The organism is Eubacterium sp. Marseille-QA0814 (assembly GCF_965119675.1).
GTDB lineage: Bacteria > Bacillota > Clostridia > Lachnospirales > Lachnospiraceae > Eubacterium_G.
Genome location: NZ_CBCPMG010000001.1, coordinates 1,022,912 through 1,484,284, shown reverse-complemented (window position 1 = coordinate 1,484,284; position 461,373 = coordinate 1,022,912). Strand labels below are relative to the sequence as shown.

At 33.5% G+C, this 461,373-nt stretch carries 414 protein-coding genes, 2 tRNA genes, 9 pseudogenes, 2 riboswitches and 1 other annotated feature (2 of these 428 only partly in view); of the genes and pseudogenes, 353 read left to right on the top strand and 72 right to left on the bottom strand.

Annotated features, from left to right (window positions below):
- The gene (locus tag ACQY63_RS06895; protein WP_428244771.1) for an IS3 family transposase occupies positions 1-74 on the bottom strand (it extends 1,350 nt beyond the left edge of the window). Within the gene, positions 1-74 belong to an annotated coding region that runs on past the window's edge; the region does not span the whole gene.
- 56 nt (positions 75-130) lie between these two features.
- Here ACQY63_RS06895 and ACQY63_RS06890 point away from each other — a divergent pair.
- From ACQY63_RS06890 to ACQY63_RS06880, 3 genes are all read left to right on the top strand, one after another.
- Positions 131-964 (top strand): acyltransferase family protein, encoded by an 834-nt coding sequence (locus tag ACQY63_RS06890; RefSeq protein WP_428244922.1) that lies wholly within the window; start codon positions 131-133, stop codon positions 962-964.
- A 97-nt stretch (positions 965-1,061) separates the two neighbouring features.
- Positions 1,062-2,798, top strand: a complete 1,737-nt coding sequence (locus ACQY63_RS06885; protein WP_412334012.1) for a proline--tRNA ligase — start codon at positions 1,062-1,064, stop codon at positions 2,796-2,798.
- Between the two features lie 295 nt (positions 2,799-3,093).
- Complete coding sequence (locus tag ACQY63_RS06880) at positions 3,094-3,912, top strand: Cof-type HAD-IIB family hydrolase (protein WP_412334014.1); 819 nt, start codon at positions 3,094-3,096, stop codon at positions 3,910-3,912.
- A 136-nt stretch (positions 3,913-4,048) separates the two neighbouring features.
- Here the strand turns inward: ACQY63_RS06880 and ACQY63_RS06875 are convergent, their stop codons facing one another.
- On the bottom strand, positions 4,049-4,600 hold the full coding sequence (locus ACQY63_RS06875) for a hypothetical protein (RefSeq protein ID WP_428244921.1): 552 nt from the start codon (positions 4,598-4,600) through the stop codon (positions 4,049-4,051).
- A gap of 188 nt (positions 4,601-4,788) precedes the next feature.
- Between ACQY63_RS06875 and ACQY63_RS06870 the strand changes: the two genes are divergently transcribed.
- The 23 genes from ACQY63_RS06870 to ACQY63_RS06760 all read left to right on the top strand — a co-directional run bounded on the left by ACQY63_RS06870 (position 4,789) and on the right by ACQY63_RS06760 (position 30,052).
- Positions 4,789-5,205: a Fur family transcriptional regulator gene (locus ACQY63_RS06870; RefSeq protein ID WP_428244920.1), complete on the top strand. Its 417-nt coding sequence runs from the start codon at positions 4,789-4,791 to the stop codon at positions 5,203-5,205.
- A gap of 32 nt (positions 5,206-5,237) precedes the next feature.
- Positions 5,238-6,299 carry a metal ABC transporter solute-binding protein, Zn/Mn family gene (locus ACQY63_RS06865; protein WP_428244919.1) on the top strand — a complete coding sequence of 354 codons (1,062 nt, stop codon included), beginning with the start codon at positions 5,238-5,240 and terminating at the stop codon, positions 6,297-6,299.
- A gap of 105 nt (positions 6,300-6,404) precedes the next feature.
- The gene (locus ACQY63_RS06860) at positions 6,405-7,109 is read left to right on the top strand and encodes a metal ABC transporter ATP-binding protein (RefSeq protein WP_412334019.1); all 705 of its coding nucleotides are present in this window, start codon (positions 6,405-6,407) and stop codon (positions 7,107-7,109) included.
- Entirely contained in the window at positions 7,102-7,911 is an 810-nt protein-coding gene (locus ACQY63_RS06855; protein WP_022165859.1) for a metal ABC transporter permease, read from the top strand. The genes ACQY63_RS06860 and ACQY63_RS06855 overlap by 8 nt, the downstream gene beginning before the upstream one ends.
- Before the next feature lie 14 nt (positions 7,912-7,925).
- On the top strand, positions 7,926-10,361 hold the full coding sequence (locus ACQY63_RS06850) for a DUF4125 family protein (protein WP_302689301.1): 2,436 nt from the start codon (positions 7,926-7,928) through the stop codon (positions 10,359-10,361).
- 93 nt (positions 10,362-10,454) lie between these two features.
- Positions 10,455-12,455 carry a YgiQ family radical SAM protein gene (locus tag ACQY63_RS06845; RefSeq protein WP_302689302.1) on the top strand — a complete coding sequence of 667 codons (2,001 nt, stop codon included), beginning with the start codon at positions 10,455-10,457 and terminating at the stop codon, positions 12,453-12,455.
- A 185-nt stretch (positions 12,456-12,640) separates the two neighbouring features.
- The gene (locus ACQY63_RS06840) at positions 12,641-13,930 is read left to right on the top strand and encodes a helveticin J family class III bacteriocin (RefSeq protein WP_302689303.1); all 1,290 of its coding nucleotides are present in this window, start codon (positions 12,641-12,643) and stop codon (positions 13,928-13,930) included.
- 40 nt (positions 13,931-13,970) lie between these two features.
- Complete coding sequence (locus tag ACQY63_RS06835; protein WP_428244918.1) at positions 13,971-15,311, top strand: leucine-rich repeat protein; 1,341 nt, start codon at positions 13,971-13,973, stop codon at positions 15,309-15,311.
- Positions 15,312-15,472: 161 nt separating this feature from the next.
- Complete coding sequence (locus tag ACQY63_RS06830) at positions 15,473-15,910, top strand: GatB/YqeY domain-containing protein (RefSeq protein WP_022165864.1); 438 nt, start codon at positions 15,473-15,475, stop codon at positions 15,908-15,910.
- Between the two features lie 34 nt (positions 15,911-15,944).
- Positions 15,945-16,349, top strand: a complete 405-nt coding sequence (locus ACQY63_RS06825; protein WP_428244917.1) for a hypothetical protein — start codon at positions 15,945-15,947, stop codon at positions 16,347-16,349.
- Between the two features lie 124 nt (positions 16,350-16,473).
- A complete protein-coding gene (locus ACQY63_RS06820; protein WP_022165866.1) occupies positions 16,474-17,535 on the top strand; it encodes a leucine-rich repeat protein in 1,062 nt (353 codons plus the stop codon).
- A 316-nt stretch (positions 17,536-17,851) separates the two neighbouring features.
- The gene (locus tag ACQY63_RS06815; protein ID WP_022165867.1) at positions 17,852-18,727 is read left to right on the top strand and encodes a substrate-binding domain-containing protein; all 876 of its coding nucleotides are present in this window, start codon (positions 17,852-17,854) and stop codon (positions 18,725-18,727) included.
- 147 nt (positions 18,728-18,874) lie between these two features.
- Positions 18,875-19,705, top strand: coding sequence for a phosphate ABC transporter permease subunit PstC (pstC, locus tag ACQY63_RS06810; RefSeq protein WP_118436199.1), 831 nt, complete (start codon positions 18,875-18,877; stop codon positions 19,703-19,705).
- Entirely contained in the window at positions 19,705-20,556 is an 852-nt protein-coding gene (gene pstA, locus ACQY63_RS06805; RefSeq protein ID WP_022165869.1) for a phosphate ABC transporter permease PstA, read from the top strand. The genes pstC and pstA overlap by 1 nt, the downstream gene beginning before the upstream one ends.
- 86 nt (positions 20,557-20,642) lie before the next feature.
- On the top strand, positions 20,643-21,392 hold the full coding sequence (gene pstB, locus ACQY63_RS06800; RefSeq protein WP_022165870.1) for a phosphate ABC transporter ATP-binding protein PstB: 750 nt from the start codon (positions 20,643-20,645) through the stop codon (positions 21,390-21,392).
- A gap of 3 nt (positions 21,393-21,395) precedes the next feature.
- The gene (phoU, locus tag ACQY63_RS06795; protein WP_117998674.1) at positions 21,396-22,070 is read left to right on the top strand and encodes a phosphate signaling complex protein PhoU; all 675 of its coding nucleotides are present in this window, start codon (positions 21,396-21,398) and stop codon (positions 22,068-22,070) included.
- Positions 22,071-22,434: 364 nt separating this feature from the next.
- Positions 22,435-23,520 carry a [FeFe] hydrogenase H-cluster radical SAM maturase HydE gene (hydE, locus tag ACQY63_RS06790; RefSeq protein WP_428244916.1) on the top strand — a complete coding sequence of 362 codons (1,086 nt, stop codon included), beginning with the start codon at positions 22,435-22,437 and terminating at the stop codon, positions 23,518-23,520.
- A gap of 41 nt (positions 23,521-23,561) precedes the next feature.
- Positions 23,562-25,016, top strand: coding sequence for a [FeFe] hydrogenase H-cluster radical SAM maturase HydG (gene hydG, locus ACQY63_RS06785; protein WP_302689309.1), 1,455 nt, complete (start codon positions 23,562-23,564; stop codon positions 25,014-25,016).
- Between the two features lie 96 nt (positions 25,017-25,112).
- Positions 25,113-26,408 carry a [FeFe] hydrogenase H-cluster maturation GTPase HydF gene (gene hydF, locus ACQY63_RS06780; protein WP_022165874.1) on the top strand — a complete coding sequence of 432 codons (1,296 nt, stop codon included), beginning with the start codon at positions 25,113-25,115 and terminating at the stop codon, positions 26,406-26,408.
- Between the two features lie 353 nt (positions 26,409-26,761).
- A complete protein-coding gene (locus ACQY63_RS06775) occupies positions 26,762-27,424 on the top strand; it encodes a response regulator transcription factor (RefSeq protein ID WP_022165875.1) in 663 nt (220 codons plus the stop codon).
- Positions 27,425-27,446: 22 nt separating this feature from the next.
- A complete protein-coding gene (locus tag ACQY63_RS06770) occupies positions 27,447-29,207 on the top strand; it encodes a Na/Pi cotransporter family protein (protein WP_302689310.1) in 1,761 nt (586 codons plus the stop codon).
- Positions 29,208-29,240: 33 nt separating this feature from the next.
- A complete protein-coding gene (locus tag ACQY63_RS06765; protein ID WP_302689311.1) occupies positions 29,241-29,522 on the top strand; it encodes a hypothetical protein in 282 nt (93 codons plus the stop codon).
- A gap of 59 nt (positions 29,523-29,581) precedes the next feature.
- Complete coding sequence (locus ACQY63_RS06760; protein ID WP_302689312.1) at positions 29,582-30,052, top strand: flavin reductase family protein; 471 nt, start codon at positions 29,582-29,584, stop codon at positions 30,050-30,052.
- 312 nt (positions 30,053-30,364) lie between these two features.
- Here the strand turns inward: ACQY63_RS06760 and ACQY63_RS06755 are convergent, their stop codons facing one another.
- Positions 30,365-31,045, bottom strand: a complete 681-nt coding sequence (locus ACQY63_RS06755; protein WP_428244915.1) for a TIGR00266 family protein — start codon at positions 31,043-31,045, stop codon at positions 30,365-30,367.
- A gap of 131 nt (positions 31,046-31,176) precedes the next feature.
- On the opposite strand from ACQY63_RS06755, the gene ACQY63_RS06750 reads away from it, so the two are divergent.
- The 3 genes from ACQY63_RS06750 to ACQY63_RS06740 are packed head-to-tail and all read left to right on the top strand — an operon-like array spanning position 31,177 to position 32,879.
- A complete protein-coding gene (locus ACQY63_RS06750; RefSeq protein WP_022165880.1) occupies positions 31,177-31,845 on the top strand; it encodes a peptidoglycan recognition protein family protein in 669 nt (222 codons plus the stop codon).
- Between the two features lies 1 nt (position 31,846).
- On the top strand, positions 31,847-32,131 hold the full coding sequence (locus ACQY63_RS06745; RefSeq protein WP_022165881.1) for a hypothetical protein: 285 nt from the start codon (positions 31,847-31,849) through the stop codon (positions 32,129-32,131).
- Positions 32,115-32,879 (top strand): M15 family metallopeptidase, encoded by a 765-nt coding sequence (locus tag ACQY63_RS06740; RefSeq protein ID WP_022165882.1) that lies wholly within the window; start codon positions 32,115-32,117, stop codon positions 32,877-32,879. Before ACQY63_RS06745 ends, ACQY63_RS06740 begins: the two co-directional genes overlap by 17 nt.
- A gap of 65 nt (positions 32,880-32,944) precedes the next feature.
- On the opposite strand, the gene ACQY63_RS06735 is transcribed toward ACQY63_RS06740, so the two are convergent.
- Entirely contained in the window at positions 32,945-33,739 is a 795-nt protein-coding gene (locus ACQY63_RS06735; RefSeq protein WP_022165883.1) for a polysaccharide deacetylase family protein, read from the bottom strand.
- A 121-nt stretch (positions 33,740-33,860) separates the two neighbouring features.
- Between ACQY63_RS06735 and ACQY63_RS06730 the strand changes: the two genes are divergently transcribed.
- The 7 genes from ACQY63_RS06730 to ACQY63_RS06700 all read left to right on the top strand — a co-directional run bounded on the left by ACQY63_RS06730 (position 33,861) and on the right by ACQY63_RS06700 (position 43,897).
- Entirely contained in the window at positions 33,861-35,219 is a 1,359-nt protein-coding gene (locus ACQY63_RS06730) for an MATE family efflux transporter (protein ID WP_022165884.1), read from the top strand.
- 86 nt (positions 35,220-35,305) lie between these two features.
- Positions 35,306-36,235 (top strand): glycosyltransferase family 2 protein, encoded by a 930-nt coding sequence (locus ACQY63_RS06725; protein WP_022165885.1) that lies wholly within the window; start codon positions 35,306-35,308, stop codon positions 36,233-36,235.
- A gap of 41 nt (positions 36,236-36,276) precedes the next feature.
- A complete protein-coding gene (locus ACQY63_RS06720; RefSeq protein WP_022165886.1) occupies positions 36,277-36,768 on the top strand; it encodes a GtrA family protein in 492 nt (163 codons plus the stop codon).
- A gap of 58 nt (positions 36,769-36,826) precedes the next feature.
- Positions 36,827-37,321: an InlB B-repeat-containing protein gene (locus ACQY63_RS06715; protein ID WP_022165887.1), complete on the top strand. Its 495-nt coding sequence runs from the start codon at positions 36,827-36,829 to the stop codon at positions 37,319-37,321.
- A 53-nt stretch (positions 37,322-37,374) separates the two neighbouring features.
- Positions 37,375-38,529: a BNR-4 repeat-containing protein gene (locus ACQY63_RS06710; RefSeq protein WP_428244914.1), complete on the top strand. Its 1,155-nt coding sequence runs from the start codon at positions 37,375-37,377 to the stop codon at positions 38,527-38,529.
- A gap of 323 nt (positions 38,530-38,852) precedes the next feature.
- A complete protein-coding gene (locus tag ACQY63_RS06705; RefSeq protein ID WP_428244913.1) occupies positions 38,853-39,293 on the top strand; it encodes a hypothetical protein in 441 nt (146 codons plus the stop codon).
- Positions 39,290-43,897 carry a glycosyl hydrolase family 18 protein gene (locus ACQY63_RS06700; RefSeq protein WP_428244912.1) on the top strand — a complete coding sequence of 1,536 codons (4,608 nt, stop codon included), beginning with the start codon at positions 39,290-39,292 and terminating at the stop codon, positions 43,895-43,897. The genes ACQY63_RS06705 and ACQY63_RS06700 overlap by 4 nt, the downstream gene beginning before the upstream one ends.
- A gap of 237 nt (positions 43,898-44,134) precedes the next feature.
- Here the strand turns inward: ACQY63_RS06700 and ACQY63_RS06695 are convergent, their stop codons facing one another.
- On the bottom strand, positions 44,135-44,986 hold the full coding sequence (locus tag ACQY63_RS06695; protein ID WP_022165890.1) for a patatin-like phospholipase family protein: 852 nt from the start codon (positions 44,984-44,986) through the stop codon (positions 44,135-44,137).
- 347 nt (positions 44,987-45,333) lie between these two features.
- Here ACQY63_RS06695 and ACQY63_RS06690 point away from each other — a divergent pair, with 347 nt between their 5' ends.
- The 12 genes from ACQY63_RS06690 to ACQY63_RS06635 all read left to right on the top strand — a co-directional run bounded on the left by ACQY63_RS06690 (position 45,334) and on the right by ACQY63_RS06635 (position 72,220).
- Positions 45,334-45,612 carry an acylphosphatase gene (locus ACQY63_RS06690; RefSeq protein WP_022165891.1) on the top strand — a complete coding sequence of 93 codons (279 nt, stop codon included), beginning with the start codon at positions 45,334-45,336 and terminating at the stop codon, positions 45,610-45,612.
- 241 nt (positions 45,613-45,853) lie between these two features.
- Positions 45,854-48,988, top strand: a complete 3,135-nt coding sequence (locus ACQY63_RS06685; RefSeq protein WP_428244911.1) for a CotH kinase family protein — start codon at positions 45,854-45,856, stop codon at positions 48,986-48,988.
- A 316-nt stretch (positions 48,989-49,304) separates the two neighbouring features.
- The gene (gene feoB, locus ACQY63_RS06680) at positions 49,305-51,659 is read left to right on the top strand and encodes a ferrous iron transport protein B (protein WP_302689321.1); all 2,355 of its coding nucleotides are present in this window, start codon (positions 49,305-49,307) and stop codon (positions 51,657-51,659) included.
- A gap of 107 nt (positions 51,660-51,766) precedes the next feature.
- Positions 51,767-51,957: riboswitch (cobalamin riboswitch) on the top strand.
- Positions 51,958-52,108: 151 nt separating this feature from the next.
- Entirely contained in the window at positions 52,109-54,193 is a 2,085-nt protein-coding gene (locus tag ACQY63_RS06675; RefSeq protein WP_428244910.1) for a DUF4430 domain-containing protein, read from the top strand.
- Between the two features lie 153 nt (positions 54,194-54,346).
- A complete protein-coding gene (locus ACQY63_RS06670; protein WP_428244909.1) occupies positions 54,347-55,294 on the top strand; it encodes an AAA family ATPase in 948 nt (315 codons plus the stop codon).
- Between the two features lie 28 nt (positions 55,295-55,322).
- A complete protein-coding gene (locus ACQY63_RS06665; protein WP_022164648.1) occupies positions 55,323-56,309 on the top strand; it encodes a DUF58 domain-containing protein in 987 nt (328 codons plus the stop codon).
- 17 nt (positions 56,310-56,326) lie between these two features.
- Positions 56,327-58,447: a transglutaminase-like domain-containing protein gene (locus ACQY63_RS06660; RefSeq protein WP_428244908.1), complete on the top strand. Its 2,121-nt coding sequence runs from the start codon at positions 56,327-56,329 to the stop codon at positions 58,445-58,447.
- 2 nt (positions 58,448-58,449) lie between these two features.
- On the top strand, positions 58,450-62,787 hold the full coding sequence (locus ACQY63_RS06655; protein WP_428244907.1) for a PQQ-binding-like beta-propeller repeat protein: 4,338 nt from the start codon (positions 58,450-58,452) through the stop codon (positions 62,785-62,787).
- Between the two features lie 14 nt (positions 62,788-62,801).
- Complete coding sequence (locus ACQY63_RS06650; protein WP_428244906.1) at positions 62,802-68,432, top strand: hypothetical protein; 5,631 nt, start codon at positions 62,802-62,804, stop codon at positions 68,430-68,432.
- 707 nt (positions 68,433-69,139) lie between these two features.
- Positions 69,140-70,897, top strand: a complete 1,758-nt coding sequence (gene aspS, locus ACQY63_RS06645) for an aspartate--tRNA ligase (RefSeq protein WP_022165742.1) — start codon at positions 69,140-69,142, stop codon at positions 70,895-70,897.
- Positions 70,898-71,081: 184 nt separating this feature from the next.
- Positions 71,082-71,423, top strand: a complete 342-nt coding sequence (locus ACQY63_RS06640; protein WP_022165743.1) for a hypothetical protein — start codon at positions 71,082-71,084, stop codon at positions 71,421-71,423.
- Between the two features lie 143 nt (positions 71,424-71,566).
- Positions 71,567-72,220 carry an HAD family hydrolase gene (locus tag ACQY63_RS06635; RefSeq protein WP_022165744.1) on the top strand — a complete coding sequence of 218 codons (654 nt, stop codon included), beginning with the start codon at positions 71,567-71,569 and terminating at the stop codon, positions 72,218-72,220.
- 204 nt (positions 72,221-72,424) lie between these two features.
- Here the strand turns inward: ACQY63_RS06635 and ACQY63_RS06630 are convergent, their stop codons facing one another.
- Together ACQY63_RS06630 and ACQY63_RS06625 are read right to left on the bottom strand one after the other, a co-directional pair.
- Positions 72,425-73,099: a ribonuclease H family protein gene (locus tag ACQY63_RS06630; RefSeq protein ID WP_302689327.1), complete on the bottom strand. Its 675-nt coding sequence runs from the start codon at positions 73,097-73,099 to the stop codon at positions 72,425-72,427.
- A gap of 63 nt (positions 73,100-73,162) precedes the next feature.
- Positions 73,163-74,050 (bottom strand): L,D-transpeptidase, encoded by an 888-nt coding sequence (locus ACQY63_RS06625; protein ID WP_428244905.1) that lies wholly within the window; start codon positions 74,048-74,050, stop codon positions 73,163-73,165.
- 207 nt (positions 74,051-74,257) lie between these two features.
- Here ACQY63_RS06625 and glnA point away from each other — a divergent pair, with 207 nt between their 5' ends.
- The 4 genes from glnA to ACQY63_RS06605 all read left to right on the top strand — a co-directional run bounded on the left by glnA (position 74,258) and on the right by ACQY63_RS06605 (position 78,408).
- The gene (gene glnA / locus ACQY63_RS06620) at positions 74,258-75,589 is read left to right on the top strand and encodes a type I glutamate--ammonia ligase (RefSeq protein WP_022165746.1); all 1,332 of its coding nucleotides are present in this window, start codon (positions 74,258-74,260) and stop codon (positions 75,587-75,589) included.
- 14 nt (positions 75,590-75,603) lie between these two features.
- Positions 75,604-76,152 carry an ANTAR domain-containing response regulator gene (locus ACQY63_RS06615; protein ID WP_022165747.1) on the top strand — a complete coding sequence of 183 codons (549 nt, stop codon included), beginning with the start codon at positions 75,604-75,606 and terminating at the stop codon, positions 76,150-76,152.
- A gap of 30 nt (positions 76,153-76,182) precedes the next feature.
- On the top strand, positions 76,183-77,397 hold the full coding sequence (locus ACQY63_RS06610; protein WP_022165748.1) for an LL-diaminopimelate aminotransferase: 1,215 nt from the start codon (positions 76,183-76,185) through the stop codon (positions 77,395-77,397).
- Positions 77,398-77,652: 255 nt separating this feature from the next.
- Positions 77,653-78,408 (top strand): NYN domain-containing protein, encoded by a 756-nt coding sequence (locus ACQY63_RS06605; RefSeq protein ID WP_022165749.1) that lies wholly within the window; start codon positions 77,653-77,655, stop codon positions 78,406-78,408.
- Between the two features lie 126 nt (positions 78,409-78,534).
- On the opposite strand, the gene ACQY63_RS06600 is transcribed toward ACQY63_RS06605, so the two are convergent.
- From ACQY63_RS06600 to ACQY63_RS06580, 5 genes are read right to left on the bottom strand one after another with little or no spacing between them, the layout of a single operon-like run.
- On the bottom strand, positions 78,535-79,182 hold the full coding sequence (locus ACQY63_RS06600; RefSeq protein ID WP_022165750.1) for a phosphoribosyltransferase: 648 nt from the start codon (positions 79,180-79,182) through the stop codon (positions 78,535-78,537).
- 53 nt (positions 79,183-79,235) lie between these two features.
- Positions 79,236-80,213, bottom strand: a complete 978-nt coding sequence (locus tag ACQY63_RS06595) for a lysylphosphatidylglycerol synthase transmembrane domain-containing protein (RefSeq protein ID WP_412621756.1) — start codon at positions 80,211-80,213, stop codon at positions 79,236-79,238.
- A gap of 12 nt (positions 80,214-80,225) precedes the next feature.
- Positions 80,226-82,538 carry a polysaccharide pyruvyl transferase family protein gene (locus ACQY63_RS06590; RefSeq protein WP_412621758.1) on the bottom strand — a complete coding sequence of 771 codons (2,313 nt, stop codon included), beginning with the start codon at positions 82,536-82,538 and terminating at the stop codon, positions 80,226-80,228.
- An 8-nt stretch (positions 82,539-82,546) separates the two neighbouring features.
- Complete coding sequence (locus ACQY63_RS06585) at positions 82,547-83,521, bottom strand: glycosyltransferase family 2 protein (RefSeq protein ID WP_428244904.1); 975 nt, start codon at positions 83,519-83,521, stop codon at positions 82,547-82,549.
- Positions 83,522-83,566: 45 nt separating this feature from the next.
- Entirely contained in the window at positions 83,567-85,483 is a 1,917-nt protein-coding gene (locus ACQY63_RS06580) for a hypothetical protein (RefSeq protein WP_022165754.1), read from the bottom strand.
- 389 nt (positions 85,484-85,872) lie between these two features.
- Here ACQY63_RS06580 and gatC point away from each other — a divergent pair, with 389 nt between their 5' ends.
- The 7 genes and pseudogenes from gatC to ACQY63_RS06545 all read left to right on the top strand — a co-directional run bounded on the left by gatC (position 85,873) and on the right by ACQY63_RS06545 (position 94,800).
- Complete coding sequence (gene gatC, locus ACQY63_RS06575) at positions 85,873-86,166, top strand: Asp-tRNA(Asn)/Glu-tRNA(Gln) amidotransferase subunit GatC (protein WP_117998631.1); 294 nt, start codon at positions 85,873-85,875, stop codon at positions 86,164-86,166.
- Between the two features lie 76 nt (positions 86,167-86,242).
- Complete coding sequence (gatA, locus tag ACQY63_RS06570) at positions 86,243-87,715, top strand: Asp-tRNA(Asn)/Glu-tRNA(Gln) amidotransferase subunit GatA (RefSeq protein WP_022165756.1); 1,473 nt, start codon at positions 86,243-86,245, stop codon at positions 87,713-87,715.
- A complete protein-coding gene (gatB, locus tag ACQY63_RS06565) occupies positions 87,688-89,160 on the top strand; it encodes an Asp-tRNA(Asn)/Glu-tRNA(Gln) amidotransferase subunit GatB (RefSeq protein WP_428244903.1) in 1,473 nt (490 codons plus the stop codon). Before gatA ends, gatB begins: the two co-directional genes overlap by 28 nt.
- Positions 89,161-89,356: 196 nt before the next feature.
- The gene (purF, locus tag ACQY63_RS06560; RefSeq protein WP_199521859.1) at positions 89,357-90,799 is read left to right on the top strand and encodes an amidophosphoribosyltransferase; all 1,443 of its coding nucleotides are present in this window, start codon (positions 89,357-89,359) and stop codon (positions 90,797-90,799) included.
- 121 nt (positions 90,800-90,920) lie between these two features.
- On the top strand, positions 90,921-92,351 hold the full coding sequence (gene purB / locus ACQY63_RS06555; RefSeq protein WP_022165759.1) for an adenylosuccinate lyase: 1,431 nt from the start codon (positions 90,921-90,923) through the stop codon (positions 92,349-92,351).
- A gap of 154 nt (positions 92,352-92,505) precedes the next feature.
- Positions 92,506-93,372 (top strand): annotated as a pseudogene (locus tag ACQY63_RS06550) (phosphoribosylaminoimidazolesuccinocarboxamide synthase); the annotation flags it as partial.
- A gap of 246 nt (positions 93,373-93,618) precedes the next feature.
- On the top strand, positions 93,619-94,800 hold the full coding sequence (locus tag ACQY63_RS06545; protein ID WP_412621763.1) for an FKBP-type peptidyl-prolyl cis-trans isomerase: 1,182 nt from the start codon (positions 93,619-93,621) through the stop codon (positions 94,798-94,800).
- 176 nt (positions 94,801-94,976) lie between these two features.
- Here the strand turns inward: ACQY63_RS06545 and ACQY63_RS06540 are convergent, their stop codons facing one another.
- From ACQY63_RS06540 to ACQY63_RS06530, 3 genes are read right to left on the bottom strand one after another with little or no spacing between them, the layout of a single operon-like run.
- The gene (locus ACQY63_RS06540) at positions 94,977-95,450 is read right to left on the bottom strand and encodes a hypothetical protein (protein WP_302689338.1); all 474 of its coding nucleotides are present in this window, start codon (positions 95,448-95,450) and stop codon (positions 94,977-94,979) included.
- A gap of 28 nt (positions 95,451-95,478) precedes the next feature.
- A complete protein-coding gene (locus ACQY63_RS06535; protein WP_412335111.1) occupies positions 95,479-95,841 on the bottom strand; it encodes a DUF6120 family protein in 363 nt (120 codons plus the stop codon).
- The gene (locus ACQY63_RS06530; RefSeq protein WP_022165763.1) at positions 95,831-96,190 is read right to left on the bottom strand and encodes a PadR family transcriptional regulator; all 360 of its coding nucleotides are present in this window, start codon (positions 96,188-96,190) and stop codon (positions 95,831-95,833) included. Before ACQY63_RS06530 ends, ACQY63_RS06535 begins: the two co-directional genes overlap by 11 nt.
- A 145-nt stretch (positions 96,191-96,335) precedes the next feature.
- Here ACQY63_RS06530 and ACQY63_RS06525 point away from each other — a divergent pair, with 145 nt between their 5' ends.
- The 10 genes from ACQY63_RS06525 (at position 96,336) to ACQY63_RS06480 (ending at position 105,200) form a co-directional block, all read left to right on the top strand.
- Positions 96,336-97,511: a C39 family peptidase gene (locus ACQY63_RS06525; protein WP_412621765.1), complete on the top strand. Its 1,176-nt coding sequence runs from the start codon at positions 96,336-96,338 to the stop codon at positions 97,509-97,511.
- A gap of 14 nt (positions 97,512-97,525) precedes the next feature.
- Complete coding sequence (locus ACQY63_RS06520; protein ID WP_022165765.1) at positions 97,526-97,930, top strand: hypothetical protein; 405 nt, start codon at positions 97,526-97,528, stop codon at positions 97,928-97,930.
- A gap of 121 nt (positions 97,931-98,051) precedes the next feature.
- Entirely contained in the window at positions 98,052-98,462 is a 411-nt protein-coding gene (locus ACQY63_RS06515) for a hypothetical protein (protein ID WP_412334089.1), read from the top strand.
- 105 nt (positions 98,463-98,567) lie between these two features.
- Positions 98,568-98,924 (top strand): alpha-1 2-mannosidase, encoded by a 357-nt coding sequence (locus tag ACQY63_RS06510; RefSeq protein WP_022165767.1) that lies wholly within the window; start codon positions 98,568-98,570, stop codon positions 98,922-98,924.
- Between the two features lie 498 nt (positions 98,925-99,422).
- The gene (locus tag ACQY63_RS06505) at positions 99,423-100,262 is read left to right on the top strand and encodes a Rossmann-like and DUF2520 domain-containing protein (RefSeq protein ID WP_302689341.1); all 840 of its coding nucleotides are present in this window, start codon (positions 99,423-99,425) and stop codon (positions 100,260-100,262) included.
- Positions 100,259-101,086 (top strand): 3-methyl-2-oxobutanoate hydroxymethyltransferase, encoded by an 828-nt coding sequence (gene panB / locus ACQY63_RS06500; protein WP_022165769.1) that lies wholly within the window; start codon positions 100,259-100,261, stop codon positions 101,084-101,086. Before ACQY63_RS06505 ends, panB begins: the two co-directional genes overlap by 4 nt.
- 218 nt (positions 101,087-101,304) lie before the next feature.
- On the top strand, positions 101,305-102,147 hold the full coding sequence (gene panC, locus ACQY63_RS06495) for a pantoate--beta-alanine ligase (RefSeq protein ID WP_428244902.1): 843 nt from the start codon (positions 101,305-101,307) through the stop codon (positions 102,145-102,147).
- Between the two features lie 242 nt (positions 102,148-102,389).
- Positions 102,390-102,785 carry an aspartate 1-decarboxylase gene (gene panD, locus ACQY63_RS06490; protein ID WP_022165771.1) on the top strand — a complete coding sequence of 132 codons (396 nt, stop codon included), beginning with the start codon at positions 102,390-102,392 and terminating at the stop codon, positions 102,783-102,785.
- Between the two features lie 36 nt (positions 102,786-102,821).
- Positions 102,822-104,009, top strand: a complete 1,188-nt coding sequence (coaBC, locus tag ACQY63_RS06485; RefSeq protein WP_302689366.1) for a bifunctional phosphopantothenoylcysteine decarboxylase/phosphopantothenate--cysteine ligase CoaBC — start codon at positions 102,822-102,824, stop codon at positions 104,007-104,009.
- Positions 104,010-104,105: 96 nt separating this feature from the next.
- Positions 104,106-105,200: a glycoside hydrolase family 25 protein gene (locus ACQY63_RS06480; RefSeq protein WP_022165773.1), complete on the top strand. Its 1,095-nt coding sequence runs from the start codon at positions 104,106-104,108 to the stop codon at positions 105,198-105,200.
- Positions 105,201-105,241: 41 nt separating this feature from the next.
- Here the strand turns inward: ACQY63_RS06480 and ACQY63_RS06475 are convergent, their stop codons facing one another.
- Positions 105,242-105,535, bottom strand: a complete 294-nt coding sequence (locus ACQY63_RS06475; RefSeq protein ID WP_022165774.1) for a helix-turn-helix domain-containing protein — start codon at positions 105,533-105,535, stop codon at positions 105,242-105,244.
- A 10-nt stretch (positions 105,536-105,545) separates the two neighbouring features.
- Positions 105,546-106,349: a zinc dependent phospholipase C family protein gene (locus tag ACQY63_RS06470; protein WP_022165775.1), complete on the bottom strand. Its 804-nt coding sequence runs from the start codon at positions 106,347-106,349 to the stop codon at positions 105,546-105,548.
- A 240-nt stretch (positions 106,350-106,589) separates the two neighbouring features.
- Between ACQY63_RS06470 and ACQY63_RS06465 the strand changes: the two genes are divergently transcribed.
- The 4 genes from ACQY63_RS06465 (at position 106,590) to ACQY63_RS06450 (ending at position 113,762) form a co-directional block, all read left to right on the top strand.
- Positions 106,590-107,924, top strand: coding sequence for a putative DNA modification/repair radical SAM protein (locus ACQY63_RS06465; RefSeq protein ID WP_428244901.1), 1,335 nt, complete (start codon positions 106,590-106,592; stop codon positions 107,922-107,924).
- Positions 107,924-108,694 (top strand): TIGR03915 family putative DNA repair protein, encoded by a 771-nt coding sequence (locus ACQY63_RS06460; protein WP_412621771.1) that lies wholly within the window; start codon positions 107,924-107,926, stop codon positions 108,692-108,694. Before ACQY63_RS06465 ends, ACQY63_RS06460 begins: the two co-directional genes overlap by 1 nt.
- Before the next feature lie 138 nt (positions 108,695-108,832).
- Complete coding sequence (locus ACQY63_RS06455; RefSeq protein WP_428244900.1) at positions 108,833-112,588, top strand: phosphoribosylformylglycinamidine synthase; 3,756 nt, start codon at positions 108,833-108,835, stop codon at positions 112,586-112,588.
- Between the two features lie 520 nt (positions 112,589-113,108).
- Positions 113,109-113,762: a DUF308 domain-containing protein gene (locus tag ACQY63_RS06450; protein WP_412621775.1), complete on the top strand. Its 654-nt coding sequence runs from the start codon at positions 113,109-113,111 to the stop codon at positions 113,760-113,762.
- Positions 113,763-113,906: 144 nt separating this feature from the next.
- Here the strand turns inward: ACQY63_RS06450 and ACQY63_RS06445 are convergent, their stop codons facing one another.
- Positions 113,907-114,785: a DegV family protein gene (locus ACQY63_RS06445; RefSeq protein ID WP_022165780.1), complete on the bottom strand. Its 879-nt coding sequence runs from the start codon at positions 114,783-114,785 to the stop codon at positions 113,907-113,909.
- A gap of 186 nt (positions 114,786-114,971) precedes the next feature.
- On the opposite strand from ACQY63_RS06445, the gene ACQY63_RS06440 reads away from it, so the two are divergent.
- The 20 genes from ACQY63_RS06440 to ACQY63_RS06345 all read left to right on the top strand — a co-directional run bounded on the left by ACQY63_RS06440 (position 114,972) and on the right by ACQY63_RS06345 (position 136,965).
- Positions 114,972-116,786, top strand: a complete 1,815-nt coding sequence (locus tag ACQY63_RS06440) for a DUF2079 domain-containing protein (protein ID WP_428244899.1) — start codon at positions 114,972-114,974, stop codon at positions 116,784-116,786.
- 255 nt (positions 116,787-117,041) lie between these two features.
- Complete coding sequence (locus ACQY63_RS06435) at positions 117,042-118,319, top strand: dihydroorotase (protein WP_022165546.1); 1,278 nt, start codon at positions 117,042-117,044, stop codon at positions 118,317-118,319.
- Positions 118,320-118,359: 40 nt separating this feature from the next.
- Entirely contained in the window at positions 118,360-119,277 is a 918-nt protein-coding gene (gene pyrF / locus ACQY63_RS06430) for an orotidine-5'-phosphate decarboxylase (protein ID WP_022165545.1), read from the top strand.
- Positions 119,278-119,368: 91 nt separating this feature from the next.
- On the top strand, positions 119,369-120,136 hold the full coding sequence (locus tag ACQY63_RS06425) for a dihydroorotate dehydrogenase electron transfer subunit (RefSeq protein WP_022165544.1): 768 nt from the start codon (positions 119,369-119,371) through the stop codon (positions 120,134-120,136).
- The gene (locus ACQY63_RS06420; protein WP_299054581.1) at positions 120,136-121,038 is read left to right on the top strand and encodes a dihydroorotate dehydrogenase; all 903 of its coding nucleotides are present in this window, start codon (positions 120,136-120,138) and stop codon (positions 121,036-121,038) included. The genes ACQY63_RS06425 and ACQY63_RS06420 overlap by 1 nt, the downstream gene beginning before the upstream one ends.
- 129 nt (positions 121,039-121,167) lie before the next feature.
- Positions 121,168-122,169: a glycosyltransferase family 2 protein gene (locus tag ACQY63_RS06415; protein WP_428244898.1), complete on the top strand. Its 1,002-nt coding sequence runs from the start codon at positions 121,168-121,170 to the stop codon at positions 122,167-122,169.
- A 236-nt stretch (positions 122,170-122,405) separates the two neighbouring features.
- A complete protein-coding gene (gene pyrE / locus ACQY63_RS06410) occupies positions 122,406-123,086 on the top strand; it encodes an orotate phosphoribosyltransferase (protein WP_022165541.1) in 681 nt (226 codons plus the stop codon).
- A 20-nt stretch (positions 123,087-123,106) separates the two neighbouring features.
- Positions 123,107-123,562 carry a VanZ family protein gene (locus tag ACQY63_RS06405; RefSeq protein ID WP_022165540.1) on the top strand — a complete coding sequence of 152 codons (456 nt, stop codon included), beginning with the start codon at positions 123,107-123,109 and terminating at the stop codon, positions 123,560-123,562.
- Between the two features lie 45 nt (positions 123,563-123,607).
- Entirely contained in the window at positions 123,608-123,970 is a 363-nt protein-coding gene (locus tag ACQY63_RS06400; RefSeq protein WP_022165539.1) for a hypothetical protein, read from the top strand.
- Between the two features lie 41 nt (positions 123,971-124,011).
- Positions 124,012-126,015 (top strand): aminopeptidase, encoded by a 2,004-nt coding sequence (locus tag ACQY63_RS06395; protein WP_412621782.1) that lies wholly within the window; start codon positions 124,012-124,014, stop codon positions 126,013-126,015.
- A 239-nt stretch (positions 126,016-126,254) separates the two neighbouring features.
- A complete protein-coding gene (purE, locus tag ACQY63_RS06390; RefSeq protein ID WP_022165537.1) occupies positions 126,255-126,755 on the top strand; it encodes a 5-(carboxyamino)imidazole ribonucleotide mutase in 501 nt (166 codons plus the stop codon).
- A gap of 155 nt (positions 126,756-126,910) precedes the next feature.
- Entirely contained in the window at positions 126,911-127,936 is a 1,026-nt protein-coding gene (gene purM, locus ACQY63_RS06385) for a phosphoribosylformylglycinamidine cyclo-ligase (protein WP_022165536.1), read from the top strand.
- A 122-nt stretch (positions 127,937-128,058) separates the two neighbouring features.
- On the top strand, positions 128,059-128,652 hold the full coding sequence (gene purN / locus ACQY63_RS06380; RefSeq protein WP_022165535.1) for a phosphoribosylglycinamide formyltransferase: 594 nt from the start codon (positions 128,059-128,061) through the stop codon (positions 128,650-128,652).
- A gap of 127 nt (positions 128,653-128,779) precedes the next feature.
- Positions 128,780-130,051: a phosphoribosylamine--glycine ligase gene (gene purD, locus ACQY63_RS06375; RefSeq protein WP_022165534.1), complete on the top strand. Its 1,272-nt coding sequence runs from the start codon at positions 128,780-128,782 to the stop codon at positions 130,049-130,051.
- Positions 130,052-130,097: 46 nt separating this feature from the next.
- A complete protein-coding gene (locus tag ACQY63_RS06370) occupies positions 130,098-131,684 on the top strand; it encodes a cadherin-like beta sandwich domain-containing protein (RefSeq protein WP_022165533.1) in 1,587 nt (528 codons plus the stop codon).
- 115 nt (positions 131,685-131,799) lie between these two features.
- A complete protein-coding gene (locus tag ACQY63_RS06365; protein ID WP_428244895.1) occupies positions 131,800-134,319 on the top strand; it encodes an ATP-dependent Clp protease ATP-binding subunit in 2,520 nt (839 codons plus the stop codon).
- A 132-nt stretch (positions 134,320-134,451) separates the two neighbouring features.
- On the top strand, positions 134,452-134,865 hold the full coding sequence (locus ACQY63_RS06360) for a hypothetical protein (protein ID WP_022165531.1): 414 nt from the start codon (positions 134,452-134,454) through the stop codon (positions 134,863-134,865).
- Positions 134,866-134,936: 71 nt separating this feature from the next.
- On the top strand, positions 134,937-136,292 hold the full coding sequence (gene radA / locus ACQY63_RS06355) for a DNA repair protein RadA (RefSeq protein WP_302689354.1): 1,356 nt from the start codon (positions 134,937-134,939) through the stop codon (positions 136,290-136,292).
- 47 nt (positions 136,293-136,339) lie between these two features.
- Positions 136,340-136,410 (top strand) — tRNA-Trp (locus ACQY63_RS06350).
- 384 nt (positions 136,411-136,794) lie between these two features.
- Complete coding sequence (locus tag ACQY63_RS06345) at positions 136,795-136,965, top strand: hypothetical protein (protein ID WP_022165529.1); 171 nt, start codon at positions 136,795-136,797, stop codon at positions 136,963-136,965.
- On the opposite strand, the gene ACQY63_RS06340 is transcribed toward ACQY63_RS06345, so the two are convergent.
- Positions 136,958-137,479 (bottom strand): TetR/AcrR family transcriptional regulator, encoded by a 522-nt coding sequence (locus ACQY63_RS06340; RefSeq protein ID WP_022165528.1) that lies wholly within the window; start codon positions 137,477-137,479, stop codon positions 136,958-136,960. The two genes, ACQY63_RS06345 and ACQY63_RS06340, sit on opposite strands and share 8 nt — an antisense overlap.
- Positions 137,480-137,623: 144 nt before the next feature.
- Here ACQY63_RS06340 and ACQY63_RS06335 point away from each other — a divergent pair, with 144 nt between their 5' ends.
- On the top strand, positions 137,624-138,466 hold the full coding sequence (locus ACQY63_RS06335) for a DegV family protein (protein WP_022165527.1): 843 nt from the start codon (positions 137,624-137,626) through the stop codon (positions 138,464-138,466).
- 151 nt (positions 138,467-138,617) lie between these two features.
- Here the strand turns inward: ACQY63_RS06335 and ACQY63_RS06330 are convergent, their stop codons facing one another.
- Positions 138,618-139,343 carry a class I SAM-dependent methyltransferase gene (locus tag ACQY63_RS06330; RefSeq protein WP_412621794.1) on the bottom strand — a complete coding sequence of 242 codons (726 nt, stop codon included), beginning with the start codon at positions 139,341-139,343 and terminating at the stop codon, positions 138,618-138,620.
- 237 nt (positions 139,344-139,580) lie between these two features.
- Here ACQY63_RS06330 and ACQY63_RS06325 point away from each other — a divergent pair, with 237 nt between their 5' ends.
- A complete protein-coding gene (locus tag ACQY63_RS06325) occupies positions 139,581-140,264 on the top strand; it encodes an HAD family hydrolase (RefSeq protein ID WP_022165525.1) in 684 nt (227 codons plus the stop codon).
- Between the two features lie 234 nt (positions 140,265-140,498).
- On the opposite strand, the gene ACQY63_RS06320 is transcribed toward ACQY63_RS06325, so the two are convergent.
- Positions 140,499-141,605: a hypothetical protein gene (locus ACQY63_RS06320; RefSeq protein ID WP_412621796.1), complete on the bottom strand. Its 1,107-nt coding sequence runs from the start codon at positions 141,603-141,605 to the stop codon at positions 140,499-140,501.
- A 401-nt stretch (positions 141,606-142,006) separates the two neighbouring features.
- Here ACQY63_RS06320 and ACQY63_RS06315 point away from each other — a divergent pair, with 401 nt between their 5' ends.
- From ACQY63_RS06315 to ACQY63_RS06115, 41 genes and pseudogenes are all read left to right on the top strand, one after another.
- A complete protein-coding gene (locus ACQY63_RS06315) occupies positions 142,007-142,315 on the top strand; it encodes a hypothetical protein (protein ID WP_022165523.1) in 309 nt (102 codons plus the stop codon).
- Positions 142,316-142,330: 15 nt separating this feature from the next.
- Positions 142,331-143,551, top strand: a pseudogene (locus tag ACQY63_RS06310) (V-type ATPase 116kDa subunit family protein); the annotation flags it as partial.
- Positions 143,531-144,343, top strand: coding sequence for a V-type ATPase 116kDa subunit family protein (locus ACQY63_RS06305; protein WP_428245280.1), 813 nt, complete (start codon positions 143,531-143,533; stop codon positions 144,341-144,343). The pseudogene ACQY63_RS06310 and the gene ACQY63_RS06305, both read left to right, overlap by 21 nt.
- Before the next feature lie 2 nt (positions 144,344-144,345).
- Positions 144,346-144,834: a V-type ATP synthase subunit K gene (locus ACQY63_RS06300; protein WP_022165521.1), complete on the top strand. Its 489-nt coding sequence runs from the start codon at positions 144,346-144,348 to the stop codon at positions 144,832-144,834.
- Positions 144,835-144,874: 40 nt separating this feature from the next.
- Entirely contained in the window at positions 144,875-145,468 is a 594-nt protein-coding gene (locus ACQY63_RS06295; RefSeq protein ID WP_022165520.1) for a V-type ATP synthase subunit E, read from the top strand.
- Positions 145,469-145,494: 26 nt separating this feature from the next.
- On the top strand, positions 145,495-146,463 hold the full coding sequence (locus ACQY63_RS06290) for a V-type ATPase subunit (protein WP_022165519.1): 969 nt from the start codon (positions 145,495-145,497) through the stop codon (positions 146,461-146,463).
- The gene (locus ACQY63_RS06285) at positions 146,456-146,773 is read left to right on the top strand and encodes a V-type ATP synthase subunit F (RefSeq protein WP_022165518.1); all 318 of its coding nucleotides are present in this window, start codon (positions 146,456-146,458) and stop codon (positions 146,771-146,773) included. Before ACQY63_RS06290 ends, ACQY63_RS06285 begins: the two co-directional genes overlap by 8 nt.
- A gap of 24 nt (positions 146,774-146,797) precedes the next feature.
- Entirely contained in the window at positions 146,798-148,570 is a 1,773-nt protein-coding gene (locus ACQY63_RS06280) for a V-type ATP synthase subunit A (RefSeq protein WP_022165517.1), read from the top strand.
- A gap of 1 nt (position 148,571) precedes the next feature.
- Positions 148,572-149,948, top strand: a complete 1,377-nt coding sequence (locus tag ACQY63_RS06275) for a V-type ATP synthase subunit B (RefSeq protein WP_117998584.1) — start codon at positions 148,572-148,574, stop codon at positions 149,946-149,948.
- A 283-nt stretch (positions 149,949-150,231) separates the two neighbouring features.
- Positions 150,232-150,897: a V-type ATP synthase subunit D gene (locus tag ACQY63_RS06270; RefSeq protein ID WP_302689442.1), complete on the top strand. Its 666-nt coding sequence runs from the start codon at positions 150,232-150,234 to the stop codon at positions 150,895-150,897.
- 128 nt (positions 150,898-151,025) lie between these two features.
- Positions 151,026-152,015: a 2-hydroxyacid dehydrogenase gene (locus ACQY63_RS06265; protein WP_302689443.1), complete on the top strand. Its 990-nt coding sequence runs from the start codon at positions 151,026-151,028 to the stop codon at positions 152,013-152,015.
- 198 nt (positions 152,016-152,213) lie between these two features.
- Entirely contained in the window at positions 152,214-153,479 is a 1,266-nt protein-coding gene (locus tag ACQY63_RS06260) for a glycoside hydrolase family 16 protein (RefSeq protein WP_302689444.1), read from the top strand.
- Between the two features lie 156 nt (positions 153,480-153,635).
- Positions 153,636-155,411 (top strand): tetratricopeptide repeat protein, encoded by a 1,776-nt coding sequence (locus ACQY63_RS06255; RefSeq protein ID WP_302689445.1) that lies wholly within the window; start codon positions 153,636-153,638, stop codon positions 155,409-155,411.
- 30 nt (positions 155,412-155,441) lie between these two features.
- Positions 155,442-156,671: a transglutaminase domain-containing protein gene (locus tag ACQY63_RS06250; protein ID WP_428244894.1), complete on the top strand. Its 1,230-nt coding sequence runs from the start codon at positions 155,442-155,444 to the stop codon at positions 156,669-156,671.
- A 22-nt stretch (positions 156,672-156,693) separates the two neighbouring features.
- A complete protein-coding gene (locus ACQY63_RS06245) occupies positions 156,694-156,912 on the top strand; it encodes a hypothetical protein (protein ID WP_022165511.1) in 219 nt (72 codons plus the stop codon).
- A gap of 139 nt (positions 156,913-157,051) precedes the next feature.
- A complete protein-coding gene (locus ACQY63_RS06240; protein ID WP_428244893.1) occupies positions 157,052-157,930 on the top strand; it encodes a YitT family protein in 879 nt (292 codons plus the stop codon).
- Between the two features lie 102 nt (positions 157,931-158,032).
- Positions 158,033-158,842 (top strand): glutamate 5-kinase, encoded by an 810-nt coding sequence (gene proB / locus ACQY63_RS06235; RefSeq protein WP_022165508.1) that lies wholly within the window; start codon positions 158,033-158,035, stop codon positions 158,840-158,842.
- A 106-nt stretch (positions 158,843-158,948) separates the two neighbouring features.
- Complete coding sequence (locus tag ACQY63_RS06230; protein ID WP_022165507.1) at positions 158,949-159,827, top strand: diacylglycerol/lipid kinase family protein; 879 nt, start codon at positions 158,949-158,951, stop codon at positions 159,825-159,827.
- 20 nt (positions 159,828-159,847) lie between these two features.
- Positions 159,848-161,209, top strand: a complete 1,362-nt coding sequence (locus ACQY63_RS06225) for a citrate/2-methylcitrate synthase (protein WP_412621809.1) — start codon at positions 159,848-159,850, stop codon at positions 161,207-161,209.
- A gap of 161 nt (positions 161,210-161,370) precedes the next feature.
- Entirely contained in the window at positions 161,371-161,868 is a 498-nt protein-coding gene (greA, locus tag ACQY63_RS06220; protein ID WP_022165505.1) for a transcription elongation factor GreA, read from the top strand.
- An 11-nt stretch (positions 161,869-161,879) separates the two neighbouring features.
- Entirely contained in the window at positions 161,880-162,869 is a 990-nt protein-coding gene (locus ACQY63_RS06215; protein WP_117998549.1) for a helix-turn-helix transcriptional regulator, read from the top strand.
- 27 nt (positions 162,870-162,896) lie between these two features.
- On the top strand, positions 162,897-163,523 hold the full coding sequence (locus ACQY63_RS06210) for a hypothetical protein (RefSeq protein ID WP_022165503.1): 627 nt from the start codon (positions 162,897-162,899) through the stop codon (positions 163,521-163,523).
- Between the two features lie 44 nt (positions 163,524-163,567).
- Entirely contained in the window at positions 163,568-164,491 is a 924-nt protein-coding gene (locus tag ACQY63_RS06205; RefSeq protein ID WP_428244892.1) for a DMT family transporter, read from the top strand.
- A gap of 127 nt (positions 164,492-164,618) precedes the next feature.
- Entirely contained in the window at positions 164,619-165,167 is a 549-nt protein-coding gene (locus tag ACQY63_RS06200; RefSeq protein ID WP_428244891.1) for an inorganic diphosphatase, read from the top strand.
- Entirely contained in the window at positions 165,154-166,995 is a 1,842-nt protein-coding gene (locus tag ACQY63_RS06195; RefSeq protein ID WP_428244890.1) for an aminopeptidase P family protein, read from the top strand. The genes ACQY63_RS06200 and ACQY63_RS06195 overlap by 14 nt, the downstream gene beginning before the upstream one ends.
- Positions 166,980-167,222: pseudogene (locus ACQY63_RS06190) on the top strand (ATP-binding cassette domain-containing protein); the annotation flags it as partial. The gene ACQY63_RS06195 and the pseudogene ACQY63_RS06190, both read left to right, overlap by 16 nt.
- Positions 167,223-167,299: 77 nt before the next feature.
- The gene (gene spoIIID, locus ACQY63_RS06185; RefSeq protein WP_296963259.1) at positions 167,300-167,581 is read left to right on the top strand and encodes a sporulation transcriptional regulator SpoIIID; all 282 of its coding nucleotides are present in this window, start codon (positions 167,300-167,302) and stop codon (positions 167,579-167,581) included.
- Positions 167,582-168,083: 502 nt separating this feature from the next.
- Entirely contained in the window at positions 168,084-169,085 is a 1,002-nt protein-coding gene (locus tag ACQY63_RS06180; RefSeq protein ID WP_117998536.1) for a rod shape-determining protein, read from the top strand.
- A 68-nt stretch (positions 169,086-169,153) separates the two neighbouring features.
- The gene (gene recD2 / locus ACQY63_RS06175; protein WP_428244889.1) at positions 169,154-171,424 is read left to right on the top strand and encodes an SF1B family DNA helicase RecD2; all 2,271 of its coding nucleotides are present in this window, start codon (positions 169,154-169,156) and stop codon (positions 171,422-171,424) included.
- Positions 171,425-171,435: 11 nt separating this feature from the next.
- Positions 171,436-172,149 (top strand): double zinc ribbon domain-containing protein, encoded by a 714-nt coding sequence (locus tag ACQY63_RS06170; protein WP_428244888.1) that lies wholly within the window; start codon positions 171,436-171,438, stop codon positions 172,147-172,149.
- Between the two features lie 257 nt (positions 172,150-172,406).
- Entirely contained in the window at positions 172,407-172,556 is a 150-nt protein-coding gene (gene rpmG / locus ACQY63_RS06165; RefSeq protein WP_022165495.1) for a 50S ribosomal protein L33, read from the top strand.
- A gap of 18 nt (positions 172,557-172,574) precedes the next feature.
- Positions 172,575-172,775: a preprotein translocase subunit SecE gene (gene secE / locus ACQY63_RS06160; RefSeq protein ID WP_022165494.1), complete on the top strand. Its 201-nt coding sequence runs from the start codon at positions 172,575-172,577 to the stop codon at positions 172,773-172,775.
- A gap of 24 nt (positions 172,776-172,799) precedes the next feature.
- Positions 172,800-173,321: a transcription termination/antitermination protein NusG gene (gene nusG / locus ACQY63_RS06155; protein ID WP_022165493.1), complete on the top strand. Its 522-nt coding sequence runs from the start codon at positions 172,800-172,802 to the stop codon at positions 173,319-173,321.
- Positions 173,322-173,439: 118 nt separating this feature from the next.
- Positions 173,440-173,865 carry a 50S ribosomal protein L11 gene (rplK, locus tag ACQY63_RS06150; protein WP_022165492.1) on the top strand — a complete coding sequence of 142 codons (426 nt, stop codon included), beginning with the start codon at positions 173,440-173,442 and terminating at the stop codon, positions 173,863-173,865.
- A gap of 82 nt (positions 173,866-173,947) precedes the next feature.
- Entirely contained in the window at positions 173,948-174,652 is a 705-nt protein-coding gene (gene rplA, locus ACQY63_RS06145) for a 50S ribosomal protein L1 (RefSeq protein WP_022165491.1), read from the top strand.
- A gap of 101 nt (positions 174,653-174,753) precedes the next feature.
- Positions 174,754-174,912, top strand: a sequence feature (ribosomal protein L10 leader region).
- 59 nt (positions 174,913-174,971) lie between these two features.
- Positions 174,972-175,466, top strand: coding sequence for a 50S ribosomal protein L10 (rplJ, locus tag ACQY63_RS06140; RefSeq protein ID WP_022165490.1), 495 nt, complete (start codon positions 174,972-174,974; stop codon positions 175,464-175,466).
- Between the two features lie 77 nt (positions 175,467-175,543).
- Positions 175,544-175,909 carry a 50S ribosomal protein L7/L12 gene (gene rplL, locus ACQY63_RS06135; protein ID WP_022165489.1) on the top strand — a complete coding sequence of 122 codons (366 nt, stop codon included), beginning with the start codon at positions 175,544-175,546 and terminating at the stop codon, positions 175,907-175,909.
- A gap of 354 nt (positions 175,910-176,263) precedes the next feature.
- Complete coding sequence (locus tag ACQY63_RS06130) at positions 176,264-180,097, top strand: DNA-directed RNA polymerase subunit beta (RefSeq protein WP_022165488.1); 3,834 nt, start codon at positions 176,264-176,266, stop codon at positions 180,095-180,097.
- A gap of 18 nt (positions 180,098-180,115) precedes the next feature.
- Entirely contained in the window at positions 180,116-183,943 is a 3,828-nt protein-coding gene (rpoC, locus tag ACQY63_RS06125) for a DNA-directed RNA polymerase subunit beta' (protein ID WP_412622995.1), read from the top strand.
- A gap of 292 nt (positions 183,944-184,235) precedes the next feature.
- A complete protein-coding gene (locus ACQY63_RS06120; protein WP_022165486.1) occupies positions 184,236-184,700 on the top strand; it encodes a radical SAM domain protein in 465 nt (154 codons plus the stop codon).
- 160 nt (positions 184,701-184,860) lie between these two features.
- Complete coding sequence (locus tag ACQY63_RS06115; RefSeq protein ID WP_022165485.1) at positions 184,861-185,580, top strand: queuosine precursor transporter; 720 nt, start codon at positions 184,861-184,863, stop codon at positions 185,578-185,580.
- 110 nt (positions 185,581-185,690) lie between these two features.
- On the opposite strand, the gene ACQY63_RS06110 is transcribed toward ACQY63_RS06115, so the two are convergent.
- Positions 185,691-187,055, bottom strand: a complete 1,365-nt coding sequence (locus tag ACQY63_RS06110; RefSeq protein ID WP_428244887.1) for an MATE family efflux transporter — start codon at positions 187,053-187,055, stop codon at positions 185,691-185,693.
- Between the two features lie 497 nt (positions 187,056-187,552).
- Positions 187,553-187,675 carry a hypothetical protein gene (locus ACQY63_RS06105; RefSeq protein WP_428244886.1) on the bottom strand — a complete coding sequence of 41 codons (123 nt, stop codon included), beginning with the start codon at positions 187,673-187,675 and terminating at the stop codon, positions 187,553-187,555.
- A gap of 300 nt (positions 187,676-187,975) precedes the next feature.
- On the opposite strand from ACQY63_RS06105, the gene ACQY63_RS06100 reads away from it, so the two are divergent.
- From ACQY63_RS06100 to ACQY63_RS06065, 8 genes are all read left to right on the top strand, one after another.
- Positions 187,976-188,167, top strand: coding sequence for a helix-turn-helix transcriptional regulator (locus tag ACQY63_RS06100; protein WP_022165483.1), 192 nt, complete (start codon positions 187,976-187,978; stop codon positions 188,165-188,167).
- Between the two features lie 25 nt (positions 188,168-188,192).
- Positions 188,193-189,386 carry a hypothetical protein gene (locus ACQY63_RS06095; RefSeq protein ID WP_428244884.1) on the top strand — a complete coding sequence of 398 codons (1,194 nt, stop codon included), beginning with the start codon at positions 188,193-188,195 and terminating at the stop codon, positions 189,384-189,386.
- A gap of 226 nt (positions 189,387-189,612) precedes the next feature.
- Entirely contained in the window at positions 189,613-190,185 is a 573-nt protein-coding gene (locus tag ACQY63_RS06090; RefSeq protein ID WP_022165481.1) for a 2-oxoacid:acceptor oxidoreductase family protein, read from the top strand.
- On the top strand, positions 190,185-190,487 hold the full coding sequence (locus ACQY63_RS06085) for a 4Fe-4S binding protein (RefSeq protein ID WP_022165480.1): 303 nt from the start codon (positions 190,185-190,187) through the stop codon (positions 190,485-190,487). Before ACQY63_RS06090 ends, ACQY63_RS06085 begins: the two co-directional genes overlap by 1 nt.
- Position 190,488: 1 nt before the next feature.
- A complete protein-coding gene (gene porA / locus ACQY63_RS06080) occupies positions 190,489-191,682 on the top strand; it encodes a pyruvate flavodoxin/ferredoxin oxidoreductase thiamine diP-binding domain protein (RefSeq protein ID WP_022165479.1) in 1,194 nt (397 codons plus the stop codon).
- Entirely contained in the window at positions 191,682-192,614 is a 933-nt protein-coding gene (locus ACQY63_RS06075) for a thiamine pyrophosphate-dependent enzyme (protein WP_022165478.1), read from the top strand. Before porA ends, ACQY63_RS06075 begins: the two co-directional genes overlap by 1 nt.
- A gap of 100 nt (positions 192,615-192,714) precedes the next feature.
- Complete coding sequence (locus tag ACQY63_RS06070) at positions 192,715-193,158, top strand: hypothetical protein (RefSeq protein WP_022165477.1); 444 nt, start codon at positions 192,715-192,717, stop codon at positions 193,156-193,158.
- Positions 193,159-193,424: 266 nt separating this feature from the next.
- Entirely contained in the window at positions 193,425-194,858 is a 1,434-nt protein-coding gene (locus ACQY63_RS06065) for an alanine/glycine:cation symporter family protein (RefSeq protein ID WP_022165476.1), read from the top strand.
- A 252-nt stretch (positions 194,859-195,110) separates the two neighbouring features.
- Here the strand turns inward: ACQY63_RS06065 and ACQY63_RS06060 are convergent, their stop codons facing one another.
- Positions 195,111-196,466, bottom strand: coding sequence for a sodium-dependent transporter (locus ACQY63_RS06060; RefSeq protein ID WP_022165475.1), 1,356 nt, complete (start codon positions 196,464-196,466; stop codon positions 195,111-195,113).
- A 297-nt stretch (positions 196,467-196,763) separates the two neighbouring features.
- On the opposite strand from ACQY63_RS06060, the gene asnS reads away from it, so the two are divergent.
- From asnS to ACQY63_RS06020, 8 genes are all read left to right on the top strand, one after another.
- Positions 196,764-198,149, top strand: coding sequence for an asparagine--tRNA ligase (gene asnS / locus ACQY63_RS06055; protein WP_302689466.1), 1,386 nt, complete (start codon positions 196,764-196,766; stop codon positions 198,147-198,149).
- Between the two features lie 101 nt (positions 198,150-198,250).
- The gene (locus ACQY63_RS06050; protein ID WP_302689467.1) at positions 198,251-198,943 is read left to right on the top strand and encodes a response regulator transcription factor; all 693 of its coding nucleotides are present in this window, start codon (positions 198,251-198,253) and stop codon (positions 198,941-198,943) included.
- 16 nt (positions 198,944-198,959) lie between these two features.
- Positions 198,960-201,230 carry a sensor histidine kinase gene (locus ACQY63_RS06045; RefSeq protein WP_428244883.1) on the top strand — a complete coding sequence of 757 codons (2,271 nt, stop codon included), beginning with the start codon at positions 198,960-198,962 and terminating at the stop codon, positions 201,228-201,230.
- A 229-nt stretch (positions 201,231-201,459) separates the two neighbouring features.
- Entirely contained in the window at positions 201,460-201,873 is a 414-nt protein-coding gene (gene rpsL / locus ACQY63_RS06040; RefSeq protein ID WP_022165471.1) for a 30S ribosomal protein S12, read from the top strand.
- A 158-nt stretch (positions 201,874-202,031) separates the two neighbouring features.
- Entirely contained in the window at positions 202,032-202,502 is a 471-nt protein-coding gene (gene rpsG, locus ACQY63_RS06035) for a 30S ribosomal protein S7 (protein WP_117998469.1), read from the top strand.
- 323 nt (positions 202,503-202,825) lie between these two features.
- Positions 202,826-204,943 (top strand): elongation factor G, encoded by a 2,118-nt coding sequence (fusA, locus tag ACQY63_RS06030; protein ID WP_302689469.1) that lies wholly within the window; start codon positions 202,826-202,828, stop codon positions 204,941-204,943.
- 125 nt (positions 204,944-205,068) lie between these two features.
- Positions 205,069-206,256: an elongation factor Tu gene (gene tuf, locus ACQY63_RS06025; RefSeq protein ID WP_117998461.1), complete on the top strand. Its 1,188-nt coding sequence runs from the start codon at positions 205,069-205,071 to the stop codon at positions 206,254-206,256.
- Positions 206,257-206,484: 228 nt separating this feature from the next.
- Complete coding sequence (locus ACQY63_RS06020) at positions 206,485-207,654, top strand: IS256 family transposase (protein WP_428244882.1); 1,170 nt, start codon at positions 206,485-206,487, stop codon at positions 207,652-207,654.
- Between the two features lie 304 nt (positions 207,655-207,958).
- Here the strand turns inward: ACQY63_RS06020 and ACQY63_RS06015 are convergent, their stop codons facing one another.
- Entirely contained in the window at positions 207,959-208,390 is a 432-nt protein-coding gene (locus ACQY63_RS06015) for an AsnC family protein (RefSeq protein ID WP_022165549.1), read from the bottom strand.
- 100 nt (positions 208,391-208,490) lie between these two features.
- Here ACQY63_RS06015 and ACQY63_RS06010 point away from each other — a divergent pair, with 100 nt between their 5' ends.
- From ACQY63_RS06010 to ACQY63_RS05960, 11 genes are all read left to right on the top strand, one after another.
- Positions 208,491-208,655, top strand: a complete 165-nt coding sequence (locus ACQY63_RS06010; RefSeq protein ID WP_158561026.1) for a hypothetical protein — start codon at positions 208,491-208,493, stop codon at positions 208,653-208,655.
- A gap of 673 nt (positions 208,656-209,328) precedes the next feature.
- Positions 209,329-210,285: a SpoIID/LytB domain-containing protein gene (locus ACQY63_RS06005; RefSeq protein WP_412622824.1), complete on the top strand. Its 957-nt coding sequence runs from the start codon at positions 209,329-209,331 to the stop codon at positions 210,283-210,285.
- Positions 210,286-210,458: 173 nt separating this feature from the next.
- Positions 210,459-211,238: a peptidoglycan DD-metalloendopeptidase family protein gene (locus ACQY63_RS06000; RefSeq protein WP_117998442.1), complete on the top strand. Its 780-nt coding sequence runs from the start codon at positions 210,459-210,461 to the stop codon at positions 211,236-211,238.
- Between the two features lie 380 nt (positions 211,239-211,618).
- Entirely contained in the window at positions 211,619-212,056 is a 438-nt protein-coding gene (locus tag ACQY63_RS05995; protein WP_022165265.1) for an RNA polymerase sigma factor, read from the top strand.
- A gap of 68 nt (positions 212,057-212,124) precedes the next feature.
- Positions 212,125-212,814 (top strand): hypothetical protein, encoded by a 690-nt coding sequence (locus ACQY63_RS05990; RefSeq protein WP_022165264.1) that lies wholly within the window; start codon positions 212,125-212,127, stop codon positions 212,812-212,814.
- Entirely contained in the window at positions 212,811-213,791 is a 981-nt protein-coding gene (locus tag ACQY63_RS05985) for a hypothetical protein (RefSeq protein WP_022165263.1), read from the top strand. Before ACQY63_RS05990 ends, ACQY63_RS05985 begins: the two co-directional genes overlap by 4 nt.
- A 10-nt stretch (positions 213,792-213,801) precedes the next feature.
- Complete coding sequence (locus ACQY63_RS05980) at positions 213,802-215,517, top strand: serpin family protein (RefSeq protein ID WP_428244881.1); 1,716 nt, start codon at positions 213,802-213,804, stop codon at positions 215,515-215,517.
- A 287-nt stretch (positions 215,518-215,804) separates the two neighbouring features.
- Positions 215,805-217,295, top strand: coding sequence for a glycerol kinase GlpK (glpK, locus tag ACQY63_RS05975; protein WP_022165261.1), 1,491 nt, complete (start codon positions 215,805-215,807; stop codon positions 217,293-217,295).
- Between the two features lie 159 nt (positions 217,296-217,454).
- Positions 217,455-217,985 carry an ECF transporter S component gene (locus ACQY63_RS05970; RefSeq protein WP_022165260.1) on the top strand — a complete coding sequence of 177 codons (531 nt, stop codon included), beginning with the start codon at positions 217,455-217,457 and terminating at the stop codon, positions 217,983-217,985.
- A gap of 319 nt (positions 217,986-218,304) precedes the next feature.
- Positions 218,305-218,850 (top strand): TIGR01440 family protein, encoded by a 546-nt coding sequence (locus ACQY63_RS05965; RefSeq protein WP_022165259.1) that lies wholly within the window; start codon positions 218,305-218,307, stop codon positions 218,848-218,850.
- 187 nt (positions 218,851-219,037) lie between these two features.
- Complete coding sequence (locus ACQY63_RS05960; protein ID WP_022165258.1) at positions 219,038-220,024, top strand: Ig-like domain-containing protein; 987 nt, start codon at positions 219,038-219,040, stop codon at positions 220,022-220,024.
- Positions 220,025-220,700: 676 nt separating this feature from the next.
- On the opposite strand, the gene ACQY63_RS05955 is transcribed toward ACQY63_RS05960, so the two are convergent.
- Complete coding sequence (locus ACQY63_RS05955) at positions 220,701-222,143, bottom strand: ISLre2 family transposase (RefSeq protein WP_117998699.1); 1,443 nt, start codon at positions 222,141-222,143, stop codon at positions 220,701-220,703.
- Between the two features lie 425 nt (positions 222,144-222,568).
- On the opposite strand from ACQY63_RS05955, the gene ACQY63_RS05950 reads away from it, so the two are divergent.
- The 5 genes from ACQY63_RS05950 to ACQY63_RS05930 all read left to right on the top strand — a co-directional run bounded on the left by ACQY63_RS05950 (position 222,569) and on the right by ACQY63_RS05930 (position 229,621).
- The gene (locus ACQY63_RS05950) at positions 222,569-224,860 is read left to right on the top strand and encodes a leucine-rich repeat protein (protein ID WP_428244880.1); all 2,292 of its coding nucleotides are present in this window, start codon (positions 222,569-222,571) and stop codon (positions 224,858-224,860) included.
- A 289-nt stretch (positions 224,861-225,149) separates the two neighbouring features.
- Complete coding sequence (locus ACQY63_RS05945) at positions 225,150-225,332, top strand: hypothetical protein (protein ID WP_022165902.1); 183 nt, start codon at positions 225,150-225,152, stop codon at positions 225,330-225,332.
- Between the two features lie 44 nt (positions 225,333-225,376).
- Complete coding sequence (locus ACQY63_RS05940) at positions 225,377-225,982, top strand: hypothetical protein (RefSeq protein WP_428244879.1); 606 nt, start codon at positions 225,377-225,379, stop codon at positions 225,980-225,982.
- A gap of 112 nt (positions 225,983-226,094) precedes the next feature.
- Positions 226,095-227,222, top strand: a complete 1,128-nt coding sequence (locus tag ACQY63_RS05935; protein WP_428244878.1) for a metallophosphoesterase family protein — start codon at positions 226,095-226,097, stop codon at positions 227,220-227,222.
- Positions 227,223-227,236: 14 nt separating this feature from the next.
- Positions 227,237-229,621 carry an ATP-binding protein gene (locus tag ACQY63_RS05930; protein WP_022165901.1) on the top strand — a complete coding sequence of 795 codons (2,385 nt, stop codon included), beginning with the start codon at positions 227,237-227,239 and terminating at the stop codon, positions 229,619-229,621.
- Between the two features lie 280 nt (positions 229,622-229,901).
- On the opposite strand, the pseudogene ACQY63_RS05925 reads toward ACQY63_RS05930, so the two are convergent.
- Positions 229,902-230,024, bottom strand: a pseudogene (locus tag ACQY63_RS05925) (NADH peroxidase); the annotation flags it as partial.
- Positions 230,025-230,147: 123 nt separating this feature from the next.
- Between ACQY63_RS05925 and ACQY63_RS05920 the strand changes: the two are divergent.
- Together ACQY63_RS05920 and ACQY63_RS05915 are read left to right on the top strand one after the other, a co-directional pair.
- Positions 230,148-231,362 carry a tyrosine-type recombinase/integrase gene (locus tag ACQY63_RS05920; protein WP_428244877.1) on the top strand — a complete coding sequence of 405 codons (1,215 nt, stop codon included), beginning with the start codon at positions 230,148-230,150 and terminating at the stop codon, positions 231,360-231,362.
- Between the two features lie 44 nt (positions 231,363-231,406).
- Complete coding sequence (locus ACQY63_RS05915; RefSeq protein WP_428244876.1) at positions 231,407-231,628, top strand: hypothetical protein; 222 nt, start codon at positions 231,407-231,409, stop codon at positions 231,626-231,628.
- Positions 231,629-231,678: 50 nt separating this feature from the next.
- Here ACQY63_RS05915 and ACQY63_RS05910 read toward each other — a convergent pair whose 3' ends face one another.
- Positions 231,679-231,903, bottom strand: a complete 225-nt coding sequence (locus tag ACQY63_RS05910) for a helix-turn-helix domain-containing protein (protein WP_428244875.1) — start codon at positions 231,901-231,903, stop codon at positions 231,679-231,681.
- 103 nt (positions 231,904-232,006) lie between these two features.
- On the opposite strand from ACQY63_RS05910, the gene ACQY63_RS05905 reads away from it, so the two are divergent.
- On the top strand, positions 232,007-232,165 hold the full coding sequence (locus ACQY63_RS05905) for a hypothetical protein (protein WP_428244873.1): 159 nt from the start codon (positions 232,007-232,009) through the stop codon (positions 232,163-232,165).
- Positions 232,166-232,185: 20 nt separating this feature from the next.
- Positions 232,186-233,910, top strand: a complete 1,725-nt coding sequence (locus ACQY63_RS05900) for a leucine-rich repeat protein (RefSeq protein WP_428244872.1) — start codon at positions 232,186-232,188, stop codon at positions 233,908-233,910.
- Between the two features lie 15 nt (positions 233,911-233,925).
- Here the strand turns inward: ACQY63_RS05900 and ACQY63_RS05895 are convergent, their stop codons facing one another.
- Positions 233,926-234,549 (bottom strand): recombinase family protein, encoded by a 624-nt coding sequence (locus ACQY63_RS05895; RefSeq protein WP_022164524.1) that lies wholly within the window; start codon positions 234,547-234,549, stop codon positions 233,926-233,928.
- A gap of 382 nt (positions 234,550-234,931) precedes the next feature.
- Between ACQY63_RS05895 and ACQY63_RS05890 the strand changes: the two genes are divergently transcribed.
- Together ACQY63_RS05890 and ACQY63_RS05885 are read left to right on the top strand one after the other, a co-directional pair.
- Positions 234,932-235,414 (top strand): hypothetical protein, encoded by a 483-nt coding sequence (locus ACQY63_RS05890; RefSeq protein WP_428244871.1) that lies wholly within the window; start codon positions 234,932-234,934, stop codon positions 235,412-235,414.
- Positions 235,415-235,428: 14 nt separating this feature from the next.
- A complete protein-coding gene (locus ACQY63_RS05885; RefSeq protein ID WP_022164612.1) occupies positions 235,429-235,821 on the top strand; it encodes a hypothetical protein in 393 nt (130 codons plus the stop codon).
- A gap of 660 nt (positions 235,822-236,481) precedes the next feature.
- On the opposite strand, the gene ACQY63_RS05880 is transcribed toward ACQY63_RS05885, so the two are convergent.
- The 6 genes from ACQY63_RS05880 to ACQY63_RS05855 form a co-directional block, all read right to left on the bottom strand.
- Complete coding sequence (locus ACQY63_RS05880; RefSeq protein WP_428244870.1) at positions 236,482-237,489, bottom strand: helix-turn-helix transcriptional regulator; 1,008 nt, start codon at positions 237,487-237,489, stop codon at positions 236,482-236,484.
- Positions 237,490-237,502: 13 nt separating this feature from the next.
- Complete coding sequence (locus ACQY63_RS05875; protein ID WP_428244869.1) at positions 237,503-238,240, bottom strand: hypothetical protein; 738 nt, start codon at positions 238,238-238,240, stop codon at positions 237,503-237,505.
- A gap of 187 nt (positions 238,241-238,427) precedes the next feature.
- Entirely contained in the window at positions 238,428-238,682 is a 255-nt protein-coding gene (locus ACQY63_RS05870; RefSeq protein WP_428244868.1) for a hypothetical protein, read from the bottom strand.
- Positions 238,683-238,804: 122 nt separating this feature from the next.
- Positions 238,805-239,227, bottom strand: a complete 423-nt coding sequence (locus tag ACQY63_RS05865) for an HNH endonuclease (RefSeq protein ID WP_428244867.1) — start codon at positions 239,225-239,227, stop codon at positions 238,805-238,807.
- Between the two features lie 363 nt (positions 239,228-239,590).
- On the bottom strand, positions 239,591-240,136 hold the full coding sequence (locus tag ACQY63_RS05860) for an NADH peroxidase (RefSeq protein WP_022165900.1): 546 nt from the start codon (positions 240,134-240,136) through the stop codon (positions 239,591-239,593).
- 57 nt (positions 240,137-240,193) lie between these two features.
- Complete coding sequence (locus ACQY63_RS05855) at positions 240,194-240,574, bottom strand: Fur family transcriptional regulator (RefSeq protein ID WP_022165899.1); 381 nt, start codon at positions 240,572-240,574, stop codon at positions 240,194-240,196.
- A 250-nt stretch (positions 240,575-240,824) separates the two neighbouring features.
- Between ACQY63_RS05855 and ACQY63_RS05850 the strand changes: the two genes are divergently transcribed.
- Positions 240,825-241,145, top strand: coding sequence for a hypothetical protein (locus tag ACQY63_RS05850; RefSeq protein ID WP_022165898.1), 321 nt, complete (start codon positions 240,825-240,827; stop codon positions 241,143-241,145).
- 51 nt (positions 241,146-241,196) lie between these two features.
- Here ACQY63_RS05850 and gltA read toward each other — a convergent pair whose 3' ends face one another.
- The 4 genes from gltA to ACQY63_RS05830 all read right to left on the bottom strand — a co-directional run bounded on the left by gltA (position 241,197) and on the right by ACQY63_RS05830 (position 245,325).
- Positions 241,197-242,582, bottom strand: a complete 1,386-nt coding sequence (gene gltA / locus ACQY63_RS05845; protein WP_022165897.1) for an NADPH-dependent glutamate synthase — start codon at positions 242,580-242,582, stop codon at positions 241,197-241,199.
- Complete coding sequence (locus tag ACQY63_RS05840) at positions 242,582-243,433, bottom strand: sulfide/dihydroorotate dehydrogenase-like FAD/NAD-binding protein (protein ID WP_022165896.1); 852 nt, start codon at positions 243,431-243,433, stop codon at positions 242,582-242,584. The genes gltA and ACQY63_RS05840 overlap by 1 nt, the downstream gene beginning before the upstream one ends.
- A 492-nt stretch (positions 243,434-243,925) precedes the next feature.
- Positions 243,926-244,312: a hypothetical protein gene (locus ACQY63_RS05835; RefSeq protein WP_022165895.1), complete on the bottom strand. Its 387-nt coding sequence runs from the start codon at positions 244,310-244,312 to the stop codon at positions 243,926-243,928.
- Positions 244,313-244,431: 119 nt separating this feature from the next.
- Positions 244,432-245,325, bottom strand: coding sequence for a cation transporter (locus tag ACQY63_RS05830; protein WP_022165894.1), 894 nt, complete (start codon positions 245,323-245,325; stop codon positions 244,432-244,434).
- A gap of 303 nt (positions 245,326-245,628) precedes the next feature.
- Here ACQY63_RS05830 and ACQY63_RS05825 point away from each other — a divergent pair, with 303 nt between their 5' ends.
- The 12 genes from ACQY63_RS05825 to ACQY63_RS05770 all read left to right on the top strand — a co-directional run bounded on the left by ACQY63_RS05825 (position 245,629) and on the right by ACQY63_RS05770 (position 257,675).
- Positions 245,629-246,444, top strand: coding sequence for a MerR family transcriptional regulator (locus ACQY63_RS05825; RefSeq protein WP_022165893.1), 816 nt, complete (start codon positions 245,629-245,631; stop codon positions 246,442-246,444).
- 104 nt (positions 246,445-246,548) lie between these two features.
- Entirely contained in the window at positions 246,549-247,907 is a 1,359-nt protein-coding gene (locus ACQY63_RS05820; RefSeq protein WP_412622787.1) for an IS3 family transposase, read from the top strand.
- Positions 247,908-248,082: 175 nt separating this feature from the next.
- On the top strand, positions 248,083-249,357 hold the full coding sequence (locus ACQY63_RS05815) for an adenylosuccinate synthase (RefSeq protein ID WP_428244866.1): 1,275 nt from the start codon (positions 248,083-248,085) through the stop codon (positions 249,355-249,357).
- A gap of 508 nt (positions 249,358-249,865) precedes the next feature.
- On the top strand, positions 249,866-251,605 hold the full coding sequence (locus ACQY63_RS05810; protein WP_022165660.1) for a class I mannose-6-phosphate isomerase: 1,740 nt from the start codon (positions 249,866-249,868) through the stop codon (positions 251,603-251,605).
- A gap of 402 nt (positions 251,606-252,007) precedes the next feature.
- Complete coding sequence (locus ACQY63_RS05805) at positions 252,008-252,433, top strand: PTS sugar transporter subunit IIA (RefSeq protein WP_022165658.1); 426 nt, start codon at positions 252,008-252,010, stop codon at positions 252,431-252,433.
- Between the two features lie 15 nt (positions 252,434-252,448).
- The gene (locus ACQY63_RS05800; protein ID WP_022165657.1) at positions 252,449-252,937 is read left to right on the top strand and encodes a PTS system mannose/fructose/N-acetylgalactosamine-transporter subunit IIB; all 489 of its coding nucleotides are present in this window, start codon (positions 252,449-252,451) and stop codon (positions 252,935-252,937) included.
- Positions 252,938-252,955: 18 nt separating this feature from the next.
- On the top strand, positions 252,956-253,765 hold the full coding sequence (locus ACQY63_RS05795) for a PTS mannose/fructose/sorbose/N-acetylgalactosamine transporter subunit IIC (RefSeq protein ID WP_022165656.1): 810 nt from the start codon (positions 252,956-252,958) through the stop codon (positions 253,763-253,765).
- The gene (locus ACQY63_RS05790) at positions 253,766-254,578 is read left to right on the top strand and encodes a PTS system mannose/fructose/sorbose family transporter subunit IID (protein ID WP_302690213.1); all 813 of its coding nucleotides are present in this window, start codon (positions 253,766-253,768) and stop codon (positions 254,576-254,578) included.
- Between the two features lie 135 nt (positions 254,579-254,713).
- Positions 254,714-255,586, top strand: a complete 873-nt coding sequence (locus ACQY63_RS05785; RefSeq protein ID WP_428244865.1) for an SDR family oxidoreductase — start codon at positions 254,714-254,716, stop codon at positions 255,584-255,586.
- Positions 255,587-255,638: 52 nt separating this feature from the next.
- Positions 255,639-256,319, top strand: a complete 681-nt coding sequence (gene deoC, locus ACQY63_RS05780) for a deoxyribose-phosphate aldolase (protein WP_368074882.1) — start codon at positions 255,639-255,641, stop codon at positions 256,317-256,319.
- Positions 256,294-257,244 carry a type I phosphomannose isomerase catalytic subunit gene (locus ACQY63_RS05775; RefSeq protein ID WP_412334231.1) on the top strand — a complete coding sequence of 317 codons (951 nt, stop codon included), beginning with the start codon at positions 256,294-256,296 and terminating at the stop codon, positions 257,242-257,244. The genes deoC and ACQY63_RS05775 overlap by 26 nt, the downstream gene beginning before the upstream one ends.
- Before the next feature lie 17 nt (positions 257,245-257,261).
- Positions 257,262-257,675 carry a C-GCAxxG-C-C family protein gene (locus tag ACQY63_RS05770; protein WP_022165652.1) on the top strand — a complete coding sequence of 138 codons (414 nt, stop codon included), beginning with the start codon at positions 257,262-257,264 and terminating at the stop codon, positions 257,673-257,675.
- A 285-nt stretch (positions 257,676-257,960) separates the two neighbouring features.
- Here ACQY63_RS05770 and ACQY63_RS05765 read toward each other — a convergent pair whose 3' ends face one another.
- Positions 257,961-258,161, bottom strand: coding sequence for a hypothetical protein (locus ACQY63_RS05765; protein WP_022165650.1), 201 nt, complete (start codon positions 258,159-258,161; stop codon positions 257,961-257,963).
- A gap of 190 nt (positions 258,162-258,351) precedes the next feature.
- Between ACQY63_RS05765 and ACQY63_RS05760 the strand changes: the two genes are divergently transcribed.
- Positions 258,352-258,861, top strand: coding sequence for an SEC-C metal-binding domain-containing protein (locus ACQY63_RS05760; protein ID WP_022165649.1), 510 nt, complete (start codon positions 258,352-258,354; stop codon positions 258,859-258,861).
- A gap of 252 nt (positions 258,862-259,113) precedes the next feature.
- Here ACQY63_RS05760 and ACQY63_RS05755 read toward each other — a convergent pair whose 3' ends face one another.
- Positions 259,114-260,082 (bottom strand): hypothetical protein, encoded by a 969-nt coding sequence (locus ACQY63_RS05755; protein WP_428244864.1) that lies wholly within the window; start codon positions 260,080-260,082, stop codon positions 259,114-259,116.
- 169 nt (positions 260,083-260,251) lie between these two features.
- Between ACQY63_RS05755 and ACQY63_RS05750 the strand changes: the two genes are divergently transcribed.
- The 3 genes from ACQY63_RS05750 (at position 260,252) to ACQY63_RS05740 (ending at position 262,430) form a co-directional block, all read left to right on the top strand.
- Positions 260,252-260,998: a class I SAM-dependent DNA methyltransferase gene (locus ACQY63_RS05750; RefSeq protein ID WP_022165647.1), complete on the top strand. Its 747-nt coding sequence runs from the start codon at positions 260,252-260,254 to the stop codon at positions 260,996-260,998.
- A 16-nt stretch (positions 260,999-261,014) separates the two neighbouring features.
- The gene (gene hslO / locus ACQY63_RS05745; protein WP_022165646.1) at positions 261,015-261,890 is read left to right on the top strand and encodes an Hsp33 family molecular chaperone HslO; all 876 of its coding nucleotides are present in this window, start codon (positions 261,015-261,017) and stop codon (positions 261,888-261,890) included.
- Positions 261,891-262,118: 228 nt separating this feature from the next.
- A complete protein-coding gene (locus ACQY63_RS05740) occupies positions 262,119-262,430 on the top strand; it encodes a YerC/YecD family TrpR-related protein (protein ID WP_299056801.1) in 312 nt (103 codons plus the stop codon).
- Positions 262,431-262,520: 90 nt separating this feature from the next.
- Here ACQY63_RS05740 and ACQY63_RS05735 read toward each other — a convergent pair whose 3' ends face one another.
- Positions 262,521-263,102, bottom strand: coding sequence for a DUF1836 domain-containing protein (locus ACQY63_RS05735; RefSeq protein WP_428244863.1), 582 nt, complete (start codon positions 263,100-263,102; stop codon positions 262,521-262,523).
- Positions 263,103-263,471: 369 nt separating this feature from the next.
- Here ACQY63_RS05735 and pcrA point away from each other — a divergent pair, with 369 nt between their 5' ends.
- The 23 genes from pcrA (at position 263,472) to ACQY63_RS05620 (ending at position 280,466) form a co-directional block, all read left to right on the top strand.
- Positions 263,472-265,793, top strand: coding sequence for a DNA helicase PcrA (gene pcrA / locus ACQY63_RS05730; protein WP_022164519.1), 2,322 nt, complete (start codon positions 263,472-263,474; stop codon positions 265,791-265,793).
- A 68-nt stretch (positions 265,794-265,861) separates the two neighbouring features.
- Positions 265,862-266,098, top strand: coding sequence for a hypothetical protein (locus ACQY63_RS05725; protein WP_022164518.1), 237 nt, complete (start codon positions 265,862-265,864; stop codon positions 266,096-266,098).
- A gap of 384 nt (positions 266,099-266,482) precedes the next feature.
- Positions 266,483-267,853: a 23S rRNA (uracil(1939)-C(5))-methyltransferase RlmD gene (gene rlmD, locus ACQY63_RS05720; protein ID WP_428244862.1), complete on the top strand. Its 1,371-nt coding sequence runs from the start codon at positions 266,483-266,485 to the stop codon at positions 267,851-267,853.
- A 264-nt stretch (positions 267,854-268,117) separates the two neighbouring features.
- Positions 268,118-268,408, top strand: coding sequence for a hypothetical protein (locus ACQY63_RS05715; protein ID WP_022164607.1), 291 nt, complete (start codon positions 268,118-268,120; stop codon positions 268,406-268,408).
- A gap of 106 nt (positions 268,409-268,514) precedes the next feature.
- Positions 268,515-268,727, top strand: coding sequence for a hypothetical protein (locus ACQY63_RS05710; protein WP_302690220.1), 213 nt, complete (start codon positions 268,515-268,517; stop codon positions 268,725-268,727).
- Positions 268,728-268,821: 94 nt separating this feature from the next.
- Positions 268,822-270,339, top strand: a complete 1,518-nt coding sequence (locus ACQY63_RS05705; protein ID WP_428244861.1) for a hypothetical protein — start codon at positions 268,822-268,824, stop codon at positions 270,337-270,339.
- Positions 270,340-270,536: 197 nt separating this feature from the next.
- Complete coding sequence (locus tag ACQY63_RS05700; protein ID WP_428244859.1) at positions 270,537-270,815, top strand: resolvase; 279 nt, start codon at positions 270,537-270,539, stop codon at positions 270,813-270,815.
- A gap of 3 nt (positions 270,816-270,818) precedes the next feature.
- On the top strand, positions 270,819-271,394 hold the full coding sequence (locus ACQY63_RS05695; protein WP_428244858.1) for a hypothetical protein: 576 nt from the start codon (positions 270,819-270,821) through the stop codon (positions 271,392-271,394).
- A 226-nt stretch (positions 271,395-271,620) separates the two neighbouring features.
- Positions 271,621-272,235 (top strand): YdcF family protein, encoded by a 615-nt coding sequence (locus ACQY63_RS05690; protein ID WP_022164699.1) that lies wholly within the window; start codon positions 271,621-271,623, stop codon positions 272,233-272,235.
- Between the two features lie 49 nt (positions 272,236-272,284).
- Positions 272,285-273,046, top strand: coding sequence for a class I SAM-dependent methyltransferase (locus tag ACQY63_RS05685; RefSeq protein ID WP_022164698.1), 762 nt, complete (start codon positions 272,285-272,287; stop codon positions 273,044-273,046).
- A 43-nt stretch (positions 273,047-273,089) separates the two neighbouring features.
- The gene (locus ACQY63_RS05680) at positions 273,090-273,212 is read left to right on the top strand and encodes a hypothetical protein (protein ID WP_428244857.1); all 123 of its coding nucleotides are present in this window, start codon (positions 273,090-273,092) and stop codon (positions 273,210-273,212) included.
- 162 nt (positions 273,213-273,374) lie between these two features.
- The gene (locus ACQY63_RS05675; RefSeq protein WP_302690074.1) at positions 273,375-273,653 is read left to right on the top strand and encodes a helix-turn-helix domain-containing protein; all 279 of its coding nucleotides are present in this window, start codon (positions 273,375-273,377) and stop codon (positions 273,651-273,653) included.
- A 3-nt stretch (positions 273,654-273,656) separates the two neighbouring features.
- Entirely contained in the window at positions 273,657-274,196 is a 540-nt protein-coding gene (locus ACQY63_RS05670) for a hypothetical protein (protein ID WP_428244856.1), read from the top strand.
- 224 nt (positions 274,197-274,420) lie between these two features.
- Complete coding sequence (locus tag ACQY63_RS05665) at positions 274,421-274,639, top strand: hypothetical protein (RefSeq protein WP_022165574.1); 219 nt, start codon at positions 274,421-274,423, stop codon at positions 274,637-274,639.
- Complete coding sequence (locus tag ACQY63_RS05660; RefSeq protein ID WP_022165575.1) at positions 274,593-275,045, top strand: 8-oxo-dGTP diphosphatase; 453 nt, start codon at positions 274,593-274,595, stop codon at positions 275,043-275,045. The genes ACQY63_RS05665 and ACQY63_RS05660 overlap by 47 nt, the downstream gene beginning before the upstream one ends.
- 32 nt (positions 275,046-275,077) lie before the next feature.
- Positions 275,078-275,428 (top strand): arsenate reductase family protein, encoded by a 351-nt coding sequence (locus ACQY63_RS05655; RefSeq protein ID WP_022165576.1) that lies wholly within the window; start codon positions 275,078-275,080, stop codon positions 275,426-275,428.
- Positions 275,407-275,865, top strand: a complete 459-nt coding sequence (locus ACQY63_RS05650; protein ID WP_428244855.1) for a hypothetical protein — start codon at positions 275,407-275,409, stop codon at positions 275,863-275,865. Before ACQY63_RS05655 ends, ACQY63_RS05650 begins: the two co-directional genes overlap by 22 nt.
- 49 nt (positions 275,866-275,914) lie before the next feature.
- Entirely contained in the window at positions 275,915-276,535 is a 621-nt protein-coding gene (locus ACQY63_RS05645) for a methylated-DNA--[protein]-cysteine S-methyltransferase (protein ID WP_022165578.1), read from the top strand.
- A gap of 38 nt (positions 276,536-276,573) precedes the next feature.
- Positions 276,574-276,903: a hypothetical protein gene (locus ACQY63_RS05640; protein WP_022165579.1), complete on the top strand. Its 330-nt coding sequence runs from the start codon at positions 276,574-276,576 to the stop codon at positions 276,901-276,903.
- 352 nt (positions 276,904-277,255) lie between these two features.
- Complete coding sequence (locus tag ACQY63_RS05635) at positions 277,256-277,525, top strand: hypothetical protein (RefSeq protein ID WP_022165580.1); 270 nt, start codon at positions 277,256-277,258, stop codon at positions 277,523-277,525.
- Positions 277,526-277,848: 323 nt separating this feature from the next.
- On the top strand, positions 277,849-278,616 hold the full coding sequence (locus ACQY63_RS05630; protein ID WP_022165581.1) for an SDR family NAD(P)-dependent oxidoreductase: 768 nt from the start codon (positions 277,849-277,851) through the stop codon (positions 278,614-278,616).
- A gap of 63 nt (positions 278,617-278,679) precedes the next feature.
- Entirely contained in the window at positions 278,680-278,937 is a 258-nt protein-coding gene (locus ACQY63_RS05625; protein ID WP_022165582.1) for a heavy-metal-associated domain-containing protein, read from the top strand.
- A 152-nt stretch (positions 278,938-279,089) separates the two neighbouring features.
- Positions 279,090-280,466, top strand: coding sequence for a sodium-dependent transporter (locus ACQY63_RS05620; RefSeq protein WP_022165583.1), 1,377 nt, complete (start codon positions 279,090-279,092; stop codon positions 280,464-280,466).
- Positions 280,467-280,654: 188 nt separating this feature from the next.
- Here ACQY63_RS05620 and ACQY63_RS05615 read toward each other — a convergent pair whose 3' ends face one another.
- Entirely contained in the window at positions 280,655-281,290 is a 636-nt protein-coding gene (locus ACQY63_RS05615) for an endonuclease III domain-containing protein (RefSeq protein WP_302690084.1), read from the bottom strand.
- Between the two features lie 160 nt (positions 281,291-281,450).
- On the opposite strand from ACQY63_RS05615, the gene fucO reads away from it, so the two are divergent.
- From fucO to ACQY63_RS05560, 11 genes are all read left to right on the top strand, one after another.
- A complete protein-coding gene (gene fucO, locus ACQY63_RS05610) occupies positions 281,451-282,599 on the top strand; it encodes a lactaldehyde reductase (protein WP_022165584.1) in 1,149 nt (382 codons plus the stop codon).
- Positions 282,600-282,781: 182 nt separating this feature from the next.
- Positions 282,782-283,687, top strand: a complete 906-nt coding sequence (locus ACQY63_RS05605; RefSeq protein WP_022165585.1) for a hypothetical protein — start codon at positions 282,782-282,784, stop codon at positions 283,685-283,687.
- Between the two features lie 434 nt (positions 283,688-284,121).
- Positions 284,122-284,304 carry a hypothetical protein gene (locus tag ACQY63_RS05600; RefSeq protein ID WP_022165586.1) on the top strand — a complete coding sequence of 61 codons (183 nt, stop codon included), beginning with the start codon at positions 284,122-284,124 and terminating at the stop codon, positions 284,302-284,304.
- A gap of 50 nt (positions 284,305-284,354) precedes the next feature.
- Positions 284,355-285,362 (top strand): ATPase, T2SS/T4P/T4SS family, encoded by a 1,008-nt coding sequence (locus tag ACQY63_RS05595; RefSeq protein ID WP_022165587.1) that lies wholly within the window; start codon positions 284,355-284,357, stop codon positions 285,360-285,362.
- 78 nt (positions 285,363-285,440) lie between these two features.
- Positions 285,441-286,754 carry a hypothetical protein gene (locus ACQY63_RS05590; RefSeq protein ID WP_428244854.1) on the top strand — a complete coding sequence of 438 codons (1,314 nt, stop codon included), beginning with the start codon at positions 285,441-285,443 and terminating at the stop codon, positions 286,752-286,754.
- Between the two features lie 53 nt (positions 286,755-286,807).
- Positions 286,808-286,954: a hypothetical protein gene (locus tag ACQY63_RS05585; protein WP_412334244.1), complete on the top strand. Its 147-nt coding sequence runs from the start codon at positions 286,808-286,810 to the stop codon at positions 286,952-286,954.
- 58 nt (positions 286,955-287,012) lie between these two features.
- Positions 287,013-287,153, top strand: a complete 141-nt coding sequence (locus tag ACQY63_RS05580; protein WP_022165590.1) for a hypothetical protein — start codon at positions 287,013-287,015, stop codon at positions 287,151-287,153.
- A 147-nt stretch (positions 287,154-287,300) separates the two neighbouring features.
- Positions 287,301-287,705, top strand: a complete 405-nt coding sequence (locus ACQY63_RS05575) for an immunoglobulin-like domain-containing protein (RefSeq protein ID WP_022165591.1) — start codon at positions 287,301-287,303, stop codon at positions 287,703-287,705.
- 3 nt (positions 287,706-287,708) lie between these two features.
- Positions 287,709-288,053: a hypothetical protein gene (locus ACQY63_RS05570; protein WP_022165592.1), complete on the top strand. Its 345-nt coding sequence runs from the start codon at positions 287,709-287,711 to the stop codon at positions 288,051-288,053.
- Positions 288,043-290,742, top strand: coding sequence for a hypothetical protein (locus ACQY63_RS05565; protein WP_428244853.1), 2,700 nt, complete (start codon positions 288,043-288,045; stop codon positions 290,740-290,742). Before ACQY63_RS05570 ends, ACQY63_RS05565 begins: the two co-directional genes overlap by 11 nt.
- The gene (locus ACQY63_RS05560; protein WP_022165594.1) at positions 290,739-291,107 is read left to right on the top strand and encodes a hypothetical protein; all 369 of its coding nucleotides are present in this window, start codon (positions 290,739-290,741) and stop codon (positions 291,105-291,107) included. Before ACQY63_RS05565 ends, ACQY63_RS05560 begins: the two co-directional genes overlap by 4 nt.
- 104 nt (positions 291,108-291,211) lie before the next feature.
- On the opposite strand, the gene ACQY63_RS05555 is transcribed toward ACQY63_RS05560, so the two are convergent.
- A complete protein-coding gene (locus tag ACQY63_RS05555) occupies positions 291,212-292,189 on the bottom strand; it encodes a biotin--[acetyl-CoA-carboxylase] ligase (protein WP_428244852.1) in 978 nt (325 codons plus the stop codon).
- A gap of 250 nt (positions 292,190-292,439) precedes the next feature.
- Here ACQY63_RS05555 and ACQY63_RS05550 point away from each other — a divergent pair, with 250 nt between their 5' ends.
- The 14 genes from ACQY63_RS05550 to ACQY63_RS05485 all read left to right on the top strand — a co-directional run bounded on the left by ACQY63_RS05550 (position 292,440) and on the right by ACQY63_RS05485 (position 309,618).
- Positions 292,440-293,003, top strand: coding sequence for a biotin transporter BioY (locus ACQY63_RS05550; protein WP_428244851.1), 564 nt, complete (start codon positions 292,440-292,442; stop codon positions 293,001-293,003).
- Complete coding sequence (locus ACQY63_RS05545; protein ID WP_022164653.1) at positions 292,984-293,382, top strand: DUF1284 domain-containing protein; 399 nt, start codon at positions 292,984-292,986, stop codon at positions 293,380-293,382. Before ACQY63_RS05550 ends, ACQY63_RS05545 begins: the two co-directional genes overlap by 20 nt.
- 127 nt (positions 293,383-293,509) lie before the next feature.
- Positions 293,510-296,434, top strand: coding sequence for an insulinase family protein (locus ACQY63_RS05540; protein ID WP_428244850.1), 2,925 nt, complete (start codon positions 293,510-293,512; stop codon positions 296,432-296,434).
- A gap of 9 nt (positions 296,435-296,443) precedes the next feature.
- Positions 296,444-297,346 carry a GTPase Era gene (era, locus tag ACQY63_RS05535; RefSeq protein ID WP_022165700.1) on the top strand — a complete coding sequence of 301 codons (903 nt, stop codon included), beginning with the start codon at positions 296,444-296,446 and terminating at the stop codon, positions 297,344-297,346.
- Between the two features lie 160 nt (positions 297,347-297,506).
- Positions 297,507-297,692 (top strand): hypothetical protein, encoded by a 186-nt coding sequence (locus ACQY63_RS05530; RefSeq protein ID WP_022165701.1) that lies wholly within the window; start codon positions 297,507-297,509, stop codon positions 297,690-297,692.
- Positions 297,637-298,380, top strand: a complete 744-nt coding sequence (gene recO, locus ACQY63_RS05525) for a DNA repair protein RecO (protein ID WP_299056880.1) — start codon at positions 297,637-297,639, stop codon at positions 298,378-298,380. Before ACQY63_RS05530 ends, recO begins: the two co-directional genes overlap by 56 nt.
- A 61-nt stretch (positions 298,381-298,441) precedes the next feature.
- Entirely contained in the window at positions 298,442-299,071 is a 630-nt protein-coding gene (locus ACQY63_RS05520; protein ID WP_022165703.1) for a hypothetical protein, read from the top strand.
- Positions 299,072-299,127: 56 nt separating this feature from the next.
- Positions 299,128-300,525 (top strand): glycine--tRNA ligase, encoded by a 1,398-nt coding sequence (locus ACQY63_RS05515; protein WP_022165704.1) that lies wholly within the window; start codon positions 299,128-299,130, stop codon positions 300,523-300,525.
- Between the two features lie 593 nt (positions 300,526-301,118).
- Positions 301,119-302,495 (top strand): glycoside hydrolase family 30 protein, encoded by a 1,377-nt coding sequence (locus ACQY63_RS05510; protein WP_428244848.1) that lies wholly within the window; start codon positions 301,119-301,121, stop codon positions 302,493-302,495.
- 236 nt (positions 302,496-302,731) lie between these two features.
- Positions 302,732-305,365 (top strand): pyruvate, phosphate dikinase, encoded by a 2,634-nt coding sequence (gene ppdK, locus ACQY63_RS05505; protein ID WP_428244847.1) that lies wholly within the window; start codon positions 302,732-302,734, stop codon positions 305,363-305,365.
- Positions 305,366-305,947: 582 nt separating this feature from the next.
- The gene (locus tag ACQY63_RS05500) at positions 305,948-306,406 is read left to right on the top strand and encodes an NUDIX hydrolase (protein WP_118231551.1); all 459 of its coding nucleotides are present in this window, start codon (positions 305,948-305,950) and stop codon (positions 306,404-306,406) included.
- A 278-nt stretch (positions 306,407-306,684) separates the two neighbouring features.
- Complete coding sequence (locus ACQY63_RS05495) at positions 306,685-307,437, top strand: class I SAM-dependent methyltransferase (protein ID WP_186840661.1); 753 nt, start codon at positions 306,685-306,687, stop codon at positions 307,435-307,437.
- Positions 307,438-307,508: 71 nt separating this feature from the next.
- Positions 307,509-308,597, top strand: a complete 1,089-nt coding sequence (locus ACQY63_RS05490) for a PDDEXK nuclease domain-containing protein (protein WP_288933080.1) — start codon at positions 307,509-307,511, stop codon at positions 308,595-308,597.
- Between the two features lie 652 nt (positions 308,598-309,249).
- Positions 309,250-309,618, top strand: a complete 369-nt coding sequence (locus ACQY63_RS05485) for a reverse transcriptase domain-containing protein (protein ID WP_428244846.1) — start codon at positions 309,250-309,252, stop codon at positions 309,616-309,618.
- Positions 309,619-309,773: 155 nt separating this feature from the next.
- Here the strand turns inward: ACQY63_RS05485 and ACQY63_RS05480 are convergent, their stop codons facing one another.
- Positions 309,774-310,949 (bottom strand): IS110 family transposase, encoded by a 1,176-nt coding sequence (locus ACQY63_RS05480; RefSeq protein ID WP_428244844.1) that lies wholly within the window; start codon positions 310,947-310,949, stop codon positions 309,774-309,776.
- Between the two features lie 220 nt (positions 310,950-311,169).
- Here ACQY63_RS05480 and ACQY63_RS05475 point away from each other — a divergent pair.
- From ACQY63_RS05475 to ACQY63_RS05410, 14 genes and pseudogenes are all read left to right on the top strand, one after another.
- A pseudogene (locus ACQY63_RS05475) lies at positions 311,170-311,511 on the top strand (NUDIX domain-containing protein); the annotation flags it as partial.
- A gap of 248 nt (positions 311,512-311,759) precedes the next feature.
- Positions 311,760-311,927: a hypothetical protein gene (locus tag ACQY63_RS05470; protein WP_158561106.1), complete on the top strand. Its 168-nt coding sequence runs from the start codon at positions 311,760-311,762 to the stop codon at positions 311,925-311,927.
- A gap of 646 nt (positions 311,928-312,573) precedes the next feature.
- Positions 312,574-314,688, top strand: a complete 2,115-nt coding sequence (locus ACQY63_RS05465) for a bifunctional metallophosphatase/5'-nucleotidase (protein WP_428244843.1) — start codon at positions 312,574-312,576, stop codon at positions 314,686-314,688.
- Between the two features lie 331 nt (positions 314,689-315,019).
- Entirely contained in the window at positions 315,020-315,301 is a 282-nt protein-coding gene (locus ACQY63_RS05460; RefSeq protein WP_428244842.1) for a helix-turn-helix domain-containing protein, read from the top strand.
- Between the two features lie 27 nt (positions 315,302-315,328).
- A complete protein-coding gene (locus ACQY63_RS05455; protein WP_428244841.1) occupies positions 315,329-316,525 on the top strand; it encodes a sce7726 family protein in 1,197 nt (398 codons plus the stop codon).
- Positions 316,526-316,609: 84 nt separating this feature from the next.
- Positions 316,610-316,690 (top strand): annotated as a pseudogene (locus tag ACQY63_RS05450) (hypothetical protein); the annotation flags it as partial.
- Entirely contained in the window at positions 316,691-316,903 is a 213-nt protein-coding gene (locus ACQY63_RS05445; RefSeq protein ID WP_147337657.1) for a hypothetical protein, read from the top strand.
- Positions 316,904-316,928: 25 nt separating this feature from the next.
- A complete protein-coding gene (locus ACQY63_RS05440) occupies positions 316,929-317,084 on the top strand; it encodes a hypothetical protein (protein ID WP_158561142.1) in 156 nt (51 codons plus the stop codon).
- A 59-nt stretch (positions 317,085-317,143) separates the two neighbouring features.
- Complete coding sequence (locus tag ACQY63_RS05435; protein WP_428244840.1) at positions 317,144-317,377, top strand: DUF4258 domain-containing protein; 234 nt, start codon at positions 317,144-317,146, stop codon at positions 317,375-317,377.
- Positions 317,378-317,385: 8 nt separating this feature from the next.
- The gene (locus ACQY63_RS05430) at positions 317,386-317,607 is read left to right on the top strand and encodes a type II toxin-antitoxin system MqsA family antitoxin (RefSeq protein ID WP_336302302.1); all 222 of its coding nucleotides are present in this window, start codon (positions 317,386-317,388) and stop codon (positions 317,605-317,607) included.
- Positions 317,608-318,266: 659 nt separating this feature from the next.
- Positions 318,267-318,755, top strand: coding sequence for an RNA polymerase sigma factor (locus tag ACQY63_RS05425; RefSeq protein WP_428244839.1), 489 nt, complete (start codon positions 318,267-318,269; stop codon positions 318,753-318,755).
- Positions 318,756-318,780: 25 nt separating this feature from the next.
- On the top strand, positions 318,781-319,641 hold the full coding sequence (locus ACQY63_RS05420) for an RsiV family protein (RefSeq protein ID WP_428244838.1): 861 nt from the start codon (positions 318,781-318,783) through the stop codon (positions 319,639-319,641).
- Positions 319,642-319,674: 33 nt separating this feature from the next.
- Complete coding sequence (locus ACQY63_RS05415) at positions 319,675-320,568, top strand: polysaccharide deacetylase family protein (protein ID WP_302690422.1); 894 nt, start codon at positions 319,675-319,677, stop codon at positions 320,566-320,568.
- A 252-nt stretch (positions 320,569-320,820) separates the two neighbouring features.
- Positions 320,821-324,654, top strand: coding sequence for a glycoside hydrolase family 76 protein (locus ACQY63_RS05410; RefSeq protein WP_428244837.1), 3,834 nt, complete (start codon positions 320,821-320,823; stop codon positions 324,652-324,654).
- A 230-nt stretch (positions 324,655-324,884) separates the two neighbouring features.
- Here the strand turns inward: ACQY63_RS05410 and ACQY63_RS05405 are convergent.
- Both ACQY63_RS05405 and ACQY63_RS05400 read right to left on the bottom strand, forming a co-directional pair.
- Positions 324,885-325,031, bottom strand: a pseudogene (locus ACQY63_RS05405) (TspO/MBR family protein); the annotation flags it as partial.
- A gap of 745 nt (positions 325,032-325,776) precedes the next feature.
- Positions 325,777-326,972: pseudogene (locus ACQY63_RS05400) on the bottom strand (IS256 family transposase).
- 489 nt (positions 326,973-327,461) lie between these two features.
- Here ACQY63_RS05400 and ACQY63_RS05395 point away from each other — a divergent pair.
- From ACQY63_RS05395 to ACQY63_RS05375, 5 genes are all read left to right on the top strand, one after another.
- The gene (locus ACQY63_RS05395) at positions 327,462-327,998 is read left to right on the top strand and encodes a hypothetical protein (RefSeq protein ID WP_302690420.1); all 537 of its coding nucleotides are present in this window, start codon (positions 327,462-327,464) and stop codon (positions 327,996-327,998) included.
- 81 nt (positions 327,999-328,079) lie between these two features.
- Positions 328,080-329,477 carry an MBOAT family O-acyltransferase gene (locus ACQY63_RS05390; RefSeq protein WP_428244836.1) on the top strand — a complete coding sequence of 466 codons (1,398 nt, stop codon included), beginning with the start codon at positions 328,080-328,082 and terminating at the stop codon, positions 329,475-329,477.
- 11 nt (positions 329,478-329,488) lie between these two features.
- Positions 329,489-329,635, top strand: a complete 147-nt coding sequence (locus tag ACQY63_RS05385) for a hypothetical protein (RefSeq protein WP_428244835.1) — start codon at positions 329,489-329,491, stop codon at positions 329,633-329,635.
- Positions 329,616-330,569, top strand: a complete 954-nt coding sequence (locus ACQY63_RS05380) for a DHHW family protein (protein WP_428244834.1) — start codon at positions 329,616-329,618, stop codon at positions 330,567-330,569. Before ACQY63_RS05385 ends, ACQY63_RS05380 begins: the two co-directional genes overlap by 20 nt.
- Before the next feature lie 400 nt (positions 330,570-330,969).
- Positions 330,970-331,092 (top strand): hypothetical protein, encoded by a 123-nt coding sequence (locus tag ACQY63_RS05375; protein WP_412622538.1) that lies wholly within the window; start codon positions 330,970-330,972, stop codon positions 331,090-331,092.
- Between the two features lie 24 nt (positions 331,093-331,116).
- On the opposite strand, the gene ACQY63_RS05370 is transcribed toward ACQY63_RS05375, so the two are convergent.
- Complete coding sequence (locus ACQY63_RS05370) at positions 331,117-331,218, bottom strand: YgiT-type zinc finger protein (RefSeq protein WP_412622537.1); 102 nt, start codon at positions 331,216-331,218, stop codon at positions 331,117-331,119.
- 311 nt (positions 331,219-331,529) lie between these two features.
- On the opposite strand from ACQY63_RS05370, the gene ACQY63_RS05365 reads away from it, so the two are divergent.
- The 4 genes from ACQY63_RS05365 (at position 331,530) to ACQY63_RS05350 (ending at position 336,298) form a co-directional block, all read left to right on the top strand.
- Positions 331,530-331,892 carry a transposase gene (locus ACQY63_RS05365; RefSeq protein ID WP_428245279.1) on the top strand — a complete coding sequence of 121 codons (363 nt, stop codon included), beginning with the start codon at positions 331,530-331,532 and terminating at the stop codon, positions 331,890-331,892.
- A 119-nt stretch (positions 331,893-332,011) separates the two neighbouring features.
- The gene (locus ACQY63_RS05360) at positions 332,012-333,310 is read left to right on the top strand and encodes a M14 family metallopeptidase (protein WP_428244833.1); all 1,299 of its coding nucleotides are present in this window, start codon (positions 332,012-332,014) and stop codon (positions 333,308-333,310) included.
- Positions 333,311-333,356: 46 nt separating this feature from the next.
- Complete coding sequence (locus tag ACQY63_RS05355) at positions 333,357-334,775, top strand: N-acetylmuramoyl-L-alanine amidase (protein ID WP_022164953.1); 1,419 nt, start codon at positions 333,357-333,359, stop codon at positions 334,773-334,775.
- Positions 334,776-335,212: 437 nt separating this feature from the next.
- Positions 335,213-336,298: a hypothetical protein gene (locus tag ACQY63_RS05350; protein ID WP_428244832.1), complete on the top strand. Its 1,086-nt coding sequence runs from the start codon at positions 335,213-335,215 to the stop codon at positions 336,296-336,298.
- 276 nt (positions 336,299-336,574) lie between these two features.
- Here ACQY63_RS05350 and ACQY63_RS05345 read toward each other — a convergent pair whose 3' ends face one another.
- Positions 336,575-337,942, bottom strand: coding sequence for a sodium-dependent transporter (locus ACQY63_RS05345; RefSeq protein ID WP_412622527.1), 1,368 nt, complete (start codon positions 337,940-337,942; stop codon positions 336,575-336,577).
- Positions 337,943-338,277: 335 nt separating this feature from the next.
- On the opposite strand from ACQY63_RS05345, the gene ACQY63_RS05340 reads away from it, so the two are divergent.
- The 5 genes from ACQY63_RS05340 to ACQY63_RS05320 all read left to right on the top strand — a co-directional run bounded on the left by ACQY63_RS05340 (position 338,278) and on the right by ACQY63_RS05320 (position 342,491).
- Complete coding sequence (locus ACQY63_RS05340) at positions 338,278-338,727, top strand: hypothetical protein (protein WP_428244831.1); 450 nt, start codon at positions 338,278-338,280, stop codon at positions 338,725-338,727.
- A 326-nt stretch (positions 338,728-339,053) separates the two neighbouring features.
- Positions 339,054-339,275, top strand: coding sequence for a hypothetical protein (locus ACQY63_RS05335; protein ID WP_428244830.1), 222 nt, complete (start codon positions 339,054-339,056; stop codon positions 339,273-339,275).
- Between the two features lie 25 nt (positions 339,276-339,300).
- Positions 339,301-339,762, top strand: coding sequence for an NUDIX hydrolase (locus tag ACQY63_RS05330; RefSeq protein WP_022164946.1), 462 nt, complete (start codon positions 339,301-339,303; stop codon positions 339,760-339,762).
- A 173-nt stretch (positions 339,763-339,935) separates the two neighbouring features.
- Complete coding sequence (locus tag ACQY63_RS05325) at positions 339,936-341,318, top strand: GH25 family lysozyme (RefSeq protein WP_022164945.1); 1,383 nt, start codon at positions 339,936-339,938, stop codon at positions 341,316-341,318.
- Positions 341,319-341,333: 15 nt separating this feature from the next.
- Positions 341,334-342,491 carry a DUF3878 family protein gene (locus ACQY63_RS05320; protein WP_428244829.1) on the top strand — a complete coding sequence of 386 codons (1,158 nt, stop codon included), beginning with the start codon at positions 341,334-341,336 and terminating at the stop codon, positions 342,489-342,491.
- Positions 342,492-342,538: 47 nt separating this feature from the next.
- Here the strand turns inward: ACQY63_RS05320 and ACQY63_RS05315 are convergent, their stop codons facing one another.
- The 4 genes from ACQY63_RS05315 to ACQY63_RS05300 all read right to left on the bottom strand — a co-directional run bounded on the left by ACQY63_RS05315 (position 342,539) and on the right by ACQY63_RS05300 (position 345,429).
- Positions 342,539-343,933, bottom strand: coding sequence for an IS3 family transposase (locus tag ACQY63_RS05315; protein ID WP_412622513.1), 1,395 nt, complete (start codon positions 343,931-343,933; stop codon positions 342,539-342,541).
- Positions 343,934-344,159: 226 nt separating this feature from the next.
- Complete coding sequence (locus tag ACQY63_RS05310; protein WP_412335122.1) at positions 344,160-344,405, bottom strand: transposase; 246 nt, start codon at positions 344,403-344,405, stop codon at positions 344,160-344,162.
- Positions 344,395-344,871 carry a pyridoxamine 5'-phosphate oxidase family protein gene (locus ACQY63_RS05305; protein WP_022164994.1) on the bottom strand — a complete coding sequence of 159 codons (477 nt, stop codon included), beginning with the start codon at positions 344,869-344,871 and terminating at the stop codon, positions 344,395-344,397. Before ACQY63_RS05305 ends, ACQY63_RS05310 begins: the two co-directional genes overlap by 11 nt.
- A 423-nt stretch (positions 344,872-345,294) precedes the next feature.
- The gene (locus ACQY63_RS05300) at positions 345,295-345,429 is read right to left on the bottom strand and encodes a hypothetical protein (RefSeq protein ID WP_022164993.1); all 135 of its coding nucleotides are present in this window, start codon (positions 345,427-345,429) and stop codon (positions 345,295-345,297) included.
- A 209-nt stretch (positions 345,430-345,638) separates the two neighbouring features.
- On the opposite strand from ACQY63_RS05300, the gene ACQY63_RS05295 reads away from it, so the two are divergent.
- The 12 genes from ACQY63_RS05295 to cytX all read left to right on the top strand — a co-directional run bounded on the left by ACQY63_RS05295 (position 345,639) and on the right by cytX (position 359,488).
- Positions 345,639-347,018, top strand: a complete 1,380-nt coding sequence (locus ACQY63_RS05295) for an aminopeptidase (RefSeq protein WP_022164992.1) — start codon at positions 345,639-345,641, stop codon at positions 347,016-347,018.
- 187 nt (positions 347,019-347,205) lie between these two features.
- Positions 347,206-347,502, top strand: coding sequence for a DUF4230 domain-containing protein (locus tag ACQY63_RS05290; RefSeq protein ID WP_022164991.1), 297 nt, complete (start codon positions 347,206-347,208; stop codon positions 347,500-347,502).
- Between the two features lie 14 nt (positions 347,503-347,516).
- Complete coding sequence (locus ACQY63_RS05285) at positions 347,517-349,007, top strand: DUF1846 domain-containing protein (RefSeq protein WP_022164990.1); 1,491 nt, start codon at positions 347,517-347,519, stop codon at positions 349,005-349,007.
- A gap of 401 nt (positions 349,008-349,408) precedes the next feature.
- The gene (locus ACQY63_RS05280) at positions 349,409-352,678 is read left to right on the top strand and encodes a discoidin domain-containing protein (RefSeq protein ID WP_428244828.1); all 3,270 of its coding nucleotides are present in this window, start codon (positions 349,409-349,411) and stop codon (positions 352,676-352,678) included.
- A 93-nt stretch (positions 352,679-352,771) separates the two neighbouring features.
- Positions 352,772-353,242: a gamma carbonic anhydrase family protein gene (locus tag ACQY63_RS05275; RefSeq protein WP_022164988.1), complete on the top strand. Its 471-nt coding sequence runs from the start codon at positions 352,772-352,774 to the stop codon at positions 353,240-353,242.
- Positions 353,243-353,394: 152 nt separating this feature from the next.
- On the top strand, positions 353,395-353,661 hold the full coding sequence (locus ACQY63_RS05270) for an EamA family transporter (protein ID WP_428244827.1): 267 nt from the start codon (positions 353,395-353,397) through the stop codon (positions 353,659-353,661).
- Between the two features lie 15 nt (positions 353,662-353,676).
- A complete protein-coding gene (locus tag ACQY63_RS05265; RefSeq protein ID WP_022164986.1) occupies positions 353,677-354,561 on the top strand; it encodes a hypothetical protein in 885 nt (294 codons plus the stop codon).
- 407 nt (positions 354,562-354,968) lie between these two features.
- A riboswitch (TPP riboswitch) is annotated at positions 354,969-355,074 on the top strand.
- A gap of 102 nt (positions 355,075-355,176) precedes the next feature.
- Positions 355,177-355,998 (top strand): hydroxyethylthiazole kinase, encoded by an 822-nt coding sequence (gene thiM, locus ACQY63_RS05260; protein ID WP_022164985.1) that lies wholly within the window; start codon positions 355,177-355,179, stop codon positions 355,996-355,998.
- Complete coding sequence (gene thiE, locus ACQY63_RS05255) at positions 355,985-356,641, top strand: thiamine phosphate synthase (RefSeq protein ID WP_428244826.1); 657 nt, start codon at positions 355,985-355,987, stop codon at positions 356,639-356,641. The genes thiM and thiE overlap by 14 nt, the downstream gene beginning before the upstream one ends.
- A complete protein-coding gene (locus ACQY63_RS05250; RefSeq protein ID WP_412622502.1) occupies positions 356,641-357,297 on the top strand; it encodes an HAD family hydrolase in 657 nt (218 codons plus the stop codon). Before thiE ends, ACQY63_RS05250 begins: the two co-directional genes overlap by 1 nt.
- 204 nt (positions 357,298-357,501) lie before the next feature.
- Positions 357,502-358,293 (top strand): bifunctional hydroxymethylpyrimidine kinase/phosphomethylpyrimidine kinase, encoded by a 792-nt coding sequence (gene thiD / locus ACQY63_RS05245; protein ID WP_022164982.1) that lies wholly within the window; start codon positions 357,502-357,504, stop codon positions 358,291-358,293.
- Positions 358,294-358,312: 19 nt separating this feature from the next.
- Complete coding sequence (gene cytX / locus ACQY63_RS05240; protein ID WP_302689579.1) at positions 358,313-359,488, top strand: putative hydroxymethylpyrimidine transporter CytX; 1,176 nt, start codon at positions 358,313-358,315, stop codon at positions 359,486-359,488.
- Positions 359,489-359,557: 69 nt separating this feature from the next.
- On the opposite strand, the gene ACQY63_RS05235 is transcribed toward cytX, so the two are convergent.
- Genes ACQY63_RS05235 through ACQY63_RS05225 form a run of 3 tightly spaced genes read right to left on the bottom strand, consistent with a single transcriptional unit; the run spans position 359,558 to position 363,570 of the window.
- Positions 359,558-360,169: a YesL family protein gene (locus ACQY63_RS05235; protein ID WP_412622499.1), complete on the bottom strand. Its 612-nt coding sequence runs from the start codon at positions 360,167-360,169 to the stop codon at positions 359,558-359,560.
- A 49-nt stretch (positions 360,170-360,218) separates the two neighbouring features.
- On the bottom strand, positions 360,219-361,745 hold the full coding sequence (locus ACQY63_RS05230) for a response regulator (protein ID WP_290988550.1): 1,527 nt from the start codon (positions 361,743-361,745) through the stop codon (positions 360,219-360,221).
- Positions 361,746-361,758: 13 nt separating this feature from the next.
- Positions 361,759-363,570: a cache domain-containing sensor histidine kinase gene (locus ACQY63_RS05225; RefSeq protein ID WP_303000510.1), complete on the bottom strand. Its 1,812-nt coding sequence runs from the start codon at positions 363,568-363,570 to the stop codon at positions 361,759-361,761.
- A 237-nt stretch (positions 363,571-363,807) separates the two neighbouring features.
- Between ACQY63_RS05225 and ACQY63_RS05220 the strand changes: the two genes are divergently transcribed.
- From ACQY63_RS05220 to nagB, 6 genes are all read left to right on the top strand, one after another.
- On the top strand, positions 363,808-365,139 hold the full coding sequence (locus ACQY63_RS05220) for an ABC transporter substrate-binding protein (RefSeq protein ID WP_412622497.1): 1,332 nt from the start codon (positions 363,808-363,810) through the stop codon (positions 365,137-365,139).
- An 89-nt stretch (positions 365,140-365,228) separates the two neighbouring features.
- Positions 365,229-366,113 (top strand): carbohydrate ABC transporter permease, encoded by an 885-nt coding sequence (locus tag ACQY63_RS05215; protein WP_022164975.1) that lies wholly within the window; start codon positions 365,229-365,231, stop codon positions 366,111-366,113.
- Between the two features lie 2 nt (positions 366,114-366,115).
- The gene (locus tag ACQY63_RS05210; protein ID WP_022164974.1) at positions 366,116-366,988 is read left to right on the top strand and encodes a carbohydrate ABC transporter permease; all 873 of its coding nucleotides are present in this window, start codon (positions 366,116-366,118) and stop codon (positions 366,986-366,988) included.
- 28 nt (positions 366,989-367,016) lie between these two features.
- Positions 367,017-369,338 carry a glycoside hydrolase family 65 protein gene (locus tag ACQY63_RS05205; RefSeq protein WP_412334377.1) on the top strand — a complete coding sequence of 774 codons (2,322 nt, stop codon included), beginning with the start codon at positions 367,017-367,019 and terminating at the stop codon, positions 369,336-369,338.
- Complete coding sequence (locus ACQY63_RS05200; RefSeq protein ID WP_117998768.1) at positions 369,322-370,188, top strand: HAD family hydrolase; 867 nt, start codon at positions 369,322-369,324, stop codon at positions 370,186-370,188. Before ACQY63_RS05205 ends, ACQY63_RS05200 begins: the two co-directional genes overlap by 17 nt.
- 131 nt (positions 370,189-370,319) lie before the next feature.
- Positions 370,320-371,048: a glucosamine-6-phosphate deaminase gene (gene nagB / locus ACQY63_RS05195; protein ID WP_022164971.1), complete on the top strand. Its 729-nt coding sequence runs from the start codon at positions 370,320-370,322 to the stop codon at positions 371,046-371,048.
- Positions 371,049-371,377: 329 nt separating this feature from the next.
- Here the strand turns inward: nagB and ACQY63_RS05190 are convergent, their stop codons facing one another.
- Together ACQY63_RS05190 and ACQY63_RS05185 are read right to left on the bottom strand one after the other, a co-directional pair.
- The gene (locus ACQY63_RS05190) at positions 371,378-372,706 is read right to left on the bottom strand and encodes an MATE family efflux transporter (protein ID WP_412622491.1); all 1,329 of its coding nucleotides are present in this window, start codon (positions 372,704-372,706) and stop codon (positions 371,378-371,380) included.
- A 24-nt stretch (positions 372,707-372,730) separates the two neighbouring features.
- The gene (locus tag ACQY63_RS05185) at positions 372,731-373,180 is read right to left on the bottom strand and encodes a MarR family winged helix-turn-helix transcriptional regulator (protein ID WP_022164969.1); all 450 of its coding nucleotides are present in this window, start codon (positions 373,178-373,180) and stop codon (positions 372,731-372,733) included.
- Between the two features lie 274 nt (positions 373,181-373,454).
- On the opposite strand from ACQY63_RS05185, the gene ACQY63_RS05180 reads away from it, so the two are divergent.
- The 7 genes and pseudogenes from ACQY63_RS05180 to ACQY63_RS05150 all read left to right on the top strand — a co-directional run bounded on the left by ACQY63_RS05180 (position 373,455) and on the right by ACQY63_RS05150 (position 380,937).
- Entirely contained in the window at positions 373,455-373,886 is a 432-nt protein-coding gene (locus tag ACQY63_RS05180; RefSeq protein ID WP_302689570.1) for a MarR family winged helix-turn-helix transcriptional regulator, read from the top strand.
- A 269-nt stretch (positions 373,887-374,155) separates the two neighbouring features.
- Positions 374,156-375,220: an FUSC family protein gene (locus tag ACQY63_RS05175; RefSeq protein WP_412622489.1), complete on the top strand. Its 1,065-nt coding sequence runs from the start codon at positions 374,156-374,158 to the stop codon at positions 375,218-375,220.
- A 221-nt stretch (positions 375,221-375,441) separates the two neighbouring features.
- The gene (locus tag ACQY63_RS05170; protein WP_428244825.1) at positions 375,442-377,646 is read left to right on the top strand and encodes a glucose PTS transporter subunit IIA; all 2,205 of its coding nucleotides are present in this window, start codon (positions 375,442-375,444) and stop codon (positions 377,644-377,646) included.
- A gap of 669 nt (positions 377,647-378,315) precedes the next feature.
- Positions 378,316-378,429 (top strand): annotated as a pseudogene (locus ACQY63_RS05165) (RHS repeat-associated core domain-containing protein); the annotation flags it as partial.
- A 24-nt stretch (positions 378,430-378,453) separates the two neighbouring features.
- Complete coding sequence (locus ACQY63_RS05160; RefSeq protein WP_428244824.1) at positions 378,454-378,978, top strand: hypothetical protein; 525 nt, start codon at positions 378,454-378,456, stop codon at positions 378,976-378,978.
- Between the two features lie 9 nt (positions 378,979-378,987).
- On the top strand, positions 378,988-379,422 hold the full coding sequence (locus ACQY63_RS05155) for a hypothetical protein (protein WP_428244823.1): 435 nt from the start codon (positions 378,988-378,990) through the stop codon (positions 379,420-379,422).
- A gap of 91 nt (positions 379,423-379,513) precedes the next feature.
- Positions 379,514-380,937 (top strand): IS3 family transposase gene (locus ACQY63_RS05150; RefSeq protein ID WP_428244771.1). Its coding sequence is split into 2 segments (ribosomal slippage): positions 379,514-380,003 and positions 380,003-380,937, totalling 1,425 coding nucleotides; the frame shifts between segments, so codons are not numbered across the junction.
- 88 nt (positions 380,938-381,025) lie between these two features.
- Here the strand turns inward: ACQY63_RS05150 and pdxT are convergent.
- Both pdxT and ACQY63_RS05140 read right to left on the bottom strand, forming a co-directional pair.
- Positions 381,026-381,589, bottom strand: a complete 564-nt coding sequence (gene pdxT / locus ACQY63_RS05145; protein ID WP_022164813.1) for a pyridoxal 5'-phosphate synthase glutaminase subunit PdxT — start codon at positions 381,587-381,589, stop codon at positions 381,026-381,028.
- A gap of 9 nt (positions 381,590-381,598) precedes the next feature.
- Positions 381,599-382,000, bottom strand: a complete 402-nt coding sequence (locus ACQY63_RS05140; protein ID WP_022164812.1) for a pyridoxal biosynthesis lyase PdxS — start codon at positions 381,998-382,000, stop codon at positions 381,599-381,601.
- Between the two features lie 327 nt (positions 382,001-382,327).
- On the opposite strand from ACQY63_RS05140, the gene ACQY63_RS05135 reads away from it, so the two are divergent.
- The 5 genes from ACQY63_RS05135 (at position 382,328) to ACQY63_RS05115 (ending at position 387,123) form a co-directional block, all read left to right on the top strand.
- A complete protein-coding gene (locus ACQY63_RS05135) occupies positions 382,328-383,044 on the top strand; it encodes an AzlC family ABC transporter permease (RefSeq protein WP_022164811.1) in 717 nt (238 codons plus the stop codon).
- Positions 383,034-383,342, top strand: a complete 309-nt coding sequence (locus ACQY63_RS05130) for an AzlD domain-containing protein (protein ID WP_302689591.1) — start codon at positions 383,034-383,036, stop codon at positions 383,340-383,342. Before ACQY63_RS05135 ends, ACQY63_RS05130 begins: the two co-directional genes overlap by 11 nt.
- Before the next feature lie 455 nt (positions 383,343-383,797).
- On the top strand, positions 383,798-384,946 hold the full coding sequence (locus ACQY63_RS05125) for a hypothetical protein (protein ID WP_022164810.1): 1,149 nt from the start codon (positions 383,798-383,800) through the stop codon (positions 384,944-384,946).
- 175 nt (positions 384,947-385,121) lie between these two features.
- Positions 385,122-385,856 carry a LytR/AlgR family response regulator transcription factor gene (locus ACQY63_RS05120; RefSeq protein WP_428244822.1) on the top strand — a complete coding sequence of 245 codons (735 nt, stop codon included), beginning with the start codon at positions 385,122-385,124 and terminating at the stop codon, positions 385,854-385,856.
- Positions 385,849-387,123 carry a sensor histidine kinase gene (locus ACQY63_RS05115; protein WP_428244821.1) on the top strand — a complete coding sequence of 425 codons (1,275 nt, stop codon included), beginning with the start codon at positions 385,849-385,851 and terminating at the stop codon, positions 387,121-387,123. Before ACQY63_RS05120 ends, ACQY63_RS05115 begins: the two co-directional genes overlap by 8 nt.
- A 126-nt stretch (positions 387,124-387,249) precedes the next feature.
- On the opposite strand, the gene ACQY63_RS05110 is transcribed toward ACQY63_RS05115, so the two are convergent.
- Both ACQY63_RS05110 and ACQY63_RS05105 read right to left on the bottom strand, forming a co-directional pair.
- The gene (locus tag ACQY63_RS05110; protein WP_022165675.1) at positions 387,250-387,384 is read right to left on the bottom strand and encodes a hypothetical protein; all 135 of its coding nucleotides are present in this window, start codon (positions 387,382-387,384) and stop codon (positions 387,250-387,252) included.
- Positions 387,384-387,896, bottom strand: coding sequence for an accessory gene regulator B family protein (locus tag ACQY63_RS05105; protein ID WP_428245278.1), 513 nt, complete (start codon positions 387,894-387,896; stop codon positions 387,384-387,386). The genes ACQY63_RS05110 and ACQY63_RS05105 overlap by 1 nt, the downstream gene beginning before the upstream one ends.
- A gap of 285 nt (positions 387,897-388,181) precedes the next feature.
- Here ACQY63_RS05105 and ACQY63_RS05100 point away from each other — a divergent pair, with 285 nt between their 5' ends.
- The 6 genes from ACQY63_RS05100 (at position 388,182) to ACQY63_RS05075 (ending at position 398,070) form a co-directional block, all read left to right on the top strand.
- On the top strand, positions 388,182-389,027 hold the full coding sequence (locus ACQY63_RS05100) for an HAD-IIB family hydrolase (RefSeq protein ID WP_412622478.1): 846 nt from the start codon (positions 388,182-388,184) through the stop codon (positions 389,025-389,027).
- A gap of 9 nt (positions 389,028-389,036) precedes the next feature.
- Complete coding sequence (locus ACQY63_RS05095; protein ID WP_299055548.1) at positions 389,037-389,438, top strand: hypothetical protein; 402 nt, start codon at positions 389,037-389,039, stop codon at positions 389,436-389,438.
- 21 nt (positions 389,439-389,459) lie between these two features.
- Positions 389,460-390,356 (top strand): cation diffusion facilitator family transporter, encoded by an 897-nt coding sequence (locus ACQY63_RS05090; RefSeq protein ID WP_022165671.1) that lies wholly within the window; start codon positions 389,460-389,462, stop codon positions 390,354-390,356.
- Positions 390,357-390,500: 144 nt separating this feature from the next.
- Positions 390,501-391,760 carry an RNA polymerase sigma factor RpoD gene (gene rpoD / locus ACQY63_RS05085; protein WP_022165670.1) on the top strand — a complete coding sequence of 420 codons (1,260 nt, stop codon included), beginning with the start codon at positions 390,501-390,503 and terminating at the stop codon, positions 391,758-391,760.
- A gap of 259 nt (positions 391,761-392,019) precedes the next feature.
- The gene (gene gltB, locus ACQY63_RS05080; RefSeq protein ID WP_022165669.1) at positions 392,020-396,567 is read left to right on the top strand and encodes a glutamate synthase large subunit; all 4,548 of its coding nucleotides are present in this window, start codon (positions 392,020-392,022) and stop codon (positions 396,565-396,567) included.
- Between the two features lie 12 nt (positions 396,568-396,579).
- Complete coding sequence (locus ACQY63_RS05075) at positions 396,580-398,070, top strand: glutamate synthase subunit beta (RefSeq protein ID WP_022165668.1); 1,491 nt, start codon at positions 396,580-396,582, stop codon at positions 398,068-398,070.
- A gap of 86 nt (positions 398,071-398,156) precedes the next feature.
- On the opposite strand, the gene ACQY63_RS05070 is transcribed toward ACQY63_RS05075, so the two are convergent.
- Positions 398,157-399,482, bottom strand: coding sequence for a uracil-xanthine permease family protein (locus ACQY63_RS05070; RefSeq protein WP_022165667.1), 1,326 nt, complete (start codon positions 399,480-399,482; stop codon positions 398,157-398,159).
- A 113-nt stretch (positions 399,483-399,595) separates the two neighbouring features.
- Complete coding sequence (locus tag ACQY63_RS05065) at positions 399,596-400,177, bottom strand: xanthine phosphoribosyltransferase (RefSeq protein WP_022165666.1); 582 nt, start codon at positions 400,175-400,177, stop codon at positions 399,596-399,598.
- Between the two features lie 188 nt (positions 400,178-400,365).
- Between ACQY63_RS05065 and ACQY63_RS05060 the strand changes: the two genes are divergently transcribed.
- Both ACQY63_RS05060 and lepB read left to right on the top strand, forming a co-directional pair.
- Positions 400,366-400,986, top strand: a complete 621-nt coding sequence (locus tag ACQY63_RS05060; protein ID WP_302689555.1) for a flavodoxin family protein — start codon at positions 400,366-400,368, stop codon at positions 400,984-400,986.
- 96 nt (positions 400,987-401,082) lie between these two features.
- Positions 401,083-401,916 (top strand): signal peptidase I, encoded by an 834-nt coding sequence (lepB, locus tag ACQY63_RS05055; protein WP_243081036.1) that lies wholly within the window; start codon positions 401,083-401,085, stop codon positions 401,914-401,916.
- A 175-nt stretch (positions 401,917-402,091) separates the two neighbouring features.
- On the opposite strand, the gene ACQY63_RS05050 is transcribed toward lepB, so the two are convergent.
- The gene (locus tag ACQY63_RS05050; RefSeq protein WP_022165663.1) at positions 402,092-402,850 is read right to left on the bottom strand and encodes a GNAT family N-acetyltransferase; all 759 of its coding nucleotides are present in this window, start codon (positions 402,848-402,850) and stop codon (positions 402,092-402,094) included.
- Positions 402,851-403,024: 174 nt separating this feature from the next.
- Here ACQY63_RS05050 and ACQY63_RS05045 point away from each other — a divergent pair, with 174 nt between their 5' ends.
- The 4 genes from ACQY63_RS05045 (at position 403,025) to ACQY63_RS05030 (ending at position 407,589) form a co-directional block, all read left to right on the top strand.
- The gene (locus ACQY63_RS05045; protein WP_428244820.1) at positions 403,025-403,930 is read left to right on the top strand and encodes a deoxyribonuclease IV; all 906 of its coding nucleotides are present in this window, start codon (positions 403,025-403,027) and stop codon (positions 403,928-403,930) included.
- Positions 403,931-403,946: 16 nt separating this feature from the next.
- Positions 403,947-404,894, top strand: coding sequence for an AEC family transporter (locus tag ACQY63_RS05040; RefSeq protein ID WP_412622465.1), 948 nt, complete (start codon positions 403,947-403,949; stop codon positions 404,892-404,894).
- Positions 404,895-404,947: 53 nt separating this feature from the next.
- Positions 404,948-406,726, top strand: coding sequence for an oligoendopeptidase F (pepF, locus tag ACQY63_RS05035; RefSeq protein ID WP_412622463.1), 1,779 nt, complete (start codon positions 404,948-404,950; stop codon positions 406,724-406,726).
- A 215-nt stretch (positions 406,727-406,941) separates the two neighbouring features.
- Positions 406,942-407,589 carry an HAD family hydrolase gene (locus ACQY63_RS05030; RefSeq protein ID WP_022165285.1) on the top strand — a complete coding sequence of 216 codons (648 nt, stop codon included), beginning with the start codon at positions 406,942-406,944 and terminating at the stop codon, positions 407,587-407,589.
- A gap of 84 nt (positions 407,590-407,673) precedes the next feature.
- On the opposite strand, the gene ACQY63_RS05025 is transcribed toward ACQY63_RS05030, so the two are convergent.
- Entirely contained in the window at positions 407,674-408,603 is a 930-nt protein-coding gene (locus ACQY63_RS05025) for a DMT family transporter (RefSeq protein ID WP_022165286.1), read from the bottom strand.
- A 247-nt stretch (positions 408,604-408,850) separates the two neighbouring features.
- Between ACQY63_RS05025 and ACQY63_RS05020 the strand changes: the two genes are divergently transcribed.
- The 12 genes from ACQY63_RS05020 (at position 408,851) to ACQY63_RS04965 (ending at position 418,344) form a co-directional block, all read left to right on the top strand.
- Positions 408,851-409,606 (top strand): exodeoxyribonuclease III, encoded by a 756-nt coding sequence (locus ACQY63_RS05020; RefSeq protein ID WP_412622460.1) that lies wholly within the window; start codon positions 408,851-408,853, stop codon positions 409,604-409,606.
- Positions 409,607-409,710: 104 nt separating this feature from the next.
- Positions 409,711-409,863 carry a type II toxin-antitoxin system HicA family toxin gene (locus tag ACQY63_RS05015; RefSeq protein ID WP_412622552.1) on the top strand — a complete coding sequence of 51 codons (153 nt, stop codon included), beginning with the start codon at positions 409,711-409,713 and terminating at the stop codon, positions 409,861-409,863.
- 44 nt (positions 409,864-409,907) lie between these two features.
- On the top strand, positions 409,908-410,342 hold the full coding sequence (locus ACQY63_RS05010) for a type II toxin-antitoxin system HicB family antitoxin (RefSeq protein ID WP_022165288.1): 435 nt from the start codon (positions 409,908-409,910) through the stop codon (positions 410,340-410,342).
- Positions 410,343-410,490: 148 nt separating this feature from the next.
- Positions 410,491-410,898 (top strand): hypothetical protein, encoded by a 408-nt coding sequence (locus tag ACQY63_RS05005; RefSeq protein WP_412622458.1) that lies wholly within the window; start codon positions 410,491-410,493, stop codon positions 410,896-410,898.
- Positions 410,899-411,017: 119 nt separating this feature from the next.
- The gene (locus tag ACQY63_RS05000; protein WP_412622456.1) at positions 411,018-412,241 is read left to right on the top strand and encodes a leucine-rich repeat domain-containing protein; all 1,224 of its coding nucleotides are present in this window, start codon (positions 411,018-411,020) and stop codon (positions 412,239-412,241) included.
- A gap of 247 nt (positions 412,242-412,488) precedes the next feature.
- Positions 412,489-413,532, top strand: a complete 1,044-nt coding sequence (locus tag ACQY63_RS04995) for a helix-turn-helix transcriptional regulator (RefSeq protein ID WP_412622454.1) — start codon at positions 412,489-412,491, stop codon at positions 413,530-413,532.
- Positions 413,533-413,653: 121 nt separating this feature from the next.
- Positions 413,654-414,331: a hypothetical protein gene (locus ACQY63_RS04990; protein ID WP_412622452.1), complete on the top strand. Its 678-nt coding sequence runs from the start codon at positions 413,654-413,656 to the stop codon at positions 414,329-414,331.
- A 255-nt stretch (positions 414,332-414,586) separates the two neighbouring features.
- On the top strand, positions 414,587-415,144 hold the full coding sequence (locus ACQY63_RS04985; protein WP_412622450.1) for a hypothetical protein: 558 nt from the start codon (positions 414,587-414,589) through the stop codon (positions 415,142-415,144).
- A 46-nt stretch (positions 415,145-415,190) separates the two neighbouring features.
- Entirely contained in the window at positions 415,191-415,526 is a 336-nt protein-coding gene (locus ACQY63_RS04980; protein ID WP_022165294.1) for a hypothetical protein, read from the top strand.
- 113 nt (positions 415,527-415,639) lie between these two features.
- A complete protein-coding gene (locus ACQY63_RS04975) occupies positions 415,640-416,224 on the top strand; it encodes a macro domain-containing protein (protein ID WP_412622448.1) in 585 nt (194 codons plus the stop codon).
- Between the two features lie 87 nt (positions 416,225-416,311).
- The gene (locus ACQY63_RS04970; protein ID WP_412622446.1) at positions 416,312-416,818 is read left to right on the top strand and encodes a CinA family protein; all 507 of its coding nucleotides are present in this window, start codon (positions 416,312-416,314) and stop codon (positions 416,816-416,818) included.
- Positions 416,819-417,102: 284 nt separating this feature from the next.
- Positions 417,103-418,344: an IS256 family transposase gene (locus ACQY63_RS04965; RefSeq protein ID WP_428244735.1), complete on the top strand. Its 1,242-nt coding sequence runs from the start codon at positions 417,103-417,105 to the stop codon at positions 418,342-418,344.
- Positions 418,345-418,544: 200 nt separating this feature from the next.
- On the opposite strand, the gene ACQY63_RS04960 is transcribed toward ACQY63_RS04965, so the two are convergent.
- Genes ACQY63_RS04960 through ACQY63_RS04950 form a run of 3 tightly spaced genes read right to left on the bottom strand, consistent with a single transcriptional unit; the run spans position 418,545 to position 422,242 of the window.
- Positions 418,545-419,939: an IS3 family transposase gene (locus ACQY63_RS04960; RefSeq protein ID WP_412622513.1), complete on the bottom strand. Its 1,395-nt coding sequence runs from the start codon at positions 419,937-419,939 to the stop codon at positions 418,545-418,547.
- A 21-nt stretch (positions 419,940-419,960) separates the two neighbouring features.
- Positions 419,961-421,568, bottom strand: a complete 1,608-nt coding sequence (locus tag ACQY63_RS04955; protein WP_428244819.1) for a sensor histidine kinase — start codon at positions 421,566-421,568, stop codon at positions 419,961-419,963.
- Between the two features lie 2 nt (positions 421,569-421,570).
- The gene (locus ACQY63_RS04950; protein WP_302689893.1) at positions 421,571-422,242 is read right to left on the bottom strand and encodes a response regulator transcription factor; all 672 of its coding nucleotides are present in this window, start codon (positions 422,240-422,242) and stop codon (positions 421,571-421,573) included.
- A gap of 298 nt (positions 422,243-422,540) precedes the next feature.
- Here ACQY63_RS04950 and ACQY63_RS04945 point away from each other — a divergent pair, with 298 nt between their 5' ends.
- From ACQY63_RS04945 to ACQY63_RS04935, 3 genes are all read left to right on the top strand, one after another.
- Positions 422,541-422,756 carry a hypothetical protein gene (locus tag ACQY63_RS04945; protein ID WP_302689894.1) on the top strand — a complete coding sequence of 72 codons (216 nt, stop codon included), beginning with the start codon at positions 422,541-422,543 and terminating at the stop codon, positions 422,754-422,756.
- 17 nt (positions 422,757-422,773) lie between these two features.
- The gene (locus ACQY63_RS04940) at positions 422,774-423,052 is read left to right on the top strand and encodes a hypothetical protein (RefSeq protein WP_302689895.1); all 279 of its coding nucleotides are present in this window, start codon (positions 422,774-422,776) and stop codon (positions 423,050-423,052) included.
- Between the two features lie 125 nt (positions 423,053-423,177).
- Positions 423,178-423,372 (top strand): hypothetical protein, encoded by a 195-nt coding sequence (locus ACQY63_RS04935; protein ID WP_022165303.1) that lies wholly within the window; start codon positions 423,178-423,180, stop codon positions 423,370-423,372.
- Between the two features lie 326 nt (positions 423,373-423,698).
- Here the strand turns inward: ACQY63_RS04935 and ACQY63_RS04930 are convergent, their stop codons facing one another.
- The gene (locus ACQY63_RS04930) at positions 423,699-425,393 is read right to left on the bottom strand and encodes a hypothetical protein (RefSeq protein WP_428244818.1); all 1,695 of its coding nucleotides are present in this window, start codon (positions 425,391-425,393) and stop codon (positions 423,699-423,701) included.
- A 338-nt stretch (positions 425,394-425,731) separates the two neighbouring features.
- Positions 425,732-425,803 (bottom strand) — tRNA-Gly (locus ACQY63_RS04925).
- Between the two features lie 335 nt (positions 425,804-426,138).
- Here ACQY63_RS04925 and ACQY63_RS04920 point away from each other — a divergent pair.
- Both ACQY63_RS04920 and ACQY63_RS04915 read left to right on the top strand, forming a co-directional pair.
- The gene (locus ACQY63_RS04920; RefSeq protein ID WP_022164749.1) at positions 426,139-426,675 is read left to right on the top strand and encodes a phosphatase PAP2 family protein; all 537 of its coding nucleotides are present in this window, start codon (positions 426,139-426,141) and stop codon (positions 426,673-426,675) included.
- Between the two features lie 167 nt (positions 426,676-426,842).
- Positions 426,843-427,253 carry an RrF2 family transcriptional regulator gene (locus ACQY63_RS04915; RefSeq protein WP_022164750.1) on the top strand — a complete coding sequence of 137 codons (411 nt, stop codon included), beginning with the start codon at positions 426,843-426,845 and terminating at the stop codon, positions 427,251-427,253.
- A gap of 77 nt (positions 427,254-427,330) precedes the next feature.
- Here the strand turns inward: ACQY63_RS04915 and ACQY63_RS04910 are convergent, their stop codons facing one another.
- Positions 427,331-428,068, bottom strand: a complete 738-nt coding sequence (locus ACQY63_RS04910) for a cell wall hydrolase (RefSeq protein WP_022164751.1) — start codon at positions 428,066-428,068, stop codon at positions 427,331-427,333.
- A 477-nt stretch (positions 428,069-428,545) separates the two neighbouring features.
- Between ACQY63_RS04910 and nifS the strand changes: the two genes are divergently transcribed.
- From nifS to ACQY63_RS04775, 27 genes are all read left to right on the top strand, one after another.
- Complete coding sequence (nifS, locus tag ACQY63_RS04905) at positions 428,546-429,727, top strand: cysteine desulfurase NifS (protein WP_022164752.1); 1,182 nt, start codon at positions 428,546-428,548, stop codon at positions 429,725-429,727.
- A gap of 62 nt (positions 429,728-429,789) precedes the next feature.
- Positions 429,790-430,176, top strand: a complete 387-nt coding sequence (gene nifU, locus ACQY63_RS04900; RefSeq protein WP_022164753.1) for a Fe-S cluster assembly scaffold protein NifU — start codon at positions 429,790-429,792, stop codon at positions 430,174-430,176.
- A gap of 226 nt (positions 430,177-430,402) precedes the next feature.
- Entirely contained in the window at positions 430,403-431,317 is a 915-nt protein-coding gene (gene nadA, locus ACQY63_RS04895) for a quinolinate synthase NadA (protein WP_428244817.1), read from the top strand.
- Positions 431,318-431,411: 94 nt separating this feature from the next.
- Positions 431,412-432,500, top strand: coding sequence for a tRNA 2-thiouridine(34) synthase MnmA (gene mnmA / locus ACQY63_RS04890; protein ID WP_428244816.1), 1,089 nt, complete (start codon positions 431,412-431,414; stop codon positions 432,498-432,500).
- Positions 432,501-433,086: 586 nt separating this feature from the next.
- Positions 433,087-434,019 carry a cysteine synthase A gene (gene cysK, locus ACQY63_RS04885; protein ID WP_022164646.1) on the top strand — a complete coding sequence of 311 codons (933 nt, stop codon included), beginning with the start codon at positions 433,087-433,089 and terminating at the stop codon, positions 434,017-434,019.
- Between the two features lie 200 nt (positions 434,020-434,219).
- Positions 434,220-435,509, top strand: coding sequence for an O-acetylhomoserine aminocarboxypropyltransferase/cysteine synthase family protein (locus tag ACQY63_RS04880; RefSeq protein WP_302689904.1), 1,290 nt, complete (start codon positions 434,220-434,222; stop codon positions 435,507-435,509).
- 316 nt (positions 435,510-435,825) lie between these two features.
- Entirely contained in the window at positions 435,826-436,998 is a 1,173-nt protein-coding gene (locus ACQY63_RS04875; RefSeq protein WP_117998815.1) for a M20 family metallopeptidase, read from the top strand.
- Between the two features lie 116 nt (positions 436,999-437,114).
- Positions 437,115-438,065, top strand: coding sequence for an L-lactate dehydrogenase (locus tag ACQY63_RS04870; protein WP_022165381.1), 951 nt, complete (start codon positions 437,115-437,117; stop codon positions 438,063-438,065).
- Between the two features lie 25 nt (positions 438,066-438,090).
- On the top strand, positions 438,091-439,176 hold the full coding sequence (locus tag ACQY63_RS04865; RefSeq protein WP_428244815.1) for an iron-containing alcohol dehydrogenase family protein: 1,086 nt from the start codon (positions 438,091-438,093) through the stop codon (positions 439,174-439,176).
- Positions 439,177-439,196: 20 nt separating this feature from the next.
- Complete coding sequence (locus ACQY63_RS04860) at positions 439,197-440,006, top strand: Cof-type HAD-IIB family hydrolase (RefSeq protein ID WP_118436281.1); 810 nt, start codon at positions 439,197-439,199, stop codon at positions 440,004-440,006.
- A 593-nt stretch (positions 440,007-440,599) separates the two neighbouring features.
- The gene (locus ACQY63_RS04855; protein WP_428244814.1) at positions 440,600-441,607 is read left to right on the top strand and encodes an ABC transporter substrate-binding protein; all 1,008 of its coding nucleotides are present in this window, start codon (positions 440,600-440,602) and stop codon (positions 441,605-441,607) included.
- A gap of 139 nt (positions 441,608-441,746) precedes the next feature.
- On the top strand, positions 441,747-442,682 hold the full coding sequence (locus ACQY63_RS04850; protein ID WP_117998820.1) for an ABC transporter permease: 936 nt from the start codon (positions 441,747-441,749) through the stop codon (positions 442,680-442,682).
- The gene (locus tag ACQY63_RS04845) at positions 442,682-443,482 is read left to right on the top strand and encodes an ABC transporter ATP-binding protein (protein WP_022165387.1); all 801 of its coding nucleotides are present in this window, start codon (positions 442,682-442,684) and stop codon (positions 443,480-443,482) included. Before ACQY63_RS04850 ends, ACQY63_RS04845 begins: the two co-directional genes overlap by 1 nt.
- A 241-nt stretch (positions 443,483-443,723) precedes the next feature.
- On the top strand, positions 443,724-444,299 hold the full coding sequence (locus tag ACQY63_RS04840; protein WP_412334451.1) for a TetR/AcrR family transcriptional regulator C-terminal domain-containing protein: 576 nt from the start codon (positions 443,724-443,726) through the stop codon (positions 444,297-444,299).
- A gap of 234 nt (positions 444,300-444,533) precedes the next feature.
- The gene (locus ACQY63_RS04835; protein WP_428244813.1) at positions 444,534-446,783 is read left to right on the top strand and encodes a hypothetical protein; all 2,250 of its coding nucleotides are present in this window, start codon (positions 444,534-444,536) and stop codon (positions 446,781-446,783) included.
- 15 nt (positions 446,784-446,798) lie between these two features.
- Positions 446,799-448,865 carry an efflux RND transporter permease subunit gene (locus ACQY63_RS04830; protein ID WP_412623057.1) on the top strand — a complete coding sequence of 689 codons (2,067 nt, stop codon included), beginning with the start codon at positions 446,799-446,801 and terminating at the stop codon, positions 448,863-448,865.
- A gap of 263 nt (positions 448,866-449,128) precedes the next feature.
- A complete protein-coding gene (locus ACQY63_RS04825) occupies positions 449,129-449,719 on the top strand; it encodes an AAA family ATPase (RefSeq protein WP_022165391.1) in 591 nt (196 codons plus the stop codon).
- A gap of 164 nt (positions 449,720-449,883) precedes the next feature.
- A complete protein-coding gene (locus ACQY63_RS04820; protein WP_428244812.1) occupies positions 449,884-451,269 on the top strand; it encodes a fibronectin type III domain-containing protein in 1,386 nt (461 codons plus the stop codon).
- A gap of 118 nt (positions 451,270-451,387) precedes the next feature.
- Positions 451,388-451,804: a hypothetical protein gene (locus ACQY63_RS04815; RefSeq protein ID WP_022165438.1), complete on the top strand. Its 417-nt coding sequence runs from the start codon at positions 451,388-451,390 to the stop codon at positions 451,802-451,804.
- A gap of 464 nt (positions 451,805-452,268) precedes the next feature.
- Positions 452,269-452,964 carry a DNA/RNA nuclease SfsA gene (gene sfsA / locus ACQY63_RS04810; protein WP_022165439.1) on the top strand — a complete coding sequence of 232 codons (696 nt, stop codon included), beginning with the start codon at positions 452,269-452,271 and terminating at the stop codon, positions 452,962-452,964.
- Between the two features lie 294 nt (positions 452,965-453,258).
- On the top strand, positions 453,259-453,831 hold the full coding sequence (locus tag ACQY63_RS04805) for an AAA family ATPase (RefSeq protein WP_022165440.1): 573 nt from the start codon (positions 453,259-453,261) through the stop codon (positions 453,829-453,831).
- A 279-nt stretch (positions 453,832-454,110) separates the two neighbouring features.
- Positions 454,111-455,568, top strand: a complete 1,458-nt coding sequence (gene gltX / locus ACQY63_RS04800) for a glutamate--tRNA ligase (protein ID WP_428244811.1) — start codon at positions 454,111-454,113, stop codon at positions 455,566-455,568.
- A gap of 99 nt (positions 455,569-455,667) precedes the next feature.
- Positions 455,668-457,140 carry a LuxR C-terminal-related transcriptional regulator gene (locus ACQY63_RS04795; RefSeq protein ID WP_412623086.1) on the top strand — a complete coding sequence of 491 codons (1,473 nt, stop codon included), beginning with the start codon at positions 455,668-455,670 and terminating at the stop codon, positions 457,138-457,140.
- A 51-nt stretch (positions 457,141-457,191) separates the two neighbouring features.
- The gene (locus ACQY63_RS04790; protein WP_412623087.1) at positions 457,192-459,141 is read left to right on the top strand and encodes an ATP-dependent helicase; all 1,950 of its coding nucleotides are present in this window, start codon (positions 457,192-457,194) and stop codon (positions 459,139-459,141) included.
- A 240-nt stretch (positions 459,142-459,381) separates the two neighbouring features.
- Entirely contained in the window at positions 459,382-459,702 is a 321-nt protein-coding gene (locus ACQY63_RS04785) for a DUF1292 domain-containing protein (RefSeq protein WP_412623088.1), read from the top strand.
- Between the two features lie 111 nt (positions 459,703-459,813).
- Entirely contained in the window at positions 459,814-460,386 is a 573-nt protein-coding gene (locus ACQY63_RS04780; protein ID WP_412623089.1) for an SH3 domain-containing protein, read from the top strand.
- 698 nt (positions 460,387-461,084) lie between these two features.
- Positions 461,085-461,373 carry the 5' end (the start) of a bifunctional folylpolyglutamate synthase/dihydrofolate synthase gene (locus tag ACQY63_RS04775; RefSeq protein WP_428244810.1) on the top strand. It continues 1,007 nt past the right edge of the window, so only the first 289 of its 1,296 coding nucleotides appear in the window; its start codon is at positions 461,085-461,087; its stop codon lies off the right edge, out of view.

Here is a 461,373-nt window from a genome sequence, read left to right as displayed (position 1 = left end):
TATTCATAGCCACCTTCACCACTAAGATATGCTTCAACAACCTGCTTTTTGAATTCATAACTGTATTTTGCCATAAAAATACCGACCTCCAATCGTTAGATTTTTAGGTCTAACTTTTGGGGGTCGGTACATGATGGGAGGCTTTATTTTTGTTTTCCTTTTGGTTCAGCTATATTCGGTAATTACAGGTCAGGGTTGGTATGTGAAGAATTATGGCGAAGGTGCCATGAGCCTTTTATATTTTGGAATAGATATGTTTGGACTTGCGCAGTTTTTCCATACACCAACATTCCTTGCAACTTTTTGGTATATGTCATTAGCGCAAATAATAGTATTTATTATTCCACTAATGATAATGGTATATAGGAAATTTGGAACAGTGACACTTCTTGCATTATCAATTATGGTGTCAATGCTGTTCCCTGTGGATACGCCATCTAATAAAACATACGCATATCTTCCTGTATACATAGTATGTATTGCAGTGGGAATTCTGGCATCTGATAAAAATTTGTTAGTTAAAATGAAAGAATTTTCTCTAACAAATAATAAGTTTGTTGGAAAGATAATAAAGTTTTTAGTTTACATAATTTTATTGGTGGCAATTTGGTATTACAGAAAAGAAATGCTTGGTACAACTATTTTAAGCGTATTTGAAGGTTTAATGACAATAACACTAATTGGATTTATGTTTGAATTCATCAATCCAATACCTGTTGTTGGGAGAGCGCTAAAGTTCCTAGGAGTATACTCAATGAATATATTTTTAATTCATAATTTCATTAGGGTATGCTGGTATTACGACTTTACATACAGCTTCAAATATCCTGTTTTAATTGTAGTCGTATTATTAGTGGTATCATTGGTAGTTGCCATTGTAATTGACTTAATTAAGAAACTGGTAAGATGGGATAAGTTGATTTCAGTATTACAAAAGAAATTAATTGGAATGGTATCAGAATAATACATAGTAATGTTGATTTTTTAGGTAATATATATTAAAATTATTTGGTTAGTGGGCTTATGTCTGCTAACCAAATTTTATTGTTAGGAGAAAAAAGATGAAATTATCAAAATTAGTGGGAGACAGATTTAAGGAAAGACCTGCGGGCTGCTTAATTGACAGTCATGCATTAATGGTTAGAGGTGGATATATTAAAAACGTAGCAAACGGTATTTACTCACAGTTCCCGCCGATGAAAAGAATTTCACAGAAAATAGAGGCAATTATCAGAGATGAAATGGACAAAATTGACGGACAGGAAGTTTTGTTCCCTGTTGCACTTCCAGGTTCACTTTGGGAAGAGTCAGGAAGATATGAAAGCGTCGGCTCAGAATTGTTAAGATTCACAGACAGAACAGGAAGCAAGATGGTTCTTGGTATGACACATGAAGAAGCATCAGTTCAGTTAGTAAGAGAATATGCTAACAGCTATGCAAAGTATCCATTTATGATTTACCAGATTCAGACAAAGTTTAGAGATGAAGCAAGACCTCGTGCAGGACTTATTCGTGTACGTGAATTTACAATGAAGGATGCTTATTCATTCCATACATCACAGGAAGATTTGGAACAGTATTATCAGAAGTGCTATGATGCATATAATAGAATTTTTGCAAGATGTGGTATTCCTGAAGTAGCTGTTGTAGCTTCAGATTCAGGTATGATGGGTGGTAGCCTTTCACATGAATATATGTTATTAACACCAGCTGGTGAAGATTCAATTGCTATTTGTCCTGAATGTGGATACAGTGCCAATGTTGAAGCAGCACCAAGTATCGTTCACAACGAAAACAAGCTTCCAAAAGAAGAAATGAGAGAAGTTGAGACACCAGGTGTGGGAACTATTGAAGATTTATGTCAGTTCTTAAATATTCCTGCTGAAAATACCTGCAAGGCTGTAGTTTACCAGAAAAATGAAGATGACAGCTACATAGTTGCATTTATCAGAGGTGACTTAGACATAAATGAAACAAAATTGGTTAATGCATTGGGATGTGACATTCACCCTGCTGAAATCACAGCAGATTGTGAATTAAATGCAGGATTTATCGGACCTGTTGGTTTATCAGATAAGATTACAGTTTTATTTGACAATTCATTAAAGGGTGTTGATAATTTTGCAACAGGTGCAAACAAAGTTGATAAGCATTATGTTGGATTTAACATTGAAAGAGATTATGGTGAAGTTGAATATTTAGACCTTGCAAAAATTACAGAAGGTGGAACTTGTCCTGAATGTGGCAAGCACACAATTACAATTTCAAGAGGTATTGAAGTTGGTAATATTTTCCAGCTGGGAACAAAGTATTCAAAGGCAATGAATTTCAAATATACAGATGAAAATGGTGAAGAAAAATATCCTATTATGGGATGTTATGGAATTGGTGTAGGTCGTATGGCAGCTTCAATTTGTGAAGTAAGACATGATGATTACGGTCCAATTTGGCCAATTACAATTGCCCCATGGCAGGTTCACCTTTGCTGCTTACGTTCAGATGATGCTGAATGTAAAGAATACGCTGATAAGTTATATGAAACATTACAGAACAAGGGAATTGAAGTAATCTATGATGATAGAAAAGCAAGACCTGGTGCAATGTTCGCTGATGCAGATTTACTTGGCGTACCTGTAAGAGTTGTTGTCAGCCCACGTAACTTAAAAGAAAATGCTGTTGAAATCTCAACAAGAGATAAGCAGATTGACAAGCAGAAGACACCAATGGACGATGCAGTTGCAGAAGTTGAAAGAATTATTAAGAAATTAACAGACGATATTTACGAGCATGTAAAATAATCGAAATGCTAAATAAATTAAACTTCAAAAAAATTAATTTTGGAATAAGATTCAAAACAGAATCTAAAACAAAGTTTTATAACAAAAATTAAAATAGAATTTAAAAAAGAACTTAAATTAAAAATCCTTAGGATTAATATTTCATTTATAAGAAGTATTTAATCTTAAGGATTTTTCACTGTTATAAGTGAAAATGAGCTACTTATATCAGGTTTTTTAGAGGAATAATTTGTTGCTAAAATCTGTGACAAAATTGTATAATTATACAAGAATGGACAGAAAGGAGCAAACAATTATGAGTAAATATAAAATGATAGCCTTTGATATGGACGGCACGCTTCTTAACTCACAAAAGAAAGTACGAAAAGAAACTTTAGATGCAATCAATAAGGCTTTTGATGGGGGAAAAGAAGTTATTTTATGTACAGGTAGAGCGTTAGCTGAACTGGAAGAGTATATAGAATTAATTCCAAGAATGAGATATATGGTTATGACAAGTGGAGCATTTGTCTATGACATAAAAGAAAAGAAAGATATTTATGCAAATGAAATTTCAGTTGAGATAATGGACGAAATTTTAAATTACATTAAGGATAAAGACATTATGCCACATATGATTACAAAAGAATCCATTGTTCAGAAAAAAGATTATGAGCATATGGAAGATTTCCACATGGGAATATACAAGCCAATGTTCAATGAAGTGGCGGTGAAAGTGGAGAATATGCTTGATTTTTACAATAACAATAAACAACCGGTTGCAAAACTGAATCTTTACCATACAAGTAGTGAAGACAGAGAAGAAACAAGAAAAGCCATAGAAGGGTTGGACGTTGTGTTAGCAAATGCAGAGACAACTTCCCTTGAAGTTTCAGCTAAGAATACAACAAAAGGCTTGGGATTGCAGAAATTGTGTGAGCATCTTGGCATATCAATAGATGAAGCAATTGCTGTAGGCGATGCTGATAATGATTTAGATGTTTTAAAAAGAGCAGGCCTCTCAGTGGCAATGGGAAATGCTAATGACAATGTGAAAAAAATAGCAGATGTAGTAGTTGAAGACTGTGACCATGATGGTTGTGTGCAGGCAATTGAAAAATATCTGCTCCTTTAAGCTCTTTAATGCTTAGTAAAAATTGCGTGAGTGCTGAGAAACAAAGATTTGGAAATATAAAACCCCGTTAGTTGGATTTTTAATCTAACCATCGGGGCTTTATTTGAATTTGAGAAAAATCAAAGATAAATTTTTTCTAATAATGCTTGCCTGCCCATTTACCTTTTTTCTTGTTAGGGTTTGCCTTTTTGATTTTTTGAGTACCGGTTGTAATGGAACCTAAAAACATTGCTATTTTTGTCATGTTGTCTCTGTAAGCTTTTTTGGCATACATAAAATAAACGACAAATACGCAAGCAATGACTGCTATATTGGCACGTTGGTCTTTAAGACCGATAAATAAACCGATGATGGCAATGTAGCAAAGAATAATAGTAATATTAAAAATAGGAGACATACGAATAACTCCTTTAACAGATGTTTTGCCATCCTTTTCTACAATCTTTCCTGTAAAAACTTCTGTAATTGGTGCAAAAAAGTTTTTGTGCTCTACGCCATCTTCATGATATGCAACAATTTTTTTCTTATCACTGTTGTAGGATAAATGGATTCCTAACTGGTTTTTATCAAAATCACCCACATCCCATATGGTATAAGCTTCATCGCCATCTTTGTAATAATTAGCTTTTTTCAAATTATTTTCCACTTTAGTAACAGGAAAATTTGAACTTATCCTTACAAATTTCATAGTTGTTGTCCTAGAATACTATTTTTAGTATTATTGTCCTTTCGTAAAATATAAAAATATTATATTACAATATAAAGCAAAATACAAAATGAAAATCTTTTTCAAATTCATTGACTTTTTATAGACTCAAGAGTAAAATAAAGAGGCTAAAATGAAAATAGTTTTCAAATTGGTAAAGGAGTGTTAATATGGCAGGAAAATATAAAACAAAACAACAATCTGCTATTTTAGATTGCTTGAAATTACAGGAAAAAGAATATGTAACAGTTACAGATATAGAAAAATATTTAAAAGATAAAGGTTGTGCTGTAGGGCTGACGACCATTTACCGACACTTGGACAAAATGGAAAAGGATGGCATTGTTGCAAGGATTAATGTGGAGAAGCAGCAGGGAGCCTGTTATCAGTATGTAGAAGAGGGCAAAAATCAGGATTGCTTCTATATTGAATGTGAGAAGTGTGGACAGGTTACGAAGATGTCATGTCATTATTTGGCAGAGTTATATAATCATGTGAATGCTGACCATCATTTTAATATTAATCCAAGAAAGACAGTGTTTTATGGTAAGTGCGACAAGTGCTGTATGAAGGATGGGGAAAACTAAATTGTATGAAAAGCAAGAAGGAGCATGCATATATGAAGTTAGTAAAAAAAATCGTGGACGTGGCTTTGATTTTTGTTTTGATGGTATCTATGGTTGGTTGCAACACCACAACTAATACTAAAGAAAACAAAAAGAATACCAAGTTAACAATAATGACTACATTGTTTCCGTATTATGACTTTGCAAGAGCCGTAATCGGAGATGTCAAAGATATAGACTTGGAACTTTTGGTTTCACCGGGGCAGGACGACCATTCTTTTGAACCTACGCCAAAAGATGTTGTGGCAATTAATAAGGCGGACTTGTTTATTTATAATGGTGGCTCAATAGAAAACTGGGTGGAAGAGGTGCTTAAATCTCTTGACAACAAGAATCAGACAGCGATGCGAATGATGGACTATATAGATGACCACAAGCTTTTAACAGAGGAAGAAAGTGAAGGAGTTTTTGCTGTAAATGAGCATGATCATGATGAACATTCTCATAGTGAAGAGGAGCATAACCACAGCGAAGATAACGAAGCTAATCATGATGAAGATGAACACAGCGAAGATGAACATAGCGAGGAATATGACGAGCATATTTGGACTTCACCTGTTCAGGCAGCTTTGCTTGTTCAGGCGATTTCTGATGAAATATGCAAGCTAGTGCCGGAGCATAAAGCTGAATTTCAGAATAATACGAAAGCTTACATTAAGAAGATTGAAAAAATAGATAAGGAATTTAGAGAAGTTGTTGCCGGTGCCAAGCATAAGGAAATAATTTTTGCAGATAAATTTCCACTGAAATATTTTGCCAAAGAATATGGTCTTAAATATTATGCAGCTTTTGCCGGCTGTAGTGGAGATACAGAACCTAGTGCAAAAACAGTAGCTTTTTTAATTGGCAAGGTTAAGGCGGCAGATGTGAAAGGAATTTTTTATTTGGAACTAAGTAGTACTGCTATGGCAGATACTATTTGCGATGATACGGGAACTAAGAAATACCAGTTTAATTCATGCCACAATGTTACCTTTAATCAGTTTAAGAATGGCGTAACTTATGTAAACTTAATGGAAGAAAATGTTAAGGTGCTTAAAAAAGCGTTGAATTAAGTAAAAATAAGCAGTTCAGGAAAACATTGAGTTAAGCAAATGTAAAGGTAGCAAAGAAACTATTGAATTAATTAACCTTTATTCATATTAAAATGGAGAGAAACAATGATTTTACAGTTTAAAGATGTAGTGTTAGGCTACGAAAACAAAACAGTGGCAAAGGACATTAATTTTGAAATAAAGAAAGGGGACTATCTATGTATTGTTGGTGAAAACGGTGCAGGAAAGAGTACCCTTGTAAAAACTTTACTAGGATTAATTAAGCCGTTGTCAGGAAAGATTACAATTAATTTGGACAGGAGTAAAAAAGGAATAGGATATTTACCACAGCAGACTGTAGCCCAAAAAGATTTCCCGGCAAGTGTTATGGAAGTTGTGTTGTCAGGCTTTTTAAATAGCGGGCATAAAAGTCCTTTTTATTCAAAGAAGGAAAAGGCAGAAGCGATGTCTAACATGGACAAATTAGGAATCGCTAATTTGAAAAAAAGATGCTACAGAGAATTGTCAGGTGGTCAGCAGCAAAGAGTATTGTTGGCAAGAGCATTGTGCGCAACAGACAATCTTTTAATATTGGATGAGCCGGTGACAGGTCTTGATCCAAGTGCGTCAATTGATTTGTACGATGAAATCAAGAAGTTGAACAATGAAGGCGTAACTATTATAATGGTTACTCATGACATAAAAAATGCCCTTAGTTATGCATCACATATTTTGCATTTAGAACAGGGCAAGGACTTTTTTGGAACTGTCAAAGAATACAAAAAGTCAAAAATATCGGATTCTTTTTTAGGAGGTGGACAGAATGATTAGTGAAATGTTATCTTATGATTTTATTCAGAGAGCATTTTTAGGTGGCGTTTTAGTTTCATTATGTGCAGCTCTTTTGGGAGTTAGTCTGGTGTTGAAAAGATATTCAATGATTGGTGACGGCTTATCTCATGTATCTTTTGGAGCATTATCAATTGCCATTGCCTGTGGGATTGCACCACTTAAATTTGCTATACCGGTAGTAATTGTTGCAGCATTTTTGCTCTTAAGATTAGCAGAAAACGGCAAAATGAGAAGTGATGCGGCAATTGCCATGGTATCGGCTTCGTCACTTGCAATTGGTGTAATCGTAACATCACTTACAACAGGATTAAGCACAGATATTTACAGTTATATGTTTGGTAGCATTTTAGCAATGTCAAAAGATGATGTTGTAGTAAGCGGCTTATTATCAGTAATCGTAATAATAATGTTTGTGGTATGCTATCACAAGATTTTTGCCGTAACCTTTGATGAAAACTTTTCAAAAGCCACAGGTGTAAAAGTTGGAATGTATAATACATTGATTTCTGTATTCACAGCTATTACTATAGTAGTAGGAATTAAAATGATGGGGGCAATGCTTATATCAAGTTTAATTGTATTTCCATCATTAACATCAATGAGAATTTTTAAAAGTTTTAAATCAGTAACTATCTGTTCGGCAATTTTGTCAGTAGTGAATTTTACAATTGGACTTATATGTTCCTACGGATTTTCAATACCGGCAGGTGCAAGCGTTGTAGTTGCTAATTTGATTATGTATATTATTTTTGCAATAGTTGCAAAAGTGAAAACAATGTAGTTGGAGGAAAACAAATGGATATTAATAGATTTCTTGAAGAACTTGACCGACTATTTGAAGAAAAAAATATAAATGATGTTGAGCCTTTTTTGCGCATAAGCATGGACAAGGCTACAGAAGAAGAAGATAAGTCAGCCCAGTTTACTATTTTAAATGAAATGATGGGATTTTATAGGGATACAAGTGAATATGACAAGTCCATAAAGGCGTGCCAGCAATGCATTGGTCTTATGAAAGAAATGAATATTGAGGGAACAGTGGATTATGCCACAGCTCTTCAAAATATTGCAAACGCTCATAGGGCAGCAGGTTTGCTTGAAGAGTCTCTTAATTATTACATGGAGACTTTTGCAATTTATGAAGAAAATATTGAGCCTGGAGATTATCGTTTTGCAAGTTTAAATAACAATATAGCACTGCTTTATCAGGAAATGGGAAACTACGAGAAGGCCGCCCAGCATTTGAAAAAGGCATTAGCCATTATAGAAAAAATTCCAGGAGCAGAAATCGAAGTTGCCACAACATTGTCTAATCTTGGGGCTTCATTGCTTGAAATAGAAGAAATACAGGAAGCTGAAGAATGTTTAAATAAGGCGTTGGAGATTTTTAAGAAAGACACAGTTAAGAATTTTCATTATAGTGCCGCATTATCTGCAATGGCAGCAGTCAAATGTAAGAAGGAAGATTATGCCGGCGCAATTAAGTTGTATGAAGAAGCATTGCCTGAAATAGAAATAAATATGGGCCAGGGCAGTGCCTATGAAATAACAAAGGATAACCTTGAAAAAGCAAAAGAAGCTTACGAAAAACAGCAGGCAGAAAAAACAGAAAAGTTGCAGGAAAATCCTGAGGAAATAAAACAGGAAGAAATTAATGATAAAAAAGAAAAAATAGAGAGAGAAAATCTTTCAGGTCTGCAGCTGGCGAAAAAGTTTTATGAAGAAGTGGGAGCTAAAATGATACACGAAAAGTTCCCTGAATATGAGGATAAAATAGCAGTTGGTTTTGTTGGCGAAGGCTCAGAAAGATTCGGCTTTGATGACCAATATTCAATTGACCATGATTTTGGACCGGGCTTTTGTATGTGGGTTACAAAAACTGTTTATAGTGAAATTGGTGAGCAGTTACAGGAAGAATATGATAAGTTACCAACAACATATATGGGAATTACTAGAATTAACACTCTTATGGCACAGGGAAGAGTGGGCGTACAGTTAATCGGTGATTTCTATGAAAAGTACACAGGCTTTAGACAAAGCCCTGAAAAGGTAGAAGATTGGATTGATATAGACGATTATAAGCTTGCCACAGTAACAAACGGCGAAGTGTTTAGAGATGATTTAGGAATTTTTACAGATATAAGAAATCATTTTATGATGCAACCTGAAAAAGCAAGACTTGTAAAACTTGCAAGAGAAATATCTGCAATGGCACAGACAGGTCAGGTAAATTATGGTAGGTCTATGGGACGAAAGGACTATGTAACTGCGACTTTGTGCATTGGACAGTTTATGGAGCATACAATGAAGTGCCTTTATATTCTTAATAAAAAGTATGCACCATACTACAAATGGCTCTTTAAGGGAATAGAAAAGTTGCCTATTTTACCGGAACTTGCAATAATGATTAATGATTTGGCAAGACTGCCGGATCAAAGGGAAATGTGGAATGAATATCAATACAACAATACTTCAGTAAATGAAAATGATCAGAAGGCTGTTGTAATTGAACAGATAGCAAGACTTATTATTAACGAACTGAAATCTCAGAAAATAATAGTAAGTGTTAATTCAAATTTCCTAAATGATTATGTTTCATTAATAATGGAAAAAGCAAATTACAACAGAGGAGAATTAATTGACGAAATAATTCATCTGGAATTTGAGGCTTTTGACAAAGTTCAAAATGTGGGTGGAAGAGCAGAATGTCAGAATAATTGGCCATATTTTTATTTGATGAGAAAAAGCCAGTATTTAACATGGACTGATGACATGCTTTTGTGTATTAGAGATTTGTGGCTGGAAAACAAGCAAAAAGGTTGGAACATGATTACCGAGAAATATGGCAGAATGATGGAAAGCACAAGCCCTGAAGAATACAAGGAGCTTGCTAAATACTTTCCTGAAAAGTCAGACAAAACAAGAGCCATAGTAGCCCAAATTGCTGAAATACAGGTTCAGTGGATGGAAGATTTTGCGAAAGAATATCCAAAACTTGCATCACAGGCAAGAAACATTACAAGTGAGACAGACTCTGTATATGACACAAGTTATGAAACATATTTAAAAGGAGAATTACTCACATATTCAGATACGCTACTTAAGATGTACGCTGAGTTTATAATTGACTTGTATAACAGAAATGAAAACCTTGCAAAATTAACCATAGAGAATACAGCTAAATTGCAAGGCTATGATAGTTTAAAAAAGGCTGAAGAAAGCCTTAACTAAATTTAATTTTTTTATGGAATTATAGAGAAATACTGAGGACAAAAATAACGAAAATCATGTCAGTTTATGGCATATAGATGAATGGAGAGTATTATGGGATTTTTACCGATTTCTAAAAAGGATATGAAGGAACAGGGTATAGAGCAACTGGATTTTGTATTTGTAATTGGAGACGCTTATGTAGACCATCCTTCTTTTGGACACGCAATAATCAGTCGTGTGTTACAGGCACATGGATATACAGTTGGTATTATTTCACAGCCTGACTGGAAAGATGACGATAGCATTAATATATTGGGAGAACCAAGACTAGCCTTTTTGGTAATGGGTGGAAACATGGACTCTATGGTAAACCATTACTATGTATCGAAGAAAAGAAGAGACAGTGATGCCTACACTCCAGGCGGTGTTATAGGAAAACGTCCTGACCATGCGGTTGTGGCATACTGCAATCTTATAAGACATACCCATAAGGAGACGCCTATTATTATAGGTGGTATTGAAGCCAGCCTTAGAAGAATGGCTCATTATGATTATTGGAGCAACAGTTTTAAAAGGTCTATTTTACTGGATGCACAGGCAAATCTTATTTCTTATGGTATGGGTGAAAAGTCAATCGTTGAAATAGCAGATGCATTAAATAGTGGCATGGATGTAAAAGACATAACTTATATTCCGGGAACAGTTTACAAGACAAAGGATTTGTCGCTGGCATATGATCCAATTGTACTGCCGGCTTATGAAGACATGAAAGCAGACAAGTTAAAGTATGCCGACAGCTTTAGAGTTCAAAGTGAAAACACAGATCCTTTTAACGGTAAAACATTAGTGGAACCATATCCTAACGGTATGTATGTGGTTCAGAATCCACCACAGATGCCATTAACAAAAATGGAAATGGATGATGTGTATGATTTACCATACGAAAGAACTTATCATCCGTCTTATGAGAAAGACGGCGGCGTGCCGGCAATTGCGGAGATACAGTTTTCGTTAATTAGTTGTAGAGGCTGTTTTGGTGCCTGTAGTTTTTGCGCTCTTACATTTCATCAGGGACGAATTATACAAACAAGAACTCCTGAATCAATTATAAAAGAAGCAAAGAAAATTATAGAAATGCCTAATTTTAAAGGCTACATTCATGATGTAGGCGGTCCAACAGCCAACTTCTATCATCCTGCGTGTAAAAAGCAGTTAAAGCATGGTGTATGTAAACACAAGCAGTGCCTATGGCCAAAACCATGCGAGAATTTGGATACAGATCATAGTGAATACTTAAAACTTTTGCGTAAGCTTAGAGAACTTCCAAAAGTTAAAAAAGTATTTGTACGTTCAGGTATAAGATTTGACTATATTATGGCAGACAAGGATAAGAACAGTACATTCTTTAAGGAGTTGGTTCAGTATCATATTAGTGGTCAGTTAAAAGTTGCCCCTGAACATATTTCAGACAAGGTGCTTTCATATATGGGAAAACCGGAAAATTGTGTTTATGAAAGCTTTATTGACAAGTATTATAAGCTTAATGAAAAGGCAGGCAAGAAGCAGTTTGTTGTACCTTATTTAATGAGTTCACATCCAGGTTCTGATATGAAAGAAGCTGTAAAACTTGCAGAGTACCTTAGAGATATAGGATACAATCCGCAGCAGGTACAGGATTTTTATCCAACACCGTCCACAATGTCAACAGTAATGTACTACACAGGAGTTGACCCAAGAACAATGAAACCGGTGTACACACCTAAGAATCCACATGAGAAGGCAATGCAAAGGGCATTAATGCAGTATAGAAATCCAGCCAATTACGAGTTGGTAAAAGAAGCCTTACACATTGCAGGTAGGGAAGATTTAATTGGTTTCGGACCTGAATGTTTAATTAAACCAAGACAGTTTAAGAAAGATAAAGACAGATATCAAAACTACAAAGGAAAAAATAATTCAGGCAAAAAAGATAACAAGAAGAGTTCCGGAAAAAATGGCTCGGGTAAGAATGGTTCGGGTAAAAATTCGGGAAAACATTCTGAAAGAAACCAAGGCAGAAATGCAAAAACAAAGAACTCAAAGAAGCAAAATAGTAAAAATAGAAAAAGATAGTATAAAGTCTCGTAGCAGGTGAAAACACATTTGTTAGGAGACTTTTTTACAAAAAAAGTGTCGTTCATTCCCCAAAAAGTACCGTTTATCGCAAAAGTGAAAAAATAGCTGAAATGTTTGATATAATGCATACAAGGAGGATACGAATAAATGAGTACTAAAAGAAAGAACAGGAGGATGAAGTTATGAATACTCAGAAACAGAAAAAAATTAAAAAAGATGTAGCACGTTTATTAAGCATATTATTGGTGGTTGTTTCGTTAAGTTTTCCACAAAAAAATATATATGCAAGTTATTTAGGTGAATCATTATCGGGTGAAAACGAAAATCTTACAGAAGATGAAATAAGTAGAATAAAAGAAATGGCAAAAGACACTTCTTATATAAGAGATGAAGACGATTTTGATAGCATAGAGGCTTATAATATGTATATAAAATACTGTAAGGAAAGTAAAAACATAAAAAGTCTTTTGCAAAATGTAGATTTTACATTTTCAAACACTATTAATTCTAGAGTGGCGGGGAATATCTCTGCAAAAAAGGAAATAACGCTAATTGGGTTAGGTGGAAAACAGTTAGATAAGAATTCTGTAACGAGTAATGCTATACAGGCATTTTATATTGGAAGTAAATATGTTTATACGGTTCAAAAATCATCAAAAAATGTATATTTATCAAGATTGTTGTTATCTGCTGATAAAACAAAAGCTACATTTGTAGATCAAATGATATTAGAGGACTTTGGACATTGTCAAACTTTGCAATATTTTGAATGGAAAAATACACCGTATTTTTGGATGGCATGCAGAGCTGATAATGGCAAAGAAACAAACAATAGTGGCACTCCATATTTTTGGAGTTTGGAAATAGCTCGAGTTAAATATGAACCTGGTGTAACTCATGGATATAAATACTATAAAAGGCTAACAGACATTACGAAAGCAAATAAGACACAAATAGCAATGGGAAAAACTAAAAGATGTGATGCTGCATTGTCTTCTGATAAAAAAACACTTTTAGTTTGGTGTAGAAATACGGATAATAAAATGCAATTTAGTAGATATGATACAAGCTCAGTTAATAAAGCTTTAGATGCTGAAAAAAGTAATGAATTGTCTTGTGGTTCTTCTAAATTAAAAAATGCTTTTTTAGCTAGTTTCTCAAGAAGTAGTGCAAATATATTTAGTGAGGCAGAGAGTAAGTCAGTACAAGGATTAGAATTAAATAATGCAAATTGTACATATATTGCCAGTGGCCCTTCAAAAGCAAATAAATATATAATAAAACTAGATAAAAATGGTTATATAATAAGTACAAGAGTAATAGCTAATAAAGAGTTGGTGTCAGGAACATTGTCAGAAATTGAAGGTTTGCAGCTAAAAGGGGATAGAGTATATTTTGGGATTTGTATGCACAACAGTGAACAGAAGAATGGTATACAATATATCTATTCTGTAAATAAAAGTTATTTCTAAGATTAAAAAGATGAAAGAAAAAATATAAAGGAGGACGACTATGATGAAAAGAATAATATCATTTTTGCTTATATGTTCATTATTATTAATTCCGAACACATATACAAAAGCAGATGACAAAGTACAGTCGTATGGAGATTTTGAATATGAAATATCCACTAATAACAATAAAGAGAAGGAAGTTGTGATTTGTGGGTATACAGGAACAAATGAAATAGTAGATATTCCGGAAACAATAGCAGGAGAAAAGGTTGTAGGTGTATCTAAACTTGATGGCAGTAATACGAAAATTACAACTGTAAGATTAGCTAAATATGTAGAAAGAGTTAGCAGTTTACTGCCAACTGAAAAATATGAAGTAGTGGAAGATAATCCTAATTTTTCTGTAGAAAATGGCGTTTTATTTAACAAGGATAAAACAAAATTGTTAATATATCCTACAGAAAAAAAGGATGAGAAATATGTCGAACCTGCCAGTGTTATCAAAAGTGAAGGCGCAAACAACAATAAATATGTAAAACAATGGACTTTTTCAAGTAATAAGGAAAATAAAATAATAAAAGATTTTGCATATTCCGGTTGCCCTAATTTAGAGAAAATTGTAATTCCATCAAATATAGTAATTTTGGGAGAATTTAGTTTTGCTCAGTGTAAAAAATTAAAAACAATTGTTTGGAACAAAACATTACAACAAATAGGTGACACAGCTTTTTTTGAGTGCAGGAGTCTTGAGAACATAAAAATTCCAAATACTGTTTTTTACATCGGTAAGAGCGCATTTTCAAAATGTAATATCAAAAACTTAAAACTTTCTAAACGATTAAAGTATATTGAATCTTTTGCATTTTCGGATAACAGTATGCTGAAGAAAGTTGAAATTCCGAATACAGTTGTAAAGATGAGAAAAAATGCATTTCCTAAAACAACAAAAATTAAGAAGGCTTCATACTTAAGTCCTGTTGCAGATAAGGATTATTATTGTGCAAAAGCCATAGTGACAACCACAGTAAAGAATAAAAAGAAAAAGAGAGTCTACAAAGAAGAAAAGATTACCAAAATAAAAGGAAAGAAGAAACAGACTTTACAAAAAGGAAAGTCTGTCAGCTTAAAAACTCAAGTGTACATTAACAAGAAACTAATAAAGAATGGAGCGTTAGGCACAAACATATTAAGTTTTAAGTCTTCTAATCCTAAAGTCGCAACGGTTTCTTCTAAAGGAAAGGTAAAAGCCAAAAAGAGAGGTGCCGCAACAATTTATGTAACACTTATGACAAAGCCTGAAAGTTACGAATATAAAGGGATTAGTGAAGAGGGCACTATCATAGTAGAAAAAATAAAAGAAGCAAAAAAATCATATAAAGTTGTGATAAAAGTAAAATAAGAATATTAAAAAGCAAAGAATAAGTGATGTAGCTGTAAGTTCAAAAAATGAGCTTGCAGCTATTTCTTATTACATAAAAAACGTTCCACAAATGGACTTTTCTAACTAAATATAGTACACTTAAAGGTGGAAATTTTAAAATTATCAAGGAGGATTAGAAAATGGATATTAAGACATTACAAAAAGATATGATCGCAGCAATGAAGGCAAGAGATAAGGCTAGAAAAGAATCAATATCAGCACTTATTCAGGCAGTAAAGAAAACAGCAATTGATGCAGGTTGTAGAGATGATATTCCTGAAGAAATGGTCAATAAAGTAATTTTAAAAGAATTAAAAACAGTTAGAGAACAGATAGATAGCTGCCCTGCTGACAGAACAGACTTAAAGGAAGAATATCAGGCAAGATATGATGTGTTCAATGAATACGCACCAAAGTTAATGAGTGAAGCAGAAGTTGAAGCAGAATTAAAGGAAAAATATGCAGAAGTTTTAGCAACAAAGAATAAAGGACAGATTATGAAAACAGTTATGCCTGCATTTAAAGGACGTGCAGACGGAAAAGTTATTAATCAGTTAGTAGCAAAACTTTGCCAGTAATTGATTTTTCGGAGAAATAATTAGGTAGATACTTATGAAAAAAGCAATGATAAAAAAAGTAACAGCTTTTTTTATCGCAGGAACTATGCTAATCACAGTAGTGCCAAGTCATAATAAAGTAACTGCAGAGGCGAAAGTTAATTCAATTAATTATGATTTTTTAAATAATGAACCGGGAATGGCTAGTGGAAAAATCACAATATCCACAACCACTCCGGGAGATTATCAACTATATTGGGCTGATGACAAGGGCAAACCACAGGAAATAATAAAAATAAACAAAACAAAAATTACCAAAATTGGAAAGTCTAAAAAATATAAAGCACAAATAAAATATAAAAAAATACCAAATGCTTATAAATATGAAATTCAGTATGGAACAAACAGAAAATTTAAAGCAGCAAAACAAAAAGAACAAAAAATACTAAATACACAATAAGCAAGTTGAAAAATAAGAAAACTTATTATATTCGTATAAGAGCATATGGATATCAGTTTGGTGAAAGAGTATATGGTAAGTGGTCCATAACAAAGAAACTAAAGATCAAAAGGAAAAAATAAAAATGAATGATAAAACAACAAAGATACCAAAAGAAGATATATTAGAATTGCTTAATGAATTGGAAAATGAAGAAAAAAATAATGAACCAATTCTTCGTGAAAAAGAAAAAACTCCAAAGAAATCTAACAGAAAAATTAGTACACCTAAGAAGCAGATATCTTTTGAGGGTATTTCATTATTAAAGAATTCTAATAAGAAAAAAGAAAATAGTGACAGCTTAAATATAAAAACAGGGGAAGCAGGTAGGGAAGAACAAAGACGAAAAGGTATGGACAATAGAAAGAAAAAAGTAAAACGTCAAAGAATAATAATCATTGATGTAGTTGTGTTAGTGATTATATTAGGAATGTTTTTGTTTGTTAAGTGCAGAAACAGAGATGCTTTTTCAGATAAAGGTGATTACAAAAACATATCTTTAAATGGTACATGGTACAAAGTTGATATTGATGACATGTATGTTGTGAAATTCACTGATGAAAAATTTCAGGAAGAAGATGTGTTCCATGAAAAATCAAACAAAGGAACCTATGAGGTTGGAAATCATGCAATGAAGATTAACAACAAAGTATACTCAATGAAATATGTTAATGAAAAATCAGACTATGAAGACATGCTGGATGAAAATGAAGGCAACTACGATTTAAAGAATTATTTTTATGTAATTGATAATCAGGGTAATAAAATTTATTACTTTAAGAAAGAAGATGATGCAGCAAATCAGTTGGATTACAATTATCAGACAAATGCTTATTATGAAAAGTCGGGCATGTTTGATGAAAACGGATTTGCAATTGATGAAGACGGTGTGCTTCTTGCATATAACGGTGATTTAAAAGAAGTAACAATTCCAAGTTCAGTAAAGGCAATTGGCGAAAATGCTTTTTCAGCAGATTTTAGTAGAGGCTTAAATACAGAAAAAGTCATTGTGCCGGCAAGTGTCAAAACTATTGAAACCGGAGCGTTCTCTTTTTCAAAAGTTAAAAACGTCGTGCTACAGGGCGGAAGCCAAAATGTAAAACAGGGAGCATACGACGAAAGTGAAATAACGGTGGAGAAAAATTAGAAAATCCTGGATATGTTTATTTGTGGGACAGGGATATTATTGGTGGAAGTTCTCACGAGGATAAGATAGCAGGTAAGTTTAAAATTAAATAAGGTAGTTAAATATAAAGAAGTTCACATTGTGATGTATGGTTCTTTAGAGTCAGATAATGGTATCTGCAAAAGGAAAAATATCACAATGTGGACTTTTTTTGATTTTACATTGGTTTAACATTTCTAAGACTTTTGATTTTACATTAAAGAAATAGTATATAGGTGTGTTGGGGAGAACATCCACACAGAGTAAGTAATTATTAGAGAGAAGAAGGAGTAAAAAGATGAGAAAGAAAATTTTAGCAGTAGTAGCTGCAACAGTAATTACAACATTAGCATTTACAGGATGCGGAAAGTCAAATGAAAGTAAAAGTGGTTCAGATAAAGGAGTAACCGGAGAAATCAATGTTATCTCCAGAGAAGAAAATTCAGGAACTAGAGGAGCTTTTGTAGAGTTGATGGGAATTGTTGATGGTAATGATAACGACATTACAACACAGACAGCAGAAGTAACAAACTCAACATCAGTAATGCTTAGTACAGTAGCACAGAATGAAAAAGCAATCGGTTATGTTTCACTTGGTTCATTATCAACAGATGTTAAGGCTTTAAAGGTAGACGGAGTTGATGCAACAACAGAAAACATTAAGTCAGGTCAGTACAAAGTAGCAAGACCATTTAACTTAGCTTATCAGGATGGTAAATTAACAAAGCTTGATGAAGACTTCATTAAATACATAATGAGTGATGAAGGTCAGAAGATTGTAGATAAGGAAGGCTACATTAGTGTTGATTCAGAAGGTTCATACAAAGCAAGCAAGCTTAAAGGCAAAATTACTTTAGCAGGTTCAACATCAGTAGCACCACTTATGGATGTACTTAAAGATGAATACATCAAGATGAATCCGGATGTATCAATTGAAATTCAGGAATCAGGTTCATCAGCAGGTATCCAGTCAGCAATTGAAGGTGCAACAGAAATCGGAATGTCATCAAGAGAATTAAAAGATGAAGAAGTTTCTAAGCTAGTATCAAAGCAAATTGCAATGGATGGTATCGCAGTAATCGTAAACAAAGCAAACACATTAGATAACATCACAAGCGACCAGGTTAAGTCAATCTACACAGGTGAAACAACAACTTGGGATAAACTTAAATAGTAAATGAACTGAAGATAAAATAAACTCCAGGATATTAATCAAAATTTAGTATCCTGGATTATTTAAAAGTTAGATTAGTCAAAATCAATAGAATATATTGTTAATATTTTAAAGGAGAAAACTTTGAATAAAGCATCAGAAGTAATAATGAAGATAGTATTTTTGCTATGCGCATGTATTTCAATTGCGGCAGTAATTATGATTTGTGTGTTCATGTTTGCCAATGGTGTTCCTGCAATAAAGGAGATAGGTTTCTTTAAATTCATATTTGGTACAGAATGGAGACCAACTCAGGGAATTTTTGGAATTGGTCCTATGATTATAGGTAGTATCTATGTTACAGCAGGAGCAATGGTAGTAGGAGTTCCAATTGGCTTACTTACAGCAGTTTTTTTAGCAAAATATTGTCCTGAAAAAATTTATAAATTAGTAAAACCAATTATAAATCTTATGGCTGGGATCCCATCAATTATCTACGGATTCTTTGGTTTAGTAGTAATTATACCAGCCATTCAAGATATATTTGGCACCTCTGGCAAGGGGATTCTGGCAGCATCACTTCTTCTTGGAATGATGATTCTTCCTACAATTATTAATACAGCAGAATCTTCAATTACTGCAGTGCCGGAGAGTTATTATGAAGGCGCTCTGGCACTAGGTGCTACAAAAGAAAGAAGTATTTTTAAGACTGTTATTCCAGCAGCAAAGTCCGGTGTAATGTCAGGAATTATCCTTGGCATGGGAAGAGCCATAGGTGAAACAATGGCGGTAGTTATGGTTGCAGGTAACCAGGCAATGATACCGGATAGTATTTTAAGTGGTACAAGAACATTAACATCTAACATTGTTTTGGAAATGGCTTATGCCCCACAGGGAATTCATAGAAACGCATTAATAGCAACAGCAGTTGTGTTGTTTGTATTTATTTTGATAATAAATGTATGCTTTTCACTTATAAATAGAAGGGGGACTGAATAATGAATAATAGTGATTTCAGAGAAAAATTAAGAAAATCAAAGTCCTACATAATGAAAGCATTGGTTTATTTGGCAACAGCAATTACTTTAGTATCCATGTTATACCTGATAATTTATATATTAATTAATGGTATACCATACATTAATGGAGACTTGTTTGCATGGAAATATAATTCCCAGAATGTGTCAATGACACCAGCAATAATAAATACAATAATTGTAGTTGCATTAACATTAGTTATAGCAGTGCCGGTAGGAATTGCAGCAGCAATTTATTTAGTAGAGTATGCAAAAAGAGGTTCTAAACTTGTAAAAGTAATTAGAGTAACTACAGAAACTTTGGCGGGAATTCCATCAATTGTTTTTGGTTTGTTTGGATTTTTATCATTTGTAATTGCTTTTAAATGGGGCTACTCAATGCTTGCAGGAATTTTAACTTTGGCAATGATGGTTCTTCCAACAATTATAAGAACAACAGAAGAATCACTAATAGCAGTACCTGATTTATTTAGAGAAGGAAGCTATGGATTAGGTGCCGGAAAATTAAGAACAATATTCTTAATTGTTTTGCCGTCAGCTATACCGGGAATTTTGTCAGGTGTAATTTTGGCAATAGGTAGAATTGTAGGCGAAAGTGCAGCTTTAATATTTACTGCAGGTTCAATGGCAGCAGTGCCTGACAGTTTATTTGCATCAACAAGAACTTTGGCAGTTCACATGTATTGTTTATTGTCAGAAGGTTTGTACATAAATCAGGCTTATGCAACAGCAGTAATATTACTTTTAATAATTTTAATAATCAACGGATTATCACAAATTGCGGCTAAAAAAGTTAGCAAGGGAAAACAGTAGAAATTAAAGTAAAAATAATACGTGAAACAGGTAACTTTAGTTTTCTGCATGAAAAGTTACTTAGTATAATCCGGAAAGGAAAAAAGATGGGAAAATTTGATATAGAAAATATGGATCTCTATTACGGAGATTTCCATGCAATTAAAAATGTAAATTTAAGTGTTCCACCTAATGAAATTACAGCGTTTATTGGACCTTCAGGTTGTGGAAAATCTACAGTGCTTAAATCTTTAAACAGAATGAATGATTTAGTACCTGAATGTAAAATAACAGGTAACATTACATTAGATGGTGTGAATATTTACAAGGATATAGATGTAAATAAATTAAGAAAAAGAGTTGGTATGGTTTTCCAGAAACCAAATCTTTTTCCAATGAGTATTTACGATAACATTGCTTATGGACCAAGAACTCATGGGATTCACTCAAAAGCAAAGCTTGATGAGATAGTTGAGAGAACTTTAAAGCAGGCTGCAATTTGGGATGAAACAAAGGATAAATTAAAGAAAAGTGCTTTGGCAATGTCAGGTGGTCAGCAGCAGAGACTTTGTATTGCAAGAGCTTTGGCAGTTAATCCGGAAGTAATATTAATGGATGAACCTACATCAGCCCTTGATCCTATTTCAACCTCAAAAATAGAAGACCTGGCAGTAGAGTTAAAGAAAGATTATACAGTAATTATGGTTACACATAATATGCAGCAGGCAGCAAGAATTTCTGACAAAACAGCATTTTTCCTTTTGGGAGAAATTATTGAATTCAGTGATACAGAGCAGATGTTCTCTATGCCTAAGGATAAGAGAACTGAGGATTATATTACAGGAAGGTTTGGTTAAAGTATGAGAAATAAATTTGATGAACAATTAGATTATCTAAATAAGGAAATGGTAGAAATGGGCAACCTTTGTGAAAAAGTAATCAGCGGAGCAATTGAAGTTACCATGTCAGATAAAGATGGAAAACTTGCCCATGAAGTTTTGGAAACTGATTCAGAAATTGACAGAAAAGAAAGAGAAATTGAAAATATCTGTATGAAACTTTTGCTTAGACAACAGCCGGTTGCAAGAGACTTAAGAGTAATATCATCAGCTCTTAAAATGATTTCCGACATGGAAAGAATAGGCGACCAGGCAGCAGATATAGTTGAATTATCTAAATATGTGGAAGGTAGCAAAATTAAAAACGAAATTCATTTAGATGAAATGTCCAAGGAAGTTATCAAAATGGTAACAGGTAGTGTTGACTCTTTTGTAAGCAAAGACCTTTATTTAGCAAGGACTGTGATAATATCTGACGATATTGTTGATAACTATTTTGATGATATTAAGAAAAAGTTAATAGCTTTAATAGCCAAAACAGATGGTGAAGGTGAAGAGTTTATTGACTTACTTATGATTGCAAAATACTTAGAAAGAATTGGAGACCATGCCACAAATATTGCCGAGTGGGTTGAATATTCAATTCTTGGAAAGCACGATGAAGAAATCGATAAAGATTTAGATGAGAATAAGTAGTAAATAGTATTTCTATTATAAGATTTTTATTATTCTAATGAATAGTAAATTTATTATTTAGATAAATAAGATTTGTGAGTTAAACATTCAGATTCTATTTATAGGAAATACTATGTGATTAACACCATAACAATTATAGAAGACTTAAACAAATTAGTTTTTTAAAAACAGTTTGTTTAAGTTCTTTTTTTGTTTTAAAATATAATTCGGAATAAGAAGTAATAAATAAATGAAAATAATTAAAAGTAGAAAAAATTAAGATTAGTAAGAATTAAAATAATTGAAGATAGCAGGGATAAAGAAAAAATTAAAAGTATTAAAAATAAAAAATAATTGAGAATAGCAGGAATTAAAAGGAAAAATAATGGAGTGTAATAAGTTTAGTATTAATAATGAAAAAATAAATATTAAGGCTAAAGAATTAATAGACAGACTGGCAGCAACACATAATTTGTCAGTTTCGGAATATAAGTTTCTAATAGAAAATCAAAATCAGGAGCTTGCAGATTATGCAGCAGGGCTTGCTGATAAGGTGAGACGTGAAATATATGGCAATGAAATTTATGTAAGAGGTTTAATTGAGATTGGTAATTATTGTACTAATGACTGCTATTACTGTGGAATAAGAAAGTCGAACAATAATTGTGACAGATACCAGCTTACAAAGAAACAGATTATGGAATGTTGTCAGGAAGGCTATGAACTGGGCTTTAGGACTTTTGTATTGCAAGGGGGCGAGGGCATTGTAAAGGTAGATGATGTGTGTCAGCTTGTGAAAGAAATAAAAGAAAAACACAGTGATGTAGCTGTAACTTTATCTTTAGGCGAATGCTCGAAAGAAGATTATTTGAAAATGTATGAGGCGGGTGCAGACAGATATTTGCTTCGCCACGAAACAGCTAATAGGGAACATTATGAAAAACTTCATCCCAAGGAAATGTCTTTTGATAACAGAATGGAATGTTTACAGAATTTAAAAGAAATTGGCTATCAGGTTGGTTGCGGCTTTATGGTTGGTTCCCCTTATCAAACGTCAGAATGTCTTGCAGAAGATTTGAAATTCATTGAAGAATTCAGCCCCCACATGTGTGGAATTGGTCCTTTTATTTCTCAGAAGGATACGGAGTTTAAAGACCAGCCATCAGGAACAATGGAACAGACGGTGTATTTATTATCACTTATCCGTTTGATAAAAAACAATATTTTATTGCCGGCAACAACGGCACTTGGTACAATTCATCCGTTAGGAAGAGAAATGGGAATTAAGGCAGGGGCTAATGTGGTAATGCCTAATTTGTCTCCGGTTTCTGAAAGAAAAAAATATGCCTTGTATGATAATAAAATTTGCACAGGGGACGAATCAGCGCAATGCAAACAATGTTTAAGTGGACGAATGGCGTCAATGGGGTATAAAATTGTTACTGACCCAGGAGACATGAAATCGCTTTAGTAAGAAGATTAATATACAGCATTTAAGAAAGAAGGTAGAAAATGGCTATTTATAACAAAGAGTCAATGATTGCAGATGAATTTATTAATCATCAGGAAATATTAGATACAATAAAGTATGCAGAAGAGAACAAGAGAAATGTGGAGTTAATTGACAGTATTTTAAAAAAGGCAAAGCCGGTTAAGTCTGCAGATGGAAAGCAGACTCACTGCAAAGGTCTTACACACCGAGAGGCATCGGTTTTGCTTGCTTGTGACATACCGGAAAAAAATGAGGAAATGTACAGGTTGGCAGAAGAAATTAAGCAGGCTTTTTATGGCAATAGAATTGTAATGTTTGCTCCACTTTATTTATCAAATTATTGTGTAAACGGATGTGTTTATTGTCCTTATCACATGAAGAACAAACATATTTCAAGAATTAAACTTTCTCAGGAGGACATTAAGAGAGAGGTTATTGCACTTCAGGACATGGGACATAAACGTCTTGCCATTGAAGCAGGAGAAGATCCGGTAAATAATCCAATTGAGTATATTTTGGATTCAATCAAAACTATATATTCAGTGCATCACAAAAATGGAGATATACGTCGTGTTAATGTAAACATTGCGGCAACTACAGTTGAAAATTACAGAAAGTTAAAAGATGCAGGAATTGGAACTTATATTCTTTTTCAGGAAACATACAACAAAAAAAGTTATTTAGAACTTCATCCAACAGGGCCAAAGCATGACTACAATTATCACACAGAAGCTATGGATAGAGCAATGGAAGGTGGAATTGATGACGTTGGACTTGGTGTTTTGTTTGGACTTGAAGGCTATCAATATGAGTTTGCAGGACTGCTTATGCATGCAGAACATTTGGAGGCAGTGCATGGTGTAGGTCCGCATACAATCAGTGTTCCAAGAGTAAAAAAAGCCGATGACATTGATCCGGATGAATTTGATAACGGCTTGGAAGATGAAATATTTGAAAAAATTGCTGCATGTATTCGAATTGCAGTTCCATACACAGGCATGATAATTTCTACAAGAGAAAATCAGAAAGTTAGAGAAAAAATGTTATCTCTTGGAGTATCACAGATTAGTGGTGGCTCAAGAACTTCTGTTGGTGGATATTGCGAAGAAGAACGTCCACACGATTCAGAGCAGTTTGACGTTTCAGACCAGCGAACTTTGGACGAAGTAGTTAAATGGCTGATGGAAAAAGGTTTTATACCATCATTTTGTACTGCATGTTACAGAGAAGGCAGAACAGGAGACAGATTTATGTCACTTTGCAAAAACGGACAAATCTTAAACTGTTGTCATCCAAATGCATTAATGACATTAGCAGAATATCTTGTAGACTATGCATCAGAGGAAACAAAAGAAATAGGTTTCAAATTAATAGAAGATGAACTTAAAAAGATTCCAAACGAAAAGGTTCACAGCATAGCAGTAGAAAATATTAAGAATATCAAAGAGTCAAACAGACGAGACTTTAGATTTTAGTTTTTTAAATAGGAAAGTTAGTTTAACACAGACAGATTAAAAAGGCAGTCAAAAAACAGTAAGGCATCAAAAAAGACAGAGAGGTAGATAATTAATATGGGATTAAATGACAGACCGGCAAGTGAGAGAGTTCATATAGGATTTTTCGGGTTAAGGAATGCAGGAAAATCCAGCGTTGTAAACAGAGTGACAGGTCAGGAATTATCTTTGGTTTCAGACAACAAGGGAACTACAACAGATCCTGTGAAAAAAACAATGGAGCTTCTTCCAATTGGTCCTGTAGTAATTATTGACACACCGGGAATTGACGACGAAGGCGAACTTGGCAAAATGCGTGTTGAAAGGGCAAAAGATGTTTTAGGCGAAACGGACATTGCCGTTTTAGTTGTTGATGCAACATCCAGTTTAAAAGAAAAGGACAATGAGCTAATAGCTTCATTTAAAGAAAAAAGTATCCCATATATTATTGCCTATAACAAAAGCGATTTGATTGATGAAACAGACAAAGAAGTAATAAGAAACAGCCAGTTGAATGATGAATCCTTTAAGGACAGTAAAAAGAATAGCCAGCTGCTTAATGAAGCTTTTAAGAATGGCGAAAGATGCAAAAATGGCACAGACGAATTGGCTAATGAAATATTCGTTAGTGCATTAACAGATAAGGGCATTTATGAATTAAAAGAATTAATTGGTAAAGTCTCTAAAGCCACACTAAACAAAGACAAAAAAATTCTTGAAGGTTTAGTTGAGGAAGGTGACATGGTTGTTCTAGTTGTGCCAATTGATTCTGCAGCTCCAAAGGGAAGATTAATTTTGCCACAACAGATGGTAATAAGAGAAATTCTTGATACACAAGCAATTTCAATTGTAACTCAGGTTGAGCAGTTGGAGGCAACATTGAATTCAATTAATCAAAAGCCTAAGCTTATAATTACAGATTCTCAGGCATTCAATCAGGTTGCAAAAATTGTGCCTGAAAATATTTCCCTCACATCTTTTTCGATTTTGCTTGCCAGATACAAAGGCACATTGCAAGATGCTCTTGAAGGTGCAAGTATGCTTGAAAAATTGAAGGATGGTGACAAGGTTTTAATTTCAGAAGGTTGTACCCATCATAGACAATGTGACGACATAGGAACTGTTAAACTTCCTAATTGGATATTAAAGTACACCGGCAGGAAAATTGACTTTCAATTTACGTCAGGGGGCGAATTTCCCAAAGATTTGTTAAAATATAAATTGATAATTCATTGTGGAGGTTGCATGTTAAATGAAAAGACAATGCAATCAAGACTTGCTCAGGCAAAAGCTCAGGGTATCCCAATGACAAACTACGGAATCATTATTTCACATCTAAACGGCATACTTGAACGCTGTACAGAAATGCTGTAGTTAAATACTGTAGTAAATTGCTGTGTGATAAATTTAGAGTAGAAATAAATAATGTAAGCAAGATAAAAGAATATGCATTTTCAGAATGCAACTATCCAAACACTATCTAACAAAATCTACAATGTGTTAGAAAACGGTATTGCTCAAGATAAAAATTAAATGGTGGTAGGGCATCCAAATCAAACTTAATCTTATCAAAAGGGATGCCCCAAAAGTAAATTCCCACAAGAACAAATCTCCCACAAACAATTAAAACTCAGCGAATCTTTTACCCATATTTTACCCGAATTTTACTTTAGGATAACTTGAATATTACATTGTGAAATTATTATGAAGATGTAGGAGGGATAATCATGATTTATGTAGTAGAAGATGATAGCAGTATTAGAGAGTTAATTGTATATACTCTAAACAGCATGAATCTGAAAACTGTAGGCTTTGAGAAACCATCTGACTTTTGGGATCAGTTAGATAGTGAAATACCTACATTGGTTATGCTGGACATAATGCTTCCTGAAGAAAATGGAATTGATATTCTAAAAAAATTAAGGAAAAGAGTAGATACAAAAGCATTACCTATAATAATGGTAACAGCAAAAACAAGTGAATATGACAGAATTGCAGGATTGGATAATGGTGCAGATGATTATATTCCAAAGCCATTTAGTATGCTTGAAATGGTGGCAAGAGTCAAAGCACTATTAAGACGTACTGAACATACTAAAAATCAGGAAGATTATTCTTTGGAACATTTGTATGTTTGTCCAGCCAAACATGTTGTAAAAGTTGATGGAGAAGATGTGACATTAACATTAAAGGAATTCGAAATGTTATGCATTCTTTTACAAAATCAGGGCATTGTTCTAACAAGAGACCAGCTATTAAATAAAGTATGGGGATACTCATTTGATGGCGAAAGCAGAACAGTAGATGTTCACATTAGAACTTTACGACAGAAATTAGGCGTAGCAGCAGAGGCAATTAAAACAATTCGAGGCGTGGGCTACAAGATTTAATATTATACGAGGAGGAACTGCAATGAGCATATTCAATGTTTTATCATTAATAGGGGGCTTAGCATTATTCCTATTTGGAATGAATGTTATGGGAGAAGCCCTAGAGAAAAGAGCAGGCAGTAGTTTAAAAGGAATACTGGAAAAATTAACAGCAAGTAGATTTAAAGGATTTTTGTTAGGCGCAGCAGTAACAGCGGTAATTCAAAGTTCTTCAGCAACAACAGTAATGGTTGTAGGTTTTGTAAATTCAGGCATTATGAATTTAAAACAGGCAATTGGAATCATAATGGGTGCCAATGTAGGAACAACAATTACATCATGGATACTTAGTTTAACAGGAATTCAAAGTTCAAATATTTTAGTAAGTTTATTAAAGCCATCATCTTTCACACCAATATTAGCCTTAATAGGAATTATTTTATTGATGAGAAAGAAAAGTGGAAAAAGTGTTGATACAGGAATGATTTTATTAGGTTTCGCAGTATTGATGTTTGGAATGGAAGCAATGTCAGACGCTGTGTCACCACTTAGAGACGTACCTGAATTTCAGCACATTTTAACAATGTTTAGCAACCCTATTTTAGGTGTTTTGGCAGGAGCATTTTTAACAGCAGTAATTCAAAGTTCATCAGCATCTGTAGGTATTTTACAGGCATTAGCTTCAACAGGCGTGGTTACTTATGGCAGTGCCATTCCAATTATTATGGGACAGAACATTGGTACATGTGTAACAGCAATCATTTCTTCATTTGGAGCAAACAAAAACGCAAAACGAACAGCAGTAGTGCATTTAACATTTAACATTATCGGTACAGCAGTATGGCTTACAGTATTCTGTGTTGTAAATGGATTAGTACATTTATCATTTATAAATGACAGTGCAAGTTTAATGGGAATTGCAATTATACATTCAGTATTCAATATTCTTTGCACAATAATCTTATTCCCATTTGCAAATCAGTTGGAAAAATTAGCATGCTTCATTATAAGAGATGCAAAAGTTGGAGATGCAGAAGAAGTTTTGGATACAAGACTTATGGCAACACCTTCAATTGCATTGGAACAGTGTAAGAAGGTTGTGAAATCCATGTTTGAAAAAACAGAGTTAGGAGTAGTTGAAGCCTGCAATATGCTTATCAATTATTCAGATAAGACAATGGAAGAAGTTGTTTCATTAGAAAAGAAAGTAGATAAGTACGAAGACCAGCTTGGAACATATTTAGTACAGATTAGTAAGCAGAATTTAAGCGAACAGGACAGTAGAGAAGTAAGTGAAATTCTCCATATAATTGGTGATGTAGAAAGAATTTCCGACCACTCAGTGGCTATTGCAAAGTCAGCCCAGGAGATTAGCGGGAAGAAGTTAAAGTTTTCTAATCAGGCAGAGGGGGAAATTACAGTTATGATTAAAGCTGTAAAAGAAATCCTTCAGGAATCAAAAAATGCTTTCTTAGAAGACGATGCAAATCTGGCAATGGATGTTGAGGCAATGGAACGTGTTATTGATAAATTGAAGCATCAGTTGAAGAAACGCCATGTTGACAGATTGAAAAAAGGCGAGTGTACAATCGAGCATGGCTTTGTGATGACAGACATTATAACTTCATTGGAAAGAATTTCCGACCACTGTTCTAACATAGCAAGTTGTGTGGAAGAAATCGGGCATGGAAGCTTGGACATTCACGCATACAATAGAGACATTCGTAGAGACGAAACTAATGAATTTAGAAGTATTTATGAAAAATACAAAGAGAAATATAGTTTGGAAAAAAGAATAATCTAGTTTGAATTTTAACTTACAAAAGAAGGTGAGAATATGCATGAAGTATATAAAAAAATTTGGAATGTGGCAGACAAAACAGGTAGAGTTTTTCCATTTACAAACAGATCATGGTTCCTGTTCTACAGCACAGCATTGTGGGCAGTTATAGGGCTGATAGCAGGTGGTGTTATTTCGGGAATCCTCTGTTTGGCGAACAGTGGCATGAGCCTTGTTAAGTGGCAGATTGTTATTGCAGCCTATATTGCAATGATAATCGGTTTTGCAGGCGGCATAATGTATATTCTTAGGAATACAGAACCTAAAGATATAAAATAGTTCTCCACGTTAATAATTACATTTTTTTAGGACACAATACTAAAAATGGAGGACTTAACATGGAAAAAAATATTTTAAGAAAAATGTCTTATGGAATTTATATTGTGTCAACAATGGACAGTGGGAGAGCGACAGGTTGTGCTGTAAATTCGGCAATGCAAATAAATGTATCGCCGGAAACAGTGGCAATTAGTATTAATAGAAAAAATTTCACACACCAGTGCATAGCAGAGTATGGCTTGTTTGCAATAAATTTAATTGCAGAGGACTCAAATCCAATATTGATTGGTAGATTTGGGTTCTGTTCAGGAAGAGATGCAAATAAATTTCGGGATGTGGATTTTAAAATTGTAAAAGAGATTCCTGTATTGACAGATACTTGTGGATACGCAGTTTGCAAAGTAATAAACAAATTTGAAACAGAAACCCATACAGTATTTTTAGGCGAAGTAATAGAAAGTAAAATGTTTGGGAACAACAGAATCCCGATGACATATAGTTACTATCAAAAGGTAGTAAAAGGTGTTTAAAATAATAAATTTTGAGAAATCATTCTTTAGAAAGAAAATGCGCTAAATATTATCAATGCATTTGAAATCTGAAGGATGATTTTTTCCTTCATGTAATAGAATAGGAAAATTTAACGTTATACATATATAACAACAATTAGGTAGAGAGAAAGGCAGGAAGAAAGTCTATACAAAATGGGGCAAGAGCGTAAACATTATACGTTTTGATTTGCTCTGATAAAATAAAGAAATGTTTTAAAAATTGAGTCTGTGAAATAATGTATGTAAATAGAAATTATTTCACAGACTCACAACTTTTACTTTTTAAATAAGTTATTTCGTTGTTGAAGGAAGATATTGCATCAACGCACCTGCAATATTTGAAATAGGCATAGTCTGTAACCACACTCTACCAGGTCCTGTAACCACTGTATTAAATACGCCTTCGCCACTGAAAAATATATTCTTAACGCCGGGAACAGTTTTGACATCCATTTGGCATGTTCCTGACATGGCAGCTAAATGACCTGTATCAATGACAATCTGCTGTCCAGGTTGTAAATTGTATTCAATTACGTGACCGTCAAACTCTGCAAAAGCTATACCGTTGCCTGAAAGTTTTTGCATAATAAAACCTTCTCCACCAAATAGCCCTGAACCAAGTTTTTTTCTAAAATGCATTGAAAGTTCAACGCCGGCCTCAGATGCAAGAAAAGCAGATTTCTGCAAAATAATTTCATTTCCCGGTGAAATTTCGAAAGCTTTAATTGATCCCGGAAAACATGAAGCAATTGAAATCATGCCGTTTGTATGTTCAGCAGTATAAATATTTTGAAAAATTGTATCGCCTGATAAAGCTCTGCCAAACATTTTTCCAATGCCACCACCAGTTGTTTCCATTTTCATATTTGGTGACATCCATGCCATGCCACCACCTTCAGTAATAATTTTTTCACCCTCATCAAGCTCACAAATTACTACAGGTAAAGTATCACCTTTAATCGAGTATCTCATAAATTTTCTCCTTTTAAATAAATAGTAGTCATTATATCATTATGTTGATAAACAGTTACATATGCAGTATAACATACAATGGTGTATAATAGGTGCATAAGAAGTAATAAAATACAAAAGGAAAAACTAAAATGAAAACAAAAAGAAATAATAAAAGGATGACAGCAAAAGCTAGAAGAAGAAAACAGATAAGAAATAGAATTTTACTTGTAATATTAATTGTAGCTGTAATTATATTAGGGGCAATAGGGTGGCAGTACCTTGCTAATCAACGACAGATTTCTAATTTGAAAAATGCCAAGAAGCCGCACTGGATTAGTAAGCAGATAATTCCTGTAGACGGGGGTTCCAGAAACGGTGAGAAAATAATCAAAGTAAACGACATAGTAATACATTATGTTGGCAATCCAGGAAGCACTGCACAACAAAATAGGGATTTTTATGCAGGAAGTCAGTCAAATGTAAGTTCTCATTTTGTTGTGGGAATAGAGGGAGAAATTATTCAGTGCATTCCTTTAAATGAAATGTCTGCTGCAAGTAACTGGAGAAACAATGACACTATCTCAATAGAAACATGCCATCCTGATTCAACAGGTAAATTTACGAAAAAAACTTACAAGTCTTTAGTTAAATTAGTGGCATGGCTTGAGGATAAATGTGGTTTAACAGAGAAACATGTTATTAGGCATTATGATATTACAGGAAAAGAATGTCCAAGATATTTTGTGAAAAATAATGATGCATGGGAAACATTTAAGAAGAAAGTAAAGAAACAAAGATTGAAAATACAGGAGGAGTAAAATGATTACAAAAATAGGTGTACCATTTAAAGGTTTAGCAGGAGACGGTTTTTCAGGAAGTTATAAGGGAATGAGATTTTTCATGAAGACCTATGACAAGGAAAATATAACTGTGTATGTTTATCCGGAACCTTACAGTTTTGAACATACTAAGGAAGAATTGAAAGAAACAATTACCTTTCCGTATACTGAGGAAGGGGTAGATCAATGTATTAATTGGCTTAACGAAAAATATGAAAAAGACAAAGAAAAATGGGATGAAGCACTAAATGCCTCATGGAAATAAAAATAATAGAGTGTATAAAGCGTCAATATTAGCCGTAATTATGACTGCCGTTATGTTTGCAAATATTTTGGAGAATCCTAAAATAAGCGACCAAAGTGCTAACGAAAAAGGAAAAATGGAAAAAATAAGTAATAAAACAAAAACAGACGGAATAAATAATAAAAAAAATAAAGAGAAAAGAATGATTAATAAAAACGACTGGAAGCTTGTTTTAGTGAATGGAAAACATAAAATAAAGAAAAACTATGATATTACCGTAACACCTGTTGGGTATACTCAGGCAATTGATGAGAGATGCTATGACAATCTTAAGAATATGATTAATGATTGCAGGAATGCAGGGTATAATCCGGTAATATGCTCCTCCTACAGAAGTCATGAAAAGCAGGTTCTTTTGTTTGAAAACAAAATCAAAGATTTTATCGGGCAAGGCTATACAAGAAAAGAGGCAAAGAAAAAAGCAGGAACAGTTGTGGCGATTCCCGGAACAAGTGAGCATGAAATAGGTCTTGCAGTTGATATTGTAGATGTGAAGTATCAGCTACTTGAAGAAAATCAGGAGAAAACTGAAACACAAAAATGGTTAATGAAAAACTGTTGGAAATACGGTTTTATTCTCAGATATCCAAAGGACAAACAGGAAATAACCGGGGTAATTTACGAACCATGGCATTACAGGTTTGTAGGAAAAGAAAATGCCAAAATGATAATGAAAAACAATTTGTGTCTGGAGGAATATTTGGAATAAAAAAATGGGCTGTTACTTTTACAATTCGTAATCGTTAAAGTAATAGCCCATTATCAGCTTGCAATCTATTTCTTATCACTTACCTGACTGCCGTCATGTTCTATATGGAAATTATCTTTATAAATCAACTTGGAAATAGGTACGATTTCGTAGCCTTTTTCTTTTAGCCCTTCAATAACCTTCGGTAGTGCCTGGGCGGTATATTTGGCACCATTATGCATCAGGATAATAGAGCCATTCTTTAAGTCCTTGTGATTTAGGACAGTGTTTACAATAGAGTCTACACCGTAATTTTTCCAGTCAAGGCTGTCAACATTCCATTGAATTGTATAGTAGCCACAGTTTTTTGCCTGAATAATCAAATTGTTGTCATAGTCTCCGTAAGGTGGACGGAAAAGGCACATAGTAGTACCTGTAAGTTTTTTTACTTTATCAGTTACTTTGGTTAATTCATTACACATTTCGGAAGTGCTAAGTGTAGGCATGTGTTTATGGTTTTCACTGTGATTACCCAAATCGTGCCCGGCTTTCTTTATGGCCTTTACGTCATCAGGATAGCTTTCAACCCAACCACCGGTCATAAAGAAAGTTACATTGATTTTGTACTTTTTTAGAATATCAAGTATTTTTCGTGTGTCTTCATTTCCCCAAGCTGCATCAAATGAAAGCGCAACTTGTTTTTTATTAGTTTGGACATTATAGATTGGAAGCTCTTTGGTTGTATTAGAGACGGTTATTGCATCAAAGCCGTCCTTAAACAGATTTTCCTGATAGTAGTATGTAAGACCAACGACTGCAATTAGAACGCAAAGCCATAAAATACTTCGCTTTAATAAGGAAACTTGTTGTGAATTAGACATAACAATTCTCCAAAAACTTATTACTATAGTTTATGCATAAATCAAGGGAATATGAGTGCCTCTTGACAGGGATGTTATAATGTTATAGGAAAAATTAGCATAGAGAAAAATGAGGTTTAGAATGAATAGAAGAGTAAAACAAAAGAAGTCAAAGCAGGTGGACATGTTACGCGGTTCCCTTGCAGATAAAATTATATTATTTGCACTTCCTTTGGCGGCAAGTAGTATTTTGCAACAGTTGTTTAACTCAGCAGATGTTGCTGTTGCAGGAAGATTTGCAGGTAGCGAGGCTTTGGCAGCCGTTGGTGGCAACAGTCCGGTTATTAACCTAATAGTTAATTTGTTTGTAGGATTTTCCATTGGGGCCAATGTTGTTATTGCCAATGCAATAGGACAGGGTAATAAGAAAAAAGCAAACAGAGCAGCACATACGGTAATTTCATTAGCAATTATTTGTGGTATAGCTTTAATATTCATAGGGAATGCAGTGGCAGCACCAATATTAAGTATGATGGATACTCCTGATAATGTATTACCTTTGGCGGTGGAATATCTTAGAATTTATTTTTGTGGCATGCCGTTTTTTATGGTTTATAATTTTGGTTCTGCTGTGCTTCGAAGTATTGGTGATACAAAAAAGCCATTATATTGTCTTTTAGTATCAGGTGTTATAAATGTTGCCCTTAATTTGTTTTTGGTAATTGTGTTCGACCTTGGAGTTGCAGGTGTGGCAATTGCCACAGTTACAGCAAATGCAATAAGTGCATCAATGATTATTTTCTTCTTAATTCATGCAGATGAAACAATCAGACTGGATATAAAGAAATTATCACTTAACAAAGATGAGGTAATCAATATAGTAAAAATTGGGGCACCGGCAGGGCTTCAGGGAATGGTATTCTCATTGTCAAATGTTTGTATTCAGGCTGGAATTAACAGTTTTGGGACAGCAGGAATTGCAGGTTCTGCGGCTGCAGTAAATTATGAATTTTTTACTTATTTTGTGACGAGTGCTTTCACACAGGCGTGTATAACATTTACAAGTCAGAATTATGGGGCAAAGCAATATGACAGATGCAAAAAAATATTGAGGGTAAGCCTTGTACTTGCTATGGTATGCACAGCCTGCATGAGTATTGTCTTTGTTCTCGGAAAAGAATTTTTCATTGGCATATACACAACAGATAAAGATGCAATGGTGTATGGTGTGGCGAGATTAATAAGAGTAGGTCTTTTAACAGCTTTGCCACCATTATATGAGGTGACAGGTGGTGCTTTAAGAGGTATAGGTCACTCCATGACACCAGCTGTGCTTACAGTTTTTGGCTCATGTGTGTTAAGAATTGTGTGGATAAATACAATATTCAAAATGTTTAGTTCATTTGAAATATTAATGGCAGTTTATCCGTTTACATGGGTAGTGACAAGCCTGTTGGTAATAGGAACGTATTTTATTATTCGGAAAAAAGAGTATGTGTAAAAATAGGGGTTTAATATGTACAGAGCAATTTTAGTGTGTTATACTTGTACAGGTTTTGAGTATAGGAAAAGGAGTAAGAGTAACCAATGAAAAAAGAAGGTTTATTATCTATTATTTTACCTGCGTTTAACGAGGAAAAAATAATAAAAAAAGCTGCAAATGTTATAGGTTCTATTTTAAATGGAGCATCTATTCCATACGAAATTATTTTTGTGGACGATGGTTCAAAGGATGATACATGGAATCAGATTGAAGCAGTATCAAAAGAAGATGAGCATATTATTGGAATTCATTTTTCAAGAAATTTTGGAAAAGAATCAGCGCTTTTTGCAGGACTTGCTAATGCTAATGGCGACTGTTGTGCAGTTATGGATTGTGATTTACAGCATCCACCTGAGGTTTTAGTGGAGATGTATAGACTTTGGCAGCAGGGCTACGAAGTTGTTGAAGGTGTTAAGCATAGCAGAGGTAAGGAAAGTTTCTTACATAAGATGAGCGCAGGCTTGTTCTACAAATTAATTTCTAAGGCTGTTAAGATTGATATGTCAAGAGCCTCTGATTTTAAATTGATGGATAGACAAGCAGTAGAATCACTTCTGAATATGCCTGAGAAAAATGCTTTCTTTAGAGCATTGTCATCATGGATTGGGTACAAGACAACAAGTGTTGAATTTGATGTAAGAGAGCGTGAAGAAGGCGAGTCAAAATGGTCAACATGGTCATTGGTAAAGTATGCAATTACAAATATAGTTGCATTTTCAGCAGCACCAATGCAGATTGTAACAATTCTTGGAGTGATAGTTTTTATTTTGGCAGTTATTTTGGGAATACAGACAATTGTAAAATTCTGTATGGGACATGCAGTTGCAGGCTTTACAACAGTTATACTTTTGGTATTGATGATAGGTAGTATCATAATGATGAGTTTAGGAATCATCGGCTACTATATTGCAAAGATTTACGAGGAAGTAAAGGGAAGACCTCGTTATTTAATATCAAAAAAAGTTGGAAAATAGTTAGTGGGGGTGTAATAAACTATATACTTGGGAGAAATTTAATGGAATCATTAATAAAATTATTTAATAAATACAAAGAGATAATAATGTATCTTATAATGGGCGGTGCTACAACAGTAGTCAACTGGGTTACATATAGCGTAATGATTACGATTTGCCATCCGGGACAAAGCCTGTCAGGACTTTTGAAAATGTCGGCAAACACAATAGATGTATTTATTGCCAATATTGTAGCGTGGACAGTTGCTGTAATATTTGCTTATATTACAAATAAAATATGGGTATTTAGAAGTTATTCCTGGAAGTTTAAATTTGTTATGAAAGAACTTGGTTTGTTTTTATCAGCCAGAATCTTAACAGGTTTAATAGAAATTTTCGGCGTTCCATTTCTTGTGGACCATGGATTTGATCAGGCAATCTTCGGCTTACGAGGCAGTGTTTGTAAGATAGCAATGTCATTCTTTGTAGTTTTACTAAACTATGTATTTAGCAAACTTGTTATTTTCAAAAAAGACAAGAGTGAAGAAGAATAGAATATTAAAACAATATCCGCTCTGTCAGTTGGCAGAGCGGTTTTTGAAAGGAAGAAAAATGAGTGAAAAACAAATAATTATAAATGAAATAAAAAATAAAATAGGATTTTATACAGTAGTAGTGCTGACTTTGGCATTAGTGTTAGGTTTTAGTAATAACATCTCGGCAAAAACAAAGATTAAAACCTACAAGATTACATATGTTTTAAAAGGCGGAACCAATAATAAGAAGAATACTAAAAAATATAAATCAACTAAAAATACAAAATTATATTCGCCTAAAAGAAAGGGCTATACTTTTAAGGGATGGTATAAGGACAAAAATTATACAAAGCGTATTAGAAAAATAAAAAAAGGTTCTAAGGGAAACAAACGGATTTATGCTTTATGGAAGGCTGTCAAATACAAACTTTCATACACTTCTAATGGTGGTGTAAATGATTATAGAAATAAGAAGAAATATACTTGTGAGAGGAGTGTAAAATTATATCCGGCAACAAAGGAGAATTATACTTTTGTAGGCTGGTACAAGGATAAAAAGTTACAAAGCTAAAAAAAGGCACAAGAGGTAACATAAGACTATACGCAAAGTGGCAATTAAAAGCTTTGAATATTAACAGGGAAGGCACTGGTGACATGATTTGGAGCTGGTGGTCTTATCCACAGGTTGTGTCTTACAACAAAACACAAAATAATGTGTATTGGGGATTTACAACAAGTAAGGGTTATAGTGGAATTGCTTCATATAATAATATAACACATAAAACAAATAAAACATTATTAAAAAAAGTGTCACAGTTAGATGTAGATGACCATAATGGTGTAGCAGTAACTATTATGAATGATGGAAAAATAATGTGTGCTTATACCGGTGGACATAACATAGATAATAAATTACATATAAGAATATCTGACAAAAAAGAAAATATCGAAAAATTTAGCAAAGACATAGTTCTTAGTTCTTCAGGAAAGGTATGTTATAGTCAGATAATTAAATATCAAAATAAATACTATATTTTCTATAGGGTAAATAACAAAAGCTGGGCTTACCGTTATTCATCTAATGGAACAAAATGGAGTGCAGAAAAAATAATAATAACAGCAAAAATGCAGTATTATTGTAAATTTATGCCTACAACAACAAATGGTGTTATTAGAATTTGTATGACATCTAATCCCGGATCTAGTGACCCTAATATTAGAATGGGTTTTATACATTTAAGTAATAAAGCTATTTATAATTCTAACAATAAAACAAAATTAGGAACTTCTAATATTTCAGCAACTAAATTTAATACAATTATAAAAAATGTGTCAGGAAAAACACAGCGTTTATTTGATGTTGCAATAACTACACCTAAAAAACCATTGGTTTTATTTACTTCATTTTCTAATAAGACTAAGGCAAAGAATTCAGTTTATTACGTTTTTGATACAAACAGAACTATAAGAATTTGCAATGGCGGAAACCCTCTTTGGAATCCAAAATATCAATTAGGAGCTTCGTTTGTTGGTAATGACAAGATTGTTGTAGCAAGAGAAGAACATGGTTATGATAAAATAGAACTTTATAATTACAGCTCTGGAAATATTACATTAAATAATTCTGTTTATTCAGAAGCCATTGGCAGTAACTATATTAGAAATGCAAGACCAATTGTAGACATAAATCAAAAAGTTTTCTTATGGCATAGGGGATTTTACAATCCAAATGTGTATACAGATTTCTTTACGGAAGCAAAAATATACGATTTGCAATAAAAATAATTCTAAAAAATCAACTTTTGTGTCATTTTTTTCAACGTTTGTGCATAAACTATTGACATTTTAAAATTAAGAAAATGAACCAGTATTGAAATGTTTTTTTCCAATATTGGTTCTTTTTTATTACATCATCACGTGCAATGTGAGTGAACTTAACAAGAATATATTCACATAAAGTTTGTGGATAAAAATATTTTCAAAAATGATTTTAGAAAAAAGAGTACCCAATAAAATAAGCCTACGTTTTCTTAAAAATGTTTTTAGTCTAGAATTTTTAGTGGAGGAGAAGCTTTAGATTTATGAAAAAATGGGAGGGTACAATGAATTTCAAAAAATCTATATCAAAAAAAAGTTTGCTTCGTAGAATTAGCGGAATCGCTTTAACATTGGTAATGGTAATAAACCTTATGTATGGTTATAGCGCAGCTAAGGCACAAGTTACTGAGGAAGCCAGAAAGGCATCACAGGTAGCAGCACAAAAAGCAGAAGCAAATAAGGCACCATACCGTAACGTAATGTATTACGGTGATTGGTCAATTTATTCAGGTCAGAAGAATTTCACACCTGATAAGATTGACGGTAGTTTAATAACACATTTGAATTTTGCATTTATGGATGCAGATGAAAATGGTGATTTAATCACAACAGACACATGGGCTGACTATGAAAATCCAAATGTAGGATATTCAGTTGGAACAGACAACAAATACGCAGGAGTGTTGGGAGGAATGCTTTTATTAAGACAAAATATCCTAACATGAAGATAGGTATTTCTGTTGGTGGTTGGACAAGATCAGGGGATTTCCCAAAACTTGCAGCGTCAGAAAAGACAAGAAAGAACTTTGCAAACAATGTTGCAAAATTTGTTCATTACTATGGATATGATTTTGTAGATATTGACTGGGAATATCCAACAGCAGATAGAGATCCTGATCCTGAAGGCAATGGCGTTGCCATTGATAAGGGATGTAAGGGCTCAGCAGCAGACACACAGAATTATACACTGTTATTACAGGCAATTAGAGATGCATTAGACAGCTATGGAGAAGCTGATGGAAAGTATTATGAATTATCAGTGGCAATGTCAGCATCACCAAAGATGATGGCTGCAATTGAATACGAAAAAGTATTAAAAATTGTAGACTTTGCAAATATGATGACATATGACTTAAATGGTGCCTGGGGAGGTTTTACTGCTCACCAGACAGCGCTTTACACAAATCCTGCATATGATGAAGGGGACGCAGGTCTTTCAGTTGATTCATGCATTAAGTATCTTGAAAATAAATACGGTGACAGCATTGATTATTCAAAGATTGTAGTTGGTGTTGCACCTTACACAAGAGGTTGGAAAGAAGTTAAAAAGGAAACAGGAAGAGATTCTAAGAATCCGGGCTTATATGCAGACGCAACAGGAGAAAATGGCGTAACTTATGCATATGGAGACATTAACTCTTTAATAAGTAAGTATAATTTAAAGAAATATTGGGATGATACAGCAAAGGCAAACTATTTTTATAGTGAGTCAACAGGTATGTTCTTTACATGTGATACTGAAGAATCAGTAGCTGAAAAAGGAAAATATGTAAAGAGTAAACATTTAGGCGGACTTATTTCATGGATGGCATCATTGGATAGTACAAATTCAGTTACTAAGGCAATGAAGGAATCTTTATATGGTTCAGAGGCACTTCCTACAAATGAGATTACTACACCAAAAATGGATGGCATTAAATTAGATGTGCAGGCTTCAGGAGAGTCATATACTTTGAATTTGCAGAATACAAATGCAAAAGTAACACTTCCAAGTGGAGCAAAAGATATTTCGGTTATGCCATGGGCAGAAAAGTTTGGCAAGACTTTAAGCTATCCTTCATTAGAAATTAAAACAATTAACGGTGAAACTTTAACAGGAGACTGGAGTGCAGGTGGAACAATTACAACTGAAAATGGAAATACAGTAATTACACCACCTGAATGGAGTTCAAAAGCAGTGGCACCTGGTGATACATTAACATTTACATTTAAGTCAGGTAAAGGAACTGCAAGCTTATCCAATATTCAGTCAGTTACACTTAGACAGAAAGCTGTTTCAAGTGGTAGCATTATTTCAAGAAATGTTTTATATGAAAATAATGAAAGCGGTGTTGTAGAAACAACAACAGAAAAAGTTACTACAACAAAAGCACCTGAAACAACAAGTAAAACAGAGCAGGTAACAACAGTGCCTGAAGTACCGGCAACAACTGCACCGGAACAGACAACAACAAAGAAGGCTTCAACAGGTGCATATCCTCAATGGTCACCAAACAGTGTTCTTTACAACATAGGAGACCTTGTTCAGTATCAGGGAAATGTATATGAATGTACATTTGCACATACTTCAAATTCAGGTTGGACACCAACAGAAGCATTTACATTGTGGAAACTTAGAAGTGATTTAGTAGCAGGAGAAATCGAAACAACAACTAAGGGAGGAAGTTCTGTAGAAGAAACAACAACTGTTGAAAATAATTACACAGTTAATTCAAAACTTCCACAGCATATGGTAACAGGCTATTGGCATAACTTCCTTAATGGTTCAACAGCATTAAAGATTTCAGATGTTCCAAGTTACTATGACATGATTTGTGTATCTTTTGCAAACTCATCAACAACACCTGGTAAGGTTACTTTTGAGCTTGATAAGGATTTAAGCAATGCCTTAGGTGGCTATACAAAAGCACAGTTTATTCAGGACATCAAAGATGCAAAAGCAAAAGGACAGCATGTAATTATTTCAGTAGGTGGCGCTGAAGGAACTACTTATATTACAAATCAGGTAGCAGCAGATGAATTTGCAAAGAGCCTTATTTCAATGATTGAGGAATATGGATTTGAAGGTGTTGATATTGACTTTGAAGGTAGTGCAGTATCAGGAACAGATTATATTGCTGAAGCATTAAGAACAGTACATAATCATTTCGGAGATGATTTTATTATAACAATGGCACCGGAAACATATTATTTCCAGGATACAAATCCAAATGGAACAGCAGCAACATCAGCATACTACAGACTTGCATACAAGATTAAGGATATTCTTACAATCTGTTATCCACAGTTTTATAACTCAGGTGGTATGATTGGTTATAACGGATTTAATGCACAGGTTGGAACTGCAGATTTCTTAACATCACTTGCAACTTTATTATTAGAGAACGGATTAAGAGCTGATCAGGTAGCGTTAGGATTACCATCAACTGCCAAAGCAGCAGGTAGTGGCTATGTATCAACTGATGTAATTAATACTGCTGTAAAGGCACTTGTGAACGGAACATCATCAGGAAGTTTTACTGCACCAAGAGCGTACCAGTCATTTAGGGGTGTAATGACATGGTCAATTAACTGGGATGCAACTAACAACTATGCGTGGGCTAAGGCTATGGATAAGACAATGGACGAACTACCAACAACAGCACAGCCTACAACAACAAAAGCTACAGAAACAACAACTACAACAACAGAACAGACTACAACAGTTAAACCTACAACAACACAGGAAACAACAACTTCCAAGAAGGCAGAAGAAGTTACAACAGTTGACGGAAAACAGCCAATCGAAGTTATTGGTTTAACAAAGATTTCCCAGAACAAGGGAGATGTAACATTTGCCTGGGGACAGACTAATGAACAGATGGCTTTAGGTCAGACATATAACGTATATGTAGACGGCCAGTTATTTGGAACATACAATACTGCAACACAGCTTAATTATACATTTGCAACTAACGGAAATCATATAATTAAGGTAACAGCTGTTTATAACGGAAAAGAAACAGCAGGTCAGACACTTAAAGTAGTAGTAACAGGTCTTGAAAATACAACAACACAGGTAACTACAGAGCCTGTTGTGGAACCAACAACTACAGCAAAGGTAACAGAACCTGTAGTAGAGCCTACAACAAAGGCAGAAGTTACAACAAAGAAACCTGAGCAGACAACAACAAAGAAGGAAGAAACTACAACTAAACCGGAACAGTCAACAGGTACAGATGTAAAACCATCAACAGGACTTTCATCAAAATTATTAATTGGTTATTATCATACATGGAATAACGGTGGAAATCCATTTATTAAATTAAGAGATGTTGATAAAAACTGGGATGTAATTAATATCTCCTTTGCTGAACCTGTAAGTGCAGGTAGCACAGATGGAAAGATGCAGTTTAATATTTCAGGTTTAACAGCTGATTATACAAAAGCTGATTTCAAGAAAGATGTTAAAGATCTTCAGGCACAGGGCAAGAAGATTGTATTATCAATTGGTGGTTATGAAGGCTACTTCTCATTAACATCACAGAGTGCGGTTGATCAGTTTGTAAGCGATATTAAATCTATTGTAGACGAATATGGATTTGATGGAATTGATATTGATTTAGAACAGTCTTCAGTACAGTTTGAAAGTGGAAATGATAAGGACATTAACAATCCTACATCTCCAAAGATTGTAAATATGATTAAAGCAATTAGAACTATTTGCAGTAGCTATGGTGATGATTTCATTTTATCATGGGCACCTGAAACATTTTATGTACAGTTAGGTTACTCATTCTATGGTGGAATTAATCAATACTGTGATAGCAGAGCAGGGGTATATTTACCTATGATTAATGCATTAAGAAACGAAACATCATATGTACATGTACAGTTATATAATTCAGCACCTATTACAGGACTTGATGGAACTTCTTATAGCATGGGTACAAAGGAAAGCACAGTTGCAATGTGTGAAATGCTCTTAAAGGGATTCCATGTAGGAGCATATTATACAAATTCAACAGATGCTTCAACATACTTTGCTCCACTTAGACCAGATCAGGTTGTCATTGGTGTTCCATCATCAGTAAGTGCGGCAGGTAGTGGACAGATTGCAAATAAGGATCTTCAAAGCGCATTTACAGAACTTAATAATAAGTATCCGGGCTTGAGAGGAATTATGACATGGTCAATTAACTGGGATTCAAGTCAGAATAATAATTCTTTTGCAAAAGAAAATGGAGCATTTCTTGCGGCATTAAGAAATAATCAGGAAGAAACAAAGCAACCTGAAACAACAACAGAAGAGCCTACAACTAAAGCACCTGAAACAACAGAGCAGCCAACAACAAAGGCACCTGAGACAACAACGGAGAAGCCAACAACAAAGGCACCTGAAACAACAACACAGAAACCTAGTCAGTATCCAGCTTGGGATGCATCAACTATATATGTAAGAAACGATTATGTTTCATATAACGGACACGTATATAGAGCAAAATGGTGGACAAAGGGAGAAAATCCTGAAAAGTCAGGTCAGTGGGATGTATGGCAGAAGATAAAATAGTTAATATTAAATAATGTAAGCCATATAAAAGAAAATCACAGGGATTTCACAAAAGTGAAATTACCTGTGATTTTTGTGTAATAAGAAATTCCACTGGAATTTCTATTAGATAAAAAGCGTTCCACCAGGGAAGCACCTTGGTGCGAAAAGAAATCAGTTGTGAATAGGCACGTGCTCGGTGGGTAGAATGTCACAAGCGACATGCTTTACATACAATAGAAAATTTAAAAATATATTTTATTGATTTAGAAATTTTTTCATTGCTTCAATATGTTCAAGCCCTTCTTTGTAGCCTACATTGTAAAGAAGTCTAAGCTTGTTGGGATCACGTTCAGTTCGTTTAATTGTAATTGGATTTTTAGGTCTGATAACATAAACAGAACCTTCTTTTTCAAGTTCTTTAATATAGTCCAATGTTTTATTATATTCATTGTGTCTGATTTCCATATCGTGAATAAGGTTGGGATATTTTTTACCCATTTTCATTTTTAATAATGGAATAATACTGCTTTTGGTTTTGCGATAGCCGTTATGCTGGGTTAGTATCAATATGTTTTTTTCGTAGCCCATTTCTCTAAATTTCTTTATTGGTATGGAATCTGAAATACCACCATCTAAAAGTTCAAGACCATCAATTTTTACAATACGTGAAACTAAGGGCATTGATGCTGAAGCTCTATACCATTCAATATCATCAGCTTCTCCTGTAGGGCAAAGGTGATATACCGGTTTTCCTGTATTTACATCTGTTGCAACAACATAAAAAGCCATTGGATTTTCCTGATAGGTTTTGGTATCAAAGATATCCAGCTTTTCGGGGATTTCTCTGTAACAAAAATCGGCTCCATATAAATCTCCTGTTTTAATTAAAGAACGAATTCCAACATAGCGTGGATCTTTTGAATATTTCATGTTGTATCTTATTGAACGACCAATTTGTTTAGATTTGAAATTGCAACCAAAAGTTGCTCCGGCTGAAACACCAATTGTTCCATCTACTGTAATATTGTTATTCATCATGGCGTCTAAAACGCCGGCAGTGAACATGCCGCGCATGGCACCGCCTTCTAGTACAAGTCCTGTTTTCATAACACAATCCTTTCTAAAGTCATATCCCCATTATAGTGAGAGCACAGATGTGGAATGACTTTTTGACGTTGAAGTATAGATTACCCGGATTGCTCCGTGCATTGCACTCCCGCAATCCTCCCCAAGTATTCGCATATGGTGAAGCTATCGCTTCACTTTTATGCTCATACTGGGGCGTGTCTCAAAGTCATATCCCCATCATAGTTAGGGCACAGATGTGGAATGACTTTGATACACTGTAATCAAGAGTATCTTAACACAAATAGGGAAGAATGTTAAAATGAAAAAGGAAAATAAGTATGCTATTTTGATGATTTTGCAGTTTAGAATATGAAAGGAAGGTAAAAATGGAAATAAAATTAGTTAGAAAACATATTATTTTTAAGGGCAGAGTACAAGGGGTAGGTTTTAGATATTTTTGTTATACAGAAGCAAATAAAATGAACTTAACAGGTTATGTCCGAAATTTATACGATGGCAACGTGGAAATGGAAGTACAGGGAGATTATCGTGATGTTGAAATGTATGTTTTTAGAATAAAACAGGGTGATTATTTTATTAGAGTGGATGAGGCGGAAGTGACGGATATGAAAGTTAAGGAAGAGAGTGGCTTCCAGATAAAATAGGCAAATAGAAAGAAAAAGTGAAAAGCATAAAAATGAAAAGAACATAGAAAATAAAAATATACAATAACATTTAAAATAAAAACGTTACAGATATTGACATTAAATAGTTCGATGATATTATGATGACATATCACAATTACATCAAATTTTAAAGACTCACAGTAAGGTGTAATTTGATAATAGATGGTTAATTGAAATTAAAGGAAGCAATTAGCCAAATAAAACTGAAAGGAATAAAAATATGAGAAGGGAAAAAGTAGTAAAAGCGGTGGCAATATTAATGTCTGTTTGCATGGTTGCACCTGCTACAGTGTTTAGCAATGTAACCACAAAAGCAGACGTTAATGGCAATGTAACAGCCGCAGACAAAAAGGATGAACTAAAAATTGAGGGTGATTACTTCAGACAGTATATGTCAGTGCTGTTAGATCAGGGAAAACTTAAAAATGATAATAATACAATTGAAATGACAAAAGATGAAAAATCAAAATCAGTTATTTTCAGTGGCACAAAAGAAAACTTATTAGAGAATCAGATTGTTCTTGATAAGACACTTAATTTCAATGGTTCAAAAATTGACAGAATCAGTTTGGATGCCATGTCAGAAAAAGGAACAACAGTAACGTTAGGAATTTATGTTGATGGTGCAAGTGAGCCAATTGCCAAGACAGTTCTTAACAGACAGAAGAAGAAAAATGATTGGAGAAATCCAAAGAATATTTCAACAGATATTTCAAGTTTGAACTTAATAGGTGAGCATACAGTTCAACTTAAAGTATTAGATGCTTCTGCAGATAATGTGAAATTTGATATTAGTTCTATTGAATTTGTTGAAAGCACAGTGCCAACAATTTACTTTAACATTGATGAATCAGAGGGAACAATTGCAGAGATGAATGGTTCATCTGACCACAGTGCAGAATGTTATGGCAACATGACAATGACAGTTCCAGATAATTACACATGTGAATATACAGGTAAGAAGGCAAAAGGCGGAACTTATCAGTTAGAATATATTAGAGGCAGAGGAAACTCAACCTGGAGCGTTGACAAGAAACCTTACAAGATTAAGTTAGATAAGAAAGCTGATTTACTTGGTATGGGTAAGAACAAACATTGGGTTTTACTGGCAAACTATTATGACAACAGTTTGCTTAGAAACAAGATTACATATTGGCTTGGCAGCCAGTTAAATATGCCATTTACACCAAAAAGTGAACCGGTTGATGTAGTAATGAATGGTGATTATTACGGAAGCTATTTCTTGTGTGAACATGTAAGAGTTGGGGAAACACGAGTAAATATTGATGATTTGGAAGCAAACGAAGATGCAATGCATGAAACAAAGGAACCATTTATAACAGGTGGCTATTTATTATCACTTGAACCTTATGGTAATGAAGAAAAGAAATCTTTTAAAACAAAAAAGAGCAACACTTTCTTAATTGAAAGTCCTTCTTTTGAAGATTATTACAATGAAACACAATACAATTACATAAAGAATTATGTCCAAAGCGTTGAAGATGCCATTTATGGAAAGAATTTCAAAAATGAAAAAGGCGTTTCCTATTCAGATTTGATGGATGTGGCATCAACAGTTTATTACTATTTGATTCAGGAATTCTCAATGAATGGTGATGGATATGCTTCAACAAGTACATATTTATATAAACCAAGAAATGGAAAATTATTCTGGGGACCACTTTGGGATTTTGATTATGTGGCATGGGGGTCAACAGAATATGATGATTTTTCAACTACAGGCTGGACAGAAAACAGCAATATGTGGTTGGAAAGATTATTTGAGGATGAAAGCTTTTCTAAAAAAGTTGTAGATAGCTGGCCGGAATTAAAGGCTGCTGTTGAAGAACTTATAAAAGATGGTGGACAGCTTGATAAATATAAGGAGAAAGTTAAACAGTCAGCTTTATACAATTTTGAAAAATGGGGTATATCACCTATTAATTACAACGAGGGTGATTCTGCTGTTAATTTAACTTATGACCAGGAAGTTGAAAGATTAAGAAGCTGGATAAAGGAAAGACTTAATTGGGTTGATAAAAATATTAAAACTTTGTCACCTACACCTTGTACAGTAAAATATGTAGCAAACGGTAAAACAATTTATACTGGTAAAGAATACATTGGCAAAACATTAAGCAATGTACCAACAGTCCCTAAGAAAAAAGGCTATGAGTTTGCAGGCTGGACAACAAAATATCATCTTACTTATGATGAATACATAATACTCCATCCAGACTTGAGTACGGACGATTTAGATGATGAGACAAAGGCTGAATTAGAAGATATTAAGAAAAAAGGTTATGACTATGAAGGTGATTTTGATACATATGATGCTGTTCCAAAGTCAATTACATTAACAGCAAAATATATACCTGAAAACGAAGTTGTAAAAGCAAAGAAAATTTACTTAAATAAAACAAAAGTGAATATTTCAACAGATATAGGTGTAGCTACTTTAATTGCGACAGTTGCACCTTTTGACACAACATTCCCTAATTTAAAATGGTCATCAAGTGATGAAAATGTTGTAACTGTAGATGCTGGTATGATAAATGTAGTAGCACCAGGTGACGCAGTAGTTACTGTAAGCACAGATAACGGAGTTAAGGCAACATGTAAAGTTCATGTATGCAACCAGCAGGAAACACGGGACTTTGACTATGAAAGTTATTTATTAGATGACAATGAAATTACAATGAATGTTGGTGAATACAGACAACTAAACATTACAAGTACACCTGACAATGCAATTTATAGTGAATTCCCATCATTTATCGGAATTGATGAGTCTATTGCAGAAGTTGAAGCAGGTGGAGTTATACATGCTGTTGCAGAAGGAAAAACTGCAGTTGTTATGGTAAAAGATGGCGATGTTTCAACATGCATAATTAATGTTGTAGACAAATCTAAGAATGTTGTAAAGAAAGGTAGTCTGTACAATGTTAAGGGCAACATTTACAAGGTAATATCTACAGGCAAGAAAAATACAGTAACATTTGCAGGCGTAAAGAATAAAAAAGTAAAGAGTGTTAAAGTTCCCGGAACTGTTAAGATTAGCAATAAAACTTTCAAGGTAACTGCCATTGAAAATAAAGCATTTGCTAATTTAACAAATGTAAAGAAAATTACAATTGGCAAGAACGTAGCAAAATTAACAAAAACGATGTTTGCAAAAAATAAGAAACTTAAAAAAATTGTTTTGAAAGCCCAAAAAACAAAAATAGCAAAGGGAACATTTTCTAAAAAGGTTAAAGTTGTAAAACCTAAGAAAACAGTAAAAAAGACATCTCATAGCAGAAAGAAGACTACAAAAAAGAAAACTGATCAAAAGAAGACAAAAAATAATGAATAAACTACTGTAGTTTTTTATGCTTTCTACCCATGGAAAGTTATTAATTATAGGTATTTGCACAATAATACTATATAACTTAAAATATAATTAACAAAAAAATTACAACGATTAAGTAATTTTGGAAAAGCAAAGTCCATATTGATAAGTTAATTATATATTATTTTGGAAAAATATAATAAATTATTGTATATGTATTTGTAAAATAAAAAATATGTTTTATACTTATTACAGTGTGTGTTTAAGTTTTATCAGCATAATAGCAGAGGAAATAAAATAGGCACTGTAATTTTATTTTGCGGAAAGAAAAGAGAAAATTATGAAATTATCTGAGTTAAAAAAAGGGGAACATGGTCAAATTATACATGTTGGTGGAGAAGGACAACTTCGAAGACATTTTTTGGACATGGGACTTATTGAAGGAACAGGGATTGAATATATGAAAACAGCTCCAATGGGAGATCCTATAGAGTATAGAATATGGGGATATGAATTGACTCTTAGGAAGGATGATGCTGCATGTATTGATATAGAACTTGTAGATGAAAAGGTCATAGAGCAACAATATCAAAAAGAGAGTAATCCAACATATAACAAAACAACGCATCCTCATATTGGGGAGCCGGGAATTTATCATGTTAAACAAAGAGGAGAAAAAATAGCTAAAGGTAAGTTAATTACATTTGGCCTTGCAGGAAATCAGAATTGTGGAAAAACAACATTGTTTAACCAACTAACAGGAGCAAATCAGCATGTTGGAAACTTTCCAGGAGTTACTGTAGACAGAAAAGATGGCCCAATTAGAGGCCAGGAAAATACAATGGTTGTGGACTTGCCGGGCATATATTCAATGTCACCTTATACAAGTGAAGAGGTAGTGTCCCGCCAATATTTTCTAGATGACAGACCACGAGGAATTATTAACATTGTGGATGCTACCAATATTGAACGAAATCTCTATTTGACAATGCAATTAATAGAACTAAATATTCCTATGGTTCTTGCACTTAACATGATGGATGAGGTTACTGCCAATGGAGGAGCAATAGATGTAAATAAGTTAGAGGCTTCTTTAGGAATACCTGTTGTGCCAATTTCAGCGGCAAAAAATGAAGGTGTGGATGAGTTAATTGAGCATGCAATGCATGTGGCAATTTACAGAGAACGTCCGGGAAGAATGGATTTTTGTGATGCTGAGGGAGAAGATGGTGGTGCAGTACATAGAGGCATTCATTCAATTATGCATTTGATTGATGACCACGCCCATAAAAATGAAGTCCCAATACGTTTTGCAGCAAGTAAGATTATAGAAGGTGATCAGGAAGTAATTGACCGACTTCATCTAGATCAAAACGAAAAAGAAATGATAGAGCATATTATTATCCAAATGGAAAAAGAAAGTGGCATGGACAGACATGCCGCTTTGGCAAAGATGCGTTTTTCATTTATTGACAAAATATGTAAACAGACAGTTGTCAGACCAAGGGAAAGTAAGGAAAGAATACGAAGCAAAAAAATTGATAAGGTTTTAACAGGAAAATACACAGCAATTCCATCATTCATTGTTATTATGGCAATAATTTTCTGGTTAACATTTAGTGTGGTGGGAGCATGGCTTCAAAACCTTATGGATATGGGAATAACCTATTTAAGCAACTTATGTGAAAATGCAATGAATGGGGCACACGTTAACGAAGTATTGCAATCATTAGTAATTGACGGAATTTTTGTTGGTGTGGGAAGTGTACTTAGTTTCCTTCCAATAATAGTTGTATTGTTTTTCTTTTTGTCATTACTTGAGGATAGTGGTTATATGGCAAGAATAGCTTTCGTAATGGATAAACCTTTTAGAAAATTAGGTTTGTCAGGACGCAGCTTTGTACCAATGATAATTGGATTTGGTTGTTCAGTTCCTGCAATTATGGCAACAAGAACATTGCCATCAGAGCGAGACAGAAAAATGACTATTTTACTTACACCATTTATGAGTTGTTCAGCAAAGATTCCTATTTATGCATTTTTCGCAGCTGCGTTTTTCAGTCACAATGCAGCTTTGGTAATGGTAGGCTTATATTTTACAGGAATAATTGTGGCAATTTTATATGCTGTTATTTTAGATAAAACTAAATTCAAGGGAGAACCGGTACCATTTGTAATGGAACTTCCAAACTATAGATTACCTGGTGCCAAAAGTGTTTTAAGATTAATGTGGGATAAGGCGAAGGACTTTATAACAAGAGCATTTACAATTATATTTTTAGCTTCAATGATAATATGGTTCCTACAGACATTCGACATACATTTTAACTTAGTAAAAGATGCAGGAGATAGCATGCTTGCAATGATAGGTGGAGTGATAGCTCCAATATTTGCACCATTAGGATTTGGAGATTGGAGAGCATCAACAGCATTAATCACAGGATTTACAGCAAAGGAAAGTGTTGTAAGTACACTAAAAGTATTGTTAGGTGGTGGAGCCATAACATCGATGTTTAATGTGAAAAGTGCAATAGTATTTTTAGTATTTACTTTACTTTATACACCATGTGTAGCCGCTGTTACTTCTGTAAAAAGAGAATTAGGCGGAAAATGGGCAATAGGATTTGTGGTTTTACAATGTGTAATTGCCTGGATAGTAGCATTTTTGTTTAAGATGGTGCTTATGATTGTATAAATATACATTTTTGTGTAAGTTATGTCCATTGAAATATAGGATAAATAATGCTATTATAAAAACAATTTAATTGAATATCAGTATATGGTTCGGCAAAAGGTTTTATTTACTTACAGAATCTAACAGGTTCTAAGGTAAATAAAACGTTTGTGTCGATTAAAAGGGAATTCGGTTAGAACCCGAAGCAGTCACCACTACTGTAATGCAGACGAGAAAGCAATTATGTCACTGGGAAACTGGGAAGGCGCTTTTAAGGATGAAGCTGAGTCAGGAGACCTGCCATATATGTGGTTTAAATATATTTTCCGGGTGAGGAGGATGTGTTTTTTTTGTTGCCTTTTTATAGTAAATTATTTCAAAAATATAGTTTTTGGTAAGCAGAGATTTAATCTATGTAAGAGAATTTACAACTTAGATAATTGTTATGATAAAAGTAATCAGGAGCGACTATGGATAAGAAAAAATACAAAAATTTAATAAATAATATAGTCGTTATAATTACGGTTATTGCTGTTATTGTTACTACATTTAATGTAATTAATAATCGGGGGGATGTGCCGGACAATCCAATGAAAGATAAACTGGCAGATACGTCCAAAGTTTATGAAAACAGTAATCTGAACCTAGATGATATAGATAATTCACAAAATCAGGAAGACACAAATAATAAAAGTAATAAGTCAGATATCAACAGCGATTACAATACTGCCAATAAAAGTGATAAGTCAGATAACGATAGCAGTAACAATACTGATAACAGAAGTAACGATGTAGAGAATAATAGAAACGACAATAATAATAAAGGCAATCAGAATACAAAAAATATAGGTAATAAGAACACAAATCTAAATAACACTTCCAAAAAATCAAGAGGAAGTAACCCTTCTAATACCGGGCCGGGAAAAGACGGCGGAAAATATGTATCCCACGTAAAAAATAAAAAAGTTAAGAAAGAATATTTTTCCACAACCATTAAGGATGGAGAAACAATATCAACTTATGAATATTCATTTAAGATAAAGCATTTAATAGATAGTCTTACAGTTGAGCAACAACTGGTTTATGTAAATGAAATGGTTGTAACTAATTTTGATGGCAGAGTTGTGCTAAAAGAGGGCACAAATGATATAAGAATTAGCATTACATACAGAACTGAAGATGGTCAGGAAATAAATGCACAGAAAAAATATACAGTAAACGTAGACACAGAAAATCTTTTTATATCTACGGATTTGAAAAATCAAACAGTATCATCACCAATTTTAAAATTTTTTGCACTGGCAAAAATGGGAAACAATAATGGAGAAATGTTTCTTAGTTTAAATGGCAAAAACATAACTGGAGAAAATGGTAAATATTCTGTTGTATTAAAAGAAGGGGAAAATGAAATTATTGCCAAAGGAAAGTATGGCAAATATGAAATAACAAAAACTTTTAAAATTGTTTTAAAGTATCAGGAAGGTTTCGGAATCGAAACAGATTTGGAAAATCAGACAGTTAATGCAGATAAAATAAGCTTTTTTGCACTTGTTAGAAATGGAAGCAGTAAGGCGAAACTTTCAGTAATTGTCAATGGAGATATTATTGAAGGTAGCCAAAATGCTTACAGTACGAAGTTAGAAATTGGAAATAACACCATACGACTGAAAGCAGTGGACACAGGTGGTGTTTCAATAAATAAAACATACACGGTTAAATATGTGCCATTGGCTACAAAAGATACAGAACCAATTCTTGAGTACATAAATATAAAAGATGGAATGGATATTAACGGGGAAACTTTTACATTGTACATTGGCGCCAAGGACTACAAAGATAACAGGATTTACTATGATGGAATAGAAGTTAAGTTAAATGGCAAAAAGATTCAATATCGATGGTCTGCAAAATATGTTGGTTATTTACTTAATTTACAAAATGGAATTAATAATTTGGAAATTAAGCTAACCGACAATCAGGGAAGATATAAAGTATTTACTTATAAAGTTAAATGTACATACATAGATCAGGGAACAGTAATAGGAACTGCAAGGGTCAGCATAGATGCAAAGGTTATACATTTAGGCGTTTTACTTAAACCTAAGAAAGTTGACATTTATTATGGTGACAGTGCAGCAGATGTGTTTGAAAGAGCAATGGATGGAAGTGGCTTTACATTTACTAACACAGGGACAACAGGCACAGGATTTTATTTGGAGTCAATTGGCAGACCAGGGATATTAAAAGGTTGGAAAATTGACGATAAATTAAAGAAAGAAATTCAAGAAGACGGTTTACAGTTTAATATAGATCCTGCAACCGGAAACTATGTATACGATATGGATAGTCTGTCAGAGTTTGATTTTTGTCAGGGGTCAGGTTGGACATATTGCGTAAATGGTGAATTTAAGGAGTATGGCATGTCAGAATATAAGCCAAAGGATGGGGACAATATTCTCATTAGATATACGTTGGCTTATGGCAAAGATATTGGTGGATATAATCAGTCAGGCACATCCTATGGAATAAAAGACAAGTACGATATTACATATTAAAGTAAAGCTTTATTCAGAATTAAAGGAAAAGTGTCTTGAAGTAATAAGATGAAAAAATATATAAAACCTATTTGAAAAGTAATGAAGCACAACAGGTGAAAATATCTCAAATAAAAGAATAAGATTGGGTGTAATTAATGAAAGGACATAAGTATGATTGAAAAAATAAATCAGAAAATAAATGAAAAGTTAAAAGACATAATTAGTGAAGTTGAAAAAGTAATTAAAGGAAAAAATCAAATTGTGGAAAAAGTTTTAATGGCAATAATTTCCAAAGGGCACGTTTTATTGGAAGATGTGCCGGGAGTGGGAAAGACAACTTTAGCTTTAACTTTTAGTAAGGTTTTAGGACTTGATTATAAAAGAATGCAGTTTACACCGGATAGCGTGCCTTCAGATATAACAGGTTTTACAGTTTATAACAAAGAAAGCGGAAGTTTTGAGTATATGGAAGGGTGTGCAATGACAAATCTTTTGTTGGCAGATGAAATTAACAGAACCTCAAGTAAAACTCAATCGGCATTGTTGGAAGTAATGGAAGAAAGAAAAATCACAGTGGACGGAGTCACAAGAGAAACAGGTAATCCCTTTGTTGTAATTGCAACTCAGAATCCAACAGGCTGGATTGGTACACAAAGTCTTCCAAAATCTCAGTTAGACAGATTTATGGTAAGACTTAACATGGGCTATCCAAGCAGAGAGAGTCTGATAGAAATTATGAAAGACAGACACCATGAAAATCCGTTAGAAAAAGTTAAAACAGTAGTCACAAGAGAACAATTAATTGACATACAAAACCTTGCAGAAAATATTTTCGTATCTCAGGAAATTTATGAATATATAAGCAGCCTTGTGGAAAAAACAAGAGAATATGAACTGGTAAGTCTAGGTGTAAGCCCAAGAGGAGCTTTGGCAATTTGCAAAATGGCAAAGGCGAGAGCTTTAATGAAAGGCAGAGATTTCGTTGTGCCGGAAGATGTTGACTATGTATTTGAAGATGTGTGTTGCCACAGAATGGTGTTTAATAATAGTCCGTTAGATGATGAAAATTCCAAGGAAGTCATAAAAGAAATTCTAAACAGTGTGACAATTAATATTTAAAACAACATTAAAAAAAGATAGGAACCTTATGAAAATAAAAAAAATCTTATGGATATTATTTTTAATTTTTCTTTTGCTGTTGGGAATTTTGTGTGAAAAATCATTATTTCTCACAGTTGCATTGGTACTAATAATATTAGAAGCGTTTTCCTTATTGTATGGCAGATTTGCCCTTAAGAGACTTAGTGTAGATTTAAAGTTTCCGGGAATTGCCGGTAAGGAAAAAGAAACAAAAGGAAAATTAATAATTAAATTAAAGTATTTATTGCCTTTAAGTGAAATTAAGGCTAACTGCAAAATAAAAAATAAGTTTACCGGAGAGGAAAAAGCCGTAACAATTAGCACTTTTATGGGCATGAAGAAAACAGAGAAAATCCCATTAGGACTTAGCAGGGAATATTGTGGTTGCATAAACATAGCTGTTGAGAATATAGAGATAGTTGATTTGTGGGGGATTTTTTCAAACAGAAAAATATTAGGCAATATATGTAAAATTTTTATTTTGCCAGAGACAACAAATATAAAAATAGAAGAAAGTAGTGGAACAACTGCCATAGATTCATGGAAATTTGTGGAAAGTAACAGTGCTTCTTCCGGTGAAATGTACGATATTAGAGAGTATGTTAAGGGAGATAACATAAAAAATATTCATTGGAAATTAACAGGTAAATATGAAACACCTATGGTTAAGAAAATGTCAAAAGAGACAGAAGACCTGGTAATGATACTTTTTAATAATGTAGATGAACAGGAAAGCTATGAAGCTTGGGACAAGTTAGGACAACGCTTGTTTTCCCTTAGCAAAAGTTTAATTGAAAAAAATATATCTCATAGTGTTTCCTGGTGTAGCAAAGGAAAATGGATAACTTATAAAATAACAGAGCAAAAAGACTTAACAGGAAATCTTTTGAAAGTTTTAGATGTTGACAGCAATAAGGATTATTTTGTGGATTTTGAAAAGAAACTACAGGAACAAAAACTATATTATGAAAATGTGATTGTTGTTTCTAACTAACACAGAAAGGTGAAAAAATGAAAAATCAAAGTACAGTTGATTTAAAAAAATTAAATACGGAAGCTAGTAAATCAACAGCTATTTTGAGAAGCGTTTTGGAACTTATTCTTTTAATAGGAACAGGTGGATTTTTGATAACTTTATTAGATTTTAAAATCACATCCTTTGGTCTGAATGGAAAAGTATTTCTAAATAAAATTGGAAATATGGTTGGAGAAAAATTCGGAGTGATAACTTCACAATACAAGCTGACTTCTAATGGAAGTATGGATGTAATATTTCTTGTACTTATTTTGCTGTTATTTTTAACACTGCATGTGTTGATAAGCAGCGAAAGACTATTACCTTTATTTATTGTTGGAATTAGTATTTTGGTTTTACAGGGGGTGTTTGGAAATAACAAAAGTACAATTTGGATGACCATTGTTCTATTTGCAAACATGGCAATTTATTTAAATAAAACAATTGGTAAGGCAACCATTAGGTGGAAAGCACAAATAATAGTAGTTGGCACAGTGCTAATAATAGGTGTGTTAATAAATCCCATATCCAATATTTTATGGAATGATAATGGTGGTAAGGCAAACAGTATAAAGAAAGTAAATTCTATTTTAACAGAACAAATCGATAACTTTAGATACAACAGAAAGAACAACATAGCCTTAAAAGTGAAAATGTCTAAGCCTGAGGTTTATTATTTAAAAGGATTTGTGGCAGGTGATTTTACAGACAAAGGCTGGGAAAGCACAGACAAAAAGACTTTATACAAATATTCAAATTTATTTTATTGGTTACATAAAGACAGCTTCTATGGACAAAGCCAGTTAGCAAATGGAAAACAGGAGTTACTTGGAGAAAAGTCAGAAAACAAAATGACAGTTAGTGTTGTAGGGGCATCATCTAAATACATATACACGCCTTATGAATATATTACTGATAATGAAAAACTAAAAAATAAAAACAGAATTGGCGATGAAAGTCTTGAGTCAAAAGGTGTTTATGGAAAGAAAAACTATACATTTATTGTAAGTGAAAACATAGTTAATAATTTTTCTGAAATGGTTGATAAATTAAATAGATTACAAACCAAAACAGATTATATGGTAAAGGAAAATTATTACAATCAATTTGTATATGAGAATTATTTAAAATTAACTAATACTGAAAAGCAATTATTAAGTACATACTTGAAAAACAATACTGAAAGAAAATCTTATGGTGATGCAAAATCTGCAATTGTAAATTTTCTTAATAAAAATATAGCTTATGATGAAAAGTCAGAAGGAATAAAAGATTATAGAAGTTTTCTTACAGAGTTTTTAGAGAAAAACAAAACCGGTAATAATAAAGATTTTGCAACAGCTACAGTTTTAATGTTTAGGTATTTTGGAATTCCATCAAGATATGTAAAAGGTTATTTAATTACCAAAAAAGATATAGAAAATGTTAAGGCAAATCAAACAATTAACATTAAACAATCTAATTATCATTCCTGGGCAGAGTATTATCAGGATGGAATCGGCTGGATTCCATTTGAAACTAACAGTAAATATAGAGATTTAATGGGAACAAATGATAGTATTTCAGGCAACAATAATGATTCTAATAGTGGTAATAAGCAGACAATTCAAAACGTAAATAAGGATAAGCATTTAGATGATGAAGTAGAAGAAAAAAAGGTTAAAGATAATAAAGAGGAGAAATTAATTTATTCTATTGTTGCCTTATTGAATTTGTTAATACTTTTTGTGGTAGCTTATGAAATCAGGCTCTATATACTTAGAAGAAAAATCAGACAGAGCTTTGAAAATGGGGACAATAACAGAACAGTTATTAATTATGTTTCATTTATGGTTAGCACATTGCGCATATTTGCAAAAGTTCAATACAACAGCATAAGTGAGTATAAAAAAACAGTAGCTAAGTATCAGTTAGGAGGCAAAAACACATATTTAGAAATTGTCAATTTATATGAAAAGGCAAGATACAGTAACAAAGAAACAGATGTGAATGAAGCGAACAAAGTTAAAGCTTATGTTAATAATGTAAGGTTTAATATGTATGCAGGTTTAAAGCCGGTTCAAAAGTTCAGATGGAAGTTTGTTTCAAAATATGGAAGCTTTACAAATAGGAGGTAGTAATGAAAAAAAGAATATATTCTTTGCTGTTAATTTTAATATTAGTAGTTACAACATGCTTTTCCGGTTACGGTAATGTGTCAGCGGCTGAAACGGAAGGCAGTAAGAAAACAGTTACCGTTTATTTTACTTTAAGTGAAGATGGAAAATTTGTAACGGGAAATGATGATAATGAAACAGTTCTTTGTCATGTTCCGGTAACCATAAGCTATTTTGATTTGGCAGAGTATGGTTTGGAAGACTATTACAGATATGAAGCAGATTCATTTGAAGATGGCGGAAGATATAACAGCGATAAGATTGTTGAACAGCCAACATTACTACACTTGTTTATAAAAATGTTGGAAAAATATTATTTGCCTAATGGAGAAAAATTCATTCCTAATGACAGCACTCAGGATGCAATGAGCATATCAGGTTCTGCCACAAGTCTGTACATGACAAGATTCTGGGGCCATGATGAAAACCTTATGTATTATGTAAATCATTCTTATCCATTACAGGCAGCAGGATGGGGTTCTACATCAGACTATATTTTGTTAGAAGATGGTATGGAAATTGATGTGGCAATGTTTTCTGATTGGGACTTTTACCACACAGGGGCATTTGCTTATTTTACAAGTGAAAGTACAAATAGTGTCGACTCAGGAATATACAATATTAAAACCAATGAAAACATCAGCCTTACAATGAGAGGCACTGCAACTAATGCGGCAAATGATGGGAGCTCAACTTTTGTGGGAGAAAAGATGCCGGGGGAAGATGTTGTGTATTGCAAACAGTCTCAGGCAGTAGCCGATTATAACAATGATAATTGGAAAAGGTTTGGCACAACAGATGATAAGGGTCAGATTAATTTATCGTTTGATAAGCCGGGAACCTACTATGTGTCATCTACATCACTTTATGAAAATTATAATTTGTCATCAGGAAATGCCTGTGTGGCACCGCCTATTGCAGTAATAAATGTAAGTGATGACAGCGGGGAAGTAACGGAAACATCTACTGAAAAAGATACAGGTGAAACAGGTACAACACCACAGGAAAGTACGGGCAGTCAGGAGACTAATACTGAAACAGGAACAAAAAATCCTGATGTAACTACAGAAAATGTGGAAGACTACACCGGCAACATTATAAAAAACATGGAAATAAGTAATGGTGTTTCAGATAACGCATTAAAGTATAGCCTGGATTCTCAGTTTCAAAACAATAGAAATGAATATAACATTACAATACCCGATTATGAGAACTCAGTTTGTGTGAGAGCAGCGTTAGACAACAGTGAAATTAATGACGTAGAGATAGTAGTAAATTATACAGACATAAATGGAGAAAACAGGGTAGTTTCAATTGTTGGAGACGATGAACTTGGAAAGAAGCTTAACAGGATAATTGAAACAGGAGTAAGTGGAAATCAATTTACAATAACAGCAACTTATAAAAATAAAAAAGAAAATTACACTTTTAATATTATAAGGAAGCTGTCATTGAAAAATTTGTCTGTAAAAAGTACGGATAACAACATTGATTTACAACCACAGTTTGAACAAAACACAAATGAATATGAAATAAACATACCTGAAAGTTTAAAGGAAATTACTTTAACGGCAGTTCCTTATATGAAAAATCAATACAAGGTTTACATAAATGGAAAAGAAACAGAGAGTGGCAATGATTACACAGTTAGCACAGATAACAATGTAGAAATAAAGCTTGAAAAGGATGGCTGTGAAAGTAATTTATACATCTTAAAAATTAATAAAACAAAACTTGTAAGTGTAGATTTTGAATTGACCAAAGAAAGTGTTTTACAGGTAAAAAATTCAAATAAAGAAACAATTGTTAGTGAAAAAGTTCCTGAAGATAAATATACTCTTGAGAATTTACTTCAGGGCGAAGAGTACTCCTATGTAATCACAAAAAATGGCCATGTATCTAAAAATGGAACTTTTAAAGCAGGGGAAGTTTCAAGTATTAATGGAATTTTAAGCGAAGCTCAGAATAATGAAACAATAAACAAAAACATTAAATCTCAGTGGAGTAATTTCAGAGGTAATAGTGACAATAATGCAGTAACAGATTCATTAACTGCTACAGATTACAAAAACTCAATGTTGTATTGGGCAAAAAAAGTAGGCAAGGGCTATGGCAGTGGAGCACCAAGTTCACCAATTCTTGTGGGGGAAGATTTGGTTTATACTACAGCAACATCAGTTGTAAAAATTAATACAATTACAGGAGAGATAATTAAAAGTGGCGACATGATTAGAACTTCAGCTTTTAATATTACACCACCAACTTATGGTGATGGAATGATTTTTGTGGCACTGGCAAGTGGTGCCGTACAGGCGTTTAATGCGGATACATTGGAATCTTTGTGGGTTTATGAAGATCCGTTACATGGTCAACCTAATTCGCCAATTACATATCACGATGGTTATGTGTACACGGGATTTTGGAATGGTGAAACAGGCGTTGCTAATTATGTTTGTCTTTCTGCTACAGATGAAAATACAGGTAATCAGACTGAAAGCAAAGAAGCAACCTGGACATATACTTCAAAAGGTGGGTTTTACTGGGCAGGCAGTTATGTTAATGATAATTATCTGGTAGTTGGAACAGATGATGGAGCCAGTGCAGACGAGACAGGAAATGGCTCACTGCTTGTATTAAATCCATTAACAGGAAAAGTAATTTCAAAATACAGTGACATTAGAGGTGATGTGAGAAGCACCATTACCTATGATAAAGATACTGACAGATTTTATTTTACATCAAAAGGAGGAGATTTCTGTTGTGCAAAAATTGACTCCAAAGGAAATATAGAAGAGATTAAGAAAACAGACCTTGGCAGCGCAAGTACATCCACACCTGTAATTGCAAACAGGCGGGCATACGTTGGTGTAAAGGGTAAAGAGCAGTTTGGAGTAAACTCAGGGCACCACATTACAGTTATAGATTTAGAGAATATGAGCATAGCTTACAGCCTTTTAACAAGAGGTTATCCACAGACAAGTGGACTTGCCACAACAGGCTATGAACAACAGGACGGCTATACCTATGTTTATTTTATAGATAACTATGAGCCGGGTAAGGTAAGAGTTCTGAAAGATAAACCGGGTCAAAGCTCAGCAATTATAACAAGAGACAGCGAGTACGAAGACGAAAATGACTACAATGTTTTGTTTTCACCAAAGGGTGAACAGGCAAACTATGCAATATGTAGTTTGATAACTGATGAATACGGAACAATGTATTTCAAAAATGACTCGGCATACATGATGGCTCTTGGCAGTAAAATAACTAAAATAATGGTTACAAAGAAGCCTGACAAATTAGTTTATAAGGCTGGTGAAACATTTGACTCTACAGGTATGGAAGTTACGGCTTTTTATTCAAATGGAAAAACAAGAGATATTACAAAATACGTTACTGTGGAAAACAAAAAATTAACAGCCAACATGACAGACATAGAAGTGTCATTTGAACATGTTTTGTATAACGATGAATTAAAGAATTATGAAAAATTTGAGCCTTTAATTGACACAGTAGACATAACTGTCATTGACGAGGCAGGGGAAAAGCAGGCAGCAAATGTTGTAAACAAAATCAACTTAATTGGCGACAATATTACAATAAATTCCAAACAGGCAATTTTTAATGCAAGAAATGCTTATGACAGTTTAGATAGTTCATTAGAATTTCTTGTTAGCAACTACGGAAAACTAACAAAAGCTGAGGCAACTTTCAAACAGGTAGCAGCTAAATATTTTAGCCAAAATCCGTTGAAAACAAAATGGGATAATAAGTTATTCCAAACAATAAACATAAGTTGGAATAGTTTAAAACAGGCTGATGGATATTTAGTTTACAAATTGAATTCAGCAGGAAAGTATGTGGAAGCTGCAAACATAACAAAGTTAAATTTCAAAGACACAACAGCTATAGTTGGACAAACTTACAAATATAAAGTTATTCCATACATAAAAATTTCAAATAGCAAAATGGGAATAATTTTAGGTAAAGCTTCTGCTATACAGGCAAAGTCAAAGCTTGGAAAAACAGAGAGAGTGAAGCTTTCTAAAGCAAAGAAGAAATACATAAAGATTAAATGGAAGGGAAACAAAAACTGTAGTGGATATGTAATTTACAAAAAAACAGGTAAGAAATTTAAAGTTGTTAAAACAGTAACCACTAATAAAAAGATTACATATTTAGATAAAAAAGTGAAACTTAACAAAAAGTATTCTTACAAAATCAGAGGATACAGAATTGTTAGTGGAAAGAAAATTTATGGTGATTTTTCAGCTATTAAAAGCTTAAAAATAAAAAAATAAAAAAGGAGAAAGAGATGAAACATGTAGGAAAAAAGCTACTTGCATTACTGTTAGTATTATCAATGCTATCAGGTATGTCATTTAACAACGTGACAATTGCAAGTGCAGAAGAAACAACGGCGGCTTGTATTACATTAAGTAAAAATGTGAAAAGTGAAGTTAAGGATACAACTTATATTTACAATGGTTACAAGCCAAATTTAGGAGTAAAATTTACAGATAGTGAAAAACATAGTCTGGTTTATTATGAAAGCAGAAGTGTTTACGATGAAGAAAGTGGAGAATGGTCAGAAGCATCAGACTTCTCAGAAATCGTAATAGGTTTTGCAAGTAGTTTGTCAGAATATGCCGTAACAGAAAACACTCCGGGCAGATATAAGTACACTTGGAAGGCGTATTGTAAGTCAACAGGAGAATTTTCTAAGGAAACTTACACTGTGGATTTAACAGTGGAAGATCCTGAAACAACAGTATATGACATGACATTTTATGTTGGACAGGATAATAATGGAAAAAATAAAAATCCCAAAATTAAATTATACAAAACAACAGGTCATGATGCAGATGGATATGATACATTTGATGAAGATAATGAAATAGAAATTACTGACAATGGTATAGATGCCAGCGGCCAGTATAGAGTATACACTGCTTCTTTACTTGGAGCCACATATTCATACAGAGCTTATGGCTATGATGAAAGCACAGATGACTATACTGTGCCAATGGGGGGGATGAATGTTAATATTCCAATGGCATCAAACGTTACCCAGTCAGGTTATGACTCAAAGTCAGTGTATATTAAATGTACAAATGTTGGTTCAAACAGTAAATACGATGGAACTAATTATTTAACAGAAGACCAGTACACAACGCAGGTAGTATGTCCATATTATAATTGTATTGCAACACCGGGCACACCTATTGTAAAAAATAATATTACATATTATCCTTATATGCTTATTGCGCAGGGCAATGCCTGTCTTTATAATTATTTTTCAAATCCAAATGATGATGTTGCAGACAATTATGATCTTATGTATGGATATGGAATAAACAAGACAGTAAATAAAGGTTATTCTGTAGATACATGGAATGCAGCAGTGGCTAAAAGAATTACATCAGAGATTACAGTACCTGATGAAGCAAAGGCGCAGGTTTTCTTCCAGATGAATAACTTTAATGACAGGGAAATTAAAAGCTATAAACAGAAAACAAATTCAGATGGAACAGTAACCTGGTTATTCTATGTGCCAAAATCAAATGGAAATTATTCTTATCGTGTATCAAAAGACGGTTATGTAACTAAGGCAGGCTATATGAGCCTTGGTAGTGAAGAGTCAGCTAAGATTTCAGTTGATTTAGACAGAAAAGATGTTACCAGTCATGATTTTAGCAAGCTGGGTAGCACAGTTATTAAAAGGGATGAAGCAAACTTAATTATGAATGTAAGTGATAAGAATGTAAAAAATCTAAATGTAAATGATACATTCAGACTTAGAGCTTACAGAGTTTGGGAAATTGTAAACAGCGATGCAGGAAATATTATGATAGAGCCTGACTTTAATTATCAGGTATTATCAGGGGAAGACTGCATTAACATTAAGGAAGTAGAAGATAACAGAACTAATGGAAAAGGCAACTGGTTAGATATTACAGGTGTAAAAGACGGCATAGCAGTAATTGCTGTTACATACAATGCAATTGATGTAGAAGGTTCAGCAAGTTGCGGATTTTACCCTGCAATTTCTCCAAAGAGAACAGGTATTGTTGTAATTAATGTTGGAGATAAGGATTCCGATATTTTAGACGTTGGTGTAAAAAATAATAACGGTAAAAATTGGTGTTGGAATTATGATACATTTTTCTTTGACAAAGAAGAAGGAACTATGAACATTGCTCCAACAGCGAAAAGTGGAATTGCCAAAGTTGAAGTTACACCAGTTAAAACAACAGATGATTTGAACAGTAGTTTAGGTGATAGTGAAGAAATAACAGCTAATGAAGATGGCACGTATAATGTTAAACTTGAAGATGGAAACAATATTATTAAGGTTACTTCTAATAATGGCTCTGTTGACTATCAGGTAGTAAGAGCTGCAAAAATCAAAATCAATTATGAAAATATGTCAAATCCAGGTGAAGACATTATGCCAGGTGACAAAGTAAAAATTACTTTTAACGGATTATACAGATCAATTCCTAAAATCTCAGGAATTTTTAATCCGGTAATATTACAGGTTGTAGGTTATGATGAAAACAACAATCAGTACACTGGTTTAATTTCACAGTATCAGGTTGCAGATAATGGTTCACTGGAAATTACAGTACCAAAAGATGTTACATTTGAAGAAGGTAAAGAAGAGACAGAGTACAAAATAAATAATGGATTTGTTAATTTACAGTCCATGTATAGTTATGCAAATGCATGGGCATTTATGTATACATTAACAGATGCAGGTGCAGGCACATGTTTTAATGCAGTTAATGTAACAGGTCAGCATTCTACAATTGCAGATTTTGGCGTTCCTGTAAAAAGAAAAGTAACATACGGGGTTAATTTTAAGGTTACAGATGAACAGGGAAATGAAATTAAAGATTATGACATAAATGTTCATGACAAGAATGCTGATGAAGACGTTACTAACTTTACAGCACTTGGTTATGGAAAATACTATTATACAATTGATGCAAAGGGCTATGTAGTTTCAAACAGCACATTCTCATTAGGTTCAAAGACTGAAACTGTAGATGGTACATACACAGTTAATGTTGTATTAAAGAAGGCAGCTGAAAATGCGTGGGACGGTCAGACATTTACTGAACCACAAAAAGATGAAGATGGTACATATTTAATTAGCACCGGTGCAGAACTTGCATGGTTTGCAAAGGAAGTAAATTCAGTGGCGGCTAAGTCAACATCAACAATTAATGGAAAATTAACAAAGGATATTGACCTTGCAAGCCATAATTTCCCACAGATTGGTTATTTCAACGGTGGAAAAGAATATGTTTACTACGGAGGAAACTTCGAAGGAAATAATCATAAGATTTATAATTTTAGATTTGAGAAAAAAGCCAAGGCAGCAACAGGAGTTTATGGCGGTTTATTCGGTTACATAAAGGGAGCAAAAATAACTAACCTTTCAGTATATGGTGAAGTTTTAGTGTCAGCTCTTTCTACAGTATCAGTTTCATCTGCATACACAGGTGGTGTTGTAGCTTATGCTGACAGCTCAGAACTCACAAACATAACATCAAATGTAAATGTATCTATTAAAGATTACGAAAAAGGAACATGGAATTATATTGGTGGTATTGCAGGTTATGCAAGAACAACAGTTATTAAAAACTCACAGAACTTAGGAAATATTACAGGAAATAGAAATGCAGCAGGTATTGTTGGCGGAACATACAGTAATATTGAAAACTGTGTAAACAAAGGTAAAGTATATTCAACTGTAGGATTTGCAGGTGGTATAGTAGCAGAAATGTCATCAGGTTCTGTTAAAAACTGTATTAATACAGGAGGTGTTGAAAGCAAAAAAGGTGGCACAATTGGTGGTATTGTAGGTTATGGAAATGGTTCTACAACATCTGTTATTGAAAACTGTATTTCTCTTGGAAAAGTAACAACAGAAGTAAACAGCACTACAGTTGGTTCAGTTGTAGGTTCATTAAAATATGGTACAGCTAAGAACTGCTATGGTATCTCAGAAGATGGTGTTACATGCGGTACAGTGGCAAGTAATACTAAAGAAGAGGACTGCTATACTTTTGATAATAATGATGCCTTGTTATACAAATATGCTACAGGAAAAGATTTAGATGACTGTGGTGAAAATGCTAAACAGGACATAAAGAAAATTACTTCAAAATATGAAGAATTAATTTTAAGTGATAATAGCACAGAAGATTTATTAAATGGTTTGTCAGAAATTTCTAATGAAAACTTTGATAAATGTATATTAGAAAATGAAAATGCAAGAGTAACAGTAAGAGTTCAGTCAGAAAATAAATATATTGCAGTTTCAGACACTATTGTGGTAAACGGCTATTTAGCTGAATCTTATGGATTTACAGATTCAGTAGAGGATAGTGTATCAGCATTAGACGTACTTGTTGCTGAACATGAAAAGTTATACGGCGACAAATTTACTGAAAGTACAGCAGATGAGTACCTTGTAGTTAGTGCAAACCAGTATGGAACTATGGTTTCAAAAGCATTCGGAAAAGATGCGTCAACATTTATGTATGCAGTTAATGAAAAATATCCACATAATGATACATTGGTTGATGGATACTATACAGGCTACACTGTAGACCAGGCAAAAGTAAGCGATGGAAATACAGCAGATTTCTATTTCTTACAAGATGCATCTTACAGTGATGACCTTTCAACAATTACATTAAGCACTAATGAAATTACAACTGACAAGTCATTTAATTTATCATTAAAGGGTTATAATTATGCATGGTATGGAGCTTGTGAACAGTCTACAATTGATGCAAATACACATGCTATTGAAGGGGCTAAAGTAGCAATTATTGATGTTACAACAGGAAAAATGGAAACACTTGAGAATGTTGTAACAGATAAAAACGGTAATGCCAGCGTAAATATTGACAAGGCAGGAAAATATTTTGTTACAGCTTATGTTGATGGTGAAGGTAAAACACCAATTCTTATGTCACAGGCAGTAATTAATGTAGAGTGGGCTAAACCTTTAGAAGTAAAAGGTGTTGCTGTTGCTAAGCAGAATAAAAATGTTGTCTCAGTTATGTGGAAACAGGATTTAGAACAGATTAGATTAGGACAGATTTACAATGTTTATGTAGATGGTGGACTATATAACAAATATCCTGCAGCTTCTACAATTACATATACTTTTGACAAACCGGGTAAACATACTATTAAGATTACAGCTGAGTTAAATGGCTTCGAAACAGAAGGTAAAACAGTGGAAATTGAAGTTGAGAAAGAAACAACAACTGAAAAGGCAACATCAGCAGATACAACTGCAGAAAATGTGACATCAAACATTACTGAACCGGTAAGTACGGAAGATAATGTAACACCAGCGGAAACAACAAGCGCAGAAGACAACACAACTACTGAACCGGCAAGTACGGAAGATAATGTAACACCAGCGGAAACAACAAGCGCAGAAGACAACACAACTACTGAACCGGCAAGTACGGAAGATAATGTAACACCAGTGGAAACAACAAGCGCAGAAGACAACACAACTACTGAATCGGCAGTTAGCACAACAGCTGAAACAACATCTAAGGTTGTAACAACAGGCAAAAAGACACCTACTACAAAAGCACCTAAGGTAACAAAGAAAGTTATAAATAAGATTGTTAAAGTTAAAAAGGCTGTAAAGAAGAAATCATCAAAGAAGATTTCCATAAAGTTACAGAAAATTAAGAGTGCAAAAGGCTATGAAGTAAGAATAGCTACAAACAAGAAATTTACAGGTAAAAAAGTTATCAAAATTAGAACTAAGAAAATAAGCTTTGTTTATAAGAAACTTAAACCAAATAAGAAATATTATGTAAAAGCCAGATTCTATAGAATTATAAAAGGCAAGAAAGTTTACGGGAAATGGGGTAAGGCTAAAAAGGTAACTTTTAAGTAAAAATCAAAAATAATTTTAAAGTTAAAATGTAAAAATCAACTGAAAAGCTAAATGAATTTTACAGACAAAAACATTGTCAGGGAAGAATGTGGTTTTCCTTTGTGTGGTGGGACATTTAAGGACCGCTACACAGGGATTGCATACCTTGACAATGTTTTTTTATTATAATATAATCAATTTTAATGGCGTTGAAAGAGAGAAGTAGCTTTAATTATCGCTTATAGAGAGCAGAAGATGGTGGAATTTCTGTAGAATGAATTAATGTGAATAACACTCCGGAGCTGCAATCTGAAAGAACATATTTAATTGGATATTTAAGAGTATCCGGATAATATTTATAACAGATAACTTGAATAAAGTTTTTTGAAACAGAATTGGAAATAGTTGTAGAAGCAGATGTGTTTTAGTAGGAGAGCCGTCACCGAGCGATAATCGGAAGGTTTTTAAACCAGAGAGTGGCTGCATGGCAGTAAATCAGGTGGTACCGCGGACAACATGTTCGTCCTGAATAATTGTTTTCAGGATGAATGATATAGATATAATTAAGAAAGATTCATTCTGAAAAGGGATGAATCTTTCTTGCTTTAAATAATATTAAACTTAAAACTTCAAATAAATATATAAGCAAAGTTGAGTTTCATCTTTCTGTTACATACAGGCAATTAAACAACAAAAACACTCATTAACAATTTGAAGGGAGAAAACTAATGGACGTAAACACAAACAACATCTATCGTGATGTGACAATTGACCAGCTTAGCGAAGCAAACGTTGGTGAAACAAAGAAAATTGCCGGATGGATTGAAAACATTCGTGACCATGGTGGAGTATCATTTATTGACCTTAGAGATATGTATGGTGTAATGCAGGTAGTTATGCGTGACACATCACTTCTTGAAGGACTTAGTAAGGAAGATTGTATTTCAGTAGAAGGACCTATTGAACATAGAGATGAAGAAACATACAATCCAAAGATTCCAACAGGAACAATTGAATTAGAAGCAAAGGAAGTTAAGGTACTTGGTAAGACTTACAGACAGCTTCCATTTGAAGTAATGACATCAAAGGAAACAAGAGAAGACGTAAGACTTAAATATCGTTATCTTGACCTTAGAAATACAAAAGTAAAAGATAACATGATTTTCAGATCAAATGTTATTTCTTATTTAAGACAGAAGATGACAGAAATGGGATTCTTAGAAATTCAGACTCCTATTCTTTGTGCATCATCACCTGAAGGAGCAAGAGATTACATTGTTCCAAGTAGAAAATTTAAAGGAAAATTCTATGCATTACCACAGGCACCACAGCAGTATAAGCAGTTACTTATGGTGTCAGGATTTGATAAATATTTCCAGATTGCACCTTGCTTTAGAGATGAAGATGCAAGAGCTGACAGATCTCCTGGAGAATTCTATCAGTTAGACTTTGAAATGAGTTTTGCAACACAGGAAGATGTATTTAGAGTTGGTGAAGAAGTATTAGCAGACACATTTAACAAGTTTGCACCTGAAGGTTATGAAGTAACACAGACTCCATTCCCAATTATCAGCTACAAAGAAGCTATGCTTAAGTACGGAACAGATAAGCCTGATCTTCGTAACCCATTAGAAATAATCGATGTAACTGATTTCTTCCAAAGATGTACATTTAAGCCTTTCCACGGAAAGACAGTTCGTGCAATTAAGGTTGAACAGAAGTTATCAAAAGGCTTCCACGAGAAGTTGCTTAAGTTTGCACAGAGCATTGGTATGGGTGGACTTGGTTACTTAGAAGTATTAGAAGATGGCTCATATAAGGGACCAATTGACAAATTTATTCCTGATGAAATGAAAGATGAAATTAGAGAAATGGCTGGTCTTAAAGCATTAGACACAATTTTCTTTATTGCAGATACAGAAAAGACTGCATCAATTTATGCAGGACAGATTCGTACAGCACTTGGTGAGAGACTTGACTTAATTGATCAGAAATCATATAAGTTCTGTTACATTAATGACTTCCCAATGTATGAATATGATCCTGAAGAAAAGAAGATGATTTTCACACATAATCCATTCTCAATGCCACAGGGTGGTCTTGAGGCACTGGAGACAAAAGATCCTGAAGATATTCTTGCATACCAGTATGACATTGTATGTAACGGTGTTGAATTATCATCAGGTGCAGTTAGAAATCACGATATGGAAATCATGGTTAAAGCTTTTGAAATTGCAGGCTACACAGAAGATGACTTAAAGGAAAAATTCGGAGCTTTATACAATGCATTCCAGTTTGGTGCTCCACCACATGCAGGTATGGCACCAGGTGTGGACAGAATGATTATGCTTCTTAGAAATGAAGAAAACATTCGTGAAGTTATTCCATTCCCAATGAATGGTAATGCTCAGGACTTAATGTGTGGTGCTCCAAGCGAAGTTACAGAACAGCAGTTAAGAGAAACACATATTAAAGTTAGACAGTAAATTAAATAGATATATAAGCTTTAATTAAAAGTGAAGTATAAACTATAAATATTAAAAAACAGGTTGTTTGATATGCATAGAAATGTTGAATTAAAGTAGCATTAGCAGATTCAGGCAACTTGTTTTTTGTAATAGGAAATTCCCACGAAATTGAGGGAGAAAATTTAAGGATAAGGATTTCTATGTGAAATTAGGGGATTACCTAACACGAAAAGAATATAATTTTAATATTAAAGGCACAAGTTATGTAAAAACTTATAAGGATGGGGATACAACAGTAGAAATTTCACCTTTAGGCGTTTCAATTTCAGCAAAAGAAAAGAGTGCAGGAATGAGTCTTGTTGTTTACACCGATAAAGGAAAGAAAGAACTTATCAACACAAAGAAAGACATTGGCACAAATGCACACGAAAGCTCAGAGGCATACAAGGGTAAGTCTAAAAGCTATCAGTACATTTTAAAGTTCAAAAATCTTTTGGATATATCCAAGATTGAAAAGATAGAATTTAATGGAAAAAGCGAATAGAAAACGAGTTTACCCAAGAACCTTTTTCTGCTATACTCAAAAAAGAAATAAAAACAGGGGAGTAAATAAAGGTATTGTTGAGTAGAAATTAATTTTTAAATATTGAATATAAAGAAAAATAATAATAACTTCAGGAGGAAACAATGTACAATACAATTATTTTTGATTTAGATGGAACGTTACTTAATACAATAGAGGATCTTGCGGATTCTGTTAATTACATGCAGAGAAAATATGGATTGAAAGAAGACAGTGTAGATACTGTCAGACAGCATGTAGGAAATGGATTAAGACTTTTAGTTGAGCGTTCGGTTCCGGATGGTCAGGATAATCCACAGTTTGAAGAAATGTTTAAGTGTCAGAAGGATTATTATCAGGAACACTGTCAGATAAAAACATGTGCATATCCTGGAATTATGGAGTTATTAAAAGAATTACATAATATGGGAATTAAGATGGCAATAGTATCAAATAAGGCCCATGAAGCAGTTCTCGAATTAAATGATATTTATTTTAAACATTATATTGAGGTGGCTATTGGGGAAAATGAGGAAGCAGGCATTAAGAAAAAACCGGCACCTGATAGTGTAAATCAGGCACTTAAATTATTAGGGGCAGAGAAGTCAGAAGCGATTTATGTAGGTGATTCAGAGGTGGACAGAGCCACAGCTGAGAATGCAGGTTTAGATTGTATTTCATGTAGTTGGGGATTTAGAGAACGTTCACTACTTGAAAGTTTGAAGCCAATGGCTATTATTGACAAGCCGGAAGAATTGTTGAAGTTTGTACAGGAATAAAAGAGAAGTTGTAAATCAACTTTTATGTACATATTGGGATATGTCTTAAAGTTGATTACCTACAATTATACAGGCGAAGGTAAAATAACGGCTTGTATAATTGAATGAATAATAAAAAGGTCTGTTGAATATTTAGAGTCTTACTAAATATTTAACAGACCTTTTTGACTTTCTAACAAATAATTGGAGTGGATTCCAAAAAGATTATTCCACACCGCAGGCCTTTTTTGCCAGAGCATCAGCCATATCATTGTATTTGTCGCCGGAATGTCCTTTGACTTTACAAAAAGTGATATTTACGTGTTTTTTTGCTTTATTATAAAATTTCTTGTAGGCGATTGTGCCTTCTTTAGTGGCATTCCATTCACCGGTACACCATTTGGCGATTCCCATGTAGTCGTAATAAATAGATAGATATTTTATATTATGGTTTATTGCGTATTTCATTGCTGCTATGGCACCATATATTTCACCGGCAACATTTCGCATTGTGGCAAGGCTTGGATCATTGCCTCTGTCATATAATTTAATTTCTTTGCCGTTATGAAATAAAACGACACCATATCCAAAAATCTTTGTAACTGAGTTAAAGCTTCCGTCAACATAGGCCACAGCTTTTGTGCTACTTGATAAAGGAATATCATTATCTACAGGTTTTTCGTTTTCAATAGGAGTAGTGTCATTTTGGTCAAAAGTATTCATATTGAAAATATCCATTTGTTCTCCGTTCCAACCCATATAGTTGTAAGCTTCAGTTTTAGTTTTAAAGCTCTTGTATAAAGCACCTGGATAGCCATTCACACTGGCCTTACATTGATCCCATGTTTCAAAAATTCCGGTAGTTCTTCCAACTTTTACTGCGTAATATTTAGTTGCCATGCAAAATCCCCTTTCTAATATAATATTAAAGCGGTGCCAAATGTAAAAGACACCGCTATGATTTTAAAATGAGTTATTTATTTTAAATTTCGATTCAGCAGTTGTTGTTTCTGCAACAGTTGTAGTTTCCTTAGGTTCTTTTTTTAACCAAGGATTATTCTCTTGTGGATCAGTTGGATCCCAATTTCTGTTTTTGTTTTTCTTTTTAATCTTCTTAATTTTTTTTATTTTTATAAGTGGTTTTTCACCCTTTTGACTATAAATTGTAACAATTGTTCCATCAGGACAATTATCGTATATCCATTTGATATTTCCAGCTTGTAATCTGACACAACCAAGGGACGCCGGTTTTCCGATTTTGTTATATTCCCAATACTCTAATGAGTCATAAGAGTCGGAAGTGTAAGGAACAGAGTGGAGCATAATCTGTCCGTAAATTCTAACAGCATACTGGGCGTAAGTTCCATCAACCATTAAACGCCAATCATATCTTTGATATATTGAGTATGTGCCAAGAGGTGTATCTTCAGGATTCAGACCTGTTGAACACCAAAATGTTTTGTATGGTATGGTACATTCACCGTTTTTATCTAATGTGTAAACAGTAACAAAGTTTTCGTCCCTATTAACAGTAATCATGTATGGTAAACGGTCTTTATACTTCTTTCGGTATTTGGCTGTTTTCTTAAGTAGTCTTTTGGCTGCTTTTTTGTTTTTTGAAAGTTTGTGAACTTTCATTTTTACCGTAGTAGACTCAACTTCTGTAGTAGTTTCCTTTAGATTAAAATTGCCTGTAAATTTATCATTTGCTGTAATTCTTTTATTGTTAGAATCATTATTGGCAACATTGTTATTGCTTTCAGGGGCATGCGTAAATGCCAAAAAAAGAGCTACCACAATTATGGTAATAAAGGCTGCAAGCCCTAGTTGTTTTCTATTTCTATTTATCATTAATATTTTCTCCATTTTTTCTTTTGTCAGGATATATTTTATAATTTAATTAAACTAATTGCAATAGAATATATATGGAAAGTGAATATAGTTTGAAAACAGGGAAAATATAGTTTATAATTAAAATCGCGGGTAAGCGCAAAAAGGTATATTAGTTACCTTGTCCCTTAATCTTATTAAAAATTTTCATTTTGGAAGGAGTAAAAAATGGGATACACTAAACAGAAAATTTTAAACATAGCAGAAACTGAGGATGTAGAATTTATCAGACTCCAGTTTACTGACCTCTTTGGAACATTGAAAAATGTGGCTATTACTAAAAGTCAGTTAGCAAAAGCATTAGATAACAAGATAATGTTTGATGGATCATCCATTGAAGGATTCGCAAGAATCGAGGAATCTGACATGTATCTATATCCTGATTATGATACATTCGAAATTTTACCATTTAGACCACATCAGGGAAAAGTTGCAAGACTTATTTGTGACGTTTACAAGCCGGATGGAAAACAGCTTGAAAATGATCCAAGATATATTTTAAAGAAAGTAATTAAAGAAGCAGCAAGCATGGGCTATACATTTAATGTAGGTCCTGAATGTGAATTCTTCTTATTCCATACAGATGATAATGGAAATCCAACAACAATTAGTCATGAACATGGAAGTTACTTCGATTTAGGACCAACAGATTTAGGTGAAAATGCACGTAGAGACATGGTTCTTAATTTAGAAGAAATGGGATTTGAAGTTGAAGCATCTCATCACGAGGTAGCCCCTGCTCAACATGAAATTGATTTTAAATATGGTGAAGCATTAAAAACAGCAGACAGAATTATGACATATAAACTTACTGTAAAAACTATTGCTAAAAGACATGGACTTTATGCTTCATTTATGCCAAAGCCAAAGTATGGCATGTGTGGTTCAGGAATGCATATTAATATGTCTTTATGGGATAGCCATGGAAATAATATTTTTGCAGATGCAAGTGATGAAAATGGATTAAGCAAAGAAGCATACAGTTTCATAGCAGGTATTATGGAACATATGAGTGCAATGTCAGCTATTACAAATCCAATTGTAAACTCATACAAGAGACTTGTGCCGGGATTTGAAGCACCTACATATATTGCATGGTCTGCAACAAACAGAAGCCCACTTATTAGAGTACCGGCTGCAAGAGGAACAGGTACAAGAATTGAACTTAGATGCCCTGACTGTGCTTGTAACCCATATCTTGCATTTGCGGTATGTTTAGCAGCAGGTTTAGATGGAATTAAGAGAAAACTTACACCAAAGGAAAGTGTTCAAAAAGATATTTTCTCAATGACAGATGCAGAAAGAGAAGAGGCTGGTATTAAAAATTTACCAAAGAACCTTTATGAAGCTGTAAGAGAAATGAGAAAATCGCCATTTATGAAAGAGGTACTTGGAGAAGAAGTATACAAAAAATACATTAATGCAAAGGAACAGGAATGGATGGAATATACTTCACAGGTAACAGATTGGGAAATTAACAGATATTTGGACCGCATTTAGTGTAGGAGGCAAAGTTGGCAGGAATTATAGTAGTGTTCCCCAAAATTGAAGACAGCAAGGCTATTCGTAATTTACTTGTGCACAATGGTTATGATAATGTGTTTCATTGTAACACAGGGGCAAAAGCAATAACTTTGGCAGATTCATTGGGCGAGGGAGTAATTATCAGTGGATTTAGAATGCCAGATATGCCGTGCACAGATATTTTGGATTATGTTGAAGGACGATTCGAAATGCTTTTGGTTGCATCAAGACAGAAACTTCTTGAAGATGAAAGAGGAGTGGCAATGGTTGAGATGCCTATAAAAGTTCGAGATTTTCTTAATTCAGTTGAAATGATGCAAAATAATATTTACGCAAAGTTTTCACGAAAAAAGAAATCGCCCCCAAAAAGAACAAAAGAAGAGCAAAGCATTGTGGATGAGGCAAAGGCAGTATTAATGGAGAAAAATAATATGTCAGAAAATGAAGCTCACAGATACGTTCAGAAGTCTGCCATGGATAGTGGCAGAACTATGGTAGAAACTGCAGAGTCAATTCTGAAAATTATGTATAAAGATTAAATTAATTTTATATTTAGGAGGACTGAAAAAATGTACAAAATTAATGAGAACTATTTAAAATTACCTGGAAGTTATTTATTTTCTAATATTGGAAAAAAAGTAGCTGCCTACAAGGAAGCAAATCCTGATAAGGATGTAATCAGTTTAGGAATAGGTGACGTAACACAGCCACTTTGCCCTGCTGTAATTGACGCTATGCATAAGGCTGTTGATGAAATGGCAAATGCAGAAACATTTCATGGTTATGCCCCTGATTTAGGCTATGAATTTTTAAGAAGTGCAATTAGAGATAATGACTACAAGGCAAGAGGTGTTGACATTGCTCTTGATGAAATTTTTGTAAGTGATGGAGCAAAGTCAGATTCAGGAAATATTGGTGATATTTTCTCAGTTGATAATAAAATTGCTGTATGTGATCCGGTTTATCCTGTATACGTAGATACAAATGCAATGGCAGGCAGAACAGGTGATTACATAGCAGAACAGGAAAGATGGAGCAACGTAATTTACATGCCATGTACAAAGGCAACAAATTTTGCACCTGAACTCCCAAAGGAGACACCGGATATTATTTATCTTTGCTTCCCAAATAACCCTACAGGTTCTACAATTACAAAATCACAGCTTCAGGAATGGGTTGATTATGCTAATAAAGTTGGTGCAGTTATTATTTACGATGCAGCTTATGAAGCATACATTTCAGAAGACGATGTGCCTCACACAATTTATGAATGTGATGGAGCAAAAACATGTGCAATTGAACTTAGAAGTTTTTCTAAAAATGCCGGATTTACAGGAACAAGACTTGGCTTCACTGTTATTCCAAAAGAATTAAAATCAAATGGCGTTATGTTAAACTCATTATGGGCAAGAAGACATGGAACAAAATTCAACGGAGCCCCATATATTATTCAAAGAGCAGGAGAAGCTGTTTACTCAGAAGCAGGAAAGGCTCAGACAAAAGAACAGGTTGCTTACTATATGAACAATGCAAAAGTTATTATGGATGGATTAAAGAACGCAGGTTTCTCAGTAAGTGGTGGTGTAAATGCACCATATGTATGGCTTGAAACACCTGATGGAATGTCATCATGGGATTTCTTTGATCACCTTCTTACAAATGCAAATATTGTAGGTACACCAGGTTCGGGATTTGGACCAAGTGGTGAAGGATACTTTAGACTGACAGCTTTTGGAACATATGAAAATACATTAAAAGCAATTGAGAGAATTAAGAGTTTATAATTTTGAATAATTAAATAGACTAAATATTAAGGGGAGGTAAAAAACTCTCCTAAAAGCAAAACAGCTATGAGCATTGATATGGACCCATAGCTGTTTTTTTCGGTGAAAATGGCAAAGGAGCTTGGAGCATCATTAGCTTCAAAAGGACTTATATGTTGCCTAGCTTCTTTTTTCTGTTATAATATAATAGGTGTTTGGCACATCAATATAACAGGTAAATGAGATTTTGCCTAGAAAAACAGAAAGGAGGAGAACATGTTAGGCGGATTATTTAGCAATAAAAGTACCGCAGCAGTATTTGTAGATTACGAACACTGGTATTATGGATACAAAAATATTTTCGCAATGCGTCCAAACGTTGAGGAATGGTACAAGGAACTTAAAGAAGAATATAATGTTAAGTCAATTACATTTTTCGGAGATTTTCATGGAAGTCCCATTGAAAGAGATTTAGAAAGATTAGAAAAGTTATCAAAAAATGTTGTCCATACGGCCAGCACAAAAGATGGTGTGGATAAGGACTTTACAGATTTTATTATTTTGGATGCGATATATCGTGAAGCTGCTAAGAAGAACTCACCAGAAGTATTTATAATATTTACGGGGGATGCACATTTTAATTTAGCAATAAAATATTTAAGAGAGCTTAAGAAAAAAGTTATTGTATATGGTGTAAAACATTCACTTAGCAACAAGCTTAAAGCTTCAGCAAATTCATATGTGGAGATGCCAAGATCAAATCAGGAAAGAAAATATTATTATGACGCAATTTTACAGTCTTTATATATTTTAAAGAAAAGACGCAAAATGGCAACTTATTCAAAAACTGTTGAGAACGTTTCATCACACAGTGGTGTGTCTAGAGAGCGAATTCAGGCTGCATTAGACGATTTAATGAATAATAAGTATTTGAATATGACTGAAAAGAAATACCATGGTAAAAAGCCAAAAATTCTAGAAGCAGATTGGAACAAATTAAAAGCTGACGGTTTGTGGAAAGAAAAAGCATAGTATTTTATTTGGAAGCAATTTATATGAGAACATTTTATATGAAAAACAATATTTTTATATAATGACAAAAAGCTTAGGTGTTAACAACCTAAGCTTTTCTGTTATAAAAAATCTTTTTGTATAAAATTATAATTCACTGTATCCATAACCGTTGACAATTGCCTCCACAGCCTTGCCGGCTTTACAAAGAGGACAATCATCATGAGTATACGCTTCATAATTTGGAATGTCATCGGCTCTAAACAATGCATCAATTCTATGTCCGTCAATAGAATCAACAGCACTAAAGATAGAAGAAATTCCCTGAAGAATTCCACCGTAGTATTGAATACATTCTATGCTGTTACGAACTGTCTTGCCTGTTGTAGCTGAAGCAAGAAGCAAAAGTACGTTTTTGCCTGCAATTTCAGGTTTCAGATTGTCTCTGAAAATCATCTGACCATTATTGTTAAATTCAGGTGTTACAACATAAATTGTTTTGTGAGCATTCATTGATAAAATTCCTGCTCTGCTTAATTCACTTGCAAGAAATGCACCAATGACTTCACAGCCTTCAATACAGACGATTGTGTCAATAGGCTTGCCCATCACATTGTAGTAATCTTTCATTGCGATGGCTATTCGTTCAGCCTCATTCTGACGTGTCTTCATGGTTGTCATATCAAGGTAATTGTTAAGGTGTGAATGTGTTGAAACAAAATGTCCCGGAATTACCTTAATTGCGATGTTAGGATCTTTTTTTGCGTAGTATTTAACTATTCTGCTTTGTATCATATAACCGCCTCCTATCTTTTTTTAAATCCGTTCAACAATATAATACTATCTTATTATTTTGTTGACTGATTTTCAAGTGTAGGATTAGTTTTTTTTGACTTAATATCAATAATTTTATTAGCTATAAAAGCTACTAAAATTAATATAAGTTCAGCAATTGTTGCCCAAAGTCTTGAAACTATTGAAATAATTACTGCATACTCTTTTGGCATAATAAGAATTAATCCGGCGATTAAGATGCCTTCTCTTACACCAAGTCCTGAAACAGTAAAAATTGCAAGAATACCGATAATTGCTGATAAACCGTAAATTCCACCAACATATAGCCACTGTGAAAATCCAACGCTAGGGTAAAGTGAAACTACCAAAATGTAGAAACCTGTACCAACGATCAACCAGTTACAAATGAATAGTAGAACAACTTTAATCATTTGTGGGTAAGTTATTGTAATTTCCATATCATCTTTCTTCATTAATTTTCCAAGCTTTGAAAGGAAGAAATTAATGATTTTAGGATTAATGCAAATAAAAAACAGAATAACTAAACCAATAGTTGCCCATTTGTAGTTAGCTAATAATTCATTTGGAAAGAAGAACAGTGAAATTAAGAATAAAAATGCTGCTCCAAGTAATGTACAAATGTTTTCAAGGAAGAAACATATTGTAACCTTTCGCATTGGAACGCCTTCTTCCTGATATCCCGGAATTCTTGCCGCAAGCATAAATACTTTTCCCGGTATATACTTACCTAAAATTGAGTAAAGATAGCTTGTTACGGCTTTAGTGTATTTAATGCTACATTTATTTAATTTTGTAATGTAGTGCCACAATGAAGCTAATGTAACTTTGTAAGCAAAGTATAGGAATATTGATAAAATAAATATGCCCCAGTTGAATTTGTCCCAGTCGATTTTTTTGATATCATCCCAACTTGTATAAAAATATTTTGCAAGGAATATTGCTACAAGAACTAAAAAAAGTATCTTGCAGATTTTCATTATATTCTTTTTGTTGAATTTATTTGATTTCATTTGTTAAAACTCCTAAAAACTTAATAGCACACGAATAAAGCACATGTAGTAATAAATTACTTTAGTAGGAACTTTGGCTAACTTATCATAATGTTCTTCTGAATATTTTTTGTTATGTTCAGCTAACTTTAATGCAAGTTTGTGGTTCCATTTGCATTTATCACTTGTATCTAATTTTGCAGTTGTTTTCTTTGCTTTTGCAAGGTTAAATTTGAATACAAGAGCACGTTTCTGGCTTCTAACCATGTCTTTGTCACTAATATGTGTTGCGTAAATATCTCCATCAGCAATAGCCTGATTAAGAGCATCATAAGCCTTCTGTGAACGAATAACACAGCTTGTGTGCTTTATAGGGTTACCCTTCATTTCTTTAAGCCAAATGTCACCGAAGCTTATGTCACTACATTCACCAAAGTGATCCTGGCATGTCATACAACTATCTTTTTCAAAGAAATAAGCGTTTTTGTAGGAACAAATTGTTTTTGAGTAAGAGAATTCCTTTGTGCTGCCATCATTGTAGATCACACTGGAAATTCCGCGCCAATGTCCTCTTCTGTAGTAAAGACGTTTGGCATTTTCACTTGTAACACCTGACTTTTCCATTGAGAGGGTAGTTGCCTTAGGAGAATGGTTGCCACTACAGTACAAACCAAGTTTAAGAACAATCTTATCTTTGAGTGATTGATCTTTTTTCATTATTGCATCTAAACCTCTTAACATGCATGGTGTCATTACAACAGCAACTTTTCCGTCAAAATTTCTAACTACATCAATGTGCTTAAGAATAGGAATGTTCATATAAACACTTGATGAAGCATCTCTGATTTCTTCTTCTGTAGTTGCAATGTATGTTTTGTAAGTTAATTCGCCGTTTTCAAAAGCTGTCTTAGTTACCCAGGCACCGTCAATTTCTTTGTTCTTTAACATATTGCAAAGAAGAGCAGTAACCATACCGCCTGAAGCTGCGTTGCAACGAATGTCTTCGTTTGTTGAATAACCTTTTTTACAGCCAATGTGAGCACCAATGTATTTATCAGGATTGTTAAAATCTAATAATTTACATTTTTTTTTTGGATTTTTTGTTACATCATCTATAATTTCGCTAATATATTTAATGTTGTTTCTTGAACTTGCTAAAACAGAATCAAGGTTTTTGTCAAGTTTAGCTCTAATATCATCTTCGTGAGAAACAAAGTACTCAAAACTTTTCTTTAATTCTGATAATTCTAATTTTGAAAAGTCTATTGCGTACTGACCAAGTTCAAACATATCAAGAACTTCCTGATATTTGTGGCTCCAACCAATAAGAAGAACAGGAACTTTCTGTTCAAGGGAACCAATCATTGCATGGAATCTTGAAGCAACTAAAAATCTACATTTTCCAATGAAAGCTCTAATCTGTTCTGCATCCATTTCTTCATGGTACCAACGAACTTTGTCTTTGTTAGAAACGTCGTTATAAATTGCATCTCCAACCATAAGGTCGTTGTTTCTTGACTTTTCACTGTTAATTCTTGCTGCGTTTGCAATAAGAATTACGTTATAACCGCTTTCGTTTAAGTAGTTTACAAAGGAAACCATTGTATCCTTGTAAGGAATACCCATTTTTTCGCATTTCTTCTCAACTACAGAACTAATTGAAAGACCAACAACATTGTCATTGTAAAAACTGTCTTCGCTACAGATTCTGTTGATTTCGTTGTTCCAGTATTCGCTGTCTTCCATTGAGAAAGCACCGTCAGCACATAACTTAACATTGTCTTTTACGCCGATACCCATAAGGTTATCGTATGTTTTCTGACCTCTGGCGCAAACAAGCTTAAGCTTTGGAAGAATCCATTTTGCTAGGAATTTGTTATAAGGATTCTTAAATGTACCTAAAGCCTGTGAATACTTAACAACAGGAGTGCCAACTAAAAGTGGAACTGCTGCACAAACAAAAGCGTAAGTATTCATTACAAAACCACGACTGTCAACAAAAGAAATACCTGCTTCGTCAACAACTAGGTCTGTGTTTGTGTAAGTTTTTAATATTTTGTTTTTTAAAAGAAGCTTTTTAATAGGTGGACACCATTTAAAAAGCTTATAGAGTATAGCAAGTGGAAAAGCTACAAATAAAAGCTGTTCCGGTTTTGTGCTTGTAATATTAATAAAGTCAAAAGGTAATTGTTTCTTGTCCTCGCCCGGATAAACAGACATTAAGTTAATATTTAGTCTGTCTCCGTAAACATCGTGTAACTGTTTAATTGAACTTTGTAGCATAGCAGCGGCACCTTTGTTGCCGCTGTAGCTTGCTGCTGTAATAGCAATTGTTATATCTCTCATGATTACTCCTATTTGCTTTCTTTGTCTTCTTTGTTTTTAGCATCATTATCATAGTCGATTTTTCTTACATGGTACTGAACATCTTCTAAAATCTTGCGGTTAGCAGCAATAATGTCTGCCTGGAGTGCAATAATAAATGTTTGTACACCCATAAGTAAAAATGTGCTTGCTAAAATAAGTGACTGAACATGTCCGCTACCTGCACCCATGCCATAATATACAAGGAATCTGATTCCAAGTGCAAGTCCTAATGCGAAAAGGATGCCTCCAATGATTCCAAAGAATTTTAATGGCTTGTACATCATAAATGAACGGACAATAGTTACCATAGATCTTTTTACATATCCAAACATACTGCTGAACAAACGTGATTTTCTAAGTTCAGGGTTTGTTCTAATAGGAACAGATGTCATTGCCATCTTAGTTCTTCCTGCCTGGACAATAGTTTCAAGTGTGTATGTGTATTCATTTACAACATTTAATCTTAAAGCAGCTTCTCTGCTGTATGCTCTAAAACCACTTGGAGCATCAGGTATGTCTGATTTAGAAGCTACACGAACAGTCCAGCTTCCAAAGTGTTGTAATTTCTTCTTAAGAGGAGAAAAGTGAGCTGTGTTATTAATAGGTCTTTCACCAATAACAATATCTGCCTTTTCATCTAAAATAGGTCTTACTAATTTTTCAATGTCATCACCGTTATACTGGTTGTCGGCATCAGTATTAACGATAATATCTGCACCGTTTCGCAAACATGCATCAAGACCTGCCATAAATCCTTTGGCTAAGCCCTTGTTCTGTTTAAAGTTTACTACATAGTGAACACCCCATTTTTTTGCAACTTCCACAGTATTATCGGCACTACCGTCATTAATAATGAGGTATTCAATCTCATCAATTCCGTCAATGTGCTTTGGTAAATCATTAAGCGCAATTTCCAGAGTCTCTGCTTCGTTATAACATGGTACCTGAATAATTAATTTCATTTCAAATCTCCTTACTGTATTGTTATATTCTACTGTACTTTAAATCTATTGTACCTTATATTCTGAAAGAGCGTAACCTTTGCTCTTTAAAAATTTAGCTAAATTTTTTCCTTTTACAAAAATTGTATCAGGAACACCTACAATATTCTTAAATGTATTAAAAGTATAGAACTTATCATTGTCGCCGTAAATATCATTAGCGTTCTCAATAGCAATATTAACACTGGCTTTATCACATATAACAATAAATTCCTTCTGCTTCTTGTCGTCACGTAAATATTTTAATGTTCCTATATTAAACTGTGGAAGACCAAATTGATATGTTTTAACCAAATATCCACTATTGTGGAAGAAAATATCAGGATATTTTTCTGACACGTTTGTTTTTTCATCAATTTCTGCAATATAGTCAATGATGTTGTGAGTTCTTTCATATACTAATTCATCACGTCCACCTCTAACTTCTGAAGTTACATATCTGTAGTTAAGAGCAGAGAGAACAAATATTAAAACAGTAGCGCTGTAAATAACCTGTATTTTGTTAATACTTGTAAGTATTAATATTACAAGTAACAAACCTAATGATAGGAAGCCTGCTTTTGTGAAAGCTTCCGGCATCTGTGGGTAAGTACCGGTTGTGATTCCGTCTTCCACGTTGAAGAACTTTGTTAATGAAATGAAGTATCTTGTATTTGTTTTTGGAACAGTAGCCAAAACAGGACTAACTTTCTTTATAAAATAAACAAATACTAAAACGTAAGACACTACAGCTAAAACTTTAGCCTTCCACTTAATAATAATTCCCTTCTTTATAACTAAAGAATAAAGGGCAACTAAAACTATAAGTCCCACAGCACCAACTGTGTAACGGCCGAAAACAATACGGTCAGCTCGTTTAAGTTCAACTCCTGTAAATAGTTCGTATGCACTTGGGAAGAAGAATAATGCTCCCAGCGCAAAAGTTCCCATTAAGCATAAAGCGGAAAATAAAGATAAAATAGTTTCACTTATATTTTTGCCTCTGTTAGCTTTTTTCAAATTAATAAATAATATTATTAATGCTGCAAAGAAGCCAATGATAACAAGTCCCATAGTTGAGGCAAAAAGGTTAAATAACCAGCCGGCAACTAATTTAAGTTCGATTAACATGCCCTTAAGTGTAAATAACTTGCCAAGAGTTTCCATGTCGATTACATCAATGCTACCATGTCTTGTACCATAAATTCCATAAACGCCATTTTTAAAGAAAGCGGCCAGGAATTTGTCAATAACCATTAAAACTCCTGAGACAGGAACGTATATAAAATAATTAACTGTTTTGTGTTTGTAAACTGCAGAAATTAAAACTACAGTCATAAATGCCGCAATAATTAAAACGACACCCCTTGTATGTGTCATATAAGCATATACTGTCACAAATGCCAACACTGCTGAAAGAGTATTTCTAACGGCCTTACTTGTTGTTGAAGATAATTCTAATATTACAAGTAAAATTGGCCATGGTAAAAATATAAGCATAACATCACAACGGGCATACATTGCATATAACCAAATTGAAGAAATACCAACAGCTGGTACGGATATTAATAATGCCTGTATTTTTGATTCCATTTTTAAATGTTTTCTGCAAATATGATATGAAATAACAGGTATAAAGCTCATAATAAGCATGTTAAATGATATCATTGCCTTGTACATATAAACGGGATTGCTTCTGAATGCAATATAAATAGGATAATATAATGCAGAGAATGCATATTTGTAATAAAAACCTCCCATTGTTTGTACACAAAAACTCCAATCATCTCCAGCCATAAAAGCTGTATTGGCAACTGTACCTGTTTCATCAAGTACATACGGAAGTGATAGTGTTGAGGCAAAGAAAACAGTTGTTATTGCAAAAACAGCGTAAATCAGTATCTTTACATCTCTATCAGACATGTTTTTAAGAAAACTTTTCATATGCTATAAATCCTTTCGTGTTATAAAAATATTAAATTGTTTTTTGACAGCATTAAAAGGGTTTGCAGATATATAAATATTTGCAAACACCTGATGAAAAAATATTAAGTAATTTTGCTTAAGTCAAATGTTATTTTTTAAAACGTATTATAATAGGAAATAATCAATATTAAATAGGTATAAATAAATAACAAATAAAGTATAAGATAGTTGTAATAAAAAGTCAATAATAGTGATAATAACACTTAATGGCAATATTTTTTAAGTATATTGTGAAGAATATTAGTTATATTTTGTAGCTAATTGATTTTTGCATTGTTTTTATGTAAAATATAGACTATATGTAAATTTTACCCAAAACAGAGGTATTAAAATAGAAGGAGGTTTCAATGGCTAACGTTATTTCAGACGAAACAATTGAATATGTTGGTATTTTAGCGAAGCTTGAATTGTCCGACGAGGAAAAAGAAAAAGCAAAAGAAGATATGGGAAAAATGCTTGATTACATTGACAAGCTTAACGAACTTGATACAAGCAATGTTGAACCAATGAGTCACGTATTCCCTGTAAACAATGTTTTCAGAGAAGATGTTGTAACTAATGGTGATGACAGGGAGAATATATTAAAGAATGCACCGGAAGAAAAAGATGGCGCATTTGTTGTACCAAAAACATTTGATTAATAATAAGGAAGATAATAAAAATTATTTAATAAATAAGTTTTAGAATAGTTATTACAATTTATCGAAAGGAACAAATATGAGTTTAATGAATCTTACAGCTGTTCAATTAGGTAAAAAAATCAAAAGCGGTGAAGTGAAAGTTGAAGATGCCGTTCTTGATGCTTTTGCACAGATTGAAGCAGTGGAAAGTGATATAAACAGTTATGTGACTGTATTAGAAAAAGAAAAAGTATTGGCTAAAGCAAAGGAAGTTCAGGCAAAAATAGATGCAGGAGAGCTTACAGGACCTTTAGCAGGTGTGCCTGTGGCAATAAAGGACAACATGTGTACAGAAGGAGTCTTGACAACATGTAGTTCAAAAATATTAGAAAACTTTAATCCAACATACACAGCTGAGGCTGTTTTGAATTTGGAAAAAGCAGGAGCCATTATAATAGGAAAGACTAATATGGATGAGTTCGCAATGGGTAGTACAACAGAAACTTCTCATTACGGGGTAACAAAAAATCCTTGGAACAATGAACATGTACCAGGTGGTTCATCAGGTGGTAGCTGTGCAGCTGTTGCAGCAGAAGAATGTTCATATGCCCTTGGTTCAGACACAGGTGGATCAATTAGACAGCCAAGTTCATTTTGTGGTGTAACAGGTATTAAGCCAACATATGGTACAGTATCAAGATACGGTCTTATTGCTTACGGTTCATCACTTGATCAGATTGGACCAGTTGCAAAGGATGTTACAGACTGTGCAACAATTTTAGAGACAATAGCAAGCTATGATCCAAAAGATTCTACATCAGTAAAAAGAGAATCATATGATTTTACAAGTGCCTTGGTAGATGATGTAAAAGGTTTAAAGATTGGTATTCCAAAGGGTTATTTTGGTGAAGGCCTTAACAGCGAAGTTAAAGAAGCAATTCTTAATGGTGTAAAAGTTCTTGAAGAAAAGGGAGCTGTTGTTGAAGAATTTGACTTAGATTTAATAGATTATGCAATTCCTGCATATTACGTTATCGCAGCAGCAGAAGCAAGCTCAAACCTTGCAAGATTTGATGGTGTAAAATACGGTTATCGTACACCTGAGTACGAAGGACTACACAACATGTACAAGAAAACACGTTCCGAAGGTTTTGGTGCGGAAGTTAAGAGACGTATTATGCTTGGTTCTTTCGTATTAAGTTCAGGATATTATGATGCATATTATCTAAAAGCATTAAGAACAAAGGCTTTAATTAAGAAGGCATTTGATGAAGCTTTTGCAAAATATGATGTTATTATCGGACCTGCAGCTCCAACAACAGCGCCAAAACTTGGTGAGAGCTTATCAGATCCAATTCAGATGTATTTAGGTGACATTTATACAATTTCAGTAAACTTAGCAGGGCTTCCTGGAATCAGTGTTCCTTGTGGAACAGACAGTAAGGGACTTCCAATTGGCATGCAGATTATTGGAGATTGTTTCAAAGAAAATAATATTATCAGAGCAGCTTATGCATATGAACAGTCAAGAGACTATGAAAGATGCAAAGTAGCAAAGAACAGAGATTAGGAGGAGCAGCAATGGAAAAAGCGTACGAGACAGTCATAGGACTTGAAGTTCATGTGGAATTAGCAACAAAAACAAAAATTTTCTGCTCCTGTTCAACAGAGTTTGGTGGAGCACCAAATACACATACATGCCCTGTTTGTACAGGTATGCCGGGTTCACTTCCTGTATTAAATAAACAGGTAGTAGAATATGCAATGGCAGTTGGACTTGCTACAAACTGCGACATTACAAGAAACGGGAAGTTTGATAGAAAGAATTATTTTTATCCTGACAATCCACAGAACTATCAGATTTCACAGTTATACAAACCAATTTGTACTAATGGATATGTTGAAATCAAAGGTGATGATGGTGAGAAAAAGCAGGTTAGAATTCATGAAATTCATATGGAAGAAGATGCAGGTAAGTTAGTCCATGATGACTTTTACGATTGTTCATTAGTGGACTTAAACCGTTCAGGTGTGCCACTTATTGAAATCGTGTCAGAACCTGACATGAGAAGTGCTGACGAAGTAGTAGCATATCTTGAAAAATTGCGTATGATTATTCAGTACCTTGGAGCTTCTGACTGTAAGCTTAACGAAGGCTCAATGAGAGCTGACGTAAACCTTTCAGTAAGAGAAGTTGGTGCCAGTGAATTTGGTACAAGAACTGAAATGAAGAACCTTAACTCATTTAAGGCAATTGCAAGAGCTATAGAAAACGAAAGAGAAAGACAGATTGACTTAATAGAAGCTGGTAAGGAAGTAATTCAGGAAACAAGACGTTGGGATGATACAAAAGAGTATTCTTACGCTATGCGTTCCAAAGAAGATGCACAGGATTACAGATACTTCCCTGATCCTGATTTAGTACCTGTTATAATCAGTAAAGAATGGTTACAGAAAGTAAAATCACGTGAGCCTGAATTTAGAGACGAAAAGATGGCAAGATACATTGAGGAATTTGAACTTCCTGAATATGACGCAGATATTATTACACAGTACAAGCCACTTGCAGATTTATTTGAAGAGACAGTTGCTCTTGGAAATAAACCAAAAGAAGTTAGTAACTGGATTATGGGTGAAACAATGAGACTTTGCAAGGAAGAGTCAATTGATCCTGACCAGATTAAGTTCTCAGCAGCCAACCTTTCAAAATTAATTAAGTTAATTGAAGATAACGTAATTAACCGTGGTGCTGCTAAGGAAGTCTTTGAAGAAATGTTCAGGTCAGATGTTGATCCTGAAAAATATGTTGAAGAACATGGTATGAAACAGGATAATGACGAGGATGCTTTAAGAGAAATCGTTAAAAAAGTAATCGAAGAAAATCCTAAGGCAGTAGAGGATGTCCGTTCAGGAAAAGGAAAAGCTATTGGAGCTTTAGTTGGTCAGACAATGAAGGCAACACAGGGCAAAGCAAATCCAGGTGTTGTAAACAAATTATTAAAAGAACTTATTTAGTTAAATAAAGTAATAAAGTGTGGGAAAGAGAAAATCTGTGTTGATTTTCTCTTTTCTTCGTTTTATAATGTACGCGTGGCGTTTTTTTCTAAATGTCACAATAGCGAATTTTAATATGAAGGAGGAAAATGAAAAAATACATATAATATATGTTTTCATTTTTACCTTCATTTTTTTATTTTCAAGGGAGATTATAATGAATCAGAGAGATGTAAGTATGAGTTGGGAACCTGATGCATTACACGAAGAATGTGGTGTGTTTGGAATGTATGACTTTGACGGAAATGACGTGGCTTCTTCCATATACTATGGTCTTTTTGCACTACAGCACAGAGGACAGGAAAGTTGTGGTATTGCTGTATCAGATACCAGTGGCCCAAGAAAAGTAGACTTATATAAGGGAATGGGCCTTGTAAATGAAGTGTTTGATCAGGAAAAGATTCAAAGTCTAAAGGGCAATATCGGTGTAGGACATGTTAGATATTCTACAGCCGGAGACAGTGTAATTAGCAACGCACAGCCATTAGTTATTAATTATGTAAAAGGTACATTAATGATGGCACATAATGGTAACTTAATTAACGCTAATGAACTTAGAGATGAGTTAGCTTATACAGGTGCTATTTTCCAGACTACTATTGATTCTGAAGTTATTGCTTATTTAGTAGCAAGAGAAAGAATCAAAAGTAAAACAGCAGAAGAAGCAGTTGTAAATGCAATGAAAAAATTAAAAGGTGCATATGCATTGGTAGTTTCAAGTCCAAGAAAATTAATCGGCGCCAGAGATCCATACGGATTTAAGCCATTATGTATTGGAAAAAGAGACAATGCTTATATCTTGGCATCTGAGTCCTGTGCACTTGACACAATTGATGCAGAATTTGTTAGAGATGTAGAACCGGGAGAAGTTGTAACTATCGACGAAAACGGTATTAAGTCAGACAAATCACTTTGTGTTAAGCCGGAAGATCAGGCAAGATGCATATTTGAATATATTTATTTTGCAAGACCTGACAGTTACTTTGATGGAGTAAGTGTTTACGATTCAAGAATTATGGCAGGTAAATTTTTAGCAATGGACAGCCCTGTAGATGCTGATATTGTTGTAGGTGTACCTGAATCAGGTAATGTTGCTGCAATGGGATATGCAATGCAGGCAGGAATTCCTTACGGAACAGCTTTTGTAAAGAACAGTTATGTTGGAAGAACATTTATTAAGCCACAGCAAAAGAGTCGTGAGTCAAGTGTTCGTGTAAAACTTAACGTGTTAAAAGAAGTAGTTAAGGGCAAGAGAGTTATTATGATTGATGACTCAATTGTACGAGGAACTACAAGTGATAGAATTGTACAGATGGTAAGAGAAGCAGGTGCTACAGAAGTACATATGAGAATAAGCTCTCCACCATTTATTAGCGAATGTTATTTTGGAACAGATATTCCTTCTAAGGAACAGTTAATAGCTCATAACAGAACAGTTGAAGAAATCAACGATGTTATTGGAGCAGATTCTTTAGGTTACCTTAAAGTGGAACGCTTGAAGGAACTTTCAAGAGGACAGGAAATATGTATGGGATGTTTTACAGGAAAATATCCCCTTGAACCACCTAAGGAAGATATTCGTGGTGAATATAAGAAATAAAATATATTTACTAAAATATAAGGCTTAAGCTGATTTGTAAATCAGCCGGCACAGACAAATATTTATTCGGTATTAAAGAAATTTAATATATACAAACTATTTAAAAATCAAGGAGGTTTTTATGAACGACAGATATAACAGCCCATTGTCAGAAAGATACGCAAGTAAGGAAATGCAGTACATTTTTTCACCTGACATGAAGTTTAAAACATGGAGAAAGTTATGGATTGCACTTGCTGAATCAGAGATGGAACTTGGACTTAACATTACACAGGAACAGATTGATGAATTAAAAGCTCACGCTGAAGACATTAATTATGATGTTGCAAAAGAAAGAGAAAAATTAGTTCGTCACGATGTAATGTCACACGTTTATGCTTACGGACAGCAGTGCCCAAAGGCAAAAGGTATTATTCATCTTGGTGCAACATCATGTTACGTTGGGGATAACACTGATATTATCATTATGACAGAAGGTCTTAAGTTAGTTCGTAAGAAATTAATTAATGTTATAAATGAACTTGCAAAGTTTGCTGACAAGTATAAATCACAGCCAACTTTAGCATTTACACATTTCCAGCCTGCTCAGCCAACAACAGTAGGTAAAAGAGCTACATTATGGCTTATGGAATTAAAATTAGATTTAGATGATTTAGATTATATTTTAGATAACATGATGCTTCTTGGAAGTAAGGGAACTACAGGAACACAGGCTAGTTTCTTAGAACTTTTCGAAGGTGATCATGAAAAAATCAAAGAACTTGAAAAGAAAATTGCAAACAAAATGGGATTTGATAAGTGCTTCCCTGTATCAGGTCAGACATATTCAAGAAAGATGGATACAAGAGTGCTTAACATCTTAGCAGGTATTGCAGCAAGTGCCCACAAATTCTCTAATGACATTAGATTATTACAGCACTTAAAGGAAATTGAAGAACCATTTGAAAAGAATCAGATTGGTTCATCAGCAATGGCTTACAAGAGAAATCCTATGAGAAGCGAAAGAATTGCATCACTTGCAAATTATGTAATGGTTACAGCATTAAATCCAGCCATTACATCAGCTACACAGTGGTTTGAAAGAACATTAGATGACTCAGCAAACAAGAGACTTAGCGTGCCTGAATCATTCCTTGCAATTGATGGAATTTTAGATTTATATCTTAACGTAGTAGACGGTTTGGTTGTATACGATAAGGTTATTGAAAAGAGACTTATGAGCGAACTTCCATTTATGGCAACAGAAAATATTATGATGGATGCTGTAAAAGCTGGCGGGGACAGACAGGAATTACACGAAAAGATTCGTGAACTTTCAATGGAAGCCGGAGCAAACGTTAAGCAGAAAGGTCTTGATAACAACTTACTTGAACTTATTGCAAATGATGACGCATTTAATATGTCACTTGAAGATCTTCAGAAAACAATGGATCCAAGCAAGTATGTAGGACGTTCACCTGAACAGGTAGATGAATTCTTAGCAGAAGAAATAAATCCAATCTTAGATGCAAATAAAGACATCTTAGGATTAAGTGCAGAAATAAACGTGTAAATCCAAAGGTAAGCTATTGGAGAAAGTGCTCTAACGCGGTCGGTTCATTAAGGCAGCGTAGCTGGCTTGATAGAACTGCTACCAGCGTTTGGCAGCGGGAGCGTGCTTTCGACAATAGTTACCTTCGGCGAATGAGAGTGTAAAGGAGAGGAAAAAGATGAAGCCAATTAAAGAAGGAAAAGTAAGAGAAATCTATGACAACGGAGACAGCTTAATTATGGTAGCAACTGACAGAATTAGTTGCTTTGATGTAATTTTAAAAAATGTAATTGAAAATAAGGGTACAGTTCTTACACAGATGTCAAAGTTCTGGTTTGACATGACAGAAGATATCGTTCCTAACCACATGATTTCAGTAGACGTAAACGATATGCCTGAATTTTTCAGACAGCCAAAATTTGATGGAAACAGCATGATGTGTAAGAAACTTGAAATGCTTCCAATCGAATGTATCGTTCGTGGATATATTACAGGTAGCGGTTGGGCAAGCTATCAGGAAAATGGAACAGTTTGCGGAATCAAACTTCCTGAGGGCTTAAAAGAATCAGATAAGCTTCCTGAACCAATTTACACACCTTCAACAAAGGCAGAAATTGGTGATCATGATGAAAATATTTCTTATGAAGAAAGCATTAAAGTTTTAGAAAAACAGTTCCCAGGTAAGGGTGAAGAATATGCTGCAAAATTAAAAGAATATACAATTGCTCTTTATAAGAAGTGTGCAGACTATGCATTAGAACGTGGAATTATTATTGCAGATACAAAGTTTGAATTTGGTCTTGATGAAAATGGAAACATCGTAATCGGTGATGAAATGCTTACACCTGACAGCTCAAGATTCTGGCCTGCAGATGTTTATGAACCTGGACATGGTCAGCCATCATTTGACAAACAGTTTGCACGTGACTGGTTAAAAGCAAACGACAATCATAACTGGACACTTCCAAAAGAAGTAGAAGATAAAACAATTGCTATTTATTTAGAAGGTTATGAAAAGATTACAGGCAAGAAATTAGTTTAAAATTTTGTTTGGAAATTATTTTGAAAATAGTTTTATACAGATTATCAGGTAAAAGGGGATATAAGTTTAAATAGAACTTCCTAATTTCAAAAGTAAAAAAGTGTGATAATTTTGTGAATTAAAACGTTTTTTGAAAATAGACTTTAAATAATAAGGTTATTGTGATAGAATCAGTTGTATGCGTGTTAGGGCGTACGACTGATTTTGCTTTTAACACAAAAAATAGAAGAGGAGAAAAAATATAAGATGTATAAGAAGATTTTAGCAGTTGCATTATCAGCAACTATGGCATTAGGTCTTGTAGGTTGTGGTAGCACAACATCAGGAACAGTAAAGACAGATTTAGGCTCAATTAAGTTAGCTGAATACAAAGGATTAACAGCTTACGAAGATGATATTAAGGTTACAGACAGTGAATTACAGCAGACAATTGATCAGGATTTATCATCACATAAGACAACAGAAAAGATTAAAAAAGGTTCTGTTAAGAAGGATTCATCTGTAGTATTTAATTATACAGGAAAGATTGAATCAAAAGGTAAGAAGGTAGCATTTGACGGTGGCTCAGCAACAGATCAGGTAGCAGATATGTCAGCTAAGACAGTTGGTGGAAGCAAGATGATTGATGGTTTTGTTGATGCACTTAAAGGACACAAGGTTGGAGATACATTTACTAAGAAGTTAAATTTCCCTTCAAACTACACAGGAACGACAACAGTTAATAGTAAGAAAGTTAAGTTGGCTGGTAAGTCAGTATGGTTTACATACAAGATTACAGCTTTACAGAAAACAAACACACCTGAATTAAATGACGAATTTGTTAAGACAAACTATTCATCAGACAAGTTGACAACAGTTAAGGCTTACAAAGAATATCAGAAAAAAGAATTAAAGTACAACAAGATTATGAACGGCTTATGGCAGGATTATGTTGCTGACTGTAAGGTTTCAGAATACAATAAGGAACAGTTAACACAGTACGAATCACAGGCTGAATCACAGATTGTAGCTCAGTATTCATCATACGGTATTAAAGACATTAAGACATACTTAGAAGCATGCAGCATGTCAGAAAGTGATTGGCATAAGCAGTCAAAAGAAGCTATCAAGAGTAGAATGGTAATTTACGCTATTGCTAAAGAAGAAGGTCTTGATGGAGACAAGATTTACAAGAGCGAAGGCGATGCATATGCTAAGAAATACTACGGAGCAGATGTTAAGACATTAGCAAAGAACTACGGAGAATCAACAGTAAAAGATACTCTTAAACTTAATATTTTATTAATGAAGGTTAGAGATATCATCTGTGAAAATGTTAAGACAAAGAAGGGCTCAGCTCCAACTACAACAGTTGAAACAACAACAGCAGCTTCTACAACAGCAGCTTCAACAGAAACAACAAAGGCAGCTGAAACAACAAAAAAATAAACAAGAAATGAAATGTATGAAAGAGTCATTGAAGTTTTTCAGTGGCTCTTTTATTGTATTTAAAAAATATATAAATGTGTTAGAGAGTTAGAAGAATAGTGTATATAAAAACCACTAATATATCCATAGTATGGATTATTAGTGGTTTAACATAAAACACCAAAGAGATTTTTGAATTACTTTAATTTACCATTTTTGTCGCATGCTAAGGTGAGCTCTTTGCTTAAATTACCACCACCTTTTTGATGCATAGTTATTTTGGCACGGGCAATATTTTTTGAGCTTGTAACCGATTTAGATTTTACAGACCAGTTAGAGTTTAAATTGCTAATAGAACATGATGCTTTAGTACAACTAGATGAAGAACCATTGTAACTGAAGGTTCCAGATAAATGTATTGTCCATAACAATTTATTTGAGGATGTATAGTAAGAAAGCTTTTTGGTTGCAGTTTTAAATTTAGATACTGAATGCGGAGCTATACTGTTAGATGTGTTTGTAATTATTTCCGCAACTATGTAACCATCTTCATGAAGAACAGTAGTTTTACTGTAAAAAGAAGAATTATAAACATCTTTTGCGAAAGTATTGGTATAAGATAGTACACCGCATAGTACCATCAGTGATAGTAAAATAAATGATTTTTTCATAAGTCCCTCCTAATTATTATCGTTTGTTTTAAGATTCATCAATTGTCTCAATGGTGTAGGATGGTAAATTTTTGTTTAGGTTTTGATAGTAATGCATAAAAGAAAAAACACATATTATACTAACTGTAACAGCAATAATAATGATGTGTTTTTTCAACTTTTGCTGTTTTCTTATTTCGTTGGAACTAAGAGATTCATAAAATGACTCTGAAACATCTTCTGGTGTTCCAAAAATTTCAACTAAATCGTTATAAGTAGTTTCAGGATGTTCAACCATATAACTTTTAACATTAACTTCTAAATCGTTTAATAGATTTCTCTTATATTTAGATGAGATTTTTAATTCTTTTTTGAGATTTTTAATATATACTTTTTTTGTATTACTCAACATCGTTTTCAACTTTTGCTCCTTTTGAAAATTCTAAAATTTTTGTTATGCAATCATTAACAGCATAGTATTCCTTAATTAGTTCGCAAAGATATTCTGCTCCCTGATCTTCAAGGTGGTAATATATTCGTTTTAGACGCTTACCAACTTGTTTTTGATATGATGAAATCATATGCTTGTCCTCAAGTTTATATAAAGTTGGATAAAGAGAACCCTCTGGAATTTTTATATATCCGCCCCCACGTTCTATTACCAATTGTGTCATTTCATACCCATATAAATCCTTTTCTGAAAGAAAATTCAATATAAGCATTTCGACATACCCCTTTTTAAAGTTATCTCGAATATTCATACAAGTGCTCCTAAATTAAAATGTATAGTATACATTTTAATATACATACACACTAATGTAAATACATAAGTAAATAAAGTGATTATTGACACAAATATTTCAAAATGATAATATTAAAGAAAATTAAATTAAAGGAGAGGAATGTATGAGTAAGAAAATTTGTAAAATAATTATTGCAACTATAATGTTGATGATGTTGGGGATAACAGAGTTATCGGAGGGGAGCATAGTTGCAATGAGCAAACAGGAAGATAGTATTGCTAGTGTCCAAGATAATGTCGAGTATCAGTTTAATGTGTTAAGAAAAAATAAAAAAGAGTGGAAAGATTCTGAACTTGTTTTAAAAAAAGTATTATTCGACTCAAATCAGAAGGTGAGTGCATATTTATATAATGTTAAAAAGAATAAACAAATAGAAGGATATATAATAGCTAGTTCTGAAGAAAATAATAATATTATTGAATTTGGAGATGAATTGTTTTTGGATAATGCATCAGAGAAAGTTGAAGAAAATTTTGATGTAAAAAAGAAAAAACAGAAAGTTTATTATCTAGGCGGTATGAGTTATGCAATAGGAGGCAATGATAATAAAGATGAAAAGGTATTAGTAGATGTTTCTAACAATAACATAGAGAAAATATCAGAAAAAGAAATGTGCAGAATGGAGAGTGAAGTAGATAAAGTGTCATTATCGTCACCACCTGATAATTCAGGCGATGGGTTTATTACAAATCCAGGAAAGTATGAAAGTGGTTATGATTCTTCAAGCTCTAAAAATGTTAAGGGGTATAATATAACGTATAAGATTATGTCTGAATTGCAAAGTGGTGGAGTATGTGCACCAACAGCAGCTACTAATATTATGCTATACTGGTATAAAAGAGATAGCAAAAAATATAAAAAACTTTATTATAAGTCTAATTGGAAAACAACATTTACAAAGTTGCGTGATTATATGAAATGTAAATCAAAAGGAGGGACATTAGATAAAAATGTTGCAACGGGATATAGCAAATTTTTTGATTTAGTGGGAGTAAATAATTATACAGTTAAATTTCATAGTGGTACAAATAGCGGAAGAAAAATTGTGAGTGAGATTAACAATGGTAGACCGTGTCACTTGATAGTTCACGATCATTACAAGTATAATGATCATTCGGTTGTAGCACTAGGATATAAGCAGTACATTTATGAACATTGGTATGGAGATAGGTATGAAACGTACATTCGTATAGCAGATGGTTGGACAAACTCACCTACACGTTTTGTTTGGGGAAAATGTAAAGGCAGTTGGAATTATGTTACTGTAAATATAAAGTAAGTAAAGGAGAAATTATGAAAAAAAAAGTATGCATTGTGATTATTCCTTTGGTATTAGTAATGGTTGTTGTATCAATTATTATCGTAAAGTCATCATCGACGCAGAAAATGTTATCTATTCCCAAAGAAGAAATTACAAAAATTTTAGTTACAGATGGTAATAACGGAAATGTAACGGAGTTGACGAAAGAACAAACAGATAAGTTATATAATAAATTAACTAATACCAAGATAAAAAAGAAAGTTTCGGAAGATGCTAGTGGTTGGTTATATAATATAGATATCTTTAGAAAAAATTCTTCAATTAGCATTATAGTAATTTCCAATGAAGAATGTAGTATATCGAATAAGAAATATTCTATTAAAGAAAATAAAGGTAAAGAAATTATTGATATGGTCAAAGAGTTTACTGATAAATAAATTGAAAATAATAAAGTAAATTAATAAATCACATCTACGTTAGATATGTTTTTGAATATAAAAAAAGGACATATTTAGCGTAGATGTGATTTTAAAGGAATATGTTATACTAACAAGTAGGATGAGAGAGTATATCAGTAAGTATTCCGGTAAGGATTTCAGTGACGAGGAAGCAGTGAAAATGGCTGTGGACGAATGCATAAATGAAAATGTGTTGCGAGAATTTCTGCTGGAAAATAAGGCGGAGGTGGTAAAAATGTTCTTGACAGAGTATAACGAAAAGCAGACATTGGAAAACACGTATAATGATGGCGTTGAAGTTGGCAAAGAGATTGGTAAATCGCAGGGAATTGAATTCGGAGAACGCAGAAAACTTGTTGAAATGGTATATAAGAAAATAAAAAGAGGAAAAAGTGTAGAAGAAATAGCAGACGATTTGGAAGAAGATATAGAAGTGATTAATCCTATTTTTAATGAAATAGAAAAGTTAGGGTTAGATAAAAGTTTGGAAGAGATAATGGAACATTTTTAATAAAAAATAACAAAGACCTCTACGATAAAAAGTTGAAGAGTGTTATGTGAATAAAGAGGTTAACGCTAAGTTGATACCAGCTTCATTAGAGACATGTTTTTAAGCATGTCTAATTTAATTGACAATGAGGAGTTAAATGGAGATTATGTTGAAACTAAGGTAAGACCGTATGGTGGCACAGCAGGAAAAAAATATATTGGTAACCTAACTGCTAATTCCACTATTGAGTATAAAACCAATATTGCAAAATCAGGGAAATACAGATTAGATGTAGATGCTGTTGCAGGAAATAGCAATAGCAATAGAATATTAACAGTATATTTAGATGATAAGGAGTTGGCGAAAGTACCTGTGGTTTCAAAGAACGGTGTGACACAGGCTAAGGGCAAAGGAAAATGTTTAGTTTATGTTTACGCACAAAACGGTATTTATAAGAAAATCAAAGTTAAAGTTTTGAAATAGTACAAACACAAAGAAAATTAAATTGTTAAAAATAGAAAGACATTTGTAGCAGTATAAAGATATTGTTACAGATGTCTTTTTAGTTATTAAAAAGAATCGAAATTATTATTTGATAAAAAACGTTGGGCTGTGGATATATCTTGATGCAAAAAAAGTTGTTGAAACAATACGCACTGGTTACGTGAAATGTTGCAAACTATAATCTTTAGTACGTTATAGGAAAGTTTAATGGAATTTTTATTACGTTATATATAACAGTGCATTTGTTATAATGAAAAAATGTGATTAGATAATCGCCAAAAAAGATTTGCATTAATTTCCTAATTGTGTTAAATTATTTCGCGGATGGTATTCGAAATGAAACTATACTGATGAATAAAATATTTTTCACTATAAAGATTGGAGCGTAGCTTATATCTTGAAGGAATGAGACTCATTGTCCCAAAACTATAATATTTAGTTGACATAAGTCAAAAAATATTAAAAGGAGGGATGCCCATGAAAGTTGGATTTATAGGAGCAGGGAAAGTTGGATTTTCTCTGGGAAAATATTTAGCAGATAATAATCAAAAAGTTATTGGTTATTACAGTGAATTTAAAGAAGATGCAAAAGAAGCATCGAAGTTTACTAATTCGGCATGTTATACGGATGTTGAATTGTTAGTAAAGGATAGTGAGATTGTTTTTATTACGGTCCCGGACGGTGTAATTGAAAAGGTCTGGAGTAGTATAAAACATTTTAGTCTAAGTGGAAAAATTATTTGCCACACAAGTGGCGCATTATCATCAGAAGTCTTTTCGGATATTTCAAAACGTGGTGGTTTTGGATTTTCTATTCACCCACTCTTTGCAGTGAGCGACAAATATAGTTCTTACAAAGAGTTGTCAAAAAGTTATTTCACAGTAGAAGGATCAGAAGAAAAAATTAACTTTGTAAAACAATGGCTTGAAAGTTTTGGAAACAATGTTTGTGCTATTTCCAAGGAAAACAAAGTTAAATATCATGCGTCAGCGGCAATTGCAAGTAATCTTGTTGTTGGGCTTATTAGTTTAAGTGAGCAGTTGTTACTTGAATGTGGCTTTGACAAAGATTCAGCCAATACTGCATTAGCCCCGATTATTAGAGGAAATGTTGAACATTGTTTGAATGATGGTTGCAGTGCTGCATTAACCGGCCCAATTGAGCGAAATGACACAACAACAGTTTTGAAACATTTGAAAACATTAAGTGGAAACAGCAAAGAAATTTATAAGGCAGTGTCAAGACAGGTTTTAGACGTTGCCAAAAATAAAAATAAAGATAGAGATTACAGTGAAATGGAGGATATTCTAAAATGAAGAATACAGTAAATACATTATTAAAACAGAAACAGGACGGAGATAAAATTACAATGTTGACTTGCTATGATTACTCAACAGCAAAGTTAATGGAAGAAGTTGGTGTAAATACAATTTTAGTTGGTGACTCACTTGGAAATACAATGCTTGGATATGAAGATACAATTCAGGTAACAATGGAAGACATGATTCACCATTGTGCAGCAGTTTCAAGAGGAATCAAAGATATTCTTTTAGTTTGCGATATGCCATTTATGTCATATCAGACATCAGTTTACGATGCAGTTGTAAACGCAGGCAGGCTTATGAAGGAAGGTCACGCTAATATGGTAAAACTTGAAGGTGGCGTGGAAGTTGCACCACAAATTGAAGCAATTGTAAAAGCATCAATTCCGGTTTGTGCACATATCGGTCTTACACCACAGTCAATTAATGCATTTGGTGGTTTCAAGGTTCAGGGAAAAACTGAAGCAGCAGCAAAGAAGTTAATTGAAGATGCAAAAGCAGTTCAGGCAGCAGGTGCATCAATGGTTGTTTTAGAAGCAGTACCTGCAAAACTTGCAGCAAAAGTTACAGAAATTCTTGACATACCAACTATTGGAATTGGGGCAGGAGCAGGCTGTGACGGACAGGTTTTAGTTTACCAGGATATGCTTGGAATGTTCACTGATTATGTTCCAAAATTTGTACGTCAGTTTGCAAATGTAGGTGAAGTAATGAAAGGTGCATTCAGGGATTATATCAAGGCTGTAAAAGATAAGAGCTTCCCTGCCGAAGAGAACACATACAAAATTGATGATGAAATAATTAATAAATTATACTAATTTACTATAGAAAATTAAGTATAGGATAACAAATAATTAATTATTTAAGTGCAGACAGGTTCTATTTTACCTATGCCTACACAAAGGAGAAAAATTATTTTAAAAGTAATGCATAACTTACTTTACTAATTACTTTTAAAGTATTATATTAAGAAACGGTTAGTTTGAAAATAAGATACACAAAGTGTAAATGAAGATATAAAGAGAGGTTTAATAAAATGAAGGTTGTTGGTACAATAAAAGAAGTTAGAGAATTAGTAAAAGAATGGAAGAAAAATGGAGAAACAGTAGGTTTCGTTCCTACAATGGGATATTTACATGAAGGTCATGGAAGCCTTATTACAAAGGCAAGAGAAAACAATGACAAAGTAGTAGTAAGTATTTTTGTTAATCCAATGCAGTTTGGACCAACAGAAGATTTAGACAGCTATCCAAGAGATTTAGAAAAAGACAGTAAATTCTGCGAAAGCCTTGGAGCTGATTTAATATTCCATCCAGAACCGGAAGAAATGTATCATGATGACTTTAGTTCATATGTTGATATGTCAGTTTTAACAGAAGAATTATGTGGTCTTAGCCGTCCTGTTCATTTTAGAGGTGTATGTACAGTTGTAACAAAATTATTTAACATTGTTCAGCCAGACAACGCATACTTTGGACAGAAAGATGCACAGCAGCTTGCAATTATTAAACACATGGTTCAGGATTTAAACATGGACATTAACGTAGTAGGTTGTCCAATTGTTCGTGAAGAAGACGGCCTTGCAAAAAGTTCAAGAAACACATATCTTTTACCAGAAGAAAGAAAAGCAGCTTTAATTCTTAGCAAAACAGTAAAATTAGCAAAAGAATTAATTGATGCAGGAGAAAAAGACGCGGATGTTGTAGTTGCAAAAATGAAAGAAAACATCGAAACAGAACCAATGGCAAAAATTGATTACGTAAAAGCCGTAAACGGACTTACAATGCAGCAGCAGAAAGAAATAAAAGCACCAATGCTTATTGCAATGGCAGTATACATCGGAAAAACAAGATTAATCGACAACATGATTTTGGATTAAGCCACGCACCCCGAAAATAATTTTACATGTGCAAGCTTGCTTGCAAACATGAAAAAATTATTTTAGGGGTATGGGGCGCAGCCCCTCAGCGAAGGAACACGAAGTGTTACGAGCTGATGGCGTGGCTTATAGCTGCGTGGCGAAGGAGAACAAAGTGTTACGAGCTGATAGCGTGGCTTATAGCTGCGTGGCGAAGGAGAACAAAGTTAAAATATACAAATAAATAAGTAAAGAGGTAAAAAATGCAAGTTAATATGTTAAAAAGTAAAATACACAGAGCTACAGTTGTTCAATCAGAACTTGACTATGTAGGAAGTATCACTGTTGATGAAGAATTAATGGAAGCAGCAGGAATTTATGAATACGAAAAAGTTCAAATTGCAGATGTAAATAATGGAAACAGATTTGAAACATACGTTATTGCAGGAGAAAAAGGTTCAGGTATGATTTGTTTAAACGGTGCTGCAGCACACATGGTAAGTTTAGGTGATAAAATAATTATCATGAGTTACGCACAAATGACACCTGAAGAAATAAAAGACAACAAGCCAAAAGTTGTATTTGTAGATGACGACAATAAGATTACAAGAGTAACAAATTACGAAAAACATGGAAAATTATTTGACTTAGAAAAATAATTTTTCCTTTATGAAAGTGAATTTATTATGGAAAAAATTTTAAAGAACAAAACAGTTGTATTAGGAGTTACAGGAAGTATTGCGGCGTACAAAATTGCTAACCTTGCAAGCAGTCTTGTGAAAAAAGGCGCTAATGTACATGTTATAATGACAAAAAATGCTACAAACTTTATTAATCCAATTACATTTGAAACATTAACAGGAAATAAATGTTTAGTAGATACATTTGACAGAAATTTTGAATTCAGCGTTGAGCACGTATCTTTGGCAAAGCAGGCTGACATATTTATGGTAGCCCCTGCAAGTGCCAATGTTATTGGAAAGATTGCAAATGGTATAGCAGATGATATGCTTACCACAACAATTATGGCATGCAAGTGTCACAAAGTTATTTCCCCGGCGATGAATACAAATATGTTTGAAAATCCTATTGTTCAGGATAATCTGGAGAAATTAAGAAATTACGGTTACGAAGTTATTGATCCGGCAAGTGGATATTTAGCCTGTGGAGACACAGGGGCAGGAAAAATGCCTGAACCTACAGTTCTTGAAAGTTATATAATGAAGAATATTGCCATGGAAAAAGATATGGCAGGAAAAAAAGTTTTAATTACTGCAGGACCAACAATGGAAGCCATTGATCCGGTTAGATTTATCAGCAATCACTCAACAGGTAAGATGGGTTATGCCCTTGCAAAGATTGCAATGGAACGTGGTGCAGAAGTAACACTTGTTACTGGAAAAACATATATTGAAAAGCCTGACTTTGTAAAAATTATTGATGTAAAGAGTGCAAAAGAAATGTTTGATGCAGTTGATAAAGAATTTGACAGTCAGGATATTGTTATAATGAGTGCAGCAGTTGCTGATTACAGACCAAAGACAGTAGCTGATGAAAAAATCAAGAAAAATGATGGGGAAACAGCCATTGAACTTGAGAGAACCGACGACATTCTTGGAACAATGTCAAGGAGAAAGAAGAACCAGTTCCTTTGTGGTTTTTCAATGGAAACAGAGCATATGCTTGAAAATTCTAAGAACAAGCTTAAAAAGAAAAATCTTGATATGATTTGTGCTAACAATCTTAAAGTTGAAGGGGCAGGATTTGGAACAGACACAAATGTTGTTACTTTAATAACAGAGAATGAAAGCAGACAATTGCCAATTATGTCAAAAGAACAGGTGGCAAACGAAATTTTAACTGAAATAAATAACAGAATATAAAGCCGAGTGGCTGTAAAGCATGAGACTATGGACTCACATACTTGTATCATAGTTAGGTTGTACCATACGAATTATAAGATACAAAAGGAGATTACAATGAAAAGATTAGTAAGAATACTCACTGTAGTGGCATGCTTTATGGCCACTTTTACGTTTGCAATTAATGATGTTAGCGCTGCTACGAAGGCATGGTCAAAAAATGCAGACGGTAAGTTTGTAGATGGTAACGGCAAAGTAATGGAAGGTGCCACAATGAAGGGCATTGATGTTAGCAAATGGAATGGAAATATTAATTGGAAAAAAGTTGCTGCATCAGATGTAGATTACGCAATTATCAGATGCGGCTTTGGGGACGATTACACAAGTCAGGATGACAAATATTGGGAAAAAAATGTAAAAGGATGCGAAGATAACAATATTCCTTATGGCGTATATATTTATTCTTATGCTCAAAGTGTTTCTCAGGCAAAAAGTGAAGCAAAGCATGTTCTTAGATTGGTTGAAAATCATAAACTGAATTTTCCTATTTACCTTGACGTGGAAGAAGATGACCAGGCAAAATTATCAAAAAGTAAATTAACTGATATTATTAATACATTTGTTACGGAAATACATAATCAGGGATACGAGGTCGGAATTTATGCTAATCTTAACTGGTGGACTAACTATATTGATAAATCTGTAGCAAGTAACCAAACTTGGTTTAAATGGGTGGCACAGTACAACAACATAGGTACAACATACACAGGTGTTTATCAGATGTGGCAGTGTAGTGATAAAGGAACTGTAAGTGGTATAAGAGGAAACGTTGATTTGAATTTCTGGTTTGATAAAGTAAGAACAACAACGTATAATGCAAGAAATGTCAAATTAAATGCTGCACCTGTCATAAAAGTTACAAAGGTAACCAGACCGGCAAAAACACCTATAGTATCAGTTACTGCCGGTAAGAAAAAAGCCAAATTAAAACTCCAAAAGGTTTCCGGGGCAAAAGGTTATCAGATACAATATTCAACAAAGAAAAACTTCCATGGTAAAAAGTCAAAATATATTAAATGGACAAGAACTACAATAAAAAGTTTAAAATCCAAGAAAAAATATTATTTTAGAGCCAGAGCCTATAAGCTTAATGGAACTAAAAAAGTTTACTCAAAAAAATGGTGCAAAGTTAAAAGCGCCTACATAAAATAAAAAAACAGAAAAAAAGTAAATGAAAGAGTAGATAAGAAAATCTACTCTTTCATAACAGAAATTAAATCCTGTAACACTGTAATCTGGTGTATGGTAAGCCCTTGTGCATCGATTGTAATTGATGGCTCTTCATGGTGTAATCCAAGAAGATAGTCTGTACTACAATCATATAGTTGTGCAAGGGCTATTAAATTCTCCAAACTGGGAGTTCGCTCTCCTGTTTCATATCCGGAAACAATTGAAGGCGAAACATCTAAAAGTTCAGCCAATTGTTTTTGAGTATATTTATTTTCTGATCTAAGTAGTCGTAACTTTTCCGGTAAATCTTTAATCATTAGTGTCCTCCTAAAATGAAAAGTGGTTTCCATTAAAATCTCTGTGAAACTCAGCAGGTAAAATATTACCACTTAAAGTGGAAATGGTAAAGTCGTTAATTAAATTAACAGCATCATCTACTGAATTGTATAGAATATTACACAAAATCTCACTTTCTCTTCGGCATTGCATATTGGCATTAGGAAAAATCACATGTCCTTTTAACTGCTTATAATGAAAAGTTGCGTGCATGGATAGGTCTAAAAGGCTTCTTTTCAAACAATTAGGAGCAACAAATATTTTTTTCACCTTTTTCATCATATGAAGACTATGATAAATATCTTCAAGAGAAACATAATTATATAAAGAATCCATGGCAATAGCTACCTTATACGTTGCAGGGACTAATTTGTAAATAGGATAACTTTCAGGATTGAAGCTATCTTTGGTAATTAACAAATGCTCCAAGTCCCCTTCTATTTCCACATGTCCACAACCAGTTTCCTTCATAAATCTGTTTACATACGGATGACAAGCGTTGTCCAAAGCAAAATGACATATAAATCCCAGAATGTAACTATACTCAGGACTGTTAATTCCCAGTTCCTGTACAATTTCTGAGGCATGCTCCATAAAAGGATACACATCGCTGTGGTGCATTGTAACGCCAATCTTAGTAATATCTTTTCTGGTTAAATAGAAAAATAAAAAATCAGGTCCCTGTAATCCCATTCTAAATTCATTAGGATACTTTCTCACAGTTTCTTTTATTGTTGAAGGCAACTTTGGAATAACAAGTTTGCCAAATTTGTTATGTGCGTAAAGTGCTGGCATAATGAACACCTCCTATGTAAAAATATTTATAACTACAGTTTAACACATTTGAAATGTAAAAATACAAAAAACTAAATATTATTTCGAATAACCATATTTTGACTGTTGCAATTAATTTTTAAAAGTGTTATCATAACGATAGAACAAACGTTCGAAAAAGTCAACTGCTAATTTTAAGATAATAGGAAACGTTAATTTTATCTGATGGCAACTATTAATTTTTAAGACGATTGAAACGAGGTGAGGAACATTAATATACAGCAGAATATGGATTTATCTGAAAAATTGAAGATTTTAACAGATGGGGCCAAGTATGATGTTGCATGTACCAGTAGTGGCGTTGACCGTTCCAATAAGGGAAAAGGAATGGGAGATGCTCATGCGTGTGGAATATGCCATACTTTTGCGTCAGATGGCCGTTGTGTATCGCTACTTAAGATACTTTATACAAATGAATGTATTTATGACTGCAAGTATTGTATTAACAGAAAGTCAAATGATGTTCCAAGAGCCAGTTTTACACCCGATGAAGTTTGTAAGCTTACCATGGAATTTTATAGACGCAATTATATTGAAGGATTATTTTTAAGTTCAGGAATTTTGAAAAGCCCGGATTTTACAATGGGGCTTGTATATGAAACTTTGTGGAAATTACGCAACGAACATCATTTCTTTGGATATATTCATGTAAAGGCAATACCGGGAGCCTCTCCTGAAATTATTGAGAAAATAGGATTTCTTGCAGATAGAATGAGTACTAATTTGGAGTTGCCTACAAAGGAGAGTCTTAAGGAATTAGCACCGAATAAGAGTCATAAGAATATGCTTATGTCTATGAAACAGATACAGATTGGCTTAGGAAACCTTATACCGTCTTCAGGTGATGGGTATAGTTTGATTACAAAAACAGGAAGAAAGAGGCAGTCAAAGTTCGTTCCAGCAGGACAAAGCACCCAGATGATTATAGGGGCAACACCGGAAACTGATTATCAGTTAATGTCAGTAACTGAATATATGTATAAACAGTTTAAGATGAAGAGAGTTTTTTATTCAGCTTTTGTAGATGTGAATCACAATATTGACGCACCGGCGCCAGTTGGACCTAATCCGTTATTAAGGGAGCATAGATTATATCAGGCAGATTGGCTGCTTAGATTCTACGGATTTAATGTGAAGGAATTACTGAATGAAAATTATCCTAATTTTAATGTGGTACTAGATCCGAAATGTGATTGGGCAGTTAATCATTTGGAGCTGTTTCCTGTTGAAATAATGCGAGCAGATTATTATACATTATTAAGAGTACCGGGACTTGGAGTGAAGTCTGCAAGGCGCATTATGTCAGCAAGAAGATATGGTGTTATTGATTTTGATGGTTTGAAACGTATGGGAGTTGTACTGAAAAGAGCTGCATATTTTATTACATGCAATGGTAAAACAATGTTTCCACTGAGACTGGATAAAGATTTTATTGCAAGGTCTATAGCAGCAGATGACAGAAAGCAATTATTTTCAATTGAAGAAGATACAACGTACAGGCAGATGACGTTGTTGGATTTGGAGGCGAAAGCTTAATGAAGAATAAAAATGTAACATTGGTATGCGATGATACTTTTGATGGGATAATGACGGCAGTTTATGACGGCTGGGTATTAATGAACAAAGGCTGCATAGTTAGCATACATCCGGGAAAGGATTATTCGGCAACTTTTTTTTCAGAATTTATAACAATTGATACTAATTTAGACAAGTCTGTTAGAGTGGCAAAATCCATAAGAATAAAGATTTCCATTGAAGCATACATGATGGTTTACAGAGCCTGTATGCATTTTGATAATGACAAAGGTAATGAAATATTTGAGTTTTTGAAATTAGGATATGCAGTGGGAGCCAGAGTGACGAAAATGCTAACAAATCCTCATGTGTTACGGGTTACTGAATTAAGTAGAAAGGCAGTTAATGAAGCACATTTGTTTAAGGGATTTGTAAGGTTTGATGAATTAAAGGGTGGGGTCCTTTACAGTAGAATACAACCAAAATGCGATGTGGTTCCGTTAATAATTAATCATTTTCAGGACAGATTTCCGGAAGAAGATTGGATAATATATGATTCAAAAAGAAAGAAAGCAGCAGTACACAAGCATGAAACAGATACGATTATTGTTGAAGGACAGGATGTGGAGGCATTGACCAAAGACTTACAGTATAACGATGAGTATAGAGAATTGTGGAAGATATTTTTTGATACTATTGGAATCGATGCAAGGCAGAATCCTAAATGTCAGCGAACACAACTTCCAATGTGGTTTAGAGAAAATATGACCGAATTTGTAAAGGAAAAATAAGTAAAAGTATACCGAATAACTACAAAATCTTTACTTTATTCGTCGCTCTTCACTTTTTTTCTTATTAATGATATACTAGCGGGTGTGGTTTAACACATTACAAAAGGAAAACAGAATAGAACTAATCAGGAGGAATCTATGAGTAAAGTTAAGCGTGTTTATGTGGAAAAAAAGAAACCTTATGCTGTAAAAGCAAAGGAATTAACAGAAGATATCAAGGGATATCTTGGGATTGACGGATTAAAAGAAGTAAGAGAATTAGTAAGATATGATGTAGAAAATCTTACAGAAGATACTTATAAGAAAGCTCTTACATGTGTATTTTCAGAACCACCGGTTGATGATGTTTATGAAGAAACATTTCCTTATGATGAAGCTGAATCAAAGATTTTCAGTGTAGAATTTTTACCGGGACAGTTTGATCAGAGAGCTGATTCAGCTGTACAGTGTGTTAAGTTTTTAAACGAGGATGAGAATCCTGAAATAAGAACTGCAACAACATACGTTTTAGTTGGAGATATTACAGAGGAACAGTTTGAACAGATTAAGTCATATTGCATCAACCCTGTAGATTCAAGAGAAACAGGATTAGAAAAGCCTGAAACTTTAGTAACAGAATTTGAGGAACCGGCAGATGTAATCATTTTTGATGGTTTCAAGGACATGGATGATGCTCCACTTAAAGAACTTTACGATTCACTTGGATTAGCAATGACATTTAAGGATTTCAAACATATTCAGAATTATTTTAAATCTGAAGAAAACAGAGATCCATCAATGACAGAAATCAGAGTATTAGATACTTACTGGTCAGATCATTGTCGTCATACTACTTTTAATACAGAACTTACAGATGTTAAGTTCGATGATGGTTTTTATAATGAACCAATTGTCAAAACATATGAAGAATATCTTGAAACAAGAAAAGATGTTTTTGGAGAAAGAAAAGACAAATTTGTATGCCTTATGGATTTAGCCCTTATTGCAATGAGAAAGTTAAAGAAGGAAGGCAAGTTAGATGATCAGGAAAAATCAGATGAAATCAATGCATGTAGTATTGTAGTTCCTGTTGAAGTTGACGGAAATACAGAAGAATGGTTAGTAAACTTCAAAAACGAAACACATAACCATCCTACAGAAATTGAACCATTTGGTGGTGCTGCAACATGTTTAGGTGGTGCTATTAGAGATCCATTATCAGGACGTACATATGTATATCAGGCTATGCGTGTAACAGGTGCAGCAGATCCTACTAAGCCAATGAGCGAAACATTAAGTGGTAAGCTTCCACAGAAGAAACTTGTTCAGGGAGCTGCAAATGGATATAGTTCATATGGTAACCAGATTGGTCTTGCAACAGGTTTAGTAAAAGAAATTTATCATCCTGATTATGTTGCAAAGAGAATGGAAATTGGTGCAGTTATGGGAGCAGCTCCTAGACGTGCAGTACAGAGACTTACATCAGATCCAGGAGATATTATCGTACTTTTAGGTGGTAGAACAGGACGTGATGGCTGTGGTGGAGCAACAGGTTCTTCAAAGATTCATACAGAAGAATCTATTGAAACATGTGGTGCTGAAGTACAGAAAGGTAACGCACCTACAGAACGTAAATTACAGAGATTATTTAGAAGAGAAGAAGTTAGTCACATTATCAAGAAGTGTAATGATTTTGGTGCCGGCGGTGTTTCAGTAGCCATCGGTGAGTTAGCTGACGGACTTCATATTAACTTAGATAAAGTTCCAAAGAAATATGCAGGCTTAGATGGAACAGAAATTGCCATTTCTGAATCACAGGAAAGAATGGCAGTAGTAGTTGATCCTTCTGATGTAGAAAAATTCTTAGAATATGCTAATGAAGAAAACTTAGAGGCTACAGTAGTAGCAGAAGTTACAGAGGATCCTAGATTAGTATTAGAATGGAGAGGAAAGGAAATTGTAAATCTTTCACGTGCGTTCTTAGATACAAACGGTGCACATCAGGAAACAACAGTTGAAGTAGATATGCCTGAAAAGGATGCAAACTTCTTCAAGAAACCTGAAGTAGCAGACGTAAAAGAAAAATGGTTAGAAACACTTGCTGACTTAAATGAATGTTCACAGAAGGGATTAGTTGAAAAATTCGACGGTTCAATCGGTGCAGGTTCAGTATTTATGCCACATGGTGGAAAATACCAGAAGACAGAAACACAGGCAATGGTTGCAAAACTTCCAGTGCTTAAAGGAAAATGCGATACAGTAACAATGATGAGTTATGGATTTGATCCATATTTATCAAGTTGGAGTCCATATCATGGAGCAATGTATGCAGTAGTAGATTCAATTGCAAAGATTGTTGCAAATGGTGGTGACTACAAGAAGATTCGTATGACATATCAGGAATACTTTAGAAGAATGACAGAAGATCCACGTCGTTGGAGTCAGCCATTTGCATCACTTCTTGGTTCATTTGATGCACAGATGGGATTTGGTCTTCCATCAATTGGTGGTAAAGATAGTATGTCAGGAACATTTAATGATATTGATGTACCACCAACATTAGTTTCATTTGCAGTTGATGTAGCAAAAGAAAAAGATATTATCACTCCTGAATTTAAGAAAGCAGGCAACAAGATTGTTAAATTTGAAATTAGCAAAGATCAGTATGACAAGCCTGTATATGAAGAAATCATGAAGTTATATGATCAGATTCATGAAATGATTCAGAATGGTGTGATTATTTCAGCTTATGCCCTAGACGCTAAGGGCGTAATTCCTGCTGTAAGTAAGATGGCATTTGGTAATGGAATAGGTGTAAGCATTAGCGGGAATATTCCTGGTGCAGATTTATTCGCACCTGCATTTGGTGATATTGTTGCTGAAGTACCTGCAGACAAACTTAGTGATATAACAGCAAGTTATGTATTATTAGGTGAAACAACTGATAAAGCTGAATTTAAGTATGGCGAAGAAGTAATTCCAATGGATGAAGCTCTTAAGGTTTGGGAGAAACCATTAGAAAAAGTATTCCCAACAAGAAGCCATAATGATAAGACAATATTAGATACACCAATTTATGATAAGGGAAGTATCTATGTATGCAAGAACAGAGTTGCAAAACCAACAGTATTTATTCCTGTATTCCCAGGAACAAACTGTGAATATGATACAGCGAAAGCATTTGAAAATGCTGGAGCAAACGTTATCACAAAGGTATTCAAGAACCTTACACCAGAAGACATTAGAGATTCTGTTAAGATATTTGAAGATTCAATTAATCAGGCACAGATTATTATGTTCCCAGGTGGATTTAGTGCAGGTGATGAACCTGATGGCTCAGCTAAGTTCTTCGCAACAGCATTTAGAAACGCAAAGATTGAAGAAGCTGTACACAAATTATTAAATGAAAGAGATGGTTTAGCTCTTGGTATTTGTAATGGTTTCCAGGCATTAATTAAGTTAGGATTAGTACCAAATGGAAAGATTACAGGACAGGATATTAACGCTCCAACATTAACATACAACACAATTAACCGTCATGTATCAAAGATGGTATACACAAAGGTTGTTTCAAACAAGTCACCTTGGTTACAGGAAGCTGAACTTGGTGGTGTATATGTAAATCCGGCATCACATGGTGAAGGACGTTTCGTAGCACCAAAAGAATGTATTGAGCAGTTATTTGCAAATGGTCAGGTAGCAACACAATATGTAAATCAGCAGGGACAGCCAACAATGGACGAAGAATGGAACGTAAACGGTTCATATATGGCAATCGAAGGTATCACAAGCCCAGACGGAAGATGCTTCGGTAAGATGGCTCATATTGAACGTAAAGGAACATCCGTAGCAACAAACATCTACGGAGAACAAGACCTCAAAGTCTTTGAATCAGGCGTACACTACTTTGCGTAAGCAAAGCCATGCATAAACAAACAACGGGACGCTCGTCGAAAGCTTGCTTTCGAAAGAGAGTTCCGTTGTTTGTTTATATAGGGCGCAGCCCGACAGCGAGATGGAACGAAGTGAAATCGAGCTGCATGGCTTTGCATTTGTAAGGGCAGCTAAAAGGCGCAGCCCGACAGCGAGATGAAACGAAGTGAAATCGAGCTGCATGGCTTTGCATTTGTAAGGGCAGCTAAAAGGCGCAGCCCGACAGCGAGATGAAACGAAGTGAAATCGAGCTGCATGGCTTTGCATTTGTAAGGGCAGCTAAAAGGCGCAGCCCGACAGCGAGATGAAACGAAGTGAAATCGAGCTGTATGGCTTTGCCAAAGAATGCATGGCTTTGCCGAAAGCCTGCTTTCTGGTAAATGTCACAGAAATTTCATTTTAATGTGATATAAATATATGTTAGAATATGTTTTATAAAAGCGTAGAAAATATGGTTATAAAACAAATAGTTATAACAACAGAAAAGAATAGGAGAAATGCTATGAATTATTTAAAAAATCTAAAATGGGAAATGATTTTATTTTCCTTAATTAGTATTGTTCTTGGAGTGTTAATGTGGTTGTATCCAAATCAAATTGTTAAAACAGCATGTTTAATTCTTGCAGTGATTTTGTTTATTATGGGTATAAGATATTTTATAGAATACAGAAGAACAAATTCTATTAAAAAATATTATCAATATGAACTTGTTGCATCAATAGCTTTAATAATTGGTGGAATAGTAGTTTTATGTTGCATGGATTGGATTTTATCAATTATCACATACGTCATCGCAATTATAATAATTATTAGTGGATTAATGAAGGTAGAGAATTCTTTAGACCTGAAAAGGATGAGATGCCATTGGATTCCGTTGATGATTTTTGCTGTAATATGTATTATTTTAGGAATATCAGTTTTAATGATGCCTATGGATCATAATGATAATGGCACAACAACAGCGGGAGATTTCTTTATTCAGGTTTCAGGAATCATTTTGGCAGTAACAGGATTGATTGATTTAATTACAACCTTAACGGTTTCAGGAAAAATTAAAAGATGGACAATCGGCCAGATTGCAAACATCGTAGACGATGAAATTGTTGAGGAGGAAATTGTAGAGGATAATGATGACGATGATGAAATAGTACAATAGAATACCATTAATATTAGATTAAGACATACAATGAAAAAGGACAGAGTCGTTAAAATAAGACTCTGTCCTTTTTGTAAAAATCAAATCTAATATTATATTAATATATACAGCGTTAAAAAAGATGATGATATAAAAATACATTTTTTAAACTGTCTCATATTTTTTTACAACTCCAAGACCGATTGGGTGAGGACCTGTATGTACACCTGAAACAATGCCGATCGCCACGTTAGTTTCCCTTTGAAGTTTTACATTAAGTGTTTCTTCTAACTGGTTCATAAAACTTACACCTTCAGAAGCATCATAGCCATATCCAACTGAGATAACAAAGTTATCTTTTCCGTTTTCTGTTAAATATTTATCGGCAACTTCCAATACTTTTTTCTTTAATTTGTTTCTGTTACGACCTATGCCACCAAGACCAATATCCCCGTCTTTCATAATTATAACTGGTTTCACATCAATCTTGCTGGCTGCTGCTGCAACTTTGCCGATTCGACCGCCCATTTGTAAATAATCAAGTGAACCAACTGTAAAGAAAATACGTGCAGATGCAATGACTTTTTCGATTTTTTCTAATGCAGTTTCTAAAGGTACATTGTTGTCACGCATTTTTGCCATTTGGTCAACAATTAGTCCCTGAGTAACGGTGTTTTGCTTTGAGTCAATAATATGAATTTCAGCATTTGGATATTCCTCAAGAATAAGTTCCTTTGCGTTTCTTGCTGAATTGTACGAACCACTAAATATTAATGAAATAGTAAAGCAGACAACAGGAATATCTTCTTTTACATACATTTCAAAAGCTTTATAAAAAAGGTCCACACTTGGTAGTGAAGTCTTAGGGTATGTTTTTGGATTGTCGACCATTCTCTGATAACATTCGTTTCTTGTAATATCAACTCCGTCTAAAAAATAATTTTCTCCGTCAAAAGAAACTGATAGAGGGACGATATCTATATTATTTTTTTCTATATAAGCCTGAGATAAATCACAGGCACTATCACTAATTATTTTGAACATAGATTTTAAAAACTCCTTCACGTAGTATTCAATACTATATAATATACCACTTGCAAAATATAATTCAATACATTTGAATCAAATAAAGAAAGTTTAACAGTTATTTAACATTTAGAAGTACGTATATTTATTAGTAAGCAAATATGTGGTACAATGGTAGGCAATTAAGAATCGGAGGGGAGTTTTATGGACAAATTAAAAAACGAAAGAGCAATAGTAGAAGGTTTTTTCGTTAGTGTCATAGCCGCATGGGGATTGCTATCTATATTTCGTGGAACTTTTGGAAGTATAAACAGTTTAGACAGTGTTGCAAAAGCAAATTTTCCAATGATAATATTATTGCTTGCAGTATTGACTGCAATTATGGCAGGCATATATTATAAAGAAAAATTTATTGCAAAAATAGTAATGTTTATAAGTGTTTATATTTATACAATCTTATGTGCAACATCAGGTGACAAAGTGGTGTGGAGCAAAACGAACAATAATGAAATTGGTGACACATGTTTTATGTGCATGCTGTGTTTTATTGCAGTGTTAGCGTTCTTATACATAAAAGATGAAATTATGCAATTGTTTGGCTATATTAAGCTGAATGGAAAGATTGCTAAAATATTTTTTGTGATAATAGGAATTCTTTTGTTTGGAATTGTAGCTGCAGTTACAATTTTTAAGTATAAAACATATAGTAATTCAACTTATGATTTTGGGATTTTTGCTCAGATGTATGAGTACATGAAGCAGACAGGAAAAATGACAACAACAGTTGAAAGAAATACATTATTGTCACATTTTGGAGTACATTTCTCACCTATATTTTATATAGGTCTACCAATATACATGATTTTTCCAAGTGCAATAACTGTTCAGGTTATACAGGCGATTATGGTGGCATTACCGATTATTCCAATAGTGTTATTATGCAGACACTATAAGTTGTCTAATTGGATTACGGTTGCAGTTACATTAATTTATGCTTTGTATCCGGCTACCGCAGGCGGAACATTTTACGACATACATGAAAATTGCTTTTTAACATTTTTCTTATTGCTGACAATTTATTTTGTTGAGAAAAAGAAAGACATACCGGCAATTATCTGCATGCTATTAGTATTTTTTGTAAAAGAAGATGCAGCATCATATATAATGATTGTGGGTGCATATTTCTTATTTTCAAGAAGGGATAAGAAACGTGGAATTATAATGATAATTTTGTCAGCTATTTATTTTGTAGTAGCATTATCAGTAGTAAACAGTTATGGACTAGGAGTTCTAGACGATAGATTTGCAAATTTATATGCAGATCCAAATGGCGGCTTAGGACAGGTTTTCAAAACAATAATTGCAAATCCGGCATACGTAATTGCCCAGATGATTTCAAATGCTGATGCAACAGGTATGGACAAAATACAGTATTTACTTTTGATGATTGTTCCGATGGCGATAATGTTGTTTGCAACAGGAAAGAAATACTCAAGATATATTTTAATGGCACCATTTTTAGTGTTTAATGTTTTTACAACATATTTATATTTACATGATGTTGGTTTTCAGTATAACTTTGGTGTGATTGCGTTATTTATGTATTTGGCAATTATGAACATTTCCGAAATGGATTATAAAAAAGCAAGAACTGTAGCTGGCATTTCTGTGATTTGTACAAGCATTATGTTTTTTGGAACAACATATCCAAGGATTAATCATTACGGTGAAAAATATAGTATAGATAAAGCTAAAATAGAAAAAATTAATAAAGGTATTGAGATGGTTCCGAGAACAGCATCTGTTGCAGTTTCAGGATTCTTTATGCCACATTTATCAAGAAATCTTGATGTGTATGATCAGACTCATTTAGAGGAAGTTAAAGAAATGGAATATCTTGTTGTTGACGAAAGAGGACAGGAAGAAAAGGAAAAGTTTGACGAAGTTCTGGCAACAGGAAAATATGAACTTATATATCATGAAGATAACCTGATAAGTGTATATCACAAAAAGCAATAATAGATGGATATAAAGACAAAAAAGCAAAGACAAGAATAGAAAAATAAGAATACAAAGATAAGAATATGTGGAAGTGAGCATACGAATACTATTTCAAAAATTAGAATCAAAATCTAATGATTTACAATGATTTGAAATAAGTACGCTAGGCACTTCACGTATTCTTATTTTTTTGGTATACTTTAATTTGTGTAATTAGGCAAAAATAAAGTAACTTACAAGTTATGATTTTTATTTGAAAGCAGAGGTGTATACTTGACAATTTTAATTAAAAACGGAAGAGTTTTAAATCCTTCAGAAAACATGGACAAAGTAATGGATGTTTTAATTGAAGATGGTTTAATTAAGAAGAAAGCAGAAAACATTCAGTGTGATGCAGACAAAGTAATTGATGCACAGGGATGTTACGTGATGCCGGGATTAATCGATTTACATGTACATTTTAGAGACCCGGGACTTACATACAAAGAAGACATTGAAACAGGAAGCAGGGCTGCTGCTAAAGGTGGCTTTACAACAGTATGCTGTATGCCAAATACAAAGCCTGTAATTGACAATGTGGAAACTGTTGAATATGTAATTAACAAAAGTAAGAAGGTAGGACTTACTAATGTTCTTCCTGTGGGTGCTGTCACAAAGAATATGGCAGGTGTGGAAGTTACAAACATTAGCAAGTTAAAAGATGCCGGAATTTGTGCAATTAGTGAAGATGGAAAATCAGTAATGAATTCAGGCGTTTATAGAAAGGCAATGAAAGAAGCCGCAAGACTTAACATACCGGTTATGGCTCACTGCGAAGATATTAACTTAGTTGAAGGCGGAGTTATTAATCTTGGTGACAAATCACAGGAATTAGGTGTTAAGGGAATAAGTAATGCAGTAGAAGATGTTATCGCGATGAGAGACATTATGCTTGCAAAAGAAACTAATGCAACCCTTCACTTATGCCACTGCTCAACAAAAGACAGCGTTGAGATGGTAAGAAGAGCAAAAGAAGAAGGCATAAAGGTTACAGCAGAAGTTTGTCCACATCATTTCTCAATGTGTTCAGATGATATTACAGGTAATGACAGCAATTTTAAAATGAATCCACCTCTTAGAGCAAGAGAAGACATGGAAGCATTAATTAAAGGTTTGTCAGATGACATAATGGATGTAATCTCAACAGACCATGCTCCACATAGTGCGGAAGAAAAAGCAAAAGATTTAGAACATGCACCTTTTGGAATTGTTGGACTTGAAACATCAGTTGCATTAACAATTACAAACTTAGTTAAAAAGGGACATATTACACCATTACAAATGGCTGCAAAGATGAGCTATAATCCTGCAAAAGTTTTAGGCTCTAATAAGGGAACTTTAAATGAAAATGCAGTTGCAGATGTAGTAGTAATTAATCCTGACACAGAATACGAAATAGATGCAAACACATTTGCTTCAAAGGGAAAGAATACACCATTTAACGGCTACAAGGTAAACGGTCAGGTAGAATTTACAATACTTGGCGGAAAAATTGTATACGAAAATAAATAAAATTTTACAATAATTATATACATCATAAAGGAGATATAAGATGATTAATAAGTTAGTTGACAAAATCAAAAAAACAAATGCACCAGTAGTAGTTGGACTTGATCCAATGTTAAGCTATGTACCTGAACACATTCAAAAGAAAGCTTTTGATGAATTTGGTGAAACATTAGAGGGCGCAGCAGAAGCAATTTGGCAGTACAACAAGGGAATTATCGATACAACTTATGATTTAATCCCAGCTGTAAAACCACAGATTGCAATGTATGAACAGTTTGGTGTGCCGGGACTTCAGGCATTTAAGAAAACAGTTGATTATGCTAAGGAAAAAGATTTAGTAGTAATTGGTGATGTTAAGCGTGGAGATATTGGTTCAACTTCAGCCGCTTATGCAGTTGGACATTTAGGAAAAGTTCAGGTGGGAAGCAAGAAGTATTCATTATTTGATGAAGATTTTGCAACAGTTAATCCATATCTTGGAACTGACGGCATCAAGCCTTTCGTTGATGTATGTAAAGAAGAAAACAAGGGATTATTTATCTTAGTAAAAACATCAAATCCTTCAAGTGGAGAATTCCAGGACAGATTAATTGAAGGAAGACCACTTTACGAATGGGTTGGTGAACAGGTTGCAAAATGGGGTGAAGACCACATGGGTAACGACTATAGCTACATTGGAGCAGTAGTTGGAGCTACATATCCTGAAATGGGTAAGGTTCTTCGTAAGGTTATGCCAAAGAGCTACATCTTAGTGCCTGGTTACGGTGCACAGGGTGGTACTGCAGAAGGTCTTAAGCCATATTTTAACGAAGATGGTTTAGGAGCAATTGTAAACTCATCAAGAGGAATCATCTGCGCTTATAAGCAGGACAAGTATGCTAAGTTTGGCGCTGAAAATTACGCAGACGCATCAAGACAGGCAGTAATTGACATGATTGAAGACATTAACTCAATTTTTTAATGCAATAAAAAATTAAAAATAACCGTATAACAATTAACAGCTTAAACTAAACTGTTTTTGTTATGAGAAATTGGAAAGAATGGAGATAGGAATGAGAGAAAAGGAAACTGCAAGTGTAGTAAGCCAGGAATCTATTGGTACAGATATTTATAGCATGGTAATTAAAACAAAAGCTGCAAAAGAGGCAAGAGCCGGACAGTTTATTTCCATGTATTGTAACGACAAGACAAAATTACTTCCAAGACCAATTAGTATATGTGAGGTAAACAAGCAGGAGAGTACACTTCGTGTGGTTTATCGTGTTGTAGGCGGTGGGACAGAAGAGTTCTCAACTTATACAGCAGGAGATAAGATAGACATTATTGGACCATTAGGAAATGGATTTGTAAAAAGAGCAGGTAAGAAAGCTATTTTAATAGGTGGTGGAATCGGAATTCCACCAATGGTTGAATTAGCAAAGGAATTAAAAGATATTGCTGAAGTTCAAATTGTTGCCGGTTATAGAAATGAATTATTTTTAACTGAAGAATTAGAAAACAATGGTACACTTTTTATAGCTACAGAAGATGGAAGCACAGGAACAAAAGGAACTGTTATTGATGCAATAAAAGAACAGAACGTTGAAGGGGCGGTTATTTACGCATGTGGACCAACACCTATGTTAAAGGCAATTAAAGAGTATGCTCTTGAAAAGAAAATCGAATGTCAGCTTTCATTAGAAGAAAGAATGGCATGTGGTATAGGTGCATGTTTAGCATGTGTTTGTAAATCAACAAACAAAGACCATCACACAAATGTTAATAACAAACGTATTTGTAAAGATGGACCGGTATTTTTAGCAGAGGAGGTAGACTTATAATGAATACAAAAGTAAATATTGCAGGTGTAGAATTTAAGAATCCTGTTATGGTTGCCTCAGGAACTTTTGGTTCAGGTGCAGAATATGACGAGTTTGTTGACTTAAACAGACTTGGTGCCGTAGTAACAAAAGGTGTTGCAAATGTGCCATGGGAAGGAAATCCAACACCTAGAATTGCAGAAACTTATGGTGGAATGCTTAATGCAGTAGGACTTCAGAATCCAGGCTATGATTTGTTTGCAAAAAGAGATATTCCTTATTTAAAAAAATATGACACAAACATTATTGTAAATGTATGTGGAAGAACAACAGAAGATTATATAGACGTTGTAGAAAAGCTTGGTCATGAAGATGTGGATATGTTAGAAATCAACATTTCCTGTCCAAACGTAAAACATGGTGGAATTGCTTTTGGCCAGGATCCAAAAGCTGTTGAAGCTATTACAAAGGAAGTAAAGAAAGTTGCTAAACAGCCTGTTATTATGAAACTTAGCCCAAATGTAACTGATATTACAGAAATGGCAAAAGCGGCAGAAGCCGGTGGAGCAGATGCACTATCTTTGATTAATACATTAACAGGTATGCAAATCGATGTTGAAAGACAGAAATTTGTTTTGGCTAATAAGACAGGTGGTTTATCAGGCCCGGCCATTAAGCCGGTTGCCGTAAGAATGGTATATCAGGTGGCAAATGCAGTTAAGGTTCCAATTATCGGTATGGGTGGAATTGCAAATGCAAAAGATGCAATGGAATTTATTTTAGCAGGAGCTACAGCAGTATCTGTTGGAACAGCTAATTTTAATAATCCCCATACAACAATTGATGTAATTGAGGGAATTGAAGACTACATGAAACGCCATAATGTTGAAGACATTAACAGTCTTATTGGCTTAGTAAAATAATTGCAAAAGAAAAAAGAAAACAAAAACAAGAAAATAATAAGGAAAAATAGTAAAGAAATAATAAAAAAATAAGAAGAAATTAAGAATTAAATTATACAATTAATCAAAAAGAAAATGGAAGGGCTTGAAATGGAAGAAATAAAAGAAAAAAATAAAATCGAAAAGAAAAATGAAATTAAAAAGAAAAAAATATCTTTAATAATTCCATGCTATAACGAAGAAGAAGTACTTGGAATATTACATGAAGAATTGAAAAAAGTTACGGGCAAAATGCCAAAATATGATTTTGAAATTTTGTTTGTAAATGATGGCTCAAAGGACAAAACTCTTGAAATATTAAAGATGATGGCTAAGGAAGATGACAGAGTTGTGTATTTATCATTTTCCAAAAACTTTGGAAAAGAAGCTGCAATGTATGCAGGTTTTTGCAATGCAGCAGGTGATTATGTTGCGGTTATGGATGCGGACATGCAGGACCCACCGGCACTTTTACCTGAAATGGTAACTTACCTTGAAAGCGGTGAATATGACAGTGTTGCAACAAGAAGAGTTACAAGACAGGGAGAACCAAAAATCCGTTCTTTTTTCGCCCGCAAATTTTACAAATTAATCAACAAAATTTCTGATGCTGACGTAGTGGACGGAGCAAGAGATTTTAGATTAATGAAAAGAGAAATGGTGGAGGCCATTGTGGCAATGGGAGAACAGAACAGATTTTCAAAAGGAATTTTTGGTTGGATTGGCTTTAAGACAAAGTGGTTACCATTTGAAAATGTTGAGAGAGCAGCAGGAGAAACAAAGTGGAATTTTTGGAAATTATTTAAATATTCACTTGACGGAATTTTCAACTTCTCCAATGCACCACTACAAATTGCATCAGTTATAGGATTACTGTTTACATTTGTTTCTTTTATTGCAATTGTTTTAATTGTAGTTAGAAATGCAATATGGGGTGATCCCGTAGACGGTTGGCCATCACTTGCCTGCATAATTACTTTTATCGGTGGAATCCAACTTTTCTGTATGGGCATTATGGGACAGTATTTGTCAAAAACATACATGGAAGTTAAGAAAAGGCCACATTTTATAATTGGTGAAACAAATGGCGAGGATATAAAGAAAATTAAATAATTACATATAATAAAGTAAAAAAAGAACTGTAAGACAAATAAGTTTTATGGTTCCTTTTTGTTTGTTAGAAAAAATACAATTTTTAACGCATTGTGAAACTTAGCTTTTCGTGGTAAGATAAAAAAGATATATTGGCTAATGCTAAATTGAGAAAATTATATCAAAATTAGCAGAAGATATCAGATAAGTTGAAATAAAAAGGTCAAAGAGCCTAAAGATAAAGGAGAAATTATATAATGGAAGCATATAAGAAGGAATTTATAGAATTTATGGTAGAAAGTGATGTTTTAAAATTTGGAGAGTTTACACTTAAGAGTGGTAGAAAGTCTCCATTTTTCATGAATGCAGGAGCCTATGTAACAGGTTCACAGCTTCACAGATTAGGTCAGTATTATGCAAAGGCAATTCATGACAGATATGGTGATGACTTTGATGTGCTTTTCGGACCTGCATACAAGGGAATTCCACTTGCAGTTGTAACAGCAATTGCTTTTAATGAATTATATGGAAAAGAAATCCGTTATTGTTCAGATAGAAAAGAAGAAAAGGACCATGGTGCAGACAAAGGAAACTTCCTTGGTAGCAATTTAAAAGATGGTGACAGAGTAGTAATGATTGAAGATGTTACAACTTCAGGTAAGTCAATGGAAGAAACAGTTCCAAAGGTAAAAGGTGCAGCAGATGTGACAATTGTTGGTCTTATGGTTTCTCTTGACAGAATGGAAGTTGGTAAGGGTGGAGAGAAGTGCGCTCTTGACGAAGTAAAAGACCTTTATGGATTTGAAACAAATGCAATTGTTACAATGTCTGATGTTGTAGAGCATCTTTACAATAAGGAATGTAATGGAAAAGTTGTAATTGATGATGAAATAAAAGAAGCAATTGACAAATACTATGCACAGTATGGTGCAAAATAATCCATTAGGAGAATAGAAAAGTGACAAAGGCAACTAGAAAAGTTCGCATTTTTGGAAGAATATTTTTTGTGGCATACATGATATTGGCGCTTTATTTTATGTTTTTTTCTGAAACGCTAGACAGAACCATGGTTAGTGATCAGTACCGATATAATCTCACATTATTTAAAGAGATTACACGTTTTTGGAATATGCGTCATACTTATGGATGGAATATAACAATAATTAATCTTTTAGGAAATGTTGTATGTTTTATGCCATTTGGATTTTTACTTCCAATGGTATCAAAAAGAAGTGTATTTAAAAATTTCTTAAGTGTTACATTTTTAGCAATGCTTTTTAGTATAGGAATAGAAACAGCACAGTTAGTTACAAAAGTAGGAGCATTTGATGTTGATGATATATTTCTTAATACTATAGGAGGTTTATTAGGATATATCTTCTTGAAATTAACTAAATTAAGGAAACATATATAAGCTTGTTTTTACTTAGATAAAAGCCGGCTTATAAGAAGTAAAGATATGAGTATAAAATTTTGGGATAAAAAGAAAAAAATAAAATTAGATGAAAAAGGGGACAAACCAGAGAAACATATACCACTTAGAAAATATACAAAAGGTGGCAAGAAGTCTACAGTTATGGGCCTTATTAGTCTTTTAATAATTGTGCTTGCAGTGGCAATATCAATAGCGTTAAAAGGCAAGGCAGGTGTTTACGTAGGACTTATGGTTTTAGTTTCTCTCATTGTTTCAGCCTGGGGATTCGCAGTAGGGTTAAAGAGTTTTAGTGAAGAAAACCGATTTTTAAGATACACATACATAGGTACAATAGGAAATGCCGCAATATGGATTTTTATTTTAGGACTTTATTTAATCTATGTATAATTCAATTTATTAAAAAATAAAACTAAGCAAAGAGGAATGAAATGGATATAGTTAGAGAGCGTTATGAGATTGCAATTGAAAGAATAAAAGAAATTTCAACAGAAAATATTAGCAATGAAAAATATCAGGAATATTTTAGTAAGGTTGCTAAATTTATTTTGAAATTAAATTCTGTAAAAGATGAAATTGAAAGTGGCAGATTAAAGGAATATACCACAGAGCAATTAGAACAATTAAATTACGAACTTTATGAAGACATTTATAAAGAAAATTATGAAACATCTTTGGCTAATCCAAAGTTTGCCTGTGAAGAACTGGGAGAAGAATACGGCAGAATTCTATGCTATGTTTACAAAAAAATCAGAGATCTAATGGGCAATGTGTATAGACAGGAACTTGAAATTGTAACTTTAAGAATTGAGTTATTTATAGAGCTATTCTATTATTTTGAAAATTCTGAAGAGTTAGAATATCGAAGCATAGAAGAGGCTGTGTATTCATTTGAAAAAGATAATACAGAAATTTTTGTTGATGACATGGTTGACTGGAGAGTTAATCCGAAAAGAACTTTTGCAGTTGATATTGTAATGAACAGTGATTTAAATGACATTAGATATTTGTACATGTATGGAGAGCATATTGGTGCAAATGAAATTGGAATGGCACAGTATCTTAACAGCTTGAGCCAAAGTGAGATTGATAGTTTGGCGCATGTTTACACAGAAGGCTATAGAAAAGGCTTCGTTATTGCAGGGAAAGATTTGTCAATTAAGGATACTGTAGATATTAGATATAATATTGGTTTTGAGAGGATTATTAAATCAGCAATATTAGATTTTGAAAAAATGGGGCTTAAACCAATAATTTATCCATTAGGATATGGAAGCACAATGTGCAATAAACAGTATTGGTTTGACCATAAGTTTGATGAGGCATTATATCTTGATAAGGCTTTTGTTAAGCGCAAGTTAGAAGTGGCAAAACAGGCTTTTGAAAACAGAAAAGATTTGGCACTAAAGATGGCAGGCCCGGCTGTTATAGAAATATTTGGTGAAAATCCATTTGAGCCTGAAAGCAAAAAAGAAGCTTACAAGTTAACAAAGGAACAGCAGAAATTAAGTGCAGGCTATATTAATGAATACCAGAGAATCGTGCAGGAACATATTCCGGGGGACGAGAGAAGTTTTACAATTATTGCTTTTCCAATCCCTGAGTTTGGCCACAACTTTAAGGAAATGTTTGATGCAACAGTGAAGATTAATACACTTGATTCAGAAAAATACGAAATAATTCAGAATAAAATAATTGATGAATTAGACAAAGCAGATTATGTAAGGGTTGTGGGCAAAGGAGATAACAGAACCTATATTAATGTAAAACTACATGAACTTAAAAATCCTGAAAAAGAAACTAATTTTGAAAATTGTCTTGCCGACGTAAACATTCCTTTAGGTGAAGTATTTACATCACCTGTTCTAAAGGGAACAAATGGTGTATTACATGTAAGTGAAGTTTATTTAGGTGAATTGAAATATAAAGATTTAGAAATAAAATTTGAAGATGGAATGATTGCAGACTATACCTGCAAAAATTTCCAGGCAGAAGAGGAAAACAAAAAGTACATTAAAGAAAATGTAATGTACAACCACGAAACACTTCCTATTGGAGAGTTTGCCATTGGAACGAATACTACAGCTTATGCAATTGCAAATAAGTTTGATGTAGTGTACAAACTTCCAATATTAATTGTTGAAAAAATGGGTCCTCATTTTGCAGTAGGTGATACATGCTATTCTTTCGAGGAAGATGTGGAACTTCACAATCCTAATGGAAAAGAAATTATTGCAAAAGAAAACGAAGTTTCAGCCCTTAGAAAAACAGATATTGACAAGGCATATTTCAGTTGCCATACAGATATAACAATTCCTTATGATGAGTTAGGAGAAATTGTTGCTGTAACTAAAGACGGAGAAGAAATTGACATAATAAGAGATGGCAGATTTGTTTTAGCAGGTTGCGAATTGTTAAATGAACCACTTAAATAAAATTTAAAAATAAAGAAAACAAATTAATAGGGAAAACAAATTAAATAAAGAAAACAATACATTTAAACGAAAATGTATACAAAAATAAAGAAAATATCTTGTAATAAACATTATATTATCTTTTCGAAATAGTGGTTTTATGATAAAATAAAAGTCGATTTTTGCTTGTTGTTTATTAGATGACAGGCATTTAACTATAAATTTAACTATACAAAGTTTATGAGAAAAAGGAGAGCAAAATGGCAAAAGTTGGTATTGTAATGGGTAGTGATTCAGATATGCCTATCATGAGCAAGGCAGCAGACATGTTGGAAAAATTTGGTATTGAATATGAGATGACAATTATTTCAGCTCATAGAGAACCTGATATTTTCTTTGAATGGGCAAAGGGTGCTGAAGAAAGAGGAATCAAAGTTATTATCGCAGGAGCTGGAAAAGCAGCTCATTTACCTGGTATGTGTGCAGCATTATTTAAAATGCCTGTAATTGGAATTCCAATGAAAACATCAGATTTAGGTGGAGTTGATTCTTTATATTCAATAGTTCAGATGCCATCAGGTGTACCTGTTGCAACAGTTGCAATTAACGGCGGTCAGAACGCAGGTATTTTAGCAGCACAGATTTTAGCAACATCAGATGATGCTCTTTTAGAAAAAATAAAAAATTACGCAGATGAAATGAAATCTGAAGTAGTAGCAAAAGACGCTAAATTAAAAGAAGTAGGATATAAAGCATACTAAGGCATTATATAACCTTGTAATATTTTCTGAGATAAATTAAGAGATTAAGGCGTTGGAGCCACTAAGTCATAATTGCTTAGAGAATATTATTGAAACAAGAATATTATTGAAACAACATTATTATTTTAAATCAACATTTAGGAGGAAGTAAGAAAATGGATTACAAGAAGGCAGGCGTAGATATTGAAGCAGGTTACAAGTCAGTAGAATTAATTAAAGGTTCTATTAAAGAAACAGTAAGACCTGAAGTTTTAGGTGGTATTGGTGGTTTTGCCGGTGCATTTGATATGAGTGCTTTTAAGAATATGGAAGAACCAATTTTAGTATCAGGAACAGACGGCGTAGGAACAAAGATTAAGCTTGCTTTTGTTTTAGATAAACATGATACAATCGGTATTGATTGTGTAGCTATGTGCGTAAACGATATAGTTTGTGGTGGTGGAGAACCATTATTCTTCTTAGACTACATCGCATGTGGTAAAAACTATCCTGAAAAGATTGCTGAGATTGTAAAAGGTGTTGCTGAAGGTTGTAAACAGTCAGGATGTGCTTTAATCGGTGGAGAAACAGCAGAACATCCGGGACTTATGCCTGAAGATGATTATGATTTAGCAGGATTTGCAGTAGGTGTTGTAGATAAGAAGGATTTAGTTACAGGAGAAGATATTAAGCCTGGAGACAAACTTATTGGAATTGCTTCATCAGGTGTACATAGTAACGGATTCTCATTAGTAAGAAAAGTATTTGACATGACAGAAGAGTCACTTAACAAATACTATGATGAATTAGGAACAACTTTAGGAGAAGCTTTACTTGCTCCAACAATTATATATGTAAAAGCCCTTAACTTAATTAAGGACGCAGGTGTTAAGATTCATGGTTGCAGCCATATTACAGGTGGTGGCTTCTATGAAAACATTCCAAGAATGCTTCCTGAAAATGTTAAGGCAGTAGTTAAGAAAGATTCTTATGAAATTCCACCAATCTTTAAATTACTTCAGAAGACTGGTGATATTGCAGAAGAAATGATGTACAACACATATAACATGGGGATTGGTATGTTATTAGCTGTTGATGAAGCTGACGTAGATAAGACAATGGAAGCCATCACAAAAGCAGGAGAAAAGTGCTTCGTAGTAGGTGAAGTTGTTGAAGGCAAAAAGGGCGTAGAATTAGTTTAAAATAAGTTAAAATTAACTTTAGTTGAGCTTTAAATTAATTTCAGATTAGTTTTGAATTAGCTTGAGACAGTTGTAATTGACACATAATTGAAACAAACAGCATTTAATCAAAAGAGGTTATTATGATTAGAGTAGGAGTTTTAGTTTCAGGTGGTGGAACTAATTTACAGGCAATTATTGATGCCGTAAAAAACAAAACAATAACTAATGCATCATTAGAAGTTGTTATAAGTAACAAAAAAGACGCATACGCATTAACAAGAGCAAAAGAAAACAACATTGCAGCAGAATGTGTTTGTGTAAAAGATTACGAAACAAGAGAAGAATTCAACAAAGCATTAATTGAAAAAATTGATTCATACAATTTAGACTTAATTGTGTTAGCCGGATTCTTAGTAGTATTACCACCGGAATTAATAGCAAAATATAGAAATAAAATTATAAATGTACATCCATCACTTATACCATCTTTCTGTGGAAATGGTTTCTATGGATTACATGTACATGAAAAAGCATTAGAACGCGGAGTAAAAGTTACAGGAGCTACAGTTCATTTCGTAGATGAAGGAACAGACACTGGCCCAATAATTTATCAGAAGGCAGTAGAAGTTTTACCTGACGATACACCTGAAACTTTGCAGAAACGTGTAATGGAACAGGCAGAGTGGAAAATACTTCCACAAGCCATCAACGCAATTGCAAACAATTTATTGTAAACACAAATATAGTACGCTTTTAGGTTAGCATTTATCAAAAAATATATTTCGAAAGCAGTGGGAGCGTGCTTTCGTAATACGCTTTGGGCAAAACTCAACCAGAATAGCGAAAAGAGAGGAGATTGAAATGAAAGTTCTTATTGTAGGAAGCGGCGGAAGAGAACATGCCATTGCAACAGCAGTAGCCAAAAGTTCAAAGGTGGACAAAATATATTGTGCCCCTGGAAATGCCGGCATAGGACAGATTGCAGAATGTGTAAACATAGGGGCAATGGAATTTGATAAATTAGTAGAATTTGCAAAAAACAACGAAATAGATTTAACAGTTGTTGGTATGGACGATCCTTTAGTTGGAGGAATTGTTGATAAGTTTGAAGAAGCAGGACTTAGAGTGTTTGGTCCAAGAGAAAATGCAGCTATATTAGAAGGTTCAAAAGCATTTTCAAAGGACTTAATGAAGAAATACAATATTCCTACAGCAGCTTATGAAAATTTTGATACACCGGAAGAAGCAATGAAGTATCTTGAAACTTCAAAATATCCTATTGTTTTAAAAGCTGACGGATTAGCTCTTGGAAAAGGTGTTTTAATTTGTAATACAAAAGAAGAAGCAATGGATGGCGTTAAGGAATTAATGTTAGACAAAAAATTCGGTAATGCAGGTAACACAATTGTTATTGAAGAATTTATGACAGGTCGTGAAGTTTCAGTTCTTTCTTTTGTTGATGGAAAAACAATTAAGATTATGACATCAGCTCAGGACCATAAGAGAGCAAAAGATGGCGACCAGGGACTTAACACAGGCGGCATGGGAACATTTTCACCAAGTCCATTCTATACAGAAGAAGTTGACGAGTTTTGTAAGAAATATGTTTACCAGGCTACAGTTGATGCCATGGCGTCAGAAGGAAGAGAATTCAAGGGAATTATTTTCTTTGGCTTAATGCTCACAGAAGATGGACCAAAAGTATTAGAATACAATGCAAGATTTGGTGATCCTGAAGCCCAGGTAGTTCTTCCAAGAATGAAGAATGACATTATTGATGTATTTGAAGCTTGTATTGATGGAACATTAGATCAGATTGATTTACAGTTTGAAGACAACGCAGCAGTTTGTGTTGTACTTGCAAGTGACGGTTACCCTGTTTCTTATGAAAAAGGATTTGAAATCAAAGGTCTTGAGAAGTTTGAAAACAAGGAAGGTTATTATGTTTTCCATGCAGGAACAAAATTAGATAATGGAAAAATAGTAACTAATGGTGGTCGAGTTCTTGGTGTTACAGCAAAAGGTAAAGACTTAAAAGAGGCAAGAGCAAACGCTTACGAAGCAACAAAACTTATTGATTTTGAAAATAAATATATGCGTAATGATATTGGTAAAGCAATTGATGAAGCATAATAATTAAAAAGCTTGTATAGAATACAGGAGAAGAAAGGAAATAAGAATGAAGAAGTTAAAAAGCCTGCTAATTATGATAGCTGCAATGTCTGCTATGATGGTTACAATGATTTTTACAGTTAGCGCTGATGAAACAACTGATTTGTCAGATTTAAAAGTTTATGCAATTGACAATTCAGGAAATCAGACAGAGGTGCCTTTAGATTTTAATTCAACTACATATGAATATAACTTAACAGTTAAGTCAACAGTAAAGTCTATTAAGATTGAGGCAACTGCAAAGGACAGCACATCACAGTGGTCAGTAGAAAAAGATGGTATTAATACTGTAATGGATACTGGTGATAACTTAACAATAGTTGATGTTACATCATCAACAGGAACTGTTCAGAAGTATACTTTGAAAACAAAGAAATTAACAGAAGCAGAAGATGCAACATATAAAGACTCAAGTAGCACAAAAAAGAAAACTTCAAAGAAGACTGCAACTGATTCTACAGTAAAGGTTGGAAAGAATACATTTACTATTTCAGAATCATTTAAAAAGTCAGAAATTCCTGAAGGATTTTCAAAGAGTACAGCAAAGTATAATGGAAACAGTTATACTTGTATTAAGGGAGACGTTAAGGAATTAACAGCTTTTTATTTAAAGGGTGATGAAACATCAGGTTTTTATATTTATGATAAGAGCCAGAAAAAGTTCTACCCAATGAGCAATATTAAAATAAAGAGCAGAATGTACACAATTGTACAGCCAAAGAAGGTAGACGGAATTGTAAAAGCTTACGATAAAAAGAAAGTTACAATTATTGATCAGGAAGTTAAAGCATGGGTACTTGATGAAGATGAAGGAATGTATCTTGTGTATGCAATGAACTGGAATGGTGATACTAATTTATACAGCTATGATGATAACGAAAAATGTTTACAGAGATATTTAACATCATCAGACGCAAACCAGCAGTCAGAAGCAGCAGCTAAGGCATATAACAATTTACAGAAACAGTACAACCAGTTAGTTGACAAGTACAATGTTTTAATTAAAATTTTATGCGGATTAGCAGTAGTAATCGTTATTTTAATTTTTGTATCTATTAATTTAGGCATAAGCAAAAAAGAAAAGAAAATTAAAAAGACATATTCAGAGGATGAATTAAAAGATCCAAAGAAAGAAAAGAAAGCCCAGAAGAAGGCTGAAAAGAAAGCTAAAAAAGAAAACAAAAAGAAAAAATACGAAGAAGACGAAGATGATATTGATTCAGGAGTATCAATTGAAGAAGAGGAAGCAGAAGCAAAGCAAGTTGCTGAACCTTCAAAGGAAGAAGTAAAAGAAGCTCCTGAAGAAGTTGAAGAATTAAAGGAAGCTGACATTGATTCAGATGAACTTGTTGATATCGAAAAAGCTTTAGAAGCAGAGATAGCAAACGAAGTAGCGAAGGAAATTGATGAACCTGTAGAGGAACTTCCAAATGATAATACAATTACTATTGATGCAGAACAGATTAATGATAGCGCAGAAAGCAGTGCTGAAGAGGTAAATAAATCAGAAGAAATCGATGCATACGATGATTCAGAAATTGATTTTGATGACGATGACGATGATGATGATTTCGAATTTATCGATTTAGATTAACGTAAGATTAAAGGGCAATTCTTTCATGAGAATTGCCCTTTATTTAAAAAATCGTAAAATAATGTACACATTTTTAGAGTATATTAAAATCCTAGACTAATATGGAGGGATGCATATGGAAAGTAGTAGATTTACCAGACAGACAATTGAAGCAATCGGATATGCAAAAGATGTGGCAATTGACTTGGGAATGGATTACATTGGAACAGAGCATATTTTGGCAGGTATTGCAAAAGTTACAGATGGAGTGGCTGCCAATATTTTATATAATTACAACTTAATGTACAAGGATATTATTAACGCAATCGAAGACGATATGGGAATAAAATCAAGGGTACGTTCAAAAACCAGAGCAAAAAATATAATGCCTTCAAACAGAGCACACGTATTACTTGGCAGAGCTGCTGAGGAAGCTGCAAGTCAGGGGATTCCACAAATAGGAACAGAACATGTTCTTTTGGCAATATTAGCTGATCCTGATTGTGAAGCACATTGCATATTAGCAAGCTTTGGCATTAATTTGAAAAAAGTTTGTGTGGATATTCTTAATTTGACAAATAGAGATATAAACGAAGTTAAAAACTACATTAAGCCTGCAAAGAGGGGCAGAAGTGCAGTTCAGGCAAGTCCCATACCTACTTTGGAAAAGTACGGTAGGGATTTAACAGCCGAGGCAAAGGCGAACAAACTTGATCCTGTAGTTGGACGTGAAAATGAAATAGGAAGAATTATCCAGATATTAAGCAGAAGAACAAAGAACAACCCATGCTTAATTGGTGAACCTGGCGTTGGTAAGACTGCAATTGTTGAGGCCATTGCATGGCGTATTTGTGAAGGAACAGTTCCCAAAACAATGGCTGGCAAAAGAATTTTCAGCCTTGATTTATCAGGAGCAGTAGCCGGTTCCAAATACAGAGGTGAGTTTGAAGAAAGATTAAAAAACATAATTGATGAAGTACAAAATTCAGGAAACATAATTTTATTTATAGATGAAATTCATACAATAGTAGGTGCCGGTGGAGCAGAAGGCTCAATGGATGCGTCAAATATTTTGAAACCTTCATTAACTAAGGGCAATTTGCAGGTTATTGGGGCAACTACAATTTCTGAATTTAGAAAATATTTCGAAAAAGATGCAGCTTTAGAGAGAAGATTTCAGCCGGTAACAGTTGAGGAACCAACTGAAGAACAGGCTGTGGAAATACTAAAAGGTCTAAAATCTGCTTATGAAGATTTTCATAACGTTACAATCTCAGATGAGGCAATTAGGGCAGCGGTAAAATTATCATCAAGATATATTAACGACAGAAATTTACCTGATAAGGCAATAGATTTAATTGATGAAGCATGTTCAAAAATGCGAATTAGGGAAGTGCCAAAACCAAAGTCTGTAAAAGATAAGGAAATTGATATTGCAGAACTTAACTTAGAACTTGAAATGTGTGTAAGACATGCTGATTTTAAGAGTGCAACAGAAATAAAGAAGCAACTGGACAAGGCTCAGAACAAGTTAAACAAGGCAATTGCAAAATGGGAAGGCACAGAAGAAGAGTTCCGCCCTATTATAACAGAAAACTCAATTGAGGAAGTTGTTGCAATGTGGACAGGTATACCTGTAACAAGACTTGAGAAAAACGAGCAGAAGAGACTTCTTGATTTGGAAAAAGTTTTACACAAGAGAATGATAGGGCAGGAAGAAGCCGTAAGTGCAGTTGCTAAGGCTGTAAGAAGAGGTAGAGTAGGACTTAAAAATCCTAACAGACCTATTGGTTCATTCCTTTTCCTAGGGCCTACAGGTGTTGGAAAAACTGAATTGTCTAAAACTTTGGCAGAGGCAGTTTTTGGAACAGAAGACTCAATTATCAGAGTTGATATGTCTGAATACATGGAGAAACATAGTGTGTCAAAATTAATTGGCTCACCACCGGGATATGTTGGATTTGAAGATGGGGGTCAGTTAAGCGATAAGGTTAGACAGAACCCATATTCTGTAGTGCTTTTTGATGAAATAGAAAAGGCACATCCGGATGTATTTAATGTACTTTTACAGGTATTAGATGATGGCCATATTACAGATTCTAAAGGAAGAAAAGTAAGTTTTAAGAATACAATTATCATAATGACAAGTAATGCCGGTGCCAATAGAATAGTAGATCCTAAGCATTTAGGCTTCAGTCAGGGTGATACAGAAAAAGCCGACTACGAAAAGATGAAGGCAAATGTTATGGAAGAAGTTAAGCTAATGTTCAGACCTGAATTTTTAAACAGAATTGATGACATTATTGTATTCCATACATTAAGTGAAAGCGAAGTAAAGAGTATTGTATCATTAATGCTTAAAAATCTTGCAAAGCAGGTTAAAGAACAGATGGATATAGCTTTATCTTTCACGTCATCTCTTAAAACTTATCTTGCAAAAGAAAGTTACGACAAGAAGTTTGGCGCAAGACCACTTAGAAGAATGATTCAGAATAAGGTTGAGGATATGCTTGCTGAGGAGGTACTTGCCGAAAAAGTGAAGGCAGGAGATAAAGTAACTGTTGGCTATAAGAGCAATAATGTTACATTCAAAGTAAAAGAGGAGCCTAAGGAAGAATCTAAGAAAGAGTCAGAGAAAAAATCAGAGAAAAAATAGAGGGACTAAAATTCCCTAATTGAATAAAAAAAATCAAGACTATTACACTAGAAAGCTAATGAAAAAATATGATAAGTGTGATAGAATGATTTTAAGATAAATCGCATCGGCGAATAATTACAGGAGGAAGAAATGGCAATCATTAAGGAATTAATAAAAAAAGAAAGCAATGGAACAATTAGCTTTGGAAATTACGAATTAGATGCAAAGAAGAAGGTGTCAGATTTTGAAGTTTCAGGAGACATGTATAAGGTTAAAACATGGAATGAAATTACAAAATTAGAAAGAAACGGAACATTCGTATATGAATCACTTCCAGGAACAGCAGTAAACGTATTTAAGGAAACTGCTGATGAAGTAAGTTTCTTCGTAGATGGAATGGGACAGACTCAGATTACTTTAGAATTAGAAGCAAACAAGGAATACAAAGTATTTGTTAATGATAAAGATCTTGGAGTTTCAAAGACAGATATTGGTGGAAAGCTTACATTTGATGTAGACTTACAGAAAGGTGTAATGACAACAGTTAAGGTCGTTGCAGCGTAATTGAATATATGATTAAGTAAAGGTCCGTAAGGGCCTTTCTTAATATTCAAAAATAGAATAAGGGGAAGTAAATGGCAAAAGCAGATAAGACAGTATTTTTTTGTAAAGAGTGCGGATATGAATCAGCAAAATGGCTAGGTCAGTGTCCGGGATGTAAAGAGGTGGGAACTTTTGTGGAAGAGCCTAAAGGTCCTAAAAATAAAACAATAAGAAGAAATATAACCAACTCAATGCCTGTAACAATCAATGAAGTGAAGGCAGATGATGAAGAAAGAATAAGCACAGGTTTTAGTGAATTAGACAGGGTTCTCGGAGGTGGTGTTGTGCCGGGAGGTTTAATTTTAGTTGGTGGTGATCCTGGTATTGGAAAATCAACATTGCTTCTTCAGGTTTGTAGAAATATGTCAGCTTCAGGAAAGAAAATATTATATATTTCAGGAGAAGAATCTTTAAAGCAAATTAAGCTTCGAGCAAACAGAATGGGAGAGTTCAGCAATAATTTAAGTTTGTTATCAGAAACAAGTCTTGATAATATTGAAGCAGTTGTTACGGAAACAAAGCCTGATGCAGTAGTAATTGACTCTATTCAGACAATTTATAGGGAAGATATTAGTTCAGCACCGGGAAGTGTTAGTCAGGTAAGAGAATCCACTAACACATTAATGCAAATAGCAAAAGGACTGACCATTCCGATTTTTATTGTTGGTCATGTTACAAAAGAAGGTGTAGTGGCTGGACCTAGAGTTTTAGAGCACATGGTAGATACGGTTTTGTATTTTGAAGGAGACAGACATGCTGCGTACCGTATTTTACGAGGTGTAAAAAACAGATTCGGCTCAACCAATGAAATTGGTGTTTTTGAAATGAGAGAGGAAGGTCTGGAACAGGTTTTAAATCCATCTGAATTTATGCTTGAGGGACGCCCTACTGACGCATCAGGCTCAGTGGTTGCGTGTTTGATGGAAGGAACAAGACCTATTTTGGTTGAAGTGCAGGCATTGATTAATCATACAGCTTTCGGTATGCCAAGAAGAACAGCAGTTGGAACGGATTATAACAGAGTTAATTTGCTTATGGCAGTTATTGAAAAGAGAATGGGTATACAAATGGGCGACTACGATGCCTATGTTAATGTGGCTGGCGGTATGAAAGTAAATGAGCCGGCAATGGATTTGGCATTGGTAATGGCACTAATTAGTAGTTACAAAAACAGGGCAATAGATCCGGCAACATTAGTGTTTGGAGAAGTAGGTCTTTCGGGAGAAGTTCGTGCAGTATCAAATGTACAACAGAGAGTTATGGAAGCTAAAAAATTGGGCTTCAAACGCTGTATACTTCCGGCAGTATCAGTGAAATCTTTAAAAGACGTTGAAGGAATTGAATTAGTAGGCGTAAAAAACATAAAAGAAGCTGGAGAAAACATTTGACATATTAGGTGCGTTATGGTATAAATATACTTGTGCTTAAACGCAATAGGGGCATAGTTCATCGGTAGAATAAGAGTCTCCAAAACTCCAGAGCTGGGTTCGATTCCTAGTGCCCCTGTTATTAAAAAGCCTTTGTTTAAAGGGATTCCTTTAAACAAGGGCTTTTTTTGTTGTACAAGAAAATTCTGTTTTTTACTTGTTTTTACTAATGAATTCTGATTAAATTGGTGGACTTTTTTGAGAGAAAAATCCGCATAATGAAAATTATAAGTAGTAGGGAATAATATTTTATTTCAGTAATATATGTTATACTATTGGCTAATGAGAAGAAATTTTATGAGGGTGAAGATATGAGAGGATATAATTGTTGTATATAATGAAAATACATATTATCTTGAAGAATGTTGTCTTGAAGTTTATGTTGGAAAGTTAAACAAAATAATAGATGTTAAGGGCACAGAAAACAAATTGTTTTGGTCTACATTAGATAAGAAGTTCTTTGATGAAACAAAATATGCGGAAAAAAAACCATTTCGGAGACTGGGTGGATTATGACAAAGTAGAACATTTTGTTGAAATTTTAAATGAAGAAGTAGTAAATGGAGGAATAAAAGTCAGAATAATACAAAGGCAAATAGAGAATGCTAATGATTATAAAATAATAATTATTTAACTAATTCTTTTGCAATTTCTTCAGCACTTTCTTTTTTTCCATTTTCTTCCCATTTGATAAAGGTGTTCAAAATGGCACCGGCAAAATAGTAGGCTTTGTATAGCGAAATGCCGTATTTAGGTACAATATTATTTTCCATATATTCGTTTGTGGCGTCGACTAACAGAGAATACAGCCCGGCATTGGCAAGCCCCACGAAAAAGTCGGCATATTTATCGAAGTATACAAGAGCATTAAGCATATTGTTATAGTTTGGAAAATCACCAGATGGATCATTATCATATATATCAACATAGCCTGAAATAATCTCGTTAAGGTAGTCCCCAAGAACTTCTTCTTTTGTGTGATAGTATTTGTAGAAAGTCATTCTTGAAACGCCGGCTTTTACAGCTAAATCTAAAATTTTAATTTTGCTATAGGATTTTTCTTTCATAAGAGAAACCATGGCTTCCCCAATACACATTCGTGTGAATTTATTTCGCTTTGTATAATTGCTAATGGAAAATTTATTCATATTAATCCTCTCAAATGTTTACATTTTTGACATTTATGTAAATTGTAGCATAACAAAGATAATAGTACAATAGTATGTAGTAATGAATACTACATAACATATTTTTTGTAGAAAAGATAATATTGCTGTCGAGAGGAGACTAATATGAAATATGCAATAATCGTGGATTCAAGTTGCGATTTGGTAATAGAAAATAAAACTGAAAATAATATATACATGGATAGAGTTCCACTTAGATTAAGAGTAGGGGAGAAGGAATATGTAGACGATTTTAATTTGGATATTAAATCTTTTATGGAAGACATGAAATCATATCATGGAACAAGTGGGTCTGCAGCACCAAGTCCTGAGGAATGGTATAATGCTTTTAGGCAGGCAGATGAAGTGTTTGCGGTTACTATTTCAGGTGAGTTGTCAGGCAGTTATAGTAGTGCGTCAGTTGGAAAACACATGGCATTAGAAGATGATCCTGAAAAGAAAATCCACATATTCGATTCGAAGTCAGCAGGAGCCGGCTTAACACTTATTGTAAGAAAGATTCAGGAACTGATCGCAAAAGAAAAATCTTTTGAAGAAATAGTTGAAGCAGTTGAAGAGTATAAAACAAAAATTAAAACATTCTTTATTTTGGAATCAATCGACAATCTTGTAAAAAATGGTCGTGTAAGTGCCTTAAGTGGCAAACTTGCAGGAATGCTTGGCATTAAGATTTTAGGTCAGGGTTCAAGTGAAGGAAAAATCGAGTTGTTAAGAAAAATTAGAGGAAAAGATGCTATTTACAAAAAGACTGTTCAGGATATGCTTGCCAATGGATATAAGGGTGGCAATCTTGTTATAAGTCAGTGCTTTAACAAAGAAAAAGTTCAGTTCTTGTTAGACAATTTACGTGAACACACAGAAGTTGGCAAGGTAGAAACAATGCCAACAAGTGGGTTATGTAGTTTTTATGCTGAAATGGGTGGCATAATTTTAGCCTATGAAATATAAGAGTTTTATAGAATTGAGATAGTGCAATATAAGAATTTTAGAAGATTGGAATAATAGAATATTATAATAAAAAGTACCGACCCTTATTAGGTATGGATATGCTGATTTAAATACATGTTCATATAACTAAGGATCGGTATTTTTATGTAAATTATTTCTTCTGTAATAAAAACAGGCGATTCATGCCTTCCTGCCAAGGATATGGAAATTCCAGATATCTTATGATTTCATAGTGCTTCTCAAAACTTTGTTTCCAGGAGGCAGTGTCTAATTCTCTATAGCGAAGAATACCGTTTTCTTCAAAAAGATTATCTTTAATTTGAGTAAAACCCCATTGCTTCATATCTGTCTTTTCGTAAAATGGATTTAATTTTACAAACATAAGTCCCTTTGGGGCGAGAAGTTTTGTAAGACCTTTAAAAGTCTTTAAGGCAATATCTTTTGGCATAACATCTAGAACGTTTGACAGTATGATTCCGTCAAAAGGTTTGCCGTTATAATTATCAAAATATGAAATATCTCCCATCTCAAAATTAAGGTTAGTGTATTTGTTTACGGTTGCAAATTCTTTGGCAAAATTAATACCTGTTTCAGATAAATCAATACCAAGACCTGAATCCATGTTTCCGAACTCATAGCATTGGAAAATAACATCTCCTGTACCACAACCAAAGTCTAATATGTTTTTGCATTTGCTTGCAAAAATATCGAGACATATATCAAACATTGGCTCAACAGAAAGAGATTTACCTTTTAAATCTACAATTTGGCATTTGGAATAAAAATCGTTCCACATGTTAATAGACCTGTCGTAATCACGTTCTATTTTTTCGTCAATGTTCTTTGTAGGTTCAGCTTGTTCATATTCATTATTCATCACAAATACCTCTTTTCTAACATTTTCGTGTATTATTTTAGCATTTGTTTTCTCTTTATGAAATAGGAAGTTATCTGCAAATTTCTATTTCGTAAAAATATAATAGGAATTACATACAAAAATATCCTACAAATACATACAAATTACTGGTATATTATAAATAACAATTAGTTCTAAATACAACCAGTGTAAGGCTAAAAATAAATTTAACATAAAGATTTTGAAAAAGGAGGTCATATGATAAAAGCAGTAATTTTTGACCAGGACGGAGTATTAGTGGATAGCGAGCCTGTGTATATAAAATGTTTTAAGGATTTTTTAGATGCAAATGATATACATTTGGATTTGGAGGAGATATACACTCTGGCGGGCTGTTCAGGTGAAATGGAGAAAATTCTTTTGGCAAAATGGTGGAATCAGGCAAAGGGAGATAATCTGTCCCCACAGGAAGTTTACAAAATGTGCGAAAGATTTTGGGAGGTGACAGGAGCAGAAAAAAACTTTTCTTATAAAGACATTCCAAATCCTCATGTAAAAGAAGTTATTAGTACATTAAAGAAAGATGGCTATATTGTGGCAATAGCTTCGTCATCACCTATGGATAACATAAAACATGTGGCAAAAGAAATTGGGGTTAGCTCGTATATTGACCTAATTGTAAGTGGTCATATGTTTAAGGAGAGCAAGCCTAATCCGGAAATTTATAACTATACAGTTTCAAAACTGGGGTTAGACAAAGAGGAGTGTCTTGTGATTGAAGACTCAACTTATGGAATTCAGGCAGCAAAAGCAGCAGGCCTTGTTACAGTTGCAAAGAAAGACGATAGATTTTCTTATAATCAGTCACCGGCAGATTATAAGATTGATGATTTAATTGAAATTTTAGATATAGTAAAAATGAAAAATGAAAATAGTGTATAAAGATTTAATCTGCAAAAAATAATGTATAAAGAACTAATCTGCAAAAAAATATATATAAAGAAATAATGCATAAAAAATAGCATATAAAAAAGAACCAAGGGAATAACCATAACTAGAAAAAAATTCCGGATATAGTTATTGCCGTGGTTCTTTTTTACTTTTATGAAACTATGAATATAGTTACAAAATTGTGTAGTTACTTAACATTTATTATTATTGAGTAATACACTGGTGTTATTTCAACAATGAAATTGAATGAGAAATTGTGCTTGCTCCGCTACCGGTTGTAGTAGTGTTAGCGTTGTTACAAATATAAATCTGATTACCATTTCTCATACCACCCTGGATAACCCAGTGCTTGCAGTTGCCATTCCATGACTTAATCCAACTTGTATTCGTTGAACATTTAATTCCAACTTCAGTGTTTAAATATTCAACAAGGTCTGATTTAGAATCAAAGCGACCAATATAGACAGCAACGTGTGTTGCCCGTCCATTTTTACTATAGGTAATGATATCCCCCGCATCTAATGAATCCATATCATTAGTAGAAGTAACAGCAGTGTGGGTTAAACCTGATGATTTAACAGGATATGTAGTGGATTTGACTTTTCCTGATTTCTTATAAGTGCTTTGTTTTAATGAGTAAGTATAAGAAACTTTTGCGTAGCCGTTTTTCCAACTGTTAGCAGTAGGACTGCCTTGTAATTTTAAATTAGTAACTTCCTTTGAAGTTTTAACTTTTGTGCCAGATGACTCAACATATTTTTTCACTAAAACATTACATGGATAATGTTTGTTTACATTATTGGTAATTAATTTCTTTAACTGTTTATTAAAGTTGATTTTTAGTTTCTTGTAAGATGTCTTGTATTTTACAGGCTTAGAAACTGAAGTATTAGTGTTTGGACTATATGTTTTTATTTTGTAATAATAAGTTGTGTTATTCTTTATACTTTTGTCTGTGTAACTTGTAGTTTTCTTACTTTTAATAGTTTTTACAGGCTTGTAGCCTTTTGATTTTTTTTTGCTTCGGTAAATTTTGTACTTGGAAACATTGACCTTTTTCCAAGTGATTTTGATTCCGGTTTTTGTATCGGAAATGCCTTTAACATAAGTTTTAGGGGCAAAGGTGTCATACGTATTAGTTGTAGTATTTTCATTAGTGGTTGCTTCAATGTTTGTGAGAGTTGTTGTTCCATTAGTATGGCTTGTAGCCGTTGCATTTTCGTTAATTAAAATATTTGTATTATTAGAATTGTCATTTGCTTTTGTAATTACACATGTCATAAGAACTAACGACATTGTTAGTGATGGTATGATATGTATTTTTCTGCTCATATTAATTCTTAACCTTCTTTCTTGAATGAATTAGCCATATACTAACACATGTTTGTTGCAAAATCAATACAAATATTACAAAAATATTACAAAATAGAATAAAAATGTTACAATGTAGCGAAAAACAAAGAAAATATAGGCTTAAAAATTACATTAGCAGGTCTTAATCCCCACAGCAATTCTTTCATAATGTTAAAAATAACCACATAAAAAAATTAAATTATGATATAATAAAACAAGAATTTGGTACGGATAAAAGACAAAATATACAATTTGTAAGGTTTATATACAATTGCCATAAATTGGAACTTGTATATAAAAAAGAGACAGACTATTATAAAATTTATAATGTAACTTTAGGAGGAGTATAAGCGAAGGTTTTTAGAAAGGAAGGGATAAGTATGATTAAAGAAACTATTGATGCTGTACGTGTAGCTGAAATGGAAGCTGAAAAGCAGATTCAGGTGGCAATGGACAACGCAGCAGGAAAGAAGGCAGAATTAGATTCAAGGAAGGCACAGTTTAGAAAAGAAAAACTAATGAAGGTTCAGGAAGAAGCTAAGAGGGCAATGGATGAGGTAGTTTCAGAATGTAACAACTATGATTTGGAAATGGACAAGGAAATCCAAATGAAGGTAATGGAACTTAGAGATTTGGCAAAAGAAAGGACGGACAACGCAATTAAAGCAGTAATACAGGCATTGGCTTAAAAGTTAGGAGGTATTATGGCAGTTTTAGAAATGCGCAAAATAAACATTTGTGCTTTAAAAAAGGATAGAAAGAAAATTCTTGAATTTTTACAGAGAAAAGGCTGTCTGGAAATACATGAAACTGAAAATAAAGACTCTGTTTTTCAAAAAGTAAATACAGCAACACAGATTTCGATTTTTCAAAGGAATGCGGCATTAGCGGAAAATGCACTTAACATTCTTGAAAAATTCTATCCGGAAAAAACATCAATGTTTTCAAGTTTAGAAGGAAAGAAAGAAATTGAAATAAGTGAATTTAAGAAGTCTACTGAAAATCAACAGGAAATAATGAATGTGGCAAAAGATATTATTCAGTTAAACAAAGCAGTAGATGAAAAGATTGCTGAAAAGGCGAGACGTTATGATGAAATAGAAGCCCTTAAGCCATGGGCAGAACTTGATGTTCCAATGAATTATAAAGGAACAAAGAAAACAGGATTTTTACTTGGAACTATTTTAGGAACTTATACGGAGAATCAACTGATTAACAGATTAGAGAGTTTGGAGGGATTGCCAAAATTAACATACGCTCAAATTTTAAGTTCAGATAAGTTTCAAACTTATATAGCAGTAGTATTTCTGAAACAGAACGAAGAAAAAACGGAGAAGGCACTTAGAGGTTTGGGCTTTAACAGACCCCCTATTATGACAAGCCATCTTCCAAAAGAATCGGTAAAAAAGAGAGAAAAAGTTATTACTATTCTTGATAATGAAATACAGGAAATCAAAAATAAAATAAAAGAATATAGTGAAAGAAGAATTGAACTAAAGGAAATTTCAGATTATTACACAATCAGAGCTGAAAAATATAGAGCTTTGGGAGAAATTCTTCAAACAAAACATACATTTTTTGTTACAGGTTTTATTCCAAAGAAAGAGATTGAAAGTTTAAGAATGAACTTGGAAAATGACTATACTGTGGCAATAGATGTGGAAGCACCAAAGGATAACGAAGATGTACCTGTTCTTTTATCTAACAGTAAAACAGCAGGAGCAGTTGAAGGAGTTGTAACTTCTTTTGGTTATCCAACAAAAACAGAAATTGATCCAACATTAATTACGGCATTTTTCTATTATTTCTTTTTTGGAATAATGTTAAGTGATGCAGCTTACGGCTTGCTTATGTTTCTTGGTTGTTTATGGGCGCTTAAAAAGTTTCCTAACATGGAAGAATCCATGGGGAAAACATTACGAATGTTTAAGAACTGTGGAATTTCAACTTTAATATGGGGCATACTTTTTGGTGGATATTTTGGTGATGCAATAACTGTTATTGGTAGCACCTTCTTTGGTGTAAAAATAACAATACCTGCATTGTGGTTTACTCCTATAGAGCAACCAATGAGAATGTTGATTTATTGCATGATTTTCGGAATTATACATTTGTTTGTTGGCCTTGGAATTAAAGGCTACATGATGATAAAGCAAAAAGATGTTATGTCATTTGTATGTGACGTAGTGCTTTGGTATGTATTTTTAATAGGCTTAATTTTATTGTTAGTGCCAACATCAATTTTTGCATCTCTTGCAGGAACAACAATAGTATTTCCGGCTTGGGCTAATATGCTGGCAAAGGTTATGGCTATTGGTGGCATGGTTGGAATACTTTTAATGGCAGGAAGAAGGGCAAAGAACCCTGTTAAGAGATTACTACTTGGAGCATATAGTCTTTATGATACAACAAGCTGGCTTAGTGATTTGTTATCGTACTCAAGACTTTTGGCTTTGGGACTTGCGACAGGTGTAATTGCACAGGTTATTAATACAATGGCAGCCATGGGCGGCAAGTCGGTAGTTGGTGTGATAATGTTTATTGTTATTTTCATTATTGGTCACACATTTAATATGGCAATTAATTTATTAGGTGCTTATGTTCATACAAACAGACTTCAGTATGTGGAATTTTTCGGAAAATTCTTTGAAGGTGGAAGTAGAGAGTTTAAGCCATTTAAGGAAAATACAAAATACGTGAAAGTAAAGGAGAATTAGTTATGGGAGAATTTTTTAATAATTTAGGTTTATTTTATGCTTTATTGGGAGCGGCTCTTGCAGTGCTAATGGCAGGTATGGGCTCTGCAATTGGAGTAGGTACGGCAGGTCAGGCGGCCTCAGGCGTTATGACAGAAGATCCATCAAAGTTTGCTAAAGTATTAGTAATGCAGTTACTACCTGGTACTCAGGGACTTTATGGTTTGTTAATTGGCTTCGTAACTTTATCAAAAATCGGAATTATCGGTGGAAATGCAGTAAGTATTTCAGCGTTACAGGGACTTGAAATTTTGGCAGCATGTTTACCAATTGCAATTGTTGGTCTTGTTTCTGGAAAACATCAGGGCAAAACAGCAGCCGCTAGTATTGGTATTATAGCAAAAAGACCGGAACAGTTTGCAAAGGCAATGCTTTTCCCTGCAATGGTTGAAACTTATGCAATTCTTGCATTACTTATTTCATTCCTTGCAATTAACGGTATCGCATTATAAAAATTACACATTAACATATTAGAGTAAATGGGAGAAGTGTATGAGTGGATTGAATAATATTATAAAAGAAATCCAGGCAAGTGCTAAAGAAGAAGCAGATGCTATTTTAAAAGAAGCAGATGATTTCTGTAATGCACAGATGGAAGAGGCAAAAATTGAGATTGAAAAAGAAATTAAGGGATTTGAAAAAAAATCTCTTGCCTCAAGAAAGTTATACAAAGAAAAAACAAAATCTTCTGCCGGTTTTAGAGAAAGAAATGCAATTCTAAATAATAAACAAAAATGTATAAACGATGTAATCGAAAGTGCAATTTGCAAAATAGAAAATTTAGACACAACAGAATATTTTGATTTTCTTGAAAAGTTATTTAATAAAAATGTGCAAAGTGGCACGGGTGTAATGTACATTAGCACAAGCGACAAAGACAGAATGCCTGAAGATTTTGTTAAGAAAATAGAGAAGATAGCAAAAGAAAAAAATGGCAGTATTACCATTGAAGATAGCAGGGACAATGTAGAAAACGGTTTTGTTCTTGTTTACGGAGACATTGAAGAAAACTGTCAGATTAAAGCTTTGTTTAATGGTCAGCTAGACAGGTTAAAAGACATAGCTAACAGAGAACTATTTGGATAGGAGAAAATATATTAGGAGGAAACACTATGGAAATGGATTATACCTACGGTGTTGCAAGAATACGAGCCCTTGAAAGTAGTTTGTTTGGCAATGACACAATACAGGCTTTGTTGAATTTGGAAACCTATGACCAGTGCATGACTTTTTTGAGAGACAAAGGTTGGGGAGACGGTCATTTAGATGAAACTTTGGAACATATGCTTAATGAAGAATCAGAGAAGACAAAAAGAGTTTTGGATGATTTGGTAAAAGATGAAAAAGTAGTTTCCATACTGACAATCAAGGATGAGTTCCACAATTTAAAGGCAGCAATAAAACAGGTTTGCACAGAAGATGAAACGGAAAATATTTTTATGGCAGGCTGTAAGATTGAACCTGAATTCTTAAAGGATGTAATCCGTCAGGGAGAATACGGCAAACTACCTGATAACATGGCAGGAGTTGCAAAAGAAGCAACTGAGATTCTTTTAAAATCAGGCAACGGTCAGTTGTGTGATGTGTTAATTGATAAGGTAACTTTAGAGGCTATAAAAAAGGCTGGCAATGAGTCTGATAATCAGTTAATTAGAAAATACGCAGATTCTCAGGTGACAATTGCTAATATCAAAATTGCCGTAAGATGTGCAGCAACAGGAAAGGACAGCGAGTTTGTAAAAAAATGCCTTGTTCCATGTAACGGAGTAAGCATAACTGATTTAATAAAAGCAGTTGACGGTGGCCTTGAAGGCGTTCTTGAATACTTGGAAAATTCAGGCTTTGGGGACCTTGCAATAGCACTAAAAAAATCAAAATCAGTTTTTGAATGTTGGTGCGATAACAAAATTATTGAAGATATAAAAAGTGAAAAATATAATTCTTTTTCCGTTGGTCCAATAGTTGCGTATGTTATTGCAAGAGAAAATGAAATTAAAACAGTGAAAATTATCATGTCAGGAAAGTTAAACGGTTTTGACAATGACTTTATAAAAGAAAGGGTAAGGGAAATGTATGCTTAAAGTAGCAGTAATGGGCGATTACGATAGTATATATGGTTTTCAGGCATTGGGGCTTGATATTTACCCGGTGGATGAAAAGGCAAAAGCGGAAGCAATACTTAAAAAGCTGGCAAATGGAAACTATCCGATAATATATATTACTGAATCGCTGGCGGAAGAAATAAAAAGTGAAATTGAAAAATTTAGTGAATTAGTTACTCCGGCAATTATTTTAATTCCGGGAGTTAAAGGCAACACAGGCGCAGGAGTTAAAGGAGTTAAGGATTCGGTAGAAAAGGCAATTGGCTCAGATATTGTTTTTGGAAAATAATATTTGAACCGGAAAGGACAGAATATGGAATATAGCAAGGGAGTAATCAGAAAAGTGGCAGGTCCATTGGTTATTGCTGATGGAATGCGTGATGCCAATATGTTTGATGTGGTTCGTGTTAGTGACAAAGAACTAATTGGTGAAATTATAGAAATGCATGGTGATCAGGCGTCAATACAGGTTTATGAAGAAACAGCAGGGCTTGGTCCCGGTGAACCTGTAGTTTCAACAGGAGCGCCTATGTCTGTAGAATTGGGACCCGGACTAATTGGAAGTATATATGATGGTATACAAAGACCGTTAGATGACATTATGAAAGTGTCAGGTAGCCTATTAGAAAGAGGAGTTCAGGTCCCATCTCTTAAACGTGAATTGAAATGGGATTTTGAGGCAACTGCAAAGGTTGGAGATGTAGTTGAAGAAGGAGATATTTTAGGTACAGTAAAAGAAACTCCTGTAGTTACACAGAAAATCATGGTTCCATACGGAGTAAAAGGTGAAGTAACAAGCATAAAGTCAGGAAATTATTTTGTTACAGATGTAGTTGCCACAATTAAAACTGAAAAAGGTGAGCAGAAAATTACATTAATGCAAAAATGGCCTGTACGAAAAGGCCGTCCATATAAGGAAAAGAAAAATCCTAACAAGCCATTAATTACAGGGCAGAGAGTTGTTGATACATTATTTCCTATAGCAAGAGGTGGTGTGGCAGCAGTTCCCGGACCTTTTGGTAGTGGTAAAACAGTAATACAGCATCAGCTGGCAAAATGGGCAGAGGCAGACATTGTAGTTTACATTGGTTGCGGTGAGCGTGGAAATGAAATGACTGACGTACTTAATGAATTTCCTGAGTTAAAAGATCCAAAAACAGGTGAGTCATTAATGGAACGTACAGTTTTAATTGCTAATACATCAGATATGCCTGTTGCAGCCAGAGAGGCTTCAATTTATACAGGTATAACAATTGCAGAATATTTTAGAGATATGGGATATTCAGTAGCCCTTATGGCTGATTCAACTTCAAGATGGGCAGAGGCTCTTCGTGAAATGTCAGGCCGACTTGAAGAAATGCCCGGTGAGGAGGGCTATCCTGCATACTTAGGAAGTAGACTTGCACAGTTTTATGAAAGAGCAGGTGACGTTGTAACACTTGGAAAAGAAGGCAGAGATGGAGCCTTGTCAGTTATTGGAGCTGTATCACCTCCAGGTGGTGATATTTCAGAACCGGTATCACAGGCTACACTTCGTATTGTAAAAGTATTCTGGGGACTTGATTCAGCCTTGGCTTACAAGAGACATTTCCCGGCAATTAACTGGCTTACAAGTTATTCACTTTATATTGACAGTATTGGTTCATGGTTTACGGAAAATGTTGATAAGGACTGGCTTATTTTAAGACAAAAGTTAATGACTTTACTTCAGGAAGAAGCAGAGTTGGAAGAAATAGTAAAAATGGTAGGTATGGATGCCTTGTCTGCACCTGACCGTTTGAAAATGGAAGCTGCCCGTTCCATAAGAGAGGATTATTTACATCAGAACTCGTTCCATGAAGTTGACACTTATACATCTTTGGAAAAACAGGACATGATGATGAAAATGGTTATGGGATTTTATGAGGAGGCAATGGATGCACTAAACAAAGGTGCAAATATAAATGACCTTATAAAAATGCCTGTAAGAGAAGCCATTGGTCGTTTTAAATATACACACGAGGATAATATTGAGAGTGAATTTGACAGAATTAATAATCAGTTATCTCTTGAAATCGCAAATGCTTTAAGTAAGGAGGAAGACTAATATGCCAAAGGAATATAGAACTATTCAGGAAGTTGCCGGCCCTTTAATGTTAGTTAGAGATGTTGAAGGGGTAACTTATGACGAATTAGGTGAAATTGAACTTGCAAACGGTGAAACCCGTCGTTGTAAAGTATTGGAAGTAAATGGAACTAACGCATTAGTTCAGTTGTTTGAAGCTTCTACAGGTATTAATCTTTCTAACAGTAAAGTAAGATTTCTTGGACGAAGCATGGAACTTGGAGTTTCAATGGATATGCTTGGTCGAGTATTTGACGGACTTGGAAATCCAATAGATAAAGGACCGGACATTCTACCTGATGAAAGAAAAGACATTAATGGTATTGCAATGAATCCGGCAGCAAGAAATTATCCGTCAGAATTTATTCAGACAGGTATTTCTGCAATTGATGGTTTGAACACATTGGTTAGGGGACAGAAACTACCAATTTTTTCAGCCTCAGGTTTGCCACATGCTAACCTGGCAGCGCAGATTGCAAAACAGGCAAAAGTTATAGGAACAGATGAACCTTTCGCAGTAGTTTTCGCAGCAGTTGGTATTACATTTGAAGAGTCAAATTATTTTGTAAACAGCTTTAAGGAAACAGGGGCAATAGACAGAACAGTAATGTTTATGAACCTGGCAAATGATCCGGCAGTTGAGCGTATTGCCACACCAAGAATGGCACTAACAGCAGCCGAATACTTAGCCTTTGAAAAAGACATGCATGTTCTTGTAATAATAACAGATATTACAAACTACGCTGATGCCTTAAGAGAAGTTTCAGCAGCAAGAAAAGAAGTTCCGGGACGTAGAGGTTATCCGGGATACATGTACACTGACCTGGCAACTTTATATGAACGCGCAGGAAGAAGAAAAGGCTCAAACGGTAGTATAACAATGATACCTATTTTAACAATGCCTGAAGATGACAAGACTCATCCAATCCCTGACTTAACAGGATATATCACAGAAGGCCAGATTATTTTAAGCAGAGAATTATATAGAAAAGGCATTACACCACCAATTGATGTTTTACCATCTCTATCAAGATTAAAAGACAAAGGTATTGGCGAAGGAAAAACAAGAGAAGATCACAGCAACGTAATGAACCAGTTATTCTCAGCTTATGCAAGAGGAAAAGATGCCAAAGAACTAATGACAATCTTAGGCGAGGCAGCTTTATCCGACATAGACTTAATATATGCCAAGTTTGCAGATGAGTTCGAGAAAAAATATGTATCACAAGGCTACGATACCAACAGAACTATAATAGAAACAATGGACATAGGTTGGGAACTATTATCAATGCTACCAAAATCAGAACTAAAACGAATAGACGACAAATATTTAGAAAAATACTACAAAGGCAACAAATAGAGAATGTAGAATAAAATCCAATCAAATCATATAACAATGATATTAAAAAGTATAAGCATGATTATTTTAAAACCAAATTAAATAGTTACGTTCAACAATATATTTTCAATCAATATTCAAATTTAAAAGAAAGTGCTTGGAACCCGTCGGTTCATCAAGGCAGCGAAGTGGGCTTGATAGAACCGCTACCAGGTGGAAGCAGCGGGAGCGTGCTTTCGTTAAATTGAATATCGCTTGAAAAGGAATGTTGAATGAAGTAGCGGATTTTAAAGCGAGGTAGAGTATGGCAGGAACAAGAGTGAATCCAACCCGTATGGAACTAACAAAACAAAAAAAGAAACTTTTGTCAGCCACAAGAGGCCATAAACTTTTAAAAGATAAACGAGACGAACTTGTTCGTCAGTTTATGGATTTAATAAAAGAAAACATGGACTTAAGATTAAAGGTTGAAAAAGGATTAAAAGCTGCTAATATGGAATTTGCGATAGCAAGAGCGGGCATGAGTGAACAGGTGTTAAACACCGCATTAATGGCTACTGGGAAAACTTTAGAAATAAAGCAGCAGTTTAAAAACGTTATGAGTGTCGAAATTCCTGAATTTCAGACAAAAAATGATATTAAGGGAAATGACATTTACTCTTACGGATATGCTTTTACAGCAGGAGACTTAGACGATGCAGTATATTCATTATCTTCTGTGTTTGAAGATATGTTAAAACTTGCTCAGGTAGAAAAATCCTGTCAGCTAATGGCATCAGAAATAGAAAAAACGAGAAGAAGGGTAAATGCGCTTGAGCATGTAATAATTCCTGAAGCTTTGGACAATATAAAATATATAACAATGAAATTAGATGAAAATGAACGAAGCACACAAATTCGTCTAATGAAAGTTAAAGATATGATGATTGAAGAAAATATTCAGGAAAAAAGAAAAGAAAATTATGGGTAATGTTGCATTTGCAACATACAAAAAATAGAAAAATGTTATACTTTTCTTTATAAGGTTAAAGTAGTAATACCAGGGTTTAATCATCAGACAAAGTACAAATCTATGAAAGAGGCAGTAGGAGGCATATTATGAAGATTTTATTTTATGATGCAAAGAAGTATGACAAAGAGTCTTTTGACAAGGTAGCCGGAGAATATAAGAACATAGAAATAGAATACACAGATTCAGATATTTCGGAGGCAACTGCAAAATATGCAAAAGGGTTTGAAGGAGTTTGTGCATTTGTAAATTCTAATTTAAATGAAAATGTTATAAAAGCTTTGGCTGAAAATGGAGTTAAGTTGATTCTTCTAAGATGTGCAGGCTTTAATAATGTGGATATTAAGGCATGTAAACAGGCGGGTATAACAGTTTTAAGAGTGCCGGGATATTCGCCGGAGGCAATTGCTGAACACGCAATGGCTTTGGCTCTTGCATGTAACAGACATATTCATAAGGCATACATTAAGGTAAGAGAGAATAATTTTAGTCTGGTAGGATTAACAGGTGTTAATTTCCATAACAAGACAGCAGGTATAATCGGTACAGGAAAAATAGGTGCAGCAATGTGTCGTATATGCAAAGGTTTTGGCATGAAAGTTATTGCTTATGACATATATGAAAACCCTGACCTTGATTTTGTTGAGTATGTAACATTGGACGAACTGTTAGAGAGAAGTGATTTGATATCGCTCCACTGTCCTTTAACAGATGATTCTTACCATATGATAAACAAAAAGACAATTAAGAAAATGAAAAATAATGTTGTTTTAGTAAACACATCAAGAGGAGCCTTAATTGATACAGAAGACTTAATAAAGGGAATAAGAGAGCATAAATTCCACAGCGTAGGTTTGGATGTTTATGAGGAGGAAACGGACAATGTATTTGAAAACAGAGAAGATGATATTTTAGAGTCATCAATTACTTCAAGATTATTGTCTTTCCCAAATGTAATTGTAACTTCTCATCAGGCATTCCTAACAGATGAAGCATTAGAGGCAATTAGTTACACAACAATGGAGAATGCAAAATCTTTTATGGAAGGCAATTTAATTGAAAGTAACATTGTAAAATAGCATACACTTATAAAGAACCGGAGACGAGGATTAGCACTGTTTATTAAAAACAGAGCATCTGAAATCTCCGGTTTTTTATATTTAGATAAGGTGCATTTTTTTTAGAAAAGGGTATCATTTTTTAGCCAATAATGATAAAAACATTTTTATATGTTACTCTCTTTTTACGAAAGGGTTTTAGATTTTAGGAGGCATATAATGAGAAAAATAGTTTTGTTAGCAGCTTCAATGGTTGCAACACTTGCAATGTGTGTTGGTGTTTCAGCAGCAGACTCTGTACCATCAGATGTTAACTTAAATAATTTTAAGCTATCATGGTCAGATGAATTTGATGGAACTTCATTAAATGATGCTTATTGGACACCACAAATTGGGAACGGTATAGAATATGGAAACCGTGGCTGGGGAAACAATGAAAAAGAATACTACAAGGCAGAAAATGTTTCTGTCTCTAATGGAACTATGAAAATCAAAGCGCAAACTGAAAAAACAACAGCTAATGGAACCACATACAATTGGACATCGGCTAGAATTACGGGAACAGGAAAAGTTAATATTGGATTAGGGTATGTTGAAGCAAAAATAAAGATTCCATCATCAAAGGGAATTTGGCCGGCATTTTGGATGCTTGGAACTAATGGCAAGAATTGGCCTGCATGTGGTGAAATTGATATAATGGAAGCTTTCAATACAAGATCAGATATTCAATGTACAATTCATTATCCAAAATGGAATGGAGCTGATCAGTACATTTACACAAACAAAAATGTTGATAACAAAACAGAATGGCATACATATGGATGTTACAGAGATGGAAAGATTTGTGCTTTCTACATTGATGGTCAGTTGTTAAGTGTATATGGCACATGGACAGACAAGTATGTAAGAATAACAGATTTCAACGAAACATTCTCAACAGCAGATTTAAATACTGGCACTTATGCAGGAAAGAGAAGTGTTTTAAATGACGATTACTATTTATTGTTTAACGTAGCTTGTGGAGGTAATCTTGCACAGGGAAATCCACCTTATGATACAAGCTGGAACAGAACAATGGAAGTCGATTATGTAAGATACTACAAAGAAAAAAGTCCTGCAGAAATTGCCGCAGAAAAGAAAAAACAGGAAGAAGCAAACAAAAAGGCAAAAGAGCAGGCTGCAGCAGAGAAAGCTGCAAAGGCAAAACCTGCAAAGGCTTCAATTTCAATAAAAAATGTTAAAGGCAAAAAAGTTAAGGTAACAATCAAGAAAGTTAAAACTGCAAAGGGTTATATTGTTCGTATATGTGACAATAAGAAATTCCAGGGTTATGTAGATAAAAAGACAACAAAGACAAAAGTTACACTTAAAGGTTTTAGAAAAAAAGAAACATGCTATGTAAAGGTTAGAGCGTACAAGGTTTACAAGGGCAAGAAAATTTACGGCGCATGGTCAAAAGCAAAGAAGGTAAAGATTAAAAAATAAATCTTTTTCAGCTTAAAAGTTAATAATTGTATAAAAAGTAAATTTGAGTAAATCATAGAGAACTGCTACTAGGACATTTGAAAAATGTTTGGTGGTAGTTCTTTTTTTTTACATTCAAATATGGTAAAATGAGAAATTGATATAGGAGGCATAAAAATGGAAGAGAATAAGAACATTGAACAGACAAATATTCCAAAAGACTTGGAGAAGAACCTATGGACATATGGTAGCCCTATTATTTTTCAGGAAGGAAAAATAACTCCGGGGGTAGATGAAGAATCAGTTTCTTTGACTTTGACATTTGCAAATATATTTCAGGAAACGATCAAAGAAATTAATTTAAGACTGATTGTTACAAATGAAAAAGGCGAAGAGGAAACAATAAATCAAAGTTATACTGATTTAGCTTTAGGTTATTTACAGTCAAAAGGAAATGATATATCAATTAAGCTTAACAAAAATACAAAGGATATTAAAATACAGATTGACAGAATTATTTTTGAAAACGGTGGCGTTTGGTCAAAGGAAGAATCTGTATGGGAAAGCACAGGCGAGATTGATAATTTAGATATTTTTGCAAAAGCAAAACTTAAAGATTATGAAGACAATTATGTTATAGCAAAAGAAGATTTGGCAAAAGAAGACTACATTAACATGGGAAACGGCATTGAAATTCTAAAACGTATTTCATGGTATAAGGATTCAGCTAAGATTTTAAAAACATCTGAACAGAAATATCTTTTGTTAAAGAATGCAGAAGAAAGACGTCAGAGTGTGGAAAAGAAGAAAGCCCACAGAAGAAAATCTGTAAAGAAAAAATATGTCATTACAGGTGTAGTGGTTGTAGCAATTTTAGCGGCAGTAGGCGGTGGCTTTGCAGCATTTTCAGTACCTAATAACAAATACAAGGCAGCAAAGAAATTACTTGATAACAAGAAGTACGAACAGGCAGCTAAGTCATTTTCCGATTTGGATGGATTCTTAAAGAGTGAAGGATATTTGGCAGAAGCTTATTATAACTTAGGTCTTAAGGCTTTAGATTCAAAAGATGAAAACAAGGCAGAAGAATATTTTACAAAAAGTTATAAGACAGACAAGAGTTCAGAATACGGTAAAATGGCAGGAGCTTTTGTAGATTACTATGATGGAAATAAGGCACTTGAAAGCAAAGATTACGACAAGGCAATGAAGTTATTCCAGAATAGTGCCAATGTGGCATCAGATTTTACATTAGTAAATAAGGCAAGTGCCGGCATGGCAAAAGTATATTACTTAAAGCAGGATTATACTACCGCATGGAATACTATTAAGAATGTTTATGCAAAGGACAAGTCATACGCTAGTGAATATGGAACTTATGGTTATGCGTATGCCAAAACCTTAATTAATAATGGTAAGTCAGAGGAAGGTTTAAAACTTTACAACAGTATTTCAAAATTCACAAATGGAGCTAACTTAAGTGACTCAACTTATGCTCAGGCTGTGAAACTTGGAGAGAGTGGTAAGTATGACGAAGCTATGACAATGCTTAATTCAATTAAAGGCAATAACAAGAAGGCCGCAACTCTTTATAACCAAATGAAGAAGTTTAAACACAAAGTAAGATTTTGGACAGGAACATGGAAACATACAGGTACGGTAAATGGTGAGAAGAAGATTTTCAAAATTTATATTTCAACTGTATTGTTTAAAGGAGAACCTTGCTTAAGAATTAAGGATCAGAATAATAAGACATTAGGATATGATACTGTAATTAGTAGCAAAAATAAGGTTACACAGATAACAATAGGAACATACCAGTTACATTTCAAACTTAAGAAATATCATAACCAGAAAAATAATTATGTTTTAAAGGGTGGCAAGAAAATGTTAAGACAGCTTAGATACGGTGGTGTAACATACGAGACAAAGTTTAAAAAACTGGCAAAATAAAAAGTTCCCGGCATCTAAAAGGAGCTGTTAATGGTTAATAGAATTTATAAAAAAGTAATAATAGCTGTGTTGGCGATTTCGCTGTCTTTAAGTGGGATTGTCAGTGCAGGAGCGGCTGAAAAAAAAGAACAATTTGCTGTGATACCGGCGCAGGAGAATGTTAAGCTTCTTGTTAATAACAAAAAGCAGTATTTAACAATTAATCAGGCAGGTGATGTGGCAAGAAAAAACGCCTTGCTTCACAATTCTAATATTCGGTTGTACATAAAAACAACTGAAAGCTCAGCCAATGTTGTTTTTGAAAAAATCCGTAAAAGAATGATAAGGGAAACAAGCGACAGCAACGGCGGAGACTACATGTATTGGAATTTTAAAAGCACTTCTGCAAAGTATTATTACAATATAGTAGTGAATGATGGAAAGAAATACTATTATTACGATTTTAGATTAAATATTAAATATAGAATTACTCTTAAGCAACAAAACCAAGTTGATAAAAGAGTAAAATCTATTATAAAAAAATTAAAACTGAAGAAGAAAACCAGTGACTACAAAAAGGTAAAAAAAGTATATGATTATATTTGCAAAAGTGTAACCTATGCCCAAAATACAAGCAAAGGAATTAATTACACAGCCTATGCCGCATTGTTTAACAAGGAAGCTGTGTGTCAGGGATATGCCCTTTTGGCATACAAGTTCTTTAAAGAACTAGGACTTGAAACAAGATTAATTCCAGGGTATTCAAGTAATCAGCTTCATGGATGGAATATTGTAAAAGTTGGCAAATATTATTACAACATTGATTCTACATGGGATGCAACTTATTTGCAGAATAATTATAAATATCATTACTTTTTAAAAGGTGATAAGTTTAAGAATCATAAAAGATTTAAACAGTACAAAACGGATACTTTTTATGGCAAGTATTTAATGGCAGCCAATGCTTATGGAAGTGGCAAGGCGAAGATGTGTAAAAAAAGTCAGGTTTGTGAGTATGCAATGAAACAAGGTAAGGTTTTAAGTTTTACAGATAATACATTGAAATTTGAAAAACTTGCAAAAAAGTCAAAATACACGGTTGAATACTCAGTAAATAAAAAGTTCAAAAGTGGACAAACTGTTACTACAACAGGAAATACTGTTCAGTTAAATAATTTAGAAAACGATAAGGTATATTATGTACGTTACCGTGGAACAAAAAAAATCAAAGGCAAGTTAAGAAAAACGAACTGGTCAGATACTTTTGTTATCGAGAATTAGTACATAAATAGGAGGTACTCTTATGGACAAAGATAAAATGATAGAAGATATAGTGGCAATGCTTGATGGAAGCGTGAAAAAAGGCGATGGCCATATTAATGTGCAGGTAAACGAAGTGGAAGAAGATCCGAAGGAAATAAAAGAAGAAAAGTCAGTTACAAGAGGAAGTGCTGAAAATTCAATAAATCCAATGCCTTGTTGCATGCCAACAATAGAATTACCTGATGACGATAAAATGTAATTAGTTATTTTTAAGGCTTATTATTAGGATTTGTTCATAGAATGTGGATGTTCTAATAATAAGCCTTTTAGTTTAATATTAGAAGAATTAACCGGAAGGGATTAAGAAAAATAGAATTATATTTAGATGGAGATTTAAGATGAAGAATAAAGTAGTAAAATTTATTGTAAGATATGTTGTTATTACATTATCAGCAATTATGTATGGTTTGGGAATAGGACTTTTTCTAAATCCCAATCAGTTGGCACCTGGAGGAATTTCCGGTATAGCCATTATATTAAAAGAAGTATTTCCAATGCTGCCGGGAGTTGGTGTGTTAATTATTATAATTAACGTGCCAATAATGATTTTAGGGGCATGGAAATTTGGAAAGAAATTTATTTTATCAACCTTATATTCACTGATTGTTTCATCAGTTGCAATTGACGCGCTCCCTGCAATATTTAAAATTGACGCAATAACTAACGATTTAATGCTTGCTTCAGTTATTGGTGGTGCGTTGTTTGGTCTTGCAATGGGGGTGTTGTTCAGAATGGATACAACAACAGGTGGGCTTGATATTATTGTGAAAATTATCAAGCAGAAGCATCCACACATAAAAACAGGTCAGATATACATGATTATTGATGTGGCAATTTTAATTGCGTCAGCCATTGCTTTTAATAATGTGGAAGTTGCTCTTTTTGCAGCAATTGCAATTTATGTTTCTTCACTGGCAATGGATAAGGCAATTTATGTTGGTGACGAAGCAACACTTGTTTATATAATTAGTAAACAAAGAAAAATTATATCAGTAAGAATGCTTCAGGAATTAGACATAGGAGTAACAATGCTTCAGGGCATGGGTGCTTATACTAACAAATCAACAGAAATAATTATGTGCGTAATGAGAAAACAAATGTTAGTAAAAGTAAGAAATATTTTAAAAGAAGTTGATCCTGATGCATTTATGATAGTAACAACAGCTAATGAGGTATTTGGAGAAGGGTTCAAATCACAATTTACTAACGAAGTATAGAATGCATAAATACGCGACAAAAGTAAATTTTTATTAATTTACAAAAAGAGGATATTGTTTTAAAATAAACGGAAAGGTTATTAGACTAAGGAGAGGATAAAAATGGCAACTTTGAAAGATGTGGAGAGAATAGTTATAAAAGTGGGAACATCCACATTAGCACATGACACAGGAAAAGCTAATATAAGACAGATGAAGAAACTGGTGGCAGTTATTTCTGATATTGTTAATTCAGGCAAGCAGGTAGCATTAGTTACATCAGGAGCAATTGGAGTTGGTGCCGGTAAGCTTGGCTTAAAAGAGAGACCTAACACAACAGCAGGAAAGCAGGCAGCTGCTACAATAGGCCAGTGCGAATTAATGTTTATGTATGACAAGATGTTTGGAGAATATGGTCACACAATAGGACAGTTTTTAATTACCAAAAGAGATGTTGACAACTTAGAATGTAGAGAAAATCTTATAAATGCTTTTGAAGAAACATTTAACTTAGGTGCAATTCCTGTAATCAACGAAAATGACGCAGTTGCCATAGAGGAAATTGTATATGGTGACAATGATAGCTTGTCAGCCATAGTGGCAAAATTAATTGGAGCAGATGCACTTTTAATTTTAACTGACATTGATGGATTATATACAGGAAATCCTAACGAAGATGAATATGCAAGAATTATACCTGTAGTTACTGAAATTACAGATGAATTATATAAGATTGCAGGTGGAAAAGGTTCAAAATTTGGAACGGGAGGCATGGTTACTAAGTTACATGCGGCTGAAATTGCAACGGAAGCAGGCATTGACACAATTGTTTTAAATGGTGGTGATGCAGAGAATATTTACAGAGTGTTAGAAGGCCATCAGGCAGGAACATTTTTTGCAGCTAAAGAGAGTAAACAGTTGGAGCTTGAATAAATTTTACTTATGATAAAAAACATCAAGTTCACAAAATTTTAAATTTTAATTAATAAGGGTACATACAAATATATATTATAGTAGAGAAGTTACTAAGGAGTTTAATATGAAAAAATTGTTATTTGTAATTAATCCAAAAGCAGGATTAAAAAAGAACAAACACTTTATAGATGAGGCTGTGGAAATTTTTGAAAATGCAGGCTATAAGGTTGGTATTAAATTTACTAAAAAAAGATTAGATGGAACAAACATAGCAAAAGAATATAGCAAAAAAGCGGATTTGGTTGTCTGTATGGGTGGTGACGGAACTTTGAACGAAGTAATACAGGGTATTATTGAATCAGAAAGCGGTACACCTTTAGGCTATATACCGGCAGGCTCTACAAATGATTTTGCTACAAGCTTAGGCTTAAAGACGAGCCCAAAGGAAGCAGCAGAATATATTGTGAATGGAACAGCAAAACCATTAGATATGGGTATGTTTAACGGCCGTTATTTTGTTTACACAGCATCAGCCGGTATTTTTACAAAGACATCTTATTCAACTCCCCAGCAGATGAAAAACAGATTAGGGCATTTTGCTTATATTTTGCATGGAGCAAGAGAGTTGTTTCATATAAGAAGTCTTAAGCTAAAAATCGAGTTAGAAGACAAAACCTATGAAGGAAAATATATATTTGTGGCAATAAATAATGCGACCAAAGTTGGGGGCATTATGAAACTTGATGAAAATTTAGTAGAATTTAACGATGGGGTATTCGAACTTATGCTAGTTGAGTTTCCAAAGAATATTGCCGAATTTTGTCATTTAGTAGTAAAAATACTGACACAGAAATTTACAGGTAAAATAACTTTAGAACAAATAAAAAAAGCAAGAATTACAGACTCTACAGATATTGACTGGTCCTTAGACGGTGAAAAAGAAAATGGCCATGCAATAATAGACTTTAAAGTAATTCACGATGCAGTTAATTTTATATATTAAAAGAAGTAAGAGGGGTATTTATGACATTAAAAAAAGAAGATATTTATGAATTTACAGAAAAATACAGCAAAGTGTGCTTAGAAAACGATAGTGTAGACAAAGAATTATTTACAAAGTATGGTGTAAAAAGAGGTTTAAGAGACTTAAACGGAAAAGGTGTTTTAACAGGTATTACAAATATCTCAAGAATTGAGTCATCGAAAATTGTAGATGGTAAAAGTGTTCCGTGTCCCGGAAGTTTGTATTATAGAGGATACAACATTAAAGATTTAGTTAAGGGATTTATGGAAGAAGGAAGATATGGTTTTGAAGAAACAGCTTATTTGTTACTGTTTGGTAATTTACCAAATGAAGACGAGTTAAAGGAATTTAAGAAAATGTTAGCAGGCTGTAGAAGACTTCCAACTAACTTCGTAAGAGATGTTATTATGAAGGCACCAAGTTCAGATATTATGAACTCATTAACCAAGAGTATTCTTACATTGGCATCATACGATAAAAATGTCTCAGATACTTCATTAGAAAATGTTATTTTACAGTGTATTCAGTTAATTGCATTATTCCCAATGCTATCTGTATATGGATATCAGGCATATAATCATTATAAGAGAAACAAGAGTTTGTATATTCACAGACCAAAGCCGGAGCTTTCTACAAGTGAGAATTTGCTTAGAATTTTGAGACCTGACAAAAAATATACAGCCTTAGAGGCAAAAGTTTTAGATCTGGCGTTAGTTCTTCATATGGAACATGGTGGCGGAAACAACTCAACTTTTACAACAAGGGTAGTTACATCATCAGGTTCGGATACATATTCAACTATTGCAGCAGCCCTATCTTCTTTAAAGGGACCACGTCATGGTGGGGCTAATATAATGGTTGTTGAAATGTTTAAGGACATTAAGAAAAATGTATCTAACACAAAGGACGAAACAGAAGTTAAAGAATATTTAAGAAAAATACTTAATAAAGAAGCATTTAACAAAAAAGGTCTTATATATGGAATGGGCCATGCAGTATATTCAATTTCTGATCCAAGAGCTGAAATATTTAAGTCATTCGTTGAGAAACTTGCTAATGAAAAAGGTAGACAGAAAGATTTTGCTTTATATAGCATGATTGAACATTTAGCACCTGAAGTAATTGCTGAAGAAAGAAAAATGTACAAAGGTGTTAGTGCAAACGTAGACTTTTACAGTGGTTTGGTGTACAGTATGCTTGATATACCGGAAGAATTGTTTACACCTATGTTTGCCATTGCAAGAATCGTAGGTTGGAGTGCTCATCGTATAGAAGAGTTAGTTAATGCTGATAAGATTATGAGACCTGCTTATGTAAGCAACTGTGATTTCAATGAATATAAGAGTATTAGCGAAAGATAAATTGACAAAGTTTAAAGCCATGCTATTTTATATAGTGTGGCTTTTATAATAGGCTTGTGAAAGTGTAAAGCCGAAAACAGAGCCGGCAATGAATAGTACAATATAGATTAGGTGTTTAATAGTGCTTAATGATAGAGATTAAGAAAGTGGAGGAAGTTAAAATGAAATTAACACAAAGCGATGTAGATAAGATTAAAGAAGAAATAGAACATAGAAAATTGGTTGTTAGAAAAGAAGCAATTGAGGCTGTAAAAGAAGCAAGAGCCCAGGGAGATTTAAGTGAAAATTTTGAATATTATGCAGCAAAAAAAGACAAAAATAAAAACGAAGGACGAATTAGATACCTTGAAAGAATTTTGAAAACAGCAACAATTATTTCAGACCAGTCAGAAGATGATGAAGTAGGCTTAAATAATACTGTAAAGATTTATTTTGAGGAAGATGATGAAGAAGAAACTTTTAAGATTGTAAGTACAATGCGCGGGGACTCTGTTAAGGGGAGAATAAGTAATGAATCACCTATTGGAGCAGCAATTATGGGACACAAAGTGGGAGATAGAGTTGAAATAAAAGTAAATGACAGCTATAGTTATTATGTAGTCATAAAAGAAATCGTAAATACCGGAGAAGAAGAAACAGATACTATAAGAACTTACTAAGGAGAAGGAATATGGCAAAATCTGAAAATCAAAAACAGAAAATTTTAGTGTTGCTTGACTTGTTTAAAAGCAAAACAGATGAGGAACATGGTGTAACAACATCTGATATTATAGACTATTTGGCAGAGCATGGCATAAAGGCAGAAAGAAAAACTGTTTATGCTGATTTGAATACCCTAAAAGAATATGGTTATGAAATTTCAAAAGAGAAGAAAGATGGAAATTATTATTATACTCTTTTGGATCGTGATTTTCAGTTGCCGGAATTGAAATTGTTAGTTGATGCTGTTCAGGCGTCAAAATTTATATCTGCAAAAAAGTCCAGTGAGTTAATAAAGAAAATAGAAAACTTAGCCAGTGTTTATCAGGCAAAGCAGTTACAACGACAGGTTTTTGTAAGTAATCGTATAAAAACAAATTACGAAAATGTTTACTACAATGTGGATGAATTAAATCTTGCAATTAACGAAAACAGAAAAATAAAATTTGACTATTATGAGTGGAATCTTTCAAAGGAGATGGTTTTGCGAAAGAATGGTCACAAGAATGATATTAGTCCATGGTCGTTGGCTTGGGATGATGAAAATTATTATCTGGTTGCATTTGATGGAAATAGTGGAATCATAAAACATTACCGTGTTGATAAAATGCGAAAAATAGAAATACTAGATGAAGCAAGAGACGGACGAGAAGAGTTTGAGGAATTTGATGCAGCAAAATATGCAAAGAAAGTTTTTGGTATGTTTACAGGTGATGAACAACGTGTGAAAATACAGTTTGCCAACAAGCTTATTGGAGTTGTAATTGACAGATTTGGTCAGGATATTATGATTATTCCAAAAGGCGTGGACCAATTTGTTGTGAATGTAAACGTAAAAGTAAGCAACATGTTTTTAGGTTGGATAATAGGACTTGGAGATGGTGCCAAAATACTTGAACCTGAAAGTGTAGTTGATGAAGTTAAACAAATAACCGAGAGACTTAAGGAACAATATAAGTAATTAATAATTAAATAATTGGAGAGTTAAATGCTAAAAATATTTACAAGTTATACACCGGGAGCCGGAAAAAGTTATGCCATGCTTGAAAAAGCAATGGCGGAGCAGGCAAAAGGTAAAAAAGTTTTAATTGGCTTTCTAAATGGTGGTCATAGAAATATCGAATTAATAAAAGAAAAAAATCATATAGATAGCGCAATTTATAACGGAAAAGGTTTTTCATATAAACAGATATTAGAAGAAAAACCGGACATAGTTGTGCTGGATGAAATGGGCATGAGGTCGAAAAATCATGGTTATATTTATGAAATAATTGAACTGTTACTAGATAATGACATTGATGTGTTTACATCTATTAACATCAAAAGATTTGACAGTATTAATCCTGAGTTTAAGAAGATAAGCGGTATTGGTGTAAAAAACATGGTACCGTCTAAATTTCTTGATATGGCAGATGAAATATATTTTATAGACAGAAGACCTGAACTTATGATTAGGGATTTCAAAAACGGAAATTTATTTAATAAAAGATATATGAAAAGCGGTATAATGAAAAAAAATTTTAGAAGAGACATATTGGAAAGCTATAGAAAAGTCAGCTTGGAGATTCTAAAAAAATATGGTGATAAAGTGACAGTAGTAGAAAGAAATGAATAAGAACGGAAGGATAAAATAATAAAATTATGCAAAGCGGTAATACAATGGAGAATAACAAACAAATCAAATTATCATGGACGCCAATAGTAATTCTTTTAGCAGGGGTATGTTGTTTGCTTTGGGGCTCGGCCTTTCCGTGTATAAAGCTAGGTTACAAATTTTTTAGAATAGAAAGTGGAGAGACAGCTTCTCAGATTTTATTTGCCGGAACAAGATTTGCAATTGCAGGGGCAATGGTAATAATAACTTTCAGTATAATAAACAGAAAATTTATCAAGCCATCAAGTCCCGGAAAAATAGCAACGTTAAGCGTGTTTCAGACAATATTGCAGTATGTGCCGTTTTATATAGGACTTGCTCATACTACAGGAGTGAAGTCTTCCATTATTAACGGTTCGGCGGTTTTTATAACAATACTTATATCATGTCTTATTTTTAAACAGGAAAAATTAACAGGGAAAAAGATTATAGGTAGTGTTTTAGGATTTTTAGGAATTGTAATCGTAAATGTTGTTGGAAATGGTTTTGATTTGAGTTTTACTCTTTTAGGTGAAGGCTTTATTTTGATTTCTACAATATCATCTGCGTTTTCGTCATCTTTTATTAAAAGATTTTCAAAGACTACCGATGTTGTAATGCTTAGTGGCTATCAGTTTTTCTTTGGTGGCGTTGTCATGGCAACAATTGGTCTCATAGCAGGAGGTAGATTAAACAGTGTGGCACCATATAGCTGGATACTTCTTTGTTATATGGGATTCATTTCAGCGGCAGCGTATACAATTTGGAGTATCTTACTTAAATACAATAACGTATCAAAGATTTCAGCTTATAAATTTATGAATCCTTTATTTGGCGTTGTACTGTCATTTATAATTTTGCAGGAGAAGAGCCAGTTAGGAATCCAGACAGTAATTGCACTTATTCTCGTGTGTGCAGGAATTTACGTGGTAAATCGTGAAAATAAGTAAGGAAATATATGGATAAATCTCTTTTTATATGGAATTTACTGTGATAAAATATAATCATTATTAATAATGTTATAAAGAGTTGCAAACAGCAAGAATATATGTTTAGCTATTGCAGAAGGAGGAAGATATGAACATTATGCACGACATTAATCCGGAACGTATTGCACCTTCGGATTTTATTGCTACTATTGAGATTACAAAAGGAAGCAAGAAAAAATATGAATTAGATAAGGAAACAGGACTTCTGATTCTTGACAGAATACTTTATTCATCAGTTCATTACCCTGCAAATTATGGTTTTATTCCAAGAACATTAGATGAAGATGGTGATCCCCTTGACGTATTGGTACTTTGTTCGGAACCTATTGAACCAATGTCACTTGTAAGATGTTATCCAATTGGAGTAATGTACATGATTGATGGTGATGACATGGACGACAAGATTATTGCTATCCCATATGGAGATCCAACTTACAATTGTTATACTGACATTAAACAGTTGCCATCACATATTTTTGATGAAATTAGAAACTTCTTTAACATCTACAAGTCATTAGAAGGTAAGAAAACAAGAGTTGATGAATTTGGTGGCCCAATTGATGCGGCAAAGATTATTTGCAAATGTATCGACTTATATAACGAAGAATTTGAAGGAGAAAGTCATGACAATAAATAAAAGACTTTCCGACCTGAGAAGTGAAATGAGTAGGCATGACATAGATATCTATGTTGTGCCTACTTGTGATTTTCATGGTTCGGAGTATATAGGAGACTATTTTAAAACAAGAGAATTTATAAGCGGCTTTACAGGGTCAGCAGGTACGGCAGTAATAACTAAGAACAAGGCGTATTTATGGACAGACGGAAGATATTTTGTTCAGGCTGAAAGTCAGCTAAATGACAGCTATAAACTTATGAAGCAGGGAGAAAATGGAGTACCTACAGCTGTACAGTTTATTGAAGAATATAATAGAGAAACAATAGAAAAAAATAAAGAAAGTTGCAATCAATTATCCACAGAAAAAAGTAAAGAAAACTGGGGGACGACAGTTGGATTTGACGGCAGAACAATACCATCTGACCTTGCAGAACACATTGAAAAACTACCGAATATTAATGTAGTTTGTGATTTGGATTTAATTGGAGATATATGGAAAGACAGACCTGAAATATCTCATGAGTCTGTTTGGATTTTACAGGAACAATATGCAGGAGAATCGCTAAAGGAAAAAATAAAAAAGATACAAAAAGAAATAGTAGCCAATGATTGTGATATTTTAGTTGATACATGTTTGGAAAATATTGCTTGGACACTTAATTTGAGAGGAAATGATGTAAAATGCACCCCTGTATTTTTAAGTTTTCTAACTATAACAGGTGATAATGTAACTTTGTATATACAGAAACAAAGTTTGACAGCAGGAACAGAGTCATACCTTAAAGAGAATAAAGTTAATATAAAAGATTATTTTGAAATTTATAATGATTTAAAACAGTTAAAAGATAAAAAAGTCTGGCTTGATAAGTCATCAGCTAATTACAGAATAATTGAGACTCTGAAAAATAATAATAGGATATACAACAGAATGTCACCGGCACTAACAATGAAGGCAATAAAAAATTCTACTGAAATCAAAAATACTCAAAAAGCACATTTGCTTGATGGAATTGCAATGACAAAATTTATATACTGGTTAAAACACAATGTAGGAAAAGAGCCTATGGATGAGGTAATGTTGGGCGAAAAGCTGGAATATTTTAGAACAAAAGCAGAAAGTTATGTGGAACCAAGTTTTGAACCCATCGTAGGTTACAACGACCATGGAGCTATTGTTCATTACAGTGCAACAGAAGAAACAAATTATACCATTACAGACAAAGGACTTGTTTTAATTGATTCCGGTGGACATTATTTAGAAGGCACAACTGATATAACAAGAACAATTAGTCTTGGTGAAGTTAGTGACAAAATGAAAAGAATGTACACAGCGGTTTTGAAAGGCCATTTGGCACTGGGAGATGCTGTATTTAAAAAAGGCAGTTCAGGAGTAACTCTTGATATTCTTGCAAGAAAACCACTTTGGGACTTAGGGCTTGACTATAATCATGGAACAGGTCATGGTGTAGGCTATTTGTTAAGTGTACACGAACCACCAAACGGAATAAGATATAGAATACTTAATAATCCGCAATTAAATCCTGAAATGAAAGCTGGAATGATTACAAGTAACGAACCTGGAATTTATCTTGAAAATGAATTTGGCATAAGAATAGAAAATCTGATTCTTTGTAAAGAAAAAGAAAGCAATGAGTTTGGAGAATTTTTATGCTTTGAAACATTAACTTTAGTTCCTTATGATATAGAACTAATAGATGAAACAATGCTCACAGAAAAAGAAAAGGAACTTATTTTTGAGTATAACAGAAGAATAACAGATGCTTTGCAACCTTACCTGACAGCGGAAGAAAATAAATGGCTTGAAACATTGAACGAAGAATTTTAAAATTGTCGGGCGGACAGCAGCAAAGGGTTACCATTACGAGAACATTGTCTTATGGACCGGAAATTATTTTGGCTGATGAACCAACTGGAAATTTAGACAAGGAAACTCAGGCAGAGATTATAGAAATCTTTAAGGAATTGGCACATAAAGAGAATAAATGCATAATTCTAGTTACACATTCCAAAGAAGTATCTGAGCGGTCAGATGTGGTCTACAAGTTTGCGTAGGAATAAATAAACGGTTTAGTTATATTTTGCAATTAATAATCATAATATAGAACAAACGAATATATGGGAGAAGCCCCATGAATGATTATATTGCAAAGAGAGCTGTGGCTGCAGGAGAATATCTGCTTTTGGCAAAAGCCACAGTAAGGCAAACGGCAAAGAAGTTTGGAGTTAGCAAGTCTACAGTGCATAAAGATGTATCAGAACGGTTAGTAGAAATAGATCCTGCTTTAGCAGCTAAAGTAAGAAAAATTTTAGAGAAAAATAAAAGCGAAAGACATATACGTGGTGGGATTGCAACAAGAGAGAAATATAAGCGTGAGAGAAGTTTAAAAGATAAATCTGCTGCTTCTCGCTAATTTGGGTTCCCAGGATACATAAAAAGAAAAACACAGCAAAAAGTATGGGAGCATCTTTTTTGCTGTGTTTTTCTTTTTATGTGCTTGGTTAACGTGTTGAATATATTAAAGCCATATGCTAGGCATATGGCTGTTGTTTACGGGGGACCTAGCGGGAATCTCACCCGCTAGGTTGAGTATGAAAAACTTAAAATACGTCATTATAGGGTATGACGTATACAAACTATGTGCACCACTCTAGGTAGTACTCTGTTATAGTAAGGGACGAATATGAATAAAATATGAACAAAATGTAAAAAAACTCGAAAATCGGCGAAAATAATAAAAAATAATAAAAAATCGGAAAATGCTGGTGAAAAACTGTGTAGATTTTTCCGTTAAAATTGGAAATAAAACATATACATTATAAAAAAAAGTTGTTATACTTTACTTTAGTGTGGATATTCTAAAATATAGAAGTATATTTTATATATGGAAAAATGAATGACCAAAGGAGAACTAAATGTTTAATACAGATATAGGAATAGATTTAGGAACAGCAAGTATACTTGTTTACATTAAAGGAAAAGGTGTGGTTTTAAAAGAACCATCAGTTGTGGCTATAGATCGCGATACAGAAAAGATTAAGGCTGTTGGTGAAGAAGCAAGATTAATGATTGGACGTACACCTGACAATATTGTTGCAGTAAGACCTCTTAAGCAGGGTGTAATTTCTGACTATTCAGTTACTGAACAAATGATTAGATATTTCATACAGAAATCAGTTGGAAAGCGTTCATACAGAAAACCACGTATTTGTGTTTGTATTCCAAGTGGTGCAACAGAAGTTGAAACAAAGGCAGTTCAGGATGCGGCTTTTCAGGCTGGAGCAAGAGAAGTTTTCGTTGTAGAAGAACCTTTAGCAGCAGCAATTGGAGCTGGTATTGAAATAAAGAAGCCATGCGGAAACATGATTGTGGACATTGGTGGAGGTACAACAGATATTGCTGTTATTTCTTTAGGCGGTACAGTTGTAAGTACATCAGTTAAAGTTGCCGGTGACGACTTTGACGAGGCAATTGTAAGATACATGAGAAAGAAACATAATCTTTTAATCGGTGACAGAACTGCTGAAGAAATAAAAATTGGAATTGGTACATGCTATAACAAATCAGAAAATAAGAAGATGGAAGTGCGTGGACGAAATCTTGTTACAGGACTTCCAAAAACAATAGAAGTTACATCAGAGGAAACAGAAGAAGCTCTTAGCGATGTAACAACAAGTATTGTAGATGCTGTGCATCGTGTGCTTGAACAGACACCTCCGGAACTTGCAGCAGATATTGCTGTAAGAGGGATTGTTTTAACAGGTGGCGGCTGTTTATTACATGGCTTGGATCAGCTGATTGAAGCAAAGACTGGTATTAATACTATGACAGCGGAAGATCCAATGACTGCTGTAGCCATAGGTACAGGTCAGTATTTAGAATATATTGACGAAGAAGATGCAGAAAAAATAAAGTAAAATAAAATTAAACATAAAGGCTGTCCAAAGAAACATAGGGGCAGCCTTGTTTTGATAAAAGGAACAATATGAAATCATTAAGTGGATATGTAGAAAGCATAACTTTTAGAAATGAAGAGAATGGTTATACGGTTTTAACTTTATCTTATGGAAAAAAAGAAATAAAATGCACTGGTAATTTTGGATATATTTCAGAAGGTGAATATTTAGAAATAGAGGGAGAAGAAGTTTTTCACGATATTTATGGAGAACAGATTAAAGTAACTTCTTATAAAGTAATTCCTGCAACAGATGAATTGTCGTTGAAAAAATATCTTGGTTCAGGTGCAATTAAAGGTTTGGGTGCAGTGCTTGCTAATCGTATAGTTGATAAATTTGGCGAGGATACTCTTAGAATAGTAGAAGAAGAACCTGAAAGACTTGCAGAGATAAGAGGCATTACCATAAGAAAAGCAATGGACATTTGTGAGCAGGTTGAAGAGAAAAAAGACATGCGTGATGTTATGATTTTTCTTCAGGGATATGGAATCAGTCCTACATTAAGTAATAAGATTTACACAATGTATGGTCAGAAAGTTTATGACATTATAAAAACTAATCCTTATAAGTTGGCAGATGACCTATCAGGCATTGGTTTTAAAACGGCAGATGAAATTGCACGTCGTGCAGGTGTGGAAGTAAATGCTTCTATTCGTATTAAAAGTGGCATGTGCTATGCCCTGTCGGATGCATCGTTATCAGGACATACGTATTTACCAAAAGAAAAATTAGTTGAGAAAACAATTAATCTGTTAGGCTTAAGGGATCAGTATCTTAATGCAGATGGAACTTATAATATGGATTTACTGGATAATTGTTTTACGGAGTTGGTTTTAGAGAAAAAATTAATACTAAAAAATATTGAAGAAAAAGATGCAGTATTTCTATCTACATACTATTACACAGAATTAAATATTGCCAGAATGTTGTTGGAATTAAATATTTCTACACCGGAAGATGATTATATAATGGGCGTTAAGTTAGATACAATTGAAAAACTTTCAGGAGTAGAATTAGATGATTTGCAAAGAAAAGCTGTAATAGAAACACAAAACAATGGTATTACAATTATTACAGGTGGACCGGGTACAGGTAAAACCACTACAATAAATGCCATTATACAAATGTTTGAAGCTGATGGGTTGGAAGTTAGTCTTGCGGCACCAACAGGAAGAGCAGCAAAGCGAATGAATGAGGCAACAGGTCATGAAGCTAAGACAATACACAGATTATTGGAAATTTCAGGTGGAGCATCAGAGGAAACCGGCAGAGATGAAATTGATGCAAAATTTGGCAGAAACGAACAAAATCCTTTGGAAACAGACGTAATCATAGTTGATGAAATGTCTATGGTAGACACTTTTCTTGTGCATGCGTTGCTGAAGGCCATAACAATAGGAACAAGAGTTGTTTTTGTTGGCGATATTAATCAGCTTGCAAGCGTTGGACCGGGTAACGTTTTAAGGGATATAATAGAGTCGGAACAATTTAGCGTTGTAAGACTTACAAAAGTTTTCAGACAGGCAGGGGAAAGTGGGATTGTAACTAATGCCCACAAGATTAATAAAGGCGAACAGGTGGCACTGGATAACAGCATGGGCGACTTCTTATATATAGAAAGAGAAAATGCACAGATGGCATTAAATGCTACAATTGGTCTTATGATGTCTAAATTGCCTCAATATGTAGAAGCAAAACCAATGGATATACAGGTTTTAACACCTATGCGTGGTGGAATTTTAGGAGTTAATTCTTTAAATGAACAACTGCAGAAATACATTAATCCTCAGGATGAAAATAAACGTGAAAGAGAAATCGCAGGCGTTATTTTTAGAGAAGGCGACAAGGTAATGCAGATAAAAAATAATTATCAGCTTGAATGGGAGCAGCGAAGTGAGGGCGGAAGAATATATGATAGTGGAACCGGAATTTTCAATGGCGACATGGGAATAATTACTACTATTAATAATACAACTAACACTATGGAAGTTGTTTTTGATGATGACAGATACGTTATATATGATTCTAAACAGGCTGAGGAGTTAGAACTTGCGTACGCAATAACTATTCATAAGTCACAGGGTAGCGAGTATCCTGCAGTTATTATGCCTTTAGTTTCAGGTGTCTCAATGCTTATGACAAGAAATCTTCTATATACAGGTGTTACAAGAGCAAAAAAATGTGTTTGTATTGTTGGTCGAAAAGAAACATTTTCGGCAATGATTGCAAATGAGGATCAGCATAGAAGATACTCGGGACTGAAATGGCAGCTTGTTAATTATTATAATGAAGAACAATAAATAAGGGGAACATGGAATATAGAAAAATAATACAGAAAATTTTTTATCCAAATGTTTGTCCTATATGCAATCAGGTTATAGGAATGAATCAAAGAATATGCAAAGAATGTAGGGATAAAATTAAAATAGTAAAAACGCCAGCCTGTCAAATGTGCGGTAAGCAGCTAACAAGTAATAATGCATTGTATTGTCAGGACTGTGCAAAAACTAAGCATGAATTTAACAAAGGCGTCTGCGTGTTTCAATATGTAGAAGAAATGAAATTAACTTTATACAGATTTAAATACGATAACAAAAGGTGTTATGGGGATTTCTTTGCTTATGTAGGAAACAGAAAGTATAGGAGCAAACTAAAACAATGGAAAATAGACAGAATTATGCCAATTCCAATGTACAAGGGTAAAGTGCAACAGAGAGGATACAATCAGGCAGAGGAGTTTGCAAAATACTTAAGTCACTACTCTAATATAACTTTAGACAAGACATCACTAATACGAGTAAGTGATACGAAACCTCAGAAAGGATTAAGTAGAAGTCAAAGAAGCAGTAACCTTAAGAACGCATTTGCAATTAAACCTGAAAAATTAAAAGGGGTGAAATCAGTTTTGCTTGTAGATGACATATACACAACAGGCAGCACAATGGACGCATGCAGCAGACTTCTAAAAAGTGCCGGCGTAAAAGATGTTTATTTTATGTGCATAGCAACAGGCATTGACAAATAATTAATAGAAGATAAAAAACAAAGGAAAAATATAAACTGAAAAAAGATGCTCTGAATGTAAGTAAGCAGAATACAAGTATAAAATTATTTGCTGAAAACTAATTTCTCTAAATGTAAGTAAAAACTTATTGACGTAAATAAAATGATATGATATATTTATGTAGCAAGAGAAGATGGGGTCTTTTTTTTTTGCAATAATTTATTGCTAAATATTACAAAGAAGTACCCTTAGGATAGAATAAAGCGGAGGTGAAACTCATGAGAACAAAGATTACATTAGAATGTACAGAATGCAAGCAGAGAAATTATAATACAACTAAGGATAAGAAAACACATCCAGATAGAGTTGAAACAAAGAAGTATTGTAAATTCTGTCAGAAGCACACATTACACAAAGAAACAAAATAGTCTATTGGAGGTGGAATTATGGCAGAAGCAAAGAAAAAATCAGGCTTAAAAAATTGGTTTACTGGTTTAAAAGCTGAATTTTCAAAAATTATCTGGCCAACAAAAGCATCAATCGTAAGACAGACTGTTGTTGTTGTAATAGTCACTCTTATTATGGGAGTTCTTATTGGTTTGATCGATCAGTTAATACAGTTCGGTCTTAATGGAATTATTGGTTAATAAGAATATATAAGAGGTGAGTAAATGGCAGAGGCAAATTGGTATGTTGTTCATACTTATTCAGGTTATGAAAATAAAGTAAAGACTAATATCGAGCAATCTATTGAAAATAGAAAATTGCAGGATCAGATATTAGAAGTATCAGTTCCAACACAGGAAGTGGTAGAATTGAAAAATGGAGTAAAGAAAGTTTCGGAAAAGAAACTTTTCCCTGGATACGTGCTTATAAACATGGTTATGAATGATGACACATGGTATGTTGTAAGAAATACCAGAGGTGTTACAGGATTCGTAGGTCCGGGGTCAAAGCCAGTTCCTCTTACAGAAGATGAAATGATGACTCTTGGTGTCAAAACTAACGAAAGAATCAACGTTGATTTTGAAGAGGGAGAAATGGTTAATGTTATCGCAGGCGTTTGGGCCGGAACAGCCGGAGAAATCAAACGTATTGATGAAACAAGACAGACAGTTACAATTAATGTGGACATGTTTGGTAGAGAAACTCCGGTAGAGTTAAACTTTAACGAAGTTAAAAAGTTGAAATAAAGCCTTTTAGGTTTTATGAAAGTGTATAATTACACTTATAGAAGAATGTTTCACGGTGCATCGTGAAGCAGTGGGAGGGGTTCCCGATAATACCACAATTTTTAGGAGGTGCCGAAAGATGGCAAAGAAAGTAGAAGGATACATTAAATTGCAAATCGAAGCTGGCAAAGCAACACCAGCTCCACCAGTTGGTCCAGCACTTGGACAGTGGGGATTAAACATCGTTCAGTTCACAAAGGACTTCAACGCAAGAACAGCTGATCAGCCTGGAATGATTATTCCTGTAGTTATCACTGTATATCAGGACAAGAGTTTTAGTTTTGTAACAAAGACTCCACCTGCAGCAGTTTTATTAAAGAAGGCTTGCAAAATCCAAAAAGGTGCAGGCAATTCATTAAAAGAACAGGTTGCTACAATTTCTAAAGCAGACTTACAGCAGATTGCTGAAACAAAGATGCAGGATCTTAACGCTGCAAACATTGAATCAGCTATGAGCATGATCGCAGGAACTGCTAGAAGCATGGGAATTAAGGTTGAAGACTAATCGACTAAAGGCAATAATTTAATCGAAAAAAGAATTGAAAAAACGTGGGAGGTATATCCGTTATTACCACGAGGAGGTTTAAATGAAGAGAGGTAAGAAGTATATTGATGCAGCAAAGACTATTGATAGAGCTGCTCAGTATGATACAGAAGAAGCAATTTCTTTAGTAAAGAAAAGTGCAGTTGCAAAATTTGATGAAACAATAGAATGCCACATCAGAACAGGTTGTGACGGACGTCATGCAGATCAGCAGATTCGTGGTGCTGTAGTATTACCTAACGGAACAGGTAAAACTGTTAAGGTTTTAGTTTTCGCTAAGGGTGCTAAGGCTGATGAAGCAGAAGCAGCAGGAGCTGATTTCGTAGGTGGCGAAGAATTAATTCCAAAGATCCAGAATGAAGGTTGGTTCGACTTTGACGTAGTTGTAGCTACACCTGACATGATGGGTGTTGTTGGTAGACTTGGTCGTGTACTTGGACCTAAGGGCTTAATGCCTAACCCAAAAGCAGGTACAGTAACAATGGATGTAACAAAGGCTATTGAAGAAATCAAAGCTGGTAAGATTGAATACAGACTTGATAAGGCTAACATTATTCACGTTCCAGTTGGTAAGGCTTCATTTACAGAAGAACAGCTTACAGAAAACTTCAACGCATTAATGGATGCTATCATTAAAGTTAAGCCTGCAGCAGTTAAGGGTGCTTACCTTAAGACTGTTACACTTACATCAACAATGGGACCTGGAGTAAAGGTTAACCCAACAAAGCTTACAAGTGCTAATGCTTAATTAGATTTTGCCTAATTGCATTAGAAAGTGTTTCTAATGCACACTGACAAAATATTGTAAACTTAGTTGACAATAAAATAATATTGTGCTAATATGCACAAGTGGTTGAAAACCAATTGCCGAAGACAGTAGGTATTTGTCGCTGATTTATCAGCTACGAATGTAAGTGCGAGAATGATTGTCGCCTACCGAGGGATTAAGTTAACAAACAAGACTTTATACCTCTCTGTCTTTAGGCAGAGAGGTTTCTTATATTATAAGAAATATAAATTCGTGCAATGAAGTTGACGACCTAAAATAAATAAGGAGGAAAACATTCATGGCAAAAGTAGAGTTAAAGCAACCTATCGTTGAAGAAATCTCAGAATTACTTAATGGCGCAGCTACAGCAGTTGTAGTTGATTATCGTGGATTAACTGTTGCTGAAGATACAGAACTTCGTAAGCAGTTAAGAGAAGCTGGTGTTGTATACAAAGTATACAAGAACACAATGATTAATTTTGCAATTAAGGATACTGAATTTGCAGATTTAGCTCAGCATCTTGAAGGACCTACTGCTATTGCAGTATGTAAAGATGATGCTACAGCAGCAGCTAGAGTATTAGCAAAATTCGCTAAGACAGCTGAAGCTTTAGAAATCAAGGGTGGTGTAGTAGACGGTGTTTACTATGATCAGGCAGGAATTGCTCAGATTGCATCTATCCCATCAAGAGAAGTACTTCTCTCAAAATTACTTGGTTCTATGCAGTCACCAATTACAAACTTCGCTCGTGTTATTAAGCAGATTGCTGAAAAAGACGAAGAAGCAGCATAGAAATTAAGAAACAATTAAAAAATGGACATAAGTTTATGAACATTCAATAAAATTAGAATAATTAGGAGGAATTTACAATGACAACAGAAGAAATCATTGAAGTAATTAAAGGTTTAACAGTATTAGAATTAAATGACCTTGTAAAGGCATGTGAAGAAGAATTTGGTGTATCAGCAGCAGCAGGTGTTGTAGTTGCAGCAGCAGGTGCAGAAGGCGGAGCAGCTGAAGAAAAGACAGAATTCGACGTTGAATTAACAGAAGTTGGTGATCAGAAGGTTAAGGTTATCAAGGCAGTTAAGGATGCAACTGGTTTAGGACTTAAGGAAGCTAAGGAAGTAGTTGACGGAGCTCCTAAGGTAGTTAAGGAAGGTGTTTCTAAGGAAGAAGCTGAAGCACTTAAGAGCCAGTTAGAAGAAGTTGGAGCAGTTGTAACTCTTAAGTAGTTATAAACTAATCTGATAAAAAAGAGAATTTAAGGGAATCGGAGAATATCCGGTTCCCTTTTTACGTATAAAAGAGGCTCTTTGTCAAGCTTGGGAGTAATCCCTCACATAAAATAGATACCTTTGAGTAAAATGATAATTTTTGCAAATTTTAATTTGCGATTTTTAGGGAAGTCAAAAAAATAAAGTCTTGACTTTTTAAGAAAAAAATGGTAAATTCAAATATGCTATGCATTAAAGGGCGTATTGCGCCCAAATGAGAGCATTTTGGTTTACATAAAAACCAAAGAACTAATAAAATTAAGTGATAGCAACAAAATTTTTAATTATATTAAGACAAGGAGAGTAACGTCGATGGAGAAGAACAGAATCACTCCTGTTAAGGCAGGAAAAGGTATTCGTATGAGCTATTCAAGATCAAAAGAAGTTCTTGAAATGCCAAATCTTATTGAAGTTCAAAGAGATTCATATGAATGGTTTCTTACTACAGGTCTAAAAGAAGTATTGGATGATATATCCCCTATTGAGGATTATGCCCAAAACTTAAGTCTTGAATTTATTGACTTCAAATTATGTGAAGAAGATAAAAAGTACACTATTGAAGAGTGTAAAGAAAGAGACGCAACTTATGCCGCACCTTTAAAGGTAAAAGTAAGACTCCACAACAAGGAAACAGGTGAATTTACAGAACATGATATTTTCATGGGTGATTTACCACTTATGACTGCAACAGGTACATTTGTAATCAATGGTGCAGAACGTGTAATTGTCAGCCAGTTAGTTCGTTCACCGGGTATATACTATGTTATTGGACACGATAAGGTAGGTAAGGAATTATATACATCACAGGTAATTCCTAACCGTGGTGCATGGTTAGAATACGAAACAGATTCTAATGATGTTTTCTATGTACGTGTAGATAGAACAAGAAAAGTTCCTGTAACAGTTCTTATTAGAGCATTAGGTATTGGAACAAATGCAGAAATTATTGATTTATTTGGTGAAGAAGAAAAACTTCTTGCTACTTTTGAAAAGGATTCAAGTGATGATTACGAAAGCGGTCTTTTAGAATTATATAAGAAGATTCGTCCAGGTGAACCACTTAGTGTTGATAGTGCTGAAGCTATTATTTCAGGTATGTTCTTTGATGCAAGAAGATATGATCTTGCCAGAGTAGGTAGATATAAATACAACAAGAAACTTGCTTTCCAGAGCAGAATTGTTGGTCAGTTTTTAGCAGAAGATGTTATTAATACAACAACAGGTGAAGTTTTAGCAGAAGCTGGAACTAAAGTAACAAAAGAACTTGCTACAGACATTCAGAATGCAGCTGTTCCATCAGTAATGATTCAGACAGACGTTAAGAATGAAAAAGTATTATCAAACATGGCTGTTGACATTAACGCTTATGTTGATTTTGATTGCAAGGAATTAGGAATTTTAGAAAATGTTTACTATCCTGTACTTGCTGAAATTTTAGCAGAAAATGAAACAGAAGAAGAGTTAAAGGATGCTATTAAGAGAAATGCTCACGAATTAGTTCCAAAGCATATAACAAAGGAAGATATCCTTGCATCAATTAACTACTTATTAAACATTGAATACGGTATCGGAAGTGTTGATGACATCGACCACTTAGGAAACAGACGTATTCGTGCTGTAGGTGAATTACTTCAGAACCAGTACAGAATTGGTCTTTCAAGAATGGAAAGAGTTGTTCGTGAAAGAATGACAACACAGGATCTTGAAGGAGTTTCTCCACAGACATTAATTAACATTAAACCTGTAACTGCAGCTGTTAAGGAATTCTTCGGAAGTTCACAGTTGTCACAGTTTATGGATCAGAATAACCCACTTGGTGAGTTGACACATAAGAGACGTTTATCAGCGTTAGGACCTGGTGGTCTTTCAAGAGATCGTGCAGGATTCGAGGTTCGAGACGTTCACTATACTCACTACGGAAGAATGTGTCCTATCGAGACACCTGAAGGACCTAACATCGGTCTTATTAACTCATTTGCATCTTTCGCAAGATTAAATGAGTATGGATTTATTGAAGCTCCTTACAGAGTTGTTGATAAGTCAGATCCTGAAAACCCAAGAGTTACAGATGAAGTTGTATATATTACAGCAGATGAAGAGGATGCATATACAGTAGCACAGGCTAACGAACCATTAGATGAAAACGGCTACTTCATTAATAAGAACGTATCAGGTCGTTTCAGAGAAGAAACATCACAGTTTGACAAGAAGAGAATTGACCTTATGGACGTTTCTCCTAGAATGGTATTCTCTGTAGCTACATCAATGATTCCTTTCTTACAGAACGATGATGCTAACCGTGCCCTCATGGGATCAAACATGCAGCGTCAGGCAGTTCCACTTATCACTACAGAAGCTCCTGTAGTTGGTACAGGTATGGAAGGAAAGGCAGCCGTTGACTCAGGTGTTTGTATTGTTGCAAAACGTGCAGGTGTAATTGAAAAGTCAACAGCAAGAGAAATTGTTATTAAGTATGATGATAATGGAGAAAAAGAATCATACCACTTAACAAAATTTGCAAGAAGTAACCAGAGTAACTGCTATAACCACAGAAACATTGTTTTCAAGGGTGACCATGTAGAAGCAGGCGAAGTTATCGCTGACGGTGCTTCAACATCAAACGGTGAAATCGCTCTTGGTAAGAACCCACTTATTGGTTTCATGACATGGGAAGGTTATAACTACGAAGATGCTGTACTTCTTAGTGAAAGATTAGTTCAGGATGATGTTTATACATCAATTCATATAGAAGAATACGAAACAGAAGCAAGAGATACAAAACTTGGACCTGAAGAAATCACAAATGATGTACCAGGTGTTGGTGATGAAGCAAGAAAAGACCTTGATGAAAGAGGTATCATTAGAATTGGTGCTGAAGTAAGAGCAGGTGATATTCTTGTTGGTAAGGTTACACCAAAGGGTGAAACAGAACTTACACCAGAAGAAAGATTACTTAGAGCTATTTTCGGAGAAAAAGCAAGAGAAGTAAGAGATACATCACTTAAGGTTCCTCATGGTGAAACAGGTATCGTTGTTGATGCTAAGGTATTCAAGAGAGAAAACGGAGACGAATTAGCTCCAGGCGTAAACGAATCAGTTCGTATTTATATTGCACAGAAGAGAAAAATCTCTGTAGGTGATAAGATGGCTGGTCGTCATGGTAACAAGGGTGTAGTTTCAAGAGTATTACCAGTTGAAGATATGCCATTCTTACCAAATGGTAGACCACTTGATATTGTACTTAACCCATTAGGTGTACCTTCACGTATGAACATTGGACAGGTATTGGAAATCCACTTAAGCCTTGCAGCTAAAGTATTAGGATTTAACATTGCAACTCCTGTATTTGACGGTGCAGACGAGTATGACATTATGGATACTCTTGAACTTGCAAACGATTATGCAAATACAGAATGGGAAGACTTTGTTGCTAAGTACAAAGACGTATTAAAACCGGAAGTTATGCAGTATTTAGAAGAACACCTTGATCATAGAGAAGAATGGAAGGGCGTTCCAATTGCTAGAGATGGTAAAGTTAGACTTAGAGACGGTAGAACAGGTGAATATTTCGATAACCCTGTAACAATCGGTTTCATGCATTACTTGAAACTTCACCACTTAGTAGATGATAAGATTCATGCTCGTTCAACTGGTCCTTACTCATTAGTAACTCAGCAGCCACTTGGTGGTAAAGCTCAGTTCGGTGGACAGAGATTCGGTGAAATGGAAGTTTGGGCACTTGAAGCTTACGGTGCATCATACACATTACAGGAAATCTTAACATTTAAGTCAGATGACGTTGTAGGACGTGTTAAGACTTACGAAGCAATTATTAAGGGTGAAAACATCCCTCAGCCGGGTGTTCCTGAATCATTCAAGGTACTTGTAAAAGAACTTCAGGCATTAGCACTTGATATTAACGTATTAGACAAAGATAATAATGTTGTTGAATTAAAAGAAAGCATTGATTATGGTGAAACAAGCTTTAATGCTATCTTAAATAACGACAGCAAGAATTATAGTCAGAATAAAGAAGACAGCCAGGATTTTGCTAAGGCTGGATATCATACACAGGAATTTGTTGGAGAAGAACTTCAGACAGTTAATGCTGATGGAACAGTATTTGAAGACGGTCAGGAAAATTAATAGAAGGGAGATTTGATCATGGCAGATGTAAACGTAAGTGAACAGCTTGCATTCGATAAAATTAAAATCGGTCTTGCTTCACCGGAAACAATCAGAAAGTGGGCTACTAGAAAAGTAGGCGACAAAGAAGTTTTAGGCGAAGTAACAAAACCGGAAACAATTAACTACAGAACATTAAAGCCTGAAAAGGACGGTTTATTCTGTGAAAAGATTTTCGGACCTAATAAGGACTGGGAATGTCATTGTGGTAAATATAAGAAAATCAGATATAAAGGTGTAGTCTGCGATAGATGTGGTGTTGAAGTGACAAAATCAAGCGTTCGTCGTGAACGTATGGGTTGTGTTGTTTTGGCAACTCCTGTATCACATATTTGGTACTTTAAAGGAATCCCTTCAAGAATGGGACTTATCCTTGACATTTCACCAAGAATTTTAGAGAAGGTATTATACTTTGCTTCATATATAGTGCTTGATCCAATGGATACAACATTAGAATATAAGCAGGTTTTATCAGAAAAAGAATATAGAGAAGCTTATGAAGAATTTGGTGGAAAGTTTAGAGTAGGCATGGGTGCTGAAGCAGTTAAAGAATTGCTTCAGAGCATCGATGTTGAAAAAGAAGCTGAAGAATTAAAAGCTGAATTATTTGAAGCTACAGGTCAGAAGAAGGCTAAGATTGTTAAGAGACTTGAAGTGTTTGAGGCATTTAGAAGCTCAGGAAACAAGCCTGAATGGATGATTATGGATGTAATTCCTGTAATTCCTCCAGATATCAGACCTATGGTTCAGTTAGAGGGTGGTAGATTTGCTACATCTGACTTAAATGACTTATACAGAAGAATTATCAACAGAAACAACCGTCTTAAGAGACTTCTTGAGTTAGGCGCACCTGAAATTATTATCAGAAATGAAAAGAGAATGCTTCAGGAAGCTGTTGATGCTTTAATTGATAATGGTAGACGTGGTAGAGCGGTTACAGGACCTGGTAACAGACCTCTTAAGTCACTTTCAGATATGCTTAAAGGTAAGCAGGGACGTTTCCGTCAGAACTTACTTGGTAAGCGTGTTGACTATTCAGGACGTTCGGTTATCGTAGTAGGACCTGAACTTAAGATTTACCAGTGTGGTCTTCCAAAAGAAATGGCTATCGAATTATTCAAGCCATTCGTTATGAAAGAATTAGTAGAACAGGGTACAGCACATAACATTAAGGCTGCTAAGAAGATGGTAGAAAGACTTCAGACAGAAGTTTGGGATGTACTTGAAGAAGTAATTAAAGAACATCCTGTTATGTTAAACAGAGCTCCTACACTTCATAGATTAGGTATTCAGGCGTTCGAACCTGTATTAGTAGAAGGTAGAGCTATTAAGTTACATCCATTAGTATGTACAGCCTTCAATGCCGACTTTGATGGTGACCAGATGGCTGTCCATCTTCCACTTTCAGTAGAAGCACAGGCAGAATGTAGATTCTTACTTCTTTCACCTAACAACTTGTTGAAACCATCAGATGGTGCTCCTGTAGCAGTTCCTTCACAGGATATGGTACTTGGAATTTACTATTTAACAATGGATAAGATGGTTGATCATTCTAGGGATGAAGAAATCGTTGCCCAGGCAGGTGATAAGCTTTACGGTTCAGAAGAAGAAATTAAGGAAGCATTAGATGCAGGTAAGTTAGGTACACATGATTATATCAGATATGACGCTGGAGACAGAATTGTAGTATGTGAACCTATTGACGTTTTAGGACATTACTTTAGTGATGAAAACCAGGCTATTTTAGCTTATGAAAATGGTGATATTTCTCTTCACCAGAAGATTAGAGTTAAGAGAAAAGTATTTAACGGTAAGGGAGAAAAAGTTGAAGGCGTTATTTCAACAACACTTGGACGTTGCTTATTCAATGAAATTCTTCCACAGGATTTAGGCTTTGTTAAGAGAGAAACTGATGAAGATTACCTTAAGTTCGAAGTTGATTTCCACGTAGGAAAGAAAGGCTTAAAGCAGATTCTTGAAAAAGTAATCAACAATCATGGTGCTACAAAGACTGCAGAAGTTCTTGATAACATCAAAGCTATGGGTTACAAGTTCTCAACAAGAGCAGCCATGACAGTTTCTATTTCAGATATGACAGTACCTGAAGCTAAGAAGACTATCTTAGCAGAAGCTGAAAAGACAGTAGATAAGATTACAAAGCATTTCCGCAGAGGTTTCTTAACAGATGAGGAAAGATACAAAGAAGTAATCGAAACATGGCAGGAAGCCGATAACCAGATTACAACAGCCCTTCTTGGTGGGCTTGATAAATACAACAACATCTTTATGATGGCTGACTCAGGAGCCCGTGGTTCTGACAAGCAGATTAAACAGCTTGCCGGTATGCGTGGTTTGATGGCTGATACAACAGGTAAGACTATCGAACTTCCTATTAAGTCAAACTTCCGTGAAGGACTTGACGTATTGGAATACTTTATTTCAGCCCATGGTGCTAGAAAGGGTATGTCAGATACAGCCTTAAGAACAGCCGATTCAGGATACCTTACAAGAAGACTTGTAGACGTATCACAGGATTTAATTATTCGTGATGTTGATTGTTGTGAAGGCAAGGCAATTCCGTATATGGAAATTGAGTCATTAATGGACGGTAGCGAAGTTATCGAAAGCCTTGAAGAAAGAATTACAGGCAGAACTGCAGCAGAAACAATGTATGATGCAGATGGAAATGTAATTGTTAAAGCAAATCATATGATTACACCTAAAAGAGCAGCAGCTATTATTGCTACAGGTGTTGATAAAGTTAAGATTAGAACAATTCTTACATGTAAGTCACATGTAGGTGTTTGTGCTAAATGTTATGGTGCAAACATGGCTACAGGCCAGAGAGTACAGGTTGGTGAAGCAGTTGGAATTATTGCTGCTCAGTCAATCGGTGAACCTGGTACACAGCTTACTATGAGAACATTCCACTCTGGTGGTGTTGCCGGTGATGATATTACACAGGGTCTTCCTAGAGTAGAAGAATTATTTGAAGCTAGAAAACCAAAGGGACTTGCAATTATTGCTGAGTTCGGTGGTAGAGCTGAAATTAAAGAAACAAGAAAGAAACGTGAAGTTGTTGTAACAAACGAAGAAACAGGAGAATCAAAGGCATATCTTATTCCTTATGGTTCAAGAATTAAGATCCTTGATGGTACAATGCTTGAAGCAGGTGATGAACTTACAGAAGGTAGTATCAACCCACACGATCTCTTAAAGATTAAGGGACTTCGTGCAGTACAGGATTACATGATTCGTGAAGTACAGAGAGTTTACCGTTTACAAGGTGTAGAAATCAACGATAAGCACGTTGAAGTTATTGTACGTCAGATGCTTAAGAAGATTAAGGTTGATACAGCAGGAGATTCAGAATTCTTACCTGGAACAACTGTTGAAGTTCTTAACTTCAATGAAGTAAACGAAGAACTTGAAGCACAGGGCAAGGAACCGGCAACAGGTACACAGATTATGCTTGGTATCACAAAGGCTTCACTTGCTACAAATTCATTCTTGTCAGCTGCTTCATTCCAGGAAACAACAAGAGTTCTTACAGAAGCTGCTATTAGTGGTAAGGTTGATCCACTTGTTGGTATTAAGGAAAACGTACTTATTGGTAAGTTAATTCCAGCCGGTACAGGTATTGAAAGATATCGTTCAGTAAAATTAAGCACTGATAAGAATCAGGTTCCTGAAGATGAAGAAGTGTTATCAGTTTCAGAAGATGAAGAAGTTTTAGCTGTTTCTGAAGATGCAGAAGGAAATGAAACATTAGAAGTTTCTGAAACAATTGAAGTTACAGAAGAATAGTAGAAGATTATAATCTCACACTAATTAAATAAGACAGTTCGAAACCATCCTGTCTATAAAAAAAACTAGGGAAACAATCACATATGTGGTTTAAAAAGAGTGCCCTAGTGGCGCTCTTTTTTCTGTAATAAGAAATTCTCTCAGAATTTATTATTAAACAAAAAAAGTTCCACTATAGATGCGCACTCGTGGGAAAGGAAAAAGTTCCACTATAGATGTACACTCGCGCAATAGGAAAAATGTTGCGAACGGACACGCGCTCGGTGCGTAGAATATCCCAAGAGAGATTGTTATGTTGGTAGGTGATGGCTGCAAATGGCGTAAGTGCAGATTTTGCGATTATCATTTAGACAGCAGTTTGGATATTGAAGCAAACTACAAGATTAACAAAGAAGCTTTAGAGCAGGTTACAGGACTTTATAATGAATTAGAAGTTATTAATTCAGGTAGTTTTGTTGATTTAGATGAAAAGACAATTTCTTTAATAAAGAAGATTTGTTTAGAGAAAAATATTAAAACAATTCATTTTGAATGTCATGACATGCATAAAGATGATGTTAAGGATTTTAAGAAAAGTTTCGAGGACCTTGGTGTAGAAAGCATTATTAAATTAGGTCTTGAAACCTTTGACTATAATTTAAGGGAAAATGTATTGGTTAAAGGAATTGAGGAGAAAGGTCCTAAGTATAAGGATAATAAAAGAGTGGATATTTTGTTAAATAACACAGATTTCGGAGTGGGAGAGAACAAAGAGTAGATATAGTTGAGAAAGAAAAAAACAAATTAGTTTTTTACTGTGAAAAATCAATTGCAAATACGTAAAAGATGAAATCGCAGAAAAAATAAAGACATTATACCGGCTAGCAGAGAAATTAATGCGATAGCTGTAAATTACAAAAAAGAGGAGGATAAGTATTATGTCTAACGAAGTTTTATTGTTACTTTCAGTTTTAATTATTTATGGAAGCACACTAATTTTTTTAAAGGTGTTTGGAAAACAGGGCTTATATTGTTTTACATCAATAGCAACAATTGCAGCAAATCTTGAAGTTTTAATTGTAATTATTGCATTTGGAATGGAAATGACTTTGGGAAATGTACTATTTGCATCAACTTTCCTTGTAACTGATATTATCAGTGAAATATATGGAAAGAAAGAAGCAAAAACAGCAGTACATATAGGTATAGCTACATCAATACTTTTTGTAGTTTTGTCACAGTGGTGGTTACTTTACACACCTGCAAAATCAGATTTTGCAATGCCTGCAATGAAAACAATATTCTCAAATACACCAAGATTAATGATTGCCAGCATGCTTGTATACGCAATTGTACAGGAATTTGATGTGTGGGCATATCACAAATGGTGGGATTGGACTGAAAAGAAATTTGGCTCAAGGTACAAATTTCTTTGGTTAAGAAACAATGGTTCAACATTAATTTCTCAGTTTTTAAATAACTTATTATTTAATTTGGCTGCCTTCTGGGGAATACATAGCGTTAAAACTATTATTAATATTGTAATATCAAGTTATGTTATTTTTATTGCGACAAGTTTACTTGATACACCTTTTGTTTATTTGGCAAGAAGAATGCATAAGTCAGAAATGAAAAAGGTAGAGGCTAAACAAGAGTAAAAATAGTATAAGAATTTATAAAAACAAATAAAATAGATATGCATATAGAATTAGAGAGATATATATAAATAATATAGCATTAAATATAAATTTAAAAATGGAAGTCAAAATTAATTGGCTTCCATTTTTTTCAGTTCAGGCAATACTGTAAGTAGCATTGTTGTGAAACAGATGCTACCGCCGATTACGTTGGAGATTGGCTCCGCAATGAAAACACCCTGTGGACCAAGCTTCATCATAAAAGGAAGTATGTAAGTTAAAGGAACTACGATAATGACTTTCCTTAATAAAGAAAAGAAAATCGCCTGTTTCTTTTTGTTAAGAGACTTAAATATTGTCTGACCTATATATTGTAAATCCATAAAAATAAATGCAGCAAAATACATTTTTAAAGCAGGTATTGCATCTGCCATTAAATTAGTGTCTGATGTAAATAAAAGTATCAGATATTTGGGTGCAATGATAATAACACTCCATAAAACAATTGTGTACGCAATTACAAGAGTCATTAAAACAGCACCGGCTTTTTTGACACGCTTTGGTCTTTTTGCACCATAATTATAACTAATAATAGGAGAAGTTCCCTCATTAATTGCATAAATAGGTGTTTCAATCATCTGACGGAGACTTGACACAATTGTCATAACGGAAATGTAAACGTCTCCACCAACAATTGACAACACATGATTGCAACAAATAGAAACAAGACTGTTGGTTAATTGCATAATAAAACCTGCTGTACCAAGACTGATGATGTTTTTTGCGTAGTCAATGGAGTTTCTAAATTCATTTCTTTTTAAAAATCTAACTTTAAGTTCAGCTTTTTTCTCAAGAAAATAAAATACAAATAAAGCAGAGAAAATCTGTGAAATCACAGTTGCAATGGCAGCACCTTTAATACCCATGTCAAAAACGAATATAAAAATAGGATCTAATATTAAGTTGGATATAGCACCAACGGCAACTGAAAACATACCGGTAGTGGCATAACCTTGGGCATTAATAAAAGGATTCATACCTGTTGAAATCATTGATGGTAAAGTACCAATAAGATAAATCATCATATATGGATAAGCATATTTTAGGGCGATTTCTGAAGCACCAAAAATAACTAATAGAGGTTTTGCGAAAACCATGCCAAGAGTCATAATAAAAAAGGCACTAACACATAGCATTGAAAAAGAGGTATTCATAATAGTTCTAGCTCTCTCTGAGTCACCCATGCCACGTTTAATAGAAAAAAGAGGTGCACCGCCACTTCCAAAAAGATTGCTAAATGCAGTTATAATTACAACAATTGGAAAACAAAGTCCAACAGCCCCAAGAGCTGTAGTTCCCACATGTGGAATTCTTGCAATATATATTCTGTCAACAATGTTGTAAAGGAGGCTTAAAACCTGAGCCACAAGCATAGGTAATGCAGCACCTAAAATATTTCCTGTAACAGAACCATTCTCAAAATCTATTCGTTTCATGATAAAAATTTCCTTTCCAAGTATAATAAAAAATTTTGAAAATAAATACTATAAGAATAGTGTATATGATAAATCGTTGTAGAAATATTATAACACCATTTACACAATATGCCGAAAAAAAGAACTAAAACGTTGTTTTAATTCTTTTAAATGTTTATATTCTGTTGCTAAAATATCTATATTGAGATTTTTATATTTACATTAAAATCTTAATATTGAAAATCTTGCATTAAGATGTATATTCAGATTAAAATCTTCCCATTGAAATTCTCGTATTAAAAGAAAAACAATTACTCAATATCTAACAATTTGTCTACAGCTTTTTGCAATTTAGGATTGCGTCTGTATTGCTTAACCAGTTCTTCCTCATGCTTTGTTATATTAAAATTTAAATCACGATTATAACCAAAAGTTCCTAAAATGTTGTGAATATTATATATGTCGCACAACGTAAGCAAAGTATCAGCATTAGGCTGCGTCTGACCACTTTCCCAGCCCTATATAGTTTTGTCGGCAGCCTTAATATTTTGGTTTTCAAGTAAAATAGAAACTTGGTGAACTGTTAAGTTGTTTCTTCTTCGGTACGCTTTAAGCACCTTTGCAATATTTTCATTTTTCATTATAAAAAACACCTCTTTCCTTATAATAAATGATGCGTATAACTACGTCAAACTATTCTTTCAAAACAAGAAACAAAAGATTGAAATTCTCGACTACAGAGAATATAATAAGGTATGAGCAGAAAAATAAGCGCGACGATAGGAGCATTTATTTTTACCTCATACCTTAATTTTATTTTTGGAAGAATGAAGTGCTTTTTTTGCGAAGCAAAAAGAAAAATAAAATCTATAAAAAGAGCAGAAAAATAAGCGCGACGATAGGAGCATTTATTTTTTAATAGAACACAGATGGTGGCATAAATGAAAAAGAAAGATAATGTTTCGGAAAAATTAGTTGAATACATAAAACAGAATAATATTTCAATAGAACAGATTTCAAAAGACACGGGAGTTAGTGGCTTTAAATTATCTAAGACCGATGTGGTTTTTACAGCATCGGAATTTTTGGAATTATGTTCTTATTTGAATGTGTCACCGGAATCGTTTAAATAACATTGTAAAAACAGGGGAAGAAATATTGCTTAAATATATATGCACGAAAGACAACATTAGAACAAAGAGTAGTGTTTGTCCGGTTTGTGGGGATAGAACAGAACTTGAAAAATCAGATATATACTGGTGTGAAAACTGCAAAGTTCCATTGTATGACAAAACATGCGAGTGTTGTGGTGACAAAGGAAGAAGAATTACAACAGATATAAGACCAGTATTTCCTGAAGAAAGACTTTTACTGGAAATATTATTGGATAAAGAAATAGGAACATACGACAATTCATCAGTGTGGAATTGTGCAGGTAATAAATATTTAATAGATGGGGAACGAATTAAATTTTCCGTAAAAGATTTAAAAGAAAAAAATGCAGATAAGGTCAGAGAACAATATGAAAAGTTTGCTGATGCAATTTCTTATGACAGTTTTAATCAATACATGGACAAATTTGTTTCTGCTAACAAAAGCAGAAAAGAATACGGAAGTGCCTTGACAAGTGAAATGATTAACGCCTTTACAGGTGTTGAGGGGCGTTTAAAGGAAATCAGATTCCTTGTATCGGCACAGAATAATTTTGAAATAATAAAGCACGCAATTAACAAGACTGATGAAAGTTTTAAAGATTTTATTTACAACAATGATGTAAATAATGAAATTATAGAAAAGTCATACAAAATACCATGTTTTGAAAGTATGTTTACCGAAAAAGACTATAAGGAAATTGTAGCAGAGGGTTGTTTTCCGATGCTTCCTTTAACAGCCTACAGTCTCCTTAACATAAGCGAAAAAGTTGCACAGAACGAGAGAAGTATTTTTACGTTTATTGCAAACGAGGAAAAAGGAACAGTTATCACTGCCATTGAAGAAGGACGTGAAGATTTAATTGCAGTTGATATGGTATATGACTATTTTGAAAATTTATTTAGAGATAATGTAAGCCTGACTAACATACATAACGAGTGGTTAAAGGCTGACTATGCAATAACTAAGGCAGAATCATTGGCAGAAGAAAAAGTAAGAGAAGCTTTTGACACAAGTCCGAAAACTGAATATCAGTATACAAAAAATATGGATTTGTTTAATTCGTATGCAAGAGGCGGAATTGAATATCTTTATGAAAAATTGGTTGTAAGACCTGTAGATTTAGATGATGAAGAATTTATGGATGCCAGAATGTCTAACATAATGGCATTGTTTCGCGATGATATGCAGGAAATTTAATAACATGACTACATAAAACAAAAATACCTTTAAAGCAGATATAGCTCTGTTTTTAAGGTATTTTTATTTTCACATTTAATTAACCAACAATCATCAGAGAAAATAAACAAAATATTCTATATTTCCCTAAATCTCTTATTGAAACTACAAAATCTTTGACTTATAATTAATATTAATGCACTTTAATGCATTAACACGAAAAAATAGTAAAGAAGGAATAACAAATATGAAAGATACTCTTGAAATCAGATGGCATGGCCGAGGCGGTCAGGGTGCCAAAACAGCAGCCCTTCTTTTAGCAGAAGTGGCTTTCAAAACAGGAAAAAATGCACAGGGATTTCCAGAATATGGACCTGAAAGAATGGGAGCTCCAATCACTGCTTACGACAGAATCAGTGACCACCCAATTCGCGTACATTCAAACATTTATGATCCACAGTATGTAGTAGTTGTTGACGAAACTTTATTAGAAATTGTTGATGTTACTGCCGGATTAAGAGAAGATGGAGCAATACTTATTAATACATCAAGAAGTAAAGACGAGATTATTCCACACTTAAAAGGTTACAAAGGAAAAGTATACACAGTAGATGCAAAGAAAATCGCTATGGATACTTTAGGAAAGAACTTCCCTAACACACCAATGCTTGCTGCAATTGTAAAAGTTACAGGAGTTATTGAAGATGAAACATTCCTTAACGAAATGGAAGGCTCATTTAAGCACAAATTTGCCAAGAAGCCTGAAGTAATCAAAGGAAACATGGAAGCACTTAGAACAGCTTTAAGGGAGGTTAAATAATGGCAAAGACAGATATAACAAAATTAGGTCAGGACGTTGCCTGGCAGGATGTTACAAGAGGTAACACAATTGTCGGTTCAGGCACAACAAGAGAGTTTATTACAGGAGATTGGACAAGTGTAGCACCTGTAATTGACGAAGAAAAATGTAAACAATGTCTTTTATGTGTACCGGTTTGTCCGGACAGCTGTATTCCTGTAAAGGATTATAAGAGACAGGCAATAGATTTAGATCATTGCAAGGGTTGTGGAATATGCGTGAAGGCATGTCCATTTAATGCAATTAAGATGGAGGTGAAATAGTATGCATAAGAAAGTATTTTTATCAGGAAATGAAGCTGTAGCAACAGCACTTAGACAGATTAATCCTGATGTTTTTCCGGCATTCCCTATTACACCATCAACTGAAATTCCTCAGTATTTTTCAAACTATGTATCAAATGGTTTAGTTGACACAGAGTTTATTACTGTAGAATCTGAACATAGTTCAATGAGTGCGGCAATGGGAGCCTCAGCAGCAGGAGCAAGAGCTTTAACTGCTACATCATCAGCTGGTCTTGCATTTATGTGGGAAGTTTTAGGAGTTGCAGCATCAAGTAGATTACCTGTTGCTTTAGCAGCGGTTTGTAGAGCCTTAACAGGACCGTTGAACATTAATTGCGACCATTCGGATACAATGGGTGCAAGAGATTCAGGCTGGATTCAGTTATATGCAGAAGATAATCAGGAAGCTTACGACAACATGGTTATGGCATTTAACATCGCTGAAAATAAAGATGTTATGCTTCCAATTATGATTTGTCAGGATGGATTTATTACAAGCCACGCAGTTATGAACATGGAAATTTTAGACGACATGACTGTAAAAGAATTTGTTGGCGAAAGAGAACCTGTTGATTATCTTTTAAATCCTGAAGAAAAATTTGCAGTTGGACCTTATGCTGTGTCTGATTACTATATGGAATCAAGAAAAGCACAGGCTCACGCAATGGAAAATGCAAAACAGGTTATTTTAGATGTAGCAAAAGATTTTGAAAAAATTTCAGGTCGTAAGTATGGCTTGATTGAAGAATATAAAATGGATGATGCTGAATATGCAATGGTTATTATTGGCTCAGCAGCAGGTACAGCAAAGGAAGCTGTAGATGAAATGAGAGAGGCTGGCAAAAAGGTTGGAATTATAAAAATAAGATCATTTAGACCATTCCCAGGAGAAGAAATTGCAACATCACTTAAGAAGTGTAAAGCTGTTGCAGTTATGGACAGATGTGAATCATTTTCAACAAACGGTGGTCCTGTAGGTGCTGAAACAATGCAGGCTATGTACACAAATGGCTGTACTGCAAAAGCTATCAATATTATGTATGGTATTGGTGGTAGAGATGTTACTGTAGGCGATATGAGAGGTGTTTATGATACTCTTGAAGAAATTGCAAAAACAGGTGGGACCGGTCCTACATACAGATATATGGGACTTAGAGATAAGGAGGCAAAATAATGGGTTACAATTTTAAAGAAACAATGAATAAGCCTGAACGTTTTGCTCCAGGTCACAGAATGTGTGCCGGTTGTGGAGCAACAATTTGTGCAAGAAATGTACTTCGTGGGCTTCATGAAGGCGACAAGGCAGTTATAGGATGTGCAACAGGATGCTTAAATGTATCATCATTCCAGTATCCATATGTAGCATGGGAAGACAGTTACATTCATAGTGCTTTTGAAAATGCAAGTTCAACAATGAGTGGTGTTGAAGGTGCATACAAGGCGATGAAAAGAAAAGGCAAGTTAAAAGATGATTATAAGTTTATCTGCTTTGGTGGTGATGGTGGTACTTATGATATAGGTATTCAGTCATTATCAGGAGCAATGGAACGTGGTACAAATTATACATACGTTTGTTATGACAACGGTGCTTATATGAATACAGGTACACAGCGTTCATCAGCTACACCAATGTACGCTGATACAACAACTACACCTGTTGGTAGTCAGTGTAATGGTAAGGAACAGTACAGAAAAGATTTAGCAGCAATTATCGCAGCACATGATGTTCCATATGCTGCACAGACTACATATTTCAAAGGCTTTAAGGATCTTCATACAAAAGCTGAAAGAGCTATTTATACAGAGGGTCCTGCATTCTTAAATGTATGTGCACCATGTCCAACAGGTTGGAAATATCAGAAAGATGATATTATGGAAATCTGCAGATTAGCTGTAGAAACAAATTATTGGCCTTTATATGAAGTTGTAGAGGGCAAGTGGATTCTTAACTATGAACCAAAGAACAGACTTCCAATTGAAGACTTCTTGAGACCACAGGGCAGATTCAAACATTTATTTAAGCCTGAAAATGAACATCTTATTGAGAAATTCCAGAAGGAAGTTGATAGAAGATGGGAAGACTTATTATTTAAATGCAGCAGATAATGAATTTACTTAGAGATGTATTTTTAAAGCTTTAAATGGAAATATTTTTAATAATATTCTTTAAAATTTAAAACTAACAGGCAATAATAGGAGACAGATTGTGGATTTTAACTATAACCGAAACAGTGAAGGCACTGTTAAAGTAATGAAGTCCAAAGGAAAAAAGAACAATATAAAAGTAGTGCAGCAGGATAAAAAACATCCGGCTATAAAGTTAGAAATATCTTTAGGAGATGACGGGAAAAAGCAGGGCGAAGGGCTTGTTCCTGTTATCTTCAAGGGAAAAATTTCCGACAACGATAAAGGTAGCACACTAACAGGAAAGTTTACTTATGGCTTTTATTTGTATACTTTAGTAATAGTGGCGGCAATACTTATAGTTGTAAGATTTGGATTTTCGTTATATAATATGCAAAAAGATAATATGGTTCTATGCGGTATCGTTACAGTATTACTTATTATTTTAATAGCTGTAGTATTGGTAAAATCAAAACCCGACAGGGAACATATTACAGAGTTTTTAAATAACTTAAATAAAAAATAAATATCCTATGAAATCTTTTAATCAATGGCGAAACTAAAGGTGGAGGAATCTCTAGAGAACCCAAGGTTATATCTAATGGAGGCAAGGCATACATTAGATATGGGGAGAGTTTCAAATTGATTATGATTACGAATCTTTAGAGTTACTTTTTTAAGTAACTCTTTTCTTTTTTTATAGTGATTAAAATGGTAACTGTAAATTTCAAATTTGTATTAATAAAATATGGTGTTGGAATTTGTAAAAATAAAAAGTAGGAGGAAAAAATTATGGATTGGAAAAGTGTTGGTAACTGGATTTCAGACACACTTGTGAAAGTGGATGATTTTGTTTGGGGGCCGGTGATGTTGGTGCTACTTGTTGGAACAGGAATTTTTCTTACAATAAGATTAAAATTCAGACCATGGAGAAATCTTGGCTTTGCCATCAAAAGCACATTAAGTAAAGAGGCAAGAACAACCAAGAGAGGTGAAGGCGATGTATCCCCTTTTTCAGCGCTAACAACGGCTCTTGCGGCAACAATAGGAACAGGTAACATTGTAGGTGTTGCCACAGCCATGGTATCAGGTGGTCCGGGAGCTTTAGTGTGGATGTGGATTTCAGCATGCTTTGGCTTAACATCAAAATTCAGTGAATGTATGTTAGCCATAAAGTATCGAGAGGTTAATGAAAAGGGAGAAATGTCAGGTGGTCCAATGTACACCATGAAGAAAGGCTTCAAAAACAAAAAAATAGGGGCTTTTCTAGGAATGTTATTTGCAGTGTTTGCGGTTATAGCATCTTTCGGTATTGGAAATATGACACAGGCAAATTCAATTTCAGAATCATTAAAGAGTACATTTAATTTTGATGAGAAAATAGTAGGTGTGGTTTTAACAGTTTTAGCATTAGTAATTATTGTAGGTGGTATTAAGACTATCTCAAAGGTATCTTCAGTTGTAGTGCCTTTGATGGCTATTTTTTACATAATTGCAGGTTTAATTGTTGTTGTTATGAATATACAGAACCTGCCATCAGGTATTGTAATGATATTTAAAATGGCATTTAGCTCACAGGCTGTAGCAGGTGGTGGAGCCGGCGTGATTACTGCGGGCGTAATGAATGCAATGAGATATGGTGTTGCAAGAGGTGTATTTTCAAATGAAGCAGGAATGGGTTCAGCAGCCATAACAGCTTCCGCAGCAACAACAGATGATCCTGTTCGTCAGGGTTACATTAACATGACAGGTACATTTTGGGACACAATTGTAGTTTGTACAATTACAGGTCTTTGTATTGCGTCATCAGGAGTTCTTGGAACTGTTGGAGATGACGGGAAATTAGTACAGGGTGCAGCTCTTACAATTTTGGCTTTCAAATCGGCTTTAGGTGAAGTTGGAGCCATACTTGTAACAATAGGAATCGCCCTTTTTGCATTTTCAACAATTTTAGGTTGGGAGTATCATGGAGAAAAGGCTTTTGAGTACATATTTGGAACACACAAATATAATATGGCGTACAGAATTATTTTCTCTTTAGTTGTATTTGTGGGGGCAACTACAACATTACAGGTTGTATGGAATTTCTCGGATATAGCAAATGCCTTAATGGCAATACCTAACCTGATTTGTCTTCTTGTAATGAGCAAGGTTATTGCAAAAGAAGTTGAACGATTCCAGCCTATTTTAGACAAAGAAAAGAAGGCGGCAAAAAAGAAAAAATAAAATCCTAAATAAAGGTATGAAAATAAAAAGTAAGAAAAAAGCAGTTAGCAAAAAGCAGGTTACAAAAAATAAAGTAGAAAATAAAAAGCAGTTGAATCAATTTAAGAAATGTTTGTTAAACATAACTTATTTGATTTAACTGCTTTTTATGTTCCAAAGCTATTAACCCGCTATTGTGCAGGCACAACAGGGGGATAACTTTTTGACAAAATGATTACCTAAAATGTTTCATATATTAAACTCTGGCAATCATTAGATTGTAAAAATTCCAAGTGCATCAAGAATTGAGCTGATTAAAATTAAAACAAGGCATATAGGTGATACCCATTTAATCACAACTACAAAAAGGTTTCTTGATTTGAATTTCTCGCCGTTTCTTGTAGCCTCGTCAATAACTGCTTTAGGTTTAACAACGAAGCCAATAAGTATACATGTAAACAATGCACAGATAGGCATTAAAATACTATTACTTACAAAGTCCATAATATCAAGTATTGTCATTGCACCAATGTGAATGAAATCTAAAACTCCAAAACCAAGACAAGGTAAAACTCCAATTGCAACTGCACAAATGAAAACAATCAATGTAGCTTTATGTCTTGACCAGCCAAGTTTATCACTGAAAATAGAAACGATAGTTTCCATAAGCGAAATAGCAGATGTTAATGCTGCAAATAAAACTAATACGAAAAATACTGTTCCAATAACGCTACCAAAAGGCATGCTGTCAAAAACTTTAGGTAATGTGACAAACATAAGTGATGGACCTTTTCCAAGAGCAGCCTTGTCGCCGCCTGAAAAAGCAAATACAGCAGGGATAATCGTTAATCCGGCAAGAAATGCAATTGCTGTATCAAAAATCTCAATTTGTCTTACTGAACTTTCAAGATTGTTTTCTTTTTTCATATAAGAACCATAAGTAATCATAATACCCATTGCAAGTGACATGGAGTAGAACAACTGCCCCATGGCGGCAATAACAGTTTTAAAAGTAAAATCACTTAAACGTGGTTTTATGTAATAAATAAGACCATCTTTTGCTCCGTCGATTGTTAGACCATAAATTGCAATAAATATTGTGAGAACAACCAAAATTGGCATCATAACTTTGCTTACTTTTTCAATACCTTTTTCAACACCAAACCAAACAACTAAAGCTGTAAAAGCAATGAATATGAAAAAGTATATAAGTGGTTCGGCGGTTCCTGCAGCAAATGTACCAAAGTAATTATCATTTGCAGCAGCCATTCCACCACCGCTACAAAATGTTACAAGATACTTAATTACCCAACCACCGATTACTGAGTAGTATGGGAAAATAATAATTGGGATAATAGCTGCCAGATATCCCACTGCCCCAAAACGCTTGTCCAATGCCTTAAAAGCACCAATTGCACTTAAACCGGTTTTTCGACCGATTGCAATTTCAGCAATCATCAAAGAAAAACCAAAAGTTACTGCTAAAATAAGATATACTAGCAAAAATGTTCCGCCACCGTATTTAGCTGCAAGGTATGGAAATCTCCAAATGTTTCCAAGACCTACAGCGGAACCGGCAGCAGCCAGTACGAATCCTATTTTGTTTGAAAAGTTTCCTCTTTTTTCCATAATATAAACCCTCCACTTTAATTTACAAAAACTTAAAAACAATGTTAGAATTATACAACAAAAGAAGAAATGACACAACAATAAATAATATATGTTTACTATACATTGAAAATAATGTAAAATGTGTGCTGGTATATGCGTGAAAATTATTGCAAATAAAAACCTATAAAATGCGTGGAAAAAGTCATAGGTTATTTGCAAAATAATATATATAACCATATGTTTAATGTAAACAGAGAATACATTAGCAAAAAAAGAGTAATATACAATTTATATAGAAGAGAAAGGGCAAATAAAATGGTAGAAGTAAAAGAGTTATTTAAGAACACAGAAGAGTATATTAATAAGGAAGTTACAGTTGGTGGCTGGGTTAGAAGTATCAGAGATTCAAAAACTTTTGGCTTTATAGTTTTAAACGATGGCACATTTTTTCAGCCTGTACAGGTGGTTTACAATGACAAAATGGATAACTTTCAGGAAGTTTCAAAAGTAAATATTGGTGCAGCTTTAATTGTTAAAGGTATATTAGTTGAAACACCAAATGCAAAACAGCCTTTTGAAATTCAGGCAGATGAAGTTTTTATTGAAGGAGAAAGCACATCTGATTATCCATTACAAAAAAAGAGACATACTTTCGAGTACCTTAGAACAATTTCACATTTAAGACCTAGAACAAATACTTTTCAGGCAGTGTTTAGAGTGCGCTCTTTATGCGCTTATGCAATTCACAAGTTTTTTCAGGAGCAGGGCTTTGTTTACGTGCACACACCATTAATTACAGGAAGTGACTGTGAAGGGGCAGGGGAAATGTTTCAGGTTACAACAATGGACTTAAATAATGTTCCAAAAACAGATCAGGGTGATGTGGACTTCTCAGAAGACTTTTTTGGCAAGCCAACAAACCTTACAGTTTCAGGTCAGTTAAATGGCGAAACATATGCTATGGCATTTAAGAAGATATATACATTTGGACCAACTTTTAGAGCAGAAAATTCAAATACAACAAGACATGCAGCAGAATTCTGGATGATAGAGCCGGAGATAGCTTTTGCAGATTTAGCAGACGATATGGAGCTTGCAGAGGCAATGATAAAATACATTATTAAATATGTACTTGAAAATGCACCTGAGGAAATGAATTTCTTTAATTCATTTGTGGATAAGGGACTGCTTGACAGATTAAATCATGTAATGAATTCTGATTTTGGTCGCGTAACTTACACAGAAGCAATTAAAATTTTAGAAGAACATAATGATAAGTTTGAATATAAAGTAAGCTGGGGAACAGATTTACAGACAGAACATGAAAGATATTTAACAGAGGAAGTATTTAAACGACCTGTTTTTGTAACTGATTATCCAAAGGAAATTAAGGCTTTCTATATGAAGTTAAACGAAGATGGAAAAACAGTGGCAGCAATGGATTGCTTAGTTCCAGGCATTGGCGAGATTATTGGTGGTAGCCAAAGAGAAGAAGACTTGGCTGTTCTTAAAAACAGAATGAAGGAATTAAGTCTTAATGAAGAAGACTATGGATTCTATTTAGATTTAAGAAAGTACGGCACAGCAAGACATGCAGGATTTGGACTTGGATTTGAGAGAATGATTATGTATTTAACAGGCATGTCAAATATTAGGGACGTAATTCCATTTCCACGTACAGTTAATAACTGCGAATTATAATCTTAAGAGAATCTTAAGAAATTTCCACAAAATATATTAAAAAATAAATTATATCCTTTATATACACACAAAGAAATAGTGTAAAGGCGGAGGGCTTGAAAATGTACAACATACTAGTTTGCGATGATGACAGAGAAATAGTTGAGGCTATTGAAATTTATCTTTCCAAAGAAGGCTACAATGTAATCAAAGCCTATGATGGTTTGGAAGCAATTGAAATTCTCAAAAAAGAAGATATTCAATTATTGTTAATTGACGTAATGATGCCAAGGCTTGACGGCTTAAGGGCAACATTAAAAATAAGAGAGAAAAGTGGTATACCAATCATTATTTTATCTGCAAAGTCAGAAGACTCAGATAAAGTTATAGGACTTGATGTTGGAGCTGACGATTACATTACAAAACCTTTTAACCCTTTAGAGTTAATAGCAAGAGTAAAATCACAACTTAGACGTTACACAAAACTTGGCACAATGGCAGGACAAAAAAGTAATGTGTATACAGTAGGTGGACTTGAGGTAAACGATGACAGCAAGGAAGTTACCGTTGACGGGGAAAGTGTGAAACTAACACCTTATGAGTATAAGATTTTATTGCTTCTTGTGAAAAATCAGGGACGTGTTTTTACAATCGAACAAATTTATGAAAATGTTTGGGAGGAAGAAGCCATTGCAGCAGATAATACAGTAGCAGTACATATCAGGCATATCCGCGAAAAAATCGAAATTAATCCAAAGGAACCAAGATATCTGAAAGTAGTTTGGGGCGTTGGATATAAAATCGAGAAAATGTAAAGGATAGGTGGAAATTATGAAAACAAAAAGAATTTTATTACACTTAGCTATACTTGCATTAGCGATTGTCAGTATAGCAAGTGGTAGCTATGGAATTTATCATTTAAGGTACTACGACAGCAAAGAGAATTGTTTACATAGGTATACAGAAAGCTACGCAAGCGTTACCTCAGGGGTAATTGAAGAAATTGTGGACAATAGGATTTATAGAGAAAAATTCATGGATCCTAACAAAGTGGTTGCCAAAGCTTACAAGCTTAAAACAATTAAAGTTTCAGATATTGTAAAAATTGCGAAGTCAGAGGAAAAACTTTCTTTCTATGCTATAATGGCAGAAAATACAAAGGAAGAATTGAAATATAATTCTAGCGCCAGAAAGAAAGAAGAGTATGAATATTATAAGAAAATTGCAGATACCGCAAATCTATATTTTAGTATTGTAGATGAATGTGATGCTTTAAATGAATTAGGTAATAAGTCAAAAAAAGAACAGGATAAAGCTTTAACACGAATTGATGATGAATACATATTAAGTGAGAATGTTGAATTTCAGGCTACATATGTGTTAAATGGAAAAACTTATAAGTTTACAAATCAGGAAAAAGACCAGACAATATCAGAAGAAAATAAGTATATGGATATTGTAACTGCAAATTCAAAAGGAGCAACAATTGTTGCAAATAATTATTTGCAGGAAGAAAGCTATAAATCTCTTTTTAAAGAATATTTTCCTACGTATGATGATGACTTACATACAAACAGCTTAAATGACAGCAAGTTCACAGTGAAAATAGGCTTTAAGAGAAATGACAAAGATGGCTTTTCGTTGGAGCATGAACTTATAAAGGCTGAGAAAGCATTGAGTGCTAAAGAAATTTCAGCGCAAAAAAGATTGTGCATAACAGGGCTTGTTATATGTGTGGCATGTATGCTTTTATCATTAATTCCGTTTATTATGCTATTAATTATTGCAGGTCATAAGAGAAAAGGAGACATACCTTATACAAACAAATTTGATAAAATCTGGGCAGATGTTTTGACAGTTATAATGATAATGGTTGGTATAAGCATGGCAATGTCTATTTGTGAAGGTGCATTCCAAAATCCAATATCAGGTTTAACAGGCGTTATCGGCTATGTAGTGCTATGCGGCTTCTTCTGTCTGATTTATATTGAAGTATTTATACAGTGTGCTGAAAGCTTTGCCAGAAGAATAAAATCCAGAATGTTAATTAAAAGCACTTTACTATACTGGATTTACAGCAAAATTAAAACAATAATTTTAGGTTTTATAAATAATGGAAAAATGTGGGCGAAGGTAATAGCAGCGGGAATTGTATGTTTGGTTTGGAACATAATTGCTTTCCTGTTTGTTCAATCCTATGGATATTGGGGAATGTTATTTTTCTGGATAATACCAATTCTATTGGTTTGCAAGTATTTAATTAAATATTTCGAAGAAAAAGAGCAAATAATAAACGAGGCAGAAAAAATTACAGAAGGAGAAGTTGACCACAAAATAACTGGGACTTTTAAATATCCTTCAAATAGAAAATTAAAAGATACAATTAACAATATCGGTGATGGAATTGAGAATGCCGTTGCAGAAAATATGAAAAGTGAGCGAATGAAAACAGATTTAATAACGAATGTTTCTCATGATTTGAAAACACCATTAACATCTATAATAAATTATGTAGATTTGTTAAAAACAGAAGGCGTTGACAGCAAAAATGCTAATAAGTATCTTGATATTTTAGATAAAAAATCTCAAAGACTGAAGAATCTGACAGAAGATTTGGTGGAAGCTTCAAAGCTAACATCAGGTGCAATTGAACTTCACAAAGAAAAAATAAATATTGTGGAATTAATTAACCAAAGTCTGGGAGAGTATAACGAGAAGTTTAACCAAAGAAATTTAACAGTAGTAAAAACTATCCCGGATAAAACTATTTATATAAATGCCGACGGCAGAAGAATGTGGCGAGTGTTTGAAAATCTTTATGGAAATATTTTTAAATACGCAATGGAAGGCACAAGAGTTTACGTGGACGTTGAAGAACATAATGGAGAAATTGTTATTGGAATAAAAAATATTTCCGAGAAAGCATTAAACATAAGCCCGGACGAATTAATGGATAGATTCGTAAGAGGCGATCAGTCAAGAAGTACAGAGGGAAGTGGTCTTGGACTATCAATTGCAAAGACTATTATAGAAAGACACGATGGAACAATGGAAATAATTCTTGATGGAGATTTATTTAAAGTTGTAATAGCAATTAAATAGAAATCCGGGCATATAATTAAATGTTGAATTAAATAAAAATCAAATGATAAATTAAATAAAAATATGGGCATACAATTAAATGCAAAATTAAATAAAAATTAAGGGGTTGACAAGTTCAGCCCCTTTTTCTATAATGAAAAAGCATGCGTGGAGGTGTAATTATGCCCATTTGCGACATGTTAGTGTAAAGAAGAAACACGTAATTCTAATAACAGGAGGTGAAAAAGGAATGCCAACATTTAACCAGTTAGTAAGAAAAGGACGTAAGTCAGCGGTTAAGAAGTCAACAGCACCAGCTTTATTAAAGACATACAACTCTTTAAATAAGAAGATGAACGACACAGCTTCTCCACAGAAGCGTGGTGTATGTACAGCTGTTAAGACTGCTACACCTAAGAAGCCTAACTCAGCTCTTAGAAAAATCGCCAGAGTTCGTTTATCTAATGGTATCGAAGTAACAAGTTATATCCCAGGTGAAGGTCACAACCTTCAGGAACATAGTGTTGTTCTTATCCGTGGTGGTAGAGTAAAGGATTTACCAGGTACAAGATATCATATCATTAGAGGTACATTAGATACTGCAGGTGTTGCTAACAGACGCCAGGCACGTTCTAAGTACGGCGCTAAGAGACCTAAAAAATAGGCTCAATAAGTAGGATGACTTTTAATAGTCAGTCACAGGTTGAATGATTTGTAACGGTTATTAGAATTATGTAGATATACAGTCTAAAGCCGTGAGCAAGACACAACTTTTGTGAGTACCGAAGATTTAATTTAAAATTGATTAAGGAGGGAAGTAACATGCCACGTAAAGGACATACTCAGAAGAGAGAAATTTTAGCAGATCCTATGTATGGTAGCATCGTAGTTACAAAGCTTGTCAATAACATCATGTTAGATGGTAAGAAAGGTGTAGCTCAGAAGATCGTTTACGGAGCATTCGATAAGATTGCTGAAGAAACAGGAAAAGATGCTATCGAAGTATTCGAAGAAGCTATGAATAATGTTATGCCAGCTTTAGAAGTTAAGGCTAGACGTATTGGTGGTGCTACTTATCAGGTACCTATTGAGGTTAGACCTGAAAGAAGACAGGCTTTAGGACTTCGTTGGATTACATTGTACTCACGCCAGAGAAGCGAGAAGACAATGGTAGAAAGATTAGCAAATGAAATCATGGACGCCGCTAACAACACTGGTTCATCAGTTAAGAAGCGTGAAGACATGCATAAGATGGCAGAAGCTAACAAGGCTTTCGCACATTATAGATTCTAGTTATCTACAAGAATCGCAACCTCAAAAAACAATATGTATTGTGCTTGCACAAATACATAATTGTTTTACAGAGGTTATGAGTCGCCAGACTCTAGCGAGACGAAACGCAGTGAAGTCGAGCTAGCGATTCCTTTTTAGGAAGAAGCTAGCGATGTAGCGAAGCAGAATCGAGCTAGCTATTCTTTTTTAGAAGAGCAGCGAGAGACGAAACGAAGCAAAATCGAGCTAGCGATTCGGGCGACAATAACAAAATTGATTAGTATACAGAAATGTATGACATACTAAAAGCGTAAGCTTTAGACTAAAAAGAGGAGGAAAAAATCTTGGCTGGAAGAGAATATCCATTAGAGAGAACAAGAAACATTGGTATTATGGCTCATATCGATGCTGGTAAAACAACATTAACAGAGCGTATTTTATACTATACTGGTGTTAACTATAAAATTGGTGATACTCATGATGGTAATGCTACAATGGACTGGATGGAACAGGAAAAAGAAAGAGGTATCACAATTACTTCTGCTGCTACAACATGCCATTGGACATTAGAAGATCATCATAAACCAAAGGCTGGAGCAAAAGAACATCGTATCAACATCATTGATACACCGGGACACGTTGACTTCACTGTTGAAGTAGAACGTTCACTTCGTGTATTAGACGGTGCTGTAGGTGTATTCGATGCTAAGGCTGGTGTAGAACCTCAGTCAGAAAACGTATGGCGTCAGGCTGACACATACAATGTACCTCGTATGGCTTTCATCAATAAGATGGACAAGATGGGTGCAGATTTCTTTTATTCAGTTCAGACAATCATTGATCGTTTGGGCAAAAATGCTATCCCAGTTCAGATTCCTATTGGAAAAGAAGACGATTTCATTGGATTAATCGACTTATTTGAAATGGATGCATATTACTATAAAGATGATAAGGGTGAAGATATCGAAATCACAACAATCCCTGATGATTTAAAGGATCTTGCTAATGAATGGCATGATAACTTAATCGAAAAGATTTGTGAATTAGATGATGACCTTATGATGCAGTATTTAGAAGGTGAAGAACCTTCAGTAGACGATCTTAAGAAAGTTTTAAGAAGAGCTACAATCGCTTGTGAAGCAGTTCCTGTATACTGTGGTTCAGCTTACAAGAACAAAGGTGTTCAGAAGATGTTAGATGGTGTAATCGAATTTATGCCAGCTCCAACAGACATCCCTGACATCACAGGTACTGACGAAGATGGTAATGAAGTAACACGTAAGTCATCAGATGACGAACCATTTGCTGCATTAGCATTCAAGATTATGTCAGACCCATTCGTAGGAAAATTAGCATTCTTCAGAGTTTACTCTGGTACATTAAACTCAGGTTCATATGTATTAAATGCTACAAAGAATAAAAAGGAACGTGTTGGTCGTATCTTACAGATGCACGCTAACACAAGAACAGAACTTGATAAAGTTTACTCAGGTGATATCGCAGCAGCTGTAGGTTTCAAGATTACAACTACTGGTGATACAATCTGTGATGAACAGCATCCGGTTATCTTAGAATCAATGGAATTCCCAGAACCAGTTATCGAGCTTGCTATCGAACCTAAGACAAAGAACGATCAGGGTAAGATGGGTGAAGCTTTAGCAAAACTTGCTGAAGAAGATCCTACATTTAGAGCTCATACAGATCAGGAAACTGGTCAGACAATCATCGCTGGTATGGGTGAACTTCATTTGGAAGTTATCGTTGACAGACTTCTTCGTGAATACAAAGTTGAAGCAAATGTTGGTGCACCTCAGGTTGCATACAAAGAAACATTTACTAAGGCTGTAGACGTAGATAGCAAATATGCTAAGCAGTCTGGTGGTCGTGGACAGTACGGTCATTGTAAGGTTAAATTCGAGCCAATGGATCCAAACAGTGAAGAAACATTCAAGTTTGAATCTACTGTAGTTGGTGGTAACATTCCTAAGGAATACATCCCAGCTGTAGGAGCAGGTATCGAAGAAGCTGCACAGACAGGTATTATCGCTGGATTCCCAGTTCTTGGTGTACATGCTACTGTATACGATGGATCATATCATGAAGTCGATTCATCAGAAATGGCATTCCACATTGCCGGATCAATGGCATTCAAGGATGCTATGAACAAGGGTGATGCAGTATTACTTGAACCTATCATGAAGGTTGAAGTAACAATGCCTGAAGAATACATGGGTGACGTTATTGGTGACATTAACTCACGTCGTGGTAGAATCGAAAGCATGGATGACCTTGGTGGAGGAAAGATCGTAAGAGCATTCGTTCCACTTTCAGAAATGTTTGGTTACTCAACAGACCTTCGTTCAAAGACTCAGGGTCGTGGTAACTACTCAATGTTCTTTGAAAAATATGAACAGGCTCCAAAGTCAGTTCAGGACAAGATTGTCGCTTCAAAGGCTAACTAGTAAAAACAAAATAAGGCTTGAAAATATTCCCATTATAAAATATAATGGGGATAGCCTTTTGAATAAGACCATTGCGGTCGTATAGTAAAATTATAATATTTAATCAAATTAGGAGGATTACAAAAATGGCAAAAGCTAAGTTTGAAAGAACAAAACCACATTGTAATATTGGTACAATCGGACATGTCGATCATGGTAAAACTACATTAACAGCTGCTATTACTAAGGTATTATCAGAAAGAGTAGAAGGAAATGATGCTGTAGATTTCGCTAACATCGATAAGGCTCCAGAAGAAAGAGAAAGAGGTATCACTATCTCAACAGCTCACGTAGAATATGAAACAAATAAGAGACATTACGCTCACGTTGACTGCCCAGGCCATGCTGACTATGTAAAGAACATGATCACAGGTGCTGCTCAGATGGACGGTGCTATCCTTGTTGTAGCTGCTACTGACGGTGTTATGGCTCAGACAAAGGAACATATCTTACTTTCACGTCAGGTAGGTGTTCCAAAAATCGTTGTATTCATGAACAAATGTGATATGGTAGACGATGAAGAATTATTAGAATTAGTAGAAATGGATGTTACAGAAATTCTTGACGAATATGGTTTCGAAGATTCACCAATCATTAAGGGTTCAGCTCTTAAGGCTCTTGAAGATCCATCATCAGAATGGGGAGACAAGATCATGGAATTAATGGATGCAGTAGATGAATACTTCCCAGATCCAGAAAGAGATACAGATAAGCCTTTCTTAATGCCAGTAGAAGACGTATTCACAATCACAGGTCGTGGTACAGTTGCTACAGGTAGAGTAGAAAGAGGAACACTTCACTTAAACGATGAAGTTGAAATCATCGGTGTTAAGGAAGAAACACAGAAGACAGTTATCACAGGTATCGAAATGTTCAGAAAGCTTCTTGATGAAGCTCAGGCTGGTGATAACATTGGTGCTCTTTTAAGAGGTATCAACAGAGACCAGATCGAAAGAGGTCAGGTTCTTGCTAAGCCAGGTACAGTAACATGCCATAAGAAGTTTACTGCTCAGGTTTACGTTTTAACAAAGGATGAAGGTGGACGTCATACTCCTTTCTTCAACAACTACAGACCACAGTTCTACTTCAGAACAACTGACGTAACTGGTGTTTGTAACTTACCAGAAGGTACAGAAATGTGCATGCCTGGTGACAACGTAGAAATCACAGTTGAACTTATTCACCCAATCGCTATGGAACAGGGTCTTGGATTCGCTATCCGTGAAGGTGGTAGAACAGTAGGTTCAGGTAAGGTTGCTACAATTATCGAATAATACGATATAATGGCGAATAGCCTATAAATAAAGGGACTTAGGAGATTTTCTTAAGTTCCTTTTCTTGAGAGTGTGAAAGTTTTTCTGTAAATTAAATATTTAAATATAATTAATAGGCCTTCTATGATAAAATTTATTATTATAGGAGGCCTTAATTATGGCAAGAGAAAGAAAAAAAGTACACAAGGTACAAATGACTGATGCAAACGTGCCATCATCCACCAGCTATTGGATGAATATGACATTCAGACAGCTGAAGACATCCAGGATGCATTAAAAGATCTTCTTGGAGGCACAATCAAGGAAATGATGGAAGCTGAAATGGATGACTATTTAGGTTATTCAAAATCACAACGTTCAGAATCCGATGATTATCGAAACGGTTACAAGTCAAAACGTGTCAACAGCAGTTATGGTTCCATGGAAATCGATGTTCCACAGGACTGTCGTTCTACTTTTGAACCACAGATTGTAAAGAAACGTCAGAAGGACATTTCAGACATTGACCAGAAAATAATCTCAATGTACGCAAAGGGAATGACAACACGACAGATTTCCGACACAATTGAGGATATTTATGGATTTGAAACATCAGAAGGATTTATTTCTGATGTGACTGATAAAATAATGCCACAAATCGAGGACTGGCAAAACCGACCATTAGATGACGTTTATCCTGTTGTTTACATTGATGCCATTCATTATTCTGTAAGGGATGAGGGAATAATAAGAAAACTTGCTGCTTATGTAATTCTTGGAATTACAGTGGATGGAAAAAAGGATGTATTAAGCATAAGTGTTGGAGATAATGAAAGCTCTAAATACTGGTTGTTTGTATTGAATGAATTAAAAAACCGAGGTGTAAAAGACATTCTTGTTATATGTGCCGATGGTTTAAGTGGCATAAAGGAAGCCATATTGACAGCTTTCCCAAACACAGAATATCAAAGGTGCATAGTTCATCAGGTGAGAAATACTCTTAAATATGTATCCGACAAAGACAGAAAAGCCTTTGCGAAAGACCTTAAGACAATATATCAGGCAGTTAATGAAGAAAAGGCTCTCGAAGCATTAGACAGGGTAACTGAGAAATGGACTCCGAAGTATCCGAACTCAATGAAAAGATGGAAGGACAACTGGGATGTGATATCGCCTATTTTTAAATTTTCAGATACTGTACGAAAAGTAATATATACAACCAATGCCATTGAAAGTTTAAATTCAACATACATGAAACTTAATCGTCAGAGAAGTGTATTTCCAAGTGATAAGGCATTGCTGAAAGCACTGTACCTTTCAACCTTTGAAGCAACGAAAAAATGGACAACGACCTTAAGAAACTGGGCTCAGGTGTATGGAGAACTGAGCATTATGTACGAAGGCCGTTTGCCTGAATAGCATAAAAAATACCCAATATCAAGGATAAATATACGCCCGTTATAAAACGGGCGTCCTTGACATGGGTATTTTTATATGCTAGTTATATAAACAAGAGCTGCAAGCTCATTTCATGAACTTACAGTTCCATCACTTATCATAGAATGTCTATTTACAGACTTTATTTCACAGACTCCTAAGTTCCTTTTCTTTTAGTGGTACTAAAATGGTACCACTTTGTTTGACTTTTTTTCTTTAGTGCCATTATTTTAGGCTCTTTGGCAGTTACCTCTCAACTTATCAATTCAATCGACGAATCAATTTCTTAAAAGTTTGAATTATCGTTAGAATCTATTCTTGCAAATAAATCTGCCAACATAATATAAAATAAAGAGTATTGAGAAAACTTATATTTCATTACTGAGTTATCGTAATAGATGTTTTCATACATTTTTATTTCTCCATAGGAAGGATCATATATTATTAAATTACATATTTTATGCGATGTTGGATATAAAGAATTAGTAGCAAGTATAAAATTATTAGGTTTTGCAATGTTTAAATGATTTAAAGGAATTTTTAAAGTCATTCCAGAATAATTATTTACAATAATTTGTTTCGCATGTTTTATTCTTCTGTTAACGGTTGATTCGCTTAAGGATACCTCTTCTGCTAAAACTTTAATAGTTCTGCCTTGATTATGTTTATAATATAAATAGAAACATTCGTTAATATCATGTGATTTATTAGTTTTCACTGTTTTTTCCTCCTAATGATTTATATAGGAATATAATTGTTAAATATTGTAAAATAACGCCGAAAGCGTTACTTTATGTATATACAGGAGGTGTTTGAAGATGGAGAAAATAGTAATATTACCTAAAATTCCGATATCAGTAAATACTGCAATAATGACAGATGAAGAAATTCACGAAAAGTTACAAAGAGGATACACAGATGCAGAAGCAGGTAATGTAAGAAGTGCTGCAGAGGTATTTGCAAAATTTAGGGAGAACCATTAGATGGAATATAATGCAGTAATTACAGGGTAAGTAGAGTAGGACATGGAAGAATTTTATAATTGTTTACATACAATTGATAAAAAGATATAATTAACATAAAATTTTATAGAAGGTAGTAGAAAGATAAAAAGCAATCAGGATAATTATATAAGAGAACTGAATACAAATCATGTTATGTTTTCAAAGAGTTTGCAGGTGAAGATAAAAAGAAGGTTATTATTATTGATGCAACCAGAGGTACAGGAAAAGTATCTGTGAGACAGGAAAGTGTAGATGAGTTATTTGATAAAGGCTATAAAATATATCGAAAGAAATAAATAGGGAATTATTAATAAAAAAGAAAGCTAATTACTAATTTTCTTAACAACCTTCAAAACAAAATAAACCTATCTTTGTGTTATACTTAAATCAACATAAAGGTCGGACAAAATTAAATATCGAAGCTACACTGTAATGTGGGATGTTAAAGGCAAGGGCGTCGATAATATTCATATTTGCAGTTAAAGATAAAATTGCTATTTCATTGTTGTAATGGGGTAGCAATTTTTTGTAATTTATATTTTAAAAAATCATATAATATAAAAAAATACTTTAAAAAATTATGGTCAAAAAATATAAGTGGATTTTGGTTTTTGTGATTGTATTTCCAGTTATAATAACAGTAATAGTGAAAATGGCGAATAAAGAAACAACCGAGAGATTCGCAAGTGGACGAACTGTTATAATTGAAAATGACGGATATACAATAAAAATGGATGTAGAGGACTTTATACCATGTGTTTTAATGGCACAGATGGAGAAAAGCGAGTTTTCCAATGAGTTAATAAAAGCACAGAGTGTTGTGATTAGAACGTATATATATTATTGTATGAAAAATTCTCAAAGCATTGAGGCTACGCAACTGGGTTTGTCATATATTCCATACTGTAAGTTGGAAGAAATTTGGTACAGAAAGTTTTGTGGCGAAAAAGCAAATACTCCTAGAGGATTTTTTTATAATTTAACAGGGTTTGGTAAAAGTAGGTGTATGGAAGAAAATCTCCATTACTGGGATAGCATAATGAAGAGTACGAGAGGGAAAGTTTTAAAAAGTAACGGAAAAATTGTTCTGCCTTTATATCATCTGACAAGTAACGGCAATACCAGAAGTGGCGAAAAAATATTGGGGCAGGACTATGGTTATCTAAAGGAGGTAGCGTGTAAAAGTGATTTGCAGAAAAACGATTACATAGGCATAAAATATTTTACAGTAAAAGAGTTTATAGATACTCTTAACAAAAATGGGATAGTGGTATATAAGGATAAAAAAGAGAAGTTTGACTATTCCAAAATGGATTCAAAGGATCTTCTTAATATTATTAACTGTAAAAATGTTGATGAACAGGGTTATTTATTATGGGCAAAAATTGGTGATACGAAAATAAGTGGGGATTTATTTGCTAAGGCATTGGGGCTTCAATCAACCAGTTTGCAAATTGATGAGTGCGAAAAGGGTATTAGAGTTACTACAAAAGGCATAGGTCATGGCTTTGGAATGAGTTTATCCTTCGGAAATCATTTAGCGAAGGAAGGGGCAAACTGGAAAGAAATTTTACGAAAGTTTTATGACTGTTCTATAGTAGATAATTGAAAATAAAAGATTACTTTTTATAACGAATAATTAAAACAGAAAATCATTATTTTATAGCAGATAATATAATTGAAAATAAAAAATTATTTTATAATAGATAATAAAATAGAAAAAAATTTCATTTTTTGAATAACTTTCATTTTACAGGTCATACTATCAGTGAGGTGATAAGTATGGATAAGAAATTTATAACTGCAGTTATTGTTTGTGTTGTAGCATTAACGGCTGTGGCAAGTGGAACATATTTCATTGGTCAAAAAGGCAGGGACAATGTTGTAAATTTAAGAGAAGCAAACAATGATGCGACAACGGCAGAGGAAAATGTTAAGGTAGCTCAGGACAAAATTCAGGAAACTACTGAAGGTGACAGAGTTGCTGATGATAGCACTTATAGGGGAAGTACAGAAGGTGAAACCGAGATTGTAGCAAACAATCAGGTAGTTGAAGCCAACACAGAGTCAAATGTAAAAGAAGATGAATACATGTATGGTTTGTCATCTGAAGCTGCGGCTCAAATTAAAAAACTGAAGTTTAATAAAAATAGTCAGTTGTTGTGGCCGGTTCAGGGAAATATTGTAATGCCTTATGATATGGAAAGTACAGTGTATTTTTCAACTTTAGGGGAATATAGAACTAATCCTGGAATTGTAATTGGAAGCAAAAAAGGTGAGCCAATTAAAGCAGCAGCGGATGGGGTTGTGACAACTCTTGATGAAGATGAAGAATTGGGAATTTGCATAAATCAGGCAATTGGAAACGGCTACATTGCAACTTACGGTCAGGTTATTAATCCGGAAGTCGCAGCAGGAGATTATGTTGAAGCCGGTCAGACAATTGCGTATGTTAATGAACCAACAAGATACTATTCAAAGGAAGGGGATAACATTTATTTTGCAATCGCAAAAGATGGAAATCCAATAGATCCTTTAAACTACATTAATTACGAAGATTAAGTGCCATAAAAATTATTTGTAAAAATTCTATATGTCGACCATAAATGTAAGATTACAAATCTTTCATTAGTGGTCGGCATTTTCTGTTATAATACATTTAAGTGAAGTGAGTTTGGCATAACAAAAATGAAAAAACAAAACCAAAAGTTAGTTCTATAAAAAGAAAACAGAAAAAGCAAAACCAGAAAGTAGTTCTGGAAAACGAAAAAGGAAAAAGCAAACCAGAAGTTAGTTTTGCATTCAACCACCCTAAAATTTTTTTAAAACAGTGAAAAAACGAAAAAACAAATGGAAAAAAATGGAAAAAATTTTTGAAAAAATAACATTTTCGAAAAACGCAGGATTATTATGTATAGAAGCTTCAAAAAACGGAGGAATAAATGATAGCGCTATATTTAGCATTAGTAGATGAAGAACAAAAAGACAAGTTTGAACAGGTATATTACAAGTATAGAAATTTGTTATTTTACATAGCTTATGAAATTTTGCAAAATGAAAGAGATGCGGAAGATGCAGTTCAGGAAGCGTTTCTTCGTGTGGCAAAAAACATAGCGAAAATTTCTGATACATATAGCAATGAAACGAAAAATTTTGTGGTGTTAATTACAAAAAGAGAAGCTATGAAAATATACAACAAACGAAAAAAGAGAGATGAGGACACAGACATTGAACTGGAAAAAGTGAGAGTTTCAGAGGCGAACATGGTTAATGCTGTTAAATTTGCCATTGAGAAAATGCCGTACAAATACTCGTCTTTATTAACACTTAAGTATGTGATGGGATATTCGGGAAAAGAAATAGCTGAAATCACAGGTTAAAGTGAAACAAATGTAAGGCAACAACTTTTAAAAGGAAGAAAATTGTTGGAGTCTATGTTGGAGGAGGAATGAAAGTGAAACTAAATGATGACGTATTGAAACAGGCACTTGTTTTACATAATCAGGAGACAATGGAGCAAATTCCTGACATTATCAATACGCACAATTTTTCTTATAGATTTGAAAAGAAAATAAGAAGAATAAGTAGGGCGCAGAAGATGTTTGGCGGAAATATGATAATGGAAAGGTGTACAAGATATTGTTCAAAAATTGCAACTTTCGTTTTATGTTTAGTTGCTGTCAATGTTACTTTTGTAAAAGCTTTTGACATAAATTTGTGGCAGATGGTAGTTACACAAACTGAAAATTTTATCAATGTGGACTTTGCACAAACTGAAAATGATAATAGTAAGGTTGCAAAAGGAAGCAGAATGATGATAAGTAGCACCCCTGACGGTTACAAAAAAGAAAGCGAGTATTTTTCAGAAGAATTGTCGGTTCAACATTTTGTAAGTGACAGTGGAACGATTAGTTATACGGAAAGTTTGGTAAGTGACACAGCCAAGATTAAAGCAAAAGCTGAAAAAACGAAAACTGTAACAGTAGGTGCCAAAGAAGTTTTGATATCTTTTGGAGCTGAAAATATAACTGCCATGTACACTGATGACAAATATTGTCACACAGTTGAGGTACAGGGAACAGATGCAGACGAAGAATTTGTCATAAACATTATATCTGAACTGGAGGCACGAAAATGAAAAAAATTACAGGACTAATAATATTTTTGCTGGCATTTACTACTGTTTTTACTTTTTCATTTGACAGTGTAAAAGCAAAAGAAGCAGGCACTAGCAAAGTACAGAGCAATGTCATAAAAATAAAACTAATAAACAGTTATGTTGACACAAATACTTCTGAAATTGTTATAAGAATAAAAAACAAGAATTCAAAAACAATACAGTTAAAAGGTATAATGCTAACTGACAGTGAGAACAAAAGGTACAAACTACCTTCTAATAAAATCAAAATTCAAAAAGGAAAGACAGAGTATACAAGTATTCCTTTGAAAAAAGAAGCTGGTCAGTATAAATTAAGTTTTATTTTCAATAAGAAAAAAGTTGTTAAAACAATACCTTTAAATGTTGGAAAAGTCGTGCCGTGGGAAAATGACAAAAATACTGCCAGCAACATTAATAACAATAATGGTAGTGACAAGAATAATAGTGGCATTGGTGGTAACGACAATAATAGTGGTGATATTAATAATGACGGAAATGGAGACCAGAATAATAATGGTGGCATTGACAACAACGGTAATAATGACAAGAATAATGACGGTAACAATAATAAATACATCCCAGCTAATATTACCAACAAGGACATAACAAATACTAAATCCAAACAACATTTAGGTCAGATTCTTTTAAACAGGGATTTTCGAATTGACAAAAAAGGAAAAAGCAATATTGTTATTTTTTCGGAGAACAACTACAAAGATACATACAAAACAAAAATAAAAGTAATAATAAAACGGAAAAACAAAAAAGGATTTAAAGTATGTAAAAAATATGTTGAAACGAAAAAAAGCAATATAGCTTTTCTAAATAAAACTTTTAAATTGAATAAAAAAGGAAAATACAAAATGGTTGTGAAAATAACCAGATACAAGAAAACGGTTAAAGGAACAGTGAAAGAGAGTAGCACGTATGCATCAAATACTGTAAAATTCAAATAGGAGGTATCGTATGAAAAGAACAATGAAAAAAATAACGGCAATGATAATAGTAGCAGGTATGCTTTTAACTGCAATGCCATACGCAGACTATCAAAATGTAAATGCCAAAACTACAACAACAAAATGCCCAGCAAACAAGGGAAGCAAAACGAAAACTACAACAACGAAATGCCCTGCAAATAAGGGAAGCAAAGCTAAAACTACAACACCAAAATGCCCAGCAAACAAGGGAAGCAAAACGAAAACTACAACAACGAAATGCCCTGCAAATAAGGGAAGCAAAGCTAAAACTACAACACCAAAATGCCCTGCAAACAAAGGAAGCAAAACAAATAAGATATATCTCTACAAGTCAGGAACTAAAAGTAGCAAAAAAACTAAAACCATACGAGTATATCAAACAAAGCAGCTTTATTTTAAAGGTATGGGGAAAGCAAAAAAAATTAAGTGGAAAAGCTCAAAGAAAAAAGTCGCAAAAGTTTCTAAGCAGGGAATTTTGACAGGGTTAAAAACAGGCAAGACAACAGTAACAGCCAAAGTCAAAAAGACAAAATACCAGATTAAAATAAAAGTTAAGAAACCATTGAAAATCAAGGGGGAGAGCGTGGGTGGCTCTCAGTTGAAGCAGGGCATATTTATTAATGACTACTATGCTTCTGATAAAAATACATTAATAAGTCCTACTTCAATAAACATAGCTCTTGGAATGGTTCTTAATGGAGCAAAAGGAAATGTTTTTTGTCCTAGCAATGTAGAAAGAAATCAGCAGGTTTATGTAACTCCAAAAAGTGAAGTCGAAAAATATCTCGGAAATAAAGTAGATAAATACAACGAGTATGCTAAAAAAATAATGGACGCAAAAGATAACTCCACGTTAAAAATAGCGAATTCAATATGGTACAAAAGTGGAATAAAACTAAGTGATACTTTTGAAAATGCAGTGAAAAAATACTACTATGCCACAACTAATGAAATTCCATTTGACAATACAGGGGCGGAGCAAATTAACAAATGGGTGAATGACAACACAGATGGCATGATTGATAAAATCATAGATAATATTGACAAGAGTGCCTATGCATACATATTAAATGCAACGCTTTTTAACGGAAAGTGGACATGGAAATTTGACACATCAGATGTTAAGAGCAAAAAATTTAAAAAATTTAACGGAAAAAAAGTAAACGTTGAAATGATGGAAGAGGAAAGCAACAGTTATTACGAAAATGACTATGCATTAGCTTTTGAAAAAACTTATGAAAAAGATAAGAAATACTCATTTATTGGTATATTGCCAAAAGCAAAAGGAAGTTTTAAACTGGAAAACCTTAATATTGAGGAACTTTTGAAGAAAAAGAAAAAAGATCAGGTTCAAATAGGAATTCCGAAATTCGAATATGCCTGGAAGAATAATATAAAGTCTTCATTAGTAAGTGCCGGAGTAAAAGAAATTTTTAACAAATACATACCTGCATTAAATCCAATGTTTGATGACACAGATTCGAGTAACAAATATGTGGATGAGATAATTCATAGCACAGCCATTGAAATGAATACTGACGGAACGAAAGCGGCCGCCGTAACTGCAGCTGTTGTTAAAGAAACATCAATTAGAATGTGTTCAAATAAAATACTGCTGGACAGACCGTTTGCTTACATAATAAAAAATAACAAAACAGGAGAAATACTTTTTATTGGAAAAGTAGTTGATCCAACATTGAAATAGTAAAAAGGTGCATTAAGTTGCGTCTTTTTTTGTAGCAAAAGCCTGACAAGCGATATCGTGCTTGCACGAAATATCATTTGTCAGGCGTAAGAACATCGAAAAGCTATGCTTTGAGATGCCTGCTATCTGCAATCGAGTAGGAGTCAGCCTACTCGATTGACCACAGATATATTGTAAACTTCTTGTAATAGTGCCATAAAAAAGATAAAATAAAAGAGATATTATTGTACGGAAAATAATGAAAATATAGAAAACAAATGAATAAAATTACATACATGGAGGACAAAATGGGAAAGTACATAATGGCGCTTGATCAGGGAACAACAAGCTCAAGAACAATTTTATTTGACAAAGGAGGCAATATAATTTGTCAGGCAAATAAGGAATTCGAACAGATATTTCCAAAGGCAGGCTGGGTTGAGCATAACCCGGAAGAAATTTGGATGACACAGGTTTTAACAATGGGAGAGGTAATGCGAGAGGCAGGAATTGACGGAACTGACATTGAAGCAATAGGCATTACAAATCAAAGAGAAACAACCGTTGTGTGGGACAAAAACACTGGAAAACCAATTTACAATGCAATTGTCTGGCAGTGTAGAAGAACTTCTGACATTGTGGATAAATTAGTGGCAGATGGACTGACAGATACAATAAAAAGTAAAACAGGACTTGTACCTGATGCCTATTTTTCGGGAACGAAAATTAAGTGGATTCTTGATAACGTAGCAGGAGCGAGAGAGAAGGCTGAAAAAGGCGAGCTTCTTTTTGGAACAATTGACTCATGGCTTATGTGGAAATTAAGTGGCGGTGTAATTCACGCAACAGACTATACAAATGCAAGTCGAACCATGATTTATAATATCAATGATTTAAAGTGGGACGAAGAGTTGCTTGAACTGTTAAATATACCGAAATCAATGCTACCAAAGGTTATGCCGTCAAGTGGAATTTTCGGGTACACAACAGCGGAACTATTAGATGCAAAAATCCCAATAAGTGGTGTGGCAGGGGACCAGCAGGCAGCTTTGTTTGGTCAGTGTTGTTTTGAAAAAGGTGACGTAAAAAATACATACGGCACAGGGTGCTTTTTGCTTGCAAACACAGGTGACAAAATTGTTAAATCAAAAAATGGATTAATCACAACAATAGCCGCATCAACAGATAAAGTTGAGTATGCTTTAGAGGGCAGTGTATTTGTGGCTGGGGCAGCGATTCAGTGGCTTAGAGACCAGATGCATTTGGTTGACAGTGCAGCAGAAAGCGAGGATGTTGCCTCAAAAGTTCCGGATACAAACGGAGTCTATGTAGTTCCCGCATTTACGGGGATGGGTGCTCCATATTGGAAACAGGATGCAAGAGGCATGGTAGTTGGAGTAACAAGAGGTACAAGCAGAGAACATTTTGTGAGGGCAACTTTGGAGTCTTTGGCATATCAGACTAACGATGTATTACAGGCAATGGAACAGTATATGGGACAGCCAATTAATACAATAAAAGTAGACGGCGGTGCCTGTGCTAACAATCTGTTAATGAAGTTTCAGGCAGATATTTCCCAGAAGAAAGTTAAGCGACCTTCAGTGATAGAAACTACAGGGCTGGGAGCAGCATATTTGGCAGGTTTAGCCACAGGTTATTGGAAAAACAAAGAAGAGATAAAAAGAAACATGTCAATAGATAAGGAGTTTGTTCCACAGATGAGTAAAGAAGACGTTCAGGAAAAACTAAAGGGCTGGAGCAAAGCTGTAAAGTGTGCAATTATTTATAGTGAAGAATAAGATAAAATTAAGACCGGATTGTTGTTTTGACAATGACAATCTGGTCTTATAAGTTTTTAATAAAATGACTATATTAATGATACCATATACTGATATAATCAGAACAGATATAAAATTCATATTAACCATATATGAATTACTTACATTAGGAGGAAAATTATGAATAGTAAAGTAGTATCAAAGATTGTATTAACAGCACTTTTTGCGGCATTAGCTTATGTTGCAACTTCAATTATCAGAGTTCCTACAGTTGGAACTCAAGGTTATGTAAATATTGGAGATAGCATTGTATTATTAAGTGCATGGCTTATTGGTGGTGTTTATGGAGCACTTGCAGCAGGAATCGGTTCAGCATTAGCTGATCTTTTAGCACAGTATGTAACTTATGTACCGGGAACATTTATCATTAAGTTTTTAATGGCACTTGTTGCATATTTAATTTTTACAGCACTTAAGAAAACAAATATTAACAAAGTTGTAGCTTACATTGTAAGTGGTGTAGTTGCAGAATTAATTATGGTATTTGGTTATTTCTTATATGAAAGCACAATATTAGGATATGGACTTGCAGCAGCAGCTTCAATTCCAAGTAACTTCATTCAGGCTGGAACATGCTTAGTAATTGGTTACATTGCAATCGGAATTTTAGAAGGTGCAAAAGTTCCAAACTTACTTAAAAAATACGTGTAGATAAAGTCCCCCAATGGTGAGAACCATTTTTATAAAACTTTAAGGTAAAGGTTGAATTTATTTCAGCCTTTCCTTTTGCGTTAGGGAGAAATATTGTGGAGTACCAGATATAAAAATGTGTAATTAGAAACAGTTTGTTAAGCATATAAAAAGTCTTAGTAATTATAAATAGTAGATTAAACATGGAAAATGTTGAAAATATTATGGAGTTACTTTCTTATTAAAGGAAAATATATTTGTAAATAATATAATATTGGTATAAAATATAAAAAGATATTAAGATTAAAAAGTTATTTTTTATAACTTTAGGAGGCGTAGAATGTATACTGAACTTACAAAACAGGCAGAAGATGTTACAAGAGAGATTGTCGAGAAAGCAGGACTTACAAAGGGACAGATTTTCGTAGTAGGCTGTTCATCAAGTGAGATTTGCGGAGACAAAATTGGAACTAATTCAAACCTTGAAGTGGCACAGGCTGTATTTAAGGGAATTTATCAGGTTTTACAGGAAAAGGGCATATATTTAGCAGCCCAATGTTGCGAGCATCTTAACAGAGCAATTATCGTTGAGAGAGATGCAGTACCTTTTTCAGACATAGTTAATGTTGTGCCTCAACCAAAGGCAGGTGGTTCTTTTGGAACAACTGCATACAAAACATTTGCAAATCCTGTTGCAGTTGAAGAAATCAGAGCTGATGCAGGAATTGACATAGGTGGAACACTTATCGGCATGCACATTAAGAAGGTTGCCGTTCCTGTTAAGTTGGAACATAACAAAATCGGTGAAGCAAACATTCTTGCTGCAAGAGTTAGACCAAAATTTATTGGCGGAGAAAGAGCAGTGTATAACAAAGATTTAATGTAAAAAGTTTTAATTAAATAAATTTACTTAGAAAGCAATTCGTAGACTTAACTTAAAGGGGGAAAGCTACTGAGTTGCTTTTTATTTATGGAATAAAAGTAAGAATAAAAGGTCAGTTCATGAAAAAAGTGGCAATAACAATATGATATAATTTAGCTATCCAATGTAAGAGTAAAAAGGAGGAAAAAATATGAGAGGATCAAAAAAATTATTATCATTAATGTTAGCCCTTGTTTTAACGGTAACAATGCTTCCGGCCATAAGTGCAAAAGCTTCTTATGGACCTAAAATCAGCAAGAAAAAAGTTACTTTATATGTAGGTGGAACAATAAAGCTTAAAATGAAAGGTGCATACGGAAAAGTAAAATGGAAATCATCTAACAAGAAGGTTGCATCTGTAAATAGTAAAGGAAAAGTTAAAGCTAAAAAACCCGGTAAAGCAACAATAAAGGCAAAAGTATATGGAAAATGGTATAGTTGCAAAGTTAAAGTTAAATCTGTGTATCGTATATCAAGTAAAAATATAACAGTAAATGGAACTAGAGATATTTATATTAACTTTTATAAGGCTTCAGGTTCAAGTATCGATGTTTATTCGCAAGATGAGAATATTGTTGAGGCAGATGATGGAGTAGAAAATGGAACAAGAGTTCCGATTCATTTATATTGTTATAATGAAGGAACAACATATATTGTGATAACTAATAGCTATAACAATGAAAAAGTCAAGATAAAAGTTACATATAAGAAGAGTAGAAGCAATAGTGGAAGTAATAGCGGTTCAAATAGTTATGATGATGAAAAAGAGCCAACTTTACAAATAACATTACCATCAGTTCCTTATGAAGGAGCGGATCATTATTCAACTGGAAAAATATATAAAAAGTACACTATTACAAATGTAAGATATGAAAAAGATTATTATAGTTCTGATAATGAGTTTAGTGTTAAATTATTTGTTTCAGGAAAGAAAACTTACGATGCTAATGGATCAAATTATAGTTCATATGTACCTGTTGGATGGAAATTATATGATTCAAATGGTAGTGTAGTTGAAACAGGAACAGTATATTCACCTGATATAGCAGTGGGAGAGAGTTTTACTGATGCATATGGTTATATTGGTACGGACTTGAAACCAGGATGTTATAATTTAGTATTTATAGATACTATATAGGTAGATACTTAGGTTGAGAGGAAAGACATAAAGTTAAAACCATCAAGGGAGAACAACATAAGTATTCTTTTATTAGCAAGGGTAAAATAAAAAAGAAAAAACATATATAAAATGAAAAATCAGTTTGAAATACCTGTCACATTCGAATTGTGGCAGGTATTTTTTATACACAAATAGTCACACCTGAACAATATATTGCAGAGATAAATAAAATGTGATAATATACAGAGTGGGTACTACCAGAAAAACGGTAGGCGGTTAGTTCTCCAACAGGAAGACTGAACTTTCTGATTACATAGAAATCTTCAAAAGAGGAAATCTGTGAAAGGAGGACACACTTTATGAGTGATTTTGAGATTTTATCAATTGTATTGATGATTATATCAATTATAGTTGTAGTATTGATTGAGTATATTAAGACACTAAAAAAGTAACCGCCATCTAGCCTGAAAATAGTGGCGGTTACTTTTTTAACCAAAACAATCAGGACTAACCGTCTATCGGTAGTACCTTTTGTAATATTATAGTAGCAGATGGTTATTGATATTTCAAGAGTATTTTGATTATAGTTTGTGTCAAGTAATCGTTGGCAACTTTCCTTTTCTCTTTTTCTATACGATTATTATCTACTTTTTTGTATGCCAAATAAACCCTGTCGGGTTTCTCTTTATGTTTTTTAACAGAATACTTTCTTAAATATTTTTCTTGATTCAGTCTGCACTGCATCCCTTATCGGTACATTTCCATTCATTAAGTCAATGTATCTGTTTCCCTTTCCGTCTTTTTTCGGAGCCTTTGCTGCACTTATGGTTTCTATTATTTCCTGCATCTGCATCGTGAATACCAGTCCGTCTGTATATCTGTCTATAGTTTCTATCAATTCCCTGTTTTCCCTTCGATACAATGCCTTTGCCAGGTTATTTGCTCCTGATTTTGACCATCTCATTCTACGATGTTTCATTCTTAATGTTATTACCGTACAGTTCTGGTTTTCCTGAACTCCCAACCCCTTATATACCATTCCTTTTGGTGGGGCAGATATTTCTATTCCCCTTTTGTCATAAGGTAACAGTCCTTCTTTGTTATTGGCAAGATATTTATATAACTTCATTGCTTTATTACTTCGGTTGTCTTTTTCATCCGGACTTTCAACACTTGTTGCGTATATCTGGATGTATTTAAGCATTTCTTCCATTTTCTCTTCCTCAAACAGTTGCCTTATGTCTGTCTGTGCCTTCTTATCCGTTATTTTTCTCAGTATTTCCTGATATATGTGATAACGGTCAAGCTGAAAAATTACATCAGGATCGTATTCGTCTTTTATCCAACTCCCTCCATCTCCGTTAAGTATTCGCTGTCCGATTTCATCAGCATTGTATTTCTTTCTGATGCATGCCTCACGTTTTTGGTGAAACTCACTGCTTTCTTCCATTCCCGCAAGCATGTGTTTTCCCACAAGAGTGCTTCGTTTCTGTTTTTCCTTTTCCTCATCCCAACCTTCATACATCGTGAAAACTTTCATTTCCTGCTTCTTTGTCTTTTTATGCTTTTTGTCCTGCATGTTCAGCCACACACCGTCCATTTCCTCAAACAGCACTGGTATCTCCCTTTTCCCTTCCGACTGATCCGCATTCATCTGTTTTACCGCATGTTTTTCTTCCTCACTTATTTTTTCTCCAAGACGCTGTATCACGTTCCACACACCTGCGGCACTTATGCTCTGACCGCACGTACTGCTTATTGTTTCCGCAGTTACACGATATGGTGTCTCCGTTACCGCCATTACAATCTTTTCCGCAAGATTTTTGGAAATCATACCTATCTTATCCATCTGCATTGCCTCATCCAACAGATATACATATGCCTTTTCTCCATCCGGTGTGATTGTTCCGTATATTCTCCGACTGTATTCAACAGTACCGTAAACTGTCTTTATGTTGGTTTTTCTTTTTCCCTTATCCCTGTAAGATTTTCTTTCTCTTTGTTTTGCAAGCTCGTCATCATATGTTTCCAGAATCATCTTTGTAATTTCACAACCAAGTTCACATACATGTTTAAACACTTTTTTCTCTAACTCCTTGAAAGAAATCTCTTTTTCAGCTAAACTATTAAACATCATACAGTCTCCTTTACGTATTTTTCTGAGCAGTTAATATCATAAAGAAAAACTGTATGATTGGGAAGTGGTTTTTTCTACTTCCCATTTTTTTATTTATTTTTTGCCAACTAAAATTTTACACTAACTTGATTATACAACTTATGAGCAACCACCAGTTTAAATCAGCTTTCCTAATTTTCGATTGAGATTGTCGCAAAATTAAAATAAAAAGTTGTTGTCTAAGCATGAAAGTTTTGAAACATCTAACACATTCGAATTGTGACTGTTTTATATATATAAATAACATATTAGGTTGGAGTAAAAGTGACTATAGTGGTATTGTGTGATATAATTTATATATAAAAAATAACCGTAAAATAACACAAAAAATCTCAAATTTATAGAACATAATAAGAGGTTATTCGTGGCAGGAGGGTAGAAAGATTATGAACATATTTAAGAGCTGTAAAAAGACAATTACATATTTAGTAATATTAAGTATGGTTGTAGCAGGAGTAGTTCCTACATCTTTTGTAAAGGCAGAAGAAGAGAATACATCGAAAAATACTACAGAAGATTCTTTAATTTACAAAAACATCAAAGGTCAATGTGGTCCACAGACTTATTTTCAATTGGAAAAGGATGGAACACTGCGTATTACAGGTACGGGAGAGATAGATATAGAACAGTTTGATGACCTTCAAAAGGCAGAAATCTCTGATAAGGTTTTAAAAGTTGTCATGGACAATGAAATTACAAATATACCTGATGGAATGTTTAAAAACTATAAAAATATTAAAGAAGTTGAGCTTCCAAATGGTCTTGAAATCATAGGCAAGAATGCTTTTGCAAACTGTAAAAGTTTGAAAGAGATAGTATTACTCAGGCATATAAGCAAAGTGTCTGACTATGCATTCTTTAATTGTACAGGGCTTGAATCTGTATACATTTTTTTAACATCTAACGCAAATCCAAATGGACATTATGATACAATTCCATGTGGAACAATTGAAGAGAATGCTTTTTATGGATGTAATAATATAAAAAAAATAACATCAGCATATACAACAAATTTTCCAAAATCATGGCCTGATAGCGTAGAAGAAATACATGCAAATTCTAGATCAGGTTTAGCATCATATGCAAAAGAACATGGAATTACCTTAATAAAATTTGGAAGTACTGCATATCAGACATGGCCTGATGATGGGGAAAATGTGGTAGGTTATACGGATGGATTCTATTTTGTTGGCAATAAAGGTGTTATTATTAAAAAAGATATATTGCCGGAGTTAGGCTGTAAAACTGTAATAATAGGCAATGGAGTTGAAGGAATTGAGACATCAGGGATGAGTTATAAAAGAGAACTTGAATATGTTTACCTGCCTGAAAGTATTGAATACATTGAAAATTATGCGTTTCAATATGATGCAAAACTTAAAGAAATCACAATTCCAAGTAAGGTACCCAAGATAGAAAATCATACCTTCGATAATTGCCCTGAATTGACTACTATGACAATCAAAAATCCTAATATCGAACTGGCAAAAAAAGGTATGCCTATGAATTTGAAAACAATATATGGCTTTAAAGGGTCTACAGCAGAGACTTACGCAAAAGAAAACAGAATAGATTTTATAAGTATAGATTTGGATTATGAAAACAATGATGGAGAAACATCAGATAGTACAAGTACGGAAACAAACGACAATGTGACAACAGATAATACAACAACAGAAACAAGCGGTAATGTAACAACGGAAGCGACTAACAATACATCAACGGAATCTGGTGAGTCTGAAACATCTACAACTGAGGAGAATACACCGGTTGGACCAACAGAAACAACCCCAAATAGTACATCTGATATAAACCCAACAGAAGATGCAGAAAATCAGACAACAACTGATATTACAGCAACAGATAAAAACACTGAAGATACAGGCAACCAGCCAACACCTGAAATTACGACTACAGATAAGAATACAGAAAACTCAGGAAGTCAGGAGACACCTGAGATTACGACTACAAGTAAGAATACAGAAGATACAGGAGGTCAGACAACATCTGACAGTACAACTACAGGTAAGAAACCGGGAAACCAGACAACGTCAGGCAGAAATAATACTGAAACTACTAAAGGACCATTTGATATTACACCATCAGGTAAATTCAGAATAAAAAGTGTAAAAGAACTGAATTACCACTCTGTAAAATTGTCATGGAAAAAAATAAAGAATGGCAATAGTTACAAAATATACAAAGCAAAAAAAGATGGTCAGTTCAAATTAATCGGAAAAACAAAAAGCAACATATTTATTGATTCAAAGGTAAAACCTGGTAAAACATATTTTTACACAATACAGGCAACTGGAAAAAATAATAAAGTAACCTGGTCAGTCATTTGGTCAACATATGTTAGAGGCGTGCCTAAAAAGCCTAAATTAACTTTAAGAAAAAGCAAAACCATATGGATTTTGTCATGGGGAGTAATAAAAGACAACAGCAAAGGCGTTGAGGTGTATATGAGAAAAGGCATCCAAGGAAAATTTAAAAAAGTGAAAACAATTAAAAATATAAAAAAGAGCAAAAAGAAAAAAGGTGCTACAGGAATGACGGCTGATGTAAGCAGGCTGAAATCCAAAGGAACTTATTTCTTTAAAATAAGAACCTACGCTATAGTTAATGGAAGAAAAATTCATAGCCGTTGGTCTAAAACAAGAAAAGTTAAAAAATAGAATATAACTATACAACGTAAGAAACAGTTTTACAGAATTTAAACAGGCATTTCTTTATTTATTATCATTTATGAAAAGAAGAAATACAGAGTTGAAAAATTTTGTAGGACTGTTTTTTATGTAATAAGTAATTTGTTGAAATAATTATTACATAAAAGGTATTTATCAATTAGTGAAAATTCATATGAAAAAATTGTGCAAAAAGGTCAAATTTTGAAAAAAACTAACAAAAAACATGGTAAAATATTACTATAAGACAGCGTGGAAATATGGAAGAAGGGAGAAAGTTATGAACAAAGATATTGATTACGATGCTTTACGAAATGATTTGGAGGATTATTATGGTACGGCTATGTTTGGAGGTGCTGGTATGGCAATGGGTGGCTTGTCGGATGTAGAAAGTGCATCAGATGACAGACTGATTGAAATTGCTGCAAGGGAAAGAATCAATTTAGGAAAATATGAAAAATAAAGTGTTAAGAACGGAAAAATGCGAGATAAGGAGAGGTAAAAAATATGGCAGAAGTTTATTGTGACATTAGGTTAGATACAAATACTGACAAAGAATTTGAAATAATAAAGGAAATTTTGGAGCACAAAATACTAAATCAGAAATATGTTTTTTATAGTGTTGACAAATATGACTCAAAGAATAGAAGCATAATATTTGATGAAGCATCAGGAGGTCTTGAGAATGCTGTTCTAAGCCTTGTGGCAGAAATAAATGGCTATATAGATGAACTTGCAGAGTTGCAAGAATCGGAAGCTGACAAGGATATATTTAGAAATTTTCATTATGAAGTATATGCGACAATATTTGATTGTTATTGTGGTCTTTCACGGGATGTTATTATAGAGAGAAATAATGGCAAGGTCACAATGCAAGAGGAAGAAGAAGTTTCGTATTATGATATTGATTTTAGTAACGAAGATGAGGCAAAAGATGAATATGAATTTGTATGCAGTAGAGTAAGACAAATATCTGGTCCTGATCCTTATATTATGCCACTGGAAGAATTTATGAAAAGAAAAGGAGACACGATTAATATAAGATATGAGGGAATGACAGATAAGAGTCCGGGATGGGAGGAGCCGGTAGAATTGATTTTTGAAAGAAATTGAAATTAATTATTTAGACAGCCTTTAATACATACTGGATGCACGCGAGTGCAGTAGTCAGGAAGAGCTAGTTAATAAAATGACGAAAAATAGAAGATAGTAGGAGGATAGTGGAATGAAGTTATTTGTTACAGGTGATAATCACATCGGAAGAAAATTTGATAAGTATAGTATTAAAAATCAGTTGGTAGAAAGCAGATTCACTTGTCTTAAGGAGATGGTTGAAACTGCAGAAAAAGAGCAATGTGAGTTTTTCATTATTACAGGCGATCTTTTTGATAATACTTATGCAATAGCAAAAAAGGATGTTAAACGTGTAGTTGAGATTCTTGCAGGTTTTAATCAGAACGTACTGGTACTTCCAGGAAACCATGATTTTTATTCAGGTAATGAACAGCTGTGGAATGATTTTATGAATCTGGCAGATGCTCATAGCAATATTATTGTACTTAATGAATACCAGCCATATGAATTTGATAGTAGTGATGGTCTGGCAGTTTTTTATCCTGCGTATTGCGATAGCAAACATAGCGACACTAATCGTTTGGATTGGATAAGGGAAGAGGATATTGATGGTACGAACAAGTATAATATTGGTATTGCCCATGGCGCATTGGAAGGACTTGCAATTGATACAGAAGGGGAGTATTTCCCAATGACAAGAACTGAGCTTGACAGTATTCCAATGGATTTGTGGTTATTGGGACATGCTCATGTGACAGAACCTGCAATTCCTGCTGATGAGGAAAAGACCGGCTATACTATTTTTAATGCTGGAACACACGAACAACTTGATTTGCACAATAATACAGAAGGTAATGCCTTTGTGATTACATTACAGAACAATAATGGAATTAAGAAAATTCTGGCTAAGCGTGTAGTAACCGGAAGAATAAGATACTACGACGAAAAGTTGACTTTTAATGCAACAGAAAATAAGTCTTTAGAGAATGCAATCGAAGAATTGGTAAAGGATTACTCTAGCAATTCAATTGTAAGGCTTACAATCTCCGGAAGTGTAGATGCATCTGAATATCAGAAAAAGGGAGCAATCTATGAGGCTCAACTTAGTAGATTCTTGAACTACAAGATTCTTGATAATGATTTAAGTGAGAAGATTACCAGTGAAAAGATTGAAAATGAGTTTTCGGAAATTGGCTTTGCAGCCAAATTTTTGGAAGAATTATTGGATGACCCGGTGGAGCTTCAGATGGCATATGATATTGTGAAATCGTTGAAATAGAGGAGGTTGTAACTATGAATATAAAATCGATTAAGACTAGACAGTTTGCAGGTATTAAGAATAAAGAGGTCACATTTGAGGACGGACTAAATGTACTGGTTGGTAATAATGAGGCCGGTAAAAGTACTATGATTGAGCTTATTTATCAGACTCTATACAGAGACTCTAAGCTTAGTAAGAGTAAGAAAGAAGACAAAGATTTCATTGCAAGGTTTATGCCTTCTGATTCCAAGGGAGATGTTGTAGATGGAACGTTAGTGTTCGCTACAGATGATGGTCTGTATACCCTTCAGAAGAAGTGGGGTGCTTCAGAGATGTGCGAACTTGTTACTTCAAAGGACGAGATTATTGCAAATGAGAAACAGGTTCGAGAAATAATTGATGAGGAATTAGTTTACAAGAGAGGTCTTTATGATGATGTGATTTTTGCATCTCAAAAAAGTCAGGCAAATGTGGTTGAGCACATTTTAAACAAGCTAGACAAAAAAGCACTTGTAAAACAGGATTTGGTTTCTATTATTGCGTCTGAAGGAATGTCATCAACAGAAGGGATTGCTCCGGAAGAAATTGAAAAGATTATTCAGGAAAAGATTGATGCACTTAGTGGACATTGGGATTTTGCAAATGATGGTCCTGATAAAAAACGAGGAATTGGAAAGAAATGGGTTCAAGGTGTAGGAACTATTCTGGAGGCTTATTATACTAAAGCAGAACTTGAGGATGCTTTGCAGAAGAGTGAAGTTGCTGAAAAAGCTATTGATATTGACAATAACAAAATCAATGAAGCTAAAGAAAAGCTAGAAAATTATCAGGCTGAAAAAGAAGAGTATGAACGTTATGCAGCAGCGCTTGCTGCTTATAATAGTAATATGGAACTTAGGAATAAGTATTTAAAGGAGATAAATAAAATTTCTGCAGATTTAAAGGAATATCCGCAACTTCTCAAAGAATATGAAGGAGCTTTACATTTAAAGACGCTCGCTAAGGCTCAGGATATAATTTCGAAGTATAAAGAAATCCAAGCGGCAAAAGATAGTCTTGATGAGGCAAAAAAAACAATCGAAGGTAAGATAGAAATAACTGCTGAAGATGAGAAAAAGCTTGATACTCTTGAGTCAGATATTAGCAATTTGCGAGCACAGCTTTCTAATCTTAATTCTGTAGCTAATATTAAGAAACTTGGAAACACCGATATTCAGGTCAAATCAGTTGCTACAGGCAAGGACATAGATATTTCTGCCGGTGAATTTGATATCAATGAAACTGTAGAGATTACAGTTCCAGGTGTTATGAGCATGACCATTGCAGCAAAGGATATAGATGTGGAAGATGTTAAGCGACAGCTTGATGAGAATAATAAGGAGAGAGAAGCACTTCTTTCAAAATGCAGAGTTAAGGATCGTGATGAACTTAGAACTAAGAAGGAGGAGTATACAGAAGCATATCATAATTTAAGTGCTGCTCAGAAAGATTATGATGATCGTATAGAAGGCATAGATCTTGATAAGCTTGATGAAGATTATGAACATCATAAGGAAAAGTCTTCAGAACTGGATGGACTTGATAAGAAAATTAAGGAACTTTGCGGTTCTGAATCAATAGATTCTTATGAAGCAATGTTAAAACAGAAGTGCAATTCCATAGAAGGAGAATATGATGCCGAGTCACCTGTTGATTGCATGAAGAAAAATCTTAAAGTGGCAGAAGCCAAACTTGCAGAGATTGATTCGCAACAGGGTGACGTTGAAAACATTCCAAAGAAGTATCGTGATATTGATGATGTCGAAGTTTACAAAGAAACACTTAAATCCAATATTAAAGATGCTAACAACCAAATTGAAAAGGCAAAGGAAGATCTCAGTGAGCATGAAAAAGAGCTTGGTGATGTGGCACCTGAGGATTTGAGAACTCAAATTGATGATGCAACAATAGAATTTCAGAAACTTAAGGATGACTGCGAAAGATGGAATCATATTTTAGCAGTTCTTAAAGCGACTCGTGAGAATATGGCTGGCGAAAGTACTATGTCTGATGTTCAGGATAGGTTCGCTGAGTATCTTTCTGTAATTACTGATGGCAGAATTAATCTTAAGTCTATGGATGAGAATATGGATGTGAATATTCAAAGTGGTAATAATCACATGACTTATGAAATTCTCTCAGAGGGTACAAAAGACACGATTGCCCTTGCCTTTAGATTGGCAATACTTGAACATTTATTTCCTAATGGAGGCGGTCTTGTAGTTTTTGACGACCCATTTACAGAGATGGATGAAAACAGAACAGAGCAAGCGTGTAAGTTGGTTCAGAAATTTGCTGATGCCGGTAACCAGGTTATTTTTGTAACTTGTGATAATAAATATAAAAATATGCTTTCAGGAAATATAGTGGAACTGTAGGAAGTAAAAAAGTAACCGCCGTCTGCAAATGGTATGGTTACTTTTTTAATCATATTATATTGGACTAACCGTCTATCGGTAGTACCTTTTGTAATATTATAGTAAAAGATGATTATTGATATTTCAAGAGTATTTTGAATATGCGACTTACGAGCAACCTCCAGCTCAAATCCGCTTCGCTGCTTTTCGCTGGAGATTGTCACAACATTAAAAAATAGAAAAAGACGATAATTCCTGCAAGCAGTATTATCGCCTTTTTTATTTTTAACGTTGCTCGTAATTAACCAAAGTATCTCTTCAAAAGACCTTCGAATGCTTTGCCGTGTCTTGCCTCGTCTCTTGCCATTTCATGTACTGTGTCATGGATTGCATCAAGATTTGCAGCTTTTGCACGCTTAGCAAGATATGATAAATAAAGGGAATTTGGAAAAAACAAAAGTACACAAAAAAGTACAATTCATAACAACTTTAAAAGACTTTCTAAAGGAAGTACACAAAAAAGTACAACTTTTAGGAGGTTTTTATTATGTCAAAAGAAAATTTAGCAGGAGTTTATCAGTTGAAAAATGGTTGTTGGGGATTTCGGTATGCAATCAATGTAAATGGAAAAAGGAGAGAGGGAAAGAAAACAAAAGATGAAAATGGAAATCCCTTTAAAACAGAAAAGCAGGCTTTTAGAGCAAGAGAAAGAGCAATCATAAAAGAGAGAACAGAGCAAAAGCCAATAAAGAAAATTGTGAGAAAAACTTTTAAAGAAGTTTTTGAGGAATACTGTAAGTATGGAAGAAATGGAAAAGCCTATACAACGATTAAAAAACAAGACAGTTTATGGAATAACCATTTAAAAGTGAGATTCGGCAGCAGATATATAGATGATATAACCGTAGCAGAAATACAAGATTATCTCGCAGAACTTTATTATACAGAGGGCAAGGCTTACTCTTATACAGAATCATTTTTAAAGATGTTTTACTTAATATTCGGGCAGGCATATTCAAGAAATTATTTAGATATAGATACTTACAACAAACTGTGTATTAACAAAAATACAAAAATAAATATGCCAAAGCAAAAGATTGATGAAGAAACCGATATAGTCTATTTTAATAAGCAGGAAATGCAGCAGTTAGATAATTATTTTCAAGGTACAAATGCGGAAACCGCCTATATGTTAGGTAAGTATTGTGGATTGAGAATTAATGAGTGCTACGGTTTGAAATGGGATAAAATAGATTTGAAAAATGGTATTATTACCATTGACAGACAAATGCAATATCAAGAGGGATTGATAAAATTAGTACCACTCAAAACTAAAAATGCCAAAAGAAAAATATATATGTGCAGTAAGTTAAAAGAATATTTTGAAAATCTAATGCAACAGCAGGAACAATATAAAAAAGAATTAAAGGCACAAAGACAACAGAACCAAACCTTTATACAAGATATTAAAGGGAATGTGATTTCTTCTCTCGGGTTAGTAAACTCTCTGCCGAATGGAAAAATACAAACAGTAAATTCAATGAAATATCATTCAAGAACTTTGCAGGGAGAATATCATATAAATTTCAAGTATCATTATTTAAGGCATACTTATGGTACTACTCTTGCTACTTTGAATACTCCCGAACATTTGCTTTGCAATCAAATGGGGCATAGCAACAGTGCGGTAACACATAAGTATTATATTGCCATTTCAGAGCAGGGAGTTGATGAACTGTTGAAAAATTTGGAAATGGTTTGATTAAGTACAATCAATAGCGTATTAAATTGAAAAGGAGAATTGATATGAGAGAATTGTATTTAATCATGGAGGATTTACTAGCAACAGAGGATAATATAAAATCTTTGTTGTGTGTATTGGACTTATTGGAAAGGGTATATGAGCAACAGACAGAAAGCTCATGTATCATTAGCGTTATTAAATGTTATGTTGGTAAGTTGCAAACAGAAACACGAAATTCCATAAGTAAATTGGATAGTTATATAGTGAAAAACAAACAGAAATAATATAATAATAGAAAAATAAGCGGCAGCATTTTAATTTCCTATGCTACTGCTTATTTTTTAGGATATTCTGTTTTGATATTGCTTGCACCAGTAATGTAATCAAGAGAAACATTATAGAATTTTGCAAGAATTAAAAGATTATCAATAGGTATTCTAGTCTTACCGCTTTCATAGTCTGCATATGTTCTTTGTCCGATATGAAGTAGGTCGGCAATCTTTTGTTGTGTAAGAGAATTATCCTCTCTTATTTCCCTAATTCGTTCGTTATATTTCATGTGTAACACCTCTTGATGTAATTATAAAGAACTGTTTGAGAAATATTGACAAATAGAGTTATAAACTCTAAAATAATATATATAAAACATAGGAGGTGGCATTATGACTAAACAAGTTACATTTGGAGAAAAAGATTCAGAATTAATACAAAAAATAAGTGATTTTCAAAAAATGCAAAAACTTCCATCATTTATTGAGGCTGTTCGAGTCCTTTGCGAAAAAGGATTGCAAATAAATGAACTAATTAAAAGTACTAAATAAAATAGTGAAAGGAAAAAATTATGAAACAAGTAAAAAAAATTCTAGCAATTATGCTTACATTGGTTTTATCAATATCAATGATACCAACAATAAATGTAAGTGCGGCAAAGAAAGTAAAACTAAATAAGACAAAGGCAACTATTTATGTAGGAAAAACAGTTACTCTGAAATTGAAAAATAACAAGGCAAAAGTAAAATGGAGTTCTTCCAACAAAAAAATTGCAACAGTCAGTAAAAAGGGAAAAGTAAAAGGTAAAAAGGCAGGTAAAGCAACTATTACTGCAAAGGTTGGAAAAAAGAAATATAAGTGTAAGATTACTGTAAAAAAAGAAAAAAATAATCAAAATGTAAATGAACCTACAAAACCTGCACCAAACATAAATGAACCTACAAAACCTGTACCAAACATAAATGAACCTACAAAACCTGCGAATGTAAATGTTGTAGGGGTAAAATTAGACAAAACTGCCATAGAATTAAAAGAAAATGAAAGAAATATAATAAATGCAACAGTTTTGCCACAAAATGCCACAAATAAGAAAATTGTTTGGTCTACAGAATCTTCATGGGTTGCAGAGGTAAGTGATTCGGGCGAAATTATTGCAAAAAATGCGGGAGAGACAGTTATTCGTGCAAAAACGCAGGAAGGAAATTATATTGCTCAATGTTCAGTTATTGTAAAAGCTCCTATTGAATTTTCGTATGAGGAAAAAGATGGATTGCTCAATATAACTATATTAAACAACGGAAATAAAATGATGACAATAGATAGCGTTTCTGTAAATTCTGGAAGTGGTGAGTATCGTATAACTCCAGGACATTATGAAACAAGTTTAGTTTTAAAAAGGAATAGTCAAGGAAATTATGTATATGTTTATTCGAGTAAATTCGTAGATGATATTGTGGGAGAAACAGTAAATTCATACAGTAAAAATACTATAACGTATGGCAGAGATTTAAAGACATATGTAAATAATGGATATGTAAAAGTCATGTATACATATAAAGGTACTACATTCTTTGATTATATATATTCTCCTAAAAAAGAAGAAAGTACTACGCAAGAGCAAACTACAACTAAAAAAGATGAGCCGACAAAAGTTGAAGAAACAACTACGGCGAAAAAGGAAGAAACAACCACTAGTCAAGAAGATTATGGGGACAATGGAAATATGTGGCTTACAGAAGATACAACAGATGGATGTATAATAAAGCTTTCTCGTTACTATAACACTACAACTAAAATAGTGATTCCTAATAAAATATGTGGAAAAACAGTTGTTGGAATAGGAAGGCTTGCATTTTCAAATGATAGAATGGTTCAACAGATAACTATACCAAATACTGTAACGAGTATAGGGGAGGGGGCATTTTCTACCTGTACCTCTTTAGCAAGTATAACAATACCAAATAGTGTGATGAGTATAGGAGATTATGCGTTTGATGAATGTAGCAGTTTAGGAAGTATTACGATACCAAATAGCGTTACAAGTATAGGGGAAAAAGTTTTCTATAATTGTGCCAGTTTGTATAGCGTAACAATTTCAAGTGGAATACAAAGTATAGATAAGACAATATGCTATTCTTGCGAACGTTTGTCAGAGGTGACAATACCAAGCAGTGTAACTAAGATAGTATCAAATGCATTTGTGTATTGTCCTAAATTAACAAGTATTAAAGGAGAAAAGGGGTCTTATGCTGAAAAATGGGCAAAAAATAAAGGATATACATTTATAGCACAATAAAGCTAAAGCAGCAGGTCAGTCCTGCTGCTTTAATAATTTATAGAAAGTGGTTTTCTTTAGTCCAGTAAGTTCCATAGCTTTTACGGCGGTTATTTCACCACTCTTCCATAATTCAATTACTTCATTCCAATTATTAGGCTTTTGTGCTTTCGGTCTGCCATAATCAGCCCATTCTCCTCTTGCTTTCTTTGCGGCAATGCCCTCTTGCTGCCGCTTTTCTTTCTTTTCAATTTCAGCTTGTGCCATTGTAGCATAAAGTTCAATAAGCATATTGTTGATTGTTTCCATTATCATTTTTGCCATTGAATTATCAAGAGAAGATAAATCTTGTGTGGTGGTCGGAATTTCTAAAATCATAACACGAACTTCTTTATCTTTGAAATATTGAAGTTCCTTTAATGTATCTTGTTTATTTCTCCCTAATCGGTCAAGTTCGGTTACAATAAGTATATCTCCTGCCCTCAAAATATCCTCTTTAAGAACTTGGTATCGTGGACGGTTAAAATTCTTGCCCGTCTGTTGGTCTGTGTAGATTTTCTCTAAAATCATGTTATTGTTTTTACAGAAAGTTTCTATTTCTGTAATACCTCTATCTAAATGTTGGTCTGTTGTACTCGTTCTGTGATAACCGTATATCATTCTCCTGCTCCTTTCTGCTTTTGTCAGATTCTTGTTTTGCTTTTTCGGCTTGTTCCATGTACTGAATATATCCGATAGTATCTAGGTCTAAATTCTCAAACATCTTATCAACTCCTTTAACAAAAGTATAGCAAAAACGTTCGTAAAAGTCAAGAAAAATATACGAACGTTTATAAAATAAAAACAAAACATTTACGAACGTAAAAATGTGTATATTATGTGCGTTCGGAAAAGTATGCTTTTATAAACGTTTAAAAAGGAAAAATAAATTGTAAAAACTTTTATCAAAGTACATTTTTTTGTACACCTCAAATAGTACAATATATACATAAGATAACAAAAGAAATATTACAAAAAACAAGAAAGAAATGAGGTATTCAAAATGAAGAAAACAAATGGTTACAAGGTTGATTTTGCAGCAAAGGTTATTACAATTACAAAAAGATTTGGTAATGCAGCAGGTGTATTAGGAACTCCCGAATTTGAGATTATGCAGCAGTTGAGAAAAGAGTATGCAGATTATAAGTTTCAATACAAGACGATAGAAAGAAATGAGAATAAAGAAACATATAAACATCTTACTATTGATGAAATGAAAAGGTTCTTATCAACAAGAGAGGATTCACAATCTGCATTAGTACAATTCGCAAGAGTGGAAAATGTTGTAGGCAATAGAAAAGGAAAATACGCAGTAATTAAGAAGTGGTTTTTAAAGAATTACAAAGAGGAATATAATGCGTTCTTATCATTAGATATTGATAGTGAATTGGAAGAATTAGAGAAGCAATTAGAGCAGGAAAATGAATCAGCTCAAAGAAATGAATTTGTGCAGGAAAATAAATCAAAGCAGAATGAAGCAGCATAGAAAGGAGTAATAATATGAGCGGTATCAGAGTAGATTTTATTTCAAATTCAATTATAGTTACACAAGCATTTTTAGACGCAGCAGCAGTTGTCGGAACAGAAGAATATAATGAGTTAAGGGATGTGAGAAAAGAAAATCCTAGTATGAAAATTGTACGCAGGAGCGTTAGAGGTAATAAAGACAGTCATAAAAGTAAAGGTCTTACATATGCCTATATGAGAAATTTTATAAAAGTCATGGATTCAGAAAATAGAGTTACATTTGAGGATACTATTGATTACTTCCAGGATATGTATAATGGAAATAGTTCAAAGACATATGTAGCAGTAAGAGATTGGTTTTTAGAAAATTATCCAAGACACGCAGAAATGATAGTAGAAACTGCTCCAAAGCTGCCTGCTGCTTAAAAAGTGGCGGCAGCAGGAAATTGTGGAAAGGGGGAGGCTATATTTCGGGAATGAGCAAAAACAAAAGCACCGTTTCCGTTATAGCAGGTAAGTAAAATTTCCAAGAGCATTTTTGATTTGAAAAACGATAGATTTTTATTCCTATAACAGTATTAGTCTATATCTAGCCTTTAAGATTTTGATTGTTGAATAATCAAAATACTTTCTAAAAATCCCCTCAAATTTTGTGGAAAATTGTATTGTTATTTGTCGTCCGATTTGGTAGACTTGTTTTGGGTGCTACCAAGAAACGGTAGGCGGTTAGTCCTTCAACAGAGGGACTGAACCCTCTGATTACATAGAAATCTTCGCAAGGAGAAATCTTGGAAAGGAGGGAACACTTATATGAGTGATTTTGAGATGCTATACATAGTATTAATGATTATATCGATTATAGTTTCGATACTTATTGCATATATCAATAACTCAAAAAAGTAACCGCCCCAGTTGCAATTAGTGCGGTTACTCTTTTTTGAGTACTATACTATTTGGGACTAACCGTCTATCGGTAGTGCCTTTTTCTATCTTTATATTAGCAAACTCCCAACAATAAGTCAATTACTAAAAAATCAGATTCTTTTAGGAAGAAAATAAAATTACGGAAAAGACGAAAATTATCGGTTAATTACGGTTGTAATTTTCGAATATCGTTTTTGCCATTTCCCTAAATTCATCTATTGCACTTTGCGGAGATACAATTGTGACTTCCGCCCCTAAAGCAAATATCCAACCGTAAAATTGGGGGCTTACATTGACTGTCATTCTACAAATGCAATAGTCAGGATTTTCATAGTTAGGTCTTATGCTTACGGAATCGCCAAAGCGGTCAATGAATACGCCCACAAAAGAATTTTTACATTGTACAGAGATAGTCTGTTCTCTGCCGCCGAACATTCCGAAAGTCTTTTTGGAGTAGTCGGCAATATCAAAATTTTTATACGTTTCCAAGCCCTCTCTTGGCTCGTCTAATAAATGTATGGATTTCATTTTATCCACTCGGTAATGACGTAGTGTTTTTGTGAGATTATCAAAGGCAATCATGTAGTAATTATTATCACTAAGGCATACCGCATAAGGACTGACACGATACACTTTCTTTGAATCAGAGGGTTCAAGCGTTCTTTTGGTAGTCCATCTTAAATATTTGAATGTGATTTGTCGGTTGCTGCTTGTCGCAAGATGTATGTTATCTATGTTTGTTAATACGTTATCACGCATACTCTTGATACGTTCGCCGATTAAAATATTTCGGTTTAATATTTTACTGTCATAAATACTGCCGAAAGATTTTATTTTGTTTATCAGTTCTTTTGATTTCTTTTCTGTCAGAAATTTTGAAACTGCTACGGAATCTATAAGGAATTTTAATTCGTTTGTATCAAACTGTCTATTGATTAAGTGGTATTTGAAACCGCCTTTTTCTTTGATTCCCTCAATATCAAAACCTGCTGAACGCAGCAGGAAAATAGCAGCATAGATTGTACGTCTGTCTGCATAAATATTTTTTGTTTCCAAGTAGGATAATATTTCGGGCATTCTTAAAAAATGCCTATCGTCTGTTCTTTCAAGGAATAATTCTTGAAGATATATGGGGATTAGTTTCTTGCTTTCTGATTTGCTATCATTCATAGATACCATTCTCCTATTCATTTGTTGTATATGCGGATAACTTATATAAAGGCACTTTTACAGGGAAATGATTATATTTCTCTTTAAATTCCTGTTTTGCGGCTATGAAGCAGTTCAGACTATTATTACTAAGTGCTTCCTGCATTTCTTCTTTTGATATAAGTCCACTTTCATACTCGGAACAGATGGATAAATCATCTTTTTTGTTCTCTTTCCGTATATTGTGGAATGTTTGGTAAAGAAATGTTATCTGTTCTTCTTCTAAAGGTATGTATCTGTTATTTTCACGTTCTAGCATACACCATACTTTATCGGCAATGATTCCCATAGTGCCACCTTCATTTATTTCTTTTCCGAACATAGTTCGCATGTTTACTCTTGTATACTCATATATTGTACCATCTTTGTGCTTTAATGCCACAATTTCCTTGTTATCTTTGATGATTCTTGAAACATTACTAGGGGTTTGCCAGTTATCCTTTTCAATAACTTTAACTATTTGTTTAGAGTAAATTTCATTTTGCCTTGCTTTTTTGCCTTTTGGTGGCTCATAGTCTTTTATCTTTCTAATAATATGATAATCCAGTTTTCGACGGTCGAATTTATTGTAAGCACATTCATATTCATAAAATTGTTGAAGGTGGAGCAGTAATTCTTCTTTCTTTTTCTTCCAAGTGTCTTTTGAAACTCCAAAAAATTGATACATATCCTTTGTTGAATATACATGGTTTTCTAATAGTTCAATATCCATACTTTCCTTTCTTTGCCTGTATGTAGAATAAGGGGAAAAAAATCAAAACTATATTTTATATAATATTTTTAGAAAAATTCCCCTCATTTTCTCTAAAGTGACATACGAAATTCTATTTAACATTTCAATATTTTTTCTCTATACATATATTTTAATATAATTTTTTTTGAAAATAAAATAAGCACTTTTATTTCTGCACCAATGCTTTTTGGAGTTCAGAGGTTATTATTTTAGGAAGTTCTTTCTTGATTGTATTTTCTGCTAAAAGTGTTATTTCATGTTTCCGCAATTTCTCCTGTATTCTTTCGTTTATATTTTGTCTTTGAAGGTAATAATCATAATATGGATTATTGGTGTCTAATTCTCCATAAAACGCTAAAAACTCTTTTTCTATATGGGATAATTCCTTAAAGTTACGCATAGATAGTATTGCTTTTTTCATAGTTCGTCCTTTCATTTTGTGTTTTGTGGCAGCAGGAAAGAAAATCATTGCCACTGTATAATGAAATAAGACAACTATTCTTTTGTTCCTGCGTAAGTGCTTGAAAATATAAGATAAACATTTTATACATTTTTTCTCCTTTTGCTATTGATTAAATCCACATTGTTATAAAATTTTTCAATGTTATGTTCTCTCTTGTACCGTTTGAAAACAGAACTTTCTGACAAGTGGGTTTTCTGTGACAAATTTAATTTCTCTTTTGTTTCCCTTGCTCCTATCTCATTTGCAAAATATTGAGCCAAAACAGGCTTTGCGGATTCATAGTCAATAGATGTGTTTTGGTGGTAGTTACTTGGATTGTAGGCTTTATTATGAACTGTTGCATGGCAGCAGGCACAGAGCAGGATAAGATTGTCATAATCGTCTGTGCCGCCTGCTGATTTTGCGATTAGATGATGAACTTCTAAATAGTCATTGCCGCCGCAGATAGCACATCTATTGCTCCAACATTTTTCTAATTTATTTTTTGTTGCTTTTGATACCAATTTGTAATCACTCCTTTCAGAGTAATTTAAAATTGGTAAGCAGCAGGTTATATAAACTTGTCCTTACGATATAAAAAATAGCAGAAGTAGTAAGAAGTTAAGATAAGTTATTCAAAAATGTACGGAGTTGATAAAAGACGTTTATATTTATTAGTTGAATGTAGCAAGATAATGTATTAGAATAAGGGAGTAAAAAGTACACTTTTAGAAAGTACACTTTTAAAGAAAAATGAATTTGTAGAACAAAAAAGTACACAATTTCTTCCACTTTTTTTGAAGAAATAAACTCAAAAAAAGAGGACAGACTTAACATCTATCCTCTTGATAATTCTTAAAATATCCTTTATTTAAAGGCATTGTAGCTTAACCAAAGTATCTCTTCAATAATCCTTCAAATGCCTTACCGTGTCTTGCTTCGTCTCTTGCCATTTCATGTACTGTGTCATGGATTGCGTCAAGGTTTGCAGCTTTTGCACGTTTTGCAAGATCAAATTTTCCTGCTGTTGCACCGTGTTCTGCATTTACACGCATTTCAAGGTTTTTCTTTGTTGAGTCTGTTACGACTTCGCCAAGTAATTCTGCAAATTTTGCAGCGTGTTCAGCTTCTTCGTAAGCTGCTTTTTCCCAGTATAAACCGATTTCAGGGTAGCCTTCTCTGTGAGCCACTCTAGCCATTGCAAGGTACATACCAACTTCTGAACATTCGCCTTCAAAGTTTGCTCTTAAATCAGCTAAAATATCTTCGCTAACTCCCTGTGCAACACCAACTACATGCTCTGCAGCCCATGTTTTTTCGCCTTCATCTACTTTATTAAACTTTTCTGCTGGAACACCACAAACTGGGCACTTTTCTGGTGCTTCATCTCCTTCATAAACATATCCACATACTGAACATACAAATTTTGCCATTTTTTCTTCCTCCTATAAATAAAACTTTTTAAAATAATAATAAAAATGAATTTACTATTAATGTATAGATTTGCAATTTTTGCACAAACCATAAAAGTAAGTGCTGTGACCTTTAATCTCTCCTGAACAATGTTTTGCAGCCTCTTCACAGATGTTTAATTCATCCATGAAAATGTCTTCAACGTCGCCACACTTAGTACAAATGAAGTGGTAATGTGGTTCAACGTGACCGTCAAAATGTTCGCGACCATCACCAAGCTTCAGGGAAAGGGCATCTCCCTGGTCTACAAGAAATCGTAAGTTTCTGTAAACAGTTCCTAAGCTAATGTTAGGAAGCTCTTCTCTAATGCTTTGATATACCATATCAGCAGTAGGGTGATCGTATCTTGAGAGCAAATTTTGTTTTATCATTTCTCTTTGTAGACTTCGCTTTGCCATATAACCTCCATATCAATAATAGTAACTATTATCATTTTAACAAAATAAATTAATTTGTCAACAGATTTTTTCAAAAAATAGCAAGTTAGAATTAGATTGCTTAACATAAAAAAAATTTACAAAAAAATACACAAAACACATATCAAATTTTCATAAAAAATGATAATTGTTTTAAAAACGTTTTTTGATTATAACTAATAATAGGAAAAAATTGAATGGGTTAAATACAGTTGAATATAGGAGGAACATTATGAAACAAGTAAGAAAATTGCTTGCTATTGTTTTGTCTATAGCAATTGTTATTGGACTTATTCCAGTTGCAAACGGCAAAACAAACACGAAGGCAGCAGAAACATTCGCAATCACAACTCCCTACGACAACGCATTAGTTGCATCGGGACATTTTGATATAAAATGGAGTGAAGCCACAGCGAAAACAGTTAAGAGTAAGAAGCTTGTTAATAAGAAAAAGTTTTACGTTAGAGCAAGAGGAATTGCAGTTGTTAATAAAAGAGAGAGAAAAGCTAATTCAAAACTTTTATCTCTCTTTTTATTCATCTTATATAAATAACAACTTAATAAATAAGATATTACCTATAAGCATGATCTTATTTATAATTGATTATTTGCTTAATCTTTCGTGGATGCTTGCAGCAGCCTGTTTTCCAGCTCCCATTGCAAGGATTACTGTAGCAGCACCTGTTACGGCATCACCACCGGCAAATACGTTGTCTCTTGTTGTTTCTAAAGTATCTTCATTAACAACTAAGCAACCCCATTTGTTTGCTTCCAAACCTTCTGTAGTAGTTCTAAGAAGTGGGTTTGGACTTGTACCTATTGACATGATAACTGTGTCAACATCAATATCGAAGTTACTTCCTTCAATGGCGAGAGGACGACGACGACCTGAAGCATCAGCTTCGCCAAGTTCCATCTTAACACATTCCATCTTACATACACGACCGTTTTCATCACCTTTAAGTTTTACAGGGTTATGTAATGTTTTAAAGATAATTCCTTCTTCTTCAGCATGTTCGATTTCTTCGTTACGTGCAGGAAGTTCTTCCATACCACGACGATATACAATGTATACATTTTCAGCACCAAGTCTAAGAGCTGTTCTTGCAGCGTCCATGGCAACATTACCACCACCAACTACAGCAACGTTTTTACTCTTAATTACAGGTGTATCATAATCATCTAAGTAAGCTTTCATAAGGTTAGCTCTTGTTAAATATTCATTTGCAGAATATACACCAACTAAAGCTTCACCTTCAATACCCATGAATGATGGAAGACCGGCACCTGAGCCAATAAATACTGCCTTAAATCCCATTTCCATAATTTCATCAACTGAAAGTACACGACCGATTACCATGTTAGTTTCAACCTTAACACCAAGTTTTGTAAGGTTATCAACTTCCTTCTGTACAATATCTTTAGGAAGTCTGAATTCCGGTATACCATAAACTAAAACACCACCGGCTTTGTGGAAAGCTTCAAAAATAGTAACTTCATAACCAAGTTTTGCAAGGTCGCCTGCACATGTAAGTCCGGCAGGACCTGCACCGATAACAGCTACTTTAATACCGTTTGATTCAGGTTTTACAGCGTCATCATTGCTGTGAGCCATATGGTAGTCAGCAACGAATCTTTCCAAACGACCAATGGCAACAGGTTCACCTTTAATACCACGGATACACTTTCCTTCACACTGATTTTCCTGTGGACAAACACGACCACATACAGCTGGAAGACCATTTGTACTTGTTATAATATTGTAAGCTTCGTCAAAATTACCTGCAGTAACCTGTGCGATAAATTCAGGAATTCTAACGCATACGGGACAACCACTCATACAAGGTTTATTCTTGCAGTTAATACATCTTGTTGCTTCTTCCATAGCCATTTCAGCAGTGTATCCTAAAGCAACCTCGTCAAAGTTTTTATTTCTTACATTAGGTTCCTGTGTAGGCATAGGTACCTTTGTTAAAGTCATATTAGGCATTATTTCGCACCTCCCATATCAGCTGCCTTGTACATACGGCAGTGTTCTTTATCGTGAGCTTCAAATTCTCTATAAGTAGAATTACGCTGCATTAATTCATCATAATCAACTTTGTGACCATCAAAATCAGGACCGTCAACGCAGGCAAACTTGATTTCGCCTCCAACAGTAACACGACAACCACCGCACATTCCTGTTCCGTCAATCATAATAGGGTTAAGTGAAACTAATGTCTTAATATTATATGGTTCTGTAACCTTTGAAACAAACTTCATCATAGGAATTGGTCCGATTGCAATAACTAAATCGTAGTTATTACCGGCATCGATTAATTCCTGTAATTTGTTAGTTACAAATCCTTTTTCTCCATAAGTTCCATCATCTGTAGTAATGAAAAGTCTGTTACATACAGCCTTGAATTCATCTTCTAAAATAACAATATCTTTGCTTCTAAAGCCGGCGATAACATCTACGTCAGCTCCCATGTTAAATAAAGCTTTTGCAGAAGGATAAGCAATGGCATTACCAACACCACCACCGATAACGCAAACTTTCTTTGCATCACCAAACTCTGTTGCTGCACCAAGTGGACCAACAAAATCTAAAATAGCATCGCCTTCCTGTAACTGTGATAAAAGCATTGTTGATTGACCAACAATCTGAAAAATAATAGATACAGTTCCTTTTTCTGCATCTGTATCAGCAATAGTAAGTGGAATACGCTCACCATGTTCATCAATTCTGAAAATAATGAACTGTCCGGCTTTAGCCTTTTTAGCTATAAAAGGAGCCTGAACATCTAAGCGTACAACGGTATCGTTTAATTGCTGTCTTTTGACAATCTTGTACATTTGTATTCCTCCCGATTTAATGTTCTTAAAAACTTAATCTCAAACTCATAAAAAGTCACTCTACAGTATATCATAGCGTTGTGATTATAGCAATTATAAAAAATATCAGTATAAACAAAAAATAGCAGAAAAAATACCCAAAGGAATATGAAAGTCTTTTAGTCTCCCCCACACTTAAAAACTTCAAATATTCCAGTGAGTATTTCATTAAAAGATTAAGATGTCCCCCAACATTTTAATCTTAATTGGATTGTTGTGCTTACTACACTAACAATCATATATATAATATGAAAAAAGCTTTACATTCCGGCATAATATCCAACCTATAAAATTATGCCAGGTATAAAAATTAGTCTCTTGAGATATACCATGCATAAATTCCTGCAGCAACAACGATAACAGCCATAACTGCAACGATAATACCTGTTTCCATAATATGTACCTCCTTATTTTTTTGTACCAAAATAAAACCTTACAAAAAGGCTGTACATATTACTTCTTACCATCCTTTTGGTGAATATAATTTAGAATTGTAGTCCTACTATATATAATTGCAGTATTAACCAGTATTAGAGAAAGTAATACCACAAAAAATTTGTAGCAGGGTGAAGTTAAAAGAACTGCAAAAATACCGCCAAATCCTGAAAAGGTATTGTTTGCATTGCGTAAACGTGCAAGTGAGGCTGAACTTCCTGACTCGCTTCTTGTAGATACTGTTGCAGGTAATGCATCTTTAATTACCTGAAAAGTATAAGAATCATCTTTGGAAGATGATGAGAATAATTCGCTGGTATTTGAAATACCGAAAGTAACCCATGAGAAAACGAGACTAATACAAATAAGATAACATATGAGATTTTTTCTATTGTATTGTTTCATATTACCCCGCCTCCCGATAAGTTTAAATAAATTACAACAAATATAACATTATAATCCAAAATAATCCATACTTTTATTTAAAAACTAATTTTTTAATGTAATTTAAAATAAACCTAATATTATATTGCGGGAATTATTTCAACGGAAATCTGGTCAAACTTATTTTCTAAATCTTTTGTAATGTGTTCCTGAATATTTTTAAAATCTTTAACTTTTATAATATCAGATTTACTTTTCACATATACTTCAATCCAGGTTTTTCGACCGGTCTGAGTAACGTCAAGAAAATCCAAACTATAATCATAAGTTTTAATGTCTTCTTTAACAACGATACGAATTTCATCCATAATTTTTTTCTCAGGTGAGAACAGAACAAGCTCTCTTAAAGTTTTAAAAATCTGAACAACAGGTTCTTTTAATAAAAACAGTGAAACCACAATGGCTACAGAAGAATCAATGTATGGAATTATGAATTTCAGTTCTGTATTTGCAAGCAATAGCTGGAATAAAAAAGCAACAGATATACCAAGTGTACTTACAACATCTACCTTCCATAAATATAATTCCGACTGAATCATAAGTGAAGAATAGCTTCTACTTAGATGCTTTAATAATAGAAGCATTAAAATACAGAAAAAGCAAAGAGTTGATTCATACATTAAAACACTGAAGGCGTCTACAGTATGCCCGCCGTTTAATAAAATCTTTACGTTTGAAACAATCATGTTAATAACCACAACTAATAGTACAGTATATTTTAAAAGTACAAGTAGAGATTCTATCTGTGAAAAGCCGTAAGGTTTGTTCTCAGAAACCGGCTTGTACAAAAATGGAACAAGAATGAACATTGGTAGCAGAAGCATTAAATCGAACAAGTCGAAAATGCCATCAGCTATAACGGTTTTTGAACCCAGTAAAACTGCGGCGATTACTTCTACTACAGTAAAAATAATTGTTCCTGTAAGTGATAGTTTCAAAATTTTGTTTTCCATTTTATATTTTTTATCATGCATGATAAGTTAAAATCCTTTCTTAATGAATAACTACTTTATATAAATAATTACGATTACACAAATAATTATGTTTATGTAAATTTAATTCATAAATATAATAAAGTCTGGTATAATACAAATGTCAACACATATAATTGTTATACTAAATTGCTAAAATAAAAGAAAATGTAATTATAATTTCATAAAAACATTGGTATTATACTAATGTTAGAGAGCAGTCATACAAAAGAGTGCCGGAAAATGTTATAAGAAGAATTTTTATTAAAACAACAAATATAGAAGCAAATTTGGAAAAGGATAAATATGAAGAGAAAGAAGACTTTTAACATTGGGGAAGTATCAAGACTTTTTAACGTAAGCGCTGATTCAATCAGATATTATGAAAAAATTGGAATTTTGGAACCAACCAGAAATCAGGAAAATAACTACAGAGTATATACTTTATCGGATATCCGCCAGCTTACTATGATAAGAGAACTGTTGGGACTTAGTTTTTCCACAGACAGAATTAAGGAATTTGATAAGAATCAAAATGTGGAAACAACCAAAATGCTTTTATCAGAGGAACTTAATATAGTAAATAAAAGTATTGTTGAGTTATTTGAAAAGAAGGTAAGTATTGAGGCGAGAATAAAATCGTTAGAAGAAAATATAAACCATACAGACTTAGGCAATATAAGGGTAAAAGAATTTGATGAACGCCATTGCGTAATGATAAGCGAGTCAAATCTTGACGATGATGATGTGGATTACTATCTTGTAAAATACATGCAGTCTCACAAAAACAAAGTTGACACAATTGGTGCCTGTGATTGCTACGTGTTAGATACGTCAAAAGTAAGTGATGATGGTAATTCCTTTGAAACTAAAGGCGTATTTTTTTATTCAGATACATTGCTTTACAATAGTAATTATTCTCTGCCGGCAGGAAAATATTTGTCAATATTTTATAAGGGACCTTCCACCAGAACAAAAATTGCTGTAGACAAATTAATAACTTTTGCAAAAGAGCATCACATGAAAATAGTAGGTGATCCTATAGAATTTTGTCATATTGATGACTATGAAACATCAATAGATGATGAATGTTTAACGGAAATTCAGCTTCCTATTAAATAAAGGTTTAAATAGAGTGTGAATTAAATAGGATTTATGTAAAAGTAAATTATACTGTGCGGTGGGCATGCGGACGAAAAGTTGGACTGTGTAATGCCTGATATGTTATGAGGTACACACAAGAACAAATATCGACAGCACTTGTATTGTTAAAAGCCACAGGATCACCTGATAAAGTAATCCAGATCTTAGGTTATCCATCTTCACCGATGCTTTATCATTGGCGTAAAAAATATCCTGAATATTACGATGTTCCAAATCAAAAACATTGGAGACAAGCTCCAACTGAATTGAAACATAATGTAATTAAACGTTGCCTTATTAAAGGCGAGCCTGTAAAATTAGTGGCAGAAGAAATCGGATACACACCTTCCTTGGTATATAAATGGATTAGGGAGTATCGGGAGAAGGGATGTTTTCAACCCATGAAAAAAACTACTGCCAACATTAATGTAAGTCCAAACGATATCACATCTGCAGAAGATATCAATGAGCTCAAAGCTCAGATGCTCGATATGCAGATGGAAATAGATATTCTTAAAGAAACAATCAATGTATTAAAAAAAGACCCCGGCATCGATCAGACAGCTCTCACAAATCGGGAGAAGGCAGTGATAATCGATGCCTTGAAAAATAAGTATTCACTGCTGAATCTTCTTAAAAAACTTAAACTTGCAAAAAGCAGCTATTATTATCAAGAAAAAACCATTTATGCAGAAGATAAATACTCTGATCTTCGCAAAAGAATCATACAACTGTTTCATGAAAATCGAGATATATTTGGTTATCGAAGAATTCATATGCTGCTTCATCGTGAAGGTATAAAAGTTTCTGAAAAAGTGGTTCGCCGTATTATGAAGCAGGAAAAACTAATTATCAGACGAAAACGCAGACAGAAATATAACTCCTATAAAGGTGAAATAACACCTGCGGTGGAGAATGTTATAGATAGAGATTTCCATGCTACAAAACCGAATCAGAAATGGCTTACTGATATCACAGAGTTTTCTATCAAAGCAGGGAAAGTATATCTTTCTCCGATAATTGACTGCCTCGATGGTATGCCGGTGAGTTGGACTATAGGCACTTCTCCAAACGCAGAACTTGCCAACACTATGTTAAGGAATGCTATTGCTACTCTTAAAACAAACGAAAAACCTATCGTACATTCTGACAGAGGATGCCATTATCGTTGGCCAGAATGGATACAGATAATGGAAGAAGCAAACCTTACACGATCCATGTCCAAGAAAGGTTGTTCGCCTGATAACTCTGCATGTGAGGGCTTCTTTGGTCATCTCAAAACAGAAATGTTCTATGGACATAACTGGGATGAATATAGCATTGAAGAATTTATCCAGGAGATAAATGGCTATATGCGTTGGTATTGCAAAGATAGAATTAAATCAACACTCGGAGGACTTAGTCCTCTAGATTATAGAAGGAGTATAGGCATAGCGGTCTAAAAAAATGTCCGCATGCCCGGTGGAGAGTGAAATTTAAAATTTTAATTTTGAAAATAGGGATTATATTTAAAATGCACTAGCATTTTTTTCGGCTAGATAGTATAATGTTTAGTGGTCTGCTAGGAAGCAGCGAAAGATAATTATTAACGAACAACACAAAGTAGGAGGAAACCAAATGGTTAGAGCGATTGTTGGTGCCAACTGGGGTGACGAAGGAAAAGGTAAGATTACAGATATGCTTGGAGAAAAGTCAGATATCATTGTTAGATTCCAGGGTGGTAGTAACGCAGGACACACTATAATAAATGAATATGGAAAGTTTGCATTACATTTACTTCCATCGGGAGTATTTTATCAGCATACAACATGTGTTATTGGAAACGGTGTAGCACTTAATATTCCATATCTTCAGAGGGAAATTGATGATATCGTTTCACAGGGAGTGCCAAAGCCACATATTTTAGTTTCAGATAGAGCACAGATTCTTATGCCATATCACATTGATTTTGATGCATACGAAGAAGAAAGACTTGGAGGAAAAGCTTTCGGCTCAACTAAGTCAGGTATCGCTCCTTTTTATTCAGATAAATATGCAAAGATTGGATTCCAGGTATCAGAATTATTTGACGAAGATACATTAAAAGAAAAAGTAGTAAGAATTGCAGAACAGAAGAATATTCTTCTTGAACACATGTATCACAAGCCACTTATCAATCCTGATGAATTATTAGAAACATTACATGAATACAGAGATATTGTAAAACCTTATGTAGCAGATGTTTCATTATTCTTAAACAACGCTATCAAAGAAGGAAAGACAATTCTTTTAGAAGGACAGCTTGGAACATTAAAGGATCCTGATTTTGGTATTTACCCAATGGTAACATCATCATCAACACTTGCATCTTATGGTGCAATTGGTGCAGGTATCCCATGTTATGAAATTAAAGATATTATTACAGTAGTAAAAGCTTACTCTTCAGCAGTAGGTGGTGGAGAATTCGTAAGTGAAATTTTTGGTGAAGAAGCAGACGAATTAAGACGTCGTGGTGGTGACGGTGGCGAATTCGGTGCCACAACAGGTCGTCCACGTAGAATGGGATGGTTTGACGCAGTAGCTTCAAGATACGGTGTAAGAATGCAGGGCGCAACAGAAGTAGCACTTACAGTTCTTGACGTATTAGGTTACTTAGATGAAATCCCAGTATGTGTAGGATACGAAATCGACGGAGAAGTAACAAAAGACTTCCCAGTAACGTCACAGTTAAAGAAAGCAAAACCAGTATACGAAACACTTCCAGGATGGAAAGAAGATATACGTGGAATAACAGAATATGACAAATTACCGGAAAACTGCCGTAAATATATTGAGTTCATCGAAAAAGAACTAGGAGTTCCAATCACAATGGTAAGTAACGGACCAGGCAGACATGAAATCATATACAGATAGGCATTGAGCCTCGCCAAATGAAAACACAGCCGAAAAATGTGCTTGCACAATTTTTCGGCTGTGTTTTTTATTTGATGTGGCGAAAGCCACTGACGAAATAGACCGTTAGGTCTATGAGTACAGAGGCTCAATGCCTATCTGTATAAGTTTATCAATCAAAGGCGAAAGCCACTGACGAAATAGACCGAAGGTCTATGAGTACAGAGGCTCAATGCCTATCTGTATAAGTTTATCAATCAAAGTCGAAAGCCACTGACGAAATAGACCGAAGGTCTATGAGTACAGAGGCTCAATGTCTATCTGTATAAGTTTATCAATCAAAGTCGAAAGCCACTGACGAAATAGACCGAAGGTCTATGAGTACAGAGGCTCAATGCCTGTGACTAGAAAACTTTAAAATTATAAAAATCGATTGAAACAATATTTTAACTATGCTATATTGTAATTACAAAAGAACGTTGTCACATAAAAACATTAGTACGGTATAGAAAAGGAGGTATGTTATTTAATGAAATATTTAAATTTTGCTAGTAAATACGACAGATTTCCTAAAACAAAAATCAAAGGATATGATAATTTTGCATATGAAGGCTGGGATAGAATACTAAAGGAAATAAACAAAGAGTTTGATAATAAGAAAATTTTAGTGGTAGATTGTTATCCTGGAACTAATGAAAAAGAATTGAAAGTAAATTTAATTGATAAACTATCTCCAAATACAGTTATATCAATGGAAGATATTTTTTTTGATAAGGATAAATTAAATGAACTTATGGAAAAAAATCTTACTGATGACAGAGTACGTGGAATTATGTATTATGGAACAATTAATGACTTTATTTCCGATGAAAAATTGCAGCAAGCTAAGAAAAAAATTGAGAATACACAAGGCAAAGTAGTAGTATATGGCTTTGGGGCATCTCTAGTAACTAAAGGCGATATATTAGTTTATTCAGATATGGCACGTTGGGAAATACAACTTCGTTATAGAAATGGAATGCCTAATTATAAACAGGACAATTATGATGAAGATGTACTAATAAAATATAAACGTGGATTTTTTATTGAATGGAGAATAGCAGACAAACACAAGGCTTCTTTATATGAAGATATTGATTTTTATTTAGATACAAATAAACAGGGGAATCCTAAAATGGTTATAGGCGAAGGCTTTAGAGAAGGACTTAAGCAAATGACAAAAAGGCCATTTAGACTTGTACCATATTTTGACCCCGGTGTTTGGGGTGGACAATGGATGAAGGAAGTATGTAATCTAGATAAAAATGAAAAAAATTATGCATGGAGTTTTGATGGTGTTCCTGAAGAGAATAGTATATATATGCAATATGGAGATGTGACAGTTGAATCACCTGCAATGAATTTGACATTGTATCAACCAAGGGAATTAATAGGAGAAAAGAATTTCGCAAGATTTGGTGCAGAATTTCCAATTCGATTTGATTTCCTTGACACAATGGAAGGCCAAAATTTAAGTTTGCAGGTTCATCCAGATACAGACTACATAAGAAATAAATTTGGAATGCCATATACTCAGGACGAGAGCTATTACATTTTAGATGCAAAAGAAGGGGCGGGGGTTTATCTTGGATTAAAAGAAAGTATTGATAAAGAACAAATGATTTCAGATTTGGAAGAGGCTCAACATGGGAATGTCAAATTTGATGTAGATAAGTATATTAATTTCTTCCCCGCAAAAAAACATGATCATTATTTAATACCAGCAGGAACTGTTCATTGCTCTGCAAACAACTGTATGGTACTTGAAGTAAGTGCCACGCCATATATATTTACTTTTAAATTATGGGATTGGGATAGAGTAGGTTTAGATGGCAAACCAAGACCAATTCATATTGAAGATGGTAAGAAAGTTATTAGATATGACAGAACAACAAAATGGGTGGAAGAAAATCTTGTAAATAATTTTAATGTTATAGAGGATAATGATGACTATAAAGAGGTAAAAACAGGTTTGCATGAACTTGAGTTTATTGAAACACATGTTATTTCAACCAGTAAGTCAGTTGAAATTAAATCAGACAAAGAAGTTACAATGTTGAATCTAGTTGATGGAAAGCAGGCAATTATTAAGAGTAGTAATGATTCTTTTGAACCATATAAAGTACATTATGCAGAAACAGTGATTGTTCCGGCAAATGCAGGCAGTTTTATAATTGAAGCTGTAGATAGTGAATTTATAAAGGTAATGAAAGCAAAGGTAAGGAACTAATATATTAATAAAATTTTGCACCAAATATAATAATTTAAAGTTTATTGTAGAGATAGCAAAAAAATGATAATACATCATATACAAAAAAAATGTAAAAATGTTATGTGTTTTTTTGATGCATATTTGTACAAAAATAACACTTTGGATAGAAAATTTTCAAATATGAGTAAAAAATGAAAAAAATATTTTTAGTTTGTTTTATTAAAAGAATATTATTATATCTAATCATAATGAAACGTTTTTATTACTTTAAAAACGTTTCGTTGTCAGAAGTGCCATATAAAATTATGAAAAACTTGTAAAAACTATTAAAAATATATAAAAAAATATTGACAAGAAAACAATATTATATTGTAATTACAAAAGAACATAATAAATAAAAATATGACAAAGGAGGCAAAAATGAATGGTATAGTTGTAGTTGGACATAATCATTTTGCAGAGGGAGTTGTATCAGCAGGAGAGATGATACTTGGACCTCAGGAACATGTAAAGTATGTTTGTTTGACAGAAGGTGTTGACGCATTTTCAAAGCAACTTAACGAAACACTTGATGAAGCTTTTGGAAAGTATGATTCAGTAGTTGTTTTAGCGGATGCTAAGGGTGGAACACCTTTTAACCAGTCATTAAGATATAAGCTGGAAAACGCAAAAGATAACATGTACATCGTAGCTGGTGTTAATCTTCCACTACTTATGGAATTAGCATTACGTTTAGGTGAAGACGATATTGAAAAAGTTTTGGATGACGTTATTGCTACAGGACAGAGCTCAATTGAACTTGAAAATGTTGAAGATGATGATGACGACGATGATGATATTGTATAAGGAAGGAGAAGTGTGATGAGTGTAACATTAATTAGAATTGATGACAGAGTTCTTCATGGACAGACAGTAACACGTTGGGTTGGTACAAGACCATGCAAAGGAATCTTAATTGTTGATAATGAGATTGCAAATGATCCATTTCAAACAAAGATTTTTAAAAATGCAGCCCCTACAGGAATTAAAGTAGGTGTTTTCGATGAAGAAGAAGGAGCTAAAAGAATTACAAAAGCAAATTCAGTTGCTAATGGATATTTTGTAATTGTAAAGTCTCCAAGAACTTTAGTTAATTTACTTGAAGCTGGTGTTGACTTAGGAAAGAAGGTCAATGTTGGACCTATGTCAGCAAGAGCAAACACAACAGTAGTCGGAAGAAACTGTGCTTTAACAGAAGATGAAGCAGAAGCTTTCGAAGAATTGACACAGAAGGGTATTGAAGTTGAATTTCAGCTAATCCCAGATGCGTCACCTACATTATGGAACTCAATTAAAGAGAAATTAAAATAAAAACAGGAGGACAAAAAAATGGATGTAGCTTTATTAGTAAAAGCATTGCTAATTGGAGTATTTTCATACTTAGGTGGTATTCATACTCCATGGTTAGCAGGTATCTCTGGTGGTTACTACACAGTAGGTAGACCATTAGTAGCAGGTTTAATATGCGGTATTATTATGGGCGATGTAACACAGGGTGTACTTCTTGGTGTTGCAGTACAGGCAGCTTTTATCGCAAATGTATCAACAGGTGGTTCAACAAACTCAGAAATCATCTACGCAGCATATGGCGGTATTGGATTAGGTTTAGTATCAGGAGCATCAACAGGTGTTACAGTTACTTTATCAGTATTATGTGGTTCATTAGGACTTATCCTTTACAACTTAATCATGGTTGTTAACTCAGTTTGGAACTCAAGAGCAACAGCTGCTGCAGCAAGGGGTGATGAAAAAGGAATGTTCAGAAACCATGTTATTGGAGCTCAGATTACAAACTTTGTTATCAGAGCAATCCCAGTTTCAATTGCTATTTACAGTGGTAAAGGGTTCGTTAACTTCGTAGTTAACAACGTACCAGATTGGATTCTTCACGCAATGGACGTTTTAGGTGGAATGTTACCTGCAATTGGTGTTGCATTACTTATGAACTTATTGATTAAAGAAAAGTCTTTCTTAATCTACTTCTTTGCAGGACTTATTTTCTACACATTTATTAGTAACTCAATGATTGCTTTAGCTGTAATAGCTGGCTTGATTGCAGTAATCGTTTACAAAGCATCAGGATCAAACGCTACAGTAGAAGCTGCAAGTTCAGATATTGATGATGACGAGGTGATATAAATGGCAAAATTAGATAAGAAAGATTTAAAAAAGGGTTTTTGGTCTTGGCAGTTTTGGGCTATGTCAACATTAAGCTATGAAAAATTAGAGGCTAATGGTTTTGCCCAAGGTATCGTACCTATCGCTAAGAAATTATATGGAAAAGGAACACAAGAATATGCTGATTGTTTAAGTAGACATTCAGTATTCTACAACACAGAACCACAGACAGGTTCAGTAGTAAATGGTATCGTTGCTTCACTTGAAGAAGAAAAAAGCGAAGGAGCAAATGTTCCAGATGAATTATTACATACAGTTAAAACATCACTTATGGGACCTATCGCAGGTATTGGAGATTCAATAGTTCAGGGTATTTTCATCCCAATCTTATTAAGTATTGCTATGTCAATCTCATCTGCAGGTAGTCCTGCCGGAGTTTTATTCTACATGGTTTTCTATTTAGGAATCATGCTTAGTGTAAACTACTGGTTATATATGAAAGGTTACAAGTTAGGACTTTCAGCTGCTGATATTTTAGTAGGTGAAAATTCACAGAGAGTTAAAGATGCAATCACTGTTTTAGGTACAATGGTTGTAGGTGGATGTTGTGCAAGTTTCGTAAGCGTAACTACACCACTTAAGTTTGCCAATAAGGCAGCTAAAACAACATTTAAGGTTCAGGATACATTTGATAGTTTCTTCCCAGGCCTTCTTGGATTAATCGTAGTTTTATTAAGCTACTATTTAATCAGCAAGAGAGGATGGAAGGCTAACAAAGTTCTTATCCTTCTCGTAATCGTATCAATTGTTTGTGCATTCGTAGGAATTTTATAATCAATTGTAGGTTACACATAACAAATTATCACATAACTTTTTGGGAAACACAGGGTAAAATCTGTGTTTCTCGAATATAGCGGAAAAATAAGTTATATTGGTAGTTATTATTTGTTTTTTTGAAAGGAATATTATATGAAGAAAATTATAATAACAGGTGGAAAAGGCTTTTTAGGATCTAGATTTGCAAAAATGTGGAACAATAAATATGAAATAAAAGCTTTAGGATCAAAAGATTTAGATGTAACAAATGAAGACGCAGTTATGAAGTACATTTTGGAAGAAAAACCAGATTATGTAATACATGCAGCAGGAATTCCAAATCAACAATTTTGTATTGATAATTCTGAAAAGGCAAGGGCAGTCAATGTAGATGGTGCATTATATGTAGCTAAAGCTTGTAAAAAAGTAGGAGCAAAAATGGTTTTTACTTCTACAGAGCAGTTGTTTGATGGAAGTGAAGAAGAAGGTCCCTACAAAGAAGTGGACACTGCCGTACCTAAGGCAGTATATGGAAAAAATAAATTAGAAGTTGAAGAAAAATTACCGGATATTCTTGACGAATATTGGGTTGTTCGTTTTACATGGCTTTTCGGATTGCCGGAAAGAGGTTGCACCATAGGTGTGAATATTTTATGGGATACTATAAAAGCAGCATACCTGAACCAACCAATCAAGGCAAGTAACTATGAATTCAGAGGAATGAGTGATGTAAACGAAATATGTATTAATTTAGAAAAGCTACTATCATTACCATATGGAACCTATAATTTTGGTTCAGTAAATAATGATAGCAGATATGAAATTGTTAGATTTATATTAGAAGAAATTGGTTTAGAAAAAAATAGAATTGAGGAGTTATTAATAGAAGATAATTCTAAATATTCAAAAGAAAGTATTAGAGAATTAAGGTTAGATACAACAAAATTACAAAGTGAAGGTATAGTATTTAGTCCTACAAAGGAAGCAATTCATAATTGTTTAAAAGAATTTGAAATTATACACTAAGTTGTAAGGTTAGGTTGTTACATGAAAGGAGAACATAGTGGATAGCAAGACAATTACAAGAGAAGAATTAGCAGGTTTATTTGATCACACATATTTGAAGGCATTTGCAACAAAAGATGATTTAAAAAAATTGTGCGATGAGGCAGAAGAAATGCAGACAGCAATGGTGGCAATTAATTCATCACCAGTGAAATGGTGTGCTGAATTTTTAAAAGATTCAAAAGTTCACGTTGGAGCAGCAATTTCATTTCCACTTGGACAGACAACATTGGAAGTTAAAGTTGCTGAAACCAAAAAAGCAATTGAAGATGGCGCAGATGAAATTGACTATGTGATCAACATAGGTGAATTAAAAAGTGGAAATTGGGATTATATTGAGGAAGAAATGAAGCAGATAGTTGATATCTGTAATGAAAATAATAAAATCTCAAAAGTCATTTTTGAAAATTGCTATTTAGAAAAAGAAGAAATAGTAAAGTTAGCAGAAATTGCTAAGAAGGTTAAGCCTACATTCGTGAAAACAAGTACAGGTTTTGGAACAAGTGGAGCAACTGTGGAAGATGTTAAACTTATGAAAGAACATGTAGGAGACGATGTACAGGTTAAAGCAGCAGGAGGAATAAGAGATTGGGCAACATGTGCTGCAATGATAGATGCAGGTGCAACACGTATTGGAACAAGCTCAGGAAAGAAGATATTGGAGGGTTATGATGAGACACATGTATCCGCTTAAATTAAAACCAGTTTACGATCGTAGAATCTGGGGAAATGACAAATTAGCGAAAATTAGAAATAATCCTGAATCACATGGTTCAAGTTGGGACATAAGTGCACACCCACATGCTGATAATACAGTATTAAATGGTGAGTACAAAGGAATGAAACTATCAGAAATGTTAGATACATATCCTGAAGAAATGTTAGGAGAAAAGAAAAGAAGTCAAATGCTTCGTTTATCTATTTTAGATACAGCAGCAACACTTTCTGTTCAGGTTCATCCAACAGATGATTATGCACATAAGTATGAGAATGATGAAGGAAAAACAGAGGCTTGGTATATTATTAAGGCTGAACCTAATTCAACACTTATTGCAGGAACAACAGCAAAGTCGGTTGATGAAATTAGACAAGCTGTTGAAAATGATACAGTAGAAGATATTTGTAAGAAACATGATATGGAAGAAGGAGACTTAATTTGCATTGACGCAGGACAGCTTCATGCAATGGGAGCAGGGATGATTGCTCTTGAAGTAAGTCAAAATAGTGATGTTACATACAGATTTTATGACTTTCACAGAAAAGATGATCAGGGAAATGAAAGAGAACTTCATGTAAAGAAATCACTTGATGTTGTAGATTGTACAAAACAATGTGAAAAGGAAGCTTTTCCATTAGATAAGAAATTCATTAACAAACCTGAAAAAGTTTTGGACATTGATGAATTTACAATGGAAATTCTTGATTTAGATGGCGAATATGTTTTGGAAACAGATAAGAAGAGATTTTTCTGTTTAACAAACGTTGAAAATGATATAACACTTGAGTGTGAAGGGGAAGTTATGGATTTTCCATTTACAGAAAGTATATTTATCCCAGCCCAATGTGAAAATGTAACACTTAAAGGAAAAGGAAGAATTATAATTAGTTACGTTAGATAGAAAATGGAGGTAGCATTGTGGATATTGAAGAGAGAGTTCAGAAAGCTACTGAGGCTCATATCGCCGGATATAATTGTGTTCAGTCTGTATTAATGGGATACGAAGATTTATTTGACTCAATGGAAGATATTATAACTGCTACAATGGGCATTGGCCGTGGAGTTGGACAAAGTTATGAAATTTGTGGAACGGTTCTAGGCGGTGCTATGGTTATTAGTAAAAAATTTGGTGGTTATAATGCAAACAGGGAACAGAAACATGATGTAGAACAAAAAATAAAGAAGTTTATTGATGAGTTTAGAGAAGATTATGGAGCTGTTACTTGTGGCGATTTGTTAGGAATTACAAATAGAGAAGTAGTAACACACAAGAGACCATGTAGAGAAATGGTTCAAGATGTTGTTAGAAGAGTTGACAAGTATGTAAATTAGAGAATTGCATTTTTGTGGAGCATAATTTATGGATATTAAGTTAATACCATCATTAGCATATGCTAATATGGAAAATCCAGGAAAAGAACAATCTTATGGTGAATTAATGAATGATTTGAGAAAATAATTGGTTGTGGATTGTTTTAATAAAGTTTTTATGTATTTAGAATGAAACAGTGCCTTTAACGGCACTGTTTCTATTTGCATTAATATAAATTATATGACAACATTTGTTATTTGTTAGATTCTTAGAATGACTTGGTTTTATGAGTAAAGATACTAAAATTATCTTTTGTTACCACGATTTTCTAAAAGCTTTGCTAACCACATCATAACATAAATAATCACTGGAATCACAACCATACAATAGGCTGAAGCTTTCCAAAGTGTACTATATCCCAACAATGCAAACACTAAAGTAAGTAATGCACATACAACGACGACAATAACACCAAGCAGTGCCATGATTCTTTTTAATTTTTCCATATTATGTACCTAACGAATCCTTTCTACTATAATATAAGCCTAAAAAGTAGAAGCTTATATTAAAATTATTTAACATAAAAGATTATAACAGACCAATAATATATTGCAATTATTGTTTTAAATAAGTATAATCTAATAAGTTGAATGTTTATCAGAGGATAAACTAAAATAATTACTTTTGGAGGAAAAAATGGCAGATAAGTATTTATTAGAAACATGGAGAGAAATAGCATACAATCAGGAACAGACTCAGCAGCAGTACAACGATTTCTGGAATGCATATTTTTTACAGGAAAAGGAAGTATATAAGGATATTCTTAAAAATTATGGCACAGTAGTTTCAGGCACAGTTGAAGAACTTGCAAAGAAGTACGACATGGAAGTTCTTACAATGGTAGGATTTTTAGATGGTATTAGTGAAAGCCTTAAAAAAGAAAATCCAATGGACCAGCTTACTGAAACAACAGAAGTTTCATTAGATTATGAACCTGAATTATTATATAAGAACATGGTAGCTGCTAAGGCACAGTGGTTATACGAATTAGAAGAATGGAACGATATCATTACACCTGAAAGACAGAAGGAATTATACAAGGAAGAAAAACGTTCAGGAACAATCGTTAAGGAAAAGAAGATTGGTAGAAATGATCCTTGTCCATGTGGTTCAGGAAAGAAATATAAATATTGTTGCGGAAGATAATATAAGATTATCATAAAAAAAGTACAAAATTTATATTAGACAATTATAAAAAATAAAAAAGATAATTTAATTTTGAACAGTATCTCAAAAGGATGGAGATAAAAGCCTTACTTATAGAGAATACGCAAATATCAAAATTAGATTATCTTTTTTAATATAGAAAAATTCTTTAAAGGTATTATTACACAAAAATATTCCGCTAGGGCTGCACACTTCTTTATTTATTATTTAATTAATTAATTAATTATTTATTTATTTATTGGCTGCAATAATTTGTTTGGCTTCGTGTTTTTTTGAATCAGAAAAACCAATGATAATGTTGGCTTCTGTTGCACGAATTGTATTTAAAAGTTCCAAAGCTTCGTCACTGGTTTTGTGTTTAAGTGTAGTTGTAATTCCATCAAAAGAAGTAAGTACAAGGGAAAATTCAGTGGCAGTCTTTTTAGAATTAAAAGCAAATTTCCCAACACGATAGCACCAGATTATATCGTTAAGTGGTATAACATAAATTCTTGGAACAGTTAAATCCACAAGATAGTTTTCTGTTATATACATGCTGTTAATTTGAATGTAATTGTCGCTGTTAAGTTCAATATTGGCATTTTTAATTAAGTAACGCTGCTCTTCTTTACTTTTAAAAGGGCAGACGTTGTAAGTATAAGGCTTTGCAAAATATAAGGCATAATTTATAAGCTTATATATAGAAGTAAGCAAAATAAAAATTAAAAGCCAAAATAAAATAATGTAGGGAACAATATTGTAGTCTGCATTACTAATGAAAAAGTCGTTATTTACATCATTCATTGAAGCTTCGTTCCAGTTTAAATCTTTAACTAACATAGAGAGCATCTTTTTGTAGGTTCTGTTAGGTTTTGTGACTTTTCCCTTAAAAGAATAGTTGCTTAAAGTTTCTTTTGGAGTTGAGTCAACCGGCAGAAGCACAAAAAGACTTTTATTGTCTTTTATTGTGTAGTAGTAACCATATTTTCTGTGGCCGATTTTTTCAAAGGTGTAGCCGGTGTAATGTAAATCAGATGTGGTTACATTAATGTATTTGTTTTTTGAAGTTACTGTGTTAATGTTATTTATTTCTGTTGGATGAAAAACAGATATAAATGGACAATTTAAAAAAATGATAATGCATGCAATTAAAAGTATAAGATATTTTTCAAACTGCATTTTTGACGATATTTTAATTTTATTATATATACTAACTGGCATTGAAATTCTCCTATTGTTAATTAAAGAAAATAGAAACATAAATAGTATTCCTAATTCTTTAAATAGTATAAATGAGCAGGTGGCATTAATCAAGGTTGCGTTTAGCAGAGATTGTTGGTAAAATCACTATGTTATAAAGATAAAATATAAAGAAATCGGAGAGAATAAAATGGAAGCATACGGTGGATTCGCACTGGTGTATGATGAATTTATGGACAATGTAGATTATCATCAATGGTGTGATTATGCAGCAAAGTTATTAACAAAATACGGTGCAAAAGACGGTACTTTGGTTGAAATTGGTTGTGGTACAGGAACGGGCACAATGCTGCTTCACGAAAAAGGTTACAATATGATAGGAATAGATCTTTCCCAGGAAATGCTTGAAATTGCTGAAAGCAAAAAGGAAGAGGAAGACATAGTGTACGTTTTACAGGATGCAACTAATCTTCAACTTCCATATGCAGTGCCTGCAATGGTTAGCATTGGTGATTCCATGAACTATATTACAGATTATGGTGATTTTACTAAGGTTTTTGAGAGAGTTAATGAATATTTAGAGGACGACGGAGTGTTTGTTTTTGATTTAAAAACAAAGAAGTATTTTTCTGATATTGGAGAGAAAACCATAGCTGAAGATAGGGAAGATGGCAGTTTTATTTGGGAAAATTATTTTGATGAAGAAACAAACATTAATGAATATTATTTGTCAGTATTTGTTAGGGCTGAAGATGGCAGATATGATAAATATGAAGAGGAACATTTTCAAAGAGGGTATACTTTAAATGAAGTAAAAAAAGCAGTTGAAAAGTCAGGGCTTAAGTTAGAAAAAATATATGAAGCTTTTACTGATAATGAAGGTACTGAAGAAAATGACAGAGTGTACGTGGTAGTTAGAAAAAGTAATGCTAAATAAAGAAAGGAACAATAAAATGGATTATATAGTTAGAGCGGTAGCAGCAGATAAACAGATTAGAGCATTTGCCATTACATCAAGAGAAATGGTTGAAACAGCAAGACAGCATCACAATACAAGTCCCGTTGCAACAGCAGCACTTGGCAGATTATTAACAGGTGGTGCAATGATGGGTGTAATGATGAAGGGCGAAAAGGATATGCTTACTTTAATGATGAAGGGTGACGGCCCAATTAACGGAGTGACAGTTACTGCTGATTCAAAAGGAAATGTAAAAGGCTATGTAGGAAATCCTAATGTACTTATTCCTGCAAATTACGCAGGAAAGCTTGATGTAGGTGCGGCTATTGGATACGGAACACTTACAGTAATTAAAGACATGGGTTTAAAAGAACCATACGTTAGCCAGGTGCCTTTAGGCACAAGTGAAGTAGCAGAAGATTTAACATATTATTTTGCGTCATCAGAACAGGTTCCTTCTGCTGTAGGATTAGGTGTTTTAATGTCAAAGGATAATACGGTAAAACAGGCAGGTGGATTTATTGTCCAGCTTATGCCATTTGCTGATGAAGAAGTAATAAATAAATTAGAAGAAAGAGTAAACAACATTAGTTCAGTAACAGAAATGCTTGAAAAAGGAATGACACCTGAGGATATTTTAAAAGAAGTAATGGGTGACATGGATGTTGAATTTACAGATAAAATTGAGACAGGTTTTGTTTGTAACTGCAGTAAGGAAAAAATTGCAAAAGCTTTAGCAAGTATTAGCAAAAAGGATATGGACGAAATTATTAATGACGGTAAGGAAATTGAAGTTAAATGTGATTTCTGCAACACAACATACAAGTTTAGTGTTGAAGAATTACAGACTTTGAGAAAACAGTTCAGATAATTTAGGTGACTAAATACAGTTTAGGTAATTTATGTGATTCAATAGTTTGGGTGATAGGGGGGAGATAGTAAAATAAAATTCTACCGTGAAATTTAGAGAGTTAATTTCAAATTTTCAGATTGGATTTGCAACAAAATCTTGAAATAAAATAACAATATATACTGGACTTTCAAACTTTAGAGTGTTAAAATCTAAAAGTAAAGAAACCTGACAATTGAGAGGTATATTATGAGTAAGAATATTAGAAGAACGGAAGTAGATCATTTATTTGAAGCTATACTTACCTTAAAAGATAAGGAAGAGTGTTATACTTTTTTTGAAGACGTGTGTACAATTAATGAATTGCTATCAATATCCCAACGATATGAAGTGGCAAAATTATTAAGAGAAGGACAAACATATCTTGATATTTCAAATGCTACAGGAGCATCAACAGCAACCATTAGCCGAGTTAATCGCTCACTTAATTATGGAAACGATGGATATGACTTGGTTCTTGAACGTGTTAATGAACAAGAGGCTGAAAATAAAAACAATTAGGTAAATATTTAAAAGAGACATTCTTTATTAAAAAAATAATCCCGTAAACGTACAGGCAAAATGTATGTTTACGGGATTATTGCGTTAATATTATTTTTCGTTATTTTCTGTGTCAGGCAATGAGTCGATTAATTTTTCGATAACAATTTTTCTAACGAAAGTGTCGTAACTTAACATTGTAATCAAGCCCATTGTTTCAAGATATTCTTTATCTTTAACATTTGCGTCTTTGAAAATTTCACGACATTCATTATATTCAGTTAAAATACTGTCAGTTAAATTGCACTGTTTGGCAAAAGTTAAAAAAGTATTTATTATATTTTCAAGAGGTATTTCTTCGTTGTGAAAATATGAATCCAGCAATGGAGTAATAAGTTTATTTACATCATTGATGGAAATGATATTTTTGAAAAAATAAATCATAATAAGAACCATCATGTGGTCTTTTGTGTATTTTTTCTTTTCAGGTGATGGAAGCAGACGACTCTTGACATAGTTATTAATCATTGTTTTAGTCATAAGCTTGTCATCTTCGTGCCTTTTAGTATTGGCAAATTTATCATTAAGATAGGTAGTTACCTGATCCATATATAAATCAATGTTTGGAATATCATCAATATTAAAGGTGTCTATATCATCTAGTATCTTTTTAATAAAATCTTCTGAATGCATAACGTCTCCTCCTTTCTATAGTATAATACCTAGTAATGAAAACTACAAGATATAAAAAATAAAACTCATCATGTAAAAAATAAATACAAGATGTGAAAAAAGTATAAAAATAATGCATAAAGTAAAAAAATATGTATTAATATGTTTTTCAAAATATGGAGAGATGGTACAAAAAAGGGTTATGTGAAATTATATAATTTGATTAAATAAAATAATTAGAGAAAAATGGGAAATAATTAGGGGATATGATTAGAGAAAAAAACTAAAAGAAAGAATTTAAATTGTAAAAAATGAATTTATTTATTATTAGGATTATGTTAGAATAGAGAGACAAACATTTGTTTGATTTTTATATGACGAGGTTTATAAATGAACAAAATATATGATACTTTAAATGACATGCAGCAGATGGCAACTTTTCACACAGATGGACCGTTGCTGATTCTGGCTGGTGCAGGTTCAGGAAAGACAAGAGTTCTTACTCATAGAATTGCATATTTAATAGAAGAAAAAAGTGTGAATCCATACAACATTATGGCAATTACATTTACCAACAAGGCGGCAGCGGAAATGAGAAGTAGGGTAAATAAGATTGTTGGTTTTGGTGCTGAGCAGGTTTGGGTTAGCACTTTCCATTCAGCCTGTGTGAGAATTCTTAGAAGATATATAGATAGAATTGGTTATAGCACAGATTTTACAATTTATGATACAGATGATCAGAAACGATTAATGAAGAATATTATCAAGGAACTTAACCTTAACACAAAGATTTACAAAGAAAATGCTATGCTTGGAAAGATATCTGATTTTAAAAACAAGCTTATTACCACAGGTGATGTGGCGGCAATGGCAAGAAATGATTTTAAGATGGTTAATATTTCTAAGATTTATGATGAATATCAGGAAGCCTTGAAGAAAAATAATGCGTTGGATTTTGATGATTTAATAATGAAAACAGTGCAGTTGTTTAACAAGTGTCCGGAAGTTTTGGAAGGGTATCAGAATCGACTTCAGTATATTATGGTGGACGAGTATCAGGATACTAATGCGGCACAGTTTGCTTTTATTAAACAGTTGGCTTCTAAGAATCAGAATTTATGTGTAGTTGGTGATGATGACCAGTCTATTTACAAATTCAGAGGGGCTGATATTACAAATATTTTGCAGTTTGAAAAGTATTTTCCAAATGCAAGGGTGGTCAAACTGGAACAGAATTACCGTTCTACAAAGAACATATTAGAAGCTGCCAATTCGGTTATACATAACAATGCCGGAAGAAAAGACAAGACTCTTTGGAGTGACAATGAGCAGGGAGATAAGATTGATTTATATCAGGCAGAAGACGGTTATGCTGAAGCAGAAATGGTTGCAAGTGAGATAAAGGAAAAAGTAGATTACGGAAAAGCAGATTATAATGATTATGCAATTTTGTACAGAACTAATGCACAGTCAAGAGCTTTGGAAGAAAAATTAATGATGAAGAACATTCCTTATAAGATTATTGGTGGTCAGAATTTCTATCAGCGAAAAGAAATTAAGGATATTATTGCATATTTAAGGATTATAAGTAATCCAACAGATGATATTGCAGTAGAGCGAATAATAAATGTTCCAAAAAGAGGAATAGGTGCAACAACTGTTGAGCGTGTGAAGGATTACGCAAGAGCATACGGAATGGATTTGTATGATGCTTTTTTAGAAGTTGAGAATATTCCGGGACTTTCAAGAGCAGTTTCGAAAATTAAAGGATTTACTAATTTAATTGAAGGTTATAAGACAGAAGAATACGAGAATGATATTCTAAAATTAGTAAATGCAATCTTGACAGACACAGGCTATATGGGTGATTTGGTTGCTGAAAATACTGACGAGGCAAATGGCAGAATTGAAAATATTGAAGAATTAATTAATAAAATTATTGAATATGAAGAAAATACTGATGAGCCTGTTTTATCAGAATTTTTGGAAGAAGTTGCTTTAGTGGCAGAAATCGATAATCTTGATGAAGACAGTAGTTATGTTGTGCTAATGACAGTTCACAGTGCAAAGGGATTGGAATTTCCGTATGTATTTTTATGTGGAATGGAAGACGGATTGTTCCCAGGCTATATGAGCATTATGGCTGATGATGCACAGGAATTAGAAGAAGAGAGACGACTTTGCTATGTGGCAATAACAAGAGCCATGAAACATTTGACAATTAGTTACGCAAAGAAGCGTATGGTTCGTGGAGAAATGCAATATAATATTGTATCAAGATTCGTTAAGGAAATTCCGCCAATGATTGTTAATAGCAAGAATGTGACAGATACAAGAGCAGCAGGTGTTGAGAAGAAGCAACCTTCATTTAGTGGCTTTGGCGGTTATGAAGGTTCACTAAGTCATGGCGGTGGTTATATGGGAAGTTCTAAGAGATATGGAAGTGATTCGAAAGATAACTCATATCGAGCTATGTCCAAGAAGCCTGCTTATGGTAAACCAAGTAGCAAACCTAGCTTTGGAAAAGAGTTTGTAGTAACCAAAGCTGACATAGATTATCATGTTGGAGATAGAGTGAAGCACATGAAGTTTGGTGAAGGAACAGTGCTTGGAATTGAGGATGGACCTAGAGATTATCAGGTAACAGTTAATTTTGATTTAGTAGGTCAAAAGGTTATGATGGCATCATTTGCTAAACTTAAAAAAGTGTAGTAAAAGACTATGATTGATGATATAATATTACTATTAAAAACGAAATTAAACAAAAAGAGGTGAATAATATGGACGAATTAATGAAGGGTGTAAAAATCGGAAAACTCATTGGAAAAGATGAGAAGAAGGAAACTTGCAAAATCGTAGCAGTTGTTCTTGGTGTTATCGCAGCAATTGCAGCAGTAGCAGGTGCAGCTTATGGAATTTATAGATTAATTAACAAAGATTATTATGATGATTTCGAAGATGACTTTGATGATTTATTTGATGAAGATGAAGAAGATGAAGATGATTTTGAAGATTAATCGTTTTTCTTTGAATAGTTAATCTTTATGAAAGAGTTTCAATATTGGTATGTTTCTTATGGAAGAATTTTTATTACAGATTTTTTATTTGAAAGTATCATTTTGAAACTCTTTCTTTGTAAAAATAAAGGATTACAGTTAAAATTCTATTTTGGTAAATTAATAAAAATCAGTTAAAAATTTGATTGATAAAAGAAAAGAAGTAAGTTAGAAGATTAGTAAAAAAATCAGATAAAGGGAACCAGTTAAAAAATAGCAAACAAATTGTTAAGAGATATTGGTTGTAAAAATAATATTAATAGATTAGTTGATACTTTAGTATTTTAGAGAAAGGAGAATAATCCATTGCTTATGAAGGAGAGTGGATTATGTAAGATTATATAGATGAAAAAAGGTGTTGAATACACAGGAAAAGTTGTGGGACTTACATTTCCTAATAAGGGAAAAGTTGATTGTAGAGAAGAAGGAATGGCAGTAGTTAAAGGAACAGTACCGGGACAAACTGTCAAATTCGTAGTTTCAAAAAAGAGATCAGGAAATGCCATTGGAAGATTAAAGGAAGTTGTTGAAAAATCTGAACTTGAAGATGTTTCTCCAAAGTGTCCGCATTTTGAATTTTGCGGTGGCTGTTCTTATCAGACAATGAGCTATGACAACCAGTTAAAATTAAAGAAAGATACAGTTAAGGGAATTCTTGATAACGCAATTAATGAGTCATACGAATTTCAGGGGATTTTGCAAAGTCCATTGCAGTGGGAGTATAGAAACAAGATGGAATTCTCTTTTGGAGATGAAGTAAAAGATGGTCCACTTGCTCTTGGAATGCATAAGCGCAATAGTTTCCATGATATTGTGACAGTTGATGAGTGTCAAATTGTAGATAGTGATTACAGAAAAATTCTTGATGCTGTGTTGGAATTTTGTGCCGGTAAAGAATTACCTTTTTACAAAAAATTACGTCATGAAGGATATTTAAGACACCTTTTGGTAAGAAGAACAACAGTTACAAAACAGTTACTTGTTGCGGTGGTCACAACATCGGACAAGGAAATGGAAGAGAAGGCAAACTGGACTGAGTTAGTTGAAATTTTAAAGAATCTTGATTTGTCAGCAAAACTTTGCGGAGTAATACATATTATTAATGACGGTTTGGCTGATGTGGTTCAAAGTGACGAAACAAGAATTTTATTTGGTGATGAATATATTTATGAGGAGTTGCTTGGATTAAGATTTAAAATTTCAGTTTTCTCATTTTTCCAGACAAACTCTTTAGGAGCAGAAGTTCTTTATTCTAAAGCAAGAGAGTACATTGGTGACACTAAAGATATGACAGTGTTTGACCTTTATAGTGGAACAGGAACAATCGCCCAGATTATCGCACCTGTTGCTAAAAAAGTAGTTGGTGTTGAAATCGTTGAAGAAGCTGTTGAGGCGGCAAAAGTTAATGCAGGCTTAAACGGTCTTGATAACTGTGAATTTATAGCCGGTGATGTTTTGAAAGTTATAGATGAAATTGAGGACAAGCCGGATATGATTATTCTTGATCCACCACGAGATGGAATTAATCCAAAAGCATTGCAGAAAATAATTGATTTTGGTGTAAATAATTTGGTTTACATAAGTTGTAAACCTACAAGCCTTGCAAGAGATTTAGAAATGTTACAGGAGCAGGGATATAGAGTAGAAAAGGCATGTGCAGTGGATATGTTTCCTAATACGGTGCATGTGGAGACGGTGGTGAAACTTAGCCGATAAATAAAGGAATTCCGTGGATTTGGAAATCCATCGGTAGCTCCCACTTAGGTGGGAGTTTTTTATGGATGCAGAAAGATAGACAGACAATTAGCAAATAGGAAAAACTAAGGATGCAGTAGTAAAAGTCAGATTGCTATTTAAAGAAGGTGTACAATCCTTTGGCTATGGCACAAGCAATAAAAGTATTATTGAATAAAAGAACAAGGAGGAGAAGGTATATTAATAAATGATTAATGAGCCATTTCGATATACTGAGAATGAAATATGTGGATTATTTGTGGAGCAATCAGCATTATATTTTGTATTGGTGGTTGGATATTAAAAATTAAAGAAAGTGATAGGGCGGTATTATCAGCAGTCTGCTCGTTAGCATTTGCGATAGCTACACTTTTGGTTCAGTACAAAATGGCATTAAATTGGGTTAATAAAAAAGACTGGACAGCGTTAATGGATATTATGCCATCAACGCTTGTAATATTGTGTGTGTATGCTGTCGTTTTGATTTTGGCAAATGTGATTACAATTGCAGATAAGAAAAATAATAATTGCCAATAGTGGTAATTATGGAAAAATAGATGTAGATGGGTGCAGGATAAAAAATTAGATTAATGCTAGATGAAATGAGGAGATAGCAATGTAAAACACTGAATTAAAAATAAATTTGCAGGATACAGAATGGAAACTTGCTTATATTAATCATGACAGAAATATAGCTAGAGCAATTGTTTATGATGAAAAAGAACAATTTTATTTTGTAAGAGCAGAACGTGATGATGATTTTGGAAAAGCAACATTGATTGAAACGGCAGGTGGGGGTGTTGAAGAAGGAGAAAATTTAACAGACGAAATGTACAATCAACATATTAATTTTTGAGAAAAATAGTACAATGACATATTATGTCCTTGTGTCAAACTACAATGAAAATGTAAAAGTTAATGATTTGTGTCAAAGATACGGAGGAATAAATATGGCAAAAAAGGTTAGATTTCCATTAGAAATGGAAGATGGTGTTGAAGTAAGAAGTATGGAAGAATTACGTGATAATTTTTCATTATCAAGAGTTTTGGGATACTTTAATGACGGAAGGCTTGTAACATGGCTTCAGGACAGGTATGAAAATACTATTGCAGAAGAAATCAAAGCAATTAATCCAAACGAAGAAGATGTTGAAAAGAAAATTTGTGAAGTTTTAGATGTAAAATATGATGAAAATACATCTGAAGAAGAAGGTATGGCTGAAGAAAGAAAGCGTAAATTAGAGCTGCTTAAGGAATATCCTGATACTATGAAATATGCAAAGAATGTTGACTATGTAGCTTTTGATCAGGACGATTTATATGATTTACTTGATGAGAACGCAAAAGAAATTTATTTGTGTGGTAAAAGATTTTCAGTGCCGATATCTAAAGGTAATACAAAGTATATTGGAATTATTGATGGAGTTGAGGTTGTGATAGAGGCAAAACAGCCTGTTGATTTTGAATCAAAATCCATTTCATTTGTAAATTGTCAATTTGATGAGAAATATAGGAAGATAGTAGGCGCAGAAGAAAAGAATTTGTCAGTAATAGCAGAGAACAAAGAAAGCAAGGCGGATAGTAAATTTGATATCTTTAATGATATTTTTGATTCAGAATCGGAATGCCAAGAAAAATCGAATGATAGTCAAGCATTAAGTAATATTGATTTGGATGAGATAAGCGAATTTGTGGATAACATAAGTGAAATTTTAGAAGAGTTTGTAGATGAAGCATTTGAAAACGAAGAAGAAGGCTTATATGAATATGACGGTTCTATTGAGTGTGAGGCTGATGATTACAATGATTCGGGTTATTACATAAAAGCGAAAGCAAAAGCTGCATGTAAGGAGGAACTGTCAAGAGCAGTATCTGAAGTTAAAGGATTATATGAGAACGTAAAAAAAGAATTAATAGATACCACAGAAATATGCTATAAAGAATTAACATTTTCAATTGCAGCATTCTTGAAAAATGTATTTTTTGAATCTTGTGAGGCATTTGCGGATGTCTATTGTACAGGCAATACGAAAGGGTACGTTGAAAGAAAAATTGATGATTTAAAGACTTCAGTTAATAAACCAGACGAAAGTTGGGAAGAACAAATCCAAAAAAAATGTCAAAAAGCATTTGCAGAAGCTATTGAAAAATCGTTCGATGAAGAGGAAAAAGAAGTACCTGGTATTAAGGAATTATTTGAAAAATGCGAATATTGTGAAGAGTATGAAGACGATTATAGTTTTTATATTGATAGCGCATGTGAGAGTTTAGTTGATGCATATGAAAGTATTATTTATGACGCAGAGGCCGATTTCCCGAATGCTGTATATGAGTCATACGTTGAAGTAATGAATGAATATGTGAACAATTTAGAAGAATGGATAGGTAGTTTTCAAAATCGAAAAACTGTTACCGGGAGAGAGACGATTGAAAGGATGATAAAAAGACTTAATATGCAAAAATGTTAGAGCACATAAAAGAAAAATATAGATTTAGTAAGTGATTTGGGCGACCATTCGTTTTCAAAAAAGTTGAAAATGAATGGTTGTTTTCTTTTTGAAATACTTAAAAAAAATGTCAAAAATCAAATTGACACTAAATAAAATTAATGTTATTGTTGTGACAAATATCAAAGTGGCACAAAATAAACTAAGAGGAGGTAGCTATGATAAAAACATTGGAGGAAGCATTAGAACGCATTAAGAAACTGGAAGAAGAGAACAAGAAGTTGTTGTCTGAGGTGGAATATTATAGAAATAGGAATTATGGTGGAAGAAAGAAACATAACGAAGCATGGATGGCTGCTTATAATGATTTTGCCAGCAAATATGAGAGTGGTATGACTATTAACGAAATTGTAGCAGAAGGCGATATTAGTAGGAGAACTGCATATCGGTATAAAGCTTATTATGATGAATTAAAAAGTGTGAAGGAGAAAAAGTAGCATATGGAAGAAAAACAAAATTCAAGAAATGTATCTATTGTTAAAGATTTAAATGGAAATAATATTGTTATAATTAATGATATTGTTTTTAAGGGGAAAAAATCCATTGGTTGGAAAGATGTTGAAAAATATTTGATGAGATATGTTGGGGAATTGTACACAATAGCAGCTACTAACGAAGTGGTTTATATAGGAGCAGATTTGCCAGATGAGTATGCACATTCAGAATATACTAATATTTTAAAGGGTGCAAATGCTAAGGCTAAAGCCAATGCAGTACAAGGTATTCCCGAATTAATTAAAATTTCATCGGGATTAAAATATTTTCCAAATAAAAAGAAAAAACATAATAACGATGCAAAATATGGTTGGTATAGGTATGAATCAAGATTCGCATTACCTGTATTTGGTGAAGATGGTGAGATATTGAGATTTAATGTATTTCATGTGGCGATGTTATTGCGTCATGCTAGAGATGGAAAGAAATATTTATACGATATTATGAATATAAAAAAAAAACGAGCAACCTTTTCCAGTCACAAGACCTTACTCAGTGAGAAAACCCATTCCTTAGGTTAAATGGTAGCAGTTTATTTTACAATTGTCAAGATGGAAACAAAAAAGAATAGTGATTGTTACAGAGCAGATATAAAAGTTAAGAGCAAATGTATTAATAAATAATTATGAAAAATAATAAGGTTAGGGAATAGTTGAAGAAAAATAACAGTCATATTAAACTTTATGCTATACTGTTTTTAGAAACTTATTTATCCATATTATAACTGAAAAAGGATTAACATAAACAATGAAAGTATCACAAATCACCAAAGAACAAATCAACGATGAACTTGTAGACAAAATATTATATGAAGGAATGGAATATAAGCAACAGCCGATAGACGTTGCAATAATATTAGGAAGTAGCAAGGCCCATACATATAGACTTCCCTATGCAGTCAATGTTTATAAAAAAGGATTAATATCAAAAATCATAGTGTCAGGTGGACGTGTCATTGAAAGCAGTGGTATAGGAGAAGGTGAATTCTTAAAAGAAAAAGCAATAGAACAGGGTGTTGATAAAGAAGATATTTTCGTTGAAAGAGAAGCAATGACAACGTGGGAAAATATGCAATTCTCACGTGAAATAATTATAAAAAATGGATTGTTAAAAGAAGCTATGAATGTTGCCATTGTTACATCGTCTTTTCATATGAGACGAAGTCTTGTGATAGCAAAAAGAATTTTTGAAAATGATAATGTTAAAATAATTTCGCTACCCGGCGAGGATAATTCTACAAGGAGAGCTAAATGGTTTACCAATGATAATGGTCGAGCAAGAGCGATTGGTGAAGTGGAGAAGATAATATATTATGTTTGTCAGGGAAGAATTGACGATTTTGAAATAAGACAGTTGAAATAAGATTATAAAAATTATCGGACCTAAATCTTAAAAAAGGGAGGAATATCAAATGGAAAAAATAATAGTTGACGACGGACAAAAATTTGATTTTGGAAAAACATCAAAAGAGTATGGAAAGTATAGAGACATTTATCCAAAGGAATTTTTTGATAAATTGTATGAACTTGGAATAGGAAAAGAAGGAAGCAATTGGCTTGATTTAGGCACAGGCACAGGTGTGGTTCCAAGAGGAATGGCTAAATATGGTGCAAATATTACAGCCACAGATATTTCAAAAAGTCAAATTGAAGAAGCAAAATTGCTATCTCAGGAAATGCCTAATATCAAATATGAAGTAAAATCGGCAGAAGAAATAAATTATCAGGAAAATTCTTTTGATGCGATAACGGCATGTCAGTGTTTTTGGTATTTTGATCCTAATATTATTGTTCCTAAAATAAAATCAATGTTGAAGTCAGGTGGAATTTTTCTTAAGATATACATGAGCTATATGAAAGAAGAACAAATCACGCAGGATTCGAATGCATTAGTGAAGAAAATTAATGGCTCATGGAATGGAGCATCTGCGTCCATAAAAGATTTGAAAACTCATTATTTTGACAATCCGCATATGGATACTTTGATTGTAGATTTGCCGTTTACAAGAGAAACATGGCATGGAAGAATGATGGCAAGTAGAGGTGTTATGGCATCTATGGATGCAGAAAAAATTGAAAAGTTTGATAACGAACATATGGCAATGTTACAGGAAAAATATCCTGAGAAATTTACAATAAAACATAAATTATTTTTAACTTGGTATTATATGTAGCATAAGTTTTATAATAAAAGAACAATAGGGTTAGCAAGGAGTGGTGAATGATACAGAAATACTTGCACAAATTCATTATATGTTAGTATATCGTGATTATCAGGACCAGAGTATTGTAGGAAAAATGATAGAATACATAAAAGAAAAATATAGATTTAGTAAGTGATTTGGGCGACCATTCGTTTTCAAAAAAGGTTGAAAATGAATGGTTGTTTTCTTTTTGAAATACTTAAAAAAATGTCAAAAATCAAATTGACACTAAATAAAATCAATGTTATTGTTGTGACAAATATCAAAGTGGCACAAAATAAACTAATAGGAGGTAGTCATGATAAAAACATTGGAGGAAGCATTAGAACGCATTAAGAAACTGGAAGAAGAGAACAAGAAGTTGTTGTCGGAGTTGGAATATTATAGAAATAGAAATTATGGTGGAAGAAAGAAACATAACGAGGCATGGATGGCTGCTTATAATGATTTTGCCGGTAAATATGAGAGTGGTATGACTATTAACGAAATTGTAGCAGAAGGCGATATTAGTAGGAGAACTGCATATCGGTATAAAGCTTATTATGATGAATTAAAAAGTGTGAAGGAGAAAAAGTAGTATATGGAAGAAAAACAAAATTCAAGAAATGTATCTATTGTTAAAGATTTAAATGGAAATAACATTGTTATAATTAATGATATTATTTTTAAAGGTAGACAAAATATTAGTTGGAATGATGTTGAGAAATATTTAACTAAGTATGTGGGTCAATTTTATACAATTGCAGATAGCAAGGAGGTAGTGTATATAGGTTCAGATCTTCCGGATGAATATGCCCATTCAGAATATACAAATATCTTAAAGGGGGCAAACGCAAAAGCAAAAGCCAATGCAGCACAGGGAATACCTGAATTAATTGAAATATCAACGGGAAAGAGATTTACGCCAAATACAAAGAGTAAACATAATAATGATGCAAAATATGGTTGGTATAGGTATGAATCAAGATTTGCTTTGCCTGTATTTGAAGATGGTGGGGATATTGTAAGGTATAATGTATTTCATGTAGCTATTGTATTTCGTCATTCAGAAGATGGAAAGAAATATTTATATGATATTATGAACATAAAAAAAGAAACGAGTAGCCTTTTCCAGTCATAAGACTTTACTCAGTTGAAAACTCATTTCTTGGCTAAATGGTAGCAATTTTTTTGAGAATTGTCAAGATAAAAATAGAAAGTTATTATTAAATTTACTTGAAATTGAAGAAAAATAACAGCCTTTATATTACTTTATGTTATACTGTTTTAAAAGAGTATGTGTGGCTTAATTCACCCATATGAATGTTACAATAAGATTATAAATAGCAATAAGAGAGGACGCCAATGCTGGATAAAGCTAAAATAATAATGAAGATAATTCCATATCAAGATAAGTATAGAGATGACCTTATTTTTATGATTCTTGAAGCAAAAAATGCTTTAGGAAGAGTGCCGGGACTTAATGAAGATTTACTGGATATCCAAAAAAATTATAACAAAAGAACAGGAGTAGCAAATGAGAACGGAGCAGGTAACGCTTACCAACATGTGTATGGTGTATGATGACGACGGCAATGTGCTTGTACAGGATAAAGTTGACAACGATTGGGGAGGCTTAACATTTCCGGGTGGTCATATTGAAAAGGGCGAATCTTTTGTGGATTCGGTCATACGTGAAGTATACGAAGAATCAGGGTTGAAAATAGAAAATCCACGAATTTGTGGGACAAAGGACTGGATGGAAAAAGATGGCAGCAGATACATAGTTGTTTTTTATAAGACAAATAAGTTTAGTGGAGAGCTAAAATCTTCTGAGGAAGGAGAAGTAAAATGGATTCCACTGGAGGAGATGAAAAAAGGAAATCTTGCAATGGATATGGATGATATGCTGAAAGTTTTTCTGGAAGATGATATTAGTGAGTTCCATTACACTGTGGAAAATGGTCAATGGAAACACGAACTAAAATAGTAAACAAAATAATGAAAAGGATGGTGAAGAAAATGTTATTTATTTGTTACCCAAAATGTTCAACATGTAAGAAGGCTAAAAAGTGGCTTGATGAGCATGGTATAGAATATACAGAACGTCATATTGTGGAGAAAAATCCGTCTTATGATGAATTGAAAAAATGGTACACCGAAAGTGGATTGCCATTAAAGAAATTTTTCAACACAAGTGGGATGCTTTATAAAGAAATGCATCTTAAGGATAAGTTACCAACAATGAGCGAGGATGAACAATTACAGTTATTGTCGACAAATGGTATGTTGGTAAAACGTCCGTTAGTTGTGGGTGAAAGTCAGGTATTGACTGGATTTAGAGAAGCGGAGTGGACAGAGAAACTTCTGTAAAGAAAGATTTTAGTGTTCGATTTGCTTTGGTAAAGAAAGCTTCAAAATATAAATTACTGAAAAATAGATTTAAAGTTTCAGAAAATAAAGATGGAGCAAGTATAAAATCATATACTGTTAATTCGGATGATGTCATTGAATATGGTGGAGTAAAATACATAGATGCAGATGGATATTTATCTAAAGGTATCACTTTTTACTGGGAAGAAGATGGTGGAATGGAGAAGGCAGGAACTATAAAGGATATTGCATATAATAAAGATATTAATGGATTTGAATGTGAATACGCCATTAAAGTAAAATATGTTGGAGAAGATGCATATTGGAAAGATGGTATAAGCTTTCTAAGAAGCGCCAAGATAACAGGAGGAGACACAGTGTATTATGTAGCTTTGTTTGATTCTAAAAGAACTATAAAAAAAGAGAATTTAGATTAATAAAAAACAGAGCAACTTCAAGAAAGGTTTATAAAAAAGAGGTGCAACCATGAAAACAAGAAAACAGGCAACAGATTTTGGTTTAACATTTGAAAATACATATTTAGACACACCTTTCAAAGACACTAATTGGCAACTTATAAGAGTTAAAGGCAGCAAAAAGGCATTCCTTTGGGTGTACGAGAAAGATGGCTTTGTGAATTTGAATGTAAAAGTAGACCCCCAGTGGAGAGATTTTTGGAGGCAGACTTATGAATCCGTAATCCCCGGTTACCATCAGAACAAGGAACATTGGAATACTATAATTTTAGATGGAAGTGTACCTGATAAAGAAGTAAAAAGAATGATAGCTGAAAGTTACGATATTATCACTGACAGTCCAACCAAGAGAATATATGAAGCTGTAAAAAAGATACCGAAGGGTCATGTAGCAAGTTACGGCAGAATTGCCGAGATGGCAGGAGAACCGAAAATGGCAAGAGCTGTTGGCAACGCACTACACAAGAATCCGGACCCGGAAAACATACCTTGCTTTAGGGTGGTTAATTCAAAAGGAGAACTTTCGGGAGCTTTTGCCTTTGGCGGAAAAGATGAGCAGGCTAGACGGCTTATTAAGGATGGCGTTGAAGTTGTGGATGGAAAAGTGGATTTGTCCAAGTATGGAATATAAAAATTGTTAAACCGGGAAAGTACAGAGTAGTTGCAGAGATGTCATTTTACTCTTACTTTGATTGGCATAATTGCCCAAGTCCGGAAAGAATTTCACTCACTATTAAAAAGAAACCAGTTAATGGTGTTAATGTAACAGAAACTAAAGGATTGAAAAGTCAGAAAGTTAGAGTAAAATTCAAAAAAGTTGCAGGTGCAAAGAAATATCAGGTTAAAATTGGTGGTAAAGTAAAAACAATTAAGAAAACATCTTATTTATCAAAAAAGTTAAAAGGTGATAAATACTATGGTATTTCTGTTCGTGCAAAAGTTGGAAAAAAATATGGTCCATGGAGCCCTAAGAGAAGAGTTTGGGTTAGAGAAAAATAAATATAAAAAGTATTTGATTATATAAGTTAAATATTGAAAAAAGAGGTAATTATGATTTGATTATGAAAATTGTAATTACCTCTTTTATTGTGCAGAAAAAAATCTTACATATCACTCTTCTCAGTATTCTGGGAACAAATTACAGCTGGTAGTGAGTTATACAAAATAACTGAAAAATACTCAAACAATTCTGTTGGGTCGCATTTGTTTGGATTCTGAAATAAGTTAATTAACATACCAGCCAATGCTTCAGTATAAAAATTGCATAAGAAAAACCTAAAATGGTCGGTTATTTTAGCATTGTATTTTGCTTCTGTATCTCTAACAATATTTGTCCGTATTTGCACAAATTATGCCATGTCTTATTTTGGCTACTTACAAGTGGCTTGATAAATTTGAATACATACCATTTGTGCCATCATTTAAAGGTTTCGGAAATGTTGTAAGAAAAGTAATGATACCTGTTTTCGTAATATTCGTCATTGTAATTGTGCCATCATTTTTAGCATCAAATTCGAACAGTTTTAGTTATGGGGCATCAAAGATTTTTAATGAGAAAACAAAAACGGGAGCAGATACGGCGAAGATAGAAAAAGCATTATATCCTATGTTGATGCAGTAGGTGCATTAGATGTAAAATTAACAAAAGAAAACGTTGATTATTTAGAGGAGTTATATGTGCCACATCCAATTGTAGGGGCAATAAAAACAAATCCAAAACAAGGCGTAATGTTGTTAGATGAAAAGAAATAACATATTTCAGAATAAAAGATTATTCATAAGGTGTTATCTTAGACGAAATGTGGTAAATTATTTAAGTAGAGGAAAAATATTTATTATTGAAGATAGAAAATAATTCTTAAATAAGATGAAAATAATTCTTAGAGAAGACGAACAATAATTATTTTAGTAGAAAACTTAAATAACAGAAAGAAGGTAAATTTTATGAAAATTAAAACAGCCCTTATAACAGGTGCAACATCAGGTATTGGAATGGAGTTTGCAAAGAGATTTGCAAATATGGGCTACAGACTTATTTTAACAGGAAGAAGAGTGGAGCGTTTAGAACAGTTAAGCGAAAGTCTTAGCGTTCCATGTAGAATAATTCCGGCAGATTTGTCAAAAGAATCAGGCTGCTATGAATTGCTTGAAGAAATAGCAGATGAAGATATTTATGTATTTATTAATAATGCCGGATTCGGTGACTGTGGAAACTTCAGTGACACAAAACTTGAAAAAGAACTTTCAATGATTAATGTAAATATTAAAGCAATGCATATTTTATTTAAGAAAGTCCTTAAGAAAATGCTTAAGCAGGGACATGGAAGAATTTTGAATGTGGCATCATCAGCAGGACTTCTTCCGGCAGGCCCTTACATGGCTACTTATTATGCAACAAAGGCGTATGTAGTTAGCCTTACCAAAGCAGTGGCACAGGAATTAAAGGAAAGAAAAAGCAATATATATGTTGGCGCTCTTTGTCCGGGACCTGTTGACACAGAGTTTAATGACAATGCAGATGTAGTTTTTGCATTAAAGGGAATCACAGCAGATTATTGCGTTAAGGAAGCTTTAATGGGAATGAAGTATAGAAAGACAATAATAGTGCCATCCTTAAAAATGAAGCTTGCCGTTACAGGACAGAAACTTTTACCGGAATGTATTTTACTGAAAATTGTTGCAAAACAACAAAAAAGAAAACAAGGCAAATAACATTTGACATATACCCATAGGGGGTATATAATTTCCTACATAAAGAATGTTTAGGAGGTTATTATGATTAAGACAACATTAGGAATAGATGGTATGATGTGTGGCATGTGTGAAAGCCACATGAATGATGCAATTAGAAATAATTTCAAGGTAAAGAAGGTTAATTCTTCACATGCAAATAAGACTACAGAAATTATTTCAGAAGGTCAGTTAGACGAAGATAAGTTAAAGCAGGTTGTTGCTGATACTGGTTACACAATGACATCTATTAATACAGAAGAATATGAAAAGAAAGGTTTTTCATTATTCCACAGAAATTAAGAGTTAAAAAATAATGACAGAAATTAATATTAATGTTAAAATGTCCTTTGGCGCTTTTTTGCGCTAGAGGATTTTTTTCATATAATAGAAAATTTCAAAGAAAGGATGCCCTTGTGGCAATTTAACAGTTACTGTTAAAACAGGGACAAAAGATGCAGGAAAGAGAAAAATTAAAATCACGATTGGGATTCTTGCTAATCTCAGCAGGGTGTGCCATTGGTATTGGTAATGTATGGAAATTCGCTTATGTTGCAGGACAAGGTGGAGGTGGAGCTTTTGTATTAATATATTTAATATTTTTAGTTTTACTTGGTCTTCCTATTATGACAATGGAATTTGCCATAGGTAGAGCCAGCCAGAAAACACCGGTAAGAGCTTATAAAGCATTGGAAAAGCCAAAAACAAAATGGCACATACATGGATATATAGCGTTAATTGGTAACTATGCACTTATGATGTTTTACACAACAGTTGCAGGTTGGATGCTATATTATTTTTATTTAACAGCTACAGGAAAATTTGAAGGGTTAGATTCAAAGCAGGTTGGAAATGTATTTAATGAAATGTTAGGACAACCTGTAACCATGGGTGTGTGCATGGTAATTGTTGTAGCAGTTGGAGTTTTTATTTGTTCAAGAGGCTTACAGAACGGACTTGAAAAAGTAACAAAGGTTATGATGGTGGCATTACTTTTAATTATGGTAGTGCTTGCTGTAAATAGTTTCTTTATGGATGGAGCAAAAGAAGGGTTAAGCTTTTACTTAATTCCAGACTTTGGAAGAATGAAAGAAGCAGGAATTATGAACACCGTTGTTTCGGCAATGAATCAGGCATTCTTCACTTTAAGTGTAGGTATTGGTGCCATGGCAATTTTTGGAAGCTATATTGGAAAAGACCGTTCATTGTTAGGGGAGTCAGTTAACATTGCCTGTCTTGATACATTTGTGGCACTTACATCGGGCTTAATAATTTTCCCGGCTTGTTATACATTTAATGTTAATCCAACTCAGGGACCAAGTTTGGTTTTTATCACACTTCCAAATATTTTTAATAATATTCCATTAGGAAGAATGTGGGGAAGCTTGTTCTTTGTATTTATGACATTCGCAGCATTTTCAACAGTGCTTGCTGTATTTGAAAATATTATTGCATGCGTAAGCGAGCTTACACACTGGAGCAGAAAGAAATCAAGTTTTATAAACTTTATCGTTATTACTTTATTATCACTTCCATGTGTACTTGGATACAACGTATGGCAGTGGAAATGGTTAGATGTTTTTGGTGGAGCAATACTTGATTTGGAAGATTTCCTTGTAAGTAATATTTTACTTCCACTTGGCTCATTAGTATTCCTTTTATTCTGTACAAGAAAATCAGGCTGGGGTTGGAACAATTTCAAGGAAGAAGCAAATACAGGAAAAGGTGTAAAAATACATAATTGGATGAGAGCTTATTTAACATATGTATTGCCACTTATAATCATATTTATTTTCGTAATTGGAATATATAATAAATTTTTCGGAAAATAAAAATAGCGATTTACAAATAGCAAAATAATTATAAGTAGAATGTTAAAATGTTTTGGAAAAATAGCTTGCAGATGAATCTGCAAGCTATTTTTTTATGTATTAAGAAATGTAAAAGAAAAATACAAAAATTGTAATCATTGTAAAATAACTCTTTAAATATAAAAAGGGAATGTTCTAAATACTTATTCTTATTTTATTTTTTTCTTACAAATATCTTCAAGACAGCATTTATCACAGTGTGGAGTAGTTCGTGCAGTGCAAACTTCTCTTCCATGATAAACAAGTCTGTGGCAAAAATCACTTCCCTTTTCAGGTGGAATAATTTTCCATAAAGCCATTTCAACTTTTTTAGGTTCCTTGATTCCGTCTACAAGACCGATTCGGTTACAAAGTCTGATGCAATGAGTGTCGGTTACAATGGCAGGTTCACCAAAAACATCACCCATAATCAAATTAGCACTTTTTCTACCAACGCCAGGTAGTTTAAGTAAATCTTTCATATTGTCAGGAACTTTGCAGTTAAAGTCATCACGTAACATTTTCATGCAAAGACTAATATCTCTGGCTTTGCTTTTTCCAAGGCCACAAGGTCTGACGATTTTTTCGATTTCTTCAACCGGAGCATCGGCAACGGCTTCAATAGTTGGATATTTTTCGTAAAGAGCCGGCACGATTTTGTTGACACGTTCATCGGTACATTGTGCAGCCAGTCTTACGCTGATTAGTAACTTCCAGGCATCATTGTAATCTAAGGTGCAGTCTGCGTCAGGATACTCCTTTTCCAGTCTTTTTATAACTTCTAATGCTAAATCTTTTTTTCTCATAATATAATCCTTCATTTGTTTTATTAATATTAGAAATTATATCATAGCTTTAATAAATATTTCATAGTAATTTAAGTTTTTTTATTTTAAAAGAGTGTTATAATTAAAGATATAAAAAAGAACGTACCATAGTGATTTTTAGTCACGGAAAGGAGCATATATGGTAAATAGAATTATTTTAAATGAAACATCTTATCACGGAGCAGGAGCTATTGGCGAGATAGCTACAGAAGCAAAAGGAAGAGGCTTTGCAAAAGCATTTGTTTGTTCAGACCCGGACTTAATTAAGTTTGGTGTAACAAAGAAGGTTTTAGATGTTTTAGAAGGGGCGGATTTAGCATATGAGGTTTATTCTAACATCAAGCCAAACCCAACAGTTGAAAATGTAAAAACAGGTGTTGAAGCATTTAAGAAATCAGGTGCGGATTACATAATTGCCATTGGTGGCGGTTCATCAATGGACACAGCAAAAGCTATAGGAATTATTATTAATAACCCTGATTTTGCAGATGTTGTAAGCTTAGAGGGCGTGGCACCTACAACTAAGCCGGCTGTACCTACTTTTGCGGTACCAACAACAGCAGGAACAGCAGCAGAAGTTACAATTAATTATGTAATCACTGATACTGAAAAGAATAGAAAGATGGTTTGTGTAGACCCACACGACATACCGGTTGTTGCGTTTATTGATCCGGACATGATGTCATCAATGCCAAAAGGACTTACAGCAGCTACAGGAATGGACGCATTAACACATGCAATTGAAGGCTTTACAACAAAGGCTGCTTGGGAAATGACCGACATGATGCATCTTAAGGCAATTGAAATTATATCAAAGAGTTTAAGAGGGGCAGTAGAAAACACACCTGAAGGAAGAGAAGGTATGGCTCTTGGTCAGTACGTTGCCGGCATGGGATTTTCAAATGTAGGTTTAGGAATAGTTCATTCAATGGCACATCCTTTAGGCGCTGTTTATGATACACCACATGGTGTTGCAAATGCCATTATTTTGCCAACTGTAATGGAATATAATGCAGAAGCTACAGGCGACAAGTATAAATATATTGCAGCAGCAATGGGCGTTGAAGGAACTGAAAAAATGTCTGTTGAAGAATACAGAAAAGCAGCAATTGATGCTGTAAAACAGTTATCAAAGGATGTAGGAATTCCAACAGACTTAAAGGAAATTGTAGATCCAAAAGATTTAGATTTCTTAGCACAGTCAGCTTATGATGATGCATGCAGACCGGGTAATCCAAGAGATACATCTGTAGAAGAAATTAAGGAATTATATAAGTCATTATTATAATTTCGCGACTCATTATTGGACCTTAATAGTATAGAGGGCAGAAGTAAATATAATTTCTACCATAAGGTAGTGAGTGAACAGGAAGCATTACATGCAACTCTTCTTCGAAAAATGAGAAAGAGTTGCATGTTGATGATTAAATGAAATTACATAAAAGACAAGGCAATAGAAAGAGGAACATAATGGAAAATAACAAAGTACAATTTACAACATCCCAAATGTTGAAGTGGATGGAGTATGTAGCTGATTTGAAGGAAGTTAGTCCTGAAAAAATTAAAATGTTAAACACATGTGGAAAAAGACGTAACATTTTGGCAACAATCGCTACACACAAAATGATTTTAATTTTTGCTGATGAAACACACAGCAATGTGTTATATAAATGTTGGGAAGCAGGATATGGTGATTATGAAATGTACTATGGTACAGGCTATGAACCATCAGAAATGAAACACTGTAAGGTAAGCGACTTAATGGATGATGGAATTTCAGGTCCAACAGTTATTTTTATAGTTAATGAAAATACAAGAGAATCAATGATTTTCGGCATGAAGAATGATAATTTTTCAATGGGAACTGTAAAATACGTTGGTCACGAAATCCGTTCAGTAATTATGAATAAGTTGGAATTAGACGTAAGTGACGTAGCGTTAATGGTAAATTCAGAAAGTATAGCTATTGAATCCTCAATGGTTGCTTATGAAGGCGTTATTATTGCTGATGAAAGAGATGCAGGTTCATACAGAACAATGGAAGAAAATGTGGACAAATTTGGTGTACATAACATTGAGATTATCTCTGATTTGAAAGAGGAAACTTTAAAGAATCTGCCAACACCAAGAATTGCTTTTATTGTTGCAACTAAAGAACATATTGAGGATGATATTGTAAGTTTGCTTGCAATTAATCCTAACATTAAATTCATGTTCTACACATTGGAGTTGGATATTTTATCAGACATTAAATACATCCTTGAAAAACATGGAATTAATGTAACTGAGGTAATGCAGATAACAGTATCAAAAACAGACAAGAACAGCATATTTGTGGCACAACCATCACCATGGATTATTACAGGTGAAAAATAAATTACAAAATAATAAAATATAAAATTATAAAAACTGTGTATTAGTTAGTGAAAGAATTATGTAACTAGCTGATGCACAGTTTTTTGTTTAATAAGAAATTCCTTCATAAATTCTTATTACATAAATGAATGGCCCACTAGGGAGGCACCCTGGTGCAGGAAGAAAATAGTTGTGAACGGTGGCATAGCGGGGGCAAAGAATTACGCCAGTGATTGGTTTTGTTCTAAATTAAGTGCGTTCAGAAAAAAAGAAACATAAAAATATGTTGACTACACAAATAAAACGTGATAATATACAAACACCGAATAAATAGCAACGTAGTGTATATGATAAAACAAAGCAAGGAAAATGTGATTTTTGTAGCTGGTTAGTCTATTATAAAAATCAATCCCCTAAGGGCAATTTATTTGGAATAAAAAAGGAGGTGAATATATATGGATGTATTCCTACAAGAACACGGAAAAACGATTTTTATCGCAGTTTGTATTCTACTGTTAGTGGGTGTTGCCTATGTCATAGGACCGATTATCAGTAATGCAGTGAAGGACGTTGTAGAGAGCTACTCATCATCTGTAACATTTGGTTCAGTAGCCGGGAAGATTCCTTCGGGAAAGTAAAGAAATAGCATTTGTGTAACAATTAATATTAAGAGGTCAGGAGTAGAAAGATGAGAAAACTGTCATTACCGGATAGAGCCTTTGGCGATTTATTAAAATATATATTAGACGATAATATAACGGACATTAATTGGAGTAGGGAATTATGGATTAATCATTTGGAAAAAGGAAGATATAAAGTTAACAATTTCAAATTAGATGATATTTTTATAAAACAGTTTTATACACGAATAAGCAACCTAATGAATGTTCAGTTTAATCAAAATAACCCTTTATTAGAAGCGGAAACAGAGAATTTAAGAATATCCATACTACACGACTCTGTGACGAATACAGGAATAAGTATTAGTATTAGAAAAACTCCGGCAATAAGAAGAATTAATAAGGACAGATTAATTTCAGAAGAATATTGCACAGAAGAAATTGATGCATTTATGGAGAATGCAATACGAGCCCATTGCACTGTAATTGTAGGCGGGCTTCCGGGAGTTGGAAAAACAGAATACATAAAATATTTAACCGGTTATATACCGGCATATGAAAGAGTTTACACGATAGAAGATAATTTGGAGCTTAGATATGCGGCAATAAATCCGGATAAAGATTGTGTTGAAATAAAAGTAAGTGAAAACTTTGGTTATGCAGAGGCATTGAAGGCAAGCAAGAGACAGTTGCCGACTTGGGTTTTACTGGCTGAGGCAAGAGGAAAAGAAGTTAAATATCTTTTAGAAAATATATCAGCAGGAGTTCATTGTTTAACAACAATTCATCTTGATGATGCCGGTAAAATTCCTGACCGATTAAGAAACATGGGAGAAAACATAAATGAGAATGATGTGTATTCTTTTATAGATATTGGTGTGGTGTTACATTCAAATGTTAAACAGGGAGAAAAAATAACAAGACACATAGCTCAGGTTATGTGCTTATCAAGACATAACGAGAAAAATGAAAAAGTTATGATATATGAAGATGGAAAAATTTTAACTAAGGATATACCGGAAGATATTTTAAGAAAGTTTAAATTACAGGGTATTGATAATCCATTTACAAGATAGTAACAGGATGGATAGTTCCTTACTGGCTGTAAGGGATATTAGCCATAAATATATTGCAGTAGAAAAGGGAGGAAATGGGTGAAAGAAAAAATTTTACAGATAATAAAGGATTCGACGAAGATTCTGGCAGTAGTAATTATTGTGTGTTTAGTCTATAAACTAGATCCTTTATGTATAGCTGTTTGTCTGTTGGCAGCCATAGTATTTAATTTCTTTTTTCAAAAAGAAGAAAGAAAAAGGGAAGGTTATTTAAGAAAATTCCATGATGTGCTTCTTTACATGGAACAGATGATTTATTCCTTTAAGAAACAACCGAAAATACGACTTGCCCTGTCAGATGCACAGAAGGTAAGCTCCAACAGAATGAAAGAAATTATTGAGGAAGTTATAGTCAACATAGATTCAAAAATGACTGACAAAATATATGAAGAATCCTTAGAGATTATAAGACGGGAATATGATTGTAAACGACTAAGGTCCCTACATGAATTCCTGATTAAAATAGAACAGCATGGCGGTGAATACGAAAATTATTTGGATATTCTTTTAGAAGACATAAAAGAGTGGGGCGATAGAACATCTCTATTTATAAAAAATGTAAACAGAGTAAAAAGAAACGTAATAATATCTATATTTTCAACGCTAATAACCTGTGGTTTTATGGCATATTTAATACCGACAGAATATAGATATACAGACCATATTGTTTATCAGATTTGTTCAACTATTGTAATTTTATTAATGTTATTTTCTTATTTTCTTATTGTAAAAAAATTAAACCTTGACTGGATAAAGGAAAAACAGTCTCTGCAGGATAACATGGTTGTGAAATATTATATTTTAGTTGAGAAGGCATATTATGACAAAGAAAAATTAAGCATTACGGAAAGACTTACATACAAAAAAGCAAAGAAGACTTTAGAAAATGAAATTAAGAAAGTTTTTCCTGACTGGATAAGAGAAGTGGCAATTAATTTACAGAATGAGACAGTGCAGTCGGCAATAGAAAATTCTTATGGAAATCTACCTTTTGTTTTAAAAAGACCGGTTAGAAAACTACTAATAGATTTTGAGCAATATCCGGTAGGAATTGAGCCTTATGATAACTTTTTACGAGAGTTAGATTTGGAGGATATTAAATCGTCTCTTAAAATGTTTTATTCAATGAATCAGTTAGGAAAAGAGCAGTCAGAAAAACAGATTAATTCTATTATTGACAGGAATAATAAGCTTACACGACAGAGTGAGCAAATGAAGAATAATGACAAAATAGGAGCGGCAACAATGTTTACGGCAGTTCCAATGACAGTTGGCGTAGTGAAAATTATGATCGACATGATTTTAATGATTATTGTGTTTACCTCGTCAGTGGCAAATGTTATCAATGGTTAAGGGGTTAAGGAAGGTGGTGAGCAAGTGAAAATATTATTATCAGAGGCAGGTCAATGCATAATATATGGAGTTTTATTTGTGATTATAATAACAGGATTTTACCAAATATTAGAAAAAATAACAGGTTAGTTTTGTTAAAGATATTTGAAAAATGGGAAATAGAAGAAAAAAAGAAGACAAAAGAATTAGGCAGAAGATAGAAAATCGGCAATAGACAATAGAAGATAATAAATAATAGGAGAAGGGAGAAAAGGTTATATGGAAGAATTTTTATCAGAACATGGACAAACATTAATTAGCGGAATTATATCGGTATTACTTATTATTTTGATTTTGGCAGCCATGGCAGCAGTAGGAAATATGGATGAATATGAGATAAATTCTGTTATTGGAAAGTAATATATTAGCATTTTAAGAAGATAGAAGATAAGGAAATAAAAGATGAGGAAATAGAAGATGTTAGTAGTTAGGGAGAAATATAAAGTGTTGTTTTTTGAAAAAACAAAAGATGATTATTAGAAAGTATAAGGTGTAAGGTGATTAGGTATGGAGAATTTTTTAAGCGAGCATGGAGAAATAATTTTATATGGTCTAATTGGAATTATGGTTGTTGTAATAACCTGTGGGTTATGTAAAAACAAATGGAACCAAATAACACCTGAATACAAAAATGAAAAAAGTCAAAGCAATGAAAAATTTTTAAAAGAAAGTAAAGACAAATATCCTGTTATTGAAGGCCAGGAGGTTATATATCTTGAGTATTTAAGTAAGGAATTTGATTATTCAAAATATATTAAAGCAAAAGATTATACAGGAAAAGACATATCAAACAAAATCAAAGTATACGGAAATATAGATTTTGAAAAAAAGGGAATTTATAAACTGAAATGTGTTGTTAAGTCAGACAATGGACTTACATGCACAAAATACATAAACGTAATAGTGGAGTGAAATATGAGAGTAGCAATAGAAATGTTTTCGATTGTAATTGCCATAACTTTAGGGTGCATATTGTTTGCCTCTTTTATTAGCAGCAACAATCAGGTATCTAATGCAAGAGATTTTTACAATGTGGCCGTAAATAGAATCGAGGATAGTAACTGTAATGACCAGGTTATAAGCCAGTGTAAAAGTGAGGCAGGTGAAAAAGGATACACTTTGGAAATAGAAGATTTGACTATTTATAATGAACAGCCAAGCAGACTTGTAATATTAAAATACAGCATTACAATGCCGGTGTTTAGCCTGTTTGGTAATGGCTTAAGCAAGCAGGGGGTGATTGAGGGGTATGCCAGATAAAGGTGAAAAACAAAGAAAAAGTAAAAGAAAAGATAAAAGAAAAAATCGAAATGTAAATATAAATTGGGGAATGAATTTATTAAAAAGAATAAAGGTGAATCTATTAGAAATAATAGAAAACAAAAAGGCGAATTTAAAAAAATATATAATAAACTGTATGAAAATGACTGGTATCAAAATTAGTATAGTGACTATTTTGGCTTTAGGCTTTAGTACAGCATTTTTCTTTAATAGTGTGTATGCTTTAGCTGGTTCAGGTACGGCAAAAGATCCGTATATTGTATCAATTGAGGATGAACTAAGAGACGTATTGCTTACAAAATCTACAAAGTCATGGGTTTACGTGGGTGTAAAAAAATCAATAACAATAACAAGGAACATAGCAATTAGTAAGGGGAAATTTAAAATTTATGCCTATGATAGCAATGTAACATTAAAAAGATCATCAGATGGAGAAAAATCAATAAATGGAGGCGAGTATCCTAAATATTGTATGACTTTAAGTGGAACTACCGAGATAGACATGGGTGTTACGGCCACAAAAAGTAAGACTTTAACTTTAGGTGGAAACAAAAGTAATTTTTCTACTAAAAAGAGAAGCTCAGGCTGGCTTTATTTAAAAAGCGGAACTAAAGCAACAATAAACAGTAATTGCGTAGTGAAAAATGTAATGAATAATAAGGAAGAGGACGGTGGTTCTGCAATTTTCACTTTTGGAACTTTAATTTTAAATGGAACCATTGAAAACTGTGAAGGTTCTGACGGTGGGGCCATTGGAGTGAAGAAAGGAAGTGTAACAATAAATAATAATGCTGTAATTAATCAGTGCAAATCATATACAGAAGGCGGTGGCATTTTTGGCATGGATGGTTGTACCATCAAAATTAATGGTGGAACAATATCTAATTGTGTAGCAGAAGAAGAGGGCGGAGCAATATTTGTAAGTGGTAGTTCAAGTTGTACAGTTGAGAAGGGCACAATAAAACAGAATAGTGCAGGTTTATCAGGTGGAGCCATATTTTCAGGATATGGGGCAAATTTAGCTATTGGAAAAAATGGAAAAGGTCCTTTAATAAGTTCAAACAATGCCAAAGGTAATGGCGGAGCAATCAGGTGCAACGGTGGTAGTGGAAAGAACGCTGGCGGAGAAACAAAAATCTATGGTGGAACAATTTCTAATAACTTAACTAAGGATAATGGTGGCGGCATATCCTGTGGAAATGGTGGAAGCTCAGGTTCTTCAAAAATAATAATTAAAAATACAAATATTTCTCAAAATGAAAGTGTAAATGATGGCGGAGCCATTAATTTTCCAAGCAAGTTAGTAGGTATCGACAATGACTATGTAGAAATAACAGATTCTGTTATTGATAATAATTACGCACAAGGAAAAGGCGGTGGTCTTGTAGTTGCTAACAAAGTCATTTTCTCAAAAACCACGTTGTCTAATAATGAAGGTGTAAAAAGTGGTGGTGGAATTCATATAAATAATGGTGATGTGACTTTTAACAGCGGTGAAATATACGGAAACAAAACAGGCAATAACGGTCAGGGAATATATGTAAATGGTTTGTTAAAAATCAAAGGAAGTATTTATTTTAATGATAATAACAATGTATATTTAAAGAAAAATAAGTATGTGGAAATTACGGGCAGTTTAAGTAGAAAAAGTGGCTTTATTGCAAAAATTAATTCGGAAAAAGAAGCTCCCGGTACAAAAATCATAAAAGTAGGTTATGGAAATAAAAAGGGGAGCGATGAATTATATTATGCAAATGGAGAAGAAAAATATACCTGCACAAGTAATGGTAGTTCGAAAATATTACGTCCTACAGACGAAGTAAGTGGCTATGAGGACAATTGGATTATTATAAGCCGGCAGTATTCCATAAGGTATGAAAAAAACTGTCAGGATATAGTGACGGGGATGCCTAATAGTCAGCACAAATACTGGAATGAAAATATTAATCTTAGTACAAAAAATGTTGAAAGAGCAGGTTATGAATTAAATACACAAAAACATTGGAACACAAGTGAAAATGGCAACGGAATAAAGTATAGTCCGGGAAGTGTTTATAGTGGAAATGCAGATTTAACATTACATGCAATATGGGAAAAAATAACTGTGAAGGAAATATACATTACTACCACAGACCGTTATTATGTGGTCGGTCAAAAGATAGTTTTAAATAAAGACGAGATTTTAAAGAAAGTAAAAGTAGATGATGACTTACATACAGGTTATAAATATGTTTTAAAAGTAGTAAGTATTAAAGAAAGAAATATGGATACAGCCTTGATTACAGGCAATGACATACAGGCAGAAAATTACCTGAATACTAATGAAATAAAAGAATATACAATTAAGATTGTAACTAATTCGGCAGATAAAAAAGTGACAGCCTATGGAACAATGAAAATTTATGTGTTAAATACAGATTTAAGTGGGCAGAGAGTACGCTTTATATCTGAAAAATATATTGGAACTTTAGATGCTAATTCCAAATGGAGTAGAAGCTTAAGTGGCAAGTTGCAAGATTCCATAAAAAGAACAAATAGCAGTCAGGGAAAGTATTATATAGAAATTTCTGATAGCAAAAGAAACAATATTAGAGACAAGGTAAAGGAAAACAATTACAAAAACAGTGAGAATTTAACAAGTATAATAAAAGGAAAATTAGGACTATGAAACAGACAGTTATTGTATCAGGATTTATAGTGGTTATTTTAATTACGGCTCTTACAATTCTTTCAGTTGAAAGTAAGCAGGACAGAAAAGATGAGTTGGAGAGAGTTGTTGCAGCAGCAGTTAAACAAACTGTAAAAGATAGCCAGATTAAAGAACAGAAAATAATAAAATCAGATAAAGACATGATTGCAAATTTTGTTCAAAATGTTTGCATATCATTAAAGGCAAAAGGCGACATATCAGTAAAGGTTATGGGAGTTGATTACAAAGAAGGCTTGTTAGACGTATATGTTCTGGAAAAGTTTGAATATTTAACAGGAAAAAATGGCACAGTTTCCGTAAGAAAATGCGCCATTTATGAATAAAAATATGAACAATATTATATAAAAAATAATATCAAATAGTTCTTTTTAGAAAACGTAATAAATAATGTGCAGTTGTGGTATGCAAAAATACCATCTACAAATATTTATTTATGAATTTTTGTGCTGACTTCTCCGGATGACAGCCATTTAGTAGTACCGTCTTCAAATTGAACTTTAAGACGGCAGTTTTTGTCAATATCAATTGCTTTGGCAACGGAAGTTTTAGAACCTTCAATTACGGTAATAGTTTTACCGATAATCATTGAACGTTCAATATATTCTTTTACATAGGATTTTGATTTGAAATCCTTGTAATATTCCATAAAATAGTCAAGGAGATTGGCAATCAAAATACTACGTTTGTTAATGGAATCTGTTTGTTTGTCAAAAATTGCAGTGGCAATATCCTTAATGTTGTCAGGAAAACCACCATCAGGAATGCAAACGTTTATACCGATTCCAACTATGGCATAATCAAGTTTTCCGGTCTCCACGTTAAAGGCACCTTCAGTAAGAATTCCACAGGCTTTTTTATCTTCAAGGTAAATGTCGTTAACCCATTTAATAAGGGCACGTTTGTCACTTACATCTTCAATAGCCCTAGCTGTGGCAACGGCAGCAGATGTAGTTAAAAATAATGATTCCTCTGCGGGTATATCAGGTCGAAGAAGAATACTTATATAAATTCCGGTACCCTTAGGAGAATAGAATTGTTTTCCGGTTCTTCCACGACCGGCAGTTTGTTCTTCAGCAATAATAACAGTACCTTCTTTTGCACCCTGTTCAGCCATTTCCTTTAAAATGGTATTAGTGGATGTAACAGAAGAAAAAACAGATATATCCAAATGGGGATTTTTTAAATGTTGTTTAATACTGTATGAAGATAAAATATCATTTTTTTCTGCAAGGCAATAACCCTTGTTTGGTATGGCATTGATTTCGTAACCTGATTTTTCCAATGCTTTAATTGCCTTCCAGACAGAATTACGGCTGACACCCAGATTGTCAGCAAGTTGGCCACCTGAAATATAGTCACCTTTGTTATTTTCAAGTTCTTTTAGAACTTCATCTTTTACACTCATAATATTTTCGTGTGTTGCTATTTAACCATTTGCATTGCTGTTTAATCCTTTAGTTCATTGCCGGTTTAATAGGCACACATGCTCCTTCCATAAATTAATAAGAACTAGAAACAAGTATAACATTATTTTTTTGGGGCTTCAACATAACAGAGAAGAAACGTCACCCAAACAATAAAATAGGTTGACAATCAAAAGAAACTGACTTACAATGACTTAGTCGCAAAAAATGTTATGTATTTAGGAGGAAATTATGAGTAACACACAGAAGAAATTTTTATCAGTTCAGGATATGGTACTAATAGCTGTATTTACAGCAATAATGGCAATTTGTTCATGGATTAGCGTGTCTGCAGGTCCTGTTCCATTTACTTTACAGACTTTTGCAGTTTTTGTAACAGCAGCTTTACTTGGCACTAAGAGAGGCACAATAGCAGTTGTGGTTTATATTTTACTTGGAATAATTGGTGTACCTGTATTTGCAGGACTAACAGGCGGCCCATCAGTAATCGCAGGTCCAACAGGCGGCTTCATCGTAGGCTTTATTTTAACAGCAATTATTATTGGTTTATTAATGAATTTAACAAATGGAAAAAGCGAAGTTGTTAAACTTGTTATTACAGTAGTTGCAATGGTATTAGGTGATGTAGCATGTTTTGCAATAGGAACAGTTTGGTTTATGGTTGTAACAAATAATACAGTATCAGTTGCTTTAACATACTGTGTTATTCCATACATTATTCCAGATATTGCAAAAATAGTTGTAGCAACAATTATTGCAAACAGAGTTAAGAAATATGTGCAGATATTCAATTAGACCACACCATTTATTATGCCTTCAGTTTTTTGAAGGAAAAGGGTATAGCAATGGATTTGTGGAAAATATGACAAAAATTCATAATGAAATGTTAAGTAAGAATCCTTATGTTGAACTAACAGAAGGGGCAGATGATATATGCGAAAACTGTCCTAATAATGAAAATGGAATATGTACTCAGGAAAAATCAGTTTCAGGTAATGATAGACGCACATACGAAGCAATAGAGGATGAACTGAAAAAACAAAAAGGTGACCTTACATGGAACCAATTAACGGAGATGGTTCACAAGTACATTATTGATGTTAATAAGTTACGGGCAGTTTGCGGAGTATGTCGATGGTCAGATATATGTGATTCTTACAACAAAAATAAATAATATTAAGAAAATCTCTTTGTACAGAAGACAACCAATCTGTATGGAGAGATTTTTTATATATAATGGATAGAAAATAAAAAATATGTTAGTATATACACTAGAGATTTTTGACAAAGAGAGGTAGACAATGGAAGTAAAAGACTTACAACAATACGAAATTATTATAAATAAGCATATTGAAGAAGTTAATTCAAATGCATACTTACTAAAACATAAAAAAACAGGTGCAAGAGTTGTTATCTTATCAAACGATGATGACAATAAAGTTTTTAATATTGGTTTTAGAACACCGGTAACAGATGACACAGGAGTTCCACATATTATAGAACATACTGTTTTATGTGGTTCAGACGATTTTCCGGTAAAGGAACCATTTATGGAATTAGTTAAAGGTTCACTTAACACATTCCTTAATGCAATGACATATCCTGACAAAACAGTTTATCCTGTGGCAAGTTACAACAACAAAGATTTTAACAATCTTATGCATGTTTACATGGATGCTGTTTTTCATCCGAATATTTATAAGGAAGAAAACATCTTTAAGCAGGAAGGCTGGCATTACGAATTAGAAAATAAAGATGATAACATTACAATAAACGGTGTTGTATATAATGAAATGAAGGGAGTATTCTCATCAGTTGACGGTTTAGGTGCAAGAGTTTCACTTCAATCATTATTCCCGGACAACGGCTACAGTAATGAGTCAGGTGGAGATCCTGATTTTATACCTGAATTAACATATGAACAGTATTTAGATTTCCATAGAAAATATTATCATCCATCAAACAGCTATATTTATTTGTATGGAGATATGGATGTAGTTGAAAGATTACAGTGGATAGATGAAAATTATTTATCAAAATACGATTATTTAGAAGTTGATTCAGAAATAAAATATCAAAAGCCTTTTGATAAGCCGGTAACAGTTACAAAGGAATATGCAATTTCAGATAGTGAGAACGAAGATGAAAGTGCAGTCTTAATTTCCAACTTTGTAATTGGCGACAACTTAGATACGGAGTTAAGTATCGCTTTTCAGATTTTAGAATATGCAATAATGGAAATGCCGGGAGCCCCACTTAAGCAGGCTTTAATTGATGCAAAGATAGGAAAAGATATTTCAGGCTCATACGAGGATGATGTTTTACAGCCAATTTATACAATTACAGCTAAATACACTAACCAAAAGGACAGTGACAGATTTAATGAAATAATCAATAATTCATTAAAAGAAATTGTTAAGAACGGTATTGACAAAAATGCTTTACGTGCAGGTCTTAACAGTTTGGAATTTAAAGAAAAAGAAGCTGACTTTGGAGGCTTCCCAAAAGGCTTAATTTGGGGACTTAATTTAATGGGTGCCTGGATTTACAATGAAGAAAATCCATTTGCAAGTTTGGAAACAAACAGGATTTTTGATTTATTAAGAGAAAAAATTGACACAGATTATTTTGAAAAAATTATAGAAAAATACATGATTAACAATAATCATCGTTCAACTGTAATTATGGAACCTAAAAAAGGTTTAACAGAGGAAAAAGAAAATCAGTTAGAAGCAAAACTTAAGAGTTTAAAAGACTCAATGACAGATGAAGAGATTGAAGCGTTAATTATTAAAACAAAGGAATTAAAGAATTATCAGGAAACACCTTCAACACCGGAGGAACTTGAGACAATACCTTTACTGGAGATTGAAGACATTAATGAAAGTCCAAGACCATTTATTTACAAGGAAGAAAAGTTGCCTGAGTTTACGGCAGTATATAATGAATTATTTACTAATGGTATTGGATATTTAGATGTGACATTTAATTTCGAAAAATTACCAATTGATTATGTTCCGTATGTAGGTTTGTTTAAATATGTTTTAAGTTACATGGATACAGAAAGAACTTACACAGACTTAAATACTGACATTGATATGAATCTTGGTGGTTTAGGTTTTGGAACGGGAATTTATGTAAACAGTTATAACAATACATCAAAATACCAGATGGAAGTTCATACAAAAGCCCTTTACGACAACCTTGAGAAAGCAGTAAACATAATTGAAGAAGTTCTTACAAAAACAAAATTTGATGATTACAAACGTCTAAAAGAAATTTTAGAAGAAACAAAGTCAAGACTAAATAAGTCAATTATTCAGTCAGGTAATGTTGCAAGTAGAATGAGAACCATGTCTTACTATGGCAGCGAGTCATATATTAGGGAATTATTATCAGGCATTGCTTTTTACAAGTTTGTTGAAGAACTGCTAGATGATTTTGATAATAAGAAGGAAGAAATAGCGAAGAAGATTTCTGATACGGTTAAATATGTATTTAGAAAAGACAACATAACTATTAACTACGCAGGAAATAAGGAAAGCTTTGAAAAAGTAAAAGCTTTAGTTTCAAATCTTCAGCAGAAAATGAATGAGCCTGTAGACTTTAAAGAATCATTTGACGGCTGGACTTTTGAAAAGAACGAAAAGAATGAAGGCTTCACTACTTCAGGTCAGGTTCAGTATGTGGCACGTTGTGGTAATTACAAGGACAGCACAGATGAACAATTCGACGGTAGCATGCAGGTTTTATCAAGCATTATGAGTAGCGAATACCTGTGGAATAACATTAGAGTATTAGGTGGTGCTTATGGTTGTGGCTGCTCTGTAAGCAGAGGAGGCGACATTATATTTACATCTTACAGAGATCCAAATTGTAAGAGAACAAGTGATGTTTACTTAGATGCACCCAACTATATTGAGAATTTCCAGGCAAGTGAAAGGGAAATGAGAAAATATATTATCGGTACAATAAGTGGCATGGACACCCCAATGAGTGCGGCGGACAGAAGTGGAAGAGAATTTGCAAGCTACATGGCACAGGTTAAATTTGAAACATTAGCTAATGAACGAAAAGCAGTGCTTACAACAACTGTTGAAAAAATAAGAAGTCTGGCACCTAAATTTAAGAAGGCGTTGGATAAAAATTACATTTGTGTAGTTGGTGGAAAAACTGCAATAACAAGAGACCGGGAAATTTTAAAAGAAGTAAAGGAATTAGGATAAGAGGTACAAATGGATAAGAATTTTAAATCAGGATTTGTTGCATTAATCGGTAGACCAAATGTAGGTAAGTCAACTTTAATGAATCAAATCATTGGACAAAAAATAGCAATTACATCAAAGAAACCACAGACAACAAGAAACAAAATTCAAACAGTTTATACATGTGATAAAGGGCAAATTGTTTTCTTGGACACACCGGGAATTCACAAGGCAAAAAATAAACTTGGTGAATACATGGTTAATGTGGCAGAAAAAACATTAAAAGAAGTTGATTTAATTATGTGGTTAGTTGAACCTGATACTTTTATTGGAGCAGGTGAACAGCACATTGCAGAACAGTTAAAGAACATTGACGTTCCTGTTATTTTAGTAATCAACAAAACAGATACAGTAAAGCAGGAAGAAATTCTTAAGTTTATTGATGCCTACAGAAAGATAATGGATTTTGATGAAATTATTCCGGCATCAGCTCTTAAAGGAAATAATGTGGATACAGTTATTGAGCAGATCTTTAAATATCTTCCTGAAGGACCAATGTATTACGATGAAGATACTGTTACAGACCAACCAATGAGACAGATTGTTGCCGAACTTATAAGAGAAAAAGCCCTTCATGCATTAGATGAAGAAATTCCACATGGTATAGCTGTAACAATTGAGCGAATGAAGAAAAGACGTCACAAGGACATTTATGATATTGAGGCAACTATCGTTTGCGAAAGAGATTCTCACAAGGGAATTATTATTGGCAAAAAAGGCAGCATGCTAAAGAAAATCGGCACAAATGCCAGATACGAAATTGAACAGCAGCTTGACATGAAAGTAAATTTACAACTTTGGGTAAAAGTCCGTAAAGACTGGCGTGACAGCGAATTGCTAATGAAAAATTATGGCTACAAGGAAGAAAGATAATTAAATAATGCATACAAAATCTTCTATTGTAAATCCTAACTATATAGATGCGGGTGTCAAAACACTGTGATTATAATTAAACGGATTGTTACGTGCAAAGCACTCTCATAATCCTATCTTTTGACACTATAATCATACAACTATTTACAGGGAGGATAAGATGGATAATTTAGAGAGTTGGAGAATGTTTGAATCCACAGGAAAAATAGATGATTATTTACAGTATGCTAAAGAGAAAAAAATTAATAAAGCAAGAGAAAATTTTATTTCAAAAATAGAAGGCGAAAGAAATGGTAGAGACAATAACAGCGGTAGGTATGGTGATTTCAGCGACACCTATAAGTGAATACGATAAAAGACTTGTAATACTCACAAAAGAGTTTGGTAAAATAACAGCTTTTGCAAGAGGTGCAAGAAAGCCTACAAGCCCATTTCTTGGTGGCAGTCAGCCAATGGCTTTTGGAGAGTTTACATTGTATAGAGGGAGAAATGCATATACAGTTACGGCAATGAAAATTAATGAGTATTTCAGCAACTCCATGAATGATATTGACAGTATGTATATGGGAATGTATTTTTTAGAACTTGCCGACTATTATGGAAGAGAAGGCATAGAGGCGAAAGATACATTAGAGCTTTTGTATATTGCAATGAAACAGCTAAGCAAAAAAGCCATTCCCATTGACCTGATTCGATGTATATATGAATTGCGTACGTTGGTTATTAACGGTGAGTATCCAAATGTTTTTAATTGTGGAAAATGCGGTAACACAGAAAATCTTGATTACTTTGATTTGGAACACAATTCGGTAATTTGCAGTAATTGCCATGGCAAAATACGCAAAAACAAGATTCTTAATCCGTCAACTGTATATGCATTACAGTATATTGTAACAGCAAAAATAAATAAGCTTTTCTCATTTAATGTAAAAGAAGAAGTATTAGCGCAACTAAAACAGGTAATTGAGAGCTACATAAATAAGATAATTCATAAAAAATTTAATTCTTTAGAATTTCTGGAAAATTTATATTGAAATTAGTTCTCATAAAGTTTAAAATTACTATTTAGGTATGCAAAAATACAGGAGGGACATTATGAGATATATTTTAAAGAGGGTTTGTGCGTTGTCATTAGTGCTTGCCATGATTTTAAGTTTTACAGCCTGTGGAAAAAAGGTTGGGGACATTAAGTTAGACAGTGGCGTTAATGCAATTTACATTGATGAGGATGGCGCAGTCAGCTACGGCGTAACAGAGAAGTTCGCTGACAAAGACTATGACAAAGATGCGCTTGAAAAATACATTAATGATGAAGTGAAAAAATACAACAGTAGTAGTACAGCATCAGTTGATGATGCTATTTCAGTGGATAAGTTTGAAGTTGAAGATAAAGAAGCTTATTTGATTTTAAAATTAGCTACAGTGTATGATTTTAATTCATATATACAGAATTACAACAAAGCAGAAGAGGGTACTTTTTATGCAGGAACAATTGCAGAGCGAGGTGACTGCAAAATAAAAGGTGAATTTACTTCTCCTGACAAAAAGGAAACATTAAAGGCAAAAGAAATCAAGAAAATGAGCAATGCCAACATTCTAGTAGTAGATTCAAAATACAAAGTGGAAATTGGCAGTGATGTAAAATACATTAGCTCAAATTGTAAAGTAGATGAAGATGGAATTGTAACAACTTCTGACAAGGAAATGAGTTACATTGTATATTAAATGTTAATGTAAAGCTAAATGGCTTATAACAATACATAAAAATGGAGGATTTTATAATGGAAAAGACAATGGATAAGATTGTAGCATTGGCAAAGAGCAGAGGATTTGTTTATCCGGGTTCAGAAATTTATGGAGGTTTAGCTAATACTTGGGATTATGGAAATCTTGGTGTTGAATTAAAAAACAACGTAAAGAGAGCCTGGTGGAAAAAATTCGTACAGGAAAATCCATACAACGTTGGTGTTGATTGTGCTATTCTTATGAACTCACAGACATGGGTAGCATCAGGACATTTAGGAAGTTTCTCTGATCCATTAATGGATTGTAAGGAATGTCACGAACGTTTTAGAGCAGACAAGTTAATTGAAGATTACATGGCAGACAACGGAATTGAAATTGAAGAATCAGTTGATGCATGGTCACATGAGCAGATGGCTTCATACATTGATGAAAAGAATATTTGTTGTCCATCATGTGGAAAACATAATTTTACAGACATTAGAGAATTTAACCTTATGTTTAAAACATTCCAGGGTGTTACAGAAGATGCTAAGAATACAGTATATTTAAGACCTGAAACAGCTCAGGGTATATTTGTAAACTTCAAGAATGTACAGAGAACATCAAGAAAGAAAATTCCATTTGGTATTGGTCAGATTGGTAAGTCATTTAGAAACGAAATCACACCGGGTAACTTTACATTTAGAACAAGAGAATTCGAACAGATGGAACTTGAATTCTTCTGTGAACCTGATACAGATTTAGAATGGTTTGAATACTGGAGAGGTTTCTGTCGTGACTGGTTACTTAATCTTGGAATTAAGGAAGACGAAATGAGATTAAGAGACCATGAAAAAGAAGAATTATCATTCTACTCAAAGGCAACAACTGATATTGAATTCTTATTCCCATTTGGTTGGGGAGAACTTTGGGGTATTGCTGATAGAACTGATTATGATTTATCAAGACACATGGAAACTTCAAAAGAAGATTTAACATACTTTGATGATGAAAAGCATGAAAGATATGTGCCATACGTTATTGAACCATCACTTGGTGCAGACAGAGTAACATTAGCATTCCTTTGTGCAGCATACGATGAAGAAGAAATTGGAACACCTGAAAAGCCTGACACACGTACAGTTCTTCATTTTCATCCTGCAATTGCACCTGTTAAGATTGGAGTTCTTCCATTATCAAAGAAATTAAATGAAGGTGCAGAAAAAGTATTTGCTGAACTTAGCAAATATTACAACTGTGAATACGATGACAGAGGAGCTATCGGTAAGAGATATCGTCGTCAGGATGAAATCGGTACACCTTTCTGCGTAACATACGACTTTGATTCAGAAGAAGATGGAGCAGTTACAGTTCGTGACCGTGACACAATGGAACAGGAAAGAATTAAGATTGAAGATTTAAAAGCATACTTTGAAGAAAAGATGGCATTTTAAATAATAAGTCATAAAGAAAGTAAATGATAAATATCTTAAATATTGAAAAATAAATAGCTTAAATAATATTAAACGATAGAGAATACTAGATGATGTTTAATATTAAAGATAAAAATATTTAAGATATTAATATTAAAGATAACACTAGCAGAAGCAGACAGCTAATATCGAAACTGTTTAAGATTTTTTGAAATCAACAGTAAAGATATGGCTGTCTGTTTTTGTGTAGCGAAGAAATCTTTTTTATTTTCCGTTATATCAAAAAGCTAATCACACAGGTGTGAAGCAACATAAAGAGAAAAAATCCCATAAAATAGCATATTGAAACGATTTCATACAACTTTCATAAAAATAATAAAAATTATTTGTATAAATATTACAATATACATTTAGGGGTAAAATGTTATAATTTTTACAGGATTGTGATAGTGCAAAACTGTAACGATTCGCACGATTAGGATTAGAAGAATTACTCAATCTAATCCATACAGGGAAATTGAAAGAATACTTTGGAGTTACCTACTATACATGAAAATATACTAATGCATAACATGCCGAAAGTTATGCATTTTATTACGAAATGAGGTAGTTTAATGGAACCAACAATCAAAATGATTCAGACAGTCCAAAGTGATGACGTAAAGTGGAGAGATTTAGGTGAACAGGAATTAAGAGATTATTTTAGTTTCAGAATGGATACAGTTGTTGTAGACAGTAGCCAGGAGTTTCAGACACATTTAGGATTTGGAGGAGCGTTTACAGAAGCGGCAGCGTACGTTATGAAAAACGCAAGTGAAGAAGCACGAAAAGAAATTTTAAAAGCATATTTTAATAAGGAAACAGGTTTAGCTTACAATTTAGGAAGAACATCTATTAATGGCTGTGACTTTTCATTAGAACCATATACATACGTAGAGGATGAAGATGTTGAACTTAAAACTTTCCATATGGAAAGAGAAGACAAATATGTAGTTCCTTTCATAAAACAGGCAAGCGAAGAGGCAGGAGAAGACATTGGAATTCTCTGTGCTCCTTGGAGTCCACCGGCATTTATGAAAAACAATAAGGACATGAACCATGGTGGTAGACTTTTAAGAAAGTATTATGGAACATGGGCTAAGTATATGGTTAGGTATGTTAAGGGAATGCTTGACAGAGGAATTAATATTTTAACAATCAGTGTTCAAAATGAACCAGAGGCTAAACAGATATGGGCTTCATGTAAATATGATCCAACAGAGGAAGCAATGCTTGCTGTTGACTATATGTATGAAGAGTTGAAAAAAGAAGGTCTTGAAGAAAAAGTTAAGATTGTAATTTTAGATCATAACAGAGACATAATGTTTAGACGTGTTCGTGAAACATTGGCATATAAGAACGCAAAAGATATTATTTGGGGAATTGCTTACCATTGGTATGGCTCGGATAAATCTGAAATTCTTACAATGGCACACGAAATATATCCTAAGCAGCATCTTATTTTTACAGAAGGTTGTGTTGAATTAGTAAACAATTCAGGAAACACAAGCTCTAAGGCAGGGATAGGTGCTTGGAAACATGGTGAGATTTATGGTCACAACATGATAAATGATTTCAATAACTATACAGAAGGTTGGATTGACTGGAATCTTGTATTAGACGAAAAGGGTGGTCCTAACTATGTAGGAAATTATTGTGAAGCACCAATTATGTTAAATACAGAAACAAATGAAGTTATTTACAATATTTCATATTATTATATTGGACATTTTTCAAAATATATTAAGCCGGGAGCAAAAAGAATACTTTGTTTAAATGATTCAGATAAGGGAATTTATTCTGTTGCGTATAAGAATCCCGACGGACAGATTATTGTTGTAGTTCAAAATGAACTAAGCAAACGTCACAGACTTGCAGTGGCAGTGGATGGTAAGGGTATTAATACTGAAGTACCTGCACATTCAATTACAACATTTATAGTCGACAAATAATATGCAAAAACCCCTTATAACAAAGGAAAAAAGTGGAATTTTTTATTGACTATAAAAGTGCGTATGTTATAATTAACTTTAGGTGCAAATGCGCCCTTTTTCAGCCTGTAGATTTACACAGGAATATTATTAAAAAGACTGGGCGGCATCAAAAATAGAGTGTATGAGTTACTTATGATGGCCATATTCCATAGGACTCATGACATAAAATACTAATTAATTAGGAGGAAAGAAACATGGCAAACAAATGGGTATACCTTTTTAGCGAAGGTAATGCTAACATGCGTGAACTTCTTGGTGGTAAGGGTGCTAACCTTGCAGAAATGACAAGCTTAGGACTTCCAGTACCTCAGGGATTCACAATCACAACAGAAGCTTGTACTCAGTATTATGAGGACGGCAGAGAAATCAATGAAGAAATTCAGGGACAGATTAACGAATACATCGTTAAGATGGAAGAAATCACAGGAAAGAAATTCGGTGATAAGGAAAATCCTTTACTTGTTTCTGTTCGTTCAGGAGCTAGAGCTTCAATGCCAGGTATGATGGATACAATCCTTAACCTTGGTCTTAACGAGACAGTAGTAGAAGCTATTGCTGAAAAATCAGGAAATGCTCGTTGGGCTTGGGACTGCTACAGAAGATTCATTCAGATGTACTCAGACGTAGTTATGGAAGTTGGTAAGAAATACTTTGAAGAACTTATCGACAAAATGAAAGCTGACAGAGGTGTTAAGCAGGACGTTGAACTTACAGCAGAAGATTTAAAGGAATTAGCTGGACAGTTCAAGGCAGAATATAAAGAAAAAATCGGCGAAGACTTCCCAGATGATCCTAAGGAACAGTTAATGGGTGCTGTTAAAGCCGTATTCCGTTCATGGGATAACCCACGTGCTAACGTTTACCGTCGTGACAACGATATCCCTTATTCATGGGGAACAGCTGTTAACGTACAGTCAATGGCATTTGGTAACATGGGTGATGACTGTGGTACAGGTGTTGCATTTACAAGAGATCCAGCAACTGGTGAAAAGAAGCTTATGGGTGAATTCTTAAAGAATGCTCAGGGTGAAGACGTTGTTGCCGGTGTTAGAACACCAATGCCAATCGCTCAGATGGAACAGGAATTCCCAGAAGCATTCAAAGAATTTGTAAAGGTTTGTGAAACACTTGAAAACCATTACAGAGATATGCAGGATATGGAATTCACAGTTGAAAATAGAAAATTATATATGTTACAGACAAGAAATGGTAAGAGAACAGCTCAGGCTGCTTTACAGATTGCTTGTGACCTTGTTGATGAAGGTATGAGAACTGAAGAAGAAGCTGTAGCTATGATCGATCCTAGAAACTTAGATACATTACTTCATCCACAGTTTGATGCTGCTGCTCTTAAGGCTGCTACACCAGCTGGTAAGGGACTTGGTGCTTCACCTGGTGCTGCTTGTGGTAAGATTGTATTTACAGCAGATGATGCTGAAGCTTGGAATGCAAGAGGAGAAAAGGTTGTTTTAGTTCGTCTTGAAACATCTCCAGAAGACATTACAGGTATGAAGGCTTCACAGGGTATCTTAACAGTTCGTGGTGGTATGACATCTCACGCAGCCGTAGTTGCTCGTGGTATGGGTACTTGCTGTGTATCTGGTTGTGGAGATATCACAATGGATGAAGAAAACAAGAAATTCACATTAGCTGGAAAAGAATACCATGAAGGAGATTACATCTCAATCGATGGTTCAACAGGTAATATTTATGATGGTATCATTGAAACAGTTGATGCTACAATCGCTGGAACATTTGGACGTATCATGGGATGGGCTGACAAGTACAGAACTCTTAAGGTTAGAACAAATGCTGATACACCAGCAGATGCTAAGAAAGCTAGAGAACTTGGTGCAGAAGGTATCGGTCTTTGTCGTACAGAGCATATGTTCTTCGAAGAAGACAGAATTGCTGCATTTAGAGAAATGATTTGTTCTGATACAGTAGAAGAAAGAGAAGCAGCTCTTGAAAAGATTCTTCCATATCAGCAGGGAGACTTCGAAGCTTTATATGAAGCTCTTGAAGGATGTCCAGTAACAATCAGATTCTTAGATCCACCTCTTCATGAATTCGTACCTACAGAAGAAGCTGACATTAAGAAGTTAGCAGACGCTCAGGGCAAATCAGTAGAAGAAATCAAGGCTATCATTGATTCACTTCACGAATTCAACCCTATGATGGGACACAGAGGACTTCGTCTTGCAGTTACATATCCTGAAATTGCTAAGATGCAGACTAAGGCAGTTATCCGTGCAGCTATCAATGTTCAGAAGAAACATTCTGATTGGACAGTTAAGCCTGAAATCATGATTCCATTATCATGTGATGCTAAGGAATTAAAATATGTTAAGGATATCGTTGTTGAAACAGCTGATGCTGAAATCGCAGCAGCAGGTGCTGAACTTGAATATCAGGTTGGTACAATGATCGAAATCCCTAGAGCAGCATTAACAGCTGACGAAATCGCTAAGCAGGCAGACTTCTTCTGCTTCGGTACAAACGATTTAACACAGATGACATACGGATTCTCAAGAGATGATGCTGGTAAGTTCTTAGATGCTTACTATGATGCTAAGATCTTCGAAAACGATCCATTTGCTAAGTTAGATCAGGTTGGTGTTGGTAAGTTAATGGAAACAGCTATCAAGCTTGGTAAGCCAGTTAACCCTAACCTTCACGTAGGTATCTGTGGAGAACACGGTGGAGATCCATCTTCAGTAGAATTCTGTCATAAGATTGGTCTTGATTATGTATCATGTTCACCATTCCGTGTACCTATCGCAAGATTAGCAGCAGCTCAGGCAGCTATTGCAGAAAGTGGGAAATAATCGTTTATGGTGTCAAAAGCCCCTAAACATCGGCAATTTCACAGTTTCTAAGGACTACTTGAAAGAGTACAAAAAGTTCGATAAAAACATGAAAAAAGCGGGTAAATGGGAAGACATCAACGTAACGATTACGGTTTGATAAAAATAATCAGGGAATCATACTTTTAAAGTATGGTTCCCTTTTTGTATGTTTGAAAAAAGAAAAATATTAAATCCAGGTTGTCAAAAGTAGATTAAGAAAATGGAGGCGGGTCTATTGCAAGATACGCATTTGTATATACAAATACATTCTTGTTAGGAAGAATCCCAAAACCTCTATATCTCAAATGTTGTATTGGCGGGTGCATCTGCTTTGAGGAGATGTCAATTGGACACAAATATTCTAAATAATTTGAACTGAAATTTTGTAATTGATAAAATAATGAAATATCAATTTGATTATAGATATGGTAGAATATAGCTGTATAAATGTTGAGCGAAATATAATAACACGAGTATGGCGTGATAAAACACTAATGGCACTGTGTATAAAATAGAAAATTGGGTAGATGATAAATTAAAATTTAGGGAGGTGAACATATATTGGCAAGAGCAAAATATCAGGTATTAGTCATTCCATATCATATTGAAAACGGCAATGTAAAATATTGCATATTTAAAAGAAATGATATGAAAGTATGGCAATTTATAGCAGGTGGTGGAGAAGATGAGGATGAAACTATAATAATATCTGCAAAACGAGAGGCATATGAAGAAGCAAACATAGGTATGGATTGTAAATATTCTGTACTTGATACACAAAATAGCATACCAACATACTGTTTTAAAGAAGCAAGAAAAATATGGGGTGAAAATTGTTTAGTTATTCCTGAATATACATTTGCTGCTAGGATGAATACAACAATTTTGGAATTGTCTCAAGAGCATACAAAATATGAATGGGTTGATTATAAAACTGCATTAAAAAGACTTAGATATGATAGTAATAAAACTGCGTTATGGGAATTAGATAGTAAAATTAAATTAGGAACATTAAATTAAGAATATTCATATTATGATTTAAATACAACAAAATTGTAGTGTGTTACAGTTGTAAGCTTGTCATAAGCTCTAGATTTTGAAATATAGGCTGAAAATTAGGGCTATTGGCAAATAGTAAATGACGAAGAATCTAATAAGCCAACTGGTATTATTCTTTGCACTGATAAAGATTCAGTGGTTGCGGAATATGCTTTAGAAGGATTAGTAAGTAATATTTTGCATCAAAATATATTTATTATATTACCAATAAAGAACAACTCATAACGGAGATCAAAAAAGTGATAAATCAGTGGAGTAAAAATAAAAGATACAAAAGAAAAATGGAAGAAATGAGATTAAAAGAAATACGTAAAAACGAAAGAAAATCACATATAGAAATATATTCTAATGCCGAACTATATAAAGAGGGTAGTTGGCTAATAAGACCAATAAAAACAGTAGTAGATTTGATACCTCTGTTTGATAAATACGAAGAAATTAATGTCTTGGATTTAGGTTGTGGAGTAGGAAGAAATTGCATATGTATTGCTCGACATTATTATGATAGGTTGTGTAAAATAGATTGTGTGGATATACTGGATTTAGCTATCGAAAAACTTTATGCTAATGCTGATGAATATGGTGTTACATCAAATATATGTGGAATAGTTAAATCGATTGATGATTATCAAATTAAAGAAAGAAATTATGATTTAGTAATGGCGGTATCATCTTTGGAACACGTAGATTCAAAAGAAACCTTTGTTAATAAATTGCGAGAAATAGAACATGGCATCCGCAAAAATGGCATTGTATGTTTAGTTGTAAATTCTAATATAAAAGAGTTTGACAAGAAAACAGGAAATGAAATACTTCCACAATTTGAAGTATGCTTACCTACAGAAGAAATGCAAAGGATTTTTGAAAAAGCTTTTAGTGAATGGACAGTATTAAAATCTACTGTGGTGGATCAGCAATATGATATTCCGAGAGATAGTGGAATATGTGAATTGAAAACAAGTGTAGTTACTTTTGTAGCAAAAAAAGGATAGAGATAAAATGGTTAAGGCACTATTGCAGAAAAAAAATCAGTATCAAGAAGTGTTAAAGGAGAATAATACATATGGAGAATAAACTAATAAACACTGGTCAAAATAGTATTATGGATAATTTTATTGAGACAGATGATATATTAAAAGACATGCGACAGATTATTGAATCCTCACAGAAAGCTGCACATCAGGCAGTTAATATGACTCTGGTACAGAGAAATTGGATGATGGGCTATCGAATCGCCAGTGAGGAATTGCATGGTGAAAAGCGGGCAGAGTATGGAACAAAGATAATAAAGAAATTATCTAAGGAATTATCAACAGAGTATGGAAAAGGTTTTACAAAAACAAATCTATACAATTTTTATTCATTTTATAAAACTTATCCAGAGATTTTCCACTCAGCGAGTGGAAAATCTCAACCGATATTATCATGGACACATTATCGCATTTTATTACAAGTAAAAGATGAAAAGGCACGTGAATGGTATGAGAAAGAAGCGCTTCAACAAGCATGGAGTGTTAGAACATTACAACGTAATGTTTCTTCACAGTACTATTACCGTATGCTTCAGACTCAAAAGAAGGATCTTGTAGAAAATGAAATGAATGAACTAACCAAGGAATATCAGAATGATAAGTTAGAATTTATAAAAAATCCGGTTATTGCAGAATTTTTAGGTATGGCTTCAAATACAGATTTTACTGAAAGTGATTTAGAAAATAGCATTTTGTCTAATTTACAGAAGTTTTTGATGGAATTAGGGAAAGGGTATGCTTTTGTGGCAAGACAGCAACATATTCATACAGAAAAGCAGGATTATTACATTGATCTTGTTTTCTATAACTATATTCTCAAATGTTTTGTACTAATAGATTTGAAAACGCAGAAAATTACACATCAGGATGTAGGTCAGATGGATATGTATATTCGGATGTATGACGAACTTAAACGTAGTGAAGGAGACAATCCTACAATTGGAATTGTACTCTGTTCTGATACAGATGAGGATATTGCAAAGTATTCTATTCTTCATGGTAATGAACAGCTTTTTGCATCAAAATATAAGTTATACTTACCAACAGAGGAAGAATTAAGAGCAGAGATTGAAAATCAGAAAACAATGTTTTATTTGCAACAACAGGAAAATGACGAGTAGTTTTTATTAAAGTATAGAAATACTAATGAGTTACTACATTTTGCATATGTATATTTGGAAAGGTTATTATCAGGTTGGGCCCCCGTGTCCCAACCATTTTTTTAGTTTGCGCGCCATGGGCGCGCTCTAACGGGTGAAAGTCTCGAACACGCCCAGATAGTGGGAAGTGTATAGCTGAACAGCAAGGGTGTCCATCGTGAGATGGAATCTGAAGGAAGCTGTAAGCAAATCTCTGGTCCGACGGACAGAAATCACATATAAGGCTAGGCTATGAGAGATAAGTTGGCTAAAAGCAACGAAGTCTAATAACTATCACTTTTGTAGTAGCAGAGTAAATGTGGCGGATATATGGAGAAAAAGAGCGTGCACCTTAAGCGTGGAGGTCTCACAGAGGTTCCATTAGCCTAGTAACAACGAACTGTGAGAAGTCAGCCGAGCCCATAGTAGTGAAGAAGTTTCTGTAATGGAAATGGAGCAGATTTTATCTAGCGGTAATCTCAACAGCGCATATCTGCAAGTCGTACGAAATAAAGGTGCAGAGGGAGTGGACGGAATGAAGTACACGGAACTCAAAGAACATCTTGAAAAGAACGACGAAATCATCAAGGAACAGTTGAGGACAAGAAAGTATAAACCTCAACCAGTACGAAGAGTGGAGATACCAAAGCCTGATGGCGGTGTCAGAAACCTAGGAGTACCAACAGTAACAGACAGATTCATACAGCAAGCCATTGCACAGGTATTAACACCAATCTACGAGGAACAATTCCATGAACATAGTTACGGATTCAGACCGAATAGATGTGCACAGCAAGCAATCCTAACAGCACTTGACATGATGAATGATGGTAACGATTGGATTGTAGACATTGACTTGGAAAAGTTCTTTGACACGGTAAACCATGACAAGCTTATGACTATCATAGGCAGAACTATAAAAGATGGAGATGTTATCTCTATCATAAGGAAATATCTTGTCAGCGGAATCATGATTGACGATGAATATGAGACTAACTATTAAAAGTCAAGCCTTAAAATGATATTTTTTGAGTAAAGTACAGAAATGTATTTTATATAGATTTTAAACTCAATAGAGTTCTTTGAACATTGAAAACTGCATGACAAAAAGAGCATCGTTGCAGGTGCTCAAAAAAGGAGTATTAAATTAGAAAAAATTTAAGAAGCTTTGATGTATTTCTGGCTGTTTTTTTCGAGATGGTAAATAACTCGAACCAGTTTTTTAACGACATGAGATATGGCAACATTGTAATGCTTGCCTTCAGCTCGTTTCTTTGCAAGATATTCAGCAAATGTTGGATCCCATATACAGACATACTTGGCAGAATTATATAAAGCGTAGCGTAAATATCTGGAGCCTCGCTTTTCCATATGTGAGTAAGCACCATCCAATTGTCCGGATTGGTATGTAGATGGTGAGAAACCAGCATAAGCTAAGATTTTATCAGGAGAAGCAAAACGATTGAAATCGCCAATTTCAGCAATAATCATGGCTCCCATACGGTAATTGATTCCGGGAATGCTAAGAATAGGAGAATTGATTTCATCCATAATGATTTTTATTTCATTTTTGATTTCATCAATCTCAGATGTGAGTTCCTGAATGAGCCTGATGGTATGCTTTAATTCCAAGGATTTTGCCGGCATGTTTGAACCAATAGAGGTTCTCGCAGCATTTCTAAATGCAATGGCAGTTTCTTTACCATATCGACCTTTTGATGATTCAGAAAGTAGATTGGTAAGTTTTGTAAGATGAGCATTTGCCACCTGTTTGGCACCGGAAAATTCAGAAAGCATTGCATAAACAGATGCAATGTGAAGTGTTGGAACTAATTTTTCCAATTCAGGAAACAGAATACAGACAAGTCTTGAAACGGAAGATTTTAACTTAGCACGTTCTTTTACCTTATCAAAACGATAACGGGTTAATGACTTTAGCTCTTCGTTGTGATAAGACGTTTCTGAGTAGGACTTTAAGTTCACGTCAGACATTAGCATAGAAGCAATCGTGTGGGCATCAACTTTATCCGTTTTCGTCTGTCTAAGGCTTAGACTTTTTCTGTACAGATTTGTATGTAACGGATTGATAATATAGGTGGGCAAACCTTTATCGATGAGATATCCCAATAGGTTGTAACTATAGTGTCCGGTGGCTTCAAGCCCTACTTTTACTTTTGTTATGTCTTCCATAACGGATTTAATCTTTTGATAAAGTTCATTGAAACCATCTAAGTTGTTTGAGATGGTAAATGCTTTAAATAATACTTCTCCATCTGAGTTTGTGATAAAGCAATCATGCTTGTCTTTTGCAACATCAATTCCTACGTAAATCATAATAAATCTCCTTTAAAATGTATTAATGCTGTTTTAGAACCACAGGGTGCTCCTTGCGATTGTAACCTCGTTCTAAATAAACCGTCATGCGGTATCTAACTAATTAACAAATGAACAAAGAGACTGTGGTTGGAGCCTTTCTAAAACCATCAAGTGGTAGGAAAACAAAACCACTCCACAGCATCTTAAATATCATAGTCGAACCTACAGAAAAGGTAAAGAAAAGATCCCAGGAGGTAGATTAGAATTTGGAGAATCTCCGATGCAAGCCTTAAAAAGAGAAATAAATGAGGAAACAGGTCTTGAAGTTGAAAAGTTAATACTATTAAATGCATGGAATTCTTTTAAAGATGAATGCACAGAGATAATAGGATTAACTTATATATGTACAGCAAATGGAGATAATGTGATGCTTTCAAAAGAACATAGCGATTATGAATGGGTTACATATGAAGAAATGAACGATTACAATTTGGTGAAAGGTATGAGTAGACAATTGGAAGAATTGAATCGTAATTATATAAATAAGTATATAAACGATAATATTGGAAGGGGTTTATGAAATATATGTTAATAACTCAAAATAATAAGTCAAAGCCTTTGATAAATATAGATTATATTCATGTATTGTATAAATATTTGTTTCTACATGAGCAAATTTATCAATTGATAGAAATTACAAAGGATCATATAGAAAAATTTATTGTGTATTGGTTCCCAAGAGTCTATTTGGTTGAACGATAGGGAGAAAATGGTGCATCGTTCAACCAACAGAAGCAACAGTAATATTAAATCCTGATACAGGAGAAGTTGAAAAAAATAAATATACCTATCAATTTTTTTGATAATCTTAATGATTCTGATTATGAGATGATAGAATACAAAGTATCAGAGCATTTACAGGAAAAAGGATTTGACGAAAACTATGAGGCAACAGAAGAAGGAAAAATTTGTGAATCAATACTTGATATGTTATAGAAAGCATCTTGCAGATAATGGCAGGATGTTTTTTTGTGGGAAGGAGAAAATATGGTAAGAGATGATTATCATGTAATTGTGTATCAGATATTATCATATTTGTACCAATGTTTAAAAAAGGTGCTGTCATTGATAGTAAGAACTTTGAACACAACTGTAAGTACTTTCAAATCAATAAAGATTACTGGGTGTACATATTATACAATATGCAATGCGTAGGTAATGTCAGTACACCAGACAGCGTTTAGACACTCAGGATTAAACTGTTCATTAAGAATGTTATGAAGTTCACGGCTAAAGTCAGAGTCTTTTGTTGTGGCAATCCATGGTTTTGACCATTGTGCCCTGATGCCTCTACCTTTGCAGCAACCTCTGTATAGATGGCTTCGGTTAGTCTTTTCCCAGAATGCCTATGACTTAGTATTATCAAGTATTGTTTTTTCAAAATTTAACATATTGAAATTCACTATTTTTCTTTCAACCATTTTTGGGATGTTGAAACGTTTAAAGTACCAAATATTGAACAAAAATATTCTATTACAAATTCTCTCTTTAAATCTTTAACTATTTTGGTATAATAAAATAACAAAATGGATTAGTACTAAGACCAATTTTCGAGTTAATTTTATGAAAGGAGAATTTGGAAATGCATAAGTATTCAAAAAAATTATTTTCAATAAGCATGTCATTTTTACTTATAATTAGCTTATTGTCCAGTACGATGATTTATGGTGCAGAATCAGATACCACTACTTTTTCTGATTTGAATGTAAATAATAACCAAATTGTCGTTCTTTATACAAATGATATACATGGAGGTGTAAGTAATCATTCACAATATTCAGGTTCAAGCAAGAGTTTAGGATTTGCAGGAATTGCCGCCTTAAAAGAGGAGGCTGCTAAGTCTGCTGCCGACGTCACATTGGTAGATATGGGAGATGCACTACAAGGAAGTGTTATTTGCTCACAATCAGACGGATTAGACTGCCTGGATATTATGAACCATGTGGGATATGACTATCAGGTTTTAGGTAATCATGAGTTTGATTATGGAATATCTCAGACTAAAACTTTTATGGAATACTCCACTGCTAAATATCTAGCTGTAAACTATATTGATTTAAAGGAAAATAAAAATATCTCACAGCCATACGACATAAAAACATATAATGTTAACGGTCAAGAAATAAAGATTGGCTACGTAGGTATTCTAACTCCTGAAAATATAACTAAAGGTTCAGTATCTACATATCAGGATGAGGACGGAAATTACATTTATGGATTTTGTGGAACAGACTTGAATGAATTTTACGGAAAGATGCAAGAAGCTGTAAACGAAATGAAATCAAAAGGCGCAGACTATATCGTAGCATTGGGACATCTTGGTGATGAAGGTATTACTGATGGTTGGTCTTCACGTGAATTAATTGCCAATACAACCGGTATTGATGTATTTTTAGATGGTCATGCTCACAGTTTTCTTAGTGGCGATACTGTTAAAAATAAAGAAGGCAAGAATGTTATTTTATCATCTACCGGAACAAAACTAGTTGACATAGGTGTCTTACAAATCACACTGAACAAAGATGGTTCTTTGTCTTCTAAAACAAATCTTGTTAATCAAATCACAGATGAAGAAAAAGAATTATCTTCATACAAAACTATAGATTCTTATGTAACAGGAATCGAATCAAAATATTCTAATTTAGTTAGAAAAGTTGGAGAAAGTGACTTTGGATTGTATAGTTACAATCCGGATACCGGAAACCGAATTATCCGTTCACAGGAAACAAACTTGGGTGATTTTATAACTGATGCGTTTAGAGTTGGTATGGATGCTGATGTTGCTTTTTCTAATGGTGGAAATATTAGAGCCGATTTAGCTTCAGGAGAATTGACCTATTTAGATATTTTAAATGTTTTACCATGGAGTGATTATGTTGTTAAGCTTGAAGTTACTGGTAAACAGTTGCTTGATTGTCTTGAAATGGGAGCTCATTTATGGCCTGAACAATGCGGTGGATTTATTCAAACTTCAGGGTTGACTTATGATATAAACACTGATATTAAACCATCTGTCACAATTGATGAAAACGGACAGTTTGTTTCAGTAGACAGTGAATATCGCGTTAAAAATGTAAAAGTTGGTACAAAACCTTTAGACTTAAATAAAACTTATACATTAGCGATTGATGATTGTTATTATCATGACACAAATGATGGAATGACGATGTTCTTAAATTGCAAAGCTTTAGTAGATGTAGATGCTAAAAAGGTTGATGCCGACTTAGTTTCTGATTATATCTCTTCAAAAGGTGGAACAATCCCTGAAGAATATAGAAATATCAATGGTCAGGAAAGAATTCATTTTATAAATAATTCCACAACTGTGAAACCAGAAACACCAACATCAGAAAACAGCACAACTGTTAAAGAGCAACCTTCTACAAAGGTATCTCAGATTACAACCACACGTAAAATTGCTCCAAATAAGGTTGTAATAAAGAAAGCAAGGAAAACCGGCAAAAAAATCGATCTTAAACTAAAAGCCCTCAAGCGTGCTTCTGGTTACCATGCACAAATATCTTATAAGAGAAACTTTAAAAAAATTGTAAAATCAAAATTTTACAAAAAAGCTAAATTTAAAATGACACTTTCAAAGAAAACCAAGAAAAAAGTGTATGTTCGTGTTCGGGCATATATTTCTTATGGAAAAGTGAAAAAATTTGGTAAATGGTCAAAGATCAAAGTTGTTAAGTAAGAGTATTGATTTTCTTTCCCCTTCAAATCCATCAATTTGAAGGGGAAAGAAAGATAACAATTAAGCTGCTTTGTAGAAAAATCGGATACATTTTTGTATAAATATTAACACGGGAAAGTAAAGACACCTTTAAAGGGTGTCTTTTGTATATTGTAGAAAAGTATATATTATAACAGTTATTACTTTATATTCAGGTGTAGTTTGCTTAGGAAATATTATAAAACTTGAAATACACAAACATTTGCTATAATACTTATGGATAATATTTTATCTAAAAATGGCTCAAAAACGTGAAAATAGATAATATATTATCAGTAAAGGAGAACAAAATATGAAGACATATGTGTGGGAAACCACAGAAGAAATAGATAAAAATATAGCTGGAAGATTAAGAAATATAAGAAAACGGCATTGCATTTCCCAGGAAAAACTTTCAGAAATAAGTGGTGTAAGTTATGGCTCAATAAAAAGATTTGAGTCAACAGGACAGATATCACTTAAAAGTTTAACAAAAATAGCAACCAGTCTAGGTGTGGTAAACGAAATAAGGTCACTGTTTACAGATGTTCCGTATAGGAATATTCAGGAGGTTATAAATGAAGGGAAACAATAAAATATAACAATATCAGGTGGAATACAAATGTTAAAAGACAAGGATATAAGGGAACCTTTATTTGATTTTTTTGATGAAAAATTTGGTAAGGTGAGAATAATAGAGGAAAAGCAGATTGCAAAATCAAGAGCAGATGTAATGCTTGTATTGGAAGAAACTCTTGTAGGGGTGGAAATAAAAAGTGATGCAGATACTTACACAAGACTTGCCAGACAGATAAAAGATTACAATAAATTTTTTGATTACAATTATGTAGTTGTAGGCAGCAGTCACTCCAAACATATAGATGAACATATCCGTGAATACTGGGGAATAATAGTGGCGACTGAAGATGAAGGAGATATAAAATTTCAAATTTTGCGAGAGCCGGGGATTAATAAAAGGGCTCAGAAAACTTACAAAATGAAACGAAAATTAAGCATACTTTGGAGACCGGAACTGGCTCGCATTCAGGAAATAAATAATATGCCAAAGTATAAGCAAAAAAGCAAAGATTTTGTAATAACAAAAATCATGGAAAAAGTTCCGTGGGAGCTGCTACATAAACAGATAAGCGAGGAACTTTTCCAGCGAGACTACAATACTATTGGCGATGTGATACAGGAGTGGAAATTAAAGATAGTTGCACATTGGCTATTTAATGATTTATGGAAAGAAAGAGACAAAATTATTAATAGAGCAATAGAAATGTTAAATGCAACAATTAAAGATGAAAATGTTGTAGATTATACTGATGAAGTAAAAGAATTAAATAAAAAACGAAAGAAATATGAAGAAAAACTTTCCAATCTTGTTGAACTTCGTGTTGAAGGAGATATTTCAAAAGAAGTTTATGAGGAAAAGAAAGGAGTCTTCAAAAAGCAGATTGAGTACATTGATTCAGAGCTATTGAAGCGTGATGTGAAAAATTCCGCAATAGTTTCAAATGTAAAAACGCAGATTCAATTACTTACGGATTTGCTGGAAAAAAAGTATGATGTTATCAGTGGAGATATTCCAGAAGACATAGTGGAAACATTCATAGATCAGATAGTTGTTCATGATGATTATTTTGAATGGAGACTTAGAACATCCACAGAACCGGTGCTATGTAAAGTGGAAGGAAACGAAAAAGATAACACTATTATTTTTTTAGAAAATGACTCCCACAAGGTTGCCGCTCAATACAGGCAGCTATTGCTAACAAGTAATACACTGATAAGTGAAAGGAATATAATTACTTAAAATAATGAACTCCTGTATACCGGAAATGGTGTGCAGGAGTTTTTTTTCACATAAAATAGTGTAAAATCAAAATTATAATATCTTATGGGAGAAAATATAAGTAATATTTCTGTATTAGTAGGTAAAAATGGTTCAGGTAAAACCACTATATTGGACATATTAGGAATGGATAGAGAAGATAGATTGAAAAATTCGATAAAAAAGAAAAGTGTAAAAGATGAGTATTTTTTGTTGTACTATATAGGAAGAAATGACGATGGAGATGATATGTATGGTATAGAAGTAATGGGGAAAAATGTACTAACCCGTAGATTTGAATTATGGAAGCGAAAGAAGCTTAGAAGAAGATGGAGGATGTGTTTTCCTATTAATATCTGATGAAGAAAAGGAACATAGCAAAATAATGAAAAAATATTTTGTAGACAAAGAAGATTGTGAGTTTAAAGATATATTAGTTGAAAACAAGGGTGAACAGTGGATTTCTGAACTATATATTTCAGCTACAGAATATAGCATTACTATTGTGTACAAAAGGGGGGAGAAAAGAAAAAATGTTTAATTGATATTTAACACACGGATAAGTATAATGTAAATATAGAACAAAAGTCGTAGACTTATTTGGAAAGAGACATTTCAAGAGCAGATGTTAAAAAATGTGTTTTGGAAGGTGAAATAATTGAAGATTATCCAGATGATTTTCCACATCCTAGTTGTTTAATTTTTGGATATACTATAAATGATAAAATAATACATGTTGTTGCTGGAAGTGATGGAAAATATATTTATATTATTACAGCATACTTTCCAAATACAATCAAGTTTGAAAAAGATTTAAAGACAAGGAGGAAATAGATATGTGTATGTTTTGCAAATGTGATACAGTTAAACAAAGTACTACAACTCATGTTGTTAATTACAAAAATAGTATCATTGTAATTAAAAATGTTCCTTGTGAAGAATGTGAGCAGTGTGGAGAAAAATATTATACAGACGAAGTAGCAGAACAGTTAGAAAAGATGGTTAATTTAGCAAAGCAAATGATGCAGGAAATTGCAGTGCTAGATTATTCAAAGGTAGCATAAAAAGATAAAGCAGAAATAGGAGTGGCTGTAGTAAGCCTATGATATGTAACGGCTCAGGCAGCTATTGCTAACAAGTAATAAATACACTAGTAAGTATTACAGGGCAAACACTTTTATCCACTTTTGGGGCAAAGTTTTCAGCCAGTAATGAATCAATTTGAATCAGTAATGTAAAACTGAATCAATAGTGCCAGTAGGAAAAAATAAAACTCACATGAGTTGTGAGAGTGTCCAAGCATAAAGAATGACCTTGATGGTTCTGTAGAAATACAGACCGTCAGGGTCTTTTTTGCTAATAAATAGGCTTAAAACAGGCTATTGACAGCAGTTTTTAATAATTGGAGAAATACCTTATTTTAAGGGCTTTCAAGGGTCTTGAGTTACACATAAAATCATAATTTTATGAGGAACAGAAAATGTAATACAGAGTTAAAGGGTATTACTCTGAAGCAATCTATTTTATGTTTGAAACATGAATGGATAGGGGAAATCTCTGAAGGACAAAGAATTTACACAGGATAAAAACTTTGCCCCGAAACAGAATGAAAGAGATTGCCCTATGACAGATATAATTATAAAAAAGTATTTTTTTTATAAAAAAATGAAACTTTTTGGTACTTTGAATAGTCTAAATAGTATAAAGCGTAAAGGAGATAAAATTGAAAGAGAAAAAAGAAGATATAATTAGCAAACTTCTTATAAATAATTATGACAAATATTATCATATAGCATATAGCTATGCTCAAAATAAAAATGATGCACAGGATATAGTACAAAAAGGAGCGTATAAGGCTATATATAATTCGAAAAAATTGCGTCAGGTAAAATATGCAGACACATGGATATGCAAAATTATTATAAATGAAGCAATTAATTATATTAAAAAAAACAGGTTTAATTGGGATAGAGATATTGTAAATGAAATGAAAGATGAAAAAGATGTGTTTGAGATTGAAGATAATAAGATTGAATTGAAACAGGCGTTGAACAAATTAACAGATAAAGAAAGGGCTGTAATTGTATTAAGATATTTTGAAGAAATGAGTTTAAATGATGTTGCGTACATTTTAGGTGAAAACTTAAGTACAGTAAAAAGTAGGATATATAGGGCACTTGAGAAGTTAAAAGAGTATATGATAGTTAAATAAATTGTGATATGAAGGAGAAATTAAGATGGTAAATGATGAAATGTTAAAAAAACTTAAAAGTCAATATATTGGAGTCGAAGTTCCTGATGATGAAAAAATGAAATTAAATGAAGTTTTAGAGTATGCTAAGATTGATAAAAAAAGAAAAAGGAAAAAAGTTATAATTGCAAGATGGATGATTTCTGTTGCTGCATTGTTGTTAGTTGTAATTATGCCAAATACAAATGAAACATTGGCATCATCTTTGAAAAATATACCTTTGGTGGGAAATATTTTTACTGTAATAACAGTTAGAAAATATGATAAAGATAAAGATATCAAAGTTAATATGGCAAAAGTAGATTCTAATGGAGATATTAAAAACAAAAAAACAGTTGAAAAGTTAAATAATGATATAAAAAAATATACAAACAAGATAGTGAATCAATATAAAACTGATTTAGGTTCAAGTGGATTTAGTGATTTATATATGGATTATAAAATTGTTGTTAATAATGATAAGTGGTTTACAATAGCATTTACAATAAATGAAACCGGAGCAAGTGGATACGAATTTCATAGATATTACAATATAGATAAATCAAGTGGAAAGATTGTTAGTCTAAAAGATATGTTTAAGAAAAAATCTGATTATATAAAGATTATAAGTAATGATATAAAACGACAAATGAAACAACAAATGTTGACTAAAGACGTTGTATATTTTATTAAAGATAATGGCATTTCTACAGGATTTAAAGAAATATCAGGCAATCAAAACTACTATATAAATAATGAGGAAAATATAGTAATTGCATTTGATGAGTACGAGGTAGGACCAGGATGTACAGGGGCGCCTAAGTTTGTAATATCAAAAGATATAGTAAAAAATATTTTAAATAATTAAGAAACATAAATACAGATAATGGAGACGAAAAAGATGACAAGAGATGAAAAAAAACAAAAGAGAATAAGACAACTTAAAATGCGTGTAGTATCCACGTTATTAATATTGTGTTTAGTAATCGGAGCAGGCGGTTGTATTTTAATAGAAAAAAACAAAGGGAGTAAAATAGTTGTAAGAGTTAATGGTGAAGTTGTTGAAAATACAAAGAATGTTGCGGCTAATGGTGAAAAGGCTTCAACTGAAACAAAGAAAGAAAACGGTAAAACCGAAGAGAAAACAACAAAAGATAATAAAAGAGTAATTGATCCTAATAAACCTATGATTGCATTAACCTTCGATGACGGGCCGGGGGAGAGAACATTGGAATTGCTGGAAACATTGGAAAAATATAAAGTTAGAGCTTCGTTTTTTATGTGTGGTACAAGTCTTTCCAGAAACGATATAAAGGTGGAAGAAATTTTAAAGAAAATGGATGAATTAGGATGTGACATGGGAAATCATACGATGGATCATCAGTCATTGCTAACATTATCCTCGAAAAAAATCAAATGGGAAGTGGAAGGGGTTAATGATTTGATTAAGAAGCATGTTGGACATGGAACTAAATTTGTGAGACCACCTTACGGAGCAGGAATCAGGGATAAGAAGGTAAGTAAATATGTAAATGCACCTATGGTTTGCTGGTCTGTGGATACATTGGATTGGAAGACAAAAAGCAAAAAGAAAACAATAAGGTCTGTTATGAATGATGCTCATGATGGAGATATAGTGTTGATGCATGACATTCATGGATGGACAGTAGATGCAGTAAAAAAGATTGTTCCAAAACTACTAAAAAAGGGATATCAGTTAGTTACAGTATCTGAAATGGCAGAGGCTAAAGGCTGCAAACTAGAAAATAGAAAGCCATATTTTGAATTCTTCTAGATATAAGAACCGTTATGTTAAATTAAAAACTTAGCATTGCGGTTTTTATATGCAAAAAATTAACTTTTCACAGGAGATAAATAACCAGATAGAACCAGATACAAAAACAATTAAATAAAGGCTAAAAGTATTATCTGTCCCAACTTAAAAATGGTGTGTATTTTTTAGAAATGGTAACCAAATTTTATATTTCATTGAGCCTTAATTTGTAAGGTGATAACCTACAAAAAAGAGTGAAAATAGGAGGGAAACATGCTAAAAAGATTTATTTCAATTTTGCTAACAGTAGTTATGGTTAGCACGTTGTGGGGCGGTATGAATTTTGGTCAAAATGTTGAAGTAAAAGCTGCAACTGCAGGAATAACTAATGGTGCAACTTATACAATTGTATCGGCATATAATGGTAAGGCAATAACACAGACTGACCTTTCAACATTTTATGCAAATTGTGTGGTTTGGAACACAGATGCAATGAGCGATTTGGCAAGATGGACATTAAAGGAAACAGGGGATTATTATAATATCACCAATGTAGTATCCGGCAAAAGTATAAAAATAACCGGAAAAAACAATGGGGATAATATGGACTTAAATGGTAATGATAATTCTGATAATTACAGATGGAAGTTAGTGCCAATTACATCAGGAAAATATTCAGGATGTTACTATATTGTTTCAGCTGTAAAAAATGATAATGGTGAAGAAGAATATGCTGAAATTATCAGTGATGATGACAAAAAAGATAAGGATGGCGCACAGGTCAGATTATGGACAAAGGCAAAAAGTGTAGATTATGAGCCTCGTCAGATTTGGAGAATACAAAAGAGTGATGCTGAGAATTTATCATTTACTGAAGCAATGGCGGACAAGGCTTTAGAAGCATTTAAGAACAAATATTATGTTAAAAATTCAACAACAGGATATGACAGCCTGGGTGGTGGATTCTGGGGAATTGCAGAAGTTATGGAGGCTATGCTTGATGGATATGAAACAACAGGAAAATCAATTTACAGGGATATGTTTCAAAATACATATAAGGATTTTATAGCAAGAAATGGAGATTATTGGTCAAATAATGATTTTAATGATGATATAGCCTGGGCAGTGCTTGATTCCGTAAGAGCATATTTGTTGTTTGGTGATCAGAGTTACTTAGACATTGCCAAGAAAAACTGGGACTTTATGTATAAAAGAGGAACAGAAGGAAGAACAGACGGGCTTATCAGATGGTCTCATGAAAGCGGAAAAGGTGACGGAACAACGTCATGTATTAACGGACCTGCAACAGTAGGTGCATGTTATCTTGCAATTGCCACGGGCGATGACAGTTACTATACAAAAGCTAAAAGGGTATTTGATGCATGGAGAAACAGTTCACTGTATGTAAGGGAAGGCGATGATGCAGGACATGTATGGGATAGTGCAGGAAACGCCTGGCGTTCTACTTATAATCAGGGAACTTTCCTTGGAGCAGCAATCATGCTTTATGAAAAATATGGAACACAGCAGTATTATGATGATGCATGCAATGTCATGGCAAATACAGTAAAAAACTTATGCTATAACAATATTTTAAAAGAAGAGAATACAAATTCAGGTGACCTTTCAGGTATGAGAGGAATTCTCATGAGGTATATGAGAAAATTCATTGTAGATTTTAATAAGGGTGAGTATCTTTCATTCTTTAAAGATAATGCAAGAGTTGCATGGATGAATAGTAATTCAAAAGGAATTATGCAATGTTCATGGCAGAATAAAGCATCTGAAGACGCAACATGGGATTCATTTGCGGCTTATAACGCCATTTCACTTATGGCGAATATGCCGACATATGCAGATAATTTACAAAGAGATGCTTATTCAAATATTGAAGCAGAAGATTTAGATTATTGTAAAGGGCTTATTTCAGAAAATTCCGGCGGAACAAGTGGTGGCAGAAGTCTTGGTGGTGTAAAGAACGGCAACTATGCTGCTTACTACAATATTGATTTTGGTGAGACAGGTGCGTCAAAACTTACATTTAAATATTCAAGAGAAACTGAAAAAGAAGATGCAAATGGAATACTGGAATTTAGGCTTGGAAGCACAACAGGACCACTTATTGCAAAGGCAAGCATTGAAAATACAGGAACATGGCAGAACTGGAAGGAAGTGACAATTGATACAGCCCGCATTACCGGAGTACAGAACGTATACATAGTGTTTAAGTCAGATACATCACATGTATGTAATTTTGATTATTTTAAATTTACTAAGGCAACAAAGGATGATCAGGGATACTTTTTCCTAAAGTCAGATGCATCAAAGCAGTATGCAAGGTGTAAAAACGGAAGCAGTGATACAACAATTGTTGCAACAAGTGATAATAGAGATGAGTGGGAACAGTTTAAAATAATTAAAAATGATGATGGAACAGTTTCTTTCAAATCATTAGTGTCAGGAAAATATATATGTATGGTAAGTGAAGGAGCATATCTTACAGCAAGCACCTCCGCAATATATAACGGAGAAAAATTTGTTATAGAAAGATACGCGGAAGATACAAGTAAAAATAAACAGTTTGCTATTAGGTCAATTGCAAATGGAAAGTATTTGTGTGTTGATCCAAATGGCGACAAGGCGGTTCTTTCAACTTCAACTACTATAGGTGGCTTAGGGGAAACTTTCCATATGGAAACCGTAAATGGAGAATGGATAGTGCCTGACGGAACTGTTCTTGCGGATAGTGCATATAAAGATGCATTTTCAAAAATTGAAGCAGAGAACACAGATGACTATAATGGAACAATTAATTATGATACATACCTAGGAAATACCAATGACGGTGAATGGGCAAGATATGATAGTGTAAGGTTTACCAAAACCGCAAAGAGTATTATAATGAATTACTCTGTAAGAGGTAAGATTGCCACAGGAAAAGTATCATTATATTTAGATAGTTTGGATACGACACCTGTTGGAGAATTGTATCTGACTGAAACTGCTGAAGATAGTTGGGATACATATGTTGAAAAAAAGTTTGCTTTGGAAAAAGAGATAAGTACAGGAGTTCATAAGGTATATCTTAAATTTACTCCTGACAGCGGAAAGACATATGTTGGAAATATTGATTATTTCTTATTTAGTGAAGAACCAACAACAGTAGCACCACCTACTACAGTAGCACCTACGACAGAGGCACCTACAACAGCAGCGCCTACAACGGTTGCGCCAACAACAGAGGTACCAACAACGGTAGCCCCTACGACAGAGGTACCAACAACGGTAGCACCTACAACAGCAGCACCAACAACGGTAGCTCCTACTACAGAGGCACCAACAACGGTAGCTCCTACTACAGAGGTACCAACAACGGTTGCACCTACTACAGTAGCCCCTACAACGGTGGCACCTACAACGGAAGCCCCAACGACAGAGGCACAGACAACAATGGCGCCTACAACACAGAGTAAAACTTCAACAGAAGCAATTGGAGAAGGAAGCGATGTAGGTAAGGTTAACAGGAAAATACTTAACTGCAAGAATGATAAGGATTTAGCAGGATCTACTTTCGGAAAACTTTGTGTAAAGGTTAAGAAGAGCAAGAAGAAGGCTATCAGTCTTACATGGAAGAAAATACAGGTTGCTAAGACATATGTTATATATGGTGCAAAATGTGGAACTTCATATAAGAAGATTGCAACTGTTCACAGCAAGACATTTACTAATAAGAAGCTAAAGAAAGGTACTTATTATAAGTACATGGTTGTTGCATTAAATGAAAAGGGCAAAGTGGTAGCAATATCCAAGTTAATTCATGTGGCAACAAAGGGTGGAAAAGTAGGTAACTGTAAGAAACTTAAAGTGAACAAATCAAAGGTTAACATAAAGCAGGGCAGGAAGTTCAAGTTAAAAGTTAAACAGATTGCTAAATCAAAGAAGGTTAAATTAAAGAAACATAGAAAGACAGCCTTCGAATCAGATAATCAGGATGTGGCTGTTGTATCCAAAAAGGGAGTCATTACAGCTAAGAAGAAAGGCAAATGTTCAGTTTATGTTTATGCACAGAATGGTGTGTACAAACGAGTGAAAGTTACAGTTAAATAAAGATATATAATATTAGAAAAGTAGCGGGCATTATGATACGCCCCGGTCATATAGACAGGGGCGTATCATGAAGCCCGTTATTTTGGCTTAAAAACAACAAAGAAGCAACGTTTATTTTTGTATTATATAGATTGCCAAATTTAAATATCCTGCAAATGAAGGTAAAAAACAATATTGACCAAAAGAAATTAAAAGCAAGTTAAATAAACAGATAAGGCTTTATCATTAGGTTAATCTGAAATTACTGCAAGATCGGAACTGATACCCATAAGGACATACAGAATAGTCCAAATAATTGGGAAAACACATCCCAGTGGAGAGAAAGGCAGCTTGTTTATCATCTCAAAGGTCTGCATATTTCCCCGGGTTAAAAGGGCAGATAAAACACCCCTATGGAATTATTGTATATTAGAGAACAGGATTTCCATCTGGCTAGTGGAGAAGAGTAGGATGATATTCTGAATCATTATGAAAAAAGAATAGAAAAATTACGATTTGGAAAGAGTAGCCAATGAAAAATACTTGATTCAAATTAGTTGTCGATATTGTCAATAAGTTTGAAATAAACTTTTATATGTGGAATTTTTAAATATATATTACACATATTAATTCAAAAAATAAAAAAATATCGACAATATCTACAGGACAAAAAAGAGAGGAGAAAGCATACGCGTAGGTTTTTAGCGTTCATAAAAAGTCTTAGAAATAATTTGCAAAAAATGAACAATCTTCAGATTTACAGAATGATGAAGAGTACTGGAACTATTTGTTTAAAATGGCTATAGAATACGAAGAAGAAGCTAACTGTAATATAAGTATAGGACAGGTAAGGTCAGAGTTGCATTCTATTGCAGAGTAAGTACGCAACACGAAAGCCAGATAGGAGCTTTAGAAAACCAAATTCAGTACCTATCATACCAGTATGGGAGGTGGGTGACAACTACCCTGAGTCTGTGAAATAAAGTCTGTAAATAGACATTCTATGATAAGTGATGGAGCTGTAAGTTCATGAAATGAGCTTGCAGCTCTTGTTTATATAACTAGCATATAAAAATACCCATGTCAAGGACGCCCGTTTTATAACGGGCGTATATTTATCCTTGATATTGGGTATTTTTTATGCTATTCAGGCAAACGGCCTTCGTACATAATGCTCAGTTCTCCATACACCTGAGCCCAGTTTCTTAAGGTCGTTGTCCATTTTTTCGTTGCTTCAAAGGTTGAAAGGTACAGTGCTTTCAATAATGCCTTATCACTTGGAAATACACTTCTCTGACGATTAAGTTTCCTGTATGTTGAATTTAAACTTTCAATGGCATTGGTTGTATATATTACTTTTCGTACAGTATCTGAAAATTTAAAAATAGGCGATATCACATCCCAGTTGTCCTTCCATCTTTTCATGGAGTTCGGATATTTTCTTCATTAACTGCCTGATATATTGTCTTAAGGTCTTTCGCAAAGGCTTTTCTGTCTTTGTCGGGTACATATTTAAGAGTATTTCTCACCTGATGAACTATGCACCTTTGATATTCTGTGTTTGGGAAAGCTGCCGATATGGCTTCCTTTATGCCACTTAAACCATCGGCACATATAACAAGAATGTCTTTTACACCTCGGTTTTTTAATTCATTCAATACAGACAACCAGTATTTAGAGCTTTCATTATCTCCAACACTTATGCTTAATACATCCTTTTTTCCATCCACTGTAATTCCAAGAATTACATAAGCAGCAAGTTTTCTTATTATTCCCTCATCCCTTACAGAATAATGAATGGCATCAATGTAAACAACAGGATAAACGTCATCTAATGGTCGGTTTTGCCAGTCCTCGATTTGTGGCATTATTTTATCAGTCACATCAGAAATAAATCCTTCTGATGTTTCAAATCCATAAATATCCTCGATTGTGTCGGAAATCTGTCGTGTTGTCATTCCCTTTGCGTACATTGAGATTATTTTCTGGTCAATGTCTGAAATGTCTTTCTGACGTTTCTTTACAATCTGTGGTTCAAAAGTAGAACGACGGTCCTGTGGAACATCGATTTCCATGGAACCATAACTGCTGTTGACACGTTTTGACTTGTAACCGTTTCGATAATCATCGGATTCTGAACGTTGTGATTTTGAATAACCTAAATAGTCATCCATTTCAGCTTCCATCATTTCCTTGATTGTGCCTCCAAGAAGATCTTTTAATGCATCCTGGATGTCTTCAGCTGTCTGAATGTCATATTCATCCAATAGCTGGTGGATGATGGCACGTTTGCCATCAGTCATTTGTACCTTGTGTACTTTTTTTCTTTCTCTTGCCATAATTAAGGCCTCCTATAATAATAAATTTTATCATAGAAGGCCTATTAATTATATTTAAATATTTAATTTACAGAAAAACTTTCACACTCTCACTACCCTAGGCTAGAGGGTTTCATTTCTCACTTCTTTCTTACGCTGGCGATTTCCAACTTCTTCATATAAATACTCTAAATCATGCAAAGCAGATAATTTTGTATTTTCAAGTTCTCTTTCTCCTTCATCTCTAATCTCTTCCGATAATTTTTGTTCACATTACTTAACTATATTTTCTAACTTTCCTATCTTTTTTGAGGAGATTCTTTTTCTTCTGATATAGTCATCTCTTTAGTTCTTTTATATTTATTGTATTGATTTTCTAAAGAATTACAAATTTCAATACTCTGTTTAATGTTTTTAAATAGTTAAAATTTAATTTTTGTAAAACGTAATAATTTTTCTACCAATTCTAGTAAAATTGTGATAGAATATTGATAATAGGAGGAAAAAGAAATGAAACAAAAAAAATTTTTTATAATAGGTTTGATATTATTAGCAGTTATCTCATTTATAATATTCATACTAGTATCAGGTAGTGGTAAGAAAGGTAATGTTGAGACACCAAAAAACGTTAATGACATTATTAATACTATAAATAAAAATAACAAAAATGTTTTACCCGAACTTGAAACTATTAAAGTAGATATAAAGAATATTGATGAAGTTACTAGTTATACTGGATTAAAAACAAATGATGGAATCGAATCAATTGTTGTATCAGAACCGTTGGTAACAGCACAAGCTTATTCAGTTGCTATTGTTAGGGTTAAAGACAATGCTGATGTAGAAAAAATTAAACAAGAGATGTTAGATAATATTGATATGAGACGTTGGATTTGTGTTTCTGCAGAACAATTATATATCACAAATAGTGGTAATGTAATATTCTCTGTAATGGCTGATAAAGATGTTGCTAAAGCAGTATATAATGATTTTAAGAAATATGTAAATAATAATATTGGAAAAGAATTAGAAAAATCAAATAACTAAGAAAATATAGAACTTCCATCAGAAACGCCAGCAGAAAAATAATGAAGAACCTTTTAAGGTGCCTTTTTATAGGAGGATAAGATGTTATTTAATAGTATTAGTTTTTTATATTATTTTTTACCAGCATTAATAATTATATATTTTATAACACCTAAAAAATATAAAAATATTATTTTATTAATTGCATCTTTATTGTTTTATCTTTACGGAGAACCTAAATATGTTTTCTTAATGATTGCAGAAATTATTATTGCTTATATAGGTGCTATTTTAATTGATAAATATAAAAATCAAAGTAAAAATATATTAATAACAACTTTAATTATACATATATTTTTATTAATAATATTTAAATATACTGATTTTATTATACAATCAATTAATGATATATCTAATGCTAATATTAAATTATTAAATATTGCATTACCAATAGGAATATCATTTTATACATTTCAAATTATAAGTTATCTTATTGATGTATATAATGGTAAAGTTAAAGTTCAAAAAAACATTATAAATTTAGCAACTTATGTGTCTTTATTTCCACAGTTAATCGCAGGACCTATTGTTAGATATCAGACAGTAGAAAAAGAATTAGATGATAGAGTACATAGTTTTAATAATTTTGCATATGGTATTAGAAGATTTTCTATTGGACTTGCTAAAAAAGTATTAATAGCTAATGCTTTGGGAGAACTTTGCACTAAAGCTTTTGCTCTAAATGAAACAACCGTAATATTTTATTGGATATTTGGTATAAGTTATATGCTACAGTTGTATTTTGATTTTTCAGCTTATAGTGATATGGCTATTGGTCTTGGAAGAATATTTGGATTTAATTTCCCTGAAAACTTTAATTACCCATATATATCAAAAAGTATAACTGAGTTTTGGAGAAGATGGCACATTTCTCTTAGTACATGGTTTAAGGATTATGTTTATATTCCACTTGGAGGCAATAGAGATGGTAAATATAAACAAATAAGAAATATTTTAATAGTATGGTTATTAACTGGAATATGGCATGGTGCTAATTGGACTTTTTTAATATGGGGATTATTGTTTGGAATTATTCTTATAATAGAAAAAATATTCCTTAATAAATTTATGGAAAAATTGCCTTCTTTTATAAGAAGAATATATGTATTATTTATTGTTATGATATTATTTATTATATTTAATTCTGACAATATGTCAGTGGCTTTGACTAATATTAAAGGGTTATTTGGTATGAATGGAGAAGTTTTTATTAATGATTATACACTTCATTATTTAAAGAGTTATTTACCAATATTAATTATTGCTTTATTTGGGGCTACTCCTTTTATTAAAACATTAATAGATAAATTAAGAAAAAATAAATATCTAAATAGCATAATTAATATTTTAGAACCAATTTTAATAGTTATAATATTATTTGTTGTTACTTCTTATCTGATAGATAATTCATATAACCCATTTTTATATTTTAGATTTTAAGGAGGTTATACATGAACGATAAAATCAAAAATATAGTTATAACTTTAGTATTTCTTTTTACTATAATTTCATTATTTTTGATTAATGTTATAAAAAATGATACTGATATTTCTATAGCAGAGAAGAAAACTTACTACTATGCCAGAATTAACTACTAAAAGCTTGTTTGATGGTACATATTTTAAGAAATTTGATTCCTATGTTACGGATCAATTTATCAAAAGAGATACTTTTAGGAAAATTAAAATAGATATAGAATTATCTACTAAAGGTGAATATAACAATTTATATATGTATGATGATTATATTGTTGAAGAAATATTTCCTTTAAATACTAATTCTATTAATAATTTAACAAATAAGATTAATTATATAAAAAATACATATTTGAATAATAATAGTAATATATATTATACTATTATTCCTGATAAAAATTACTTTGTTAATAAAGGTAATTTAAAACTTGATTATAATAAATTACAAAATATGATGAAAAATAATTTAACAAATCTTAATTATATAAATATATTTGATAAATTAACACTTAATAATTATTATAAGACTGACACTCATTGGAAACAAGAAGATTTATTTAATGTCGCAAATACTATTGCTAATCAAATGAATTTTGATATAACTAATAACAATGTTGAAAATACAATTACTACTTTTAAGGGTAGTTATGCTGGTAGACTATCAGTAACTAAAGATATTGATACTATAAAAACCATATCTAATCCATCTATTGATAATAGTAGTGTGTATAATTATGAAACTAAAAAATATACAAAAATATATGATTATGATAAAATAAAATCATTAGATAAATATGATATATATTTATCAGGAGCATCTTCTATTATAGATATTGTTAATCCTACTTCAAAAAGTAATAAAGAATTAATTGTTTTTCGTGATTCTTATGGCAGTAGTTTAGTTCCTCTATTAATAGATGGTTATAGGAAGATTACTGTTATTGATATTAGATATGTTTCTTCAAAGATTCTGAATAATTATATAAAATTTGATAATCAAGATGTTCTTTTTATGTATAGTATATTATCTATAAATAATAGTTTTTCTATGAGATAAGGAATCTGGTTAATTAGATTCCTTTTTTCTCTGTTAACTAATAAATAAACAATCTATAACACTTTTTTATTAAATTTTTTCGAAAACGGAAATTTTGACTGAATTAAATTAAAAGTTCCTGTTTTAAAAGAAAATGCAATTTCATAAGAAATTTCCCGCAAATACAGAACATTTTACTCAAATTTTTAGACTAAATGCAAGTTTATAAAAAAATATTTAATTTATCATACTTATTTCATAACAAAAACTCGGAGTTATTTCCGCTTTTTTCAGACTTATTGCAGTTTTTATTAGTAAACGTCAAACCACCCGCCTTAACAGATGATTGACTTTATGCCATACTATAAGAAATCTAAAAAATCAATGTAGTTTTTAAAGTTTTTATAGGAGGCTAAAAGCTATGGATAAATGTACACGCGAAGTTCGCAAACAAAGCTGGAAAAACATCATCACGCAGTGTATGCAAAGACCGGAAGGAATGACTGCCAAGCAATGGCTTGATGCAAATGGCATCAGTGAGTAGTCTTACTATTGCTGGCTCACATTCTTAACAAGGAACATTTTTAATTACAATGATACTATTTTTGTAATTAATAACATGAGTTGTAGTACTTTGTTTAACTGTATCACATTTGCAAAGTTTACACATATCTTTACTCCTATTTAATCTTTTAGTTTTGTTACCACTCTTTTATGTTATCAAGATACATATAACTTCTTTCATATTTTTCTTTAATAAATTTTAATCTTTTATTCTGTTTTACTTCATCAATATTATTAATATTTACTATTTTTAACAAAAGTAATAAATCTTTTTTATCTGTTTTTCTGAGAACCAAACCACCATCAACGCAAACTGTCAGCCACTGCCAAACGCAAGAATTCCATCAAGGAGGAGATCCTCAAAATCTATAATGATTCAAAGCAAAAGACTTTGACTTTAGCAGTGAATTCCATAACATACTTAAAGAACAATTCAATCCCGAACGGCCAAATGCTGTCTGGTGTACTGACATTACATACGTATGGACCAATGACGGCTTTGTGTATCTTAACTGTGTAATGAATCTGTTTGCCAGAAAGATAATTGCATGGACTCTTGTCGACACAATGGAAGTTTCCACTGTAATAAAAACAATTGAAAAAGCCAATGCAATACGTAACACCGATTTACCTTTAATAATACACACTGACCGCGGAAGCCAGTATGTGTCTCAGGCATGGCGTGAAGCCACCAAAAACATGCAACGCAGTTATTCACATAAAGGTTATCCTTATGACAATGCCTGCATTGAACTCAGTGCCAGTTCTTTTTTTACATAAATATGCTTTAATATATCTGTCAAAAAATAAACAATAATTGCTATTTAATATGTTAGAAATTATAATATAAATAAGGAAAAAACGCAGCAAATATACCCAAAATTGAAAGGAAGGAACATATGAAAAAAACTTTGAAAACACTAATGCTAATTGGAGCAATAGCATTAGGAATGAATTTTGCGGGGGTAAAAGCCCAGGCAGTAGAAGAAACAACGGTTGTGGCAACTACGGTGACAGAGGAAACAACTACAGCACCGGAAACCACTACAAAGGTGGAAGAACCAACTACGAAGCAGCCTACTATTGAAAAAACAACAACGAAACCTAACGTGGACACAAAAGGAACAAAAGTTAAAAAAGGTGGCTATGTTAAGAAATCAGTTTATGCATATAATTTAAAGTTGGAGAAAGTAACAAAGGTCAAAAAAGGAGTCCGCTACTATGTTTATAAGAAATGCAATAGCGGATATTCAATGTTAAAAGTTGGAAATAAGAAGCTATTAGTAAAATCAAAATATGTTGTCTACAAATGTAATGCTAAAAAAATAGTAAATACATTAGATAAGAAATATTCCTATGCAAACATGAAATCTGACCTTAAGAAATTAAAAGAAGCCTACGGCTCAATATTGAAAGTTGAAGTTGCAGGAAAAAGTTTAGATAAGAGAAATTTGTATTACGTTACTTTAGGTAAGGAAACGGCTAAGAAGACTGTTTATGTAGAAACGTCAATACATGCAAGAGAGTATATGAATACTAAATTTATGATGAAAGTCATTGAAGAGTATTGTAGAGGATATGATACCAAAAAATATCAGGGAAAGAATTACAGTACAATTTTTAACAAGGTAAAATTAGTAATTATGCCAATGGTAAATCCGGATGGTGTAACAATTAGTCAATATGGACCTAAGAAAATAAGAGATATTAATTTACGTCAGAACCTTTACAAAATAGCAAAAGGAGCTAGTTTTAAAGAATGGAAGACAAATGCAAGAGGCGTGGATATCAATAGAAATTTTGCAGAAGGCTTTGGAAGAGAAAGTGCAAAAGCACCTGGTGAAAAGCTATATGCAGGAAAGAAAGCTGTATCTGAACCTGAGACAAAGGCACAGATAGCCGTAGTTAAAAAAGTAAAACCTAATGTAGTAATTTGTTATCATCAGGCTGGAGAAGTTATGTATCACCGTAAAAACACAAAACTTAGCAATATGTTGTATTCCATGACAAAATATACTCACGTAATAAGTGAGCCAACAGCTTATGGAACATTCAGCGATTATTTAGATGCCAGAAATATTTTAAATTGCACATTAGAAACTGGTAAAGTACCGGCGCCTGTAAAAAATAGTGAATTTAAGAAAATATATAAATTAAACAGATATGTATTAGTAGCAGTTGCAAAAATGTATTCATAAAATCAAGTGAATACAGTATTTTAACAGTGAGAAAAGGTGGTCACATATGAATAAAAATACGATTAAAAAGATAATTGCATCAGGACTAATTATAGCAATAATAGCTGCAGGAACAAAAATTGCTGATAAAAGTTCGCAAGTGACAGGAACAAATTCCATAAACACCATTGTTGGGGCAGAAGAGATTACTAGATCAGCTACAGATTTTGAAAAGGAAAGACCCACAATAACATCCGTTATAAATAATAAAAACAGCACAACTATAAAATGGAACAAAATAGAAGGTGCTAAGGGATATGATATTTATAGAGACGGAAAAAAAATTTGTCAGGTAAAAAAATCAATACAGTATACTGATAAGAAAGCAAATAAGAATGGAAGCTTGTACACTTTTAAGGTTGTGGCATACAAAACAGCAAAAGGTAGGAGATACGAGAGCAAACCTTCTTTAGAAGTTAAAAACTATTTCCTTAAAGGAAGCAGCATTAACATATTATCAGGAAAATCTGGAAATAATCAGATTTCATGGCGCAAAAACAGTAAAGCAAACGGATATGAAATTCAATATTCAACAAAAGAAAATTTTACAAAGGGTAAAACTATAAACGTACAAAACAAAAATTCTGCAAAGCTTAGTAAATTAAAGAAGAAAAATTACTACGTGAGAGTCAGGGGATATGTGAAGAAAGGAAAAAACAAATATTATTCAGTTTGGAGCACCTGCGCCGAAATAATTGCATGGAATTCTAAATGGGAATTTGCAGGTTATTCCAAAATACATACAGACGCAGCAACATTATATTTTTCAACAGCATCTAAACTTAAGCAGAAAACAGTTTGCGTAAATGCCGGTCATGGAACAAAAGGTGGCGAAAGTGTTAAGACATACTGTCATCCTGACAAAAGTGCAAAGGTGACAGGTGGAAGTACAGCTCAGGGAGCTGTAAAAGCTACTTCAATTAACGGTGGAACTACTTTAAGTGACGGAACATCGGAGGCAAAGGCAACACTTAAACTGGCAAAGGTTGTGAAAAAGAAACTTTTAAAAGCAGGCTATAATGTTTTGATGGTAAGAGAAAGTGAAGATTCACAGATAGACAACATAGGAAGAACGGTATACGCAAACAACAATGCAGATTACCACATTGCCCTACATTATGATTCTTCATCAGCAAATAAAGGCGCATTTTATATTAGCGTTCCAAATAACAAGTCTTACAGAAACATGTATCCGGTTTCAAAGAATTGGAAAAAACATAATAAATTAGGACAAAATCTTATTTGGGGAATGAAAAATGCCGGTGTAAAAATTTATGGAAATGGAGCTATGGCAATTGACTTAACACAAACATCTTATTCAACAATAGCATCTGTTGATTTAGAAGTTGGGGATAAACGAAGTAATCATTCAGGTAAGGCATTAAATAAGATTGCCAATGGAATTGTGAAGGGCATGAATAAGTAGGTAAATAGCTAATTAACTCGGAACAACCCAAGTCGGAGATAACCGAATAAAATTAAAGGCTTGACTTTGCCTATAGGGCAAGGTTTACTATTTACACATAGATAGTTACAACTTCTTAAAAAATCGGCAATTACACTGATACAGAAAAATTTGTGTTGAAATTGAACGAATTTAGAGGCATAACAATATAAAACTGCAAATAATTGTTCACTGTGTGGAACAGCAATCTTTACAATTTGCCCTGATTGGGGTAGACGTATTTCAGTAAAAGATAAATATCGCAATGGTTGTGGCAGGAAAAATGAGAATGTTACGGGTGAAAATTAAATAAAAATTAAATAAAAATTAAATAAACTTAAATAACTTTCTCCCAATGCAATATTTTTCAAAATGCCAACGTTTCATAATTAAATTAAAGAGAAAGGAGAGTAACGATTATGAGAAATTTTAAGAAAAAGTTATTAGTTGGTTCATTAATTATTACGATGGCATTAGGAGGTGTATGTCAGGGAACACCAGTTGGTGCTTATGTAAACTATTCCAGTGACACATCTTTTAATAGTGCAGGTGGAAAGAATTTGACAATACATTATGGAACTAAAACAAAATTAGGCAAGTACACCATATCCACTGGAAAGAATAAAGATAACAAACGTTGCATTTATTCAAAAAAAGCAGGTAAGAAAAAAGAATGTTTGGGCAGAGTGGTAAATGGAAATCAATACTTTACTTACAAAAAAAGTGTTTTTTTCTTGGGAAAACAACATGGAACATACAAATATGTTCCAGGTAAGAAGGTTGAGAGAGTAAAGGCAATAAAAAAAATCACTTACATAGCGGGAATTTATGGGAAGAAGAATTTGATTATTCGTAGTAAGAATGTTTTGAAGGCTTATAATGTTGCAACAGGTAAAATGAAAGTCCTTACAGATAAGTTCCCAAAGAATGTTTATAATTTTGGCATTTATGGAGATTACGCATACTGCGAAAAGTATGTTAAACATCAGGAAAAATTATATGCGTATAATATGAAAAAAGATAAAATGATGTTAACAAGATTGCCAGTAGGAATGTTTATTAAAAACATAAAGATGAATAACAATATATTATATTTTACAGGTAATCAAACTACTGTAAAAAACGAGAATAGAGAAATAGCAACATATACATCAGATGATTATAGAATTTTCAAGTGGGATTTGAAGAATGAACCTGAAGAAATGATAAGTAATGCACAAATTATTAATTTCGATGGTGATAATATGTATTATTTCAATTATAAAGCAGACGAAGAAAATAAGATTCAGGCAAAGACAATCCATGAGTACAACATGAAAACCAAAGCTGTGAAAGTAATTAAAACCCCAGAAGAAGTAGATGTTGAATATGCAAGCAAAATTATCAAAAAAGGAAATGTTTTAAAAATCTACATTGCGGGTGAACATTATGATGAAAGTAGAATTTATTCTATAAAAGATGATGGAACCGGTTTTAAATTAGTTAGAACAGAAGAAAAGAAATAACTAATAATAAAGGAAATAAACTTAAGCGTTTACAATGAAAAAAGAAAAGTCGGTAGAATAAAAAGTGCTTACAAGGATAAAGAAATAGAATAAAAGGTGGTCAAAGATAAAAAATAAAAAGTAATAAAATAAAAGAGAAGAAGGATAAAACAAAACCTCAGTTGATAAAAAAGTCAACTGAGGTTTTAATGTATGCGCATTTACGTAAAAAGAAAATGTTGCTAAATAGGCACGCGCTGGTTGCGTAGAATGTGGCAAGTGACATTCCAGATTCTTTTAAAAGAATTTGGAAATTAACCCATTTACAATAATGAATATAATCGTAATAGGGAGAATCCATTTACAGTAAAAACGAATTTGTTTTGGAACTTTCAAACCTGAGCCTGAATTAACTTCCTTAATATAATTATCCCATCCCCAACCATATCTGCTTGTGCAGAATAGAGTGTAAATAAGTGAGCCAATTGGAAGGATTAAATTACTTATTAAAAAGTCTTCTAAATCCATAACATTTGTATTTTTTCCAAAAGGCATGAATCCTGACCAAACGTTAAAACCAAGAACGCAAGGGATGGAAGTAACAGTTATAATAATTGCATTTATAATTGCAGTTTTCTTACGTGACCATTTCCAAAGATCCATACATGATGACATAATGTTTTCAAAAACGGCAATTACAGTTGAAAATGCTGCGAAAGCCATGAAAATAAAGAAGCAACTTCCCCAGATACGACCACCCGGCATCTTTGCAAAAATATTTGGCAAAGTAACAAATATAAGTTTTGGTCCCTGATCAGGGCTAACACCAAATGCAAAGCATGTTGGGAAAATAATCAAGCCTGACACAATGGCAACAAATGTATCTAATGCAACAATGTTAATTGATTCTCCAAGTAGTGAACGGTCTTTTCCAAGATAGCTGCCAAAAATTGTCATAGAGCCCATGCCAATACTAAGTGTGAAAAATGCCTGATTCATTGCAGCTACTATAACATTAATAAGGCCAACCTTTTTAATTTGTTCAAAGTCAGGTACCAGATAAAAATACAAGCCCTTGCCGGCACCTTCAAGAAAAATACTGTTAATTGCCAAAACAACCATAATCACCAAAAGGGCAATCATCATTACTTTGGAAATTTTTTCAACTCCGTTTTGTAATCCAAGTGAACAAACTAGGAAACCTACAATAATAACAAGAGTTGTCCAAAATATCATTTCCGAAGGAATGGCATTCATATTTGAAAAATGATTTTGAACAGCATTAGTGTCTGCGTTTACAAAGTCACCTTTTGCTGTATCAAAAAAGTATCGTAGCATCCAACCGGAAACTGTTGTGTAGAACATCATAAGAATATAGTTACCTGCCATTCCGCTGTAACCATGCAGATGCCAATACTGACCTTTTTTCTCAAGAGTCTTAAAAGCTCTTGAAATACTTTGCTGACTACCACGACCAACTGAAAACTCCATTGTTAAAATAGGAAGCCCTAAAATAACAAGGAATAAGATGTAAAATAATACAAAACATCCACCGCCATTATTTCCAACAACATAAGGAAAACGCCATACATTTCCAATACCTATGGCACAGCCGGCAGAAATAAGAATGAATCCAAGTCTGGATTTAAATTTTTCTCTTTCCATATACAATCTCAATTCTATTTTTATTACATCATTCCAAAGTCAACTAAAATTAAAAAAATTATTTTACAATGGATATGCTGCAAACAACATCTTAAAGAAATAAGAAGAATTTGTCAATTTAACGTGTTAGTGTTGTAAAGCAGTAAGGTTGATACACATTTTGCACCAATGCAAGTACCTAAATTGATTTACATTTAATAGGAATAACAGTGCAGGTTATTTTAGTTGTTTTTGGAATTGTATTAACAATTTATGGAATATATGAGATTATATATTCTGGAAGGAATCACTTTGATAGTAATAAATTATATCAATCAATAGAGGAGCAGAATTTAATGAAAGAACATCCACATTCAATTGTATTAATTAAAGATACATTTAATCAACATACTAATAGATATCTTTTATATTATGATTCAAGATGGAATTGCAAACTATTTTTAAATTATTCGACTATAACTTCTGGAATAAAAGAAGATGAGGCAAATATTAGTAAGCACTTGCAAATGGAATTGAAAGTCGCAGATTACGATATTAAAGGTGCTTATGAATTTGAAAAAGTGCATGAAAAATTTTCAATAAGTTCGCAGGAAAATAAATGTTATAGACATCGTTTCTATAAATATGTAATAAGTAATTTTTCTGAAAATTTGAAGAGAGATTGCTTCGAAATAGATGGCAAAAAATTCTATTGGATGTCAATTGCAGAGATGGAATGTGATTCAAGAATAATGGAAGTCAATAGTGATATTGTTAATATGGTAAAACAGCAGGATATAAAATAAGTGAAAACCTCTACACCTTAAAAGTGTGGAGGTTTTCTATTGCAAGTGCCAAAATGTGAATTGCTAAAGATAAAAAAAATAAAATCAGGGTGTTAAACTGAATACGTCTAAAAAATAAACGTTCCACTAGGGATGCACATTTGCACGAAAGGAAAATGTTTCTAACGGGTACGTGCTTGGTGCAAAGAATGTCGTAAGCGACATTCTTTGCTATATGGAATAAACTTGGGTGGTGTGGTAAAATAAATAGCAAGGAAATTAATTTGTGAAAGGACAAAAAATGAGTAATACATTTATTGCACCGTGGGGCACATGTGGTTGGCAAGGTGACAATAGGAGAGAATGTAGGTATATGGTACAATACAGTTGTTCGCGGTGATATGGAAGAAATAATAATTGGTGACAATAGCAACATTCAGGATAATTCCATGGCTCTTGGAAGTCAGGCAAGAGTTGTTAGAAAACTTACAGAATCTGAGATTGAATCAAACAAGAAAAATGCAGAAGAGTATGTTAAGTTAATGAAAGCAAGTAAAGAGTTAAATTAATGCATACAAATAAGGAGCAAAATTTATGCAAATGACTACATTGTGTTACATAGAAAAAGATGATAAATATTTAATGTTACACAGAATCAAAAAGAAAAATGACATTAATGAAGGTAAGTGGATTGGAGTAGGAGGGCATGCTGAAGGAAGCGAGAGTCCGGAAGAATGTTTAAAAAGAGAAGTACAAGAAGAAACAGGATTAAAACTTTTGTCTTATAAGTTAAGAGGGTTAATAACTTTTGTAAGTAATCAATGTGAACCTGAAATGATGTGTTTATTCACGGCAGATAAGTTTGAGGGACAAATTACATCCTGCGATGAGGGCGATTTAATGTGGGTGCCTAAGAAAGATGTTTTGCAACTTCCAACTTGGGAAGGAGATGCTGTTTTCTTGAAATTACTACTTGATAATGAAGAAAAATTTTTTACATTGAAATTAATTTATGAAGATGAAAAGTTAGTTAAAAAAAATATTCAGTTTTATTAGAAAATCAGAAAATTGCAAATGTTTAGACATACAAGAGTAAATTGTGTAATAAAAAATTCCTGTAATGAAAACTTGAGTGAAAATAAATCACGCATAAAGGAATCAGATTTTTAATACGAAATGTATGATTAAAAAAAAGAAAATGAAAATTAGATAAGAAAAAGGAAAATAGGATGAGAAAAAGAAAAAATAAAATGAGAGAAAAATTTATATTAAAATTAAAGAAATGCTTAGTCTTGGGAATGTGCTTGTGCATATTCCAAACTACCGTAAGTGCAGCTACACCATGGTCCCAAAGTAACGGTATTTTTTATGACGGTAATGGAAATGAAATTAAAGGTGCAATTGCAAAAGGAATAGACATAAGTTACCATCAGGGAGATATTGATTGGGCGAAGGTTAAAGCTGAAGGTTTTACTTTTGCACTTCTAAGATGTGGATACGGCGATAATATTGAATCTCAGCATGACAGCAAATTTGTGCAGAATGTAAAAGGCTGTGAAGAAAATGGAATTGAATACGGCGTGTACATATATTCTTACGCAGTGAATACACAAATGGCAAAGAACGAAGCTGACCATGTTTTAACAATGCTTGATGGTGCAGGTGCAAAACCTACCATGCCAATTTATTATGACATAGAAGATGAAAAAACTCAGGGTAATCTAAAAGCTTCAAAGTTAGGAGATATTGCAGAAACTTTTTGCAATATTATGAAAGAAAAAGGTTATAAAGTTGGAGTTTATTCCAATTATTATTGGTGGACAAATAAGCTTACCGATGCCAGATTTGAAAATTGGGCAAGATGGGTTGCAAGATATAATAATGAAAGTGGTTACGAAAAAAAATATGATATTTGGCAGTATAGTGAAAACAGTACAGTTAACGGAATCGGTGGAAATAAGACAGATGTAAATATATTGTTGTCAAGGGAATGTAGTGTGACAGGTCATAACTACGCAGTGGAACAGTTAATTACAAAAGGAACAATATCAAAGTCAGGTAAAGCTACATATTATTGTAAAACCTGTGGTCACAAGAAAACAGACATAATACCAAAAGTAAAAAGCGTAACTTTATCAAAAACAAAATATGAGTATACAGGCAAGTTAAATAAGCCTACAGTGAAAATAACTAATTCAAAAGGAAGTCTTTTAACCCAAAATGATTATTCAGTGAGTTATAGCAAGAATAAAAACGTAGGAGTTGCTACAGTAACAATAACCCTTAAGGGCAATTATCAGGGAACTACTAATAAAACTTTTAAAATAGTACCTGGAACAGTAAAGAAATTAACGGTAAAAAACAACAGCAAACAAAAGGCAAAGATAAACTGGAAGAAAGTATCGCAGACATCAGGCTATGAAATTCAATATGCTACAAATAAGTCAATGAAGAAAGCAAAGACTGTAACTGTTAAGAAGACTTCAAAAGTATTATCAAAGCTTAAGAAGAATAAAACATACTATGTAAGAGTAAGAGCATACAAAACAGTTTCAGGTAGCAAGTTTTATGGCTCTTACAGTGGAAAGAAATCTGTGAAAATAAAGAGATAATTAGGAAGAATGACTATGACGATAAAAAAGAATGTGGATGCTTCTTTGAGAGAACACAAAAAATTAGAAGAACAACATAATTCAGAAAAACAAAATAAATTAGAAAAACAGCAGAATTCGGAAAAACAAAATAAGTTCAGTGAACAGGATAATTTAAAGAAGCTGAATTCTGTTGAGCAGCAAAGTGATTTGAATGAAGTGTTAGATGAGGACATTTTGCTTAAGTTAGAACAATTGTTGGAACAGAATCAATTCGAATTGGTTTCAGGCAAAGTAAAACAAAATAAACTGAAATTAATTTATCTTATGAATGATGCAGTTGAAAGTTTTATTGTATTTGAAAATGCCAAAACTACAGGTGAGTACCTGAAAGAATATCAGGGTGAAATATTTTACTCATTAAGCAAAGAAGATGCAAATAAATATGTTTTGGTTGTCCATCAGAGAGATGTGGTTTTAACAATTTGGTTTGAAAAATTATCCATGGAAATTAATTTGTACCAATACGGTCGAACAGGACATTTCTGGGTGAAAGGTTACGAAAACATAAGACAGTTAGAATATAAAATCGCAATCCTAACAGACAAAAGAGATTATTTAGGAGAAGAATATTGCAATAAGGAAGAATTGGAACTTTCAAGGTTGAAGGATTTTCCACCACTTAATTATTGCTGTTATCCATCGGTGCCGGAAAAATATCTTGTGCCAAAGGAAAATCCATGGGTGCCAACAAGTGAAGCAATAGACATAATGAAAAAATATGCCCAGCTTGTTAAAGACGAATCGTTGGTTAAAGCCCTTGAAAAGTACAGAAACAATCCGGGAAAAAAGCAGGCTAAGAAGATTGCAACTATGCTACACCGAAACAGTCATAAACAAATAATTGACTATATAACAAACCGTTTTATAGAAATTACAGATGAATATCCAAAAAGACATTTCGGAAAAGCAAATGACGAAAAGTATAAGCTAATTATAAATAAAGGGAAAAAGCTCCAGAAACAGTTTGCAGAAAAAAATGTAAAAACGCAACTTTATATTGAAGAACCTTTTGTAGAATTAAAGGATTCAATAGAATTTAAAGTATATGTTTTGGTGGAAAAGAAGAGTATTCTAAATCAGAAAAATTACTATATTAAACTAACAGACAGTAATGATTTTAGAATGTTATAAAGAGTAAGGAGTTGTGAGTCGGGGGTGCGGACATTTTCTTGGACTATCTAAGTGACCAATCCAAGTCTATGTCTGTACTCTATAGGACTCAAATATCCTAATGATTTTTTTATTCTTTTTTCATTATACCAATAAAGATAATCATTTAAAATACCAATAAATTCTGAGATGTTTACCCCAGACCAATCTGCATTATAGAACATCTCATTTTTAATTCTTCCAAATACGCCCTCACAGGCAGAATTATCAGGTGAACAGCCTTTCTTTGACATTGATCGTATGAAACCATTTTTCTCCATCCTGTCAATCCAGCCTGGCCAGCGGTAGTGTACGCCTCTGTCTGAATGTATGATTGGTTTTTCTCCTACAGATAGTAATTTAGCTGCATCGTCAAGCATAGAATTGACAAGTAATGCATCTGGAGAAGTGCTTATATTCCAATTGACAAGTAAGCCATCAAAACAATCTACTATAGGCGATAAATAAACCTTTCCTGCCGGAATTGCAAACTCGGTTATATCTGTTAACCATTTTTCGTTAGGTTTAGATGCAGAAAAATTTCTGTTAATTAGATTATCTACTGCTGGAGATATTTCACCTTGATAGGAATTATATTTACGAGTTCGTTTGATTTTTACTACAAGTTGTTCTTCTTTCATAATCCTACGAATAACTTTTTCTGAGACAATTATATTTTCACGCTTAAGTAGGGCGTGAATTCGTCTGTAACCATACCGACCTTTATTCTCTGTAAATAATTCAATGACTCTAACACGTAAAAGTGTATATTTATCTTCTTTTTTTAGGGATTGTTCCTGATAATAATAACTGCTTTTTGATAATTGTAATTTCTGTAATAATAATGGCAGTGAGTATCTATTTTTCAAGACATCGATTATCACCGCCTTCTCTCTGTTGCTGAGAGCACTCTGATCGATGTCTGGGTCTTTTTTTAATACATTTATCGTTTCTTTAAGAATATCTATTTCTAATTGCATATCTTGTATTTGAGCCTTCAACTGATTTATTTCATCAGAAGAAATATCTGTACTTGAAACAGAACCTTCTACTAATGTTCCCGGAGTAATGTTTTTGTGATTCATAAGACCTAATGTACCTTCTTTTAAATAACGTTTTCGCCATTGATAAATACTAGCTCTACTATACCCAATGTCTTCTGAAACATATTTTATATTTTCTCCGAGCTCATAGCAACGGTGAATTGCATCTAATTTTACTTCTAATGGAGGATTGCGAGGATGATCAGGAGGATTATTAATTACAGGATATTCTTTCCTTGTTTTGGGTGGGGTATTTTCCTCAGCAATCCATGTGTACAGATTTCTACGTGTTGGATACCCTAGAATCCTAATAGTTTCAGTTACAGACTCTGTTTGATGATATATCCGTAGTGCAATATCTTTTTGTTCTTTTGAATACATAAAAAGGCTCCTTTCGAAGCCCTATAGTAGTCCAGAATTTTGTCCGCACCCTCGACTGTGAAATAAAGTCTGTAAATAGACATTCTATGATAAGTGATGGAGCTGTAAGTTCATGAAATGAGCTTGCAGCTCTTGTTTATATAACTAGCATATAAAAATACCCATGTCAAGGACGCCCGTTTTATAACGGGCGTATATTCATCCTTGATATTGGGTATTTTTTATGCTATTCAGGCAAACGGCCTTCGTACATAATGCTCAGTTCTCCATACACCTGAGCCCAGTTCCTTAAGGTCGTTGTCCATTTCTTCGTTGCTTCAAAGGTTGACAGGTACAGTGCTTTCAATAATGCCTTGTCGCTTGGAAATACACTTCTCTGACGATTAAGTTTCCTGTATGTTGAATTTAAACTTTCACACTCTCGTTTTACAGAAGCTACATATTTTAACTTTTTTTGAAAATTAATGAATATTGTTACGTCTTTTTCCTGTCATGTCAGAAACTACAAGTTTAAATACTGTTGTAACTTTCATCATATTTGTGTTGAATTTGAAATCTTCTGCGTGATATTGATTCATTAAAATCTTTAAAGCCTCGAATTTATGCTCATCGTCAATGAATTCAATTGTTCCGTGACCAATAACACTTTCATAACCCATTGTACATGACATACGCTCTTCATATAGAATAAAGTTGTGGTTACAGTCCATTTCAAAAGTTGCACGATTATCTTTTCTAATTAAATCTAACTTAGTTCCTTTAGTTGCACAGTGGAAATATAATTCAACCTGTTTTCCGTCAACTACATTAAGACCAAAATTAAGAGGCACAATGTAAGGATAGTCTCCGTCATTAAATGCTAATCTACAGGCATCACATTTTTTTATGATTTCAACAATTTCATCAAAATCTGTAATTTCACGATCTTTTCTTCTCATACTAATCACCTTTCTAACTATTAAAATAGTTATTCCTTTCTTAATATTAAAGTACAATATATTTTAATTTAAAACAAGTTAAAATGTTTACAGGCATTATAAATACCATTGTCATCTACATTGGTAGTAACATAATCTGCTTGATTCCGTAAGCTTTGTAAGAAGGTTCAACAAAGAAATATTCCTTGTGAAAACGACACCAAGGTGAATTTTTGATAGAATCCAACTTGAATTCATCAGGATATAAACAGGCAATGTAAGCTTTGTAAATTTGAGGAAAGTTTTTAGGATCCAAACTGAGGACAATTCTTGTATTCATATAGATGTGATGAGTCAGGTTGTAAAAATTTTCATCAGGAGCAAATCTGATGTCAGAGTTTTCTGTTTGAATAGCCCAAGTGTACCCTTTAGCTTGACATTCATCTATTCATCTATAAGAGAAATCATATCTTCTCTAGGAAGTGGTTTTATATCAATTAGTTTGTTATCAATTGTTATACCATAACCACCGGCAACTAAAGTTACGTCAATATCGAAAAAAATATATTTCTTATTCATTGTGTTTCTTCCGTATTTAAAAGTATTTCTTTTAAACAACATTGTTTCTTATATATTACGAAAAGGAAAAATTAACTTATACAAAAATAATCTTTGATTAATATAAAAATAGTATATTTGTTTATACTAAAATAGTAAAATGGTTAATTTGACATTACATTATAATTGAATTAAGATGGAGAAAAGACTGAAAATGAAGGAGACGTATTATGGAAAGAAAGAACGCTTGGAAAACATATAATGATAGTGAAAAAGAACAATTACAGAGTTTAAATGCAGACTATATAGATTTTTTGTCTGAATGCAAAACAGAAAGAGAATGTATTAGCGAAACAGTAAAAAGAGCTAAGGAAAAAGGCTATATTAGTTTAGAAGAAGCTATTGCAAATAGCAAGAAATTAAAACAGGGCGATAAAGTTTATGCAGTTTGTATGAACAAGACAATTGCCTTATTTAATATAGGTAAGGAACCATTAGAAAAAGGTATGAATATTCTTGGGGCACATGTGGATTCACCTCGAATGGACATAAAACAGAATCCGTTATATGAGAACGAAGGTATGGCTTACCTTGACACACATTATTACGGTGGTATTAAGAAGTATCAGTGGGTAACATTACCACTTGCAATCCATGGCGTAATTGTTAAGAAGGACGGCACAACAGTTAATGTAAATATTGGTGAGAAACCGGAGGATCCTGTATTTTGTGTTACAGATTTACTTATTCATCTTGCGGCTAATCAAATGGAAAAGAAAGCAGCAAAAGTTGTTGAAGGAGAAAATCTTGATATTTTAGTTGGAACAATACCTCTTAATGATGAAGAAAAGGAAGCTACTAAAAAAGGTGTTCTTGAAATTCTTAAAGAAATGTATAGCATGGAAGAAGAAGATTTCATGTCTGCAGAGCTTGAAGTTGTACCGGCAGGAAGAGCAAGAGAAATGGGATTTGACAGAAGCATGATTATTTCATACGGTCAGGATGACAGAGTGTGTGCTTACACTTCATTAGTAGCAATGCTTGAAATGGAGAAGGTTGATAAGACTTCATGTTGCCTTTTAGTAGACAAAGAAGAAATCGGTAGTGTTGGTGCTACAGGAATGCAGTCACGCTTCTTTGAAAATACAGTGGCAGAATTATTAAATTTATTTGATGATTACAGTGAAATCAAATTAAAGAGATGTCTTGCTAACAGCAGAATGTTATCATCAGATGTAAATGCAGCATTCGATGCATTATATGCAGAAGCTTTCCAGAAGAACAGTTCATCATTTATGGGAAAAGGTGTTGTATTTAACAAGTTTACAGGACGTGGCGGCAAGTCTGGTTCAAATGATGCTAACGCAGAATATCTTGCAGCCTTAAGAAAGATCATGGATGACAATAATGTAAACTACCAGATGGCTGAACTTGGAAAAGTAGATATTGGTGGCGGCGGTACAATCGCTTACATTATGGCATTATACGGTATGGAAGTTATTGATAGTGGTGTTGCAGTATTAAGCATGCATGCACCATGGGAAGTAACAAACAAGGCAGATGTTTATGAAGCATATAAGTGCTATAAGGCATTTTTAAAGGATGCATAAAATAGTTGAAAAATGAGAATGGTAATTTTTTAAAAGAAGGGGACACAATCGTAATGCCAAAAGATGTGCCACATGCAGTATTTGGTGAGAAAAGATTTAAAATGGAATTAGTTGTTTCATTTTAAATAAATAATACAAAAAGTAACTACAATATGATAGAATGGAAAACGGACTTTAAGGAGAAAGAATGGAAAAAAACAAAAGAGAAAATAAGTCTAATGTACTTTATTTCCTAGGAAGAATTTTAAGTTGTGAAGTAAAGACGGATTCTTTTAAGGTTTACCATGAGGAAGAAAGTATTTTTACAAAAATATCACTAAAGGATAACAATAAGTCTTTTGAAAAATTAAAAGCCACAGCGAAGAAAGATGCTAAGGCAAATGGACTTTTGAGCAATGCTGAAAAAAATGCAAAAACTATTATAAGTTCTTTTTTCTGGAAAGAATACAACAAAGATGAGTACAAAATAAAATATATAGGATAAATGAGGTTAAGGTTTTGGTAAAAGGATTTGATAATGAGAAATATTTAAAGATGCAATCAGAGCATATTAAGGAAAGAATTGCACAGTTTGGGAACAAGTTGTATTTGGAATTTGGTGGTAAGCTTTTTGATGACTATCATGCATCAAGAGTGTTGCCGGGATTTGAGCCAGACTCAAAGTTACAAATGTTATTACAGTTAAAAGACCATGCAGAAGTTGTAATTGTAATTAGCGCAGAAGACATTGAAGAAAACAAGATTCGTGGAGATTACGGAATTACATACGACATGGACGTGTTAAGATTAATTGACGAATTCCAGTCAGTAGGTTTGTATGTGGGAAGTGTATGTTTAACAAAATTTACAGGACAGCCTGCAGCAGAATCATTCCAGAACAGATTGCAGGAATTAGGAATTAAGTCTTACAGACATTACAAGATTCCGGGCTATCCAAATGATGTTGATTACATAGTTAGTGATAATGGATATGGTAAAAATGATTACATTGAAACAGAAAGACCATTAGTTGTTATAACAGCTCCGGGACCTGGAAGCGGAAAGATGGCAACCTGCCTTTCACAGTTGTACCATGAACACAAAAGAGGAATTAACGCAGGATATGCCAAGTTCGAAACTTTTCCAATTTGGAATATTCCATTAAAACATCCGGTAAACTTAGCATACGAAGCTGCAACAGCAGACTTAAATGATGTTAATATGATTGACCCATATCATCTTGAAGCTTACGGTGAAACAACAGTCAACTACAATAGAGACATTGAAATTTTCCCTGTTGTAAATGCAATATTCCAATTAATATCAGGAGAAAGTCCATACAAGTCACCTACAGACATGGGTGTTAACATGGCAGGTAACTGTATTATAGATGACGAAGTTTGTTGCAAGGCTTCAAAGCAGGAAATAATCAGAAGATACTATCAGGCACTTTGTGAAAAAAGAAGAGCCGGTGAAACAAAGAAGAATATTTCAAAGTTAGAGAATTTAATGCAGCAGGCGCAGATTACCGTAGAAGACAGAAAAGTAATTGTTGAAGCATTAAAGAAGGAAAAAGAAACAGATGGAAAACCTGTTGTGGCATTAGAACTTCCAAATGGAAAAATAGTAACAGGAAGTACATCCGATTTGTTAGGAGCAGCGGCAGCAGCTCTTCTTAACGGAATAAAAGCTTTAGGGGAAATAGAAGACGATGTGAAATTAATTGCAAAAGAAGCAATTGAACCAATACAGATTTTGAAAACAAATTATCTTGGTAGCAAGAACCCACGTCTTCATACAGATGAAATCCTAATTGCATTATCATCAACAGCAGCTCATAACGAAAACGCAAAGAAAGCAATGAGCCAGCTACATAAATTAAAAGGATGTGATGCACACTCAACAGTATTATTGTCATCAGTAGATGAGAATATATTTAAAAAATTAGGAATCCAACTTACATGCGAACCAAAGTATGAGCATGACGGAAGGAAATATCATAAACTGTAAATTATGATGGAAAACTTGATTTAGTACAAATATTTGAAAATATAATTAAAAGAATAAATATAGAAAGTTCCCAATTAAGTTGATTGTAGAAATGGCTTGGTTTGGAACTTTTTTCTTGGGAAATATTCTTTAGTAGATGAGGAATGTAAGATGATAAAATTGTTAGTCTTTAATATTGAAGGCTGAAGTTGGTACTAATGGAGGACTCAAAAAAATCAATGTATTGAAAGCACAAATGAAATAGAAATCAATGTGAAAGAAATGTTGAGGGAATATATAATGGTGTAAATTACAAAGTAAAAAATAAAATTATGACACCTTTATAACAAATGGTATCTAGAAAAGTTTTTTTTGTATGTTAGAATATAACAATGTAAACAAAAAAGAGGAGGAGTTAAAAAATGAAAAAGTTACAAAGTAGAATACTGGCAATTGTACTTGTAATTGCCGTGGCAGGAGCTTACATGCCAATTTCAGAAGTACCAACTTATGCAGCTACTAAAAAAGTAAAGCTGAGTAAAAAGAAAGTACGTCTAAAAGTTGGGAAAAAGAAAACTATTAAATTAAAAAATGTAAGGAAAAAGGTTAAATGGAAAGTAGTAAAAGGGAAAAAAGTAGTTTCCATTAAGAAAAAAGGAAAATTAAAAAACAAAATTGTAATTAAAGCTAAAAAAGCCGGAAAGGCAGTAATAAAAGCTACATATAAGAAAAAGAAATACAAAGTAAAAGTAACGGTAAAAAATAGTAAAGGGGAACAGCAAACATCAGGAAATGCACAGACATCTACAACAGTTGCTCCTACAACTGCAAATGGTGTAGTAGTTACAACTAAAGTTGTAGAATCAAAAACAGAGATTACGACGGAAACTCTGACAGCAGCGCCAACAGAGGCACCGACAGTAGCGCCAACAGAGGCATCAACAGTAGCGCCAACAGAGGCACCGACAGTAGCCCCAACAGAGGCACCAACGGTAGCACCATCAACAGCGGATCCTAATAAACCTGCAGCACCGATAGGATTAACATTTGCAGGAAGCAAGGATTTACCATTCTATTTTGCATGGGCAATTACTGAAGGAGTTACATATAATTTTTACATAAATGATACAAAAATTGAATCAGGAATTGTTGCAGGATTCTATAATTGTGATTCAAAATATTTTACAACAGTGGGAGATTATAAAATTTCCGTAACAGCAGAAAAAAATGGATATGAGTCAGATAAAGCTACAATCGATTTTAAAGTAACAAAAGATAATGTAGCTACAACAGAGGCGTCTACGGAAGCACCAACGGTAACCCCAACAGAGGCGTCTACAGAAGCACCAACGGTAGCACCAACAGAGGCGTCTACAGAAGCACCTACCGAAGCACCAACGGAAGCTCCAACTAAGGCACCGGAAGATGCATCTCATGTAGTAAAGAATCCGGGGGTTCAGGAGGAAGCAGCTGATTCTCAGGTAGCAAGTGACATTTCACTTACACCATATTGGGATGGTATTGATGATAAATTGTCATCAACCAAAGGAAATACAAGTGACAACGAAGGAATAGAAAAATTATTTGACAATAATGTTAATACAAAGTTCTTTACAAATGATGCTCCGGCAATCACTATTGCATGGAAAATGAAGAGAGCAGTTACACTTAAGAGTTACACATTTGTATTAGCAGGGGATGCATCCACATATAAGCATAGAGATCCTCACAGCTGGGCAGTATATGCATCAATGGATGGTGAAAACTGGACAACTGTTTCAGATGTTGATAATGGTGGAATTACCCACACAAATAATGGTGAATACACATTTAATTGTACAACAAAGATGTCAGCACAATATTTTATGATTATTATTAAAAATAGTGGTGATGATGGAAAGTTGTATTATGGTTCACAGATGTCTGAAATTTATCTGAAAGGTGATGTCGACAGAATTACAGAAAGTAGAGGAAGTGATATTACGGATCAGGTAAGTGGAATAGATACTGGGGCTACTACAATAAACGGATTTAATTCAAATGAAGGTGTGGAAAATATATTTGATGGTAAGAGAGCAACTAAATTATATTCTACATCTCAGATACCGGGGAATATAGTATGGAAAATGAAACAGAATACAACACTTTACAGTTACACAATTACAACTGCTAACGATAATTCAAAATATACAAACAGAACAATTAAGGCATGGAAGTTATACGGCTTGGCTGACGGAAAAAACTGGGAATTAATTGATACGGTAAATGAAAGCGGAATGGCAGATCAGGATTATGCTGATTACACATATCTTGTTGATAAGATAGGAACATATACTCAGTATAAAATGGAAATTACAGAATTGTACGGAAATAGTTTCCAGATTTCAGACATTACATTAAGGGGTAATTCAGTAACTGATAGTGAGTTCAAAGCTTTGTTTGTAGGTGACTGGGAACAGGTTACAGCAAAGGGATATAAAGAAGCATTGTATAATGCATTCTACGAGGTTTACCCAAGACAGTATAAACGTTGGGGAACAGGTTCGGAACCTAAAAAAATATTTGTAAGAGCTGACAAGGGATATGATGGAGTGGCATACACATCCGGTTCTTCAATAGTAATTTCAGTTGATTGGATGAATAATAATCCAAGAGGAATTGGATATTTTACACATGAGTTAACACATGCTGTACAGCAGTACGGAAATGTATCTTCATCATCAAAAGCATGGTGGGTAGAAAATATGGCAAATTACGGTGGATTCCGTTACTATCACTGGGCACATGAAGATACTGCGCAGGTATATTATGCCAACGATACATCCCTTCAGGACTGGGGCTATGAGGCATATGGAAATAATAAATGGTTCTTCTCATATATGGATTCAAAATATCCAACAACAAAGGATAGTAATGGCAATGTAAAATACGGTCTTATTGATAGTCTCAACCATTTATTAAAGGACAATAAGGGTACAACATATGATGATAATCCATATGATACATCAACACCATGGAATCAGTTAGTAAAACAGATTACAGGATATGATTGTATAGAAGCTCTTAGATTACATTATGTAGATGAACTTAAAAACGGTACATGGACATTTACCGGATTTGGAAATTATTCAGATAATTGGATCACTACAGATTTGCCGGGAGTACCTAATATTGATTATCCTGCTTACGTAGGAAAAAATCATGGAAATACAACCGGTACAAAACTGTCTTCAGCAGTAACAAGCGGAACAAATTTATTGTCAGGTGCAACAATTATCAGTGAATCAGGTTACACAAAGGATGGTGAGTCTTCATCTAAACTTATTGATGGCGATTTGTCAACAAAATGGTGTGCAACATCTGGAAGCGTCGAAAACCAGGCATATGCTTTATCAGGTGCTCAGCACTTTGTAAAGATAGACCTTGGAAGTACAAAGACATTTAATACCTATACTCTTTACAATACACAAAGTAAGGAAGGTTTTGGTAATACTACTGAATGGGAAGTTCTTGTATCAAACGATGGAAAAGAATGGAAGTCAGTAGATTATCAAGTAAATCAGAATGATGCAATTTCATCCTTTGACATAGGAAAACAGACAGCAAGATACATTGTATTTAAGATATTTAATTCAGATAATGGTGGAGTTGGTACTGTAAGACTTTACGAACTTCAGTTATATAACAGATAGAAAAATATTTAATGACCCTTTATGCTATTAACAGTGGCATAAAGGGTTTTTTTAGGTTAAAATAAAAATGAAAGGATATTTAAGGAGTTGAGAATGGATAATAAAAAAATATTTTTAGCACCTGGAGCCCATATTGTGGGAAATGTCAGTCTTGGGGAAAATGTAGGAATATGGTACAATGCAGTAGTCCGTGCTGATATGGAAAGTATTACAATTGGAAACAACACTAATATACAGGATAATTGTACATTGCATACAGGAAATGGATTTCCAATTGTTGTTGGAGAGGGAGTAACCATAGGACATAATGCTATTGTACATGGATGCCATATTGGAGATAATACAGTAATCGGAATGGGTAGTATTTTATTAAATGGAGCCAAAGTAGGAAGAAACTGTATTATAGGAGCAGGAACTCTTGTTACGGGGAAAATGGAAATTCCTGATAATTCAATGGCCTTTGGAAATCCGGCAAAAATAATTAGAAAACTTACATCAAAAGAGATAATGGCTAATAAAGAAAATGCTATGGAGTATGTGAAACTTATGAAGGAATATAATTAAAAAGACTGAAATACGATTTTCTAATGATAGGAAAAGAGACATGAGTAATTGGATATTTAAAAATAAAAAATTTGTATCGGCTTTGGCATTTTTGTGTGCGGCAGGATGGTCATTGGCGTATCCTCTTATAAAACTTGGATATTCAAATCTAAATGTGGCATCAGATGATCTTGGAAGCAAAATCAATATTAATAATAATTTCTCTTGTGTTAATATCAGCAGTATGTTTTGGTATATACAATCAGCTGATTGCCTGTAACCTAATAAGCAAAATAGCAATTTTTAATGCATTTATTCCTATATTGGGAGTTATATTCTCGGCAATAATATTAGGAGAGCCAATGAAGTTTAAGTACTTTGTAGCAGGAATGCTTGTGGCACTTGGAGTGTATGTAATTAATAAATTTGATGGTAAGTAGAAGGAGGAAAGAATCATGAAGAAGATGTTAACTTTTGTAATTGCAGTAATCTCGTTATGTGGTTTATTTACCATACTAAAGAGTGACAATGCCTATGCGGCAACCAACAGACTGTTGGAGAAGGACAAGGTATACTATTATGATTTGGATGGAGATGGCACTAAGGAAAAGATATATTACCAGACCCATGTAAGCGCTAAAGACAATGAGTTTTTTGACAGTGTAAGTCTGTTTATAAATGACAAAAATGTATATACAAAAAAATTAACAGACGTATGGGCAAGCTATAAGGTAATTGACTTTGACACTTCTGACAAGACAATAGAGTTAAATTTTCAGATAGGCAGTTATTCGTATACATTGGATTACAGTTCTTTTCAAAGATGGAACGGAAAAGAAATTACAGAATTTGAAACAAGCAGTAACAAGGCACTGATGTATGGGAGAGGATATCGGTTCAAGAATGTGAAAGGTAATGGAAGGTTCCATATTATTGTGGATACACCTTACGCATTGCCAATAGGATGTTTTTACGCAGATATTCCATTACAGTTAAAAGGTGATAAAATTGTACCGGCTACGGGAACTTACAAACTTGTGGAAAGCTCAAAAAAATATATGTATACTGTAAAGAAAAATATGAAAGTGTACAAAACTGCATCTAAAAAATCAAAGAATAAATTTACTTTGAAAAAGGGAGATAAGCTTAGAATTATAAAAATCAAGCCGGCAAAGAATGTAGCAAAACGCCCTAAGGGAAAATATAGTCTTGATAAGAGGGATAACGGGTTTGCATATGTAAAAACTAAAACCGGAAAGAAGGGATGGATTTTCTTAAGTAAGAAAATGTCAAGCTGGGGAAAGAAAACTTTGTTTAAAAAGGTTCCGGGATGGGGCTGATACAATAGTGATAACTCCCTATCTCTTTTTTATAACTCACTTATTTTAAGTCAGCAGGAAAAACAATATCCTGCTGATTTCTTATTTTATCCATAACCTTCAATGCCATAAGAGAATATCTGATATTTCCTCAGGAAGTCCAAATAATTTAACCAGCGGATGAATGCAGTACATTCCAATGTCCGTAAGAGACCCGTTTGAAAAATCTTTGTTAAAGGCGAAGATAATTGTAAGGATGACGGGACATATAAGTATGTAGTCAGACGAAAAGGGAAAGCAACAAATCATTATACAAGCAATCTAGATGAAAAGATTGATTTTATGCAGGCATTTGAATTTTAATTGCATACAACAATAACAAATCCACTATTGCATTATATTGAATTGAGCGATACAATGCTATAGGAAATTAAATATAGGGGAGCTTGTAGGCAGGCTGAGAGGAAGTAATCAACTTCGACCCTTAAACCTGATTTGGATAATGCCAACGTAGGAATTAAGTATAGGATTTAATGCGGACAAACCAGATTAGGTTTGTCTGTTTTTCATTTTAACGTAACAATTATGATGAGATTCTGCTGTAAAAAGTATTCAGCAGAACGATAAGGAGGAAATATGTTTAAGAAATGTGTAGAAAACGTAAGAAATAATGTGCCTTTAGTTCACAACATTACTAATTATGTAACAGTAAATGATGTGGCTAATGTTTTACTGGCTTGTGGCGGCAGCCCAATTATGTCAGATGATATTGATGATGTGGAAGATATTACATCTATTTGTGGTGGTTTGAACATTAATATTGGAACATTAAATAAAAACACCATACCATCTATGTTTGCAGCAGGAAAGAAAGCAAATGAATTAGGACATGTTGTTTTACTTGATCCTGTTGGGGCAGGGGCAAGCAAGTTAAGAACTAATACAGCAAATGAATTAATGGAAAAAGTGAAATTTGATGTTGTAAGAGGAAATATTTCAGAAGTTAAGACTTTAATGCTGGGTACAGGAAGTACAAAAGGTGTAGATGCAGATGTTTCTGACAAAGTAACAGATGAAAACTTAGACGACACTATTAGCAAGCTCAAGAGTTTTTCAAAGGCAACAGGAAGCATTATCGCAGTAACAGGCGCAATTGATTTAGTTTGTGACAGCGAAAAATGCTATGTTATAAGAAATGGTAGAGCCGAAATGAGTTCAATTACAGGAACAGGATGCCAGTTATCAGGTTTGATGACAGCGTTTTTAGTTGCAAATCCAGAAAACAAATTGGAAGCAGCAGCGGCAGCAGTTTGTACAATGGGACTTGCCGGAGAAATTGCATGGTCAAGAATGAGTGAAGGCGATGGAAACTCAACATACAGAAACAGAATTATTGATGCCATCTACAATATGGATGGTGAAACATTAGAAAAAGGAGCTAAATATGAAGTTAAGTAATACAACAAAGGAAGAATTGCTTTTATACGGCGTAACTGACAGAGCTTGGTTAAATGGCGAAACTTTGTACAGTCAGGTTGAAAAAGCTTTAAAAGGCGGAGCAACTTTTATGCAACTTCGAGAAAAGAAACTTGATGAAGAAAGTTTTTTGAAGGAAGCCATTGAGATAAAAGAATTATGTAGAAAGTACAATGTACCATTTGTAATTAATGACAATGTTGATATTGCTTTGGAAATGGATGCTGACGGCGTTCATGTTGGACAAAGTGACATGGAAGCTTTAGATGTAAGGGCAAAGCTTGGTCCTGATAAGATTATTGGTGTGTCAGCGCAAACTGTTGAGCAGGCAATTTTAGCGGAAAAACACGGAGCAGATTATTTAGGAGTAGGCGCAGTTTTTCCAACCGGCTCCAAAGATGATGCAGAAGAAGTTACTTTTGAAACACTGAAAGCAATATGTCAGGCAGTAAAAATTCCTGTTATTGCCATTGGTGGAATTTCAAAAGGCAATGTTTTAGAACTTGCAGGCAGTGGCATTTGCGGTATAGCAGTTATTAGCGCTATTTTTGCAGCAAAGGATATTGAAGAAGCAACTAAGGAATTAAAAGAAAAAGCAATCAAAATGTTAGAAAAAGGTGAATAATGGCAAAAGGATTTATTTTTGATGTTGATGGGACAATACTTGATTCTATGGAAATATGGATGGATGCAGCTAAGTTGTATTTAAAGGATTTAGGTATTGAGGCTGAGGAAAACTTAGGAGACATTATGTTTAGCCTGACTATGGCAGAAGGAGCAGAGTATATTAGAAAAACATATAAGGTTAATCTTTCTGACAAGGAAATTTGCGATGGTATAAACCAAAAGGTTTTTGGTTTTTACAAAGAAGAAGCTCCACTTAAAGGGAAGTCAATTGAAATTTTAGAGTATGCTCAAAAGAATAACATACCTATGGTGGTTGCAACATCAACAGACCGTCCTATGATTGAGGCGGCTTTTGAAAGGTTGAATCTTGGAAAATATTTTAAGAAAATATATACAACTACAGAGGTTGGTTCAGGAAAAGACAAACCGGAAATTTTTATGAGAGCAATGGAAACATTAGGTACAAAACCTGATGAAACATGGCTGTTCGAAGACGGAGTTTATTCCATGGACACAGCAAAGAAAATGGGTATTCACACAGTTGGTATATATGATAAGTCCAGTGATAAGGATCAGGATATGGTTAAGAGCCTTGCAGATGTTTATATAACAAGCTGGGATGAATATGAAAAAGTAATTAAGGCTGTTAAGTAAAACATAAACATATGATGAACCGTTGTTGACACAGGGTAAAAGAATGTTTACCAGCAAAAAGAGTGTTTAATAACAAAAATTAACAGTTGATAAGTTACTAAAATGATAAGTTAGTAAAGCGGTAAATCGGGGGCACCACTTTTTACCGCTATAAAAAACAGTAGAAATACTGTACCACAATAGAAGACATAAGGAGGAAGCAAAATGAACACAGCATTAACCATTGCGGGAAGTGATTCATGTGGAGGCGCCGGAATACAAGCAGATTTAAAGACAATGACAACTAATGGAGTGTATGGCATGAGTGCCATTACAGCTTTAACTGCTCAAAATACAACCGGCGTATCAGACATTTACGAAGTAACAGCAGATTTTTTAAAGGCACAGCTAAAGGCAATATTTGAGGATATTACACCTGATGCAATTAAGATTGGAATGGTATCTTCAAAAGATTTGATTATAGCAATTGCCGAGAGCCTAAAGAAATACAATGGCAAGAACATTGTGTTAGATCCGGTCATGGTAGCAACAAGTGGAGCAAAATTAATTAGCGATGATGCAATAGAAACACTGAAGGAATATTTAATTCCAATGGCTACTGTAATCACACCGAACATTCCGGAAGCAGAAGTTTTATCAGAAATGAAAATAACTAATGAAGAGGAAATGATTAAGGCAGCAGAAAAAATCAGCAAAAAGTATAATGTTGCAGTTTTGTGCAAAGGTGGTCACAGCATTAATGATGCCAATGATCTATTGTACAGAGATGGTGAATACAAATGGTTTAAGGGGAAACGAATCAACAATCCAAATACACATGGAACAGGATGTACACTTTCAAGTGCTATTGCTTCAAATCTTGCCAAGGGAAGAAATCTTGATGAGGCAGTTGAGAAAGCAAAAGCATATATTTCAGGTGCTTTAGGAGCAATGCTTGATTTAGGAAAGGGTAGTGGACCAATGAATCATGCATTTGCAGTAGAAGGCGAATACTAGAATTAATGGGAGGTACAAAATGGATAAAAAAGGAACATCAGTATTTAGCAACAGTTTAATTTGGTTTGGAGCAGGAGTATCAATTGCAGAAATAGTTACAGGTACATATCTTGCATCGCTAGGAATGGCAAAGGGAATCGCAGCAATTATTATAGGACATCTTATAGGGTGTGGCTTGCTTTTTCTTGCAGGATTAATTGGTGCAAAAACAAAGAAAAGTGCCATGGAAACTGTAAAAATCAGTTTCGGTGAAAAAGGCAGTATTATTTTTGCAGTTTTAAATGTAATTCAGTTGGCAGGTTGGACAGCAATTATGATATATGACGGCGCAGTTTCAGCTAATGGAATTTTTGGCACAGGTCGTCTTATTTGGTGTATTGTAATTGGCTGTTTAATTATTGTTTGGATTTTTATTGGAATTAAAAATATTGAAAAAATAAATGTTGTGGCAATGACAGCATTGTTTGTTTTAACAATTATTTTATGTAGAGTTGTATTTTTCACAGGGAAAGGTGCTACAGCAGTGGCAGCAGATGGACTTACATTTGGGGCAGCAGTAGAGCTTGCAGTAGCGATGCCACTTTCATGGTTACCTTTAATCAGTGATTATACAAGAGAAGCAGAGAAGCCTGTTAAGGCAACAGCGGCAAGTGCCATTGTTTACGGTTTGGTAAGTTGTTGGATGTACATAATCGGTATGGGAGCAGCTATTTTTGCAGAAAATGCCGGTATAGACCAGATTATGTTAAAAGCAGGTTTAGGTATTGCCGGACTACTTATTATAGTATTTTCAACAGTTACAACTACATACCTTGATGCCTATTCAGCAGGTATTTCAAGCGAGTCGATTTGGAAAAAAATTAATGGAAAATATATGGCAATAATAATTACAGTTATTGGAACTGTTGGCGCAATAGTCTATCCAATGGACGATATTACAGATTTCTTATATTTAATAGGTTCAGTATTTGCCCCAATGATAGCAATTCAGATTGCAGACTATTTTGTAATTAAAGGATCTAGTGAAGATAAAAGCTTCAATGCTGTAAACATTGTTATTTGGGTAATCGGATTTGCGCTATATAGATATTTAATGACAGTAGACATAATTGTAGGAAACACATTACCAGATATGGTAATAACACTTATATTATGCGTTATTGTAAATTTTGTTATGAAAAAATCAAAAGCTTAAATTGATTAAAAAAACACAGGGAGAAGGATAGCAAATATCTAAATTACCTGTGTTTTTTATTGTCATAAATTAGTTCTTGATTTCTTTAGTAAACATTCTATTTAACAGATAAGCATGTACAAAGCCTGATATTTCAGGTAGAAATACAATAAAAACTGTAAAGCCTTTAATAACTATTACCCACATAACAATATCTACAACTGTCATTATTAAGAATGACCATATATATTTAACTACAAACTGCCAGGATAATTTCAGAACTCTTCTCACACTGTCATAGAACTGGGCAATGTATGCAAAGGCAGCACTTAAAACCATGTAATAGAATAGAAAAATAATCACATACAAAGGTAGTGCATATTGAAATACACCGCCAATGGTTTTGGTATTTAAAACTATGTAAATGCTTGTAAGTAAAACAGCTCCGATTACTCCAAGTATTAACCAGACAATAGTGGCAATTTTGAAGTTTTCTTTAAAAGCCTTAAAGAAACTTTTTGTAATGTAGGATTCCTCATCTTTTACAAGTTTAAGCATTACAGAGTAAAAGGCTGTAGTAGAAGCACCGATGGTTATAATAGGTATTGAGCATACAAGCCAAAGTAAAGTAGCAATTAGAGTGTCTGTAGCTTTGTTTAAAAAGTTAATAAATTTTCCGTCGTAATCTAAAATATGTCCCATTATTTTCACCTCAATCAATGTAATTGAAAGTCCTTTCTTTTAGTTATTGTTAATTGGTTTGATGTATAAACTGATTTCTATATTCTTTTGGACTAAGTCCTGTATTCTTCTTAAAAAGAGAAGAAAAATAAGCCGCATCATGTATACCGATACTATCAGCAATTTCAAAAGTTCTAAGAGTAGAGCCTGCTAACAAATCTTTTGCTAAGGCAATTCTCAAAGTAGTAATGTAATTGATTATTGAAATGCCACATTCTTTCTTAAAAGTTCTGCTAAGGTAAGATTCATTTGAATTTACAATTTTTGCTAAAACTTCCAAAGATAAATCTTCAGCTATATGGTCCTGAATGTAAGAAATAGTTTCCTGTACAAAATCACTGTATTTCTTAGTGGATTGAGTAAGGAGTTGTTTAACGGTATTAAGTAAATCTCCTATGAAAGTTTTTAACTGAAAAATATCTGAACAGTTATTTATCATGCCACTGTAATCTTTTTCAGGCAAAATCAAATGTGACTTCAAAACTACTCTGTAGCAAATATAATAAATTTGGAAACATATATTTACAGCAGTATCTTCATCAGCAAAAGAGCTTTGCAGTTTAATGAAAATGTCAGAGGCAATATCGTTAGATTTCTTAAAGTCAAGTTGTATTATGGCTGTTTCAAAATCATGTAAAAGTAATGTAGTTTCTGCTGAAAGATTGTTATTACCATCAGCGGCTTTGGCAGTGTAAGTTACAATGTGCGAAGAAGAATAAAAGCATAGCGACAAAGCCGAAATAGCCTGTGAAACACCTGCTGCAAATTCTTCAATGCAGTTATGATGTTCGCTTATGCCAACAAATACCGGCTCGTTGTATTCTTTATAAAATTCGTTAATAACAAGGTTACAGTTGTCTACTATCTGCCCTATGTAATTTTCGTTTGTTTCATAATAAATAGTTATAATCAGATTATTATATCTGTAGCAATAGCCGTTGGATTTAAAATCAATAATTGTGTCTTTAAGCAGATTAATTGAATCTGTTGAATCAACTAATTGAAAGGCCGCAACATAGAAGCCATTCAAATTAATATCGTGTTCAGCAGCACGTTTTTTTATATCCTCAGTTACAACAGAAGAGTCTGTTAATTCCTGAAAAACAGTATCTTTTAAATAAGCAAATTCCTTTTCATCAATTGTTTTGTTGCTTCTTGAGGTAATCAGTTTCTGGGCTACATTTTGAACAGATTCAATAATTTTTTCTTTTGCCGCAGGCTTTAATATATATTCGTTTACCTGATATTTAATTGCAGACTGGGCATATTCAAATTCGGAATAACCTGACAAAATAATAACTGCAATATCAGGGTGGTTTTCATAAACATATTCTGCCAGCCCTATACCATCAAGAACAGGCATTTTTATATCAGTTAAAACAATGTCAATATTGTTGTTTTCTATAATTTCGATTGCCTCTTTGCCGTTACTGGCAGTGGCAGTAACCTGACAATCATAAGCATCCCAATTAATATAATCAGATAAGCCTTTTCTAATGACAACTTCGTCATCAACAATTAACAAGTGAAATTTCATAGTGTGTTCCTCCTTACAAAGTTGTATCTTCAAAGTTAAATGGTACCATAAAGGAAATTGTAGTTTTTTCCATTGGTATACTTTCTATATGTAAGCTGGAATTTTCTCCATACATAAGAAATAAACGTCTGTTTAGGTTTTTTAATCCAACATGAGTGTGACCACCAACCTGTACATCCTGTGTTTCGTTGGTATCAAAAGTTGGAATTTTGGTAAAACCAACACCATCATCAACTACAGATATACAAACATTGTCACTAATTTTCTTTATGGAAATAGTTAAAGTACCTGATGTTTCTTTTGGCTCCAAGCCATGTACATAAGCATTTTCAACTAATGTTTGAATTGAGAAAATTGGTATATGACATTTATCAAGATTTGGTTCAATATCAAAAAATACCTGTATTTTATCTTCAAATCTCATTTTTTGTAAATAGTTATAAAATCTAACATAAGACAATTCATCTTCAACAGTAGCTTCAAAATTATCTCTTGAAATAACTGTGGCTTTTAACAGTTCCCCGAGAGCAATTGCCATGGAATAAATTTCATTATTATCTGACATCTGAGCTTTCCAAGCCATTGTATTAAGCACATTAAATAGAAAATGTGGATTAATCTGTGACTGTAAGGCTCTGATTTCTGCATCTTTTAAAAGCATGTTTTGTTCTAAAATATCATCATGATATGAATGGATTTCGCTTAACATATTATTAACTGATAATTGAAGAGAATAGAACTCTTCGTAATCATCAAGGGAAGAAATGTGTTCTGAATAATTTCCATCAGCTATTCTGTCAACATATCCCTTCATAACTGTTATAGGGCGGGTAATAACCCTACTAAATAAGAAAGCAATAATTGTTACGGCAACAATTATTAAAATAATTACAACTATATATGGAAGTAATACATTAAATAATTGTTTTGATATTTGAGCTTTAGGTGCCATAACTACAGTGTTAAGTTCCATTTTTTCTATATTGTTTGATAGGGCAAGATAACTATTATCTTTAAAAGTTGTATCAAAAAATACCCAGTCACTGTTTTTTATAATAGAATTTTTTAGTGCATTCATTTCGTGTTTAGTAGTATTTCCATCGGTCCCGGAAATAAGTTCAACATCTTTATTATATAGAAAAATATGCCAACCGTTAGAAATACTTTGAGTTAAGTCAGCAAGCCATTCCTTTTTGTCAATGGAAATAATTACTGTGCCTAGAATTTCACCACTATCTGAACTGTAAATGGATCTGATGAAATACAGGCAATTGGAATTATCCAAAGAACGTATTGTTAAAGTTGGAGTTTCCTCATTATAAGTTCTATATATTGTTGTTGTCTCTGTTGTGGATAAAACAGATTCATCTTTTGAGACGTGAATCTGGCTACCCTGATTATTATAAACGTATATTGAATTAATGTAGGATTTCTCCCATATATTGTTCATAATAAGAACAGAAGTCATTTGTTTTAAAACTACTGATGAATTAGCATTATATTCATAGTTTTTTTCCAGCCATTTATAAACTGAATCATTTAAAGTAAGTATTCTGTATACAGAATCTATTGTATCTATATTATTGGAAATGGCATCAATTGTGGAACGGCCTTCCTGTAACATCTGCTCCTGATAGCTTTTGGTAAATTCCTTAGCAGTTTTGTAAGAAAGAAGAATACCACTTACAAGTAGGGCAACTACGATTGTAATGGTAATAAGAGCAGTAACCTGTGTTTTGATTTTTTTTCTGTGTGTGTGAGCTTTGCCGGCTTTTGTTATTTCGGTAATGTTCACATTATTAGTTTTTTCTTTATTAATAGTCATGTAAACCTCTTCTGTATAAATGTATAAAATAGAATCCTATTTGTATTGCTTTTTGTTTATGTTAATTATAACATAAGAAAATAATAAAAGTTGCGTTTATGGAAAATAGACAAAAAATTACAAAAAAATGTAAAAATATGTAAAAAAATCACAAGTTTAAGTAAAAATATTCTATTCAGAAACACACAAAAAACAAATATAATGTAATCATCAAACAGAGCGAAGGAGGAATATTTTATGAGAAAGAAGAAATTGTTAAGCTTGTTACTTGTTGGAACAATGGTAGCAGGACTTATAACAGGATGTGGTTCTTCAAGCAAGGACACATCAAAGAGTGATTCAGGAAAATCAAAGGACGGAAAGGTAGTACTTAACGTAATTAACTATCATGTAGGTACAGATTACGCAGCAGATTACTACAAATACTTATTTGATGCATTTAAGAAAACAGATGAAGGAAAGAACGTTGAATTTAATTTTGAAGAAATTCCTACAACAGATGCATTTAACCAGAAGATTAAATTATTAATTTCAAGTGGTGATTTACCAGACATCGTTTTAAATGGTGGAAACAACATTACAGCATTAGCTGCTAAGTCAGGTAAGGTTCAGGACTTAACACAGTATCTTGAAGATGACAAAAAATGGAAAGCAATGTTTAGTGATACAGACCTTGAGTTTAACTCATACAAAGGTAAGGTTTATGGAATTCCAGTATCAAAAGAAATTTCATACATTTACTATAACAAAGACTTATTTAAGAAAGCAGGAATTGAAGCTCCTAAAACAGGATATGCAACATGGGATGAATTCTTTGCAGCATGTGATAAGTTGAAAGCAAAAGGAATTACACCTGTAAGTATGGACAGCGCAGACCTTGGCTGGTTATCAAATCTTTGGTACAGCGGTTTAATTGGTACAGCAGGAAAAGAAGGAAACGACTTTATGAACAAGCAGTACCCAACAGACTACAATACATCAGTTGTTGAAGATGCAACAGCAACACTTCAGAAAATGCTTCAGAAGTATACAACATCAGATGCACTTGGCGGAAAATATGACACAATGGCTACACACTTCTTTAACGGAGAAGTTGCAATGCTTCCAAATGGACCTTGGATGATTCCTGATTTCAAGAGCACAGACAAAGCTCCTGAAGGTTTCTATGACAAAGTTGGTATTATGCTTCTTCCAGGTTCAGGTATGGAAAGTGTTCCAACACCTGGTGACATGGTAGGTGCAAAGGATCCTGATAAGATTAAAGCAGCAGTAGCATTCTTAAAATTCGAAACATCTGCTGAAAATCAGATTAAAGCATTAGAAATGGCAGGATTGCAGCCAGTATCAAGCAACATTGAAGTACCACAGTCTCTTAAAGATTCAGATCCATTAATGGCAGACGTATTAGAGATTCAGTCAAAAGCTAAGTACACATACGGTCAGAACCAAGCTTACTGGTATCAGAATGTTATTGATGTATTCTCAAATCAGTTGCCTGAATTAGCTTATGGAAACATTACACCAAAAGAATTCTGTAAGAAATTATCAGACGCAGCTAAGAAAAATTAAAGTAAATTAAGGTTGATGACTGTCTCATATAAATAATCACAAAGAAAATTATATGGGACAGTCTTTTTTTGTGAAAGGATAGTGAGAAAATGTCTACAAAAAATAAAAAAGGATGGATATTGGCATTTGCATTACCCTGTGTGATTCTATTTTGCATAGTGTATGCAATACCTTTGATAATGGTTATAGTTACATCATTTTGTAATTATTCAGTGGCACAGTCACCGGTATTTCAGGGATTGGATAATTTTAAAACAATTTTTGCAGATCCGGATTTCAAAGTCGCAATTATTAACACATTAAAATGGGTGTTAATACAGTCAACATTACATGTTTCTATTGGTTTTATTATGGCTCTTATTTTAAGAAGAAAACCAAGAGGCTGGAAATTTACAAGAGTAGCTTATGTAATACCTAACATTATACCTACAGCTGCAACAGCAGTAATGTATTCATTATTATTAAATCCTACATTCGGTGTAGTAAAAATGATATACGAGAAATTAGGAATTGACACAACAATGGTAATTAACCTTTTTGGTAATTCAAAATATGCATTCTGGACAGTAACAGCAACATGGGTATTTTATTCAGGATTTAACATGTTAATTTTCTTAGGTGAAATGCAGGCAATAAGCCCTGACATTTACGAAGCAGCACAGGTAGACGGAGCAACACCGGGACAGGCTGACAGATACATAACAATTCCATTAATGAAGAATGCATTTGGAACATGTGTAATTTTAGCTTCAGTTGCAATGGTATCACAGTTTGACATTATTTATATGACAACCAAGGGCGGACCTGGTAACAGTACGTTGAACCTGCCAATGTATTTGTACAAGATAATTACTTTAGAGAACAATTATGGTAAGGCAAATGCAGTTGGTGTTGTACAGATTATATTAGGTTTAGTTTTAGTAATTTTAATTCAGAAACTATTTAACCAGAAAAAAGATTTAGAGGAGGTATAAAGATGGCAGAAAAAGTAAGCGGACCGAAATCATTAAAAAAACAGCCGGCTGCCTTAAGGGTTGTTCTAAGCATATTTAAATATTTATTCCTTCTTCTAATTGTATTTATATCAATTGGACCAATTATATGGGCAGCATTAAGTTCATTTAAAACTTATGCGGAAATCAATGCCTCAGCATTATCATTACCTAAGGCATTCCATTTCTCAAACTATGTAGATGCATTTAAATATGCACCTATTCAGAAATACTTTTTAAACAGTGTAATTGTAGTAGGTGTCAGCGTTCTTGTAACACTTATTGTAGTAGGAATGTGTGCCTATGTTACTGCAAGATACAACTTTAAATTAAAACCTTTGCTTGTACTTATGATTTCAGCATCATTAATGTTACCTGCACAGGCTATATCACAGCCATTATTCTCAATGTTCAAAACATTGGGTATATATGATACAAAACTTGGACTAATTATAGTCTACGCGGCCATGGGAATTCCAATGTCATTCTTCGTAATGACAAGTTATTATAAAACAATTCCTTTAGCACTTGAAGAATCAGCATATATTGACGGAGCATCATTTATACAGTCTTTTACAAAGGTAATTCTTCCTTTAGCAAAACCTGGATTTGCAACAATAGCAATGCTTCAGTTTATTAATACATGGAACGAGTTCTACTTTGCATTAATGCTCACAAGTGGAGACACAGCAAGAACAGTTCCAATTGCATTAAATTATTATTTAGGAACATTTGCAAACAATTATTCAGCACTGTTTGCGGCGGTAGTTATAACAGTATTACCAACAATTATTTTCTTTATTATATTACAGAAACAGGTTATGGAAAGTTTAACAGCAGGAGCTGTTAAGGGCTAAATTTTAGAGAAAATTATGGAGGCTTATAATGGAAAAAAATACATATCCGGTAGAAAGCTGGAAAGTTACAGAGAAAAAATTTTTAAAAGAATGGAATTATAGAAATGAGACAACATTTGCTCTTTCTAATGGATATATCGGTACAAGAGGAACTTTTGATGAAGGTTATCCTTTTACAGTAGATGAAGGTTTAGAGGGAAACTTTATTAATGGTTTCTATGAAAGTGAGAATATAAGATATGGCGAGTGGAATTTTGGATTCCCTAAAAAAAGCCAATCATTACTTAACCTTCCTAATCTAAAAAAGACAACTCTCATATTTGATGATGAACCATTTGATTTATTTACAGGAGAAATCAAAGAATATGAGAGAAGCCTTTTGATGGAGGACGGTGAAGTTATAAGAAATGTTTACTGGAAATCACCTAAAGGCAAAGAAGTAAAAGTAACTTTTAAAAGATTAGTGTCTTTTAGTGATAAGAATTTAATGGGTATACAGATTAAATTTACACCATTAAATTTCAGTGGAAAAGTTAAGATAAATTCATTCTTTGATGGAGCAGTGGAAAATCACACAAGCACTACAAACCCATTAATTGATTATGGCCCTTATGGAAAACATTTAATTCCAAGAGGACTTGATGTTAAGGGTGACACACTTATATATGAAGCAGAAGTGAAAAATAACAAATTTACAATGGCATGTGGAAGTGTTTGTAAGTGTGGTGGAGAAATTACAGATAAAGATATTCAGGAAGAAACTGCTGTTGTTACATATCAATTAGATGTAACAGGGAATGAAGAATATACTTTTGAAAAAATCATAGCTTATTCATCTGACTTAGATATGGATAAAGACAAGTTATATGGCTTTATTCAGGAAAAATTAGAAAAAGGAAATGAATTAGGTTTTGACGGCTTAGAAAAATTACAAAAAGAATACATGCAGGAGTTCTGGAAGAAGGCTGACATTAAGATTGAAGGCGATGATCAGTTACAGCAGGGTATCAGATTTAATTTGTTCCACATTATGCAGTCAGCAGGTCGTGATGGTAGAACAGGTATGGGCGCCAAAGGTTTAAGTGGTGAAGGTTATGAAGGTCACTACTTTTGGGATACAGAAATGTATGTACTACCTGTTTTCATTTACACTGACGCAGAACTTGCAAAACAGTTATTAACTTACAGATATGATACTTTAGATGCGGCAAGAGATAGAGCTAGAATTCTCGGTCACACAAAGGGAGCATTATATCCATGGAGAACAATTAATGGAGAGGAAGCGTCAACATATTTCCCACTTGGTACAGCACAGTATCATATAAACGGTGATATTGCCTATGCTTACAAATTGTATTTTGATATTACAGGAGACTATGACTTCTTAATTGAAAAAGGAGCAGAAGTTTTAATTGAAACAGCAAGAGTATGGGCAGATGTTGGCTGTTTTGCAGAGTGCAAGGATAATAAATATTGCATTTGTGCAGTAACAGGACCTGACGAATATAACGCAATTGTAGATAACAATTTCTACACTAACTTAATTGCCAGAGAAAATTTAAGAAGTGCAGTTTGGGCTTTAAATAAAGTAAAAGAATTAGATAAGGAAGCTTACAACAAGTTAGTTAAGAAGTTAGATTTCAGTGAAGATGAAGTTGAGTATTGGGAAAGAATTATTGAGAATATGTATTTCCCATACGATGAAAAATTGCAGATTTATCCACAGGATGACGGCTTCCTTATGAGAAAGCCATGGGATGAAAGTAAGATACCTGAAGAAAAGAGACATTTGCTTTATGAAAATTATCATCCACTGTTTGTTTACAGACAGAAGATGGCTAAGCAGGCAGACGCAATTCTTGGTATGTTACTTTACAGCAATTACTTTACTAACGAAGAGTTAAAGAGAAATTATGATTTTTATCAGACAGTTACATTGCATCATTCATCTTTATCAACATGTATTTTTGGAATTTTGGCAAGTCAGATTGGATATGATGATGAAGCATATAAATATTTCTCACAGTCTGCAACAATGGACTTAGAGGATATGCATAACAACTTTTATGCAGGTATCCATGCTGCAAACATGGCAGGTACATGGCAGGGCATTGTATTTGGTTTTGCAGGCGTAAGATCAAACAGAGGTTATTTAGAAATTAATCCAAAGATTCCAAATCAGTGGAACTCTTATGAATTTAATATTCAATATAAGGGAAGTGATTTAAGCATAAAGATTACAAAAGAGGATGTAACTTATCAGTTACTTAATGATGTGGAAATCAGTTTTGAAAGTTTAGGTGAAAGCCTGACATTGAAGAAAGGAGAAAAATATGTACAAAAAATATAAAGCCATATTTTTCGATTGGGACGGAACAGCAGTTATGTCAAGACAGGCACCTGTGGAAGAAACAGTTCAGGCAATGAAACCGCTTCTACAGAAAGGCATAAAATTAATCATTGTTAGTGGAACTACATACGATAAGATTGCCGGTGGAGAAATTCATAAGTATTTTACAAAAGAAGAAAATGAAAATCTTTATTTAGGTTTAGGCAGAGGTGCTTTTAATTACCAAATGGTTGATGGTAAGCCGGAAGTTTTTGCAGACTGTATTCCAAAGGATGAAGATTTGCTAAAAATACATGATATATGTTATCAGGTTCACAGATATCTGTTAAAAGAATATGGCTTGAAAACTGATATAGTTTTTTCAAGACCCAATTACTGCAAAATTGATTTAATGGTAGAAGATTTACGTGGTGATCAGTTATTTATGCAGGCAGATGAAATGTCAAAATTAAAAACACTTCTTAGTGACCATGGTTTAAAAAATGGTTTAAGAGATTTAATTGACATTTCAGAAAAAATCGGAAAAGAAAATGGCATGGAAGTGTCAGCTACATGTGATGCAAAATATTTGGAAGTTGGTATTTCATGTAAAAGCGACAATGTTGATACTATTTTTGAAGAAATTTCTAAGGAAGGCATTTTGCCTGAGGATTGTTCATTTTGGGGTGATGAATATGTTGGCATAGAAGAAGGCTTGTATGGAAGTGACAGTTTTATGCTAACAGAAAAAACAAAGAATGGTGATTTCTTTGATGTATCATTACTTGAAGGAACAAGACCTGAAAAGATTCAGGTAGTAGGCGGTAGCGTTGATACATTTATCAATTTCCTAAAAGAGCAGAATCAGTAGTAATCAAGAGTAAAATTGATAAGAACAAAAGATAAAAAGAACTGATAAAAGTCAGAATACATAAGAAAAATAAACAGGAATAAATGAATTGTAACAATGGTTTAATTGTTAGTTATAAAAGGAGCGAAACGATGAAAATTATCATAGCAGATGATTACAAGGACATGAGTAGAAAAGCAGCTAATTATTTGTCAGCACAGGTGATTTTAAAGCCGGGCTCAGTAATTGGTTTGGCAACAGGTGAGACTCCTATTGGAACATATAATCAGCTTGTAAACTGGTACAAAAAAGGTGATATAGATTTTTCTCAGACAAAAACTGTTAATCTGGATGAATACAAGGGCTTAGAGGGAACTCACGAACAAAGCTACAGATTCTTTATGAATGAAAATCTTTTTGACAGAATTAATATTGATAAGAAAAATACATATTTACCAAACGGTATGGCAGAAGACGAAGAAGCTGAATGTGAACGCTACAACGGCATCATTGAAAAGTTAGGTGGCATTGACATGCAATTATTAGGAATTGGCTTAAATGGTCACATAGGTTTTAATGAACCGGGCGAATCATTTGAGAAGATGACACATTGTGTTGAACTTACTCAAAGTACAAAAGATGCAAATCAGAGACTTTTCAAACCGGGAGAAAAAGTGCCTGAAAAGGCATTTACAATGGGAATCAAGTCAATTATGCAGTCAAAGCATATTTTACTTATTGCCAGCGGAGCCAACAAGGCTGAGATTGTTAAGGAAGCTTTCTTTGGACCTGTAACTCCAAAGGTACCGGCATCAATTTTACAGTTACATAATCATGTAACAGTTATTGTAGATAAAGATGCTGCTAAGTATATTCAATAATTTACTTATAGAGAAAATTTGTTTAATCAAACAAATAATAATTACATAAGATAAAATAGCATGAAGTGAAATCTACAAGGAAAGTGTATTTCATAAAGTGAAATTCGCAAAAGAATATTTCAAAAAAGTGTATTTCATAAAAAGGGATTAGCCACTGTTAGTTTGTGTAACAATGGCTAATCCCTTTTAATATGTAATGGAAATTCTTCGAGAATTTCCGTTATTCCAATAAAGACACACTTAGGTGTGAAAATAAATTAGTTGCGATTAAGTACGCATCCAGTGTGAAGAACATCGCAAGGGATGTTTTGTGTTGTAAAAATTAACTTTTAGTAATGATATACTTTTCGTTTGTTAATAAAGAAGAAGGCTGTAAAGCACAATGTTAAAAGTTCTGCAACAGCAACGGCAATCCAAATACCGTTAATTCCAAATAGGATTGGAAGTGTCATTACAACAATAATCTGAAATACCAGTGTTCTTAAGAAAGAAATAGTAGCTGATATTAGACCGTTGTTTAGTGCTGTAAAGAATGAAGAACCATATATATTAAAGCCGTTAACAAGGAATGTAAGGCAATAAATTCTGAAACCGTGAACTGTTAGGGCAAACAAATCCTTGTCATAACCTACAAAAAGTTTAGACAATGGTGATGCTATTGAAAAAGAAAGAATCGTTAAACATACACCACATATGCTAATAAATGACAGACTTTTTTTAAATAGATTTTTTAGCTCAATATGGTTCTTGGCACCGTAATGATAACTTACAATTGGAGCACTACCAATTGAGTAGCCGATAAATATAGCAGCGAATATAAAGTTTACATACATAATAGTTCCGTATGCTGCAATCCCGTCTTCACCTGCAAATTTCATAAGCTGCAAATTGTATAAGGAATTAACAACGGAGCTTGATAAATTAGTCATTAATTCTGATGAACCATTTGTGCACGCTTTAAGCAAAATTCTTCCTGAAAAAACAGGTTTGCCAAGTCTTAGCAAACTTGAGTTTTTTCTTGAAAAATAAATAATAGGAACAAGCCCACCAATAAATTCACCACAAACTGTTGCACAAGCAGCACCGGCAACGCCCATTTGCAAAATGTAAATAAACACAAAATCAAGAATCATGTTAGTAACTCCCGCAGACACGATTACGCACAAGCCAAGCTTTGGCTTAGTAGCAGTTACAAAGAAACTTTGAAATACATTTTGAAGCATAAATGCAGTTAATGAAATAAAAGAAATTCTTCCGTAAATCAAACAGTTGTTAAGCAGGTCACCTGTGGCACCAAGAGCAATGGCGATTGGCTTAACTAAGAAAAATCCTAATATTGAAACAACAATGCCGCCAATTAAAGTTGTATAAACAAGCATTGAAAAGTATTCATTAGCTTTTTTCTTCTGACCTTTACCAAGGGTTGCTGCCACAATGGCACTACCACCTGTACCAATCATAAAGCCCAGCGCAGAAAGTCCCATCATAAGTGGCATAATAAGATTGACAGATGCAAAGGCGGTTTTCCCAACAAAGTTAGATACGAAAAGCCCGTCTACAACACTGTAAATAGATGTAAAAATCATCATAACAATTGATGGTAGTACGAATCTAAATAATTTTTTATAAGTAAAATGATCTGATAATTGTATATTCATGTTTTCTCCTAAATAATAATTTGGTTAAAGCTTAGAGATACTGTCTTTTAAAGCCTGACAGTAGTCGTTAAAAAGTTTCAACATTAAGTTGCATTCATCTTTCTTCATACAGGAAAAAGCTTTATTTTCCATAGCTATGAGAGGAAAGATTTTTTTTTCACAAAACTGTCTGCCCTTTGGGGTAAGGTAAATGTGCATTTGTCGTCCCTTACCGCTGGTTAAGGTTAAAAAATCATCTTTTTCCAATCTACGGATAGATGAATTGATTGTCTGTTTTGACATTGAAAGCATAGTGCTTAGGTCTTTTTGCAGGCAACCGTCACCTGTTTCGCAAATAGTATATAAGATTACAAATCCGCTATCAGATAATCCAAGCTTCAAAGCTATGTCATGATAGATGCCATCAAAAGTCTGATAAATTCTGTTAAATGCCATTAAGTTAGGGCTGATATATGCTTTATTAAATTGTTCCATAACAATACTCCTTTGCAATTGTAACTAAATCTTATTAATAAATAAGTTAGGTAAAATAATTTAAAATATTTGCATTTATAAAAATAAATAGGCTTAATAAGTCCGAAAGCATACTTTACACATTCTAGTATGATTTCGGACTTGTGTCAACTATTATGTTTTAGTAAATCACTAATTTTTTCTTGACTAAATATATAAAATAGTATATATTACTTAAATAAATAGTTCATAAAGTGAACTATTTTAAAAAGAAAGAAATAGGAAGTAACAGAAAATGAAAGATAAAAATTGGAAAGACATGATAGAAAAACATGGAGAGCTTAGATTCTTCAGTAGTATGGCAATAAAGAAAGCCCACAAAGGTCAGAGTACATCAGCACAGGAACTGGATATGCTGTTTAGAGTTGCCTTGTCCAAAGAAAAAGTAACACCCGGTTACTTAAAAGATGCAATGGGCATAAGCAAAACAATCATAAGCAGATTAATAGAGCAACTAGAGAGCAAGCAGCTTATAGAAAAAATCCGCACAAATGAGGATAAAAGAAGTTATACATTGATAATAACTGAAAAAGGAAAAAAAGAAATTGATGATATGTATTACTATTATTTAAATCCACTATATGCATTAAAGGAAAATATGGCGGAGGAAGAATTTGAACAATTATTCAAACTAATAAAACAGGCAAATAGTATATTGGCAAAATAAACCGCCAACAATATAAAATCGAAAATATAAACAAAATCTGCGGTTAATAAAAATTAAAGAAAGTGCTTGGAACCCGTCGGTTCATCAAGGCAGCGTAGTCGGCTTGATAGAACCGCTACGAGGTGGAAGCAGCGGGAGCGTGCTTTCGTAATTTTATTAGACGCAGATTTGGAAATAGTTTAATTTTAGCAAATACAGATTGGTGATAGCTAAATTTTATTAGCCGCGGATTATTAAAAGTTGTTTAACATAAATGAAAGGAATAGAAGATGACGTTTTATCAGGAATTACAGTTAAGCTCAACAGGCTCAAAACAATTAATAAAAAACACAACAGACAAAAAAGAAAAAACACGACACATTTTAATTTATAATTTCAAAGTATATTTGGTTGTAGCATTTTGCTTTTTGGTAGTAACAGCATTTAGCATGATTTTTGGAAATGACAACAGTGTGCCGGGAGTTGTGGTACTTCTTGCAATACTTGTGTTGCGACAGGCAGATTTTGGAATAAAAACAACCCATGGACTAATCTCAATAGCCGGGATATTTGCAATATTAATAGTCGGTCCAAGGTTAAGCAACATGGTTGATCCTTTTACAGCCTTTCTTATTAATATTGTTTGCATATTTTTACTAATGATGTTTGGATGCCATAATGTAATAATGTACAATCATTCAACTTTTGTACTGGGATATTTATTACTTCAAGGTTACGATGTTTCAGGAAAAAGTTATCAGTTACGTGTAGTCAGCCTTGTTGTAGGTATGCTAATTTGTATGGGGGTTTTTTATAAAAATCAGAAAAACAGACCTCATAAAAGAGGTTTTATGGATATTTTTAGAGAATTCAATATACACTCTGCTAGAAATAACTGGTATTTAAAATTAACACTTACAGTTTCAACAGCAATGTTAATTATTAATCTTTTAAATATACCAAGGGCAATGTGGGTAGGAATTGCCTGCATGTCAGTATGTGTTCCATTTTCCAGTGACATTGCACCAAAGGCAAAGAAAAGAGCACCATTTAACATTGTGGGCAGCCTAATATTTGTTGCCCTTTACTATGCCCTCCCTAAGTGGGTGCATCCATATATTGGAATTATAGGTGGAATTGGTGTTGGTTATTCAGCCGGCTATTCATGGCAGACAGTTTACAATACATTTGGAGCGTTGTATATTGCCTCTGGAATTTTCGGTGTAAAGACAGCAGTATTGTTAAGAATTTGTGCAAATATTTTTGCTTCATTATATACAGTTTTGTTTGACCATGTATTTAATAATGTATTTTCATATATAAAAAATAGAAAAGAAAATTTAATAACGGAATAACAATGCTTAAAACAAAAAAATATAGATGTATAATTAAGAAATTTAAGAGAAGAAAAATTCAAATTAGAATAATAACAAAGTATAGTTTAATATAAAATAGTTGAAAGTGATAATTACAAAAGTTTCCAAATCGAATATATTTTAGCAGGTATAAACTGACTCCTTTTATTAAGAATAATAATTAGATGAATAAAAGTTATTCTTGGTAAAAGGAGTTTTTTATGAAAGATAAAATTTTTGGTGTGTTGCAACGTATAGGAAGATCATTTATGTTGCCTATTGCAATACTACCTGTGGCTGGGTTATTGCTTGGAATTGGCAGTTCCTTCACAAATGAAACAATGCTTAAAGCCTATGGTTTGTGGAAGTTAATGGGACCGGGAACAATTGCAAATGGGATTTTCAGAGTTCTTAGTGATGCAGGGAATATTGTATTTACCAACCTACCTATTATTTTTGCAATGGGCGTGGCAATTGGTATGGCAAAAAAAGAAAAAGAAGTTGCAGCACTTTCAGCAGCAATTGCTTTTTTTATAATGCATGCATCAATTGGAGCCATGATTACAATTAACGGTGGAGCGGAAAATATGCTTAGGGGTGCAACAGCCGATGTAGTAGGTATTACCTCTCTTCAAATGGGTGTGTTTGGTGGAATTATTGTAGGTTTAGGTGTGGCGGCACTTCACAACAGATTTTACAAAATTCAATTACATCAGGTGTTGTCCTTTTTTGGAGGTACTAGGTTTGTACCCATTATTAGTGCGTTGGTTTACACATTGGTAGGAATTTTAATGTTTTTTGTTTGGCCGGTAATACAAAACGGTATATATTCTGTGGGGGAATTTGTTCTTAATTCAGGTTATGTTGGCACATGGGTGTACGGATTTATGGAAAGACTTCTTATACCATTTGGTTTGCATCATGTATTTTATTTACCGTTCTGGCAAACAGGAGTGGGTGGAACCATGGAAGTTGGCGGCCAGTTAATTGAAGGGGCTCAGAATATTTTCTTTGCCCAGTTAGCAGATCCAACTGTTTCAAAATTTGCAGTTTCTGCAACCAGATTCATGTCAGGTAAATTCCCTTTAATGATTTTTGGACTGCCGGGGGCAGCACTTGCAATATACAAAACTGCAAAGCCTGAAAAAAGAAAAGCAGTATCAGGTTTGTTATTGTCAGCAGCCTTAACATCTATGATTACAGGGATAACAGAGCCCATTGAATTTACATTTCTTTTTGTAGCACCTGTTCTTTACGGAATACATTGTGTGTTGGCAGGACTTGCATATATGCTTATGCATTTATTTAACGTTGGCGTAGGAATGACTTTTTCAGGTGGACTTATTGATATGTTTCTATTTGGAATAATGCAGGGAAACAGAAAGACAAGCTGGATATGGATTGTGGTAGTTGGTGTAGTGTATTTTATCGTGTATTATTTTCTTTTTACACTTCTTATTAAAAAAATGGATTTGAAAACTCCAGGTAGAGATGATAGCGATGAAGTAAAGCTTTATAACAGAAGTGATGTGGAAGCAAAAAAAGGTAAGAACGATTGGCAGAATGATAAATCTGCAAATGAAGAAGCAGCAGACAAAATTTCCCAAATGATTTGCAATGGACTAGGTGGCAAGAAAAATATTTCGGATGTAGATTGCTGTGCAACAAGACTTAGATGTACGGTTTTTAAATCTGAACTTGTAAATGATGATATTTTAAAAGCATCTGGAGCTTCGGGAGTAATTCACAAAGGCAACGGCGTGCAGATTATTTATGGACCGAAAGTTACTGTAATAAAATCTAATTTGGAAGATTATTTAGAAACTGCGGAAAATATAGAATATGTTGGTGAGAAGTCTGGAAACAGCAACGATAGCAGGCATGAAAGAATTAACAGTAGTGAAAATAATGGTGGCAGTTTGGAGAAGCAAAATAATGAAGATAAGATTGGAAAGTTTCCATTAGACACTAAAATTATCTATAGTCCAGTTATAGGCGTGGCAAAAGATTTAAGTGAAGTAAATGACGAGGCCTTTGCAAGCAGAATGATGGGAGACGGAGTAGCAGTTACACCAACAGATAGTGTTATTAAGGCTCCAGCAGATGGTGAGATTTCTTTTGTCTTCGATACAAAACATGCAATAGGTTTTACAACAGATGATGGGGTGAGCCTGATTATCCATGTGGGAATTGATACTGTAAAGCTACAGGGAAAAGGTTTTGAAATTCTAAAACAAAAGGGTGAGAAGGTGAAAAAAGGCGAGCCAATAATGAAAATTGACATTGATTATTTGAAGAAAAATGCACCATCTCTTGATACACCGGTTATGTGTACGGAATTAAAAGACAATGAGAAAATCCGAGTAATAAAAGTAGGAGAAGTCAAAGCCGGAGAAGAACTTTTCGCGATTGATATTTATAAGTAGAGGGTAAGGTTTGGAAATTTAAAAAGTTAAAAATAAAATAGCCGTAGATACAAAATAAAAACAGATATAAAATATGAAAAATTAAGATGCAGAAAAAAGATATGTTCTTTAATCTGCATCTTTTATTATGTAATAAGAAACGTTCCACTTTGGATGCGCACTCGCACGAATGGAAAAATATTGCTAAATAGGCACGCGCTGGTTGCGTAGAATGTCGCAAGCGACATTCTTTGCTCTGTTATATATTGTTGTATAAATGATTGATTTGAGTTTTTCATATATTAATAAGTTATATAAATTATTAACTATTTCAAGGACTAGCTCTGGGATAGTAAGTTGAAAAAATCAAGGATTATGTTAGGAATAGCAAATTGAGAAAATTTAATATTCGTTTAATGTTTCTTTTGTAGGATTGATATTGGCATAATAGCTATTGCGCAGAATAATAGTTATTACACAGAATTAAAAAAATATTTATGATTAAATAAAGTAGAAATACGTGTAAGAAAATAGTTATAAATTAATGGTTGGCTATCGGGGACAAATTAAAAATGAACCCTGATAGTGTTAAATAACCTATGAAATTGAGTTGAAGAGAAAAAACTTATAAATTAAGTATTTCAGGAGGTGGCAGAATGAAAATTTTAATTATAGAAGACAAGATATTATGATTCAAATGATGGAGAATTTTTAAGCCAGGATACCTATAGAGGCACAGGAACTGACAAAAATACATGGAATCTATATGCATATTGTGCTGGAAATCCGATAAATTATGTTGATCCGAGTGGACATTGGGTAGTTGGTGTGTATTTGGAATTACAAGCAGCATGTGTATTGGGTGGAGTTCTCAGCTTTGGAGTGAATGCAAATGAACATGGCTTTAATGTAACAGTTACACCAGGGGTACAATTCCAAATAAATGCTTCGGCTAGTTGCTCAGTGGCTTTTGTATGGTTTCCACGTATGAAAAGTCTTAAAGAAATGTTAGGATGGGGGCTAGATTTATCAGCAGCTTATTCTTGGGGAGCATATGTTTCAACAGGAATATCATTTGATTTTGCAAATATGAGAGGAGGAGCAAAAGGATCAGGGGGTGGATCAGCAAGTTTATTTCCAGTAACTTTGGGCTCTAGTTTTACATATACAAAAGAAATAGGATATGTAAGTTATAAATCATTAGATAAAATGAAAAGAAATCAAACTAAAAAGAAAAGTAAATGGGGATTCACATATAAGTACACAAAGAAAAAGAACTATGTTAAAATTAAAGTGTCAAGGTTTAAAAAAACAATTAAATATTATTATAAAAAGAAGAAAATAAAATTATAAGGTGAGGTAATGATGACAATAGAAAAGAATAAATTAAGAAAAATGGAGAGAAGGTCATTAGTGATGATTGTGATAATGGCTTTTATACTTTTTTGCTTTGAAGCATTAGCAATGGTTATAGCAAAGAGCTGGGAAGACATATTAATTTTAATAGCAGGATTCATAGTTGCAACTATTATGATTTTATTTCTTATATATTATAATAATATGATTACTATATATAAAGTTGAATACAAAACAGGTAGCGTTATATTTTATTCCACATTGAAAAAATATTATATAAATGGACAGGTTAGATTGGAGGAGACAGTAAAAAGTTTTGTCATAAAGACAGCTGGAAAGCGTTTTCTTTTTCCAAAGTATAATAAATTCCCAGTGGAAAGAGATAGGTGTTTTACCAGTGATGAAATGGAAGAAATATTAAATAATTTAAATCAATATTAAAATGAATTTTAAAAGCCGGAAATATAGATATTACTGTACCGACCCCCAAAAGTTAGACCTAAAAATCTAACGATTGGAGGTCGGTATTTTTATGGCAAAATACAGTTATGAATTCAAAAAGCAGGTTGTTGAAGCATATCTTAGTGGTGAAGGTGGCTATGAATACTTAGCCAAACGATATGGTGTACCTGCCTGGTCAAACATTAAGAAATGGGTTCGGAATTATGAAACTCATGGTGACAAAGGACTTATGCGTTCGCGAAAACAAGATAAATACTCTTTTGAAAAGAAGCTTTCTGTTGTAGAATTATATTTAACAAGTGAACTCTCATATCAGGAGCTGGCTCTTCGTGAAGGAATATATAATCCCTCTCAAATCTGTAAGTGGGTAAATGATTTCCAGATCGCCGGTCCTGATGCATTGAGACCACATAAGAAAGGTCGCAAGAAAACATTGGGTACATCAAACAAAAAGTTAAATATTGAACAAGATACAACTACAGTTCCAGTTGATACCAGTACTGAACATGTAAAAGAACTTGAAGATGAAATTCTTAAGCTTAGAATAGAGAATGCATATTTAAAAGAACTGAGGAGGCTGCGTTTAGAGGAGGAAGCTCTTCTGAAAAAACAGCGAGAATCGTCCACAGCCTCCGGGGAGAATTCAAACTAAAAGACATTCTCGCAGTTGTTGGTTTTCCAAAGGCAACATATATGTATTGGCAAAAAAGATTTGATAGAGAAAATCCAGATATAGAATTAGAAGAAAAGATTCATGAAATACATAAACGTAACAAAGATTATGGCTACCGTCGCATGTGTGGTGAACTCCGTAATCAAGGCTATATCGTGAACAAGAAGAAGGTTCAACGCATTATGCAGAAATATAATCTTCAGGTGATGTCATTTACGAGGAAGAGCCGTAAATATAGTTCTTACAAAGGTAGAATTGGAACGGTTGCTCCTAATAGAATCAAAAGAAGATTTAATACACATATACCTCATCAGAAGATTACAACTGATACAACAGAGTTTAAATACTATGAAGTAGATTCTAAAGGTAAAATGACAATGCATAAGCTATATTTAGATCCATTCATGGATATGTTCAATGGTGAAATAATAAGTTATGGAATAGATAAACGTCCTTCAGCAGCAAATGTGATGAATGCACTAAATGAAGCCATTGAGGTAACTTCTGACTGCCCATTTCGAAGGACCTTTCACTCAGATCAAGGATGGGCATATCAGATGAAAGCTTATTCACATAGACTTAGAGAAGAGAAAATATTTCAAAGCATGTCACGAAAAGGTAATTGCCTTGATAATTCAGTCATGGAAAATTTCTTTGGTCTGCTTAAACAAGAAATATACTATGGAACTGTTTATTACAGTTATGAAGAATTGAAAACTGAAATTGAAAAATATATAAGATATTACAATGAAAAAAGAATTAAAGAAAAACTAGGATGGTTGAGTCCAGTCCAATACAGACTCAGCCTCTTGGTTGCATAAAAAATGCGTAACAGATATTAAAACCTGTTACGCAATAAAAGTCTAACTTTTTGGGGTCACATCATACGTTCTATATTTCCGACTTTTTTTATTTGATTAGCTCAATAAAAGCTTTATGTATCTGTAAATCGTCATCTAATTCAGGATGAAAAGCAAAAGCCATTTGATTTTTATATTTTACACCAACGGTTTTGCCATCAACAACAGCCAATGTTTCAACAGCGTCTGTAGTGTCTGAAACGTAAGGGGCGCGAATGAAAGTCATTGGAACTTCACCGATATTTTTTACAGTTCCTGTAGTATGAAAGCTTCCAAGCTGTCTGCCGTAGGCGTTACGCTTAACGGTCATTGGAATTGTGCCAAAATGACTTGTAGTGTCATTGTCAATTTGAGAAGCCAAAAGAATCATGCCGGCACAGGTTGCCAAAACAGGCAGCTCATTTTCGATTTTTTCTTTTAAAATATCATACATTCCAAGTTCCCGGAGGAGTTTTCCCTGAACTGTACTTTCTCCACCCGGTAAAATAAGTCCATCAATATGGTTTTCAAGGTCAGAGGCTTTTCGTAATTCAATAGATGAAACGCCAAGTTTTTCTAAAACCTCTGCCTGTTCTATGAAAGCTCCCTGAACTGCCAAAATACCAATAGTCATAAAAGCCTCCTACTTACCACGTTCTGCCATTAAAAGAGCAATTTCCTGTTCATTGATTCCAACCATTGCTTCACCTAAATCTTCAGAAAGTTCTGCGATAAGTTTGGCATCAGTGTAGTTTGTAACTGCCTTAACAATAGCGTTAGCACGTTTTTCAGGATTTCCTGATTTGAAAATACCTGAGCCAACGAATACACCCTCAGCACCAAGTTGCATCATTAACGCAGCATCAGCAGGAGTAGCAACACCGCCGGCAGCTCTAATGTCTGCTGGGATTCTTTCAAGTGCCATAACTGCACAGGCTCCTGCAGCTTCTGCAATTTTTGCTTGCTCAGGTGTTGTAACGTCCATAATAACGCCACCCTTTAACATTTGTGCCAATTCTTTGTTTAACTGATATCTTTCGCTCATTTTGAACCTCCTATGTCTAATTCCTTTTGTTGTAGAAATCTTATGGAAAAAATCATAATACGAAAAGTGGGTATAGCAAAATAACCAAAAAATACATAAACAATAAGACCAGATTAAGATGCGGAACAAAAATATAAAAGATGTAAGAAAAGTAAAAGAACGAAAAAAACAGGATAAAGTGAAAAATATAGATTGAATATTTCACATTGATTAAAATATGGTTTAAAGTTATAATCTATTAGGTTGTAAGAAAGATTTTTTTGAAAAAACAAAAAGACCTGTAAACACTTTCATAAGATAAAATAAAGAATGAGAGATTAAGTAAAAATGATAGAGAATCACAAGAGTAATTTTTGTAAAGGATTAAAAGGTGGAATCCCTATTGCATTAGGGTATTTTGCTGTATCTTTTACATTAGGAATTCAGGCAAAAAATGTTGGAATTACAGCATTTCAGGCGGCAGTAACAAGTTTCGGTCTTCATGCATCAGCAGGAGAATACATAGCTTTTACATTAATAGGTGCAAATGCTAACATTTTGGTAATGGTATTGATGGAAATGATAGCAAATGCAAGATACCTGCTTATGTCATGTTCATTAAGTCAGAAAATTCCCGCAGATACACCAATGTGGAAAAGACTTGTAATGGGATATTTTATAACTGACGAAATATTTGGTGCCTCAATATCTGTTTCAGGAAAGCTGGATCCATATTATATGTTTGGATTAATAGCTGTTGCTTCTCCAGGCTGGGTAGTTGGCACAGCACTGGGAGTGATTATGGGAAATGCCCTACCACTAAGAGCTGTCAGTGCATTAAGTGTAGGCTTGTATGGCATGTTTATTGCCTGTATCATACCGGAAAGCAGGAAAAATAAAATAGTGGCAGGAGTAATTATTGTAAGTTTTGTGTTAAGTTATATTTTTAGTACATTGTCAGTTTTCAAGGGAATATCTTCCGGAATCAAAATAATGATACTAACTGTAATTATTGCAACAGTTGCGGCAATATTATTTCCGGTAAAGGAGGAGAATCATGAATAACATATATGTATATATTTTGGCTATGTCATTAGCAACATATTTAATCAGAGTGCTTCCTTTAACCTTGATTAGAAAAGAAATTAATAACAAATTCATTAAATCTTTTTTATATTATGTGCCTTATGTTACATTGGCTGTAATGACTTTCCCGGCAATACTAACATCCACACAGACTATGTGGTCAGGTTTAATTGCTTTAATAGGAGCAGTGATTTTAGCTTGGAAAGGCGGTAATTTATTTCAGGTTGCAGTTACAAGTTGCGTACTTGTATTTATTGTAGAACTTATAATACATTAAAAAATTAATTTATAAAACATTAAAAAGCTATGGATTAGCATTAAGTTTATACAAGTTAAACTTAACAGTTAGTCCATAGCTTTTTCTTTAATGGATAGCATCTTAACTTTATTATCAGGATGCATCATATAATATTTTTTAGTCAAAATAGCAACACCGCCATTTTGTGTAACGTTAGAAAAATGAAAAGGCGGGGAATAAAAAGTGGAAATTATATTGAATATAATTGTGTACTGCAGTTTGTATTATTTGCGATGCTAAGTTGTGCAGAGATTTATTTGCTAAAAACAAAGTTAAAAAAAGAAAACAAGGTGAAAAACAGGAAAGAAAAATAATAAACAATAAAACAATAGGAAAAATAGCAAATTTTAGTTAAAAAGATGTAAAATCAGTTGAAATTAAATATATTTATAAAGTATAATAATCTCCAAATAAAAAAATATCAGGAGGTAATTATGAAAAAGATTACAAAACTATTAACAGTTGCTTCAGCTATGCTTGTTATGATGTTAGCAATGACATTTACAACGATGGCAGCAACTACAGTAACACCAACACGAGCAATGACAGGTAGTGAGAAGGCGGTAACACAGTCATATACTTTTAATCAGGACACTGTTTTAGAGAAAAAACTTTTATATAACACAGCAGGAGTAGTGATTCCTGTTAAAGTTAATGAAAGTGGTGCATTAGAAATAAATGTAAAGGCAAACAAAGTAGAAAAGACTTTTTACATGACACTTTACACAGATGCAGCTTGTACAAACAAGGTATCAGGCTTGTATGATAGTTTTAATGTGGGAGATTCAAACATCACAAAATATGTAGCTTTAGGTTCAAAGAATACATATTATTTACGTTTGGAAACAAACTCATTCTATACACCTAATAATGAGCAGTTTACTGACTCAATTACAGTATCATATAGATTTTTCCCAAGAGCAGAAAGAACTATTAAGTCTGGTCAGACAATTAAGTATTACAGAAATCAGGGCTCAGATATTTATACATTTAAGTATAAGGCAGAAGCAACAGGAAAAGTTACAGTATCATTACCATATAAGTGGGGAAGTTATTTAACATTTAAGAATCAGAAGAAGAGTGATATTCTTACTGAACAGTGGGTATCATCAATTTATAGTTACAAATATAATGTTTATGTAAAGAAGGGTGCAGTTTACTATTTTGTAACAAAATCAAATGGTATTAATGCCAATACTTTACAGTCTATTAGTATTAAGAATACAGCCGTAAAAGTAAAAATGGCTACAAATAGAAAAAAAGCAATTACTATTAAGAATAAAAAGTCAGCAAAATGTTTAATTACACCGGGAGATAAGTCGGCAAAATGGTATAAGATTTCCTTAAAGAAGAATCGCCATCCTTATTTTGACTTGAGTGGTGATGTAACAGGAGTTTGGAAACTTCAGATTTGCAATAAAAAAGGAAAAGCAATAAAGAACATGACATTTAGATGGTATGGTAGCAAGAGCAAGATAACAACATGGGGTGGCTGGAAGAAAGGTACATACTATTTCAAGGTTACACCAGCTGATTCAAAATCATATGGTCTTGCAACATTTAAATATAAACAGGCAAAATAATTTCATAAACAGACAAAATAACTTTGAGGGGCATACAGCCCCTCATTTTTTGTAATAAGAAATTCCTTCAGAATGTCGCAAGTAACATTCTTTGTTTAAATTTCAGATTTTCGTTGCATAAAAATATTTTTAAAATTATACTGATTGTAAATTACGAAAGAAAAGTGGGGCAGATATGAAAAACATAAAGAAGAAGATACTTATTGTTGAGGACAGTGAGTATTATATGAATCTGGTAACAGATAGTTTGATTAACATAGAAAATACTATTCTTTATAAGGCAGAAAATATTTCTGAAGCTTATAGAATCGCAATGGAAAAGAACATTGATGTGTTCATTGTTGATGTGGTTTTAGACACGAAAGTTTTAGGAGATGTATCAGGGATTGTTTTTGTAGATCGTATTCGAACAGTTCCAAGATATAGATTTTCGCCTATTATCATTACTTCATCTTTGGAAGATCCCAAGTATCACGCATATAATTATCTGCATTGTTTTAGATATTTTGAAAAAACGTATGACGTTTCAGAATTGGTGGAAACTGTAAAAGAAGCTCTAGAATTTAAGCAAAGTGAAGACATAGAAAAAATAATATATTATAAAAGGCAGGGAATTCTTTTCTCTTTAAGAACAAAGGATATTGTGTATGTTGAAAATCATAATAAATATATTGTTTATTGTTGTAGGGATGGAAAATATAAAGCACCATACAAGTCCTGTAAGAAAATAGTGGATGATATAGCATCAAATGATTTTATACAGTGTAACAAAAATACAGTTGTAAACCGGCAGTATATTCATAATATCGATGGAATAAACCGTTATATTACACTTGTTGAAAATCGGGGAAAACTGGAAATTGGACCACGTTTGAAAAAAGAGTTTTTAAGGAGATTAGAGAATGATTGAGTTCTTATTTTTACTGGTAGAAATACTGGCTATTGTTTATTTAATACATAATATAGTAGGTGTTTCAGTTAAAGTTGATGTGTATTTAATTATGTTGTTAGCAATTGGCTTAGGAATAACAATAGCTATTATTAATGATTTAATATGGGATAAAGGGGTTTGCATAGTGTATGGACTTCTTGGACTATACGTGGTTGTAGAATTGAAGAAAAGAATGGTGGATGCAATATGTATTTGTGGTGTGACATTGTGTCTGGTTACAGTTTTGCAGACAGTTTTGTTCTTGCCAATGGGGTTGCTTTACTATTTGGTGCCTTATGAAGATTTGCTGGTTCTAATAACTAATGGCGGAGTTTTTATTATTTTAAAATTACTAAAGAAAACTAACATATACAGTAAGACTAAGGAATTTCTTGAAAATAGCGGGATAAAAATAATTATATCTATGTTTGTTCTAATATACATTTATTTTTATTTTGCCCATATTTTCAAAATTACAGGTAAAATTCCTATCGAAATATATGCCATGATGTTGGCGTTCATGTTGGTTACTGCGTATATAATTTACAGTTTGCAAAAGTCCAATTACATGCTGAAACTTAAGGAAGATGAAATAAATATTTCAAGAATGTGCAGTGAATCTTTTGAACAGCTGATTAATCATGCAAGGAAAAATCAACATGATTTTCATAATCATCTTTTAGCAATCAAAGGGATGCAACATTCAATAAAAGATTTTGATGAATTAGTAAAAAAACAAGAAAAATATATTCAGAAAATAAAAGAAAATAACAGATACGACAGTATATTGTATACAATACAGGAACCTATTTTGGCAGGCTACGTTTTTAACAAAGTTTCAGAAATAGAAAATGAAAAAATCAGAGTTCATTATAATTTTGCTGTTACCACAAAAAGAATCGAATACATATCAATATTTCATTTAAATGAAATAATTGGAATACTTTTAGATAATGCTAAAGAAGCAGTTGAACAAATGGAAGAAGCTAGGCGAAATATTAATTTTCATATAATGGAAACAGTGGATAAGCTGACCATTAAGGTTACAAACATTAGTGAAAAAATAGAACAGAATAAAATTATAGAACTGTTTAAGGAAGGGTATAGTTCAAAAGAAAATCATGGTGGACTTGGTCTTAGAAAAATTAAAGAACTATCAGACAAGTACAGTTATGATATTATGCCTTACAATCAAGTGATTAATAATGAAAATCATATTGTATTTGAAATTGTAATTTACAAGTAGAACATATTAAGTTGGAATTATAAACCAAATACAAACAATATTGTATATAAAATTTCAAGATATAACTAGAATGAAAATAAAAGATGAAGTATTTTTGTTAAACAGAAACACTTCATCTTTTTACTTTTAATATTCTTCAAAATCAGGATATTCTGGCTCGCCTAAAAGACATAAACTGAATTTTGAAAATCTAATCCAAATAGTTAATGCAAGACAAAAATTGCAAATTGTATGCATTGTAGATAATTTGATTTTTCTCATTAATACAGACCTCTCTTTCGTAAAATTTTGGCAACTACAAGTTGAAAAACATGAAGCAGAATAGTTTGGTAAATAACCTGTATATATAAATTTCCAATTTCCATCAAATTGAAAATGCCAGCTAAAATAATAAAAAATATAATTACACTAACAGAAATAATCTTGCATTGGATAATTATTTTCTCGTTTGCCTTAGGTCTGAGAGGTGAGGCTATGGGACCGACTTTTAACAATGCATGTATAAAAATAAAAGAGGAAACAACCATAAAACCATACGAAACCGTAACTAAGTCAGGCAAAATCATAGTAGTCATCAGAAACAGAAAAAGTGTTGAAATAAAGCACATAAAGTAATTATTAAAATGTAGACCACCGCCATTAGTTCTAAGAATAAATAGAAAAATAAATGAAATTGCAAATACATCTAGTCTATGTAAAAAATAAAATATTATTGTAAGTAAAAAAATTTTACTGGCTTCATAAACAATACATGTAAGAACATACTTTGCCATTAGCAGTTCATTATGAGTGTAGTTGTATTCAGTTTCAAGTTCACTAAATATATTCATTTAAAACTCCCATACTTTTATTAGCCCAAAAGCCATTTAAGTATAGAAGCAATTACAGGAAGTAAACGAAAATTATGAAAAAGTATGTTAAATGGCAAAAAAACGCACAATAAAAATAATAGAACAGGGGAACAGAGCCGCTAGGCAGGAAAAATATAATCACCTTAATTTTAAAATTATGGTATAATACAATAGTTACATATTTATTAATTACAAAATGGAGAAAATATGAACTTAGATAACGAAAAAAGTAGTAAAGGAAAGTTCTTTGGATATTTAATATGTACAGACTGTGATGGAACACTTACCTATGATATTGGAAAGGTTTCAGAAAAGAACGTTAGGGCAATTAAATATTTCCAAAGTGAAGGTGGACTGTTTACACTTGCAACAGGTCGTTTTCCTAATCATTTGGAAATGTTTAAAGGACAATTTGAAATTAATGCCCCTATGGCTTCTTTAAATGGAACATTATTATATGATACAAAAAATAATAAGCCCATAAAAACATGGACGGTTTCATCGAAAAAGTGTCTTAATATGATTAAGTACATATTAGAAAAATATGATATATGGGAACTTTGGATTAATGGTGTTACAAGTGAAGGCAAATTCACCGGTGTGGGTTATAAGCCTTCTGAACATAAAAAAGGTGATGGCAGTATAGATGAAACATTTAATGAGATGCCTTTTGAAATATTCAAGATAGTAGTAATGCAACCGGAGAATTTAACATATATTATTCAAAAGGATTTAAAAGAAAAGTTCGGTCAGGAATTTAGATTTGATACAAGCTGGGCTAACGGGCTTGAAATACAAAGTATTGACAGCGGAAAAGGTGTTGCTGTTAAGTACATAAAGGAAAATGTATGCAAAAATGTTCATACTACTATTGGCATAGGTGATTATGAAAATGATTTGTCATTACTTGAAAGCTCTGACATTGGCTATGCTGTAGATAATGCTATAGACAGTGTGAAAGAAGCAGCAGACAGAATAACAGTTGCAAATACAAATGATGCAATAGCTGCCATAATTGAAGAACTGGAAAATAACATAGATGCAAAACAATAGGAGAAAAGAATGAATAAGAAAGTTAAAATAACAGCTATAGCGTTAGTGGTTATAGTGCTTTTAGTAATACTTGTAACTTGCTTTAGTAATAAAGAAGATACGAATAATATAAATGAAACAACTGTTGAAACAACATCAGCTAAAGAAAAAATAAAAACAAATTTTACCACAGAGAGAGAAGAAGAAGAAGAAGAAGAAACAGACACAAAAGAGTATGCAACTTTACCTGAAGTAACTGAAACAGAGAATAATGAAACAACTGATTATTTTCAGAATGTAAGTGTGTATGAGGAAACAACAAAGAAAAGTAAAAAATCAAAAAAGAAGAACACAGATAAAAAAGAGTCAGAAGCATATCCTGGTGAAAATGATGGTTGGTCACCAATTGTATCTCCTGATGATTTAGATTAAAAACAGGAATAGAGGTATAAAATGGATGACAAATTAGTTGTAAAAACCGCTGTAAAAGTATCAACAGTGAGTATTGTACTTAATATTGTTTTAAGTATGTTAAAATTATTGGCAGGAATATTTGGAAAATCAATGGCAATGCTTTCTGATGCCATACATTCCCTTTCAGATGTGTTTGGCTCCATAATTGTAATAATTGGGGTGAAAGTTTCAAAAAAGAAGGAAGATGCAGACCATCCTTTCGGCCATGACAGATTAGAATGTCTTGCAAGCCTTGCCCTTGGTGCAATATTGTTTTTTACCGGTGCAATGCTAGCCTACGAAGGAATTGATAAAATATACACTAAGGCACCAATAAGCACACCTGGAAAAATAGCATTATTTGCAGCCATTGTATCAATTATTGCAAAGGAAGGAATGTTTTGGTATACAAAGATTAATGCTAACAGAATTAATTCCGATGCATTAAGGGCAGAAGCATGGCACCACAGATCCGATGCACTTTCATCTGTAGGAAGTTTGATTGGTGTAGCAGGTGCAATGTTAGGACTAAAGATTTTAGATCCTATTATGGGTTGCGTTATTGGCTTGGTAATCATAAAAGTTGCCTTTGATATTGCAAAAGAAGCCATTGATAAAATGGTTGATAAAGCCTGTGATGATGAAACAATAGAAAAAATGAAAAAAGAAGTGCATAATGTTGACGGAGTAAAAGGGCTTGACTTAATAAAGACAAGAATGTTTGGAACAAAAATTTACGTTGAAATCGAAATAAGTGTTGACGGAAATTTAATTTTAAAGGATGCACATGCTATTGCAGAGCAGGTTCATGACAACATTGAAAAGAATTTTGAATATGTAAAACATTGTGTTGTACATGTGAATCCGTATGGTTATAAGCATAAAAAGAAGCAATAGTTATCAATAAGGTACTTTATTCAACAAAAAAGCAGTTTTTTTGAAATAGTCGGTTTACACCGGCTATTTTTTGTGTATAATATATGTTGGACCGACAGATACTTAAAAAAGAAACAAAGTTTCGATTTTAGAAAGGACATTGCATTGAAACAACAAGATTTTAATCAGAAAATTGAGGAATTAGTTGCAATTGGTCAGAACAAAGCTGGCAAATTAACAACAGAAGAAATCAGAGAATTTTTTAGTAAGGACAAGCTTACTGCTAAGCAGGAAAGTACAGTTCTTACAAAAATTAAAGAACATAATGTTGCTGTTGTTATAGCCAAGAAGGATACAAGTTCTGATAATACAGCTCCTCAGAAAGAAGAACCGGAAGTAAAGGATATGTCAGACAGTGATGAAATGGTAGAAATTAATGTTGATTTAATTACTGATGTTACAGAACCAACTGACGAAGATATTGCTTCGGTAGCTGAGGACGAAGAGGATTTATTGGATTCTACAGACGAGAATTTCGAAGACGATAAGGAAAGTTCAGCAGAGTTAGATGCTATTGATTTGCTCGAGGGTGTAGGAACAGAAGATCCTGTTAGAATGTATTTAAAGGAAATTGGTACTGTTGCTTTGTTAACAGCAGAGGAAGAGTTAGAACTTGCAAAACGCAAGACTGAGGGAGATCCTATTGCAAAAGAAAAATTAATAGAGGCAAACCTACGTCTGGTTGTAAGTATCGCAAAGAGATACACAGGACGTGGAATGAGTTTTCTTGACTTAGTTCAGGAAGGTAATTTAGGTCTTATAAAGGGCGTTGAAAAATTTGATTACACTAAAGGTTATAAGTTAAGTACATATGCTACATGGTGGATTAGACAGTCGGTTACAAGAGCGTTGGCGGATCATGCCAGAACAATCCGTGTACCTGTTCATATGGTAGAAACTATTAACAGAATGTCAAAGATGCAAAGAAAGCTTACTTTAGAGTTAGGTTATGAACCATCAACTAAGGAATTAGCAGATGCACTTGAAATGACAGAAGAAAAAGTATTAGAAATTATGCAGATTGCAAGAGAACCTGCATCACTTGAAACTCCTATTGGAGAGGAAGATGATTCAAACCTTGGCGATTTCGTAGCAGATAATAATACGGTTACTCCTGAGGCAAACATTGAATCAGTAATGCTTCGTGATCATATAGATGTTTTATTACAGGATTTAAAAGATAGAGAGCGTGAGGTTATTATTCTTCGATTTGGTTTAAGAGACGGTCATCCTAGAACACTTGAAGAAGTTGGTAAGATTTTTAGTGTTACAAGAGAACGTATCAGACAGATTGAAGCAAAAGCCTTAAGAAAGTTAAGAAATCCCGTTAGAAGTAAGAAAATTAAAGACTTTTTAGGCGAGTAAACTTAACTAAAAAAGAAAAAATGCATATTAAACTTAATTTTGTTTGACAAACGTGTCGAAATAGTTTATAAAATTAAGTAGAGATTAATGAGGGTACAAGGAAGTACATAGGTAAAATAGCTTATGGTTCTTTGTGCCCTTTTTCGTTTATTATAAAGAATATTTGTTGAAGATGATAAACAAAGAAAACAAACCATAAGAGCTATTGGTAATGTCTTTATAATAAACTCATTGATAGATAAATTAAGGAGGAAAAATCATGGATCAGAATGTACTATTCAAAGAAGCTGAAGAAAATGGACTATATGATTCTCGTTTTGAACACGATAACTGCGGTATTGGAGCTGTAGTAAACATTAAGGGAAAAAAGAGTCATGAGACAGTTGAAAATGCACTTAAAATTGTTGAAAACCTAGAGCATCGTGCTGGTAAAGATGCTGAAGGTAAAACAGGTGATGGTGTTGGTATCATGCTTCAGATTTCCCACAAGTTTTTTAAGAAGGTAACAAAGCCATTAGGTTTTGATATTGGAGAAGAAAGAGAATATGGTGTGGGAATGTTTTTCATGCCACAGGATGACTTAAAGCGTCATAGAGAAATGAAGATGCTTGAAATCATTACTGAAAAAGAAGGCCTTGAATTTTTAGGTTGGAGAGAAGTTCCTGTTCATCCTGAAGTATTAGGTTCAAAAGCTTTAGAATGTATGCCTTATATTATGCAGTGTTTTATTAAGAAACCTGAAGAAGTTGAAAAAGGATTAGCATTTGACAGAAAACTTTACATTGTAAGAAGAGTTTTCTCACATAGTAATGCCGGAACTTATACAGTGTCAATGTCAAGCAGAACAATTGTATATAAGGGGATGTTTTTAGTTAACCAGTTAGGACCTTTCTTTGCAGACTTAATGGACAAAAATTATGAGTCAGCAATTGCTTTGGTACATTCAAGATTCTCAACAAATACACAGCCAAGCTGGAGAAGAGCTCATCCTAACAGATTTATTGTTCACAACGGTGAAATCAATACAATTAGAGGAAATGCTGATAATATGATAGCCAGAGAAGAATCAATGACTAGCGAATATATGGAAAGTTCATTACAGAAGGTCATGCCTGTAGTTGATGTAAACGGTTCAGACTCAGCAATGCTTGATAATACATTAGAATTTTTAGTAATGAATGGTGTTGAGCTTCCTTTAGCAGTAATGATGTGTATACCTGAACCATGGGAAAAGAATGATACAATCAGCCAGTCAAAGAGAGATTTTTATCAGTATTATGCAACAATGATGGAACCATGGGATGGACCTGCATCAATACTTTTCTCTGATGGTGATTACATGGGAGCAATCCTTGATAGAAACGGACTTCGTCCTTCAAGATATTACATTACAAGTGATGACCAGTTAATTCTTTCATCAGAAGTAGGGGTACTTGATATACCTGCTGAAAAAATAGTTGTAAAAGAACGTCTCCGTCCGGGCCGTATGTTACTGGTAGATACAGTTAAAGGAAAATTAATTGACGATGACGAATTAAAAGAAAGCTATGCAGCAAGAAAACCATATGGTGAATGGTTAAACAACAACTTAGTTTATTTAAAAGACATTAATATACCAAATGTAAAAGTAGAAACTTATGACAAAGAAGAACGCCAGAGATTACAGAAAAACTTTGGTTATACATTTGAAGATTTAAAGAGAATTATTCCAATGGCAAATAATGGAATTGAAGCTACAAAGGCAATGGGTAAGGATACACCACTTGCAGTTTTAAGTGAGAGAACTCATCCATTATTCAACTACTTTAAACAGTTATTTGCACAGGTTACAAATCCGCCAATTGATGCAATTAGAGAAGAGATTGTAACATCAACATCTGTTTACATTGGAAAAGACGGAAATATATTAGAAGAGCAGCCTGAAAACTGTAAGGTTCTTAAGATTAAACATCCAATTCTTACAAATACGGATATTTTGAAATTAAAGAACATTAACAAACCGGGATTTAAGGCAGCAGTTGTACCAATTGTTTATTACAAAGGTATAGATATTGAAAAAGCTATTGAACAGGTATTTGTGGAAGTTGATAAGGCTCATAAAGATGGAGCAAATATTATTATTCTTTCAGATAGAGGAGTAGATGAATATCATGTACAGATCCCATCACTTCTTGCAGTTTCAGCTGTTCATCAGCATTTAGTAAAAACAAAGAAGAGAACAACATTATCATTAGTTCTTGAAAGTGGTGAACCAAGAGAAGTACATCATTTTGCAACATTGTTAGGCTATGGTGCCAGTGCAATTAATCCATATCTTGCACACGAAACAATCAAGCAGATGGTTGATGAAGATATGATTCAAAAAGATCCATATGCAGCAATTGATGATTATAACAAAGCTATTTTAGGTGGCATTGTAAAAATTGCATCTAAGATGGGTATTTCAACAATTCAGTCATATCAGGGTTCACAGATTTTTGAAGCTATTGGTATTAGCAAAGAAGTAATTGATAAATACTTTACAGGTACAGTTAGTAGAGTTGAAGGAATTACAATGAAAGATATTGAAGATGGAGTTGAGGAACTTCATTCAAAGGCATTTGATCCATTAGGATTAGATGTAGATTTAACATTGGAAAGTAATGGCGAGCATAAGCTTAGAAGTGGTAAGGAAGAACATAAGTATAATCCGGCTACAATCCATACTTTACAGCAGGCTACATGGACAGACAATTATCAGTTATTTAAACAGTATACACACATGATTGATGAAGAAATGGCACCATTCCATTTACGTGGATTAATGGATTTCAATTATCCTGAAAATGGTGGCATTCCACTTGATGAAGTAGAAAGTGTTGAATCAATTATGAAGAGATTCAAAACAGGTGCAATGTCATACGGTTCTATTTCACAGGAAGCACATGAAACAATGGCAATTGCAATGAATATGATTGGCGGCCGTTCAAACTCAGGTGAAGGTGGAGAATCAATTGAACGTTTAACAATTGGAGAAGACGGTCTTAACAAATGTTCAAAAATTAAGCAGGTTGCTTCAGGACGTTTTGGTGTAACATCAAGATATCTTGTAAGTGCCGAAGAAATACAGATTAAGATGGCTCAGGGTGCAAAGCCTGGTGAAGGTGGACATTTACCTGGTAAGAAAGTTTATCCATGGGTTGCTAAAACAAGATATTCAACACCGGGTGTAAGTTTAATTTCACCACCACCACATCATGATATTTACTCAATTGAAGATTTAGCACAGCTTATTTATGATTTAAAGAACTCAAACAGAGATGCAAGAATTTCAGTTAAGTTAGTATCAGAGGCAGGTGTTGGTACAGTTGCAGCAGGTGTTGCAAAAGCAGGTGCTCAGGTAATTTTAGTTTCAGGTTTTGATGGTGGTACAGGTGCTGCTCCTGAAAACTCAATTTACAATGCAGGACTTCCTTGGGAATTAGGTTTGGCAGAAGCACATCAGACATTAATTGCAAATGGTCTTAGAAATAAGGTAGTTGTGGAAACTGATGGTAAATTAATGAGTGGTAGAGACGTAGCAATTGCAGCTATGCTTGGTGCAGAAGAATATGGTTTTGCAACAGCTCCACTTGTAACTATGGGTTGTGTAATGATGAGAGTTTGTAACTTAGATACATGTCCTGTGGGTGTTGCCACACAGAACCCTGAACTTCGTAAGAGATTTAAAGGAAAACCAGAATATGTTGTAAACTTTATGAAGTTTATTGCAGAAGAACTTCGTGAATATATGGCAAAACTTGGTGTTAGAACATTAGATGAGTTAATTGGCAGATCAGACTTACTGAAGGTTAAAGACGGAGTAGACCAGAAGAAAGCAGCAGAAGTTGATTTAAGCAAGATTTTAAGCACTGACTTTGCACAGGAAAGGGTTAACTACAATAAGAAGAATGTATATGACTTTAAGCTTGAAAGCACAAAGGATATGACAGTGCTTCTTCCAAAAATGAAGAAAGCTCTTGATGAAAAGAAAGCAGCTTCAGTTGAAGTTAATGTAACAAATATTGACAGAGCATTAGGAACAATTTTTGGTTCTGAAATTACAAAGAGATACAATGATACATTACCTGATGACATGTACACAGTTAAGTGTTACGGTGCCGGAGGTCAGAGTTTTGGTGCATTTATTCCAAACGGTATGACAATGGAACTTACAGGTGATAGCAATGACTACTTAGGTAAAGGTTTATCAGGTGGTAAGATTATTGTTAAACCACCAAAGGAATCTACATTTAAGCAGGATGAAAATATCATTATCGGTAACGTTGCATTCTATGGGGCAACAAGTGGTAAGGCTTATATTAACGGTGTTGCAGGTGAAAGATTCTGTGTAAGAAACTCAGGTGCAACAACAGTTGTTGAAGGTGTAGGAGATCATGGATGCGAATACATGACAGGTGGTCGTGTAGTCGTAATCGGTAAAGTTGGAAAGAACTTTGCAGCAGGTATGAGTGGCGGTGTTGCTTATGTACTTGATGAAAATAATGATCTTTACAGAAAGACAAATAAGTCACTTGTTTCAACAGAAGAATTATCAAACAAGTATGATGTATTAGAACTTAAGGGAATGATTGAAGATCATGTTAAGTATACTAATTCAGTAAAAGGTAAAGAAATTCTTGATAACTTTGAAGAATACTTACCTAAGTTTAAGAAGATAATTCCATATGACTATAAGAAGATGTTAGAAACAATTGCAAAAATGGAACAGAAGGGATTAAACCCTGAACAGGCACAGATAGAAGCGTTTTACGCAGCAACAAGATAGGAGGATAAAATAATGGGAAAGCCAACAGGATTTTTAGATTATGAAAGAGAAGAAGCTAAAGCAATTTCTCCGAAAGAAAGAATAAAAAACTTTAATGAATTCCATGAACCTCTATCTGTTGAAAAACAGAAATGTCAGGCTGCAAGATGTATGGATTGTGGCGTGCCATTTTGTCAGAACGGACAGGTTATTGCAGGTATGGTATCAGGTTGTCCTCTAAACAACCTGGTTCCTGAATGGAATGATTTATTATATATGGGAAATATGGAGCAGGCATATAACAGACTTCATAAAACAAATAATTTTCCAGAATTTACATCACGTGTTTGTCCTGCACTTTGCGAAAAAGCATGTACATGTGGACTAAACGGTGATCCGGTTTCAGTAAGGGCAAATGAACATTTAATTATTGAAAATGCCTATGAAAAAGGATATGCAAAAGCAAAGGCACCGGCAGTCAGAACAGGAAAAACAGTAGCTGTTGTTGGTTCCGGACCATCAGGACTTGCAGTTGCAGATCAGTTAAATAAAAGAGGTCATAGTGTTACTGTTTTTGAAAGAGATGACAGAATCGGCGGTCTTTTAATGTATGGTATTCCAAACATGAAATTAGAAAAGCATGTTATTGATAGAAAAATTGCCATTATGAAAGAAGAAGGCGTTGAGTTTAAAACAGGTGTAAACGTAGGAAAAGATGTTAAAGCAAATGAGTTATTAAAGAAATACGACAAGGTTGTATTAGCTTGTGGTTCAAGACATGCAAGAGACATTAAGGCACCGGGAAGAGATGCTAACGGAATTTATTTCGCAGTAGATTTCTTAACATCTACAACAAAGAGTCTTTTAAATAACAACGGCAAGTTGGTTGATGGAACTTATGTATCAGCAAAAGGAAAAGACGTTGTTGTTATCGGCGGTGGTGATACAGGTAATGACTGTGTAGGTACAAGTATTCGTCATGGAGCAAAGAGTGTACTTCAGTTAGAAATGATGCCAAAAGCACCGGATGAAAGATTAGAAAGTAATCCATGGCCTGAATGGCCACGTATCTGCAAGACAGATTACGGTCAGGAAGAAGCTATTGCAATGTTTGGACATGATCCTAGAGTTTATCAGACAACTGTAAAAGAGTTTGTTAAGGATAAAGCAGGCAATCTTAAGAAGCTTGTATTAGTTAAGTTAGAAGCTAAGAAGGACGCAAAAACAGGTCGTTTGAACATGGTTGAAATCAAAGGTTCAGAATATGAGGTTGATTGCCAGTTAGTTCTTATTGCGGCAGGATTTCTTGGTAGTGAAGACTATGTTACTAAAGCATTTAAGGTTGAAACTGATGGAAGAACAAATGTAAAAACAGAACCTGGTAAACATGCTACAAGTGCTGAAAATGTATTTACAGCAGGAGATGTTCACAGAGGCCAGTCATTAGTAGTTTGGGCAATTAGAGAAGGAAGAGATTGTGCAAAAGAAGTTGACCAGGCGCTGATGGGTTATAGTAATTTATAATTAAAAGGATTGGAAACTTACAGAAAAATGACATAATATTATAGCTCCAAGGTATTTTAGTGTTTTAATGCCTTGGAGCTTTTTACTTATCTATCTACTTCCATATTTTTTGGAAGAATTAAGTTAAGTACAATTGCCATTATAAATACAACGGCTACACAGTTTTCTGCAAATACTGTTTTAACAATTTGTGGGAAAATATTGAAAATCTCAGGAACCTGTGTAAATCCAAGTCCAACACTGAGAGACAAAGCTACAATAGTGATATTTCTTTGAGAGTATCCACATTTACCAAGCATCTGCATACCACTGATTACAATATTACCAAACATCATAATAGTACAGCCACCAAGAACTGCATCAGGAAGTGTGGCAAGTATTGCACCGATAACAGGGAAGAATCCTGCTAAAATCATAATAATTGCACCTGCGGCAATAGCAAAACGGTTTACAACTTTTGTCATTGCTACAAGACCAACGTTCTGACTAAATGATGTAATTGGAAGACATCCGAATAAAGATGAAATGGCACTGACAAAGCCGTCACAGCCAATAGAACCTGAAGTTTCTTTTGTAGTTGCATTTCTATCTAATGCTGATGATGCAAGAGCACTTGTATCACCAATAGTTTCAGTTGCCGAAACCAAGAAAATAAGTGTTACTGAAATAATGGCATTCCAGTTAAATTCCATTTTAAAAGGCATAAAATGTGGTAGGGCAATAAATGAGCTTTCAGTAATAGCTGTAAAATCAACCATCCCCATACATGTTGCAACAATGTAACCAACAATTAATCCAAATAAAACAGATAACTGTTTCCAAAAGCCTTTTGCAAATATGTTAAATAAGATACAAGCAAGTAAAGTAATGCATCCTAGAATCCAATGTTCAGCGGAACCAAAAGTTTCACTTCCACTTCCTCCACCAAATGATGAAGCACCAACAGATAAAAGTGAAAAACCAATGGCAGTAACTACGCTGGCAGCCACAACCGGAGTAATAAGTTTAATCCAGTATTTTGCAAAAAGTCCAAGAGTCCCTTCGATGATACCACCAACTAAAACAGCACCCATTATGGCACCGTAGCCGTACTTAGGACCAATAAAGCAAAAAACAGATACAAAAGTAAAACTAATACCCATTACAATAGGAAGTCCTGACCCAACTCGCCAAACAGGGAAAAGCTGTACCAAAGTTCCAATACCTGCAATAATCATGGCACATTGAATAAGTATTGCTGTTTGTGAAGCTTTAAGTCCACAGGCACCTGCTACAATTGAGATAGGTGCAATATTAGCTACAAACATTGCAAGAATGTGCTGAAGTCCAAAAGGAATTGCTGTTTTTACAGGAATCTTTCCATCCAGATGGTAAAGATTTTCTGTGTTTCCAGATTGTTTTGTTTTGTTCATAATAAATATCTCTCCTTTATTTTATAGAAAATCCATAGTTTGTAACACTAATTTATACTAAAAAATGAATGGAGTTTTTCATATAATTACTTATGTTATTATTGGCAAATAAATTATTGTTCACGAAATTCAATAGTTCCTTTTTCTGCGTCCATGCTGTCTACAATGGCAAGAGATTCTAAACGATAACCAAGATTTCTAATCATACGGCCGCCTGCCTGGAAGCCTTTTTCGATGGCAATACCAATACCTTCAACAGTGCCACCTGCTTCGCTGACAATAGAAATTAGTCCCTGAAGAGCACAACCGTTAGCAAGGAAGTCGTCTATAATAAGAACGTGATCATCTTCATTTAAAAATTTCTTTGAAACAATAACCTGATTCTTGCATTTATGTGTAAATGATTCAACTTCGGCTACATACATATCGCCGTCAATGTTGATGCTCTTTGATTTTTTTGCAAAAACAACAGGCACATTAAAATATCTTGCAACGATACATGCAATACCAATACCAGATGATTCAATAGTTACGATTTTTGTAATGTTTGAATCAGCAAAACGACGTTTGAATTCAGCACCCATCTCTTCAAACAAATCAATGTCCATCTGATGATTTAGGAAGCTGTCAACTTTTAACACATTGCCTTCCTTAACAACGCCGTCTTTTACAATTCTTTCTTCTAAAAAGTTCATTGTGAAATCCTCCAATTGTATATTTTTAATCCTAAAAAAAAGTTTTCATAAAGAATAGGGTATCAAATTTACGAATATATTACAATAGAAGAAACCATATAAATATAAAGAAAATTGTGTTATAATACCAAAGGTTAATAAAAAGATTAAGATTTAAAATTGGAAAATTTATTTTTTGGAGGAAATATATGAAGGTATTAATGTTTAATGGCAGTCCGAAAGCAAGAGGATGTACATACACAGCTTTGGAAGAAATGGCAAAGGTTTTAAACGAAGAAGGAGTAGAAACAGAAATCATGCACGTGGGTGCTCATCCACAGGGAAGCTGCATGGGCTGTGGCGGATGTAGTAAGTCTGGTGAGTGCGTGTACGGTGGCGAAGTTGTAGAGGCAGCAAAGAAGTTAAAAGATGCTGATGCAGTAGTGTTTGGAAGCCCTGTTCATTATGCTTCAATTAGTGGAAACATGATGGGATTTATGCACAGACTTTCCTGGAGTGCAGGAAAAGATTTGAAATATAAACCGGCTGCAATGGTTGTAAGTGCAAGAAGAGCAGGTACAACAACAGCCCTTGATGAGATGGTTAAGGTACCTGAGTTTTTCCACATGCCTTTAATTAACGGAAATTACTGGCCAATGGTTCATGGAAGCAATCCTGACGAGGTAAAACAGGATTTAGAAGGTCTTCAGATAGTTAGAAATATAGGCAGAAACATGGCTTGGATACTTAAATGTATTGAACTTGGAAAAGAAAACGGAATTGTTCATCCTGAACCTGAAGCACCGGTAAAAACTAACTTTATCAGATAAAACACAGAATATTCACATTATTCTTACAAATCATTTATTGCATAACGGAGTTGCTTCTATTATACTAGAACGAGTGGTGAAAACCAAAAGAAAGGTATGAACATGAATAAAGACAATATTAACAATAATGAAATTACAGAAGAAAACAATTCTGTATACGATTCAGAAAACAATACAACTGAAAACAGTTCAGAAAATAATTTTGAAGAAGGTGAAGCTTTAGACAATACAGAAACATCTGGTGAAGAAACAGCCAAGTCTGAAGATTCAAGTAATCAAAATAAAGAGACCAAAAAGAAGGGTAAAAAAAATAAAAAGGATCAGCAGGAGTTTAGTCTTGTAAGAGAAATTTTAAGCTGGGTTAAAATTTTTGTAATTGCAGTGGTAATTGCTTTTGTTGTAAACAACGTAATTATTATGAATGCAAATGTTCCATCAGGTTCCATGCTTAACACTATCCAGATTGGGGATAGAATGATAGGACTTAGAACTGCATATTGGTTCTCAGATCCACAGCGTGGTGACATTGTTATTTTTGAAAATCCTGATTTTAACGAAAACAGCCCAAGCGATGAAAAATACTATGTTAAACGAGTTATTGGTTTACCTGGTGATAAAGTGGTTATAAAGAATGCAAAGATTTATATAAACGACAGTAAAACACCTTTAGAGGAACCTTACTTACCAGAAGAGTGGACAGAAGTTAATGGATCAGACGAACCATTAACATATAATGTTCCTGAAGACAGTTATTTTATGTTAGGTGATAACCGTAACAGATCAAGTGATGCAAGATATTGGACTAATACTTTTGTAAAGCGAGATGGCATAATTGCAAAAGCAGAGTTTAAATATTGGTCACAGGGAAAAGTTGATGTTGAAAAGTTTGAGCATGAAACATACTCAATTGATAATAAAAGCAGCAAATAAGAATTAAAAAGTTAATAACTGACAGTAAAAACAAATGACAGTGAAATAAAGATTATAGTAAAAATTCAGAACAGAAATTATAAAATAAAAAGCCTATAAAGTATGTGGCATGAACTGATATCCGAAAGGTTGGATTATAAAATCTAACTTATAGGGGGGTCACAAGCCGGTTACTTTATAGGCTTTTACTATAGGTTACAGATGTTTCCTTTTCTACAAATCCCATTTTTGTATAAAGTCTGTAAGCGGGTATGTTTTCTTTTTCTACATGTAAAACTACAAAGTGATAGTCTTTTGAAATTTTTTTGAAAACAAATGCGAGAAACTTGTAGCCATAGCCTTTGTTTTGAAACTTGTCATCAATGGCAACTTCCGATATGCAGGCACAATCAGGAAGAATTGAAGTAACAAGACAGCTTCCAATAGGAATATTATCATTATAGAAATAAAAATACCCATCCTCATATTCGTAATCTATATTTTCAATAGTGTTGTGATTTACAAAATCTTCTAAATCCAATTCCATTAATACATTAGAATTATTATATTGAAAATCTAAAGTATTAATGTAATTTTTTCCAAAAATATTGTTTGGATGAATGCTTGTTTCCACATAGAAGTTTTTGTAATCTTCCTGAAATTCCATAAAAAGATTTCTACCAAGATGCCCACCACGATATTTAGGCATAACAAACATACAGATTTCACAATGGAAATCATCTATTACAAAAACAGAAAGAAAGCCAACAATTTTTTCGTTAAAAGTTCCATAGTATAATCGTGGAAGATTTTTACATATTGAAAAGTCGTCTTCCAAAAAGAATTCATATTGAAGATTATCCTCAGTGGAACAGATTTTGTGAATATTTTTGCAGTTTTTTATTAATCCTAATGTAAAAGCACTGGTTCTGTTTATAACATAATCAGGGTTCATTGTTTCACCTCATTTCTAATAGAAAAAAGTTATTTAAAATAATTTAATCACGGTTGCCATAAAGAAACTGTTCGTTTTTAATTATAACAAACCTAATAGAAAAAATACACTATCTGTGCTATATTAAAAAAGCGTCTGTATGTAAAAAAATGTACGGCGGGAAAGGATAGAAATATGTTAAAAATAGGTTCTCATGTAAAAATGAGTGGAAAAGACATGCTTTTAGGTTCAGCAAAAGAAGCTAAGTCTTACGGTGCGAATGTATTTATGGCATACACAGGAGCACCACAGAACACAAGAAGAAAAGACATAAGCGAATTAAATATAGATAAGGCATGGGAGTACATGAAGGAAAATGATATAGAAGAAATTATAATTCATGCACCATACATTATTAATTTAGGAAATACGGTAAAACCTGAAACTTTTGAGATAGCAGAAACTTTTCTTGGCACAGAATTAGAAAGAAGCAGTGCAATGGGAAGTAAAGTTATGGTTTTACATCCGGGCTCTCACGTTGGTGCAGGCGTGGATGTAGGTATCAACCAGATTATAAAAGGATTAAATAATGTGTTAACAAAGGACACAGATGTATATGTGGCACTTGAAACAATGGCTGGAAAAGGCAGTGAGATTGGAAGAAATTTTGAGGAACTTGCAAGAATTTACGATGGAGTAAAATACAATGACAAGTTGAGAGTTTGTTTTGACACATGCCATGTAAATGACAGCGGGTATGACTTAGTTAATGATTTAAGCGGTACTTTTACACAGTTTGACAAAATAATAGGTGCTGATCAAATTGCTGTTTTCCACATTAATGACAGTAAAAATCCATGTGGTGCCGGAAAAGACAGACACGAAAATATTGGTTTTGGAAACATTGGCTATGATACTTTAAGAGAAATTATATATATGAAGGATTTTGAAAATGTGCCTAAAATATTAGAGACACCTTACGTCAAAGATCCTGAAAACTCAAAGAAATCATACGCCCCTTACGGTTATGAGATTGCCATGATTAAAGAAGGAAAATTCAATCCCAACTTACAAAATATTATTTTGGAAAACAACAAGTAGAAAAGAGATGACATAAATGGATAATTTAATTTATAGTTTAAACGCAACAGTTCCTGTTTTTGTAGTTATTGTTGCAGGTTACATATTTAAGAAAATAGGTTGGATAAATGATGGCTTCATTAAAGCATCAAACAAATTAACATTTACGGTAACATTACCACTTTTGTTGATTCAGGACATGATGAATAATGATTTCCTAAAAAAGTTTGATTTAACATACGTTTTGTTTTGCTTTTTTGTTACGTTGCTATGTTGTATAGGAACAACTATTGTTACCAAGATAGTAATGAAGGACAAAAGCATAATTGCAGAATTTGTACAGGCATCTTATAGAAGTAGTGCAGCAGTTTTAGGAGCAGCTTTTATTTTAAATATTTATGGAGACGCAGGAATGTTACCGTTAATGATAATCGGAGCAGTGCCTCTGTATAATGTGTATGCAGTTATAATTCTTACTGTTGAGTGTCCTGAAAAGGGAGCTAAACAGGAGAAAACATTAGCAAAAACATTAAAGGGAATAGCTACAAATCCAATTATTTTAGGTATTGTAATAGGTGTTATTTTTTCAGCGTTAAAAATAAAATTCCCACCAATGCTTGATAACACAGTAAACAACTTTGCAAAAATCACAACACCTTTGGCGCTTTTAGCCATCGGTGGTAGTTTCGAATTTGGAAAAGCAATAGAGAGAATGAAACCGGCAGTAATTGCCACAGCTTTAAAATTAGTTGGCTGGCCATTAATATTCCTTCCAATTGCCATAAAAATGGGCTTTAGAAACGATGAATTAATGGCACTTGTAATTATGCTTGGCTCACCAACAACACCAAGTTGCTATGTAATGGCTAAGAGCATGAAGTCAGAAGGAACATTAACAAGTAGCGTAATTGTTCTTACAACTTTATTCTCAGCATTTTCAATAACAGGCATAATTTTTGTTTTAAGAAGTTTGGGATATTTGTAGAAGTTTCTGGCATTAATGAAAAATTGGGATATTTATAAAGGAAAGAGTGTAATATGAAAAGATCAGAACAAAAAATTAACGACACATGGAACATGGAAGATATGTTCCCAAGTGATAAAGTTTGGAAAGAAGATTTTGAAAAGGCTACAAAAGAAGTAGCTAAGTACAAAGAGTTTTCAGGAAAAATAAAAGACAGCAAAGATAAACTAATAGAGTTTTTGAAATTTAATGATGAAATAAGTTTGCTTGCTGAAAGACTTTATGTTTATGCAAATCAAAAATATCATGAAGACATGGGTAATGGAAAGTATCAGGCATATTCAGGAAAAGCACAGAAACTTGTTGTAGATATTGGCAGTGCAAGTGCATTTTTTGAACCAGAGGTTCTTGAAATAGATGAAGCCACAATTAACCAGTGGTTAGAAGATGAAAAATTAAACAACTATAAAAGATATATTGAAGAAATATTAAGAAGTAAAAAGCACACTTTAGATAAGAAAACAGAAGAAATATTGGCAAAAAGTAAAAAGATGGCAAATGCCGCTGATAATATTTATGCCATGTATAATGGAGCGGACATTGATTTTCCTACAGTTAAGGATAGTGAAGGAAAAGAAATAAAAATTACTCATGGAAATTTTGTTCCGATTTTATCAGGAGAAGATAGAGAATTAAGAAAGAATGCTTTTACAGGACTTTACAATACTTATGGTGCAATGAAAAATACAATTGCGGCTACTTATAATGCAAACGTGGAACAGGCAAATTTTTATGCTGACGTAAGAAAGTATCCATCTTCAAGAGCAATGTATCTGGATGGCAGCAATATTCCTGAAAGTGTGTACGATAATCTTATAAAAGTTGTTCACGAAAACATGGATTTAATGTATAGATATGTAAGGCTTCGCAAGAAAGCTTTAGGTGTAGAAGAGCTTCATATGTATGATATTTACGCACCAATTGCAAAGGCTCCAAGTAAAAAATATTCCTTTGAGGAAGCTAAGGCAATAGTAAAAGAAGGTCTTGCACCTATGGGAGAAGAATATTTAAGTAAACTTCAGGAAGGTTTTGATAACCGTTGGATTGATGTGTACGAGAATGAAGGAAAAAGAAGCGGTGCATATTCATGGGGCGCATACGGAACACATCCTTATGTACTTTTAAATTTTCAGGGAACTTTGGACCATGTATTTACTTTGGCACACGAAATGGGACATGCTCTGCACTCATATTATTCAGATGCAAACCAGACCTACATTAATGCAGGTTACAAAATCTTTGTGGCAGAAGTGGCATCTACATGCAATGAATCACTTTTAATTCACGATTTATTAAAGAAAACAAAAGACAAAGAAACAAGAGCGTATTTAATTAATCACTTTTTGGAACAGTTTAAAGGAACATTGTATCGTCAGACAATGTTTGCTGAATTTGAAAAAATAACACACGAAATGGTTCAAAAAGGAGAAACATTAACAGCAAATGTATTGTGTGAAACATATTATGATTTGAACAAATTGTATTTTGGTGAGGATATTGTACTTGATAAGGAAATCGCTTTAGAGTGGGCAAGAATACCACACTTTTACAATCCTTTTTATGTATATCAGTATGCAACGGGAATTTCAGCTGCAATAACTCTTTCAAGAAAAATAATGAAAGAAGGAGAAGCAGGAGTAAAAGATTATATGAAATTCTTAACAGGTGGTGGTTCAAAAGCTCCAATTGATTTGCTTAAATTAGCAGGTGTGGACATGACAAAAGAAGAACCTGTAAGAGAGGCATTGCAATTGTTTAGGGAACTTCTTGATGAAATGGAAGCATTGATTTAGAATTTACAGATTATTTCCAATCTCACTACAGAAACAAATGAATATTACGAAAGCACGCTCCCGCTGCTCTTCGCTCGTAGCGGTTCTACAAAGCCGACTACGCTGCCTTTGTGAACCGACGGCTCCGCAGCACTTTCTTAAATATTCATTTGTTCCATTAGTAGGTTTGACATTACTGTATATGGTTTATAAGAAATATTACGAAAGGAAAAGGGATGATTGAGAAAGCACAGGGATTGATTTTTGATTTAGATGGGACCATAATTGACAGTTCCTGGGTATGGGATATGGTTGATATAAAGTTTTTGGGAGACAGAGGTTTTCAGGTTCCTGAAGATTATGTTGAGACAATCTCTCCAATGGGAGCAGAAAATGCAGCAGTTTATACAATTGAAAGATTTGGACTTTATAAGGAAAGACCGGAAGATTTAGTTCGCGAATGGTTTGATATGGCAAAAAAAGAATACAAGGACAAGGTTCAATGTAAGCCCTATGCAAAAACTTTTATTAAGAAAATGAAAGAGCAGGGTAAGAAGCTCTCAATTGCCACATCTTCCGACAAGGAACTATTTATTCCAACACTTGAACGAGAAGGAATAATTGACTCCTTTGATGAAATTATTACTGTTAATCAGGTGCCAAGAGGAAAGAATCATCCTGACATATACATAGAAGCAGCTAAAAGAATGGAAATAGAAAAAAATAGCTGCGTGGTATTTGAAGATATCATAACAGCAATAGAATCGGCAAAAAGAGGCGGTTTTGGAGTTGTAGCTGTAGAAGATGAAAAGTCATTAATTAATAAAAGGGCAATTATGGAAATTGCTGATAAATATATAACAACGTTTAAACAATTATTGTAATTAAAGTTGCTTTTACCATTGTTACAATGGGAAAAGCAGTAGGCTTAATTGGAGAATGGATGGATAAAAGATATTCATTTGTATCTAAATACTTTTGCCGTTTTTTGTAGGTAATTGGGCTAAAACAATTGCTATAAAAATAAGTCCGCAGCCGCAGAGTTGTTTAAGTCCCATGGTCTCACCGAGAATAATCCAACCTGCCAGAACTGAAAAAACTGATTCTAAACTTAAAAGTAATGAGGCGACAGTAGGATTCATACCTTTTTGTCCGATAATCTGACCTGTATAGCCTACACCACAAGACATAATTCCGGCATATAGAATAGGAATCCAGGCACTAGGGGATGTAAAAACTTTTGCCCATGTGCCGATGTTTGCAAAAGAGCGTCCCATTTCAGAAAAAAACATTGGTACCAAACCTAAAATTCCGCAAACAAAGAATTGTATGCATGATAATTTTATTCCATCTACCAACGGCGAAAAATAATTAATAACTAAAATATGTACGGCAAAAAATAAAGCACAAAGTAATAAAAGTAAATCCGCTACTTTAAAAGAAAAAGAACCGTCAAAACACAACATATATAATCCAATTAAAGTAAGTACAACACCTATCCAAATATTTATGCCGCATTTATTTTTGAAAAACAAACCGATAATTGGCACTAACAGAATATAGCAGGCTGTTAAAAATCCGGCTTTTCCGGCAGAAGCCCCCAGATATAAGCCAAGCTGTTGAAGTGTACTTCCTAAGAAAAGGCATGCACCACAACATAAGCCACCTAAAATTAAAAACTTTCGTTGTTTATTTTTTGAAGTGAAAGGTGATTGACTGTTTTTTGAAAAAATAAAAATAACAGGTATTAAAACTAATGCACCTATAAAAGAACGGATGCAGTTAAAAGTATAAGGCCCCAGGCTGTCGCCACCAACACTTTGAGCTACAAATGCCACACCCCATATTAATGCCGTTAAAATTAAAATAAGTGAATTTCTGATTTTTAATGAATTCATTGCGTGTCTCCTTTGTAATAATCGCAGTTATCAGTATAAATGGAAGAGAGAAAATTTGCAAATTTTGGAAAGTAGCCGGGAACTGTTTGGAGTACAATACCTGTTAGAATTGGAGTTGGTACGGTTATTGCGGTGCTTGGTGTGGGAAGAGTTATTGCATTATTTAACTACATATTTATGAGAAAATTTGTTAAACTGGAAATTAAGTAAATTGATTAACGCTAGTAGAAAAATGAGGAGAAGAAAAATGAAATTAATATCATGGAATGTAAATGGAATAAGAGCCTGTGTAACAAAAGGGTTTATGGATTTTTTTAACGAAATTGATGCGGATATTTTTTGTATACAGGAATCAAAAATGCAGGCTGGGCAGTTAGAACTTGATATGCCCGGATATTATCAGTATTGGAATTATGCAGAAAAAAAAGGCTATTCAGGAACTGCTATTTTTACAAAAAAAGAACCCATGTCAGTAAGTTATGGTATTGGGATAGAGAAACATGACAAGGAAGGGCGAGTAATAACTTTAGAGTTTGAAAAGTTTTATATGGTTACCTGTTACACACCAAACTCACAAAATGAACTAAAACGTTTGGATTACAGAATGGAATGGGAAGATGATTTCAGAGCATATCTCAAGAAATTGGAAGAAACAAAGCCGGTTATTATATGTGGAGACTTGAATGTTGCTCATAAAGAAATCGATTTAAAAAATCCAAAAACTAACAGAAAAAATGCCGGTTTTACAGATGAAGAGCGAGAAAAAATGACAACGCTTTTGGAAGCCGGTTTCATTGACACATTCAGATATTTTTACCCGGAAGATGAAGACCGCTACAGTTGGTGGTCATACAGATTCAAGGCAAGAGAAAAGAACGCAGGCTGGCGCATAGACTATTTTCTTGTTTCAAAAGCACTGGAGAAGAATATAAAGGGCGCAGATATTCACAAAGATGTAATGGGTTCGGATCATTGTCCTATAGAGTTGGAAGTGGAGATGTAGTAAAAATAAGATGTGTAAATAATATGTATAAACACTTGACTGGTGTGTATTAAGTGTGCATTATATATTTATAAGGAGGAATACTAATGAAGTAGCGTGAGTTAATAAAAAAGCTTCAGAGTGTTGGGTTTGAATTTCAAAGGCATGGGGGAAATCACGATATATATAGAAGAGGTGATGATGAAGAACAGATTCCTAGACATAAAGAAGTAAACGAAAGACTGGCAAGAGCTATATTAAGAAAATGGGGGTTATAGTCCAAGCATATATCTAAATAGTATAATGAATGGAGGTTGATGGAATGAAGGTAGCATATCCTGTAATTTTTACAGATGTTGATACGAATATTTTAATTGAGGTACCAGATCTTGGAATTATCACAGAAGCAAACGAGGAAGGTAAAGCAAAGGGAACAATGGCAGATGCTATTATGATGGCGAGAGATGCAATTGGAATAAACTGTATAGAAGCAGAGGATAATGGTAAAAAAATAATCAAGCCATCAGAAATATATGACATAGATGTTTCAAAGGGAACTTTTTATGGTGAGGGACAAATGATTTTATCATTAGTAGATGTAGATTTGACATCGTATCGTAAAATGTTAGATAATAGAACTGTTAGACGAAATGTAACTCTTCCAAATTGGTTAAATCAGGAAGCCGAAAAGGCACATGTTAACGTTTCAAAGGTGTTACAAGAAGCATTAATGGCAAGATTGGGAGTTTCAAGATAAATTATTGTTATATAGAAGATTATATTGAAGAGAATAAGTAATTTAATGCTATCAGACTATCAACCTATATAGACTGATGGTCTGATAGTATTATTTAGAATAAAAGATGAGTAAAAAAATTATTGGTAAGATAATCGGAGGTGTAGTGATGAAAAAAATTATTTTAATGGGTGTAATCTGTGGTTTGATGTTATCTGTTTCAGGTTGCAATATAAGTGATAATAAAGAAAAAGCTGTAAGGTATATAACTGAAAAGAAATCTGTAGAAAAAACAGAAACAACTACTGAAATTAAAGACTACAAAAAGCTTATAAATACTGTGTATGCACAGTTAGGTAATAATGATAAAAAAAGTGTAGTGAACATTAATGAGGCGAAAGTTAAAAAAATTGACATTAAGTCTGAAAAGAACATTGGGTTAGTTGATAAAAATAAAAAATTGCCAGAGGAAAGTTTTAAAATTATATATCAAACAGATGATGCAATATTAGGAGATTTAGTTGTATACGTTGATGCTTCAAATAATAAAATAGTTGCTTATGGGTTAAGGGATTAAATATTGATAGGAAAATTGTAATAGTTTATGTTAGCGAGTTACTTGATATGGAAAGTAATTTAATAAAAGAACTTAATATGTAGTACATACTAATATTTAATAAAGGAGAAATACTAATTATGAATAAATTAAAAAGAATAACATCAATAGCTCTTGCGGTTTTGCTAGTATTTGCTAGTATACCTACAATAAATGTAAGTGCAGCAAAAATTAAACTTAGCAAAACAAAAATAACTATTTATGTTGGAAAAACAGTTACTTTAAAGGTGCAAAATAATAAAAAGAAAGTAAAATGGACAACATCAAATAAGAAGATTGCAACAGTCACAAAAAAAGGAAAAGTAAAGGGTAAAAAAAGTGGAAAGGCTACAATTACTGCCACTGTAGGAAAAAAGAAATATAAGTGTAAAATTACAGTAAAAAAAGCAAAAAATGTTAGCAAACCAAAAAAGAAACCTATAAAAGAAAAAATTCCTACAACTACAAAGCAGGAGGAACAAACCTCAAAGAATAACCAACAGGAATCTACAATTGTACCAGAGACAACAACAAGGGCAACAGAAGAGACAACAACGAAGGCTCCTGAAACGGAAAATACAAAATTAAATGAAAATGATGTAAACGCATTACAAAAAATAATTAAAAATCAAAGGAATAGTGGTGCAACAGTAAACACAGATGTTTCAAACAAAGAAGAATATACATGGTCAGATGGTAGACTTATTAGTATTAATTGGACATACAAAAAACTAGCAGGCACATTGGATATTACAGGATTAAGTGAACTTAGAACATTAAATGTAAGTGGCAACAGTTTGACTGGCTTAAATGTGGAGAACAGTAGTGAACTTGAAGTACTAGAATGTTTCGAAAATCAATTAACAAGTCTTGATATAACAAATAATCAGAAGTTAAAAGCTCTTAGTTGTGCGAATAATAAACTGAAATCATTGAATGTAACAAACAATAAAGAATTATCTTCTTTGAATTGTTGTTATTGTAATATTGAAAACATTGATGTAGCTGGCAATGAACAGTTAGTTTCACTTTATTGCAATAATAATGAATTAGTTCAAATAAATGTTTCAAACAATGAACATTTGGTAATTTTATATTGTGGAAATAATAAATTAAAAGATTTAGATACTATACATAATCCACGCTTGAAAAAATTAGATTGTGGATATAATGAAATATCCAATTTGGATACATCAAAAAATTTAGCTTTAGAAGAACTTAATTGTGCTAATAATAAAATTACAAAGTTGGATTTATCCAATAATGTTCTGTTAGAAACTTTACATTGTGATGATAATGTAAATGTTGTGAGAATGGAAAAATAATACTGTAAAAAATGTTGTAATTTATCATTGAAAAAATAATATAAAAGACATTTTAATTTAATAGAGTAATTTAAAATAGATGAGGCAAAAATGTCGCATCTATTTTTTTATACTTTATAAAGACAACAGAAATATTAAATACTATGCTTACATTAACGTCTGTATGTATTATAATTAAAGTAACTATAAGAGCAGAAGAATTGGATATACAAGGTCATTAAGTAAGTGTGTAAGAAAGGGGTGAAATATGAATTACACTATACCACCAAAGAAAATGATTATAATAAATATTTTAGACATTCTAAAACGTTATAGTGACGAAAATCACAAATTAAGTCAGAAACAAATAGCTGAAATATTAAAGAATGAATATAACACTACTGTTGAACGAAAAACTATAAAAAGAAACATTATGAATCTTATTGATTTCGGATATGAAATTGAATACACCGAGACAGTTCGTTATGTAAAAAACAGAGAGGGGGTTAAGGAAGAAAGTTCGATACTATCTGACTTTTATTTAAAAAGAGAATTTACGGACAGTGAGCTTCGACTTTTAATTGACAGTTTATTGTTTAACAGATATTTACCGGCTAGACAATGTAAAGATATGATTGCTAAGATTGAAGGCTTGTCTAACGAATTCTTTAAATCACGTGTTAAACATATTCAGAATTTGCCGGACAATATGCCCCGCAATAATCAGCTATTTTTTACATTAGATATATTGGATGAAGCAATAACAAAACATAGGAAAGTTGCTTTTACATACAATGAATACGGAACGGACAAGAAACTTCACCCAAGAAAAAGTGAACCTTATATAATTAATCCGTATCAAATGGTGGCTGTCAATGACAAATACTATTTAATTTGTAATGTGGATAAATATGATAACGTGGCTCATTTTAGAGTTGACCGAATGACAGATATAAAGATGCTTCAAAAAAAGGTTAAACCGCAAAAACAGGTTAAAGGCTTGGAAAACGGAATTGATCTTCCAAAACATGTTATGGAACACATATATATGTTTAGCGGCGAAAGCATACGTGTGAAGTTTAAAGCTAAAAAATACATATTGAGCGAAATCCTTGACTGGTTTGGAAAAGAGGTTCAGTTCATGGACGAAACAGACGATGAAGTAACATGCTCGGTGTACGTGAATGAAATGTCAATGAGAAAATGGGCGTTACAGTATGCATTGCATGTAAAGGTATTAAGTCCACAAAATCTGGTCGATAACATTAAGGAAGATTTAAAAGCAGCAATGGATAAGTACGAGGAAAATTAGAAGAAATAAAAAAGACTGACTGAAATAATAGATAGTTTTTATGGACAAAAAACAAAGCTTACGTGGGACTATTAGGCATGGTTAAGCAGGCAGGAAAAATTAGAGACAAAGGAGAATGATTATGAGCAAAACAGAACAATTAGATAATTTATTTGATGAATGGAGAAGGAAGCAGGCAGATGAATGGCAACAATGGAATGAAGGGAAGAAGGACAAGAGCAGCTATTTAAAAAGGTATAGGGAACATGAGAATTTGAAAAAAATCAATCCGGCTAAATCATTTACTCCAGATGGAATAATAGATGAAGAGGCTTGGAATAATGGAGAGAAAATACTGTTCATATTGAAAGAGGCAAATGGTCAATGGATGCTTGACGAAAACTTAGAAGATAATACTGTAGAAATAGATAATGGTGAGTTTTGGTTTAGAAAAATTGTTATAGATAATATAAATCATAATATTAAAAGAAAGTTAAATAAATTATCAGCTGAAAAATTTGGTGAAAGTGAATTGAAAGCGGTTGCATATATGAATATAAATAAAAGAGGAGGTGCAAAATCAGAGTTAAAGAGTGTTTTAAATGAGTACATTAATGAGTATAAGGAGTATATAAAAAGGGAAATAGAAATAATTTCACCCGAAATAATATGTATTTGTTGTGGAAAAAATAAAGCTTATGTAAATACGCTAGAGGAAATAATTCAGGAGTTGGAGTGCAAGCCGAAAGTAGAAAAATATTATCATCCTGCAGCTAGGATAAAATGGGAAAAATATAAAGAAGGTATTGATAATATATAATCACAAATCATAAAAGCGTTAACAAAGAACAAAGGAGGTTATTTATGATGAAAACTACTTTGCAGTATTGTGTGAAAATGGAGATGCAATACTTGATGCAAATACGTTTGATTTGGAACCTATAATGAAAAATTTGTAATAACATGAAATAAATAAGTTTTTTTAGAATTAAGAAGCTATGGGATAAATTTGTTCCATGGCTTAATTTATAATATTTAAAGGGCATAAAAAAGACGGATATAAGAAAGAGAGGATATGATGAATACAAAAATTATATTTCCGGATAAATGGAATAATGCTAATCCTGACAAATCTACAATAGAAGAAATGTATTTGCCAAACAGAATGAAACTTTTAGGATTTTCAGATGCAGCAATTAAAAAAGTAGAAAATTTTATGTTTTCAAAAAATGAGAAAGATGCAGACATTGAGTCGGGGGCTATAGTGAATGTTATCCTGGAAGAATTCTACGATAATGAAACACCTGTATTGGAAAGATATTATAAGTTGTTAATGATTTTAGATGACGATTTTCTTTGTGCTGAAGATATTGCAGGAATTGAAGATGAAATTCTAAAAATTCGAAAACTTGCAGAATTAGAGTGTTATGTGGAAAGCGAAGCCTATTTGACAGAAGATGAGAAAAAATTTGATGATGTCCAGTCAGCGCTTAAATATGCAACATTATACTTAAAATTTGATAAATATTACATAATCAAAAAGACAAATGGTGCAGGAGAGACTGAATGCAAATTTTGGTACAATAAGAATCTGGATTTGGTAGGATACGATTTGATGGTAAATTCATTTTAAACTTAATTATTTTAATAACCCCAAAATCTAAGTGAAAGGAAATATTATGGCATATTTAGGACCGTTTTTCTATATAAATAACAAATTGATATGCAATAAATGCACATTTGAGCAAGCTAGAATACAAGGTGATAAGTTAGATAATTCTTATGGACACGACCGCTTATATGATGATTATTTTGCTGAAGGTGATTATATTTTTTATCCAAGAGGACGTGTAATTTGGGACAAAATAGAACAAAGAGCAATTATTTATATTGATCCAATTATTAATAACCAAAGGGTTATAGAGGCTGTTGTAAGTGAATTTGAATTGGAAGAATACATAGTGGAATTCGATGAGCATTATCAATGCGATTTTCAAGCAAAGAAGAGGCAATAATTGAAGCATACAATAGTATAAGTAGAATGACTAAATGATGATTACTAGATAAGTAAAAAATATAATGAACTTTATCAATATGGTGTTACAGAAATAATTTTTAGGAGAGAAAAATGAAAGTATATTTATTAGATAGAAACAAAAGAATATCAGATATATGGAAGATATATTTTAGAGACGAACAAGATGTAGAAGTAGTGTGTTGTGGATTTGAGAAGTTTATGGAAAATTATAATGTAGAATGTATAGTATCACCGGCTAATTCTTATGGTATTATGGACGGTGGATATGATTTGGCAATAACAGAGTATTTTGGAGAAGAACTTATGAAAAAAGTTCAGAAATATATAATTAGAAATTATTATGGAGAGCAACCAGTTGGGACAAGTTTTATTATAGAAACAGGTGTAAAAAATATTAAATTAATTCATACGCCAACAATGAGAATCCCCGCAAAAATAAAAGAACCAATGGTTGTATATCAGGCAATGCGTACAACATTAATGACAGCATTGGAGAATAATATAAAAAGTATTGTTATACCGGCTTTTGGCGGCTGTTGCGGAGATATGAATCCACAGGAGCTATGTGAATTAATGTATGAGGGATATAGGCAAATAATGAATCCACCAGAAAAATTAAGCTGGGATTATGCGACAAGGTGGGAACCAGAGATAAGTGAAAAATGGAAATATTAAGTATAATGTATGAATTAATTATAACGAAAAAACTTGTGAAGTTTCTTAAGTGAACAAATAAATGAAGGTAGAGGAGAGAAAAAAATAATGGAAAAGTTTTATTCTGAAAAAGATATTAGAGATGATTATAGGAGTCTGACTAAGCTATTAATTCAAAAAAATATGACTATATCAACAATGGAAAGTGCTACAGCAGGGCAGATTGTATCGCTTATAACAGATACGGAAGGCGCTTCAGCTATTATTAAAGGGGCATTTGTAACATACTGCAATGAAGCAAAAATAATGCAGGGTGTACCGTCAGAAGTTATTGATAAATATACAGTTTATTCAAAAGAAACTGCTATAGCTATGGCAGAAGCATGTAGCAAGGCGTATAAGTCGGATATCGGAATAGGAGTTACAGGAACTATGGGAAATGTTGATCCGTTAAATAAAGAAGCATCTATTCTGGGAGAAGTGTTTTTTGCCATAACTATTAACGGCGAGACCAGAGCATATTATATTGAATTGCCACCACAGCCTACAAGACTTGCTTATAAATTAGCAGTAGCAAAAGAAATATATGATGCCCTTATGGCAACGTTGAAGTAGAAAAAAAGTGAGACTCAGAACGAAAAGAATGTCGTAGCAAATGGCGTAACAAATGAAGAAAAAGTGCTTGCTTTGTTAAGACAGGATGGAAAATTATCAGCCAATCAATTATCGATGTCAATTAAAACCAATGCCTATAGGTGAAAAAACTATAGACATTGGAATTGTGTGTTTTCGTTTATTTAGTTTTAAAGAGAGTGTGAAAGTTTTTCTGTAAATTAAATATTTAAATATAATTAATAGGCCTTCTATGATAAAATTTATTATTATAGGAGGCCTTAATTATGGCAAGAGAAAGAAAAAAAGTACACAAGGTACAAATGACCGATGGCAAACGTGCCATCATCCACCAGCTATTGGATGAATATGACATTCAGACAGCTGAAGACATCCAGGATGCATTAAAAGATCTTCTTGGAGGCACAATCAAGGAAATGATGGAAGCTGAAATGGATGACCATTTAGGTTATTCAAAATCACAACGTTCAGAATCCGATGATTATCGAAACGGTTACAAGTCAAAACGTGTCAACAGCAGTTATGGTTCCATGGAAATCGATGTTCCACAGGACCGTCGTTCTACTTTTGAACCACAGATTGTAAAGAAACGTCAGAAAGACATTTCAGACATTGACCAGAAAATAATCTCAATGTACGCAAAGGGAATGACAACACGACAGATTTCCGACACAATTGAGGATATTTATGGATTTGAAACATCAGAAGGATTTATTTCTGATGTGACTGATAAAATAATGCCACAAATCGAGGACTGGCAAAACCGACCATTAGATGACGTTTATCCTGTTGTTTACATTGATGCCATTCATTATTCTGTAAGGGATGAGGGAATAATAAGAAAACTTGCTGCTTATGTAATTCTTGGAATTACAGTGGATGGAAAAAAGGATGTATTAAGCATAAGTGTTGGAGATAATGAAAGCTCTAAATACTGGTTGTCTGTATTGAATGAATTAAAAAACCGAGGTGTAAAAGACATTCTTGTTATATGTGCCGATGGTTTAAGTGGCATAAAGGAAGCCATATCGGCAGCTTTCCCAAACACAGAATATCAAAGGTGCATAGTTCATCAGGTGAGAAATACTCTTAAATATGTACCCGACAAAGACAGAAAAGCCTTTGCGAAAGACCTTAAGACAATATATCAGGCAGTTAATGAAGAAAAGGCTCTCGAAGCATTAGACAGGGTAACTGAGAAATGGACTCCGAAGTATCCGAACTCCATGAAAAGATGGAAGGACAACTGGGATGTGATATCGCCTATTTTTAAATTTTCAGATACTGTACGAAAAGTAATATATACAACCAATGCCATTGAAAGTTTAAATTCAACATACAGGAAACTTAATCGTCAGAGAAGTGTATTTCCAAGTGATAAGGCATTATTGAAAGCACTGTACCTTTCAACCTTTGAAGCAACGAAAAAATGGACAACGACCTTAAGAAACTGGGCTCAGGTGTATGGAGAACTGAGCATTATGTACGAAGGCCGTTTGCCTGAATAGCATAAAAAATACCCAATATCAAGGATAAATATACGCCCGTTATAAAACGGGCGTCCTTGACATGGGTATTTTTATATGCTAGTTATATAAACAAGAGCTGCAAGCTCATTTCATGAACTTACAGCTCCATCACTTATCATAGAATGTCTATTTACAGACTTTATTTCACAGACGGGGGTGCGGACATTTTCTTGGACTATCTAAGTGACCAATCCAAGTCTATGTCTGTACTCTATAGGACTCAAATATCCTAATGATTTTTTTATTCTTTTTTCATTATACCAATAAAGATAATCATTTAAAATACCAATAAATTCTGAGATGTTTACCCCAGACCAATCTGCATTATAGAACATCTCATTTTTAATTCTTCCAAATACGCCCTCACAGGCAGAATTATCAGGTGAACAGCCTTTCTTTGACATTGATCGTATGAAACCATTTTTCTCCATCCTGTCAATCCAGCCTGGCCAGCGGTAGTGTACGCCTCTGTCTGAATGTATGATTGGTTTTTCTCCTACAGATAGTAATTTAGCTGCATCGTCAAGCATAGAATTGACAAGTAATGCATCTGGAGAAGTGCTTATATTCCAATTGACAAGTAAGCCATCAAAACAATCTACTATAGGCGATAAATAAACCTTTCCTGCCGGAATTGCAAACTCGGTTATATCTGTTAACCATTTTTCGTTAGGTTTAGATGCAGAAAAATTTCTGTTAATTAGATTATCTACTGCTGGAGATATTTCACCTTGATAGGAATTATATTTACGAGTTCGTTTGATTTTTACTACAAGTTGTTCTTCTTTCATAATCCTACGAATAACTTTTTCTGAGACAATTATATTTTCACGCTTAAGTAGGGCGTGAATTCGTCTGTAACCATACCGACCTTTATTCTCTGTAAATAATTCAATGACTCTAACACGTAAAAGTGTATATTTATCTTCTTTTTTTAGGGATTGTTCCTGATAATAATAACTGCTTTTTGATAATTGTAATTTCTGTAATAATAATGGCAGTGAGTATCTATTTTTCAAGACATCGATTATCACCGCCTTCTCTCTGTTGCTGAGAGCACTCTGATCGATGTCTGGGTCTTTTTTTAATACATTTATCGTTTCTTTAAGAATATCTATTTCTAATTGCATATCTTGTATTTGAGCCTTCAACTGATTTATTTCATCAGAAGAAATATCTGTACTTGAAACAGAACCTTCTACTAATGTTCCCGGAGTAATGTTTTTGTGATTCATAAGACCTAATGTACCTTCTTTTAAATAACGTTTTCGCCATTGATAAATACTAGCTCTACTATACCCAATGTCTTCTGAAACATATTTTATATTTTCTCCGAGCTCATAGCAACGGTGAATTGCATCTAATTTTACTTCTAATGGAGGATTGCGAGGATGATCAGGAGGATTATTAATTACAGGATATTCTTTCCTTGTTTTGGGTGGGGTATTTTCCTCAGCAATCCATGTGTACAGATTTCTACGTGTTGGATACCCTAGAATCCTAATAGTTTCAGTTACAGACTCTGTTTGATGATATATCCGTAGTGCAATATCTTTTTGTTCTTTTGAATACATAAAAAGGCTCCTTTCGAAGCCCTATAGTAGTCCAGAATTTTGTCCGCACCCTCGACTCGTTTTAAACCAAAATGTAGTAAGCTCTTTATTGCTGTTACATCCATATTCAAAATGGTGTAGCATTAATATGTTTTTGGCAATTGACAGACCAATACCGGAGCTGCCAAGGCGGTTATGTTTTTTACTTTCTGTTTTGTAGAAAACATCCCATATTTTTTTGATTTGAGTTTTGTCAATCATTTTACCATCATTAGAGACGGAAAGGCTAACACCTTTGTTTGATTTTTCAACGTTAATAATGATTTGACTTGTTGCGTGTTTAATAGCATTTGTAACAAAGTTTTGAATCACTGTTTTTATCATTTCAAGATCAGCATCAATTAATATTTCTGATTCATTATGTTTAAAATTAATATCTAAATTTGACTCAGCTATAATTGGACGTAACGAATTGATAACAGCATTAGTAAGACTGACTAAATCGATAGTCTCAAAATTAAGTGGGCGTTTGTTGGCTTCCAGTCTTGATAATTCAAGAAAATCGGTTACCAAATCACTTAGTTTATCTACTTCATTATTGATTTTTGTGCTGTATAGTGGTTTGTCTTCATCTTCTATATAGTCCCAGTTTTCTGTGTATGATTTAATTAATGCAAGTGGTGTCTTAAATTCGTGTGCAACACCGCTGGTAAAATTATTACGCATTTGGTCATATTTTTCCTGTTGTTTAATAGTCTTGTTAATTAGTATGTTGATTATAATAATTAGTACAATAGCTGCGAAAACAATCAGAACAATTCCTAACATTAATTCTTTTACAGCCATTTCAAACGGGTGGATAACCGTAGCACTGTACACATTGTAGTACCCCATGCCATTGTTGTGATTGTCTTTTAAAATTATTGTTGTTTTAAAGATGTTTTTGTTTTCATATTCTACATTATCATCACTGGCAGGATTTTTTATAACGTCGTAAACAAGAGTTTTGGCTTCGTTATTAACTACATTTTTATTAGAAAATCTGTCATTGGCTAGGAGATAGTACCCATTTATTTTATAATCAATCTTTTTTGCATCAGATGGCACATTGTTATTTGATAAAGTTAGAGTATGTTTTTTTTCATGACTCAAACATTCAAATGTGATTTTTTCCGGATAAATAAAAGATTCATCTTCATATCCTTTGATGTGAACTTTTTCGGTAGAGTTGATGTAGTGTAATAAATCGTATTTGATAGAATGTTCATCAACTTGTCCACCTAAAAGAATATATTTTTGAGTATCGTTAGTTTCGTTATCAACAATAAGCATATTCTGTGTGTTAGCTAAAACGTTCCCATTTAAATTCGTAAGGACTGCATAAAAGCCAATATGATAATTAAGTCCTGCATTAGATAATTCTCTGTAAAAATAAGAACTTGCTGTTCTATCATCTTTCTTTTGGTCTAGTGCAAGAGTAGCTCTATAGGCTTTGTCTGCTCTGGTGCAATATTCATTATACATATCGGTAAGATAATCATCTTGAATTTCTATTGCCTTATATAGTGTCAAACTAAGACTGCCTAATATTGCTGCAACAAATATCATAACTGTTAATTTTACTTTTAAACGTTTGTAGTGATTTTTCATTATTATTGCCTCCAAATATATCCACCTTTTATAATTGTATGAATATAATGGTTTTCCTCTCCAAGTATTGCTCTAAGTTTTTTTACATGAGTGTCAACGGCTCTGTCATAACCTTCATAATCATAACCCCATACAGCATCAAGAATCTGGGTTCGACTAAGTACCTGATTTTTATTGTCAATAAAGTACATTAGAAGCTCATATTCTTTTGGTGCAATGGAAATGACTTTTTTATTTACTGTCACAATACGTCTGGCAGGCTCGATTTGAATATTGCCAATTGTTATTAAACCGTTCTTGATTGTAAGACCATGGTATCTTTTTACCAATGAATTAATTTTCGCCATAAGTATTGGCATGGAAAATGGCTTGGTAACATATTCATCTGCTCCAATTTCATAGCCTTGAATAACATCCTGTTCTTTACCTAGTGCGGTAAGAAAGATAACAGGCACGTCATATTTTGTTCTAATGTATTGACAAACCTGCCTGCCATCAATTTCAGGCATCATAATGTCTAATACAATAATATCAAATACATTTTTATCAACTGCGGCTATTGCCTCGGCACCATTTTTGGCAGTGATTACATCAAATCCGTTTCGCTCTAAATATTTTTTTGTAATGTCCCGTAAACCTTGCTCGTCATCTGCTAACAACACTTTGTAAACCATATATATTCTCCTTACAGTTGAAACAATAATTAATTCATGTGTATTCTTTATGTACATAATAACATAAATAAAAAAATTTTGATGAATAGGATAAATGATTTGCGATAAGTTTTACATTTAAACTTGGTTGAACAATTTATTACAATATAGTTGAAGAGAAAACGAAAGCTAGATGTAATCTAGCCTCTGGCAGTGTGCAAAATTTACAAAGTAGTGCTACATTTACCAGGTATGGGCATTACTTTTCAGCATTAGTAGTAGCTGATAAAGGGCATGACAAAAGGAGGAATGAAAGAATATGAGTGAAATGTTTGAATATGATGGAGTACAGTATACAAAAGAACAATGTGATCAAATAGCTTCTGAGTTTTTTGATCCAAATCTTTTAAATCAGTATCCTTTTGTTCATGCGGGGATGACTGTTAGAGATTATCTGGAAGAAAAACAATACTATTTAAATCATTGTAAAGAAGTTCGCAATGGAACATATAAGTCGTTGGGGAAACAAAAATAGATGGATAGTGAATGTATATGATGAAAAAACAAAGTGATTGGGCTTCATATGGAATGATGGAAGAACCTTTTTGGCGAAATGATATGACACCGGAAGAATTCGAATTAGAGCGTGCATATCTTGTAAATATATATAGTAGGGGAATAAAGGCTAAAATTAATTATAAACCACTTTGGTATCCAGGGAAAAAGGTTAATTATGATTCATCACAGGATTTTATGGAAATTGTAGAGCTTGCAGGTAAAATAGCACATATGACAGATGACGAATTAGAAAAGATTATTATTGATGTATAAACATAATATTATTAAATGCTAAAAAGAAAGGTATAATATGGAAGTAGATACTTTAAAAAAAGATGTTTTTTGGGATTCACATGGACTCTCGCCAGAAGCGTTGGAGGAGAGTGTGAAAAAAGCAGATGAGTAAAGTAGTTTATGATTTTCAGGTTAGAAATTATAGAGTGTTAAAATTAGATGAAATGCCTAAATTGGACTACAAAAAGTATAGTATAGATGGAAAAGAATATGAGCCAGTAACAATATACGACGAACAGAATTGTATAGCTATTGAATCAAAGGAAGAATTCTGTATTGTTCCAAGCTTCACTTATTAAAGTTGATTTCTCTTTGTAGGTGTAAACTTCTTCCTGACTTTTCTTTTTTCTATGAATAGTATAAGGTGCTTTTTTAAAGCTGATTTCTCTAAATATATTTCTGTCAATAATGTTAAATTCTTCATCAGAAGCCAAATCAAAAATTTCTCGTAATATCAATGCTATACTGCCAAAGGCTTTAGAGGTTAATTGATAGTCTATAATTTTTGAATAAGCTCAATCCTTGAGGTAACGTTTTGTCATATGGCTGTTTGTCTATTTCAAAGCATTAAAAAAGAAGAGAAAACCGGATTTTGGCTTTCCCTTCTTTTTAACTGTTTATAATTTTATTTTTTTATCTTAACCTGCTTTGGCTTTGACCATTTGCCCTGATAAGTTTTCTTTCCTTTGACAACAATGGCTTTTGCTCTTGCATACAATTTTTTAGCCTTTTTAAACTTGCTATTTGATACACTATATGTCAATTTCTTAGTTGTTTTTGTCAATATTGTCTTTTTAAACTTCTTATCTTTTGCAATCTGTACTTTGTACTTGGTTGCGCCTTTAACTCTCTTCAATTTAAGACTAATTTTCTTAGCATTTTTCTTTTTAATTGCTTTTTTAACAACTGCCTTTCCAACCTTTACAGATGATTTTTTTGTAGTCTGACTTGGTTGTTTTTTAGTTGTTGTTTGTGCATTTGTCTTTGACTCCTGTGGCTTTGTAGTTTCTGAAGTAGTTGTTGGTTCTGCAGTAGTTGTTAGTTCTTCAGTAGTTGTTGGTTCTGCAGTAGTTGTTGGCTCAACTACTGGTGTTGTTTCAATTTCTGAAGTTGGTTCTGCAGTAGTTGTTGGATTTGTAGTTGGTTCCTCGTATTCTGAATATGCAGGATCTGCAAGTTCTGCAGGTGTTTTTCCTGAGAGTCCAGGGTCTGCTTTAATTGACACAGTTTTCTTTAATCCAAATGATTCTACATTGTTACTTGTATACTGTGATCTTACTTCTACTTCATATGTACCTGTCGCAAGTCTGTTTTCATAGTAACTTGCCACTTTCCCATTGATTCCTACCTTAATACAAACACCATCTACAAAAAGATTCAATCTTTGACCTGTTAAATCTGCCACATCAGACCATGCAATAGTAAATCCATAGTCTATACCTTCTGTTAAAATTGAAAGTCCAAGTGGTAATGTTGGCTGATTTGGTTTGTCAAATGACTGTGCATTATCTATAAACTGACCTTTAACAGTAACCTTTGATGACTGACCAAATGATGGTGCCGCCAAAGCTGACTCTCTGCCTTCTGCATCCACCGCTGATAAATATGCCAGATATTCACCTGATGATACACTTTCCAATATAACATTTGAATTGGTAATTCCATCTACATATACACGTCTGTAAGGTGTACCTGTCTTTGCATCAAATAAATATAAATTGTAACCTACAACTGATGAATCTGCTGATGGAATACTTGCTTCTGATGATGGTGCCCATGCAACACCTAATTTATTGTCTGCCTGCGCCGGATTGTCAGCAGGAACTTCCGGATTTCCTGTAATATAACTTAATCCTGCCGGTGTTTTTGGACCTATGCAATCAACAGGATATGTGTAATTAAGAGTTGCTCCTGTTACTGTAAAGCTAACTTTCTCTGATAATGTTCCCTCACCCATGCTGTTTACATTTGCAGCCTGCGCTGTATATGAACCTGCTGGAAGTCCACCTACTACACCGCCTTTTGTAGCATTGCCAATCTTTGTAACTAACTCTCCATCCTTGTAAATATAAATGACTGTTGCTGTAACTGTTGGATCATATCCAGCTACATTTGCTGGGTCATCGGCTCCTGCCCATGCAAACATAATTGCATTATCAATTGTATCCGAACCACTTTTGCTAACAGCAACAAGTCCTATTACTTCCTTAGGTAATGATGTTGCTGCTGCACTTACATTGCTTGTTGGATAGTATGTAATCGAAGATACTAACATTGCAATGGCACAAATAATCGCACCAAATTTCTTTAATCTTTTCATTTCATAAACCTCTCTTTCATTTGTTTAAACATACATTATAATTATACACTTCTAAAGAGTTATTTGTTAGTAGCCTATTTTTATATATGGTGTTAATTTTTTTGGAAGGTGTTTTAATTTTAAGATTTTCCATATATATGTACAAACACAAAAAAGTCCTAAAAATGTCAAAAAAAGTACGAGACGTGTTGCGGGTGTCCTGTGGACACCTCTGGACGGAGTCAGAAGCAACGACCGAGGCGGCAGCAGAAAAATCGAACCTTCGAGCCTGAACTCAGGCTCGATTTTGCAATAAAAAAGGGCACCTGTTAAGGTACCCTTTTTATTGCAAAAAAAGAAGCGCGAGACGGGGATCGAACCCGCGGCCCCCTCCTTGGCAAGGAGGTGCTCCACCACTGAGCCACTCGCGCATTGATTACTGTGTGATGTCTTGTGTGTCACACGCAAGATATATAATACAGTATGAATTAACTTTTGTCAACAAAAAAATCAAAAAAAATTAAAAAAATTTACAACCACTATTTTTACTAATAAATCATACCAAAAAACAAATACAAAACATACACAGAAATTAACATAATGATATACATTAAATATAATTGCAAATATTAAACATTCTGATTTGAATTTAAACAAAAACTAAAATCCTATAAAAATAATAGAAAAAATATAAATGAAAATAGACAAAAGCAGGGGATTGTGTTTTAATAGTAGTGTTGTAAAAAAAGAGAAGTGAGGTCGGCTTATGGCAATTGATTGGACCATATTAGACGGTATACAAAAGATATTTGGTGGAAGTTTTATGGACTGGCTGATGCCAAAGATAACGGTACTTGGAAATGGTGGCATTGTCTGGATTATAATTGCAGTATGCCTAACATTGACTAAAAAACATCGTAAAGCAGGCTTTTTAGTTTTAATAGGAATGTTACTGGGGCTTATAATAGGAAATGGCATCCTAAAGAATGTAGTAGCCAGATCAAGACCATGTTGGATTAATAAGGATTGGCAGATGCTTATTAGCATACCAAAGGATTATTCGTTCCCATCAGGTCACACACAGGCTTCAGTGATTGCGGCAACAATTCTTACTTTATATAAGAAAAAATGGGGTATAGTTGTTATACCACTTACAGTTATCATAGCATTTTCAAGACTATATTTATATGTGCATTTTCCAACCGATGTGTTAGGTGGAGCATTGCTTGGTTTAATAATAGGCTTGTTTACATACTATGTAGGAAATAAGATTATTGAAGCAAGAATATATAGTAAGAAGTAATTAAATGATTCAAAAAATGAGATAATCCTGAAACTGCAAAGAGAAGTGTAGATTCGAAAACTAAGGACGCTGGTATAAATATTATGCAGAAAAATAGGCATTATATTTAATAAAATAAATATAAAAAGAAAACATTAAAATATATAACATATAAAGAGGGCAGAAAAATGAAGATTTCAACAAAAGGAAGATATGCATTGAGAGTTATGATTGATTTAGCACAAAATGCAGATGAAAAATATATTTCCTTAAAGGATGTGGCAGAAAGACAGCAGATTTCCATGAAATATTTGGAAATGATAGTTTCGCTACTTCATAAAGGAGGTATGGTTAATAGTTTAAGAGGAAAGTCAGGTGGATACAAATTAGCAAAAACACCGGCTGAATATAAAGTTGGTGATATTATCAAATTAGCTGAAGGTTCACTGGCACCGGTTACCTGTTTAGAAGAAGGTGAAACATGCGAAAGAGCAGAGCAGTGTGTAACACTTCCCCTTTGGCAGAAATTAGATTCAGTTATAAATGATTATCTTGATAGTGTAACTTTAGAAGATGTAATTGAAAAGAAAATTTCTTAAAAGAAGAATCAGACACATTAAGAATAAAAAACTAAAAATAAGCAACAAAAAAAACATCCATTGGATGTTTTTTTTGCTTATTTAAATTGATGACTTTGAATTGATAATCTTGCACCACTTACATATCCACTAAAGAATAAGTAGCTTGACATATCAATAGTCTGTTTCTTATATCTTACATTCTTATCACCGTTAAGAGTTCTCTTTGCTGCTGTGATACAACTTTTATTTAAAGATTTGTTATCGTACAATGCTAATGATCTTTTTAATGAACCATTTCTAACAGGACCGAACTGATAAGGCTGATAAACAACACCATTTAATGAGTTTGGATAACTTTTAGATTTTACACGGTTCATAATAACAATACCAACAGCCTTTTTTCCGGCGAAACATTCAGCACCGGCTTCGCTATAAATAATAGCAGACATTAATCTTAACTGTTTCTTTGTGTAATTATTTTTTACTTTAATATTAATAGTAGCGTATGTTTTCTGATTTGCATTTGAAATCAATGTAACTACAGAAGAACCTTTTTTAACACCTCTTATAACACCTGTTGCTGAAACAGTGGCAACTCTTGGGTTGCTTGATGTTATTGTGTAATTCTTCAATTTTTTTCTCTTTATCTTAAGTAATTTGTATGCTTTTACATTTTTGTTTACTTTTACTGTTTGTGTGGCTGTTACTTGAGTAGTGGATGCTGTCTGCTGAACTGTTGTCTGCTGTGTAGGTTCAGCCGCTTTAACAGTCATAGTGCTTACTGCACATGATGTAAAAAGTAAAAGTGCTAAACTTAAAAATCTCTTTTTCAAAACAACCTCCAAATTTGTTACAAATTTATTACATTTGTCTCACGAATGTCAATTATGCCGTAAAATTTGTAATTTGTCAAGGTTATTCATGTAATAATAATGCCATATTCCAGTAATTTCCTAATAATTATTTACTTATTTTAGGAGGATATTTCGGTATGCTCAAAGTAAACTTACCTTATACAAACCTATAATAAATATATAAACAAGGGTAGATTAGGGCATTTTTCACTATAATTTGTCACTAAGAATATTTTACAGAAAAATGTCAAAAATAAAGATTAAAAAAATCCTATTAACCTTATATATAACATTGGGAAAAGAATTGTAAAAAATTAAAAAATGTGTAGAATATATAGAGAAAAGGTTATTCCTATAAGAAACAAAGGAAAAAGTTTTGAAAAGGTATTTACAAATTTTGAATAAGGTTATATAATTCCTAGTAAATTAATAGGAATTAATAAGGAGGAAAGAATTATGTATATATACGCAGATAATGCAGCAACAACTAAAATTAGTAAATCAGCACTTGATGCGATGATTAAAACAAATGAAGAAGCTTACGGAAATCCATCCAGCTTACATAGCGTTGGACAGAAGGCTAAGGAAGTTTTGGAACAGGCGAGAGTTGATATAGCTAAGTGCATTGGTGCGGACTTTAAAGAAATATATTTCACATCAGGGGGAAGCGAAGCTGACAATCAGGCAATTATTTCAGCTGCTAAACTTGGTGCATTAAGAAATAAGAAACATATTATTTCTACAAAAATTGAACATCATGCAGTTCTTCATACTTTAAATAAATTAGAAAAAGAAGGATTTGAAATTACGTTATTAGATGTGCCTGAAAACGGTGTTGTTAATGTAGAAGATGTTGAAAATGCAATTAGAGAAGATACAGCATTGGTTACAATTATGTTTGCCAACAATGAAATCGGAACATTACAGCCAATTAAGGAAATCGGTGCAGTTTGTAAGAAACATGGTGTTGTTTTCCATACAGATGCAGTTCAGGCAGCAGGTCATGTTAAGATTGATGTAAATGAATTAAACATAGACATGCTCTCAATTTCAGGTCACAAATTCCATGGACCAAAGGGTGTAGGTGTTTTATTTGCGAGAAAAACTGTTCCACTTACTAATGTAATAGAAGGTGGCGCTCAGGAAAGAGGTAAGAGAGCCGGTACAGAAAATCTTCCTGGAATCGTTGGAATGGCAGTAGCTTTACAGGAAGCTTGTGCTAATATGGAAGAAAATGCAAAGAAGGAAACAGCTTTAAGAGACAGATTGATCAAAGGTTTATCAGAAATTGAATATTCAATGTTAAATGGTGATCATGAGAAGAGACTTCCAGGTAATGTAAATTACATTTTTGAAGGTATTGAAGGTGAATCTCTTCTATTATTATTAGATGCAAGAGGCATTGCAGCTTCATCAGGTTCTGCATGTACATCAGGCTCACTTGATCCAAGCCATGTATTACTTGCAATAGGAAGACCTCATGAGATTGCTCATGGTTCACTTAGACTTACAATTACTGCTGAAAATACAGAAGAAGAAATCGACTACATTGTTGAAAAAACAAAAGAAGTAGTTGCTTACTTAAGAAGTATTTCACCGGTATGGTCAAGAATGATGGAAGAAAAGAACAACAAATAAAGTACATTAATATATATTGTGATTAGATGCAAAAGCAATTTTGTATTGAAAGGAGATTTAATATGTTATATAGTGAGAAAGTAATGGATCATTTCATGAATCCTAGAAATGTAGGAACAATCGACGACGCAGACGGTGTTGGAGAAGTAGGAAACGCTAAATGTGGCGATATAATGAAAATATTTATAAAAGTAGATAATGATATTATTTCAGATGTAAAATTTCAGACATTTGGATGTGGTTCAGCTATTGCAAGTAGCTCAATGGCAACAGAATTAATTAAGGGAAAACCATTAAGTCAGGCACTTGAACTTACAAACAAGGCTGTAGCTGAAGCATTAGATGGTTTGCCAGCACACAAACTTCACTGTTCAGTATTAGCTGAAGAAGCTATTAAGGCAGCTATTGAAGATTATCAGAAGAAAAAAGAAGCTGGAGAAGTAAAATAATTTTATTAATTCTCTTGCATTCTAGGTTGTTGTGTGATTAAATAAAGAGTCGATTGTCAAGACAGAGGCTGGCATAATATATACGGTTGATACACATTTATGCCTGACACCCATTGGGCGTGATGTGCAGGATGCCACTGGCTATGTTTTGAAGTATGAAGGTTGACTGATTTTACAAGCTTATAATTCATAAGATTAAAAAACAAAAAAGGATTGGAAGAGAAAAGTGAGTATTAAAGAAATTCAAGATGAAATTATTAAGTTAAAAAAAGAAAAAGATATTTGTATATTAGCCCATTGTTATCAGAATCCTGAAATTTTAGAAGTGGCAGATTTTACAGGTGACAGTTTTGGACTTTCTGTTGAAGCGGCAAAAACTGATGCAAAAACAGTTATTATGTGTGGCGTTAGATTCATGGCTGAAACAGTTAAAATTTTATCACCTGATAAGAAAGTTATTTTGTCAAATGCTGATGCAGGTTGCCCAATGGCAGAAATGATGGACAAGGACTTAATCGAACAGGTTAAGAAAAGTTATCCGGATTACACAGTTGTAGCTTACATTAATACAACAAGTGAGTTGAAGACAATATGCGATGTTTGCGTAACATCATCTTCAGCAGTTACAATTTGTAATAAGATTGAAAGTGACAAGATTTTATTTATACCGGATTGTAATTTAGGTGATTGGGTTTCACAGCAGATTCCTGATAAAGAATTCAAGTTACTTTCAGGTGGTTGTCCAACTCATGCAAGAATGAGTAAGGAAGATGTGAAGAAGGCAAAAGAAAAATGGCCTAACGCACAGTTGTTAGTTCATCCTGAGTGTAAACCTGAAATTGTTGAACTTGCTGATTATGTTGGCTCAACAACAGGAATTATGAATTATGCAAGAAAAAGTGATCATAAGGAATTTATTATTGGTACAGAGAATTCTATCGTAACTCATTTACAGATGGAATGTACAGATAAGATTTTCCATCCATTGTCAAAAGATTGTATATGCCACAATATGAAGGCAACAACTTTAACAGATGTTTTAAACTGTTGTAAGGGTGTTAGTGGTGATGTAATTGAAATGGATGAAGATACAAGAATTAAAGCGAAGAAATGTATCGACAAAATGATTGAAATGGGATAAATTAAAATTAAATTAAAATAATGAGTATAAGGCTGAAATGTATTTTCAGCCTTATGTTATTATCAAAATTCTATAGAAAATTTAGGAGGAAAATATGAAAGCATTAATAGCTATGAGTGGCGGTGTTGACAGCAGCGTTGCAGCAGTTTTTATGAAAGAAAAAGGATATGATCCAATAGGCGTTACAATGAAGCTTTACGACAACGAGGATATTAATATTTCTAATGAAAAAACATGTTGTTCATTAAGTGATATTGAAGATGCAAGAAGTATTGCTTTTCAAGAAGGATTTCCATATTATGTTTTCAATTTCAAGGCACAGTTTAGAGAAAAGGTAATGGATAAGTTTGTTAATTGCTATAAATGCGGTATGACACCTAATCCATGTATTGACTGTAACAGATATTTGAAATTTGACGAGTTAGACAGAAGAGCCAAAGAGTTAGGCTGTGACGTTATCGTAACAGGTCATTATGCAAGAATCAGATTTAACGAAGAGACAGGTAAGTACGAACTTCTTAAAGGTATAGATGACTCAAAAGACCAAAGTTATGTTCTTTATTACATGACTCAGGAAGAATTAAGCAGAACAATGTTTCCTTTAGGGGAATATACAAAAGACGAAATCAGAAAGATTGCAGAAGAGCATGAACTAATTAACGCCAACAAACACGATAGTCAGGATATTTGTTTTATTCCTGACGGTAATCACATGAAGTTTATAGAAGAATATACTCATGAAAAAGTTGGCAGAGGTAATTTCCTTGATATTAATGGAAAAGTAATTGGCCATCACAATGGTTATTACAGATATACAGTAGGTCAGAGAAAAGGAATTAATGTTAATCGTGATGGAAAACATTATGTATTAGAAATCAGACCGGAAACAAATGAAGTTGTAGTTGGTAGAAATAAAGACTTGTTTGCTAATCAGTTAATTGCATCTGATTTTAACTGGATTTCAGGTGAAACTCCAACAGAGCCTATAAGAATCAGTGGTCGAACAAGATACCATCAGCCATTAACAGAAGGAACAGCAGAAGTTTTAGAAAATGGTGACGTAAAAGTTACATTTGATGAACCAATCAGAGCCATTACAAAAGGTCAGTCAGTTGTTTTATATAACGGCGATGTTGTTTTAGGTGGCGGTGCCATAGTGAAATCAATGAACAGCCAGGTATAAATTTATCAATTAAGATTAAGGCTAACACCCAAAATATAATATATGAACAAAAAAGCAATTTCTATTTAAACTATTTTTTACAAAAACATAAAGTTTAGTAAGAAGAACAGTTTTAAGTAGAAGTTGCTTTTTTACAAAATAATTGGTGTTTTAACATATGATACAATATAGTAAAATAGAAAATATAAAAAACATCTTAAAACATACTAAATATATATACAATAAATATTTTTTTAAAAAAGCTAATATTTCCTATTGACATTGTAGGAAATAAGTTGTATCATTCCTATTGTAAACAAAACCTACTAAACATATAGGAAATAAAACATTTCTTATAACAAGGAATTAAAAAGGAGTAAGGTAATGAACAAGACAAAGACAGCGTATAATTACAAAATGAGAAAAACATACTGTTGTGTCAGAAGTTACATAGGAAATGCAAAGGCACGAATGTGCAGTTAATATATAATAAGAAGTAATGATTTGAGATTACCGATGAGCCAATTAAATGTAAGCCAAAAGAAAGCTAAAGGAAATATCAAATTATTGAATTAAAGTTTTATAAAAAAAATTGGAGGAAACAAAAATGGCAAAAGTTTACGAAAGTGCATCAGAGTTAGTTGGTAAGACACCACTACTTAAATTAAATAAATATCAGGAAAGCGTAGGAGTTAAGGACGCAAGCATTTTAGCAAAGCTTGAATATTTAAATCCTGCAGGAAGTGTTAAGGACAGAGTTGCTCTTCAGATGATTGAAGATTTAGAAGAGAGCGGACAGATTAAACCAGGAGCAACTTTAATTGAGCCAACATCAGGAAACACAGGTATTGGTATTGCAGCAGTTGCCGCATCAAAGGGATACAAAGTAGTAATTACAATTCCTGAAACAATGAGTATTGAAAGAAGAAACATTATTAAAGCATACGGTGCTGAAATTGTTTTAACAGACGGAGCAAAGGGAATGAAGGGCGCAATTGCTAAGGCTGAAGAGTTAAAGGAAGCAACTCCTGGTTCAGTAATTCTTGGACAGTTTGTAAATCCTTCAAATCCTAAGGTTCATAGATTAACAACAGGACCTGAAATTTGGGAAGACACAGATGGTAAGGTTGACATTTTTGTTGCAGGCGTTGGTACAGGTGGTACTGTTACAGGTGTAGGTGAATATTTGAAATCAAAGAACCCTAACGTAAAAATTGTTGCAGTAGAACCCAAAGACAGTCCTGTTCTTTCAGAAGGCAAAGCTGGAGCACATAAGATTCAGGGTATTGGTGCAGGATTTGTTCCTGATGTACTTAATACTGAAATCTATGATGAAATTATTCCTGTATCAAATGAAGATTCTTTTGAAACAGGTAAGGCAATTGCGAAAACAGAAGGTGTTTTAGTTGGTATTTCATCAGGTGCAGCATTATTTGCAGCAAAGGAACTTGCAAAGAGATCTGAAAACAAAGGAAAAACTATTGTAGCATTACTTCCTGACTCAGGAGACAGATACTACAGCACGGCTTTATTCCAGTAGAAATTAAATAGAAATATAAAAAAATAAAACAAAGATAGAATAACGAAAGAAAACATGGCTTTATAATGACAGTTAATGTAAAGCTAGATAAAAGCACTGATTTTAGCAAAAATATAGTGCAAAATAAAGAGCAAAATATAATTGAATAAGAAATTATATTAAGTATAATAAACAAGAAAAAACAAATAGGAGATTTAAAAATGAGCGAAAGAAATTATAAATTTGAAACATTACAGTTACACGTAGGACAGGAACAGCCGGATCCAGCAACAGATTCAAGAGCAGTACCAATTTACCAGACAACATCTTATGTATTTAAGAACTCAGCACATGCAGCAGCAAGATTTGGATTAGCTGATGCAGGTAACATTTATGGTAGATTAACAAACTCAACACAGGGTGTATTCGAAGACAGAATCGCAAAACTTGAAGGTGGTGTGGCGGGTCTTGCAGTTGCATCAGGTGCAGCAGCAATTTCATACACAATTCAGGCTTTAGCAGGAGCAGGCGAACATATTGTTGCCCAGAAGACAATTTATGGTGGTACATCAAACCTTTTAGCACATACATTACCAAACTATGGTATCACAGCTACATTTGTAGATGCTCATAACTTAGAAGAAGTTGAAGGAGCAATTCAGGAAAATACAAAGGCTATCTACCTTGAAACATTAGGAAACCCTAACAGTGATATTCCTGATCTTGATGCTATCGCTGAAATTGCACATAAGCATGGACTTCCTGTAGTAGTTGATAACACATTTGGTACACCATACCTTATTCGACCAATCGAACATGGAGCAGACATTGTTGTTCATTCAGCAACTAAGTTCATCGGTGGTCATGGAACATCACTTGGTGGTGTAATCGTTGACGGTGGTACATTTGATTGGGCTGCAAGCGGAAGATATCCTGGAATTTCAGAACCAAACCCAAGTTACCATGGCGTAAGATTTACAGAAGCAGCAGGTCCTGCAGCTTTTGCAACATACATTAGAGCAATTTTACTTAGAGATACAGGTGCAACAATTTCACCATTTAATGCGTTCTTATTACTTCAGGGTACAGAAACATTATCTCTTAGAATTGAAAGACATAACGAAAATACTAAAAAGGTTGTTGAATATTTATCAAATCATCCATTAGTTGAAAAAGTAAATCATCCATCATTACCAGATCACCCAGATCATGGGTTATATGAAAAATATTTCCCAAATGGTGGGGCAAGTATCTTTACTTTCGATATCAAGGGTGGTCAGGAAGAAGCTCATAAGTTTATTGATAATCTTCAGTTATTCTCATTACTTGCTAACGTTGCAGATGTTAAGTCATTAGTAATTCATCCTGCAACAACAACACATAGCCAGTGCACAGCTGAAGAATTAGCAGAACAGAACATTAATCCAAACACAATCAGATTATCAATTGGTACAGAAAACATTGATGATATTATTGAAGACTTAGATGAAGCATTTAAGGCACTTCAGTAATTAACATAACAATTGATTGAAAATATATAGGCAGGCATAGACGGGAAACCGTTTATGTCTGCCTTGATTTTTTTAAAAATATTATAAGTACCATATAAATGAATGTGTACTTGATTTTTAAAATAAATAATATAAAATCGTTATAGGTATTAATATTTGTTTCGCGAAAATTATTTCGTGTGTGCTAAGGTTAAGTTCATTCATATTAGAGGACAGTTAGAATAAGAACTTTAGACACGATGATTTTATAAATAAATTAATGAAAATTGAACAAATTAAGTAGTAAAAATTAAATAAATATATTGCGAGGTTGTATATGGATTATTATAAAAGAGCAGTAGAATTAAACGATGACACAGTAGCTAACAGACGTTATATACACGAAAATGCAGAAGTAGGTTTGGAACTTCCAAACACAGTTGAATATATAATGAAGAAGTTAGAAGAGTATGGCTTAAAACCTGAAAAGTGTGGCCATGGTGTAACCGCAACAGTAGGTAGAGGTGGAAAAGTTATTTTACTAAGAGCAGATATGGATGCCCTTCCAATGACTGAGGAAAGTGGCGAAAGTTTTGCCAGCAAAAATAAAAATGCGGCACATTGTTGCGGCCATGATTTTCATGCAGCCATGTTATTAACAGCAGCAAGAATGTTAAAAGAAAACGAAAAAGAACTAAAGGGAACTGTTAAGTTTATGTTCCAGCCGGCAGAAGAAATTTTTGAAGGTAGCAAGGACATGGTAGAAAATGGTTTGCTTAAAAATCCAAAACCGGATGTAGCACTTGCAACTCATGTGGTAGTTGGTAGAATCCCAATTGGAACTTATATGTATAACAGCAAAGATACAATGATGTATTCAGTTGACGGCTTTAAAATCACTGCTAAGGGAAAAGGTTCTCATGGGGCATATCCTCATGTGGGAATAGATCCAATCAACATTGGGGCACACATTCATTTGGCATTACAGGAGTTAGTTGCAAGAGAAAGTGATCCTTCAAAAGCAGTTGCTTTGACAGTTGGAAAATTTCAGGCAGGTACAGCAGCAAACATTATACCTGAAACAGCAGTTTTAGAAGGCACTCTTCGAACAAACGATAGCAAAATGAGAGAAAAAATTGTTAACAGAATAAAAGAAGTAGCAGAAAAAACTGCAGAAGTTTATGGTGGCAGTGCAAGTATTGAAATGATATATGAAGTGCCTACAATAACATGCGATAGCAAACTTACGGAAGAGTTTGTCAAGTATATTAAAGAAATTAACGGCCCTGAAATGATACCGTATCCTGATGTTACAGCTAGTGCTTCAGACGATTTTGCAGTAATAGCTGAACAGATACCAAGCACGTATTTATATATTTCGGCAGGTTTTATGGATGAGAGAGGTGATTATCCTGTTCATCATCCAAAAGTAAAGTTTAATGAAGAAGTTTGCCCTATAGGAGCCTCGGTTATGGCTCACTTGGCAACAAGATGGCTGGGAGAAAATTAATGAATAACAAAAAAAGAAGTAATTAGAATGATAAAATTTATGCTGTTTTCAATATCAGCAGGAGTTGTTGAGGGTATAGTTTTTGGAAAAGCAACAGACACAAAGGAGACGACATCATGTTATCAAATAGAAGAATAGTTATTATAGGAGCAGGTCACGTGGGAACTCATTGTGCAGCAGCACTGAGTTTTCAAAATATATGTGACGAGATAGTTTTTATTGACAGAGATAAGGAAAAAGAAAAAAGTCAGGCAATGGATTTAGCTGACAGTGTGGCATTTTTACAGTCGGCACCGGTTATAAGAGTTGGAGATTACAAAGATTGTGAAGATGCAGACATTATTGTAATTGCAGCAGGAGTACCAAGGCTACCGGGCCAGACAAGACTTGATACATTAGGGGCATCAGTTGAATGTATTAAGGATGTTGTGGAAAACTTAAAGCAAGTGAAAATAAATGGTATTGTAATTACAATTACTAATCCTGCCGACATAATAGCTGATTATGTAAGAAAAGGGCTTGATTTGCCTAAAAATCAGGTATTTAGCACAGGTACATCATTAGACACAGCCAGAACAAGAAGAACCGTTGCAGATTTATGTAATGTAGATCCAAGAAGCGTTCTAGCTTTTGCAATGGGAGAACATGGCGATTCATCAATGGTTCCTTTTTCTCACATGACAATATTTGGAAAGCCTTATAAAGAATTTGTATCAGAAAATAAGGGAAGAGTAAAAGAATTTTCTGAAGAAAAAGTAGTTGAAGGCACACATATGCGTGGAATGGATATTATTAACGGAAAAGGTTCAACTGAATTTGGCATAGGTGCGGCACTTGCTGATATGGCAAAGGCTGTTTTAACAAATGAACACAGAATACTTCCTGCATCAACTTTACTTGAAGGGGAATACGGTCAGAAAAATGTTCACGCAGGAGTGCCATGTATCATTGGTAGAAATGGCATTGAAAGTGTAGTGGAACTTCATTTAACAGAAGAGGAAAATAAGCAGTTTGCAAAATCCTGTGATATTATAAGAGAGCACATAAAAATGGCAGAGACTATTTAAAGTTAAAAACAGAAAGAAGGAAAAAATGGAAAATTACAGCATACATCTTCCAAGTTATTCTATTGGAGACAAGGTATATAACAAGATTCCCGAAATATGTGAAACTTATGGAAAAAAGATTATTGCAATTGGTGGTCATAAGGCAATTAATGCAGCAAGAGAAAAAATAGAAAAAGCAATTGAAGGTTCAGATTTAGAAATACTGGATTTTTTATGGTACGGTGGAGAGGCAACTTATGAAAATGTCGAAGCCTTAATGGAAAATCCGCTTGTAAAAGAAGCCGACATGATTTTTGCAATTGGTGGTGGAAAATCAACAGATACAGGAAAATGCTTGGGGGTAAAAATAGACAAACCGGTATTTTCTTTTCCAACAATAGCATCAAACTGTTCAGCTTGTACAAGTGTGTCCATAATGTATTATCCTGATGGAAGATTTAAGGAGCCTTTCTTTTATCCGGCACCACCGGTTCATGCTTTTATTGATACAGAAATTACAGTAAATTCACCATCAAGATATTTATGGGCTGGTATGGGCGACACTTATGCAAAATATTTTGAAGCTGAAATGTCTTCAAAAGGAGAGGAATTACAGCATTATTTCCAAATGGGTGTAAATGCAAGCCGAATGTGTTACGAGCCTATAATGAAATATGGAAAAGCTGCCATGGATTCAAATGACAGAAAACAAAATTCTTATGAATACGAGCAGGTTGTATTGGCGATTATAGTATCAACTGCTGTTGCTTCAATTTATCTTACGGCAGAGCACACAGTTCATTACAATTCAGGATTGGCACATGCTATATTTTATTCTTTGACAGCGCATCCTCATATTGAAAAAAATCATCTTCATGGGGAAGTTGTAAGTTATGGTGTTTTAAATCTTTTACTTGTAGACAACAATATGGAAGATTTTGAAACAGTATATAAATTTAACAAGTCAATAGGACTTCCAACATGTCTTAAAGATTTGGAATTTACAAAAGACAACATAGAACAATTAGCAGAAAATGCGGTAATAATGAAAGATATCGAGCATAACCCATACGTTATTACAAAGGAAATGTTAATAACATCAATGGAAAAATTAGAAGAATTAAATAAATAAAATTGCAAAGGATAAGATTAATGGACAAGAAAATAATATTTTTGGATTTAGATGGAACATTAACAAATGATGAAAAGAAAATTACACCTAAAACAAAAGAAGCCCTTATGGACATTCAAAAAAGAGGTCATATTGTGGCTCTTGCGTCTGGCAGACCAACGCCTGGCATGGGATTTATTGCAAAAGAGCTGGAACTTGAAAAATATGGTGGATATGTTATGTCATTTAATGGTGGAAAAATTATCGACTGGAAAACAAAGGAGACAGTTTTTGAGAATACTCTGGATAGAAAATATCTTCCTGATTTAATAAGATATGCAAGACAAAATAATCTGGGGCTGATTACTTATGACAACAAGCAGGGACTTGTGGCTACACGAGTAGATCCGTATGTAATGCTTGAAACTGTAAAAATCAACAGAATACCAGCATTTTTAACAGATGTAGTAAAGTATGTGGACTACAATCCAAACAAATGCCTTTACACTGTAGATCCTGAAATTTCAGAGTATCACGAAAAAAGGCTTGCCGAAAAATTCGGAGATGTTCTTTCAGTGTATCGTTCTACAGATTACTTTATTGAAATTGTACCAAAGGGAATTGACAAAGCTGCATCAATTAAAGTTTTAATTGACAAATTAAACATACCTCATGAAAATACAATTGCCTGTGGTGATGGATTTAATGATTTGTCAATGATTAAATATGCAGCAGTTGGTGTTGCAATGGAAAATGCTGTAGATGCAGTGAAAGAAAATGCTGATTATATTACAGCATCAAACAACGATGATGGTATAGCAAAGGTAGTAGAAAAGTTTATAACGGATTAATGATGGGATGAATGTATTACTTTCTAAACTTGATGAAGCAATTGATGATTTAGAAAATGGTCGTGTACTTACAGAGGAAGAGTTATGGGAAGAAATTGACAGCATATAGAGGATTGGGTGTGGAAACAAAAGACTACGAAATAGAAATTTAGGGTTGACTGACAGAAATGGTTGACGTATAATTCTTACTAACAGTTGAAGATGACCATTGAAACCGTTGATGCGGAGGTAAAAGTGAATCGTGCACTTACAGAGAGTAGGGAGTAGCTGAGAACCCACAGAACGCAGCTCACATAAATGGACCGCAGAGGGCATGGAACAAAACTTTTTTAGAAGCCAGTATTTCATGACGTGGAGGCATACGTTAGTTGCACAGAGTATGTTTGTACTCGTTGAGAGCATATCGTTTGATATGAATCAAGGTGGCACCGCGGAAGATTTTTAGATTATCCGTCCTTGATAGTAGATTAATACTATCAAGGACTTTTTTTCGTATAAAGAAAAATAGATTATAGAAGTTATAAAAGTAATTTAATTTCTATATACTCTGAAGGGTTATCTAAACTGAAATAACTTTTAAAAGGAGAAAGATTATGAGAGGATTTAAGAAAGTTTTAGGTTTAGTTTTAACAGTAGCATTAGCTACATCAGTATTCACAGCATGTGGAAACAGCAAAAAGGGTGGAGATAATGACAATGACAAGAAAAAAATTGGAATTATCACAATGGTAGAAAATGGCGCTTTTATGGATATGAAAGAAGGAATTCTTGAAGAATTAAAAGCAAAAGGCTACACAGAAGACAACACAACTTTTGATTACCAGTGTGCATCAGGTGATGCAACAACTTTATCAACTATAGCAAGTAACATGGCTGACGGTTCATACACGGCAGTGTTTACAATTGCAACACCTCCAACACAGACATTTGTAAGTACAGAATCAGACACACCTGCATTTTTCTGTGCAGTATCAGCACCACTTGCAGCAAAGGTTTTAACAGACATGGATAAGCCTGACATGAATGCTACAGGAACATCAAATGCAATTCCTGTTTTAGAAATAATTGATTTTGCACAGGCAACAACACCTGCAAAGAAATACGGTCTTATTTATAGTGGAAACGAAGACAACGCTACAAACACAATTAAACAGGTTGAAGAATACTTAAAGAAAATCGGTGTTGAATATGTTGAAAAAACAGCTCCTACAGCAGCAGATGTAGAAAACGCAACAAACGCTTTAATAGCTGAAAAAGTAGATGCAGTATTTGTTCCAAATGATTCAATTATTCAGGACGGTGTTTCAAAACTTACAGAAATCTGCAAGGACAAAAAAGTTCCAACATATTGTGCATCAGCAACAACAGTTCAGTCAGGTTGTTTTGCAACACTTGCAATTGACGACAAGGGAATCGGTAAGAAAACAGCAGATATGGCAGTTGAATATTTAAAGAATGGTAAGAAGGTAGAAGATATACCGGCACAGGTTGTAGGTATTGACTACTGTTCAGTAAATAAAGACACAATGAAAGCTTTAGGACTTACAAAGAAAGATATAAAAACAAAGTATGAAGTAAAAGAACTTGATACAGCTAAGTAAGTTTAAAAGTATAAATTAGATAACATGAAAAAACATTTGAAAAGTATAAAGCAAAAAGTTTGCTACAAAAATGAAAATAATAGAGTAATGAAAAACTGAGAATTAAAATATTACAATAATAATTGAAAGTGAAAAAGAAATGGTAGAATTACAATATTATTTATCAAATGTGCCAGAGGCATTAATTTACGGTTTATTGGCAATGGGTATATATATTTCTTTAAGAATATTAGATATACCTGATTTAACAACAGAAGGAAGTTTTGGATTTGGAGCTGTAATTTCTGTTTTAGTTTCTCTTAACGGTCATCCCATTCTTGCAGTTTTTGCTGGAATGGCGGCGGGAATGATAGCAGGATTAATTACAGGAGCTTTGCAGACTAAACTTAATGTACATCCTGTTTTGGCAGGTATTATTACAATGAGTGGTTTGTATTCCATTAATTTGGTTTGCTATTCTTTGACAGATAAAGGTCAGACTACAAACTTAAGTTATGGTAAAGTAACAATTTTTGAAAAAGTAAAAGAAACCTTAGGTATTAGAGGTATGTTTGAAACTTCTATGGTAAAGGCTGGTGTTAGTTTTATTATTGCTTTAGTTGTAATTCTATTAGTGATTTGGTTTTTTAAAACTCATTTAGGACTTTGCATTAGAGCAACAGGCGACAATCCTGATATGGTAAGAGCATCATCAATTAACGTAGACAGAACAAAGATTGTTGGTTTGATGATGGCAAACGGTCTTATTGGTTTATCAGGTGCACTGCAGTCACAAAGCATTAGCTATGCTGATATTAGTTTACAAAACGGAACTTTGATTTATGGTCTTGCTGCAGTAATTATTGGTGAAGTTATTTTTGGAAAAAGAAGTGTGGCAACAGGAATTGTTTCAGCAGTAATCGGTTCTGTTCTATATAAAATAATAGTTGCATTCGTTATCAGACAGCAGTTGTTTGGCGACATGAGTTCAAACCTTATGAAATTCACATGTGCATTAATAGTAGCTATTACATTGGCAGTACCTGCAATTAAGGAAAGAATGGCTGCAAGAAAAATCAGAAAGGGGGCAATGTAATGTTAGAAATAAATAACATATCAAAAACCTTTGCCAAAGGTACAGTTAATGAACATACAGCAATTAACCATATGTCATTAAACCTAAAAGATGGTGATTTTGTAACAGTGGTTGGCTCCAATGGTGCAGGTAAATCAACCTTATTTAATGCAATATGTGGTACCTTTATGGTGGATAAAGGGAATATTTTATTAGATGGAGAAGATATTACTTTTAAGAGTGAACATGCAAGAGCTAAATTAATCGGCAGAGTTTTTCAGGATCCAATGAAAGGAACAGCTCCTAATATGACAATCGAAGAAAATCTTGCGTTAGCATATACAAGAGCAGGAAAGAAAAATTCACCTTTTAAGAGAGCCATAACTAAGAAGCAGACAGCTTTCTTTAGGGAGAATCTTGCAAGATACAATATGGGAATTGAAGACCGAATGAAAACCAAAATCGGCTTACTTTCAGGAGGTCAGCGACAGGTAGTTACATTGTTAATGTGTACTTTATCAATTCCAAAGCTGTTATTGCTTGATGAGCATACAGCAGCTCTTGATCCTGCAACAGCAGAGAGAGTAATGGAAATAACAAAAGAAATTGTAGCAGAGAATAACATTACCACAATGATGATTACACATAATTTGAATCAGTCATTAACCACAGGTAACAGAACAATTATGTTAGACAGTGGTGAGATTATATTGGATCTTTCAGGAGAAGAAAGAGACAATATGACAATGGATGATTTGATTAAGATGTATTCAGCAAAGAAACAGAAGGCATTTGATAATGATAGAATATTGTTAAGTTAAGAAAAAGAAGTTGTAGCATTGCTACAGCTTCTTTTTTTGTGTAATAAGAACTTCCTTCAGAACTTCTTATTACGCAAAAAACAATACGCAATTATACAATTTCAGACAAGTGTACAAAAAACAGAAAGAATGGTTGCATTTAGTAAAAAGTAGAGTTATATTACAAACATAAGAAAATTATACATAAGTATAAAAAAAATACCAATGTAATATTTAGATACATTAGTATAAGGAGGAAGTTATGGCAAATTCAAACATTACAAAAAAAGCTTTGGCGCAAAGCTTAAAAGAGTTGGGGGCCACAAAGATTTTAGATAAAATAACTGTTGCTGACATTACAGACCATTGTGGTGTTAATAGACAGACATTTTATTATCATTTTAATGACAAGTATGAATTGCTTAGTTGGATATATAATCAGGATTTATTTATTCCGTTGACTCAGGATTTGACTATTGAAAACTGGGGAGAAAAATTAATTGGATTGTTCAAATATATGAAACAGCAGAAAGCGTTTTTTATGAACACAATTAAGTCATCCAACAATTTCTTCGCTGAATATAGTAATAAAATTTTCGCAGAGTTGTTTGTGAAGGCAATAGCAGAACTTGATTTATATCAGCATTTAGATGATAAAGAAAAGGATATATATGCAAGATTTTTCGCTTATGGCTTAACAGGAGTAATTGTTGACTGGGCATTAAAGGGCATGAAAGAAAACGAAGATGACCTGGCAATTTTGTTGCAGAAAATGACATTGCAGACTGAAGAGTTAGGACATGAGATTTACATGTATAAAAGAAATACAAAGAATTAAAAAAATAATTTAACAGGAAATTGATTTTAGTCTATTTGAAAATATACAGAGTTATATTTTTACAATAAATAGGTACAAATGAAATCTAATATCTGTTTATTATACAGAAAGTAAATGACTTATACAATTTTATACAGGTGTCATAAAAATACATTGGTGTATAAGAATGTATAATGATTTTTTTACATATAAATGTATACTGTACAATAGAAAAGAAAAGGAGTGTATGTTGAAATGAGAAAGTATGTTCAAAAAGGAATAAGTTTGGCGTTGGTTATGACAATGTCAACCTGGTGTTTGTCAGGATGTGGAACTACAAACACACAGTCAAAGAAAACAGAAAAAAAACAAACAGAAGCTTCTGACACAATTAAACAGTCAGATTTGCAAACATTATTAAGCAGTAAGATTGGTGACACAGCCAATACTGAAAAGAAAGAAACAGTTTTCGTGGAAATGGATCCATCTGGTGAAGTTACTAAGACAACAGTAAGTGATACTTTGAAAGTTTCTGATAAGGATAGCATTAGTGATGTATCAAATCTCGATAATATTACAAATTTAAGTGGTGATGAAAAATATACTACAGATGAGAATGGCAATATTGTTTGGGAGAATAAAGGAAAAGACATTACATATCAGGGTACAACAACAGAGTCTACACCTATTAAAGTAAATGTTAAATATTATTTAGATGATGAAGAAATATCACCAGATGATTTGGCAGGAAAAAGCGGAAAAGTAAAAATTGTTTATGACTATGTTAATGAAACATCATCTGAGGGAAAATTCATTCCATTTATTACTTTAACAGGTATGGTTTTAGATGATAATTTCACAAATGTAAAAGTTGATAACGGTAAAGTAGTTGAATATGATGGCTCAAACATTGTAATCGGTTATGGAGCACCGGGCTTTAAGGACAATCTTATATCAACAGTCAGCAAGGCTGAAGATTATTTAAAGGATATTGATATTCCTGAATCATTTACAGTTGAAGCTGATGTAAAAGACTTTAGCTTAAACATGTCACTTACAATGGCAACATCTGAAATTGCTGATTTAGATTTAGACAAGAGCTTAGATTTCTCAGATATTGAAGATAAGATGGATGAGTTAAAGGACGGTACAAATCAGTTAGTAAAAGGTGCTGGAGATTTAGTATCAGGTGCCGGCGAATTAAATTCAGGTGCAGATAAGATTGATAAGGGTGCAAAGGATATTGCTAAATATACATCTGATTTATATTTAGGAACAACTACATTATTAACAAGCTATAAGAAGTTTGACAGTGCTCTTGTTTCAGGTGTTAAGAGCGCAAACAAAGGTGCTAAGAAATTATACAAAGGAACAAAGAGTGTTAAGTCAGCATCTAACCAGTTGAACTCAGGTGCCCAGACTTTAAACAGCGGCGCTAAGAAGGTTAACTCAGGTGCACAGGAACTTGCAAAAGGTTTAAGCAGTGCAAAAGCAGGTTTTGAAGATGTTAAGGACAGCAAGGGTAATGTTAAGAGCCAGGGCTTAAAGAATGGCTCAAAGGCTTTAGCAACAGGAACAAAAACAGCAGAAGCAGGCGTAAAACAGTTAGTTGGTACATTACAGTCAACACCAAGTTCTATCCAGACTCAAATTGATGGTGTTGTTAAAAAAGTAAGCGCAGCTACAGGCGGTGCAATTGCTTCTGAAAAAGCATTAAACGCAACTATTGAAAAGATTAACGGTGCCATTGCTCAGGGCGCAGACATGACTACTGTTTTAACAGGCGCAGGTTTAAATGCAATAGCTTATTATCAGTTATTAGAAGCATATTATGGAATTAAAACATTAGAGCAGGTTAAATCAACATTTGAAACTCAGATTACTTCACAGGCACCAAGCATTAAGGCTCTTGTTGATGGCATGGGAGATTTAACAGATGGTGCATCAGCGTTAAATATAGGAATTAATACATTATACACAGGTATTGGCAAGTTAAATACAGGTGCCGGTACTTTAGCAGCAGGCACAAAAAGTTTATATGATGGAACAAGTACATTAGCATCAGGAACAAACCAGTTAAATAGTGGTGCAAAAACTCTTAACTTAGGTATGAAGTCACTTAGCCAGGGAACAGATAAGATGAACAGTAAGTTAGGCGATGCAAGCTCACAGGTTAAAGATGGTATTGCAACTGTTAATTCAGGTGCAGGACAGATTAGTGATGGTGCTAAAACATTAGCAAATGGTACAGGTTCATTAAGCAGTGGTGTTGTAACATTATTTAATGGAACAAAAACATTAAAAGATGGTGTTGTCAAATTAAATGACGAAGGTATAAGCAAGATTACTGAAATCTTTGGCGATGATACAAAGGATGCAGTTAATAGTATTGAAGATATATTAAATAACGGAAAAGAATACAAGTCATTCTCAGGAATTAAGAGTGATATGTCAGGTAACGTTAAATTCATATTTAAGACAGCCGAAATCAAGTCGGATAAGTAAAGGAGCTAATAAGTTATGAAGAAGTTTGGACAGTTTGTTGTAAAAGCCAGATATGTCATATTACTAATTAGTATTTTACTACTAATTCCAGCAGGCATTGGCTATATGAATACAAAAGTAAATTACGACTTATTATACTATTTGCCGGACGGAATTGACACAATGACAGGTCAGGACATAATGATGGATGAATTCCATTCAGGTGCATTTAGTATTGTTATGGTTGATAAGATGGATGATAAAGATGTCACAAAGCTTATTGACAAAATGAAAAAAGTTGACCATGTAAGTAAAGTTTTATGGTATGACTCTTTTGAAAAAGCAGGTGTACCAAAATCAATGCTACCGGATGATGTGTACAAAGCCTTTAACAAAGGTACATCAACAATTATGATGGTTATTTTTGATGACACAAGTTCCGGTGAGGGAACAATGGATGCAATAACACAACTTAGAAATCTTACACAAAAACAGTGTTATATTAGCGGTATTTCAGCCATTGTTACAGATACAAAAGTGTTAGTTGAACAGGAAATGTTCATATACGTTTGTATAGCAGCATTAGTTTCAATTGTTGTTTTGTCATTGTTAATGGATTCATACTTAATTTCAATTTTCTTTATGTTAAGTATTGGAATGGCTATTATATATAACTTAGGCAGCAACTTTGTGGTGGGAGAAATATCCTATCTTACAAAGGCGTTAGCGGCGGTACTTCAGCTTGGTGTTACAATGGACTATTCAATATTCCTGTGGCACAGTTTTGAGGAAGAGCTGGAGAAACATGACGGTGACAGTAAATCGGCTATGGCGAATGCTATTGCAGCTACAATATCTTCTGTTGTAAGTAGTTCAATAACAACAGTGGCAGGTTTCATTGCTTTATGCTTTATGAGTTTTACATTGGGACTTGACCTTGGTATTGTAATGGCAAAAGGTGTAATTTTAGGTGTTATCTCATGTGTAACTGTTTTACCGGCTTTCATTTTGGTATTTAACAAAGCCATTCAGAAAACAAAGCACAAACATTTATTACCTGATTTTAAAAAAATTCCTGTGTGGATTACAAAGCATTATAGAATATTTATTGTATTGTTCTTATTATTAATTGGTCCTGCAGCTTACGGTCAGGCAAATACAAATGTATATTATGATTTAACATTAAGTTTGCCGGAAAGCTTAAAGAGTGTTACAGCTCAGAATAAAGTGGCAGATACTTATGATTTAGGCTCGGCTAACATGATTTTAATAAGTTCAGATACAAAGATGAAAGATGTTAAAGATTTATTGTCAGATGTTAATGATGTAAAAGGTGTAAAAGTTGCAATGGGACTTGAAAGTTTCTTAGACGGCTCAGTTCCTGATTCATTTATACCGGAAGATTTAACAAGTGCATTAAAGAGTGAAAAACATGAAATGTTAATCTTTATGTCTGAGTATAAGACAGGTTCAGATGAAGCCAATGCACAGTGTAATCAAATCGAAAAGATTATTAAGAAATACGACAAGTCAGGAATGCTTGTAGGTGAAGCTGCATGTACAAGAGACTTAATTAAGATAACAAACAAAGACTTTGCAACAGTAAGTTTTGTTTCAATATTTGCAATTTTTGCAATTATCGCAATTGTATTTAAGTCAATTACACTTCCTATAATTTTGGTAGCAGTAATTGAACTCGCAATCTTTATCAACATGGGTATTCCATTCTATACAGGAGCAACATTACCGTTTATTGCTTCAGTTGTAATTGGAACAATCCAGTTAGGTGCGACAGTTGACTACGCAATCTTAATGACTAACAGATATAAGTTAGAGCGTAGTAGTGGCAAGGAAAAACATCTTGCTGCAAAAGACGCATTAACAGCAACAATGAAGTCAATTATTGTTAGTGCTTGTACATTCTTTGGGGCAACATTTGGTGTAGGTGCTTACTCAAGTATTGACATGATTAGTTCACTTTGCTTACTTATGGCAAGAGGTGCCGTAATTAGTATGCTTTGTGTAATTTGTATTTTACCGGCAATGTTTGTTGTTTTTGACAAGGCTATTGTAAAGGGAAGTTACAAATTCTTAGACAAATAATTAAAACAGCAAATTAATGTTTGTTTTAAAAAGAAAATTAATGTTTGTTTGAAAAGTAAATCAATGTTAGTTTTAAATAGTAAATTAATATTAGTTTGAAAAAGCAAAAAATGAAGTTTTAGAGGTTCAAATATAAGTTAAACATTATAAAGTTTAATGGAATTTGAACCTCTTTTTCGTTTAAAAAAAATGAAAAATGTGGTATAATTAGCATAAAATTAAGTACGGATTATTTTTAATCTTAAAGACTGGAGGGATGTACTATGAAGCAGATAGTAATTGCTATAGGAAGAGAGTTTGGTAGCGGAGGTTTAAAGGTAGCAGAAATGGTAGCAGAACATTACAATATACCTTTATATCACAAACAATTATTAGATGAAGTGGCAAAGGAAGGAGCGTACAGTAGAGAAGTAGTTGAGAAGTACGACGAAAAACCTATTAACCTTACTTTTATGCCAATTCCATTAGGTGGTGTAACAACGTCAATAGAACAGGATGTTGCCATTAAGGAATTCAATATGCTTAGAAAGAGAGCAAATGAGGAAAATGAATCATTTGTTGTTGTAGGCAGATGTGCAGATGAAATTCTCGCAGATAATCCAAATCTTACAAAAGTATTTATTTTAGGAGATACAGAAAGTAAGGCTAAGAGAGTTATGGAAAGAGACGGCATTGATAAGAAAGCTGCTTTATCCAAGATGAAGAAAAGAGACAAAGTAAGAAAAACATATCATAACTTCTACTGTGAGAATAAATGGGGTGATTCAAGAGCTTATGATTTGTGCATAAGCACAGCAAATATCTCATTAGAGAATGCAGCAAAGCTAATTATTGATTATGTTGAAATGAAATAAAAACAATTCAATAAGAAAAAGCCTTTATTTATAGGCTTTTTCTTATTTTTTTGGATGAAAATAAAAATGGTTTCTTGAATCGGATATATGGTTGTCAAACATTAAATATGATAAAATAATACCATGGTTAAACTTAACAAAGAAAATATAAAAAGGAGGATTTTATGAGAAAAAACGCACAAAAAGCTTTGAGTATAGCTCTTAGTTTATCAATGACATTTAGTTTAATGGCGTTTGATGGAATGAGCAACAGAAACATAGCAAAGGCAGATGACACAGCAAGAACAAGCTTGAACGGTTATGCTTCAGAAGGTGCAACTGTAACAACTTATGACGATTGTACAGTTTATAACAACATTGATTTTACAAATGAAAAACATGAAGCATATGCTACATACATTTCTCCAAAGAGTGGAGAAGAATTTGAAACAGTTTATGAATCTCCTGAAGATTATAATTATTTAACAAGAGAATTAAAAGTTGTTGCAAAACGTGGTGAAAAATCATCAGAGGGTGTAGCAGAAGAAGTTACAGTTGTAGGAAAAGACATTACAAAGGCAAGTCTTGCTATTGCTGATATTGCAGTAATATACAATGGTAATGAACAGAAAGTACCTGTTTCAGTTATCGCTGATGACAAGCAACTTGTTGAAGGAACAGATTATGAGCTTGTATTTGAAGATAATGTAAATGCGGGAACTGCAAAAGTTATCGTTAATGGTATAGGATTATATGAAGGCAAGCTTGAAGGAGAATTCACTATTGCACAGGCAAATATTGAAGATGACATTGTAAAGAAAGACTTATCAAACTTAGCAGAAAGCTATGAATATAAGGTGGCAGAAATCCAGCCTCAGATTAAGATGAGTCAGGGTGATGTTTACTTATCAGCAATGAAGGATTACGAAATTGTTTATTCAGATAATATGAATCCTGGTACTGTGACAATGACAATAAAGGGTATTGGAAACTATACAGGAACAATTGAAAAGACATTCGTTATTACTAAGAGAAAACTTGCTAACACAACTATTAAGACATCATTTGATGCTAACAAGCAGTTAAATGTATTAGTTCAGGTACCTGATAATGGACGTGCATTAACAAAAGATAAGGATTATAAATATACAGTAGCTACAGATGCAATAGGTAATATCACAATTACAATTACAGGAATTGGTGAAAATTGTGAAGGTACAGTTGTTAAAACAATTGCAGCTAAGGATAACCCTAACAGACCAACTGAGAAGCCAACAACAACAAAGATTAAAGTGGCAAAGGTTTCACCTAAGGCTAAGAATGTTAAGGGTAAGAAGATTAAGTTGTCATGGAAGAAGATTAAAGGTGTAAAGGGCTACCAGGTTCGTTATGCTTTAAGCAAAGGCAAACTTAAAAAAGCAAAGATTAAAGTTGCTAAGAAGAATTCTTATGTAATTAAGAAACTTAAAAACAAAAAATACTTCGTTCAGGTTAGAGCTTACAAAGTAGTTGGAAAGAAAAAATACTATGGAGCATGGAGCAAAGTTAAAAGTGTTAAAGTAAAAAAATAATATCCCATAGCAGGATATAGTTTATAAAAGAGGAATGTAGATTAAAACGGTTTGCATTTCACTTTTATTAATAATTAAAAAATGATATAATTACAGGAAAAGATTAAGGAGGCATTAAATGGGAGATTTAGTTTTTAATGGAATTAAAGTAGAAGAACTTGATTTAACAAATAAGATAGAAGGAGCTGTTTCTTTGGATATTAGCCAGAGAGCATCTTTTAATGTTAAATATACAAGGGACGATAAGAAGTGTGCAGCTACATTAACTATTGATATGATGGATAAGAATCAGCCAATGGATTTTAATTTTAAAATAAGTGCAGTAGCATTTTTTGACTGTGATCAGTTATCAGACAAAAGGGAAATTCATAAGAAGGCATACGATGAAATATTCCCACATGTAAGATCGATGGTAATTACATTTTTTGTAAATTCAGGTTTGCCACCAATTGCAATTCCTAAGGTAAAAATGGACGATGCAAACATTAAAGTATCAGGAGAAGATAATTCAGAGGAAGATAAAATTTATAGTTAAAAATGTTTTTAATTTTTAAACTATAAGTGTATTAGATTTTTAGGTAACATAATAATCTAAACCCTTTCAATTTTGTGGCGTTTCGGAGAATTCTGAAACGCCATTCCTGATTTGAGAAGCAATTTTTCTAAATGCTTATCTAATAGACAAAACATACAAAATAAAATCATATCTGAACAATTAGAAATAATAATTCCATAATATAAAAAGAACTAATCCTTTGGTTAATAATCAAAATTCTACAATCATTAATTATGCATTAAAAAGTATGTGCAGGAAAACAGCTGTTAATTAATAATGAAAAGTGTTAATATTGGTTTCGGCAGATAATAAATTATAGACAGCAGAAAAGAATTAAGATAAGAGATTGAATTACAAAGAATAGAAAAGAAAGATAAAGGATTGAAGTGTAAAGAGCAGAAAAGAATTAAGATAAAAGATTGAATTATAGAGAAGAAAGTATTATGGAATATAAAAAGATTGTAAAAGGAATTTTTAGGGAAAGACCCAACAGGTTTATAGCGTATGTTGATGTAGAAGGAATGGATAATAATCCCCAGGTTGTTCATGTGAAAAATACAGGACGTTGCAAAGAACTTTTAGTTAATGGTGCAACTGTATATTTGGAGGAATCAGACAATCCCAATCGAAAAACAAAATATGATTTGGTTGTAGTCAGGAAAAATGAAAGAATAATAAATATGGATTCCCAAGCACCAAACAAAGTAGTACAGGAATGGCTAAATAAAAATGGCTTATATAAAAATACAAAACTTGTTGCTCCTGAGAAAAAATATGGAGAATCAAGGTTTGATTTTTATATTGAGGGAGATAATAAAAAAGCGTGGATGGAAGTAAAAGGTGTCACCCTTGAAAAAGATGGTGTGGTTTTATTTCCTGATGCACCAAGCAAAAGAGCGGTAAAGCATATAGAACATTTAATCAAAGCCAAGGAAGAGGGCTTTGACGCTTATATTATGTTTGTTGTGCAAATGGAAAATGTAAAATATTTTACACCTAACAAAGAGACTCATAAGGCTTTTGCAGAAGTACTGGTAAAGGCAGAAAGTAAAGGAGTTAAAATAATGGCGTATGACTGTGTGGTAACAGAAAAAGAACTTAAAATAAATAACCCCGTAGAGATAAAACTCAACAAATAATTACATGGATTGTTCCGTGCAGAGCACTCCCGCAATCCATACAAATATTCGCATATCGGAAAGCTGACGCTTCCCTTTTATGCTCATATTTGGGCGTGTTCCAAAGTCCAGCTCACCTTTGTGCAAGCACAGGTGAGCTGGACCTTGGAACACTGTAATTAAAAAAGTAGTCGAAAAAACAAAAAAATACGGTCAATCTTATTGACTAAAGAAATTAAAAAGTGATATAATTACGGGAAATTCGGGTTTATTTGAAACGATTAAATATTTTTATATAGAAGAGGTAGATATATTATGAAGAAAATGATTTTAGTAACATCACCACCAGCATGTGGAAAAACATTTGTAACAAAGAAGTTAGCAAAGGCTATGCCTAACTGTGTTTACCTTGATAAAGATTCACTTATTGTTTTATCAAAGCAGATTTTTGTTGTGGCAAATGAAGAATACAATAGAAGCTCAGATTTCTTTGAAGCAAACATCAGAAATTATGAATATGATGCAATCATGGAAATCGCAAGAGAAGCTTTAGAATACAATGATACGGTATTCATTAATTCTCCATTCACAAGAGAAGTTAGAACACCCGGTTATATGGAAAATCTTAGAAACGAACTTTTAAAGATTGGAGCTGAATTAGTTGTTGTTTGGGTTCATTGCGACAAGGAAGTTTGTAAGGAAAGAATGATTAAACGTAACTCTGACAGAGATACATGGAAGATTGAACATTGGGATGAATATATTAGCAGACAGAACTTTACAGTTCCTGAAGGAATTAAGAATTTATTCTTATTCGATAATTCATCAGATGATTCATTCAAGAAGTCATTAGATGAAGCTGTTGAATATTTCAAAAATTTAAAATAAAGCATAAAAACAAAATATTAAGTATATTTAGAAAAAGACTTTCACGGAACTTGAATTATTCCTAAAAAGTTAGGTTTTAAAACCTGACAATAAATAGGTGATTCGGTTAAGGAAAGTCTTTTTTCGTAACAGGAAAATCTTTTGGGATTTTCTATTACATAAAAAATATTGCGTTATGGATTATTATAAAATCCATAAGTTGATGTACTTGCTTATAGGCAAAAAAAGCATTATAATAAATTAGATTTATGTCAATAATTGTTAAAGAGGAGAAATAAAATGTCAAAAGTAAGAACAAGATTTGCACCTAGTCCAACAGGTAGAATGCATGTAGGAAATTTAAGAACAGCTTTATACGAATTTTTAATTGCAAAGCATGCAGGTGGCGATTTTATTTTAAGAATAGAAGATACAGATAGAGAACGTTATGTGGAAGGTGCTGTGGATATTATATACAGAACACTTGAAGCAACAGGACTTGTACATGACGAAGGTCCTGACAAAGACAAGGGATATGGACCTTATATTCAGAGTGAACGTCAGGCGTCAGGTTTATATCTTGAATATGCAAAGAAATTAATTGAGTCAGGAGATGCATATTACTGTTTCTGTGATAAGGACAGATTGGCTACACTTAAAACTTCTGTAGGGGAAGACGGAAAAGAAATTACAATGTACGACAAGCATTGTTTACATCTTTCACAAGAAGAAATACAGGCTAATTTAGATGCTGGAAAACCTTATGTTATCAGAATGAACATGCCAACAGAAGGAACAACAACTTTTGTTGATGAATTGTATGGAAAAATTACAGTAGAAAACAAAGAGTTGGATGACATGATTTTAATTAAGTCAGATGGCTATCCAACATACAATTTTGCAAATGTTATAGATGATCATTTACAGGAAATTACTCATGTAGTAAGAGGTAATGAATATATTTCATCTTCACCAAAGTACCAGAGACTTTATGAAGCATTTGGCTGGGAAGCACCTAAATATGTACATTTGCCACTTATTACAGATGAAAATCATAAGAAATTAAGCAAACGTTCAGGTCATTCATCATACGAAGATTTAGTTGAACAGGGATTTTTACCTGAAGCAATTGTAAACTACATTGCACTTTTAGGTTGGAGTCCGGAAGACAATCAGGAAATATTTTCACTTGATGAATTAATTAAGAATTTTGATTATCACAAGGTTAATAAGAGCCCTTCAGTTTTCGATATTACAAAGTTAAAATGGATGAATGGTGAATACATTAAGGCTATGGACAATGAGAAGTTCTATGAAATGGCAAGACCATACGTTAAGGCAGTTATCAAGAAAGATTTGAACCTTGAAACAATAATGGATATGGTCAAAACAAGAATTGAAACATTCCCTGAAATTGGAGACATGATTGACTTCTTCCAGGAACTTCCTGAATATAGTCCTGAAATGTATACACACAAGAAAATGAAGACTAATTCTGAAAACTCTTTAGAAATTTTAAAGGAATTACTTCCAATATTAGAGGAAACAGATGATTATTCAGTACAGGGATTACACGACACTGTATTTGAATACATTAAGAAAAAAGAAATTAAAAATGGTCAGGCTTTATGGCCACTTCGTACTGCAGTATCAGGTAAGCAGATGACACCGGCAGGAGCTTTCGAAATTATGGAAGTAATTGGAAAAGAAGAGTCATTAGAAAGAATTAAAAAAGGTATTGAATTATTATCAGAATAATTATCAAAATAATTCAAGGATGATTATAAAAAGTCCGGCTGTTTGTCAGTCGGACTTTTTGTGTGATAAGAAATCCTTTTGAAAGGTTCAGGTTAAAATATGGAAAATACAGTTACTAAGAAAAATATAAATAAAAATTGGATTGAAATCATAATATTAATATCACTTTTTAATTTTTTGTTTTTAGGAAGTGAATACCTTTTTGATAACATAATTGCTAAAGTGGCAAATCCAAGTAAAGTTGTAATAGCACAAAGTTATGTTTTAGGTGCAAGCGTAGTGGGATTTGTTTTGTATCCAATAATAAAGAAAATATTAGATAATAAAACAGGTATTAAAAACACTAAAAATATAGCGGTTAGTTTAGCGATTGTATTAGGTTGTTTTTGTGTTTGGAAATTTTCACACAGTGATTCTTATAATGTTATGTTAATGTGCGGCTGCCTTCTTTTTATTATACTTGGAGCTTTTGGAAGCACGGTTTTTTATTTTACGGCAATTAATTACGGTAACAGCAAATATTTAGGAAAAACAATAGGCTTTGCTTACGGTTTTGGACTTTTGATACAGTTTTTAAGCAATAATTTAATAAAATCAAATAATTTGGAAAGTGTTTCGATAGTTGTATTATGGGTTGCAGCAATCATAATAGTGCAAAAGATTTCAGGGAAAAGTAATAGTGATGACAGATGTGATAATGCAGTCAAAGAAAAGGGTGATTTAAAAAACAATTATGTAATGGTAATTCTTTTAATTGCAATTGTTGTATTAATGGCAAATGTTTTTACAACCCTTGATAATGTTGTGACTTTATTCCATGCAGATGGTACTTTTGATGTAGGTCAATATCCGCGATTATTTTTAGCCGTAAGTGGAATTGCAGCTGGTATACTTTTCGACATAAAAAAAGGCAGATTCATGTACATAATAATGTATTGCATAACTCTTTTGTCAACAATATGTATTTTGACAATTGTATCCGGCGGGGCGTTTTTAACAGGCCTGGTTGTTTTCTATTTGTCAGCTGGATTCTTTGCTGTGTTTTTTACAACAGCATTTGTGAAAATATCTCTTAAAATGGAAAATACACGCCTTTGGGCAGGTATGGGAAGAGCAGTAAATAATTTGATGGCTGTGCTAATGGGGAGTTGGTCTTTGAAACTATATTCAACAGAAAATGTTTTACTGATTACCGTATTATCGTTAGTTTTGTTTGTGGCAATTAGTGTATTAATATTTTTGTACACAATGAAAAATATACAAATCAACAGAGCTGAAATAATAGAAAATAACTGGGACAATCTAACAAACAGTGAAAAAGAAACTAACAGCACAAACGAAACTGACAAATTACAAATGTTTTCGGAGAATTTTTCTTTAACCAAAAGAGAAAAGGAAGTGTTAGAAGCTTTACTTAATTCTGACGATAGTGTTCAGAATATTGCAGCCGGGTTATATATTTCAAGAGCTGCTTTATACAGACATATTTCAAATATAAATAAAAAAACAGATACCAATTCAAGAGTAGGTTTAATTAAATTTTACTATACGTGGACTGAAAACACTATTTAAAACACATCCAATATGTGATAATATATAAAGGGACATATTGGAAAGGTGTTTATGGAATTTAATAACGCACAAAGAGAAGCTGTTAATCATTTTAAAGGAGCAGCCATGGTTCTTGCAGGACCTGGCTCAGGTAAAACTACAGTTATAACACACAGAATAAAAGAGTTAATTAGAAAAGACGTTTCACCTGAAAAAATATTAGTAGTAACTTTTACAAAAGCTGCCGCAGTTCATATGCAGAGAAAATTTTTTCAGATAATGGAAGGAGAACATTGGGTAAAAAGCAGTTATCCTGTGTCCTTTGGAACTTTTCATGGAATCTATTTTAGAATTTTAAAATTATCCAAGAATTACAGTGGGCGTAATATTTTAACGGAAAATCAGAAAAGTCAGATTTTGCGTGAAATTATTATCAGAAACAGAATAAATACAACTTCCCTTAATGAATTTATTCAAAACATTATTGGCGAAATAAGCAATGTTAAGGGAAATATGATTCCATTGAGTGATTATGCACCGAAAAGCTGTAAAAACAGGGAATTTAAGCTTATATTCGATGAATATGCAAAAGAATTGAAGAGTCAGAATAAAATTGATTTTGATGATATGCTGTTGGACTGTTATACGTTGTTTAAAGAGGAACCGGTGCTTTTACAAAAATGGCAGCAGGTTTTTGAATATGTTTTAATAGATGAATTTCAGGATATTAACAAGATACAGTATGAAATCATAAAAATGCTTGTGGCGCCTGAAAACAATTTGTTTATAGTAGGTGATGATGACCAGAGCATTTATGGATTTCGCGGGGCGTGTCCTGAGTTAATGTTTAGATTTGAAAAGGACTATCAGGCATGTAGAAAAATTATATTAAATATAAACTATAGGTCTACAAATGAAATTATCCAAATGTCTAAGAACCTAATTAAAAACAACAGTTCACGTTTTGAAAAAAATATCATATCACCGAAAGGTAACAATAATAAAAATGATGAAAATAATAATGAAAATGAGAACATAAAAGATGGTTGTTCAATCCCAAGGAAAAGGAACAATAACAATACCAAGAACAAGAATAATAACAAAAGTAAAGATACTGATGTTAGAATTTTCAGAAATCAAATGGAGCAATTGCAGTATACAGCAGTTAAGATTACAGAGTTGCAAAGTAGAGGGATAGATGACATTGCAATACTTGTGAGAAACAACAGCCAGATTGATATTATCCAAAGATTTTTAGAAGAACAGGAAATTATATCTGAAAGCAAAGTCGCTAAGAAATCTGTTTTCAAAACTCAGGTGGGAGTGGACATTTACAATTACATAAAGGCAGCCATTAATTTGAATAAAGTTGAAATACGAAATAATGAAAGCCTAATTTATATATTAAACAAACCGGCCAGACTTATTAGTAACGGAATGATAAGTGATTATGGAATTGATTTTAATAGTTTGAAAAATGTTTACAGTCATAGCAGTGAAATTGTGAAAAAAATAGAAAAGCTGGAATTTGATTTGCAGATGTTGTTAAGATTAAAGCCCATGGCAGCTTTAATGTATATTCTAAAAGGTATAGGATATGAGAATTACCTGAAAGAGCTATCAAGAGAGAGAAAGATAAACTATTCTGTTTTTGAAAAAGAAATTGAAGAAATAAAAACAAACAGTTTAAAATATGACACTTTGGAAAGCTGGATTTTACAGGAAAGTGAAGAAAACAGTGCTAATACGAAGTCAAAAGAAAAGCAGGTAAGAAAGCCGATTCATATTATTACAATGCATGGCTCAAAGGGACTTGAGTTTGACAGCGTTTTTATTTTAGATGCTAATCAGGGCATAATACCAACATCTAAAGCAGTAAGAGAAAGAGATTTCGTAGAGGAAAGAAGACTTTTCTATGTGGCAATAACAAGGGCAAAAAAATATTTAAATATATATTGTGTAAGCGAAAATCTTGGCTGTTATGTGGAACCGTCAATTTTTATGAAGGAAGTAATGGCATAGAATATGTATATTTTTTGAAAATTATGTAGATAATACATTAAATTAAGGTGCATAATATTGCAATTTTAATACACTTTTGATAAAGTTAAAATAACAAAAAATGCGTTTATTACAAATGCATAGTAAGATTGTGAAAATAAATAAGAAAGGAAAATGCAGGCATAGTAAAAATATTATGTTTGTGTCTTTCAAATTCATACGGGAAATGTATGAGGATTGTTGAAAGACTTGGTAAATGATATGAGAAATAATCAATTAGAAGAAGATGAAGATTTATTTGTAACTTTAACATTAGAAGATGACAGTGAGGTTGATTGCCTTGTTGTAAGTATATTTGAAGCAGAAGGAAGAGATTACATTGCATTACTTCCAACTGAAGGACCTGAAAACGAAGAAGGAGAAGTGTTCTTATACAGATACTTTGAAGACGAGGACGGAGAACCCGGACTTGACAATATTGAAACAGAAGCTGAATTCATGTTAGCATCACAGGCTTTTGATCAGTTAGTTGAAGACGGTGAATATGATGAAATTATTGAGGAAGAAGAAAACTTACATTAATTTGTCGTTTTTTGAATTTGTAAGATAATGCATTTTTAAGATAATAATGTTAGAAATACATTGTTATTTGAAAATCATAACAAAAAGAAAATACATTAAGAAGGTGGAAAAATGTCATACGAAGATGAAACTAGACAGAGAATAGAAGCAAGAAAAAGAAATGCTGAGTTAAAGAAAGAACAGCAGATTAAGAAAAGAAAAATAACATTAGGAATTTTAGCAGCAGCAATTGTTGTTATTGTAGTATTAATTATTGTTGTAGCTTCAGTTTCAGCCAAGAAAGATAGTGAAGTGGAGACAACAGCTCCTAAGGAAACATCAATATTAGGAGCAACAACAGCAGAGACAACAGAAGCTGTAACAACAACACAGAAGGTTGCTCAGCAGACAACATCAGAAACTACTGTAGCTGCAACAACTGAGAAAACTGTTCCAGAGACAACAGAAGAAGAAACACAGGCACCTACAGAGGAACAGACTGAAGAGGAAACAACACGACCTTCAGGCGAAATCAAACATGCAAGGGACGATGTCAACATAAGAAGAAAACCAAAAGAAAGCTCAAAGGTTTTAGACATTGTTAATAAAGGAGACGAATTAGAAGTCTTAAGCACTGACAAAGGTTGGTGCCATGTAATCTGGAATGGTATCGAAGGTTATGTATCAGCAAGATTCATAAAATAATAATTACAAATAAACAAAAAACGTATTTTATGGTAGACTAATACTTCCCATAAAGTACGTTTTTTATTACAGTGTACCAAAACATAAGCGTACTTGTGCTTGCACAAAAGTACGCTTATGTTTTGAGGACACGCCCGCATAATGAGCATAAAAGCACAGCGAAGTTGTGCGATATGCGAATTATGTGGTGAAATTGCGGGAGTGCAAAGCACGTAGCAATTTCGTAATAAAAAATATGAAGGGCAAAATAGCATAAAAGCACAACGAAGTTGTGCGATATGCGAATTATGTGGTGAAATTGCGGGAGTGCAAAGCACGTAGCAATTTCGTAATAAAAAAACATGAAGGGCAAAATAGCATAAAAGCACAACGAAGTTGTGCGATATGCGAATTATGTGGTGAAATTGCGGGAGTGCAAAGCACGTAGCAATTTCGTAATAAAAAATATGAAGGGCAAAATAGCATAAAAGCACAACGAAGTTGTGCGATATGCGAATTATGTGGTGAAATTGCGGGAGTGCAAAGCACGTAGCAATTTCGTAATAAAAAATATGAAGGGCAAAATAGCATAAAAGCACAACGAAGTTGTGCGATATGCGAATTATGTGGTGAAATTGCGGGAGTGCAAAGCACGTAGCAATTTCGTAATAAAAAACATGAAGGGCAAAATAGCATAAAAGCACAACGAGGAAAACACAATGAACTATAACGAAGCAAAACAATATTTAAAAGAAGTAAATAAATACGGCAGTGTCTTAGGTCTGAAAAGCATCACAACACTTTTAAAAGAAATGGGTAATCCTGAAAAAAGTCTGAAAGTTGTTCACATAGCAGGTACAAATGGAAAAGGTTCCACAATGGCTTTTTTAAACAATATTCTCATGGAGGCAGGCTACAAAGTAGGTAGGTACAGTTCTCCGGCAGTTTTTGAAGAAGATGAGATTATTCAGATTAATAACCAAAACATAGAGCCAAACAGTTTAGGAG

Bases quoted from the DNA above. Each gene is read 5' to 3' on its own strand.
- ACQY63_RS06890 (WP_428244922.1), top strand. From the start codon at position 131: ATGATGGGAGGCTTTATTTTTGTTTTCCTTTTGGTTCAGCTATATTCG.
- ACQY63_RS06885 (WP_412334012.1), top strand. From the start codon at position 1,062: ATGAAATTATCAAAATTAGTGGGAGACAGATTTAAGGAAAGACCTGCG.
- ACQY63_RS06880 (WP_412334014.1), top strand. From the start codon at position 3,094: ATGAGTAAATATAAAATGATAGCCTTTGATATGGACGGCACGCTTCTT.
- ACQY63_RS06875 (WP_428244921.1), bottom strand. From the start codon at position 4,600: ATGAAATTTGTAAGGATAAGTTCAAATTTTCCTGTTACTAAAGTGGAA.
- ACQY63_RS06870 (WP_428244920.1), top strand. From the start codon at position 4,789: ATGGCAGGAAAATATAAAACAAAACAACAATCTGCTATTTTAGATTGC.
- ACQY63_RS06865 (WP_428244919.1), top strand. From the start codon at position 5,238: ATGAAGTTAGTAAAAAAAATCGTGGACGTGGCTTTGATTTTTGTTTTG.
- ACQY63_RS06860 (WP_412334019.1), top strand. From the start codon at position 6,405: ATGATTTTACAGTTTAAAGATGTAGTGTTAGGCTACGAAAACAAAACA.
- ACQY63_RS06855 (WP_022165859.1), top strand. From the start codon at position 7,102: ATGATTAGTGAAATGTTATCTTATGATTTTATTCAGAGAGCATTTTTA.
- ACQY63_RS06850 (WP_302689301.1), top strand. From the start codon at position 7,926: ATGGATATTAATAGATTTCTTGAAGAACTTGACCGACTATTTGAAGAA.
- ACQY63_RS06845 (WP_302689302.1), top strand. From the start codon at position 10,455: ATGGGATTTTTACCGATTTCTAAAAAGGATATGAAGGAACAGGGTATA.
- ACQY63_RS06840 (WP_302689303.1), top strand. From the start codon at position 12,641: ATGAATACTCAGAAACAGAAAAAAATTAAAAAAGATGTAGCACGTTTA.
- ACQY63_RS06835 (WP_428244918.1), top strand. From the start codon at position 13,971: ATGATGAAAAGAATAATATCATTTTTGCTTATATGTTCATTATTATTA.
- ACQY63_RS06830 (WP_022165864.1), top strand. From the start codon at position 15,473: ATGGATATTAAGACATTACAAAAAGATATGATCGCAGCAATGAAGGCA.
- ACQY63_RS06825 (WP_428244917.1), top strand. From the start codon at position 15,945: ATGAAAAAAGCAATGATAAAAAAAGTAACAGCTTTTTTTATCGCAGGA.
- ACQY63_RS06820 (WP_022165866.1), top strand. From the start codon at position 16,474: ATGAATGATAAAACAACAAAGATACCAAAAGAAGATATATTAGAATTG.
- ACQY63_RS06815 (WP_022165867.1), top strand. From the start codon at position 17,852: ATGAGAAAGAAAATTTTAGCAGTAGTAGCTGCAACAGTAATTACAACA.
- pstC (WP_118436199.1), top strand. From the start codon at position 18,875: ATGAAGATAGTATTTTTGCTATGCGCATGTATTTCAATTGCGGCAGTA.
- pstA (WP_022165869.1), top strand. From the start codon at position 19,705: ATGAATAATAGTGATTTCAGAGAAAAATTAAGAAAATCAAAGTCCTAC.
- pstB (WP_022165870.1), top strand. From the start codon at position 20,643: ATGGGAAAATTTGATATAGAAAATATGGATCTCTATTACGGAGATTTC.
- phoU (WP_117998674.1), top strand. From the start codon at position 21,396: ATGAGAAATAAATTTGATGAACAATTAGATTATCTAAATAAGGAAATG.
- hydE (WP_428244916.1), top strand. From the start codon at position 22,435: ATGGAGTGTAATAAGTTTAGTATTAATAATGAAAAAATAAATATTAAG.
- hydG (WP_302689309.1), top strand. From the start codon at position 23,562: ATGGCTATTTATAACAAAGAGTCAATGATTGCAGATGAATTTATTAAT.
- hydF (WP_022165874.1), top strand. From the start codon at position 25,113: ATGGGATTAAATGACAGACCGGCAAGTGAGAGAGTTCATATAGGATTT.
- ACQY63_RS06775 (WP_022165875.1), top strand. From the start codon at position 26,762: ATGATTTATGTAGTAGAAGATGATAGCAGTATTAGAGAGTTAATTGTA.
- ACQY63_RS06770 (WP_302689310.1), top strand. From the start codon at position 27,447: ATGAGCATATTCAATGTTTTATCATTAATAGGGGGCTTAGCATTATTC.
- ACQY63_RS06765 (WP_302689311.1), top strand. From the start codon at position 29,241: ATGCATGAAGTATATAAAAAAATTTGGAATGTGGCAGACAAAACAGGT.
- ACQY63_RS06760 (WP_302689312.1), top strand. From the start codon at position 29,582: ATGGAAAAAAATATTTTAAGAAAAATGTCTTATGGAATTTATATTGTG.
- ACQY63_RS06755 (WP_428244915.1), bottom strand. From the start codon at position 31,045: ATGAGATACTCGATTAAAGGTGATACTTTACCTGTAGTAATTTGTGAG.
- ACQY63_RS06750 (WP_022165880.1), top strand. From the start codon at position 31,177: ATGAAAACAAAAAGAAATAATAAAAGGATGACAGCAAAAGCTAGAAGA.
- ACQY63_RS06745 (WP_022165881.1), top strand. From the start codon at position 31,847: ATGATTACAAAAATAGGTGTACCATTTAAAGGTTTAGCAGGAGACGGT.
- ACQY63_RS06740 (WP_022165882.1), top strand. From the start codon at position 32,115: ATGCCTCATGGAAATAAAAATAATAGAGTGTATAAAGCGTCAATATTA.
- ACQY63_RS06735 (WP_022165883.1), bottom strand. From the start codon at position 33,739: ATGTCTAATTCACAACAAGTTTCCTTATTAAAGCGAAGTATTTTATGG.
- ACQY63_RS06730 (WP_022165884.1), top strand. From the start codon at position 33,861: ATGAATAGAAGAGTAAAACAAAAGAAGTCAAAGCAGGTGGACATGTTA.
- ACQY63_RS06725 (WP_022165885.1), top strand. From the start codon at position 35,306: ATGAAAAAAGAAGGTTTATTATCTATTATTTTACCTGCGTTTAACGAG.
- ACQY63_RS06720 (WP_022165886.1), top strand. From the start codon at position 36,277: ATGGAATCATTAATAAAATTATTTAATAAATACAAAGAGATAATAATG.
- ACQY63_RS06715 (WP_022165887.1), top strand. From the start codon at position 36,827: ATGAGTGAAAAACAAATAATTATAAATGAAATAAAAAATAAAATAGGA.
- ACQY63_RS06705 (WP_428244913.1), top strand. From the start codon at position 38,853: ATGAATTTCAAAAAATCTATATCAAAAAAAAGTTTGCTTCGTAGAATT.
- ACQY63_RS06700 (WP_428244912.1), top strand. From the start codon at position 39,290: ATGAAGATAGGTATTTCTGTTGGTGGTTGGACAAGATCAGGGGATTTC.
- ACQY63_RS06695 (WP_022165890.1), bottom strand. From the start codon at position 44,986: ATGAAAACAGGACTTGTACTAGAAGGCGGTGCCATGCGCGGCATGTTC.
- ACQY63_RS06690 (WP_022165891.1), top strand. From the start codon at position 45,334: ATGGAAATAAAATTAGTTAGAAAACATATTATTTTTAAGGGCAGAGTA.
- ACQY63_RS06685 (WP_428244911.1), top strand. From the start codon at position 45,854: ATGAGAAGGGAAAAAGTAGTAAAAGCGGTGGCAATATTAATGTCTGTT.
- feoB (WP_302689321.1), top strand. From the start codon at position 49,305: ATGAAATTATCTGAGTTAAAAAAAGGGGAACATGGTCAAATTATACAT.
- ACQY63_RS06675 (WP_428244910.1), top strand. From the start codon at position 52,109: ATGGATAAGAAAAAATACAAAAATTTAATAAATAATATAGTCGTTATA.
- ACQY63_RS06670 (WP_428244909.1), top strand. From the start codon at position 54,347: ATGATTGAAAAAATAAATCAGAAAATAAATGAAAAGTTAAAAGACATA.
- ACQY63_RS06665 (WP_022164648.1), top strand. From the start codon at position 55,323: ATGAAAATAAAAAAAATCTTATGGATATTATTTTTAATTTTTCTTTTG.
- ACQY63_RS06660 (WP_428244908.1), top strand. From the start codon at position 56,327: ATGAAAAATCAAAGTACAGTTGATTTAAAAAAATTAAATACGGAAGCT.
- ACQY63_RS06655 (WP_428244907.1), top strand. From the start codon at position 58,450: ATGAAAAAAAGAATATATTCTTTGCTGTTAATTTTAATATTAGTAGTT.
- ACQY63_RS06650 (WP_428244906.1), top strand. From the start codon at position 62,802: ATGAAACATGTAGGAAAAAAGCTACTTGCATTACTGTTAGTATTATCA.
- aspS (WP_022165742.1), top strand. From the start codon at position 69,140: ATGGACGTAAACACAAACAACATCTATCGTGATGTGACAATTGACCAG.
- ACQY63_RS06635 (WP_022165744.1), top strand. From the start codon at position 71,567: ATGTACAATACAATTATTTTTGATTTAGATGGAACGTTACTTAATACA.
- ACQY63_RS06630 (WP_302689327.1), bottom strand. From the start codon at position 73,099: ATGGCAACTAAATATTACGCAGTAAAAGTTGGAAGAACTACCGGAATT.
- ACQY63_RS06625 (WP_428244905.1), bottom strand. From the start codon at position 74,050: ATGATAAATAGAAATAGAAAACAACTAGGGCTTGCAGCCTTTATTACC.
- glnA (WP_022165746.1), top strand. From the start codon at position 74,258: ATGGGATACACTAAACAGAAAATTTTAAACATAGCAGAAACTGAGGAT.
- ACQY63_RS06610 (WP_022165748.1), top strand. From the start codon at position 76,183: ATGTACAAAATTAATGAGAACTATTTAAAATTACCTGGAAGTTATTTA.
- ACQY63_RS06605 (WP_022165749.1), top strand. From the start codon at position 77,653: ATGTTAGGCGGATTATTTAGCAATAAAAGTACCGCAGCAGTATTTGTA.
- ACQY63_RS06600 (WP_022165750.1), bottom strand. From the start codon at position 79,182: ATGATACAAAGCAGAATAGTTAAATACTACGCAAAAAAAGATCCTAAC.
- ACQY63_RS06595 (WP_412621756.1), bottom strand. From the start codon at position 80,213: ATGAAATCAAATAAATTCAACAAAAAGAATATAATGAAAATCTGCAAG.
- ACQY63_RS06590 (WP_412621758.1), bottom strand. From the start codon at position 82,538: ATGAGAGATATAACAATTGCTATTACAGCAGCAAGCTACAGCGGCAAC.
- ACQY63_RS06585 (WP_428244904.1), bottom strand. From the start codon at position 83,521: ATGAAATTAATTATTCAGGTACCATGTTATAACGAAGCAGAGACTCTG.
- ACQY63_RS06580 (WP_022165754.1), bottom strand. From the start codon at position 85,483: ATGAAAAGTTTTCTTAAAAACATGTCTGATAGAGATGTAAAGATACTG.
- gatC (WP_117998631.1), top strand. From the start codon at position 85,873: ATGGCTAACGTTATTTCAGACGAAACAATTGAATATGTTGGTATTTTA.
- gatA (WP_022165756.1), top strand. From the start codon at position 86,243: ATGAGTTTAATGAATCTTACAGCTGTTCAATTAGGTAAAAAAATCAAA.
- gatB (WP_428244903.1), top strand. From the start codon at position 87,688: ATGCAAAGTAGCAAAGAACAGAGATTAGGAGGAGCAGCAATGGAAAAA.
- purF (WP_199521859.1), top strand. From the start codon at position 89,357: ATGAATCAGAGAGATGTAAGTATGAGTTGGGAACCTGATGCATTACAC.
- purB (WP_022165759.1), top strand. From the start codon at position 90,921: ATGAACGACAGATATAACAGCCCATTGTCAGAAAGATACGCAAGTAAG.
- ACQY63_RS06545 (WP_412621763.1), top strand. From the start codon at position 93,619: ATGTATAAGAAGATTTTAGCAGTTGCATTATCAGCAACTATGGCATTA.
- ACQY63_RS06540 (WP_302689338.1), bottom strand. From the start codon at position 95,450: ATGAAAAAATCATTTATTTTACTATCACTGATGGTACTATGCGGTGTA.
- ACQY63_RS06535 (WP_412335111.1), bottom strand. From the start codon at position 95,841: ATGTTGAGTAATACAAAAAAAGTATATATTAAAAATCTCAAAAAAGAA.
- ACQY63_RS06530 (WP_022165763.1), bottom strand. From the start codon at position 96,190: ATGAATATTCGAGATAACTTTAAAAAGGGGTATGTCGAAATGCTTATA.
- ACQY63_RS06525 (WP_412621765.1), top strand. From the start codon at position 96,336: ATGAGTAAGAAAATTTGTAAAATAATTATTGCAACTATAATGTTGATG.
- ACQY63_RS06520 (WP_022165765.1), top strand. From the start codon at position 97,526: ATGAAAAAAAAAGTATGCATTGTGATTATTCCTTTGGTATTAGTAATG.
- ACQY63_RS06515 (WP_412334089.1), top strand. From the start codon at position 98,052: ATGAGAGAGTATATCAGTAAGTATTCCGGTAAGGATTTCAGTGACGAG.
- ACQY63_RS06510 (WP_022165767.1), top strand. From the start codon at position 98,568: ATGTCTAATTTAATTGACAATGAGGAGTTAAATGGAGATTATGTTGAA.
- ACQY63_RS06505 (WP_302689341.1), top strand. From the start codon at position 99,423: ATGAAAGTTGGATTTATAGGAGCAGGGAAAGTTGGATTTTCTCTGGGA.
- panB (WP_022165769.1), top strand. From the start codon at position 100,259: ATGAAGAATACAGTAAATACATTATTAAAACAGAAACAGGACGGAGAT.
- panC (WP_428244902.1), top strand. From the start codon at position 101,305: ATGAAGGTTGTTGGTACAATAAAAGAAGTTAGAGAATTAGTAAAAGAA.
- panD (WP_022165771.1), top strand. From the start codon at position 102,390: ATGCAAGTTAATATGTTAAAAAGTAAAATACACAGAGCTACAGTTGTT.
- ACQY63_RS06480 (WP_022165773.1), top strand. From the start codon at position 104,106: ATGAAAAGATTAGTAAGAATACTCACTGTAGTGGCATGCTTTATGGCC.
- ACQY63_RS06475 (WP_022165774.1), bottom strand. From the start codon at position 105,535: ATGATTAAAGATTTACCGGAAAAGTTACGACTACTTAGATCAGAAAAT.
- ACQY63_RS06470 (WP_022165775.1), bottom strand. From the start codon at position 106,349: ATGCCAGCACTTTACGCACATAACAAATTTGGCAAACTTGTTATTCCA.
- ACQY63_RS06460 (WP_412621771.1), top strand. From the start codon at position 107,924: ATGAAGAATAAAAATGTAACATTGGTATGCGATGATACTTTTGATGGG.
- ACQY63_RS06455 (WP_428244900.1), top strand. From the start codon at position 108,833: ATGAGTAAAGTTAAGCGTGTTTATGTGGAAAAAAAGAAACCTTATGCT.
- ACQY63_RS06450 (WP_412621775.1), top strand. From the start codon at position 113,109: ATGAATTATTTAAAAAATCTAAAATGGGAAATGATTTTATTTTCCTTA.
- ACQY63_RS06445 (WP_022165780.1), bottom strand. From the start codon at position 114,785: ATGTTCAAAATAATTAGTGATAGTGCCTGTGATTTATCTCAGGCTTAT.
- ACQY63_RS06440 (WP_428244899.1), top strand. From the start codon at position 114,972: ATGGACAAATTAAAAAACGAAAGAGCAATAGTAGAAGGTTTTTTCGTT.
- pyrF (WP_022165545.1), top strand. From the start codon at position 118,360: ATGATTAATAAGTTAGTTGACAAAATCAAAAAAACAAATGCACCAGTA.
- ACQY63_RS06425 (WP_022165544.1), top strand. From the start codon at position 119,369: ATGAGAGAAAAGGAAACTGCAAGTGTAGTAAGCCAGGAATCTATTGGT.
- ACQY63_RS06420 (WP_299054581.1), top strand. From the start codon at position 120,136: ATGAATACAAAAGTAAATATTGCAGGTGTAGAATTTAAGAATCCTGTT.
- ACQY63_RS06415 (WP_428244898.1), top strand. From the start codon at position 121,168: ATGGAAGAAATAAAAGAAAAAAATAAAATCGAAAAGAAAAATGAAATT.
- pyrE (WP_022165541.1), top strand. From the start codon at position 122,406: ATGGAAGCATATAAGAAGGAATTTATAGAATTTATGGTAGAAAGTGAT.
- ACQY63_RS06400 (WP_022165539.1), top strand. From the start codon at position 123,608: ATGAGTATAAAATTTTGGGATAAAAAGAAAAAAATAAAATTAGATGAA.
- ACQY63_RS06395 (WP_412621782.1), top strand. From the start codon at position 124,012: ATGGATATAGTTAGAGAGCGTTATGAGATTGCAATTGAAAGAATAAAA.
- purE (WP_022165537.1), top strand. From the start codon at position 126,255: ATGGCAAAAGTTGGTATTGTAATGGGTAGTGATTCAGATATGCCTATC.
- purM (WP_022165536.1), top strand. From the start codon at position 126,911: ATGGATTACAAGAAGGCAGGCGTAGATATTGAAGCAGGTTACAAGTCA.
- purN (WP_022165535.1), top strand. From the start codon at position 128,059: ATGATTAGAGTAGGAGTTTTAGTTTCAGGTGGTGGAACTAATTTACAG.
- purD (WP_022165534.1), top strand. From the start codon at position 128,780: ATGAAAGTTCTTATTGTAGGAAGCGGCGGAAGAGAACATGCCATTGCA.
- ACQY63_RS06370 (WP_022165533.1), top strand. From the start codon at position 130,098: ATGAAGAAGTTAAAAAGCCTGCTAATTATGATAGCTGCAATGTCTGCT.
- ACQY63_RS06365 (WP_428244895.1), top strand. From the start codon at position 131,800: ATGGAAAGTAGTAGATTTACCAGACAGACAATTGAAGCAATCGGATAT.
- ACQY63_RS06360 (WP_022165531.1), top strand. From the start codon at position 134,452: ATGGCAATCATTAAGGAATTAATAAAAAAAGAAAGCAATGGAACAATT.
- radA (WP_302689354.1), top strand. From the start codon at position 134,937: ATGGCAAAAGCAGATAAGACAGTATTTTTTTGTAAAGAGTGCGGATAT.
- ACQY63_RS06345 (WP_022165529.1), top strand. From the start codon at position 136,795: ATGAAACAAAATATGCGGAAAAAAAACCATTTCGGAGACTGGGTGGAT.
- ACQY63_RS06340 (WP_022165528.1), bottom strand. From the start codon at position 137,479: ATGAATAAATTTTCCATTAGCAATTATACAAAGCGAAATAAATTCACA.
- ACQY63_RS06335 (WP_022165527.1), top strand. From the start codon at position 137,624: ATGAAATATGCAATAATCGTGGATTCAAGTTGCGATTTGGTAATAGAA.
- ACQY63_RS06330 (WP_412621794.1), bottom strand. From the start codon at position 139,343: ATGAATAATGAATATGAACAAGCTGAACCTACAAAGAACATTGACGAA.
- ACQY63_RS06325 (WP_022165525.1), top strand. From the start codon at position 139,581: ATGATAAAAGCAGTAATTTTTGACCAGGACGGAGTATTAGTGGATAGC.
- ACQY63_RS06320 (WP_412621796.1), bottom strand. From the start codon at position 141,605: ATGAGCAGAAAAATACATATCATACCATCACTAACAATGTCGTTAGTT.
- ACQY63_RS06315 (WP_022165523.1), top strand. From the start codon at position 142,007: ATGATTAAAGAAACTATTGATGCTGTACGTGTAGCTGAAATGGAAGCT.
- ACQY63_RS06305 (WP_428245280.1), top strand. From the start codon at position 143,531: ATGGGGAAAACATTACGAATGTTTAAGAACTGTGGAATTTCAACTTTA.
- ACQY63_RS06300 (WP_022165521.1), top strand. From the start codon at position 144,346: ATGGGAGAATTTTTTAATAATTTAGGTTTATTTTATGCTTTATTGGGA.
- ACQY63_RS06295 (WP_022165520.1), top strand. From the start codon at position 144,875: ATGAGTGGATTGAATAATATTATAAAAGAAATCCAGGCAAGTGCTAAA.
- ACQY63_RS06290 (WP_022165519.1), top strand. From the start codon at position 145,495: ATGGAAATGGATTATACCTACGGTGTTGCAAGAATACGAGCCCTTGAA.
- ACQY63_RS06285 (WP_022165518.1), top strand. From the start codon at position 146,456: ATGCTTAAAGTAGCAGTAATGGGCGATTACGATAGTATATATGGTTTT.
- ACQY63_RS06280 (WP_022165517.1), top strand. From the start codon at position 146,798: ATGGAATATAGCAAGGGAGTAATCAGAAAAGTGGCAGGTCCATTGGTT.
- ACQY63_RS06275 (WP_117998584.1), top strand. From the start codon at position 148,572: ATGCCAAAGGAATATAGAACTATTCAGGAAGTTGCCGGCCCTTTAATG.
- ACQY63_RS06270 (WP_302689442.1), top strand. From the start codon at position 150,232: ATGGCAGGAACAAGAGTGAATCCAACCCGTATGGAACTAACAAAACAA.
- ACQY63_RS06265 (WP_302689443.1), top strand. From the start codon at position 151,026: ATGAAGATTTTATTTTATGATGCAAAGAAGTATGACAAAGAGTCTTTT.
- ACQY63_RS06260 (WP_302689444.1), top strand. From the start codon at position 152,214: ATGAGAAAAATAGTTTTGTTAGCAGCTTCAATGGTTGCAACACTTGCA.
- ACQY63_RS06255 (WP_302689445.1), top strand. From the start codon at position 153,636: ATGGAAGAGAATAAGAACATTGAACAGACAAATATTCCAAAAGACTTG.
- ACQY63_RS06250 (WP_428244894.1), top strand. From the start codon at position 155,442: ATGGTTAATAGAATTTATAAAAAAGTAATAATAGCTGTGTTGGCGATT.
- ACQY63_RS06245 (WP_022165511.1), top strand. From the start codon at position 156,694: ATGGACAAAGATAAAATGATAGAAGATATAGTGGCAATGCTTGATGGA.
- ACQY63_RS06240 (WP_428244893.1), top strand. From the start codon at position 157,052: ATGAAGAATAAAGTAGTAAAATTTATTGTAAGATATGTTGTTATTACA.
- proB (WP_022165508.1), top strand. From the start codon at position 158,033: ATGGCAACTTTGAAAGATGTGGAGAGAATAGTTATAAAAGTGGGAACA.
- ACQY63_RS06230 (WP_022165507.1), top strand. From the start codon at position 158,949: ATGAAAAAATTGTTATTTGTAATTAATCCAAAAGCAGGATTAAAAAAG.
- ACQY63_RS06225 (WP_412621809.1), top strand. From the start codon at position 159,848: ATGACATTAAAAAAAGAAGATATTTATGAATTTACAGAAAAATACAGC.
- greA (WP_022165505.1), top strand. From the start codon at position 161,371: ATGAAATTAACACAAAGCGATGTAGATAAGATTAAAGAAGAAATAGAA.
- ACQY63_RS06215 (WP_117998549.1), top strand. From the start codon at position 161,880: ATGGCAAAATCTGAAAATCAAAAACAGAAAATTTTAGTGTTGCTTGAC.
- ACQY63_RS06210 (WP_022165503.1), top strand. From the start codon at position 162,897: ATGCTAAAAATATTTACAAGTTATACACCGGGAGCCGGAAAAAGTTAT.
- ACQY63_RS06205 (WP_428244892.1), top strand. From the start codon at position 163,568: ATGGAGAATAACAAACAAATCAAATTATCATGGACGCCAATAGTAATT.
- ACQY63_RS06200 (WP_428244891.1), top strand. From the start codon at position 164,619: ATGAACATTATGCACGACATTAATCCGGAACGTATTGCACCTTCGGAT.
- ACQY63_RS06195 (WP_428244890.1), top strand. From the start codon at position 165,154: ATGACAATAAATAAAAGACTTTCCGACCTGAGAAGTGAAATGAGTAGG.
- spoIIID (WP_296963259.1), top strand. From the start codon at position 167,300: ATGAATGATTATATTGCAAAGAGAGCTGTGGCTGCAGGAGAATATCTG.
- ACQY63_RS06180 (WP_117998536.1), top strand. From the start codon at position 168,084: ATGTTTAATACAGATATAGGAATAGATTTAGGAACAGCAAGTATACTT.
- recD2 (WP_428244889.1), top strand. From the start codon at position 169,154: ATGAAATCATTAAGTGGATATGTAGAAAGCATAACTTTTAGAAATGAA.
- ACQY63_RS06170 (WP_428244888.1), top strand. From the start codon at position 171,436: ATGGAATATAGAAAAATAATACAGAAAATTTTTTATCCAAATGTTTGT.
- rpmG (WP_022165495.1), top strand. From the start codon at position 172,407: ATGAGAACAAAGATTACATTAGAATGTACAGAATGCAAGCAGAGAAAT.
- secE (WP_022165494.1), top strand. From the start codon at position 172,575: ATGGCAGAAGCAAAGAAAAAATCAGGCTTAAAAAATTGGTTTACTGGT.
- nusG (WP_022165493.1), top strand. From the start codon at position 172,800: ATGGCAGAGGCAAATTGGTATGTTGTTCATACTTATTCAGGTTATGAA.
- rplK (WP_022165492.1), top strand. From the start codon at position 173,440: ATGGCAAAGAAAGTAGAAGGATACATTAAATTGCAAATCGAAGCTGGC.
- rplA (WP_022165491.1), top strand. From the start codon at position 173,948: ATGAAGAGAGGTAAGAAGTATATTGATGCAGCAAAGACTATTGATAGA.
- rplJ (WP_022165490.1), top strand. From the start codon at position 174,972: ATGGCAAAAGTAGAGTTAAAGCAACCTATCGTTGAAGAAATCTCAGAA.
- rplL (WP_022165489.1), top strand. From the start codon at position 175,544: ATGACAACAGAAGAAATCATTGAAGTAATTAAAGGTTTAACAGTATTA.
- ACQY63_RS06130 (WP_022165488.1), top strand. From the start codon at position 176,264: ATGGAGAAGAACAGAATCACTCCTGTTAAGGCAGGAAAAGGTATTCGT.
- rpoC (WP_412622995.1), top strand. From the start codon at position 180,116: ATGGCAGATGTAAACGTAAGTGAACAGCTTGCATTCGATAAAATTAAA.
- ACQY63_RS06120 (WP_022165486.1), top strand. From the start codon at position 184,236: ATGTTGGTAGGTGATGGCTGCAAATGGCGTAAGTGCAGATTTTGCGAT.
- ACQY63_RS06115 (WP_022165485.1), top strand. From the start codon at position 184,861: ATGTCTAACGAAGTTTTATTGTTACTTTCAGTTTTAATTATTTATGGA.
- ACQY63_RS06110 (WP_428244887.1), bottom strand. From the start codon at position 187,055: ATGAAACGAATAGATTTTGAGAATGGTTCTGTTACAGGAAATATTTTA.
- ACQY63_RS06105 (WP_428244886.1), bottom strand. From the start codon at position 187,675: ATGAAAAATGAAAATATTGCAAAGGTGCTTAAAGCGTACCGAAGAAGA.
- ACQY63_RS06100 (WP_022165483.1), top strand. From the start codon at position 187,976: ATGAAAAAGAAAGATAATGTTTCGGAAAAATTAGTTGAATACATAAAA.
- ACQY63_RS06090 (WP_022165481.1), top strand. From the start codon at position 189,613: ATGAAAGATACTCTTGAAATCAGATGGCATGGCCGAGGCGGTCAGGGT.
- ACQY63_RS06085 (WP_022165480.1), top strand. From the start codon at position 190,185: ATGGCAAAGACAGATATAACAAAATTAGGTCAGGACGTTGCCTGGCAG.
- porA (WP_022165479.1), top strand. From the start codon at position 190,489: ATGCATAAGAAAGTATTTTTATCAGGAAATGAAGCTGTAGCAACAGCA.
- ACQY63_RS06075 (WP_022165478.1), top strand. From the start codon at position 191,682: ATGGGTTACAATTTTAAAGAAACAATGAATAAGCCTGAACGTTTTGCT.
- ACQY63_RS06065 (WP_022165476.1), top strand. From the start codon at position 193,425: ATGGATTGGAAAAGTGTTGGTAACTGGATTTCAGACACACTTGTGAAA.
- ACQY63_RS06060 (WP_022165475.1), bottom strand. From the start codon at position 196,466: ATGGAAAAAAGAGGAAACTTTTCAAACAAAATAGGATTCGTACTGGCT.
- asnS (WP_302689466.1), top strand. From the start codon at position 196,764: ATGGTAGAAGTAAAAGAGTTATTTAAGAACACAGAAGAGTATATTAAT.
- ACQY63_RS06050 (WP_302689467.1), top strand. From the start codon at position 198,251: ATGTACAACATACTAGTTTGCGATGATGACAGAGAAATAGTTGAGGCT.
- ACQY63_RS06045 (WP_428244883.1), top strand. From the start codon at position 198,960: ATGAAAACAAAAAGAATTTTATTACACTTAGCTATACTTGCATTAGCG.
- rpsL (WP_022165471.1), top strand. From the start codon at position 201,460: ATGCCAACATTTAACCAGTTAGTAAGAAAAGGACGTAAGTCAGCGGTT.
- rpsG (WP_117998469.1), top strand. From the start codon at position 202,032: ATGCCACGTAAAGGACATACTCAGAAGAGAGAAATTTTAGCAGATCCT.
- tuf (WP_117998461.1), top strand. From the start codon at position 205,069: ATGGCAAAAGCTAAGTTTGAAAGAACAAAACCACATTGTAATATTGGT.
- ACQY63_RS06010 (WP_158561026.1), top strand. From the start codon at position 208,491: ATGGAGAAAATAGTAATATTACCTAAAATTCCGATATCAGTAAATACT.
- ACQY63_RS06005 (WP_412622824.1), top strand. From the start codon at position 209,329: ATGGCGAATAAAGAAACAACCGAGAGATTCGCAAGTGGACGAACTGTT.
- ACQY63_RS06000 (WP_117998442.1), top strand. From the start codon at position 210,459: ATGGATAAGAAATTTATAACTGCAGTTATTGTTTGTGTTGTAGCATTA.
- ACQY63_RS05995 (WP_022165265.1), top strand. From the start codon at position 211,619: ATGATAGCGCTATATTTAGCATTAGTAGATGAAGAACAAAAAGACAAG.
- ACQY63_RS05990 (WP_022165264.1), top strand. From the start codon at position 212,125: ATGAAAGTGAAACTAAATGATGACGTATTGAAACAGGCACTTGTTTTA.
- ACQY63_RS05985 (WP_022165263.1), top strand. From the start codon at position 212,811: ATGAAAAAAATTACAGGACTAATAATATTTTTGCTGGCATTTACTACT.
- ACQY63_RS05980 (WP_428244881.1), top strand. From the start codon at position 213,802: ATGAAAAGAACAATGAAAAAAATAACGGCAATGATAATAGTAGCAGGT.
- glpK (WP_022165261.1), top strand. From the start codon at position 215,805: ATGGGAAAGTACATAATGGCGCTTGATCAGGGAACAACAAGCTCAAGA.
- ACQY63_RS05970 (WP_022165260.1), top strand. From the start codon at position 217,455: ATGAATAGTAAAGTAGTATCAAAGATTGTATTAACAGCACTTTTTGCG.
- ACQY63_RS05965 (WP_022165259.1), top strand. From the start codon at position 218,305: ATGTATACTGAACTTACAAAACAGGCAGAAGATGTTACAAGAGAGATT.
- ACQY63_RS05960 (WP_022165258.1), top strand. From the start codon at position 219,038: ATGAGAGGATCAAAAAAATTATTATCATTAATGTTAGCCCTTGTTTTA.
- ACQY63_RS05955 (WP_117998699.1), bottom strand. From the start codon at position 222,143: ATGATGTTTAATAGTTTAGCTGAAAAAGAGATTTCTTTCAAGGAGTTA.
- ACQY63_RS05950 (WP_428244880.1), top strand. From the start codon at position 222,569: ATGAACATATTTAAGAGCTGTAAAAAGACAATTACATATTTAGTAATA.
- ACQY63_RS05945 (WP_022165902.1), top strand. From the start codon at position 225,150: ATGAACAAAGATATTGATTACGATGCTTTACGAAATGATTTGGAGGAT.
- ACQY63_RS05940 (WP_428244879.1), top strand. From the start codon at position 225,377: ATGGCAGAAGTTTATTGTGACATTAGGTTAGATACAAATACTGACAAA.
- ACQY63_RS05935 (WP_428244878.1), top strand. From the start codon at position 226,095: ATGAAGTTATTTGTTACAGGTGATAATCACATCGGAAGAAAATTTGAT.
- ACQY63_RS05930 (WP_022165901.1), top strand. From the start codon at position 227,237: ATGAATATAAAATCGATTAAGACTAGACAGTTTGCAGGTATTAAGAAT.
- ACQY63_RS05920 (WP_428244877.1), top strand. From the start codon at position 230,148: ATGTCAAAAGAAAATTTAGCAGGAGTTTATCAGTTGAAAAATGGTTGT.
- ACQY63_RS05915 (WP_428244876.1), top strand. From the start codon at position 231,407: ATGAGAGAATTGTATTTAATCATGGAGGATTTACTAGCAACAGAGGAT.
- ACQY63_RS05910 (WP_428244875.1), bottom strand. From the start codon at position 231,903: ATGAAATATAACGAACGAATTAGGGAAATAAGAGAGGATAATTCTCTT.
- ACQY63_RS05905 (WP_428244873.1), top strand. From the start codon at position 232,007: ATGACTAAACAAGTTACATTTGGAGAAAAAGATTCAGAATTAATACAA.
- ACQY63_RS05900 (WP_428244872.1), top strand. From the start codon at position 232,186: ATGAAACAAGTAAAAAAAATTCTAGCAATTATGCTTACATTGGTTTTA.
- ACQY63_RS05895 (WP_022164524.1), bottom strand. From the start codon at position 234,549: ATGATATACGGTTATCACAGAACGAGTACAACAGACCAACATTTAGAT.
- ACQY63_RS05890 (WP_428244871.1), top strand. From the start codon at position 234,932: ATGAAGAAAACAAATGGTTACAAGGTTGATTTTGCAGCAAAGGTTATT.
- ACQY63_RS05885 (WP_022164612.1), top strand. From the start codon at position 235,429: ATGAGCGGTATCAGAGTAGATTTTATTTCAAATTCAATTATAGTTACA.
- ACQY63_RS05880 (WP_428244870.1), bottom strand. From the start codon at position 237,489: ATGAATGATAGCAAATCAGAAAGCAAGAAACTAATCCCCATATATCTT.
- ACQY63_RS05875 (WP_428244869.1), bottom strand. From the start codon at position 238,240: ATGGATATTGAACTATTAGAAAACCATGTATATTCAACAAAGGATATG.
- ACQY63_RS05870 (WP_428244868.1), bottom strand. From the start codon at position 238,682: ATGAAAAAAGCAATACTATCTATGCGTAACTTTAAGGAATTATCCCAT.
- ACQY63_RS05860 (WP_022165900.1), bottom strand. From the start codon at position 240,136: ATGGCAAAATTTGTATGTTCAGTATGTGGATATGTTTATGAAGGAGAT.
- ACQY63_RS05855 (WP_022165899.1), bottom strand. From the start codon at position 240,574: ATGGCAAAGCGAAGTCTACAAAGAGAAATGATAAAACAAAATTTGCTC.
- ACQY63_RS05850 (WP_022165898.1), top strand. From the start codon at position 240,825: ATGAAACAAGTAAGAAAATTGCTTGCTATTGTTTTGTCTATAGCAATT.
- gltA (WP_022165897.1), bottom strand. From the start codon at position 242,582: ATGCCTAATATGACTTTAACAAAGGTACCTATGCCTACACAGGAACCT.
- ACQY63_RS05840 (WP_022165896.1), bottom strand. From the start codon at position 243,433: ATGTACAAGATTGTCAAAAGACAGCAATTAAACGATACCGTTGTACGC.
- ACQY63_RS05835 (WP_022165895.1), bottom strand. From the start codon at position 244,312: ATGAAACAATACAATAGAAAAAATCTCATATGTTATCTTATTTGTATT.
- ACQY63_RS05830 (WP_022165894.1), bottom strand. From the start codon at position 245,325: ATGCATGATAAAAAATATAAAATGGAAAACAAAATTTTGAAACTATCA.
- ACQY63_RS05825 (WP_022165893.1), top strand. From the start codon at position 245,629: ATGAAGAGAAAGAAGACTTTTAACATTGGGGAAGTATCAAGACTTTTT.
- ACQY63_RS05820 (WP_412622787.1), top strand. From the start codon at position 246,549: ATGAGGTACACACAAGAACAAATATCGACAGCACTTGTATTGTTAAAA.
- ACQY63_RS05815 (WP_428244866.1), top strand. From the start codon at position 248,083: ATGGTTAGAGCGATTGTTGGTGCCAACTGGGGTGACGAAGGAAAAGGT.
- ACQY63_RS05810 (WP_022165660.1), top strand. From the start codon at position 249,866: ATGAAATATTTAAATTTTGCTAGTAAATACGACAGATTTCCTAAAACA.
- ACQY63_RS05805 (WP_022165658.1), top strand. From the start codon at position 252,008: ATGAATGGTATAGTTGTAGTTGGACATAATCATTTTGCAGAGGGAGTT.
- ACQY63_RS05800 (WP_022165657.1), top strand. From the start codon at position 252,449: ATGAGTGTAACATTAATTAGAATTGATGACAGAGTTCTTCATGGACAG.
- ACQY63_RS05795 (WP_022165656.1), top strand. From the start codon at position 252,956: ATGGATGTAGCTTTATTAGTAAAAGCATTGCTAATTGGAGTATTTTCA.
- ACQY63_RS05790 (WP_302690213.1), top strand. From the start codon at position 253,766: ATGGCAAAATTAGATAAGAAAGATTTAAAAAAGGGTTTTTGGTCTTGG.
- ACQY63_RS05785 (WP_428244865.1), top strand. From the start codon at position 254,714: ATGAAGAAAATTATAATAACAGGTGGAAAAGGCTTTTTAGGATCTAGA.
- ACQY63_RS05775 (WP_412334231.1), top strand. From the start codon at position 256,294: ATGATGAGACACATGTATCCGCTTAAATTAAAACCAGTTTACGATCGT.
- ACQY63_RS05765 (WP_022165650.1), bottom strand. From the start codon at position 258,161: ATGGAAAAATTAAAAAGAATCATGGCACTGCTTGGTGTTATTGTCGTC.
- ACQY63_RS05760 (WP_022165649.1), top strand. From the start codon at position 258,352: ATGGCAGATAAGTATTTATTAGAAACATGGAGAGAAATAGCATACAAT.
- ACQY63_RS05755 (WP_428244864.1), bottom strand. From the start codon at position 260,082: ATGCCAGTTAGTATATATAATAAAATTAAAATATCGTCAAAAATGCAG.
- ACQY63_RS05750 (WP_022165647.1), top strand. From the start codon at position 260,252: ATGGAAGCATACGGTGGATTCGCACTGGTGTATGATGAATTTATGGAC.
- hslO (WP_022165646.1), top strand. From the start codon at position 261,015: ATGGATTATATAGTTAGAGCGGTAGCAGCAGATAAACAGATTAGAGCA.
- ACQY63_RS05740 (WP_299056801.1), top strand. From the start codon at position 262,119: ATGAGTAAGAATATTAGAAGAACGGAAGTAGATCATTTATTTGAAGCT.
- ACQY63_RS05735 (WP_428244863.1), bottom strand. From the start codon at position 263,102: ATGCATTCAGAAGATTTTATTAAAAAGATACTAGATGATATAGACACC.
- pcrA (WP_022164519.1), top strand. From the start codon at position 263,472: ATGAACAAAATATATGATACTTTAAATGACATGCAGCAGATGGCAACT.
- ACQY63_RS05725 (WP_022164518.1), top strand. From the start codon at position 265,862: ATGGACGAATTAATGAAGGGTGTAAAAATCGGAAAACTCATTGGAAAA.
- rlmD (WP_428244862.1), top strand. From the start codon at position 266,483: ATGAAAAAAGGTGTTGAATACACAGGAAAAGTTGTGGGACTTACATTT.
- ACQY63_RS05715 (WP_022164607.1), top strand. From the start codon at position 268,118: ATGTGGATTATTTGTGGAGCAATCAGCATTATATTTTGTATTGGTGGT.
- ACQY63_RS05705 (WP_428244861.1), top strand. From the start codon at position 268,822: ATGGCAAAAAAGGTTAGATTTCCATTAGAAATGGAAGATGGTGTTGAA.
- ACQY63_RS05700 (WP_428244859.1), top strand. From the start codon at position 270,537: ATGATAAAAACATTGGAGGAAGCATTAGAACGCATTAAGAAACTGGAA.
- ACQY63_RS05695 (WP_428244858.1), top strand. From the start codon at position 270,819: ATGGAAGAAAAACAAAATTCAAGAAATGTATCTATTGTTAAAGATTTA.
- ACQY63_RS05690 (WP_022164699.1), top strand. From the start codon at position 271,621: ATGAAAGTATCACAAATCACCAAAGAACAAATCAACGATGAACTTGTA.
- ACQY63_RS05685 (WP_022164698.1), top strand. From the start codon at position 272,285: ATGGAAAAAATAATAGTTGACGACGGACAAAAATTTGATTTTGGAAAA.
- ACQY63_RS05675 (WP_302690074.1), top strand. From the start codon at position 273,375: ATGATAAAAACATTGGAGGAAGCATTAGAACGCATTAAGAAACTGGAA.
- ACQY63_RS05670 (WP_428244856.1), top strand. From the start codon at position 273,657: ATGGAAGAAAAACAAAATTCAAGAAATGTATCTATTGTTAAAGATTTA.
- ACQY63_RS05665 (WP_022165574.1), top strand. From the start codon at position 274,421: ATGCTGGATAAAGCTAAAATAATAATGAAGATAATTCCATATCAAGAT.
- ACQY63_RS05660 (WP_022165575.1), top strand. From the start codon at position 274,593: ATGAGAACGGAGCAGGTAACGCTTACCAACATGTGTATGGTGTATGAT.
- ACQY63_RS05655 (WP_022165576.1), top strand. From the start codon at position 275,078: ATGTTATTTATTTGTTACCCAAAATGTTCAACATGTAAGAAGGCTAAA.
- ACQY63_RS05645 (WP_022165578.1), top strand. From the start codon at position 275,915: ATGAAAACAAGAAAACAGGCAACAGATTTTGGTTTAACATTTGAAAAT.
- ACQY63_RS05640 (WP_022165579.1), top strand. From the start codon at position 276,574: ATGTCATTTTACTCTTACTTTGATTGGCATAATTGCCCAAGTCCGGAA.
- ACQY63_RS05635 (WP_022165580.1), top strand. From the start codon at position 277,256: ATGCCATGTCTTATTTTGGCTACTTACAAGTGGCTTGATAAATTTGAA.
- ACQY63_RS05630 (WP_022165581.1), top strand. From the start codon at position 277,849: ATGAAAATTAAAACAGCCCTTATAACAGGTGCAACATCAGGTATTGGA.
- ACQY63_RS05625 (WP_022165582.1), top strand. From the start codon at position 278,680: ATGATTAAGACAACATTAGGAATAGATGGTATGATGTGTGGCATGTGT.
- ACQY63_RS05620 (WP_022165583.1), top strand. From the start codon at position 279,090: ATGCAGGAAAGAGAAAAATTAAAATCACGATTGGGATTCTTGCTAATC.
- ACQY63_RS05615 (WP_302690084.1), bottom strand. From the start codon at position 281,290: ATGAGAAAAAAAGATTTAGCATTAGAAGTTATAAAAAGACTGGAAAAG.
- fucO (WP_022165584.1), top strand. From the start codon at position 281,451: ATGGTAAATAGAATTATTTTAAATGAAACATCTTATCACGGAGCAGGA.
- ACQY63_RS05605 (WP_022165585.1), top strand. From the start codon at position 282,782: ATGGAAAATAACAAAGTACAATTTACAACATCCCAAATGTTGAAGTGG.
- ACQY63_RS05600 (WP_022165586.1), top strand. From the start codon at position 284,122: ATGGATGTATTCCTACAAGAACACGGAAAAACGATTTTTATCGCAGTT.
- ACQY63_RS05595 (WP_022165587.1), top strand. From the start codon at position 284,355: ATGAGAAAACTGTCATTACCGGATAGAGCCTTTGGCGATTTATTAAAA.
- ACQY63_RS05585 (WP_412334244.1), top strand. From the start codon at position 286,808: ATGCATAATATATGGAGTTTTATTTGTGATTATAATAACAGGATTTTA.
- ACQY63_RS05580 (WP_022165590.1), top strand. From the start codon at position 287,013: ATGGAAGAATTTTTATCAGAACATGGACAAACATTAATTAGCGGAATT.
- ACQY63_RS05575 (WP_022165591.1), top strand. From the start codon at position 287,301: ATGGAGAATTTTTTAAGCGAGCATGGAGAAATAATTTTATATGGTCTA.
- ACQY63_RS05570 (WP_022165592.1), top strand. From the start codon at position 287,709: ATGAGAGTAGCAATAGAAATGTTTTCGATTGTAATTGCCATAACTTTA.
- ACQY63_RS05565 (WP_428244853.1), top strand. From the start codon at position 288,043: ATGCCAGATAAAGGTGAAAAACAAAGAAAAAGTAAAAGAAAAGATAAA.
- ACQY63_RS05560 (WP_022165594.1), top strand. From the start codon at position 290,739: ATGAAACAGACAGTTATTGTATCAGGATTTATAGTGGTTATTTTAATT.
- ACQY63_RS05555 (WP_428244852.1), bottom strand. From the start codon at position 292,189: ATGAGTGTAAAAGATGAAGTTCTAAAAGAACTTGAAAATAACAAAGGT.
- ACQY63_RS05550 (WP_428244851.1), top strand. From the start codon at position 292,440: ATGAGTAACACACAGAAGAAATTTTTATCAGTTCAGGATATGGTACTA.
- ACQY63_RS05545 (WP_022164653.1), top strand. From the start codon at position 292,984: ATGTGCAGATATTCAATTAGACCACACCATTTATTATGCCTTCAGTTT.
- ACQY63_RS05540 (WP_428244850.1), top strand. From the start codon at position 293,510: ATGGAAGTAAAAGACTTACAACAATACGAAATTATTATAAATAAGCAT.
- era (WP_022165700.1), top strand. From the start codon at position 296,444: ATGGATAAGAATTTTAAATCAGGATTTGTTGCATTAATCGGTAGACCA.
- ACQY63_RS05530 (WP_022165701.1), top strand. From the start codon at position 297,507: ATGGATAATTTAGAGAGTTGGAGAATGTTTGAATCCACAGGAAAAATA.
- recO (WP_299056880.1), top strand. From the start codon at position 297,637: ATGGTAGAGACAATAACAGCGGTAGGTATGGTGATTTCAGCGACACCT.
- ACQY63_RS05520 (WP_022165703.1), top strand. From the start codon at position 298,442: ATGAGATATATTTTAAAGAGGGTTTGTGCGTTGTCATTAGTGCTTGCC.
- ACQY63_RS05515 (WP_022165704.1), top strand. From the start codon at position 299,128: ATGGAAAAGACAATGGATAAGATTGTAGCATTGGCAAAGAGCAGAGGA.
- ACQY63_RS05510 (WP_428244848.1), top strand. From the start codon at position 301,119: ATGGAACCAACAATCAAAATGATTCAGACAGTCCAAAGTGATGACGTA.
- ppdK (WP_428244847.1), top strand. From the start codon at position 302,732: ATGGCAAACAAATGGGTATACCTTTTTAGCGAAGGTAATGCTAACATG.
- ACQY63_RS05490 (WP_288933080.1), top strand. From the start codon at position 307,509: ATGGAGAATAAACTAATAAACACTGGTCAAAATAGTATTATGGATAAT.
- ACQY63_RS05480 (WP_428244844.1), bottom strand. From the start codon at position 310,949: ATGATTTACGTAGGAATTGATGTTGCAAAAGACAAGCATGATTGCTTT.
- ACQY63_RS05465 (WP_428244843.1), top strand. From the start codon at position 312,574: ATGCATAAGTATTCAAAAAAATTATTTTCAATAAGCATGTCATTTTTA.
- ACQY63_RS05460 (WP_428244842.1), top strand. From the start codon at position 315,020: ATGAAGACATATGTGTGGGAAACCACAGAAGAAATAGATAAAAATATA.
- ACQY63_RS05455 (WP_428244841.1), top strand. From the start codon at position 315,329: ATGTTAAAAGACAAGGATATAAGGGAACCTTTATTTGATTTTTTTGAT.
- ACQY63_RS05445 (WP_147337657.1), top strand. From the start codon at position 316,691: ATGGATAGAGAAGATAGATTGAAAAATTCGATAAAAAAGAAAAGTGTA.
- ACQY63_RS05440 (WP_158561142.1), top strand. From the start codon at position 316,929: ATGAAAAAATATTTTGTAGACAAAGAAGATTGTGAGTTTAAAGATATA.
- ACQY63_RS05430 (WP_336302302.1), top strand. From the start codon at position 317,386: ATGTTTTGCAAATGTGATACAGTTAAACAAAGTACTACAACTCATGTT.
- ACQY63_RS05420 (WP_428244838.1), top strand. From the start codon at position 318,781: ATGGTAAATGATGAAATGTTAAAAAAACTTAAAAGTCAATATATTGGA.
- ACQY63_RS05415 (WP_302690422.1), top strand. From the start codon at position 319,675: ATGACAAGAGATGAAAAAAAACAAAAGAGAATAAGACAACTTAAAATG.
- ACQY63_RS05410 (WP_428244837.1), top strand. From the start codon at position 320,821: ATGCTAAAAAGATTTATTTCAATTTTGCTAACAGTAGTTATGGTTAGC.
- ACQY63_RS05395 (WP_302690420.1), top strand. From the start codon at position 327,462: ATGAAACAAAAAAAATTTTTTATAATAGGTTTGATATTATTAGCAGTT.
- ACQY63_RS05390 (WP_428244836.1), top strand. From the start codon at position 328,080: ATGTTATTTAATAGTATTAGTTTTTTATATTATTTTTTACCAGCATTA.
- ACQY63_RS05385 (WP_428244835.1), top strand. From the start codon at position 329,489: ATGAACGATAAAATCAAAAATATAGTTATAACTTTAGTATTTCTTTTT.
- ACQY63_RS05380 (WP_428244834.1), top strand. From the start codon at position 329,616: ATGCCAGAATTAACTACTAAAAGCTTGTTTGATGGTACATATTTTAAG.
- ACQY63_RS05375 (WP_412622538.1), top strand. From the start codon at position 330,970: ATGGATAAATGTACACGCGAAGTTCGCAAACAAAGCTGGAAAAACATC.
- ACQY63_RS05370 (WP_412622537.1), bottom strand. From the start codon at position 331,218: ATGTGTAAACTTTGCAAATGTGATACAGTTAAACAAAGTACTACAACT.
- ACQY63_RS05360 (WP_428244833.1), top strand. From the start codon at position 332,012: ATGAAAAAAACTTTGAAAACACTAATGCTAATTGGAGCAATAGCATTA.
- ACQY63_RS05355 (WP_022164953.1), top strand. From the start codon at position 333,357: ATGAATAAAAATACGATTAAAAAGATAATTGCATCAGGACTAATTATA.
- ACQY63_RS05350 (WP_428244832.1), top strand. From the start codon at position 335,213: ATGAGAAATTTTAAGAAAAAGTTATTAGTTGGTTCATTAATTATTACG.
- ACQY63_RS05345 (WP_412622527.1), bottom strand. From the start codon at position 337,942: ATGGAAAGAGAAAAATTTAAATCCAGACTTGGATTCATTCTTATTTCT.
- ACQY63_RS05340 (WP_428244831.1), top strand. From the start codon at position 338,278: ATGAAAGAACATCCACATTCAATTGTATTAATTAAAGATACATTTAAT.
- ACQY63_RS05330 (WP_022164946.1), top strand. From the start codon at position 339,301: ATGCAAATGACTACATTGTGTTACATAGAAAAAGATGATAAATATTTA.
- ACQY63_RS05325 (WP_022164945.1), top strand. From the start codon at position 339,936: ATGAGAAAAAGAAAAAATAAAATGAGAGAAAAATTTATATTAAAATTA.
- ACQY63_RS05320 (WP_428244829.1), top strand. From the start codon at position 341,334: ATGACGATAAAAAAGAATGTGGATGCTTCTTTGAGAGAACACAAAAAA.
- ACQY63_RS05315 (WP_412622513.1), bottom strand. From the start codon at position 343,933: ATGTATTCAAAAGAACAAAAAGATATTGCACTACGGATATATCATCAA.
- ACQY63_RS05305 (WP_022164994.1), bottom strand. From the start codon at position 344,871: ATGAGAAGAAAAGATCGTGAAATTACAGATTTTGATGAAATTGTTGAA.
- ACQY63_RS05300 (WP_022164993.1), bottom strand. From the start codon at position 345,429: ATGAATAAGAAATATATTTTTTTCGATATTGACGTAACTTTAGTTGCC.
- ACQY63_RS05295 (WP_022164992.1), top strand. From the start codon at position 345,639: ATGGAAAGAAAGAACGCTTGGAAAACATATAATGATAGTGAAAAAGAA.
- ACQY63_RS05290 (WP_022164991.1), top strand. From the start codon at position 347,206: ATGGAAAAAAACAAAAGAGAAAATAAGTCTAATGTACTTTATTTCCTA.
- ACQY63_RS05280 (WP_428244828.1), top strand. From the start codon at position 349,409: ATGAAAAAGTTACAAAGTAGAATACTGGCAATTGTACTTGTAATTGCC.
- ACQY63_RS05275 (WP_022164988.1), top strand. From the start codon at position 352,772: ATGGATAATAAAAAAATATTTTTAGCACCTGGAGCCCATATTGTGGGA.
- ACQY63_RS05270 (WP_428244827.1), top strand. From the start codon at position 353,395: ATGTGGCATCAGATGATCTTGGAAGCAAAATCAATATTAATAATAATT.
- ACQY63_RS05265 (WP_022164986.1), top strand. From the start codon at position 353,677: ATGAAGAAGATGTTAACTTTTGTAATTGCAGTAATCTCGTTATGTGGT.
- thiM (WP_022164985.1), top strand. From the start codon at position 355,177: ATGTTTAAGAAATGTGTAGAAAACGTAAGAAATAATGTGCCTTTAGTT.
- thiE (WP_428244826.1), top strand. From the start codon at position 355,985: ATGAAGTTAAGTAATACAACAAAGGAAGAATTGCTTTTATACGGCGTA.
- ACQY63_RS05250 (WP_412622502.1), top strand. From the start codon at position 356,641: ATGGCAAAAGGATTTATTTTTGATGTTGATGGGACAATACTTGATTCT.
- thiD (WP_022164982.1), top strand. From the start codon at position 357,502: ATGAACACAGCATTAACCATTGCGGGAAGTGATTCATGTGGAGGCGCC.
- cytX (WP_302689579.1), top strand. From the start codon at position 358,313: ATGGATAAAAAAGGAACATCAGTATTTAGCAACAGTTTAATTTGGTTT.
- ACQY63_RS05235 (WP_412622499.1), bottom strand. From the start codon at position 360,169: ATGGGACATATTTTAGATTACGACGGAAAATTTATTAACTTTTTAAAC.
- ACQY63_RS05230 (WP_290988550.1), bottom strand. From the start codon at position 361,745: ATGAAATTTCACTTGTTAATTGTTGATGACGAAGTTGTCATTAGAAAA.
- ACQY63_RS05225 (WP_303000510.1), bottom strand. From the start codon at position 363,570: ATGACTATTAATAAAGAAAAAACTAATAATGTGAACATTACCGAAATA.
- ACQY63_RS05220 (WP_412622497.1), top strand. From the start codon at position 363,808: ATGAGAAAGAAGAAATTGTTAAGCTTGTTACTTGTTGGAACAATGGTA.
- ACQY63_RS05215 (WP_022164975.1), top strand. From the start codon at position 365,229: ATGTCTACAAAAAATAAAAAAGGATGGATATTGGCATTTGCATTACCC.
- ACQY63_RS05210 (WP_022164974.1), top strand. From the start codon at position 366,116: ATGGCAGAAAAAGTAAGCGGACCGAAATCATTAAAAAAACAGCCGGCT.
- ACQY63_RS05205 (WP_412334377.1), top strand. From the start codon at position 367,017: ATGGAAAAAAATACATATCCGGTAGAAAGCTGGAAAGTTACAGAGAAA.
- ACQY63_RS05200 (WP_117998768.1), top strand. From the start codon at position 369,322: ATGTACAAAAAATATAAAGCCATATTTTTCGATTGGGACGGAACAGCA.
- nagB (WP_022164971.1), top strand. From the start codon at position 370,320: ATGAAAATTATCATAGCAGATGATTACAAGGACATGAGTAGAAAAGCA.
- ACQY63_RS05190 (WP_412622491.1), bottom strand. From the start codon at position 372,706: ATGAATATACAATTATCAGATCATTTTACTTATAAAAAATTATTTAGA.
- ACQY63_RS05185 (WP_022164969.1), bottom strand. From the start codon at position 373,180: ATGGAACAATTTAATAAAGCATATATCAGCCCTAACTTAATGGCATTT.
- ACQY63_RS05180 (WP_302689570.1), top strand. From the start codon at position 373,455: ATGAAAGATAAAAATTGGAAAGACATGATAGAAAAACATGGAGAGCTT.
- ACQY63_RS05175 (WP_412622489.1), top strand. From the start codon at position 374,156: ATGACGTTTTATCAGGAATTACAGTTAAGCTCAACAGGCTCAAAACAA.
- ACQY63_RS05170 (WP_428244825.1), top strand. From the start codon at position 375,442: ATGAAAGATAAAATTTTTGGTGTGTTGCAACGTATAGGAAGATCATTT.
- ACQY63_RS05155 (WP_428244823.1), top strand. From the start codon at position 378,988: ATGATGACAATAGAAAAGAATAAATTAAGAAAAATGGAGAGAAGGTCA.
- pdxT (WP_022164813.1), bottom strand. From the start codon at position 381,589: ATGACTATTGGTATTTTGGCAGTTCAGGGAGCTTTCATAGAACAGGCA.
- ACQY63_RS05140 (WP_022164812.1), bottom strand. From the start codon at position 382,000: ATGAGCGAAAGATATCAGTTAAACAAAGAATTGGCACAAATGTTAAAG.
- ACQY63_RS05135 (WP_022164811.1), top strand. From the start codon at position 382,328: ATGATAGAGAATCACAAGAGTAATTTTTGTAAAGGATTAAAAGGTGGA.
- ACQY63_RS05125 (WP_022164810.1), top strand. From the start codon at position 383,798: ATGAAAAAGATTACAAAACTATTAACAGTTGCTTCAGCTATGCTTGTT.
- ACQY63_RS05120 (WP_428244822.1), top strand. From the start codon at position 385,122: ATGAAAAACATAAAGAAGAAGATACTTATTGTTGAGGACAGTGAGTAT.
- ACQY63_RS05115 (WP_428244821.1), top strand. From the start codon at position 385,849: ATGATTGAGTTCTTATTTTTACTGGTAGAAATACTGGCTATTGTTTAT.
- ACQY63_RS05110 (WP_022165675.1), bottom strand. From the start codon at position 387,384: ATGAGAAAAATCAAATTATCTACAATGCATACAATTTGCAATTTTTGT.
- ACQY63_RS05105 (WP_428245278.1), bottom strand. From the start codon at position 387,896: ATGGCAAAGTATGTTCTTACATGTATTGTTTATGAAGCCAGTAAAATT.
- ACQY63_RS05100 (WP_412622478.1), top strand. From the start codon at position 388,182: ATGAACTTAGATAACGAAAAAAGTAGTAAAGGAAAGTTCTTTGGATAT.
- ACQY63_RS05095 (WP_299055548.1), top strand. From the start codon at position 389,037: ATGAATAAGAAAGTTAAAATAACAGCTATAGCGTTAGTGGTTATAGTG.
- ACQY63_RS05090 (WP_022165671.1), top strand. From the start codon at position 389,460: ATGGATGACAAATTAGTTGTAAAAACCGCTGTAAAAGTATCAACAGTG.
- gltB (WP_022165669.1), top strand. From the start codon at position 392,020: ATGGATCAGAATGTACTATTCAAAGAAGCTGAAGAAAATGGACTATAT.
- ACQY63_RS05075 (WP_022165668.1), top strand. From the start codon at position 396,580: ATGGGAAAGCCAACAGGATTTTTAGATTATGAAAGAGAAGAAGCTAAA.
- ACQY63_RS05070 (WP_022165667.1), bottom strand. From the start codon at position 399,482: ATGAACAAAACAAAACAATCTGGAAACACAGAAAATCTTTACCATCTG.
- ACQY63_RS05065 (WP_022165666.1), bottom strand. From the start codon at position 400,177: ATGAACTTTTTAGAAGAAAGAATTGTAAAAGACGGCGTTGTTAAGGAA.
- ACQY63_RS05060 (WP_302689555.1), top strand. From the start codon at position 400,366: ATGAAGGTATTAATGTTTAATGGCAGTCCGAAAGCAAGAGGATGTACA.
- lepB (WP_243081036.1), top strand. From the start codon at position 401,083: ATGAACATGAATAAAGACAATATTAACAATAATGAAATTACAGAAGAA.
- ACQY63_RS05050 (WP_022165663.1), bottom strand. From the start codon at position 402,850: ATGAACCCTGATTATGTTATAAACAGAACCAGTGCTTTTACATTAGGA.
- ACQY63_RS05045 (WP_428244820.1), top strand. From the start codon at position 403,025: ATGTTAAAAATAGGTTCTCATGTAAAAATGAGTGGAAAAGACATGCTT.
- ACQY63_RS05040 (WP_412622465.1), top strand. From the start codon at position 403,947: ATGGATAATTTAATTTATAGTTTAAACGCAACAGTTCCTGTTTTTGTA.
- pepF (WP_412622463.1), top strand. From the start codon at position 404,948: ATGAAAAGATCAGAACAAAAAATTAACGACACATGGAACATGGAAGAT.
- ACQY63_RS05030 (WP_022165285.1), top strand. From the start codon at position 406,942: ATGATTGAGAAAGCACAGGGATTGATTTTTGATTTAGATGGGACCATA.
- ACQY63_RS05025 (WP_022165286.1), bottom strand. From the start codon at position 408,603: ATGAATTCATTAAAAATCAGAAATTCACTTATTTTAATTTTAACGGCA.
- ACQY63_RS05020 (WP_412622460.1), top strand. From the start codon at position 408,851: ATGAAATTAATATCATGGAATGTAAATGGAATAAGAGCCTGTGTAACA.
- ACQY63_RS05010 (WP_022165288.1), top strand. From the start codon at position 409,908: ATGAAGGTAGCATATCCTGTAATTTTTACAGATGTTGATACGAATATT.
- ACQY63_RS05005 (WP_412622458.1), top strand. From the start codon at position 410,491: ATGAAAAAAATTATTTTAATGGGTGTAATCTGTGGTTTGATGTTATCT.
- ACQY63_RS05000 (WP_412622456.1), top strand. From the start codon at position 411,018: ATGAATAAATTAAAAAGAATAACATCAATAGCTCTTGCGGTTTTGCTA.
- ACQY63_RS04995 (WP_412622454.1), top strand. From the start codon at position 412,489: ATGAATTACACTATACCACCAAAGAAAATGATTATAATAAATATTTTA.
- ACQY63_RS04990 (WP_412622452.1), top strand. From the start codon at position 413,654: ATGAGCAAAACAGAACAATTAGATAATTTATTTGATGAATGGAGAAGG.
- ACQY63_RS04985 (WP_412622450.1), top strand. From the start codon at position 414,587: ATGATGAATACAAAAATTATATTTCCGGATAAATGGAATAATGCTAAT.
- ACQY63_RS04980 (WP_022165294.1), top strand. From the start codon at position 415,191: ATGGCATATTTAGGACCGTTTTTCTATATAAATAACAAATTGATATGC.
- ACQY63_RS04975 (WP_412622448.1), top strand. From the start codon at position 415,640: ATGAAAGTATATTTATTAGATAGAAACAAAAGAATATCAGATATATGG.
- ACQY63_RS04970 (WP_412622446.1), top strand. From the start codon at position 416,312: ATGGAAAAGTTTTATTCTGAAAAAGATATTAGAGATGATTATAGGAGT.
- ACQY63_RS04965 (WP_428244735.1), top strand. From the start codon at position 417,103: ATGGCAAGAGAAAGAAAAAAAGTACACAAGGTACAAATGACCGATGGC.
- ACQY63_RS04960 (WP_412622513.1), bottom strand. From the start codon at position 419,939: ATGTATTCAAAAGAACAAAAAGATATTGCACTACGGATATATCATCAA.
- ACQY63_RS04955 (WP_428244819.1), bottom strand. From the start codon at position 421,568: ATGAAAAATCACTACAAACGTTTAAAAGTAAAATTAACAGTTATGATA.
- ACQY63_RS04950 (WP_302689893.1), bottom strand. From the start codon at position 422,242: ATGGTTTACAAAGTGTTGTTAGCAGATGACGAGCAAGGTTTACGGGAC.
- ACQY63_RS04945 (WP_302689894.1), top strand. From the start codon at position 422,541: ATGAGTGAAATGTTTGAATATGATGGAGTACAGTATACAAAAGAACAA.
- ACQY63_RS04940 (WP_302689895.1), top strand. From the start codon at position 422,774: ATGATGAAAAAACAAAGTGATTGGGCTTCATATGGAATGATGGAAGAA.
- ACQY63_RS04935 (WP_022165303.1), top strand. From the start codon at position 423,178: ATGAGTAAAGTAGTTTATGATTTTCAGGTTAGAAATTATAGAGTGTTA.
- ACQY63_RS04930 (WP_428244818.1), bottom strand. From the start codon at position 425,393: ATGAAAAGATTAAAGAAATTTGGTGCGATTATTTGTGCCATTGCAATG.
- ACQY63_RS04920 (WP_022164749.1), top strand. From the start codon at position 426,139: ATGGCAATTGATTGGACCATATTAGACGGTATACAAAAGATATTTGGT.
- ACQY63_RS04915 (WP_022164750.1), top strand. From the start codon at position 426,843: ATGAAGATTTCAACAAAAGGAAGATATGCATTGAGAGTTATGATTGAT.
- nifS (WP_022164752.1), top strand. From the start codon at position 428,546: ATGTATATATACGCAGATAATGCAGCAACAACTAAAATTAGTAAATCA.
- nifU (WP_022164753.1), top strand. From the start codon at position 429,790: ATGTTATATAGTGAGAAAGTAATGGATCATTTCATGAATCCTAGAAAT.
- mnmA (WP_428244816.1), top strand. From the start codon at position 431,412: ATGAAAGCATTAATAGCTATGAGTGGCGGTGTTGACAGCAGCGTTGCA.
- cysK (WP_022164646.1), top strand. From the start codon at position 433,087: ATGGCAAAAGTTTACGAAAGTGCATCAGAGTTAGTTGGTAAGACACCA.
- ACQY63_RS04880 (WP_302689904.1), top strand. From the start codon at position 434,220: ATGAGCGAAAGAAATTATAAATTTGAAACATTACAGTTACACGTAGGA.
- ACQY63_RS04875 (WP_117998815.1), top strand. From the start codon at position 435,826: ATGGATTATTATAAAAGAGCAGTAGAATTAAACGATGACACAGTAGCT.
- ACQY63_RS04870 (WP_022165381.1), top strand. From the start codon at position 437,115: ATGTTATCAAATAGAAGAATAGTTATTATAGGAGCAGGTCACGTGGGA.
- ACQY63_RS04865 (WP_428244815.1), top strand. From the start codon at position 438,091: ATGGAAAATTACAGCATACATCTTCCAAGTTATTCTATTGGAGACAAG.
- ACQY63_RS04860 (WP_118436281.1), top strand. From the start codon at position 439,197: ATGGACAAGAAAATAATATTTTTGGATTTAGATGGAACATTAACAAAT.
- ACQY63_RS04855 (WP_428244814.1), top strand. From the start codon at position 440,600: ATGAGAGGATTTAAGAAAGTTTTAGGTTTAGTTTTAACAGTAGCATTA.
- ACQY63_RS04850 (WP_117998820.1), top strand. From the start codon at position 441,747: ATGGTAGAATTACAATATTATTTATCAAATGTGCCAGAGGCATTAATT.
- ACQY63_RS04845 (WP_022165387.1), top strand. From the start codon at position 442,682: ATGTTAGAAATAAATAACATATCAAAAACCTTTGCCAAAGGTACAGTT.
- ACQY63_RS04840 (WP_412334451.1), top strand. From the start codon at position 443,724: ATGGCAAATTCAAACATTACAAAAAAAGCTTTGGCGCAAAGCTTAAAA.
- ACQY63_RS04835 (WP_428244813.1), top strand. From the start codon at position 444,534: ATGAGAAAGTATGTTCAAAAAGGAATAAGTTTGGCGTTGGTTATGACA.
- ACQY63_RS04830 (WP_412623057.1), top strand. From the start codon at position 446,799: ATGAAGAAGTTTGGACAGTTTGTTGTAAAAGCCAGATATGTCATATTA.
- ACQY63_RS04825 (WP_022165391.1), top strand. From the start codon at position 449,129: ATGAAGCAGATAGTAATTGCTATAGGAAGAGAGTTTGGTAGCGGAGGT.
- ACQY63_RS04820 (WP_428244812.1), top strand. From the start codon at position 449,884: ATGAGAAAAAACGCACAAAAAGCTTTGAGTATAGCTCTTAGTTTATCA.
- ACQY63_RS04815 (WP_022165438.1), top strand. From the start codon at position 451,388: ATGGGAGATTTAGTTTTTAATGGAATTAAAGTAGAAGAACTTGATTTA.
- sfsA (WP_022165439.1), top strand. From the start codon at position 452,269: ATGGAATATAAAAAGATTGTAAAAGGAATTTTTAGGGAAAGACCCAAC.
- ACQY63_RS04805 (WP_022165440.1), top strand. From the start codon at position 453,259: ATGAAGAAAATGATTTTAGTAACATCACCACCAGCATGTGGAAAAACA.
- gltX (WP_428244811.1), top strand. From the start codon at position 454,111: ATGTCAAAAGTAAGAACAAGATTTGCACCTAGTCCAACAGGTAGAATG.
- ACQY63_RS04795 (WP_412623086.1), top strand. From the start codon at position 455,668: ATGGAAAATACAGTTACTAAGAAAAATATAAATAAAAATTGGATTGAA.
- ACQY63_RS04790 (WP_412623087.1), top strand. From the start codon at position 457,192: ATGGAATTTAATAACGCACAAAGAGAAGCTGTTAATCATTTTAAAGGA.
- ACQY63_RS04785 (WP_412623088.1), top strand. From the start codon at position 459,382: ATGAGAAATAATCAATTAGAAGAAGATGAAGATTTATTTGTAACTTTA.
- ACQY63_RS04780 (WP_412623089.1), top strand. From the start codon at position 459,814: ATGTCATACGAAGATGAAACTAGACAGAGAATAGAAGCAAGAAAAAGA.